Source organism: Rhodococcus (subgen. Prescottella) equi, assembly GCF_003013675.1.
Classification (GTDB): Bacteria; Actinomycetota; Actinomycetes; order Mycobacteriales; family Mycobacteriaceae; genus Prescottella; species Prescottella equi.
Genome location: NZ_CP027793.1, coordinates 1708582 through 2169954 on the forward strand (window position 1 = coordinate 1708582; position 461373 = coordinate 2169954).

Sequence of the window (461373 nt, forward strand, 5' to 3'; positions counted from 1 at the left end):
TCCACGACCGCGCGGGAGGGGGAGTCGACGCGGTACTGATCGGCCACGACTGGGGTGCGATCACCGCCAACGCGCTCGCCGCACACCCCGACAGCCCGTTCGTCGCCGCTGTGGCGCTCTCGGTGCCACCGTTTCCCGCGCTGCGCACCCCGGCGGTGCTGCCCGCGCTGCCCCGTCAGCTCCGCAACAGCTGGTACATCCTGTTCAACCAACTGCCGGTGCTGCCCGAGAAGTTGGCGGGCCGGATTGTTCCGCGCCTGTGGGCGGACTGGTCACCCGGCTACGACGCGTCGGACGATTTACCCGCCGTGATGGAGGCCATGGCCGATCCGGCACACCGGCGCGCCGTGATCGGCTACTACCGCAATATGGCTCGGCCGCTACCTCGTCCCCCTGTCCGCTACCGCCGGTGGGTGGGCGCGGAGATGCGCTCACCGATCGTCCCGACGCTCTACCTCCACGGCGACCGCGACGGGTGCCTCGACCCGCGTCTCGCGGCGCGGGTCGGATCCGGGCTGCCACCGGGAAGCGAGGCGCACGTCGTCTCCGGGGCCGGCCACTTCCTGCAACTGGAGCGGCCCGACGAGGTCAACTCGACGATTCTGAAGTTTCTGGCGACGACGTGATCGCCGCCGGGCGGCGCAGGCGTCCGGTGCCGGGCGCCGACGCCCACACTGCGGCGGCGAGCAGACCGTCGACGATCAGGGCCAGGGCCGCGACCAGGAGCGCACCGACCAGTACCCGGTCGTAGCTGCGCAGCGCGAGGCCGTCGAAGATGTACCGGCCGAGTCCACCGAGGTTGACGTAGGCCGCGACGGTCGCGGTCGCGATCACCTGCAGTGTCGCGCTGCGCAACCCGCCGAGGATCAACGGCAGCGCGTTGGGGACCTCCACGCGCAGCAGCACCTGCCGCGTCGTCATCCCCATCGCCTCGGCGGCATCGACCACCTGTCGATCCACGTTCGCGACGCCCGCGTAGGCCCCCGCGAGCAGGGGCGGGATGCCGAGCAGCACCAGTGCGAGGATCGGGGGGACCAGACCCAGGCCGAGCAGCAGGACCAGGAGCGTCAGCACACCGAGCGTCGGCAGCGACCGCAGCGCGTTCACGGCGCCCACGACCACGATCTCGCCGCGGCGGAAGTGCCCGATCGCCAACCCGATCGGCACGGCGATCACGGCCGCCCCCGCGACCGCCAGCAGGCTGTACCAGAGGTGCTGGAGGATTCGGGCGCCGATGCCCGTCGGACCCTGCCAGTTCGCCGGGTCGACGAGGTAGTCCCACGCACTGGTGAACATCAGGCCGGGCCCTCCGACAGTTCGACGGTCGCGCGCCGCGACCGGGTCCGACGGGTGCCGCCGCGCTGCCACGGCGTCAGGAACCGGCCGGCGAGGTACAGCGCGGCATCGAACAGCAACGCCAGCACGACGATCGCGACGATGCCGGCGACGATCTGCTCCGGGTAGTCCCGCTGGTAGCCCTTCGTGAACAGCTCACCGAGTCCGCCGACGCCGATGAGCGCGCCCACCGACACCAGCGAGATGTTGGTGACCGCGACGACGCGAACGTTCGCGAGGAGTACCGGCAGGGCGAGGGGCAGTTCGACGGTCAGCGCCCGGCGCAGCGGGGTGAACCCCATCGCGGTGGCGGAGTCCACGACGTCCTCCGGCACCGCGTCGAGCGCCTCCGGTACCGCGCGGACCAGCAGCGCGGTCGAGTACACGGTCAGCGCGATCACCACGTTCGCGGGATCGAGGATCGGCAGTCCGACCACGGTGGGCACCGTGACGAACAGCGCGAGCGACGGGATCGTGAATGCAACGCTCGCGATCACGAGCGTCGTGCGCCGCAGCCATCGCACGCGCCGGACCGCGGTGCCGAGCGGTATCGCGATCACGAGTCCCAGCAGCAGCGGGAGCAGGGCCAAGCTCAGGTGCTCGCGCGTCAGTTCCAGCACGTACGAGAAGTTCTCGGTCAGGTAGCGCACGCCGTCACCGGTCGTTCCGGAGGCGATCCTCGGTGCGTCGCTGCTCGGCGAGCAGGGCGACGACGTCGGCCGCATCGATGCCACCGGCCACCGCCCCGGAGGCGTCGACCGCGACACCTGTCCCCGACGGCGACGAGATCGCCGCGTCCAGCGCCTGCCGCAGATCGGTGCCCATCGTGAACAGCGACCCACCCGCCGCCGACGCATCCGCGATCGGCCGACCGGCCCGGACGGCGTCCAGACCGGCGGCATCGATCCACCCCTGGGGGTGTCCGGCATCGGTGACGACGAGCGCCCAGTCGCCGGGAGCGAGAGTCGCGGCGGGCACCTCGGATTCGCGGAGGCGGCGGATCTCGTGCAGCGGAACCGAATCCGCGCTTCGGAAGGAGAGCCCGCGATAGCCACGGTCACGGCCGACGAAATCGGCGACGAAATCGGTTGCGGGAGCCGACAGTACGGTGGCCGGGGCGTCGTACTGTTGCAGCCGGCCGTGCGGGCCGAACACTGCGACCCTGTCGCCGAGCCGGACGGCCTCGTCGATGTCGTGGGTGACGAACACGATCGTCTTGCGCAGTTCGGCCTGCAGCCGCTGCATCTCGGACTGCAGTTCGGCGCGCACCACCGGATCGACCGCGCTGAAAGGCTCGTCCATCAGGAGGATCGGCGGGTCCGCCGCGAGCGCCCGCGCCACCCCCACCCGCTGCTGTTGGCCACCCGACAGCTGCGCCGGATAGCGGTTCGCCAGCGCGCGGTCGAGCCCCACCCGATCGAGCACGTCCAGCGCCGCGCGTCGGGCGGCACGGCGGGACTGCCCCCGCAGGACGGGCACCGTCGCCACGTTGTCGACGACGGTGCGGTGCGGCAGCAGACCGCCGCCCTGGATGACGTACCCGATGCTGCGCCGCAGTTCGACGACATCCGTGGTCGCGACGTCGCGGCCGTCGACGGTCACGGTGCCCGCGGTGGGCACGACCATCCGGTTGATCATCCGCATCGACGTGGTCTTGCCGCAGCCGGACGGGCCGACGAAGACCGTGAACGATCCGGCGTCGATCTTCAGATCCAGTCCGTCGACGGCCACCGTGCCGTCCGGAAAACGCTTGGAGACAGCGGAGAAGGAGATCACGAGACGGGGGTGTCCAGGCCCTGTCGTGCCACCCACTGCTTCGCGGCGGCCTGCGGTTCGGTCTTGCTGTCGCCGGACACTGCGTCGTTGAGGTCGACGAGTTCCTCGGTGGTGAGCTTGGCGGACACCGCGTCGAGGACACGCGAGAGTTGGTCGGTCTTCGCCGATGCCCGCATCAGCGGAACGACGTTCTGCGCGGGGAAGTTGTTCGCGGGATCGGTGAGCACGACGAGGTCGTTCGCCTCGATCGCGGGGGAGGTCGTGAAGATGTTCGCGGCCGTCACCTGCCCGGACGTGAGTGCCTTGACGGTTGCGGGTCCACCGCCGTCGCCGATCGGCACGAAGTTGGCCGGCGCGATGTCGAGACCGTAGTTCTCACGCAGTCCGGGCAGCCCGACCGACCGTTCCTGGAACTCGGCCGGAGCCGCGAACGTCACCTCGGCGGAGTGCGCCGCGAGGTCGGCGATGGACGTCAGGTTCCACTTCTCGGCCGTCTCCCGGGTGACGACCACGGCATCCTTGTCCTCGGCCGGTGCGGGTGTCGTGATCGCGAGATCCGGCGCCAACGCAGCCGGCAGCGCCGCGTCGATCTCCGCGGCCGTGGTCGCCGTCGACGCGGAATCGATGTACTCGAGCAGGTTCCCGGTGTAGTCGGGGATCAGCGTGAGCGATCCGTCGCGCAGTGCCGGGATGTACACCTCGCGCGAGCCGATGTTCATTCGGGTCTGCACGTCGAACCCGTTGGCCTGCAGCGCCTCGGCGTAGACGAACGCGACGGTCTCCGATTCCGGGAAGTTCGCCGATCCGACGACGATCGCGTCGGTGTCGCCGCCCGATCCGCCGCTGTCCAGGGGATCTCCACCGCACGCGGCGAGGGACAGTGCGAGCAGGGCGATCAGCCCCGTGCCCAAACGGCGGCGCGTGCGAATCCGGGAAACCTTCATGTCGTCCTTCCATCGGATCCGGCGTGACGCCACCCCGCAATCCCCGGAGAACGGTCGCCGCGCGGTGAAGCAAGCCGGATCTGTCGACCGCTCGTGATGGTGCGCGAACTCAGTGTAACGATAGGTACGACAACCGCACGGCACGACGATGCCGGGGTCGCACGAGACGTCGATCGGAGAGGGACACGGTGGCACCGAACGGAAATGGGGGCATCCTCGGGCGTGCGGCAGGTCTCGCGGCCTGGCTGACGGTGGTTCCCGCAGTCGTGATCGCCACGGCGTGCGGGGTCGACACGAGCAGCCGGACGGGCGGTCCCACCGCTCCCACGGTGGTGATCGGCGCGGCCGACACGGTGGAGAGCGAACTCGTCGCCCGTCTGTACGCGGGTGCCCTCGGCGCGAGCGGTCGGTCCACGGAACTCGTCCTGGGCCTGGGCGACCAGGCGGACCGCCTGGCCGCGCTGGACGCCGACCGCGTCTCGCTCGTGCCCGAGCACACCGGGCGGTTGCTGCACCGCTTCGACCCGACGGCGGACGCCACCGAGGCCGAGGACGTGTACGACGCCCTCAGCAGGTCCTTGCCGCAGGGTCTTTCGGTGTCCGAGTACGCCCCCGCCGACGACCGGTCGGCGCTCGTGCTGACCGAGCAGCAGGCGGAGTCGTGGGGCGCGAGTTCGGTTGCCGACCTCGCACCCCGGTGCTCGACGCTCTCACTCCACGCGTCCGACGACTTCGCTTCCGACGCGGGCGCTCTCGACCGGCTGCAGGCGCGGTACGGGTGCACGTTCGCCGAGGTGGTGCCCACCCGATCGCCGGCCGGTGCCACCCGCGAACTGGCCGTCGTCGGGGCATCTCCGGTGCGCGGGACCACCGCGGCCGACCCGGTGATCGCGCAGGACGAGTTGGTCGTGCTCACCGACGACGAGGGCGCGTTCACGGCCCAGAACGTGATCCCGCTCTTCCGGAGCGGTGTGCTGACCGCGGACGACGTCCGAAGTCTGAGCGTGGTCCTGCAACTGAGCACCGACGACCTGACCGCGATGGCGGCGCGAGTGCGTGACGGCGAGATCTCGTCAGCCGACGCCGCCGGCGTCTGGCTCGAAGAGCACGCCTGAATCGAAAGCCCCGCGGAGGAAGCCGCCGAGGTCGGCCACGGCGTCCGCGGCTTCCCCGAGCAACGACGCCTGCAGGTGCGCGACGTGCCACAGGCGTGGGTACTCCACGTAGTGGAGACGGTTCCCCGCCGCGCGTAGGCGCGCGGCCAACTCGACGATCTGCGGGTAGAGGACCTCGGCCGTGCCGACGTGGACCGCGGTGGGTGGCAGCCCCGCGGGATCGCCGTGCAGTGGCGCGTAGCCCGGATCGGCCGGGTCGCCGCCGCCCAGGTAGGCCCCGGCGGACGAGTGGGCCCACGCGGTGTTCACCACGGTGTCGCGATCGAACGGGGCCTCGCGCGAACCCGGATCGACCCACGGCGAGATGAGCGCCAGTGCGGCCGGGGACAGGCCCCGAGTGTCGATCAACCGGCGGGCCGTCGCGAGCGCCAACCCGCCGCCCGCCGAATCGCCGGCGACCGCCACCCGGTCGGCCGTGAACCCGTGGTCGGTGACCAACTCGGTGAACGCCGCCACGGCATCGTCGAGAGCGGCCGGAAACGGATGCTCCGGGGCCAGCCGGTAGTCGAGGGTGTAGACGGCCGAGGCGGATTCGCGTGCCAGGTACGCGGCGAGCGAACGGTGGGTGCCGAGCGATCCGATGGTGTACGCCCCGCCGTGCAGATACAGCACCGCGTGCCGCCGCTCGGTGGCGCCGACGGTGATCCGCTCGGCGGGACGGCCGGCGAGAGTGGTCCTCTCGACGACCGTCCCGTCGGGCAGGGTCTGGATCGGTGCGGCGAGGTCCAACAGCGCCCGCTGTACCCGGACCGGGAGACGCGCGTCGAGCGCGAGTCGGTAGAACGGCTTGATGCTCGCTTCGACGACGGGCAGGGGAAGGCGGACCGCACGCACCGTGGATACCTCCGCTACTTCGACTTGGGCAGCACGCGGGACGTGACCGTCGCGACCACCCGCTGGTAGCTCGGGCCGACGATTCGCACCCACGCGTCGAGGAACTTCGCGTCCGCACCGATCAGCACCCGCGGCTTGCCTTTACGGACACCGGTGGTGATCGTCTTCGCGGCCTCCTCGGGTGTCGTGCGGGCGAGGCGCCTGTCGAAGAACTGCGCGAACGTCGCCTGGTCGTCACCGTCGGGCATCGTGGCGTTGCGTGCGATCGCGGTCTTGATACCGCCGGGGTGGACACACGTGACCTTCACCGGGTGCTTCGCGATCAGCATCTCCTGCCGGAGCGACTCGGTGAACCCACGCACCGCGAACTTCGCGGCGTTGTAGGCACTCTGACCCGGAATGGACAGCAGGCCGAACAGGCTCGAGACGTTCACGATGTGCCCGTCGCCCGACGCGATGACGTGCGGCAGGAATGCCTTGGTGCCGTTGACGACTCCCCAGAAGTCGACGTCCATGATCCGCTCGATGTCCTTGAACTCCGAGCGCTCCACCTCGCCGTGGAAGGCGATGCCGGCGTTGTTGTACACCTGGTTCACCTTGCCGAAGTGGGCCACCACGGCGTCGGCGTAGGAGAGCACCGCCTCGCGCTGCGTGACATCGAGATGATCGGACTTGACGTCGGCGCCGAGTGCCTCCACCTGTCGAACGGTTTCGGCCAGTCCCACCGAATCCATGTCGGAGAGCGCAAGTTTCGCGCCCTGGCCGGCCAGGTTCAGGGCGAGGGCCCGGCCGATTCCCGAGCCTGCGCCGGTGATGACGCAGACCTTTCCTGCGAACTCGCTCACTGTGCCGCCACCTTGTCGTCGTCGAGATCGGTCAGTTCGGTGTCGATGCGGTCCGCGACCGTCGTCGTGGCCGGCAGATCGCCGGTCGTCACGCTGCGGTACGCCCCGAGATCGAACTGCTTGGTCATGTTGCGGAATTCGAACGTGAAGCCCGGCCACAGCGTGGTGTTGTTGCCGTGCTTGTCGAGATACCAACTGGCGCAACCGCCGTTGTTCCACACACTCTTCGAGAGCTTGGCCTGCAGTTCGCGGTTGTACGCGTCCTGCGCGTCCTTGCGGACCTCGATGGTGCCGATGTCGTAGCGCTCGATCACCTTGATCGCGTCGACCACGTAGTTGAGCTGCGACTCGATCATGAAGACCATCGAGCTGTGGCCCAGACCGGTGTTGGGACCGACGAGGAAGAACATGTTGGGGAAGTTCGCGATCGCCGACCCCTTGTAACCCTGCTGGCCGCCCTCGTCGAACGTCTGCGCGAGGGACCGGCCGTCCTTGCCGAAGATGCCGGCGAACGTGGGGGAGTCGGTGACGTGGAAGCCGGTGGCGACGACGATCGCGTCGACCTCACGCTCGACCCCGTTTCGGTCGACGACGGAGTTCTTGCGCACCTCGGCGATGCCGTCGGTGACGACGTCGACGTTCGGCTGCGCGAGGGCGGGGTAGTAGTTGTTGGAGATCAGCATGCGCTTGCAGCCGATCTGGAAGTTCGGGGTCACCTTACGGCGCAGTTCCCGGTCCTTGATCTGCCGGCGCAGGTGCCGTTCGGCAGCGAACTGCAACGGCTTCATGAAGATCGGCGCCTTCGCCAGACCGACCACCTGAGTCTCACGCATCCAGTAGATGCCGGTGCGACACAGCTTCTGGAATCCCGGAATGTACTTGAACGCAAGGTGCTCGGCCTTGGTGTACTCGCGGTCGGCCCGCGGCAGGATCCACGGCGCGGTCCGCTGGTAGACGTCGAGCTGCGCGGCCTTGGCCGCCAGCTGCGGCACGATCTGGATGGCCGACGCCCCGGTGCCGATCACCGCGATCCGCTTGCCGTTCAGGTCGGCGTCGTGATTCCACTGCGCGGAGTGGAAGATCTCGCCCTCGAAGCCCTCGATGCCCGCGATGTCCGGCAGCGACGGCTCGCACAGGGCGCCGACAGCGGCGACGACGATCTTCGCGACGAAGTTGCCCTTCGACGTCTGCACATCCCAGTGCGCAGTCTCCGCGTTCCAATGAGCGGACTGCACCTCGCACCCGAAGATGTGCTTGTCGAGCACGTTGTGCTTGCGAGCCACCGAAGCGATGTAGTTCTGGATCTCCGGCTGCGGCGAGAACGAACGCGTCCACTCGGGATTGAGTGCGAACGAGTACGAGTACAGGTGGGACGGGACGTCGCACGCGGCACCCGGGTACGTGTTGTCGCGCCACGTGCCGCCGACGTCGTTGCCGCGCTCGAGTACCAGGAAGTCGTGCTTGCCCTCCTGGACCAGCTTGATAGCAGCGCCGAGGCCTGCGAAGCCGCTGCCGATGATCAGGGTGTCGACCTGGCGCGGGGACGCGGCCCGGGCGGAAGTATCTGTGACTGGAAGACTCATGTATGGGAGCGTAGGAGCTTGTTGATCAGCAGTCAATAGCTTACTGACTGCAATTCAGTAAGGTGTGGTCCATGGATGCCGTCAAACGAGTACGCCTGAGCCCGGAGGAACGGCGTGCCCAGCTCATCGACCTCGGTGTCCGGATGCTGGCCGACCGGCCGCTCGAACAGATCTCCGTCGAGGACATCGCCGACCAGGCCGGCGTGTCCCGTGGTCTGCTGTTCCATTACTTCGCGTCCAAGCACGACTTCCATGTCGCCATCGTGCGCCACTCCAGTGCCGAGATGCTGGCGCGCACCGCGCCGAACCTCGAGCTCCCGGTCATCGACATGCTGCGCGACGTCATGGCTGCGTACGTCGACTACGTCTCCGAGAACCGTGACACGTACGTGTCGCTGCTGCGGGGGACCGCGAGTGGTGATCCGGCGATGCGCGAGGTGTTCGAGAGCACCCGAGCCGAGATGGCGCGACGCGTCGTCGAACAACTGCCGAGTCTCGGAATCGAGCCCGACGCCCGCATCGCCCTGTCGGTGCGGGGGTGGATCGCGTTCGTCGAGGAGGCCACGATCACGTGGCTGCGAGGACCCGAAATCCCCCGGGACGAACTGATCGAACTACTTGTCACCGCCTTGCCCGCGGTGGCCCTCAGCGCCGGCGCCGCGAAGGCCCTTCTCGGCGGCTGACCCTGCCCCGCGTTTTGCGCACTTATCGCGGGGGCGCGCCGGCTCGGTCTCGCGTTTTGCGCACTTATCGCGGGGGCGCGCCCGCTCGGTCTCGCGTTTTGTGCACTTATCGCGGGAACGCCCGATACGGGGCAGAGAACGACACCGGCCCGCCCACTCGGAAAGTGGACGGGCCAGTGTCGTGTTCGGCTGGTCAGCCGATCAGCGGGATCACTTCGTCGGCGAGAACGCGGTCTCGATGATCTCCTGCTGCTCGACGGCGTGAACCTTGCTCGAGCCGGAGGACGGTGCCGACATCGCGCGACGGGAGACGCGCTTGATGCCCGCGAGCCGCTCGGGGAGCAGCTCCGGCAGAGCCAGGCCGAGGAACGGCCACGCACCCTGGTTCGCCGGCTCCTCCTGGACCCAGAAGAACTCGCTGACGTTCGGGTAGCGGTCCAGCGTCTCCGCGATGCGGCGGCGCGGGATCGGATACAGCTGCTCGATCCGGACGATCGCGACGTCGTCGCGGTTCTCCTTCTGCTTCTTGGCGAGCAGCTCCCAGTAGATCTTGCCCGAGGTCAGCAGCACGCGCTTGACCTTGGAGCGGTCGGCGCCCTCGGACTCGTACGACGGCTCCTCGAACACCGACCGGAACTTGCCGGTGGTGAAGTCCTCGAGGTTGCTGACCGCAGCCTTGTTGCGCAGCATCGACTTCGGCGTGAACACCACGAGCGGACGGCGGATGCCGTCGAGGTGGTGACGACGCAGCAGGTGGAAGTAGCTGGCCGGGGTCGACGGCATGGCAACCGTCATCGAGCCCTCGGCGCACAGCTGCAGGAACCGCTCGATGCGGCCCGACGTGTGGTCCGGGCCCTGGCCCTCGTGGCCGTGCGGCAGCAGCAGCACGACGTCGGACAGCTGACCCCACTTGGCCTCACCGGACGAGATGAACTCGTCGATGATGGTCTGCGCGCCGTTGACGAAGTCGCCGAACTGCGCCTCCCACAGCACGAGGGCGTCGGGGTTGCCGACCGAGTAGCCGTACTCGAAGCCCAGGCCCGCGAACTCGGTGAGCGCCGAGTCGTACACCATGAACTTGCCGCCGTTGTCGGCTGCCGTCGCGAGCTCCGCGATGGGGTTGTACTCGTCGCCGGTCTTGCGGTCGATGAGCACCGAATGGCGCTGCGTGAACGTGCCGCGGCGCGAGTCCTGACCGGCCAGGCGCACCAGGGCGCCCTGCTCGGCCAGCGAACCGAACGCGAGGAGCTCGGCGAACGCCCAGTCGATGTGGCCCTCGCGGGACATCTCCTTGCGCTTCTCGATGACCGGCTTGACGCGCGGGTGCACCGTGAAGCCGTCGGGCACGTTGACGAACGCGTCGCCGATACGGGCGAGCGTCGCGGCATCGACAGCCGTGGTCAGGCGGGCAGGCGGGGTCTGATCGAGCTCGACCGACTCCGACGGTTCCGGCTTGAACTTCTCGAGCTCACGAACCTCGTTGAACACCCGCTCCAGCTGGCCCTGGTAGTCGCGCAGCGCGTCCTCGGCCTCCTTGAGCGAGATGTCGCCGCGGCCGATCAGCGCCTCGGTGTAGCTCTTGCGAACGCTGCGCTTGGTGTCGATCAGGTCGTACATCGCCGGCTGCGTCATCGACGGGTCGTCGCCCTCGTTGTGACCGCGACGGCGGTAGCAGATGAGGTCGATGACGACGTCCTTGCCGAACTTCTCGCGGAAGTCGACGGCCAGCTGGGCAACCCAGACACAGGCCTCGGGGTCGTCACCGTTGACGTGGAAGATCGGCGCGCCGATCATCTTCGCGACGTCGGTGCAGTACTCGGACGAACGCGAGTGCTCCGGGGCGGTGGTGAAGCCGACCTGGTTGTTGACGACCACGTGCACGGTGCCGCCCGTACGGTAGCCGCGCAGCAGCGCCAGGTTCAGCGTCTCGGCCACGACACCCTGACCGGCGAACGCCGCGTCACCGTGCAGCATCAGCGGCATGACGGTGAAGCCGTCCTGGCCCTTGTCCAGCAGGTCCTGCTTCGCGCGGACGAGGCCCTCGAGGACCGGGTCGACCGCTTCCAGGTGCGACGGGTTCGCGGTGAGCGAGACCTTGATGTCGTTCTCGCCGAACATCTGGATGTAGGTGCCCTCGGCGCCCAGGTGGTACTTCACGTCGCCGGAGCCGTGCGCGGCCGCCGGGTTCATGTTGCCCTCGAACTCGGTGAAGATCTTCGAGTAGGGCTTGCCGACGATGTTCGCCAGGACGTTCAGGCGACCACGGTGCGGCATGCCGATGACAACCTCGTCGAGCTTGTGCTCGGCTGCCTGGTCGATGATCGCGTCCATCATCGGGATGACGGACTCGGCACCCTCGAGCGAGAAGCGCTTCTGGCCGACGTACTTGGTCTGCAGGAACGTCTCGAACGCCTCGGCGGCGTTGAGCTTGCTCAGGATGTACTTCTGCTGCGCCACCGTCGGCTTGACGTGCGGAGCCTCGACGCGCTCCTGCAGCCATGCCTGCTGCTCCGGCTCGAGGATGTGCGTGTACTCGACGCCGATGTGGCGGGCGTACGCGTCGCGCAGGATCGACAGGACGTCGCGCAGCTTCATCCGCGACTTGCCGTGGAAACCACCGACGTTGAACTCGCGATCGAGGTCCCACAGCGTCAGGCCGTGGCTCGTGACGTCGAGGTCCGGGTGGCTGCGGAACTTGTCCTTGACGAACTGCAGCGGATCCGTGTCGGCCATCAGGTGGCCACGGTTGCGGTACGCGGCGATCATCTCGAGCACGCGGGTGCTCTTGTCGACGGCGCCCTCCGGCACGTCCTTGCGCCAGCGGACCGGCTCGTAAGGAATGTGCAGCGAGTGGAAGACCTCGTCGTAGAACTCGTCGCTGATCAGCAGGTTGTGGATCGTGCGCAGGAAGTCGCCGGACTCGGCGCCCTGGATGATCCGGTGATCGTAGGTGGAGGTCAGCGTCATGAGCTTGCCGACGCCCATCTCCGCGATGCGCTCGTCGCTGGCACCCTGGAACTCGGCCGGGTACTCCATCGCGCCGGCGCCGATGATGGCGCCCTGGCCCTGCATCAGGCGCGGCACGGAGTGCACGGTGCCGATGCCGCCCGGGTTGGTCAGCGAGATCGTGACACCGGAGAAGTCCTCGGCAGTGAGCTTGCCGTCGCGCGCACGCCGGACGATGTCCTCGTAGGCGCCGTAGAACTGCACGAAGTTCATCGACTCGCAGCCCTTGATGGCTGCGACGACCAGCGAACGGCTGCCGTTCTTGCCCGGCAGGTCGATGGCCAGACCCAGGTTGGTGCTCGCCGGGGTGACGACGTTCGGCTTGCCGTCGATCTCGGCGAAGTGCCGGTTCATGTTCGGGAACGACTTGACCGCCTGCACGATCGCGTAGCCGAGGATGTGGGTGAAGGAGACCTTGCCGCCACGGGTACGGGCGAGGTGGTTGTTGATGACGATGCGGTTGTCGAACATCAACTTGGCCGGGACGGCGCGAACACTGGTGGCCGTCGGGATGGTCAGCGAGGCGGACATGTTGCGGGCCACGGTGGCGGCCGCACCGCGCAGGACCTGGTTGGTGTCCTGCGTGGAGGTCTCCGCGGGAGCAGCCGCGGCGGGCTTGGGTGCCGCAGCCTTCGGGGCCGGGGCCTTCGGTGCCGCAGCCTTGGGCGCCGGGGCGGCGGCGGGCTTGGGTGCCGGAGCGGCAGGCGCGGCCGGGGGCGCAGCGGGTGCCGGTGCGGCGGGAGCTGCAGCAGCCGGTGCGGGGGCGGTGGCCCCGTTCGCGGCCTTGGTGGCGACATCACCGGCGCCGTTGAGCGCCTCACCGTTCCCGGCGGCATTCGCCGCGTCGGGCGAGTAATCCGTCAGAAACTCGTGCCAACTCGCGTCCACGGATGAGGGATCATCCTGGAAGCGTTGGTACATCTCGTCAACCAACCACTGGTTCTGTCCGAACTGGGAAGTAGAGCTGCTGCTCACGGCAGGTGTTCGCCTCGTTTCTTTCTTCGGTACCCGATCAGAGCGCCTATACACATGAGGCTAGCCTCCGCGCGTCGGGCTCGGCCATCCGGTCCGCCGCGTGTCGGCTGTCTCACACTGTTGCGATGGGGTCACCATCGAAGACGGTTCTCGCCGACCGATTATTCCCCTGTTCGCGCGCTGCCGCATCACACAGTCGCGTGTAGTGACCACCCGCATGACGAAGTGCGCTGTGAGCACCGCTTTCGACGATCCGGCCGCCGTCCACCACCACGACGAGATCGGCGCGGGCGGCGGTCGCCAGTCGGTGCGCGACCACCACTGACGTGCGTTTCCGGGTGACCATGCGGTTCGATTCGAGGACGAGCCGCTCGGTCGCGGGGTCGAGGGTCGCGGTCGCCTCGTCGAGCAACAACACGTCCGGATCGACCATCTCGGCGCGTGCCAGCGCGATCAACTGACGCTGCCCGGCGGACAGACCTTGGCCCCGCTCACCGATCGGTTGATTCATGCCGCCGCGGAGCGCCGCGATCGTCGGCAACGCGCCCACCGCACGTGCGGCCGCCTCGATCTCGGCGCGGCTCGCCTCCGGCCGCCCGTACGCGATGTTGCTCGCGACGGTACCGGTGAACAGGTGTGCCTCCTGCGGCACGACCCCGAGGCGACGCCGATAGTCGTGCAGGGGATAGCGGCGCAGGTCCTCGGAATCCACCCGCACCGAGCCCGTCGTCGGGTCGTAGAAGCGGGCGAGGAGCTTGACGACGGTCGACTTGCCCGCGCCGGTACGCCCGACGAGCGCGACGGTGGTGCCGGGCGGAATGTGCAGTGAGACGTCGCTGAGCGCGTCGGACTCGGCGCCCTGATACCGGAAACTGACGTCGTCGAAGGTCACGTCGCCGCGCAGGTGGCCGCTGATCGGGACGGTGTGCTCGGCGCCGGCTGTCTCGATCGAACTGGGGGTGGCGAGCAGATCCCCGATCCGGCGCAGGCCCACGTCGGCCTGCTGGTAGCCGTCGAACACCTGGGAGAGCTGCTGGATCGGTCCGAACAGCAGCCCGAGGTACAGCACGAACGCGACGAGCGTGCCGGCGGTCGCGGACCCGTCGGCCACCCGCTGCGCGCCCACGAACACGACCGCGGCCAGCGCCAGGTCGGACAGCAGCGTGATGAACGGGAAGTACACCGAGATCGCCCGCTGCGAGCGCATCCGGCTGCGGCGGTAGCTGTCCGCGCGCTCGGCGAACCGCTGTGCGGTGAACTCCTCGCGGCGGTACGCCTGTGCGGCGCGGAGGCCGGCGACGTTCTCCTGGAACTCGGCGTTGACGAGGGAGATACGCTCCCGCGACACCGAGTACGCGGTGCTGGAGACGCGACGGAAGACGACGGTCGCGATCGTCAACGGCACGAGCGCGGCCAGCGCGACGAGAGCCAGGGTGGCGTCGGTGACGAGCAGCGCGACCGCGATCCCGACCAGGGTCAACAGCGACACCACGGCCGTGGACAGGCCTGTTTGGATGAACGACGACAGCGCATCGACGTCGGTCGTCATCCGCGTCATGATCCGACCGGACAGCTCGCGCTCGTAGTAGTCCAGGCCCAGCCGCTGCAGGTGGGCGTAGCTGCGCACGCGCAGCCCGAACAGCACCCGCTCGCCGGCCCGGGCCGTGATGACCGTGAGGACCGCGACGACGAGCCAACCGACCAGGGCCAGCACCGTGCCGAGAGCCGCGGCCGCCCAGAGCGGTCCCGAATCGCCCGGGACGATGCCGTGGTCGATCGCGTACCGGACGATCGCCGGGAAGGTGATGCCGATCAGCGAGTCCAGCGCCAGGCACACGACGACGCCGGCGAGGATCCACCGCACCGGACGCAGCAGCCGGCTCAACCGGAACTCGGGGTCGTCGCGACGCAGCTTGCGCGTGTCGGTCTCGGGGTCCTCGTCGGCGGGCGGCAGTGCATCGACCGCACGCCGCAACTCCGGTGTCGCCGCCACCCCGCCGAGTGCGCCGCTCATGTGTCCGCCGCCACCGCCGTGCCCGTGGCCCGGTCGGGCCGGGATGCCGTCGCCGGTTGCGTACTCGCCGTCGTCGTCCTCGACGTCCGGCCACAGCCGGGCCTCGGTGGGGTCCGGCGCGGTGGCGACGGGAGCGGCGTCCTCGGTGGTGTCGGTCGGATCCGGGGACGCGAGCAGCGCACGGAACAGCGGGCACCGCTCGTCGAGCTCGTCGACCGTGCCGATGTCGATGATCCGGCCCTCGTCCAGGACCGCGACGCGATCGGCGAGCGTGAGCGTGGACCGCCGGTGCGCCAGGATGAGCGTCGTCCGCTCCCGTCCGCTGCGGATGGCGTCGAAGATGACGGCCTCCGTGGTGGCGTCCACCGCGGACGTCGCGTCGTCGAGGATCAGGACGCGCGGGTCGACGAGCAGCGCGCGGGCGAGCGCGACGCGCTGGCGCTGACCGCCCGACAGGGTGAGACCCCGCTCGCCCACGACGGTGTCGTATCCGTCGGCGAGCGCGGAGACGAACTCGTCGGCCTGGGCGAGTTTCGCGGCGGCCCGGATCTCTTCGGCGCTCGCGTCCGGGCGTCCGAGCGCGATGTTGGCCGCGATGGTGTCCGAGAACAGGAACGGCTCGTCGAACACCAGACCGACGGCCTCGCGAAGCTGGTCGGCGCGCACGTCGGCGACGTCGAACTCTCGGCCGTCGGCGGTGAGCGCGACGGTTCCGGCACTCGGGGTGTAGAAGCGGGGGAGCAGCAGCGACAGTGCGGTCTTGCCGGATCCGGCCGGGCCGACGACAGCGACGGATTCGCCGGGCGCGATGGTCAGGTCGAGGCCGGACAGGACGGCTCGGTCGGCGTCGAAGCCGAAACCGACGTCACGGAGCCGGACGCCGAGCGGGCCGTCCGGAAGGTCGATCGGGTGCGGTGGATCCGACACCTCGGGTTCGGTGTCGATGACTTCGTACACCCGCTCGACCGCGGCCCGCGACAGCTGCGCCATGATCACGACCTGCGACAGTGTGCGGGTCGCGGCCGTCATGGTGGCGACGTATGCGGCGAACGCGAGGAACGTGCCGACGGTGATCCGGTCGTGCAGGGCCAGGTACCCGCCGAGCGCCACGACACCGACGAGGCCGAGCTGGGGGATCGCTGCCATCGACGGCGCGAACCGAGCGTTGATCCGGGCGGCTCGCAGACGCTCGGCGTACAGCGTGCGTCCGAGGCCCTCGAGCTGATCCACCGCCCGGGATTCCTGTCCGAAGCCCTTGACCACCCGCACACCGGTCACGGTCTCCTCGACGTGCTGGGCGAGGTCGGCGGCGCGCTGCTGGGCGGACCACGTGGCCGCGAACAGTGTGGGCCGCACCAGGTACACGACGAGGGCGACCGCGGGCACCACCACGAGCGCAACGAGGGTCAGCAGCGGCGAGAGCCACGCCATGATCACCAGCGCGAGGACGAACTGCAGCACCACGCCCGCCGACATGGGCACCATCGCGAGCAGCCCCTGGACGAGTTGCAGGTCGGTGATCGACCGCGACACCACCTGGCCGGTGCGGATTTGGTCCTGGCCGCGGCCGTCGAGCCGCTGCAGGGAGCCGAGCAGGCCCAGTCGCAGGTCGTGCTGCACGTCGAGGGACAGCCGTCCCGCGAGCATTCGTCGCCCGTACTGGCATCCGAACCGGACGAGGCCGAGGAGCGCGATGAGCGCGGCGATGCCCGCGATGACACGGGTGGCGGAGGATTCGCCGCCCGACGCCGCATCGACCGCGACCTTCGTGAGCAGCGGGAACACGATGTCGATGAGCGCCGCCACCGCCGTCACCGCGAGCGCGCCCACGGCGGTCCTCCGGTGGCTGAAGCACTCCGCGGCGAGTCGTCGTATCCAGCCGCGGCGAATGTCGGTGACCGGTGTCGCATCCTGTGTTGCCATCCCGATCAACGGTAGTCCGGTCCCCCGACAGTCATGTCGGGGGCGCCGAGGCCCCGGATCGGGCGATACCGGATCAGGTGATGTCGCGGCGCCGGGTGGCCCACCATCCGAGTCCGCACGACGCCGCCGCCCAGAGTGCCAACGCGACCAGGCACTGCGGCCAACCGGGTGTGATGCTGTCGTCGACGACAGCGGCGAAAGCGGTGAGCGTCACCGATCCTGGTAGCCACTGGGCGACGGTGCCCAGTCCGAGTCCGGACAGCACGAGACGCACTGTCCCTTCGCCGACCACGTACCAGGCCACGATGCCGACGGCGCTGCCGATCGACGACGCCGTCGCCAGCGCCAGTCCGGCACCGAGCAACGTCCACAGCGTGGACGCGACCAGTCCGATCAGGAGCACGCCGACGATCGTGGAATCGACCCGGAAGTCGTCGGGTGCGAAGGCGAGCAGCAGCGGCACGCTGACGACTTCGACGACCAGGCAGTAGAGGAGTCCGACGGCGGCCGTCGCGAGGAGCTTGGCGGCGACGACCCGGTCGCGGCCGCGGGCGGTGAGGAAGGTGCCGGCGAACGTGTTGTGCCGGTATTCGGCACCGGCGTTGAGCGCGCCGAAGAGCGCCGCGAACAGGAACACCGAACCGAGCGCGACGAACAGGCCGATTGCAGCGACGGCGATCGCGAGCTCGTCGGACTCGGTCTCCTGCGCGAGTGCCGACACGAACGGCACACTGATCGCGCCGGAGAGCAGGCCGATCAGGAGCGGAGCCAGCCCGAGCGCCCACCACAGACGCAGGGTGGTGATCTTGCGGAACTCGGCGGTGAGCAGTCGGTTCATCGCGGTCCACCGCCGTTCGTGGGACCGAACCACGGCTGGACCGGTGGCGGTATCGGGGCCTGCGGGTATGCGGGAGGGGCGCCGTAGCCCGGTGGCGGCGGTCCGTAGCCCGGCGCGAACCCGGAGCCCGGTGCGGCGGCGTACTGCCCGGACGTCATGGCCAGGAACACCTGCTCGAGGTCCACGTGTTCGGTGACCGCACCGAACACGGTGACGTCCGCTTCCGCAGCGACATGGCCGACAGTGGCGGGATCGGCTCCGCCGATCGCGATGCGGCCGTCCGCGAGGTGCTGGATGTCGACGACGCCGGTCGCAGCCAGTGCGGTCGCGAGGCGGGCCGGATCCGAGCACGACACCAGCAGGCGGGCCCGGTGAGCGGCCCGCAGCGCGTCCATCGATCCCTGGTGGACGAGCGTGCCGCGGCTGACGATCACGACATGGCTCACCATCTGCTCGACCTCCCGGAGCAGGTGGCTGGAGACGAGCACGGTGCGTCCGGATCGCGCGAAACCGATCAGGAAGTCGCGCAGCCACGCGATGCCCTCGGGGTCGAGGCCGTTCGACGGCTCGTCGAGGACGAGTATCTGCGGGTCGCCGAGCATGGCTGTGGCGATGGTCAGCCGTTGACGCATGCCGAGCGAGAACGTGCCGGCCTTACGGTCGGCGGCCTCGGTCAGGCCGACGAGGTGCAGCATCTGAGCGGCGCGTCCGTCCGGGACACCGATGGCCGACGCGTACACGCGGAGGTGGTCGAGCGCCGTGCGGGCGGGATGCAGGCCGCGCGAGTCCAGGACGACCCCGACGGCACGCGCGGGCTCCTCGATGGTGTGGAACGGAACCCCGAGGATGCGAGAGTCGCCGCCGGTCGGACGGACGAGGCCCAGCAGCATCCGGAGGGTCGTCGTCTTTCCGGAACCGTTGGGACCGAGGAATCCCGTGATCGACCCGAGCGGGACGGTGAAACTCAGGTCGGTCACGGCCCGTACGGTCTTGAACTGTTTGGACAGCCCGCGCGCTTCGATCGCGGCCGGCGGTCCCATCTGCACACTCACGAATGTCCCCCCTCGTGTCGACCGGTGGCGATCGAATCCCGACGAGGGTACCGACCGGTTCGGACGACGGGTGCCCGGCGTCGAAGGACGAGCCGGGCACCCGACATCCCGACGGGCGCGGACCTACTTGTTCAGCAGGGCTTCCATCTGCGCGATCTCCGCCTGCTGAGAGGACACGATCTGCTGCGCCAGTTGGCGCACCTGCTCGCTCTCACCGGTCTGCAGGATCTGCTCGGAACTGGCGACCGCGCCCTGATGGTGGGCGATCATCAGCTCGAGCCACATCTTGTCGAACTCGGCGTCCTTCGCGTTCTCGAGTGCCTGCATCTGCTCGGCGGACATCATGCCGTGGCCGCCGCCCTCCATGCCGGGCATCGAGTTCATCGACGTCATGGGCATCGACGTCATGGGCATCGACGTCCCGTCACCCTCCATGCCGTCGTGATCCATGCCGTCGCTGGTGACGCCGGGGGCCTCGGCCTTGCTCGGCTCCGGTGCGCCCCACGCCTTCAGCCAGCCCTCCATCTGCTCGATCTCGGGGCCCTGGGCCTTCTCGATCTGGTCGGCCAACGCGATGATGTCGGGATTCCCGGTGCGGCTCGGGACCAGCTCGGCCATTTCGACGGCCTGTTCGTGATGCGGGATCATCATCTGGACGTACTCCACGTCCGCGTCGTTGTGCGGGCCGCCCTGTTCGGCGGTGCCGGACGCGCTGACCGAGGCGCTCGTGGTGGCGCTGGTGGTCGCGTTGTCGTCGGATTCGTCGCTGGTGCATCCGGCGACGAGTGCGACGACCGCTGCTGCGGATCCGACGGCGACGAGCATGCGCTTGCTGTTCATGATTCGTACTTTCCTCACGTATTCGGTGATCGAGGTCCGGACTGCGGCCGGAACGGCGGAGAAGCCGCGCCGCAGTGGCCCTGTCACACCCGCAGGATGCAGAGCGACGACAGGAACGCCGACGTGGTGGGGGCGAACGGTGGCCCGCGGCCGGCGCGGCCTGCAGGTCCCGCTGCTCGGGGCAGGCGGATGCGCCGGGCCCGGGCGGTCCGCAGGAGCAACCAGATCGCGAGGGTGAGAGTCGCCGCGACGAGCACTGCGAGGCAGAGGTGGAAGGCCCCGTGATCCGGGGCGTGGTCGGTGTCGTCGGGCGCACCGCTCGGGTCCGGTGCGGGGTGGCCGTCATGTCCCGGCCCGTGGTGGCTGGAGGCGGTCGGCTCCGCGAGCGTGCCCGTCGTCACGTGATGCATCGCGAGAACACCGAGGGTGAGCGCGCAGAGGGCCACGAGTCGAGCGAACGTCACTCGAAGCTGGCCGGGCATGCCTTCGACTGTACCGACCGGAAGGGTCGGTCACCGGGCCAGAAAGGGCAACACCTCCGCGAGGAACTCGCTGGGGCAGTCCAGGTGCGGACAATGCCCGCAACTCGGGATGACGGCGACGGCGCGGTCCGGGGTGACGGTCACCCGGCGCGCGGCCTTGGCGGGGGTGAGGAGGTCGTTCTCGCCCCACAGCAGGAGTGCGGGCACGGTCAGCTCGTCGAGCATCCGGGGAATCGGGAGATCCGCGATCTCGCGGATGACGACGGTGCCGATCGCGAGCAGGTTCGAGACCTGTTGCCGCGTCGCGTAGTGCTCGCTGTATCCGGCGCGGACGGCCGCGTCGGCGCGGAGCGGATGACGCAGCGCCAGGCCCGCATAGACGGCGCCCATCATCTGTTGTAGGTAGCGGTCGGGCAGCGGTGCGGTGAGCAGCCGGGTGATCCTGTCGAGCCGCAGCTGGGTGCCCCGCGTCCACGTGCGCGGGATTCCGGTGACGCCGGGCATGTCCGACAGCACGACGTTCGCGACGAGGTCCGGCCGCTGCGAAGCGAAGGCGAGTGCCGTCACCGATCCGAGCGAGTTGCCGATCACGCTCACGGGCTCCGGTTCGTCGGCGACGAGATCGGCGAGGGCCTCCACGTAGCCGTCGATGAGCGGTTCGCGCCAGTACCCGGAGCTGCGCCCGAAACCGGGCAGGTCCACCGCGAGCACCCGATATCGCTCGGCGAGCGTCGGGATCACCTTCTGCCACGTGCCGCCGTGGTCGGAGTACCCGTGGACGAGCACCACGGTGCGGTCCCCGGCGCCGACGGCCAGGACGTGGGGTGGGTCAGGAGTCTCGGAACGCACGGGCGCCCTACCTTTCCTCGTCCGGCCCCGGTCCTCAGCGCCGGATGGCGCGGGTCTCACTGTCGGGAGGCTCGACCACGTGCAGTCGCGCCTCGCCCGACAGACCGGCCCGGTCGTGCCACAGCACCGGTGCCGGTCCGAAAGCCTCACGAGCATTGTCGATCACACCACGTCCGATCGCGCGGTTTCCCGCACCACCGATGACGGCGCCGACACCCGCCGGCAGGAGTTTGCCGAGGACCAGGGCACTGCGCTTGGCGGCGTACTTGGTCACGAACTTGCGGACCAGGGAGGTGTTCATCGTCTTCATCGTCCCGGACGGAATCCGGCCGGTGACGAGTCGCGCCCAGTTGGTCGCGGTGATTCCGGTGGCCTTCTCGACGATCTCCATTCCGGATTCGCCCAGCGCCACGGCCAGGACGAGGGCGCGACGTTGCTGGTGGTCGACGGGGGAGATGCCGTGAACGGACGCGATCGCGAGCGTGAGCAGTGCCGAGGCCTCGAGGAAGAATGCGGTCTCGGCGCCGACCGCGGCGATCGACGCCACCGTGCCCACCGCGGGAACCGCAGCGGTGGCCCCGACCGCGCTGCCGCTGCCGGTGACGGCCCTCAGGAACATCTTCTCCATGCGCGCGACGATCTGCGCGGGCGTCTCATCGGGGTGGGCGCGCCGCACGCGTTCGACGTACTTCGCGACCGCTGGGGCCTGCAGTCGGCTCGCGTTGTCCAGGACGGAGACGATCGTCGACTCCATTCGGCTCTGCTTATCGGCCATCGTCGGTCCTCACATCGGTTTCCGGTGTCGGCGGTCCGGGCGGTCGTCAGCCAACTATATGGAAACGGGCGAGACGACCGCCGAATTCCCCGCTCGGGTGGTGGTGGCGCGGATAGGCTGGACCGGTCCGTGACGCCGAGCCGAGAGCAGGTGTTCGACATGTCCGGTGCGACCCGGGTCTGGCCCGCCCTGCGATACGCGGACGCCCGTGCGGCGATCGTGTTCCTCGTCGAGGCGTTCGGTTTCGAGGAGAAGGCGGTGTACGGCGAGGGCAGCCGCGTCGACCACGCCGAGTTGGTGTGGCCGGGCGGCGGGGGCGTGATGCTCGGCTCCCCGCGTGAGGACTCCGTGCTCGGCGAGTTGCCCAGCGGCGTCGGGGCGGTGTACCTCGTTACGGACGACCCGGACGGGCTGTACCTGCGGGCGGTGGATGCAGGCGCCTCCGTCGTCGACGGTCTGCGCGACGAGGACTACGGCTCGCGCGGATTCACGTGCCGCGATCCGGAGGGCGTGTACTGGAGTTTCGGCACCTACACCGGTGAGTGAACCGCGCTCACTCGTGCCGTTCGGTGGCCCAGTGCGACGGGGGCACAACCTCTTCCGGCCGCGGAGGATGTGGCGCGGTGCCGTTCCCGAAGGGGCGTCCGCCCAGCGCTTCGCGGCCGTGCGGTTCGAGCCAGTGCGACAGGTCCGGACCCTTCGGCACGATCTGCGTCGGATTGATGTCGCGGTGCACGATGTAGTAGTGCTGCTTGATCTGGGTGAAGTCGATGGTGTCACCGAACCCGGGCGTCTGGAACAGATCTCGCGCATAGTTCCACAGCACAGGCATCTCCGACAGCTTGCTGCGGTTGCACTTGAAATGTCCGTGGTACACGGCGTCGAATCGGGCGAGCGTCGTGAACAGCCGGACGTCGGCCTCGGTGATGGTGTCGCCCACCAGGAAGCGCTGTGTCGACAGGCGTTCGGTGAGCCAGTCGAGTCGGGCGAAGAGTGGGTCGTAGGCGGCGTCGTAGGCGTCCTGTGAGCCGGCGAAGCCGCAGCGGTACACCCCGTTGTTGACGTCGTGGAACACCAGATCGGACACCTCGTCGATCTCGGTGCGCAGATCTTCGGGATACAGGTCGGGGGCGCCCTCGCGATGGAACTGTTTCCACTCGGTCGACAGGTCGAGAGTGATCTGGGCGAAGTCGTTGGTGACCACCTGCCCGGTGGAGATCTCCACCATCGCCGGCACGGTGATGCCGCGCGGGTAGTCGGGGAAGCGGGCGAAGTAGGCGTCCTGCAGTCGGGGGATCCGCAGCACGGGATCGACACCGCCCGGATCGAGGTCGAACGTCCAGCTCCGCTCGTCGTGCGTGGGACCGCAGATGCCCATGGACAGAACATCTTCCAGGCCCAGCAGGCGGCGGACGATGATCGCGCGATTGGCCCACGGGCACGCGCGGGCCACGATCAACCGGTACCGCCCGGGCTCTACGGGATAGCCGTCCCGGCCGTCGGCGGTGATCCGGGTGGTGATGTAGCGGGTGTCGCGCGTGAATTCCTTGCCGGGCTCCACGAAATCGGCGCCCGCTCCCGTCTCGGACGTGCTGTCCGTGCGGTCGTCCCCGTCGTCACTCATCGCGCATCAGCTCCGTGTGTCGGTCCTTCTCACACGGTACTGGGGGTGACCGCGATCGACAGGTGGGTTCCGAGTTCTTCGTAGCCCAGCCGGGCCGCCAGCCGCCGGGACGCGACGTTGTCGCGGTGGGCGCGCCACTGCGGGATCAGGCCGGCATCGAGGGCGTCGTTGGTGGCCAGCTGCGCCGCGGTCATCCCCAGCCCGCGGCGCCGCGCGAACGGGGCCGTCAGTGCGCCCATGTCGGCGACGATGCCCTGCCATTCCGTGTAACCGGCGGACGCGAGGGGGCGGTGATCGTCGTCGACGATCGTGTACCACGTGGACTTGCCGGTGAGGCCGGCTTCGGCGACGTCGTCCGGTGGGCACAGACTCTGGAGCGCGACGACGTGCTCGCGCTCGTGCGAGACGAGCGGCTCGTCGACCGCGATGCTCTTGCCGAAGTCGGCCGCCCAGCCCAGTTCCACGGGACCCGAACAGCGTCCGGCGTGGTCCTTCGCGAGGGCGAGCAGCCCGCCGCCGTGGACCAGTTCGTCGTCGTCGTGCAGCCGTGCCCGTTCCACCGCCCAGTCCGGACCCACGAGCGCACTCGCACCCGAGACCGTGACGAACCGGATCCGGTCCGTCGTCTCGTCGACCCGCACGTGGCGGGTGCCGGGCTCGCCGAGGGCGCGGTCCGGAAGCCCCAGTTCCCGGGCCCACGCCAGCCGGATGATGTCGATCTGATGGCCGTCCACGCGAACAACGGTAGTGCCTGCCGCGGACCACTGATCCGGCGCCGATCGGCGTACCGTCGAATCAGCAAGGCGGATCGAGGGAGCGTGAGTGCTCATGTCGCCCACCGCACGTAGCACGGGGCTGGGAAACCTCCCCTCCACGTTGACGACCTTCGTCGGTAGGCGGCGCGATGTCACCGGTGCCAAGAGGTTGCTCGCCGAGTCGCGGCTGGTGACACTCATCGGAATCGGCGGAGTCGGCAAGACGCGATTGGCGCTGCGGGTGGCCGAGGATGTGCGGCGCGACTTCCCGGACGGTGCGTGGTTCGTCGAACTCGCGGATCTGCACGATCCGGGTCTGGTGCCCGACACGGTCGCGGCGGCGTTCGGACTGCACGACCAGGCTGCGCAGTCGCCGTCCCACCTGCTGGCGGAACACCTGACGAGCCGGAACGCCCTGATCGTCCTCGACAACTGCGAACACCTGTTGGACGCGGCTGCGAAGCTCGTCGACGAACTGCTGCGGGAGTGCCCGGGGGTTCGGGTCGTCGCAACGAGCCGGGAGCCGCTCGGGGTAGGCGGTGAGGCCGTCCTGCGCGTTCCCCCGCTGGCGGTGCCGGATCCCGACCGGCCACCGAGCCTCGAGGCGTTGCCCGGATACGAGTCGGTGACGCTGTTCGAGGAACGCGCCCGCGCGGCCGTCCCGGATTTCGCGGTCACGGACGACAACCGGGAGACGGTGGTCCGGATCTGTCACCGACTGGACGGGCTGCCGCTGCCGATCGAACTGGCTGCGGCGCGGCTTCGGGCGCTCTCGCTCGACCAGATTCTCGAACGTTTGACCGACCGCTATCGCATCCTCACTGCGGGGAGCCGCGTGGCGCCGACGCGGCAGCAGACCCTGCGCCTGAGCGTCGACTGGAGCTACGACCTCTGCACCCGGGAGGAACAGCGATTGTGGGCCAGGCTGTCGGTGTTCTCGGGAGGATTCGAACTCGACGCCGTGGAGAGCATCTGCGCCGATCGAGGTGGTGCGGGCAACATGGTCGACCTGGTGGCCTCGTTGGTCGACAAGTCCATCCTCACGGTGGAGAAGTCGGCGGCCGGTGTGCGCTACGGCATGCTCGAGACGTTGCGCGACTACGGGCAGGAGAAGCTCGAGGAGTCGGGCCTGTGCCGGGAGTGTCGGACGCGGCACCGGGACTGGTACCTAGGATTCGCCGAGGGTTCGCACGCGAAGTGGGTGGGCCCCGAGCAGCCGGAGCGGATCGCTCGACTGACCCGGGAGCGGGCGAACCTGCGCGACGCCCTCGAATTCGGCGTGACCGAGCCCGGCTCGGGCGAGTACGCGGTGCGGATGGCGAACGCCCTGTACCCCTTCTGGTTCTGCCGCGGGATGCTCGGCGAGGGACGGCACTGGTTCGCACGGGCGCTCGACGAGTCGGATGCCGGTCCGGGCCGGGCGCGGATCTCGGCTCTGTGCTTCGCCAGCCAACTCGCGGGCATGCAGGAGGACTTCACGGCGGGAGCGGCGCTGGTCGCCGAGGCCGGGCAGCTCGCGGTGGTGATCGGTGATCCCGTCGTGGACGCCCTCGTCGCGCATGCCCGGGGGCGTCAGGCGCTGTACCGGGGCGAGTTGGCCGAGTCGATCGGGTTCTTCGAGCGTGCGGTCGGGCCCATGCGGAGCCTGCCGGATCCGCACGGGCTCATCTGGGCGCTGCTGGGACTGGGCTTGGTGACCGGTATGAGCGGGGACGTCGGCGTCGCACGGGCCTGCCTCGAGGAAGTGCTCGCCATCACCCGTTCGCGTGGAGAGTCGGAGTACCGCGCGCGGGCGATGTTCCTCCTGGGACTGAGCCTGTGGCGGCAGGGCGAATACGAACGTGCGAGCTCACTGTTCACCGAGGCGCTGACGCTGGCCGTCCTGGTGGACGACCGGTTCGCGGGCGCGGGGTGTATCGAGGCGCTGGCCTGGGAGGCGGCCCAGGCGCGGGACGGCGACCGGGCGGCAGTGCTCTCCGGCGCCGCACAGTCCCTCCGGCAGACGATGGGGGTACCCCCGGTGCTGATACCGACCATGCTGATGTTCCACGAGGAGTGCCGTCGCCGCTCCCGCGCGCTGCTCGGTGAGCGCGCGTTCGAGGGCGCACTCGCTCGCGGGGCCGCACTGGAGTTCGCCGACGCCACGGACTACGCGCTGCACCGGAGCGACAGTTCGGGGTTGACCCGAGGCGAGATGGACGCCCCGACGGCCCCCATGCGGATCGTGGTGCCCGCGGAGGAGTCGCCGGGCCTCACCCGGAGGGAACGGCAGGTCGCCGATCTGGTCGCGCAGGGCATGACGAACCGGGAGATCGCCGAGACCCTGGTGATCTCGCAGCGCACCGCGGAGGGGCATGTCGAGCGGGTGCTCGCCAAGTTGGGCTTCGGATCCCGCACCCAGATCGCGGCATGGGTGGCGGAGCGGAACCGGGCGTGATCCGCGATGGCGCCCGAGCCGGAAACAGGTAGCCGAAACGGGTAGATCCACCGTCCCGGTATCCGCGGGCGGCCGGAAACGTGTGATGCAACGCATACCGGAAGTCGAGGTGCCGCCTTGCATCACCAGCCGCCCGTCCATCGTTCGATCGACCCGGCCGCCGCAGTCGTGCCCGAGGTCCGGCCCCGCCTCCGCTGGCGCGACGTGCCGGTCGACGGGCGCACCGTGCCGTACGGGATCGCGGGGTCGGGTACTCCGGTGCTGTTCCTGCACGGATTCGGGCTGGCGCCGCGCACCTACGCCGCTGCCGTGGAGCGGTTGGCCGCCGTCGGCGTGCGCGTGTACGCACCCGCGCTGCCCGGCTTCGGTGGCACCGGCGCCCTGCCGCACCGCGAGCACGGTTTCGCGGGTTACGGCCACTGGGTCGCCCGCTTCCTCGACGCGGTCGGCATCGACGAACCCGTCCCGGTGGTCGGTCATTCGTTCGGCGGCGGCGTGGCGCTGGCGTCCGCCCACGCGCGCGTCGACCGGGTGTCGCAACTCGTGCTCGTCAACTCCGTCGGCGGCGGCGCGTGGTCCCCGAGCGGCACCGTCCGCGAGATCCGGCACCGGCCGCTGTGGCGGTGGGGTGCGTCCGCGCTCGCCGACGCGGTCCTCACGGGAACCCCGGGGTCGGCGATCGCGTCCATCGCGGGCGCCAGCCTGCGCAACGCGGTACGGGATCCGGCCGCGCTGTGGCGGATCGGGGAACTGGCCCGGTCCGCGGATCTGCGTGCCGAAGCCGAGCAGGTCGTCGACCGCGGCGTACCGGCCACACTGGTGTGGAGCAGTGGTGACACCTTCATTCCCCGCGCAAGTTTCGAGTCGTTGCGAACTGCGCTGCGAGAGCCGCACGTGCACCGGGTCGCCGGCTGCCACGGCTGGTTGATCGGGGACCCGGACGGCTTCGGCCGGGCGATGGGCAGCGTCCTGCTGTCGACGACGAGTGCCGCGGCCTGACGGCCTGTGCGACGCTGGGGCGATGACCGAGTCATCCGCGCAGGCGTCCGGAAGTGTCCGTCCCACCCGACTCGAACGCGTCGCCACTGCCGGTGGCGCCGAGGTCGCCGTGCTCACCCTGGACAACGGGCCACTGAATCTCTTCGACCAGGCGATGTTCGACGCCGTCGTCGCCGACATCGCAGACCTCACGGCGCATCCGCCGCGGGCAGTGCTGCTGCGGGCGGAGGGGAAGGTGGTCTCCGGGGGTGTCGACGTCCACGTGTTCGACGGGTTGACGCCGGAGCAGGGAAGCGAGCTGTGGGAGTCGTTGTTCGCGCGCATCTGCCATCCGATCGAGGCGCTGCCGTGCCCTGTGGTGTTCGCGGCGCACGGGCTCACGCTCACCGCGGCATTCGAGATCGCGCTCGCGTGCGACATCGGCGTCGCCGGACCGAAGGCCCGGTTCGGGCTGGTGGAGACGGTTGTCGCCCTCACTCCGTCGATGGGTGGCCCGCAGCGGCTGGCCGAACGGGCCGGCTCCGGCCGGGCCCGGGAACTGGTGATGACCGCCGACCTGTACGACGCACCCACCCTGCGTGAGTGGGGTGTCGTGAACTACGTGCACGAGGACGTCGACGCGCAATCGCGAGCACTCGTCGAGCGACTCGCGAACGGCCCGACCCGTGCCCACGCCGCGACCAAGAAGATCGTCGCCGCCTGGAGGGCGGGCGGTGTGACGCACGCGGATTCGGTCACTCCGGAGGTGTCGGGCGAACTGTTCGACACCGACGACCTGCGCCGGGCGGTCCGTAGTTTCCTCGACGTAGGACCCGGGCACGCGACCTACACCGGCCGGTGAGGCCGGCCGGTGCCGCGTGGTTCGCTCGCCACTTCTGTGACGCGGGTCATATAGTCGGGGCCAAACCGACTCGGTGGAGGTGGCAATGGCGTCGCTGCTCGAGTATCCGGCCGTCGCGGACCCGTCGCTCGGCGGCCGCATGGTGCGCCGTGCCGACGGCCTGCTCCACTACACCGGGCTGACGCCGTGCCTCACCGAACTGCTGGACATCTCCGCGCACCGGTACGGCGGGCGCGAGGCCGTCGTCGAGGCGGGCGGCGGACCGCGGCTCACCTACGCGCAGTTGTGGACGTCGGCGTCCCGAGTCGCCGGCGGTCTGCTCGAGCAGGGAGTCGGCATCGGTGACCGGGTCGGGGTCCGGATGCCGAACGGCGTGCGATGGGTGCAGGCCTTCCTGGGAGTGCTGCTCGCCGGCGGTGTGCCGGTGCCGGTGCACCCGGGACACGGGACCCGGCAGCTCCGGCACGTTCTCGCGGACAGCGGCTGTCTGCTGGTGCTCGACGGTGAACTCCCCAGCGGCACACCCTTCATCGACGACGGCGCGTCGCCCCCCGACACGGCGCTGCTGTTCTACACCGGCGGGACGACCGGAGCCCCCAAGGGCGTCGAACTGAGCCACGAGAACGTTCTGTCCACCGTCGAGGCGGTGATCGGTTCGTGGGCCGGCGGGGCGGACGGGGTCCGGCACGCGGTGGCGTTGCCGCTCAGTTCGGCGGCCGCGTGTGTCGCGCAGTTGCTGCCGACCCTGGTGGCTGGCGGCACCGTCGTTCTCGCTCCCGAGTTCGACGCCGACAGCGTGCTGTACGCGATCGAAAGCGAAGGCATCGAACGTCTTTCGGCTCCCGCTCCGTTGTGCCGGGAGGTGGCACGCGTCTCCTCGGCCCGTTTCGGGCGGCTACGGGTCCTGGCCCACGACGACGAGTTGCTGTCCGGGGCCACCCTGCGCCTGTTGCGCGAGCGTTTTCCCGCCGCGGACGTCGTCTCGGGCTGGGGGATGACCGAGACCGGCGGTGCCGGGCTCGTGGTCCAGATGAGTTCGGGTGCCGATCGCCCCGAATCGCCGCACGGGGGAATGGAGTTCGCGGTCGCCGGCTCGGAGGACGGGATCGGCGAGTTGTGGTGCCGGGGGCCGAGCGTGATGCGTGGGTACTGGGGCGACCCCGCAGCCACAGCGCGCACGATCGCCGGGGGATGGCTGCACACCGGCGACGTCGTACGGATGGGCAGGGGTGGCGAGGTCCGGCTCGTCGGTCGGGCGGCGGATGCAGTCGAGATCCCGCGTGGGGTGGTCTACAGCCGTGAGATGGAGGCTGTCCTGCTGGACTTCCCGGGAATCGAGGAGGCCGTCGTGGTCGGAGTGTCGACGCCACGGGGACCCGACCTCGCGGTCGCGGTGGTGCCGGCACCGGGCGTCGCGCTCGATCTCGACGCGGTCCGGGAGTACCTCGTCGGGCACCGTCTGCCGCCTCGGCTGTGTGCGCGTGTGCGGCACCTGCCGCGAGGATCGACCGGACGGGTCGATCGGCCGTCGGTGCGCGCGTGGTTGGAGAATTCGTGTTCCACGACGAAGGGAAACGCAGATGTCGGATGAGGTTCTCCTCGAGCGCCGGGGGCGGGTGCTGGTCATCACGATCAATCGCCCGCAGGCCCGCAACGCGATCAACGGTGCGGTCAGCCGGGGCCTGGCGGCGGCGGTCGACGAGCTGGACGAGGACGACGGTCTGTCGCTCGCGATCCTCACGGGAGCGGGCGGAAACTTCTGCGCCGGTATGGATCTCAAGGCGTTCGTAGCCGGTGAGAACATCGTGGCTCCGGGCCGGGGGCTCGGCTTCACGGAGTCGCCGCCGCGCAAGCCGATCATCTCGGCGGTCGAGGGCTACGCGCTCGCGGGCGGTACCGAGTTGGTGCTCGCCACCGACTTGGTGGTGGCCTCGCGTGAGGCCCGTTTCGGTATCCCCGAGGTCAAGCGCGGGTTGGCCGCCGGTGCGGGAGGGCTCCTGCGTCTGCCTCAGAGGATTCCGTATCAGAAGGCGATGGAGTACGCGCTCACCGGCGACCCGTTCACCGCCGAGGAGGCCGCCGCATACGGTTTCGTCAACACGCTGACCGAACCCGGCGGTGCACTCGCCGGCGCCCTCGCGTTGGCGGACCGGATCACCGCCAACGGGCCACTCGCCGTCGCGAAGACGAAGGAGGTACTCGTCCGATCCGGCGAGTGGGCCGCCGACGAGGCGTTCGCCCGGCAGCTCGAGGTGATCGGGCCGGTCTTCGGTTCCGAGGACGCGCGCGAGGGTGCCACCGCCTTCGCGGAGAAGCGCGCACCCGTGTGGAAGGGGCGTTGACGATCGTGGGCGTGACACCTTTCGCGGAGCTGCACATGCACATCGAGGGTGCGCTGGGGCCGGAGCTGATCTTCACGCTGGCCGAGCGCAACCGCATGCATCTTCCCTACAGCGGGCTGGCCGACCTCGAGTCGCGCTACGAGTTCACCGACCTGCAGTCTTTCCTCGATCTGTACTACGCCAACATGGCGGTGCTGCGGACCGCGGAGGATTTCGCCGACCTCACCCGCGACTACCTGCGCCGCGCCGCGGCGGCCGGGGTGCGGCACGCGGAGATCTTCTTCGACCCACAGGCGCACGTCAGTCGCGGTGTCCCCCTCCAGGAGGTGCTCGACGGCCTGCTCGATGCGCTCGACTCGAGCGAGCGCGAATTCGGAGTGAGCAGCGGTCTGCTCGCGGCCTTCCTCCGAGACCAGCCGGTGCACGACGCCGAGGAGACGCTCGGGGAACTGCTGCGCCTGCGAGCGCCGCTACTCGGTGTGGGCCTCGATTCGGCGGAGGTCGGCTATCCGCCGACGCTGTTCGAGGACGTGTTCGCACGGGCGCGGGCCGAGGGCCTGCACGTGGTGGCGCATGCGGGGGAGGAGGGGCCACCCGAGTACATCTGGCAGGCGCTCGATCTGCTCGGCGCCGAGCGGATCGATCACGGCGTGCGCTGTCTCGAGGACCCGGCCCTGGTAGCGCGTCTGGTGGACGAGGAGATTCCGTTGACGGTGTGCCCGCTGTCCAACGTGCGCCTGCGCGTGGTGGATACGATCGACGACCATCCGCTGCGGACGATGCTCCGGGCCGGTCTGCGCGTCACCGTCAACTCCGACGACCCGGCATACTTCGGCGGAGACGTCGGCGAGAACTTCGCTCAACTTCGGCGCGGAATCGGCCTCACGGACGACGAGGTCGAGACGTTGGCGCGGAACTCGATCGAGGCATCGTTCGCGAGTGATGCGAGAAAGGCGGAGCTGCTCGCCGTCTGACCGAGCGGTGCCGACGCCTGTCGGTGTCTCCGCAGACGAATGGGCCCGGCCACCTCGAGGTGGCCGGGCCCATTCCGTGATCGTGGCCGTCAGCGTCGACCGGTGACCAGCTTGACGAGGAACAGCAGAATGATCGCGCCGAACAGGCACGTGAAGAAGCTGAAGATCAAGCCGCCGCCCTCGACGTCGAGGAACGCGCTGAGAATGAAGCCACCGATGAGACCACCGACGATGCCGACGACGACGTTGAGGATGATTCCCATCTGTTCGTCGGTCTTCATGACCTTGCTGCCGATCCAGCCGGCGAGACCGCCGATGATGATCCAACCGATGATTCCGAGAGAGAGCATGGCGGTCCTTTCGAGATGAGGGCGGTCCGGGCCGGTCCGGGCACCCCCGACCGGCACCCGGACCAGGATTCGTCCGGCGCGTGTCTACTGCTCGGCGCGCTGGCGCGCTTCCTGCGCGGAGGCTTCGGCTCGGGCCTTCTCGGCCTCGGCTTCCTTCTGAGCGACCTCGCGCTGCGCTTCTGCCTTGTCCTGCTGGGCCTCGCCCTCGCGGCGCAGCGAGTCCTGTCCGGTCACGGCGCCGGCAACTTCCTTCACCTTGCCCTTGATGCCTTCGACGACGCCTTCGACGGCTTCAGCGGGCCCACTCTTGCGCTGTTCGGTCATCGCGGTTCCTTTCCCCTCGGGGAGTTGACGGTCGGGTGGATCGTTTCGGTCGGGTGGATCAGCGGGCCGCAGCGGCCGCCTTCTTCTCGGTGGGTTCGCCCTCGTTCGCGAGTTGCCCGCCGGAGTTCTCGAGGTGGGCGCGGACGAACCACTGGAACTTCTCGAGTTCCGCCGTCTGACCGATCAGCATGTCCTCGGTGATGGGATCGATCTCGCCGACCTTGCCGATCGCCTTCCGGTTGTCCTCGATCAGTCCGGTGTAGACCAGGTCGAGCGCCGCGAGGTGGGCCTGCGCGCTGTCGCGGCCGACCGAGTAGTCGTCCCACGACCGGTCCTTCTCGATGGCGCCCGGCGTGCCCTTGGGGGAGGCGCCGAGAGCGGCGATGCGCTCGGCCGCCGCGTCCGCGTACCCGCGGACCAGTTCCACCTGCGGGTCGATCATCTCGTGCACGCCGATGAAGTTGGGTCCGACGACGTTCCAATGGATGTGCTTGAGGGTCAGATGCAGATCGTTGTAGGCGCTGAGCCGGTTCTGCAGAGTCTGGGCGACTTCGGAGCCCTGTTCGGCGGTCAGTCCCGGAACCGTGAAGTTCGTCATCGTCTGTCCTTTCGTCCTCTCCAGGTATTCCCCTTCGCCGCGGGGTTCATGCATCCGATTCGCCGGATGCAACCCTTATTCGGAGAAGTGATGTTGTCGTCTCCAACCGTACTACAAAATCTATGTCGCGCACGGCAGATAAGTTGCCGCAGGTCGAGCGGGGTGTTCGGCCTGCTGGTCGAGCGTGCATACCGGTGTCAAGATCGACCGATGACGAATGTCGACCAGGTGGCCGACGAGCTGTACGCGCTCGATCCCTCCGGCTTCGTCGCGGCCCGGACCACTCGGGTCGCGGAGGCGAAGGCGTCGAAGGACCGAGAGGCTGCCACCGCGATCGCCCGCCTGAAGAAGCCGACGGTGGTGGGGTGGGCTGTCAACCTCCTGGCGCGTGAACTGCCGGACGAGGTCGACGCCGTCCTCGCGCTGGGCGACGCACTCCAGAGGGCGCAGCGCCGACTCGATGCCGAGACCCTGCGCGGGCTCACCGAGCAGCGGCAGCGGTTGGTGCGTTCGCTCACGACGCGGGCGCAGAAGCTCGTGCGCGAGCACGGCCGAGCGCTGAACGAATCTGCGCTGCGGGAGGTTTCGCAAACCCTGCACGCGGCGATGGCCGACCGCGAACTCGCCGACACCGTACGTCGAGGTCGATTGCTGGGCGCAGCCACCTACAGCGGCTTCGGCCCGTCCGGGCTCGAGGCCGTCGAGGACCGGCCCGAGTCGCATCCCGGCAACCGCGAGAGCGAGGGCGAGGGCGGGCGTGAGGCCGAGCGCGCGGCGGAGCGCGAGCGCGCGCAGCTCGCGGCGGCCGCGGCCAGGGCCGAAGCGGAGGCCGCACAGGAGGCGCTGTCGGCGGCCGAGGACGAGTTGGCGCGCATCCGGTCCGACGTGGCCGACGGGGAACGACGTCTGCAGAGCGTGCGACGTGAACTCGCGCAGCTCGAGGAGCGTGCGGAGTTCCTGACGCGAGCGGAGGTCGCGGCCGTGGACGCGCTCGCCACCGCACACGATGCCGCCGAGCACGCGGACCGGCGCGTTGCCGACGCGGACGCTGCGGTCGCCGAACTGCGCTGAGCGCCGTCGCTAGGATCTCGTGTCGTGACCTCGGAGAATGTGACGACGACGCCCGATGTCGCGGGCGCCCAGCGCCGGGTGCTGGCGGTGCTGGTGACCGCGCAGATCCTCAGCGGTGCCGGGCTCGCTGCCGGGATCACCGTCGGTGCCCTGCTCGCCCAGGACATGCTGGGCGGTACCGGGCTCGCGGGCGTCCCCAGTGCGCTGTTCACGATCGGCTCCGCCGCGGCGGCGGTGGCCGTCGGTAGGCTCTCGCAACGCCTCGGTCGCCGGGCCGGCCTGGCCGCGGGATACGGCGTCGGCGCCCTCGGCAGCGTGGGCGTGGTGGCCGCGGCCGCGGTCGACAACGTCGTGTTGCTGCTGATCGCGCTGTTCGTCTACGGGGCGGGGACGGCGACAAATCTGCAGGCGCGTTATGCAGGAGCCGATCTGGCCGAGCCCGCGCATCGTGGCCGGGCGGTGAGCACCGTGCTCGTCGCGACGACCCTCGGCGCCGTCGTGGGCCCGAATCTGGTGACGGTGATGGGCCGTGTCGCCGACGGCCTCGGAATCCCCGCGCTCGCAGGGCCGTTCATCCTGGCGGCCGTCGCGTACGCGGCGGCCGCGGCGGTGTTGTGGTCGATGCTGCGACCGGATCCCTTGTTGCTCGCCCGCGACATCGACGCCGCGGCGGGCGAATTCGTCTCGAGCGCCGCGGGCAGTGCGGACGAGGAGGCGGCGGCCCGGACCTGGAGCCCGTCGGTGACCCTCGGAGCGACGGTCATGGTCCTCACCCAACTCGTGATGGTTGCGGTCATGACGATGACCCCGATCCACATGCTCCACCACGGTCACGGCACGGGCGCCGCAGGGCTGGTCATCGCGATCCACGTCGCGGCGATGTACCTGCCGTCGCCGCTGTCGGGACGACTCGCGGACCGGTTCGGCCCGCGTCCGGCCGCGGGCGCAGCCGCGCTGACCATGCTGGCCGCCGGTGTCACTGCCGCGGCGGCGCCGGCGGAGTCGGTCCCCGCGCTCGCCGTCGCACTCGCCCTTCTCGGCCTGGGCTGGAACTTCGGACTCGTCAGCGGAACCGCGATCATCACCGACTCCGTGCCGATCGCCACCCGCGCCCGCACCCAGGGGACCGTGGACCTCACGATCGCTATCGCCGGCGCCGGCGGCGGATTGACGTCGGGCATGGTCGTCGGAGCCGCGAGCTACGGCTGGCTGGCAATCCTCGGTGGGCTGGTCTCCCTGCTGATCGTCCCGGCGCTCGCGGTGCACGCGCGTCGGTCCTGAGGAACGCCGAAGGCGGCCGACCCTTTGCAGGGGCGGCCGCCTTCACTGTTCGCGTCGCGCGTCAGATGCGCTCGTAGATGGTGGCGTTCGCGGTGCCGCCACCCTCACACATCGTCTGCAGGCCGTAGCGGCCGCCGGTGCGCTGCAGGTGATGCACCAGCGTCGCGGCGAGACGTGCACCCGAACCGCCCAGCGGGTGGCCGAGGGCGATCGCGCCACCCAGCGGGTTCATCTTGTCCATCGACGCGCCGGTCTCGAGCTGCCACGCCATGGGCACCGAGGCGAACGCCTCGTTGACCTCGAAGGCGTCGATGTCGTCGATCGACAGTCCCGACTTCTTCAGTGCCAGCGCGGTCGCCGGGATCGGCCCGGTCAGCATCTTGACCGGGTCGTCGCCGGCGACGACGGCGGTGTGGATGCGCGCGAGCGGCGTCAGGCCCAGGGCCTTGGCCTTCTCCGAGGTCATCACCAGCACCGCGGCGGCACCGTCGGAGATCTGCGACGCGCTGCCGGCGGTGATGACGCCACCCTCGAGGAACGGCGACTTCAGCTGCCCGAGCTTCTCGGTCGTGGAACCGCGGCGGATGCCCTCGTCGGCGGAGAACACGGTGCCGTCGGCCAGCGTGAAGGGCGCGATCTCGGCGTCGAAGGCGCCGGCGTCCTGTGCGGCGGCGGCGCGCTCGTGCGAGGCCACCGAGTACTCGTCGAGCTGCGCGCGGGAGATGTTCCACTGCTGCGCGATCAGCTCGGAGCCGACGCCCTGGTTGAAGCGGCCGTTGAAGCCGGGCGCCTCGAGCTGCGCGGCGTAGCGCTCACGGGCCGGGCCGGCGGAATCGCCGGTACCGGGGACGTTCGAGGAGCCGAGCGGAACCGAGGTCATCATCTCGACACCGCCGGCGACGATGACGTCGGCCTGCCCGGAGATGACCGACGCGGCGGCCATCGAGATGGTCTGCTGCGACGAGCCGCACTGGCGGTCGACGGTCAGGCCGGGAACGGACTCGGGCCAGCCGGCGCCGAGGACGGCCATGCGGCCGATGTTGCCCGTCTGCATGCCGACGCTGTTGACGTTGCCCCAGTACACGTCGTCGACGATCGCGGGATCGATCCCGGTGCGCTGAGCGATCGAGCGGAGCACGTGGGCGGACAGCTCCACCGCGTGCACATCCGCAAGTGAACCCTTGCGCTTGCCGATGGGGGTACGTACTGCCTCGACGATTACTGCGTCACGCATGTCGCCTCACTCTCTCCGAAGGTAAGTGGATCGAGTGTAATCAGTTCAAGAAATGTGCTGATGACCGGCCGTCGGTAACGCCGTTCGTCACACTGCGACGCCGGCCCGGACGATTCGGCCGACCAGCGCGAGCACGTCCCGGTCACGCCCGGCGGGACCGATCACCGAGAGCCCCACCGGTAAGCCCCCTTCGGACCGCACCGGAACGGTGGCCACCGGCAGTCCGGCGACGGTCGCCACCGTGATCAGCAGTCCCGTGGTGCGCAGCGTGGCGGCGAGGTGGACGCTTCCGGGGTCGTCGGAGGACGCCGGCGCCGCCGATCCCGTGGTCGGCAGCAGCAGCACCCGGGAGCCGAGGAAGTCGCGGACGGTCTGCGCGGCCCGGCGTACGTCGGCCAGGCTGCGGTCGTACGTGGACGCCGAAACCTTGGATGCGGCAAGGAAGTTCACCCGAGCCTCGTCCGTGACCGAACCGGTCGCGGTGGACACCCAGCCGCCGTACTGCTGCCACGCCTCGTATCCCTGTACGGCGACGACCGCGTCGTACCAGTCGGGCAGCGCGGCGATGTCGAGGTCCTCCTCGGTGAGCGGCGGCAGACCGGACCGCTTCCACTGCGCCAGCGCGGCACGCACCGCGGGCTGGACGTCGGCGTCGGCGACGGCGAGCAGTCCCGGCCAGGTGACGGCCGCGTCGAACTCGATCTCGGGTGCGGAGGGGAGGAGGGCATCGCCGACGGTGGCGAGTGTCGGCGCGTCGGCGCACACCCAGCCGACGTTGTCGAAGGTTCGCGAGAGCGGCATCGCCCCGGCCGTCGAGACCGCACCGTGCGTGGGGCCGAACCCGTACAGCCCCTGGTAGGCGGCGGGGATCCGGATCGACCCGGTGGTGTCCGGACCCAGGCCGACGGTCGCCGTGCGGCGGGCCACCGCGGTCGACGCCCCGGACGTCGCGCCGCCGGGGACGCGTCCCGAGGCGGCCGCGTTCGGCGGCGTCCCGTACGACGTGTTGATTCCCGAGTGCCCGAACCCGAAGCCGACGGTCTGCGCGATACCGGCGACCGTCGCGCCTCCCGCGAGCAGACGAGCCACGCTGTCGGCCGTCGCGGTCTCCGTCGCCGCCTGACCGAGCCAGGCCGGGTTGCCGGCGCCGATGCGCTGTCCCTCGATCGCGAAGAGGTCGGTGACGGCGACGCGTAGGCCGCTCGTGGGGCCGGAACCGGTTGCGGGAACGAGCGGATCGCCCATGACCCGCCAGATCGACTTGTCTTCGGGGACGACGTTCCCGCCCGGCAGCGGCGGAACGCCGGGATCCTCGGGTCCGTCGCCGCAACCCGCCGCCAGGGTGGCCCCACCTGCGATCACGGCCACCGCGCTCGCGCGGAGGAACGCGCGGCGATCGAGTCGTGGTCGCTCCGGTCCGGTCGGCACATCGCTCAGACTAGCCATGCGCCGACCGGTAATTCGGTCGATCGAGGCCGTGTCAGGCCAGAACCTGTCGGAGGTAGGCGTTGTCGAACGTGCGCGCGGGGTCGTGCTTGTCGCGCACCGTGCAGAAGTCGTCGAAGCGTGCGTACGTCGGACGCAGATCGTCGGCGGTGCGCCCGTGCATCTTGCCCCAGTGCGGGCGACCGTCGACAGCGCGCGCGATCGCCTCGACCGCGTCGAAGTACTCGCGGTGATCGCGCCGGTGGTACTGGTGCACCGCGATGTACGCGCTGTCACGACCGTTCGCGGTCGACAGCCACACGTCGTCGCCGGGCGCGAAGCGCACCTCGACGGGGAACGCGATGTTGCAGCCGGACCGATCGAGCCAGGTCGAGATCTCCCGCAACGTGTCCTTGACGGTCTCGACCGGCACCGCGTACTCCATCTCGCGGAAACGCACCCGGCGCGGCGACGCGAACACGTGGTAGCTGCGGTCGACGAACTGCCGCGCCGACAGCGCGCGCGCCGAGATCTGGTTGATCTGCGGAATCGCCGCCGGGAAAGCCGTGGTGATCCGGTTGATGCCCTCGAAGAGCGTGTTCGACATCAACTCGTCGTCGAGGAAGCCACGGATCCGGCTCACCGGTTCCAACGGTGTGTCGCCCGGGAGTCGGGTGTTGCGTTTCGTCAGTACGCGATTGGTGTGCGGGAACCAGTAGAACTCGAAGTGGTCGACGGTCGCGAGATCGTGTTCGAGTCCGTCGAGTGTTTCGTCGAGCCGGGCCGGGCCCTCGACCGCGCGCAGCGCGTAGGCCGAGGTGACCGCCAGGTCGAGCTTGGTGATGATGCCGAACGCGCCGAGCCCGATCCGGGCGGCCTGGTAGAGCTCGGGATTCTCCGTCTCCGAGCAGTCCGCAACGGTGCCGTCGGCGAGCACGATCTGCAGTCCGCGGATCAGCGTCGCCAGGCCGCCGAAGCGGGCGCCGGTTCCGTGGGTGCCGGTCCCGAGAGCGCCGGCGATCGACTGCACGTCGATGTCGCCGAGGTTGATCATCGCCAGCCCGCGCTCCCACAACTGCTCGTTGAGGCTGCGCAGACGTGTCCCGGCCAGCACCGTGGCGACCGGGCCTTCCGGCGTCTGCCGGACCGACTCGATGCCACAGATGTTGTCGAGGCTGACGAGGACGCCGTCGGTGACGGCCACCCCGGTGAACGAATGGCCCGCCCCCACGGCTTTGACGCGTAATCCCTGCTCTGTCGCCTGCGCGACCAGCGTGCTCAGTTCGGCTACCGATCGAGGGGTCTCGAATCGGTGAGGTGTCGACGAGTGGGTCCCCGCCCAGTTGCGCCACGTGTCCTGTGCCATTCCCGCAACTATTCACCTGGACGAGCGTCCAGGCAAATGAGACACGAAATTTCGTCTCCGGGTTTTACGATCATGGGATGTTGAATCGGCTTCCAGCGGAAGAGCGCCGCGCCCAGCTCGTCGAAGCGGCGTTGAACATTGCCGAACGGGGTGGCATTGCGGCAGTGACGATCCGTGCCGTGGCCGAGGAGGCGGGGGTCTCGCTCGGGGTGGTGCACTACTGCTTCGAGAGCAAGGAGGCGCTGGTCGCGGCCATGGCCGAGAGTCTGGTGCTGCAGCTCAGCGGGGGCATGCGCGAGGCGTTCGCGTCGGTGTGGGACACGCAGGAGCTCAGCGGACTCCGCGACCTGCGCGAGGTGCTGCACACCGGCCTGACCGGCATGTGGCCCCTGATCGAGGCCACGGCCGATCGTCAGTTGCTCACCTACGAGATCACCGCCTACGCGCTGCGCCATCGTGCGGCCGGCGCGCCGCTCGCCGGGAGCGTCGCCGACGAGCAGTACCGGGTCATGGACATCGAGGCCACCGTGTTCCTCGAGGAGAGCGCGCGGCGGACGGGTTGCACGTGGACCGAGCCGGTGGAGGCGATCGCGCGTTTCGCGCTCGCCGTCATCGACGGAATCGTCCTGCGCTGGCTGGTCGATCGCGACAGCGCCGCGATCCTCACCGAACTCGACGACCTGGTTCGCATCGTCGGCAGCAAGGCCGTCGAGGCGGGTACGGACCTGGACAATCGTTCAGGAGAGTGATCGACTGATCCGGACGCCTGCCTCCCGTGTGTTCGACGGGACCGACGAACGGAACTGATGTGACTGCGACGATCGACCGTCTCAACGCCGCGACCGCGAGCCTCGATCCGCCCTTGGCGGCCCTCGATCTCGCGACGTTGCGTACGAACGCGGAAGACCTGGTGCGGCGCGCGGAGGGTACGCCGGTACGGGTCGCGAGCAAGTCGGTGCGGTGCCGAGCCGTCCTCGAGATCGCGCTCGGCTCCGGCCTGACCGCGTCGGGCGGCTTCCGGGGCATCATGGCGTACTCGCTGCGGGAGGCCGTATGGCTGGCGCGGCAGGGCGCGGAAGACGTGCTGATGGGCTACCCGACGGTGGATCGGGGCGCGCTCGCCGAACTCGGTTCCGACAGCGCACTGCTCGGACGCATCACGCTCATGGTCGACGACGTCGCGCAGCTGGACCTGATCCGCGACGCGGTCGGCTCCGCCGGTGTGCGGCCGAGGATCTGTCTCGACGTCGACGCCTCGCTGCGGCTCGGACCGGCGCACCTCGGGGTGCGGCGGTCGCCGCTGCGTGAGCCGGGCCAGGTGGCCCGGCTCGCCCGGACCGCGGCCGATCGGGGATTCGCCGTCGTCGGTGTCATGTTCTACGAGGCACAGATCGCCGGTCTACCCGACACCAGCTTCGCGGTGCGGATGGTGAAGAAGGCGTCCGCGGCCGAACTGTCCACGCGGCGAACGGCTGTCGTCGACGCCGTCACCGCAGAGGTCGGGCGGCTCGAGATCGTCAACAGCGGTGGGACCGGCTCGATCGAGGTGAGTTCGGCCGATTCGGTCGTCACCGAGGTCACCGCGGGCTCCGGCCTGTACGTGCCCACCCTGTTCGACCGCTACCACTCGTTCAGGCCGCGACCGGCCATGTTCTTCGCGCTGCCCGCGGTCCGGAAGCCGACCCCGAAGATCACCACGCTGTTCGGCGGCGGCTACATCGCGTCGGGTCCCGCGGGGAAGACGCGCGTACCGGCGCCGGTGTGGCCGACCGGATTGACGTTGCTGCGCAACGAGGGCGCCGGCGAGGTGCAGACCCCGGTGACGGGCGCCGCCGCAGCCGAACTCGCCGTCGGGGACCGGGTGTGGTTCCGGCACGCGAAGGCCGGCGAGCTGTGCGAGCGCTTCACCCAGGTTCACCTCGTGGACGAGGACGGGCGCGCCACGGCGACCCCGACCTACCGCGGCGAAGGAATGTGCTTCGGCTGACCCGGTGACTCGCGGTCGCGGTCCCCGGCCGGCTCGGGCGCCAATCGCAGGAAGGCGCCCAGTTCGGCGAGGGCGGTGGGGGTGGGCGGCAGGTAGTGCGTGAACGTGCGCGAGCGCACGACGATCGCGCACCACTTGGCGCGCGACACCGCGACGTTCAGCCGATTGCGGGACAACAGGAACGACATCCCGCGAGGAGCGTCGGTGGCCGCCGACGCCGTCATCGACACGAGGACGACCGCCGCCTGACGTCCCTGGAACTTGTCGACGGTTCCGACGAGGACATCGGGCAGTCCTGCGGCCGCGAGATCCTGCCGGAGCCGTGCAACCTGCGCGTTGAAGGGAGCGACGACGAGGACGTCGGCCTGGCCGAGCGGCCGGGTGCCGGCGAAGTCGCTCGGATCGGTCCAGGCTCGGCCGAGAAGTTCCCGGATCCGGGCGACGATCGCCGCGGATTCCTCGGGGGAATCGGTCGATCTGCCGTCGTGCTCGACGATCTCGACGTGCACTCCGGGGCCGAGGCCCGCGAGGCGTCGCGCGGTCGTCACCGTCTCCTCCGAGTGGAGCCGGCCCTCGTACGACAGCTGGGAGACCCGCTCGCACAGCGCGGGATGCATGCGCCACGTCCGTTCGAGGAAGTAGCCACGGTCGCGGGGCAGCGAATCGCGGCCCGCGGCGAGCCAACCCAGTGCGGACTCGTCGACCGGCTCCGGATGGGTGCCCTGGCTGACCTGCGGAAGTTGCTGCGGGTCCCCGAGAAGGAGCAGATTGCGGGCGGCCGCGCTCACCGCGATCGTGTTCGCGAGCGAGAACTGTCCGGCCTCGTCGATCACCAGCAGATCGAGGCTGCCGACCGGCACGCGGCCGGAATGCGCGAAGTCCCAAGCCGTCCCGCCGATCACGCAACCGGCGGTGGCGTCCGCGAGGAAGCGGGGGTACTCGGTGGTGGCGAGGGCGGTCCACCGGCGGCCCGGCGCGGCGTCGGCCTTCTTCGCGACCATCGAGCCGTCGAGCCCCGCGTCGACCACGGCATCCAGCATGTTCTCCACCACCGAGTGCGACTGGGCGACCACACCGATCCGCCATCCGTGTTCGGCGACGAGAGACGCGACGACCCGCCCCCCGGTGTACGTCTTGCCGGTACCCGGTGGCCCCTGCACCGCGAGGTACGAGTCGTCGAGATCGACGAGCGCGGTGGCGATGGCGGTCGCCGGGTCGCACCCCGCGATCGCCGGCAGTCCGGATCCGCTGCGCAGCCGCGGAGGAACCCGGCGCAGGACGTCCGTTGCCGCGTTCGCGGGTGACACGGGCAGGGCCGACGCCATGGCCCCCGCGAACTCCTCGACGGCGCGGTCGATCCGGGCCGTCGCGACCGGGTGCCCCGGGGCGAGCGCCATCGGTGTGGCGTCGTATTCGACGTCGCCGGTGAGTGTCTCCTCCACGACCACGACGTCGTCGAAGTCCGCGTTCGTGTCCACAGACGACACGACGGCCGTCGACCACGCGCGCCCGCCAGGGTGTTCCGAGGTCTTGGCTCCCGGCACCGGCCGCTCGTACAGCGGGAACATTTCGGCGCCGGGTCGTATCGTGCTGCCGGTGCCGAAGGTACCGGTGAGCCGGACGTGTCGGCGCAGCTTCCGTTGTCGGGGCGTGCTCTTGTGCCAGCCCTGCACCACTTCCGCGTGGTCGACGACAAGCACGTCCCGGGTGTCGGGCCAGTCGTCCACCGGTTCGGTGAGTCGCGCGAAATGCGCCCACCAGAACGGTTTTCGCTCGCGCCGGTGATACCCGACTGCGGCGGCCGCGAGCGCCGCAGCCTGTTGCTCGCCGGTCCGGGCCGAGGCCGGTCCCTCACCGGCGAAACGGCGCAGGACGCGTTCTGCGGCGCTGTCCTCTTCGGGCTCGGACGCGGGAGGCGTGATTTCGCGTGAGTGGGGCGAGATGCCGTGGTCGGCGGCACGGGCCAGCAGCCAATTGCGCAGTTCCCGGGTGGAGACGCAGTCGTCCTCGTTGTAGTCGCGGATCTCACGGAGCACGTCGGCGGCGTCGTCCGGCCGACCGAGATCACGCAGATCGCAGTAGCGCGCGTACGCGACGACGGAGTCGGCCGCGGTCGTCACGTCGTTGTCGCGCAGGTCCTCTCCCAGGTACAGCGGCTCGAGCTTCTTGATGCTGTACGACCGTTCGCCGATCCGAAGCGACGCGCGGACGATCGGATAGAGGTCCACGAGGATCCCGGCGCGCAGCAACTCGTCGACCTCCTCCTCGCCGACGCCGTGACGCCCGGCCAGGCGCAGCAGCGCCGACTTCTCGTATGCCGCGTAGTGGTAGACGTGCATTCCGGGATGCGCGATGCGTCGCGCCCGGACGTATTCGAGGAAGGCGGACAGCGCATTTCGCTCCTCGGCTCGATCGTGCGCCCAGAACGGACGGAACAGCGGCGCGCTGCCAGCCGTGGGCTCCTCCAGGACACCGAAGAGGTACTCCAGGCCCCACTCGGCCTCACCGGGCTCCGCCCACAGTGGATCGCCCTCGAAGTCGAAGTAGATGTCGCCCGGATCGGGTGGCGGCAGCGCGGCGAGCGCGGCGGCATCGAAGATCTCGTACTCGGCGGTACCCGACGTCTCCTGGCGAAGTTGGAGGGCGGCCTGGGACCGCAGGGTGTCCAGCGTTGCCGCGGACAGGCCCGGGACGGGTGCGTTCCGGGTGGCCAGCGCGTCGATAGTGGTCACGCCACCTGACACGAGCTTGTCCCGCGTGGCTACGCGCATGCCCGCCACCAGCAGGGGATCTCGACGGCTCTCGATCTCGCGGGCACACGTCTCGCACCGGCCGCACGCCGAGTACCGGTCGTCACCCCACGCGGCAGGGGCGTCGTCGGCACGGTGCTCGTCGAGGACTCGTTGCAGCGCCGCCCGACGTGCCCGGTACACCGGGACGAGATCGGCCAGCGCGTGCACCGAGTCCGAGCCGTCACCGAGCAGCAGATGCACTTCTCTCGCGGGACGGACACCGGCGGCGTCGAGCGCGTCGGCATACGCCGCCAACTGGAGCAGCGCGGAAACCTCGACGCGGCGCGACAGTTTCGCGTCGTACACCGTGTACGTGCCGTCGTCCCCGTGCTCGTCCTCCCGGACCAGGAAATCGCAGAACCCGAGGAACCGTCCGTCGAAGAACGTGCCCTGATGGATCACCGGTGCCCCCGCGACGGCCGCGGCGATCGTGTCGCGGTGGGCGTCGTACAACCCGGTGGCCGTGAACTCGGGCCGGGCGATGGTCTCGATCCGCCCGTGGCGGGCCGCGAACTCGTCGAATACCCGGCGTTCGTGTGCAGCGCCGAGTCGCGACGCGCGCTCGAGCACGGGATCGGCTACCGGACCTGGTGACCCGGTGGCGAACCCGAGCAGCCCGTCGAGCCTGCGCAGCAGTGCGAACTCGCACGCGGCCGCCGCAGTCAGGTCCCCGGTGCTGTACACGATTGCGTCGCCCTGCAGGAACATCGCGCTCCCTCCCCGGTCGGTTCGGGCGATTGTGTCACCACGCACCGACAGGTGGGGGAGGGGCGCGCGGACGCGCGAACCGTGCCGGGACAATGGACCCATGCCGTTCTTCACCGGTGCTACCGGACAGATCCACTACCGCCGCTGGCCGCTCGCCGGGGATCGTCGGCCCCGGGCCGGAGTGGTGTTCCTGCACGGAATGGGCCAGCACACCGGGCACTACCACCGGTTCGCCGCACGACTCGCACAACACGACATCGAGATGTGGGGCCTCGATCAGGCCGGGCACGGGCTGTCCGAGGGGACCCCCGGCGCGCCCGGACTTCTCGCCGATCTGGCGGACGACGCGGCCTGGCTGACCGAGTCGGCCGTCGCCGATCGGCCGGGTCTGCCGTTGGTGGTGATGGGGCATTCCCTCGGTGCCGCGGTGGCCGTGACCCTGCTGCGACGCGGCCGTGCGCCGTTCCGCGCGGCCGTGCTGTGCGGAACACCCAAGTCGGTTGTGCAGCACCGCGAGACGTCGGATTTCGCGGATCCGGGGTTCCCGGTGCTCGCGGTGCACGGCATCGACGACCGGCTGGCCCCGATCGACGGCGTCCGTCCGTGGGCGGCCGGGGTGCCCGGACTCGAACTGCGTGAATACGCCGACGCCGGCCACGACCTGCTGCACGAAAAGATCCACCGCGTCGTCGCCGACGACGTCGCGGCGTTCGTCGTCGACGCTACCGTGGGCTGATGGACACCCCACAACTGCTGTCCGCGTTACGCACTCAGGGCGACCTGCTGGCAGACACCCCGACCGAGACACTCGCGGAACCGATTCCGACGGTGCCGGAGTGGACCGTCGAGCACGTGCTGCGGCACACCGGCAAGGTGCACCTGTGGGTCGCGGCGGCGCTGCGTTCGGACCCGCAGACGCCGCCGTCGGAGATCCGGCGGATCGGCGACATGCCCCGCGGACCGGAATGCGTCGCCGCCTACCGTGCGGCGCTGGACCTGGTGCTCGCGGAGTTCGATCGGCTCGGTGCCGATCGCATCGTTCCCACGATGGTCGGGCCCGCACCCGTCGCGTGGTGGGTGCGCCGACAGGCGCACGAGGTGGCGGTCCATCGGATCGACGTCTCCGACGCGATCAGCGCGGGTGGCGGGCCGGACGTGCCGTCGCTGGATCCGCAGGTGGCCGCCGACGGTGTCGACGAGTGGGTCTCGGTGTTCCTCGCTCGTCTCGCCGATGCGGGGCGCATGCCCGAGACCGTGAACGGCCACTCGATCCACCTCCACGGAACCGACGCGGTGGCGGCCGAGTGGTACCTCGAATTCGATGGCGGAACGGTCGCGGTGACTCGAGAACACCGCAAGGGCGACGTGGCGCTACGGGGGTCGGCGCAGGAACTGTTGCTGACACTGTGGCGCAGGCGGCCCCTGGACGGACTCGACATCGTCGGCGACGCCGCTGTCGCCCGGGCGCTGCTGGGTGCCGCGGCGCTGTAGCGCTTCACGGCTTTCGGAACGAGAGCGGCCCGGACGCGGGGAGAAACCGCGTCCGGGCCGCAAAATCGTTGCCGCGGTTTACGTGTAGATCCGCTCAATCATCTCGGCATGCTGCTGGTGGATGATGTTGCGCTTGAGCTTCAGGGTGGGCGTCAACTCGCCGGTCTCCACGGTGAAGTCGACCTCGAGGATCCGGTACTTCTTGATCTGCTCGGGGTTGGACACCTTCCGGTTGCCCTCGACGACGGCGGAGTCGATCTCGGCGATCAGTTCGGGATGCTTGACCAGCTCGGAGATCGGCGTGTCCGCGGCCAGGCCGTTGCGCTCCTTCCAGCCCGGCAGCGCCTCCGGGTCGAGGGTGATGAGCGCACCGATGAACGGCTTCGAGTCACCCACCACGAGGCACTGGCTGATCAGCGGGTGCGCGCGCAGGGCGTCCTCGAGCACTGCCGGAGCGACGTTCTTGCCGCCGGCGGTCACGATGATCTCCTTCTTGCGTCCGGTGATCGACACGTAGCCCTCGGGGTCGATCGAGCCGAGGTCACCGGTGTGGAACCAGCCGTCGCGGATCGCATCCGCGGTGGCCTGCTCGTTGTGCCAGTAGCCGCCGAACACCACCGGACCCCGGACCAGCAGTTCGCCGTCCTCGGCGATCTTCGCGGCGTGCCCGTTGATCGGCTTGCCTACCGTGCCCACCTTCTGGTCGCGGGTGGTGTTGACCGTGATGGCCGCGCTGGTCTCGGTGAGACCGTAGCCCTCGTACACGGGGACACCGACGCCGCGGAAGAAGTGGCCGAGGCGCGCGCCGAGCGCCGCCCCGCCGGACACGGCGCGGTCGCACTCGCCGCCCAGTGCCGTCCGCAGCTTCGAGTAGACGAGCTTGTCGAACAGCGCGTGGCGCAGCCGCAGTCCCAGCCCGGCCCCGCCGTTGTCCTGCGCCTCGCTCCACGCGATGGCGGTCGCGGCGGCCTTGGCGAAGATCTTGCCCTTGCCGCCGTCCTCGGCCTTCTGCTTGGCAGAGTTGTAGACCTTCTCGAACACTCGCGGCACGGACAGGATGAAGTTCGGCTTGAACACCGCGAACTGGTCGAGCAGCGTCGTCAGATCGGAGGTGTGGGCGACGGTCACCTTGGCGTCGAAGGCTCCGAAGGAGATGGCCCGGGCGAACACGTGCGCGAGCGGCAGGAACATGAGGGTGCGCCGGCCCTCCTGCATCGCGTCGCCGAGTGCGATCTGCACGGCCGCGGACTCCGCGTAGAAGTTGGAGTGGGTCAGCTGGACGCCCTTGGGACGACCGGTGGTGCCGGAGGTGTAGATGAGCGTCGCGGGGGACGACGCGCGCACCTGGTGTCGGCGCTCGTGCACTTCGTCGTCGCTGATACCGCTGCCACGGGTGATCAGTTCGTCGAGCGCGCCGGCCTCGATCTGCAGAACCTCGCGGAGAGAGGTGGCGGCCTCGGCGACGTCCTTGACCGTTTCCGCGTGGCTCGAATTCTCGACCACGAGTAACGACGTCGCCGAGTCCTCGAGGATCCATTGGGCCTGGTCCGCGGAAGACGTGTCGTAGATGGCGACGGTGCAGCCGCCGGCGGTCCAGATCGCGTAGTCGAGAACGACCCATTCGTAACGGGTACCCGAGAGGATCGCGACGCGGTCGCCGAGCTCGATGCCGGACGCCATCAGCCCCTTAGCGACGGCCTTGACCTGCTGGGCGAACTCGGCGGCGGTGACGTCCACCCAGCCGCCGTTGCCGGGCTTCTTGAAGGGCACGAGGTTCGGACACTCGGCTTCGTACCGGAACACAGTGTCGGCCATGGACGCGTCTTCCGGAATGGTGAACGACTGTGGAACCGAATACTCACGCACTTTGACCCCTCCAAGAAAATGACATGATGGATGTGCATTGGATCACATTCGGAGGCGCTTTGCACTAGGTCAAGTGCCCGATTTGCCGCTTTGGGTGCCCCCACCTGCGGAAATAACTGTAACCGTAAGTCCTGCTAACTTTCTGCAGGTAGCGGGCGTGTCGCGTCAGGCGACGGTGTCGCAGGCATGTGCGTGCACGCACTTCCAGCGCCGCACGGCGTGCTCGAGCGCCGGCGGCGCGACACCGAGAGTGTCCGCCGCCGCGGCCAGGATCTCGGTGGGCGGGACGGAGGGTTCGCCCGCTTCGGAAGCGTCGGCGAGCCCGGGACCGTCCGCGAGCGCCGAGTCGACGAACTCGTCGATCGCGCCGGTGTGCTGAGCGTGCGGGGCGCCCGCGAGCAGCAGCAGGTGTTCCCACGTGGTGTCGTCGTGCGCGCCGCTGCACTCGACCCAGGCGTCGTGCAGGTCGGTGCGGGCGCGCTCGTCGCGGGTGGCGACGAGCAGATCGCCCACCGAGTCGATGCGAAGTGTGTACAGGCGCTCGGCCGTGCGCTGGATCTCCGCGGCCCGTAATGGGGCCGCGCCGTCCGAGTACCGGCGCTTGTAGTTACCGATCTTCCCGGCCCACTGGTCGGAGCTGCCGGCCTCCTCGAAGGTGCGGAGCAGCTCGCGGGCGCCGTCGTCGACCGGGCCGGGAGTGTGCGTGCGACGGTAGGCCATGTAGCGGTCGATGACCGTGCCCGCGTCGGCATAGCGCGAACCGGCGGCCTGCACGGACTCGATGATGCACAGTGCGAGGCTGCGCCGGTACTGGTCCGGCGCCACCCAGCCCGACGGATCACCGAGTCGGCTCCGGCAAGCGGCGGCCACCGTCTGCACTTGCTGCTGCGAGACGCTCACGGTTCCTCCCTGACAGTGCGAGGCCTGGTGATACGTGTATCGGCGGGACCGTGGCGAATGTTGCACCCGTCACGGCACAGGTGCCCGGCGCGGGACGGTCAACGGTGCCCGGCGCGGGACAACAGATCGGTGACCTCGCTGTCGTCCAGTTGGTGGAAGTCGGTGTAGGCCCCGCCGACCCCTCCGAGGTCGGCCGGGACGAAGGGGCACACCACCTCGTCCGCGGTGACCCCGAGCCGGGCGACTGCTTCGGTCGACGCGACCGGAACCGCGACGACAACTCGTTCGGCGCCCTCCGCCCGCGCGGCCACGCAGGCGACGGCCGCCGTCGCGCCGGTCGCCATGCCGTCGTCGACGAGGACCACGGTGCGCCCTCGCAGCGGTATCCGCGGTCTACCGCCCCGCAGGACGTCGGCGCGCCGCGTCAGTTCCCGACGTTCGGCGGCGCGGACCGCGTCCACGGCCTCCGGCGCCACCCGCGCGAGGCGGACGACGTCCTCGTTGAGGACCTCGAAGTCGCCCTCGGCGATCGCGCCCATGGCGAGTTCCGGCTGCCACGGCACGCCCAGTTTGCGGACCAGCAGCACGTCGAGTGGCGCGGCGAGAGCGTCGGCGATCTCGAAGGCGACCGGGACGCCGCCGCGGGGGAGTCCGAGCACGACCGGATCGGATCCGCGTAGGTGACCGAGCGACTTGGTCAGCGCCCGACCGGCTCTCGCTCGCGTTGCGTAGTGCATTCGCGTGCTCCGTCGAAATGGTTCGCCTCGTCCTCGACGATACGCCGATGCATGGTTACGCTGTGCCGCGCAGCGGGTCGGGAATCGAATCCCTCGCCGGCGCCGATCATTTCGCACCAGGATGGAGCCATCATGCAGTTCGGCAGCTATCAGAACGAGATCTACCTCGCGGCGCTGGCAGGGCGGGTGCCCGAGTTCCCGATGGAATACGGCGCGCTCGAGGCGAGGGCCACCGCCGCGATGTCGGAGTCGCTGTTCTCGTACGTCGCGGGCGGCGCGGGCGACGAGACCACCCAGCGGCGCAACGTCGAGGCGTTCGAACAGTGGGGGCTGCTTCCGCGGATGCTGGTGGGTGCCGAGACCCCGGACCTCACGGTCGAGGCCTGGGGTCACACGTTCGCGTCCCCCGTCTTCATGGCGCCGGTCGGCGTCATCGGACTGTGCGACCGCGATCGGCACGGCGACATCGCCGTCGCACAGGCGTCCGCGCAGACCGGCGTGCCGGCGATGTTCTCGACGCTGATGGAGGATCCGCTCGAGGACGTCGTCCCGCATGCGGGTGACGTTCCCAGCTTCTTCCAGCTCTACACCCCGAAGAACCGGGACCTCGCCGAGAGCTTCGTCAAGCGGGCCGAAGCCGCCGGCTACCGGGGAATCACCGTCACCCTCGACACCTGGGTCCCGGGCTGGCGCCCGCGCGACCTGTGCACTGGCAACTTTCCGCAGCTGCGCGGTCAGGTCCTGAAGAACTACACGTCCGACCCGGTGTTCCGGGACATGGTCGGGTCGGACGATCCGCAGTTGACGGTGCTGCACTGGGTGCAGACCTTCGGGAACTCGCTCACGTGGGCGGATCTGGACTGGTTGCGCTCGCTGACGACACTGCCGATCGTCCTCAAGGGGATCTCGCATCCGGAGGACGCGCGGCGCGCGATCGACGCCGGCGTCGACGGCATCTACTGCTCGAATCACGGTGGGCGGCAGGCGAACGGGGGGATCGCCGCGCTCGAGACCCTCCCCGCGGTCGTCGAGGCGTGCGACGGCCGGGTGCCGGTGCTGTTCGACTCGGGAGTGCGCTCGGGTTCGGACGTCGTGAAGGCGCTCGGGCTGGGGGCCATGATGGTCGGGATCGGTCGCCCCTACGTCTACGGCCTCGCGATGGGCGGAGTGCCGGGCCTCGTCCACGTGCTGCGCACGCTGCTGGCCGAGGCGGAGTTGCTGATGGGTGTCAACGGGTACCCGGACGTCGCCGCGGTACGCGAGAACATCCGTCGCCTGGGTCCCGAGATCCTTTGACGGGAAGGCTGATTCGGCGTCGTGGGGCAGGTTGCCCCGACCCCACGACGCCGTCTCGGTGGTGCGGCTACGCGGTGGAGACCAGGTTGCCGTCGATGTGTGACTGGTACGCGGGCAGGTCGAGCATGCCGTGCCCGGACAGGCCGATCACCAGCACCTCGGGCTCGGTGAGGCCCCGCGCGTAGTCGGCGGCCGCAGCGATCGCGTGGGCCGACTCGGGAGCGGGCACGATGCCCTGCGTGCGCGCGAACAGCACGCCCGCGTCGAACGAATCCCGCTGGTCCACGGCCTGGCCGGTGACGTAGCCGAGTTCGACGGTGTGGCTGAGCAGCGGCGCCATACCGTGGTAGCGCAGGCCGCCGGCGTGGATCGGGTCCGGGACGAAGTCCTGGCCGAGCGTGTGCATCTTCAGCAGCGGCGTGAGGCCGGCGACGTCACCGTGGTCGTAGCGGTACTCGCCCTTCGTGATCGACGGGCACGCGGCAGGCTCGGCCGCGACGATCCGGGTCTGTGCCTTGCCGTGCAGCACCTCGCGAATGAACGGGAACGCGAGCCCGGCGAGGTTGGAACCGCCACCGGCGCAACCGAACACGACGTCGGCGTCGGCCTCGCCCGCGTTCCGCAGCTGCTCGACGGCCTCGAGCCCGATCACCGTCTGGTGCAGCACGACGTGGTTGAGCACGCTGCCCAGCGCGTAACGCGCGTCGGGATCGTTCGCGGCGACCTCGACGGCCTCGGTGACCGCCATGCCCAGCGAACCCGGGGTGTCGGGGAACTCGGCGAGCATCTTGCGACCCGACTCGGTCAGATCCGACGGGCTCGGATGCACCGTGCCGCCGTACGTCTCCATCAGGTGCCGGCGGTAGGGCTTGGACTCGTACGACGCGCGCACCTGCCACACCTCGAGATCGATGCCGAACTTCGCGCACGCGAAGGACAGCGCGCTGCCCCACTGGCCGGCGCCGGTCTCGGTCGTGATCTTCTTCACGCCGTCCTGCGCGTTGTAGTAGGCCTGCGCGACGGCGGTATTGGTCTTGTGGCTGCCGACCGGGCTCACACCCTCGTACTTGACGTAGATCCGAGCGGGCGTCCCCAGCGCCTTCTCGAATTCGCGGGCGCGGATCAGGGGCGCCGGCCGCCACGTGCGGTACGCCTCACGGATCGGCTCGGGGATCTCGATGTACTGCTCGGTGGTCGCCTCCTGCTCGATCAGCGCGCTCGGGAACAGCGCGGCGAGGTCGGCCGGGGTCACCGGCTCCTTGGTGCCCGGGTGCAGGTGGGGCGGCGGGGCGACCGGCAGGTCCGCGACGATGTTGTACCAGTGGGTGGGGATGGGTGTCGTGTCGGACACTGCTGGTTCCTCTCGGAGAGTGGCAGGACGGTCGTCCACATTGTGATCGCGGTCATTGCCGGGCCGCACTCGGGGTCCGTCGACGCACGTGGAGGGCACTCGGATCGAGGGCCATACCATGCATCGACTAAACTCACTGGTCAAATGAGTGACACCGAGCGCGACCCGCAGACCGACGACAATCCCATCACCTTCGCCGACCTCCAGATCGACGAACGGGTGCTGAAGGCCCTTTCCGACGTCGGCTACGAGTCGCCCTCGCCGATCCAGGCCGCGACCATCCCGACGCTGCTCGAAGGTAAGGACGTCGTCGGCCTGGCCCAGACGGGTACCGGCAAGACGGCCGCGTTCGCGATTCCGATCCTGTCCCGCCTCGACGTCGACCGGAAGGTGCCCCAGGCGCTGATCCTGGCGCCGACCCGCGAGCTCGCGCTGCAGGTCGCGGAGGCGTTCGGCAAGTACTCGGCACACATCCCGGGTCTGCAGGTGCTGCCGATCTACGGCGGTCAGGCGTACGGCGTCCAGCTGTCGGGCCTGCGGCGCGGCGCCCAGATCATCGTCGGTACGCCCGGCCGCGTGATCGACCATCTCGAGAAGGGCACCCTCGACCTCTCCAACCTCGAGTACCTCGTGCTCGACGAGGCCGACGAGATGCTCAAGATGGGCTTCCAGGACGATGTCGAGCGGATCCTCGCCGACACGCCCGAGTACAAGCAGGTCGCACTGTTCTCCGCGACGATGCCGCCGGCGATCCGCAAGATCTCCAAGCAGTACCTGCACGATCCCGTCGAGATCACCGTCAAGGCGAAGACCGCGACGGCGTCGAACATCACCCAGCGCTGGGTGCAGGTCGCGCATCAGCGCAAGCTCGACGCGCTCACCCGCATCCTCGAGGTCGAGTCGTTCGAGGCGATGATCATCTTCGTGCGGACCAAGCAGGCCACCGAGGATCTCGCCGAGCGCCTGCGGGCCCGCGGCTTCTCGGCCGCCGCGATCAACGGCGACATCGTGCAGGCGCAGCGCGAGCGCACGATCGGTCAGCTCAAGTCCGGTGCGCTCGACATCCTCGTCGCCACCGACGTCGCGGCTCGCGGCCTGGACGTGGACCGGATCTCGCACGTCGTCAACTACGACATCCCGCACGACACCGAGTCGTACGTGCACCGCATCGGGCGCACCGGTCGCGCGGGCCGCACCGGTGATGCGCTGCTGTTCGTCGCGCCCCGCGAGCGGCACCTGCTCAAGTCGATTGAGCGCACCACACGGCAGCCGCTCACCGAGATCCAGTTGCCGACCGTCGAGGATGTCAACGCGCAGCGCGTCTCGAAGTTCGGCGACTCCATCACCGAGAGCCTGAACTCCGAGAACCTGGCGCTGTTCCGCAAGCTCATCGAGGACTACGAGCGCGAGCACGACGTCCCGCTCGCCGACATCGCCGCCGCGCTGGCGGTGCAGTCGCGCGACGGCGAGTCGTTCCTCATGGCGCCGGAGCCGCCGGCCCCGCCGCGCCGCGAGCGGGAGCCGCGGGAGCGGCCGGCCCGCCGATTCGACGACGGCGGTCCGAGTGGCCCGCGCGTCGGTCGTGACGGCCAGGAGTTCGCGACGTACCGGATCGCGGTCGGCAAGCGGCACAAGGTCGTCCCGGGTGCGATCGTCGGTGCGATCGCCAACGAGGGTGGGCTGCGCCGCAGCGACTTCGGGCACATCAGCATCCGACCCGACCACAGCCTGGTCGAGCTGCCGGCGAACCTGCCGAAGGAGACCGTCGAGGCGCTGCGGGCCACCCGCATCTCGGGTGTGCTGATCCAGCTGCAACTCGACCAGGGTGCGCCGACGGGACGGCAGGGCCGCGGGGGACGCGAGGACCGCGCGGGCGGCAAGTTCAGCCGCGACCGCGGCGACCGCGGTCATCGTAATGACCGCGGTGATCGGGGCGACCGGGGTGACCGATTCGCGAAGCGTCGTCCGCGCGACTGACCCCCACCCGGCAGTTACGCGCCATCGAAACGGGCGCCGGCGAGTCATCCGACTCGCCGGCGCCCGTTTCTGTGAATGAGTTGAATTCTGTGACGGGAGTGACGCCTGCTCTGTAACGTGCCTCGCAGTTTGCCGGTCGGGGGATCCGCGCAATCTCATCAAGGAGGCACGAACGTGGCCCACACGCTTCGTCGAGGATCGATCGCAGCAGCACTCATCGCCGGCGCATCCGTCGGCTTGGCGGCACCCGCGATGGCGCAGCCGGACATCGTCGGTTCCATCTCGAACGCCGCCGACCTCACCGACAGTCTCGCCGCCGTCGTGTCGTCGGTCGGGTCCGGCAGCAGCGGGGGATCGGGTAGCGCCAGCCTGTTCGCCGGGAGCGGCGAGATAGCCATCCCGCTGCCGATTCCCAGCCCGCGCGGCCTCGCGGCGCTCGCCGCGGCCACCACGCAGACCGGCAAGCCGTACCTGTGGGGTGGCAACGGTCCCGACGCGTGGGACTGCTCGGGGCTGGTCCAGTGGGCGTTCCGCACCGTCGGGATCAGCCTGCCGCGCACCAGCCAGGAGATGGCCCGCTACACCGGCGGCATGCTCGTGCCGCTGTCTGCCCTCCAGCCGGGCGACGTCATCACGATGGACACCTACGACATCGCCGGTCACGTCGGGATCTATGCCGGCAACGGCATGGTGTTCAACGCCTACGGCACCGGAGTCCCCACCGGGTTACGGCCGTTGTCGGACTTCAGGATTCACAACATCCGGCGGTTCTTCTGAGCCGTCACCGGTGGGGACCGGCGGATCAGGTCAGCACCTCCGTCAACACGGGATTGGCGGTGGCGAACTGCGTCCGGTACAGCTGGGCGTAGCGCCCGCCGCGGCCCAGGAGTTCGGTGTGGTTGCCGCGCTCGACGATTCGGCCGTCCTCGATCACCAGGATCAGATCGGCCGCACGGATGGTGGACAGCCGGTGCGCTATCACGACGGCCGTCCGACCCTCGAGTGCCTCGCCGAGTGCTTCCTGGACCGCTGCCTCCGACGTCGAATCCAGATGTGCGGTGGCCTCGTCGAGGATCACCACGCGCTGCTGCGCCAGCAGCAACCGGGCGATGGTCAGGCGCTGGCGTTCACCTCCGGACAGTCGGTAGCCGCGTTCGCCCACCACGGTGTCGAGGCCGTCGGGTAGCGACTCGATCAGTTCGGTGAGGCGCGCCCGGCGCAACACCTCCCACAGTTCGTCCTCGGAAGCCCCGGGGCGGGCCAGTAGCAGGTTCGCCCGAACGGACTCGTGGAACAGGTGACCGTCCTGGGTGACCATTCCGACGGTGCGCCGGATCGAGTCGGACTTCAGGTCGCGCACGTCGGTGCCGGCCAGCAGCACCGCACCGGAATCGGCGTCGTAGAGGCGGGGGAGCAGGCTCGCGATGGTCGACTTGCCCGCACCGGACGACCCGACGAGCGCCACCATCTGGCCGGGTTCGACGCGGAACGAGACGTCGTGCAGGACGGTGGATCCGCCGCGGGTGTCGAGTGTCGCGACCTCCTCGAGCGACGCGAGGGAGACCTTGTCGGCCGCGGGGTACGCGAAGCCCACGTTCCGGAACTCCACCGACACCGGACCGGACGGCACCTCGACCGCGTCGGGCTTGTCCGCGATGAGCGGCTTCAGATCGAGGATCTCGAACACGCGCTCGAAGCTGACCATCGCGCTCATGACGTCGACGCGGGCGCTGGCGAGCGACGTGAGGGGCGAGTACAGCCGGGTGAGCAGCAGCGCCAGCGACACCACGGCGCCGGCCTCGAGCTGGCCGCGCAGCGCGTAGAACCCGCCCAGACCGTAGACGAGGGCGAGCGCGAGAGCCGACACCAATGTGAGGGCGGTGACGAACACCGACTGCAGCATGGCCGTGCGCACGCCGATGTCGCGCACCCGGCGGGCGCGAACAGCGAACTCGGCGGACTCGTCGGCGGGCCGGCCGAACAGCTTGACCAGGGTCGCGCCGGGTGCCGAGAACCGCTCGGTCATCTGGGTGCTCATCACCGAGTTGTGGTTGGCGGCTTCGCGGTTGAGCCGGGCGAGGCGCGCGCCCATGCGCCGGGCCGGCAGCACGAACACCGGCAGCAGCAGTAGCGACAGGAGCGTGATCTGCCACGAGATCCCGATCATCACGACGAGCGTGATGACCAGGGTCACGAGGTTGCCGACCACGCCGGACAGCGTGTCACTGAAGGCCCGCTGCGCGCCGATCACGTCGTTGTTGAGCCGGCTGACCAGCGCGCCCGTCCGGGTGCGGGTGAAGAAGGCGACCGGCATGCGCTGCACGTGGTCGAACACCGCCCGGCGCAGGTCGAGGATGAGGTCCTCGCCGATGCTCGCGGAGAGCCAACGGGTGACGATCGCCAGGCCCGCCTCGAGCAGCGCGATCACCGCGATCAGCAGTGCCAGACGCACCACCACCGAGGTCTCGTCGCCGGCCACGATCGCATCGACGACGCGGCCCGCGAGGATCGGCGTGGCCACCGCGAGGGCGGCAGTTACGACGCTCAGCACCAGATACCACGCGATGTGGCGCCGGTGCGGCCGCGCGTACCCCCCGACGCGCCTTAGTGTCGCCCGCGAGAACGGCCGACTGTCCTGTTGCGCGTGCATCGCGTTGTACATCGCGTTCCACGCGGTGACTTCCATGCTCATGGTGTGCACCCTCCCGTCGCCCGGTCACGCTACGACCGGGGTACGACACGACGGTAAGACCTCGACAATGGTTGAGGTCAATGAGTGAGCGGAAGCCTCAGGTCAACGGGCGACGTCGACCACCAGGCGCGTGGGATTGTCCAGCGTGTACACGCGGTAGTCGGCATCGGGACGGGAGAGCCCGATCAGGGTCTGGTTCGTGCCCTCGAAGATGCCGGCGTCACGAACCTCGGTGACGATGCCGCCGGGTGCCGCCTCGAGCGGGTTGGGGCCCGAGTACTCCTCGACGCCGGTCGCGTACGGCATCGACGCACCGGTGATCATGACCTGCAGTATCGCCTGACCGCTCACGGCGAGCGGGTTGCCACTGCCCTGCTGGTTGGCGGTGGAGACGATCTCCGAACGCCAGCCCGGGGTGCCGGTTCCGCCGAACTCGAACACGACCCGGTCGAAACCGTCGTGGGTGCCGATCCTCATGTCGCTGATCGTGAGCGCCGCATCCTCGGACGCGGTGCCGGTCTGGGCGTCCTGCGCGGTGGGCGCCGCGGTCAGTGTGCCCTCGTCGGCGGCCAGCGGGGCGGCCTTGACGGGCGAGGACGTCGACGTCGACGCGGTGATCGACGTCGAGGAGGCGGTGGGCTCCGAATCGGTACTGGAGCAGCCGGCCAGAGCGATCGCCGCGAGAACGACGGAGGAGATTGCGAGCGTGCGGCGGGACCGAAGGTACGTCATGAGTGGCGATGGTAGGGCGGGCCTGCGACACCGTCGCGGTCCGACGCGGCGTCGTGTCCGTTTCGGTATGTGACGTCCGACGCGTTCAATCGCCGGCGAGGGCGTCGCGCAGATACGCCAGGTCGTCCGCGATTCCGTCCGCCGGCGTCTCGAGGACGACGGGGGCGCCGGCGGCGGACACCACCGCGGTGAGCATCGCGGGGTCGATCAGGCCGGTCGTGAGGTTGGCGTGCCGATCGCGCGCGGAGTCGAACTCGTCACGGGAGTTGTTCAGATGCACGAGGTCGATCCGGCCGGTGATCGCCTTGACCCGTTCGACGATGCCGAGCAATTCCTCGCCGCCCGCCCACGCGTGACACGTGTCGAGGCAGAACCCGGCGTCGAACTCGCCGATCGCGTCCCACAGGCGCGCGATCGCGTCCAGATGGCGGGCCATCGCGAAATCGCCGCCTGCGGTGTTCTCCACCAGGATCGGTACCGGGAAGCCGCCCTTGTCCTGCTGCCGTTCGAAGAGCTTGCGCCAGTTCGCGATTCCGGCGGCCGGATCCTCGCCGTCGCGCACGTGACCGCCGTGCACGACCAGTCCCACCGCGCCGATCTCGGCGGCCGCGGCGGCCTGGTCCGCCACGGCCTTGCGGGACGGCATGCGCAGTCGATTGTTGAGGCTCGCGACGTTGATGACGTACGACGAGTGCACGACGACGTCGATGGGGCTGGCCAGGATCCGATCGGTCTGCGGGTGCCGCTCCGGCTTGTCCCACTTCTGGGGGTCGGTGAGGAACAACTGGACGATGTCGGCACCGAGACGCTCGCCGGCCCCGATGGGGTCGGCGTCCTGCCGGACATGGGCTCCGATCCGCATGACGTCGAGCGTAGCGGTGGAGCGGTCCCGATCAACGGGAAACGCGACCCGACGGCCGTCCGTTCCTGGTTGTGTGTCGGTCGGCACATCGAATACTGCGGGAGATTGAAACCACATGGGCAAGCTGGACGGAAAGGTCGCACTCATCACGGGTGCCGGTCAGGGAGTCGGTCAGGGCGTCGCGTTCGCGCTCGCGAAGGAGGGCGCGCGGATCGCGGTGTCGGGCCGGACCGAGTCCAAGCTGATCGAGACGTGCGAGCAGATCGCGGCGTTCGGCGGGATCGCCGAGCCGGTGGTCGCGGACGTCTCGGACGCCGACGACATCGCGCGTTCGGTCGAGACGACCACCGCGCTGTTCGGCGGCGTCGACATCCTGGTCAACAACGCGAGCCTCAACCCCCTGGGGCCGATCAACGAACTGAAGGCGGACATTCTCGAACGCGCCTACACGTCGGGTCCGATCGCGGCCCTGCGCACGATGCAGGCCTGCTACCCATCCATGAAGGAGCGTGGCGGCGGTGCGATCGTGAACATGGTGTCGTCCGTCGCAATGCGCTGGGACGCGAGCGGGTACGGCGGGTACGCATCGGTGAAGGAAGCGGTGCGGTCCCTCACCCGCGCGGCGGCGTGCGAATGGGGTGTCGACAACATCCGGGTCAATGCCGTTGCTCCGCACGCCATGTCGCCGGGCTTGCAGCGTTGGGCCGACGCGCGCCCGGAGGAGGCCGCGGCATTCGTCGCGAGCATCCCGATGCGCCGCATCGGTGACCCCGAGACCGACATCGGTAACGCGGTGGCGTTCCTCGTCGGCCCGGATTCGGCCTACCTGACGGGTGCGACCATCCCGCTCGACGGCGGCCAGGCCCGCTGGTCGTGACCTCGGTCAAGCGGGCGTTCGCGTTCGCCGACGTACTCGGTGCCGTCGACGTCGGTGGCCACTCGGCCGTCGACGTCCACCGTCCCGGCATCTTCCGCGCCAATTCGGTTGCACCGCAGTCGGACGACGTGGCGCTGCGGACCGTCGTGTGGTCGTGGGGCGATGCCGCGGTCGACGTCGGTGTCGAACCGGATGCGGTCTTGACGCTCGCCGAGTCGGTCCGCTGGGACCGCCGCGACGCCGGTGCAACCGCGGCCGGTGCGATCAAACAGGTGTGTTTCGTCGCGCGCCGCGCCGACGTTCCGCGCGCCGAGTTCGAGCGGCGCTACGCCGCGCACGCCGACATCGCGCGGGTGCATCATCCCGCGGTCAGCAGGTACGTGCAGAACCTCGTCGTGGAAGCCCACGGCGCCGGCGCGATCGAGGCGATCTCGGAACTGTGGTTCGACACCGTCGACGACTACCGCCAGCACTACTACGCCGGGCCCGGCAGCCCCGACGTCGTGCGAACGGACGTCGTGGACTATCTGGACTTCACCAGGGGTTTCAACGTGATGATGGAGCCCCGGCGCCGGTAACTCGAACCGCCCCCGGCGCCTCCCGGTGCGTGTGATGATGGGAATCTCACGCGCATCGGGAGGACCCCGTCATGGCTGCGGATTTCACGGGCACGGGTTTCACGGGCAAGGACTTCACCGGCAAGGTCTCGGTCGACATCCGGGACTCGACGCCGGACTGGGCGCCGTTCGCCGAGCCCCGTGCGCCCGAAGGCGCACCCAACGTCCTGTACCTGGTGTGGGACGACACCGGCATCGGGACGTGGGACCTGTACGGCGGTCTGGTCGAGATGCCCAACCTCAGGCGCATCGCGGATCGCGGTGTGCTGCTGAGCCAGTTCCACACGACCGCCCTGTGTTCGCCGACCCGGGCTGCGCTGCTGACCGGCCGGAACCCGACGTCGGTGGGCATGGCGACCGTCGAGGAGTTCACCGACGGATTCACCAACGCGAGCGGCCGGATCCCCGCCGACTGCGCGCTGATGTCCGAGGTGCTCGGTGAACGCGGCTGGAACACCTACGCGGTCGGCAAATGGCACCTCACGCCGCTCGAGGAATCCAATCTTGCTGCGACGAAGCGTAATTGGCCGCTTTCGCGGGGTTTCGAGCGCTTCTACGGATTCCTCGGCGGCGAGGCCGACCAGTGGTACCCCAACCTGATCTACGACAACCATCCGGTGGAGCCGCCGTACACGCCGGAGGACGGGTACCACCTGTCGAAGGATCTGGCGGACAAGTCGATCGAGTTCATCCGCGACTCCAAAGTGATCGCACCTGACAAACCGTGGTTCATGTACCTGTGTCCGGGCTGCGGCCACGCGCCGCACCACGTGTCCCGGGAATGGGCCGACCGTTACGCGGGACGGTTCGACATGGGGTACGAGAAGTACCGCGAGATCGTCCTGCAGAACCAGAAGGACCTCGGGCTGGTCCCGGCCGACACCGAGTTGTCTCCGATGAACCCCTACGCCGACGAGGTGAGCGCCGACGGGCTGCCGTGGCCTCCGCTCGACACCGTGCGTCCGTGGGACTCGACGAGCGACGACGAGAAGCGGCTGTTCTGCCGGATGGCGGAGGTGTTCGCCGGCTTCCAGAGCTACACCGACGCGCAGATCGGCCGGGTTCTCGACTACCTGGAGGAATCGGGCCAGCTCGACAACACGATCGTGGTGCTGCTCTCCGACAACGGTGCCAGCGGCGAGGGCGGACCCAACGGTTCGGTCAACGAGTACAAGTTCTTCAACGGCTACCCCGACGAGGTGGAGGACGGGCTCGCGAAGATCGACGAACTCGGCGGGCCCGAGACGTACAACCACTACTGCCTGGGCTGGGCGATGGCGTTCAACACCCCGTACAAGCTGTTCAAACGGTACGCATCGCACGAGGGCGGGATCGCGGACCCGTGCCTGATCTCGTGGCCGGCCGGTATCGCCGCGCGAGGCGAGGTCCGCGACCGCTACGTGAACGTCTGCGACATCACCCCCACCGTCTACGAACTGCTCGGCATCGACCCGCCGCTGCTGGTCGGCGGCGTCCCTCAGCGTCCCCTCGAGGGAGTGAGTTTCCGTCCGATCCTCGACGATCCCGACGCGGCCACCGGTAAGACGACCCAGTTCTACTCGATGCTCGGCACCCGCGGGATCTGGCACGACGGTTGGTTCGCGAACACCGTCCACCCGGCCGCGCCGTCGAACTGGTCGCACTTCGACGACGACCGCTGGGAGTTGTTCCACATCGAGCGCGACCGCAGCCAGGTCCACGACCTCGCCGCCGCACGTCCCGACAAACTCGACGAGATGCGGGCGCTGTGGTTCGCGGAGGCCGACAAGTACGGCGGTCTACCGCTCAACGACCTGGACATCCTGTCGGCGTTCCTGCGCTACCGGCCCTATCTCACGGGGGAGCGGGCGTCGTTCGTGTATTACCCGGACGCCGCGGTGGTGGGCCCGGGGGCCGCGCTCGAGATGCGGGGCAGGTCCTTCTCGCTGCTGGCGGAGGTGACCGTCGAGTCGGCCGACGACGTCGAGGGCGTGCTGTTCGCGCACGGCGGCCGGCTGGGCGGGCACACGCTCTTCGTGCAGGACGGCCGACTCACGTACGTCTACAACTTCCTCGGTGAGGAGGAGCAGGTCGTCGTGTCGACCGAGAACGTCGCCGCCGGCTCCCACGTCCTCGGGGTGCGGTTCGAGCGCACCGGCGTCGGTGACGACGGGTTCACGCCGCTCGGAGACGTGACCCTGCACATCGACGACCGGGCGGTGGGATCGCGCTCCGGGGTTCGCATGCAGCCGGCGATGTTCTCGGGTGTCGGCGAGGGCATCCGGATCGGACGCGACCCCGGTCAGTCGGTGTCCGCGGCGTATCGCGCCCCGTTCCGGTTCCGCGGCGGAACCATCGCGAAGGTCGTCGCCGACGTGTCCGGAGAGCCCTATCTCGACATCGAGCGTGAGATCGCGCGGGCCTTCTCGCACGACTGAGGGCTGCGCCCTGTGCGCCTTTCTGGTGGGGCCGGCCACCAGAAAGGCGCACGGGCGGCGAAGCCGCCCAAGATCAGGGAAGACCCCGATGGTTTCTGTCGTGTCCACGGGTGAGGATGGTGGGCATGCCAACCGAAACCGAGATGCCCACCGAAACCACAGTGGCCGCCCGCGCGGTCAACCTGACGAAGGTCTACGGGTCGGGGGACACCCAGGTCCACGCGCTCGCGGGCGTGTCCGCGGAGTTCGCGCGGGGGGAGTTCACCGCCATCATGGGGCCGTCCGGCTCCGGTAAGTCGACGCTCATGCACTGCCTCGCCGGTCTCGACGCCGCGTCGTCGGGTGCGGTGCTGATCGGTGCCACGGATCTGACCACGCTCTCGGACAAGCAGATGACGCAGCTGCGCCGCGACCGGATCGGGTTCGTGTTCCAGGCGTTCAACCTGGTGCCGACGCTCACGGCACTGGAGAACATCACGCTGCCGCTGGACATCGCCGGCCGGAAGGCCGACCAGCAGTGGCTCGACACCGTGGTCGATCGGTTGGGTCTGCGCGACCGCCTCGACCATCGCCCCGGTGAACTGTCTGGTGGTCAGCAGCAGCGAGTCGCGTGCGCGCGGGCGCTCGCGGGGCAGCCGGAGATCATCTTCGGTGACGAGCCGACCGGCAATCTCGATTCGCGTTCGTCCGGGGAGGTGCTCTCGATCCTGCGAGCGGCGGTCGACGAGTTCCACCAGACCGTCGTGATCGTCACCCACGATCCGCGGGCCGCGAGCTTCGCCGACCGCGTGGTGTTCCTGGCCGACGGGCAGATCGTCGACGAATTGCGCGAGCCGACCGCGGAGTCGGTGCTCGACCGCATGAAGAACCTCGAGACGGTCTGACGCCATGGCCGTGACCAATTCACCGATGCGCAAGGTGTCGTTGCGCAACCTCGCCGCCCACAAGGTGCGGCTCGTCCTGACCGTGCTGTCGGTCGTGCTCGGCACCGCGTTCGTCGCCGGCTCGTTCGTGTTCACCGACACGCTGCAGAAGACGTTCGACAGCATCTTCGACGGCACCGCGCAGGGCGTCGACGTGCGGGTCAGCGCCGTCGAACAAGGTTCGAGCGGCGTCCCGATCGCGGACGTCGACACCCTCCGCAACATCGACGGTGTGCGGGCCGTCGCGCCGTCGGTGGGCGGACAGGTGGTCGTCCTGGACTCGGCCGGAAAGCCGATGCAGAACGGCGGTGCCCCGAGCATCGGGGCGTCGTACCTCCCCCCGGAGCAGACGCTCGGCGAGCCGACGAAGTTCGTTGCCGGCACCCCGCCGGAGCAGGCCGGTCAGATCGCGCTCAACGAGAGCGCCGCTACCCGCGCCGGTCTCGACGTCGGCTCGGCCACCCGGGTGCTGACGATGCGCGGCTGGAGCGACGTCACCGTCGCCGGGATCTACGCACCGGAGACCGACACCGGCGGATACGTCGGGGCGCTGTTCACGGATCCGCAGGCCCGTGAGCTGTTCACCGACGGCAGCCACGTCGGCTACATCGACGTCGCCGGCACCGGGGCGTCGCAGGGCGAGCTTCGCGACCGGATCGCGGCGGCCCTGCCCGACACCAAGGTGCAGACCGGCGCCGAAGTGAAGCAGGAGACCAAGGACGAGATCGGCGAGGCCCTCAGCTTCGTCAACTACTTCCTGCTGGCGTTCGGTGCGATCGCGCTGCTGGTGGGCACGTTCATCATCTACAACACGTTCTCGATGATCGTGGCGCAGCGGCTGCGCGAGTTGGCGCTGCTGCGTGCGATCGGTGCCAGCCGCAAGCAGGTCGGTCGCTCGGTGGTGTTCGAGGCGCTCGTCGTCGGAGCCATCGGCAGTGCACTGGGCCTGGCGGCCGGCGTCGGCCTCGCGTACGGCCTGCGCAGCCTGCTCAATGCCTTCGACCTGGGCCTGCCCGAGGGGTCGCTGCAGGTCGCGCCGCGCACGATCGTCGTCGCGCTCGTGCTCGGCATCGTCGTCACGGTCGTCAGCGCCTACGCGCCGGCCCGCCGCGCGGCGAAGGTGCCTCCGGTCGCGGCGATGCGCGAGGAGTTCGCGTCCACCGGCGACACGCTGAAGGTCCGCACGCTGATCGGTGCGATCGCGGCGGTGCTGGGTGTGCTCGCCCTCGTCGTCGGCGCGCAGTCCACCGGTGGTGGTGCCGCGGCGATCGTCGGACTGGGCGCCCTCGCACTCGTCCTCGCGGTGCTGCTCGCGGCACCGGCGCTGTCCCGCCCGATCGTCGGCGGGCTCGGCGCGATCTTCGCGAAGCCGTTCGGCCCGGTGGGGCGTCTGGCGCGCACCAACGCGGTCCGCAACCCGAAGCGCACCGCCGCGACCGCGTTCGCGCTCACCCTCGGCCTGATGCTGGTGTCGGTGATCGGCGTGTTCGGCGCGTCGGCCAAGTCGAGCGTGAACTCGCTCGTCGACAAGGGCGTCGAAGCGGACTTCGTGCTCACCGGACCGCAGGGCATCGGGGTGCCGGCGGGCGCGGCGGGCGCCGCCGGCCGCGTGAACGGTGTGGCCGAGGCCGTCTCGCTGCACGGGGTGGCCGCGAAGATCGACGACGAGGACGTCTTCGGCACCGCACTCAGCGGGCCCCCGGACGGCGTGCTCGACTACACGATGAAGGAGGGCTCCGCTTCCGTCCGTGGCACCGACATGATGGTCAGCGAAAGCGAGGCCACCGACAACGGCTGGAAGCTGGGTACGCCCGTCACCCTCACCGATCGTGACGGAGAACAGACGACCGTCACGGTGACCGGCATCTACGAGGACAACCAGCTTCTGGGTCCGTGGATGGTGTCGGACGAGGTCTATCAGGCGATGACGCCGACGAACATGCGGGCCGAATGGGCCGTGCTGATCAAGGCGACCCCGGGCGCGGACCTGACCGCGATGGCCACCGACCTCGCCACCGCGACGGACCCGTTCGTCGTCGTGCAGGTCCAGGACCGGGAGCAGTTCAAGGGTGCGCAGGGCCAGCAGATCGACATGCTGCTCTCGGTGCTCTACGGGCTGCTGGCACTGGCCGTCGTCATCGCGATCCTGGGCATCGTGAACACCCTCGCGCTGTCGGTGGTCGAACGCCGCCGGGAGATCGGCATGCTCCGCGCAGTCGGAATGCAGCGGGCCCAGGTGCGCCGCACGATCTACCTCGAATCGGTGCTCATCGCGGTGTTCGGTGCGCTGGTGGGCGTGCTGCTCGGTGTCGTGTTCGGCTGGGGCTTCGTACGCACTCTCGCCGACCAGGGGCTCGACCAGATCTCGGTGCCGTGGGGGCAGGTGCTGGCGATGCTGATCGGCTCGGGTGTCGTGGGTGTGTTGGCCGCGCTGTGGCCGGCGTCCCGCGCCGCGCGGACGAAGCCGTTGGAGGCGATCTCCGACATGTAGGCGGTCGTGCTCCGGCAGGAACAGCAGACGGTACCTTCGCGGCCTCGGCGGCGAAGGTACCGTTTTCGCGTGAGCAACCTGCAGGAGATCGGTGACCGCGACGGCTGGCGATGCTGGCTGTGCGACGAACCGGTCGACCCCGACATGTCCGTCAACGATCCGCGCGGCCCGAGCGTCGACGGCGTCGCGACCGCGAAGAAGAGCAAGGCCAAAGCGGTCCAGGAGCGCCTCGCGCACCGGGCGTGCAACACCAGGAAGGGGGCGGTCAAGCCCGTCGTGCCGTGGCCCGACCACCTCTTCGTCGTCGACCCCGCGCCGATCGTCGGCGTCGTGGAACAGTTGGGCCGCAAGGGTGGTCGGGTCGCGGTGGCCCGCTGCCCCGGCGAGTCGGACGCCGAGGCTGCCGGCGAATGGTTGGTGGACCGGCTGTCCCGGTTCGCCCCGGATCTCGATGTCACCACCCGCATCGACGCGGGTGGCGGCGGGTACCTGCTGGTGCTCGAGACTCGCTGACCGCGCCGGGGCCGGACCGGGCAGCTGCGGTCACTTCCGCTGAGACGGCGCCGACCGTGACCTCCACGGCTCGCCGGACAGCCGCGGAGAGATGAACCCCGAACCCCACGTCGTCACTCGACGTCGCGTACACGATCACCCGTTTCGGTGCGGTACCGAGCACCCGCGCGAGGGCGAGCGCGGCCGCGACGTCGACGCCGTGAGTGTCCAGCGGGCCGGGGGTGTCGTCGAGGGTCCACCGGCGCACCCGGCCCGGGGGGAGCAGTGCGGGCACGACGAGATCGACGACGATCGCCAACCGCGCCCCGGCCCAGACGTCGAGCAGGTCGGCGGTGTCCGTGACGGTCGTGACGGGGATCGTGACCGGAATCCGTGCGCGCAGTGCCCGCGCCACAGCGGGACCGAAGCCGTCGTCCCGCCGGTACTCGTTGCCGAGCCCGACGACGACACCGCCCGGCCCGGTCACCGACGTGACACCCGCAGATCGAGGAAGTGCGTAGCGCACGAGATGCAGGGATCGTGGTTCCGGATGATCCGTTCGCACAGCGCGGTCAGTTCCTGATCGGAGAGCCCCAGATGCTCGCCGATCCGGGCGGTGAGATCGGCCTCGATGACGTCCTGGTTCTGTGCCGTGGGGGGAACGATGTCGGCCGAGCGGATCGTCCCGTCGGCGGCGAGTTCGTACCGGTGGTACAGCAGTCCCCGAGGTGCCTCGCTGACGCCGTGCCCGGTGGCTGCGCGCGCCGTGACCGGTGCGCACGGCGGGTCGGGACGTTCGTAGCCATCGATGATCCGCAGCGCCTCCTCGATGGCGAACGTCACCTCGACCGACCGAACGACGATGCTGCGGAACGGGTTCCGGCATTCCCGGCCGAGTCCGGCCGCGCTCGCCGCGTCCCGTGCGGCGCCGGTCAGTTGTCCGCTGTTGAGGGAGTACCGGGCCAGCGGCCCGGTCAGGTACGGGGCGCCGTCGAGCCGGGCGTGCAGTGCCGTCGACTCCGGGACCTGGCGCTCGCGCACGTGGTCGCCGAACTCGGCGGCGGGAAACCGGTCGCCGGCGCTGGTGCGGACCACACCGTCCTCGATGGCGTAACCCGCATCGTCGTGCAGCGCCGCCAGAACCGGATCGAGGTGCACGTCGGGGAAGTCGAACCCGGCAACCCACCGGACGGTGTCGAGCGCGTGGTCGAGGGCGCGCCGCAGCGTCCGGGCGAGCGGGGCGAGCTCGTCCCGGGTGGGTGCCCGATAGAACCCGCCGACGCGCACGTCGACCGGATGGATCGGACGTCCCCCGATCGTCTCGAGGATCGCGTTGCCGGCCTTCTTCAGCGCGAGCCCTCGTTCGACGGCGGCGCGGTCACGGCGGGCGAGTTCGATCGAGTCCGCGACCCCCAGGAAATCCGGTGCGTGCAGGAAATAGATGTGCAGTGTGTGGGAGGCGATCCACTCGCCGCAGTACAGCAACCGGCGCAGCGCCCGCACCCGCGGATCCACGATCGCGCCGCACGCCTGCTCGAGAGCGTTGCACGCGCTCACCTGATACGCGACCGGGCAGATTCCGCAGATCCGGGACGTGATGTCGGGTGGCTCCCGGAAGTCGCGGCCACGAAGAAGAGCCTCGAAGAACCGGGGCGGTTCGTAGATGTCGAGTCGCGCGTGTTCGACCGCGCCCGACCGGACGGTGACGTCGAGGCGGCCCTCGCCCTCCACCCGGGCCAGGGCCCGGACGGTCAACCGCCGCCGTTCGGCGTCGTCGGGAGGGCCCGGAGCGTCAGCGGCCATGTCGTCGCCCCTCCGCGAATCCTGGGGCGGCGACGTTGAACGTCGAGAAGACCCGTCCGATGCCGGCGTCGTCCATGCCGCAGCGGCGCAACCATCCGGCCAGCGACGAGATGTTCGGATTCTCGGTGGGACCGAAACAGCCGTAGCAGCCGCGGGAATGGGCCGGACACAGTGCGCCGCAGCCGGCATGCGTGACCGGGCCGAGGCACGGTGTGCCGTCGGCGACCATGACGCACGTCAATCCACGCCTCTTGCATTCGTTGCACACGCTGGTGTTCGGCACGTCGGGGTGGCGTCCGGCCAGGAAGGCTGCGATCACCTCGAGGAGCTGCCGCCGGTCGATGGGGCAGCCGTGCAGCTCGAAGTCCACCCGCACGTGTGCCGAGATCGGAGTCGACGTCGCGAGGGTGTCGATGTACTCGGGGCTCGCGTACACCGCCGCCGCGAATTCGGCGACGTTGCCGAAGTTGCGCAACGCCTGCACCCCGCCAGCGGTCGCGCACGCGCCGATGGTGACCAGGTGTTCGGAGGCGTCGCGGATCCGGTGGATGCGTTCGACGTCCTCCTCCGTGGTCACCGATCCCTCGACCAGGGACAGATCGTAGGGCCCCTCGACCCTCGCACTCGACAGCTCCAGGAAGTGCGCGATGTCGAGTTCTTCTGCCACCGTGAGCAGTTCGTCCTCGCAGTCGAGCAGGGACAGCTGGCATCCGTCGCACGACGCGAACTTCCACACGGCCAGGGTCGGCCGCGGTGTCCGGGGGCCGGGCGCAGAACTCATCACAACTCCTTCGTGTGGAGGAGCGGGCCGGCGACGGCGTAGTCGACCACCGGTCCGTCGCGACACAGCAGCAGCTCCCCGAGCTGACAGTGTCCGCACACGCCGGCCCCGCACTGCATGTTCCGTTCGAGCGACACCTGGATGCGTCGGCGGTCCACCCCCCGGCCCTCGAGGACGCGAACGGCGAACCGCATCATCGCCTCGGGTCCACACACCAGGGCCCGGGTGCGCGCAGGTTCGAGCGTCAGGCGTGCGAGAGCCTCGGTGACGAACCCGACCGGACCGTTCCAGTCCCGGGCAGGTTGATCGATCGTCACCACGACGTCGATTCCGGCGGACCGCCACCCGTCGAGCTCACGACGGTAGAGGATCTCGCCCGGGCTGCGGGCCCCCACCACCAGCGTGACGTTGCGGTGTCGCTGTCGGTGCGCGACGGCCGCGAGTACCGGTGCTCGCACCGCCGCGAGACCGACACCGCCCGCCACGATCACCAGATCACCCCCCGCGGAATCGCCCAGCTCCCAGGTGGTTCCGAACGGCCCGCGCGCACCGACGACGGTGCCGAGGGGCGCGTCGTGCAGCGCCGCGCTCACCGGCCCCACGCGCCGGACCGTGTGCACCAGGATGCCGTCGGCCCGGTTCGGGTCCCCGCACACCGAGATCGGAATCTCGCCGATCCCGGGCGCGCACAGCATCATGAACTGTCCCGGCCGGAAGCGGGGCAGCGCGGAGGCCGTCGGTTCCAGTTCGAGCGTGACCGAGTCGTGCGTCTCGACGGTCCGGCGCACCACCCGGTGCGCGGTGGGAACCGACGCCGACGACGGGGCCGTCACGACGCGCCCGGGTTCGCGTAGAGGTCGAGCAACCGGGCGCGTGTCGCCTGCAGCCGATCGAGCAGCAGACCGGACATCGCCCGTACGACCGCGTAGCCGAAAGCGGGGTCGCGTTCGGCCGCCTCCTGCAGGTCCGCGACGTCGAGTTGCAGCGCCTCGGTCGACTGTGCCGCGCGCGCTCCGAAACTCCACACCCGCGGGGGCTGCAACCAGGACCAGCCCAGCACGTCGCCGCCGCCGAGCGTCTCGATCACCACGTCACCTCGGCCTGGCACCGCCGTGCTCAGCAGTACCCGCCCGCTTCGGAGCACCCAGCAGCGCCGGGCGGGCTCTCCCTCGTGGAAGACGATCTCGTCCGGCACCCAGAACGCGGGAGTGGACAACTCCGCGAGCCGGGCCCGCGCCGCATCGGACAGGCCCGGCAGCAACAGCGGTCCCGTCACGGCCCGGGCCCCCGGTCCTCCGGGTCGAAAGCCGGCAGCGCGCCGGTGAGCCGCGCGGCCTCGGCGGTGATGTCGATCCCGACCGGACACCAGTCGATGCAGCGCCCGCAGCCCACGCAGCCCGACGAACCGAACTGGTCGAACCAGGTGCCGAGCTTGTGGGTCATCCACTGGCGGTAGCGTGCCGCGCCGCTGGTGCGCACGTTTCCGCCGTGCAGGTGGGAGTAGTCCAGTTCGAAGCACGAGGCCCACCGTTGCCGCCGCTCGGTGCCCTCGCCGCCCAGTTCGCTCACGTCCTCTGCGGTGGTGCAGAAGCAGGTGGGACACACCATCGTGCAGTTTCCGCAGGTCAGGCACCGGTCGGCGACGTCGTCCCACACCGGCTCGTCGCGGGCCGCGCGCAGCAGAGCCCGCAGATCCACGTCGGGCATGGCGCGCCCCATCCGTCCCCGGGCCTCGTCGACGGCCGCGCGGGCGCCGGCGGTGTCGGCCGCGTCGGCGGTGGCGTGCGGGATGCGCGCGAGCAGGTCGGCCCCGGCTTCGGTGCCGACGTCGACGACGAACCGGTGCCCGGCCTCGTCGATGCGTTCGGTGAGCGCGAGGTCGTAGCCGCCGCCCACGTCGGGTCCCGTGCCCATCGACGCGCAGAAACACACCCCGCCCGGCTCGATGCAATTGACGGCCACGATCACCAGATCCGCCAGGACGCGCGCGGTGACGCTGCCCGGATCGGCGCCCAGCACCGTGCCGAGGGTGCGGATCGCTGCGAGATCGCAGCCGCGCACCCCGACGAACGCGAATCGTCGGTCCGCGGGTTCCGGGGCGGAGAACGTTCCACCGCGCTCGGACCACAGCACCTGCTTCGCCGGGTGGACGAATGTCTTCCACGACATCGGCCCGGCCGAGTGCGAGAACACGGCACCGTCGCCGCGGCGCTCGAGTCGGTACTCGCCCGGCGCGGTCCGCACACCCCACCCGTCGGGAAGATCCGCACCGGATTCGAGGTCGCCCAGGACGACGGCGCTCTCCCGCACCGTCGGACCCACCACGCAGCGTCCGTCGTCGCGCAGTACCCGGATCAGGTCGTCGAGACCGTGTCTGTCGACGACCACCGTCTCCATCGGGTTCATGACACTCCTCCCGTCCATTGGTTCAGGTCCGTCCCTGCGTGTGAAGGGCCCTTCGGCCCTGTTCGCGGTTCCGCGGGCCACTCACGATCGGATGGGAGGATGCGGGCGCCGACCGTCCGGGTCCGAGGAGGCGCCTTGCGATGCCGGCGATCGTCACACTCACCATGAATCCGGCAGTGGACATCTCCACGACTGCCGAACGGGTGCGGACCACCGACAAGGTCCGCTGCGGCGAACCGTGCTACGACCCCGGCGGCGGGGGCATCAACGTCGCCCGCATCGTGCGGGTCCTGGGCGAAACGGTCGTCGCGGTGTTCCCGGTCGGATCGGCCACCGGCGCGGTCCTGGGCGCGCTGCTGGACCGGGAGGGCGTGTGGAACCGCCGGGTTCCGATCGCCGGCGCCACGCGCGAGAGCTTCACCGTCGACGAACGTTCCTCCGGTGAGCAGTATCGGTTCGTCCTGCCGGGCCCGCACCTGAGCCGTGTCGAGCAGGAGCAGTGCCTGTCCTCGTTCGCGGAAGTGGCCCGAGACGCCAGGTACGTCGTCGCAAGTGGATCGCTGCCCCCGGGTACCTCTCCGGACTTCTACGATCGGGTGGCTGCGACGGCGCGCGACGTCGGTGCGCGATGCCTGCTCGACACTTCTGGAGAGTCGTTGCGGCACAGCACTTCCGGCGTATACCTCCTCAAACCGAGCATTCGTGAGCTGCGGGAGCTGTCCGGGCGGAGCCTGGGGCAGGAATCCGAGCAGATCGCCGCGGCCCGCGGACTGGTCACCGCGGGACGGTGCGAGGTGGTGATCGTGTCGTTGGGCGCGCGGGGCGCCCTGATGGTCACGCAGAGCACCGCCACCCGATTTCCGGCGATCCCCGTCGCGGTGCGCAGCGGAGTCGGCGCCGGGGACGCGATGCTCGCGGGAATCGCCGTCGGCCTCGTCCGCAACCGGTCCCTGCACGACGCGGTGCGCCTCGGGATCGCCGCGGGGGCCGCGATGCTCACCACCCCGGGCACCCGTGCCTGCCGCCGTGAGGACATCGAGGCGTTCTACGACGGCGGCGCGGGTGTGTCCGTGGACTGCGAACCCGTGGACTGCGAACCCGTGGACCGTGACCCGGTGGAACCCGGCCCCGCGGAATCCGGAGCGGACGATGGCGAGAGCCTCCGCTACTGAACTCGCTCGCGACACCGCGGCGTCCGGGCTCACCTCCACCGCCGCGGCGGACCGTCTGCGCGCGGACGGACCCAACGTCCTGCCGATCGCCCGTCCGGCGGCCGCGTGGCGCAAACTGCTGGCCGAACTGACCCACTTCTTCGCGCTCATGCTCTGGGTGGCGGCCGTCCTGGCGTTGTTCGCCGGCATGCCGCAACTGGCGGTCGCGATCGTCGTGGTGATCGTCGTCAACGGCGTCTTCGCGTTCGTGCAGGAGGAACGGGCCGAGAAGGCGTCGGAGCGGCTCCGGGACCTCCTGCCGTCGGCGGTGACCGTCCGTCGCGACGGCGAAGCGCGCAGCGTGGACGCCTCCGAGGTGGTGGTGGGCGACGTCCTGGTGCTGTCCGGTGGAGACCGGATCCCCGCGGACGGCACGCTGATCGTGGCCGACGATCTCGCGGTGGACGAATCGACGCTGACCGGCGAGAGCGAGCCGGTGCATCGATCGGCCGGGGCGGGCGTGTCGGCCGGGACCTACGTGGTGTCCGGACACGGGGAAGCGGTGTGTACCGCAACAGCCTCCGACACCCGGTTGGCCGGCATCGCGGCCCTGACCGCAGGTGTTCGTCGCCCTCGGAGCCCGCTCGCCGCGGAACTCCATCGCGTCGTGCGGACGATCGCCGTTCTCGCCGTCGTCGTCGGTTGCGGCTTCTTCGCGTTGTCCCTGGCGGTCGGGTCCACGGCGCACAACGGGTTCCTGTTCGCGGTAGGCGTCACCGTGGCGCTGGTTCCCGAAGGGCTCCTGCCGACGGTGACGCTGTCGTTGGCCATGGGTGCCCAACGGATGGTGCGTCGCCACGCGTTGGTCCGTCACCTCGAAGCGGTCGAGACACTGGGATCGACCACGGTGATCTGCACCGACAAGACCGGGACCCTGACCCAGAACCGCATGACGGTGGTCGAAGCGTGGACGCCCGCCGGGACCGTCGCCGTCGTGGGCGAGGGGTACGAGCCCACCGGTCAGGTCTCCGGACCACCCGCCGCGCGCGAGGCCGCGCAGCACGTCGGGCAGGTCGCCGTCTCCGCTTCGCAAGGGGGGATCGTTCGTGACGGCGGTACCTGGACGGTGGTGGGCGACCCGATGGAGGGCGCGATCGACGCGTTCGCCCGCCGCACGACGGGCCGGACCGACCCGGTCCGCCTATCCGCGGACCGTCGCTACGCGTTCGATCCCCGGCGGCGTCGCGAATCGGTGGTGTGCAACCACGTCCTGATGCTCAAGGGCGCGCCGGATTCCGTTCTCCCGCTCTGTGCGCACCCGGACTCCGCCACGCTCGACACCGCACGCCACGTCGTGGAGGAGATGGCGGGGCGGGGACTGCGGGTGCTGGCGGTGGCGCAACGGGACCTGTCGGCGACCGCGGCCACGCGCGCCGGGGACGCCGGATCGGTCGCGACGACGGAGCGGGACTTGACGCTCCTCGGTCTGTTCGCGATCGAGGACCCACCGCGGCCGACCGTCGCCGACGCGCTCGAGGCCACGCGCCGCGCCCACATCAAGGTCGTCATGCTCACGGGTGACCACCCTGCGACGGCGGTCTCGGTGGCGCGGGAGATCGGGTTGGTGGGCTCCGGGGGCGATCCCGTGGTCGTGGAGGGACGCAACCTTCCCGCCGACGACGAGGCTCTCGGCCGGTTGCTGGACCACGACGGAGCCGTCGTCAGCCGGGTCTCACCCGAACAGAAGCTGGCGGTCGCCCGCGCGTTGCAGGCCCGCGGGCACGTCGTCGCGATGACCGGTGACGGCGTCAACGACGGTCCCGCACTGCGCGAGGCGGACATCGGTGTCGCGATGGGCAGGGGCGGCACCGACGTGGCCCGTGCGGCTGCGGATCTGGTGCTGCTCGACGACGACTTCTCCACGATCGTCGCGGCTGTCGAACAGGGGCGCGCCACGTACGCGAACATCCGGCGATTCCTCACGTACCACCTGACGGCGAACGTCGCCGAACTCACCCCGTTCGTGGTCTGGGCGTTGTCCGGAGGCCGAATCCCGCTCGCGATCGGCGTCCTCCAGGTGCTCTGCTTCGACATCGTCACCGATCTACTGCCTGCGCTCGCCCTCGGTGGGGAACCGCCCAGCAAGGGCGTGATGGAACGTCGCCCGGAGCGTCGCCACCTCATGGATCGTGCACTGCTGACCCGGGTGTTCGCGGTGCTGGGTCCGGTCGAGTCGCTCACCGAGATGGCGGCCTTTCTCGCCGTGCTCACGATCTCCGGGTGGCATCTGGGCGGTGGGGCACCCGGCGGAAGTGCCCTGGTCACCGCGTCCGGTGCGGCGTTCACGGCAGTTGTCCTCGGCCAGATCGCGAACGCCTTCGCGTGTCGCAGCGCTACTCGACCGGTGTGGCAGTTGGGTTGGTTCGGCAACCGGATGCTGGTGTGGGCGGTGGTCGCGGAGTTCGTCATCCTGATCGGCCTGCTGACGATCGGTCCGGTGGCGGCGGTGCTGGGTCAGTCGCCCCCGTCGACGGCCGGCTGGACGATCGCCGTCGCGGGGATGCCCGTGTTGCTCGCGGTCGACTACTGGAGCAAACGGATCCGTGCCCCCGGGTGAGGTTCGCTCAGCGGGGCAGTCGTGGGGTGAGACCGCTGCACGCGTCCAGACCCGACCGGGCGGCCAGTACGGCGGCCTGCGCGCGCCGCTCCACACCGAGCTTCTCGAGCAACCGAGACACGTAGTTCTTCACCGTCTTCTCGGCGAGGAACATCCGTGCAGCGATCTGACGGTTGGTGAGGCCCTCGCCGAGCAGCGCCAGCAACCTGCGTTCCTGCGCCGTGAGTTCGCCGGGGGCGCCGGCCTGTCGTGTGGGCGTCACCGGAAACGGAATCTCGTGGCCCGCACCGACCTCGCGTACGGCCTGTACGAGTTGCATTCCGCGAATGTCCTTGACCAGGTAGCCCTTCGCGCCCGCGGCGACCGCTTCCCGCACGGCGCGTTCGTCGGGGAACGCGGTGATCATCAGGCAGCGCAGATCCGGCATGTCGGCCCGCAGTTGCCGGCAGACATCTATGCCGCTGCCGTCGGGCAGGCGGACGTCGAGCAGCACGACGTCGGGGTGGAGTGCGGGGATTCGCGCGAGTGCCTGGGAGCGGCTCTCGGCCTGGCCGATCACCCGCATGTCGTCGTCGGCCTCGAGCAGTTGGGTGAGACCGCGGCGCACCATCTCGTGATCGTCGACAAGGAACACTGTGAGCATCTTCGGCACCTCCCGGGTGCGTACGACCTGATGGTACGACGATCCGCCGCTCGACAAGCCTTCTCGGGACTTCCGGCCCTACCGAACCGCTCTTCGTTCCCACTCCTCCCATATCTCCCAGGGCGCGATCTCCCAGGGCTCGCGGTCGCGGTACGGCCGAGGACCTTGGGCCCTGTCCGACCGCCCGCCACAGGTGTTTCCTGGGAAGGGACAGGACACCGCACCCTCGTCGAGGAGCGAAGATGACTGCGCAGCCGGCCCCGGACACCCGACCGCGGTGTACCGCGTCGATCGACCGACTCGGACCGGCGGACGCCCGCTCCGTGGGTGGCAAGGCCGCCAATCTCGGCGAACTCAGTCGCGCGGGCTTCCCGGTACCGCCGGCTTTCGCGATTCCCGCCCAGGCGTATCTCGAGGCCGTCGACGCCGCGGGAATCCGAGGGGAGCTCGTCGAACGCAACGCCGCTGCGCGGTCGAAGAATGACGCGGTCCTCGCCAGGGAATCGCGGGAACTACAGGATCTCGTTCGGGGCGTGGCCCTGCCCGACGACATGCGCGCACAGATCTGCGGGGCCTACGCCGATCTCGGCTCGGACGTTCCCGTCGCGGTGCGGTCCTCGGCGCCCGCCGAGGACGCCGCCGACACATCCTTCGCAGGCATTCACGAGAGCTACACCGACGTCGTCGGCGACGAGGCCCTTATCGACGCCGTGCGAGCGTGCTGGGCGTCGTTGTGGACTCCGAGAGCCCTGACGTACCGCAGTCTGCGCGGCTACACCGACGAGCCGTCCATCGCGGTCGTCGTACAGCGCATGGTGCGCTCGGACCGTTCCGGGGTCGCGTTCACGGCCGACCCCCGCACCGGCAACCGGGACCGGATAGTCGTCGAGGCCGCGCTCGGGCTGGGGGAGGTGATCGTCGGCGGACAGGTCGAGCCCGACACCTATGTGGTGGACAAGGACGGTCCGACGCTCACCGACAAACACATCGGCGCGCAGGCGTTCGCCATCCGACCGGGTCCCGACGGCGATCGGCGGGAGGAGTTGACTCCCGACGAGCGCACCCGGCAGGTGCTCGACGCGGAACAGGTGCGGGAGATCGCGAAGATCGCCGCCGCCGTGGAGCGGCACTACGGCGCACCCCAGGACCTCGAGTTCGCGGTCGAGGACGACCACGTGTGGCTCGTCCAGACGCGACCGATCACGACGTTGGGAGACGCCGACGGCGTGCCGTCCGCCGATCCCGCCGGTGGAACCGGGACACCACTCGTCCGCGGTCTCGGCGCCGGTCCGGGCACTGCCACGGGTACCGCCCGGGTACTGACCGCGCTCGAGGACTCCGGCCGGCTCGGCGACGGTGACATCCTCGTCGCACCGATGACCCGTCCCGACTGGCTGCCGGTGCTGCGCCGGGCCGCCGCGATCGTGACCGACGGCGGGGGAGTGACGTGCCACGCGGCGATCGTCGGGCGCGAGCTCGGACGCCCCGTGGTCGTCGGCACCCACGACGCCACGCAGGTCGTCACCGATGGCACCGTGATCACGGTCGACGGCGACAGCGGGGCGGTGTACGCCGGGGCGGCGACGTCGTCCCGCCCCGCTCGCACCGAGCCCGCCGTTCCCACCGCGTCCACTCGAGCCGTGTCGGAGCCGACGGCCACCGCGCTGTACGTCAACCTGGCGACGCCCGAGGCCGCCGAGTCGGTGGCCGCCTCCGACGTCGACGGGGTGGGCCTGCTGCGCGCCGAGTTCATGATCACGGGCGCGCTCGGCGGCAAGCACCCGACCGCTATGGTCGCCGCGGGGCGACGTGACGAGTACGTGGACGAGATGGCCGCCGGTGTGGAGCACATCGCCGGCGCCTTCGCGCCGCGGCCGGTGGTCTACCGGGCGGTGGACCTACGCTCGAACGAGTTCGCCGAACTCGAGGGCGGCGACGTCGAACCCGACGAGGACAACCCGATGATCGGGTACCGCGGTTGCTTCCGGTACGTGCGCGATCCCGACCTGTTCGCGCTCGACCTCGACGTTCTGCATCGCGTGCGGAAGCACCTGCCGAACGTGCACCTGATGATCCCGTTCGTGCGCACCCGCTGGGAGCTTGCCGAATGCCTCGCCCAACTCGACGCGCATCCACTGGGCTCCGACCGCCGCATGCACCGCTGGATCATGGCGGAGGTGCCGTCGGTGGCGTACTGGATCCCCGAGTACGCCCGCCTCGGGATCGACGGGGTGTCCATCGGCAGCAACGACCTCACCCAGTTGATGCTCGGGGTGGACCGCGACTCCGAGGTCTGCAAGGACCTCTTCGACACGATGGATCCGGCGGTACTCGATGCGATCGACCGGATCATCGATCGCGCGCGGCGGGTGGGTATGACGACGTCCCTGTGCGGTCAGGCGGTCTCCACCGATCCGGGGCTCGCCGAGCATCTCGTTCGTCGGGGTATCACTTCCGTGTCGGTCACCCCCGACTCCGCGGTCCGTACCCGCCGCGTCGTCGCTGCGGCCGAGCGGCGGATCCTGCTCGATCACGCGCGCACCGCCTCGGCTGTGGAGTGAGCAGCGCCTAGTGAGCAGCGCCTCGGCGCCGACAGTGATGCCCGTCAGTCGCCGGACTTGACCTCGATGCTCCGTGCGCCGGATCCGGACGTCGACAGACCGACGGTCACCTCGAGGATCCCCTTTGCGTAACTGGCCTCGACCCGGTCCTCGTCGGCATTGGCCGGCAGCGTCACGGATCGGTTGAACGATCCGTAGGAGAACTCCGAGCGGCCGCTCTCCGATCGCTCCTCGGTGCGTTCGGCCTCGATCGTCAGTCGTCCGTCCTCGACGCTGACTTCGATGTCTTCCGGGTTCAGTCCGGGCAACTCGGCACGCAGAACGTACTTGTCGTCCTCGACGCGGTCCTCGACTCGAATCAGATTGCCGCCGAACGGCGGACGGAACCCTGTGACGGGTAGGGCATCGAACAGTTCGGTCAGGTCGGGGAAGACCGACCGGCGGCGGGCTGGAACGTCGGACATGACCACTACTCCTCGCTCGGCTCACAGCCGCGGAACCGGCTGCTCCTCCATTCGACTCCGGTGGTCGCCGTGGGGGCAGGGTCGTTGGTCACCAACCGTGCAATGGCGACCTCTCCGGGTGATCGGCCGACGCGTACGCAAAGACTCCTGTTTGCGCATGCCCGGAGGGTAACGTTCGCATCGAGGACCGGTCCGGATCCGCGCGCGTGGAGGTAACCATCGATGAATTTGGCGTTGACCCCGCAAGAACGTGTTTTTCGGGACGAGATGCGCACGTTCTTCCGGACGGAGATTCCGTCCGAGATCCGGGAGCGGGTGGCCTCCGGCGGCTCGGTGAGCCGGGACGATCTCGTCGCGACGCAACGCATCCTCAACGCGGCGGGTCTCGCCGTACCGCACTGGCCGGTGCAGTGGGGCGGACGGGACTGGACGGCGATTCAGCGGCACATCTGGCTCGACGAGATGCAGCTCGCCGCCGTCCCGGAACCGCTCGCGTTCAACGCGAACATGGTGGGGCCGGTGATCGCGGCGTTCGGATCCGAGGAGCAGAAGGAGCGCTTCCTCCCGGCCACCGCGAACCTGGACATCTGGTGGTGCCAGGGCTTCTCGGAGCCCGGCTCGGGCTCGGATCTCGCGTCACTGCAGACTCGTGCGGTGCGTGACGGCGACGACTACATCGTCAGCGGACAGAAGACGTGGACCACACTCGCGCAGTACGCCGACTGGATCTTCTGTCTGGTACGGACCGACCCGAATGCACCGAAGAAGCAGGCGGGCATCTCGTTCCTGCTGATCGATCTCGCGTCGCCGGGCGTCACGGTCCGGCCCATCAAGCTCATCGACGGCAGCTACGAGGTCAACGAGGTGTTCTTCGACGACGTCCGCGTCCCCGCCGCGAATCTGGTGGGAGAGGAGAACGCGGGCTGGAGCTACGCCAAGTTCCTGCTCGGCAACGAGCGGACGGGCGTCACCGGCGTGGGCCGCACCAAGGTTCGGCTCGCCCGGGCGAAGGAGCGCGCCGCGCAGACTCCGCTCGGTTCGGGGTCACTGCTCGACGACCCGCTGTTCGCTGCGCGGGTGGCCGAGCTGGAGAACGAACTGCTCGCGCTCGAGCTGACCCAGCTCCGGGTGGTGGCCGCGTCCGCGAACGGCAAACCGGACCCGGCGTCGTCGTTGCTCAAGCTCCGCGGGTCGGAACTGCAGCAGGCCGCGACGGAACTGCTCGTCGACATCGCCGGCCCGGACTCGCTGCCGTTCGATGCGGGGGAGGAGATCGACTCCCCGGTGTGGGCTCAGCGCGCGGCGCCTACCTATCTCAACTACCGCAAGGTGTCCATCTACAGCGGGTCGAGCGAAGTGCAGCGCAGCATCATCGCATCGTCGATCCTCGGATTGTGAGGCGGCGACATGGATTTCGATCTGAACGACGAGCAGAAGCTACTGCGTGACACGACGCGGGAACTGCTGGACCGCAGCTACGACCTCGAGCAGCTCACCGCGGCTCAGGAGACGCCCCGCGGCTGGCGGGACGACGTGTGGCGTCGGCTGGCCGAGACCGGTCTCCTCGGACTGGGATTCGACGAGGACGACGGCGGTTCGGGCGCCGGTCCGGTGGAGGTCGGGATCGTCATGACCGAACTCGGGCGGCGGCTCGCGCCCGAACCGGTCCTCGACGCCGTGCTGCTGCCGGGCAGTCTGATCGCCGACGTCGGCAGCGAGGCCCAGCGCCGCAAGATCCTTCCCGATGCGGTGGGTGGCGCGATCCTGCTCGCGTTCGCCCACGCCGAACCCGGGCAACGGGTGCCGACCACGGCTGTGCGCACCACCGCTGTGCGGCAGGGCGATTCGTGGACGGTCAGCGGAACCAAGAACCCCGTTCCGCACGGCGACTGTGCGGACACCGTGGTGGTGTCGGCAGAGCTTCCCGACGGCGGAATCGGTCTGTTCCTCGTCGACGCCGGCACCCCGGGCGTGTCCCGGAAGCCGTACGCGACCCACGACGGGCGCCGCGGTGCACAGATCGAACTGCACGACGCGCCGGCGGAACCGTTGGGAAGCGGTGACGATGCGGTGGCCGCGATCGGTGCGGCGCAGGTGCGCGCGCAGGTGGCGTTGTGTGCGGAGGCCGTGGGTGCGATGGAGGAGGCGCTACGCCTGACCACCGAATACTTGAGAACCAGAAAGCAATTCGGTGTTCCGCTGGCCAGCTTCCAGACACTCACGCAGCGCGCCGCCGACATGTACGTCTCACTCGAACTGGCGCGCAGCATGAGTCAGTACGCCACGATGTCTCTCGCCGACGGTGTGGTCGATCCCATGGTGGCGTCCCGCGCGAAGTTGCGGGTCGGCCGATCCGCCCGTCACATCGGGCAGGAAGCGATCCAGATGCACGGCGGCATCGGCATGACGGCGGAGTACTCGGTGGGGCACTACGTGTCGAGGTTGACTGCGATCGAGCACACTCTCGGTTCCGTCGACGACCACCTCCGGGTGCTCGCGGCCGACGTCGCGGGCCACGACATGGTGAACGTCACCGACTGACGGACATGCAAGCGGACGAAACCACTGGGTGATCGGATCGAAGGGAGTCACCGATGGCGGACGGGCTCGAGTTCGCGGTCCTGGGTCCCGTCACGGTGCGTCGCGATGGCAATCCGATCGCGCTCGACACCCAGCAGCGTGCATTGCTCGCCGCGCTTCTCGTCGCCTTCCCGCACTCGGTCGACATCGAACGGCTGCGTGCGCAGGTGCGGTACACCGGGGCAGCGGCGGCCGGCGACGGGCAGGTCGAGGGAGGCCCCGATCCGCTCGTCGGGTTGTTGGAGGGGTTGCAGCAGCGACTCGAGGCCGGTGCTGCGGAGGGGGAGCGGGTCCTGGTCCGCGACGGGACACGGGTGCAGTTGCTCGTCGACCCGGATGCGTTGGATTCTCGGCGTTTCGTCGCCGAGGTGCGCCGCGGGGACGCGATGGTGTCGGCCGCGCCGGACGCCGCCGCCGACGCCTACCGCGAGGGGCTGCGGCTGTGGCGGGGCATCGCCTATGCGGGGATCCCGCCGACGGCCTTCTCCGAAACGGTGTTCATCGAAACCGAAGTGTTCCGGCTGACCACCCTCAGATTCGGGGCGCGCATGTCCCTGGCCACGGCGCAACTCGACGGCGGGGCGCCGGCCGCGGCCGCTGTGGAGGCCGAAGCGCTCGTCGCGGACCACCCGCTCGACGAGCGCGCGTGGGAAGTGCTGGTGCTCGGTCTGGCCCGGTCGGGACAGCACGCGCACGCACTGGCTGCGCTCCGCAGGTGCCGCGCGATCATCGACGACCGGCTGGGCTGCGAGATCGGTCCCGCCCTCCGGCGCATCGAGACCGCGATCCTCGCGAACGACGCCGTGTACCTCGAATCCGCCCGGGTGTCCGAGCCGCGGAAGTCTCGCGGATCGAACCTGATGGCGCCGCGGACCCGCCTCATCGACCGTGAGCGGGAAGTGTCCGAGCTGATGGAACTTCTCGAGACGGGGCGGCTGGTCACGCTCGTCGGGCCGGGCGGTGTCGGTCGGACACGGCTCGCGGTCGAGGCCTGCCGTCGACGGGACGACCCCGACGGACCGTGGGTGGTGGATCTGTCGAAAGTCAGTGACGGCGCGCTCATTCCGTCGACGATCGCGACGATGCTGGCGCTCCCCGGCGTCGGGTCGGCCACTCATCTCGCGGATGTGTTGGCCGCGCGGGCGTGTGTCCTGGTTCTCGACAACTGCGAGCACGTCGCCGGGTACGCGGCCGACGTGGCCCGCGCCATCGTCGCCGAGTGCCCGGACGTGCGGATCATCGTCACCGGTGCGGACCCGCTCGGTGTCGAGGGCGAGGCGGTCCTGGTGGTGACGGCCCTGCCGGTGGACGGTGCGTCGGTCGAGTTGTTCTCCGAACGCGCCGCGGGAGTGACCGCGTCGTGGAAGTTGGATTCGCACAACTCCGACGCGGTTCGGACGATCTGCCGCGCGGTGGAGGGGTTGCCTCTCGCGATCGAGATCGCGGCGGCGCAGCTGCGGTGGCTCACCGAGCGACAGATCGTCGAGCGCCTCGCCACGCACTTCACGCTGCTGCACGGCACGCCGAACCCCGCCATCGGCCCGCGTGGGCGGCTGTGGGACACGATCGACTGGGCCAACCGTCTGCTGTCGGACGGTGAGGCGCGTCTGCTGCGTCGCATCTCGGTGTTCGCCGGCTCCTTCGACGCGGAGGGCGCGGCCGCGGTGTGTGTGCTGGGGGCAGTGGACCAGGTGTCGATGGTGCTGACGGGGCTCGTCCGGCGGGGGCTGCTCCGAGTCGTTCCCGGATCGGCGCCCACCCGGTACCGCATGCTCGCGACGGTGCGTCGCTTCGCGCGGGAACAGGCCGACGACGCGGAGTCGATCGGTATCCGGGCGGCGCACCGCGCCTACGTCCTGGGCCGGGTGGAGGCGATCTCGCCGTTGCTGCGCAGCGCCCGCGCCGGCCAGGCGGTGGACATCCTCGCGGTCGACCAGGCGGAGCACCGCGCGGCGCTGGAGTCGGCGTTCGCCGTGGACGATGCCCATTACGCCCTCGAGTTGGCGGGCCGTCTGGCCTGGTTCTGGTACCGGATCGGCAATATCGGCGAGGGCTTGCAGTTCCTGCGGAGAGCGCTGGATCTCGTCGCCGGGGATTGGCGGCCGCCGGAGCCGAGGGTGATGGCCCGGGCGCTCGACGGTTTGGCCTCGCTGACGTATCTGACGGGTGATGCGTCGACAGCGGAGGACTCGGTGCGGCGTGGTGCCCAGTTGTGGTCGTCGATCGGGGAGATGGGGGAGGTGGCGCGCGACGAGGCGTGGCGAGCTCATTTCGTGGCGATTCAGGGTCGGCCCGAGGTGGCGGTCGAGATCTGTCGCCATGCGGTGAAGCTCGCGGTCGAACATGACGCCTTGTGGGCGGAGGCCGAGGCCCGGATGTTGCTCGGCATGCAGCTGCGGTCGCTGGGGGAGGTCGAGGACGCGCGGGAGGAGTTGCGGGCGGCGATTCGGATCGGGGAGCGGTGTGGCCACCGGTGGGCGGTGACGTCGTCGACCTGGGCGTTGATGAAGGCGGACGCGGATGCGGGCGACGTCGAGGGCGCCCTCGCGACGATGCGGGTGATGCGTGCCGATCTGGAGGAGGAAGGCGACGTCACGTCGTGGCTGGTGATGATCCACTCGACCGCGGCGGTGTTGGCGGCGGCCGGTCGTCCCGCCGATGGTGCGGTGCTGATGGGCGCCGTCGACGCTCTCGGCGCGCATGCGGGGTTCCTGCCGGCCTGGATCGATGCGATCGACGGCCCGATCGAGGCGGCCGTGGTGCACGATGCGCTCGACGACAAGGAATACGAGCAGTACGCGGCGATGGGTGCCCACTTGACCCGCGAGGAAGTCAACCGGCTGTTGGGAGAACTCGTCGAGGGTCCGGTCACCGAATCGCATTGACAGAATTCCCCTTTCGAGACGGTGAAGACCCGAGCCTGGGCGCCGCCGGGCAGGCCGCTCGGGGTCCGGCGCGGCCGTTGGCGGGGATGGGTTTCTTGTGGGGGTCGACGGTGCTGGGTGGGGTGAACCACGGCTTTCTGTCGACGCCGATTTTCACGTCCCAGTGACTGTGGTGCAGCAAGGTGTGGTGGTAGCGGCAGAGTAGGACGAGGTTGTCGAGGTCGGTGGGTCCACCGTCTGCCCAATGCTTGATGTGGTGGCCTTCGCAGTGGGCGGGTGGTGTGCCGCAGCCGGGGAAGGCGCAGCCGTGGTCGCGGGCGATCAACGCGCGGCGCTGTTTCTTCGACACGGTTCTGCTGGTGCGGTCGAGGTTGAGCGGGACACCGTCGTCCATGACGATGGGGGTGAGGTGGCAGTCGCAGGCAAGCCGTCGTGCGGTCGCGATCGAAAGTGGCCCCATATGCGGCATGCGCGCAACATCTCTGTCGCCGAACAGATCCGGATCACTGTCGGCGCCCGTCCGCTGGTGATCCGCGTCGGCACGCGCGAGATCGCTGGCGTTCACATGCAGCGACAGGTGCGACCGCTCCCCGCCCTCGATCGGCGCGTCGCCGGAGTCGAGGTAGCGGCGCAGGATCTCCGCGAACGCGTCCGCCCGCTGCCGTGCGGGGGTGCGTTTCTCGGCGGGGTCGTCGAGGAGATTCCGTGGTTTGGTCAGCGCGGACAGTGCGGTCAGGAGCATTTCGCCGGTGACGGCGTCGAGGTCACCCTTGACCGAGACCCGTCCGTTCAGGGTTTTCGAGGCGTGGAACTCGTTGCGTTCGGTGTCTTCGCTGGGTGGGAGTTCGTCGGATTCGAAGATCCGCTCGAGCCGGGAGATGCAGGTGCGGACCGTCATGGTGGTGGCGGTGGGTCCGGACGCGGCGTCCAGCAACACCTTCCGGCACGAACCAAGCGCTTCGTTCGGCATGCCGCGCGGCGGGGTTTCGCAGAACTTCCCGATCAACGCCGCATGCTCGGCCGAAATATCGCCGGCATTGAAGGCGTCAGCGATCTCGGGCTGCCGGCTGAGCATCCTGCCCAATGCGAGGATCCGTGCAGCGGCCGGTACTTCCAGCAACGTGTTCGCGGCCAGCCACTGCTTGACACTGCGAAATCCGAGGGGGTCGAACGAGACTGCGCGCTCATCGATTTCGGCGACCGCGACGGCCCTGAGGGCCTCCAGCCGGTCGATCTCGCGAGACATCTCGATAACCGACCGCACGAGCTCGGGTTCGACGAGTCGACGCACCTCGGCAGGCTGCAGCGCGGTGGCCGCGATGCCCGATTTGTTGAGTCCCCCCGGATTCATGACACGAGCTTAGGTCGAACGTATGTTCGAGTCAATGGCAGATCGCTCGCTCGATCGCTGGTTGTGGCCGAAACGACTCGAGTAGGCGTGCTGGACGGCTAGTGTGCGAGCCATGCGCAGATCGACGATCTTGGCGGCAGTGGGGGCGTTTTCGACTTTGGTGGCGGTGTGGGCGGGCGTGGTCGCGGTTCCCGCGACTGCAGGTGCCGCTCCGGCGCCACCGGGCGTCGACGACTTTTACCGTGCGCCTGACGGATTCGAGTCGACGTCTCCCGGTACCATCTTGCGCGAGCGTCCCATGCAGCTGGCGTCGTACTCCGCGCTGCCGTTCAATGCGCAGGCGTGGCAACTTCTCTATCGCACAACGGATCTCGCAGGAGGTCCGATGAGCGCCGTGACCACCGTGATACTGCCTGCCGGCCCGCCCCCTCCCGGTGGGCGCCCGCTGCTGTCGTACCAGATGGCAACGGACAGCATCGATCCCGCCTGCGCACCATCGGTCGCCATGCAGCCCGGATCCGGCGTCGAGTCGTTCACCACGCAGGGACAGATGACCTTCGTCGGTCAGGCTCTCCAACGCGGCTGGGCTGTATCGGTTCCCGATCACGAAGGTCCCGCGCCGCGTGTGGGCACTCCACGAGAGCCCGGTTATGTAGCGCTCGACGGCATCCGGGCTGCGGAGCAGTTCGCTCCCCTGGGCCTGTCCGGGGTGCAGACCCCGGTCGGACTATGGGGCTATTCGGGCGGCGGTCTCGCGTCCGCGTGGGCCGCGCAGGTGCAGCCCACGTACGCGCCGGAGCTGAACGTACGAGGATTCGCGTTGGGCTCTCCGTCTCCGGACCCAGGGGCGGTCGTCCACCGCCTCAATGGGACGGCCTGGTCTGGACTGCAGACCATGGTTCTCGCGTCGGCGCGGAAGATATTCCCCGACGCGGCACGCGAGATCGATGCACGCCTCACTCCGGAGGGTCGCGCGGCGTTGGCCGCGCCGTCCGATCAATGTCTGACGACCACGATCGTCAGCAACCTCTTCCGCGACAACACCGGATTCTGGACGGTCCCGTTGACGGAACTGTTCCAGGTGCCGGCCGTTGCCTCCGCCATCGAACAGACGAAACTCGGCGGAACCGCACCCGCGGCTCCGGTCTATCTGTACAGCGGCGTGAACGACGAGATCGTCCCGATCGCCACCGTCGATCGCTTGGCCGAGACCTACTGCGCGGGCGGTACGCCGCTCACCTACCGCCGCGACGACATCAGTCTGCACGCGACACTGATCGTGACCGGAGCGGCAGACGCCCTGAACTGGTTGGGGGACAGGATCGCCGGCCAGCCGAGCGCACCGGGTTGCGACACGCAAACCCTGACCTCGACCCTGCAGGCACCCGGAGCCGTCGAAACCTTCGTATCGACCAACATCGGCACGGGCGAGATCTTGTTGGGCAGACCGATCGGTCCCCGCTAGATGCGCGAGCGGCCCGACCGTGCGAAGCCGGAGTGAGAACGGAAGGGAAAATCCACTTCCTTCCACTATCAACTTATAACGCACCGGGGGGCTTGCGGCAAGGCCCCCGGTGTGCCGCAGAATCGCTGCTCTGAGCCGGAATTCTCAGGTCGAGAAGCATGCCGGCTGTGTCGGCGTGACTACGCGTGACGTCCGGCACGGGGAAGCGAGGGCACGTGTCAACAGGGGACTACGAAGAAGAATTGCGGGACGAGCGGACATACGTGGCGGGGCTCTATGCGCGACTCGACGCCGAGCGCGCGCGGGCGAAGCGCCGGTACAGCGCGACGTTGCGAAGCCCGATCGACGCCGAGAACGGCGGCACGCTGGTGGAGCGGGACGCCGGAGTGCGGGCGCTGGCCCGGGAGATCACCCGGCTGGACGTGGCGGATCACGGTCTGTGCTTCGGCCGGCTGGACAGCGTCGCCGGGGAACCGTCCTACATCGGCCGTATCGGACTGTTCGACGAGGCGAACGAGTTCGAGCCGCTGCTGCTCGATTGGCGGGCCCCGGCAGCCCGCGCGTTCTACGTCGCTACTGCCGCGCACCCCGAGGGTATGCGTCGACGCCGTCAGTTCCACACGCGTGGGAGGGATGTCGTGGATTTCACCGACGAGATCCTCGCCCGCTCGGACCCGGACGGACACGACGACGCGGTGGACCGGGTGGACGCGGCTCTGCTGGCGGCGGTCAACGCGCCGCGGGCCGACGGCATGCGCGACATCGTGGCGACGATCCAGGCCGAACAGGATCGGATCATCCGCCTCGACCACGACGGGGTCCTGGTGATCGAGGGCGGTCCGGGTACCGGGAAGACCGTGGTGGCGCTGCACCGCGTCGCCTACCTGCTCTACACCCAGCGCGATCGGGTCGAGCACCACGGCGTGCTCGTCGTGGGGCCGAACCCGGCGTTCCTCGACCACATCGATCGCGTACTGCCGTCGCTGGGGGAGTCGAACGTGGTGTTCACGACCATCGGCGATCTGGTGCCGGACGTGACCACGACCCGCGAGGACCTGCCCGACGTCGCGCGCTGCAAAGGATCGGCGAAGATTCTGGACGTGCTGGCGGCTGCGGTCGCCGACCGGCAGCGGCTGCCGCAGAACCCACTGTCCGTCGAGTTGGCCGACGTCACCGTGCGAATCGATGCGGAGACCGCACAGTGGGGGCGGGAAGAGGCGCGGGCGAGCGGACTTCCGCACAACGAGGCCCGTGAAGTGTTCCGCGACATCGTCACGTACGTGCTCACCGAACGGGCAATCGGACGCATCGGTCGAGGTTGGCTCACCCGCTCGGATCGCGACGCGTGGGAGCGGCTGCGCCGCGACCTCCTCGCCGAACTCGCCGACAACGACGGATTCACGGCGGCGCTGGACGAGCTGTGGCCGACGCTGGATCCGGAAACCTTTCTCGCGCAGTTGTACACGTCACCTGAGCGGCTGCGTGCGGCGGGCGCGGACCCCGCGTTGTGGCGGGCCGACGGGAATGCCTGGACGGTGTCGGACGTTCCGCTGCTCGACGAGTTGGCAGACCTTCTCGGCGCCGATCCCGCTGTCGAACGCGCTGCCGAACGGAAGCGGAAGGCGCAGGCGCAGGCCGAAGCGGCGTACGCGGCCGGAGTGCTCGACCTCATGGTCGGCCGCGCGGATCACATGGACGACGACGACCACCTGTTCGCCACCGATCTGCTGTACGCCGAGGATCTGGCGGAGCGCTTCGTCGAACACGACACCCGCGAACTCGCCGAACGCGCTGCGGCGGACAGGAACTGGACGTATCGGCACGTCGTCGTCGACGAGGCGCAGGAGTTGTCCGAGATGGATTGGCGGGTGCTGATGCGCCGCTGCCCGAGTCGGTCCTTCACAGTGGTCGGCGATCTCGCGCAACGTCGGTCGGCAGCGGGAGCGACGTCGTGGGACGCGATGCTCGCGCCGTACGTGCCGGGTCGCTGGGTCTACCGGGCGCTGTCGGTGAACTACCGGACACCGGCCGAGATCATGTCGGTCGCCGCGGCCGTGCTGGCCGAATTCGCTCCCGATGTCTTACCGCCGGAGTCCGTTCGAGCCAGTGGCGTCCAGCCCTGGTCCAGGCAGGTCACCGACACCGAACTGGCAGCCGCCGTGGACGAATTCGTACGAGACGAAGCGGGGAGGGAGGGGACCAGCGTCGTGATCGGGCCACCTGACGTTCCGGGAGCAGTGGCGGCGTCGGAGACGAAGGGACTCGAGTTCGACGCCGTGCTGGTCGTGGATCCGGATCGGATCCTCGCGGACGGGCCCCGCGGCGCCGCCGAACTCTACGTCGCGCTCACCCGGGCCACGCAACGCCTCGGCGTCCTGCACCGCGGACCGCTGCCGGGCGCGCTGCGCCGGCTCGCCGGGCCGGCGGGGCGGTAGCTCCTCAGGCCGGGCGCACCCATTCGAAGGCGTGTGCCTCCGAGCGGGTGCCCTCGGCCGTCCGGGAGCGATTGGGCTCGCCCAGTTCGGCCAGCATCGGCGCCGCGGTGTCGACCAGGCCGGTCAGTGTCCTCGGGCTGAGCCAGTCCGGTCGGGTCGCGAACGCGATGTCCTCTGTGGACGTGTTGCCGCTGGCGCCGGGCGCGAACGGGCAGCCGCCGAGCCCACCGAGTGAGCCGTCGACCACGTTCGCCCCGGCGCCGATCGCGGCCAGGGTGTTCGCGACGCCGAGCCCCCACGTGTCGTGTCCGTGGAAAACGATGCGGCGCTGCGGCGATTCGGTCTTCACCCGGGCGACCAGTGCGGCCACCTGTGCGGGCACCGCCTGGCCGAGGGTGTCGGCGAGGACGATGTCGTCGGCCCCGTCGCCGCGCGGATCGTTTGCGATCGCCAGCACTCGGTCGGCCGGGACGTCACCCTCGAACGGACACGTGAACGACGTCGCGATACACAGTTGGATCCGCCCGCCCACCGCGCGGGTCAACTCGACGGCCGCGGGCATCGCGGCGAGGCTGTCGTCGGTGGACCGTCCGATGTTGGCACGGTTGTGGGATTCCGACGCCGAGAAGCAGTACTGGAAGTTGCGTGCTCCGGCGGCCGCGGCCTTCTCGACGTGGCGCGGCGTGGCGACCCACACCCAGCACCGCTCCAACTCCTCGGGTGTCAGCTCTCCGATCACCTCGAGAGTGTTCGCCATCGGCGGCACCAGATCGGGCCGCGCCATCGACCCGACCTCGAGTTCGGGAACGCCGAGGGACAGCAGGCTCCGCGCGATTTCGAGCTTGCGGTCGGTCGGGAGTACCTTGCCGGTCAGCTGCAGGCCGTCACGCAGGGTGACGTCGCGCAGAATCGACCGGGGCGCATACGAATAGTTCATCAGCACTCCGTCTCGGTGACGATGCGTTCGATCTCGACGTCGGAAAGCCCCAGCACAGCCGCGAGTACGTCGCGGGTGTGTGCGCCGAGATCCGGGCCGACGTGGTCGATGGGCAGCGACTTGTCGCCGATCACCGGCACGATGCCCGGGAATCCCACCGGCTTGGCGGAGTCCTCGCCCGTGTCCACCCAGAACGTCTGGATCATGTTGCGCGCGTTGTACTGTTCGTCCTCGACGATGTCGGCGGCGGTGTAGATCGGCCCGGAAGGGACGTTCGCGTCGTCGAGGATGCGCAGTGCCTCGTCGCGGGTGTGACGCGACGTCCACGCGCCGATGGCGGCGTCGAGTTCGTCGCGCCGCGCCCATCGGCCCGCATTGGTCTGCAGTTCCGCGTCCGCCGCCAGGTCGGGTCGCTCGATGGTCTCCATGTAGCGCTGGAAGATCGCATCGCCGTTGCCGGAGATGATGATGCTGGTGCCGTCGTTGCACGGATACGCGTTGGACGGTGCGATGCCCTCCATCCGGCCGCCGACCCGTTCGCGTTTGACGCCGTACGCGAGATAGTCGGGAACGAGGGACTCCATCATCGACATGATCGACTCGTTGAGTGCCACGTCGATCGTCCGCTGCGACAGCGCGAGCCGCTCCCCGACGCGTGACTGCCTCTGGAACAGGGCCATCACCGAGCCGAACGCGGCATACAGGCCGGCGATGGAATCGCCGATCGAGACGCCCACGCGCACCGGCGGGCGGTCGGGATCACCGACCAGTTCCCGGAAGCCGCCGAGAGCCTCGGCGACGGCCGCGAATCCGGGCCGTTCGGCGAGCGGTCCGGTCTGCCCGAACGCGGAGATCCGGGTGATGACCAGATCGGGGTTCACCTCGTTCAACTGCTCGGGGCCGATACCCCACTTCTCGAGGGTGCCGGGCCGGAAGTTCTCGAGCAGTACGTCGCACTTCGCGGCGAGGTCGAGGACGAGGCGACGGCCCTCGTCGGACCGCAGGTCGAGCACGATCGACTTCTTGTTCCGGTTGATCGTGCGGTACAGCATCGACGTCGTGCCCGAATAGAGACGCCAGTTCCGCAGTTCGTCGCCGGTGCGCGGGCGCTCCACCTTGATCACTTCGGCGCCGAAATCGGCGAGCAGCCGGCCGGCCGTGGGTGCGGCGATGTAGTTGCCCAGCTCGAGCACACGGATTCCGTCGAGGGGCCGCGTCGGGTTGTCCTGCGTCATGAGTCGATTCAAGCAGTTGCCGCGGCGGCCGCGGTTTTCCCGTCCATCGGGAAGTGACATGCACATGTCGTCGCGCCTACGGTGTGCTGACTGAGACGTAGGCCACACCGCTCGTGTGGTCTCCCGACAAACGGTTGGAGTGGATGGTGGGTCTGAGTTCGGATCGGATCGTGGTGGTCACGGGCGCGAGCCGGGGCGCGGGTAAGGGCATCGCGCTGGCGCTGGCCGAGAGTGGCGCCAAGGTGTACGTCACGGGGCGGACGCAGACCGAGGGCGACGCCCCGCTGCCCGGCACGGTGTTCGCGACGGCCGAGGAGATCACCCGGCGCGGAGGCGAGGGTGTGCCGGTGGTTCTCGACCACAGCGACGACGCGCAGGTCGCGGCCTTCTTCGAGCGACTGAAGGAGGAACACGGCCGCCTGGACATCCTCGTCAACAACGCACTGGCGGTGCCGGACGAGCTGACCAAGAAGGGACCCTTCTGGGAGAAGTCGCTGGCGCTGCTCGACGTGCTGGACGTCGGCATGCGGTCGAGCTACGTCTCGAGCTACTACGCTGCGCCGCTGCTCGCCGCCAACGGCGAGGGGCTCGTCGTCAACACGTCGTCGTTCGGCGGCACCTGCTACATGCACGGTCCCGCGTACGGTGCCGGCAAGGCCGCGGTCGACAAGATGGCCCACGACATGGCGGTCGACTTCCGACCGTTCAACGTCGCGGTCGTCTCGCTGTGGATGGGTCTGCTCATGACCGAGCGCACCAAGGCCGGATTCGATGCGAACCCGGGTGCGTACGACGGGCTCGCCGCGACGGCGGAGTCGGCGGAGTTCCCCGGCCGGGTCATCGACGCCCTCGCCCGCGACCCCCAACTGATGAAACGCAGCGGTCAGGTGCTCGTCGGAGCAGAGGTCGCGGAGGAACTCGGTGTGAAGGACCTCGAAGGCAAGCAGCCGCCGTCGCACCGTCAGTTCCTCGGCAATCCGCCGGCGTTCTCCGACGCCGTCATCGACTGACAGCCGAATCGGCGGACACCGATCTGCAGCGGACTCGTATCGGATCGGTATCGGCGAGTCGTCCTCGTCGTGTCGCTCCGGGGGAGGGCGCCCGGCGGGGATACCGTTCGCGTCTTACGTGAAGTGCTGGACGTGAAGTGCCGCGTAGCCGCCGTTGCCCGAACACCTGAGCCGAAATCACGCGACAGGAACGTGTGAGGGAGTTGTCATGGAGTCCGCTGCAGTCAAGTTCGTTCTCGTGAGTCTGTTCCTGGCCGGGCTGGTCGCCGCCGGCGTCGGACTGGCCGAGTTGCACGTCTACACCACCGTCGCGGCGCTCATCGTCGCATCGGTGTCGGGGTTGCTGCTCCTGCGCATCCGCGCCGAGTCGCACGGACGCCTCGAGTCGCGCCGATCTCTGGTCGGCTGAGCACACCGAGGCGCGGTTTCTGGAACAGTGGTGGGCGTAAACCTCTCGAGGAGGCCTCATGCCCGCACCCGAATCGTCCGCGGCCGAGCGGCGGGCTCGGATCGACGAGCACGTGCGTTACTCGTGCGAGCGCGCGCGACTCGACGGCCGGCACCCGCAACTGTCCGACGCTGCTGCCGTGCTGATCGCGGCGGCCCGCGTCGACGCGCCCACCCGCGAGATCCTGGGAGCGCGTCGCCGCGCGGGTCGGACCATTCCCTCGATCGGCGGATTCGGCGGACTGCGCCTGCTGTCCGACGAGTACGCCGGCGTCGCCGCCAAGGCCGCATCGCTGCAGCCCGGCCCGGTCCAGCTGGCGTACCGGTACCGGGCCGCCGAACTGGGGAAACGAATCGCGGCCCTTCGATCGGCGGTGACGATGTCCGCCGCGCACTACGGCGGCGGCGTCCGGGCCATCCGCCGCGAGCGCCGGGACGGGGTGCACTTGGATCCCGCGCAGCGTGACGCGTTGTTCGCGGCGCTGCAGCGGACGCCCGCGCCGTTGCCGGTTCACCGGCGGAAGCTGCACGAACTGCGTAACGCCGTGCTCGAGTCGACGGCCGAGCGCGTGACGCGCGTGTCCGCCCTCACCCGGGCCGAGGACGTGGGACGCCGCGCCGCCGAGGCCCTGGAGCGCGCCGTCGAACCCGACGACGACCGGTTCGTCGACCGCTACGACACGCTGCTGTTCCTCGCAGGCACCCTGTACGACCGCATCGAAGGAGCGCCGGTCTGGCACTCCGAGCACTTCGCGATCCAACGCGCGCAGCTGGATCTGGGGGAGGAGCTCACCCAGATCGCCGTCGACACCGTGGCACTGCACGGCATCGTCGGTGAACTCGACGATGCCGTGCTGTCCAGCCCGGAGGCGCGTGAGCACGTCCAGTCCCGCCGGGACGCGCTCACCCCCGTGTGGGATCAGCTCGTCGTGCGGGTCGCGGCCCTCGCGAGGATCGGGGATCTGCTCGACCAGGTCGAATCCCATCTGCGCGCAACGGAATCGATGCGCTGGGCCACCAGCCTCGACAGCCGGATCGACGAGCTCATCGCTCGGTCCGGCGATCGGGAACTGTCCGCCGACAACACCCATCACGTGGGAGACCAGTTCGGTGGGGTCGAAGAGCTGATGGGAACGTATCGCGTGGCGCTGGGCGGCGACATCGCCGAACTCACCGCTCGCGGCGAGTCGTAGCCGTTCGGTCGACCCGAGAACCGAGGGGCGCACGATTCCCGCAGAACGGGAGAAACGACCGGATGCGTCATCCTTCCTAACTTTTGCAAGTTACGATCCGTTCGCGACCTTCACCGGGAGGCGCCGTGAGCGAACGGAGTCGTTGTGAACCCCAGTGGAATCGAGGCGTACCGACTCGGCCGCAGCTTCGACGTCATGCCGATCCCGATGGACCTCGCGCACTGTGTGGACGTGCCCGCGGGACCCCTCATCTTCGTCGTGGAGTCTCGGCATCTGACCGACGAGGCGATCAATTCCAACGCGGTCGAGCGCGGTCGCCCGGACGCGACGTACGACAGCGGCATCGACGACGAAGGTGCGTGCGTTCATGTGTTGAGCGCCGGGGACCGGTCGGAGCACCTGCGGTTCGACTGCTTCGACAACGAACCGCACTACCACTACATCCGGCAGGCCGATCAGCAGAACGTCGTGGTGCGGTTCGATCAGTTCGCGGAGGGCGACGCCAGGGACTGGACCCTCGGCCGCCTGCGATCGAGGCTGCCCCACATGCTCGGCTTCCTCGGCCTGACCGAACTCGCGGACGCGGTACAGGCCACGGACCTCGAACCCGCCGTCGCAGAGGTGGAGCGCCTGCTGTCGCGCTGACGGTGAACGAAGGACGAGCGGTTCGGAGGAGGACCCGCGAGCGCTGCGTGTCGGGGGTGCACAGCGCCCACGAGTCGTCCTCGGATCACCAGCCGCGCTCGGCGAGCCGGTGAGGCTGCGGGATGTCGTCGACGTTGATGCCGACCATGGCCTCGCCGAGACCGCGGGAGACCTTCGCGAGGACGTCGGGGTCGTCGAAGAAGGTGGTGGCCTTGACGATCGCGGCGGCGCGCTCGGCGGGGTTGCCGGACTTGAAGATGCCGGAGCCGACGAACACGCCCTCGGCGCCGAGCTGCATCATCATGGCCGCGTCGGCGGGGGTCGCGATGCCGCCGGCGGTGAACAGGGTGACCGGGAGCTTGCCGGCCTTGGCGACCTCGACGACGAGGTCGTAGGGGGCCTGCAGTTCCTTGGCCGCGACGTACAGCTCGTCCTCGGGCAGCGAGGTCAGGCGGCGGATCTCCTGGCGGATCCTGCGCATGTGGGTGGTGGCGTTGGAGACGTCACCGGTGCCGGCCTCGCCCTTGGAGCGGATCATCGCCGCGCCCTCGTTGATGCGGCGCAGGGCCTCGCCGAGGTTGGTGGCGCCACACACGAACGGGACGGTGAAGGCGAACTTGTCGATGTGGTTGTCGTAGTCGGCGGGGGTGAGGACCTCGGACTCGTCGATGTAGTCGACACCGAGGGACTGCAGGATCTGGGCCTCGACGAAGTGGCCGATGCGGGCCTTGGCCATGACCGGGATGGATACGGCCTCGATGATGCCGTCGATCATGTCCGGATCCGACATGCGCGAGACGCCGCCCTGGGCGCGGATGTCGGCGGGCACCCGCTCGAGCGCCATAACCGCGACAGCGCCGGCGTCCTCGGCGATCTTGGCCTGCTCGGGGGTGACCACGTCCATGATGACGCCGCCCTTGAGCATCTCGGCCATGCCCCGCTTGACGCGCGCCGTGCCGACCTGGGCAGGCGACGCGGTGGGGGAGGTGCCGGCGGATGTGGTGTCGGTGTTGCTCACAGCTGATTCTTCCTTCGCTGTACGGGGTGGTGGATACGCGGTGCTAACGGGCCGGGGCGGCCATGCCGTCGAGGAACACCGTGATGCAGTCGTTCGAGAGCTCGTCGATCGTGTAGGGGTCGTCCGGCTTGCGCCAGTAGACGGTGAACCACACCGAGTCGCGCAGGAAACGATGGAACACCTTGGACGGAACGTCCTTTCGGAGGACGCCCGCGTCCTTGCCGGCCTCGATGGCGTCGAGCCAGATCGTCTGGATCTCGTCCGCGATCGTGCGGGCCTCGGCGAAGTCGCGCATGGCACGCAGATTGGGGAACTCCGCGTGGTAGACCTTGGTCGCGTCCGGGCGCGCGGCGCCCGTCGCGAGCGAGACGTCGACGATCGCCTTCAGTCTGGCTCGGGGTTCGAGCCGGTCGAGCTCCATCGAGCGATAGTTCGCGAGTAGGTCCGAGAGGAACACCGTGACCAGTTCGGTGACGATGGCACCCTTCGACCGGAAGTAGTGGTAGAGCGCCCCCGCGTTGAGGCCGACCTCGTCGCCGATCTCCCGCATCGACGTCCCCGCGATGCCACGCGCCGCGAACAGGGTGGCCGCGGCATCGAGGATCTCGGACTTGCGGTCCTGGGGTTCCGCCACTTCAGTCCCTTCCGATTTGAACACTCATTCAACGACATTAACCGGGCCGGTCGCATCGCGTCAAAGTGGGGTTGCGTCACGTCGGAGTCTTGCGTCGAACATGTTCGGGGCGTGCAGATTCGAGCTGGCTTGCAGAAACGACTCGCCTCCGATCCCGTCTTGACGGCCTGCTTCCATCGACCTATATTCGCCTTGAATGAACGTTCAATACGATTTATTCGGGCATGAGCCGCCCATGCTCTTTCCGCCCGGTTCGTGGCGCGAGGCCGATCGGCGTCCGCACGAACCGCCCATGCGGACCCTTACCGAAATCGACGAGGAGATCGAAATGACCAGGGTTGTCTACGCCCGCAGTGTCCACGACGAGCGCGAGATCGAGGCCTGCCTCGAGGTCTTGCGTGGTGGGCCGTTCGCGTTGAAGATCGGCAAGAACGTCGCCGAGATGGAGCGCAAGGTCGCCGACCTGTACGGCAAGAAGCTGGGCCTGATGTGCAACTCGGGATCATCCGCGCTGTATTTGGCGCTCGAGCTGCTGGATCTGCCCAAGGGCTCCGAGGTGATCACCTCGCCGCTGACGTTCTCGACGGACGTCTCGCCGATCGTGCGGGGCGGCTGGGTGCCGGTGTTCGTCGACGTAGAGCCCGACACCTACAACGTCGACGTCGGCAAGATCGAGGAGCTGATCACCGACAAGACCAAGGCGATCCTGGTGCCGAACCTCGCCGGCAACGCCCCCGACTGGGACGTCATCCGCGAGATCGCCGACAAGCACGACCTGAAGGTCATCGAGGATTCGTGCGACTGCATCGGAACCACCCTGCGCGGCACCAAGACCGGCTCGCGCTCGGACATCACGGTCACCAGTTTCGCGATGTCGCACATCATCACGGCCGCCGGTAACGGCGGCATGGTGTGCCTCGACGACGAGAAGCTGCGCGACAAGGGCCTGATGCTGCGCCGCTGGGGACGCCGGTCCGAGCCGCACCTGTTCGGGTCCGAGCAGGCTCGCACCGGGCGCGTCTTCCGTGAGGACCTCGACGGGGTCGCGTACGACAACGACTTCATCTTCGACGTCCTGCCGTGGAACTTCGAGCCGTCGGAGCTGGGGTCGGCGTTCGGCCTCGTCCAGTTGAGCAAGCTCGAGGTCAACTACAAGCGCCGCCATCAGATCTTCGACGCGTTCAGCGCGGCCTTCGGTGCCTACCCGGATCTGTTCCGCCTGCCCAAGCCGCTGGAGGGCTTCTACACCGCGTGGCTGTGCTACCCGGTGACCATCCGTGAGGACGCCGGCTTCGAGCGGGGGGATCTGCAGGAGTCGCTCGAGGGGGCGGGCATCGATACCCGAACGGTCTGGAGCGGCAACGTCACCCGGCACCCGATGATGCGGGGCGTCGAGTACCGCATCCCCGAGGGCGGGCTGCCCTTCGCGGACGAGGTGTTCGAGCGCGGCATGTCGCTCGGCATGAGCCACGGCATGAGCGACGAGGAACTCGACCACGTCGTCGCCAGCATCCACGCGTTCGCCTCCAAGTTCGCGGCTGCGAAGCAGTAGCACCCCGTCTCTGTGCGAGCCCCCGGCCTCCCGGCCGGGGGCTCGTGGCGTTTCCGGTCAACACCGCGATCGGATCGTGGAACGTGGTTCTATCTCAGTTCAAACCTTCGTCTTGACATGGACATGATCCGCGCTACTCTCGATGCAAGCGCATAGAACACGGTTTCAATCAAGCCGTCGATCAGGAGTCTCACAGTGACGAACGAAACCCCGTACATCCTCATCTCTGCCGACAGCCACGCCGGCGCCGATCACGCCACCTACCGCTCGTACCTCGAATCGAAGTGGCACGAGGAGTTCGACGCGTGGCGCGGGAAGTACAAGAACCCCTACCGTGACCTCGTCGACGACGGCCGAACCCGCAACTGGGACAACGAACGTCGCCTGCGCGAGACACAGGGTGACGGCACGGTCGGCGAGGTGCTCTTCCCCAACACGGTGCCTCCGTTCTTCCCGAGTGCCGCCGTCCTGGCCGGTCCGCCGCGGGCCGAAGACTTCGACAAGCGACTCGCGGGCGTGCGGGCGCACAACCGTTGGCTGAAGGACTTCTGCAACGACGCACCCGCCCAGCGCGCCGGCGTCGCGCAGGTATTCCTCAACGACGTCGACGAGGCGATCAAGGACGTCGAGTGGGTCAAGGAGAACGGACTGCGCGGCGGCATCCTGCTCCCGAACCTGGCGCCGGACGTCAAGTGGGTCAAGCCGCTGTACGACCCGGAGTACGACCGGCTGTGGAAGGTCTGCGAGGACCTCGGTGTTCCGGTGAACAGCCATGCCGGCACGGGCCTGCCCGACTACGGCCGCTACAAGACGTCGTCGCTGCTCTACATCAACGAGGTCGGCTTCTACTCGATGCGCCCGCTGGTGCAGATGATCCTCTCGGGTGTCTTCGAACGGTTCCCGAAGCTCAAGTTCGCGGTGTCGGAGCAGGGCTGCGCGTGGGCTCCGGACCTGATGCGCCAGCTCGACACCGTCGATCTGCGCGTCAAGCGCACCGGGCGGATCGGCGAGCTGTTCTACAGCGAGGACGAGCAGTTGCCGTTGCGTCCGAGCGAGTACTTCCGGCGAAACGTGTGGGTCGGTGCCACGATGCCGTCGGCGCAGGACATGGCCACGCGCGACACCCTCGGCGAGGGCAAGTTCATGTGGGGCAGCGACTACCCGCACAACGAGGGCACGTACCCGTTCACGCGCGAGTGCATCCGTCAGGTCATGCACGACGTTGACGAGGCGGAGCTGCGGAAGCTCTTCGCGGCCAACGCGGCCGAACTGTACGACTTCGATCTGGACGCGCTGGCCCCGCTGGCGGCGAAGTACGGCCCCACCCCGTCCGAGGTTGCGCAGCCGCTCACCGAACTGCCCGACGAGCCGAACGATGTTCTCCTGCGCGAGTCGTTCGCCAACCAGCTCGAGGCGGAGCTCGGCGTATGACCGGCCGTCTGGACGGCCGGCGTGCGATCGTCACCGGAGCCAGTCGAGGTATCGGCGCCGGCATCGCGCAACGCCTCGCGGCAGAGGGCGCTGCCGTCGCAATCGTGGCGCGCACGGTCGACGAGCCCGATCGCGGATTCGACGGCACCCTTGCCCGGACGGCCGAAATGATCCGTGCGGCCGGGGGCACCGTGGCGATCGTCCCCGCAGCCCTCGAGGATCCCGACTCCCGGGCGCGGATCGTCCCGGAGTCGGAGAAGGCGCTGGGGGGACCGATCGACATCCTCGTCAACAATGCGGCGGCCGCGATCTTCCAGCCGTTGCGGAGCTACCCGGCCAAGCGTGCGCATCTGACGTTCGAGGTGAACGTGCATGCGCCGCTCGACCTCGCGCAGCGGGTGATCCCGGGCATGCGGGAGCGGGGTGAGGGCTGGATCGTCAACATCACCAGCGGTACCGCACGGATCCGTCCGGTCGAACCACTGCCCGAGGGCGAGACCGATCTGGATGCCGACATCCACGGCACCGCGCTGTACGGAATGAGCAAAGCCGCCCAGGACCGGATGACGGCCGGCCTGGCCGCCGAGCTGAACGGCACCGGCATCCGGGTCAACGCGGTCCGGCCGCGATCGGCGGTCGCCACGGCCGGGGCGATGTCGGTGGCGTCGAACATGGTCGGCACCGAGTGGTTCGTTCCGGAATCCCTCGAGGAGATGGTCGAAGCGGTGACGTGGTTGTGCGACGCCGCACCGCACTACACCGGCAACGTCGAGGCGAGTCTGGACATTCTCGAGCGTGAGAGGCTGACGGTCCGGGACCTTTACGGCAGGCCTATCGCGAAGGAGCAGAACGCATGACGCCCTACGACGGTATCCCCATCGTCGACACGCACATCGGTTTCCGGGAGGCCGGCTACGACGAGTACGCGTTCATCACGCGGCAGACGAAGGACCGCGAGAGCAACGACGAGTTCACCATGCCCGCGCAGTACATGTTCAAGGGTGTGCCGGACCTCGCGACCGACGATCCGATCTCGGTGACGCTGCACGAGATGGACAAGCACGGCATCGAGATCGGCATGGTCAGCATGGCCAAGGAATCCGGGCAGCGCGCCGTCCGCATGTTCCCGGACCGATTCGTGCCGCAGGGTTCGGCGGTCGATCCCAACGACATCATGGGCACATTGGCCCGGATGACCCGTGAGTACGAGGAATTCGGCATCCTCTCGGTGAGTTCGTTCGCCGCGGGCACATTCCCGCAGGTGGCGCTCAACGCGCCGCAGATGTATCCGATCTACGCAAAGTGCGTCGAGCTCGACATCCCGATCTTCGCGTGTGCAGGTATCGCGGGGCCGCGACTGAAGTCGGCGGTCCAGCACGTCGAACTCATCGACGACGTCATGTTCGATTTCCCGGATCTGGTGTTCGTCACGCGGCACGGCTGCGAACCGTGGGAGGATCTGGCCGTCAAACTGATGATCAAATGGCCGAACCTCTACTACTCGACGTCGGCGTTCGCGCCCAAGCACTACCCGAAGGCGATCGTCGACTACGCGAACACGCGCGGCGCCGACAAGATCATCTACGCCGGCTACTTCCCTGCGGGGCTGACCCTGGACCGGATCTTCGGCGACATGCCGAGCGTGCCGTTCAAAGACGAGGTGTGGCCGAAGTTCCTGCACGAGAACGCCCGCAAGGTGCTCAAACTGAAAGGTTGATCGGACATGCCGATCGGTATCGGAGCAGATCACGACGCGCTCGCCGACTCGCTGGCGCGGTTCGCGGCCCGCGAGGCTCCCGTGGAACGGACACGCGGGCAGTTCGACGACCTCGCGCGCGGTGCTCGGCCCGCCTTCTGGGAACAGTTGGTAGGTATGGGTATTCCGTCGCTACACCTCGCCGAGGAGTACGACGGGGCGGGCGCGGGCCTGCTCGAACTCGCAGTGGCACTGGAGCAGTCCGGGTACGGCCTGATCCCCGGACCGTTGCTGCCGACGGTCACCGCGAGCGCCGTCATTCAGTCCCACGGGACCGACGCGGCGCGCAAGGCGTTGCTTCCGCGACTGGCCGGCGGCGCCACCGCCGCGGTGGCGCTGGGGACGGGGACCGTCACCCTCGACGGCGACGGCGACGAAGTGGTCGCCGGCGGCGAGACGGTACCGGTGCTCGGTGCTCCGGGTGCCGAGATCCTCGTGCTGGCGGGGCAGTCCGGTGAGCGTCCGGTGTGGTTCGTCGTGTCGGCGAGTGACGCGGGTGTGGAGGTCCTCGCCGAAGAAGGCGTCGACCTGACCCGCGCCCTCGGCCGGGTGCGCCTGTCCGACACCCGGATCCCGGCCGAGAACGTCCTCGGCGCCGGGGCGGACGAGGTCGCGGCGATCGCCGCGGTGCTGCAGTGCGCCGAGGCCGTCGGCGTCGCCCGGTGGGCGCAGGAGACAAGCTTGGCGTACGCGAAGATCCGCGAGCAGTTCGGGCGCCCCATCGGCTCGTTCCAGGCGATCAAGCACAAGTGTGCGCAGTTGTTCATCCGGCTCGAGGTGATGACCAGTTCGGTGTGGGACGCCGTGTCGGCCGCGGACAGCGGCGACCGGAAGCAGTTGGCACTCGCGGCCGCGCGGACCGCGACGGTGGTGCGCCGCGAGGCCGTCGACGTGGTACTCGAGGCGCTCACGCTGCTCGGTGGCATCGGCAACACCTGGGAGCACGACATCCACCTGTACTGGCGACGTGTCGTGAGCCTGCTCGCGCTCGGTGGTTCGCAGGACGCGTGGGCCCGCCGCGCCGGTGAACTGGCGCTGACCACCGAACGGGAAGCGGTGCTGGGGGTTCCGGACCGGCCGGAGTTCCGGGCGGGTGTCGCGGCGACGATCGCCGAGGCCGCAGCACTCGACCCGGTGGCGGCTCGGGTGCTGCTCGCCGATCGGGGGTTGGTCGCGCCGCACTACCCCGAGCCGTACGGCCTGGGCGCCGATACCGCCGCTCAGCTGATTCTCGCGGAGGAGTTCGACCGCGCCGGAGTTCCCCAACCCAGCACCGTCATCGGTGAGTGGGCGTTGCCGTCGATCTTCGAGTACGGCACCGAGGAACAGATGGAACGACTCGTCGTTCCGACGTTGCGCGGCGAGATCATCTGGTGCCAGCTGTTCTCCGAGCCCGGCGCGGGATCCGATCTGGCGTCGTTGACGACCTCCGCCACCAAGGTCGACGGAGGCTGGCGTATCGACGGCAACAAGGTGTGGAACTCGAAGGCGTACGAGGCGCACTGGGGCATCTGCCTGGCGCGGACCGACCGTGACGCCCCCAAGCATCGGGGCATCAGCTTCTTCCTCGTCGACATGTCGGCGCCGGGCGTGGAAGTCCGGCCGCTGCGGGAGGCGAACGGCGACAGCATGTTCAACGAGGTCGTTCTCGACGGTGTCTTCGTTCCCGACGCCGACCTGGTGGGTGCGCCCGGAGAGGGCTGGAAGGTGGCCCGCACGACGCTGGCGAACGAGCGGGTCGCGATGGGAAACACCCCGGTTGCGAGCGGGTACCGCTTCGATCCGGTCGAGGTGGCGCGGACGCTGGACCCGGACACTCGGCACGACGCGCTGCCTGCGCTCGGTCGGATCACGTCTACCACCGGGGCCCTCGATGCGCTCGCGCATCGCAGCGTCCTCAAGCGGCTGTCGGGTCTGAACCCGGGTGTCGAGGCGAGTGCGCTCAAGGCGGCGTCTGCGCAGCACATCACGGATGCGACGGCGCAGGTGCTCGAATGGTTCGGGCCGGAGGCCGCCCTGGGCGGCCTGGGCCCGGACGTCACCGGTGGCGGGCGCGCGGCCAAGGCCTACCTGGCCACGCCGAAGCTGCTGATCGGTGGCGGCACGCTCGAAATCCAGCTCAACGTCATCTCGGAGCAGATCCTCGGGCTGCCACGGGAACCACGATGACCGGTGGACTCCTGCGTGGTCGTACCGCGATCGTCACCGGAGCCAGCGAGGGTCTCGGCCGTGCCGAGGCCCTCGCCCTCGCGGAAGCGGGTGCCGACCTGGTGATCAACGCTCGTAGCTCCCGGATCGAGGATGTCGCTGCGGAGATCCGCAGCGCCGGCGGGTCCGTCGTGACGTGTGTGGGTGACGTCGGTGAGCAGGCCACCGCGGACCGGCTCGTGGCGCTCACGGTGGAACGTTTCGGCCGCCTCGACATCCTGGTGAACAACGCCGGCATCATTCGGGACCGGATGGTGTTCAACATGTCCGCCGACGAGTGGGACGACGTGCTGCGGGTCAATCTGCGCAGCTCGTTTCTCACGACGCGCGCGGCGACCGACCACTGGCGACGTCGGGCGAAGGACAGTGGGGCGCCGGTCTACGCGCGCATCGTCAACACGTCGTCGGAGGCGTACGCGTCCGGCCCGCCGGGGGCCGCCAACTACGCCGCGTCCAAGGCAGGTGTCGTCGCCCTGACGATGTCCACCGCCCGGGGGTGCGAGGCCTTCGGTGTGCGGGCCAACGCCATCTGTCCCCGGGCACGCACGGCCATGACGAGCGACGTGTTCGGGCCGCGTCCGCAAGGGGGAGACGACCCGCTGTCGGTCGAACACGTTGCGCCGCTCGTCGTCTACCTCGCCTCACCAGCCGCCGAGTCGGTCAACGGTCGAGTGCTGGTCGCGTACGGGGACCGGATCGACGTGATGACGCCGCCCGCCGTCGAGGCGAGCCTGCGCTCGGCGTCGCGGTGGAGCCAGGACGAATTGCGCGACGTGCTGGGCGGGTATCTGACGACCCCGTCGCCGGAGCCGGAGTCGGCGGTGACCGGTTGACGATTAGGCTGCCTTCGTGACCGAATCCGTGGCCGTGCCGATGAGCCCCGACGACATGACCGACGCGCAGCGTGCGCGCCGGCGGCACCTGCTCGACACCGTGATCGAGATGCTCGCCGAGACCAGCCCCGACCGGATACAGATGCGAGAGGTCTCGGAGCGGTCCGGGGTGGCCCTCGGGACGCTCTACCGGTACTTCCCGGCGAAGCAGCACCTCCTGGCGGCCGCAATGGTGGCCTGGAACGACATTCTCGCCGAACGGCTGGCGGAGGAACGCGAAACGGGTCGGCGCCGAAATGCGCACGGTTCGGTCCTCGATCGTGTCGTGGACCTCTACACGCGCCAGATGAAGGCATTCCAGCGAGGACCGAACTTCGCACGTCTCGAGGTCGAATTGCAGACCTCCGACGATCCGTACGTGCGAGACACACTCGACGAACGCTCTGCCGCGAACCGGAAGATGCTGTTCGAGCTGATGGAAGGCGTGCCCGCCGAGCGGGCACGCCTCGCGTCGTTGTCGATCGGCAGCACGATGCTCAATTCGCTCGTCCTGTGGACGACCGGCCGCATCGGATTCCCCGAGGCTTTGCGTAACGTTCAGGACGTGTCGCGGCTGGTGCTCGGCGAGTAGCCGGTACGGTTCGACTTCCAATATTGTTCTGCGACAAGGCCGGCCGCGCGGGTACCGCACGGCCGGTCCTGTCGCAGACGTCTTCGGTGTCGTCAGTTCCCGATCGCTGCGGAGGCCGCCCGTCGCTCCATGTTCTCGGCGACCTCGCGCCGCCAGGCCGCGACGGGCTTGGTGGTGTCCATTTCGAACTCGAAACGGTTGGTCATGTCCGGGCTGATGTCGGCGACGTCGACGTAGAACTGCTCGTACCAGCGGCGCAGCTGGTAGACGGGGCCGTCTTCCTCGCACAGCAGCGGATTCTCGATGCGGGTCTTGTTCTTCCAGATCGCGACGTCCTGCTCGAACCCGATCGCGATGAACTTGGCCATCCCGGCGGCCAGTGCGTTCGCCTTCGCGCCACTGACCGACTCGCTCTGCTTGACCTTGATGCCGTACATGAGGACGAACTTGTTCGGCGAGATCGGGTAGTGGCAGTTGATCAGGATCGAGTCGATGTCGAAATCCGGGTAGTGGTAGGTCAACTCGTCGATCATGAAGGACGGGCCGTAGTACGCCGCGACCGAGCTGTTGCCCGTGGAGGCCGCCTGTCCGTCCTTGGTGGGCCGGGCCATGTCCTCGCGCCCGACGCCCTCGTGGAACTGGGTGGCGATGTGGCCCTCGAAGATGTTCTCGAACTTGATCGGGAAGCCGTAGTGCACGTAGAAGAAGTGCGCCATGTCGACGACGTTGTCGATGATCTCGCGGCAGTTGGTGTCGATGGTGATCTGCTTCCACACCCAGTCGGTCCACTCCTCACCGGGGGCGGTCATCTCCGGGATGGTGACCTCGGCCGGCGGCTGGTTGCCCTCGGGGTCGTGCCAGACGAACAGCAGTCCGTCCTTCTCCATCGTGGTCCACGCGCGGGTCTTGGCGAGCGGCGGCACGCGGCGGGCGTAGGGGATGTCGGTGCAGCGGCCCTTGCCGTTCCAGCGCCAGTCGTGGAACGGACACGCCACCGAGTCGCCCTTGATCTCGCCCTGGCTCAGGTCGCCACCCATGTGCCGGCAGTACGCGTCGAGAACCTTCAGATCGCCCTCGCTGTCCGCGAACACCACCAGCTTGGTGCCGAAGGCGTGGATCGGATGCGGCTTACCGTCGGTGAAATCCCTGGTGAGGCCGATGCAGTGCCAACCGCGCGCGAATCTTGTCGGCGCCTCGCCGGCCTCGATCATCCGGACCTCGCTGCTGCCTGTCGCTGATGTCGTCATGTGTTTCCCATACATTGGTGGTAATCGGTGGTACTTCCTGCAGGATCGATCGGGGACGCCGAATACACAGTGGTCCCGCGAAGGGCGCCGGCCGCTCGTGAGTCACGCATCTCTGGCGGATACGTCCGGTTCGGGCCGGTAGCGATGTGGTTGCAAGGGCACTGTCGCGCGAGAGCGACTCTACAGCAGCGGAATTGGGAATCGCGAAGACCCTTGGCTCTTCCCTGACATGCAGGTGGGGTGAAACGTAATTCTATTTTGCTGGCCGGAACTCGACGTATTAGGTCATATGTCTTGCAAACCTGTGCGTTCATGGTGTTCCATGTCACTGGAACCTGATTCTTTCTTCCGCGAGCCTGCGCGGACCGCGGTCTCGCTCCCCGCCGCACGTGCTGTCACGAGAAGTCGGCGGCCGTCAGCTGCGAACGGCGAAGTCATCACATCGAGAGGACGGATATGTTGCATCGACTTTGGCGCGGTTGGCGCTCGGTAGCTGTCGTGAGCATCGGTGCTCTGGCCTTGACGGCCTGCGCTTCGGCTGACGGCCAGGGTTCCGGCGACTCCGCGAACGCCGGTGGCGCGTACGCGATCGGCTACGTCGGCGATCGTGCCGGCGAGGGCGACCCCGTCGACGGCGGCGTGGTGACCTACGGGTCGTACGGCTTCCCGGCGACGCTGGACCCGACGAAGACCCTGATGGCCGGGTCGACGGGCGGAACCGAGCTGGCCGCGATTTACGACACCCTGGTGCGGTACGACTTCGAGAAGTCGCAGTACGTACCGCAGTTGGCGGCCGGGCTCGAGTCCTCCGACGACGGGCAGACCTGGACTGTCACGCTGCGTGACGGGGCCACGTTCAGCGACGGGACGCCGGTCGATTCGGCCGCGGTGAAGTGGAGTCTCGACCGCTATGTCGCGGCCAAGCGCGATGTGGCGCAGGTGTGGACGAACTCGGTTGCCGGTGTCGAGACTCCCGACGCGAAGACGGTGGTCATCCGGCTCCAACGCCCGTGGACCGACTTTCCGGTGCTGCTCGCGGCCGGGCCCGGTGTGATCGTGGCGCCGAGCTCGGAAGCGTCGGGTTCGTTCACGCCGATCGGCGCCGGGCCGTTCACCGTCACCCGGTTCGCTCCCAACGAGGTGCTCGAGCTGGCGCCGCGTGCCGACTACGTAGGAGGTAAGCCGCGACTCGCGGGTCTGCGCTTCGTTCCCACGGCCAACGCCCAGGGCATGTTCGAGTCCATTCGCAGTGGCGAGCTCAACGCCGGCTATCTCTACCGGAACACCGAGGTCATCGACAGCGCGATCGACGCCGGCCTCGAGGGCTATCGCGATCTCCAGGGGCTCGGCGCGATCGGAATGATCAATCAGCGCGAGGGTCGTCCGGGTGCCGACGTCCGGGTTCGTCGGGCGATCGCGCTCGGAATCGATCCGGAGGCCTTGAACCAGCGTGTGAACGGCGGAAAGGGACCGGCCGGCTCGGCGATGTTCCCGGAAGGCTCGAAGTGGCACAACGAGGACGTGCAGGGCGTCACCTACGATCCGGATCAGGCGCGGGAGTTGCTGAGCCAGGCCAAGGCTGACGGCTACAACGGCAAGCTCACGTACGTGGCCATCAACGAGGAGGCCTCGCGTCAGGGTGCTCTCGCCGCACAGGCCGCGCTGAACTCGATCGGTTTCGATGTCGAGGTCGCGTATGCCAACAGCGTCACCGACCTGACTCGCCGTGTCTACGTCGATCGGGACTTCGACATCGCCCGCAGCGGTGCGTCGCTCATCGACGCGGCACCGCTGCTCCGCCTGTACGGGTCGCTCGGCAGCACGTCGAGCAACAATGCCGCGGGCTACAACTCGCCCGAGATGGACGCTCTACTGGTGAAGCTGCAGACCGCCGGCAGCGACGACGCGAAGCAGACGGCCATCGACGACATTCAGAAGCTTGCCGACGAGACCGTTCCGTATGCGGTGTGGGCGCCGACCGCCGTGTACACGGCGTGGACGCCGAAGCTGCACGGCGCCAACGTCAGCATCGACAACGTCGTCCTCTTCGACGAGGCCTGGATGGAGCGCTGACGCACTCCCGGTACCGCGTCCACACACTGAGTGATCCACGTTTGGAGGTCTCCATGGCGCGAGTCGATCCCGCCGAGTCAACCGCCGCGACCAGGCCGCGCCGGCGGGTCGCTCCGTCCATGATCGAGCGGATGACCTTGATCATGGACGTCTTCGAAGACCGGTCGACCCGGCTCACCCTCGAGGAGGTGGGGATACGGGCCGGGCTGCCTCGTTCGACGGTGCACCGGATCCTGGACCAACTCATCGGCCTCGAATGGGTGGAGCACGCGTCGTTCGGCTACTGCCTCGGTCGGCGGGCGCGCCGCTTCGGCGGCAGCGTCGACGGTGAGATTCGCGTTGCAGCAGCACCGTCACTGCACGAATTGCACATGCAGACCGGCATGGTCGTGCATCTTTCCGTGCTCGACGGGGCGGATGGCGTGTACCTGGACAAGAGAGGCGGCCGCTTCGCCTCGAGCCTGCCGTCGCGTGTCGGTGGTCGCGGCGCCGCCTACGCGACGGCAGGAGGCAAGGCGATGCTCGCCTGGCTCGATCCCCGGCGCGTGGACGAACTGTACGGAGAGGGCCTCGCTCGTCGCACCGACAGGACGATCACCGACATCGCGACACTGCATCAGGAACTGAACAGGATTCGCCGCCGCGGCGGCGTGGCCTTCGAGCAGGGCGAGTCGGTCCGCGGTGTGGCATGCGTCGGTGCCGCGGTCCGTGGCGTCGCCGGACCGGTTGCCGCAATCTCGCTGTGTGGGGATGCCAGAGGCTCGAACCTCGAACGCGTCGCCCCACTCGTGGTCGATGCGGTTGCGGAAGTCTCGCGGATTCTGGACCCGGAGTTCGGTGACGGTCGGCGGAATCGGCGCGTGACCGGTACCCGCGTCGACACCTGGTCGGCGGATGCGCTGGACCGGCTGGTCTCGATCCAGACCGGCCGATGGGTCTGACCGGGGAGCCACACCGATCGATCCGCACGCCGGAACTTCTCGACCATCGAAGGAGAACAGCATGCCGGTGAACACCGTCCGCGGTCCCATCGACCGCTCGCAACTCGGCCAGACCCTGATCCACGAGCACATCGTCACGGCCGATTGGTCGATGCGAATGGCGTTCGGAGAGAACTACTACGAGCACGACGTGATCGTGGAACGCGCGGTGGCGCAGTTCCTGCGTGCCAGGGAGAGCGGCGTGCGAACGGTGGTCGACGGAACTCCGGTGAACATGGGGCGCGACATCGGACTGATCCGCGAGGTGTCCGAGCGGACCGGGCTCGAGTTCGTCGTGTCCAGCGGCTTCTACTATCAGGAGGAGGTCTTCCTGAACTGGCGGAGCGAGGACGAGATCCGTGCGTGGCTGAGCCGGGAATGCGAGGACGGCATCGCCGGCACCGGTGTGCGACCCGGAATCATGAAGGCGGCCTGCGCCGACGACGGCATCACCCCGATCCTCGACCGGGTGTTCCGGGCCATCGGCAGGGTGGCCGCCGAGCAGCGACTGCCGGTCTTCTGTCATCACCACCCCGACGTCGGCAACGGCGAAGAGATCCTCGATCTGTTCGAGGATTGCGGCGTCGAGCCGCGTCAGGTCGTACTGGGGCACAGCGGCGACACGAACGATCTCGGCTATCTGGAGACGATGCTCCGTCGAGGCTGTTACCTCGGCATGGACCGGTTCGGGCACTGCGCTGTCGGCAACAGCCTCGCGGCCCGGGTGCGCACCATCGTCGAACTGTGTGCGCGTGGCCACGGCGATCGGCTCCTACTGTCCCACGACCTGGCAACCTACTTCGGAGTCTTCGGATCCTGGCAGGATTTCAAGGACGATGAATCGGACGATTCTGCAGTCGATTTCACGTTCGTCAACCGGCAGGTCGTTCCAGCTCTCGAAGCCGCCGGGCTCGATCCGGAGACCGTGCGTGCCATGCTCGAGGACAATCCGGCCGAGTTCCTGGAGGTCCGCTGATCCCGTCGGGTCGGCAGACCTCCGTAACCGCGTCAGAGACCCAGGGGAATGGCAGCGCCCGAGATCGGGGCGGAGTCGTCCGAGAGCAGGAACGCGATCACCTTGGCGATGTCGGCCGGGGCAACCCAGTTCGCGCGGTCCGAGTTCGGCATCGCCGCACGATTGGCCGGGGTGTCGATCACGCCGGGCAGCAGGGCATTCGACCGGATGTGATCGGCTTTGTACTCGACCGCGATCGACTCCGCGAGGGCGAGGACGGCAGCCTTGGACGTGCTGTAGGCGGTGCCGCCGGGAAACGGCTTCAGGGCAGCCCCGGACGACATCGACACGACCGAGCCGCCCCCGTGGGCGACCAGGTGCGGAAGCCCTTCGCGCAGCACCGCGTACGTGGTCTTCACGTTCAGATCCAGTTGACGGTCGATGGCGTCGGCGTCGGCTTCGTGGGTGCGCGGACCCGACTCGAATCCGCCGACGAGATTGACCAGTGCCGTCAGCGGCGCATCGGAATCACCGGCGGCGAGGGCGACGGCCGCGGAGAGCTCGTTCGGAACCGACACATTGGCGCGGACCAGTTCGAGGCGTTCGTGGTCGTCGAGTCGGGACGCTTCCGACGGCTCGATGAACGGCACCACCACACGCCAGCCGATCGACAGCAGGTGGTTGGTGACGGCGACGCCGAGCGCGCCGGTTCCGCCGGTGACGAATGCTGTTCCAGTCATGTCGGTCCTTCACATGTTCGAGGGGTCGATGCGGTCCGCGCAGCACCGACGAGGGGAGTGTGGACGGCGGGGTGTCAGCGGTGGTCGGAGGCGACCCAGCCGTTGAAGAGGAAGTCGACGAACTCGTCGGCGAGCTTGACGCCGTCGACGTCCGGATCGCCGTCGCACGTGTAGTTCGCGTTCAGCACCGAGCGGAAGGCGACGGCCGCCAGGGCCACGTCCATGTTGCGGAACGTGCCCTCGTCGACGCCCGCCTGGATGATCCGTTCCACCGCGTCGGCCCAGCGCTGGCGCTTGACTTGCACCTCGGCGAGCTGGGCCCCGTTGAGCCGCATCCATTCCCGCTCGAACACCTTTGCGGCGTCCGGGTTGGCCATGGACCAGCGCAGATGGATACGGGCGAGCATCCTGAGCTTGTCGATCGCGCCGACCTCGGAGGCCTCGACCCGTTGCAGTGCGGCCTCGCCGCTCTCCGCGATCTCGCCGACGATCTGGTAGAGCAGGTCTTCCTTGCTCTTGATGTGGACGTACAGGCTGCCGGCATGTACGCCGACGAGAGAACCGATGTCCCGCATCGACGTCCCGTCGTAGCCGCTCTCGGCGAACTGACGCAACGCGGCCTGGCGAATCCTGGTCAGGAAGGCGGTCTTGGCATCGCTGGGGCGATTGCTCGCCGACTCCCGATCGAGCTTCGACGGCATTCGCACGGCCCTTCTGCGGCGGGGAGCGCGAACGACCGCGCTCGGGTTCCTGTTCGCCAATCATGGCAGGAGAATCGGGCCGCTGCAACAAGCGTTTGGTGTGCACTGTGTCCGGACCGGGTCAGTGGATCGCGTCCACGAGACCCCAGTCCAACGCTGTGTACGAGTCCAATCGGGCTCCCGTCACGAACAGGTGTATCGCACGCCAGCGCCCGATCCGCCGCGGAATGCTCACCGTGCCGCCCGCTCCCGGGATCAACCCCATCTCGACCTCGGGGAGGCGGAACCAGGCGTCGGTACTCGCCACGACACGGCCGGCGAACGCAGGAATCTCGATGCCGCCGCCGACGCAGGCGCCGTGGACGTGCACCTCGATGCGGTCGGCCAACTCGTGGACGAGCAGCCCCGCGCCCGCGCGCGTACGGATCAGATGCGCCAGTGCGAGATCCGGCGTCGTTCCGAACTCGTCGAGGTCGCCGCCGGCACAGAATGCGGGACCGGCACCGTCGAGCACTACTTCGGTGATCGACGGATCCGACGTCGCGACGCTCAGCGCCGAGGTGAGCGCGTCCCGGAGCCGGGCGCCGTACGCGTTGCGGCGTTCGGGCCGGTTGAGCGTGATCCGCAGACGGTCGCCGTCGCGGGACATCAGGACGGGTTCGCGATCCGGTGCCGGTGGCGGTGGTCGGTCTCCGCGCTCCCCGAGCCAGCGGCCGAACTCGGGGCCGCCCAGCAGCGTCGAATAGGCGAGCGATTCGACGTCGACGGCCGCACGGGTGTCGAGGCCGCCGCTGCTGCGGAGAACCTGTCGCAGGACGACCGCGGCCTGAGGATTCGCGGAGACGCGCGCCGCGAGATCGTCGACGGCTCGGTCGACATCGGGAACCGCGACCTCGCATCGGGGGGTGCGGCTGTCGACGTGGTCGGAGTACGTGACGTCGAGCTCGTCCGTGAGCACGGTCCGTGCGTCCGGACGTCCTCCGCTCACCCCGACCAGGATCCGATCCGCGGCACGGGCGCGGCGTGCTGCGGCGGCCAGCACTGCCGCGTCGTCGGACCCTTCCGCGCCGGGACTCAGGTCGACGACCATCATCGGTGTGTCGACGGCCCCGCAGTCGTCGAGCAGCGGCGCATCCGCGGCGCCACCGGCGAGCTGGCGGGCCGTGATGCGAGGAGGGTGGAATTCCATTCGGTCCTCGTAGTTCGAAAAGCTTTGTGCAAGTGTTGGGTGCGTGAAGTCTAGAACGAGGTTCTCTGTGGTGACGCCCCTGGCTGCGTCGTGGCAGGTGGACCGGACCCGGGACTGGGCGGAGAGCGGCCTCGTCGCGTTGACCGGTCCCGCCGACGGGCCACCGGCCGTACCGCCGGGGCGGGCCGCGTCGTACGCCCGTGAACTGTCGAGTTGGATCGGTGCGGCCACGGCGGACACCGCGCACCCGGTACGGGTCGACGGTGGCCGTCTGCTGTCCGAGCGCGCCGCGTACACGGGAGGCGTTCGCGGCGGGAACATCTCGGTGGGGCGTCGTTGCCGATTGCTCCCGACCGCTGACGGGTGGGCAGCCGTCTCGTGTGCTCGACCCGACGACGCCGCACTGCTCGGCGCCCTGGTCGGCCACGACGTCGGCGGTGATCCGTGGCCGGCCGTCGAAATGTGGCTGCGCGAACACTCCGGCTCGGAACTCGCCGACGGCGCAGAGATGCTGGGTATCGCCGCAGCCCCGGTGGTCCGCCGTGCATCTGCGCCGACGGCCCTGGCCGAGGCTCGCCCCCGGTCGGTGGAGGGTCTGCTCGTGGTGGACTTCAGCGCGTTGTGGGCGGGACCGCTGTGCTCACACCTGCTCGGTGCGGCGGGAGCGCGGGTGATCAAGGTCGAGACACCGAATCGACCGGACGGCGCGCGATTCGGGGATCGTGGGTTCTACGACCTGCTGCATTCGGGTCACGAGTCGGTGGTCCTGGATCCGGACACCGAGTTCGGACGCCGTGCCCTGGCGCTGCTCGTGGATGCCGCGGACATCGTCGTCGAGGCGTCACGGCCGCGCGCGCTGGAACGCTTCGGACTCGACGCGACGGCGGCCTGTGCGGCCGGGACCACGTGGGTCTCGATCACCGCGCGTGGACGCGACTCGCCGACAGTCGGATTCGGCGACGACGTCGCCGCGTCGAGTGGCTTGGTGGCCGCTGACGCCGCCGGGGCGCCGATGTTCGTCGGTGACGCGATCGCCGATCCGCTCACCGGGCTCACCGCCGCCGTCCGCGCGATGAGCGAACCGCCCGGTGGCGGCCCCGGCCACCTGTGGGAGGTCGCGATGTCGGAGGTGGTCGCCTCGACGCTCGTCGACGTCGCGGAACCGCAGCCCCGGGTCCGCCGTCGGGGCGACCGCTGGGTGGTCGACGGCGCTTCCGGTGAAGTCGACATCGCCGAACCCCGGCGGCGGGCCGGAGCTTTCGCGCCCGCACCGGCAGCCGGACGGGACACGGAGCGGGTGCTGCGTGAACTGGAGAAGCGTGCATGACGGCCGAGTTCGTCATCCGTAACGCGGAGGTGGAGGGTCGGCCCGGCGTCGACGTGAGACTCCGGGCGGGCCGCATCTGCGAGGTGGGGACGCATCTGTGGCGCCGCGGCGTGGACTGGCTCGATGCTCGCGGAGGAGCCGTACTGCCCGGGTTGGCCGACCACCATCTGCACCTGCATGCGTTGGCGGCGGCCCGGGCCTCGGTTCGGTGCGGTCCGCCGGATGTCCGGACGCCGGATGGGCTGCGGCAGGTACTGGGCGGTTTCGACTCTGCGCAGGACTGGGTTCGCGGCGTCGGCTATGTCGAAACCGTCGCAGGGGATCTGGACGCGAATGCCCTGGACCGGTTCCACGCCCGCAGGCCGGTGCGCATCCAGCATCGCAGCGGTGCGATGTGGATCCTCAACAGCGCCGCGATCCGCGCAACGGGTCTGGCCTCGGTGGAGCACCCCGGGATCGAGCGCGGCCCGGAGGGGCGACCAACCGGCCGCATCTTTCGCGCTGACGACCTGCTCAGAACCCTGCTCCCCGCAACGGGCCCGCCTCGACTGCACGGCGTCGGTGCGGATCTCGCGCGGCTGGGTTTCACGGCGGTCACCGACGCCACCCCCGACCTGGGCGCCGACTCACTGACGGCACTGGTGGACGCGTCGAGATCGGGTCACATTCCCCAACGGTTGCACCTGCTGGGCGTGCCACTCGGCGACGACGTGAGTGGTGGCGACCGCGAGCGGGTCACGGTGGGGCCGTACAAGATCGTGTTGGCCGATTCCGGGATGCCCGACCTCGACGGTTTGGCCGAGACGATCAGGCGCGTGCGGACCGCCGGACGGGCCTTCGCGGCGCACAGCGTCAGCCGGGAATCGTTGGCGCTGCTGCTCGCGGTCCTGGGCGACGTCGGTTGCGTTCCGGGGGACCGGATCGAGCACGCCTCCATCGTCCCCGCGGAGGTCGTGGCCGATCTGCGACGTCACGGGCTGACCGTCGTGACCCAACCCGGCTTCGTCGCGGACCGCGGCGAGGACTACCGCGCCCGGGTGGACGAGCGCGACCACCCGGATCTCTACCGATGCCGCACGCTTTTGGAGGCCGGGGTGCCGGTGGCGTTGTCGAGCGACGCGCCCTACGGCCCGCTCGATCCGTGGGCGGTGATCCGAGCCGCTGCCACCCGGAGAACCGATTCCGGAGCGGTGTTCGGTGCTGCGGAGCGGGTCGGTACGGCGGCGGCGCTCGCGGCGTATCTGGGTCCCGCGCAGCAGCCCGGTGGCCCACCACGGCGGGTGCGCCCGGGCGCTGTGGCGGACCTCGTGGTCCTCGACGTTCCGCTTCGCACGATGCTCGATACGCCCGATTCCGCTGCTGTCGGAACGGTTCTCGTCGACGGTCTCGTGGTGCATGCGAAATGACCTGGGCTGCGACGCGCATCGCCGCGGTGTTTGACGTAGCTCACATCGGGCTGCAATAGTGCTTGCAACAAACGTTTGCTCGGATTTTCACCCGGGCTGATCCACGCGGGCAACGACGTCGTCACCGTGTGCCCGAGAGCATCGATCTCGAACAGAACATCAAGGAGTCAATCTCATGCAGTTGCGTGTCGGAGTCCGGTTGCGGAGCACCACCTCGGCGGCCGAACTGATCGTGATCCGGATTCCCGCAGAGGATGTCGACATCCGCTGCGACGGTGCGCCGATGGTCACCCCGGAGCAGGCGGCAGACCCGGTGGGGACCACGAGCGGCGAGCTCCAACTCGGCAAGCGCTACTGCAACGCCGACGGCACCGTCGAACTGCTGTGCACGAAGCCCGGGAGCGGCGTGCTCACGGTCGACGGCGAAACGCTGGGTGTCAAGGCGCCCAAGGCGATGCCCGCCTCGGACTGAGGAAGACGATGAACATCCTGACACTGCTGGAGATCGCCGCCGATGCGGAAGGCGACCGAATCGCCATCGGGGACAAGCGCGACGGGCTCAGCTACAGCCGCCTGCTCGAGCTGGCCCGCAGGTTCGCAGCCGACCGTGCCGACACCACCGCGCAGACGGTGCTGTACGGCGCGACCGCCGGGGCGGCCTTCCCGATCGCACTGTTCGGCGCGGCATGGGCCGGAATCCCGTTCGCACCGATCAGCTACCGACTGGCCGACGAGCCGCTCCGTGGGCTCGTGGCGGGTCGGGCGCCGGCCCTCCTGGTCGCGGACGGCGCCGTCGCCCGGATCGGAGGCCGGGTGGACGGCGTCGAGACCGTCGAGCCCGGGGTGCTGGTCGAGAGGCTCGGCGCCGCGGGCGCGGCCGAGATTCCGCCGGCCGACCAGGACCCGGAGGCCCCGGCAGTCCTCCTGCACACCAGCGGGACCACCGGCCCGCCGAAGATCGCCATCCTGCGTCACCGGCACCTGGTGTCGTACGTACTCGGCGGCACCGAGCTGTTCGGCGCGGGGCCCGACGAGGCCGCCCTCGTCAGCGTCCCGCCCTACCACATCGCAGGTGTCGCAGGACTGCTCACAGGTCTCTACAGCGGCCGCCGGATCGTGCAGATGCCGAACTTCGACGCACGCGAATGGGTGCGCCTCGTGCGCGAGCAGGAGATCACCCACGCAATGGTCGTGCCGACGATGCTCGCCCGCATCGTGGACGTGCTGACCGAGGACGGGGGCGGCCTCCCGTCGCTGCGTCACCTGTCCTACGGCGGAGGCCGCATGCCGCTGCCCGTCATCGAGCGGGCCCTCGGACTGCTGCCGGACGTCGACTTCGTCAACGGCTACGGTCTCACCGAAACCTCCTCCTCCGTAGCCGTTCTCGGACCTGCCGAGCACCGTGCCGCAGTCTCGTCCTCGGACCCTGACGTCCAGCGACGGCTGGGGTCGGTCGGCCTACCGGTTCCGGACGTCGAGATCGTGGTGCGCGACGACGCCGGACGCGACGTTGCGCCGGGTGAGCGCGGCGAGCTGTGGGTGCGGGGCGCGCAGGTATCGGGGGAGTACTCCGGTGCCTCGCTGCTCGACTCCGACGGATGGTTCCGGACCCGCGACGGCGGCTGGATCGACGACGGGGGATACGTCTACGTCGAGGGGCGCCTCGACGACGTGATCGTCCGTGGCGGGGAGAACCTGTCACCCGGCGAGATCGAGGACGTGATCGGCGAGCATCCCTCGGTCGAGGACGTCGTCGTGTACGGCGTTCCGGACGACCAGTGGGGCGAGATCGTCGTCGCCGCCGTCGTGCCGCGTCCGGAAGGTGTGCTCACCGCGGACGAGATTCGCGCCTGGGTGGGCGCCAGACTGCGGTCGTCCCGCGTGCCGGCGTTCGTCGAGTTCCGAACGGACGTGCCGCGCAACGACCTGGGCAAGGTCCTGCGACGCGTCCTGCGCGACGAGTTCGTGCCCGCCACTGTCTGACCGAGATCGAGAGGAGCCACAGTGCAACAGCCGAAGACAGTGCAACAGCAGAACGCACCGCAATCGTTGCTCGCCGATTTCCGGGTGGTCGACTTCACGACGGGACTCGCGGGACCGTACTGCACCAAGATGCTCGTCGACGCGGGCGCCGATGTCGTCAAGATCGAGAGCGATCCGGCCGGGGATTCGTTCCGGCGCAGGAACCGCGACCGCGGACAGACCGACGGCGCGCTGTTCCAGTACCTCGCCGCCGGTAAGCGTTCGATCCGGGGGACGGTACGGGACGAGCATGTGCGCGCGTTCGTCGCGGGCGCCGATCTCGTGGTCGAGTCCGGCGAGCTGACGATCGACGACATCGAGCTGATCCGCTCGACCACGCCCGGAGTGGACATCTTGTCGATCACACCGTTCGGGAGAACCGGACCGTGGGCCGGCCTGCCCGCCACCGACTTCACACTCCAGGCCCTCGCGGGTTCACTGGCGATTCGTGGGCCGGAGGGGCGGGAACCGCTGCAGGCCGGTGGCCGCCTCGGTGAGTGGATCGCCGGATCGTACGCGGCGGCGACGGCACTCGGCCTGTGCGTCGGAACGCGACGTCGTGGCCGCGGCGGTGAGTGGGCCGATCTGTCGATGCTCGAATCCATGTGCATCGCAATGGCTCTTTACCACCCGGTGACGGCGACGCTGTCCGGAGCGCCGGGCCGCCGCACGGCCCGGACGGTGGAGATCCCTTCTGTCGAGCGATGTCTCGACGGTTACATCGGCTTCTGCACGATCACCGCTCAGATGTTCCAGGACTTCCTGATCATGATCGACCGGGCCGAGTTACTGGCCGACGACTCGATCGTCGATGTGCGCCGACGCCAGGAACGCTACGCGGACTTCCAGTCGATGATCGAGTCCTGGACGTCGACCATGCCGGCCGACGCGATCGACGAGATAGCCGGTGCCATGCGAATTCCCGTGTCGCCGATCGGAACGCCGGAGACTGTCACGGAGAACGCGCACTTCGCCGAGCGCGGCGTGTTCGTCGAGAACCCCGCGGGTTTCGTCCAGCCGCGACGGCCGTACCTCGTCGACTCCGTGGTGCCCGGTGCTGTCGGCCGCGCGCCACTCGTGGGCGAGCACGACGGCGCAGAGCCGTGGACGCCACGGGTACAGCCGGACAGGCCGCTCGGCGACGCGGACGCTGCACCACTGGCCGGCATCAGGATTCTCGATCTCACCGCGTTCTGGGCGGGCCCTGCCGCGACCCAGGTACTCGCCGGGATGGGCGCCGAGGTGATCAAGGTCGAGTCGGTACAACGGCCGGACGGCATGCGGTTCACCTCGACCAGATCTCCGGGCGAGGCGGCCTGGTGGGAGGCGGGCGGCGTGTACCAGGGCGCGAATGCCGGCAAAATCGGTGTGACACTCGATTTGAGCCGCCCCGAGGGCGTCGACGTCCTGCTGGAGATGGTTCGCCACGCGGACGTCGTGATCGAGAACTTCTCGCCCCGCGTGCTCGACAATTTCGGGCTCACGTGGGATCGGCTGCGCGAGACGAATCCGGCCGTTGTGTTCGTGCGGATGCCGGCCTTCGGTCTGTCCGGTCCGTGGCGGGATCGCACCGGGTTCGCGCAGACGATGGAGCAGGCGACGGGCCTGTCGTGGATGACCGGCTACCGCGACGGCAGCCCGATGGTCCTCAAGGGTCCGTGCGATCCGGTCGCGGGGCTGCACGCCGTGGTCGCGACCCTGTCGGCCCTCGAATACGCGCGGGCCGAGGGCCGGGGCTGTTTCGTCGAGGTGCCGATGGTCGAGAGCGCGTTGAACGTGGCCGCCGAGATGGTGATCGAGTACAGCGCCAACGGAAAATCGCTCTCCCGTGACGGCAACCGCGGTCCGGACTCCGCGCCTCAGGGCGTGTACCGGTGTGCGGGCGGAGCGGACGACTGGCTCGCGCTCGCAGCCCACGACGACGCGCAGTGGACCGCGATCACCGCCGTGCTCGACCTGCCGGGCAGTGTGCTCGACGCCGACTTCGACACCGCGGACGGCCGTCGCCGGCATCACGATCGCCTCGACGAATTGCTCACCGAGTTCTGTGCAGGGCGCGACGTCGACGAACTCGCGGCCGCGCTGACTGCACGGGGCGTCCCGGCCGCGCGTGTGGTCGATCCGAGCCGGATCCTCGAGAACCCGCAGGCCCGGCACCGCGGATTCGCGGAGAAGGTCGACCATCCGGTGTTCGGGCCGCTCGAGATCCCCGGCCTTCCCGCGGTGTTCGCGGCGCGGAAAGAACCGGCGTTCACGACGGCCGCCCCGATGCTGGGACAGCACAACGACGAGGTGCTCACCGCGCTGGCCGGGCTCGATGCGGCCCACCTCGAAGATCTGCGCGACAGCAACGTGATCGGCGACCGTCCCCTACATCTCTGACACTCGACAGGAGTACTCGATGTGAGTGCACATCCCTTCCGCGACGTGGTGATCGTCGCCGCCTACAACACCGAGCAGGCCCGGGTGTTGGACGGCCACAACAGCTTCACCATCAGTCTCGACGCGGCGCGGGGCGTCATCGCCCAGTCCGGTATCGACCCCACCACGATCGACGGCGTGTACAGCAAGACCGCGCCCCAGCTCATCTACGCACTGGGCCTGGGCCCGGTGTGGAACGCGAACAACCCGGGCGGTATCACCGGCGTGCTGCATGCCGCGAGTGTCGTGGCGGCCGGGCTGTGCGAGACCGTGCTGGTCGCCGACGGGGAGGCCGGCCGGTACACCGAACGCGAATCCACCGCCCCGTGGACGCGACCGTCCAACGAGTTCGTCGCCCCCTTCGGTCTGTACACGGCCTCGGAGTTCGCCCTCATTGCTCGGCGGCACATGCATCGGCACGGTACGACGTCCGAGCAGATGGCGGCGGTGGCGGCCCGGATCCGCAACAACGGCAACATCAATCCCGATGCGATCTACTACGGGCGCGGCCCCTTCACCGTCGACGACATCCTGGCGTCGCGAATGATCGCCGACCCGTTCCACCTGCTCGACTGCGCAATGACCTCGGAGGGCGGTTGCGCACTCGTCGTCACCACCGCCGAGCGCGCGAAGGACCTGCCCGGCAAGCCCGTCTACGTCCTCGGCGGCGGACTCGACCACATGGGGCCGTCGTACCAGCACGCACCCAGCTGGGATCTCGGCAGCCGCTCGTCGGACATCCCCAACGGCTACGTCGGGCGGCGGGCTGCCCGCACCTCGTTCGCGATGGCCGGCCTCACGCCCGCCGACGTCGACGTGGCCGAACTGTACGACCCGTTCTCGTTCGAGATCATCCGCCAGTTCGAGGCTTTCGGCTTCTGCGGTGACGGTGAGGGCGGTGAGTGGGTCGTCGAGAACGTCACCGGGGACGACCCGCGGCTGCCCATGACGACCGACGGCGGACTGATGTCCTACAGCCACGGCGGCGGCATCGTGCAGCTCACCCAACGCATCGCGCGGGGCGTGCACCAACTCCAGGGCGTCTGCGAGACCAATCAGGTCGACGACGCCCAGGTGGTGCTCTGCAGCAACGGCGGAGCCGGCGCCTTCTTCACCGACGTCCTGCTACTGGGAAGTGAACGACCATGAGCGAGAACACCATCACGACCTTACTGGCGCCCCAGCGGGCGGGAATTCCACTGCCCGAGCCCACCGTCCTGTCGAAGCCGTTCTGGGACGGATGCGTCGCGGGAGAGTTGCGGTACCAGCGCTGCACGGCGTGTGGACACGCCGAGTTCGACCCGAACAAGCTGTGCCGCGGCTGCGGGGCGGACAGCCTCGAATGGCAGGTCGGCTCCGGTCGCGGCACCGTCTACAGCTACACCGAGGTGACCAGGCCGCAGACGCCGGCCTTCACGAGCCCCTACGTGGTGGTCATCGTCGAGCTCGACGAGGGCTACCACATGGTGTCGAACATCATCGGGTGCGCGCCCGCCGACGTCCGGATCGACATGCCTGTCGCGGTGGAGTTCCACGAGATCGAAGACGGCGTCGTACTGCCGTACTTCGCGCCTGCTCACTCGGGGATGAACGGATGAGCGACAACGATATTCCGCACGTCGCCGTCGTCACCGGCGCCAGTCGCGGCATCGGCCGGGCCATCGCACGGCGGTTCGCCGCCGACGGCATCCGCGTGCTGGCCGTGTCACGTTCCATGCGGGCCGGCGACGGTCGTCTGCAGGGGTCGCTCGAGGAGACCGTCGCGCAGATCCGAGCCGACGGCGGCACCGCGCAGCCTCTGGTGTTCGACCTCGGCGATCCGGACGGCGACCGCGCGTCGGTGATTGCCCACGCCGAAAAGGTTTTCGGTGCGCCGGTCGACATCCTCGTCAACAACGCCGCGGCCACACGGCACTTCGACCAGTTGTACGGCGAGATGACTCGGGAGTCCTTCTACGATTCCGTGGAGACGAACGTCTGGGCCGGGTGGGACCTGGCGACCGCGGCGGTGCCCGGCATGCGGCAGCGGGGGGCCGGGTGGATCCTGAGCATCTCGTCGACCCAGGCGGGGCCGCGCAAGGGTCCGCCGTTCGCCCCGAACTCGACGTTCGGTGCGTGCCTGTACGGCGGCACCAAGGCGATGATCGACCGGATCACCACCGGCGCCGCGATGGATCTCTACGACGACAACATCGCGGTCAACACGCTGGCCCCGGAGTATTCGATCGCCACCGAGAACGCGCTCACCGTGCCCGGCGTCACCACCGGCAACTCCGAACCGGAGGAGACCATCGCGGAGGCGGCACTGGCCCTGTGCACCGGAGACCCGAAGGTGCTGACGGGGAGGATCACTCGCAACCTCGGCCTGCTGGTGGAGCTCGACCGTCCGGTCCGCACGCTCGACGGCGCCTCGCTCCTACCGGGATGGCAGCCCGCCGACATCGACACGACTCGCATCCGCCCGGGCTACCTGTCGGCCGTCCTCTGACCCGAAGACCCACCCGCTCGTTCCGCGGACACCACGTACATCTCTTGCAACAATTGTTTGTTACAGACTTCTACAGGAGGCACCCCCATGCCACTCCAGCCTTGGATGAAGCTCGTCTCGGTCGACGACCACCTCATCGAGCACCCCACCGTGTGGGCCGATCGCCTACCGACCAGATACCTCGAGGCCGGCCCGCGCATCGTCGAGGAGCCCTCACCGTCGGGCGGTGCGCCCATGCAGGTATGGAACTACCAGGGCAAGCGCTTCCCGGCGATCGGACTCAACGCGGTGGCGGGCAAGAATCCCGAGGACTTCGGGATGGAACCGGTCCGCTACTCGGACATGATCCCGGGTTGCTACGACCCCAAGGCGCGTCTGGCCGACATGGACCTCGACGGCGTGTGGGCGCAGACCTGTTTCCCGTCCTTCCCGCGTTTCGCGGGTGCTCTCTTCACCGTGGAGAGCACCGACATGGAGTTGGCGCTGCTGAGCGTCAAGGCCTACAACGACTACGTCCTCGACGAGTGGTGCGCCGCCGCGCCGGACCGCTTCATCCCGGTGATCATCTTGCCGCTGTGGGACATCGCGGAGTGCGTCGACGAGATCCACCGGACCGCGGCGAAGGGCGCCAAGGGCATCACGTTCCCGGAGGATCCGGTCCCGCTGGGGCTCCCGTCGTACTACACCGACCACTGGGACCCGGTCTTCGCGGCCGCGCAGGAGACCGGGATGCCGCTGTGCATGCACTTCGGCTCCTCGGGCCGCCCGCCCGCCACGGCGGAGGAGGCCCCGTACGCCGTGACCATCTCGCTGTACGCGACCAACATGATGTCGTCGACCTCCCACCTGCTGTTCTCGCCGGTGTTCCACAAGTTTCCGAATCTCAAGGTGGCGCTGTCCGAGGGCAACATCGGCTGGGTGCCCTACATGCTCGAGCGCATCGACGCGGTGTGGGAGCGCCATCGCCACTACCAGAACGTCGTGCAGGATGTGGTGCCGTCGACGCTGTGGTTCCGGAACATGTACGGCTGCTTCATCGACGACGACTTCGGGCTGAAGAACCGGCATGTCGTCGGCATCGACAACATCACGTGGGAATGCGACTACCCGCACTCGGACTCGTACTGGCCCAACAGCCGCAAGCACGCCGAATTCCGGTTTCAGGACGTGCCGGACGACGAGGTCGTCAAGATCGTCGAGACCAACGCCCGCCGGCTGTTCAACTTCTACGACGAGGGGGCGAAGGCGTGAGCTCGCCCGACCCGTTCGGGTGGCAGCAGCCGCCGATCACGCCGATGACGGCGGAGGAGCGGATCGAGGCCGACGACTGGGTCGAGCAGGATCTGCTCAGTCGCGACCTCGCGTCCGAACGCCTCGACGCGGTCGTCACGCAGGCCACCGCCGAGCTGGCGTATCTGGAGACGTCGGGGGCATCGGCCGAGGCGATCGATCTGGTGCGCCGGCGCATCGCGGCGGCGGCCGCGTCCCGCAAGTTCGTGGAGGAGGGCTGACCATGGCGTCCACGCCGTCGAGGGCAACCGCGCTGGTGCAGACCGGTCCGCGTGAGGTGCGTTTCGAGCAGTTCCCGCTTCCGGTCCTCGAGCCCGGTGCGGCGCTACTGCGGGTCGAGGCGAACGGGCTGTGCGCCAGCGACATCGATTCGTGGGAGGTGAAGCACTCGGCATACGAACCCGGGGTGTCGCCGTTCCCGCGGATCAACGGTCACGAGATCGTCGGCATCGTCGAGGACGTCGGCGTCGGCGCGCGCTCGGACGGGGTGCGAGTCGGTGACCGGGTGGCGGTCAACCCGTTCCTCGGGTGCGGCCGGTGCGATGCCTGCCGGGAGGGCGCGATCATCCGCTGCGCCGGTTGGCCGTTCCGCCCGAATGCGTACGGGTACATCCCCACCCGGCACGCGCCGGCGCTGTGGGGCGGGTATTCGACGCACGTCTACATCCACCCGAACGCGATTCTGCACCCGTTCCCGGAGAGCACCGACCCGTTGGACGCCACGCTGTGGAATCCGTTGGCTGCCGCGATCGACTGGGCGGTGACGACCCCCGGTACGACGATCGGGACGAGTATCGCGATCCTCGGCTGCGGCCAGCGTGGGTTGGCGGCCGTCGTCGCGGCCAAGGCCGCCGGCGCCGACACGATCCTCGCGACCGGACTGTCACGGGATCGGCACAAGCTGGATCTCGCAAAGGAGTTCGGTGCCGACGTCGTCGTCGACGTGGAGACCGAGGACCTGCGGGACGCGGCGCACCTGACGACCGGTGGGCGCGGATTCGACGTCGTGCTCGACACGTCGCCGCACGCGACCGGCCCGTTGCTCGACGCCCTCGACATCGTCCGCACCGGTGGCACGGTGGTGTCGGCGGGACTGAAGACCCGGCCGATCGAGAACTTCCCGATCGATCTGCTGACACTCAAGAACATCCGGCTGATCGGGTGCGGGGGGTCGAGCGTCCAGTCGTACCAGCAGGCGGCCGGTATCGTCGCGTCCGGCCGCTTCCCGCTCGGCCGCATGCGGACCCACGTCCTCGGGTTCGATCGCCTCGAGTACGGCATCGAACTGCTCCGCGGCGATCACCCCGAGGAACGGCCGATCAACATCGTGATCACCCCGACCATGAGCGTCGCCTGACAGTTCCGGTTCCGTCCCGCGCGCGAATTCGTCTCCCGCGCGCGCAATCGAGCGCGCGTCGGGTCAGTTTGCGCGCGGGACGAGCGGTGCTACTCGCAGGCGATCCCGTCGTTGTCGCGATCGAGGTGCGGTGCGTATCCGGCCTGCCCGCGGTAGATCGGCGTGACGCCGGCGTTGCGTGCCTCGGTGCAGTTCTTGTAGCCGACCTGCGGGCGCGGCGTCTGCGGGGCGGGCGCTGCCTGGGGAGCCGGGGCCGGGGCCGGAGCCGGAGCAGGGGCTGGGGCGGGAGCCGGCGCTGCGAGCGGCGGTGCGGCGACCGGAGGAAGCATCGGACCGAGCGCGTCGGCGGATCCCGTGGGGATCAGACCGACGATCTCGCGCGGCAGGAAGTCCTGGATCGTTCCGGCGCGCATGACGGGTGCCGGCGGAAGCAGCGGCTGAACAGCATCGGCGACGAACTGCGGGATTGCATTGGCGACTGCGGGCGGCAGGAAGTCGTGAACTGTCGATGCCGACGCGATCGCCGGTGCAGCGACGGAAACCGCGGCGCAGCCGACGAGAGAGATCGTGAGCGTGCGAATACGCATGGGAACTCGATTCGTGGAAGATGCCGTGGGAGTCCACGGCGTCGTGATGATGTGACAGGACTGTCTACCGTAGAACCTTTCGGTTGGTTTGTTCGGGGTATTGCGACGCGTGGCCAGAACCTTGGGGTATAACTTCGGCCGTTGACCAAAACGCGCCACCGGATCGGTGGTCGGATCCGGGGGAGCTTTCGATGACAACGTCAGGTGTTCGTGTCGTGCGCGGAAATAGGAGCGTCGGGGTGGCGGTAGCGCTCGGGATCGGCGTGGCTGTCGCCGGATCGCTTTCGGCTTGCGGGTCGTCGGACGACACGACCGCGGCGGTGCAGGCAACGACGACCGCCACTGTCGCCGCGCCGGCCACATCGCTCGCGCCGCCGGTGTCCGCTTCGGTCGTCGTCCCATCCCCGACGGTGCCTGCCCCGGCGTCTGCACCGGCGTCGGTCTCCGCCCCGACGCTCGTGCCCATGCCGAACGTGATGTGCATGAATCTCCAGGACGCGCAGGACCTCATCCAGGAGCACGGCGTCTTCTTCTCCCGGAGCGCAGATGCCTCGGGTAAGGGGCGCAACCAGGTCGTCGACTCGAACTGGATCGTCGTCGGTCAGACCCCCGCCGTGGGTGCGCTGATCGGTGAGGGTGATGCCGTGCTGTCCGTGGTGAAGATCGGCGAACCGAACCCCTGCTGACGGCAGCGGATCCCTACTGGTCGTCGAGATCGTCGAACAGTGACGGTTGGATGGGCTCCTCGACCGGCCGAGGACGCTCGGTCTTGTTGTCGGGCAACTCGTCTCGACGCGGATCCGGAGCCTCGGCCGGAGTTTCGGCCGGCGTCGGCGGCGGATCGCCGACGGTCGCCTGTGACGGCGCCGTGGGGAAGTGCAGGACGCCTCCGAAGTGCGACGCGAACTCCTCGTCGACCCCGTTCAGGAAGTCGCCGAGGTGTTCGATCATGTCGGCGAGATGCTGCGGTACGAACGGGTCGGCGAGCATGTCGATCATCACCCGGAGCCGGTCCTCGTACAGTGCGAAGCGCAGGTACGGCCAGCGGCGGTTGAGGTCGGTGACGAGTTCCGCGGCGCGGGTCCGTCCGCTGATGTCGCGCACCAGGGGTGCCCACAGCTGGATCTCGGGCGCGGCCTCGTTCGCGATCACCAACGCGAGGGCCGCGCCGAACCGGAGCACGATGTCGCCGTCCTGATCGCGTTCGGGTTCGTGGCCGAGGATGTCCGCCACGGTCCGGGCGATCACCTCGCGCAGATGGTCCGTGTCGCGCGGCCGGATCGCCAGGTAGCGATCGAGGGGAGCGGGGCGCGGCGTCGGATCGGGCGTCTCCCCGGGCACGGGTTCGGCGTCCGCACCGAGATGATGCAGCGTCAGGAAGCTGGGGTGCGGAACGTCCCATGTGTCCCGGAAGACCGCGACGATCATCGCCGCGAGCTGATCCGCCCACCGCGACGCCTTCTCGACGAGGAGCGCGGGTTCGTCGCCGATGTCGAAGTCCTCGAACTGCAGAGGTGGTTCGACCGGGTCGGGCTGGATCCAGCCCTGGTCGAGCAGGCGTGCGCGATCGGTGCCGGACAGCCGTCGTCGCGGCGGCAACTGGAGGTCCGTCGGAATCTCGCAGCGGACGAGCGGGTCACCGGGGGCGGCCGTCACCCGGCACTGCACGAAGGGAAGGCGACCGTCGGCGTCGTCCGTCTCGGAACTGGTCTCGAGTACCAGTTGGTCGTCGACGGATGCTGTGGCAATACGGTCGGCAAGGCGTGAACGGAAGGAACCCCAAGCGTCGTCGAGTGCGCGATCGAAGTCGTTTCCGGCAGATCTGTTCGAGAACTCGGACACAGCAATACGGTATCGCGCCCGTCGAGTGGAAATCGAAGCGGCGGTCCGGGGGCCCCGTCCCGACTGATCGGAGCCGAATGTGGGTTTGTCCGCTCCTTCGCCTAGTGTGCCGAATCGAGTTCGATACTGGGAGGTATGTAATGCGCGTCGGCGTTCGAAAGTGGCGAGGAGCCCGTGCCGGTTCCGTGGCGGGGCTGGGAGCGGCGGCGATGGCGCTGGTTCTCTCCGCAGGCACCGCGACGGCGGCACCGAGCGAGGGGAGCGCCTCCGGCAGTCTCGGCTCGGGAAGCCTGGGAAGCCTCGGGAGCCTCACCGGAAGCTCGGGCGCCGGCAGCGTCAGCTCGGGGTCGTCGATCCCGGAGTCGCTGCAGGAGGACCCGGGGCCGCCGCCCGCGGTGCGCGACGACATCACCACCGCCGCGATCGTCGGTGAGAAGCCGCTGTCGAACCAGGCCGTCCAGCTCACGATCGCGTCGCCGGCGCTGCGCCGGGAGGTGACGGTACAGGTGCTGCTGCCGGCGGACCGGTCGGCGCCGCGCCCCACGCTGTACATGCTCGACGGCGTGAGTGCCCGGAACAACGGCAGCGGCTGGATGAGCGCGGGACTCGGTGGCGCGCCGGGGTTCTTCGCGGACAAGGACGTCAACGTCGTCCTGATCAACGGCGGACGGGCCAGCCTCTACACGGACTGGGACGAGATCGATCCCAAGCTCGGCCTGAACAGGTGGGAGACCTACCTCACGCAGGAACTGCCGGGACTGATCGACGCCAAGCTGAAGACCAACGGGGTCAATGCGATTGCCGGCAACTCCATGGGCGCGCAGTCCGCCGTCATGCTCGCTCACCGCCATCCCGAGCTCTACCGCGGTGTCGCGGCGTTCAGCGGCTGCTATTCGACGAGCGATCCGCTGGGACGGCTGGTCCTGCAGACCACGGTCACCTCGCAGGGCGGCGACCCGACCAACATGTGGTCGGATCCGGACGGACCCGAGTGGCTGTCGCACGACTCCGTTCGCAACGCCGAGCAGCTGCGTGGCAAGCCGATCTACCTGTCGGTGTCGAACGGGCTGCCCGGAGAGTTCGAGGAGGGCTCGGACGATGCGCGCCGGCTGTACCTCGGCGGAGCGATCGAGGCCGCCACGAACGTGTGCACCCGGATCTTCCAGGCGCGTCTCGAACAGCTCGACATCCCGGTGACGGTCGACTACGCGGGTGCCGGGGTCCATGCGTGGGACTACTGGCGTCTCCAGCTTCCCAAGTCGTGGCCGACGCTCGCGAAGGCGCTCGGCCTGTCCTGACGCGACCCGATCAGCCGGTGACGGCCTGGACCGAAAGCTGGTTCAGGCCGTCACCTGTCTTCGAGCACCCGGTGGTCGCGTACGGGACGAAGATCGAGCCGGTGTCGTTGGGCGGGTACACGCGCAGCCCCGCGACCGGGGTGGGCGCGCAGGTGTCCGCTGGGTAGTTCTGCACCTCGACCGCGCGCACCATCGCGGTGGCGGTGGCGTCCGGGGCGAGCGTGACGGCTCCGGCGGATTCTCCGGAGCGGGTCGCAGCCGCCCCCACCTGAGCGCCGTCGGCGCCGCCCTGCACGTAGGAGACACCGGGGAACCCGTCGAGCGCGCACGTCCGTCCGCCGACGTTGGTGAAGACGAGAGGGAGCTCGGTCGACCCGGCGGCACCCTGGCCCTGTCCGAGGGTCAGGCGCAGCTCGCTCACGGCACAACCGGCCTGCTGGGCCGGCGCGGTGGCGGCCGCCGCGGCAGCGGTAACCGACGCGGCAGCGGTTACCGACGCGGCGGCGGTGGGAACCGCGTCCGCGGTGCCGCTCTCGTCGCTGCCGCAGGCTGCGGTGGTGAGCAGGGCGGCGATGCCGACGGCGCCGAGGGTGCGGATCAGGACGGGGTTTCGGGACATCGCACGCACTCCTGGCAGTCGTCGGTTCGATTCCTGTGAATATCGCACGCGGGCGCAGTCCCCGCAGATCGGCTCGCGGAACGGCCGGCCGGGCCGGTCACGATCGGACATCTGATCGTCACGTCGTGTAGCCCGCCTGTAACAGCAGGTCACCTAGCGTATACGGCGACGTATACATGGTTGGGCCGCCCTGCGCGGCCCGTGCGAGAAAGCGGCCAACGATGACGACATTCGACGCCAGCACCCCCACCGAACGCGCACGGGCGGCCTTCGCGCGCATCGCCGAGTGCGGCCGCCCGGAGGTGTGGATTCACCTGCGGCCCCAGTCGGACGTCCTCGCCGACGCCGCCGCGGTGGAGCGGAGAGTCGCGAAAGGGGAATCGCTGCCGCTCGCCGGCACGGTGTTCGCCGTCAAGGACAACATCGACGTGGCCGGGCTGCCCACCACGGCGGCCTGCCCCGAGTTCGCCTACGTCCCCGACGTGTCGTCACCCGCGGTGGACCGGCTCGTCGCCGCCGGCGCGGTGCTCGTCGGCAAGACGAATCTCGACCAGTTCGCGACCGGACTGGTCGGCACCCGCAGTCCGTACGGCGTCGTGCGTGCCGCGCACCACCCCGACCGGGTGTCCGGTGGTTCGAGTTCGGGGTCCGGGGCCGCGGTGGGGCTCGGACTGGTGGACTTCGCCCTCGGCACCGACACTGCGGGCTCGGGGCGCGTGCCCGCTGCGTTCAACGGTGTCGTCGGTATCAAGCCCACGCTCGGACTGGTGCCGACGCGGGGCGTGGTGCCGGCGTGCGCCGACTTCGACTGCGTCACCGTCCTGGCACCGACGGTGAGCCTCGCGGGGCTAGCGGTGTCGATCATGATCGGCCCCGACGTCGACGATCCCCGCAGTCGGGCATGGCCGGCCGACGTCGTGCTCGCGGCCCCGCTCCGTCCTCGGATCGGGGTCCCGGTCGAGGACCAGCTGGGCGTGCTCTCCGAGAGCTACCGCCGCAGTTTCGCGGCGACCGTGGCACAGGCCGAGGATGCCGGTCTCGACATCGTGCGATTGGACATCGCCCCGCTGCTCGCAGCCGCGCGCCTGCTCTACGATGGCGCCCTGGTCGCGGAACGATTCGACGCGGTAGGAGAGTTCGTGACCGCCAACCCCACTGCGGCGCTGGACCCGACGGTCGCGGCGATCGTCCGGGGATCGGCGGAGCCTGCGGCGCACGAATTCGTCCGCGACACGGGTGTTCTGGTGACGGCCAAGCACTTCGCCGCCGAACTGTTCGGCGGCGTGGACGCGCTGCTGCTACCCACGACGACCGAGCATCCTCTCGTCGACGACGTGCTCGCCGATCCGGTCGAGATCAATCGCAGACTCGGCACCTTCACCAACTTCTGCAACCTGCTCGACCTGGCATCCGTCGCGGTTCCGGCGCCGGGGGAGCCCGGGGAGTCGTTCGGTGTGATGACCGTGACGCCGGCGTTCGGCGACCAGATCGCGCTCGACGTGGCCGCCCGGATCGTCGCCGGCGAGACCGCGGTCGTCGCTCCGGACGAGGGCGTGCGGCTGGCGGTGTTCGGCGCACACCTGCAGGGACAGCCGTTGCACCACCAGTTGGAGGCGTTGGGAGCGCGATTCGAGCGGGCCGTCGCCACCACGGACGACTACCTCATGGTGCGACTGGACTCCGAGCCGCCCAAGCCCGGTCTGGTGCGGGTGTCCGAGGGCGGAGCGGGACGGTCGCTTCCGGGTGAGCTGTACCGCATCTCGCGCGCCGGACTCGGCACGTTCCTGGCTGCGCTCCCGGAACCGATGGCGCTGACGGCGATGACCCTTGCCGACGGAACCCCTGCCGTGGGCTTCACCTGCACCCCCGCGGCGGCGGCGACGGGAGCCGACATCACCGAGTTCGGCGGCTGGCGCGCGTTCCTCGCGGGCATCCCCGCGTGACGCCGAGGTAACGCGGTCGGGGCCTCCAGGGCAGATCGTTAACACTGCGAACACAATGCGGACCACACCGCGTAATCGCGCCGAACGACAGTATTCGTGAGCGGATACAGCGTCGTATACCGGCTCGCTGCAGTGCATTTCGATCATCTCGATCCCCAGGAGGCCCCCATGCCCCTTCGCCCGCCCCGGTGGTTCGCCATCGTCGCTGCCGCGATAGCGGTGCTGTTCACGACGGCATGTAGCAACATCGATTCCACGTTCGCGGCCCGGCCCGCCGGTGGCGGCGATCGGGCCGACGTCGTCAAGGTCGGGACGCTGCGGGGGCAGCCCCACCTGTTTCACCCGTTCTTCTACGAACGCTTCGCTCCCGAGGGCACTGCGGTCGATGTGGTCGTGTTCGACAGCTCGCCAGACATCAAGAACGCCCTGGTCAGTGGAGCCATCGACTTCGGCGTCGCGGGCGTTCCCGCCTTCCTGGCAGGTTCGGCTGCGGGACAGGATGTTCGACTCGTCGCGTCGGCGGCCGACGGGGGCACCGGTATCGTCGCGGCACCGGGTATCGAGTCGGTCGACGACCTGCGGGGGCAGAAGGTCGGATTCCCGCTCGGTTCCTCGCAGGAGATCCTGCTCCGCCTGACGCTCGCACGCCTCGGCCTCGACCCGGGCCGGGACGTCCAGTTGGTCAACCTCCCGTTCTCGGACATGGCGAAAGCCCTCGCCACGGGCCAGATCTCGGCGTTCGCCTCGGCGGAACTGGGACCGGCGACCGCGATCGAGGCGGGCGCGCACAGTCTCGTCTCGCCGTACGACACCCCGGTGGGCCGGGTGAACATCGGACTGGCCACGACCCAGCGCACGATCGACGCCAAACCCGAACTGGTGCAGAAGATCGTCGACACCCACGTCCGGACGGCCGAGTTCATGGACGCCGATCGCGACGCGTGGCACGGCGGTGTGGTCGAGGAGTTCGGCCTGAACCCGGCCGTCGCGGCGACCGCGATTGCCAACATCTGGCCTCGATCGGATCTGTCGGCCGACTACCGCAGCCAGGTGGCCGCCCTGACCCGGCAGATGGTGGTGCTGGAACAGATCCCCGTGGAGCCCGACCTCGGCGAGTTCGTCGACGACTCGTTCCTGAAGGAGTCCGCAGATGCTTGACGCAACCACTGTGAAGAAGAAGGCCGCCGTCCTCTACGGCCTGCCCGCGCTCGTTCTGCTCGCCGGCTTCTGGAGCCTCGGCGTCCATTTCGGATGGACTCTCCCGCTCGGCATCCAGATGCGTTTCCTGCCACCGCCCGGCGAAGTGGCCGGTCGGATGTGGGACGTGGCGGTGGGCGGCGTCCACGACGACGCCTACAGCGGATCCCTGTGGCGTCACCTCGCCGCGAGCACCCTGCGCGTTCTCAACGGGTTCCTGCTCGCGGCCGCACTCGCCATCCCGCTCGGCGTGCTGATGGGACGCTTCGGCCCGGTACGCCGGGCCCTCGAGACGACCGTGAATCTGGTGCGCCCCATCCCGGTGACGGCCTGGGCCCCGCTGACGCTGCTCATCATCGGTTACGGCGACCGTTCCACGATCTTCCTCATCTTCGTCGCGGCGTTCTTCCCGATCCTGCTCAACACGACCGTCGGCGTCGCGCAGGTGCCACCGCGACTGCTCGAGGCGGCGGCCATGCTCGGCACCCCCAACGCGAAGACGCTCTACAAGATCGTGATTCCCAGTGCCATGCAGAGCATCACGAGCGGCCTGCGAATCGCGCTCGGCCTCTCGTGGGTGGTCCTCGTCGTCGGCGAGACCGTGGGCATCTCGACCGGACTGGGCGCCATGATCACCCAGGCTCGCGACATGAGCCGCACCGACCTGATCATCGCGGGCATGGTCTTCATCGGCCTCGCCGGCTTCGTCACCGACCGTTTCATGGGGTGGCTGCTGCGGGTCGCGACCCGCGGACGCCCCGGACTGTCCTGACCGGCAGCACGCTTCCCACGACGAAAGGACCATCATCATGTCGAACGCAGTAGCGGATCCCGGTACGAATCCCGCCGCGACGAAGGCCGCCGACATCGTCATCCGTGATCTCGCGAAGCAGTACGGCGAAGGCCCGGCGGCCGTGCAGGCGCTGGCCGGGGTAGACCTCACCATCGAGTCGGGTGAGTTCGTGTGCCTGGTCGGCGCGAGCGGCTGCGGCAAGAGCACGCTGCTGCGGATGCTCGCCGGATTCGAATCGCACAGCGGGGGAGAACTTCTGGTCGGTGGCATCCCGGTCGCCGGCCCGGGACCCGATCGTGGCGTCGTCTTCCAGGACTACGGACTGTTCCCGTGGATGTCGGTCCGTGAGAACGTCGCCTACGGACCGCGGCAGCGTGGCCTCAGCCGTGCGGAGTCGAACACGCAGGCGGACAAGTACATCCGCGCAGTGCAGCTCGAGCGGTTCGCCGACCAGTACCCGCACCAGCTCTCGGGCGGCATGCAGCAGCGAGTGGCGATCGCTCGGGTGCTCGCCAACAATCCGGCCGTGATGCTCATGGACGAGCCGTTCGGCGCCCTCGACGCGTTGACCCGCACCACTCTCCAGCGCGAGCTGGCCCGGATCCAGCGGGCCGAGGGGACGACGGTCATCTTCGTCACGCACAGCATCGAGGAGGCGGTGTACCTGTCGGATCGGGTCGTCGTGATGACCGGCGGCGCGTCGCACGGCGTGCCCGGCCACGTCCGCGACGTCGTCGACATCGATCTGGGCTCCGACCGCGACGTCACGTCGGTGGCGTTCAATGATCTCGAGCGTCGCATCGCGGCGATGGTCCACGAATCGATCCACTGACGGGGAGAGGTAGGCGAGAGGACATGACCACCGCCGGAGAATCTGTCATCGGGCTGGGCGAGCGGGTGTACCGGGAGTTGCGCGAGCAGGTCATGAGCGGGCAACTCCCTGCGCATGCACGCCTGGTCGAGGGTCGGCTGTGCGAGGCGCTCGGGGTGTCGCGGACGCCGTTGCGCGAGGCGCTCGTCCGGCTGCACTCGGACGGCATCGTGACCCGACGCGAGGACGGCTACTACCCGCTGTTCCCCGACCTCGACTCGATCCGGGACCTGTACGAACTGCGGGTCACGCTGGAACTACGGGGGATAGCCCGGCATCTGGAGAAGCCGGCGAACTCCGAACTACGGATCGACCGGCCGCTACTCGAGGCGGTCCGCCGACGATGGCTGGACCTGCAAGCGGATCCTCCGGAGCCCTCACCCGACATCGTCCAACTGGACCAGCAGTTCCACGTGGACCTGTCGACCGCCGCAGGGAATCCGGCGCTCACACGGGCACTGACGACAGTGAACAGTCAGATCCGGCTGGTGCGGATGTACGACTACCAGACACCGGAGCGCGTGGACGCGACGGTCACGGAGCACCTCGAGATCGTCGAACGGATACTGGACGGGGAACTCTCCGGGGCTCTTGCGGCGCTGCACGCGCACGTGGGCGGTTCGCTGGACGTCGTCGAGCAACGGGCCGTGCGGGCGATCACCGCTCACGCACTGCACGGTCGGCGCTGACGGCCGTCGTCCGAACACAGACGAGCCGCCTTCCTCGCGTGACGGAAGTCACGGGAGGGAAGGCGGCTCGTGGTGCGTTCGGGGTGTCTCCTACTGCGCTTCGGCGGCCGCCAGGCGAGCCAACATGCGGTCGAGGACGGATCCGTCCGGGCCCAGGTCGTCGAACCGGGACGAGCCGTCGGCCTGCGTGGTGACGGCGACCGGTGTGAGGCTGCGCGCCAGGTCGCTGCGGCGTCGAACGGCTTCCAGGATCGCGGCGTCCAGGTCGAGAATCTCCTGCTCGAGGCGGTCGAGCGTGGCCGTGTCTGCATCTCCGGTCGACCCGGTGGCGTGAATGGCGAACGATTCGGTCTGAACGGACACATCGTCTCCTTTGGTCTCGTGCGCGCAGGGCCGCCGCTGCGACGCTGTACATAGTTAGTCGCGGAAGCGGTCTATACGTTACGTCCGGTACACCGCCGATGCATGGCACGAGGGGCGGCGTACAGTTGCACTGTGCAACAGGAAACGACGGCCGACGAGGTGGCGGCGGTGCACGCCGAACTGGTCCAACTGGCGCGCGAACTGGTGGCCGGAGGACGTGAACCTCAGGGCGGTCCGTCGTTCGCCCAGCACTCGGTCCTCTCGTTCGTCGCGCGCAATCCCGGTTGCCGCGCCACCGATATCTCCGACGCGTTCGGCGTCAATCGTTCGACCGTTTCGCGTCAGCTTCGTGGGTGCCTGGACTCGGGCTGGGTGCGATCCGAGGTCGGCCCGCTCCGGGCCGGCTATCCACTTCACCTGACGGACCAGGGCACCGCGGTACTGGCATCGGCGGACCGCCGGCGTCTCGACGAGGTCCGTGCCCGGGTGGACGGCTGGTCACCGACCGAAATTTCCCAGTTCGCGAGCATCCTGCGACGGTTCCGCACAGCGCAGGCGCCGACGCCGCTCGCCGAGCCCTTCCAGCGAGATGGAGATGACGCACATGCGTGAGTACGGCGCCCGATCCCGATTCACCATCGGCGCAGACGAATCGATCGTCCACACCGTCTTCGAACACGCGCGCCGCAGTCCGCAGCGCGTGTTGTTCTCGCGGCCGATCGCAGACGAGTGGGTCGACGTCACCGCGGCCGAGTTCGCGGACCTGGTCACCGGCGTCGCGAAAGGGCTGGTGGCGTCCGGGGTTGCGCCGGGTGACCGCGTCGTTCTGCTCTCGGCGACCCGATTCGAGTGGACCCTGTTCGACTTCGCGATCTGGGCCGCCGGCGCGGTGTCCGTACCGATCTACGACTCCTCGTCGCCCGAACAGGTCCAGTGGATCGTGGAGGACTCCGGAGCGGTCCTGGCGATCGTCGAGCGGGCGCAGCACGCCGCGGGATTCGCGGATGCCGGACCGGATCTCACCCGAGTTCTGCAGATCGAGGATCGGGCGGTCGAGAAGCTGATCGCCGAGGGCGCCGGCCTGGCCGACGACGTCGTGCGGCAGCGGATCGCGGGGGTGAGCGCCGACGATCTCGCCTCGCTCGTCTACACCTCGGGGACCACCGGTAGGCCCAAGGGGTGCATCCTCACGCACCGGAACTTCCTGTCCGAGGTGCGGGGAATCCTCGTCGCGTCGATCGGCGAGGTGGCGCGGCCGGGGAATCGCATGCTCACCTTCCTCCCGCTCGCGCACGTCCTCGCGCGAGCGGTGTCGCTGGCCATGTTCGAGGCCGGCGGAATCCAGGCGCACTGGTCGAACTTCGGTACCGTCGCCGAGCAGTTCGAGAGGTTCCGCCCCAACGTGATCCTCGGTGTGCCAAGGGTATTCGAGAAGGTGCGGGACAGCGCGGCGCACACCGCCTCCAAGGGTGGCCCGATTGCGCGGGCGGCTTTCGCATTCGCGGAGTCCACCGCGATCGAGTACAGCGAGTCCCTCGACGCCGGCGGGCCGTCGTTCCTGCTGAAGGCACGCCACGCGCTCGCGGATCGTCTGGTGTTCCGCAAGCTCCGGGCCGCGATGGGAGACGAATGCTGGTGGGCGATCTCGGGCGGCGGGGCTCTGATGCCCCGGCTCGGACACTTCTTCCGGGGCGCGGGTATTCCCATCTTCGAGGGATACGGACTCACCGAATCGACAGCGGCGCACTGTGTCAATGTGCCGGGCGAGCAGAAGATCGGAACGGTCGGGCGCCCGATGAGTGGCAACTCGGTGCGGATCGCGGCGGACGGCGAGATCGAACTCGCGGGCGGCGTCGTGTTCGGGGGCTACTGGCGCAACGAAGAGGCGACGGTGGACGTCTTCGACGACGGCTGGATGCGGACCGGCGATCTCGGTGAACTCGACGACGACGGCTACCTGATTCTCACCGGACGGAAGAAGGATCTGCTGGTGACGGCGGGCGGGAAGAACGTCTCGCCGGGGCCGCTCGAGGATCGACTCCGCTCGAACGCCCTGATCTCGCAGGCCGTGGTGGTGGGGGACGGCAGGCCGTTCATCGGGGCACTGCTCACACTCGATCCCGAGCCGTTCGAGAACTGGAAGGCATCGAACGGCAAACCCGTGTCGGCCACCGTGGCGGACCTCGCCGACGACCCCGATCTCCGTGGGGCCCTGCAAGCGGTGGTGGACGACGCCAACGCGAGCGTGTCCCACGCGGAGGCGATCAAACGATTCGCGGTCCTTCCACACGATCTCACCGAGGAGTCCGGCGAACTCACCGCCACTCTCAAGATCAAGCGGAACGTCGTCTCGGAGCGTTTCGCCGACCAGATCGCCTCCATCTACCGCTCCCGCTGAACCCGTGCGGCTAGCTCCTGGCGACCAGTGCCGGGAGTCCCTCGGCTGCGGTGGTGCGCCACGAATACTGCACGTGCGGGCTCAGATCCGTCGCCTGCGGGTTGATCTCCACGACCGTGGCGCCCGACCCGATTGCGCGCAGCGGCAGGCCCGCCGCCGGGTACACCACGCCGGACGTGCCCACGACCACCATCAGGTCGCACTCGTCGACGGCGTTCTCGGCCCGCTCCCACGCGTCCACGGGCAGCGCCTCGCCGAACCAGACCGCCCCGGGGCGGACGGAACCGCCGCAGCGCGTGCATTCCGGCGGAGCCACCGGGCCGGTGGGCTCGGCGTCGAGGCCGCCGTCGGACGGGTGCGGGGCACCGCAGTCGCCGCAGCGCGGGGCGAAGAGGCTGCCGTGCAGATGCGCGGCCACCTCGCTGCCCGCCCGCTCGTGCAGGTCGTCGACGTTCTGCGTCACGATCTCCACCGGGGTGTGCCGGGCCCACTCGGCCACGGCCCGGTGGCCGGCGTTCGGTTGCACCCGGCGCACCAGGCCGGTCCGCCACTGGTACCACGCCCACACGAGGCCGCGGTCGCGCTCCCACCCCTCCGGGCTCGCGAGCTGCTCGGGTGAAAATCGCTCCCACAAGCCGGTCTGCGCGTCCCGGAACGTCGGAATGCCACTCTCCGCGGACATTCCGGCGCCGCTGAACACCACGACCTTCCGTGCAGCGCGGGCCGCTTCGAGAATTGCCGGGTCGACAGGGGAGACAGTCATACCGCCGATTGTCCGCGTCCACGGCCGGCTCGTCCGCACCCGACTGTGCCGTGTCGCGACGATCGGGTTGAATCGACGCATGGCTACGAGCGCGTGGAACCGATGACCGGCGAGTTGCTGCCGCACCCCGGCACGGGGGAAATGTTCCCGTCTCCGGTGCCGCCCGGCACCGGCTGGCCCGGCGATCCGGCGGACGAGCAGACACCCGTGGCCCACTCGGCGGCGGACGTGGTCGCGTTGGCAGCCGACGCGAAGAACCTCCTCGACATCGACGCTCGGATCAGCGTGTGCCGCGCGTGCCCGCGACTGGTGGAGTGGCGTGAGCGCGCGGCGGAAACCAAGCGCGCGTCGTTCGCGAACCAGCCGTACTGGGGCCGGCCGGTCACCGGTTTCGGCGGCGACTTCGCGAAGCTGCTGATCATGGGTCTGGCGCCGGCCGCGAACGGCGGCAACCGCACGGGCCGCATGTTCACCGGTGACCAGGCCGGCGACTGGCTGTTCCGTGCGCTGCACCGGGCGGGACTCGCGACCAGGGCCGAGGTCGACCACGCGGGTGACGGGCAGAAGCTGTTCGGCGTGCGGATGCTCTCGGCGGTACGGTGCGCGCCGCCCGAGAACAAGCCGAGTATCGAAGAGCGGGACTGCTGCGCGGGCTGGCTCGACGCCGAGTTCGCCCGGCTCCTGCCGTTCGCCCGGGCCGTCGTCGCGCTCGGCGCCTTCGGCTGGGACGCGACGCTCGGGGCCGTCCGGCGCTCCGGCGGCACCGTCCCCACCCCGAAGCCCAAGTTCGGGCACGGGCAGATCGCCGTCCTGCACACAGCGGACGGCAAGCCGCTGAACGTGATCGGCTGCTATCACCCGAGCCAGCAGAACACCTTCACCGGACGGCTGACCGAGCAGATGATCGACGACGTCCTGTCCCGGGGGCAGGAACTCGCGGGCCTCGGCTGGGCCTGCGGCGGCTCCGGGCGCTGACGGCGCTCCGAGCGTCCGGTGCACAACTGTGACGCATACGTCCTCTGAGTGGGACGGCAGCTTGAATCACACCCCGTAGGGGTGGCTACCATCACACACCACGTCGAATGCCGTTGGAGGTGTGCATGAGTCGCGAGGTCCCCGAACCCGCAGTTCAGATGGGTTATGTCGTGGCGGACCTCGACGCCGCCATCGACCACTGGGTGACGCACGCCCACGTCGGACCGTGGACGGTGTTCCGTGGCGTGACGCTGAACGGGCGCTACGCGGGCGCCGACACCGTCGTGACCATGGACGTCGCGATGGGTTACACCGGCGACCTCCAGATCGAGCTCATGCAGATCACGTCGTCGACGCCCTCGCCGTACGCGAACTCCGCCGGCGAACCGCTCGTCGGACCCCACCACATCGCCTGGATCACCGACGATCTCGATGCAGCGCTCGCCGACGCCCGCGGCCGCGGACTCGACGAACTCTTCGTGGCCGAGGGTCCGGGGACGCGCGTCGCATACGTGCATGCGCCCGGGCAGCCGGGCGTCGTCTTCGAATACATCCAGAGCGCCGGCATGCGCGAGATGCTCGCCTACGGCATCGAGCAGGCCCGCACCTGGGACGGATCGAACCCCGTGCGCTCGATCGGCTGATCGCGGCGCTCCTCCCCGGGGCCACCCGGCCCCAACCGACTTCCGCATCGACAAGGCGGAGAACCCAATCCGGCGGCGCCGGGAAAGGCTGAACGATGGTCAACTGGAACGAAGAATGTGACGTGTTGGTGGCCGGGTCGGGCGCCGGTGGCGTCACCGGCGCGTACACCGCGGCTCGCGAGGGCCTCGACGTGATCCTGGTCGAGGCGACGGACAAGTTCGGCGGCACCACCGCGTACTCCGGTGGCGGCGGGTTCTGGTTCCCGGCCAACCCGGTGCTCAAGCGCGCCGGCACCGACGACACGATCGAGGACGCGCTCGAGTACTACCACGCCGTCGTCGGCGACCGGACCCCGCGCGAGCTGCAGGACACCTACGTCAAGGGCGGCGCTCCGCTGGTCGAGTACCTCGAGCAGGACGAGAACCTCAAGTTCGAGATGCTGCCGTGGCCCGACTACTACGGCAAGATGCCGAAGGCACGCAACGACGGCCAGCGCCACACGATGCCGACGCCGCTGCCGATCTCCGAGGTCGGTGACCTGCACAAGCTCGTCCGCGGACCGCTCGACTTCGACCGGCTCGGCGCCGACCTGCCCGAGATGCTGATCGGCGGCCGCGCGCTCGTCGGTCGCTTCCTCAAGGCGATCGGCAACTACCCGAACGCGAAGCTGAACCTCAACACCCCGCTCGTCGAGCTGGTGGTCGAGGACGGCGCCGTCGTCGGCGCGCTCGTCGAGCGTGACGGCGAGCAGGTCGCGATCCGCGCCCGCAAGGGCGTCATCCTGGCGGCCGGCGGCTTCGAGGGCAACGACGAGCTGCGCCAGAAGTACGGCGTCCCCGGTGTCGCGCGCGACACGATGGGTCCGTGGGGCAACGTCGGCCAGGCACACCAGGCCGGTATCGCCGTCGGTGCCGACACCGACCTGATGGACCAGGCGTGGTGGTCGCCGGGCCTGACCCACCCGGACGGACGTTCCGCGTTCGCGCTGTGCTTCACCGGCGGCATCTTCGTCAACGACGACGGCAAGCGCTTCGTCAACGAGTACGCGCCGTACGACCGCCTCGGCCGCGACATCATCGCGGGCATGGAGGACGGCTCGGTCACGCTGCCGTACTGGATGATCTACGACGACAAGCAGGGCCAGCGGCCGCCGATCGCGGCCACCAACGTCTCGATGGTCGAGACCGAGAAGTACGTCGACGCCGGCCTGTGGCACACCGCCGACACGCTCGAGGAGCTGGCCGGAAAGATCGGTGTCCCGGCGGAGAACCTGCTGGCAACGGTGGAGCGGTTCAACGCGATGGCCGCCAACGACGTCGACGAGGACTTCGGTCGCGGCGACGAGGCGTACGACCGGGCGTTCACCGGCGGCGGCCCGGCGCTGATCCCGATCGAGCAGGGTCCGTTCCACGCTGCCGCGTTCGGCATCTCCGACCTCGGCACCAAGGGCGGTCTGCGTACCGACACCGCGGCGCGGGTGCTCGACACCTCCGGCAACCCGATCCCCGGTCTGTACGCGGCCGGCAACACCATGGCGGCCCCGAGCGGCACCACCTACCCCGGTGGCGGTAACCCGATCGGCACCTCCATGCTGTTCAGCCACATCGCCGCGATGAACATCGCCGGCAAGTAAGCCGAAACGCACTCACGCGCCCCGCTGCCGGTTTCCCGGCGGCGGGGCGCGTGGCGTTTCGGCGGCTGTCGATCGTCCGGCGGCTCAGCTGTCCGTCGGCTCAGCTGTCCGTCACGGTGAATCCCTTGCCGACCGGGTTCGACTGGGCCTCGATACCACCCAGAACCGCGGCGATGTCGACGAACTCGAACGGGGCCCGGGTCATGCCCACGAGCTGTGAACCGTTGACGAACGCGGGGCCGCCGGAATCGCCGCCGTTCGCGGTGACGAACGAACTGATCCGCTGTGCTTCCTGGCCGTAGATAGGTCCGCAGGTCAGACCCGTCCGCACGCCGGCCTTGCACAGCATGCCGTCCGGATGCGCCGGCCCGAGGCTGTCGATCCGCGCCTCCGGCCCGTCCGACGAGAGCACCGCGTCGGGATTCAGCTCGATCACCACGTAGTCGATCCGTGGGTCGCGGTAGGCGACGGTTCCGATCGGATCGCCGGTGCCGGACGGCCCGAAGCGGTACACCGTGGAGCCGTCCGGGAAATCGGCGGCGCCACCTGCGGCCGCGGAGACGCAGTGCCCCGCCGAGATGGCGATCTTGTGGCCCAGGGCGTCGGTGCCGACGACGCCGAGGGTGCAGTACTCCTGGTTCTGCATCGGATTCGACGGGCCGGCGTCCGGCTTCGCCGTCCATCCGATGCCGTTCGACACCGTGCCGGTAGCCGTTGCCGTGTCGGCTGTTGCCGTGTCGGTTGCCGCCGCCGCGGCGGGGGCGAACGCTGGGGCGAGCGCAGCGCATGCGGCGAGGGCGGTGAGCAGAACGCGTTTCGTCATCGTGAACTTCCCTGTCGGGTGGGCGGCACCCGGGTTATGGAGGTGAGAACCGGCGAGGGAGGCGATCGGCCTCATCCGTGCGCCATAACGGAAGCGTAACGAGGAAGTCTCGATCCGTCGAGAGTTCTGCAAGCTTTGTCTCAAACGCGCATGAACCGACCAGTTCCCTTGTGTAGGAAACGATTTCGCGGATTCGAGAGTGGCGACCGTCCGGTACCGGATCAGTCGACGGCCTCCTGCTCGGCCAGCGCCCGCCGGGATTCCTCGTGCAGGACCTCGATGAGTTCGCGTTCGACGGCCGCGAACTCCGGCGACGTCACGATCGGCAGTTCCCGCGGCCGCGGCAGGTCGACGACCACCTCTCGGCGCACGGTCGCGGGGCGCGCGGACAGCACGATCACCCGGTCCGACAGGAACACCGCCTCGCGCACGTCGTGCGTGATCATCAGGACGGTCCAGCGATACTGCTGCCAGACGTCCTGCAGCCAGGTCTGCATCTCGGTGCGGGTGAGCGAGTCCAGTGCGCCGAACGGCTCGTCGAGCAGCAGGACCGAGCGGTCCTGGACGACCGTACGCAGCAACGCCGCGCGCTGCCGCATCCCGCCCGACAGCTGGTGTGGCCGGGCGTCCTCGAAGCCCGCGAGCCCGAACCTCGGGAACAGCTCGGCGGCGCGGGCGCGGGCCTGCTTCTTCGGGAGCCGCTGGACCTCGAGTCCGAGCGCCGTGTTCTCCAGCACGGAGCGCCACGGAAACAGCAGATCCTTCTGCGGCATGTGCGCGCACGTGGGTGCGGACACCGATCCCGAATCGGGGGAGTCGAGACCTGCGACGATCCCGAACACAGTGCTCTTGCCGCAACCACTGGGGCCGATCACCGAGACGAACTCGCCCTGCCGTACGGCGAGGTCGATGCCGTCGAGCACCCGCCTGGTGCCGAACGACTTGGTGACGGTCGCCAGCTCGACGACGGGGACCTCAGCCACGACGTTCCTCCCGCCCGGGTTGCTGGATCCACGGCGCGACGACCCGTTCGATCGCGAACGTGCACAGGTACAGGGCGACACTGATGGTCGCGGTCACCAGGACGGCCGCGAGGACCAGGTCGGTGCGGAACGAGTTCTTCTGCACGCTCATGTAGATGCCGAGTCCGGAACTCGCGCCGACATACTCGGCGAACACGGCGCCGACGACCGCGTAGGTGACGCCGATGCGCAGCGCCGTGAAGAACCGGGGGAGGGCGGACGGCAACCGCACGTACCGGAACTGCTGCCACTTCGACGCGCCCATGCTGCGCAGCAGCGCGCCGGCCTCGCGATCGGCCGAGGCGAACCCCTCGACGAGCCCGATCGCCATCGGGAAGAACGTCGCGAGCGCGATGACCAGGACCTTGGGCAGCAGGCCGAAGCCGAACCAGATGATCATCAGCGGCGCGATCGCGATGATCGGCAGAGTCTGCGACACCACGAACAGTGGCACGAAAGCCCTTCGCAGCCAGGGCGAGAAGTCGACCAGGACCGCGAGCGCCCACGCCACGACCAACGAGACCGCGAACCCGATCAGCGTCACCTGCAGCGTCGCCCAGGCGTGCACGGCGATGTCGTCGCGGTGGGCCCAGCCCTGCTCGAGCACACGGCCCGGCGACGGCAGCACCTGAGGGCGGATCCCGCTGATCGTCACGTAGACCTGCCACGCCGCGACGAGCGCGAGTGCGACCACCACCGCCGGAAGTAGCCGGCGAACCGGACCGGCGGTGGTCGTCGCGTCGCGCTTACGGGGTCGCGAGATACTCATCGGTGAAGTACGTCGACCAATCCGGTTCCGCCGTCAGTGGTTTGCCGTCGGGGCCGGCGAGCAGTCCGTGTTCGTACAGGAATCCCGAGTACCCGGCCCACTGCTCCCGCGTCTGAGTTCCGACCCGGCCGGATGCGTCCTTCATGTAGTCGGCCGCCAGCATCCGCTGGCTCTCGACCACCAACTCCTCGTCGCTGAAGACCCCCGGGTTCGCGTCGATGAGGGCCTTCGCGCCGCGGTCCGGATCGTCGGCGGCCACCTGGTAGCCGCGCTGGAGTGCCTGCACGAACTTGCGGGCCTGCTCGGGGTGTTCGGCGAGCCACTTCTCGTTGCCGTTCACGACGATCGCGTAGGCGTCGGGGAACCCGAAGTCGGTGTAGTGGAAGTAGCGCATCGGGGTGCCGCGGCGCGCCGCCTCGACGCCCTCCCACGCGAAGTACGACACCGTGAAGTCGGCCTGCCCGCCGTATACGGCTTCGTACGCGGAGGTCCCGAGCACGACGGTCTCGAAGTCGCCTGTGCCGCCGTCGTTCCGGATCACCTGGCGCAGCGTCTCCCGCTCGCCCGGGTCGCCGAAGCCGGCGTACGTCTTGCCGTCGAGATCCCTCGGGCTCGCGAGGTCGGCGCGGTCCGCTCGGACCCCGATACCCGTGGCCCAGTGCTGCAGCGGCGCCAGGACCGACACGGTCTGCGCACCGGCGGCGCGGGAGAACGTGGCCGAATCCTGGAAACTGGTACCGAATTCGGCGTTGCCGGCGTCGACGAGGGTGTCGGGCGAGGTGTTGTTGTACGGCAGCACTTCGACGTTCAGGCCCGCGTCCGCGAAGTAGCCCTCCTGCAGCGCGACGTACAGTCCGGTGTGGTTGGTGTTCGGCGTCCAGTCGAGTGCGAACCGGATGGTGTCGCCGGAATCGTCGGAGCTCGCGCACCCGGTGAGGATGCTCATCGCGGACGCGACGATCGCCGACGTGGCCAGGACGCGGCGCAGCCGCGACATCGACGTCACGACGCGGGCCAGGGCTGCGGGTTCAGGGCGGTGTCCCAGAACATGAATTCGTACCGGGTCGCGACGACGAACGCGCGGATCATCGCCTCGCGCTGTTCGGCGGTCGCGGCGTCCGCGGCCGCGTCGACGAGGCGCCGGGCGGTCGCCACGGACTCGTGGAAGGCCGGGTCGTCGTACGTGGTGACCCACCGCGCGTAGGGGTGCGAGGGGTCGGCGGCGAGCACCTCGTGCGCGTCGGCGGCCAGGCGTCGTCCCACCTCGGCGTAGATCCAGAAGCACGGCAGGACCGCCGCGGCCGCCACCGGGTACGACTCGGTGGATGCGGTCGCGGTCAGGTACGACACGTATCCCAGGCAGGCCTGCGAGTGCTCGGCCGCGGTCGCCGCCCGGGGCAGTACCCCGCTGCTCAGCAGGCCCTCGTGCAGTTCCGTCTCGACGACGGCGGCGGTCGCCGCCGACGTCGCCCAGAAGGCGGCGGTCTGCGGATCCGGTGCCTTGACCGCCAGGAGCGCCAGGGCTTTGGCGTACTCGGCGAGGTACAGCGAGTCCTGCTCGATGTACGTGCGGAACACGTCGAGCGGCAGTGTGCCGTCACCGAGTCGGCGCAGGAACTCCATGTCGTCGATCGCGGCACGCAGCACCGCGGTGCGGTCCCACAGCAGATCGGTGAACCGCGCGCCGTCGGCGGCGGAGTGGACAGTTGTGTCATGGACAGGCGTAGTCATCGCCTTGACATCCCTTCGTCAGCATTACCTGATGCAGGTTCCCGGGTGTGATCTCAGCCCCGCCCGTGCGGAGCACCCCGTGTCAGTGAACGAGCCGACCTTAGCACCGCATGATTGGTACCTTGGCAATCGGTCGGCAGCCCCGGTCGATGGCCTGCCGGCGGTGAGGAGGGCCGCGCGATGGAAGCTGTCGAGACCGCCTCGGCGCAGGCGCCGGGAAGCCTGGTGATCGAGGCTCCGTGCGGCCCCGTTCGCGGGTATGCCGACGGTTCGGTTTTCGTGTGGAAGGGAATCCCCTACGCGGCTCCGCCCGTGGGAGACCTGCGCTTCCGTAGCCCGGTTCCCGCGTCACCCTGGAGCGATGTGCTCGATGCGGCCGCCTTCGGGGCCATGGCGCCGCAGGGCCACGACACGTCGGTGCCCCTCGACCCGACGATGCGGATCGACGAGGACTGTCTGACGGTCAACGTGTGGGCGCCCCGGCCGGACGGGACCCCGCGTCCGGTGATGGTGTGGATCCACGGCGGCGCCTACTGTCTGGGTTCGTCCGCGCAACCGATCTACGACGGCCGGCTGCTGGCCGAGCGCGGCGACGTCGTGCTGGTGACCTTCAACTACCGGCTTGGGACGCTCGGGTTCCTCGATCTGTCGTCGTTCTCGACCGCGAGCCGGACATTCGAGTCGAATCTCGGCCTGCGGGACCAGATCGCGGCGCTCGAGTGGGTGCGAGACAACATCGCCGCGTTCGGTGGCGACCCCGACGAGGTGACGGTGTTCGGCGAGTCGTCCGGCGGCGGTTCGATCACCACCCTGATGACGGTGCCACGGGCGGAAGGACTGTTCCACCGCGCGATCGCGCAGAGTCCGCCGTCGACGTCCGTCTACGGCGCCGAGCGGGCAGCTTCCGTCGCGGCCCGCTTCCTCGAGATCCTGGACCTGCCCGGCGACCGGATCGGCGACCTCGCCGCCATGCCGGTCGAACACTTGGTGAAGGCCGGCGATCTTCTGGTGAACGAGGTGCCCACGAAGGTGCCGGGCACGTTGGCAATGGCGCCGGTGGTGGACCGCGATCTCGTTCCGCACTATCCGGTCGCCGCGTTCCAGAAGGGGTACTCGCACCGGATCCCGCTCATCATCGGTTCGAACCGGGACGAGGCGTCGATCTTCAAGTTCATGCGCTCCCCGCTGTTGCCGGTGAGCCCGGAGGCGGTGCAGCAGATGTTCGCCGGTCTCGCCGAGGACAACCCGGGGCTGTCGCCGCTCCGGCTCGCGGAGATCGTCGCCGCCTACCCGGCAAGCGCGAAAGCGCGAGGAGTGCTGGCGATCTCGCGCGACGCGGCGTTTCGAATGCCCGCACTCTGGGTGGCCGACGCGCACAGCCGGCACTCGCAGACCTGGGTGTACCGCTTCGATCACGCCACTCCGCTGCTCAAGGCGGCGCGGGTCGGTGCGGCACATGCGACCGAGTTACCGTACGTGTTCGGGAATTTCGGCACACTGAACCCGGACCCCACGTTCTGGCTGGGTGGTCGCAGGGGTGCGATCGAGGTGTCGGGCCGCATACAGCGTCGCTGGCTCGCCTTCGCCCGCCACGGTGTCCCCGCCGCGCTCGACGGCTCCAAGCACTGGGCGCCGTACAGCGAGGAGAACCGGTCGACGCTCCTGATCGACGGGCACGACAGCCTCGTCGTGGACCCGGACCGTGCGATGCGGGTGGCGTGGGGCGACGAGGCGATGGGGTTCAGCTAGCAGATTGCGGCGCCTCGAAGCGATTCCAACTGCGCACCTCGTCCACCGGTCGGCGCGACGCGGGCTTGAAGTCGGTGCCGAGTGTGTATGCCACGGGAAAGAGTCCCACCTGTGTGTAGCCGTCCGGGATTCCGAGCAGATCCGCCATCCGGCGCTCGCGGAGCAGGTGCACGGTCGTCCATGCCGAGCCGAGCCCGCGGGCCCGCAACGCGAGCATGAAACTCCATACCGCGGGGATCACGGAGCCCCACCGGCTGGCCTGCATGAAGACCTCCATGCCGCGGGCATCGTCCTTCAGCACCGGGATGGCGAGGGCTGGGACCTCGTGCAGATGTTCGCCGAGGTATTCGACGGACGGCCGGATCCGACCGGACTGGGCGGGATCGGGATTGCGCATGTTCGTCCGACCCATCGCGTCGGCCAGACCCTCGCGGTACAGATCGGCGACCTGCGCGCGCACCGCAGGATCGTCGACGATCACCCAGTGCCACAGTTGGCGATTGGAGCCGTTGGGTGCCTGCAGGGCCAGCCGGAGGCACTCGTCGATCACCTCACGCGGCACGGGGCGGGAGAAGTCGAGGCGCTTGCGGACCGTGCGGGTGGTGGTGAGGGCAGTTTCGAGATCCACGAGACGCAGTCCTTTCGTCCGTCCGCAACGATCGTTGCAGGCGAACGGACCATACCGCCGGGGGCTGGTCAGTGCTCGTCGGGCGCGACTCCGAGCTTCTCGCACGCCGCGCGGTACAGCGCAACCACTTCGGTGCGGATCGACGCGCGGTCGGTGACGGGGCCGAGCCACGGCACCCGCACCGTCCGGTCGACGCCGTCGACCTCGGCGACCCACTCGCCGGACCGCCCGTCCAACCCGGTCATGCGGGCGGCGGTGGCGTCGGGCTCCGCGAAGGCACGCACGATGAGCAGATTGTCCTCGGTGTGGTCGCCGTTCATGTGGCCGGTCACGGCGGTGACGACTGCAGCGTCGAAGGTGGTCATGACGGGGAGCCTAACCGCACCGTCGGCGGCTTCCGGTCGGCGTCGAGCTCGCGCAGCACCGGCAACGCGAAGCACACCGCCGCGACGGCGACCACCGGGATCGCGAGTGCGAAGAACGTGGTGCGGATGCCGAGCTGGTCGATGAGCGGTCCCGCCAGCAGGTAGCCGAGCGGCCCGGCCGCGTACGCGGTGGAGGTCATCACCCCGACGACGCGGCCGCGCATGTGTTCGGGACTGCGGGTCTGCATGGCCCAGTTGGCGATCGGTCCCACCGGCCCGTACACGAGACCGATCACGACGGACAGCGTCAGCAGTACCCACAGCGGTGGCAGGAACGCCATGCCGATCATTGCGAGACCGAGCCCGGTGACCGCGACGAGCATCAGGTTCCGGCGCCTGAGGTAGGGCGCCAGCGCCCCGTAGGACAGTGCGCCGACGAGCCCGCCGATGCTCATCGCCATGAGCACCCAGCCGAGCTGGGCCGGTTCGCCGCGGTCGGTGAAGTACTTGGGAAACAGCACGGATTCGATCGGCATGTACAGCGCGACGATCACCATGTCCACGAGCGCGAGGGTCCGCAGCAGGCGGTCGCGCCACACGAAACGCAGGCCCTCCAGCGTGCCCGACCACATCGACTTCGGGCGGGTCTCGTGATCGGGTCGCCCGGAGTGCTCGAGCCTGAGGAACGCGATCGTGACGATCGACAGGACGAAGCACACCGCGGTGACCCACAGTGTGCTCTCGGGTCCCACCAGCGCGATCAGTACACCGCCGATACCCGGCCCCACCAGGTACGCGACGTTGTAGTTGGCCTCGTACAGGCTGTTGACGCGGTCGAGTCGCCAGCCCGCGGCCTTCGTCGCCGCAGGCAGCATCGATTCCCGAGCGGAGATGCCGGCGGGATCGAACGTCGCCCCGAGGGCGGCCAGCGCCGCGAGCACCGGGACGGACAGCCCGACCGTGCCCGCGGCGATAGGAATCGCAGCCACCGAGAGTGCGGACAACGCGTCGGACACCAGCGAGGTGGGCCGCCGTCCGAATCGATCGACCACGGTGCCGGAGAACAGGCTCGCGAGCAGCAGTGGCAGCGTGGCGGCGCCCGCGACGATCGCCGCGTCGGTTGCGCGGCCGGTCTGTTCCAGGACCAGCCACGGTAGGGCGACGATCACGATCCCGTTGCCGGTCGCCGAGAACAGCGTCGCGACGTTGAGCAGGATCAGCGGCGTGAGTCGTCGGCTCGTCGTCTGGTGGGGGGTACTCACGGCGCGGGCTTTCGGTCGATCGGGCGTCGCTGTCGAAGCTAACAGCGCGGCCGGAATCCGCGCGAGCGGTTTTCCGGCCGCGCCATCGCGCGTTCCCGCTCCTATTCGCGGGTCCCGATCGCCGTCACCGGGTCCTGGCGCATCGCGGTCCGCGTCGGAATCGCGATCGCGACGAGCCCCAGCAGGACCGTCACCCCGAGGATGAGGGCGTAGACGCGCGGGTCGACGCTCGGGATCGGACGGCCGGACACCGCGGCCGCGACACCCGCGAGCGGGGGTAGCGCGATGAGCGATCCCACCACGGCCGCGACGGTCACCACGATCACCGACTCGGCGCGCATCATGCCGCGCACCTGCCGACTGCTCGCGCCGACGAGTCGCAGCAGCGCGAACTCTCGGCCTCGCTCGGCGGTTGCGAGTACGAGGGTGTTCACCACCGCGACGGCGAGGTAGCCGAGCAGGACCGCGAGTGCCACGATGCTCACCCAGGCCTGCGTGCGGCGCTGCTCCTGCCCGGCGGCGGCGAACTCGGCGCGATCGGAGACCACGACGCCGCCCGTCGCGGTGATCGCGGCCCGGGCCTCGTCGACGCGGCCTGGTTCGGCGGCGACGAGGAGCATGTCGGTCAGTCCTGTGGTGGTGTGTGCCAGCACCTGCGGGGTAGGGAGTGTGACGTCGCCGAAGCCGAGTCCGCGGCCGTACGTCGCGATCACCGTGGGGGTGACGAGTGTGCCGTCGCCGAGTCGCAGTGGCACGGTATCTCCCACACCCGCGCTCATGGAGAATGCTGCGTCGGTGCTGAGGGCGACGGTGCCCTCGCGCAGCTGTCCGAGGTCGCCGTCGCGGACGTCGAGGTCGAGGGTGGAGTCCGTCGCTGCGGGATCGATGCCCTGGACCGGGTACGGGTCGGTGGACGGCGAATCGCCACCGGTCGTGAACAACGCCTGCGTCCGGGTGATCGGATTGGCCGCGCGCACAGCGGGTTCCGCTTCGATTGCGTCGACGAGGTCGGCAGCGAGTCCGGCGGGAGCGGTGACGACGAGATCTGCGGTGATGCCCGCGCGGGACTGGTGGTCGGCGGCCGCGGCGACGGTGTCCTGCGTGAACAGCTGGACCGAGCCGATCGCGATGGCGAGTGCCAGCGGGGTGATGGCGGCGGCGAGACGGCGGGCCCGGGCCCCGGAGTTGGCGGCGGCCAGCACGAGCGCGGGCGACGCGCTGCGGCGCAGCGGTCCGCCGAACACTCGGACCGCGCCGCCGACCAGCATCGGGCCCAGCAGCGCCACCGCGATCACCAGCAGGACGGCGGAAGCACCCGCGCCGGCCAGCGCGGCCTGTCCGGGCAGCACTGCCGGGAGCATCGACGTGGCCAGACCTCCTGCGCCGAACACGAGCCCCGTGACGAGTCGGCCCTTACCGATGGAGGACGGCTCCACAGCCGACTCCCGCAGCGCCTCGGTGGGATCCAGGCGGGCCGGACGTCGGGCGGCGACCGCCGCGGCGATCCGCGCGGTGACGACGGCCAGCAGAACCCCGACCACGGCCGGGAGCGGGCTGTACGCGAGCGCGAAATCCGACGACAACACACCGGCCTCGGCGAACTGTGCCCCGAGGACCTGTGCGAGCGCATAGCCGGGACCCGCACCGAGCAGCGCGGCGACGCCGGCGACCAGTAGCACCTCGCTGCCGATCAGGCGATGCACCTGACCCGGTGTGGCGCCCATCGCGCGGAGCAACGCGAACTCGCGTCGGCGCTGCTGGATCGACAGCGACAGCGTGCTCGCCACCACGAACATCGCGATGAGGATCGCGAGGCCCGCGAACGATCCGGACAGCATCATCAGTTCGCTGCGGGCCGCACCGGCGTCGAGATATTCGACGTCGCCGCGGGCGGTGCCGGTGTAGGTGCGCACGTCGAGCCCGGGCAGGTGGTCACGGACCCGGGCGGCCAGCGCGGCGGCATCGGTGCCCTCGTCGGCGAGCACACCCACCGCGGCGACCCGGTCGCCGTGCGGCCACAGCCCGCGGATCCGGGCATCGGACACGAACACCGCCGGTTGCCGGTCGGCCGGTTCGGCGCCGGGTGCCGCCGCGATGCCGACCACCGCGTACTCTTCGCCGATCCCACCGTGCCGCAGCGTGATCCGATCACCGACGGTGCCCGGCCCGGTCACGACGACCTCGTCCGGCGACACCGGCGCCCGGCCGGACGTCAGCGTGTACGGCGCGAGGACGCTCGATGCCCACCCGTGCGCGTCCAGCGGTGCGCCGGCGTCGGTGGTGAGGGGAACGCCGAGGTCGGCCACGGCGCCGCGGACCCCCGGCATTGCGGCGAGTTCGCCGACGACGGACTCCGGCAGCAACGCCCGTTCGACGTACGGCTGGTCGATGTCCTCGCGCACGTCGAGGGCTTGCGCCGCCCCGACCACGACGTCGGCGCCCGCGTAACGGTGTGGGGCGACGCCGCCCCGGATTCCCGATTCGAACAGCACGCCGAGCGCGCACGTGAGGAGCGCGGCGCAGAACACCGCGACGAACACGGCCGCGAAGCTACCGCGTCGGGCGCGGATGTTGGCGCGCGCCAGGGTCCGCAGACGGGGCCCGGCCACGTTCACCACTCCCCGAGGTGGGTCATGTGGTCGGCGACCGCGGCGGGGGTGGGGGAGTCCATCCGTCCGACGAGCCGACCGTCGGCGAGGAACACCACTCGGTCCGCGTGGGCGGCGGCGACCGGATCGTGCGTGACCATGACGATCGTCTGCCCCAGCTCGGTGGTGGTGCGGCGCAACAGGTCCAGCACCTGACGGCCTGTGCGGCTGTCGAGCGCCCCGGTGGGCTCGTCCGCGAACACCGCGTGCGGCTGGGTGATGAGCGCGCGCGCGATGGCGACGCGCTGCTGTTGACCACCGGACATCTCGGCCGGACGGCGGTGCCGCTTGTCGGCGAGTCCGACCGCGTCCAGGACGTGATCGAGATGCGCCCGGTCGGCGGTGCGCCCGGCGAGCAACAGCGGCAGCGTCACGTTCTGTTCGACCGTGAGCGCCGCCATGAGGTTGTACGCCTGGAACACGAACCCGATGTGATCCCGCCGGAAAACGGTGCGTGCCTTGGGTTTCAGCGCACTGATCTCGGTGTCGCCGAGCCACACCGAGCCGCGGGTGGGCTGGTCGAGGCCGGCGGCACAGTGCAAAAACGTGCTCTTGCCCGAACCGGACGGGCCCATGATCGCAGTGAAACTGCCGGGCGCGAGGGTGAGGCTGACGTCGTCGAGTGCGGTGACCCGGGTGCGCCCCGAGCCGTACGTTCGGGTGACGTCGGTGAGACGGACGGCGGCCCGTGGCGGGCTCTCGACGAAGGGTGGGCTGGAAGCGAAGGAGGACATGGAAGGAACGCTATGGAGCGGCGGCTTCCCGGAACATCCCGTGCGATACCCGATCGATGGTGTAGCTGGCTCCACCCTGGCGGTTCAGGACCTGCCGGACGCGGTCCGCGCGTTGCGGCCTGCCAGCCGGGCGAACGCGTCGACGAGTTCCGGCGGTCCGACGACGTCGATGTCGGTGTCGAAGCGGTTCAAGCCGGCCGCGAGGGCCACCCACGACCAGGATCCGAGTTCGAGGCCGCATCGGTCGGGGCCGAGATCCTCGACCACGCCGTCGCCCGCGAAGGGCACGACGTCGGACGCCGGCCGATGGAGGACGACCTTTCCGCGGCACGGCCACCCGTCCACGTGGGACGACCCCTTGAAGCGTGCGGAGACGAACGCGGCCACGTCGGCCCCGGGGACCTCGCGGGGCGTGAAGCGGGGTCCGGTGGGGATGCGTGGACTGATGCGGTCGGCTCGGAACACGCGCCAGGCCTCGCGCTCGAGATCCCACGCGACCAGGTACCAGCGCCGATTCGACGTCACCAGGTGGTGCGGCTGCACACGTCGCGGCGGTGACGGCTCGCGGGTGCGGGCGCCGTCGGCGTTCGCGTAGTCGAAGCGGAGCGTCTCGCGCGCACGGATCGCCGTGGAGATCGCCACCAGCACATCGGCGGCCACCGGGTCGTCGTCCCTCGGGCCGTTTCCCGCCGGGATCGCCGTGAAGTCGAGTACGTCGAGCCGGTGGCGCAGGCGGGTGGGGAGCACCTGTCTCACCGTGGTCAGCGCGCGGATCGCGGCCTCCTCGATCCCGACGCCGGTCTCGGCAGCAGCCTGCAGGGCCACCGCCAGCGCGACGGCCTGGTCGTCGTCGAACAGCAGTGGCGGGAGTTCGCTGCCGGCGTCCAGCCGGTAGCCGCCGGTGGGCCCCATCGTCGCGTGGATGGCGTATCCCATCTCCCGCAACCGGTCGATGTCCCGGCGCACCGTGCGGGGGCTGATGTCGAGCCGCTGGGCCAGCGTGGAACCCGGCCAGTCCCGGCGCGTCTGCAGAAGCGACAGCAACGCGAGGAGTCGGGAGGTGGCCGCTGTCATGTCTTCGATCGTAAGTTCCTTGTAGGACGGAATCCGACCTATACCCCTGGGAGGGTCGGTGCGGTCAGGGGCAAGCCCGCCACGTTCTCATCCAGGAGCAGACATGAGCATCACCACGACCACTCACCTCAACTTCGGCGGCGACGCCCGCGCAGCCCTCGAGTTCTACCGGACCGTCTTCGGCGGCCATCTCACGATCGCGACCTACGGCGACCTCGGGATGCCGCGGGAGGCGCCCGGTGCCGACGCCGTGGTCTTCGGCCAGATCGAGACCGGAGACGGCTTCCGGGTGATGGCCTACGACATTCCCGGCCGCGCGGGCACCCCCGGGGCGGCCGGGGGATCCACCCGCCGGGAGAACGGGACCACCGTCACCGATCAGCCGTTCTTCGTGTCCGTGCGCGGACAGACGCTCGACGAGGTCCGGGACTACTGGGACCGGTTGGCGGTGGACGCCCGGATCGTCGAACCGCTCGCCGCGGCGGCTTGGACGCCCGGCTTCGGCATGCTCACCGACCGGTTCGGGGTCACCTGGATCCTCGACGTCGCGGCCGATCGAAGTGCCCGACCGATGGTGTAGCGGGCTGTACCGACATCGGGTGGACGGTGCGGCATGCTGGACCGATGACGTGGAGCGAACGACTGAGGGTGCGATGGGGCGCCGTCCGCTTCCTCGCGGTGGAAGCTGCCGCCGCGCTCGTGTCGTTTGCGTTCGTGTTCGTCGGTCTGGTGATCGCCGCGACGCTGATGCTCATCGTGGGCTGGCTCGCGCTGCCGTGGTACCTGCGGGCGTTGCGCTGGTGGGCCGCGTCGGCGCGCCAGCGGGCCGGCCGATATGCCGGGACGGTGGTGGGGGAGCGGTACCCGCCGATACCGGACCGGCCGGGCTTCGACGATCTGCGGCGTCTGATCGTCGCGCCGTCCACTCGACGCGACTTCGCCTGGGTCGCGGTGCACTCCATCGCGGCCCTGACGGCGGGCCTGCTGGCGATCGCGCTGCCGCTCGCGGCACTCAACACCTTGGCGATTCCCTTCTACTGGTGGGTGCTACCGCCCGACGAGCCGGTGAGCAGCATCTACCCCGTGACGTCGTGGTGGGGTGCCGCGCCGATGCCGTTGTTCGCCGTCGGCTACGCGGTACTGGCCTGGTGGTCGATCCCCGTGATGGCGCGGGGCATGTGTGCGCTGGCCTCGCGGTTGTTGTCCCCGCGGCGGGAAACCGAACTGTCCGAGCGGGTCTCGGCGCTCACCGCGAGCCGTGCCGCGGCGCTCGACGCGCATGCCGCCGAGCTGCGACGCATCGAACGCGACCTGCACGACGGTGCCCAGAACCGGCTGGTCGCGGTCGTGATGATGCTGGGGCTGGCCGAGCGCTCGTTGCGCGTCGCGCCGGAACAGGCTCTGCCGCAACTGCTTCGTGCGCAGGACGCCGCGTCGGACGCGCTGTCGGAGCTGCGCACCCTGGTGCACGACATCTACCCGCCCGTGCTCGACGAGCTCGGTCTGGGCGGTGCGGTCTCCGCGCTCGCTGGCCGTAGCGCCGTGTCGTGCGTGCTCGACGTCGACGGGCTGCGGCGTGCCCCGGCCGCCGTCGAGGCCGCGGCGTACTTCGTGGTCGCCGAGGCTCTCACCAACGTCGCCAAGCACAGCGGCGCCGAGCGGGTCCAGGTGACCATCGCGACCCGCGACGACGAGGGCGGCGCGACGATGGTGATCGACGTCGTCGACGACGGCGGCGGCGGTGCGGTGGAGCGGCCCGGTAGCGGATTGGCGGGGATCCGGCGGCGCGTGGCAGCGTTCGAGGGGACTGTGACGTTGGACAGCCCATTCGGTGGGCCGACGAGACTCGAGGTGGAACTACCGTGCGGATTCTGATCGCCGAGGACGACGCCCTGCTGCGGGAGGGGCTCGCGCTCCTGCTGGGCAGCGTCGGGATCGAGGTGACGGCGGCGGTGGACGACGCGGAGAAATTCCTGGAATCGTTCGAGTCCGATCCGCCCGACGGCGCGGTCCTGGATGTGCGGATGCCCCCGACTTTCACCAACGAGGGACTGAAGGCGGCGATCGAGGCCCGGCGTCGGCGGCCGGGGTTCCCCGTGCTGGTGCTGTCGGCGTACGTCGAGGACCGCTACGCCGGTGATCTGCTCTCCGGAGGTGCGGGCGGGGTCGGCTATCTCCTCAAGGAACGGGTCGGCAAGGTCGAGGAGTTCGTCGACGCCCTCCGGCGCGTCGTCGGCGGCGGCACCGTGATGGATCCCGAGGTGATCTCCCAGCTGATGAGCCGGCGGCGCGCCGACGATCCGATCCGAAGCCTCACGCCGCGCGAGTCCGAGGTGTTGGGACTGATGGCCGAGGGTCTCGGCAACGGCGACATCGCGCGCCGGTTGGTGGTGAGCGACACCGCGGTGAGCAAGCACATCGGCAACATCTTCGCCAAGCTCGGGCTCGCGGCGTCGGACAGCGGGCATCGCCGCGTCCTCGCGGTGCTCGCGCACCTGCGGTCGTGATCCGGGGTCACGCGCTCTCGAGTGCCTCGCCCACCTCGCGCAGTGCCCGGTGCCGCTGGTCCTCGGCGAGCGCGTGGCCGACCGCGATCGCCAGCGCGACCGGCCAGTCGATCACTTCGAACGCCGCGAGCAGACCGAGGGCGCCGAGGTAGGCGAGTTGTTCCGGCTTGGGGACACCGACGTCGCCGATGAGCGGCAGGCGGATCGCGAACCGTGATCCCTGCGCGATGCGTTCGAGGGCGTCCCGGTGCGAACCTGGACCGTGCGCTGACGAGTCGTGCGCTCCGGAGCCGGGGGATCCCCCGCTGCGCGACGCCCGGTCGGCGCCGCGGTCGAGCGTTGCTTCGGTCATCGTTCGTCCTGCCCATCCTCGTCGTTCACCTGCCGTACACCTGGGCCCGTCATCGTGGGAGTCGTGATCGTTTCGTTATCCACGCTCTCCGCGTTCGCCTCGGCCGTCCGCCCGTCGGGACCGGATCCGTTGACCGGTGTGGTCACCTCCGTACTCACACCGCCGTTGCGCCACGCGTACGCGGTGCTGCTGCGGACCGGGGTTCTCGTCGTCGACTGACCACCCCGGCCGTCGCGCGCCGACCACCACGCGAGGGCGTGCGGGGCGAGCGCGGCGGCAGCCGTCGCGCCCACCGCCGGGCCCAGCGCCTGCGCCCACGCGACCGGTCCCAGGGGCGTGCATCCGAGGAATTGGCTCAGCCCGGGAACGCTGACCACCCCGGCCAGCGCCGCCAGCGATCCCGCGGCGGTCGCGACCACGAGGGGACTGCGGGAGTCGATCAGTGTCTGCCCCAGTTGGGCGCCGACCAACGCCACGAGTCCCACCGTCGACGCTCGCCGCGGCCGCCCGGTGAGCGAGGCGATGCCCCACGCGACGCCGGCGCCGGCGGCTGTCGCGGTCCCGCGGATCGCGACGGTCCGCCACAGTGCGGCGCTGTCCGGTCCGCGGCCGTCGTAGGCGTGATTGCGGTTGGGCGGGCTCACGGCGAGCGCCGCGGCGGGTAGCGCGTCGGTGAACAGGTTCACGAGCAGCAGCTGCCGCGCGTTGAGCGGAGCCCGGCCGCCGATCGCGCTGCCGATCAACGCGAACGCCACCTCGCCCGCGTTCCCGCCGAGCAGGACCGCGACCGCCGACTGGACGCGTTGCCACAGCTGCCGGCCCTCGTCGACGGCATCGAGGATGGCGTCGACGTGCCCGCCGATCAGCAGGATGTCGGCGGCGCTGCGGGCCGGGTGACTGCCGTGGGAGGTCACCCCGATCCCGATGCTCGCGGCGCGGATGGCGGCGGCGTCGTTGGCACCGTCGCCGACCATCGCGCACACGCTCCCGGAACGTTCGAGCGTCTGCACGATCTGCACCTTCTGCTCGGGGGACATCCGGGCGAACACCCGCCGCTCGTGGACCGCGGCCTCCTGCCGCCGATGGGAGAGCGACTCCCATTCGCTCCCGCTCATCACGTCGTCGGCGTCCACGTCCAGTCCCAGGTCCCGGGCGATGGCGGCCGCGGTCACCGGATGGTCCCCGGTGATCAACCGCACGGACACGCCGCGGTCCTCGAGTTCGGGCAGCAGGTCGGTCGCCTCGGGGCGGATGGTGTCGGACAGACCCAACAGTCCGAGCGGTTCGAGTCCACGGCCGCACAGGGATTCGACGACGTCCGGGTCCTCGGCGGCCCGTGCGACCGCGTCGTCGGGCACGGTGCGTCGGGCCACCGCGATCACCCGCAGACCGTCCTCCGCCATCGCCCGGACGTCGTCGACGATCGTTTCGAGCGCGTCGGGAGCGGCACCGGTGCACGCGGCCAGAACCACCTCGGGGGCACCCTTGACGAGCAGCTCGGTGCCGTGCAGCGCCGCCGCGTACGGCCGTCCGGCGCGGAACGGCAGGACCACGTCCGAGACCGGTGCCTCCGCTCCTTCCTCGGTCGCCTCGGCGGCCTCGACGACGGCGCGGTCGGTGGCGTGCGCGGCGGTGCGCCCGTCCGGCGTCACCGACGTCCGGGCGGCCGCACGGACCACCCGGGCGCCGTCGCACGTGCCGATCGGACGGATCTGCGTCACCCGAAGCCGGTCCTGGCTGAGGGTTCCGGTCTTGTCGAAACATGCAGCGTCCACGCGGCCGAGGGCCTCGACCGACCGTGGGGTGCGCACGAGCACCGAGGCGCGGGTCAGCCGGCGCGCGGCCGCCTGCTGTGCCAGCGTCGCGACGAGCGGAAGCCCTTCGGGGACCGCGGCGACCGCCACCGCCACGCCGCTCGTGACCGCGGAGCGCAGGCCCCCGCCGCGCAGCATCGACGTGGCGGTGACCAGCGCGCCACCCCCGATGCTGACCGGGAGCACCCGGTCGGTGAGCGCGCGCAACTGCGACTGCAGGCCCACCTTCCGGACCGGCGCGGGGGACAGGGCCGCGGCCCGGCCGGTCTCGGTGTCGTCGCCGACGGCCGTGACCAGGGCCGTCGCGGTGCCGGTCAGCACGGTCGTGCCGGCGAACAGCATGCAGGTCCGTTCCGCGAGCGGCACACCGGGAGTCGCGTCGGTCTGCTTGTCGACGGGCATCGACTCGCCGGTGAGCGACGACTCGTCCACCTCGACCCCGTCCGCCTCGACGAGTCGTCCGTCGGCTGGCACCACTTCACCGGGCCGGACCACGATCACATCGCCCGGCCGGAGCAGCGCGGCATCGACCGACTCGGTGGTGTCGGTGCCCGGGCGGATCCGTCGTGCCGGGGCGTCCTGGCCTGCGAGCAGACGGGTGAGGAGCCGTTCGGCATGCAGGCGCTGGGCCGCCGACAGCGCGGCGTTGCCGACCAGAACCGTCCCGACGAGGATCGCGTCCACGGGAGACCCGAGCACGGCACTGGCCGCCGAACCGGTCGCCAGGATCGGGGTGAGCGGATCGGCCAGTTCGGTGCGCAGAGACCGGCCGAAGTCCCACACACCGGAGGCGGGACCGCGGAGTCGGCCGACCGTCGTGCCGATCCGTCCGGGACCCGCAGCGGCACGGCTCGGCGGCGGCGACCCGACGGTCCGGCGCACCCTGTCGACCGACATCGCGTGCCAGTCGTGCTGCGGGCTCGGGCGGGGCGGCTCCGCGCGGAGCACGCCGCGGGCGAGGCTGCGCCCGGTCCACAGGGCCGCACCGGCGCCGACACTGACGGGCCCCGGGCCGCGCCCGTGGGTCCCCGGGATCATCAGCAGTGAGCCGAGAAGTGACGCGCCGGAAGCGATCTCGATGCCGCGCCGACTCGCGGTGCGGGCGGCGGGCAGTGCGCGCAGGATGCGCCAGACCGCCCCCAGATCCGGCACCAGCAGATCCGCCGGCGCCGCCGATTCCGGGCGCAGGGCCAGGCTCACGTCGGCGGCGAGCACGGCTCGGGGGCAGTCGACGCTCAGCACGGCGACGGTCGCCCCGGATTCCTGCAGGCGTTCGACGGTCGACCGGAGGTCGGAATCGGTGGAATCGCCGGGCTTTCCGAGGTCGTCGAACGCCGAGCGCAACGTGCCCAGCGCCTCGTCGTCGACGGAGTGCACGGTGATGCCCGCTTGGCGGGCCTGTTCGAGCACGGCGCCCGCCAGCGCGTCGCGGACGGGGGAGATCAGCACGGCGGCGTCGGGATCGTCTCCGGGTTCGGCAGCGTTGTCGATGCCGGCCAGGGAGTGCCATCCGGTGTCGAGTTCTCCCGACTCGATCGCCGTCCGTGCCGCTTCCCACACCGCCGCGCGGCGGTGGTCGTCGACGCCGCGGATCCGGCTCACCCGCAGGTCCGCGGTGAGGAGCGCACGCGGATCGACGACCAGCGCGGTCACGGCGTCGAGCCGGCGCAGCACGTCGGGCCCGCGGCACAGCACACCGTGGTCGTCGGCCAGTCCGCGGCCCAGGGTGCTCGCGAACGACTCGCGGGCCGTGCGGGCCGCCTTGGGTGCGGTGACGAGCGCCGCCGTTCCCGCCGCTCGGACGCTCCCGGTGGCCGCACCCACCGCCGCGATCCCGCCCAACTGTGCCCACGCCGCGCGCTCGAGGTGACGGTCCACCGGTCCGGCCGCGGCGAGGTCGGGGGCCGCGGTTTCGGGCACCGGGCGGTGCGTGCTCCGTAGCCACGCGCGCCGGTTGGCCAGCACCTCGCCGACCACGGAGGCGCGGAGCAGGGCCTCGATCGCGAGCGGGGGCGGCGCCTGCACGAGCGTGAAGCTCGCGGCGGTGAGGGTCGAGAGGAGGAGGTCGGTGCGCGGACGCCCGATGCCCGCCTCGAGCAATCGGCGCAGCGCGGGTTGATAGTCGAGTAGGACGATCGGTGCGGCGACCGCGGACGGTAGCCGCGGCACCCGGAACAGGCGGCCGGTGGCCGCGGCCCCGAACCCTACCGAGTGGGCGGCCAGCGCGATGACGCGCGCCGAGAGCACCCCGTCGTCCCACGCGGTCGGCACCCGGGGGAGAACATCGGCTGTCGCGTCGCGGGATCGGGTCGGGGGCGCGAACACGCCCGTGAGCACTCCGGCGGTCGCGGCGGTTCCCACCGTGACGGTTGTGATCGCGGCGTGCGCCGTCCGTCCGGGAAGGCTGCGAGCCTGCTCGACGAGTGATCCGACCCCCGGAATCCGCACCTAAGTGGCACGTCCCGGCGGCCGCGAGGCGGAGGACTTCGCTGCGCTGTCGTCCTCCGCGCCGGCCTCGTCCGCGCGGGAGCCGTCGGTGGGCGCGCCGCGCTCGTGCAGTTGCCGCAGCACGAGCGCGGCGCCCCCGACGGTCAGGACCACCGGCCATTCGACGAGTCCGACGGCGCCGGCCGCGGCCATCGTCAGCACCGCGGCGGGTGTGGAGTGGCTGCCCCGCTCGAGGCCGCGGCGGGTGCCGCCGGCGACGCCTCCGACGGCACCGCGGACACCGCCGACGAGGCCTCCCACGGCGGCGCCGCCCAGCGCGCCGATGGACGACGTGGTCACCTCGGCGATGCCGGAGACTGCGCGCACCGCGCCGCCGGTCAAGGACATCGACCCGTTGCCGGATCCGTGACCGGTGTGGGGGGTGTTGTGCGGGGTACTGCCTGTTTGTTCCATCGAACGCCCATCGTTCGGTTCGGGGTGGGCCCGCGCCCATGTCCGACGCGGGATCACGATTCACCGCTCCAGGCGAGTCTAAACCGGACCACTTGCGATGTGAACCTCTGTCGGCCCGGACGACACGAATTCCCCTGTGTGTCAAGCATTGTGTTCACGTAAAAGGCAAACGGTGGAATCTCGACCGTTCGGTCCTAACGTTGTTCACCGCCACCCCCGCACCACGCCGTCGAATCGATGTGGCGCGTTCGCTTTTCATGTGTTCCCTTCCTCCGAGGAGTGCCCGATGTTCCGTATGCGCCGACTGCCCCGAGCCGCTCTCGCGCTCGCGCTCGTTCCCCTGGCGGGTATGGTCGTCGCGTGTGGCGGCGAAGAGGCGTCGGCGTCCGCCGACGCTCCGGCCGGTCAGAGCTTCACCCTCAAGGTGTACGACCCGGGCAACTCCGGGGCGATCGCGGTCGGCAAGCGCGACGGAGACTTCGACCGTGCGCTCGCCCCGCTCGGTGCCAAGATCGAATGGGTCAAGACCACACCGGGATTCAGCTCCAACCTCAAACTGTTCAACACGGGTGAACTGGACATCCAGACCGGCGCGTACAGCCCGGTGGTCGGCGCGCTGTCCAAGGACGTCGGCGTCCGGATCTTCGCGACGTCGGATCCGTACAACAAGGATCAGAGCGGCATCGTCGCCACCGCCGCGTCGGGGATCTCGTCGCTCGAGGACCTCAAGGGCAAGAGGGTCGCGGTGAACCCGGCCGCCAAGGGCGAGTACATCGTCCTCAAGGCGCTCACCGAGGCGAACATCCCGATCGACTCGGTCGAACGGGTGCCGCTGCAGCAGACCGACGCGGCATCGGCGTTCTCGACCGGACAGGTCGACGCGTGGGCGTCGTTCCTGGCGCCGTACCAGGAGGCGAAGGCCAAGGGCGCCAAGGAGATCGTCACGGAGGGTGACATCAAGTCGGTCGACAACACGATCATCGCCGGCCGGACCGCGGTGCTGCAGGAGCATCCCGAGGTGGTGCAGAAGTTCCTCGAGGTCACCAAGGACCTCACCCGCCGTCAGCGCGAGAATCCGGCCGCGTTCGAGAACGTCTTCGAGCAGGCCGGACCGCGCGCACTGAGCGGTCAGCGCCTCGACGACGCGATCGCGCTCGGCGGCCAGGTCACGGACTTCCGCTACCCGACCGCGGCCGACGAGGCCGATCTACAGTCGGTGGTCGACCTGTTCTACCGAAACGGCGTCATCCAGCGGCAGCTCACCGCCGCCGACCTGACGTTCGACCTGCAGGGTGCGGTCGCGTCGAAGCCGGGAGCCTGACGGTGACCGCGACGTTGAAGGACGCGGGACGCCCGAGCGCGGCGGCGGGGCTCGAGCTCGAGACCCCCGCGTACCGCCGGCAGCGCAGCCGACCCGCGTGGCTGTCGCTGCCGTTGCGTCTGCTGGTGCCCGCGGTGCTGGTCGCAGGGTGGTGGATCGGATCCGCCACCGGCCTGATCTCCGAGGCCGTGCTGGCCTCGCCGGTCAAGGTGTGGGACGCGTTCGCCGAGCTGTACTCCACCGGCCAGCTGGTCGACTTCTCGCTCGCGTCGTTGCAGCGGGCCGCGATCGGTGTCTTCTTCGGCACCGTCATCGGCTTGGTGCTCGGGGTTCTGTCGGGGCTGTCGACGCTCGGTGAGGAGCTCATCGATTCGACGATGCAGATCAACCGGGCCGTCCCCTTCCTCGCGCTGGTGCCGCTGTTCATCGCGTGGTTCGGGATCGACGAGACGTTCAAGGTCGTCCTCATCGCGGTCGCGACGGTGGCACCGATGTACGCCTACACGTACCTCGGCGTCCGCAACGTGGACCGCAAGATGGTCGAGGCCGCCCGCGGATTCGGACTCACCGGCTGGCGCCTGGTCGCCGAGGCCATCCTCCCGGCCGCGCTGCCCGGCGTGCTGATGGGACTGCGGATCTGCCTGTCGCTCAGCATCACCGGACTCATCGCCGCCGAACAGGTCGGCACCCGCGAGGGCATCGGCTACCTGGTCACGCTGGCGCAGGAGTACAACCGCACCGACTACATGGTGCTGTGCGTGGTGTTGTACGCGGCCCTCGGTCTGGTCTTCGACGCGATCGTGCGGGTCGTCGAACGCTTCGCGATGCCCTGGCGTCGCCTGGCGGTGGTCCGATGAGCGCGGCGCAGGCCCCCCTGCCTCCGCTCGCGGAGCGGGAGCGGACGGCGACGACCGCTGCCGCCCGCCGCGCCGGGGAACCGGTCGCGGTGCGGCTGCAGGGAGTCCGGAAGAGCTTCGGCGACAAGACGATCCTCGGCGGCGTCGACCTCACCATTCATCGCGGCGAGTTCGTCGTGCTGCTCGGTCCCAGCGGCACCGGCAAGACCACATTGTTGCGCCTGCTCACCGGACTCGAACGGCCCGACGGCGGCGAGATCCTCGTCCCGCACCAGCGCACCGTCGTCTACCAGGAACCGCGGCTGATCCCGTCGAAGCGTGTTCTCGGCAACGTCGTCGTGGGGCAGCGCCGCGGCGCAGCGGTGAAGCAGGCCGGGACCAAAGCGCTCGGCGAGGTCGGTCTGGCCGGCAAGCAGCGGGACTGGCCGGCGACGCTGTCCGGTGGTGAGGCGCAGCGAGTCGCGCTGGCTCGGGCACTGGTCCGCGAGCCGGAACTGCTGCTGCTCGACGAGCCGTTCGCCGCGCTGGACGCCCTCACCCGCCTGCAGATGCAGGACCTGGTCGGCGATCTGGTCGCTCGGCACCGGCCCGCTGTCCTGCTCGTCACCCACGACGTCGACGAGGCCGTCCGTCTCGCCGATCGCGTGCTGATCCTCAACGAGGGATCGTTCGCGGTCGATGTCGACATCGACCTCGCACGTCCCCGCGATCGCAACGACCCCGAGGCCCTGCGCTACCGCGCGGCGTTCCTCGCTGAGCTCGGCGTCGGCAGAGACGCCACTCACCACCCCGGAAGGAGTACCCCGTGACCATCGCATCACCCCTCGACACCCTCTGGTACACACGGTGCCCCGTCCCGACCGCGAGCGGGCTCGCGAATTCGCTGGGCTGGTTGTCCGAGACGGCCGACGACGCCGGGCTGCGGTTCGGCATCCTGCAGGACGCCGACGCCGAACTGGCCGGCAGGCATTTCGACCACGGGCTGCCGAGTCTGATCCGGGAGGGCGGCAACGTGCCCGCGCTCGCGGCGCGGGCCGAGGGTGCACCGACCCGGCTCGTCGGACTGACGTGGATCGACGAATCCCAGGCGATCCTGGTCGGACCGGCCGCATCCCTGGATTCCCCCGCGGAACTGGCGGGTCTGCGCATCGGTATCCCCGCGTGGGCGGACGACCGGGCCCGCAGCTTCCCGCGGGCGATGGCACTGCACGGCTTCGCGTCGGCGCTGCGCCTGGGCGGTCTCACGTTCGCCGACGTCATCACCGTCGAGGTGCCGGCCGAGCCGAACCCGCAGGTACGCACCGGATCCCGGTCACGCACCACCACGTGGGGCGTCGAGGCCCTGCTGCAGAGCGATGTCGATGCGATCTACGTCAAGGGCGCGCGGGCGCAGGAGGTGGCCCGCGAACACGGTCTGCAGGTCGCCGTCGACCTCGACGCCACCGCATCGAAGCGGCTGCGCGTCAACAACGGCACCCCGCGGCCGATCACGGTGCACGCCGACCTGCTCGAGTCCCGGCCCGAGCTGGTCACCGCGTTCCTCGCGCAGACGCTGCGGGCCGCCGACTGGGCCGCCGGCAACCTCGACGAGGTCCGCGACGTCCTGGCCCGGGAGACGAACTCGGGGGCGGCCGGCGTCGAGGCCGCGTACGGCGACACGTTCCACCGCGACCTGCACCCGACGCTCGACGCCGACCGGCTCGAGCTGCTCGACGTCCAGAAGCAGTTCCTCTACACGCACGGCTTCCTGGCCACCGACTTCGATCTCGCATCGTGGGCGGCACCCGAGCCGCTGGCCCAGGCCCGTGAGCTGCTCGCATCCGAACGGAAGGTGGCATCGTGACCGAGTTCCTGTGGGAGCTGCCGGTACGCGGCGACGGCCGGCACGTCGGCGCCGTGTCCGAACGTCGGGACGGTTTCGACTTCCTCGACCAGGCGATCCTTGCTGCCGAGCTGTCCGGTCTCGACGGCGTCGTGGTTCCGTACGACCCCGAGGGGGACGACTCGTGGGTGGTGGCCGGCACCGCTCTGCGCCAGACCCGGCACGCCCGCGTCACCGTCGAGTTCCATCCGGCGTTCGGCACCCCGGTGTACGCGGCCAAGCTGTCGGCGACGCTGCAGCGGCTGTCCGCGGGGCGGCTCGACTGGCGAGTGCGGGTGGACGTCGACGACGATGATGCGCGTTCGCGCGGCGACGGTGTCACCGGGACCGACCGCTACCGTCGGGCCCGCGAGTTCCTTACCGTCGCACGCGGTGTGTGGAACGAGCAGCAGGTGCTACCGGGGCGTTTCGGGGGCACCGGCTTCGAGTTCGCGGGCGAGTTCTACGACGTGATCGACGGCGGCTTCCGCGGAATCCTCTCCGGATTGCCTGCACCCACGGTGTATCTGTCCGGGACGTCCCCCGAGGCGATCGCACTGGCGGCCGAGCACGGCGACGTGCACCTGTTGGACGAGCAGTCGCACGGCATCGCCGCCGTGGCCTCCGAACTACGCGGCACCGCAGCCGAATTCGGACGCGAGGTTTGCGTCGGGCTCGAACTCCCGATCGTCGCCCGCGAGGACGCCGACGAGGCCTGGGCCCGGGTCCTCCGGCAGTGGCGTGAGGTGCATCCCGAAGCGACGGCGGCCGACGTGCGCGCGCTCGCGTTGGACGGATCCCGTTGGGCCGGCTTCGACCGCATCGGCTACCGGCAGCAGATCGGACTGGTCGGCAGTTACGAGGACGTGGCGCAGGCCCTGTCGCGTTACCGGGAAGACGGTGTCGAGGTCTTCGTCCTCACCGGACACCCGCACCTCGAGGAACTGCACCGCGTCGGGGAACACCTGCTGCACCTCGTCGACCCCGCCGGCCGCACGCTCGCTGGACAGGAGATCTCCGCATGAGCACCGACTTCTACTGGCGCATCGGGATGGAGGGCGACCACGCGTCGCTGCGCACTCCGCGCCGCTACAACCGTGGACACGCGGGCGGGCACGGTCCCGGCAACATCGCCCCGGCGATCCGCGGCGGTGAACTCGACGGGTACAGCTACATCGACCACATGGCGGCGGTGGTGAAGGCGTCGGAGTCGGCCGGATTCGTCGGGGGTTTGCTCCCGTCGTTCCCGATCACCGAGGACCCGTGGGCGGCGGCGTCGGCGCTGGCGCGGGAGAGCGACACGTACCGGTTCATGGTGGCGTTCCAGCCCGGGTTCCTGCATCCCGTGCAGGCGGCACGGATGTCGGCGAGCCTGCAGCGTGCCACCGGCGGCCGGCTCGTCTACAACATCATCAGCGGCGGCGGGGGAGCACCGCAGCTGTGGTGGGGTGACAAGGTCGCGCACGACGACCGCTACGCGCGCACCACCGAGTTCCTCGACGTGCTGCGCGGGGTGTGGGACGGGACGCCGTTCGACTACGACGGACGCTTCTTCCGCACCGAAGGTGCCGCACTGCCACCGCTGCTGGCGGGCCAGCCGTTCCCGGAGGTGTTCTTCTCGGGGTCGTCCGGTGCGGCGGTCGCGGCGGCGGGCGCGCACGCCGACTACTACCTGTCCTGGCTCGAGCCGTTCGCGGACCTGCGCGCCAAGTTCGACGGTGTCCGCGAGCATTCCGCGAAGCTCGGACGAACTCCGAAGTTCGCGGTGCGCATCGACGTCGTCGCGCGGCACACCGAGGAAGCGGCGTGGGCCGAGATCGAGAAGGGGTGGGCGTTCGTCGATCGTGAGGCCGCCAATCGCGCCGCGCAGGGTGATTCGGTGGGAGCTGCCCGCATCGCGGGCTGGGTGCCGGAGACCATCACCGGTTATCGCGACCTCGAGGTCCAACCCAACGTGTGGTGCGGCTTCAGTCTCATCCGCGGGGGACCGGCGTTCGGGCTCGTAGGCAGCTACGAGCAGGTCGCCGAGCGCCTCGACCAGCTGATCGATCTCGGCGTGGACGCCTTCATCCTCGCCGGCAACCCCCACCTCGAAGAGGCCTACCGCGTGGGCGAGGAGGTGCTGCCGCTGTTGCGCCGCACCACGCCCACCCCGGTCCGCAGTCTTTCCGTCCGATAGGAGCAGTCCCATGACCAGCACCGAAGTTCGAATCACTCCCGCGATCGAGGCGTTCGTCGACGACGCCCGCCGCGCCGCCGACACCGCGTTCCGGGTGTTCCGGGAGACCGGCACCGTCTCCGCCAACGGCACCGTCAACTTCGTCGAGCGCGTGCCCGGCGAGGAACTGGCGGTCGCGCTCAACGAACCCGGACCGTGGGCCGAGGACCGCAGTGCGAAGCCGATTCTCGCGACGTTCGACGGCGAGGTGCTGTCCGGCGACGGACCCGCAGGCTTCGTCACCGGTTACGCCAAGGTGTTTCGGGAGCACCCCGAGATCACGTCGATCGTGCACGTGCACACCCCGTGGCTGGGCGGGTGGGCGCAGACCCACCGCACGCTGCGCATCAAGTACGCAGCCTCGCAGCGCCTGACGCTCTCGCGGGACATCCCACCGCACATCGACCGCAGCCAGTCGCCGGGCGATTTCATCCTCGACCGCCTCGTCGACGACCCGGATCTCGTCGCCATCTTCGAGGCCAACGGCGGCGTCAACGTCATCGGCCGCGCCGGACTGCTCGAGCTCGCCAAGTTCGTGGTGCTGCTCGAGGAGGGTGCGCAGTACCAGGCGCTCGGCGAACTGGTCGGCGGCACCGTCGATTTCGATGCCACCAATCTGGTCGCCCAGTGGGGCCGCAGTGGCCTGCTCGACGAGGCCCGCCGCCGCGGACTCGTCTGAGCCCGGACAGTCAGGAGCATTCCCATGACGATTCGAGTCGGGTACTTCCCGAACAACAACTCCCTGTTCGCGCTGCGCCACAACGGACTGCTCGAACTCCGCCTGCCGGACGTCGAGTGGGTCGACCTGCGTGAGCTGCCCGCGCCGCAGCGGGTCGATCCGCGGCACGGGTTGCCGACGCTGCACTCGGACTGGCTCTTCGAGGCCGGCGGTTACGACGTCATCGGCACCGGCTTCACTCCGCCGATCACCGGTCTCGGTCAGGGCCGCGACCTCGTGTACGTCGGCATCTCGGGACCGCGGGTCGAGAACGGCCGGCTGGTCGCGCTGTCGGAGTCCGGGATCCGGACGGTTTCGGACCTGCGCGGCAAGCGGGTCGGTGTCGCGCACGGCTCGTGGCAGACCACCCTGGTGTTGCTGGCACTGGACCGCGACGGCCTCACGTGGTCGGACATCGTCCCGGTGGACGTCGACGTCGACCGCGGCGGAGCCGCGCTCCTCGCCGGGGAGATCGATGCGTGGGTCGGCGCCTACCCGGGCCTGGCCGAAGTGGAGGCGCAGACGAAGGTGCGGACCCTCGTCGACACTGACGGACTGTTCAGCCACCCGTCGCTGTGGTTCGTGCGGCGGGAGTTCGCCGAGACCCGCCGCCCGGAGCTCGAGGCGGTGATCGCGGCGCTGCAGGAGTCGGACGCCTGGATCGTGGCGAATCCGCGCGAAGCGGCGCGCTTCTTCGTCGAGGACGCGGAGCGTCGTGGCGGTACGGCCGACCTGGACCGATGGGAACAGGCGCTGCGCGGACGACCCTTCGGGATCGGCGCGGTGACCGATGAGTTCCTCGACGAGCAGCAGCGTGCGGCCGACCTGTTGCACGCCAACGGTCTGCTGCCGCGTGCCGTCACCGTGCGCGACGCGGTGCTGCCGTGGATCGGGGAGGTCGTCGAGGCGAGCCGTCCGGCGACGGTCTGAGGGGAGGGGAATCCGGCGGCCGTCCCGCTGCCGCCCACCGCTACCCTGGTATCCGAGCGTCTGCTGAGGTTGCGGCGCTGGTGAGCAGCAGGGATGGCGTCGATGGGCAGGCAGCGGGGCGGCCGCAGGAGCGAGGGCCGCGATCCTCGTGGCGACGGCGGGCCTGTCGCCGGCACCTACGAGATCGATACGGGAAACTGCGAGCTCGAGGAGGATCCGTTCGACCAGCAGAGCTGGATCCTGCGGATCAACGGTGAGCCGAGTTCCCACATCGATCTCGCCGATCCGCGAACGCTGGCGTTCGACTACATGCGGTGGATCTCGGAACTGGTTCTTTCCCAGTGGGATTCGTCGTCGAAACTGCGTGTACTCCACCTGGGCGGTGGGGCCTGCACGCTCGCGCGGGCCTTCGCGTCCCTGTACCCCGATGCGCGGCAGGTGGTCGTCGAGCTGGACGGCCGACTCGCCGTGCTGGTGCGGGAGTGGTTCGACCTGCCCCGCGCGCCGCTCCTGCGGGTGCGGGTGGGGGAGGCGCGGGCGGTGACCGAGACGCTCACCGAGGACAGCCGCGATGTGATCGTCCGGGACGTGTTCGCGGGCAACAGCACCCCACGTCCGTTGACCACCCTCGAGTTCACCCGCCAGGCACGCCGTGTGCTCGCGCCGGGCGGAATCTACGTCGTCAACTGCGGTGATACCCCGGACCTGCGTGGCGCCCGGGCCGAGGCGGCGACCATCGGCGAGGTGTTCGAGCACACCGCGATCATCGCGGACCCGGCGATGCTCAAGGGCAAACGCGACGGCAACATCGTGATCGCCGGCAGCGACGTCCCGATCGCGACGTCGTCGGCCCTCGCGAGCCGCGTCCTGGGCGGAGGTACTCAGGCGCACGTGTGGCAGGACGCCCAGGTTCGGAAGTTCGCCGAGTCGGCCAGGGTGCTCCGGGACGATGCAGCAGCCGCTGCGGAATCGCAACCACCGCAGGGCTGAGGCGGCGAGCGCCATCTTTGCGGTGGCAGCCGTCGACGCCACCGCAGGTTCTCTGCAAGCGCCCTGCTCCGTCAGCCGTTGCTGCCGCAGCCGTTCACCGATCGCGTTCGCCGGGTGGACTTCTCACTCACGACACCTTGCTGCGCGGCGCTCAGCGCGCACAATGCCACGCATCGCGCTGCTGCTCGGACACCGGGATGTGAGGCGATAGCGCGGATCATGCCGACCGTCGATGACATGGAAGCTGCCCTTCTCTTCGAACTCGGTACTCGCGGAACCCCACATAGAATACCCTGAGGGGGTATACCCGATTCGGCGCTGCGTGGTCACGCGCCTGTGCACGTCCGCGCGCAGGCGTCGATCAGGCCGCGCGGGGTCCGGCTCGGCCGTGTGCGGGGACGGGCTTTTTGTGCGGGTCGACGGTGCTGGGTGGGGTGAACCACGGCTTTCTGTCCGGGCCTATGTGGACTTCCCAGTGGCTGTGGTGCAGCAAGGTGTGGTGGTAGCGGCAGAGTAGGACGAGGTTGTCGAGGTCGGTGGGTCCGCCGTCTGCCCAATGTTTGATGTGGTGGCCTTCGCAGTGTGCGGGTGGTGCGCCGCAGCCGGGGAAGGCGCAGCCGTGGTCGCGGGCGATCAGGGCGCGGCGCTGTTTCTTCGACACGGTCCTGCTGGTGCGCCCCAGATTCAGGGGGACGCCGTCGTCCATGACGATGGGGGTGAGGTGGCAGTCGCAGGCGAGCCGTCGGGCGGTGGCGATCGACAGGGGCCCGGTGTGGGGTAGGCGTGCGATGTCTTTGTCGCCGAACAGGTCCGACCCTTCGTTCGGATGCGTCCACTCGTGAGCCGACTTGCTGCGGGCGAGATCGCTGGCGTTCACATGGAGTGACAGGTGGGGCCGCTCGCCGCCCTCGGTGGGGGCGTCGCCGGAGTCGAGGTAGCGGCGCAGGATCTCGGCGAATGCGTCCGCCCGCTGCCGTGCCGGGGTGCGTTTTTCGGCGGGGTCGTCGAGAAGATTCCTCGGTTTGGTCAGTGCCGAGAGTGCCGTCAGGAGCATCTCGCCGGTGACGGCGTCGAGGTCACCTTTGACGGAGACGCGGCCGTTGAGTGTTTTGGAGGCGTGGAATTCGTTGTGTTCGGTGTCTTCGCTGGGTGGGAGTTCGTCGGATTCGAAGATCCGCTCCAGCCGGGAGATGCAGGTGCGGACGGTCGTGGTGGTTGCGGCGGGGCCGGACGCGGCGTCCAGCAACACTTTCCGGCACGAATCGAGCGCTTCCATGGGCATGCCGCGCGGCGGGGTTTCGCAGAACTTCCCGATCAACGAAGCATGCTCGGCCGATACATCTCCGGCGTTGAAGGCGTCGGCGATCTCGGGTTGCCGGCTCAGCATCCGGCCCAATGCGAGGATGCGTGCGGCGGCCGGTACCTCCAACAGTGAGTTCGCGGCCAGCCACTGCTTGACACTGCGAAATCCGAGGGTGTCGAACGAGACTGCGCGCTCGTCGATTTCGGCGATGGTGGCTGCGCGTAGTGCTTCGAGTTGTTCGATCGCGTGGCAGATGTCGAGGCCGGTTTGTACCAGCAGGATTTCTGGCAGCGTGTGCACGTCTTCTGGTCGCGGTGCGGTGACCGTTACCAGCGAATTGAGTCCCCCCGGATTCATGACCCGAGTTTAGTTCGAACTGATGTTCGAGTCAATGCTCCATGGTGCGACTTGCCTCTGAGGTGTCGTCGTCCGAAGCCACCTCGCGCGCTGCTCGTACTCCGACCCAGGCTCCGCCGAGGGTGAACCCCAACAGGCACGCGGCGCCGGCGAAGCCGAGAGCGGTGAGCATCGCTTCGGACATCGGGATCAGTGCGCTCAGGCCGGCGACGATCGCGAGTCCGCCGCCGATATCGGTCCACGGCCTGCTCGCGCCGTGTGCAGCGGACCAGGTCTCGTCGCTGTGCATGGTCGTCGGGGTGCGGATGCCCGCGAGAGAGTTCCTCCCAAGGCGTCCGGTGGCGGCCGCGCGTGAGGTCCAGGTGATCGCGATACCGGCGATCACGAACGTCAGACACAGGGTTATCCGCAAGCCGATCGAATCCATGTCCCCACGCTAGGCCAGGTGCGGTCGAATCGGGTGAATCGACGCAGGGCTGTCAGTGATCGGCAGGGAGTTGCGATGCGTCCGCGGGCCGCCCCTCGGTGAAAGCGGCGAGTGCCTCGGTGTTCGCCGGTCCGCCCAGCATCTCGCGGAAGTGGGCATTCTCCCGTTCCCGTGCCTCTGCGATCGCGGTCCGCAGCGGTTCGGTCATCGTGCGTTTGACCGCGACGAGGCTGGAGATCGGTTTGGAAGCAAGGATTTCCGCGTGTTCGCGGGCGACTGTCAAGAGCTCGTCCGGCGTGCACACGCGCCATGCCAGACCCATCTCCTTCGCCTGTGAGGCGTCGATCCACTCCGAACTCAGCAGTGCCCACGCCGCGTTCTGCCGCCCGATCAGCGCCGGCATCAGGTAGCTCGATCCGGCCTCGGGGACGACGCCGAGGTTGGTGAACGGATAGCGGAGACGTGCGGTGTCGGCCATGAACGTGAGGTCGGCGAACCCCAGGATCGTCGCACCGGCGCCGAGTGCAAGACCGTTGACGGCGCAGATCAGCGGCTTCGGGAAGGCAGCCAGTGCGTCGACGAGTCCGTTGAAACCGTGCTTGCCGCGCTGATAGTCCGGGTCGGTGTTGAGCGCCTGCATCTCTCGGAGATCGGTGCCGGCGCTGAAGGCGCGGCCGTTCCCGGTGAGCAGCACGACGGCGACGGTCGGGTCGTCTGCCGCGTCCAGGAGCGCTTCGGTGGTGGCGTCGTACAGGACTTCACTGAACGCGTTGAGTGCCTCGGGGCGGTCGAGTGTGAGGGTTCGGACGCGGGCGTTGTCCTCTACCAGGATGCTCATACTCGAAGACTAGAACGAATTTCAGGGGCCGGGTAGGTCTTTCTCGGGCCCGGTCCGCGCTTTGCTTAAAAACTGATATCACTTTAATATCTGTTTCGAACGAGCGCGGCCGAGCGGGCCGTGCGGACGAGGAGGGCACGCGATGGCATCCGAAACCGAAGTCGCCGGTAGGGGTGTGGTGGAAGCGACCGGGGTGGTGGAGCGTCTCGGCTGGTCCGCCAACGGGTGGCCCGTCGCGGTCGGCGGACTGCTCGCGGTGCTCGCGGGCGCCGGGGTGATCACGGCCGGGGTTCTGCTGTGGTCGGACGTGAACATCCCGCTGATCGTGGCCGGCTCCCTGGTGGTCGTCGCGGCGCTGATCGCGCTGGTCGGACTCGTCCTCGTCGAACCCGGCCAGGCTCGAGTCCTCCAGTTGCTGCAGGGTTCGTACGCCGGGACGCTGCGCGAGGACGGGCTGCGCTGGATCAATCCGCTCAACACCCGGCGGGCCATCTCCACCCGAATCCGTAACCACGACACCGGCAAAGCGAAGGTGAACGACGCCGACGGCAATCCGATCGAGATCTCCGCCGTCATCGTCTGGCAGGTGCGCGACACCGCCCGCGCGACGTTCGACGTCGACGACTTCGAAGAGTTCGTGGCCGTCCAGACCGAGGCCGCGGTGCGCCACATCGCCGGCAGTTACCCGTACGACGGTGACGGCACGTCGATCTCGTTGCGGCAGAACGCCGACGAGATCACCTCCCGGTTGTCCGAGGAGGTCGGGGAGCGGGTGCGGTCGGCGGGTGTGCAGGTGATCGAGTCGCGCATCAACCAGCTGGCCTACGCGCCGGAGATCGCGCAGGCGATGCTGCGGCGGCAGCAGGCCGGTGCCGTCATCGCGGCCCGTGAGCAGATCGTCCACGGCGCGGTCGGGATGGTCGCGTCGGCGCTGGATCGGCTCGAACGTGAGCACACCGTCGAACTCGACGAGGAGCGCAAGGCCGCGATGGTCTCCAATCTGCTGGTGGTCCTGTGCGGAGACCAGAGCGCCCAGCCGATCGTCAACACCGGCACGCTCTACCAGTAGGCTGCGTCGTCATGGTCGAACGCAAGAAGGTGCTGTTGCGCCTCGACCCCGCGGTGCACGACGCGCTCGCACGGTGGGCTGCGGACGAGCTGCGAAGCACCAACGCCCAGATCGAGTTCCTGCTGCGCCGCGCGCTCGACGACGCCGGACGGGCTCCGGCCGGTGCGGAGCGCATGCGGCGGCCGGGGCGTCCACGTAAGGACGAGGAACAGTAGAAGGGGCCCGGCGGTGAAAACCGCCGGGCCCCTTCTCGATTCGTTCAGCTGCGGGTGAAGCGGGCGGGATCGCTGCCCGGTACTTCCGCCACCTGGCCGCGAGCGACGAGGTGGCGCAGGTGGGCTGCGGCCTCGGACAGCGCCATGCCCTTCGCCATGGGGTGGAACTTGTCCCACGGCCGGTACCACTTCATCCGTTCGGCCACCTGCCACACCGTGATCTCGTCGTCGGCGAACGCGCCGTAGAGGTGGTCGAGCCGCTCCTCGTGGTGATCGAGCAGTTCCCCGGCCCGGCCCGCGACGTCGGTGATGGGAACGCCGTGCGCCCCCAGCCCGCGGGTGATGTCCATCTTCTGCACCCGTCGCAGCGAGTCCATGAACTCGGCGAGCGCGTCACGCTCCTCGAGCGGGTACACGAAGTTGCCGACGTGCGGGGTGGTCTTCTGCAGCACATGGTCGCCGGTGAACATCACGTCGGCGTCCTCGAGGTAGAAGCACACGTGGCCGGGCGTGTGGCCCGGTGTGTAGACGGCCCGCAGGCTTCGACCCGCCAATGCGATCAGTTCGTCGTCGACGAGGATCCGGTCGGGGGCCGATTCCGGCCCGACCGGCGGGTCGCCCTGTGCGGACTTCTGGAAGGCCTCCCGATCGGCGACCGGCGCGCCGGCCCGCTCGAGGTTGGACAGCTGGAAGTCCATCCACTCCTGGTCCCGGCCCGACGACATCTTCTCGAACATGTCGTGGTCGGCCTCGTGCATCGCGATCCACGCCCCCGACGCCTCCCGGACGCGTCCGCAGAGGCCGGTGTGGTCGGGGTGGAAGTGAGTGAGCACGACCCCCTCGACCTCGGACACCGAGTGCCCGACCGACTCGAGGCCCGCGGTCAGCCCCTCCCAGCCCTCGTCGCCGTCCCATCCGGCGTCGACCAGTATGAGTCCGCCTGGCGACTCCATGGCGTAGACGAGCGTGCTGCCCAACGGATTGTGGGACATAGGAACCGTGATCTGGAAGATGCCATCTCCGATGGCCGAAGCATCACTCATGCGCGCAACCTCGTTGACTAGTTGAAACCCGTTCTAACTATGTCTCCATAGTTACCCCGTGGCGCGCGGCCGCGGTGAGGCAGGTCCCACTCGACGGAAAACGGGGGCTAGGCGACCAGGTCGGCGTACTCGGGATGGGACTGGACGTACTTCGCGACGTACGAGCACGACGGCACGATCTTGAGGCCCTGCTCGCGGGTGGTGTCGAGGGCAGCCTTGACGACCTGCCCGGCGACGCCCTGCCCACGGAAGTCGGGCTCGGTCACGGTGTGCCCGAAGTCGCGGATCCCGTGCGCCTCGACGTAGTCGGCGTAGCCGGCGAGGGCGTCGTCGACGTAGATCTCGAAGCGGCTCTGATCCGCGTTGTGCTCGATCCTGTTCGCCACGGTCGGGCTCCTTTCGTGTTGCTTACGATCGCACGTTACCTCGGTACAAGGCCCGGCCCGGATCGGTCTATTCCCGCGGACCGGCTTTGCCGAACACCGCTTCGGTCGCGCGCCCCGATGAGATACTGATGACGCAGCATCGAGGCTCTTCCGTTTCAGACTCAGCCCTTCGAGGAACAGAGGTCGTGCGGTGGACGACAAGCAGTTGGACGATTCCGAGTTCGACGAACTCGGTCCCATCGATTACGCGGTCGTGGAATTCCCGGCCGGGCGGAATCCCGACGGCTCCGCGCTGCCGATCCTGGTCGACCTGGTCGAACGCGGCATCATCCGGGTCCTCGACCTGGTGTTCGTCCGGAAGGACGACGACGGCTCGGTGGTCGGTCTCGCGATCGAGGATTTCGGGTTCGGCAGCGAAGTCGACGTCACGCTGTTCGCGGAGGCGTCGTCGGGGTTGCTCGACCGCACCGACCTCGACGAGGCGGCCGTCGCGCTCGAGCCGGGCAGGTCCGGAGCGATCCTCGTCTACGAGAACTGCTGGGCGGCACCGTTCGCGACGGCGCTGCGACGTCAGGGCGCGCAACTGGTGGCGTCCGGGCGCATTCCGGTCCAGGGCGTTCTGTCGGCGCTCGACGCGCTCGACGCCTCCACCTGAGAATTGAGGAGCAATCATGCCGGGTCTTCTCCGAGGCGTAGCCCGCACCGCCGTGGTCGCAGGAACCGCCACTGCGGTGTCCAATCGGGTGTCGCGCAGGCAGGGCCAGCGCTGGGCAGCACAGCAGGCTCCGCCCCAGTACGAGTCCGCGCCCCAGTACGAGCCCGCACCGCAGTACCAGTCGGCGCCGCAGTACGAGGCCGCACCGCCGCCCCCTGCGGCGCAGGCGCCGGCCGCCGCGGGAACCGTCGACCGGATCAGCGCGCTCAAACAACTCGGCGAACTCAAGGCGCAGGGAGTCCTCACGGAGGAGGAGTTCGCCGCGGAGAAGGCCAGAATTCTGGCGTCGTGACCCACCGAGGAGGAGCCGAAGATGGACAGCTTCTGGAACGTCGTCGCAGTGATCCTCGCCTGCTTCATCTTCGGCGCATACCTCATCGTCCTGTTCGCGGTGTTCGCCGATCTGTTACGAGACCACAAGATGTCGGGGGTTGCGAAGGCGTTGTGGATCGTTTTCCTGATCTTCTTGCCGTTCGCGTCGACGCTGGTCTACGTCATTCTCAAAGGTGACGACATGGCGCGCCGGGCGCACTCCGACTTCGAGCGGGTCGAGCACGCCGAGCACGAATACGTCGAGCGCATATCTCGGGGTTCGCGCGCGCACCAGATCCACGAGGCGAAGCAGATGCTCGACGCCGGCCTCATCGACGACGCCGAATTCCAGGAACGGAAGCAGCGGGCGCTGAGCTGAGCCGCCGCGCTTACCCCATTCCGGACGTCCGGCCTGGAATAGTGCACAGTCATGGAATCTGTCGGGGAGCCACGATGCGTGCGCTGAAGGTGCTAGCGACCTGTTTCGGGTTGGTGCTCGGTCTGCTCACCCTCGCGGTCGTCACTCTCGTCGAGTGGGTCTGGCTGTCCGAACCCGTCCGGACCAACTTCGCGTACGTCGGCGAGTACTCGTACGGCAGCGTCTCGGTGGCGATCCAGCCCTCGTCACTGCTGGTGGCGCTCGTGTATCCCGTGGCGGGCGCAGTGCTCGGATGGTTGTCAGCCGTCGCGGCGATCCGGTTCGGTTGGAAGCTCACGCGTGGCGACTCTTGAGCGCCGCGGATTCAGGAGTTCCCTTGGCCTGAAGTTGACGACCGTAAAGTCGTGCTGTGCGGTGGATTCGGGTAGGAACGGGCGTGTCGGTAGGGCTGGTGCTGTGTCTCTTCGCGCTTCTGATCTCGCCGCCGGGATCACTGTGCGCCGACAGCGCAGCGTCGTACGTTCCGGGAGCCTACAGGGAGGCCCATCGGATCGGGCCCTTCCCGATGGCGCTGTGCACGACCGGGGTCGTGGGCGGATCCGCTGAGACCGAGGTGGTCGTCGCATGGGGAGCGGCCGTATCGATGCTGCTGGGGATGGTTCTCGCAGGGGTGTCGGTGCTGGCGTTCCGGAGGGAGCGGTCCGGGCGCGTCTGATCGGCCGTCGCGTGCCGGTGGGTTAGGTTGCCGCGATGAGGACTCTCGCGACGGCGTCCATCGTGTCGGTGTTGTGTGCGGCATCGGTGTGGCTGTTCGTGGCGCCGCAGCTGGTGAGCTCGGGAATGGTCGAGCCGGGACCGTTGATCGGGTTGATGGTGGTGCTTCCGACGCCGATCGGGTTGATCGCCGTACTCGTCGGGGCCCTTTCCGGCGTGGTGCTCCTGGTACGGAGGCGCCGGCACGCCGGCGTGGGGCCACTGTTGATGACGCTCGGACAGTTCGTGACCGCCGGTCTTGCCGTGTGGATCGTCTTGTGGGCGTTCGGGTTCGGCACGACCGGGTGGGAACTGATCGCATTGCCGTCGTCGTTGCTGGTCGGCCAACTGGTCGTCGCGACAGGGCTGCTCTCCACCGTCGTCGCCGGCCGCCGCCGGTTGCGCGCGCGGTGGGTGGCCGTCGAGCCGTAAATCAGGTTGTCGAGGAAACCTCGTCGGCCTCCCGCTCGTCCCCGGACTCGACGTAGCCGCGGGTCGGCCGCGCCAGGATCTCGAGCACCAGGAGCGCGAGGAGGGTGCCGACGACGATCCAGAACACGACGAGACCGGTGGGGTAGCGCCAGAAGACCAGGAGCAACGCTGCGATCCCGATGATCGTGCAGCGCAGCGGAACCCGAAGCTGGAATGCCCATCGTTCGATGCTGCTCGGGGTGTGGCCGTGCACGGGACGGTTGACCACGGTGACGGCACGACCGAACCCCCGCCGCACGGCCATGGCCGAGGAGGATCCGCCGACCAGATAGGCGCCGACCGCGACCACCAGCGCCGCCACCGCCACTGCGCGCAGGCTGGTGCGCAGCGGCACGAGCACCGTGTCGACCACCGCGGCCGCGGCATCGGCGGACAGGACGTCGGCCGGGATGTCGTCGATGTAGATCGCGCGGGCCACGAGTATCGCGATCGCGAGGACGAGCATCCCGAGTGCCACCGACAGCCCGGCGAGTGACAGGGTGCGCAGGCGACGACCACGTGGAGCGAGCGCGACCGCACCGGCGATGCAGGCTATGCCGAGCCACGGCAGTACTGCGGACGCCTTGTCGAGTGCGTTGACCGCGCGTTGGGCTTTCACCAGATTCGGGGACTGGAACAGCACGAACTGCTTGTCGACCGACGGAATGTTCTGCGCGATCGTGAAACCGCGGTCGGTCAATGCGGTCTTCACATTCTCGATGATCGTTGCCAGCGAGATGCTCACGGTGCCGCTCTGATCGACCTCGACGGAACTGATCCCGTAGTTGCCGGTGACGACCGACACGAGGGCGCCGTGGGCGCGGCGGTTGGCCTGGATCCACAGATCCTCGAACTGTTGGGATTGCACGAACGTCGACACCGTGTCGTGGACGAAGCTCTTCGTCTGACCCGCGATCACGGGCGACAACCCGGTCAGGAGCTGATTGACGCGCGGAGCGTTGGACGCGACGTTCGAGGCTTCGGTGATCGCGCCCAGCGCTTCCGCGGTGAGCGCGTCGATGTCGACGCGGCTGAAGATCTCGTCGGTGATCTGGTTGGTGACCTCGGCCTGGATCGCAGGATCCTCGCCGAGCGGTGCGACGGTGGTGATGTACCGGTCGGTGTCGAGGATCTGGCTGCGCACGAAGCGGGACGTCACCGACACGATCGCCAGGACGGCGACGAGAACGAGTAGTACGGTCACCCCGATCCAACGCAACGTGTGTCGAGGTGGGCGGGCGGGCGCCGCGGTGGCCGAACCCGCTTCGGCGACCTGGGTGCGCAGCGTCGCAACCTCGGCGCGAAGGCGTCGCAGCTCCGCCCGTTCGTCGTTGTCGAGCGGACCGTTTCCGGCGTCGTTCGTCATGGCCGCGACGTCTCCTCAGGGTTCCAGGTGGCAACCGCCCAGATGACCACGGCGTTGAGCGCGATGATCGAGATCGCCCACATCGGGTAGTTCGGCAACCACAGAAAGTTGACGAGAATCGACACGCCGCAGATCACCATCGCGGCCACCCGGGCCCACGCGCGGCCGGTGAACAGCGCCGCACCGGCGGCGGCGACGACAATGCCCAGTACCACGTGAATCCAGCCCCACCCGGTCTCGCCGAGCTGGAATCGGTAGTCGGCGTCCAGGTCCAGCACCTTGTCACCGTCGACGGCGGACAGGCCCTGGAGGGCTTCGAGCAGGCCGACCGTGACGAGCAGGACCGCGCCGCCCAGTGCTGTTCCCTTCGCAACGGCCTGCTCGACCACCGTGTCGCCGGCGAAGAGCCCGTCGTGACCGTGGTTCTCGGGCGTGCGGTCGGACATGGGTGCCCCTTCCGTCGGCGCAGAATCGTGCACGGAACATGATTGTGCTCCGCTCCCACGATTCCGGGACCGAGTTCGCCCAGGTTCCTCAGTCCGTCAGGAGCCGCGATCGGCGAGCGCGACGACGTCCGTCACTCGGCACCTTTCGGTTCGTGGCCGGAAGGACCGAGGGAATTCGGTGCCTCGCCGTCGATCTCGTCGTCCGGCGGGTCGTCGACGATGCGGGCGCCGCCGAACCGCGTCGCGAACGCCGTGTCGACGGAGGCTGCGAACCGGCCCAGCTGGTCGAGGGCGTCCGCGAGATGGCGCGGCACGAAAGGATTGGCCGAGACGTCGACGGACGCGTTCAGCCGGTCCTCGTCGAGAGTGAACCGGATCGCGGGCCAGCGGCGGGTGAGGTCGCAGATCATCTCCGCGGCGCGGGTCCGGCCGGTGATCGAGTGCAACAACGGCATCCACGCCCGCACCAGTGGTTGATCGGGGTGCGCGATCACGAACACCGGATGGTCGTCGAGCGTGAGCACGACGTCGCCGTCCTGGTCGAGGCGGGGCATGAACCCGAGCGACTGTTCGACCGCCCGCGCGATGAGTTCGCGTAGCTGCTGCGGATCGTCGGGCACCGTCGCGACAGTGTCGTCCACGTACGGGACGGCGAACTCGTCACCGGTCTCGACGTCCGGGATGCCCAGCAGGTCGGAGCCGGCGAGGGTGCCGACGATCTCGGGTCGCAGGAAACTCGGATGCGGGACGCTCCACACCTCGCGCAACGTCGTCACGGTCATTGCGGCACACTGGTCGGCCCAACGTTGTTCGCGATCGACGAAGAACGCGGACGAACCCTCGTCTGGGTCGTCGTCGGGTCCGTGGGTGGGTGCGGACCAGCCCAGGTTGCGGAGGATGTTCTCGGCTGCCGGGGCCAGCTGGTGGCGGGGTGCGAGGTACGCGTTGGACGACACCTCCCCACGCAGCATGACCTCGTCCCATACGAGGAACTGCACCCACGGGGCGAAACCCTCCACCGTGGATTCCTCGGCCCACTCGAGGACGAGGACGTCGTCGTTGCGCATGGCAGCGAGGTGGTCGGCGAGGCGGCGCTGGAAGCGGTTCCAGGACCGGTCGATTGCTGCGTCGAAGGTGTCGGAATCGATCATGAGCCCCCTGTCATTCCGGATGGAGCCTCACCGGGCAAACCTGGAATCGGGCGCCCGGTGATGTGGTGATCAAGGTAGCGCGGACCCCCGACAGGATCGTGGACGGCGACCCCGGCGTGTGGCCGTTCAGCCCGCGAGCAGCGCCGTCGCGCCGGCGGGGAGCTCGGCCCCGGTGCGGCGGAAGATCTCGGCGGGCCGTCCGGCGCCACCACTGCTGGTCCGCCCGGTCGTCTCGAGTGCCTCGACGACCAGTCGCCGGAACGTGTCCTTGGGGAGGGGGCGGTCGTAGATCGCTTCGTAGAGCCGGCGCAGTTCGAGCACCGTGAACTCCTCGGGCAGCAGCCCCGACGGATCGACGTGCCGGGAGTAGCGGGCCCGTAGATCGTCGACCGCGTGCGACACCATCTCGGCGTGGTCGAATGCCAGGGGTTCGCCGGGGCTGCGGTCGTCGATCCGCACCAGTCGCACGTCGTGGGGCAGTCGGTCGACCGGCAGCGCCGCGCCGTGGGCCATCGACAGCACCCAGCCGCGGTCGTCGCGGTCCGGCGCGTCGAACATCGCGAGCTGATGGAAGTCGGTGCCGGTGAGGTCGGCCTTCGTGCTCAGGGCCCGCTCGGCCGCATCGGACAGGCGTTCACCCGGATGCAGGAAGGTGCCCGGCAGCGCGAGGCCGCGCGGCCCGTCGACCACCACGACGGCGAGTCCGCGCTCGTCGACGGTGAGTACCGCGACGTCCACGGCGACCGATGGACGGGGATAGTCGGTGAGGGACTTCTCGTTCACGGTTGCAGATTAGCGCACCCATGATCTAATCTTTAGCGCAACATTGATCTAAAAGGGGTTCTTCATGGAGCTGAACGAAATTCGGGCCGATCGCGTCGGGGGCGTGCTGCTGGCCACCGCCGCGGGTGACGCGCTCGGTGCCGGATACGAATTCACCACCCCGCGTCCGGACACCGTCATCGACATGATCGGCGGCGGGATCGGAGCGTTCGCACCGGGGGAGTGGACCGACGACACGTCGATGGCGCTCGCCATCGCCGAGGCGGCCGCCACCGGCGTTGACATCTCCACCGTTGCCGGACTGGATGCGGTCGCCGCCCAGTTCGTGCGCTGGTACGACTCCGACCCCGCGGACATCGGGAACCAGACGCGCGCGGTGCTGTCCACGCGCCCCGCCGACGCTGCCGCGATGCGGGAGCGCGCGTGGGCGGTGCCGGGGCGCAAGGGGGGCAACGGCTCGCTGATGCGGACCGCGCCGGTGGCGCTCGCGTTCCTCGACGACGAGGGTCGCTGCGTGCGCGCAGCGCGGGCGATCGGCCTACTCACCCATCACGACGAGCGGGCGGTCGAGGCGTGCGAGATGTGGACGTACGCCATCCGGCACGCCGTGCTGCACGGCACGTTCGACGGCGTGCGCGGCTACCTCGAGATCGCCGACAGCGGCACCCGCGCGTACTGGTCGCCGTTGCTCGACACCGCCGAGACCGGCACGCCCGCGGACTTCCCGAACAACGGTTGGGTCGTCGACGCACTGCTCACGGCGTGGTGGGCGATCGCCGGGACGCCGCAGGGGCCGGAGCAGCTGCCCGCTGCGCTCGAGCGTGCCGTGCGCGCCGGCCACGACACCGACACCACCGCTGCCATCGCGGGCGGTCTGCTCGGTGCCCGGTGGGGCGCGTCGGCGGTGCCGGACCGCTGGCGCGCAATGCTGCACGGCTGGCCGGGCTACCGCGGGGACGACCTGGTCCGGATCGGCCTCGACATCGCGTCACGAACGGCCGTGACCGACACCGTGAACGGAGAACCGAAATGACCGTCATCGACGTCGCCGAGGGCGACATCACCACGTTCCGGACGGATGCGATCGTCAACGCCGCCAACTCGACGCTGCTCGGCGGCGGCGGGGTGGACGGCGCCATCCACCGCCGCGGTGGACCGGCGATTCTCGCCGAGTGCCGCACGCTCCGGTCGACCACGCTGCCCGACGGGCTCGCCGAGGGTGCGGCGGTCGCCACGACCGCCGGAAACCTCGCCGCGTCGTGGGTGATCCACACCGTCGGCCCGCGGTTCTCCCGCCACGAGGACCGGTCGGGCTTGCTGCGCTCCTGCTACACCCGCAGCCTCGCGGTCGCGGACGGGCTCGGCGCGCGGACCGTGGCGTTCCCGCTGATCTCGGCGGGTGCGTTCGGGTGGCCCACTGAAGACGCTGTAAAGCAGGCGGTCTCGGCGATCCGGGCGTCGCGCACCGCCGTCGACGTGGTCACGCTGGTCGCGTTCGAGTCGCACGTCGCGAACCTGATGCGGCGCGCCGCGGGGTGACTCAGGCGTCGTGGCGCAGGCCCTCGTAGTAGCCGCGGATGTGGGCGACGATCCGTTGCTGCGCGAGGGACGCGTCGCCGTTGCGGACCGCCTCGACCAGACCACGGTGCTCGTGCCGCAGCCGGGTGCACGTCGTGGGCCACGCGATCCGGTCCACCCCGCCCACGACGTACGACTCGATCGACGCGCGCAGCCCGGCCATCATCGCGGCGATCACCTGGTTGCCGGCGGCGTCGGCCATCGCGACGTGGAACTGGGCGTCGAGCACGAGGAACTCGTCCGAGCTCAGCGACGGCTCGTCCATCGAATCGAGCAGTTCGACGGCGGTGCTCAGATCGACCGTCGGCTGGGCGGCGAGGGTCCGCATCACCTCGGACTCGAGCACGAGACGGGTCTGCACGACGTCGGAGACCGGGAAGCCGTGCGCCGCGACCTGCATGCGCATCAGCATCGTCATACCGCCGGTGGGGCGGGAGACGATCATGGCGCCCGCGTTGGGGCCGGATCCGGTCTGTGCCTTGAGGAGACCGAGCGCCTCCATGACGCGCAGCGCCTCCCGGACGGACGACCGCCCGACGCCGAGATCGGCGGCGAGGGTGCGTTCGCCCGGGAGGCGCTGTCCCGGTGCGAGCTCGCCCGACACCATCATCTCCTCGACCTTGCTGAGCACGTGCTCCCAGGCGCGCGGGTGCGCCGTGACCAGCAGGTCGGACGGAGTGGGTTCGGACGACATGACACGTCAGCCTAGGCGGTGTCGATCGGGCGTGGTCACGGCAGCATCCAGCTGAGGACCGGGGTGGACTGCAGGTAGACCAGCGTGCACAGGATCACCAGCATGCCGAGGCTGTAGCCGATGACCTTTCGCAGCAGGATCGGCTCGCTGCCCGCCTGCCCCACGGCCGTGGCCGCGATGGTGAGGTTCTGCGGACTCACCAGCTTTCCGACGACGCCGCCGGAGGTGTTGGCGGCCACCAGCAGTGTCGGGTCGATGCCGGCGGTCTGTCCGGCGGTCTGCTGCAGCTTCGCGAACAGGGCGTTGGCGGAGGTGTCGGAGCCGGTGACGGCGGTACCGAGCCAACCCAGCATCGGTGAGAAGAACGCGAAGATCGAGCCGGTCGCGGCCAGCCACGTGCCGATCGCGACGGTCTGGCCGGACTGGTTCATCACGTAGCTCAGTCCGAGGACGGTGGCGACGGTGGCGATCGCGAGCCGCATCTTCACCAGCGTCACGCCGAGGGTCACCACCGACATGCGCGGCGTGAGCGGGAAGCGGCCGTCGTCCGTCCACAGCGCGTACACGATCGTGACGATGACGCCGCAGATCAGCAGCAGTGTGCCGGGATTCGACAACCACGAGAAGGTGTAGATCGCGCTCGAGGCGGGAGCGCCGGTTCCGGTCAGCAGGTTGCCGAACAGGCCCGGCCACTCGATCTTCCGGTCGGTGCCGGACAGCCACTTCGGGATGTCGACGCCGACGGTCCACAGCTTCGCGATGCCGAAGACGACGACCACCAGCAGGTACGGGAACAGAGACATGAACACGCGCGACGGGCTCAGCGCCTCGGCCTCGACCTTCGAACGCTGGTCGTCCGGGGTCTTCGGTGCCCAGAAGCGGAGCATGATCACCGCGGCGGCCAGGCCGGCGAGGGACGCGACGACGTCGGTCAGCTCGTACGAGAAGTGCGCCGAGCACCAGAACTGGGCGAGGGCGAAGACCGCGCCGGTGACCAGGGCGATCGGCCACACCTGCTTCATGCCGCGACGGCCGTCGACCAGGAACAGCAGGAGCAGCGGGACGAACAGGGCCAGGATCGGGGTCTGCCGTCCGACGACGGCGGCGATCTCGGTGGCCGGGATGTCGGTGAGGTTGCCGGCGGTGGTGATCGGAATCGCCATGGCGCCGAAGGCAACCGGTGCCGTGTTGGCAACCAGGACGGTGACCGCGGCACGGATGGGTGGCATGCCGAGGGCGATCAGCATCGCGCCGGTGATCGCGACCGGTGCGCCGAAGCCGGCGAGGGCCTCGAGCATGCCGCCGAAGCAGAAGGCGATCAGCATGGCCTGCACGCGCATGTCGCCGCGGCCGATCGAGTTGAACACCCGCCGCAGGTCCTCGAAGCGTCCGCTCACGACGGTCAGTTCGTAGAACCAGATCGCGGTCACCACGATCCACATCACCGGGAACAGGCCGAACGCGATGCCCTGCAGCGCGGACAGTCCGGTGAGCGACGCCGGCATGTCGAAGCCGATGATCGCGACCAGGGCCGCGGCGGCGAGCGCGCCCAGCCCGGCGTACCAGGCCTTGAGCTTGAAGCCGGCCAGCAGCACGAAGAACGTGGCCAGCGGGACGAGGCCGACCAGCGCCGAGGCGGTGAGGCTGCCGCCGACGGCGTCGGTCGCGGGGGTGAAGGTCACCGCGAGGGTCTCGGTTTCCACATGAAACTCCTGGATTGCGCCGCGGGGATGACGGCGTTCGGGGGCGGGCCGGATATGACCGCTGTGTGGTCAGACCACAGGACCGTACACCATGACCCCGATCACATTCGAGCGCTGCACGAAAGTTGGGGCAGAACCGCGTCAGTTGTTGCGTCAAGGCTGTGACCATGCGTTACTGTGGTCAGACCACACCGACGATCGCCTGGAGAATCGCATGCGAATCGCGCTGTTCGCGACGTGCATGGGGGACACGATGTTCCCGAATGCCGCCAAGTCCACCGCACTGCTGTTGACCCGGTTGGGACACGAGGTCGTGTTCCCACCCGGGCAGACGTGCTGCGGCCAGATGCACGTCAACACCGGCTACCAGCCCGACGCGCTGCCGCTCGTGGCGAACTACGCCGACAACTTCGGCGACGCCTCGATCGACGCCGTCGTCGCGCCGTCGGGGTCGTGCGTCGGGTCGGTGCGGCACCAGCACGAGATCGTCGCCTCCCGCTACGGCACCGCGGCCCTGTGCGGGCAGGTCGAGACCGTGAAGGCGAAGACGTACGAGCTGTCGGAACTGCTCGTCGACGTCCTCGGCGTCACCGACGTGGGCGCCTACTACCCGCACCGCGTCACGTACCACCCCACGTGCCACTCGCTGCGGATGCTCGGTGTGGGCGACAAGCCGCTGCAACTGCTGCGCGCGGTCCGCGAGATCGACCTCGTGGAGCTGCCCGAGGCCGACGCGTGCTGCGGCTTCGGTGGCACGTTCGCGATCAAGAACGCGGAGACGTCGACGGCGATGCTGGCCGACAAGATTCGCAACATCGGCGACACCGGTGCCGAATACTGTTGCGCCAGCGACTCATCGTGTCTGATGCACATCGGCGGCGGGATGTCGCGGCTGCAGATGGGCACCCGGACGGTGCATCTCGCCGAGATCCTGGCCTCGGTCGAGTCCAGCGTGGAGGTGAGCGCATGAGCGACGTCGCACTCGGCCTGCCGGCCTTCCCGCCGCGCGCCCCGAAGGGTGTGGGCTTCCTGCGCGGCACCGAGAAGTTCCCGGCCGCCGCGCACCACGAACTCGCGAACACGCAGCTGCGCAGCAACATCGGCAAGGCCACCCACACGATCCGGGCCAAGCGCCTCGCCGTCACCGGCGAGTTGCCCGACTGGGAGGACCTGCGCGACGCCGGAGCGGCGATCAAGACCGATGTGATGAACCGGCTGCCGGAGCTGCTTGAACAGCTCGAGGCCGCCGTCGTCGCGCGCGGCGGCGTCGTGCACTGGGCGGCCGATGCCAACGAGGCCAACGAGATCGTCACCCGGCTCGTCCGCGAGACCGGCTCCGACGAGGTCATCAAGGTCAAGTCGATGGCCACCCAGGAGATCGAGCTCAACGAGCACCTCGAGGTCAACGGCATCCACGCCTACGAGACGGATCTCGCGGAGCTCATCGTGCAGCTCGGTCACGACAAGCCGTCGCACATCCTGGTGCCCGCGATCCACCGCAACCGTTCGGAGATCCGGGAGATCTTCCTGAAGGAGATGGACGGCGTCGATCCCGCGCTCGACGACAACCCCAAGCACCTCGCGGCCGCCGCGCGGAAGTTCCTGCGGCACAAATTCATGACGGTGCCCGTCGCGATCTCCGGCGCCAACTTCGGCATCGCCGAGACCGGCACGCTCGGCGTCGTCGAGTCCGAGGGCAACGGCCGGATGTGCCTGACACTGCCGCAGACGCTGATCACCGTGATGGGCATCGAGAAGGTGATCCCCACGTACCGGGATCTCGAGGTGTTCCTGCAGTTGCTGCCGCGCTCGTCCACCGGGGAGCGGATGAACCCGTACACGTCGATGTGGACCGGTGTCACGCCCGACGACGGCCCGCAGAACTTCCACCTGGTGCTGCTCGACAACGGCCGCACCGCCGCCCTCGCCGACAGCGTCGGCCGCGAGGCGCTCAACTGCATCCGCTGCTCGGCGTGCCTCAACGTGTGCCCGGTGTACGAGCGCACCGGTGGCCACGCCTACGGCTCCACCTACCCGGGTCCGATCGGTGCGGTCCTCACCCCGCAGCTCGCGGGCATGGACGGCAAGGACGACCCCAACTCGACGCTGCCGTTCGCCTCCAGCCTGTGCGGTGCGTGCTTCGAGGCGTGCCCGGTGAAGATCGACATTCCGTCGCTGCTGGTCGAGCTGCGCCACCAGAAAGTGCAGAAGTCCGGCTTCGGCGCCGAGGCCGCCGCGATGAAGGCGGCGTCGATCGCGATGTCGTCGGCGAAGCGGTTCACGGTGGCGCAGAAGGCTGCCGGGCTCGGACGTGTCGTGGCCGGCAAGAAGGGCAAGATCTCGACACTGCCGCCGCCGCTCAGCGGGTGGACCGACGCCCGCGACATCCCGGCGCCGCCGAAGCAGACGTTCCGGCAGTGGTGGGACTCCGCCGAGGGCCGCGCGGCCATCGCCGACGCACGGAAGGACGGTCAGCGATGAGTTCGCGTGACGTGATCATGGGACGCATCCGCGACGCGCTGACGCTGGCGCCCCCGAAGACCGTCGAGGCTCCGCGCGAGTACCGGACCGGTCGCACGATGCCCGACGCCGACCGCGTGGAGCTGCTGGTCGATCGGTTGGTGGACTACAAGGCCGTGGTGCATCGCAGCACTGTCGCGGAGCTGCCCGACGTGCTTGCCCGCGTCTTGACCGAGGTCGGTGCGCGCCGCGTCGGTGTGCCTGCCGGACTGGACGATTCGTGGCTGTCCCGGTTCGACGGCGTGGTCGTGGTGGACTCGCCGACCGTGCCGGCGCCCCAGCTGGGTGACCTGGACGGTGTCGTCACCGCGTCCGCGGTGTCGTGCGCCGAGACCGGCACCATCTGCCTCGACGGCAGCCCCGACCAGGGCCGTCGCGCCCTGACGCTGGTGCCCGACCTGCACGTGTGCGTGGTGACCGTCGACAGCATCGAAGTAGGCGTGCCCGAGGCTATGGCACGGCTGGTGCCCGAGCGGCCCACCACGATGATCAGTGGGCCGTCGGCGACGTCGGACATCGAACTCGAACGCGTCGAGGGCGTGCACGGTCCGCGGAATCTGCACGTGGTGATCGTGGGACCTACCGAGGCTCTCCACTGACGATCCACACGTGACCGAACGGATCCTTCACTCGGCCTTGGCGTTTGCCGTAGGGGCGATTGTCGACCGGGATCACCAACTCGCCGCCGCGGGTCACCATACGGTCCGCTGTCGCGTCCGGGTCGGGGACGGTGATCATCAGCAGGACGGGTGATCCGCCCGTCGCGGCGGGATCGTTCCATCCCCATTCCGGGACGCTCTGGGCGAGGGCGAACGCGGCCGAGTCGGCCTCGAGTTCGGCATGGTTGACGATGCCGTCGTCGTCGGCCACCCGCATGACGAGTTCGGCGCCCAGCGCGTCCCGGTAGAAGGTGATCGCCGCATCGGCGTCGGATACCAGCAGTTTGGGGAGCAGTTGACTGTTCATGTGCTCCATCGTCACGGCTGAGGGCGGCGCCAGCCTTGTAAATTTCGGCCCTCTTCGCCCAGCCAGGCGGTCGGGGTCGTGTCCATGAGGTCGCGAAAGTCGCGGACCAGGTGACTCTGGTCGTGATAGCCGGAGGCGCTGGCCACGTCGGCCCAGGACGCGGCGCCCGCGCCGGCGCGGTTCACGGCCGCTCCCAGACGCGCCACCCGCGACGCGAACTTGGGGGTGACGCCCAGCGCCTGCCCCATGACGTCCCGCAGTCGTCGAGGGCTCAGGTGCGCGGCGCGCGCCAGCTCGTCGGCCGACATCGTCCCGTCGTGGGCGTCGATCAGCGCAAGGGTTCGGAAGGCGTCATCGTTACCCCAGCTGCGGCGACTCGACGCGAGTTCTTCGAGGAGGCGTCTGCGCACCACCGCTTCACGTTGGTGCGCCGGCCGGTCGGTCAGCTCCTGACGCAGCGAACCCGCCCACGGCAGGACCGCGTCGGCGCTGACCCCGCCCGCATCCAGCTCGCTCGGCGGCATCCCGGTGAGCCGTTGCAGGGCGGGTGCCGTCAACTCGACGTAGACCGTCGGCTGCTGTGGCCGCAACACGGTGGCCGACGTTGCGACTCCGGGTCGCATCAGCCCTGTCAGCACGGCGTTGGTGTGCGTGGTGCGGGCGTCGTAGCGGACCTCGATGGGGGCGCCCAAGCTGACGACGAGGCGGGTGGTCAGCGTCGGAACGGCGCGGTGCACCCGCTCCGGGCCGGAGTGAGTACTGACGGACACCACACCGATGCCCGCGGCACGACAGGCCTGACGGAGATCCACTCCTGCATTGTCACACTTGACGGGGGCTTGGCCCAGGAGTTCGAGCGCGCCCGGCGGGGCTTACCGCTGGAGGTTCCGCACCGCCGCCGTGAAGGCGGGGTGCGGGTCGGTGACGATCACGGCGGAGCCGTCGGGCGTCGCGGTGGCGTGCAGCAGCTTCTGCGGCCTGACGGCTTGAAGCAACAGCACTGCGACTGGCTGCGCGATCAAGCCGGATAGGAAGGCAGTCGTCGCGACGACCCCGCGCAGATCCGCGACCGCGAGGGCCATCGCGACAACGACGAGCACGATCCCAACAGTGGAGACGACTGCCGCCCCGCGCAGGTGTCGGCGTCGTTTCGTCTCGCAGTACTCGCACAACGGCCACTCGGTTCGAACCGCAGGAGCATCGACGAGTCGAGAGAGCGACTTCGAGAGGATCTCCAAGAACCCGCCGAGCAGGTAGCCGCGGACATCGACCCCTATCTTCTGACTGGTCCTCAGCAGTACCGCCACACTGTGTCCGGCAGGAGAACCGTGAACCGCACATACCGCGGGCAGCGGTGCGGCGAGCGTGTGCCGCGGTTCGGTGTCCGGTTCACGGGTGGCCAGCGTGATGGCTGTCCGGTCGGTCGGTATGGAGTCCGCCCCCGCGGATAATTCTGACAACTCGCCCCCCTGGCTACTACTGTCGCGGGGCAGCCTAGCAACAGGTTCGCACCGCTTCCCGAGCCATCGGACTCGTCGGATCGGTGTGATAATGCTTGGCCGATGCCGCACAGTCGCCGACACCGTAGGGAGATCCGCACTTGCTGACGTTGCACCGCGCCGAGAGCGCCGGCACGCTCGCGTCCGCGCTCGCTCAGGTGCTGGTCACGCCCCTTGCGGACCCGTTCGAGCGTGAGGTGATCGCGGTCCCCGCGAAGGGTGTCGAACGCTGGCTGACGCAGCGGCTGTCGCACGTGCTGGGTGCGGGTGATTCCGGCCACGATGGTGTCGCCGCCAACATCGAGTTCCCGTCGCCGAATCGGCTGATCGACCAGGCGCTCGCAGCCGCCACCGGCTACGAGGTCGACGACGACCCGTGGCACCCGTCGCGGATGCTGTGGACGCTGCTGCAGGTGATCGACGACTGCCTGGCCGAGCCGTGGTGCACCGTCCTCGCCCGACATCTCGGTCACGGTGCCGACGACCATCGCGCCGGCCGCCGCTACGGCACCGCCGCGCACCTGGCCGACCTGTTCCGCGCGTACGGCTCGCAGCGCCCGGGGATGCTCGTCGACTGGGCCGCCGGCCGCGACACCGACGGCACGTCGCCGCTCGACGAAGATCTGCTGTGGCAGGCCCAGCTGTGGCGGCGACTGCGCGAGCGGATCGGCAGCCCCAGCCCCGCTGAGCGCCTCGATGGCGCCTGCGCGCGGCTGCGCGACGAGCCGTCCCTCCTCGACCTGCCCGAACGGCTGTCACTGTTCGGTCCGACGCGGCTGGGTACCGACCAGATCGCGGTGCTGTCCGCAATCGGCGCCAATCGCGATGTGCACGTATGGATTCCGCATCCGAGCATCGAGATGTGGGGTGAGCTCGCCGACACCGACCCGCCGCGTCGCAGGGCCGACGACGTGCGCGCGCTCGACGTCGCGCACCCACTGCTGGCGAGTCTCGCCCGCGACGTGCGCGAGCTGCAGTCGCGGCTCGGCGCCGTCGGGATGGTCGACGTGCACCACCCGGGGCCGTCGCGCCCGTCGACGCTGCTCGGGCAGCTGCAGTCCGACATCGCCGCGGACCGGCAGCCGTCGTCGTGGCCGGTCGACGACACCGTCGAGATCCACTCCTGCCACGGCCCGGCCCGGCAGGTGGAGGCGCTGCGGGAACGGCTGCTGCACCTGTTCCAGGACGACCCGACGCTCGAACCGCGCGACGTCGTCGTCATGTGCCCAGACGTCGAGACGTACGCACCGCTGGTGCGCGCCGCGTTCGGGCAGGGCGTCCAGGGGCCGCTCACCCATCCCGGTCACCGGCTGCGGGTGCGACTGGCGGATCGTGCGCTGCACCAGACCAATCCGGTCCTCGGGGTGGTCGCGACACTCCTCGACCTCGCGGACTCCCGCGTCACCGTCAGCCAGGTCCTCGATCTGGCCGCGACCGCGCCGGTGCGCCGACGGTTCCGGTTCGACGACGACAACCTCGAACGCATGCGGGAGTGGACCGTCGCCGCGGGTGCGCGGTGGGGGATCGGCCGTCGCGAGCGCGGCGCGTTCGGGCTCGGCGAGTTCGAACAGAACACCCTCAAGGCGGCGCTCGACCGAATCCTGCTGGGCGCCGCGGCCGACGATGCCGACGGCGAATGGCTCTCGCTCGCTCTGCCGCTCGACGACGTCGAGAGCAACGACATCGACCTCACCGGACGCCTCGCCGAGTACGTGGACCGGCTCGACGTGTCGCTGCGCGGACTCACCGGACCGCAGTCGGCCGAGCAGTGGTCGGCGGCGCTGGCCCGGGCGCTGGACCTGCTCGTCGACGTCGCCGAGGCCGACGCGTGGCAGCTGGGGCAGGCGCGCCGCGAACTGGCCGCGGCCGTCGAGCACGGCGGCGACACGCAGCTCCGGCTCGCGGACGTGCGGGCGATGCTGCGCTCGCGCCTCGCCGGCCGGCCCACCCGCGCCAACTTCCGTACCGGGGAGCTCACGGTGTGCACGATGGTGCCGATGCGCTCCGTCCCGCACCGGGTGGTGGTGCTGCTCGGGCTCGACGACGATGTCTTCCCTCGGGGCACCGGCATCGACGGCGACGACGTGCTGGCCCGCGATCCGCTACTGGGAGAACGGGATCCGCGTAGCGAGGACCGCCAGTTGCTGCTCGACGCCATCATGTCCGCGAGTGAGAGGCTGCTGCTGTTCTACACCGGCGCCGATCCGGTCAACGGTACTGCTCGCCCGCCGGCGGTGCCGCTCGCGGAGCTGCGCGATGTGCTCGCTGCGATGGCCGGGGCGGACGTGGTGCAGCGGCATCCGTTGCAGCCCTTCGATCCCCGCAACTTCGATCCGGTGGGCCCACGCAGCTTCGACCACGCGGCACTCGGCGGTGCCCGCGCGGCGCAGCAGCCGTCGGTCCCGGCGCCCGCGTTCCTGCCGGAACCGCTTCCACCGGTCGAGCCCGGAGACGTCGATCTCGCCGAACTGATCTCGTTCCTGGAGAACCCGATCCAGGGTTTCCTGCGGCAGCGGCTGGGTTTCCGGGTGCCCGACCTCGACGAGGACGTCGCCGACACCCTCGATCTGGAGCTCGACCCGTTGGCGCGGTGGGGGATCGGGGAGCGGATGCTCGGTGCCCGGCTGGCCGGCGCCGATCCGGCGGCGTTCCGGGCCGCGGAGTGGCGGCGTGGCACCTTGCCGCCCGCCCGACTCGGTGACGCCGCGCTCTCGGACATCGAGTGGACGGTGGATTCGCTGGCCCGCGCGTCGGCGCCGGTGCACGCCGGACCGTCCGAGGCCGTCGACATCGACGTGGACCTCGGCGGACGACGCCTGGTCGGCACCGTGGACGGGGTACACGGGGAAGTGATCGCGCGCACCACGTTCTCCCGGTTGGCCCCCAAACATCGGATCGGGGCGTGGGTGCGGTTGCTCGCGGTCACCGCGACGGGACGGTCCGGAAACCTCACCGCCGTCACCACCGGCCGCGGCAGCGGGCGCACCCCGGTGATGCGCTCGACGCTGGCGGCACCGGAGAACGCGGCCGAGATCCTCACTCGGCTGGTGGAGATGCGGGATCGCGGGCTGGTGGAGCCGTTGCCGATGACCGCGGCGTCGTCGGCGGCATACGCGGACCAGCGCTTCCGGGGACGCTCCATCGAGCTGGCACTGGTGGCCGCCGACCGCGCATGGATCGGCGACTTCGGCGACGGCAAGGACCGGCACGCCCGGTTCGTGCACGGGCCGGACGCCGAGCTGGCGGTGCTCACCGCCAAGCCCGCACCGCCCGGGGCGTACGAACCGAGCTGCTTCGGCACCGAGGCCGCGGTGCTGTGGGGGCCGTTGCTCGCGGCCGAGACCCTGGGGGAACCGTGACGGACACCGCGATCATGACCGACACCGCCTTCGACCTGTTCGCGCCGCTGCCGCAGGGCACCACCGTGCTCGAGGCCAGCGCCGGCACCGGCAAGACGTACGCCATCGTCGGGCTCGCGGCCCGCTTCGTCGCCGAGGAGGACATCGACCTCTCGCAGCTGCTGCTGGTCACGTTCAGCCGCGCCGCCACCAAGGAGTTGCGTGAACGCACCCGCGAGCGGTTCGCCTCCGCCGCAGCCGGATTGGCAGACCCGGCCGCGGCCCGCGGCAGCGACGACCCGCTCGTCGCGCACCTGGCCGCCACCGACGACGCCGAGGTCGCGCTGCGGCGCCGACGGCTGATGCAGGCGCTGTCGGACTTCGACGCCGGCACCATCGTCACCACCCACAGCTTCTGCCAGCGCATGCTCGACGGCCTCGGCATCGCTGGGGAGCGCGACCCGGACGCGGTGCTGGTCGAGGAGGCCGAGGACCTGGTCGCCGAGGTGATCGCCGACCTGTTCCTGCACCGCTTCGCCCGCGCAGACTCCCGGACGCTGCGGCCCGCCGACGCCCGCGCTGCCGCCCGGGCCGCGATCTTCGACCCGCAGTCGGTGCTCGCCCCGGAGGACGCCGAGGGCACCCGCGCCGGCGACGCCGTCGCGTTCGCCACCGCGGTCCGGCAGGAGACCCAGCGCCGTAAGCGGCTCGCGGGCATTCGCGATTTCGACGACCTGCCCGCGCTGCTGCACGGCGTGCTCACCGATCCCGACCACGGGGAGGCTGCGTGCCGCCGGGTGCGCGACCGCTACCGCGTGGTGCTGGTCGACGAGTTTCAGGACACCGACCCGCAGCAATGGGGCATCCTGCGCGCGGCGTTCCACGGGCACTCCACGCTGGTGCTGGTTGGCGACCCCAAGCAGGCGATCTACGCGTTCCGCGGCGCGGAGGTGCTCAGCTATCTCGACGCCGTCGGCTCCGCGCACAGCCACCAGGAGCTCACCACCAACTGGCGCAGCGACGCCGATCTGGTTGCCGCACTGGGACATCTGCACGGCGGGGCCGCACTGGGGCACCGCGACATCGTCGTGCATCCGGTGTCCGCGGCCAAGCCGGGGTCGCGGCTACGGGGGGCGGCGCCGCTGCGGCTGCGCTACCTGTGTCGCGCGGGCGCCGGACGACTCAACAACTCCGGCTATCCGGCCGTCGGGGCGCTGCGTTCGCGGGTCGCGGCGGACGTGGCCGCCGACATCGTCGAACTGCTCGGCAGCGGCGCCACGTTGGAACTGAACGGTGTCACGCGGCCAGTCGAACCCGGTGATGTCGCGATCCTCGCCGGCACCAACGCCCAGATCGCGCTGGTGCGTGAGGCCCTGGACCGGGTCGGGGTGCCGTCCGTGCTCGCGGGCGGCACCAGCGTCTTCGAGACGCCCGCCGCCACGCACTGGCTGCAGGTGCTGCAGGCGCTCGAGCAGCCGCACCGCCCCGACCGGGTCCGGCTCGCGGCGCTCACCCCGCTCATCGGCTGGACCGCCGCCGACATCGACGCTCGCAGCGACGAGGTGGTGGCCCGGGTCGGAGGGCAGCTGCGGGAGTTGGCGACGGTGTTCGCGCAGTCCGGGTTCGCGGCGCTGTTCGAGCGGCTCGCCGCCGAGTCCGGGCTCGAGGCGCGGCTGCTCACCATCGTGTCGGGCGAGCGCACGCTCACCGACCTGCGGCACATCGGGCAGCTGCTCGGCGCGGTCGCCGTCGACGAGTCCCTGGGTCTGACTGCGCTCACCGGTTGGCTCACCGACCGCATCAAGGACCCGAAATCCGGTGGAGGCGACCGCAGCCGACGCCTCGACAGCGACGCCGCCGCGGTGCAGATCGCGACCGTGCACGCCAGCAAGGGCCTCGAATACCCGATCGTGTACGTGCCGTTCGGATGGAGCACCGGACGCTACGCCGACCCCAACCGGCTGCTGCTGCACGACGAGCACGGGCGCCGCATCCTCGACATCGGCGGCGAGGGCAGCCCCGGCTACGGCGAACGCCGACGGCAGCGCGACGCCGAGGCCGCGGGCGAGGACCTGCGGCTGTTGTACGTCGCGCTCACCCGCGCCCAGTGCCAGCTGGTGCTGTGGTGGGCGCCCGCGTACTCCACCAACGAGGCGCCGCTGCACCGCATGCTGTTCGGCCGCGAGCCGGGAGAGTCCGACGTCCCGCAGAAGGTCGGCGTGCCCGAGGACCCGATGGTCGCCGAGCAGCTCACCCGCTGGGCGGAGGCCGCGCCGGTGACGGTGGAGGTGCAGGCCGTGGGCGCCGACCCGATCCCGCAGCCGTCGTGGACGCCGCCGCAGGAGGAGACCGGGGAGCTCGCCGCCGCCGTCTTCTCGCGGGTGCTCGACGCCGGCTGGCGGCGGACGTCGTACACGGCGCTCACCGCGTCGGCGCACGAGCATCCGGGTGTCACCAGCGAGGCCGAGGAACCGGAGATCGAGGACGAGCCGGAGGAGCCTGCGCTCATCGCGGCCGCGCCCGCCCTGGGCATCCCGTCGACCATGAACGCCATGCCCTACGGCGCGGTGTTCGGCACCTTGGTGCACGAGATCCTCGAGCACGTCGACACCGCCGCCGACGACCTCGAGGCCGAGCTGGTGCGGCACTGCCGTGAGGCCGTGGCCGCGCGGATGTCGCAGGTCGATCCGGTGGCGCTGGCCGAGGCGCTGCTGCCGGTGCTGCGGACCCCGCTCGCCGGCGGCGGCACCCTCGCCGACATCACCCCGCGAGACCGGCTGCCGGAGTTGGACTTCGAGCTGCCCCTCGCCGGCGGCGACGACCCGGCGGTCCTCACGGTGACGCTGCACCGGATCGTGGACCTGCTGCGCAAGCATCTGCCGCCCGACGACGTCCTCGCGCCGTACGCGGACCGGCTCGCGACGCTGGATCCGACGCCGCTGCGGGGTTATCTCACCGGCAGCATCGACGCGGTGCTGAGGCTGTCGGGGCCGGACGGTCCCCGGTTCGTGATCGTCGACTACAAGACCAACCGGATCGCGCCCGGCGAGGTGACCACCGCCGACTTCACCCGCGAGGCGATGGCCGGGGAGATGATGCGCTCGCACTACCCGCTGCAGGCGCTGCTGTATGCCGTTGCGCTGCACCGGTATCTGCGGTGGCGGCTGCCCGGCTACACCCCGGAGACCCACCTGGGTGGGGTGCAGTACCTGTTCGTGCGCGGCATGGTCGGCCCCGACACCCCGGACGGGGCGGGCGTGTTCGACTGGGATCCGCCCGCCGCGCTGGTGGTGGAACTGTCGGATCTGCTGGCGGCCAGTGTCGAGGAGACCGCATGATCGAGGCACGCGTCGCGCAGCGCGGCAAGGGAGTGCTGCGGGAGTTCAACGAGGCCGGGGTGCTCGAGGCCGCCGACGTGCACGTCGCGCTGCGGCTCGCGACGCTCAGCGGGGAGACCCGCGAGCCCGTGCACCTGGCGACGGCGCTGGCGGTGCGGGCGGTGCGATCGGGCTCGGTGTGCCTGGACCTGAGCCGGATTCGGGAGGTGACGGTCGACGAGGAGTTCGAGGTCGACCCCGCGGCGCTGCCGTGGCCCGACGACGCCGTCGTCGCCGAGGGGCTGGCGTCGAGCCCGCTGGTGGTCGGCGGACAGGCCGGGCCGCTGCGGCCGCTGCGGCTGGTGGACGGGCTGCTGTACCTGGACCGGTACTACCGGCAGGAACAGACCGTGCGCCGGATCCTGGACGAGCGCGCGCACGGGCACCCGAAAGTCGACGAAGACCTGCTGCGGGCCGGACTGGACGAGTTGTTCCGGGACTTCGCCGACCCGTCGCGGCCCTCGGACGCCCCGGACCGGCAGCGCATCGCGGCGGCCGTCGCGGCCACGCACTGGACGTCGGTGATCGCCGGCGGTCCGGGCACCGGCAAGACGCACACCGTGGCCCGGGTGCTGGCGCTGCTCGAGCGGCAGCAGCCGGGACTGCGGATCGGGCTGGCGGCGCCCACCGGCAAGGCGGCGGCGCGGCTGCAGGAGTCGGTGCGTGAGCAGGCCGACGCGGTGCGGCTGCGGGCGGACCTGTCGGCGATGACGCTGCACCGGATGCTCGGCTGGCAGCGGGGGACCAGCCGGTTCCGGTTCAACGAGACCAACCATCTGCCGTACGACGTGATCGTGGTGGACGAGACGTCGATGGTGTCGCTGACGATGATGTGTCGGCTGCTCGAGGCGGTGCGCCCGGAGGCGCGCCTGGTGCTGGTCGGCGACCCGGACCAGTTGACGTCGGTGGACGCCGGCGCGGTGCTCGCGGACCTCGTCGCGCGGCCGGTGACCGGGGTGGAGAACCCGGTGCTGGCGAGGGTGGTGGGCGCGGACCTGTCGGCGTCGGACGATCCGGCCGAGGCGGCGTTGAGTGCGTCGGAGCGGGACCGGTTGCGGGGCGGTGTGATTCGACTCAGCCGCGGCCGCCGGTTCGGCGGCGCAATCGCGCAGCTGGCGGTGTCGGTGCGGGACGGCGATGAGGATCGCACGCTCGAGATTCTGCGCAGCGGGGCGGCGGACGTGTCGTTCGTCGACCCCGAGGATCTGGCGGGGCTGCGCGCCGATGTGGTGTCGACGTCGGCGGAGGTGACGGCCGCGGCCCTCGCCGGTGACGCTGCGGGCGCGGTGCGGGCGTCGGAGAAGCACCGACTGCTGTGCGCGCATCGGGAGGGCCCGTTCGGAGCGTCGTGGTGGGCCCGCAACGCGATGACGTGGATCGGCGAGGCAACGGGGGGCCGGCTGGATCCGGAGCGCTGGTATGCGGGGCAGCCGCTGATGGTGACCGCGAACGACCACGAGATGCGGATCTACAACGGTGACACCGGGGTTGTGGTCGAGGGCTCGGATGGTGACTTGGTCGCCGCCTTCGCGCGCGGCGAGGAGCCCTATCTGGTGCACCTGAGCCACCTGGCGTCGGTACAGACGGTGTACGCCATGACGATTCACCGCAGCCAGGGCAGCCAGTACGACGTGGTCTCGGTGATCCTGCCGGGTGAGGAGTCGTCGCTGCTCACCCGGGAACTGCTCTACACCGCCATCACCCGTGCACGGACGCATGTGCGGATCGTGGGGACGGAGGCGGCCGTTCGCGCTGCCGTGGGGCGGCGGGTCCTGCGGGCGAGTGGGTTGCGGCGGGGCTGAGCCCTAGTGCTCCTCGGTGCGCTCGCGGAGCGGGTTTCGTTCGGCGCCCATCGCGACCGCGACGCGCGCATAATCCGGGTGTGGGTTGTCGATGATCAGGCGCGTGCCGTCCTCGCTGACAGTCGCACGGGCGAACTCGTTGATCCATCGCGCGGACGCGGCGGTGATCACCAGCATGCCAAGGCCTGCGAAAAGCGAAAGGGCTACGAGACCGTCTTGTGAGGACTCGGCCAGCGTCATCGGCACGGCGATCAGCAGGAACAGCGCGACCACGAGCAGCGCCACGGACCGGGCACGTCGTAGGCGGAGCCAGGCTCGGCATCTGGCGCAGCCATGCGTTGTGACGGTGGTCGAGTAGGCCGTCGCCAGGCGGTTCACTTGTCGGAAGATCCGGTCCGAGGTGAACACGAGATCGTGCAGTAGTTGCGATCGACGTGACTTGCGATCGAAGTCGGTCGTGGGCCGCGAGTAGCACCGGAAAAGTTTCGACCACGTGCCCGGTTCGCCGTGTGCCACGCAGAGTTCGGGCATCGGGACTGCGACGAATCGCATGACCTTGCGTGCCTGGGCTCGATCTTTCCATCGGCCGAGTTCGTCTTCAGACCCTGCTCGTAGCGGGAACGCGACCTGGTCCGTCGTTGAGGGAGCCACGATCGGTATGCATAGTCTCCTGTCGTGGCTCAGCACAAGTCTTCACGGGGCGGGGCCTGATTTACGGGCTGGGTCGGCTCCGGGTGGGACAGCAATTTTGGGTCACATTCGTTCTGTACAAAACGCTCGACTTTGTACCGTTCGCTCCGCGTTCGCACAAGTGCGCCAGATTCCGTCCTGCTGCGAGGGAACCGATCCGTGCCGGCGCGCATCAAACCAGGTACTCAACAGTTCTGGGGGAGCGCCTATGGGTTACGCGACGATGTTCACCGGGGAGATTCACGTCGATCCACCGCTGAACGAGGCAGAGCGGGAATACCTTCGGCAGTTCAGTGAGTCGCGCCGGATGGCGAGTCCACGCGGGCTGTACGCGTTGGATCCGGCGGCTGCTGCCCGGAAGACCAATAGGCCGCCGGCAGACCAGCCAGGGTGGTGGTGCCCGTGGGTGCCCAGCGAGGATGGCTCCCGGCTGGTGTGGGACGGGCACGAGAAGATCTACCGTTCGTCCGATTGGATGAGCTATCTGATCGATACGTTCCTCAGGTCGGGCGCCCGTGTGCAGCGTGAACTCGAAGATCCGATGCCGGGGCGTGTGTATCCCGAAGGCCTGCAGCAGTTCACGTTCAATCATTCGATGTACGGGACGGTGCTGGCGATGCGGCAGGACGGTGCATCATGGCGGATCGAGGTGGGGAACAACGAGGTGACGGTCGTGGAGACGTCTGGGCCGGCGCCGAGCGAGTTCGTGCTGTTCGTGTTGCGGTGGGCGACGTTGTTCGAGCTCGATCGGGAGTTCGACGCGGCATTCGACCTCCGGTAGTTCGAGGAGGGATAAATTGCACGCGAAAAGACCCCCGCGCAAGTGGAGGCCTGTGTACGCGATCTGTTCCGGGAGGCGGTGCGCGGTGACGTTGCCGACGAAGAGGTGCTCTTCTCCTGGCAGACGAGCCGATTGGTCTGTCCGTCACCGTATGCGCGAGAGACATTCGGATCGGTCTGCTCGCCGAACAGGCGCTTCCGGACGTCGAGGGCCTGTTCGGACTGGTGCAGCAGTTGGCGCGCGCGATCACGAAGCGGATCGGCTGGATCGCCCAGGACCCCGCCCAGCGGGTCGCATTGAGGCCCACCGACCGGTTCCGCGACCGGGCGATCGCGCTGATCCGCGGCTTCACCGAGGGACCGGACGGGAGACGGGCGTGGAACGCGGTATGGCCGGACCGGTCAGTACGCCTCGAACCGTGCCTCGACATCGGCCGTAATACGAAGAGGCTCCGGTGCCAACTTGACCGTGGGGAGTTCGGTGTCCTGGACGGCTGCCGACGCCGCCATCGCCCGCATGGTGGGCGCGCCGAAATCGGGTCGCTGCCCTGCATTCAGCATGCCCGGGTCGGCCAGGGCGACGGCCTCGATGCGCTTGCAGCCCAGGCTGCGGGTGTAGCCCTTCGCCTTGGCGAGCGCGTCCTGGGCCGCGAGGTCCCGGACCCGCGCCACCGCCTTCGCGTTGGCCTTGCGGGTGAGCTTCCACTCCAGATGCGTGATGTTGACTCCCTCGATCGCCGATGCCCGGTCGACGAACGAGGCGACGGCGTCGAGATCGCGGAACGTCACGGCTGCAGTGGCCGTCGACCGGTAGTTCCAGGGCAGCTTCTTGCCCTGCGGGTGATACGGGCGGTAGCGGGAGTGTTGCACCTGATCGAGGGACCAGCGGCGCAGCGGCCGGCCAGCGTCCTTCTCGAGCGAACCGACGAGTTGCGTGAGAGCGGCGGCTGACGAGATCGCGGCGTCGGCCGCCTCGGCGCGGGTGGCGGCGTCGAACTCGATGTTCAGATGGACCACAGCGCGATTGGGCGGGACCGGGCGTTCGGCGTGGCCGGTGACGGTGATCGTGACGGGATTGGTCGGCATGAGGCCAGTGTCCCCGAGAAGTGCTGCAGGGGCTTCAGAACAGGGTCGGCTCGGCGCGGGCGCCGCTGCGTGCCTCCTGCACGCGGGCGTTCCAGCGTTGGACCAACCACATCTCGATCAGCTCCGGGTCGGTGCCCAGCTGCATCGCCCAGGCGCTGAGCAGTTGCAGATAGCGGTCGTAGCGGCGGAGTGTGAACCCGCTGACCGATGGCTCCTCGAGCCAGCCCTCATGAATGAGCGTCGAGACGCCGTGCTGGTCGATCAGCTGGGCGCGGACGCCGTCGCGTCGCACACCGACCGCCCACATGAACAGCGCCATCAGCGGCACCCCGACGCCAGGCATGTCCGGCCAGCCCGACCACGCGTCGCCCGACTGCTCGGGGATCCGCTTGTCCTTGGCACACCGGTCGAGCACGTTCTTGATCTTGGCGAGCGGATCGCGCTCGGCGTAGGGGTTGAAGACGTCGGGCAGGCGGCGGGTGGCGCGGCGGCTCCGGTGCGCGCTGCGCCAGGCCGCGCACAGGAAAAGGAGGCCGAGGGCGTCGTGGTCGGAGTCGACCAGTTCGCTCCCGAGTTGCAGGTCGTTGCGTTGGACGACGGCGACGCCGCGGTCGACCACCCGACCGTCGAGATCCCGTCCGTGCAGGACGATCTGGTGCCCGTGCTCGCGCAGGTGGTAGTTCCACCAGTCGAGGTCGACGTGCGCGCTGTCGTCGAGGACGTGCAGCGGATAGGCGCGGGCGCGGCACCACTGCACGCTGGCCTCCGGTGGCGTGAACCCGTCGTCGAGCAGATGCATGTGGCGATGATTGCACCAGGTACCGACAGCGGCGGGGCGCGACACGGTGGCACCCCGGACTATGCGGGCATACCTTTGACGGTGAGGGCTCGATCGCGAGTGGCTACGCGAGGCGACCGGGCCCTCGCAGGTGACCGCTGATGGCTGCATTGGGTGTGTTAGCGCTGGTAGTGGGCGTGCTGCTGATCGTGATCGAGGCGCACGTTCCGACCTACGGTGCGCTCGGTGTGGCCGGCACCCTGCTGGCCGGGACCGGGGCGTGGTTGCTGTTCACGTCCGGAGGACTCGGACTCGAGATTGCACTGCCCGTGACGCTGGGTGTGGGTGTCGTCGGACTCGGCGCGGTCGCCGTCACCGGTCGGAAGGTGCTGAGCGCGCGTCGAGAACCCGTGCGGACCGGCGCGCAGTCACTCGTCGGATCCGAGGCGCTGGTCCGCAGCTGGGACGGACGCCAGGGGCAGGTCGAGCTGGGCGGCGAATTGTGGCGCGCGCGAATGGAGTTCGGCTACACCGACACACCGGGCGCGGGGGAGTCCGTCGTCGTCGAGGGGGTGCGTGGACTCACGCTGAGCGTGCGTCGTCGTGAACCGTGGGAGTTGCCATGTTGACCACCATCATTCTGGCCGTCATCGTCGTCGCGCTGCTCGCGGTGATCGTCGCGTCGGCCGCCGTCCGGGTGCTGCGCGAGTACGAGCGGGGTGTGCTGTTTCGGCTCGGACGGCTCGTCGACCTGCGCGGTCCGGGGCTGGTGTTGCTGATTCCGGCGGTTGACCGGATGGTGCGGGTAAGCCTGCGGACGGTCACGCTGAACGTGCCGATGCAGGAGGTGATCACCCGGGACAACGTGCCGGTGAAGGTCACCGCCGTCGCGTACTTCCGGGTGGTGGACGCGGACCGGGCGATCGTAGGGGTGGAGGACTACTTCGCGGCGACGTCGCAGATCGCGCAGACGACGTTGCGGTCGGTGCTCGGCAAGGCCGAGCTGGACTCGCTGCTCGCCGAGCGGGAGCGGCTCAACGAGGACCTGCAGAAGGTGATCGACCAGCAAACCGAGCCGTGGGGCGTGAAGGTCACCACGGTGGAGATCAAGGACGTGGAGATTCCGCGGGACATGCAGCGGGCCATCGCGCGGCAGGCGGAGGCCGAGCGCGAGCGGCGCGCCAAGATCATCAATGCCGAGGCGGAGTTCCAGGCGTCGGCGCGGCTCGCCGAGGCCGCGGACATCATCAGCCGGAACCCGACCACCCTGCAGTTGCGTTACCTGCAGACGCTGGGGGAGCTGGGTGGGGAGAGCACGTCGACGGTGGTGTTTCCGGTGCCGATCGATCTGGTGCGGCCTTTTCTGGCGGGGGACTCGGTGCCGGCGCCTTCGACGAGCAAGGACAGGCCCGCGTTGCGGGGGCGGACCGACATGGAGTCGCTCATCGCCGGCTGGACGTCGGTGCGGGCCGACGCCCAGCGGGCGACTAAGTAGCGAGCGTCAGTTCGACGGCTTCCCGACGGGGATAGTCTCGCCGAGGTCGCCGGCGTCGTGGCCGTCGCCGCATGCGCAGTCGTCACCGCAGCCGCCGCAGCCACCGGCGTAGGAGTCGTCGTCGGCGTCGCAGTCGAGGACGCCGCCCAGCTTGGCGGCGAAGTCGTCGTCGAGGTCGTGGGTGAGCTCGTGGATCTCGTCGACCAGGTTGATCAGGTGCTGCGGCGCGAACGGGTCGGCGTCGACCAGCGTCGAGACCAGCAGGTGCCCGTCCTCGATCGTGAAGCGCAGGCGCGGCCACTCGGCGGACAACTCCGGCAGGTTCTGCACGGCCACGGCGCCGTCGCCGAGCTCCGAGAGGATCGAAGCCCACACGTGCAGCTGCGGCCCGTCCTCCGCGACCGTGACGTAGAGCCCGAAGCCGTGGACCGGGATCGCGATGTCGCCGTCCTCGTCGACCTCAGGCGCGCTGCCGAGGAGTTCGGTCAGAGTACGGAGGGACAGGGCGTGCAGCTGCTCCCGGCTGTCCGTCGCGATCGCGAACGCGCCATCGAGCTGAAGCGGCTGGTCGGTGGTGTCGTGCTCGGTCATTGGTTCCCCCGTCCGGCGCCGGCCGGATAGAACGGTTGACGCTGCGAAGTTGGTGATTTGTGGTGGCGCTTCACGGTAGCGAACCGGATTTCCCAGTGCATGACCGGCTACACCACCACGCGTGTTCGGTGCTTCGGGCCAATCCTGGAGTTGCTGATCAGTAATGGCCCCTCGAAATCTGGCGGCGACGTAAACCGCGAGTGTCACGAGCATCGGATCGAGTGAGCTGGCTGGTTGTCAGCGACCGGGATGGGCGCCGCTTCGGCTGTCGGACCGAGCTGATATATCTATCCGCGAACTAGCCAAGTGACCGTTTGGTTCGATGTACGATCGCCGATCGTTGACTGTTGAACTTTCTACGCTTTCCCTCCCGCGGCCCCGTGAGGTGGACACGCACGAGCCGACCCCAGATAGGAACTGCATGTCCTCAGCGCATGACCCGTTCGACTTCAGCGATTACGCGAGTAGTCGCAGTGGCGGGGACAAGCAGTCTCCCCTCGGTTCGGCTGCCGCAGGACCGTTGTTCAGCCCATTTATGGGGCCGACGGACCCGACCCCGCCAGCATCCTCCTCCGAGACGGTGTTGCCCGGGGACGCCTTCGCTGTGCCTGTGCCACGCCCGACGGCCGCAGTGGCGCAGGGGAAGCCGCCGGTGCAGTGGCTGGCGTACGCAGGCCTCGCTGCGGTGATCGGGATCGCCCTCACGGTTGTCTCTGTGAGCGGCGGATCGGTGCTGTTCGCCTTCGTCGGCTGGGCGCTGGCCGGACTGTTGGCTTTCGGGATGTTGGCCCTGTTCACGACGCTCGACACACGGAAGCGGGCAATGCCGGTGTATGCAAGGTCCAAGGTGGTGGAGCGCGCCTACGGGGTTGCCGTCGCGGTGGCATTCGTGGGCGTCGTCCTCGGGGCATGGTCGATCGCGGATTGGGCCGGCCGACTGTGAAACGCGCTATTGCACTCGCGGCGACAACGCTGACCGCACTCGCTTCCGGCCTATTCGTCGACTCCGTCGCGGCAGCCCAGTCTGCCCCATCCGCGGTTGCCGACTTCGGCGCGTGCCTTGCCGCCCAGCGCGAGGGCGATGTGTTATTGATGATCGATGAATCGGCCAGTCTGCAGGCGTCCGACCCCGACGCAGCGCGTGCGTCCGCGGCGAATTACCTGCTGAGCCAGTTAAGTTCGTTTGGCGACTCGGCGGGCGTGCGTCTCGACGTGTCGTTGGCAGGCTTCTCGGACGGCTTCGTCGTGCACTCGGACTGGCAGCGTCTCGACAGTGCCTCGCTCCCCGGGTTGCAGCGGTCGGTCGACGAATTCCGGAGCAGGACCACCGGAATCGACACGGACTATCGGATCGCTCTGGATGGCGCTCGTGAAACGCTGGCCGAACGCGGCCGGGCCGCCGACGGCGGCAACCGCTGCCAGTCGCTGGCATGGTTCTCCGACGGCAAGCTGGACTACACCGAGCGGGACGCTGAAAAACCCTACGCACCTGGAATTTCACTGCGCACCGAAGCGGATGTGCGGAGGGTTGCGGAGGCCGCGCAGGGATCGATCTGCCGTCCCGGTGGGGTCGCCGATCAGCTCCGTTCGTCAGGGGTCGTGACTTTCGGTGTCGGTCTCGCGGCCGGCACCGCCGAGGCCGCCGACTTCGACCTCATGCGAGCCATCGCGACCGGCGATCCCGGCGCGACCGGGACGTGCGGGACGATTGCGTCGCCGCGCCCCGGAGACTTCTACGTCACGGAGAACATCGACGACCTGCTCTTCGCGTTCGACTCGTTCAGCACGCCGGGGCAGGCGCCGATCGAACGTGAGACGGGAGTGTGCGCCTTCACCGTCTGCGGGGAGGCCCAGCATCGCTTCGTCCTGGACGACTCGATCAGCTCGGCGACCGTTCTCGGCTTCGCTGACGCCGAGGGGCTCGTCCCGACGCTGGTATCCCCGCGCGGTGACGAAGTCGCGCTACCTCGTACCAGCATCGGCAGCCCGACGACGGTTCGTGTCGGTGACGTTCCGGTCGAATACGAATGGCTGTCGCCCCGGTCGGTGTCGTTCACAATGCGCCACGACAAGGCGGCGCAGTGGCAGGGCATGTGGGCGCTCGCATTCGTCGACCCCACCGGGTCTGTGCCGACTGCGCGGTCCAAGTCGAACATCCATATCTCCGGCAATCTTTTCCCCGCGTGGCTCGGGCAGGACACCACCGTGATCCACAGCGGCGAGAAGACGTCCGCCGTCCGCCTCGGCATCGTCGACGCCGACCGCCGTGAGGTGACGCCTTCGAGGATCCTCGGTAGCGCGCAGCTGTCGGTATCGCTGAGCGACAGTGCGAATGTCACCCACGACTTGGCGATGAAGATCCCGAAGGATCGCCTCGGTGAGCCGCTCGCGCTCGACCTGAGCGAGGTGGCTCCCGGTGCTGCCAGGATGCGGCTGACGCTCGAGGTCACCACCGCCGATGCGAAGAGCCCGTCGGGCGCAATCATCGAACCGGGCACCGTCCTGACGCCCCAGTCGGTCGACGTTCCGCTGGCGGTCGCGCCGCCGATCGGCTACCCGACACTGCCGACGCGCCTCGACTTCGGGACGATCGAGGGGGCAGGGATCTTCACCACCAATCTCGGTGTCGTAGGGCCCGGGTGCGTCTGGCTCGAGCCTTCGGCGCCGGCCCGGATCGACGCCACTCCGGAGGGGGCGGGCGATGTGGCAGTGTCGGGCAACGGTGGGACGTCTGCCGCCGACTGCGTGCAGGTCGACGAAGGTGCTCAGGCTTCATTGCCGGTAGAACTCCAGGTCGAGAACGCAGTCAACGGCCCGGTCAACGGGTCGATCCGGGTGATGGTCGCCCCGACTGGCGAACCGGACCGTGCCATGCCGATCGAGGTGCCGTTCTCCGCCGATCTGCAGAAGCCCTTGGACAGCAGCCGTTTCTGGCTGGTTTTCCTGGCGGTGATGGTGGTCAGCGTGGCGATCCCGCCGGCCTTGCTCTACCTCGTCAAGCGTCGGACATCCCGAATCCCGGCCGAAACGCTCAAGGCCCAACAGATTCCGATCACCGTCGTCGACGACGAGGTTATGCGGGACGGCGAGCCCTTCGCGCTCCGGGACACCGACTTGATCGCACTCGTGCCGGGGTTGGACAAGCCTGCGCGCCAGCTGTCCGTGGCCGGTGCAGAACTTGACGTCCGGATCGGGGTGTCCCCGTTCGGTGCCGGGTACGTCGTTGCGCACGCGGCTGGTAAGCGTTCGGCGTCGAGCTCTACGCCTGCAGTCGACCGGAACGGGGATGCGAGACTGCCGTTGGCCGTTCACAACTCGTGGGTCGTGCTGCACGATCCGGCAGGTCCCGCGGATATGGCCAGTGTGTTGTTGCTTGTCGGTGGCAGCGCCACCCCCGAGCGTCGAGCCCGGCTGGTCGACGACATGACCAAGCGACTTCCGGCGGTGCTGCGCTCCCTGAGAAGCGGTGCGAACGCCAAGTCCGAGATTCCGGCCAGTGGCGGACCGGCCGCCCCGTCGCCGACCGGTTCGGTGCCGTCCGGATTCGCACCCACCGCGACCTACGACCCGTTCGGGACACCTGCGGCTACGGCCGCGCGCAGTGGTTCGGGCCCTGCGCCCACGCCAGGGTTCCCGCCCGCCGGTCCATCCGCCGGCACGCCGGCAACGGACCCGTTCGATCCGTTCCGGCCGCCGAGTTCCTAGGCCGCGGACCAACTTTTCAGCTTCAAGCTCTCTCGATGTGGAAGGACCGTTATGAGGCGGTTTCTCGTTGTTGGTTGCGGTGGATCCGGTGCCGTGACGCTCTCGTACATGATGGATCAGCTGCGTTCGGATCTGGCCGCGGTCGGTGTCGACAAGATCCCGGGCGGGTGGCAGTTCGTCAGTATCGATGTGCCGACGGCGCCCGAGAGCGGACCGGACGGGCTCGACAACGTGCGCGATCAAGGCGGTCTCTACTTCGGCAGCGGGCCGCAGGGCGACTCGTACGCAGTCCTCGACAACGCACTGACCAATCAGCTGGCGGCCCGGCAGCGGCTCGGCACCATCGCCACGTGGGCGCCTCGGGATCCGGCGGGCGTGACCGTGCCGATCGGCTCCGGTGCCGGGCAGTATCGCGCCCTGGGCCGGATGATCACGCTCAGCAAGGCCAGCGGGATTCGTGAAACGCTCCAGCGTGCGTGGGAACAGCTGTCCACGGTCGAGAGCGCCAGCGAGATGACGGCGTTGAACATCCCCGGTGGTGGGGCGTTCGAACCCGGCGAGTCGCCTGTGGTTCTGGTGGTCTCGTCGATGGCCGGAGGTGCCGGCGCGTCGATGGCGCTCGACGTGTGCCGGCTGCTGACGCTGATCCCGGGTCTCGACCCGCGACTGATGGGCGTGTTCATGGTGACGCCGGACATCTTCGATGGGCTCGGGAAGAGTGCGATCACCGGTGTGCGGGCGAATGCGCTGGCCATGCTCGGCGAGATCGTGGCCAGCCAGATGGGCGCTGCGCGCCAGCACGACGTCGAAGTCCTCGGAGCCCTGGGACAGCAGCACGGCAAGGGCGAGAAGGTGCCGTTCGCACGCGTCTTCCCGGTCGGTCGCCGCGTCGGTGTCGAGGGCGCACCGTTCGGTGACGGCTCGCAGAAGGCGATCTACCGCGGATTGGCCCGCGGCTTGGCCGGAATGATGATGAGTGGCGACGCGACCCGCCAGTTCGTGCAGTACGACCTCACCAACGGCGCCGGCCTGCCCGGCCAGCGGGAGAACATCGGCTGGGGCGGCCAGTGGGACAACCTGCCGTGGGGGACCTACGGCTTCTCGAGCCTGAGTATGGGCCGGGACCGCTATGCCGAGTACTCGGCACAGCGACTGGCCCGCAGCGCGGTCGATCGCCTACTCGATGGCCACAGTGTCCCCGGCAGCCCGGTCTCCGACGAGGACCAGGTCAACTCGATCCTCGACAGCCAGTGGGCCACCCTGTTGACGGCGATGGGGCTGCCGGTGGTGCAGTCTGATTCGCCAGGCGGACAGGTGGGTGTCGCTCCGTGGCTGACGAGCGTGGTGCTGCCGTCGGACGCGGCCAACAGGATGTCCGGGCACCTGGTGGAGTCCGAGGTTCGTGCCTACATTCCTCCCGGCACGGACATGGCGGCCAACCAATGGGTGCCGGAGGTCGAGCGCGCGCTCTTCGGGCGGCGCCCGTCGCTGCTGGCGGCGACGGAACATCAAGCGGTTGCGCACGCGTTCCAGTGGCACCGCCTGCTCGTCGGCCGGATCGAGCGGGAGATCGCGAAGGCCATCGCCGATGTCGGATTGCCGTACGCCACCGCCCTGGTGACCCGGCTGCGCACGTACCTCAAGGACGTGGTGCGGTCCGGGGCCGAGGAACTGACGCGACAAGCTCCGGCGGACCTCACCGCGCGGAGCACGGAGACCGCACAGGTGCTCGCCTCGCTCAACGGACTGATCGGTGCGGACACGGAGTACATCGACATGGTGCTCGCCAGCTGCCGCGGCAACGTGTACCGGCAGCTGTACGCCTCGTTGTCGGGCAAGGTGGCCGAAGTGGTGGCCGCGTTGGTCCCGGAGGTCATCCAACCGCTCCTCGATCGACTCAACGAGGAACAGACCGGACTGCGGCGGGCCCGGAGCAAGCCGGCCAGCGACGTGGGCCTGGCCCGACTCGCCACCGACCAGTACGGTGCCTGGCCGGCGGATCGCGCGGCCCGGGTGCCGATGCGCTTCGCCGAGGCCAACAACGAGGTGATGCTCACCCCGTCCGCGGACTTCATGGGACAGTACGAGACGGATCTGCCGCTCGCGGTTACCGCGGACGATTTCGGCACACCGGCGTTCGGTGACGCGGTCAAGCGGGCTGTCGCGCATGTCGTGACCGGACAGTGGAGCACCGTCGACGGCAGCACCGCCCCCGGCGAGGAGCGCCCCGTCGTCGAGCGCACCACCGCGTGGCGCTCACGCGCCTTCCCGGTCGATCCCACGACCAAGGAAGCACTGGTTCCCTCCACGGCCCGGTATGACGTGCACGTCCGCCCCGCCGAACTGCTGGGCCGGGCACGGAGTTTCGTTTCCCGCCGGGGCGAGTCGTTCGACCGGTTCTGCCGCGTGTCGTTGCGTGATTACATCGAGGATCACACCGTCCCCGAGTACGAGCGTGACGAGCGGCGGGATCGGCTCCGGGCCAAGTTCACCGAGGCGCTCCTGCTCGCGCGTCCGCTGGCCAGCGTCAATCAGCAGGCGCTCGAGGCCTTGCATCCGGGGCAGCAGGTCGAGTACCGCTACAAGTTCACCTCGGTGCCGTTCCGCAATCTCGCGGTTGCCGACACCCTTGCGCAGGTACTGCAGAAGAATCCGATGATCAACCACGAGACAGAGTCGGAGTTCCGTCGGTTGCTCTCCGACGAGGACAAGCTCACCAGGGTCGACATCTTCGGCTCGTACCCGAACTACTCGCCGCTGGCGTACGACTCGGTGCTCGTTCCGGCCGCCGAACAGTGGGCGGATTCGTCTCCGACGCAACAGGAAGCGTTCTGGAAATGGCGTCGGTCACGCCCGCTGGCGGCCGCCCTGCCGATGCACGAATCCGAACGACGCGCGATGACGGCCGGCTGGTTCCTCGGACTGATCGTGGGGCAGCTGCGGTTGCCGGCGCACCCGTACGACGAACCGGTCCGCGTCTGGGACTCCGGCCTCGTGGACTGGGTGGACTTCCCGCACCCGCTGCTCACCCCAACGTCCCAGATGACCAAGAACGACTGGCTGCCCGCTGTGCTGGAGTCGGTGCTGCTGGCGATGGCGCGCTCGCACGAGCCGCCGGTGATGAGCTCGATGCTGCCGTACCGGGCCCTGCGCGCGATCTACGATTCCTCGCTGCAGGACCCGGCGAGCGGCATCCATGAGGTGTCGGGCAAGGCGCAGCTCGTGCGCTGGCTGCGTACCGGAGACACCGTGACCGGCTGGCAGTCGCAGATCGAGGGGTCCGGCCCGGGCGCTTCGGTCGAGGCCCGGGCACAGGGGGCCACCGAGTGGCTCGCGAAGATCCGGAAGGTCATCGGGGAGCACTACATGGCTCCCGGTGAGGACGGGGCGCCCGGCGGGGGCACCTTCTCCGCCATCACGGCACGAGATCAGGCATCGAGTACGCCGATCTTCCGCGACGTCGCGCCGGACGTGTACTGGGCGACCGGCGAGCTGCTCGGGCTGATCGACGAGTGCAAGTTCATCGCGATGCAGCCGGAGCCGACCGCCCAGCCGTCGGCCGTCACCGTCACCCCGGCGGCGTCGAGCCAGGCCTTCGTCGTCCCGGACGCGGGTCAGTTCTGACATGCGCGAGTCCGACGTGAAGGCACTGACGGTCATTCTCGGGTCCGGCGGGGTGTCGGAGGGCGTCCGAGACGTGTTGACCGACCTCTCCGCGGCCGGGTTGATTTCCCCGTTCCTCTGGGTGGAGCAGACTGGCGACGCGTCGGTCGTGGGCGCCGACGACGCCATCGAGGTCGTCGGCGGCGTCGAGCGCTCGGTGCGGCTGCAGGATGTGCTGGCATCACGCGTCCTGGACCGCGTCCGGGTGTGTGTGGTGGTGCCTGCCGCGGCAGGCTCGGTTCCGGTCGGATCCGCCTTCGAACGTGCCGTCGCGGAACTGGTGTCGTCGAATTCCGGTGGTGCCCAGGTGACCCGGATGCGTTTGCTGCTGCATCGGCCGGGTGACGATGTGTCCGCGGCGACGGTCTGGGCGCCGGCCGGGTGGCACAACCTGGTGGTGGCACCGGAGGATTCGAGGGGGCCAGGGATGGGCCATCGGACGTTGCAGTCGACCGCGGACCCGATCGACCTGGGGCGGCACACCGCACCCGTGCTGGCCAGTGTGGCCGGGCTCTGGGTCGACGTCGAGCACGCGCCGCTCGACGACCTGCCGGTGCTGCCGGGCAACGCGCTGCGGGTGGTGCGGTCCTACTACCGGCGGCTCGACACGTCCGGTGCCGAAGACGAGTTGCGGCGTCGGGTACTCGATTTCGGCGGGCAGTTGCCGCTGCCGAGTGGTACGGGCGCCTCGGTGGTGTACGCGAACGACGTGGCGTCGGCCACCAGCCGCATGGCGCAGCTGGTGTGGTCGCGGCATCGGCACCTGTTGGAGGGCCGGCGCGTGGCGCCGCCGCCGGTTGCGCCGCGTCAGGAGATCGGCCTGGGCGAGGCCATCAGGGTGTTCCTGTCGTTCCTCGGGGCGGTGATTCGGAACGCGCCGGCCGCGCTGTTCGCCCGGGTCGTGAAGACGCTGTCGTCGACGGTGGCTTCGCGCACGGAGAATGCCCTGTTCGGTGCGGAGTCGGCCTACAAGCTCGTCGTCAACGGCGTCGACGCCGACGGTCGGCCAGCCGGCTGGTCGGAGTACGAAGTGGCGTCCAAACGCATTGCCGCGAAGCTGGACGCCGCGGCCGGACGTGCTCCGGCCGCTCAGTCCGCGACCGCCGACCTCTCGGACCTGTGGCGTGACTTCCGGCGTGGGGCGCTGACGCTCGCTGACGCCGGGGAGCGGTCGCCGGACCTGCCGCCCGTGCAGGTGGGGGCGCATGCGGCCGTGCTGCGGTCGGCCACCGACGTGGTACCGGGGCCGGCCGATCGGTTCACCGAGATCCCGGGAATCGTGTCGGCCACCATCGATGTGCATGCCGTGGATGCTGCGGATGTGCTCGGCATCAGCGAGTTCAGCGAGAAGCTGAGCGCGCTCGAGGCGGATCCCACGCTGGGGCTCGAGGTGCGGCGCACCAACGCGGCTCTGCGGACCTGGGCGGACCGGCTCGGGCAGAGCTATGCCGTCGCCTTCGGCGGCATTCTCGCGCAACGGCTTTCCACGACGCTGGGTGAGGTCCGCAGCTTGGTCGAGCGAATCGAGGGTGCGGCGCCACCGGAAGACCTGGTCGAGGTGACCGCGCGACGGCACCGGAAGCTGGTGCGGAAGGTCCAGGCGCTGACCCTGGGGTTCGCCGTCGTGGCGGTGATCGCCGGTGTGCCTGCGGGCGCGGACGTGGTCTCCTGGTGGACCGGCGGGACTGTGATCGCGCTGAGCCTGCTGGGCTGGTGCGGGACCGTGGCCCGAGCATTCATGTCCGAGCAGCAGCAACTGCAGCGGCTTCTGGCGGAGCAAGAGGCGGCAGCGGTCGCTCGGGAGACCGACCAGGAGAATCTGCGGGCCGCCCTCCGCGACGTGGAGTGCCAGTCCGCCGCCTACCGCCAGTACCTGTCGTGGAGCAGGGCTCTCGGCGCCTTCCTGGCGAACCCGTTGGGGGCCAGCGCCGACGCACGCCCGGCGGGCCGGACCGTCGAGTGGGGGCTACCGCTCAGCGTCGTGGTCGCGTCGAGCAGCCCGGAACCGGAACAGGTCGAGCGGTTGGCGGAACAGCTCCGTCACGATTTGCTGGGTATCGGATGGCTGTCGGATCAGTGGGATGCCTTGGTCAGCAACGCAGCCGGCGAACTGGGTGCGTCCGGTCGCGACCTGCGCCGCAATCCGGCGTTGTTGACGGAGCAACCGGGCGTCGGCTCAGGGTCTGCGCTGGACGAGTGGTCGGCGCTGCTGCACGAGGGGCGGGCCGAGGCCGGCGGCGCGGCAGTGCTGTGGGAGCGGGCCCGGACCGAGCTGGCCCTGTCCGGTGGCGAGCTGCCCGGTCGGATCGCCGGTGTGGTCGAGTTTCACGAGGACGGCGTGGTCCGGCGCGGCAGCCTCGGGGAGTTTCTGGCTGGTGTCGGCACGGACTCGGTGAGCGAGGATCGCAGCTTCTTCGACCGCTCGATCTTCACCGACCTGGCGTCGACCAAGGGGTTGACGGCTGTCGAGATTTCGGCCTCCGACACCGCCCCGGCAGGGCTGGGGCTGGTTGCCGTCACCACCCAGTTCACCGAGGGAATCGTCGAGGAGGATCTGCGGCTGCGTGCGGTCGGCCCGGATTCGCAGTCCGCGCCGACCGAGGTGGCGCGGGCCTTCGACCTCCCGATACGTCCGGCGGAACGAAGCGTCGGACAGCAGGTCCCCGTGCCCGCGGCCTACGCGGTGCCGGTCGCGGACGGCCTCAACTTCTGAGAGTGAGTGGACCCATGAACCAGGACGCATTCGCTGCCCTGCGCGAGCTGCGGCAACGACAGATCGACGCGGGCCTCCTCGAGGTCGGCGTGCTCAAGGATGCGCATCTGCACCAGATCATCCGCGCGGACCGGCGCGCCGCCGCCGACATCGAGCGGATGCTGCCGCGTACGGCGAAAAGCCTGGCAGCCGACATCGCCGCGGTGATGGTGACGCACGCGTCGGTGGCCGCGGAATCCGACGCCGTGCCGACGACACCCGCCGCCGCTACGGCGGCGCGGACCGACAGCGTGTCGGACGAGCTGCTCGAGCTGGGTGCCGACGATTTCTGCGAGTTCGAGCACGACGCGAGCGACCTGTTGCCCGGCCCGCTGGCGATCACCCGGCAACCGGGTGGTGGCCACCGCATCGAGTGGGAACCGGTGATGGCGCCGGCCGGGCCGACGGTGCTGTACCGCGTGGTGGCCAACGAGGGACATCGTGCCTACAAGCCGGAGGCCGGACGGCTGGTGGGTGTCACGCAGGGGCTCCGGGTGGTGGACACGGCACCCCCGGCATCGGCGGTGCGGTACGTGCAGGTGTGGTGCCACGCGGGTACCGACATCCGCGATGCCGCGCAACGCCAACCGGTGCTGATCGCCGAGGGACAGATCCTCAGCCCCGTCGTCGACGTCCTCGTTCAGGAGGACGACGGCACCGTGATCGGCCAGTGGTCGGCGTGGCCGGGCACCTCCCGGGTGCGAGTGTTGCGGATACCGCTCGACGGGCTCGCCACGGCCGACGCCGACACCCGCCACCGCATCCTGGCCACCGAGCCGAACATCGGCGGCTTCGTCGACACCGCGGCCGAGCGGGGCCGCCGCTACCTCTACCGGGCGATCGGCGAGGTCGAGGTGGACGGTCGCACCTTGCTGTCCCCACCGGCCGAGGCGGAAGTGGCGGTCTCCGTGGTGCTGGAGGCGGTCACCGACCTGGCCGTGCACACTCACGGCGCGGGCGCCGACACCCGATTCGATCTCGAATGGACCGCACCCACGGCGGGAACGGTCAGGATGTACCGGACCGAAGCCGCGCCCAAGCCCGGGCTCGGGTACGAAGCGTTGGCGGAGGCCGCGCTGGAGGTCTCGGGCGGGCTGCCGGCCTCGGCACGGTTGGTGCACCCCGTGGTGCCGGGGGCGGACGGTGTCCGGCGGATGACGAATGTGTCGTGGCCGCGCGGTTGGGTGCGCGCCTACTTCACGCCGGTCACGGTGTTGGACGACAAGGTTCAGGTAGGGACCACAGTTGCCGCGACACGGCCCCTACCGGCGGTGTGCGATGTACGCATCATCGAACGGAACTCCGAGCAGGTACTGACGTTCCCGTGGCCGGCGGGGGCGGCGTTGGTGTCGGTGCACCTGAGTCAGCGGGAAGTGCCTGCCCACCAGGTGGTGGACCAGCGTCCCGAGGCGGAGATCTCACGATCACTCTACGAGCGTGACGGGGGACTGCACCTGCCCAAACCATTGCCCGCGCATGGCTGTTCGGTGCACGTGGTACCTGTCGCGTACACGGCCGGCGAACGGATCGTCGGTGTGCCGACCACGGTCGACTATCCGGGTCTGCTCCGGATCTGGTACGACGTGACCGCCCAGGCCGGCGGAACGGCCGTGGCGATCCGGCTCGCCTCGGAGGTGGAGACCAACACTGCGCCGCCTTTTATGCTGGTGCACAACGAGTCCCGCCTGCCACTGAGCAAGCGGGACGGACATCCGCTCGAGGTCCGGTCGAGCCATGTCCCGCAAGAATCTGCGGCGCGGAGCTTCCATCCGCAGCGGCTCGGCGGTGTCAACGACGAATCCTGGATCGCCGATGTGTCGAACCTGACCGGCTACATCCGAGTCTTCGCCGATGTCGATCCGGAGAAGGGCAAGCTCATCGCGCTGCTCGATCCGCCGATCGACCGCATCCGACTCGACCTTCTCGGCGGACAGGAGCAGTGACCCGTCCTGGTGAGATCGATCCGGATCGGTTCGGTCAGCTCACGTATACCTCGTTCGATCCACCGACCTCCGGGCGCACCGGTGGGGGCGGCTGGCAGATCAAGGAGATCAGCGGCGGACTGAGCGACGAGGAGCAGGCGTCCCTGCGGGCCGGGGTGGTCACGCGACTCGAACCGGTCGAGCCGTTGCCGACCTTCCCCACTCCGGAGGACCTCGCCGCGCGTCCGCGCCGCCTTGCCTACGTCCCGGCGACCGGTGGCGGCGGTAGCTACTGGCACACGGCGGCCGCCGGGGCCGACGCCTCGGGCCGGCCCGGGAATGTCTTCGTCCACGCCGTCCTGGACCGCGCGCACGAAGGCTCGGCCGGCGCGGAGCGGCCGATCGCGTTGTGGAGATCGCAGGACTGGCTGGCACCCTACGGGCCGGACGCCGTGGCGCAGGCCACGCTGCACGGTCCTCCCCGCCCGGGTGGGGTGGTGGACCGGTCGGCGGTCCTCGGCTTTCTCCTCGACCCCGGGACCTGGCGAATCGGGGTGCTGTCGCTGTTGCTCGACGCGGTGGCGCGGGCCCTGGCCGGCGGACCCGCCGTGGTGCTGGCCACCGAGTCCACCGAGTCAGCCGCCCTGTGGATCGGTGCGATCAGCGCATTCATGTCGCCGGGTTCGGCCCGGAGATTCGGATGGTGCACATTCGACCGGCACCACGAGGTCGACGCGACCGTCGCCCGTGGGATCCATCTCGTGGCGGTACCACTCCAGGACGCGGAGGGATGTCCGGTACTCGGTAGCCACGTGTTGATCAGCGAGAACGAGACGCCGGAACTCGGCGAGCTCGGCGTCGAGCCGCACCGGACCGCCCGCGGCGCAACCATCCCGGTCACCGCGTGGTCGGTGCTGGCGCAGACGGTACTGGTCGACCGGACCGTCGCCGAACAGGCGCTGGCCCGCCAGGATTCGATCGCGCGCTTCGTGGCGGACCGCGGCCTGTCGCCGATGTGGCCGCTGGCGATGGCCGTCGTCCTCGAGCCCGAGCTGCACGAGGCGCTCGACGAGGCCGGCCGGGTGGTGTTCGAGCAGTCTCCCGACGCCATTCTCGAGGTACCGGTGTTGGCCGACGTGCCGTTGTCGCTCGTGGACGTGCAGTTCGGTGACAGCACCGAGCATGCCTGGCGGGTATTGGCGGGCCTGCTCGACGAGGACGGGGTCGCGCCGGTAGTGCGGGAGTTGGCCGGCCGGATGTTCCTGTTCCGTGCCCTCGCCGATGGCGACTGGATCCGCTGCTGCACCCGCGAACACCGCGAGCTCCTCGATCCTGCATGGGTGTCGGAGGACGTGCGGGCGGACGCGGTCCGGGTGACGACCGCGCTGCAGGATCGGGCCCGGGCGGCCGCAACCCGTGTGGAGCTGCGGGAGGTCGCGCTCGATGCGGTGGCGACACTGGACCTGCTCGTGCAGGTCTCGCTCGTCGGTGACCCCATCGACGCCGCGATGTTCGAGATGCTCGAGCGGGTGGTGGTACCGATCCTGTGCGATGCGATCGCCGGACCGGAGTTCGTGCAACATCTCGGGCCGATGGGTCCCGCGACGCGCATCGACTACCTCCAGGTCGCGATCGCCACGCATCCCGAGGTCACCGGGAGGCAGCTCGGGGCACGCGTTCCCTACCCTGTGCTCGAGTGGGTCGTCGGAGAGACGGGGACGCTGGCGGTGGCGGCGCTCAAACGGGATCCCGGCCGTGTCGCCGACCCGTTGAGCATGCTCGTGGCGGAAGGACTGCTCCAGGCGCTCCAAACCGGTTCCCTGGCCGTGACCAGTCCGCTGCGTCTGATCATCTTGCAGCGCATGATGTTCGAGATGCTCGACCGCGGTTGGGTAAGGGTCGATCTCAACGCGATCATGCGGTTGTTCGACTGCACCGCGAGCGAGGTCCGCGCACTCGTCGAGGAGTACGCCGGCATCGTTCCCGCGCGGCTCCTGCGACCCGCCATCGTCCGGGAGCAGTGGGGCGCGGACGTCGAGGCGCTGGTGTCGTGGGTGGCGGACTCTGAGGTCCAGGATGTGCCGCAGGTGGTCTCGGTCGCGTCCACCGCGGATGAGGTGGCCCGCTCGTGGGCAGTCATCCGTGACTGGGGCAGCAGGGGTGGTCTCGCCGTGGAAGGCATCAGGCCCGTCCTCGACGGGCACCTTCGGCCGGTCCTGCGCGATTACGCCGAGTGCTTCGAGGCGGATCTGCCCCACGATCTTCGCGTGCGCTTGGCGCTTCTCGTCGTAGGGGACGGTGCGTGCGTGCCTGCCGATCCAGTCAGGCACCTGCCGCTGCTGCCGGATGAGCACCACACGGCTTTGGTGCGTGCGCTCCGCGCGGATCGGCCGCTGGTGGTCGAGGTGGTTTCCGCGTGGATCCGATCCGGACGGGTCGGCGAAGGCGCGATGGACACGATCAGGGAGATCCTGGGACCCGACCGTCTCGTCGGTGTCGAAAAGGGAACCGACGAGCCGGATCTCCGGCCGGTGACATGGAAGTGAGTGGCCAGTGACTGTGCAGGAATGCGGGCATCGTGATCGAAGGGAAGCGCTCTGATGCCGGGGTATGTGCTCGACGGTGCGGGATGGGTGGAGCTGCCGCGACGGCCGCTCGCCGTGACGGTGGACGCCACCGGCACCTCGGTCGAGGTGTGGGCTTTCGGTCCGGACGGCACGGAAAGCCGCGACGTCCTCAATCCGCTTCCCGGGCTGATGATCCTGCCGCGGGTCAACACCGACACTGTGGTGGTCGCGCGGCCCGCCGGGCAGGAGGAATTTCCCCAGGGCACCGTGCTGTACGTCACCATCGGGGTGGACAGCGAGCGCGACCCGGATCCGGAACGCGCCGAGCTGACCCCCATCGATGTCTCGGGTCTGTACAGCGTCGAACTGGCGTCGGTGGCGCCCGCCGAAGACCGCGTGGTGGTCACTGCACGTAAGACCGCCGTGGACGTGGTGCTCGATGAGCTTGCGGCCCGGGCGCGTTCGGCGGCACGCGGAGTGCTCCGGGTGGACCGGCTGCCGGAGGCACGCCGGGTGCGGGTCGAGCTCGATATCGACACCACGATCTCGATGCTGCCCAGGATCGAGGACCGAAGCATCCGTGCGGTGGCCGATGTGGTCGCGGGTATCGCCGCTGTCGTCGGCGTGGGGGACTCGGTGCAGGTCAATCTGATCGGCCGGTCGGTCACGACGCTGCCGACCGGCGAACTACGAGACCTCGGCGACCGTGTACAGACCGCGCTCGACTCCGCGAGCTTGGGGGTCGGATTCCGTTCCGCGGCCGTCGATCGATCGTCGCAGACCGAACCCGCGCTGGTCGTGTCCCTTTCCGACGCGGCACCGGCCGATCGGATCGGCAATGGTGACGCGGCCTCACCTGTTCGGCGCCATCACGTCGTGCTGTCGGCGAGACCCACCGAGCCGGTCGCCGGGATCACTACGGTGACGCCGCCCGGTGCCGGCGTGGAGGCGGCAGCGTCGTTGGTGGCCGACACGGCGCGGTTGCGGCGGTTGGTGGAGTCCCTGATCAGTGATTTCGCGGCAGTGCGGGATTCGGAAGGTGAATCGAGATGACGAAATGTCCCCGGTGCTTTGGTGCGCTGACGTCGGACCACTACGCGTGGACCAGAACCGCGCCGGACACGGCAGAGGTCGACGAGATCGCCTCGACGTACTACGGCAGTCCGGTTCGCTCCGGCCCGGTGATCGAATTGAAGCGGCCGGACGGCGCGGATGAGGAGTGGACCCCACCGGTCGGGCATGCCGAGCGGGAAGCCGGCGGCGACGTCGCCGAGGTGTGTCCGGAGTGCCATTACCGGCTCCCGCCCGGCTGGCGCGGCGCTCAGGCGACGTGTGTGGCGATGGCCGGTGCCCGCGCGACCGGCAAGACCGTGTACATCGCGGTGCTGATCAAGTCGCTGCAGTTGTTGGGCGAGCGGATCGGCCAGATGGTGGAGCCGGCGAACGCGGAGACGGAGAACAGCTACCGCGAGAACTACGAGCGTCCGCTGTACGAGGAACGGGGCATCCTCGAGCCGACACCCGCTGCGCACACCGGCGATCCGTACCAGCGGGAGCCGTTGATCTTCAGCATCGGAGTCTGGAACGAAGTTCGGCGGTACCTGGTCATCCGTGACGTCGCGGGTGAGGATCTCGAGAACGCCACGAATATGGGCGCGGCGTCGATGCGGTTCTTCTCGCGGGCCGACGGTGTGGTGTTCATGTTCGATCCGCTTCGGGTCGATTCGGTGCGGGACCAGCTGCACGATCTGGTGCCGGCGCAGGAACGGGTCGGCGGAGATCCTCGGTCGGTGCTCCGCACCGTCCTGTCGATCATCGGCACTGGTACTCCGAATCTCGCTGTCGTGCTGTCGAAGTTCGACGCGCTGCAGGCGTTGGCGCACGTCGACGGCGGCGAGTGGAGCGAGATCATGTCGCAGCGTGGGGCGGCCTATTCGCGTGACCCGAGCCTGCAGAAGGGCCCGTACAACGAGCCGGACGGGCTGCTGTTGCACGAAGAGGTGCGCAGTCTCCTCGACAAGCTGGAGGCGAAGGCGATGGTGATGGCTGTCGAACAGCCGCACACCGGGGTGCACGTGAACAGCCGATACTTCGCGGTCTCGGCACTGGGGGCGTCGCCGGCCGGGGATCGGTTGCACGAGAACGGAATCTCGCCCTTCCGGTGCCTCGACCCGGTGCGGTGGGTGTTGGCGCAGCATGAGGTGTGGGTGTAGCTCCACGACGATGGCATCGTGGTCGGTGACGGCTCCGCTGCCTGGCGGGATAGCCTTCGAACCAGTGGTACGGATGGAGAGGATTTGGGGTGGCTGCGGTGATGGGGCCGAGCGATGATGCTCGCCTGAGGCAAGAAGCGATGCGGTTCCTGACCCTTCGCACGAACGACGGACTCGACTCCATCACCCGCGACGAACTCCTCGATTTCACCTTCGATGGCACGATGTTCCGTCTGGTCGACCCGACCCGAGGAATTCGTAAGCCCAAGGAGTTGAGCTCCGCGCTGTCGATCATGACGACCTACCGGGCAGAGGGCGCCGAGCGACCGTACGAGGATGAGGTCGGGGGCGACGGATTCCTGCGATACAAGTGGTCCGGCACCGATCCTGACCATATGGACAACCGCGGTCTGCGGGCCGCGATGAACCTGCAGGTTCCACTGATCTGGTTCTATGGGGTCGGTGTCGGGCGCTATCAGCCGATCTATCCGGTGTACCTCGTCGACGAGGAACCGGACAAGCATCAGTTCGTCGTCGCGATCGACGCATCGCGCGATCTGCATCGACCGGAGTCGCGGGTGGAAGAGACACTGCGCCGGTACGTGGTGGCCGAGACGAAACGGCGCCTGCACCAGCCGGTCTTCCGCGCGACGGTGATGCGAGCCTACGAGACGCGCTGTGCCGTGTGCGCGCTGGCGCACGGTGAGCTGCTCGACGCCGCGCACATCGTCCCGGACGGCGACGAGCTGGGGATTGCATCTGTACGAAACGGTTTGGCACTGTGCAAGATCCACCATGCTGCGTACGACGTCCGGATCCTCGGCATCAGTCCGGACTTCGTCGTCGAGATCCGCGAGGACCTGCTCTACGAAATTGACGGGCCGATGCTCGAGCACGGGCTCAAGGAACGTCACGGTCAACCACTGATGGTGCTGCCGAAGACGCGAGCCGAGCGACCCGATCGGCAACTGTTGGAGCTGAGCTACAAGAGGTTCCGCGCTGCGGTGTGAGGATCCTCGGTGAAGACAGCCTCCAAGCGAATGAGTCGGATGCTTGGAGGGTGAGGGGTAGTCGAGTTTCCTTGGTATAGATAATCGCAGGTAGCGGAATCACGGCGGAGGCACGGTGGCGCACGAACTCACGGACTTCCTGGACCCGACGGATACTGCGCTGGCCGAAGCGTGGCGTTCGGTCCTAGCCCGTACCGACCCGGGCGGTGCACGACAGGTGAACTTCATTCCCTGTGAAGTGGTGCTCTGTCTGTGCGCCACCAGGGTTGTCGACCACAGCCGGTTCGGCAGCGGCTCGGCCGACCGGGCGCCGTTTCCGGTACCCCAGCTGGCGCGGCTGTTCAAGCGCCCGAACTCGAGCATCCTCGCCAAGATGGCGAACCTCGACGGCAGCCGACCCAACGGTGGCAGACACGACCGCGCCGTGCACGACTGCTTGTCCGGAGACCGCGACGCATTGGATGCGTTGTATCGGCGGATTCTTCGTGCCGCCAGGCTTCAGGGAGTCGGTCCGGATCTCCTGCCGGATTTTCTTGGGCTGGTGGCACCCGACGACGAGCCAGGCGACCCGGTGGAGTCCGGTGACAGTGACCAGGAGGATGCCGAGCCCGCTCCGTCGATTCGATGGTTCCGTGGACTCGACGGTCAGGTGATCGTCGACCGCACCCATGTCTGGATCACCCGTGAGAACGTCGAAGCCTTCGCCTTCGCGACAGAGCCTCGCCGCGCCCCGTTGACCGCGGTACGCGCGTGCCGGCTGTTGCCGTCGCGGGCTGAGGGCGCAGGCGGCATGGTGCACGTTCTCGTCGACGGTGCGGACGAGCTTCCTGCCGACTGCGATAGCCATCCGGACGCCGTCGTCTTCGGCGTCGGCCAGCGGCGCCACTTCGAGGCTCTGGCGTCGATGCTGGCCTCGCCCGCCGGCGCGACGGAGGAGTCGACGTCGACGAGTGCGTTCCTCGCTGCTCTCGACCGGATGGAGAACATCGCCACGGCGCAGGAAATCCTCGACGCGGTGTTGGAGGAGCGCGGGCAGGGGCAGGACGAGGACGCTGCGGTCGAACTCGCCGACGAGTTGGACGAACTCGATGACGATCCGCGGGTCACCTGGGCGTGGGTGGGGGAAACCTGGGTCGCAGCGGGCGGACTCCACCCCGGGGGCACCACCGACTACGTCGAACTGCTGCGCGCGATGAGCCTGCTCGTCGACACCCTTCCGGGCGACACGGGTGTCGCTGCATTGTGCGCAGCAGCGGCCGATACGCCTCTGGCCGGCATCTCCACGTGGCGCCTGTCCGAGCTGTGGGAAGCGCTGTGCGCCGACCTCGGTGACAACGAGCCTGCAAAACCCGAGTCAGCAAAGCCCGAGAAGGTGGAAGGCGAGCGCCGTGCGGCCCCGGCCGGCGTCATCCGCGAACCGCAGGTGCAGGCGCTCCCGCGTCGCGGCAGCACCGATTCGTCGTTGGCCAGTCCTCGTCCTGCGCGGCCGACGCCGCAGGTTCCGGCGCGCCCGATGAATCGGCCTGCAACACCGCAGGATCGGATCGCATCCGCTGCGCGGGCCGTTCCCAGTCTTGTCCCGCCGGCCGCATACCGGTCGGCGGCGGTGGGGAGCCGATGGCGGGTGTTCCTCGATTGTGCGGGCTTTCGAACCGTCGCCGTCTGTGATCCGCAGACAGGGGTGATCGAGATCAGCAAGGGTGAGTTGAAGGGCCGCCGCTTTCCCAACCCGACCCTCGCCGCCGCGGCGGTCGTCGAGCGACACGAACCCGGAGCACTCCCGCCGGACGACGGGTGGACCGCCTGGATCGTCGATGACGGCACCGGCCGCGCTCTCGGGGCAGTGCGCAAAATGGACGGAACTGCAGCCGACACCACGGGTGTGAGCGCGCCGCGGAGTGCCGCCGCGCCCGTCGACGCTGCATTGGTCGTTGCAGCGACTTCGCCGACGGCAGAGCGGGGAATGACATGGTTCATCGAGCAGGTTCGGGTTCGGGGAGGCGAGGCCTCCCGCGTTACCGGGACACTGCGAACCGCAGTTCGGGTGGTGATACCGGGCTGCGATCCGGTCGTGGTGCGCATCAAGACTCGGACCGGAGGCACCTGGCAGGCGACCAAGAAGGACGAGAACCTGCGGACCGACGACACCGGTGCGAAGTTCTGGGCGTTCGTAGACCTGTCTGTCAGTCCGACTGAGGTTTTCATCCTCCCTGCCGAGGAGGTCGCGGCCGGCATCCGACGGGCAACCGACGCCTGGATCGCTCGCGACCCCAGTCGGCGGCGCACTGGGCACCATGCCATCGAGTTGGCACGGATCGCACACGGGCGTGGCCGCTGGGATCTCCTAGCACCCCCCGAATAGCACCGGCAGGCGGGTCCGGCAATCCGGTGTCGTACCCGGTCCCTACCCTTATTGCGACGTGGCGTAGCTGATCAGGACACAGGAGGGGCGCACGGTGCACAGGGAGGACGACCCTCAGCTCAAGGACCGAGTCCAGAGATTGATGGGATTCCTTCGGGAACTCGTCAAGTCGCGGAGCAAGCCCGTGCTCGACTACCGGCGTCACGATGACGTGGTGTGGTTGAGCGGCGGCGCCGTCGACATGGCCTTGGTGCGCGACGCGTCGGCTGGAGAAGTCGTACTTCGCTCACGCCGTGTGGTGCTGGTCGACCCACCGGCGCTGCCGCCTCGGCTGAACAACTTGGTGCAAGGTGATCCTACGGACTCAGCGGCGACCCTACGCCTGGACCCGAAGGCGACCGATGTCGGTGGAGCGTTCGACTCCTGGCTCACCGACTGGCACTCGTGGGCCGCCGTGGACCGGGAGCGGCGTCCGGCATGGAATCTGCACAACTCCTTGCAACGGGCAATGCAGGAACTGGGATCGAGGCCGGAATCGATCGAACTGGTGCTGGCGTCGGGGCTGCTCACGCTACCGACGAGTGCGGCCGGGGAAAGCCTGCGGACCCACATCCTGACGCAGCCGGTGACCGTCGAACGCGATGAGTCCACCGGCGATCTCCTGGTGCGACTGACCGCCGAGACCTCTCCGCGACTCGAGGACACTCAGCTGCTCACCGGTCTGTCGATCTTCGATCCGACCGGTTCCCGCGCACTGCAGGAGGAACTGGAGGGACTGACGTCCCCGATCGATCTGGCGATCCCGGTGTTCCTCAAAGCCTGGGCGGAGCGGTCTCTCACCGTGCCGGTGAACACCGGCGAAGAGACGGACACTGCCGCATCCGATCGGACCCTCGTGCACGCCCCGGCATTGGTGCTGCGCAAGCGCGGTGCCTTCGCGCTGGTCGAATACTACGACCGAATGATCGCAGAGGCCGAGCGGGACGACGTCCCGGTGCCGTTGGGGCTTGCACAACTGGTGGAAGCGATCGAGCCGGACGACCGGGTCGCCTGGTTGGACCGCACCGGCGCGTCGCCGTCCGCGACGTTGGCCCACGACCCGCTCTTTCCGCTGCCTGCGAATCCTGAGCAGCGAGAGATCATCGAGCGGCTCGCCCGCGACAGCGGCGTCGTCGTCGAGGGTCCTCCCGGTACCGGTAAGACCCACACGATCGCGAATCTCGTGTCCGCGCTGCTCGCGCAGGGACAGCGTGTCCTCGTCACCAGTGAGAAGGCGCAGGCGCTGCGGGTGCTGCGCGACAAGCTGCCGCCGGAGATGCAGGAACTGTGCGTTGCCATCACCGACGTCGGTCGCGGAGGATCCGCGGAACTGAACCGTAGCGTCGCCGAGATCGCCACCCGCAAATCGTCGTACAACGCCGGCACCACCGCCGCCCGCATCAACGATCTGGCGACGAGGCGCGATCAGGCATTGAGCCGGCGCAGCAGCATCACCGAGCGCATCCGGTCGGTCCGGGAAGCCGAGACGTTCGTCCATCCGGAGGTCGCGCCCGGATACGCAGGGACCACTGCCGCGATCGTCCGTGACGTCACCCGGCGTGCGGAGCGATTCTCGTGGTTGCCCGGGCCGCTGAACACGGCCGAGCCGTCGGTGAACGCATCGCAGCTGCAGGCGATTCTGGAGCTGACCTCGCGGTCGACGCCGCAACGGGTGCAACGCCTGCAGCAGGCGTTGCCGCGGATCGACGGCGTGCTGCCGGCTCCCGATGAGCTGCAGCAGTTGTGCGTTCGCGCCGGCGCGGCGCCGCTAGAGGTTCGGTCGGAAGCATCCTGGTTGATGGCGTTGCTCGCCGACGCGCCGCCACACGTGCTGGCGGACATCCGGATGCGGTGTGAGCGCCTGCAGGCGGTAGTCCACGACGTGCGCCGTCAGGAGCAGGCGATCCAGTCCGCGGCGGATTCGGTGCTGTCCGGGACGGCAGGCCATCTGTGGGCGAAGACCGCGGAGATCCCGGGCCTGCTGCAGATTGCAGCTCAGGCCGACACGTTCGTCGGACAGCGGGCCGTCGAGACGACGTTGGTCGGTCGTCACGCGCTCGAGGCGTATTCGGCGATGGCGACGGCGATGCGTGGTGGGGCCGAATGGCGTGGCCGATTCCGCAAGAGTGACCAGCAGAAGGCTGTCGAGGCGCTCGGGCCGGTCGCGACCGTCGACGGGAGGCCGGCGGCGACAGCTGACGCGTTCCAGGTCGTCGCCGAGCACCTGCGCGCTCTCGACTGTGTGCAGCGCGCGGCCGCAATCCTCGCCGATCTCGGTGTCCCGTTGGAGCTGACCGGCTCTCGCAGCGCGTGCGTCAATGCACTGTCCGTCATGGAGTACTCGATTCGGATCGTCAATGCACTGGTCGAGCACGCGAACTCGATCACCGAGTCACTCCGCTCGGTGCATCCGTCGGTGTCGTCGATTCGGAGTGTGACCGAGGCGGCCGCAGTCGCGGATGCGGCAGTGGCAATCGCCGCGACCTCAGACACGGCGGCCGCCCGCGACTCGTTGCTGCAGTTGGCCAACTCTGTAGCGGAGTGCTTCGCGACGGCGCCGTCCCCGGAGTCCACGGCAGTGGTCGAGGCGATCGGAGTCGGTGACTACGACGCGATCGTCGCCGCGCTGTCGGATCTGGACGCGGCGCGGGGCGAGCGGGAGGACGAGGAACTGCTCGCGTCGTTGCGCCGGTATCTCGACGACTCGGCCCCTGCGCTCGCGGCCCTCGTGGCCGAGACCTCCACGGATTCGCAGTGGGCGACCCGGGTCGCCGAACTCGATGACGCCTGGGCGTGGCGGCGTGCGCAGCAGTGGGTGCTTGCGCAGACCGAGGAGGGGCTCGACAGCCGGCTCGAATCCGAGCTCGACGCCGTCGAGGCGGACATCGCTCGGCTGACCGCAAAACTCGCCGCCGAACGAGCGTGGCGCGGCTGCCTCGAACGCATGACGGCCGAGCAGGTGCAGGCGCTGCAGGCGTACCGCGGACAGATCGCGAACGTGGGCAAGGGCACCGGAAAGTACGCCGAGCAGTACCGGGCCGCGGCACGGTCGGCGATGCAGGTGGCGCAGGGTGCGGTTCCGGCATGGGTGATGCCGTTGCAGCAGGTGCTCGCGTCCATCCCCGCGGAGCCCGGTGCCTTCGACGTGGTGATCGTCGACGAGGCCAGCCAGGCCGACATCGCGAGCCTGTTCCTGCTGTGGCTGGCGCCGCGCGTGATCGTGGTCGGTGACGACAAGCAGTGTGCGCCGAGCGAGGTCGCGTCCGGCGCCTTGGATGCGGTGTTCCAGCGCCTCGACAACTACCTGCCGGACATGCCGGACTATCTGCGTGCGAGTCTCACGCCGCGGGACAGCCTGTTCTCGATGCTGCGGACCCGGTTCGGTCAGGTGGTGCGACTGCGGGAGCACTTCCGCTGCATGCCCGAGATCATCAACTGGTCGAGCAATCAGTTCTACCGGGACGCGCCCTTGGTTCCGTTGCGGCAGTTCGGGTCCGACCGGCTCGAGCCGCTGCGCACGTCGTACGTCGAGGGCGGCGTCGTCACGGGGCGCGACGCGAAGCTGAGTAACCGGCCCGAGGCGGTCGCGATCGCCGACGCGATCGCGGCGTGCCTCGACGATCCCGCCTACGACGGCAAGACGTTCGGTGTGGTCGTGCTGCAGGGCCAGGCACAGGTCGACCTGATCCGCAACGAACTGCTCGAGCGGATCGACGGCCGGCAGTGGGACGAGCGGCAGTTGCGGGTCGGCACGCCGCCGGACTTCCAGGGTGACGAGCGGCACGTGGTGTTCCTGTCGATGGTGATCGCGCCCGGGCAGCGGGTGATGGCCCGCACCGACAACAAGGCGCAGCGCGCCTTCAACGTCGCGGCCTCGCGAGCGCAGGACCAGCTGTGGCTCTTCCATTCCGTCACGTCGGATGCTTTGCGCAGTACCGACCTTCGACACTCGCTCTTGACGTACATGCAGTCCACGTCGCCGGCGCCGGCGGATCCGATGCCAGCCGGAGTCACCCGCGACGACCGGCATGCCGATTTCGACAGCCTCTTCGAGCAGCGGGTGTTCCTCGACATCACCGCCCGCGGCTACCACGTCAACTCTCAGGTCGAGGTGAACAGCCGGCGGATCGACCTCGTCGTGACCGGTGCGGCCGGCCGCCTCGCGGTTGAGTGCGACGGCGACGCCTTCCACACCACCCCCGAGCAGCGGGCCCGGGACCTCGAACGCGAGCGGGAGCTCAAGCGGTGTGGGTGGGAGTTCTGGCGAATCCAGGAATCTGCGTACTACCTCGATCCGGTCGGCGCACTGGACGGACTGTGGCGCGAGCTGGATCGCCGGGGCATCGCGCCACTCGTCCTCGAGGAGGGCAAGGCGGGTTCCGTAGAGGCGTGGACGCCGGTGGAGCTCCTCGACGATGAGTCGGTGACCGACGAAGCCGCGGGCACCAGGGGGGAGTGGTCCGTCCCGGAGGGAGCCGAAACGGTTCCGGACGATGTGCGATCGGGTTTGAACGAGCGAGCGGACGAGGAGTCCGAGGCGGCCCGCGATGCGCGCGTTTCCCGGCAGGAGTCGACCGGCCCCGCCGTCGTGCGACCCGTGTCTGCTTGGGAAGTGGTTGAACCCGAAAGGATTCCGCTGCCAGAGCCAGCTCTGGCCGTTGTCGAGGCTTCGCAGATGCCGCTGCGACGGGGGGGCTCGACGATTCCGGAGCGGACCGCAGTGGATCCAGGCGAATCGTCGACTTTCCCCGAGCCCGAGCCGGAGGTCCGAGGGAACCGACATGAAGCCAGTGCTGATCCTGACGCGGCACTCGAGATTTCCTCGGGTCTGGAGCCCGGAGCTGTGTCTGAGCTGGCGCCGGGTCAGCCCGGTCTGGGATCCGCATGGGAAGTCATGCCTCGCAGTGCAATCCCCCGCGAAGAGGATCAACTGACGGCACGCGTACTGAACGCTGCCTCCGAGGGTGCCGTGACGACGTCCGGGTTGGCGGCGGCGTGGGGTCTCGATCGCCGCATCGTCCGGACCGCGATCAAGGAGTTGCTCGAGGCTGGTTCCATGGTGCAGGTCGGTAGTCGGCGAGGCACCCGGTACGAACTGGCGAGCCGACAGCCTGCGCCGAGCGTCAGTCGCACGTCGACCGACCCGGCACTGGCGGGAGGTGGCGTCGGCGATTCGCCGGCGGTCGGACCGGAGCCCGCTCCTGAGCCACGTCCGGTCATCGCACCGCGATTGCTGCAACCGATGGTCATGGCGGAGATCAAGCGGGGGCCGCTGACTCTTGCCGACCTCGAACGTCGCCTGCCGGTCGAGACCGACTATGTCCGTGAGACGGTGGAGATCCTCGTCGAGACCGGTTACCTGGCTCGGATCGGCGATCACCTCCACCTGCGGGATGCCGTTGCGGACCAGACGCCTGCGGTCCCCAAGCCCAAGGCTGAGGCGACGGTCCTTTCGTCGGCCAGCCGGACGGAAGGTGCTCGAAGCGCCGCGGAGCAGCGAGTGCTGGAGCTGTTGCGGCAGGGCCCTGCGACATTCTCCGTGTTGTGGCGGGGTCTCGGCGACGACACCTTCAAGCTCGGTCCCAGGCTCGACCAACTGGTCGATGACGGACTGATCATCGAGGTCGACGGGGTGTACTCGCTGAGCCAGAGCGACACCGGCGGAGACGCGTCACAGGGGCCCGAGGCGACTGCCGACCGAGCGCCTTCGGGGTCTCGAGACCTCCCCGCGGCAGCGCGGGCAAGCGCGAAGAAGCTGCTGTTCGCCGCCGCATGGGGCGCCCCGGTCACCCTCGCGCGGGCCGCGCAGATCACGCGCCTGCCCGAAACCGAGTTGCTGTCGATCCTGGACGAGCTCGAGCAAGAGCAGGTGTTGCGTAGGGAGCCCGGCGTCGGCGGAGCGACGTGGGCGCGCCGGTGACGTTGTCTGCCGGCTTCGAGCTGCGCGCCTGGCAGCGGGAAGCCATCGAGGGGTGGGTCTCCGCCGGGCGGCGTGGTGTCGTGGAAGCCGTCACCGGAACAGGGAAGACCGCGGTGGGGATCACCGCCGCGGCCGACGCGGTCGACCGCGGCAAGGCCGTTCTGGTCGTAGTGCCCGGGGTGGCCCTGCTCGAGCAGTGGTACCAGGCGATTCGTCGTGCGGTGCCACACGCGCGGGTCGGCCGCCGCGGGGCGGGTGCAACCGACACGTTCGCGAACGTCGACATCCTGATCAGTACCGTCCAGTCGGCCATCAACCCGGGTGCACCCATGCCCCGGCGTCCGGCCTTGCTGGTCGCCGACGAGGTGCATCGCTACGGCGCCTCGACGTTCTCTCGGTTGCTGACCGAGGACTTCGACGAACGGCTGGGCCTGACAGCGACATTCGAGCGCACCGACAACGGCGTGCAGGAGCATCTCCTGCCGTACTTCGAGACCCTCGTTCCAGGCTGCGACTACCGGCGTGGGCATCGGGACGGCATCCTGGCGCCGGTCCGGGTCATGCTTGTGTCGGTGCCGTTCACGCCGGAAGAGCAGGCCGAGTACGCCGAGCTGGACGAGACGGTCCAGAAGGAGCGGCTTGCACTGACTCGTACCCACGGGTGTCGGCAGGAACCGTTCGGCGAGTTCATGCGTGACGTGATGTTGCTCAGCGAGGGCGGAGGTGATCGGGCCACGTGGTCGGCTCGCCGCTACCTGAAGGCATTCTCGCGGCGACGTGCGGTTCTCGCCGAGAGCTGCGGCAAGATCGAAACACTCCGGGAGATCGGCGCCGTGCTGGCCACCGGCGGACGCAGCATCGTCTTCTCGGAGACGAAGGAATCGGCGAAGGCGGCAGCCGAGGCGCTCCTCGGGCAGGGGGTGCTCGCTGCGCCATACACGAGCGACCTGTCCGCGGACGAACGGGCAGAGCTTCTCGGGCTGTTCAAGGACGGCATCATGACGACACTGGCGGCGCCTCGGGTGCTCGACGAGGGTGTCGACGTCCCCGAGGCCGATGTGGGCATCATCCTTGCCAGCAGCCGGACCCGACGACAGATGATTCAGCGGATGGGCAGGATCATCCGACCGAAGTCGGACGGCCGGCATGCCTCGTTCCTGGTGCTCTACATCGGGGACAGCAGCGAGGACCCTGCCCGTGGCGCGCACGGCACCTTCCTCGAACAGCTCACCGAGATCGCGACGGACCTCGTCACTGTTGACGCGGACGCGGCTCCCGCACTGCTCGCCGACTGGCTGGCGCCGACACCTCGCATAGACAGCGCTCCCGGAGGAATGAGTCCGACGGATCCGCGCACGACCGAGAGCACCGGGTCGACGGCCGACGATGCTGATCCCGCGGAAAGCGAGTTGCATGCGTTGCTGCGGGCTGCGGCCGCCAGTGCCGATGTCGGGATCGGTGACCTCCTCCTTTCCTGCCTGGCTGTTCTCGATCCCGAACAGATCGGGGTAGTGCTGCACCGCTTCGGCATTGGTGGATTGCAGCCGGAGGCGCCGCGGCGGATAGCGGAGATGCTGGGGATCAGCGAGTGCGCAGTCCACGAGTACGAGTCGTCCGCGATCGCGCGTCTCGCCGCAGAAGACGTCGCGTCGACGCTGAACGAGCTGACGGCGATGTTGGCGCACGAGCCGGCGACCAGGGGAGGGCCGAACGAATGACTCATGTGGTGGCGACCATCAACCTCAAGGGCGGGGTGGGGAAGACGACGACGACCGCTGCGCTGGCAGAGATGCTGTCCGGCGAGTTCGGACAGCGTGTGTTGCTCATCGATCTGGACCCACAGACGAACCTGACGATCATGATGATCGGCGAGGCGCGGTGGGGGGAACTGGACTCGGCGGGAAGAACTCTGGCGACGCTGTTCGAGGTGGCGCTGGGCGACCGCGTCGGACCGGTGGACGTGGACGGTCTGATCCAGCGCCAGGTGTCGCCGTTGACGTCGGTCGCCTCGGTTGACCTGATTCCGTCGTCGCTTCGTCTGATCGGGTTACAGGACCGGGTCACCGACATCGGCGCCGGGCACACGGAGGTGATGGCGCGCGCACTGCGACCCGTGCTGGACGAATACGACTACGTACTGATCGACTGCCCGCCCAACCTTGGTGCGATGACGCTCAATGGACTGCGCCTGGCCGATGCCTACATCGTGCCGACCATCCCGGATGTGATGTCCACATACGGGATCGGGCCGGTGCAGGAGCGGATCCGCCGGTTTGCCGACCAGTGGGGGACCGACATCGTCGATCTCGGGGTGGTGGTGACCAAGTACCGCAAGGCATCCGCGGTGCACCGCAACACGGTCGACGATCTGAACCGGAACAAGCAGATCTCGATGGTGTTCCCGTCGCTGATCCCGGAGGCGAATCAGATCGCCGCGGCGGCCGAGTTCGTGGACTTCGGCACGTTGCGGAAAAAGTACGGCAACGATGGGCAGTTCACCGCGCTGCGGGATCTGGCGCAGGATTTCATCGCGACGACGAAGGTGCGGTTGACGTGGGCGTGAACGGACGAGGCGAGGGGATGGACGCGGAGACGCTGCGTCGGCGCCGCGCGGTGACCGAGGCGGAGACCTCCCTGATCGCCTTGGTCGACGCGAACCCCTCTGCGGGAGAGTCGCTGTCGCGTCTCGTGCAGGTCGTGGCGGCGGAAGCGGCGCGGACCCCGAGGTTCGCGAAGGCCCTTGCCGAGGCGCTGGGATCTGGTCCGGCGAGTTCGCCGGCGCCGGCACGGACTGCCGTCAAGACGACGAAGTCGCGACGGTCGAAGGGGCTGCTGGACCCGTTCGCGGTGTTCGCGGTGTCGGGGCAGGCGGGTCTGAGGGCGCGGCTGGGAACACTCACTGTCGATCAGCTCAAGGACATCGTCGCCGAGCACGGGATGAACCATGACGGCGCTGCGATGCGCTGGAAGTCGGCGCCACGGTTGATCGACCGGATCGTCGAACGCGTACGGGCACGATCGGTGAAGGGCGACGTGCTCAGATAGGGGAAGGGCTGTGTTCAAGCGCTTCGTCGGCGACGACGGGCAACTGATCCTGCACGACGGGTACGTCTGGGTGACACGCGAAAACTTGTCACCGAGCTCGGGGTTCAGCCATCCGGCGGAGCCTCGACGTGCACCGCTGCATGCGATCGAGCTGCTCACGGTGTTCCGCGGCTCACGATCGCGGCCGGCCTGCGTGCACGTGATGGCACGTGGCGACAACGCACGGCTGGGGTGCACCCACGCGGCCTGTAGCGGTCCGGGTGGCGTTCGCTTCGGCGGAGGTACCAGTGCACCCATTCTGGATGCACTGGTGGCATCGTTCACCGACCTCGGTATCGAGGTGAGGGAGGCGCGGCACGAGGTAATGCCCACTCGACCGCCGCGACCGGCGGTGATGCTGCGTGAGAGATCCTCCCCTGCACGGACATCGGGTAATGAGAGCGCGGCAGCGGATGGTCTGCAGTGGTATCTGAAGAGGATCAGGCGGGTCGACCTCCTCACCGCGGACGAGGAGGTCGAACTCAGCAGAAGCATCGAGGCCGGGCTGTACGCCAGTCACCTCCTCGAGGCCTATCCGTCGCGAACTACGAGACCGGCGCCTGCGGAACGTCGCGACTTGAGACAGATCGTGCAGGACGGACGTTCTGCACGGACCCGAATGATCGAGGCGAATCTGCGCCTGGTCGTATCGACTGCCCAGAACTACGAGGGCAGGGGGCTCGACATGCTCGACCTCGTCCAGGAGGGCAATACCGGACTCATCCGAGCCGTCGAGAAGTTCGACTACCGGCTGGGCAACAAGTTCTCCACGTATGCCACGTGGTGGATCCGGCAGGCAATCACTCGGGGGATCGCGGACAAATCCCGCACGATCCGATTGCCCGTGCACGTCGTCGAGGACTTGTCGCGTATGACGACGGTTCGGGGCGAGGGGGAGATCGAGCTCGGCAGGGCCTTGACCGATGCCGAGGTTGCCCAGCGTGCCGATCTGACGCTCGAGAAGGTTCGGGAGCTGGACGATTGTGATCGGACGGTTCTGAGCATCGAGTCGCTGACCGACAGCGACGACGGCGCTGGACTCGACATCGAGGACGACTGCGCCCACGATCCGTTCGAGGCGCTCCATCGCGCCGACATCCGAGAATGCATCGAGATCGTTCTGGAAACGCTGACAGATCGCGAAGCCGGTGTGATGAAACTGCGGCACGGATTCGTCGACGGTGTTCCGCGCACACTCGAGGAGATCGGCAAGGTCTACAAAGTGACCCGGGAGAGGATCCGGCAGATCGAGGCGAAGACCCTCCAACTTCTCAGGGAACCATCACGAGCGGACGAGTTGCGGCCTTTCGACAGCTGAGACGTCGACTCTCGAACCCGTGGAGCGACCGCGCTCGATCGATACCTTTCCGCGTCACTGTACGCACAGGTAAACGCGTTGTAATGGTGCGCCGGCGCACCCGCGTCGGACCGGCGGTGCGCGTCCGCGAACAATCGAAGCGACGCGCCGTTTCAGGGGCCGGTAGTTGCTGTCGCGGCGCGGCGGTGCCAACTGGGCTGTAGGGCCCGCCACGAAACCGATTCCCAGCCGCAACGAGTCGCGCATTGTTCGGAGAAGACGCGCGGTACCAGACCGGGACGCGACCGAATTGCACGGTCGGGGACTCCCCGTGTGTCTGGCGATGCAGGCCGATCTCGAGCGCTTCGTGTCCCAGTCGAAGGAGTGGGTCCCCGGTAGTCGTCATAGCCGAGGCTTCGAATTCGCAGCCGGTCGAGTGCCGCAATGCCCACAAGGCCGGCGCGGCCGTGTGGGGGTCGCGATAGGGCATCGTGTCTGAGTGGCAGCGGGACAGCGCGCCAAGTCGTTCTCTGAGACTGCGGCCGGTCTGGCCGACGTAGTCAGGACCCGGTACACCCCCGGCGCGCGAGGGATTGTGGGGTTGCGGGAAATGCCGTGCAGCGGAACCCACGCGCCCCACGTCAGCTCCGGTGGAAGATCGGTCATGGTTGATGTTCTACATGGAGAACAATGTCTGGATTCAGTATCCCCACTGTCGACAGACTTCTCCGGTTATGTTCCCATCGCGGCACCCGAAGTAGGTCTGCGTACATCCGGACGTCTTGCATCCGGACTGCTCGGCCAACTGCTTGTTTAGAGCGGCTTCCTCAGGCGTAGCTGGCTTGATGGTGCCGGGCTGTGACGTGGCTCGGTTGGGGTCGGGGTAAGTGCCACCCGTATACGGGTTTTGGCACACAATTCCGTTGCAGGTGAAAGCGTTTGCCTGTCGCTCGCTCTCGAGATACTGGGTGCCGCCCATCGTGTCGAAGCACCATTGCGAGTAGCGCATCGTGCCGTCGCTCCACTTCGCTGGGCCAGGCGTACCCTGCAGGCACTCGACTGCGAATGGCTCGGTGACGACAGTCTCATCGACAACCTTGGTTGTCGAAACCGGAGTCTCGGTGGTGGTCGCTGGTGCGACCGTCGATGTCGTTGTTGGCGTTTGGGCAGTGGAGGTAGTCGTCGTTGATGGACTCGGTGTTGGCGTCGTAGTTTGAATGTCACCAGTCGATTCCGCGGTACATCCGATGATCAGAGCCAGCAATGACATTGCCGCTGCGAGCCGTGAGGACCGCTTCCAACTACGACTCATTCTTTCTCCATGCTTGAGGGTCGTCTCACAGACGTGTGCTGAGCGCGAGGGCATGTTGAGCTTCGACACCTAGTACGTCCACTCACAGCTTTCTCGGTGACGCGCAAGGGCACCGACGTCGGGGTGCGCGTGGGCGTTGACTGGTAGCCGAAGAGTCCTTCCGTGCAGTGTTCGGTACTCGCTGTCCCGCAGCCAAGGGGCGAGGAGGACTGTCATCGAGCTCGAGACGGTGATCTGGCGCAGGTCGAAGAGTGTGTGGATATCGGAGCGCAGCAGAAGACCGTTGGCGACATGGTTCGTATGGGCTCCGTAGTAGCGGTCGATGTGCGCAGCCTCCAGCACCGCGGTGACGGTGGATCCGGTGACCGCGCAGGTGCCGCTGTAGGCGACGATCAGTGCGTTCCGAAAGCGCGCCTGCCCCCGCCGCAGAGTGATCTGCCGCTCCGCTCTCTCGCGCATGTCGTCGCCTGGTACGTATGCGACCGCTACATGGGGAAAGGCAACGTCGACCTGGTGATCGAACTGTCCTCGTAGGAATGTCTCTGCATCCGGCTCAGAGACTTCGTTCGCGGGCGACTGTGCCGCGTACTTCTTGCCGCCGGCCAACCTGAGTTCGTTCCACGATGCCAGACGAGGGACGTCCTCGCTGACGACTTCGAACTCGAGGCGATGCGTGTACTGACCGAGGTCGTTGTCCACCCACCTGGCACGTCGGGATTCCGGGCCGATGGGATATAGCGATGTTGTCGCCCGCACCCACGACACGAACCCTGTCTCGGACAGCCAGAAATAGACGTTGTCGCCGGGCTCGATGCGTGTGAAGTAGCCGGGGCGCCTGACATCCCACAGCCTGTCGTCCCGCGCGAACCCCCAATGCTCGGGAGTTTCCTTGCCGATCTTGACAATCCAACTGGTCAAAGCCCATGCGCCTATCCGGGATCGCACCGGGTGGAGGCATGTCCTGTCGCGGAAGCCTGTCGGGCCGTGCTCGTGATTGGTGTTCGGTTCGTCTCGCTGGATCAGTCAGCGACGTTCGGCGATCAACGCGCGCAGCGCATCTCTCGTCTGTTCGTCCGTCGAATAGATGACCGTGGCGACCATGCCGCGGGTCAACAGCACCTTGTAGACGTTGCGCACCAGCTTGTCGAAGCGGGCATCGCTGACCTTCTTCGAGTTCTTGAAGTCGGGATCACGATTCGCCGCGCGCGCGGTCCTGAACCGCCCGTCGCGCCAGACCAGGTCCGGGCCGAGGATGACGCCGTTCCAGTCGTACTCGAACCCCTGCGCGGTGTACACGCAGCCGACCTGGCCGAATCCGCCGTCCTCGGTCGCCCACAACGCCGACGGGGGAGCGTCGCCGATCCGCCTGTCGCTCTTGCTGTTCCACGGGCGTGCCCAGTCGTCGATGACGACGTCCGGGACGAGGGTCCCGTCCTTGCGGGCGTCGCTCCACGGCCAGCAGTAGCCGGCGGTGATGCGCGCGCCGTACCCGTTCCCCATCTGCTGGGTGAGCAGGTGCTCGAGCTCCTGCGGGCTGTCGGCGACACGGACGGAGAATTGCGGATCGCCCTTCCACGGAACCGGTCCGCCCTCAGCCAGACCCAGCAGGCGCTTCACCCACAGCACGTACTCCTCGCTGCCACCGCAGCGGAACTGCTCGTCCAACTGCACGTGCTGCACCTCGAGGCCGAGGGATTCGGCGTGGCGCTGGATCTGTTCGAGCGACCCCATCTCGCCCGGCCGCACGATCTGGTGTTCGTCGAGCAGGAACACCGGCACGCGCGCCGCCGCGATCAGTTCGTCGATCTGGGGGCGGTCGGTGCGCAGCTCGGCCCGGGTGTAGCGGTCCACGGACGTCTCCCGGATCCGGTGGGCCTCGTCGAGCACCAGGACATCGAGACCGTTGCGCTCGGCCGTCATGAACTGGTTGAAGTACTTGAACATCTTCTGCACCCGCGGCGCCCGGTAGCCGGCGACCTTGCGAAGGGTCTGGGTGAAGGAGCGGGAACCGGTGGCGTGCAGGACGGTCCGGCCGCGCCGGGCGAGTTCACCAACGAGGGACAGCGCGATGACGCTCTTGCCGCTGCCGGGCCCGCCGGTGACCACCACGATCCGTTTGCTGTCCGAGGACCGGGCCTGTTCGACGGAATGCAGCACGAGATCGACCGCGAGCTGCTGGTTCCCCAGCAGGTGGAACTGCGGCCGATCGCGAACCTCGGCCGCAGCGACCTTGAGTAGCTGCTGCGACGGCGCCACCGCCGACCGCATCAGGGTGTCGCCGGCCGCGTGGCCGGCAGCGGATGCGGAGAGTCTCGAGCGCAGGAATGCGGCCATGTCGTCCCGATCGGCGGCCGTGAACAGTCGGCCGGTGACGCTGGCCGGGAAGCCGCGGAGTTCAGCGACCGCCGACGGGTCGGTCGCATTGTGCAGATACGCCATCCCGGCGAGTGCGTCGGGCTGGTCGGCGACCGCCTTGGCGAAGTCGGCCAGGTAGTCGCAGTAGCCCTTGACCTGAGCGACCGGGTGCAGCTTGGGGCCGCCGGGCATACCGGGGACCTCGACAAGCTCGGGGCTGTCCTCGAACCGGTAAGCCGACGACCATTGCTTGAGCTCGACCACCACATACGACGGTGCTCCCGTGTCGGGGTGAATGCCGGCGAGTACGACGTCGGCGCGCTGCGACGTCAACGGCAGGTGGTACTCGACGAGCATCTCGACGTCGCCCAGGCCCAGATCGACGAGGTCGCGGGCGAACACCGGCAGACTCCGACCCCACGACTTCTGCTCCGCGTCACTCGCACGGCGTCCGGTGGTGAACAGCATCTGCTCCAACAACTGTTCGACTAGCGAATCGGGACGAGCGATGCCGGCGATATGTTTCGCCGACGTACGAAGCAAGGTCACAGTGGGGTCCCCCGGGCAGCACGAATCCAGTCGTGCGGGTGGGGGCATATCCGTGGCTGTGCATCACAGCGGAAGTCTGTCGGGCCGCGAGCCAGAGGCGATCGGACCCCTCGCCACGAATCGTCATGGCCAGTTGGTCAGCGCACCAGCACCCTTTCCCACAGGCGCACGACGATTTGCGAGCTTCGCCAACCGTTGACGATCTCGGTCGCACCCGTGAGTTGGCGACGTTCGCTCCCCCTGCGGACGCTGTCGTGCTCGACTCAATCGCTGGGAAGGTTGCCGGGGATGTTGTCCGAGTGGCGGATGGAAGCTGACGGTGGTTCGGAGTAGCGTTCGAGGGCTGTCAATCAGGAGGTTCGTTCGTGCAGCTTGAAGAGCTTAAGCCCGGTCTGCGGATCGATGGGGTTATCCCCAATGAGGTGATCACCGTTATCGCCGCGCAGTGGCACGGCACGGACGCACTCGAGCTAACCTACAAGAACGCCTCGGGTGGGCTTGGCCAGCAGGTTGTGTTCCGAAAAGACCAGGACAACCTGAGCGTCGCCCAGAGCGGCAGCCGCGCGTTCGACGCCGCTGCCAGCGACTTCAAACTCGTCGCCGAGGCCCAGCGCATCTCGCTCGCCGGCCTGTTCGACCCGATGCTCGCCGTCGCCACCAGCGACGTGCAACCGCTGCCGCACCAGATCCGCGCGGTGTACGGCGAGCTCCTGCCCCGGACCCCGCTCCGGTTCCTCCTCGCCGACGACCCCGGCGCCGGCAAGACGATCATGGCCGGGCTCTACATCAAGGAGCTCTTGCTCCGCGACGATGTCAAGCAGTGCTTGATCATTGCTCCCGGCGGCTTGGTCGAGCAGTGGCAGGACGAGCTCTTCTTCAAGTTCGGGCTCCGGTTCGACCTTCTGACCAACCAGCTCATCGATGCCCAGGCGAACTTCAACGTCTTCGAGGCCAACCCGCTGCTAATCGCGCGTATGGACCAACTCTCCCGCAACGAGCAGCTCCAAGCCCAGCTCAAGGAAACCGAGTGGGACCTGATCATCGTCGACGAGGCCCACCGGATGGGGGCACATTACTTCGGTGGCGAGCTACGGAAGACCAAACGATTCCTGCTCGGAGAGATCCTCGGCAAGATCACACGCCACCTGCTCCTGATGACCGCGACCCCTCACTCGGGCAAGGAGGAAGACTTCCAGCTCTTCCTAACCCTGCTCGACCGCGACCGGTTCGAAGGCAAGCAGAAGAAGAGCGCCGATGTCAGCGGCATCATGCGCCGCATGGTCAAAGAAGACCTCCTGACCTTCGAGGGCAAGAAACTCTTCCCCGAACGCATCGCCGAGACGGTCCCGTACGAACTGACCGCCCTTGAGTACGACCTATATGAGCAGGTCACCCACTACGTACGCGAGGGGATGAACCGCGCCGAGCGAATCGGCGGCAAGCGCAAGAACACCGTCGGCTTCGCGCTCACCGTCCTCCAGCGCCGCCTCGCGTCCAGCCCGGAAGCGATCTACAAGAGCCTCCTTCGACGCGCCGAACGGCTCGAACGCAAGAAGCTCGAGATCCAGAATGGCACCTACCGCGACAGCGAACCGACCGTCGACATCAGCAATGTCGACGAGGACGAATTCAACGCCGAGGAGCTGGAGCAGATGGAGGAAGAGCTCCTCGACGCGGCGACCGCCGCCCAGACGGTCGAGGAGCTCAACGCAGAACTAACGGAGCTCGGCGACCTGATCAAGACCGCACGACTCGTCCGCGAAGCCGGCACCGACCGCAAGTGGACCGAACTGTCGAACATCCTCCAGGACAACGCGCTCACCACCGACAGGAACGGCTGGCCGCGGAAGTTCATCATCTTCACCGAGCACCGCGACACCCTCGACTACCTCCAGAGCAAGATCGGCTCCCTTCTCGGCAAGCCCGACGCAGTCCGCGCCATCCATGGTGGCGTACGCCGCACCGAGCGTCGCCAGATCACCGAGGAGTTCACCAAGAACCGCGACTGTCAGATCCTGCTCGCCACCGACGCCGCCGGCGAAGGCCTCAACCTCCAGGCCGCGCACCTGATGGTCAACTACGACCTTCCCTGGAACCCGAACCGCATCGAACAGCGCTTCGGCCGCGTCCACCGCATCGGCCAGGAGGAGGTGTGCCGGCTCTGGAACCTCGTCGCCTCGAACACTCGTGAGGGCGAGGTCTTCACCCGCCTGCTGGAGAAGCTCGACCAGATGAGGAAGACCTACGGCGGCAAGGTCTTCGACGTCCTCGGCGAGGCCTTCACCGACACCCCGCTGCGTAACCTGCTGCTGGAGGCCATCCAGTACGGCGAGCGGGACGACGTGAAAGCCAAGATGCATGAGGTCATCGATGCCTCTGTCGGGGATGGCCTCAAGGACCTGCTCGATGAGCGAGCACTTGCCTCCGAGCACCTCGCCGATACTGACCTCCACGCCCTGCGGGCAGCGATGGACGAGGCACGCGCGCGCCGGCTGCAGCCGCACTACATCGAGCTCGCTTTCAAGGCCGCGTTCACCAAGCTCGGCGGCCGCATCGTCAAGCGCGAAAAGGGGCGCTACGAGATCGCGAACGTTCCACAACACATCCGCTCTGCCGGCAGTGGACCGATCGCGACGAAGTACGACCGTGTCACATTCGATATCGGCCACGTCCAGCCCGGGAGTCTGCCCCGCGCCGATCTTCTGGCGCCGGGCCACCCGTTGCACGATGCGGTCATGGGCGAGGCGATCCGCAATTTCGGCGGCGTCCTAAACCAGGGCACGATCCTCTGCTCCTCGACCCTCGAGGAGCCTCAGCTGCTAGTCGGTGTCATCGAAGAGATCGCAGACGCTACCGGTGAGTCGGTCGCGCGGCGATTCGGCTACGCCTACGTCGACCACTTCGGCACCGTCAGCCCCGCGGGACCTGCGCCTTACCTCGATTGCGTAGCCGCACCCGCCGGGCCAGCCGTTGACGCTGCCCGGAGCCTGGCCTGGCTTGGCGACGCCGAGGACAAGGCGATGAGTTGGATCATCGCCAACCAGCTTCCGGAGTACCTCGACGAGGTCCAGCCGCGACGGCTTGCGGAACTCGAGAAGGCCCGTGACCTCGTTACCAAGCGGCTTAGCTCCGAGAGTGAACGTCTCCTACTCGACGCCGCAGTGGCATCGGAGAAGGAGCAGAAGGGCGAGAAGCTCAAGGAATCCTCCGACAGCCTCAACCGCAAGGCCGTCGAGCTTGACGCTCGCCTCCGCAAGCGCCTGGCCTTGCTCGACCAGCAGCAGCTCATGTCGACTAAGCCTCCGCACATCGTCACGGCCGCACTGGTACTTCCGGTCGGGATGCTGGAAGGCGAGATCCCAGCCACCGCGCCCATTCACGCCAAGGAGACCAAGGAAGTCGAGCGCCGTGGTGTCGATCTTGTGCTGGCACGCGAGCGCGAGCTGGGTCGCAAACCGGTCGAGCAGGCATTCAACAACAAGGGCTTCGACATCCTGTCCACTGACGCCAACGGCGACACCTACCGGATTGAGGTCAAAGCACGCATCGAGGGCGCCCAGGACTTCTTCGTCACCCACAACGAAGTCATGACGGGCAAGAACGCCGTTCCGCGATATCGCCTCGCGCTGGTCAAGGTCGACCCTCGCAGTCCGCAGTTCGACGAGGTCAGGTACCTCGGCGATCCCTTCGCCACAACCGATCTCGGCAACTTCGAGGCCACCGGCATCCGCGGCGACTGGGCCAAGACTTGGGCGAAGGGCACGTCGCCGTTCTGATGCTCTCGGGCCCCACGGATCACTCGCGTTCGACGCGGTTGGGCCCACCGGTAAGTTCATGTCCAAATCACGTGCCGCATCGGCGGCGAGGTTTGCCCGTCACCTCGGGCACGGAAGGTTGAGGAACTAGTGCACAAGCGCAAGCTGATCGAGGTGGCTCTGCCGCTGGAGGCGATCAACAATGCCTCGGCGCGCGAGAAGGCGATTAGGCACGGGCACCCGTCTACGCTTCACCTGTGGTGGTCGCGAAAGCCTCTGGCAACCGCGCGTGCGGTGCTCTTCTCCCAACTCGTTGATGACCCGAGTAGTCATCCTGAGACCTTCCCCGATGAAGCGAGCCAACGCCAGGAGCGCGAGCGGCTCCATGCGCTCATTGAGCAGCTCGCCGCCTGGGACGCCAGCCCTCAAGTCTTGAGGCAGGCGTGCGCCGAGATCAAGGCTTCCTCGCCCGGCGGCGCCCCGGCAGTGATGGATCCGTTCGCTGGTGGGGGGTCGATCCCGTTGGAAGCGGCTCGACTTGGCCTCGTGGCGAAGGCGAGCGATCTCAATCCGGTTGCAACTCTGATCAACAAGGCACTCTTGGAGATCCCGCGAGGCTTCGATACCTCGCCCGTTCATCCGCGGGTTGTCGAATCTGTGATTGGACACTGGCCGGGATACTCCGGTCTGGCGGCTGACGTACTTGCCTATGGCGAGGACATAATCGGCGCTGTCCGTAGCCGACTGTCTGGCATGTACCCCGTCGTTGAAGGTCCGGACGGGTCGGCTGCAACGGTCATCGCTTGGCTCTGGGCAAGATCTGTGACATGCCCGAACCCCGCCTGTGGCATCGAGATGCCGATCGTCACCAAATGGTGGCTGGGAAAGAAGAAGGGAAAGGAAGCATTCGTAGTACCCGAGGTTGTTCCTGCCGACGCGAATGGTCCAAAGCGGGTTGAGTTCAGCATCAGCAGATCGCCGGGTGGCCCGCAGGTCGAGCCGACGTCGCTCGGCCGCAAGGGAGCGACGTGTCTGGCGTGCGGTACAAACGCGCCGCTTCCCTATATCAAAGGCGAAGGGCAGGCTGGCAGGCTTCGCGCACGCCTTCTCGCGGTCGCACTCGAGGGAAACAGACAGCGGCACTATCTCGCGGGAACTCGAGAGTGGGAGCGCGCGGCCGACGTGCGACCCCCAGACGCTGTTCCGGATGTCCCGCTCTCTACGCATTCGCAATACATGGGTGCGCCGCAGTACGGGATGTCAACCGTTTCTGATCTGTTCACTCCGCGTCAGCTTCACGTCATGACTGCGTTGGCCGAGGAAGTTGCTGCCGCATCGGATTCGGCGTTGGCGGCGGCCAAGGCCGCTGGTCGTGCGGATGCAGACGAATACGCGAGGGCGCTGCGGGTCTATCTTGGGATTGCCCTGAGTAGGTACGCGAACTACTGCAATTCACTCTGTAGATGGCGACCCGATCCCGGCAAGGAGCAGTCGGGTGACATGTTTTCGATGCAGGCGGTTCAGATCGTTTGGGACTATTCAGAGGCGTCGCCGTGGAGTAATTCGGCCGGGGGCTGGCTTCCTGCGCTCAAGTTCGTGGCCAAGGCAATCGAACGACTTCCCAGGGTGACAGCGGGCTCTGCGCAACAGGCAGATGCGGCCAAGATCGACTACTCCGGATCGGTAATCAGCACCGATCCGCCGTACTTCGACTACGTGCCGTACTCGGATCTTTCCGACTTCTTCTATGCATGGCTCCGTCTGACGATGCGAGAGGAATTTCCCGACCTGCTGGCGACGATCACTGCGCCCAAGCACGCTGAACTGGTGGCCGACCACGAGCGAAAGGGTGGCCGAGCGGAAGCGAGCCAGTTCTTCGAGGCTGGGTTTAGGGAAGTCTTTTCCGCGATGCGGAAGTCGTCTGATACTTCGTTCCCTGCGACCGTCTACTACGCCTTTCGCGAATCCTCGGGGGTGAAATCGGCGTCGAAGGGTTGGGAGACCATCCTTCAGAGCATTGTCGACACGGGCTGGTCAATCACAGCCACGTGGCCAATGCGTAGCGAGCTGAGCAATCGCAGCCGAAGCATTGACTCGAATGCCCTCGCGTCGTCGATTGTTCTCGCGCTCAGGCCGCGAGAGGAAGGCGCCGAGTCGACGGACCGCCGGGGCTTCATCGATGCTCTCGCTTCAGAACTGCCTGATGCGCTTCGACACCTACAGCATGGCCAGGTGGCCCCTGTCGACCTTCCACAGTCTTGTATTGGGCCAGGAATGTCGGTTTTCACGCGGTTCAGGATGGTGCTTGAGGACGACGGCTCCAGAATGACGGTTGGCAGTGCGCTTACGAGAATCAATGAAGTCCTCGACCAAGTCTTGAACGAGCAGGAAGGTGACTTCGATGCAACTTCTCGGTTCGCGATTGCTTGGTATCGGAGCCATGGCTATGGCGTCGGCGACTTTGGTGGCGCAGACAGTCTCGCCCGGGCACGCAACACGAGTGTCGACACGATGGACCGCGATGAGATCCTTACAAGCCGTGCTGGGAACGTTCAGCTGATCAAGCCGTCCGAACTGTCGTGGGATTACGACGTTCTCAAGGACCTGCACACCAGCAACTGGGAGGCTCTCCATCACCTGATCAAGGTGCTTGAGCGCGACGGAATCGCGCCGGCGGGTGACTTCCTACAGGCTGCTTTGGCCCGGCCCGATGGCGCTGTCGACGCCGATCTGGTGAAGGAACTTGCCCACCTGTTGTTCCGGATCGCGGAGGGTAACGGCTGGACGAAGGACGCACTCAGCTTCAACACCCTGGTCACCAGCTGGTCCGAAATCCAGGAAGTCGCACGCAGCGTGAAGAAGCCTGTCACTTCGCAGGGAGCTTTCGACTTCGACGAGGGTGACGACTGATGAAGGACCTCACTGCGGGCGAGTACGCGCTGCGCAAGATCTTCTCCAGTGACTACGAGTTCACGATCCCGGACTACCAGCGGCCATACGCATGGGGCAAGGAGCAGGCACTCCAACTGCTGGACGATCTGGAGGGCGCTCTCGCCCGTGATACCGACGAGCCTTATTTCCTGGGTTCGATCGTGCTGGTGAAGGCGGGATCAGACCCGCGTGCTGAGGTGATCGACGGTCAGCAGCGGCTTACGACCCTCAGCATTCTCTTCGCAGTACTTCGCGATCTGACGGAGAACCCGAAGCTTGCCACGGAGCTGGCAAAGGTGGTTGTCGAGCCCGGTGAGATTCTTGCCGGCACTCAGGCGAAGCCGCGACTGACGCTAAGGAAGCGTGACGCCAAGTTTTTCGCCGACCGAGTCCAGGCCGAAGGCACTACTGAGGACCTCATCGTGCTCGACGACGCTCACCTGAAGACGGACGCACAGAAGGCCATCCGCGACAACACCGCGTCCCTGCGTGACCGTCTCGTGGCCTGGCCCGACGACAAGCGGCAACGCCTCGCAGCCATGCTTGGCACCCGCACCTTCCTCGTCGTGGTGAGCACCCCTGACCTCAACAGCGCGCACCGCATCTTCAGCGTCATGAACGCGCGAGGACTCGACCTCACTCCGTCAGACATTTTCAAATCCAAGGTGATCGGCGACGTAAGTGATCAGGACGCCGCCGAGTACGCCGACAAGTGGGAGCAGGAGGAGGTCGACCTCGGACGCGACGCCTTCGCGAACCTCTTCGGCCACGTCCGCATGGTCTTCAAGAAGGAACGGGCAACCAAGGTTCTGCTCCAAGAGTTCGACGAGCAGGTCCTCAGCAAGTACCTGCCCGGCAAGGGGCGCGAGTTCGTCGATGACGTGCTCATCCCATACTCCGACGCCTACGAGCACCTACTGACCCAGAACTATCCCGACGACGTGAACTGGTCCCCGGTCAACAACTGGCTGCGCCGCCTAATGCAGGTCGACAACGACAACTGGCAGGCGCCTGCCCTTTGGGCGCTCAAGGAGCACGGAAACGACCCGGCCTACCTGTCGGAGTTCCTCGGTAAGCTCGAGCGCCTAGCAGCGAGCATGCTGCTGCGACGCGTGTACGCGACCCCGCGAGGCTCCAGGTATGGCGAACTCCTCAAGCAACTCGAGAAGGGCGACGGACTGTGCGCGGCAGCCTTCGACCTCACTCCCGAGGAAATGGCCGAGACGAAGGACCGACTGGCCGACCGCCTGTATCTGGTCGCGCCCGTGCGCAAGTACGTCCTCCTCCGGCTGGACGACCTGCTCGCCAAGCAGCCCGGCGTCAGCTACCAGCACAAGATGATCACCGTCGAGCACGTCCTTCCGCAGAACCCCAGGGACAGCAGTGTGTGGAAGCGGGACTTTACCGACGATGAGCGCCTGTACTGGACCCACCGACTCGGCAACCTGGTGTTGCTCAATCGTGCCAAGAACAGCGAGGCGCAGAACTACGACTTCGCCAAGAAGAAGGCGAACTACTTCACCAGCACCAACGGCAGCGCCGTCTTCGCGCTCACGACTCAGGTGCTCTTGCAGAACGAGTGGACCCCGGCTGTGATCGAGGCCCGCCAGGCGGACCTCCTGACTGTGCTTCACAAGGAATGGGAGCTGAACTGACATGGCCCTGAGCAACCGCGACCGTATCGACCGCATGTTCCAAGTGCTGGCGCCGGCACTCGATGACTTCATCTCAACCGTCGTCGGGCAAGGTGATCCGGCGCTCGGGGCCGTGTGGACCACGCTCGTTCAGGCCAAGGACAGCAAGAATGGGGCTCCGTCGACAAAGACATACGACGCGCTGGATCCGCAGGTGCAGTTCAGGATCCTGACCGAAGGCAACATCACCGGCGGATTCAGGAAGGGGTGGTATCCGTTCAATCAGGCCATCGGCCGTGCCGGTGAGACCTTTGCCAGCGAGCTGCGCGAAGTGCGCAACGAGTGGGCGCACAACGGCACGTTCACCGATGACGATGCCTACCGGGCCCTCGACACGGGCGAAAGACTCCTCAAGCTGATCGGTGCCGCGAAGGACGCCGATCGGGTCCGCGAGATCCGACACAACCTTCGTCGCGTCACCGCAGACAAGGACGACAAGAAGGTCCTCAAGGCTGCGGTTGACAACCCCGAGGCCACAGGCCTCCGGCCCTGGCGCGAGGTGCTCCAACCGCATGACGACGTCGCGACCGGCAACTTCCACGCCTCGGAGTTCGCGGCCGACCTCTACAAGGTCGCCACAGGCGGCGAGGTCGACGCCGACTACGCCGACCCCGTCGAGTTCTTCCGCCGCACCTACCTGACCGAGGGCCTCCGCGACCTCATTGGCCGTGCTGTGCGTCGTTTTGCCGGCGACGACAATGCCTCCCCGGTCATCAACCTGCAGACCAACTTCGGTGGCGGCAAGACTCACTCGATGCTGTCCCTGTGGCACGTCGCATCGGGTTTGCCCGTGGGTGAGTTCCCACAGGAGACTCAGGAACTTCTCACCGCCAGCGGATACTCGGCCACCAAGGTCAACCGCGTCGCGATCGTCGGTAACCACTTCAGCCCGTCCGGCGTCACGAAGGATGACGGCACCCACGTGAACACCATGTGGGGCGAGCTCGCGTGGCAGCTCGGTGGGCCGGAAGCCTACGCGATCGTGGCAAAGGCGGATCGAGACCGGACCCACCCAGGCGAGGCACTCCACACGCTGCTGGGCAAGTACGCGCCCGCCGTCATCCTCATTGACGAATGGGTTGCCTACGCGCGGTCACTGGTTGGTCGGGACGACCTTGCCGGCGGCACGTTCGAGGACCAGTTCACGTTCGCTCAGCTGCTCACCGAGGCCGCTAAGGGCACAAGTGGTGTCCTGCTCGCGATCTCGATTCCGGCATCGGAGACCGGGGATGCCAACGACAAGATCGTCGCGGGCAACGCGGAAGAGGTCGGTGGACAGAACGGACTGGAGGCACTCAAGCGCCTCCAGAACATCGTTCGCCGTCTCGCCGATCAGTGGCGCCCCGCCTCGTCCGACGAGGCCTATCACATCGTCAAGCAGCGGCTGTTCAAGCAGCCGGACGCCGCGGCGCTCGCCGCGATCGGTGCGACCGCCCGCGCGTACGTGGAGATGTACCGCAAGTTCTCCGACGAATTCCCACGCGAATCACGCGACGCCGCCTACGAGGACCGCATCAAGAAGACCTACCCGATCCACCCGGAGCTGTTCGACACCCTCTACGAGGAATGGTCGTCGCTCGAGCGGTTCCAGCGCACCCGCGGCGTCCTGCGCCTGATGAGCACCGTCATCCATGCCCTCTGGGTCGGAGAGGCTCAATCACCGCTGATCATGCCAGCGTCGATCCCGCTCGCCACTGCGAACGTGAACTCCGAGCTGACACAGTACCTTCAGGACTCCTGGAAGACGATCATCGACGCCGACGTCGACGGCTCGAACTCCGAGCCGGCTCGTATCGACAAGGACAAACCTCTGTTCGGCCAGCAGGCTTTGACGAAGCGACTTGCGCGCACGGTCTTCTTCGGTGCTGCTCCGACGATCGCACCCGGGTCGGTCCACAAGGGGATCGGCACCCAACGGGTCTTCCTCGGAACAGCCATTCCGGGCGACGTCCCCGGCAACTTCCACTCCGCGCTGACACAGCTCGGTGATCGTGCGACGTACTTCTACTCCGGCTCCGGTAAGTACTGGTACGACGTCCAGCCCAACATCACGCGCACGGCGAAGGACCAGGCGGAGCGTCTTCACAAGGAAGATGTGTGGGCCGAGATCGTCCGCCGTCTCCAGGACCAGGGCCGCAAGCGTGGCGACTTCGCCGGTGTCCACGTTTGCCCGGAGTCGAACGCGGACATCCCCGACACCGACGAGGCACGACTTGTCATCCTGCATCCGAAGGTCGCCCACAAGCGTGGTACGGAATCCGAGGCAAAGGAGTTCGCGCATAACGCCACTGAGCACCGTGGCAGCTCGAACCGGACACACCGCAACGCCATCGTCTACCTCGCAGCGGACGAGGCGCGACTCGAAGAACTCGACAGCGCAACCCGCGACTACCTCGGCTGGACGCACGTCCTCGCCAACGAGGCCGACCTCGATCTGACTCAGAACCAGAAGAACCAGGCGTCGCAGCGGGCTGCACAGGCTGACCAGACGGTCACCGCGCGTCTGCTGCAGAGCTTCACGTGGGCCTTGGTTCCCGCGCAGCCGGACCCGGGGGCGCCGTTCCTGATCAGGGAGACGAAGGTCGAGGGCCAGTCCGACGCTCTCGCCGACCGCGTCTCGCGGCGCCTGGGCAACGACGGCGACCTCTCGACGAGGCAGGCCGCGGCGACGATCAGACTCGCGATAGGCAAGATCCCGCAGATCTGGAAGGACGGCCACGTCACACTGGGCGCGTTGTGGGGGCTGTACTCGCAGTACCCCTACATGCCGCGCCTGCGCGACCGGACCGTTCTCGACGCCGGCATCCTCGACCTGCCGATGATCTGGCAGACCGACGCGTTCGCACTCGCGGCGGGATACGACGAGGCCGCCGGCCGGTACATCGGACTCTGGACGCCGGAGGACAAGGAGGGCGCGCCCGTCGCCAACGACTCGCTCCTTCTCGTCCGCCCCGACGTCGCGGAGAAGCAGCGCTCGACCGAACCCGGCCCCGAGCCGACACCGGTGCCTGGTCCCGAGCCGGTACCCGGCCCCGGCCCGGAGCCTGGCCCGGGACCGGCCCCGCAGCCCGGGCCCGGACCGAAGGTCGACATCGCTTGGCCGACGCGCTTTTACGGGGTGAAGACCCTCAACTCCGACAAGATCGCACTGGAGTTCAAGAACGTTGCGGACGAGGTGCTCGCGCACCTTCGTTCCGGTGAGAACACCAGCGTCACAGTGCGGATCGAGATCGAGGCGACCGACTCCGAGGGCTTCAACGAGAGCCGCGTTCGAACCGTCTCCGAGAATGCGCGGACCCTCAAGTTCGACCAGTCCGGATTCGAGGAAAGCTGAGCGATCGGGTCAGGACTGTCGGGTATGCCCTGGTGCCGCCAGCATGCAACTGCCACCGTGTGCAGGGAGTCGTACACCTAGATCCGAGGATCTAGGTGTACGTGCTCCGCGAAAGAACTGACACATCATCCTCAGAAGATAGCTGGCGCATGAGATTCGACGGTTCCGGCAACGTTCGGGTCGGATCTTCGTGCTGCAGCTAGGTCAGCTAATCTGCTGCGCAGGAATCGATCGATTGTTCGGGAGCAATGGGTAGCGACGAGCCACTGGCAGTTGGCGACGAGGTACGTGGCTGGGTCGATGCTGCTCGGGCGATGATCGATGCACGAGCACAGGTGATCGCCGCCGCCGACGAGGCGGCGACACAGCTGCAAAAGCGGGTGGTGTGGGCACCTCAAGTAAACCGCACGAGCTGGCACTTTCTCCCACTTCGTTCTGGTGACCGCGAGCCCATCAGGGCCGTCGCAGCCAAGACAACCCTTCCGCGAATCCCCGCCGACATTCAGAAGGAACTGGATCGGTTGGTTGCGGAAGTAGGCCAAGCCACTGACGACCTGCAGAAGGTGACTGGATTCGGCCGGCTTCTTCTGTTCGGCGGTACCAGGGACAAGGCCAACCGCGCCGCACGCTTTCTGCCCGGGTACCACAAATGGTTCCTCGCCAGCGGACTGCGCGACGAGATCGAGCGCGCAGCTCCTCGCGACGACCCTCGGGTGCGTACGCTCGGTATCTCTGACGCACTCGCTGACTGGGTGGGACTTGCGCAGGAGCTCCCTGAGCAGGGCAAGGGTGCGGCCATCGAAGCCGCGCGGTCATTTGTCGAACTGCCCAGCGCGGTGATCCTCATCCAGCGGGCGGCTGCTGACCAGGCGGAACGGCGTAGCGCAGCCCTGAACGCCGGCAACGCCGTGCGGAACAGCGAAACCGATCGGATGCTGGCCGAAATGCCTGTCGAGCGACTCCGCGAGGCGAGCCGAGACAGGATCCGCGTCGGTGTACTCACCGAGAACGACATCACCACCGTGCACGCCGTGCTGTGTAACGAGGACCGACTCGAGAAGCTCGAAGGAATTGGCGAGACCTCCGCCAACAGGATCCGCGCAGCAGCACGCACGTTGAGGCACAACACGTTCGAAGAGATGCCGATGCGCATCGACATCAAGAATCGCACAGCGGCGCACACCGAGTTTCTGCGTCGACTCCGCAGCTGGGATGCAGCACGTCGAGTCGCCGCGTCACCCGACGACCTTGCGCGTGCCGAGCAGTTGGCTCCGTTCGCCGCGGCGATAAGCGCGACCGTGACGCACACCCTCGTCATACCCACCTCATTGTCGACCGTTGAGGACTACCGTGACGCGGTCCGAACCGTCGTGACGACTGCCTCGGCGATCTCCGAAGCCCATGGCTCCGCCCAATCCGGCGACCCCTGGGACGACTTTCTCGCGCGCCCCGCCGACTACTTCGCGCTCTTGGCCGAACTCGGGTTCATCACCGAGGACGACGAGAAGACGCACGGCGACCTCCCCGCGGAAATCGTGGAGGCCGTACGCGAGTTCGACCTCAATGCAGATCACTTGCTGGCCTCTCTACGCGGGTATCAGAGCTTCGCGGCACGTTTCGCCTTGGTCCAGCGCAAAGTAATCATCGGCGACGAGATGGGCCTCGGTAAGACGGTCGAGGCGATCGCTGTACTGTCCCATCTGCGTGCGAAGGGTGAACACCATTTCCTAGTCATCTGTCCCGCGGCGGTGGTGACGAACTGGGTGCGCGAGGTCAGCGCCAAGTCGAACCTTGCCGCGCACCGGCTACACGGCCCAGATCGGAACTCGGCAGCCAAGCAGTGGGTGCGCAAGGGCGGCGTTGCCGTGACCACATTCGAAACCTTGCGGTGGCTGATCGAGAATGTCGAACAACCAGCATTGGGCTGCGTTGTCGTCGACGAGGCGCACTGCATCAAGAACCCCGACGCGCTCAGGACTCGGAGGACCGCCCAAATCCTGGATTCGTGTGAGCGGGCAATCCTTCTGACGGGAACTCCTCTCGAGAATCGACTGGACGAGTTCCGTAACCTCGTCGGCTATCTTCGACCAGACCTTGCCCTGGACGCGGACGAATTCTCGCCCAAGAAGTTTCGGCGCCAAGTGGCCCCCGCCTATCTGCGTCGCAACCAAGAAGATGTCCTCACAGAGCTCCCTGAGCTGGTCGAGGTCGACGAGTGGGTCACGATGTCGGATGAGGACTTCGCTGCCTACAGCTCCGCAGTGAACGACCGGAGCTTCATGGCGATGCGCCAGGCGGCGATGAAGCAAGGGATCAAGTCGGCCAAGATGCAACGCCTCGTTGAGCTTGTCGAGGAGGCAGAAGCCAACGGACGACGGGTCATCGTCTTCTCGCACTTCCTCGACATCCTTCGGGATGTGTCCCGACACGTACCAGGGCAGGTTTTCGGTCCGCTCACCGGATCGGTCGCCGCAAGTCAACGCCAGGTGATGGTCGACGAGTTCTCCGCCGCCAACCAAGGTGCCGTTCTCGTTGCCCAGATCGTCGCCGGCGGTGTCGGCTTGAACATCCAGGCCGCCTCCGTCGTGGTGATCTGCGAGCCCCAGCTCAAACCCACCACAGAATGGCAGGCCATCGCCCGCGCACACCGGATGGGACAGCTGGAATCCGTTCAGGTGCACAGGCTTCTGTCAGACGAGGGAGTCGATCAACGCGTCCGAGAGATTCTGGCCCGCAAGAAGGACCTGTTCGAGAGCTTCGCTCGGGAGAGTGAAACAGCGGCGAGCGCGCCGGAGGCATATGACGTGACCGAGGCAGAACTAGCACGCGACATCATTGCCGCAGAGCGCCAGCGGCTCTTCGGGCAAGGCGTGCCAGCGGCGTCGGCACAGCAACCGGTAACACCAGCTGATGGCGTGCAGGACAATTCGAGTCCTGCGCGTGGCTCGGCCGCGCCGGCTGCACAGAGACCCGTAGCTACTGGCCTCACCACGCACTCGCCCACTGCCCCAAGCGTGACGCCCAAGCGGCAACCCGAGGCGACCGTCCAACCGACAGACGATCAGTTCACCAAGCCACCGCGCCGTGTGGTTGCTCGCGGCAAGGCACTGGCGCCGGCAAACACCGCGGCGCAGACCCCAAATACTGAGTCCACGGACTTGATGCCGTACTCCGTATTTCTTCAAGCGTTGTCGCCGATCTCCAAGACAACCTCCGACAGGATCGTCGACAACGTCGTCTCGATCGTGTCCGTGGAAGGCCCGGTGACGGGATGGCGAATTCACCAGGTCTACAGAGAATGTGCATCGGGCCGCGAGCCCATCGACGAATTCTCGCGACTCCTCAACCGCGCTATCTCGGCTGCCAAGCGAAGTGGGCGGATCGTTTCCGAGAATCCGTTGGGGCGATCCGGTAACAAGCCAATTACATTCCGGCTTCCCGCGCAATCCTCGGCGATCGCTCGCGAGCTTGGCCCCCGGACGATCGACGTCGTTCCGCCCAACGAGGTCGTACAGTACTGCCAGATGGCGTCGGCGGGGGAGACGTCGATCTCCGAGGGCGCGCTGATCGACCGTGTAGGCAGGTTGTTCCAGAACCGGCTGCCGCCCGCCGATCTGCGGCGTGCTGTCCGCGCAGCGAACCGAATCCGCACGCCATGAGGCATGAGAGCTGAAACCGAGGCCTCGGGTCTGCTGCACGATTGGCGACAGGCAGGGCCACGCATGCTGCTCGTATCGGGCGTGATGTGGCGGCGCCGATCAGAATTCGTCCTAAGATCGCGTGGGTGCCGGTACAGCCGCCGTCACCTCATCGAGTGACAGCCGAGGGGCTCGTAGCCCAACGAGCCTGTCGGTGACGATTCGTACTATCCGCGGCATATCGAAAAACGGGGGACGCGTCCGACTTCAGGTCGGCGTGATGGCAATGAGGAAATCGATCGGATCCACGTCCCGATCGGATCCACGTCCCGATCCTCCACGGAATCGTAGAGACGACACTGTCGCCCAGGCGAACGCCCGGTACCGCGAACACGACATCGAATCCGCGGACGCGTTGATATCCGCGTGGACGGAGTGACGGTGTCGATCGATACCCATGTGGACGGCAGTCCCGAGAGCATCCGTCGTGTCGCCTTCTGGCTCCGTGACATTCTTGCGATCGCGATATCAACGGCTGCGGACGAGTTGTACCGGTCCGTAACACCGCCCGAGCGGGGTGGGAGGGAACGGCCGGAGATGGCTTTGCGGCGCGGGCACAATCATCGGCCGCGAAGTCCGAGGACCTGAAAGCTGCTGTGGTCCTGCACGCAGGACCTTCGACGACGCGGCGGCCCAACTGCAGTTGGTCCACGACCGGATGCGCGAGATTCGGGATATAGCCTCGGCGGCTGGGCTCCGCGTGTCCGGGGAAGTTATCGAAGGACCCGACCGGGTGCCGGCCGACCCCGAAACCTATGCCAGCCTTGTGGCCGCGTACCAGGCCGCTCAGCAAGATGCCGACGCCACGCACGAGCTCTGGACGTTCACCCTGCAGACCCTGGCCAACGTCTGGTCGGACGTGACCGGCAAGTGGTTCTTTCTGTCAGCGGATCTCGTCAACGGTGCCGCCGGCTATCTGGCAGCGCGGCATGTCTTTGCCCTCGGCGAGCAATCCAAGTTCCTTGCCTCCCAGGCAGAGAAGTACCTCGAACTCGCGCGGACCGCTCCTGCTGGAACTCCGGTGTCGGTGATCTACCGCGATGTTGACCTGTCCCGCGCGATGAGTGCCGGTGCAGACGATGCCGCAGCCGCAGCGGCCAAGTCGGAGTCAAGCGCGGGCAGAATCGGTCTCAAGGTCGGAGGTGCTCTCAGCGCGGCGGGCGTCGCGTACGACATCTACAACGGTAAACCTGTCGAACAGGCGATAGTTTCGGGGGCCGGAGGGTTCGGGGCGTCGCTCGCGGCCGGTGCCGCGACCGGAGCGTTGATCGGATCCGCTGTGCCGGGACTGGGGACGGCGGTGGGAGCGGTCGTCGGTGTGGGCGCAGGACTGTTCACGTCGGGGGCGATCGATTCCCTCTACCAGAACGGCGGTGACGTCAGCGACGCGATTGGTGCGGGCGTGGACGCCATCGGAGACGCCGGCGCGGCAGTCGGCGGGCTGGCGAAGGGGCGTGGAATGCGATCTTCTGATCAGCTGCAACAACCAGTGGAGTGGCCGATCGTCACGTTCGCCCTGCGAGAGAAGCTGGCGATCGGCCTCCTCACGGCGGTAGGTTGTGTAGCAGTGCTCGTGGGCGTCGTCGGCGGCATCGAAGGCCACCCGTCAGTCTTTCGATACGGCCTGGCTTATGGCGGGCTGGTCTTCCTCGTCGCGGTTTTCGGGGTACTGCTCAGACGCTCGGGTAGCCGGGGAGCCATTCGCACAGTCTCCACCGAGTCGAGTCACCGAGCCGCCACCGAGGTCAGACAGTCCGGACACCTGTGGGCAGTGCTGGTCGCCATGGCGGTGTGTTGCGGCGGTTCTCACCGCCGGACCGGCCGTCGAGATCTACCTCGGCGTGCCGACGTCCGGAGTCCCGGGCGCAACGGTGGTTTTCGGTGTGCTCGGAGCGTCGTTCGGGTCCTTCCTCGTCCTGGTCGCGTTGCGACGCATTCGCTCCGGCGTGGTGCTGCTCACCCCCGACGGGATCCGTCACCGGGGCTGGAGCTTCGACTCCTACCTGCCGTGGGAATCGGTGGCAGGTGCCAAGCCCGCGTACAACGGGCATCGGATGATTCTGCTGATCGGGTTCGCGAACGCGCACTGGACTCGCCGATACACCACACCGATCTGGCGAATCGACAAACTACCGCCGGTTCCGATGATCGTGCTCGACTGCCGCAAGTTCGCGATGGACGACGTGCTGTTGCTGCACTTCGTGAGCTTCTACGCGCACAATCCCGCGAGCCGAGCCAAACTCGGGACCGACGCGGCGCGAGCGCGATTCGAGGCGCGCGACTTCGCGTGACGTTCGATCAGGCCGACAATGCTCCAAGATCGAAGATCGGGGCAGTCCCAGCGGCGCGGTGCGCGCCGAAGCCGGGACCGCCCCTGAGCAGTGCTCCTAGGCCAGCCGCACGTTGTCGAAGTAGTCCGAGTGGCCAGCCACCTTGGCGGAGACATCCCGGTCCTTGATGTTCGGGTACTTGCATTCGAAGCCGCGTAGGCCGACCGCGACACTTCCGGCCTGCGCCGCGGCGTACATGTACTTCAGGATTCCGTCGTTGGTCGAGTAGTAGTTGTTCACCGTTCCTGTGACCGCCTCGCTGAGCGGTCGCCAGTCGGCCTTCTTGCCCTCTGCGGCGCCCAGGAGGTGGACTGCCTCGATCTTCGGGGCGTCCTTGCTGGTCCCCATGGTCTCGGCGGCCGTGATCATCGCGCGGGCGCCGAGGCTGTGGCCGACGAGGATGTAGCTCTCCACCTTGGTGCGAGCCAGGATTCCGGCGAGTGCGACGCCGGTTCGGTCCGCTCGGACCACCGCGGTGTGCCAGGGGTTCTTCACGAGGTCGGTGACCAACAGCGCGGGGGCGATCGGCGCGAGCTTCTTCGCGGCCAACTTGCCTGCCCGCGCCGCCGCGCCGCTCACGAAGGCCATCGCCTGCTTCGTACCCCCGTTCTTTACGGCCAAGGCCGCAAGTGAGCCGAGTTCCTTACTGCCCCAGTGCAGCCGGTAGATCGGTGAGTCCGGGTACCGTTCCTCGACCATCTGCATGGCCGACTTCCAGTTCGGGTCCTTCTCCGTGGTGAATCCTCGCGCGACGATGACAGGTGTGCCGGATCCGTCGCGGAACTTCTCGATGGCGAACGACTTGTCCTCACTGACATAACCGTTGGTGATGCTGGCTCCGAGCGCGCCTCCCAACGCGGCTCCGGCCGCGGCGACCACATAGGTACCGCCGACCATGCCTAGCCCGCCGGCAGCCACCGAACCGCCACCGAGCAGGGCCAGCCCATAGCTGGCGGCGGCAGCGCCTGTGTAGCCGCCGACCAGGGTGCCGATAGCGCCGCCGACCGCCGGTGCGGCCATCAGACCACCCGTGCCGACGACGCCGGCGGCGAGCACGCCGGCCATCGCGTACTTGGAACCGCGGCTCAGGTTGCTCTTGTCGAACACCCAGAGTTTCTCGTAGTCGTCGACCGTCTCAATCTTGTCTGCTGCTCGCTCGAAGCTGGGAAGCTCATGGCGGTGCTCCGCACAGAACCGCGGGATACGCACTGCGCCGGAACCACGAGTCGCCATGTTGCTGCACTGAGGCGCGGCGCAGGCGAGCGTTGGTGAACCGCATGTGACACACAGATTCGCGGGCACGCTGAGTCGCCCCATCTTGACCTTGCGGTGATCGGTGTGCGCGTAGCAGGCCGAGCACCATCCAGACCGAGTGGAGTCCTCGAGCTGGTCGATCAGCTCCGCGATCTCTTCCGCGGCATCCGCGTGAGCGTCGGCCTGCTTACGATGGCTTTCCTTCTTCTTCTCATTCTTGAAGCGGCGAAAGAGTTTCTCGTTCTTCGCATAGGCCCACGCGTTGTGAATCAGCGCCGGGTTCGCAGTCATCGGCTCGTCGCCTTCGACTGTCGGTTCGACAGCGGTGATGGTCCCGCTAAGTCGTAGCCGCAGGCCGAATGGAGAGCGCACCTCGCACTCCATGCCGTCGTGAGAGATCGGCTTGAACGACACTGCCTTCGATGGCACTGCAATACCCCCGTCAGATTGGTACTTGTTTCACACTTGGCGTGAAGCTGGACCGTGCATCCACGTCAGCCGGGCTCAGTTATACAGCCAGACCCGGACAAACGGTGTCACTATGCGGTCTATTGGTTTCGGCCACCACGGAGAACGTTTGTTAGTCCGTGTGACGTCGGATCAGGAGAACACTGCACCCGGATACAGGCGTCCGGACGGATCCAGTGCGTTTTTGACCCGCCGGTTCAGTTGCATGACGTCCTCGCCCAGCTGACCGGGCGGCCGGTCCCGCTCGCGCCGACCCGCTACGTGCTCGCCGGAGCGTTTGCCGCCCAAGGCAATTGCGAGATCCGTGACGCGGTGGAACACGATGAGGGCGAGTTCGGTCATGTCCGGGTCGGTGGGATCGAAGGCGATAGGGGATGTTGCCGTCGCCGGCGTGCGCGACGGTGCAGACGAGGGCGTCGCGGTCCTCGGCGATCGCCTCCATCCCGGAGGTGGGCGCGGGCAGAGCCTGCATCGGCACGCCGACGTCCGGTGAGGAGCGGGCTGCCGATCGCCTGCACAGCCGGGAGTACGGATCGTCGTGCGGCGATGAAGGCCTTGTCGTTCGCCCTAGGCCCGGCCGAATGCCGAGTTAGCGCATATATGCGCTAATGTCTGTCGACGAACTGAGGAGGAGTGATGATCGATTTCCTGAACTCGACGGCATTCACCGCATTCGGTGCGCCGACGAGTTGGGCGGAGGTGCTGGGCTTCGTGACCGGAGCCTGGTGCGTGTGGTTGGTGGGCCGCCAATCGATATGGAACTGGCCGATCGGCATCGCCAACAACCTGGTGTGGATCCTGTTGTTCGCTACCGCAGGGCTTTTCGCGGACTCGGGGTTGCAGGTGGTCTACATCGCACTCGCCGTGTGGGGGTGGCGCAACTGGGTGCAAGGACGCGCCGGGGACACGTTGCCGGTCACCGGGACGACCGGGACCGAATGGGTGTGGCTCGCTGCTACGGGAATCGCCGGAACCGCCGCGCTGACACTGTTCCTCGACACTGCGACGTCGTCGACGGTCCCGTTCTGGGACGCCGTCACCACAGTCCTGTCGCTGCTCGCGACGTGGGGTCAGGCGACCAAACGGTGGGAGTCGTGGCTGCTGTGGATCGCCGCCGACCTGATCTACATCCCGCTGTACCTGCACAAGGGGCTGACGCTCACGGCTCTGCTCTATGCCGGGTTCCTGCTGCTGTGCGTTCGCGGCCTACTCGCCTGGCGTCGGAGTCGCGCAACCGAAACCGTGCTGGCGGTGGCGCCGTGACCTCGCCGTACCGGCACGCCCTGGTGATCGGTAAGTTCTATCCGCCGCACCACGGACACCACCACCTGGTCCGGTCGGCCGCACGGATCGCGGATCGCGTGACGGTGGTGGTGATGGCGTCGGCGGCGGAGTCGATCCCACTTGCCGACCGGGTGTCCTGGATGCGACAGACCCACACCGGAGACGCGACGGTGCGGGTCACCGGGATCGCCTGCGACGCGCCGATGGACCTCGAATCGACCACGGTGTGGGCGGCGCAGGTCGCCTGCATGCGCGCCGCTGTCCGTCAGGTCGACACGACCCCGATCGACGCGGTGGTCTCGAGCGAGAAGTACGGCGACGAGCTGGCGCAGTGGTTCGGGGCCACCCACGTGTGCGTCGACCCCGACCGGATCGCGCACCCCGTATCGGGGACCGCGTGCCGCGCCGACCTCGCCGGTAACTGGGACTTACTGGACGAGCCTGCGCGTGCCGGTCTGGCAACTCGCGTCGTCGTGGTCGGTTCAGAGTCGACCGGGACCACGAGCGTCAGTCGCGCACTGGCGCAGCGCTACCGGGACCGCGGCGGCGTGTGGGCGCGGACCGGCTGGGTGCCCGAGTACGGGCGTCAGGCGACCCTGGACAAGCTGGACCGACTGTGGGCGCTGCGTCCCGACGCGGCGGTGGAGGAACTGGAATGGACCGGTGACGACTTCGCGGACATCGCGAGGGAACAGACACGGACGGAGGAGAGCGCTGCGCGGGCCGGTTCGCCGGTGCTGATCTGCGACACCGACGCCTTCGCCACCACGGTCTGGGAGCGGCGTTACCTCGGAACAGGCAGCGGTCGCGCCTGGGCGGGGGTGGCCGACCGGCCAGCGATCTACCTGCTCACCGATCACGTCGGCGCGCCGTTCGTGCAGGACGGCATCCGCGACGGCGAGCACATCCGGGCCGAGATGACGCGGTGGTTCGAGGACGCGCTGACCGCGACCGGGCGATCGTGGGTGCTGCTCACCGGAGCGCTGTCCGAGCGGGTGGATCTCGCGGAGCGGGTGGCCGATCTGGCCCTGGCGCAGTGCTCGTCGTTCGGGGCGCCGCTGTAAACCACTTTCAGGGCAGCACAGCACCCGGATTGAGGATCCCCAGCGGATCGAGCGCGTTCTTGACCCGCCGGTTCAGCTCCATGACGTCCGCGCCGAGCTGCCCCGGCAGCCAGTCCCGCTTGAGTCGTCCGACCCCGTGCTCCCCGGAGATGGTGCCGCCCAGCGCGACTGCGAGGTCCATGACGCGGCTGAACGCGACGCGGGCGCGGTCGGTCATGTCGGGGTCGGTGGGGTCGAAGACAATCAGCGGGTGGGTGTTGCCGTCGCCGGCGTGGGCGACAGTGCAGATCAGGACGTCGCAGTCCTCCGCGATCGCCTCGACGCCGGTAATAAGTGTGGGCAGTTGCTGCATGGGCACGCCGACGTCCTCGAGCAGCAGGCTGCCCATCGCCTGCACGGCGGGGAACACAGACCGTCGTGCGGCAGTGAAGGCGTCGCCCTCGGCGACGTCGTCGGTCGCGAACACCTCGGTGGCGCCGTTCTTTTCGCACGCCGCGACGATGGTCGCGATCTCCTGCGCCCCGGCGGCGCCGGGCGCGTCGGACTGGGCGAGCAGCAGCGCGCGGGCGTTGCGGTCCAGGCCCATGCGGACCGCGTCCTCGACGGCGTTGATGCTCGCGTGGTCCATGAACTCGAGCATCGCCGGGCGCATGTCCCGGGTGATCGCCAGGACGGCGTCGGCGGCCGACTCGACGGACTCGAACGACGCGACCACCGTCGACGCCGGCGGCTGCGCCGGGATCAGCCGCAGCGTCAGCTCGGTGATGATGCCGAGCGTGCCCTCGCTGCCGACGAACAGCTTGGTCAGCGACAGCCCGGCGACATCCTTGAGCAACGGACCGCCGAGGCGGACGGCGGTGCCATCGGCCAGGACCACCTGCATGCCGAGCACATAGTCGGTGGTGACCCCGTACTTGACGCAGCACAGCCCGCCCGCGTTGGTGGCGGCGTTGCCGCCGATCGAGCAGATCTCGTACGACGACGGATCCGGCGGGTACCACAGCCCGTGCTCGGCGGCCGCCCGCTTCACCTCGGCGTTGAGCAGGCCGGGCTGGGTGACCGCGACCCGGGTGACGGGGTCGACGGTGATCTCCCGCATCCGCTCGGTGCTCAGCACGATCCCGCCGTCGACTGCGCTCGACCCGCCCGACAGCCCGGAGCCCGCGCCGCGCGGCACCACCGCGACGCGGTGTTCGGCCGCCCACCGCACGGCCGCTCGCACGTCCTCGGTGCAGGTCGCGCGGACCACCGCGATCGGAGTGCCGGCGTTGGGGTCGGCGGCCCAGTCCTGGCGGTAGCCGGCGGTCATGCCCGGATCGGTCAGCACGGCGCCGTCGGGCAGCGCGCCGATGAGTTGATCGAGAACAGCCGGATCCACCGTCGTCATGCGTCCATCATGCCCCCGCGTGCCGGAATTGCGACCGAAGGTAACGACCGGGCGATACCGTCGGAGCGACCGCACATCGACGAGGGGGTAGTGGTGGATGAGTTCGAACGGGACCGGGATCTGCTGATTCGACTGTGGCGGCTGTGGGCCAAGCGGGCCGCGGAGTTGTCCGACGAGCAGTGGACGACCGAGACGCGGCTGCGGGGCTGGACCGTCCGCGACGTCTATGTGCACGTCACCCCCGACGTCCTGATCGCGATGCTGGCTGCGCCCGCCGCCGGCGGTGACGCGAAGGTGACCAGCGCGGCGGAGATGCTCCGGGTCTTCAACGCCGACCCCGCCGCGACCGAACCGATTCACGCGCAGCTCGCCGAGATGGTGCAGCAGATGGCGGCCGACATCGACCGTGACAGCGTTGTCCAGCGTTTCGGTTCCGACCTGCCCGATGCGTTCGAACGGCTCACCGGACTAAGTCGCGACACCGTCATCCCGCATCCGATTCTGGAGTCGGTGTCGCTCGGAGCCTTCCTCGACATGGCGATCATGGAGGCGACCGTCCATTGGCTCGACGTGATCGACGCCGTCGGAGGCGACGAGCCGGAGGCGATGGCTCTCGAGCGGGCGCGGGACGTGCTCGCTGCGGTACCCGATCCGCTGGCGTTCGTCGAGGCCGCGACGGGGCGGTCGGGCGACCCGGTGTTGCCGGTGATGCGGTGAGGGTCGATAGCCTCGCGGCATGAGGACTGTCGGTATCGACCTTTCGGCCGAACCTGCGAAAACCGCTGTTGCGACGATCGATTGGGGTGAGCGATCCGCTCGGGTCGTCGGTTTGCGGCTTGGGGCGAGGGACGACGACCTCGTGCAGGCGGTCTTGGGTGCGGACCGATGCGGGATCGACGCACCGTTCGGGTGGCCGGATGCGTTCGTCGACTTCGTAATTGCGCATCACAATCGGGAACCCCGCCGCGAGCTCGAGCTGAGCAACCGCGCCGGACGACTGCCGCTGGTCCGGCGGCGGACCGACCGGGTGGTGCACGAGGTGACGGGCATCGTCCCGCTCAGCGTGTCTGCCGATCTGATCGCGCACGTGGCGTTGCGGTGCGCCGGTCTGCTGGCGCGGCTCGCGGTCGAGGGCGTCGACACGGATCGCGTCGCGGGCACGGCTGCCGAGGTCTACCCGGCGGCCGCGCTGCAGCAATGGCGTTTGCCCTTTCGTGGATACAAGAGATCGAACGACCGCGAGACGCTGGCGCAGTTGGTGGCGAGCTTCGACGAGGCAACACCGTACCTGGACCTCGCCGACTTCCGCGGAGCGTGTGAAGCGTCGGACGACGCTTTCGATGCGGTGGTGGCGGCGGTGATCGCGCGGGCGGTCGCGGTGGGGCATACGCGATTGCCACACGGAGCCGACGCCGAAGTTGCTGGTCGCGAAGGGTGGATTCACCTGCCGACCGTCCCGCTATCGGCGCTCGGGTGAACTGGAGCGACGAATCGTCAGGAATCTCGCGATGGAGGGGAACCAGAGAGACCGAACCTGCGTCTGTTTAAGGTGAAGCGGTCTGGAACGAGGGGAGGAGGTCCGGATGCGGGTGACTGCTGTGATCGGGCTGATCGGTGTTGGTCTGCTGTTGGCGGGGTGTGGGTCGGGAAGTGTGTCGGGGGATGCAGAGCCGGCTGGCGTAGCCGGGGGCGAGCCCGTGTTCACCCCTTGCGACGACATTCCGGACGACGTTATCCAGGGCATTGGGGTTGATCCAGCCTCGGAGGAACGCGAGATCATGGACGTGAAGCAACCGGGATGGAATATTTGCGGGTGGCGCGGGAAGGACTTCCATCTGTCGGTGTTCGCCACAACCCACACGCTTGATCAGGTCCGTGCGAATGATCAATATGAAGAGTTCAGTCAGATTCAGCTGAATGATCGCCGAGGAATTACGTATCGGGAGAAGGCGGACGTAGACCGCGAGAGGTGCGACGTCGCTGTGGAATCGGGGGGCGGAGTGGTGCTCGTTTCGGCCGGCTTCTTCGGAAGCACCAAACCTATGAACTCGTACGAGGCTTGCGATGTCGCGGTTCAGGCGGCGCGAGCTCTCACTCCCTATATCCCTGAGTGACGGCAAGCGATGGAGGGAGTGATGGTGCCAGGAGCGAACGAGCCGAGCTGGCTCCAACTTGGGGCTGAGGCTGAAGCGGGCAACCTTGTCCTGGAAAGGGGAGCTGCTGCCCAATGTGCAAAGCGCTGCGACGATTTCGTCGTCGAGTTAAGTGATCTGCGTTCGCGGGCGTCGCGGTTAGCGCACGTTGACGGATTAGGGCAGCTTCCGTCAGGCATCGCGCTCAGCGCGAAGTTCGGCGGCAAGGCAGCGGGCGGCGAGAGATCACTCGATCGAGTGCTCGCGGGCCACATTGCGGTCGTCGAACAGATGCGCGACGTCTTCCTCGCCATTGAAAACCGCTACGCCGCCGCGGAGGAAGCGAACACCGCCGCCACAACTGCTGTCGAATCGCAGATCAACTAAGACTTCCGGGGCCGCGCCACTGAGGGGATGGCGCGGCTTCGGATCCGCCTCGGACGGCGTCGCCGACCGAGGCATGAGACGAGGGGGAGAAGGATGGGACTGCCGGACTTCAGTGGCTGGGTCGAAGGCATCAGCAAGGACATTGTCGAGTTCGGCAAGCACCCGGCGAACAAGGTGCTCGACCTCGTCACTGGCTACGACCTCAACGAACGCAGCCGCGTGCGCGACGAACAAGCCGCTGGCAACGCCGAACGGGACGAAATCTACTCTCAGCAGGCCGGGCTCTACGGCCGATTCAGCGGCAGATTCGACGACCCGGCCCTCGGATCACCCGAAGCTTTCGAAGCCATGTCCCACGAGGACATCAAAGCCGCCGTCGACGGGATGAACGGTGGATCCCTCCGCGCCAGTGCAGAAGGCTGGACGAAGATCGGCGAATCACTCCAACAAGCCCTCAACGACTTTCGCGACTTCATCACCACCGAAACCGACGGCAAATGGGAAGGCGTAGCGAAGAACTCAGCCACCGCCGCAACAGGAAGATACGCCACCGAATCCGGGAAACTCGCCGAAGCCGGCACCCTCATCGGCACCAAGATCACCGAAGCGGCCACCGGTGTCGACCAAGTCAAAGCCACCGTGCCACCGGTCTCCAAACGCTCCCTCCTCGAAGTCGCGTTTGACGCAGGAATGCCCACAGCCGGCCTCTTCAAACGCCTAGTCCACGACCAGGACGAGGCACACCAGGAAGCCATCCAAATCATGCGGACCGTCTACACCCCGGTCATGCAGCAGGCCGACACCAACGTGCCGAGACTCCCCGAACCACCCCGTGTCATCGCCGAGAACCAAGGCGCATCACCCTCGAGTGGTGGTGCACCCGGCATCGGCACGCCGGGCTCACCGACGCCCTACACCGGGGGACCGAGCTCTGGATCGCCCACCCCGCCAGTGCAGACTCCTGGCAGCCCCATGCCTGGCGCAACACCCGAAACGGGTTCAACGCCCGGCGCATTCAACCCCATCGCTCCGGGCGCCCAACCCACCTCCAACGACCAGTTCACCGCACCGGCCGACGCCGTGACGAACCCCGCTGCCACCTGGACCGCCCCTGCCGCCGCCACAGGACTTGACGGCAGCCGCGCGGGACAGTCCGCCTACGGCCTTCCCGGGATGGGCGGAGGCGCCGGAACCGGAACCTATTCCGGCACGAGCGGGTTGGGGTCGACACCAGGCTCGGGCATCGGGTCCGGAGCCGGCAGCGGGGGTGGCGGCGTCGGCGGCGGAGGAATCCTCACCGGCGGATACGGCTCCGGCGGAATGGGTTCCGGTGGATCAGGAACCGGAGGCGGCGCCGCAGGATCGTCGCCCAGCGCCACTGCGGGTGGAGCGACGGGAACGACGGCCGCCGGCACCGCCGCGCGAGGAGGTGCTGCCACCGGCGGCATGATGCCCGGCGCCGGGGCTCGCGGGCGCGGCGACGACGACGCCGAACACAAGACGCCCGGCTACCTCGTCAACGTCGACAACGGCAGCGAACTCATCGGCAACCTGCCCCTGGCCGCCCCACCCGTCATCGGGAGCTGAGGCGGCCGGGCCGGGCCCGAGCTAGAGGCCGATGAGCTGCTTGGCGGCCGACACCGCGGCCGGTGCGTCCAGCGACGGCATGTCGTCCCACTGGCCACCCGTGATCGTGACCTTGACCTCCGGTGTCTCGACCGTCGTCACGATCACCCCGGCGACAGCCGTCGTCATCGGGAGCGTGTAGGCGACACCGCCCGCCTTCTCGATCGCGGTATCCGGAAGGACGGACAGCTTGCCGGCCTCGAGATCGCCCTTCGCCGGCACCTCACCGGTCCCCGGCTCGATCAGCACCTCGACAGAGCGGATCTCGCTCAGCGAAGTGGCGCCCTCCGGGGTCTCCCAGTTGCAGATCACGCCGTACTCGTCCGCCGCATTCGACGGGTCCTCCTGCAGCCCCGCAATGTACTGCGCGACCACCGGCGCGACGTCCCCACAACCCGAGAAGCGCGCCAAGACGTCGGCACCCGAAGCGCGCGCACCGTCACCACCGGCGACCGTGCCGACCGCGGCGTCCGTCGTGGCAGGCGAAGCCGTCTCGGCATCATCGGAACCGCAGGCGCTCAGTGCCGCGGCAAGAACGAGAACCACTGGAACGAACCGGGCGTTTCGGATCATGCAGGCACTGTACCTAGGCCTTCACCGGCCCTGCCCGCAGGACGTCGTCGAACCGCTCCCGGACCTCGGCGACGTGCTTGTCGAGGTTCTCGACCGTCCAGCCGTCGGTACTGATCGGCTCCAGGACGTCCACGTACACCTCGCCGGGGTGCGCGACGAACGAGTTGCGCCACATCAGATCCCCGGCATTGTGGATGACGATCGGCACGATCGGCACCCCCGCCTGAATCGCCAGGTGGAAGCCGCCCTTCTTGAACCGGCCCAACCGGGGTGTGGGGGAGCGGGTGCCCTCCGGCGCGATCGCGATCGACGTCCCGTGTTTGAGCTTGTCGACCGCCGGTTGCAGTGCAGCCCGCGCCTGCGTGGTGTCCGTCCGATCCACGTACGCGACGTCCAGGAGGCTGCCGATCGCGGCGAAACGCGGATCGTGCGCAGCCTCCTTCTTCGCCACACCCGTCGCGTCCCGGCGAACGACCTTGCCGACCAGCAGCAGATCCAGCGAACTCTGATGGTTGAACATGAACACCGCCGGCCGGGAACTCCACGCGTTGTCCTCGCCGGTGACGTGCACATTGATCCCGCAGATCGACAGCGCCGCATCCGGTCCGAACGTGCCCACCACATTCGCGGCGGTTCTCCTGCTGCGGGTCAGCGCGCCCGCCCCGAGACCTGCGGCGGTCGCGACGGTCAACGCCCCCAACGCTGTCGCCGTGCGCAACGTCGCGATCGGCGTCGCGCCCCGCTCCGGCCGCGCCAGCCGCACCGACAACCAGCCCTCGGCTCGCGCGATCCCCGCGAGCTTGCGGTCCGGATTGAGCGCCACCGGACGACCCACCGAATCGAGCATCGGAACATCCTCGACCCCATTGGAATACGCGAACGCCTCCGACAGCGGCGTCCCCGCCTGCTCGGCGAACGCCCGCACCGCCGCCGCCTTCGCCGGACCCCACAGCGCCGGACCGGTGAGCTTGCCGGTGAGCATGCCGTCCACCACCTCCGGACGGCTGCACAGGATCTCGTCGATGCCCAGGTCGTACGCGACGTCCTGCGCCTGATAGAGGGTCGCCGACGTCGCCAGCACGATCCGGTGCCCGGCCCGGCGGTGGGCGTCGAGCAGGCGTCGGACATCGGGGTAGATCATCGCCGCGATGTCCTGCCGGAACAGCCGTTGGCTCCACTCCCGCAGCTCGTCCTCCCGCCGGCCCGCGAGCCCGGTGACCGCAATCTCCATGAGCCGGCCGACGTCGGCGCCGCGGAACTGGGTGTCGAACGCGGCCCCGGTGGTGCGGAGCAGCTCGGCGACATTGAGGTCGAAGCGGCGCAACCGGTCCCGATACACGACGCTCGCGGTGTAACCGGTGATGAGGGTGCCGTCCAGGTCGAACGCGGCCAGCGTCCGCGGCCCCTGCGGCGCGGCGGCGATCGCGGAGTAGATGTCGTCGAGACGGTTCATTGCTGCGCCCCCGGCCCCTCGACGAACTCGGCCACCGAATCGACGCTCTCGACCTCGTCGAGCTTGGCGTGCGCGCGGGCGCGGATCTCGCGCACCCGGCGCACGAGGGTGCGGATCTCGTCGGCGAAGTCGCGGCGCGCCTGCACCACCGCCGGATCGGTGCTGTCGATCAACCGCCGGTTGCGGGCCAGCTGCAGGGCGGTCGCGAACAGCTCCGACGAGATCGACTCGCTGCTCGCGATCTGCTGGCGGAGCCGACGCTGCTGCGCGAGCGCGAGGCACTCGGCGAGGAACGTCTTCTCGTCGAAGTCCGGGCCCAGAGGGGCGTCCAGCAGATGATCGGCCACCACCACGTACGCCTCGAGGAACGGTTGCAGCACCCGGTGCGCGAGGTACGGTCGCACCTCGTCGAGAATGTGCTCGACGTGCTCGGGATTGCTCAGATCGCTTTCCCAGGCCGGGTCGATGAGGCTCAGCTCCGACCGCAGTTCCTGCTGGAACGTGTCCTTGTCGCTGAAGAAGAACTCGAACTTGAGCAGGTCCCGGATGCGCTTGGCCTCGGCCCAGCCGTCGGTGAGCGGGTCGGCGAACTTCTCGTCCACCGCGGCGCACAGCACCATCTCGGCGATGGCGCGCACCACCAGGAAGTGAATGGTGTTGTTGCGGTAGAACGCCGCGACCAGACCCTGGTCCTTGCCGAGGTAGTACACCCGTTCGTTGCCCTCGTCGAACCGCCGCAGCACCCCGGAATCGAGGTGGGTGAACAGCGCCTTGCGGATCACCTGCGGATTGGTGAGGTCGACGTCGCCGGCAGTCGGCAGCTTGCGGGCGGTGATGTAGTCGACCATCGGCCCGAGGATGAAACCGAGCTCGGGGACGGTCAGTGCCCGGTCCTCGATGCCGAGGAACGCGAGCATCACCAGCGACGACGCGGTGATCGGGGTGACCTCGTTGATCCGGTGACTCACCTCGATCCCGGTCTTCTGGATCGCGAGCCGAAAGTCGTCCTCCTGCGCCAGCGACTTCCGCAGCGACAGTGGACGTCCCACCGTGACGTGCGCGACGCCGCGGCGCTGCCCCTGCGCGCGGACGTAGCCGACCATCCAGCGGAAGCTTTCCTTCCGCTTCTCCGCGCCGTGCGCCTCCGCCGCCATCGCGTTCACCTCGTACAACTGGTCGTACACCAGCGAGACGGGGACGAGATAGACGTCGGGCGCCTCCGACGACTCGAACGCCTTCGCCAGATACGTCAGCAGCCCGTACCGGGGCGGGCGCAGCTTGCCGGTGCGCGAGCGCCCGCCCTCGATGTACCACTCGAGGTTGAAACGCTTGTTCATCAGGAACCGCATGTACTCGCGCAGCGTCCACTTGTAGATCTCGTCGCCGTCGAACTTGCGGCGGATGAACACCGTGCCACTGCGCTTGCTGATCGGGCCGATCGGCCAGAAGCTCACGTTGAGCCCGCCCATCACGTGATTGAGCGGCAGATCGTTCGCGAGCAGCGCCGGCCGCAGCACCAGCGGATCCAGGTACGAGCGGTGGCTCGGCAGGAACACCAGCGAATGTTCGCGGTTGAGTTCCCGCAACTCCTCGAACCGGGTGGTGTCGACGTCGAGCCGATACGCGCGGGAGAAGTAGCGGCCCAACTGATCCCACAGCGCGATCGCGCGCCGGCTCTGGGCGGCCACCATCTCGTCGAGGTCCGCACGGGCTCGGCGTTCCACGTCGGCGACGGTGAGATCAAGTTGCGCGGCAAGCTTCTTCACGCCCGCGGAGAAGCGGCCGGTGTCGGTGATCTCCTCCACCACGAACTTCGACACCTTGTACTGGGTGCCGAGCAGCTTCCGCTCGGCCCGCTCGAGCGCGAGGGCGGCCTGACGCCGGACGAAGTCGGGCAGCGACCCGCCGCCCCGCTCGGCCAGCCGGTCGCGCATCTCGTTCAGCGACGCCGGATCGCCCTCGATCACCCGGCACCGTCCGGGATCGGACCGCAGCACCCGCCGCTGCGCGCTCCGTCCGATGTGCAGCGGGTCGCGGGCCGAGAGCACCTCGCGAAGACGCTGCCCTCGATGACCGTTGGTGGTGTCCGGCATCCACACCACCCGCACCGGGGTCAGCACGGGGTCGTCGTCCCGCAGCGCCAGCGACGACAGCGCCTGCCCCGAGGTGCACATGGTGACGGTCGGCTCGCCGGACTCGGCCTCCCGCCGGCCGAGCCACGTCCGCAACACCCGGTCCTCGGTGTCGGTCATCTCCTCGGTGAGATAGATCCGCGGATGCCGCTCCGGATCGGTCATCGCTGCGCTCCCTCCGCCGCGTCCTCGGCGGCGCCGCCCAGCGCCACCACCTCGTCGAGACTCTCCTGCATGCAGCGCATGAAGAGCGCGGGCTCGGTGACCGCCGCGGTGTCGATGTTGACGCCGATGCAGCACGTCCCGACGTGCGAGACCATCGTGGCCATCACCGCGCAGCCCGGCGCCGGCCCGAACGGGAACATCCGCTCGATCCGCGCGCCCGCCAGATACACCGGGACCGGCACGCCCGCGACATTCGACGACTGCAGGTCCAGACCCGAGGACTGCGACAGGTACCACTCGGCGAGCAGCCGGGTCGGCAACCGCACCAGCAGCGGCGACGCCGCCTCGACGATGTCGAGGGCCGGCTCCTCGCGCAGCGCCAGCACGATCGCGCGGACCTTCCGGATCCGCTTGGCCGGGTCGGCCTCGGTGGCGGGACCGGCGAACCGCACCGCGGCGATCCGGTTCCCGCCCGACGGGTCGGCCGCCGACCGCATGTTGATCGGCATCCCCATCGGGACCTTGCCGATCTCCGCGCCCATCGCCTGGTGGTAGCGGCGGAACCCGCCGAGCAGCGCCGCGATGTACGCGTCGTTGACGGATCCGCCGGCCGCGTGCGCCGCGAGCCGCAGCTCGTGCAGGCCCACCTCGAGCACCCCGAACCAGCGTCCGAGCCCACGTTCGCGCAGCAGCGGCGACCCTGTCGCCGGCGGCGGCTGCACCACCCGGCGCAGCGACCCGGCGTAGTCGAGGACTTCGCCGGCCGCGTCGAACGGTCGGGTCACGGCGGTGGCGGCTGCCCGCAGCGATCCGGACACCAGCCCGGTGAGTCGCCGCGGCGCCTTGCGGATCCCGGAGACCACGTCGCGGCCGAGCGCCCCGAGATCGGACAGGTGCTCGGGCGGCGCGGGCTCCCGATCGGGCTTGTCCGGCGTGGGCTCCGGACGGCGGCTGTGCAGCAGCGCCATCATCTGGATGCCGCCCATGCCGTCGGTGATGCTGTGGTGCGTCTTGACGACGTACACCGCGCGCCCGTCGTCGAGTCCCTCGATGAGCATCGCGATCCACGGCGGACGGGCCTTGTCGAACGGCTCGGTCGCCAGGTGTCGGCAGACGCGCAGCGCATGATCGAGGTCGCCCCTGTCGCCCGGCAGCCGGATCCGGCGCAGGTGGTAGTCGAGGTCGAACTCGGGATCGACCGACCACACCGGGTTGCCCAGCCCCAGAGCCGGTTCCACGGCCCGCATCCGGATCCGGGGAACGATGTGCGACGCCCACTCGTGCGCGCGTACCAACCGGTCCCAGTCCGGCGCCTTGTCGAGGATGTCGACCGCGACGATGGGCGTCCGCAGTTCGGGACGCACCTCCTCCATCCGCCACATGCCGGTCTCGAAGTCCGACATGGTGCGGCTCTGACCCCACGCGACCGCGGACAGATCGACATCCACCGCGCTCGGTGGAACGAACGGTTGTCCCTCAGTCATACGCGCTCCTCGGAGATCAGTCCTCGGTTCGATTCGACGTCGTCTCAAGTGTGGACCCGTTCGCGCGGCAGCGTCCCCGGATTGGACGCTTCCGGGTCCGGACACCTGGGACAACTCGGATCCCGCGCGGGAGTGCCGCCGGTCCGTTAACGTTCGGGGCACTTCGATCCTTGCCCCGGCGAAAGGACGCGGTCATTCCTCTCTATCAATTCCGGTGCGCCCAGTGCGGTCCGTTCGACCGGCACTTCCCGATGGCGGACGTCCCCGACAGCTCCGACTGCCCGCACTGCGCGTCGGACGGGCGTCGGCAGATCACCGCCACCCGGCTCGGCCGGGGCGGGTCGGCGTCGATGCGGTTGCTCGACGCGACCGCCCGCTCCGCCAGCGAGCCGACCGTGGTCTCCGGGCCGGCTCCGGGCGCCCGGCGCACCCCGCAGAAGGTCACCACCAACCCGCTCCACCGAAAGTTGCCCCGCCCCTGAGAAATCCGCCCGTCCGCGCTAGGAGGCTCGATGCCCGAATTGCTGTTCCCGCTGGATTCGAACAAGAAGTTCACCGAGCAGGAGAAGATCGGCCACAACCGGTGGCACCCCGACATCCCGGCGGCCGTGACCGTGAAACCGGGCGACTCGTTCCGGGTGCACTGCCGCGAATGGTTCGACGGCGCGATCCACAACGACGACTCCGCCGACGACATCCTGAACGCGCCGCTCACCACCGTCCACACCCTGTCGGGGCCGTTCGCGGTGGAGGGTGCGAAGCCCGGTGACCTGCTGGTCGTCGACATCCTCGATCTCGGACCCATTCCGCAGGAGGATTCGGGGCCGCTCGCCGGCCAGGGCTGGGGCTACACCGGCATCTTCCCGCGCGACAACGGGGGCGGGTTCCTCACCGACCAGTTCCCCGACGCGTACAAGGCGGTGTGGGACTTCGCCGGGCAGACGGCGACGTCGCGGCACGTGCCGCACGTGAAGTTCACCGGCATCGTGCACCCCGGCCTGATGGGCACCGCCCCGTCCCACGCGCTGCTGGGCAAGTGGAACACCCGCGAGGCCGCGCTGATCGCGACCGACCCCGACCGGGTGCCGCCGCTCGCGCTGCCCCCGGAACCGCGGGACGCGATCCTCGGCTCCCTCTCGGGCGCCGACTTCGACCGTGTCGCGGCCGAGGCCGCCCGCACCGCTCCGCCCCGCGAGAACGGCGGCAACCAGGACATCAAGAACCTCACCAAGGGCAGCCGCGTCTTCTATCCGGTGTTCGTCGACGGCGCGAACCTGTCGGTGGGTGACCTGCACTTCTCACAGGGCGACGGCGAGATCACGTTCTGCGGCGCCATCGAGATGGGCGGCTTCATCGATCTGCGTGTCGACATCATCAAGGGCGGCATGGAGACGTACGGCGTCTCGGAGAACGCGATCTTCATGCCCGGCAACACCGACCCGCAGTACTCCGAGTGGCTCGCCTTCTCGGGGACGTCGGTGACCCTCGACGGCGAACAGCGCTACCTGGACTCGCAGCTGGCGTACCAGCGGGCGTGCCTGCACGCGATCGACTACCTCACGAAGTTCGGCTACAGCCCGGAACAGGCGTATCTGCTCCTCGGTGCCGCGCCCATCGAGGGCCGGTTGTCGGGCGTGGTCGACATCCCGAATTCGTGCGCCACGGTCTATCTGCCGACCGCGATATTCGATTTCCCGATCGCGCCGTCCGCCGACGGGCCCGTGCGGATCGATCCGGGAATCGGGGCGCCGCACTCGGCGCGCTGACGCATCCATTTCCGGCGGCATCGTCGGCGGCCCTCATGCCGCCGGCGGTGCCGTCCTAGGGCTGCGCAGACTACCAGGACAAAGCGCCTTTTCGGGGTGCTACGACCGGACCCCGCCCGAATTCTTTGTGTCGAGTTTCGTGCGAATGCAACTGCAGGTGAACGGCAGGTTTCGTTACCTAATCGTGATGATCAAATCGTAACGCCTCGGTCATTCGTCACGTTAGCGTCGATCTCAATCGCCCGGCGCTATCGAAGCGTTACGCGATGACACAACATCTACATTCTCGTCGCCCGGATCGTGATGTCCGACTGTGCGAGATCGGGCCGTCGGGGAGAAAGGGGCGCGGAGTCGTGAGCGCTTCGTCGAACTGCATCGAGAACTACATCGCGGCCATGTTCGCGTACGAATTCATGGACGGCGGTGTCGACCTGGACTCGCTCGAGCGCATCCACCGCGGTGACGTCCGCGACTGGGTCGGTGCCGTCGCGGGATCGGGTCTGTTCACCAACGCGCAGGTTGCGCGCGTCGATGCCGGTTGGCGTCACGATCCCAAGTCGCTCCTCGACACGCTGCTCTCCGAGGCCGACGAGATGACCGTCAAGCGGTGCGAGATGACGTGGGCCGCTCTGGACCGCATCGAGTCGCCCGCCGAGCGTCGCGAGCTGGTTGCCGTCGGTGGCTACAGTGCCGCGGTGGCGCCGGCGTCCACGACGATCGCCTGATCGTCGGTCAACATTCGAAACCGAACCCCGGCAGCACGGCAGGCCTCGACCATTCGGGCCGCCTCGCTGCCGGGGTTCGCCGTATCCACGGACCCGTCGGCGGTGGCCGCGCAGTGCGGCACGATCGAGAAGTCGACGAAACCCAGCCCGTCCCACCGTGGTTCGACGCCGCACACGGGCGCCACCTCACCCGGATCGTCGGCGCTGTCGATCCCGACCAGTGACGGCGACATGATGCACGCCCCGGCGCTGTACCCCGCATAGGCCAGCCGTCCGTCGCGGACCAGGGCGGCGAGTACCGCGTCGCCGCCGCTGCGCGCCAACTGTGCGCGCAGCACGAACGTGTTGCCGCCGCGCACCCACACCGCCTTGAATCCCGACAGCGTGTCCGCCAGCCGCTCCGGGGCGCCGACGTAGTGGCGCAGATCCACCTCGGTCGGGGTGAACCCGAGCCTGCGGAGCGGGACGACGTCGCTCACCAGAGCCGACTCCCGCGCCCGGGCCGGCCACGCGTCCGCGGCGTTCGCGATCACCGCGATCGGCCCCGGCCCGCCCACGAGCTCGACGAACCGGTCCACGTGGGTGCCGAAACGATACGACGACAGGAACAGGCGCACGGGTCAGATCGTGAAGGCCAGGTGGTCGACGATCCGGCGACCCACCTCGGTGTCGCCGCCCAGTTCGAACTCCGGTACGTGCTCGGCCGCTGTCGTGCGACCGGTCGCCAACCGCGTGAACAGGCGCGAATCCATCGCGATCCCCGACGTCGCCGGCCCGGACAGCTCCGGCACCACCGCGGCGCGTCCGTCGACCTCCACGTGCAGCGTGCGGGCCAGCGGTCCGGACAGCTCGAACGCCACCCGGGCGCCCTCCGGGGCGTGGCCCAGCTTGCCGACGACGAAGCCGAGTGCACCGGCGATCTCCTGGAACGCCAGGTTGCCGCGCGAGCCGCCCTCGTCCCCGGCGGGACCGCCCAGCGCATCGCGGATGTCGTGCTCGTGAATCCAGCAGTCGAACAGCCGGATTCGCATGAAGCGGCCGTACGTGGCCGGTCCGGCCGGGGTGACGGCGGCCGCGTCGAAATCGTCCTGCGTCATGTCGCCGAGCACCTCCAGCCGGCTGGAGGTGATCTCCCGGAACATCGCGAGGATCTGCGGCCCGGTGTGGGCGCGCAGCCCCTCCACCCAGCGTTCGTTGAGCGCGCCGATCTCGTTGCGCACGTGGGCCAGTCCGTGCACGTCGATCGCCGTCGACGGCGGTTCGAGGCCGGACAGCATCGACTCCGTCCCGATGATGTGCGAGACGACGTCGCGCACCGTCCAGCCGGGCAGCGCGGTCGGGGTCAGCCAGGCGTCGCCCTGCACGGTGGAAAGCACGTCGTCGAGCACCGCCCACTGCTCGGACAGTGCGTCGACCAGAATGCCCTGGGGGAACTCGCTCATCTGTCACTCTCCGTTTCCGCCGCGGGGAGGTCGACTACCTCACCTCGATCGACACTCTGCCAGTCGCGGCCCCGCACGTACGGCTCCAGCGCAAGTCCGATGTCCGCGGCGTCCGACGCGCCCTTGATCCGCTGGATCTCGTAGACGTGCGGGAACTCGAGCAGTTCGGTGACGGTGTTCCAGAGCCGCACCGCGGCCTCACCGGAGGGCGGATCGATCAGCACCGGGCCGAAGAACGCGGTGCCCTGGACGAACAGCGTCGGCACCCCGAATCCACCCGCCGCCACCACCCGGTCGTGATCCGCGCGGACGTCGTCGTGCGTGGTGGGATCGGCGAGAGCGGCGTCGAGTAGCGCCGGATCGAGGCCCAGGCGCTCGAGCAGGCCGCGGGCCACCGTCGGGTCGTGCGGTTTGCCGCCGTCGACGTGCAGCAGGTGACCGGTCGCGAAGTACCACCGGTCCAGCAGATCCATGCTCTCGCGGCGCAGCAGCGCACCGACCCGCATCAGAGACCACCCGTACGACCACTCGCGCTCCCACGGGTGCTTCTGGTCGTCGCGGCGGTTGATCTCCTCGAGGCTGAAGAAGCGCCACGCGATGTCGATGCCGGTCTCGGCGCGTACGTGCCGGATCCAGCGCGACGCGTGGAACGCGAACGGGCACATCGGGTCGAAATGGAAGTCGACCGAGGTGATCGGCTCGGCGTCGGTACCCCTGTCCGTGGCCACCCTGCCACTCTAGGACCGATCGACGGCCGAGGCGACGACTCGACACGCAAACGTCGTACCGGGTCGGCTTTTCGAACGATTCGGGCGAAACCGCTCCGGAGATGCAGCCGAAGGTGGACCATCGACGCAGACCGATCGTGCGAATCACCGTTCACATGAGGAGCCGCCGTGTTTCCGGGAACCTTCGTCGCCGGCACGCCCGACAAGCCGGCGGTCATCCGCCCCGCCACGGGTGAGCAGCTCACCTACCGGCAGCTCGACGAGCGGTCACTGCGGCTGGCCCGGTACCTGCGCGCGATCGGGATGCGGCCGGGCGATCACCTCGCGGTGGTCGCAGGCAACGACCTGCGGGTGCTCGAGGTGTACTGGGCGGCGCTGCGATCCGGGCTTTACATCACCGCCGTCAACTGGCATCTCACCCCGGCCGAGGCGGCGTACGTCGTCGACGACTGCGAGGCGTCGGCACTGGTCGTCTCGGCGGACGCGGCCGCGGCTCTCCCGGTGGAACCGACCGAGCTCCCGAAGGTGCGGTGCCGATTGGTGTTCGGGGGAGCGGTCGACGGCTACGACGACTACGAGGCGGTGCTCGCGCAGCAGTCGGACGAACCGCTGGAATCCCAGCCGCGCGGGCAGGACATGCTGTACTCGTCGGGCACCACCGGCCGGCCCAAGGGGATCAAACCGCAGCTGCCCGAGGGGCAGGTACACGAGACCGTCGACCCCTACACCGCGGTGTTCGCGCCGATGTACGGCTTCGACGCCGACACCGTCTACCTGTGCCCGGCACCGCTGTATCACGCTGCGCCACTGCGCTTCTGCGGCACGATCAATTCCGTCGGCGGGACCGTGATCGTGATGGACCGGTTCGACGCGGCCGAAGCGCTCGCGCTGATCGAGCGGCACCGCGTCACGCACAGCCAGTGGGTGCCCACGATGTTCGTGCGGATGCTCAAGCTGCCCAGCGAGATTCGCGACCGCTACGACGTGTCCAGCATGCGTGTCGCGATCCACGCCGCCGCCCCGTGCCCGGTCGAGGTCAAGCGCGCGATGATCGACTGGTGGGGCCCGGTGATCCACGAGTACTACGCGTCGACCGAGGGGGCGGGCGCGACGTTCATCGACAGCGCCCAGGCGTTGGCCCGCCCCGGGTCGGTGGGCCGCGACGGGGTCCTCGGCATCGTGCACATCTGCGACGAGGCGGGGCACGAACTGCCGACGGGGGAGATCGGCACCGTGTACTGGGAGCGCGACCAGGTCCCGTTCGAGTACCACAACGATCCCGTCAAGACGGCGTCAGCGCAGCACCCCGACCATCCGACGTGGACCACGAGCGGCGACATCGGCTACCTCGACAACGACCGCTTCCTGTATCTCACCGACCGCGCGGCGTTCACCATCATCTCCGGCGGGGTCAACATCTATCCGCAGGAATCCGAGAACGTCCTCACCCTGCATCCGAAGGTGTACGACGTCGCGGTCATCGGCGTGCCACACGACGAGATGGGGGAGGAGGTCAAGGCGGTCGTCCAACTGGTGGACGGTGTGACCGGGAACGCAGACATCGAACGCGAACTGCTCGACTACGTCCGTGAGCGCGTCGCGCACTACAAGGCGCCCCGATCGATCGACTTCGTCGACGACCTACCGCGCACCCCGACCGGGAAACTCGTCAAGCACACCCTGCGCGCGCGGTACGTCCCGGCGTAGGGATCGGCGCGGGGTCACAGCTCCCGGAAGTGCTCCTGCAGGACGGCGGCGTGACTGTGGTCGAGGTCCTTGGTGGCGGTGAGCAGGACGAGGGGACGGTCTCCCGCGAGGGTCAGCACGCGCTCCACGGCGCTGCGTCCCTCCGCGGATTCCAGCTCCGTGAGATAGCGGGAGCGAAACTCGCCGAACTCTGCTATGTCGTGGCTGTACCACCGCCGCAGATCGGTCGACGGCGCGAGGTCCTTCGCCCAGTCGTCGTAATGGAACGAATCCTTGCGCAACCCGCGCGGCCACAGCCGGTCGACGAAGACTCGGAAACTCGGTTCCGCGGCCGGATGGTCGTACACGCGTTCGATGTCGACGGCCCGAGTGGGCATCTCCGAACCTCCGTTTCTTGGGCCTACCCGGACGCGACGTTACGTCCGTGTGAAATGGTGAGCTGTATCACAAAAAGTGTCTCTTACAGTGGTATACCTCTGTTCGGACTCGATTCAGACACTCCGGCCGACTTGCGCGTGCCCCTTGCTCACGGTAGTTCTGCTTACCATCGTGGACCACTTGCATCGGTCGGGTCATCGTCCGTCGATCGCTCGATAGTTGCCGCCCGTCGCGGCAGGCACACCATCTACCGCAGGAAGTCGAAACATTGGATACATCGAAGAGCGCGGCACAGGTGCGCCCATCGGTCGGTGTCGTTCGGGAGACGAGCGACGGCGAACGACGGGTGGCATTGGTGCCCAAGGTTGTGGCGTCACTGGCCGCCAAGGGAGTCGACGTCGTCGTCGAGCCCGGTGCCGGACTGGGTGCCTTGATTCCCGACGAGCTGTACAAGGAGGCCGGCGCCACCATCGGTGACGCGTGGACCTCCGACGTCGTCGTCAAGGTCGCACCGCCGTCGGACGAAGAGGTCGGCAAGCTCCGCTCCGGGCAGACGCTGATCGGCTTCCTCGCCCCGCGCAACGCCGAGAACCAGATCGGTGCGCTGTCCGCGGCCGGTGTGAGCGCGTTCGCCGTCGAGGCGATTCCGCGCATCTCCCGCGCCCAGGTGATGGACGCGCTGTCGTCGCAGGCGAACGTCGCCGGCTACAAGGCCGTCCTCGTCGCGGCGTCCGAGTCCACCCGCTTCTTCCCGATGCTGACCACCGCGGCCGGCACCGTGAAGCCCGCGACCGTCCTGGTCCTCGGCGTGGGTGTCGCGGGTCTGCAGGCGCTGGCCACGGCCAAGCGTCTCGGTGGCCGCACCACGGGTTACGACGTGCGTCCCGAGGTGGCCGACCAGGTCCGCTCGGTCGGTGCGCAGTGGCTCGACCTCGGCATCGACGCGGCCGGCGAAGGCGGCTACGCCCGTGAGCTGACCGACGCCGAGCGCGCACAGCAGCAGCAGGCGCTCGAGGATGCCATCAAGGGCTTCGACGTCGTCATCACCACCGCGCTGGTGCCGGGCCGCCCCGCGCCGCGCCTGGTGACCGCCGCTGCCGTCGAGGGCATGAAGCCCGGCAGCGTCATCGTCGACCTCGCCGGCGAGACCGGTGGCAACTGCGAGCTCACCGAGCCCGGCCGGACGGCCGTCAAGCACGGTGTCACCATCTGCTCGCCGCTGAACCTCCCGGCGACGATGCCCGAGCACGCCTCGGAGCTGTACTCGAAGAACGTTGCGGCCCTGATCGAGCTGATGCTCGACGAGAACGGTGCGCTGGCACCCGACTTCTCGGACGAGATCCTCGCCGGTGCGTGCGTGACCGGATCGAAGGAGACCCCCTAGATGTACACCGAACTTCTGGCGAACATCGCGATCCTGGTCCTGGCCGGGTTCGTGGGCTTCGCTGTCATCTCGAAGGTGCCGAACACGCTGCACACGCCGCTGATGTCGGGCACCAACGCCATCCACGGCATCGTCGTGCTCGGCGCGCTGGTCGTTCTCGGCCACCTGCCGTCCGACGCCCCGTGGTCGATCAAGATCATCCTCTTCGTCGCGCTGGTGTTCGGCACCCTGAACGTCGTCGGCGGCTTCGTCGTCACCGACCGCATGCTCGCGATGTTCAAGCCGAAGAAGGACGCGCCTGCCGTGAAGAAGGGGGCTGACGCCTGATGAGCTACCTCGTCTCCATCCTGTACATCGTCGCGTTCGCGATGTTCATCTACGGTCTGTCGGGCCTGACGGGCCCGAAGACCGCGGTGCGCGGCAACTACATCGCTGCCGTCGGCATGCTGATCGCGGTCGTCGCGGTCCTCATCGACATCCGCGACACCGACCACTGGGGCCTGATCATCGGTGGTCTGCTCGTCGGTATCGTCCTCGGCGTCCCGCCGGCGCTGCGCACGAAGATGACGGCGATGCCGCAGCTCGTCGCGCTGTTCAACGGCGTCGGCGGTGGCACGGTCGCGCTCATCGCGTGGGCCGAGTTCCTCAACTCCGACGGCTTCACCACCGTCGAGACGGTGCCGTCGGTGCCGTTCATCGTCGGCTCGCTGTTCGCCGCCATCATCGGTTCGGTCTCGTTCTGGGGCTCGCTGGTCGCGTTCGCGAAGCTGCAGGAGCTGTTCAACAAGAACTTCGAGAAGAAGGTCGTCGCCTCGGCGAAGGCGTTCCAGCTGGCGAACATGATCCTTGCGGTCGTCTCGGTGGGCATCGCGATCTACATCGGCATCCAGGCCGACCCGGCCAACGATCCGACGTCCGCGCTGTGGATCGTCGGCCTGCTCGTCGCCGCCGGCGTCATGGGTCTGTTCGTCGTGCTGCCGATCGGCGGCGCCGACATGCCCGTCGTCATCTCGCTGCTCAACGCGCTCACCGGTCTGTCGGCCGCGGCCGCGGGTCTCGCGCTCAACAACCAGGCGATGATCGTCGCCGGCATGATCGTCGGCGCGTCCGGCTCGATCCTGACCAACCTCATGGCCAAGGCCATGAACCGCTCGATCCCCGCGATCATCTTCGGCTCGTTCGGTGGCGGTGACGCCGGCGGCCCCGGCGGCGCGGCATCCGGCGGCACCGTCAAGGCCACGTCCGCGTCGGATGCGGCGATCCAGATGGCGTACGCCAACCAGGTCATCGTCGTCCCCGGCTACGGTCTCGCCGTCGCGCAGGCCCAGCACGCGGTCAAGGAGATGGCGGCCCTGCTCGAGGAGCGCGGCGTCGAGGTCAAGTACGCGATCCACCCGGTCGCCGGCCGCATGCCCGGTCACATGAACGTCCTGCTCGCCGAGGCCGACGTCGCGTACGACGCGATGAAGGAGATGGACGACATCAACGGCGAGTTCGCGCGCACCGATGTCACCGTCGTCATCGGCGCCAACGACGTCACCAACCCGGCCGCACGCAACGACTCGAGCTCGCCGATCTACGGCATGCCGATCCTCAACGTCGACCAGTCCAAGTCGGTCATCGTGCTCAAGCGCTCGATGTCGTCGGGCTACGCCGGCATCGACAACCCGCTGTTCACCGCAGACGGCACCTCGATGCTGTTCGGTGACGCCAAGAAGATGGTTTCCGAGGTCACCGAGGAGCTCAAGGCCCTGTAGGCCTCGGCGCATCACGGAAGACGAAGACGGCAACTGGCGGACGCGTCCCCCTCCGCCCGTCAGCTGAAGGGTCCCTTCACTCGCTCCCAGCGGGTGAAGGGACCCTTCCGCCGTTTCAGCCGACCGCGACGGCGCGGGTCGCGGGCCGGTCCACGATGCCGGCGAAGCGGGCCGCGACCAGGACGCACACCAGCGGCACCACCATCGCGACCGTGAGCGGCACCAGGTGGGTGAGCCAGCCGATGGTCGCCGGCCCGGCGAGGAAGCCGATGTACCCCATGCCCACGACGCGGGACATGTTCGCCCCCGCAGCCCCGGCCCCGAGGTTTCCGGCCGCGGTGAAGATCTGCGGCACGCACCCCGACAACCCGAGCCCGAACAGGGCCCAGCCGAGCAGCGTCGTCGGCAGCCACGGCGACACCACGACCGTTGCCATCCCGGCCGCCGCGATCAGCGTCCCGTACCGGACCACGGCGACCGGACCGAGCGCCGAGCTGACCCGGTCCGCGGTGAACCGCCCCACCGTCATCGTCAGCGAGAACGCGCCGAACGTAAGCGCGGCCACCGACGCCGGGACGTCCAGGTGCTCCTTGACCTGCAGGGTGGACCAGTCGTTGGCGACGCCCTCGGCGAGCATCAACGCGAACGCCACCGCGCCCAGCGCAAGCGCCCGTGGCGAGTACCGCCCGCGCCGGCGTTGCCCGTGAGGTTCGGGCTGCGGATGCGCCGACGGCGGAAGCAACCGCGCGGTGCACAGCGCCACAGCGGCGAGGCCCAGCGCCGACGACGCGGCCAGCGTGACGGCCGGTGACCAGCCGGCCCCGATGGTGACCGCGCCGATGAGCGATCCGACGACGCCCCCGATCGAGAACATGCCGTGGAACGCGGACATGATCGGGCGGCCGTACTCGCGTTCGGTGAGGACGGCCTGCGAGTTCATCGACACGTCCAGGGCGCCGTTGCCGAACCCGAACACCAGCAGCGCCAGACCCAGCTGCCACGCCGTGGACGCGAGCCCCGGTCCGATCACCGCGATCGACAGCAGGATCCCGCTCAGTGCGACCAGCAGTCGGCTGCCGTATCGGTCGGCGAGCGGCCCCACCAACTGCATCCCGGCGATCGCGCCGAGCGCGAGGAGCAGAAGCAGCGACCCGAGCGTCGAGTGGGCGATGTTCGTCCGGTCCTCGATCGCGGGAATGTGCACCACCCACATCGCGAGCAGGAAGCCGTTGATGCCGAACACACCGAAGATCGCGGCGCGGGCGGCGGTCAGGTGGCGCGGGCGCGGTGTCGGGGTGTCCACGTTCCCCTTTGTACCGAATCCCGCGCGCAGCTGAAGGGACCCTTCGTGCGCTGACAGCTGCTGAAGGGACCCTTCAGCTCGCGAGCGGAGCGAGCGAGGGGCGGATGGGGGGGAGCGAGTTCAGAGCAGGGCGAGGAGGCAGGTGACCGGGTCGTGGAGCGTCGCCCCGAGGTCCACGAGGAACCGCGACGCCTGTTCGCCGTCGACGAGGCGGTGATCGACGGTGAGGCCGAGTGTCGTGACGTCCCGCGCGACGATGTCGTCGCCCACCACCCACGGCCGCCTCGTGATCGCGCCGAGCGCGAGGATCGCGGCCTCACCCGGGTTGAGGATCGGGGTGCCGGTGTCGATGCCGTAGACGCCGACGTTGGTGATCGTGATCGTTCCGCCGGTGAGGTCGGACGGCGTCGCCCGTCCGGCCCGCGCAGTGTCGGTGAGTGCGCGGATCGCCTGGCACAGCTCGGACAGGGGCAGCCGGTCCGCGTCCTTGACGTTCGGCACCATCAGGCCTCGCTCGGTGGCGGTCGCGATGCCGAGGTTCACGTAGTGCTTGGTGACGATCTCCTGCGCGGCCTCGTCCCACGCCGAGTTCAGCGACGGATGCGCCCGCAGCGTCAGCAGCAGGGCCTTGGCGACCAGCGTCAGCGGGGTCACGTGCAGGCCGTCGAACGCGGCCGCTGTGCGCAGTCGCTCGAGCAGCCGCACCGACTCGGTGACGTCGACGGTGAGGAACTCGGTGACGTGCGGTGCGGCGGCGGCGCTGGCGACCATGGCCGCCGCCGTCTCGCGTCGCACCCCGCGGATCGGCGTCCGCGTCTCGCGGGCGTCCTGGGCGTCGCGGCGGGCGTGGACGGCGCCCGACCGAACTGCCGGTGGCCGGGACACGTGCGGCTGCGGACGTCGGCGTCTGCTGACGGTGGGCTCTGACGGTCCGTAGCCGACCAGCACCGCGTCCCGGCGGGGAGCCGGGGGAACCTCGTCCTCGTCGCCGGCCGTCTCGACGCGGATGATGGGCGTCCCGACCGGCACCGTGGTCCCGGGCTGCACGAGCAACTCTCGCACCACCCCGGCGAACGGCGACGGAAGTTCCACCGATGCCTTCGCTGTCTCGACCTCCCCGATGGTCGCGTTGAGTGCGACGGTGTCTCCGACCGCGACGGCCCACGACACCAGTTCCGCCTCGGTGAGGCCCTCGCCGAGGTCGGGCAGCCGGAACTCCTCGAGGCGGCTCATGCGAGCACCTCGTCGACGGTGGCGAGGATGCGGTCGGCGTCGGGCACGTGGTGATGCTCGAGTTTCGCCGGCGGGTACGGGATGTCGAAGCCGCCGACCCGCCGCACCGGCGCCTCGAGCCGGAAGAAGCACCGCTCGGACACCCGCGCCGCGATCTCCGCGCCGAGGCCCACGAAGACGGGAGCCTCGTGCGCGACGACGAGCCGTCCGGTCCGCTGCACCGACTCCTCGACGGCCTCGAAGTCGATCGGCGCCAGCGAGCGCAGATCGACCACCTCGAGCGAGGTGCCCTCGTCGGCGGCGATCGCGGCGGCCTGCAACGCGGTCGGCACCATCGAGCCGTACGAGACGACCGTGACATCGGCGCCGGGCCGGGCGATCCGCGCGCGGTGCAGCGGCAGATCCGGCGGGTCGTCGAGGTCCACGGCGCCGCGGTCCCAGTAGCGCCGCTTGGGTTCGAGGAACACGACGGGGTCGTCGAGCGCGATCGACTGCCGGATCATCGCGAACGCGTCGGCCGGGGTGGCGGGGCAGACGACGCGAAGCCCCGCCGTGTGCGCGAAGTACGCCTCGGGGGACTCCGAATGATGCTCGACGGCACCGATCCCGCCGCCGTACGGGATGCGAATCGTCAACGGCGCCTTCACGTGTCCGCGGGTGCGGTAGTGGATCTTGGCGACCTGCGAGACGATCTGGTCGAACGCCGGGTAGACGAAGCCGTCGAACTGGATCTCGCAGACGGGCCGGTATCCGCGCAGCGCCAACCCGAAAGCCGTTCCCACGATCCCGGATTCGGCGAGTGGGGTGTCCATGACGCGCGCCGGGCCGAAGTCCTTCTGCAGCGCGTCGGTGATGCGGAAGACGCCGCCGAGCTTGCCGATGTCCTCGCCCATCAGCACCACCTTGGGGTCGTCCTCGAGTGCCCGGCGCAGCCCGGCGTTGAGTGCGGCGCCCAGCGTCAGCGTGGTCCTCGGTGTCGCGCTCGTGGTGACGGTCATGACGCTGCCTCCTCGCCGGTGGTCAGGGTGTCGAGGTAGGCCCGGTAGGCGGCGCGCTCCTCGTCGATCAGCGGATGCTCGGTGGCGTACACGTGCTCGAACAACTCGTCCGGTCCGGGATCGGGCGCCTCCAGCGCGCCGGCCCGCAGCCGGGCGGCGACGTCGTCCGCCCGTCCCTGCACTCGGGCGTCGAACTCGGCGTCGAACAGGCCCTCGCGCTCGAGGAGGCGCCGCATCCGGTCGATCGGGTCACGGGCCCGCCACAGCTCCGACTCCGCGGCGGTGCGGTAGCGGGTCGGGTCGTCGGACGTGGTGTGCGGACCCATCCGGTACGTGACGGCCTCGACGAACGACGGTCCGCCGCCGTCCCGCGCGCGGCGGGCTGCCTGGCGGGTGACCGCCAGCACCGCGAGCACGTCGTTGCCGTCGACCTGGACCGCGGGCATGCCGTATCCGGCGGCACGCGCCGCGATCGGGGTGGGGCTCTGCAGGTGGACGGGTTCGCTGATGGCCCACTGATTATTTTGGCAGAAGAACACCACCGGGGCCGCGAGGCTCGCCGCGAAGCCCAGTGCCTCGGACAGATCGCCCTGACTGGTCGCGCCGTCCCCGAAGTACACGACGGTGGCGATCTCGGCGCCGTCCAGGTGCGCTCCCAGCGCGTACCCGGTCGCGTGCAGACCCTGCGCGCCGACCACGATCGCGGGATTGGTCATGTTCACCGTCGCCGGATCCCAGCCGGAGTGCGCGCACCCCCGCCACATCCGGGTCATCACGTCCGGGTCGACGCCCCGGCAGTGCGCGACGGCGTGCTCGCGGTAGCTCGTGAAGATGTAGTCGTCGCGCTCCAGCGCGCGTGCCGACCCCACCTGGGCGGCCTCCTGGCCGAGCAGCGGCGCCCAGATGCCCAGTTGGCCCTGCCGCTGCAACGCGGTGGCCTCGGTGTCGATCCGCCGCGATACGACGAGATCCTCGTACAGGGCGCGCAGCTGCTCGGGCCCGACGTCGGACACCAGCGCGGCGTAGTCGGGCCGGTGCACGCGCTGTCCGTCGGGTTGGACCAGCTGCACCGGGAAGGCGATTCTGTCGGCCATCGTCGGTCACCTCGTCGCATCGATCCGGGTCCGCCTCGTGAGCGGATGTCCGAATGGGTGTGCTCTACCTCACAGCATCCACCGTTCGGCGATCTGCGCAAGCGAAGTCGCAGCGATTCAGCACGATGCACGGTTTCGGGGGGTGAAACGGTGGCACACTGCGAAAGATGACCACTCTCGACGCCACCGACGCCCGTCTGCTGCTCGAGCTGTCGCGCAACCCCCGGGCCACGGGCGTGGAACTCGCGCAACGGCTCGGGCTGTCGCGGAACACCGTGCAGGCGCGGCTGTCCCGCTGGGAGGGGTCGGGGGCGCTCGGTGGTTTCGACCAGCTCGTCGATCCCCGGGCGCTGGGCTACCCGCTGGCGGCATTCGTGTCGACGCGGGTCGACCAGCACCAGCTCGACGCGGTGGTGGATGCGCTCGCCGACATCCCCGAGGTGGTCGAGGTCTACGGCATGACGGGGCTGACCGACCTGTCGGTCAAGGTGGTGGCGACCGACGCCGACGACCTCTACCGGTTGGCCGGGCAGATCCTCAAGATTCCCGGCGTGGAGCGCACCAACATGGCGCTCGTGATGCGCGAACTGGTCGGGCCGCGCACGGCGCCGCTGCTCGCGCGCGCCGCGCACGGTCGTGGATCGCAAACACCCGCGCGGGGGCAGCCCGGCGACTAGCATCGTCGGACGGGCGTCGACCGGGGGTGCGGGATTCGACGGAAATGACCGGCATGACGAATCGATCGATCCGAACAGCGGATACAGAATGCGGGACACCGGAGGGGAGTGGTGCGCAATGAGTGTTGTCGGCCTCGACGAGGACGCCGTCGCGAGCTGGATCACCGGTCTCGGTGTGGGCGCACTCGCGCCGCTGTCGTTCGAGCGCATCGGTAGCGGGCAGTCGAATCTCACCTTCGCAGTGCGCGATTCGGGGGGCGGCCACTGGGTGCTGCGGCGCCCGCCGCTCGGGCAGTTGCTGGCGTCCGCGCACGACGTCGGCCGCGAGTACCGCATCCTGGCCGCGCTGCAGGGGACCGGTGTCCCGGTGCCGAAAATGCTTGGTTTGACCGACGATCCGGCGATTACCGATGTGCCTCTGGTGCTGATGAGCTACGTCGACGGGATCGTGATCGACGACGAATCGGTAGCCGAGCGCCTCGACCCCGAGCGCCGACGCGCCATCGGGCTCTCGCTGCCGAAGGCGCTCGCGAGCATTCACCGGGTGGATCTCGAGAGCGCGGGTCTCGAGGGCCTGGCCAGTCACAAGCCCTACGCCGAGCGGCAGCTCAAGCGGTGGTCGGCCCAGTGGGAACAGTCCAGGACCCACGATCTGCCCGCGATCGAGGACTTGGCGGCGCGCCTCGCCCGCAACGTCCCCGAGCAGACCGAGACCACTCTGGTACACGGCGATTTCCACCTGAGCAACGTCATCACGTCCCCCGAAGAGGGCCGGGTCGTGGCGATCCTCGATTGGGAACTGTGCACGCTGGGCGACCCGCTCGCCGACCTCGGAGGGCTGCTGGCGTACTGGCCGGAGCGTGGTGACGGTGTGCGGGGGCCGTTCATGGCGTCGACGCTCGACGGCTTCCCGACCCGCGACGAACTGGTCGAGGTGTACGTGCACGAGACCAAACGCGACGTCTCGGCGGTCGGCTTCTGGCATGTGCTCGCGCTGTGGAAGCTCGCGATCATCGCGGAGGGTGTGTTGCGCCGGACTCTCGACGATCCGCGCAACCGGGCCGAACGGGGCGGCCCCACAGCGGAACTCATCGACGACGTCGTCAGGCGCGCGGTCGCGACGGCGGACGCGGTGGGGTTGAACTGACCGGGCGTCAGTCCACCTCGAACATCAGTAAGGTTGCGGCGCTGCGAATTTCGGGTGGAATCGGCGCAGGCTGCCGGGTGTCGGGATCGACGTAGACGTGCACGAATCGTCCGGTGGCGGACAGTTCCAGGAATCCCTCCGCGTCCTCGCGGAAGACCGCCAAGGCGTACACGATGTCGGAGACCTCGATGCGCTCGACGGACAGGCCCACGTGCAACTGATCGGGGAACGACAGCTCACGCACGAACCGGCACGAGGCCTCCGTCACGATCCCGATCGCGGGTAGCCGTCGGACGTCGAGGCCGGTACTCGCCATCAGCCATCCGTTGATCGCGGTATCGAAATACGAGTAGTAGGAGACGGCGTCGACGTGCCCGTACTGGTCGCCGTCGGCCCACCGCGTCGGCACCGGCCACAGTGCCGGAAACGCCTCGGCCCGCGGTTCGGGCTCGTCGGGGGCTGCCATGAAACCGACGATAGCGCCTGCGATTCGGTCAGCGCAGCTCGTCGTCGCGCCGCAACAGGGCGGGCACGGCGAACCACAGGGTGCCGAAGACCAGTGCGGTGCACGCACCGATGAGCTTGGCGACCCAGCCACCGACCGCGACCTCCGCGACGATCAGCACGGTGCCGACCATGGTCGCGGCCAGGAAGACCGAGCCGGCCAGCGCGCAGCGGTTGGCCTGACGCAGGATGTCCTCGCGCCGACGGTGCCGGAACAGGATCCGATGCCACACCGCCGGGGCGATCAGCAGTGCCGACGACATGGCGGCGCACAGCACCGTGGCCAGATGCAGGGTGCGGACGTAGTCGGACTGTTCCTGGTAGACCTCGGTGAACACGATCGCCAGCAGGAACGCGAACAGGATCTGCACCCCGGCCTGTTGCACGCGCAACTCCTGCAGCAGCTCGCTGAAGTTGCGGGCGAGGCGCGTGCTCTGCGGTTCGTCCGGGTCGTGCGGCGGCAGGCCGGCCATCGGGAACTCCTAGGCCTTCGAGGGGGCCCTCGAGAACTCCGACGCGCGGCGGATCTGCTCATCGGTCGGGCGCACCCCGGTGTACAGCGTGAACTGCTCCGCCGCCTGCAGCGCGATCACTTCCGCGCCGGTGATCACGGTCTTGCCGGCCGCCGTCGCGAGCCGGACCATCGGAGTCTCGGCGGGCATCGCGACGACGTCGAAGACCGCCTCCGCGGCGTGGACCGCGTCCTCCGGAAACGGCAGTGCGTCGGATTCGGCGCCGCCGGCCATCCCGACCGGGGTGGCGTTGACGAGCAACTGCGGATGGGCGGCCCCGAGCTCGGGAAGCCACTCGAAGCCGTACGTGCGGGCCAGGGCCGGTCCGGTCTCGGCGTTGCGTGCGACGACCGTGACGGTGCGGAACCCGGTATCGCGCAGCGCGGCCACCACGGCCTTGGCCATGCCGCCGCTACCGGCGACGGCGACCGTGAGCTCCGATCGCAGCTCGGCGCGGTGCAGCAGGTCGGCGACGGCCTGGTAGTCGGTGTTGTAGGCGTGCAGTTCGCCGTCCTCGTTGACGATCGTGTTCACCGAGTCGATCGCCGACGCCGACGGGTGCACCACGTCGACATGCTCGATGCACGCCTCCTTGAACGGCATCGACACCCCGCATCCGCGGATGCCGAGCGCGCGGATCCCGGCGATCGCGGCCGGGAGATCGGTGGTGGTGAAGGCCTTGTAGACGAAGTCGAGGCCGAGCTCGTCGTACAGATAGTTGTGGAAGCGGGTGCCGATGTTGCTCGGCCTGCCCGACAGCGACATGCACAGGCGGGTGTCCTTGCTGACATCTCCGGTGATCGTTCGGCTCACCCGTCCACGCTAACCGGCGGCGGGGCATCGCGTCGGCGACTCGTCATCCGCAGTCGGCGGCGACAGCGGCGATCGCGTCGCGGTCGGCGGCGGTGATCGGCAGGCCGTAGCGCACGGCAACACCGAGATACTTGCCGACGTAGAAGCAGTGGTAGGCCGGATCCGACGGCAACCAGCCCGACGGCGTGGCGTCCCGTTTGGCCTGGTTCTCCGGACCACTGACGGCGAGCAGGTTGTAGGTGACGTCGTTCGCGAAGTCGCGGCGCCGCTCGATCGGCCACCGCGCGGCGCCCATGTCCCACGCCGCCGCGAGCGGATACACGTGGTCGATCTGCACAGCGTTCGCGTCCTGCTTGGTGAACGCGAGCTTCCGCCCCGAGTAGGGATCGGCCAGCGTGCCCGCGACGACGACGCAATCGCGGGTACCGCCGCGGAACTCGACGTCGGTGAGATCGGCCGCCAGGACGTCGTTGCGGGTGTCGCAGCCGTCGTGGCCGCCGGGACCGGTGTGATCGTCCGACCAGGCCGGACCGAACACACAGGCCTGCCCGCTCTGGCATCCGCGCTCGTAGCCCGCAACATCGGGCCGGGACCCGACCACCTCGACCCGGGCGAGGAGGTCCTCGACCGCGGCACGGGACGGACTGCCCGGCGCGGGTGCGACCCCACCGGGCACCGCGGTGCACGCCGCCGACACGCAGGCCAGCGCGACGGCGCCGGCCCCGAGCAGAATTCGACCTCGCCCCACCGCTGCCCCTCCCCGGACCGCTCACTGTCGCAGCGAGTGTGCCGGACGGTTCCGACAGGGCAGGTGCGCGCGGCCGGTTCAGGAGTGCGGGAACTTCGCGGCGTGCAGCGATCCGGCGTCGACGCCGTCGTGCCCGATGAGCCACGAGCCGCCGTTCTGCCGGCATTCGGCAATCTTGCCGAACACGCTGAGCAGGAAGCCGACCGCCTCCTCCGGCGTGCGGGTGGTGGCCAGGCGGTGTGATTCGCCCTGTTTGGTGACGTCGAGCCAGACGCCGGACTGACCGTCGAGGCGCATCGCGACGATGTGATCGGCGTCGACGAAAGCGACCTTGCGCTGCTGCCAGGGCGTACTCGGCGAGTACACCTGTTCGAAGACCTGAAGCATGATCGTCATCGGCGCCGACCTTCCCTCTGCGCCCAGTATGGGCCGGGTGGCGGGCGGGAATCCAGGGATGTCGGCTGCGGCTGGTTGGATGGACGACATGCTGCACGGGCTCTGGTCGCCGGGCACGGGCCTCCTGCTGTGGCGGGGCCCGGACTCCGAGCTGCCCGATTTACCCGAGCCCCTCGCGCGGGTGCTGCGCCGGCGCTTCCGGCGGCACCACACCGTGCACGTGCCGGCGGCCGTCGGGGTCGAGCAGCAGCGGGTCCCGGTCCTCGCGCTGGCGCCGGCCGAGGCCGCCGACGTCCTGCTCGCGGTGCAGGACGACGCGTCCGGTGTCTCGGGGGACCTGCGCTACCTGGCGCACGTTGCCCGCGGCGTCGAACGGTGGGCGCGGGCCGGTCGCGTCGTGCCCGAGCTGTACCGGACCGAGGGGCACTGGTGGCCGCGCTGGCGGCTTCTCGGCGGCGAGCGCCAGCACGCGTGGCTGGCCGAACTGGCGTCCGCGATGCCGCCGGTGCAGCGGTTCGAGGGCACCCCGCGCGAGATCCTCGACGACTTCGTCGGTGAACTCACCGACGCCGTCGTCCGCGAGCTGTTGGGGGACCGGGACGCCCAGCACCCGCTGCTGCGGGCGCTGCTGCGCGGTGAGCCGTACGACGGCGGCAACCACAAGATGGCGACCGGGCTCGACGCGTGGCGCGAGAGCCTCACGGTCGACGAGCCGGAACTGGTGTTGCGGCTGCTCGAGCCGGAGCCGGCGGAGGGCGACGAGTCGGACCTCGCCGACGACGCCTTGTGGCGTCTGCAGGTGTGCCTGCGCGCGGAGGGCGAGGCGCCCGCGCCGGTGCGGTTACACCGGACGGAGTCCCGGCTGCTCGAGATCGCGGTGCGCAAACTCGCCGCCGCGGTGACGGCGTATCCACGGCTGCGGGACCTGCCCACCGACCCCGACAGCCTCGATCTGCTCCTGCCCACCGCGGTCGTGACCGACCTGGTGCTGCACGGGGCCCGGGCACTCGAACACGCCGGTATCCCGCTGCTGTTGCCGCGCGCGTGGGCGGCGGCCTCGCCGTCGCTGCGCGTGAAGGTGTCGTCGCCGCCGGTACCGGCCGCCGCGGAGGACCGGGCCGTGGGCATGAACGAGATCGTCGGCTACGACTGGGAACTCGCGCTCGGCGACATGGTCCTGACTCCCGACGAGCTGACCCGGCTCGCCGAGACCCAGAGCGATCTGGTCCGGCTGCGGGGGCAATGGGTGCAGGCCGACGCCACCGTGCTGGCGCAGGCGGCCCGGTATGTGACGCAGCGCAATTCGGGGGAGGACGGGACGCTCGGTGGTCTGCTCGGGCAGCTCACCGAGGCGGAACGGCCACCGGTCCCGGTCGAGGAACTGCATGCCACCGGGTGGGTGGGCACGCTGCTCGACGGCACGCTCGAGCCGGTGCAGGTGCCCAAGCCCGCCGGGCTGAACGCCGAGTTGCGGCACTACCAGCAGCGCGGGCTGGACTGGCTGGCGTTCATGAGCGAGACGGGACTCGGCGCGGTCCTCGCCGACGACATGGGCCTGGGCAAGACGCTGCAACTGTTGGCGCTCCTCGCGCACGAACGCTCCGACAATCCCACCCTGCTGGTGTGCCCGATGTCGGTGGTCGGCAACTGGCAGCGTGAGGCCGCGCGATTCGTGCCCGACCTGCGCGTGCACGTCCACCACGGCGCCGACCGCCGCCGCGGCGAGGACCTGGCCGCGGCGGTCCGCTCCAGCGACCTGTTCATCACGACGTACTCGCTGCTCGCTCGCGACGTGGCCGGTCTGGGGGAGCAATCGTGGCGCCGCGTGGTGCTCGACGAGGCGCAGCACATCAAGAACTCCGCGACCGCGCAGGCCCGCGCTGCCCGGGCCATCCCGGCCGAACACCGCATTGCCCTCACCGGCACACCGGTGGAGAACCGCCTCGACGAGTTGCGGTCCATCCTCGACTTCGTCAACAGTGGAATGCTGGGCAGCCCACAGGCTTTCCGGGCCCGCTTCGCCGTCCCGATCGAGCGGGAACAGGACGAGGCGGCGGTCACCCGGCTACGTGCGGTGACGTCGCCGTTCATCCTGCGTCGCGTCAAGACCGACCCCGCCGTCATCTCGGACCTGCCGGAGAAGCAGGAGATGACGGTCCGGGCGAATCTCACCGTCGAGCAGGCAGCGCTGTACCGGGCCGTCGTCGACGACATGCTCAAGAAGATCAAGGACACCGAGGGAATGCAGCGCAAGGGCGCGGTGCTCTCGGCGCTCACGCGCCTCAAGCAGGTGTGCAACCATCCTGCGCACTTCCTCGGCGACGGGTCCGGGGTGCTGCGGCGCGGCCGGCACCGGTCCGGCAAGCTGGCGCTGGTCGAGGACATCCTCGATTCGGTCACCGCGGACGGTGAGCGGGCCCTGTTGTTCACCCAGTTCCGGGAGTTCGGTGACCTGGTGGTGCCGTACCTCGAGGAGCGGTTCGGGACCGATGTGCCGTTCCTGCACGGCGGGGTCCCCAAGGCGCGCCGCGACCGGATGGTGGAGCGGTTCCAGGGCGACGACGGGCCGCCGGTCATGCTGCTCTCCCTCAAGGCCGGTGGCACCGGGCTCAACCTGACCGCCGCCAATCACGTGGTGCACCTGGACCGGTGGTGGAATCCCGCGGTGGAGAACCAGGCCACCGACCGAGCCTTCCGGATCGGACAACGCCGCGACGTGCAGGTCCGCAAGTTGGTGTGCGTCGGCACCCTCGAGGAACGGATCGACGCGATGATCTCGAACAAGCAGGAACTCGCGGATCTGGCGATCGGCACCGGCGAGAAGTGGATCACCGAGATGAGTGCCGACCAGTTGCACGACCTGCTGATCCTCGGCGACGAGGCGGTGGGGGAATGAGTGCGCAGCGCGGCCGTCCCGACTTCAGCGCCTTCGGTAAGCGTCGCCCCGTCGTCGGTGGTGTCGAATCGGCCTCCAAGAGAGGTGCGTTCGCGCGCGGTTGGTGGGGGCGGGCGCTGATCGAATCGCTCGAGAAGGTGGGCGACACCGGCCGGCTCAGCCGCGGCCGCACGTACGCCCGCGGCGGTCAGGTGGTCGCGCTCGACATCGCGGCCGGGCGCGTCACCGGCGAGGTGCAGGGCAGCCAGCTCGCGCCGTTCACCGCGGTGGTGACGCTGCGGACGCTCGACGACGAGCACACCGCCGAACTGGTCGAGACGATTCGAGCGACCCCGGGCACCCTCGCCGCGCTGGCCTCCGGTGCGGTTCCGCAGGAACTGGCCCCGATGCTGCTGCCCGACGGCGGACGCGAACTCGACTTCGACTGCACGTGTCCCGATCCCGGCTGGCCGTGCAAACACGTGGCCGCGGTCGCGTACCTGCTCGCCGAGCGCGTCGACCGCGAGCCGCTGACGATGCTGACGGTGCGAGGTCTCGATCTCGACACGCTGATGCGGGCCGTCGGCGGTGAGGACGACGACACCGGCCGCACCGGCACCGACGACCACTTCGGCGACGGTGCACGGTACACGCAGTTGCCCGAGATCGAGTTCGCGGCCGCGCCGGACGATCTGGATGCGATGTTGCTGCGCAAGGTGCTTCGCGACGGCGCGGAGGGCGAGACGGAAGTGGTCGCGGCACTGCGCGATCTCGACGAGTGCTATCGAGCGCTCGGCAGCGGATTCCGCAGGCGGCGATAGCCGGAAGGGCGGCCCGCTCAGGACGTCGGCGGCAGCCAGGCGCGGGCGGCTGTGACGAGGGCCGCCACGCCGATGGGCAGCGTCGGTTCGATCACCGGCGCGTAGTGCGGCGAGTGGTTGGACGGCACCTTCAGCAGGGCCGGATCGGTCATGTCGCCCGTGGTGAACAGGGACGGGTCCGCGCCGCCCAGCAGCCAGTACGACAGCGGGGCGCCGGAACTGGTCGCGAGGATGCCGACGTCCTCGCTGCCCGCGCCCGCGCCGGGATCGAGAATGTTCTCCCGTCCCAGCCACACGCCGAGGGCGTCCAGCGTCCTGCGGAGCGTGTCGGGGTCGTTGGTGACGATCGGGAACCGTTCGATCTCGGTGATCGACGGTTCCTCCGGCGCCCCGGCAGTTCGAGCCTCGCCGCGCACGATGCGGTCGACGCCGTCGAGAATGCTCTGACGCACCCGCGTGTCGTAGCTGCGGATGTTGAGCTGGAGCTCGGCCTCGCCGGGGATGACGTTCGCGGCGTCGCCGGCATGGATGGAGCCGACGGTGAGGACCGCGGTCGCGGTTCCCGGGATCTCGCGGGAGATGACGGTCTGCAGGCGCAGCACCGTCGCCGCCGCCATCACGACCGGGTCGACGGACGTCTCCGGCATCGACCCGTGCGCACCCCTGCCGACGAGCCGCACCCGCAGCGAGTCCGATGCCGCGTACGACGGTCCGGGGTGTGCCCCGATCTTGCCGGCCGGTAGGGGCGATACGTGCTGGCCGAGAACGACGTCGGGCTTCGGGAAACGGTCGAACAGACCGTCGTCCACCATCGCCTGCGCGCCGGCGCCGAGTTCCTCGGCCGGCTGGAACACGAGCATCAGGGTGCCCGCCCAGCCGGACCGGTCGTCGGCGAGTACCCGCGCCGCGCCCAGCAGGCAGGTGGTGTGCAGGTCGTGGCCGCACGCGTGGGCGACCGGCACGGTGGAGCCGTCGGCGTCGGTGGCCGTCGCGGTGCTGGCATAGTCGAGCCCGGTCTCCTCGCGGACGGGTAGAGCATCCATGTCCGCGCGGAGCAGCGCGGTCGGGCCCGCGCCGTTGTTCAGGACACCGACCACCCCGGTCCGTCCCACCCCCGTGGTGACCTCGAAGCCCGCCTTCCGCAGATGCTCCGCCACGATCCCGGCGGTGCGATGTTCCTGGAAACCGAGTTCGGGATGGCGGTGCAGGTCCTTGTACAGGTCGACGAGACTCGGGTCGATCCTGATGTCAGTGGGGACGGTCATGGAATTCCCTTCGACTGCCTTCCTCCGATGCTCCCAGTTCCCGGTTCCCGGCGGGGCGGCTTCCCCTTCGCCGGGTCTGATCGTTACGTTCGGTGTGATCCCGTTCCGTCCGATGACGAGCTCGCTGCGCGGGTCGTGGCCGATCGCGACGAACATTCCCGGTGACGTCCAGCGTCGACTGCTCGCCGGTGACGGTGTCGCGGACTACCAGCCCGGTGACGCTGTTCTCGCCGAGGACCTCGATGGGTTCGGCGTTGGTGACGAAGCGGACGTCTCACCTGTCCCCGTACAGATGTCGTGGGAATCTGCTACGGGAGGCGCACACAGCCAATGGGCACACCGACCAGCACCAAAGTATCGAAACGACCTGCAAAACAAGATGAAACACCGGATGAGTATCCGGACGCACCCTGACGAACTGTTGCGGGCTGATTCAATCGTCCTCGCCGGTGATCGTTGGGGGACTGGGAATCACCGCGGTGGTCAAGGCGATGCGAGTGCGGTCCCCGCCGGAGTCGGTTTGGTACGGCGCGAGTAGCTCGGCGAGCCGTGTCTGGATCTGCACGAGGTCGTCGGTGGTGACGTAGAGCGGTGTGGTGCCGAAACCCAAGTAATTCCGCAGGTTTCGATCCTCGTTCTCGATGAACGTGTCGAAACTCTCGCCGAGTGCGCTCAGGAAGGTCAGGAAGGCGTTTCGGAGTTCTGCGTCGCTCATCGCATTGAGATCGTCGTGCCCGACGTGTGCCATGCGTTCCCCGAGCGCGAGTGTTCGTTCAATGGTCCCGCGCACGCGGCGCTCGTCGACGACGGTGACGATCTCCGCGTCGATCAGTGCCGCCACGTGCCGGTAGAGCGTGGCCTGGGTGACGCTCGGCAGTGCCGCCCGGAGTTCCCCGGTCGTCAGCTGGCGACCTCCGAGCTGCTGCACAATCCGCAACCGAACCGGATGCAGTACGACGTCGGCGATTGTCGACTTGCTCGCCATCGGGACCTTTCGCGATTATTATCACTCTGATAATGTTCTCAACATCGATACGAGCTTACCGTCGACGGGAGACTTGACGCTATGGCGCAACTGATCTACGACGAAGCAGCCCTGCATCTGACCTTTTCTCGGTGGGAAGCCCTGCTGGTCCGCCATTCCGCCATGGCTGTACCGCTGAACTCGATCTCGACCGTCGAGGTGTTGCCGGGATGGACCTCGGAAATTCTCGGCATCAGATCCGGCCTGACAGTCTCCGGCTACCTGAAGGTCGGCACCTTCTTGCACCCCCGCGGCACCACTCGGCTGGTCTCGATGAAGCGTGGCCACCCGACACTGCGTGTCGGACTTCGTGGGCGCTACGCCGATGAGAAGTTCGGCGAACTGCTTCTCAGCAGCCCGGACGCATACGAGATCGCCGATGCCCTCCGACTGGCCGGTGTGCGATGAAGGGCGTCTCCATCCAAGTCAACAGCCTCGCAAAGAGATTCGGTCGAGTAGAGGCAGTCGGCGGCGTTACCTTCACGGCCCAACCGGGTCAGGTGACGGGTTTTCTCGGACCGAACGGCGCCGGCAAGTCCACGACTTTGAGGATGCTGCTCGGACTGACCTGTCCGGACCGCGGAACTGCGCTGTTCGCCGGCATCGCCTACGGCGACCTTCCGTCCCCCACGCGAACCGTGGGCGCTGTACTGGGCATCGCGGCGGCGCATCCTGCTACCACCGCCCGCAATCACCTCCGTACCTTTTGCGCCCTCGGCGGTCACCCGTCGGATCGGGTCGACGAGGTGATCGAAACGGTCGAACTGGACCGGTTCGCCGACCGGCGCGTAGGCGGTTACTCCACGGGCATGCGACAGCGCCTCTCCGTCGCTACCGCCCTGCTGGGCGACCCGGACGTGCTCGTTCTCGACGAACCGTCCAACGGCCTCGACCCGTCGGGAATTGTGTGGCTACGCAACTTCCTTCGGGATTTCGCTGTCTCCGGCGGTACCGTCCTGATCTCCAGCCACGCCCTCGGTGAACTGCAGAACAGTATCGACGACGTGGTGCTCATCGACCACGGACAGATTGTCTGGACGGGCGCCCTGCTCGAACTCACGACGCGAGGCGACACATTGGAAGAGGCCTACCTCAGACTCATCGCCCGGGAGAGTGCGATATGAAGCATGCCGTCCGCGGTGAACTCACGCGACTGTTCTCCACCCGCCTCGCCATGTGGGCACTGATTGCGGCCGTCGCGAGCGGCGCCGGACTCACAGGGCTGCTGGGCTTGGTGGGCCCGGAGAACGCATCGCCTCCGATGCCCGCTCTCGACACCTCGGAAGGTGTGGGAATCGCTATCGGCCTCGCTGGGCTGCTCCTGTTCGTGCCCGCACTGTTCGGCACGGTAGCCGTCACGAGCGAGTACCGCCACAAGACCATCGGCTCGACGTTCCTTGCGGTGCCTCGTCGCGGCAGGGTGCTCGGCGCAAAACTGGCTGTCTACAGCGTATTTGGGCTCGCTTATGGACTGCTGATGTCGTTGTCGTCGGCAATCGCCTTGTGGTCCGTCGTCACCATGCGCGGAATTACCCTCGGCGCCTCCGCCGGCGACCTGGTGACACTTCTTGCCCGCCTGGCTGTGGCCGCCGCAATCTACACGGTGCTCGGCATGGGTATCGGTGCTCTGGCACGCAACCAGCTCGTGGCCGTGGGAGTCGTGCTCGGGTATTTCTATCTTGTTGAGCCTGCGCTCATGATCGTCCCGGGACTGGGTGCCTTCTATCCGTTCCTTCCTGGAGGCGCGACTGCTTCACTGATGGACTTCACGTTCCTCGCCGATACCGTCGCCCAGGAATCTTCGCTGGGAGTGCCCGCATTGCTCTCGCCGCTCGTGGGCGCGCTCGTGCTCCTCGGCTACGCGGCGGCTGCCTCGGTGGTAGCAGTGACGTCGCCGCTTCGACGGGATCTCACGTAGCGTCGCCGCGCTGAGCAGTGCTGCGCGGTCCGGCGGGTCGGATACGCCGAATTTACGCAGAACCGACCGATCGGGGGACGCCCTCGTCCGAGGACTCGTCCCGCCTCGCTCAGCAAATCACCTCGACGCCGGCAACGGGCGGGCGGAGATGCGGGGAGTTCCAACCGAAAGCGGACAGAAACCGTTGCGCTGCAGGGGCAGTGTCCGGTGCAGCGCCGCCGCGCAGAAGGGGGCTGTGCGGCAGGGGGACAAGTGGTTTCCCGTGCACGCCGGCGCGCACGCCGACGAGGAGTGGTTCGTATCCGAACGCAGCGACCTGGCGTACGTCCCCGCGATCGGCGCGGCCGGACGGGAAGCCCTCGAGCAGGCCGATATCGGAATCGATCAGGTGTCCGTCGTGGACCTGCACTGCTGTTCCCATTGGCGGTGTAGGCCGCGGCGGCGGAGCCGGCGGCGTCACCTTCGCTCGGGCGCCGCTGAACACCTACTCCATCCTCGGTATCACCGCGCTCGTCCAGTCTCTGCGCGGTGTAGTCGAGGTTGGGATGCGGGTGCGCCGGCCCGGCCAGCGCACTGCGCTAGCCGACTTCCCCGGGTAGGCGACGATCGAGGCCTACGGCTTGCCGGATGCCCTGATCATCGGCGCGCTGACCGCCGACGGCACGCGGGCGCTGACACGCACCACCGATCCGGCTGCACTTCTACAAGCATCACCGAGCCCACTCTGCCATCGGCGGCCAGTCACCAGTCACCAGGCTGACCAACGTCCCCGGACATCACAGGTAGCCCGCGCCAGGAATGGTCTCGAAGCGGGCCACGGGGATCTGTGCCGCAAGCTGCGCCCCTTGGCTGCGGCGGTGGCCACTGTCGTCAAACAGAAGTCCGGGGCATCAACACATCGGATGATTCGGGCGTCGGATCTGTCTCAGCCGAGCTCGTGGCGGCGTAGATACGCGAGCACGGCCAGCACCCGACGATTCGTGTCGTCGGTCGGCGGCAGCACCAGTTTGTTGAAGATGTTGCCGACATGCTTGCCCACCGCCGATTCGGTGATGAACAACTGTGCGGCGATCGCCGCATTCGAATGCCCCTCCGCGATCGAGGCGAGGACCTCGCGTTCGCGCGGCGACAACTGCGCCAACGGATCCCGCCGTCGACGGAACAACTGCTGTATGACCATCGGGTCGATCACAGTGCCGCCGGCAACCACCTGACGCAGAGTGGAGACGAAGTCCTCTACATCGACGATGCGATCCTTCAGCAGATACCCCACCCGGCCCCCTTCCGCCCCCATGAGTTCGTCGGCGTAACTCAATTCGACATACTGGCTCAGCGCGACCACGGCAAGCCCGGGATAGGTTCGTCGCAGCGCCACCGCTGCGCGCAACCCCTCGTCGGTGAATCCGGGCGGCATCCGCACATCGGTCACGACCAGATCCGGACGGTTTTCCGCGACAGCCGATTCCAATTCCACGGCATCGGGGACCGCGGCCACAACCTCGAACCCGAATCGTTCGAGCATCGCGGCGAGGCTTTCGCGCAGCAGTGCACCGTCCTCGGCGAGGACCACTCGCACGGCAGTCAGTTCTCGATCCACGGCAACTCCACACGGACAACGGTGGGCCCGCCAGGCGGGCTGGACAGCAGCATTCTCCCGTCGACCGCCGCGACCCGGTCGGCCAGGCCCGTCAGACCGCTCCCCCGCTCCGGATCCGCGCCGCCGCAGCCGTCGTCCACGACCTCGACGACCAGGACGTCCCCGGCGCGTCGGACAGCCACGTCGACGACCGTCGCATCCGCATGTTTGGAAACGTTGTTGAGCGCCTCGACCACCACGAAGTACGCCGCGACCTCGACATCCGGGGCGGGGCGGGACGGGAGGTCCGCGGTGACACCGACCGGGGCCACGAAGTCTTCGGTCAGTGCACGCAACGCGTCTGGCAGGCCACGGTCGGTGAGGACCCGGGGGTGGATTCCCCGAATGAGTTGCCGCAGTTCCGCCATCAGTTCCTTGGCCTGATCATGCGCCTGCGACACGCTTTTCGCGGCCGCGGAATCCGGCGGGAGGTCGAGTTTAGCCATACCCAACTGCAAAGTGAGGTTGACGAGCAGCGACTGTGCGCCGTCGTGCAGGTCCCGCTCGATCCTGCGGCGTTCCGCCTCGAAAGAATCGACCAGGCGGGCCCGGGACCGGGACACCTCCACCAGTCGTGCGCGAAGGGCGTCCGGGTCGTCACCGCACAACAGCGACCGGCTGAGCGCCCCGTGCAGGCCCGCGATGAGAGCACTCACGTACGGAATCGCCGGCAGCAGGAGCAGACCCGCGATCGCGTACGGAACGGCCTGGTCGACCGACGTGATCTGACTGAAACCAAGCGCCACTGCCTCGTCGCCGTCACGCACCAGCAGAGGGCTCACCACCATCACCACGATGAGTCCGACGATCACCGCACCCGAGAGCCACAAGGCGGGCACCAGAGTGAGCAGCAGGAACGTGTAGCCGAGTTCCCGCCACGTCGCGGCTTCGGTGTAGCGGGTGCGCACCCACGCCCACAGGCCCGCTGCCGGAGGGCAACGGTGGGCCGAGAGCGCCCGGTCGCGGCTCACCAGGCGCAGGCGCGTTCGTTCCAGGGCTGCGAGCGGTATCGCCACCAACGGGCCGAGCCCGAACACCAGCACTGCGCCGAGGACACCGAGGAACAGCACTCTGCCGAGTGGTTGTGGATACATGCCGGCGCCGGACCATACGGCGAGCACGAGCCACGGGACGCAGAACGCTGCGAATGGCAACGCGACCACGCACACCACCGGGACGGTGGTCAGCACGTGACCCAGCGACCGCCACGGCCACCCGGTCAGTAGGAAGCGCCGCCGTGTGATCGCGGTGAGTACCGTGGTCGGTTCGTTGGAGGACACCGAGTGAGCCTATCGACGCGGTCGCTGCCTCAGGACGAGGTGGAGTGCAGCCGAAAGGTGGTGCTGGCACTACCTTCGATCGGCGCGTGGACCCAGTGACCGCACCACCGGTCGAATGGTCAGCTGAAGTCATGCAACTGGAGCTGAACCACGTCACCAAAACCTATCGGGGTAAACAGGCCGTCGCCGACGTCAGCCTGCGGATCGGGCCCGGGGTTCTCGGCCTCCTCGGCCCCAACGGAGCCGGTAAGTCGTCGCTGATGCGCATTCTCTCCACGATCACCCGCCCGACCACCGGTACGGTCATGTGGAACGGTACCGACATCGTCGCTCGGCCGGAGCCGCTCCGACGCGTCCTCGGTTACCTCCCGCAGGATTTCGGCGTCTACCCGAATCTCAGTGCCGGAGAGTTCCTCCGGTATCTCGCCGCAGTGAAAGGTCTGACTTCGCGGTCGGCCAAGGCGCGGGTCGACGAGCTGCTCGAACTCGTCAACCTGACGGAGACCGGATCGCGGCCGGTGGGTACGTTCTCCGGCGGAATGCGCCAGCGTGTCGGTATCGCGCAGGCACTCCTGGGCGACCCCGAACTTCTCGTCGTTGACGAACCGACGGTCGGACTGGACCCCGAGGAACGCATGCGGTTCCGCAACCTGCTCGGGGACCTGGCGAACGACCGGATCGTCATCCTCTCCACCCATATCGTGTCGGACATCGAAGCGATCGCCGACGACATCGTGATCCTCGCGGCCGGCGAATTACGTCGGCGTGGCACGCCCGAGGAACTTCTCCGTTTCGCGGACGGTCGGGTGTGGGAAGCGACGGTCCCGGTCGATGCCGTGCCCGAGATTCGGCACCGAGCGACGATAACCCGCACGGTCCGAACAGCACAGGGCGTGCGTGTCCGTGCCGTCGCCGAAATACCTCCGATGCCGGGGGCTCGTCCTGTCGAACCCGATCTCGAAGACGCGTACGTCAACGCGGTCCACAGCCCGATGGCGCCCGCCGGGGTCATCCGATGACAGGCGCTGTCGCTGCCGTCGCGATGGCCGACGTCCGGGATCGTTCGCGGCGTCCCGCGTTCCTGGTGACGGTGCTCGGCGCTGTCGCACTCGGCTATGTTGCCGTCCCGCCGGTCTCTGCAACCTACGCAATGGTCAAGGTCGGATCGTTCCGGGGACTGTACGACAGCGCGTACATCGGCATGTTGCTCGCCATGATCGGCAGCCTGTGGTTGCCGCTGTTCGGCTTCTACGTCGTCCGCAGCAGCATCGCGCGCGACATCTCCACCGGCGTAGGCGAAGTGCTTTCCGCCTCCCCGTTGCGCATGCCGATGTATCTGCTGGGCAAGTACCTGAGCAACGTGGCGGTGCTCGCGGCGATGGCAGCCGCACTCGCTCTGATCGCACCCGTGATGCAGCTTCTCCGCGGGGAATCCACTAGCCTCGACATGACGGCACTCTGGCTTCCGATCGTGCTGTTCTGTCTTCCTGTCCTGACCGTGGCCGCGGCAGCCGCCGTCGTCTTCGAAACCGTCCCGCTCTTGCGAGGTGGTGCGGGAAACATACTGTGGTTCTTTGTGTATCCGTCGATGTTCCTCGCCGGGATTCCACTGGTCTACGGATCGGTTACCGCAGGGTTCCAGGCAGACCTGGCGGCGCAGCACCCCGGCATGGATGACGAGATCTCGATCGGGCTCACAGCGGAACCGGGCGCACTCGGGCAGTTCACGTGGTCCGGTATGGACATCGACACGACGCTCGTCGCCGCGAGTGCAGGGTTGATTGCCGCCTCCACGCTCGTCGCCATCCTTCCCTCCCTCTGGTTCGGCCGGTTCGACCCCTCACGGCGACAACGCACTCTCTCGCATCCGTCTGCCGTACCTGCAACCGAGCCTCCCGTTGCACCGGCGTTCTCACAGGGCCCGCGAGCACTGTCGTCGGCCGAACGTGGACAGTCGTTCCCGGGGTTGCTGCTCGGCGAGGTGCGCATTCATCTGGGAAGCGTGTCGCGGTGGTGGTGGCTCACGCTCGCGATCGTGACGATCGCGGCCCTCGCCGTTCCCCCTGATCGCGTCGGCACCGTACTGCTCTTCGCATGGTTGTTGCCAGTGCTGGTGTGGTCACGTCTCGGGACACTCACCTATGAACAGGGCGTCGCTCCCCTTGTGCAGTGCGGTGTCTCGCCTCGGATCAGACTCGTCGCCGAGTGGGGTGCAGGCGTGCTCATCGCGGTCATCGCGGGTGTCGGTCCGCTCGTGAAAATGCTGCTTGCAGCGGACGCGACCGGCGTCGCCGCGTGGGTTGCGGGCGCGACGGTGATTCCTGCCCTTGCGCTGCTGATCGGGTCGATCGGCCGGAGCGCACGCGTGTTTCAGGCTGTCTACCTGGTGATCTGGTACGCCGTGCTCAACGGGGTCGCTGCGGTCGACGTCATGGGCGCGCTCCGCACCGATGAGTCGCTCGCCGGCCCGTCCCCACTGTTGTCCTTCGGCGTCGGCGCCGCGCTGATCGCCGCCACCGCACTCGTTCAGGAGATTCGCCATGCCCGTCGTTGAAACCGCACCCCGGAAGTTCCGCCTCCCCGTCAGCGTTGCGGCACTGGCACTCTCGTCCGTGGCGCTCGCCGGCTGCACTGCCGATTCCACGAGTCACGAACAGCGGGACGACAGCTACAGCGGCGCCACGGCCGTCACACTCGATTTCGATGATGCGGGTGCCAAACAGTTCGGTGTGACCACCGCGGCCCTGAGCGCTCAGGTGATCGGCTCCGACCGCGACGACATCGAGATCCGGCGCTCCTTCGAGTTCACCGACGGCGACAAGCCCGATGAACGCATCGACACCAACGGGTCCGGTCTGACGATCAGCGCGAGTTGCCCCGACAGATTCGCCGTCGGCCGCCCCACCTGCGTCGCCCTGTACGAGATCGCCGTCCCGTACGGGACCGTCGTCCGAGGGAGTTCGCAATTCGGCGATCTAACGGTGACCGACACCCGTGCACCCGTCGACCTGAACTCCCGCTACGGTGACGTCACGCTGGTCACGGGCCCGGGCGGTTACGCGGTGGACGCCGTGTCGGCCACGGGCCCGAGCACCATCGAGGTGCCGCAAGATCGCGCCGGCATCCCGGTGCGCCTACGGTCCGGAGATGGCGCCGTCTCCGCAATGACGGACCCTCGCTGAGACCAGAGCGAAGTACCTAGAGTGAATGCACGCCTCGCAGGGACGGTACTACCAGGCGGCCACTCGAGGTGTGTGGTATCGGTCGTCGCCGATCTCGCCGCGGGCCAGGCACTGTGCGAGGAGCTGCTCAGGAGTATCGGCGTGAGGATGGGGCGGCTGTGTGTCCGGGCGAGTACTCGAATGACTAATCACCGCGAGGACGATCAACACCCAGAACGCGATCATCGCGATGATCATGAGCGCGTAGCGCCACCCGTTCATGCTGTTGGCGGACCAGAACATCATCGGTGGGCCTCTGCATTGCGCCAGATTCGTAGCTCTTCAGGCAGCCCGCTCTACCTTCCCTTGATTGGCGTCCAGGTATGCCGAGGCGTTCTTTCAAGAACGCGATGTCCTTGTCCTGCTCGAGCATCTGCTTGCGGAGACCGGCGAGCTCGGTGCGTTCCGCTGCAGTCAACCGCTCATCACCGGTCGTAGTTGCTGCTTCGACCCGGTGGCGTTCGGCGGCGGCCCAGCGGCCGAGCAGACCTTCGAGAGTTCGACGATCAAGTTCGTGTGGCGGTGGGCTGGCCGTAACACAGTTGCCATGCCCGGCGATGAACCTGGGACAGAAGAACACGTGAGATCGAGGGAAGGCGCGCAGACAATGGGTTCGAACGATTTTGCAGCTCAGATCGGGAGTTGGCTCCGCGACGGCATGCTCGCTGGGAATCCGCTGGCAATTGCGGCGGCTGCGATCCTCGCGCCACTCGGCATGATCCTGGGATCGACGACCCTGTAGCTTCACCCCTACGCCCGACTGGGATCGCGTGTCACTCTGTCGGAGCCGCCCGTCAACGTGCTGCGCTTGAGCTTGCACCCGGACGGGATGGCGCCGCGGATCACGAACCTTGCCCAATGGCGCGCGCACGTGTTGCACCGGCTGGACCGGCAGATCGACGCGACGGGCGACGACGAACTGCGCCGGCTGCGCGTCGAGCTCACCGGGTACCCGGGCGGCGTCGACGCGACCGAGCCGGGGCCGTCGCTCGTCGTGCCGCTCCGGGTGCGCGCGGGCGATCACGATCTGTCGTTCGTCAGTACGACGACGGTCTTCGGGACGCCGCTCGACGTCGCGGTGTCCGAGCTCGCCATCGAGACGTTCTTTCCCGCCGACGCGGCCACGTCCGAGTACCTGGCAGCGCGCCGGTAGGCGGCCGACCAGCGCACTTTCGCGAGCCCTCCACCGTGGAACCGCGGCAATACAGGCGAGGGATTGGTGAGAATGCGTCGGACGGCGGTGTGGACGGGTATGGCGGTGCTCGGCGCCGGCGCGCTGACCGGGTGTGGCGGAGCCGTGGCCGCCGACACCGTTGCGTGGCAACCCTGCGCAGACCTGGCCGCGTACGTCACCGATCTCGGCGTGGACGAGGGCGTGGTCGATCGCCTGCAGTGCGCGTCGGTGGACGTCCCGCTGGACTACGACGACCCTGAAGGCCGGACGATCGAACTCGCGCTCAGCCGTGTCGTGGGAACCGATCCGGCCGCGCCCACGCTGTTCGTCAACCCCGGGGGCCCCGGTGTCGAGGGCCGCAGCATGGCGGCGGGATCGATCTGCGCGGTATCGGCTACTCGTCGCGCATCGAATGCGCTCAACCCGACGAGCCGGACACCCGCGACGACGAGAGCCTCGCCGGATACGCCGACAACATCGCAGCCGCCAACAGAGACTGCGTCGAGGCCGACCCGGAGTTCTTCGGTTCACTGACCACCGCGAACGCTGCCCGCGACGTCGACGCGGTTCGGGGCGCGCTGGGCCTGGACACGATCGACTTCCTCGGCGTCTCGTGGGGCACCGTCCTCGGCGCCGAACTGCAGTCGAGTTTCCCCGAGCACCTGCACCGGGTTGTCCTCGACAGCATGGACTACACCGGCACCTCGGCGGGCGACGCGCTGCGCGTGCTCGCGGCGGCCGACCCGGACGTTCCACCGGAGATGGTGCCCGACGCGGCCGCCCTCGGTGCCGGGGACGATGGTGGGGTCACCCCCGACGAACCCGATGTGCCGCCCGGTGACGCCCCGGCTCCCGACGACAACGACGCCCCGCTCGACCCGGCAACCACCGAGTTCCTCGCGCGCGCGTTCGGTCCGACGGCCGGAACCGCCTACATCTGCAACAGCCTCGACCCGTGGGCGACAGCACTGTCCAGCTCGCCGAACACCGGACGATCAATGCGGCGCTGAATCGAAATCCCCAGCGGCGCATCGAGTTCCCGGCCGACTCGGACGTGCCCGGTGTAAGTCTGTGCAGCGGTTGGCCGCTCGCTGCCGAGCTGACGGCCGTGGCGAACACCGGCACGGATCTGCTGATCATCGGACACCGGGACGAGTCGGTCACCCCATATGTGTGGGCGCTCGATGCGCAAGCCGCGATGGGCGGCCGGCTCCTGACAATCGAGGATGGTGTGCACGGGTCGACGGTGGGGTCGTCGTGTGGCTGGCTCGTCACCGATTTCCTCCGTGCAGGCCAGCTCTCGCAAGATGTGTGCGATCCGACCTGATCTCTTCTGGTCGACACCTGGAGTTGAAAGACCTTCCAGGACAGGTGTTTTCACATTCAACCAATCGACCGGTCGAGACTTTCGGTGTTAGGGTCCGTTTCATCCGTGTGCTGCCGGGGCGCACCTCACGAAGGAGTGATCATGCGGAAACAACTGGCAAGTTTCGGGGTGGCGGGGATCGCGGTCGCTGCCGCGTTGGTCGCTCCGGCCAACGCGAGTGCGGAGGACACCACCACAACCTTCGAACTCGTGGCCGGAGGGCTGAGCATCGCTCCTCAGGCCTCTGCCGCGCTCAACACCGCGCAGACCGGTGCATCGGACGTCCTCGGACTGTTGGGGGAGGTCACGGTCACCGACAGTCGCGGTAACAACGCGGGTTGGACAGTCACCGTGTCCTCGTCGGAGTTCGCGTTGGCTGCGGAGAGTGGTGATACCACGATTGCCGCGACTCAGGTGCAGTACAACCCCGGCACCGTCGAGCGCACGGGAACCGTGACGACGACCCCGTCGGCCGTCGCCGGACTCGATTCCGCCAAGACCGTGATCGCGGGTACTGCCGCGCGGGGCAACAACACCGCCAGCTGGAACCCCACGTTGACCGTCGGACTGCCGTCGGACGCTCTCGCCGGTGTCTACACCGGAACGGTTTCGACGTCCGTCGCCTGACCCGGAGATCGGTGTGGGTGCGGCGTCCCGCACCCCCTCCGATTCCCATCACCGCCCTGGGGGGATCTTTCAGAGTGCGCAGCTCTCATCACTGCACCAGTTTCGTCGCCCGGCGGATCGCGTCCGTCGCGGCTCTGATCAGCGCGTTCGCGCTGCTGGCGTCCGGATCGGCGATCTCCGCGGCCCAGTCGTCGCCGACACAGAACGAAGGCATCGGTGTGCGCCTGCTCGAGGCGCCGTCGAACAACGGAAGCGACCCGCGTGCGAGGGTGTACATCGTCGATCACCTCGCGCCGGGAACGACCATCAGCAGGCGATTCGAGGTTACGAACACCACGGGCGAGGCCGCCGATGTGCGGCTCTATCCTTCGGCGGCGGGGATCGACCGCGGCCAGTTCACCGGGGCGGCCGGTCAGGTCGCCAACGACCTGACGACTTGGACCTCGATCGCCCCCGCCCAAGTGCGGGTGGACGCACATTCCGCCGCCGGAGCCGTCGCCACCATCGCCGTACCGCAGGACGCGCCTCCGGGGGAGCAGTACGCGGTCCTGTGGGCCGAGGTCCGCTCGGCGCCGTCGCCGCAATCGCCGGTCGCACATTTCGCCATCGAGTCCCTGACCGCCGCACGGTCCGACGACGGCACGCCGGTCCTCGAGGCCAACGTCCGCAATACCGGTGGGCGGGCACTGGATCTGAAGGGCAGGCTGACGCTCGGCGACGGACCCGGCGGGCTCAACGCGGGTCCGTTCTCCGTCGAGGGAATCACCACGTTGGCGCCCGGTACTACCGGTGCTGTCACGGCGACACTGAACAAGGACATTCCGCCTGGCCCTTGGAACGCTTCGGTCACCCTCGAGAGTGGGTTGGTCGAGCGCAGTGCCGCAACGCAGATCACGTTCCCCGACTCCGGAAGCGCCGAGTTCGGCGTTCCAGGGTCGCGCCACCTCCCCGCCGTGTTCATCGGGTTGGGCGTCCTCGCGTTGATCGCGGGCGTCACCGCGATCGCGCTGCGCAGGCGGGCGAGGCGCAACAGCATTTGACGGCGGCTGGCGACCGAGTTCCGTGCCACCGGCCGGCTCGGGCAGGATACGTGCGAACCGCACTCACCCAGGAGTTGCCATGACGCACACGGACACCGAGAGCGCCGGAATCGGGCCGATGTTGATCTCGTCGCGTTCGTTCGACGAGTACGTAGCGATGTTCGCGCTGAGCTGCGACGACCTGACGGGCGCCGTTCTGGACTGCCCCGCCGGTGCGTCGTCGTTCACCGCGACCGGCCGCGCCCGCGGGATCGACGTCACCGCTTGCGACATCGCATACGCGGACACCTCGGCGTTGGCCGCGACTGCACGCGCCGAGACGATCCGCGGCAACAGCTACATCGCGCAGCGACCGGAACGGTTCGCGGGGAGCTTCTTCCGTGACGCCGAGCACCACCTCGAACACCGGCTCGCGTCGGTGGACCGGTTTGCCGAGGACCTGCAGGCACACCCCGAGATGTACGTCCCCGGAGCACTCCCCGCATTGCCGTTTCCGGACGGCTCCTTCGACCTGGTGCTGTCGTCGCACCTACTGTTCACGTACGCGGACCGACTGGATGTCGACGATCACGATCGGTCCCTCACCGAACTGCTCCGCGTCTCGGCGCGCGAGGTTCGGGTCTTCCCGCTGGTGCCGAGTGGGCGGACTGATCGATACGCCGGCCTGGGCGAGCTGCGTCGACGTCTCGACGCCCGGGACATCGCCCACGAAATACGTTCGGTCGCCTACGACTTCCAAAGCGGCGGCACCGAGATGCTGGTGTGCTCAGCGCGGTGACCGATCGCGGCCCCTACGAGCCGCCGACCGGGACCGCGCTGAGCCCGCGTGCCGGCGTCGTCCCACACCGCTCCATCACCTCGAACAGCTTCGCGTGCATTCGCATCGACTGCACCGGGTCGAAGTAGCCGAGGTTCAACGGATTCGCGCGGTTGTGCAGTTCCAGTGGGTCGGTCTGCAGGTCGTACATCTCGAACTGCGGCGGTGTGACACCGGCGGGGTCGAAGTATGCCGAGTACTTCCACCGGTGGTCGCGGATGGTGCGCATGTGGTTGGGCTGGGTGACGATGTTCTGGCCGTCCGGTGTCGCGCAGTTCTCATCGTCGTAGGTGAAGTGCAGGACGTCCTGTACCTCGGCGCTCGGCGCGGCCGGGTTGGCGGCGGCGTCGTCGACGATCGGCATGAGGTCGACGCCGCGGAAATCCCACGCGGCCCGGTCCGGGACGTCCGCGAGGCTCGCGAGGGTGGGCATGACATCGATCAGCGACGACAGCGCTGCGGTGTGGACGGGCTGCGGGAACAGCAGGGGATTGCTGATCACCAGCGGCACCCGCAAGGTCTCCTCGTATGCGTTGAACACCTTCTGCCGCAGGCCGCCGTGTGACATGCCCATCTCGCCGTGGTCCGAGATCCGGATCACCACCGTCGACTCCCGCATCCCTGGGCGGGATTCGAGCGCATCGAGTACCGCCCCGATGTGCTCGTCGACAACCTTGTGCATGTACGCGTAGAAGTTCACATAGTTGCGGGCGGCGTCCTGCCCGGGCAACGGACCCAGCCCGGCGGCGAGAAGCACCTGGGACTGGATCTGCGCGGTGGGCTTGAAGTTCCGGGCCAAGGCCTCGTCGTACGTCGGCGGCAGGTCGATGCCCTGCTCGAAGATTCCGGGCGCGTCCGAACCGTAGTTGTCGCAGGTGCCGTTGATGGCGTCCCACGTCTGGGGGTAGGCGAGCACGTCGTGCGGATTGACGAACGAGACGACGAGGGCGAACGGGCGATCGTCGTTCGGGTCGAGTCCCTGCAGGAACTCGACGGCTTCCGACGCGTACCGGCTGTCGAGGTCGGCGCAGCCACCGCCGAAGTGATCCGGGTCGGTGTCCTGGCCGCCTTCCGGTGGAAGCCAGCCCCGGAAGCCGTACGCCGCGACGTCCGCGCTCGACGGATCGCCGCCCTCCTCGCCCTTGCTCATGTGCCACTTGCCTCGGTAGTGCACGTTGTAGCCGGCCGAGTCGAGGAGCTTGGCCATGTTCTGAATGCCCAGCGGGAGGGTCGGTTCCGTCGGTGAGACGGTGCCACCTTCGGTGAGCGTCGCGGTCACGCCGTGCTGTGCGGGGTACAGGCCGGTGAAGAACGTGCTGCGACTCGGCGAGCACATTGCGGCATTGCAGCAGCAGCCGTCGAACGTGAGCCCGGTGTCCGCGAGACGCTTTCGGTTCGGCAGGTTCGTCTCCGCCCAGCCCTCGGGCCAGAACATCGGGGCCCGTTCCTGATCGGTGATGACGACGACGATGTTCGGCCGGTGCGGCAGCGCGCCGTGCCCGGCCGTCGGCGCCGGACGCGATGCCGCCGCACGCGCGCCCGCTCCCGCCATGCCGGCGACCAGCAGGGCGCCGGCGCCGCCGAGGAACGTCCGCCGGGAGAACGGGTGATCGACCGCGTCGAGTGTCGGTTGGCTCAGGGAGTCCATCTGCTGATCTCCGTCCGGGATGCGCTGAGATCCGGCGTTCGGATCGTCATTCTGTCCGAGGATCAGGGCTGCTACCTGGGGTTCGGGCAATTGTCGGGATCGCACCCTGGACTTGCATGGACTTCCAACTATAGGATGAGCGAGGAATGTCGAGGGTGACGTACGTCTCCTTCGTGGCTCTGTGGCGACCAGCAAAGGACGGGTTCGGGCAATGAGCGTTCGAGAGCTCTCTCACTTCATCGGCGGCAAGCGGATCCCGGGAACATCGGGCAGATTCGCCGACGTCTTCGATCCCAACACCGGGCAGGTGCAGGCGCGGGTGCCGCTCGCCGACCGGTCCGAGACCGAGGCGGCGATCGCGAACGCGGCGGATGCCCAGAAGGAGTGGGCGTCGTGGAACCCGCAGCGCCGCGCCCGCGTGCTGATGCGGTTCCTGCAGCTGATCCAGGAGGAGATGGATCCGCTGGCCCGGCTGCTCTCGTCCGAGCACGGCAAGACCATCCCGGACGCCAAGGGCGACATCCAGCGCGGCCTCGAGGTCGTCGAATTCGCCACCGGCATCCCGCACCTGCTCAAGGGCGAGTACACCGAGGGTGCCGGATCGGGCATCGACGTGTTCTCGATGCGGCAGCCGCTCGGTGTCGTGGCAGGCATCACGCCCTTCAATTTCCCGGCCATGATCCCGCTGTGGAAGGCCGCTCCCGCCCTGGCGTGCGGAAATGCGTTCGTGCTCAAGCCGTCCGAGCGTGACCCGTCGGTGCCGCTGCGCCTGGCCGAGCTGTTCCTCGAAGCGGGTCTGCCGCCGGGTGTGTTCAACGTCGTCAACGGCGACAAGGGTGCCGTCGACACCCTCCTCACCGATCCTCGGATCAAGGCCGTCGGCTTCGTCGGCTCCACCCCGATCGCCCAGTACATCTACGAGACCGCCGCCGCGCACGGCAAGCGCGCCCAGTGCTTCGGTGGCGCGAAGAACCACGCGATCGTGATGCCCGACGCCGACCTGGACCAGGTGGCCGACGCTCTGGTCGGCGCCGGCTACGGCTCTGCCGGTGAGCGCTGCATGGCGATCTCGGTCGCGGTTCCCGTGGGCGAGGAGACCGCGGATGCGCTCGTCGCCAAGCTCTCCGAGCGGGTCGCGAAGCTGCGGATCGGACGCTCCGACGACGAGACCGCCGATTTCGGACCCGTGGTGAGCAAGGATGCTCTCGACCGCGTCGACGGCTACGTGCAGATCGGCGTCGACGAGGGTGCCGAGCTGGTCATCGACGGCCGCGGCTTCACCCTCGAGGGTCACGAGAACGGATTCTTCGCCGGCGCAACACTGTTCGACCGCGTCACCCCCGAGATGCGGATCTACAAGGAGGAGATCTTCGGTCCCGTGCTGCTGGTGGTCCGCGCACACGACTACGAGGAGGCTCTGCGCCTGCCGACTGAGCACGAGTACGGCAACGGCGTCGCGATCTTCACCCGCGACGGCGACACCGCCCGCGACTTCTGCTCCCGCGTCGAGGTCGGCATGGTCGGCGTCAACGTCCCGATCCCGGTGCCGATCGCGTACCACACCTTCGGTGGCTGGAAGCGCTCCGGATTCGGCGACCTCAACCAGCACGGCCCAGACTCGATCCGCTTCTACACCAAGACCAAGACGGTGACGCAGCGCTGGCCCTCCGGGTTCAAGGAGCACGCGGACCACTTCGTCATTCCGACGATGGACTGACGCGGTGAAGAGGTACGTGCCGAGCTGGCACGACGACGAGGTTCGGGCGCTCTCCGAGCTCGCGGCCGGATTCTTCGAGCGCGAGGTCGTCGCCCACAACGAGAAGTGGGAAGCCCAGCGCCACATCGACCGCGACGTGTGGCGGACCGCCGGCAAGTTGGGGCTGCTCTGTTGCTCGATTCCCGAGGAGTACGGCGGCGGCGGAGGCACGTTCGCGCACGATCTCGCGGTGTTCGAGGCGCAGGGCTACGCGGGTGATCTGGCGTTCGGGGTGTCGGTGCACAGCGGCATCGTCGCGCACTACGTCAACGAGTACGGCACCGAGGAGCAGAAGCGGACCTGGCTGCCCGGGATGGCGTCCGGGGAGATCCTCGGGGCGATCGGAATGACCGAACCGGGCGCCGGATCCGATCTCAAGGCAATCCGGACGACGGCCGTGCGCGACGGCGACCACTATGTCGTCAACGGCTCGAAGACGTTCATCACCAACGGTTCTTCCGCCGACATGATCGTGCTGGCGGTGAAGACCGACCCGAAGGCCGGTGCCAGGGGTGTGTCGCTGCTGATCGTCGACCTGCGGGACTGCCCCGGCTTCACGGTGGGGCGGGTGCTCGACAAGGTGGGCCAGCACGCCGCGGACACCTCCGAGCTGTCGTTCGTCGATGTGAAGGTGCCGGTGTCGAACCTGTTGGGCGAGGAGGGGCAGGGCTTCGGCCAGCTGATCGCCCAACTCGTCCAGGAACGTCTGATCATCGCGGCGCAGGCGTCGGGGGCGATGAACCGAGCGGTCGAGGAGACCGTCGCGTACGTCAAGTCCCGGCAGGCGTTCGGGCACAGCCTGTTCGAGTTCCAGAACACGGCGTTCGAACTCGCCGAGTGCCAGACGATCGCGCGCACGTGCGAGGTGTTCCTCGATCACTGCATCCAGGAGCACCTGCGCGGCGAACTCGACGCGGCCGAGGCGGCGATGGCCAAGTACTGGCTCACCGACAAGCAGTGCGAGGTCGTCGACCGCTGCGTGCAGCTGCACGGCGGCTACGGATACATGCGCGAGTACCTCGTGGCCCGCATGTACGAGGACGCACGGGTGCAGAAGATCTACGCCGGTGCCAACGAGGTCATGAAGGGGATCATTGCGAAATCCCTCTGACGACCGCGGCCACCACGTCATCGACGATGACGACGAAGCAGGAGTGAAGGCAATGTTCAGACTTTCCGACGACGAGCGTGCGATCAGCGACACCGCACGCGACTTCGCCGCGGAATACCTGGCGCCGGGCGCCATCGAGTGGGACCAGAACAAGCATTTCCCGGTCGATGTGCTGCGCAAGGCAGGTGCACTCGGCATGGGTGGCATCTACATCCGCGAGGACGTCGACGGCTCCGGTCTCACCCGGCTCGACGGCGTCCGGATCTTCGAGCAGCTCGCGACGGGCTGCCCGTCGATCGCCGCCTACATATCGATCCACAACATGGTCACGTGGATGATCGACGAGTTCGGTGACGACGAGCAGCGACGGCGCTGGGTGCCCGGTCTGGCGTCGATGGAGCAGCTCGGCAGCTACTGCCTCACCGAGCCCGGTGCGGGATCCGACGCGGCAGCCCTGTCCACCAAGGCTGTTCGGGACGGCGACGACTATCTGCTCACCGGCGTCAAGCAGTTCATCTCCGGCGCGGGTACGTCCGACGTCTACGTCGTCATGGCCCGCACGGGCGCGGCGGGAGCCCGCGGCATCTCGGCGTTCATCGTCCCGAAGGACACGCCCGGGCTGTCGTTCGGTGCCAACGAGAAGAAGATGGGCTGGAACGCCCAACCCACCCGGCAGGTGATCCTGGACCAGGTGCGGGTGCCGGCGGCGAACCTGCTCGGCGGGGAGGGCGAGGGTTTCCGCATCGCGATGAAGGGGCTCAACGGCGGCCGGCTGAACATCGCCGCCTGCTCGGTGGGTGGCGCGCAGGCCGCGCTGGACAAGGCCGTCGCGTACCTCGCGGAACGAAAGGCGTTCGGGACGGCGCTCGTCGAGTCGCAGGCGCTGCAGTTCCGCCTCGCCGACATGCGGATCGAACTCGAGGCCGCCCGCACCCTGCTGTGGCGGGCCGCGGACGCGCTCGACGCGGACAGTGCCGACAAGGTGGAGCTGTGCGCGATGGCGAAGCGGTTCGCGACGGACACCGGCTTCACGGTCGCGAACGAGGCGCTGCAGCTGCACGGTGGTTACGGCTATCTGGCGGAATACGGATTGGAGAAAATCGTGCGAGATCTGCGGGTGCACCAGATCCTGGAGGGCACCAACGAGATCATGCGGGTCGTCGTGGCCCGTGCGGTGGTCGGATCGGCCGGCGCGGCATGAGCGACATCGATGAACCCGAGGTTCTGGTCGAACGGGTCGGCGCTCTCGGCCGGATCACCCTCAATCGGCCGAAGGCGATCAACGCGCTGAATCACCCGATGGTGCGGTCGATGGCGGCGGCACTGCTGGAGTGGGCCGACGACGATGCCGTCGACGCCGTGCTGCTCACGGGAGCGGGGGAGCGCGGCCTGTGCGCGGGCGGCGACATCGTGTCGATCTACCACGACGCCCGAGACGGCGGGAGTGGGTCGAAGGACTTCTGGCGGGACGAGTACGTCCTCAACGCCGCGATCGCCCGCTACCGCAAGCCGTACGTCGCGATCATGGACGGCATCGTGATGGGCGGCGGTGTCGGCGTCTCGGCGCACGGCAACGTCCGGGTCGTCACCGAGCGGTCCACGATCGGAATGCCCGAGGTGGGCATCGGATTCGTGCCCGACGTCGGCGGCACGTACCTGCTGTCGCGGGCGCCCGGCGAACTCGGCACCCACGTCGCGCTCACGACGGCACGGATGTCGGCCGGCGACGCGATCGCGTGCGGTTTCGCCGACCACTTCGTGCCGTCGGACCGGGTCGGCGAGTTCGAACAGGCGCTGGCCGGGGGCTCCGTCGAGGACGCACTCGCCCGGTTCGCGCAGCCTGCCCCCGCGTCGGAGCTGGCAGCGCAGCGGGGCTGGATCGACGCCGCGTACGCCGCCGAGACGGTCGAGGAGATCGTCGCGAACCTGCGGGCGAGCGACGTCCCCGAGGCGCGGGCCGCGGCCGAACAGATCCTGGCGAAGTCCCCGACCGCGGCGAAGGTGACGTTGCGGGCACTGCGCCACGCCCGCACCCTCGACACGCTCGAGGCCGTCCTCGACGAGGAGTACCGGGTGTCGTTGGCGTGCCTGGAATCCCACGATCTCGTGGAGGGCATCCGCGCGCAGGTGGTAGAGAAGGACCGTAACCCCGCATGGTCGCCGTCGTCCCTCGAGGCGGTCACCGATGAACTAGTGGATCGATTCTTCGAGCCGCTCGGCGAGGCCGAACTGGGACTGGCCGCAGCGCTCGTGAGTGGGGAGGAAGCGCGATGAGCACGAACGACATCACCGTCGGATTCGTCGGTCTCGGCCACATGGGCGGTCCGATGGCGGCCAATCTCGCGAAGGCCGGATACGTCGTGAAGGGCTTCGATCTGGTGCCGGCGGCGCTCGAGCAGGCCCGGCGCGACGGCATCACGGTCGTGGACTCCGCCGCGCTGGCGGCCACCGACGCGGACGTCGTCGTCACGATGTTGCCCAGCGGCAAGCACGTCCTCGACCTGTACGAGGGCGGTCTGCTCACCGCCGCGCGGCAGGGCACGCTGTTCGTCGACAGTTCGACGATCGACGTCGCCGACGCCCGAGCGGCCCACGAACTGGCCGAGCAGGCCGGACATCGCAGCGTCGACGCGCCCGTGTCGGGTGGAGTGATGGGGGCGGCGGCCGGAACGCTCGCCTTCATGGTCGGCGGCGCCGACGAGGACTTCGAGGCCGCCCGGCCGCTGCTCGAGGTGATGGGCCGCAAGGTGGTGCACTGCGGCGGCCCCGGCGTGGGTCAGGCCGCGAAGATCTGCAACAACATGATCCTCGGCGTCTCGATGATCGCGATCAGCGAAGCATTCGTGCTGGGGGAGAAGCTCGGACTGAGCAACCAGGCGCTGTTCGACGTCGCATCGAACGCGTCCGGTCAGTGCTGGGCGCTCACCACCAACTGCCCGGTGCCGGGACCCGTCCCGGCGAGCCCCGCCAACAACGACTACCAGCCGGGATTCGCGGCCGCCCTCATGGACAAGGACCTCGGGCTCGCCGCGAACGCGCTGCGCGCCAACGGCGTCGACGCCGAACTCGGTATGCGCGCCGCGGAGCTGTACCGGCGCTTCCACGAGACCGGGCACGGCGGCGAGGACTTCTCGGCCATCATCAGGGACATCAGGGACAGATCGAACGGAGAGACTCGATGACGGACTACCAGACGATTCAGGTCGGGCGCACCGGCCGCGTCGGCATGATCACCCTCGACCGGCCGAAGGCGCTCAACGCCCTCAACGCGCAGCTGATGTCGGAGATGGTCTCGGCCGTCGAGGACTTCGAGAAGGACCGGAGCATCGGCTCGATCCTGATCACCGGGTCGGAGCGGGCGTTCGCAGCCGGCGCCGACATCAAGGAGATGCAGTCCAAGTCGTTCATGGACATGTACCTCGACGACTGGTTCTCGGCGTGGGATCGTATCGCCGCGGCCCGCAAGCCGATCGTCGCCGCGGTCGCCGGTTACGCGCTCGGCGGCGGCTGCGAGCTGGCGATGATGTGCGACGTGCTGATCGCCGCCGACTCGGCCAAGTTCGGCCAGCCCGAGATCAAGCTCGGTGTGCTGCCCGGAATCGGTGGCTCGCAGCGACTCACCCGCGCCATCGGCAAGGCCAAGGCGATGGACCTGTGTCTCACGGGCCGGACGATCGACGCCGAGGAGGCAGAGCGCGCCGGTCTCGTCTCCCGGATCGTTCCGGCGATCGACCTGCTCGACGAGGCCATCGCGACCGCGTCGAAGATCGCGGACATGTCGTTGCCGATCGCGATGATGGTCAAGGAGTCGGTGAACCGGGCGTTCGAATCGACGCTGTCCGAGGGCGTCCGGTTCGAGCGACGCGTGTTCCACTCGGCCTTCGCTACGCAGGATCAGAAGGAAGGCATGGCCGCGTTCACCGAGAAGCGGGATCCGAGTTTCGGCCACCACTGAGTGAGCTACCGAGCCACTTCTCGGCCCCTGTCGCGCACGAGCGTGGCAGGGGCCGAAAAGTTCTCAGCGGAGGAGGAACTCGAGCGCCACCCGCTCGAACGCCTCTTCGGCCTCCACCATCACCCAGTGCCCGCAGTTGGGAAAGACGTGCAATTCGGCATGCGGCACAAGCCGTAGCGGAACGAGGGGCATATCCGGCGGGCACTGCCGGTCGTCGAGGCCCCATGTGAACAACGTGGGGCACTGGATCTTCCGCATCATCGACCAGTACGGCGGGGCCTCGGACGCCTCGAGTGCCCGCTGCTGGGCGGCGCCCGCTGCGGAGCCGTACATCGCGGCGAGCGTCTCGTGGGAGGAGGGAGCCATCGCCGCCTCCCAGCGCTCGTCGACGCGCTCGTCCGTGACCAGCGCGGGGTCGTAGACCATGCAGTCGAGCCACCGCACCAGCTTCTCGCGACTGGGGTCGTCGGCGAAGTCCCGGAGCAGGCGGGTGCCTTCACTCGGAGCCTGGCTGAAGATGTTGGGGCCCACTCCGCCGATCGTGATCAGCTTCTCGACCCGCGCGGGATGCTGCATCGCCACCTGCGCACCGACGACTCCGCCCATCGAATTGCCGATGATCGCGGCGGATTCGATCCCGAGGGCGTCCATGAACCGCGGCACCGACTCGGTTGCGGCGCGGACGGGATGTCCTTCGACAGGATCGCTGATTCCGAAGCCGGGAAACTCGAGCACGTAGCAGTGGAAGTGCTCGGCGAACACAGCCAGGTTCCCTCTGTAGTTACGCCAACCGCTCACGCCGATTCCGGAACCGTGCAGCAACAGCAATGGCGGTCCGTCGCCCGCCTCGTGGTAGCGCAACACGCCTGCGTCGGTGACGACCTCCCGCTTCGTTCCCTCGAAGCTGAGATCTGTGCCGTTTGCGCGCGTGTCCGTGGCGTGGACCCCTCGTCGGTTCATCTGTTCGCCCTCCCTCGGTCGCTGCCCCGCGACTCCGACTCGGTGCCGGTGGACGAACCATAACAACATTCTGTCATGTCTATGTGTACGTTCTTGATTAATGATTCGTTCACTCTTGCGTCCAGATGTGGGCGCAGCGGGGAGTCGCAGTACTCTGTCGAGACCGAGAAGGTGGACGCGGAGGAGTGGAGTAGTTGACGGAGGACGCTGCCATCGATCGCCTGTCCGAGGTGCTCGACGACCGGATCGGCACGCGTATCCGGCACATCGCGCGGATGATCATCGACGCGAAGGCGGCTGCGCTTCGTCCGCTCGGAATCACTGTGCCGCAGTACTCGACGCTTCTGGCGGTCAAGCACCTGGAGCCGAGTTCGGCCGCGCAGCTCGCGCGTGCCGGACTGGGGACGCCGCAGTCGCTGGCGACGATGCTGTCGACGCTCGAGGGCAAAGGGCTCGTCAGCCGTCGCGCGTCCCCCATGCATCAGAAGCTCGTCGAGGTGCGTCTGACCGCGCTCGGCGCGAAGACGGTCGACGAGGCGGACGAACTGGCTGCAGATATCGAGGCCCGGCTGCGGGAGGCGATCGGCGAGGACCTGTTCGAGGGCGTCGTCAGGATCGAGCAGATCGCGGGCGAGCTCCTGCATTAGCCGCCCAGGCGATCGGGTCGGGCGCCGCGGGCTGGTCGACCGACGGCGTCAGTGCCACCGGCCCGGCCGGTCGCCGGTGTCGAAATCGCCTGCTTTCGAACGCAGTTCGGTGAGGATGCGCACCAGTGAGTCCAGCTTGTCGGGGGAAAGGCCGGGGTCGGCGAACACCTTCTCGTTGAGCGCCTCGGTCGCTCGTCGTGAGATGTCCCGCCCGTCGTCGGTGATCTCGATCAGGGTCGCCCGGCGGTCGGTGGGGTGGGGGACGCGGCGAACCAGGCCCGCGTTCTCGAGGCGATCGACCGCGTTGGTGACGCTGGTCGGGTGCACCTGCAGGCGGGCGCTCGCCTTCGCCATCGGCAGCGCGCCGCTGCGGGTGAAGGTGAGCAGCGTCAGCAACTCGTACCGCGAGAACGTGAGTCCGAAAGGCTTGAGGGCCTCGTCGACCCGCGCCATCATGATCTGCTGCGCGCGCACCACCGACGTCACTGCGGCCATTCCGTCGGCGACGGCACCCCAGCCGTGCTCGGTCCACTGACGGTGCGCTTCCTCGATCGGGTCCAGAGGCAGGGGTGACGGCGACGGCATGCCCCGATCATCCCATGCAGGCCCGACCGGCCCGCGTACCCGGCACGGTACTTCCGGTGACCGGTTCCCGATACGTGGTCCGGTCGTGACCGCGGCTAACGTCTGACGTCATGGCGCAGCATACGAGCGAGTCCGGCTCGCCCCGAGTCGAGCCGGCAGTGCCCACCCGAACCCCGTGGGGGCAGCACTCGTTGCTGCACGCGATCTTCTTCCTCATGGGCGGCGAGCTGTTCCTCATCTCTCCGCTGCTCCCGACCATCGCCGACGACCTCGGGACCAGTATTCCGGCGACGGCGCTGGTGGTGACGGCCTACGGGCTCACGTACGCGGTGGCGAGTCCTCTGCTCGGTGCGCTCGCCGAGCACGTGGCGCGCCGACGCGTCATCCTCGCCGGGGTCGCGGTGATGGTTCTCGGGGAGGTGCTCTGCGTGGTCGCGCCCACGCTGACGTTCCTGGTGGGGGCGCGCATGGTCGGCGGCGTCGGCGGCGCCCTGATGGGTCCCGCGATCTGGGCGTTCCTGGCCGAGACGGCGGTGCCGCGGGAACGCGGCCGGGCCATCTCGCGTGGCGCCGCGGCGTACGCGGGCGGTCAGATCGTCGGGGTGCCGTTGGGCACGCTCGTCGCCGCGAGCCTCGACTGGCGGTGGGCTTTCGCCGGAGTCGCCCTCGTGCTCGTCGGTGTCGGAGTCTCCATCGCCGTGCGCCTCCGGGAGCCCGAGCGCACGGTGGTGCGTCCGGACGGCGCCCGCACGGCCCTCGCGACGTCGTTCCGGTTGTGGGGAAACCGGACCTTCCGGTTGATCATGTTCGGAAACCTCTTCGCGCAGGCGGCCCGCCTGGGCACGTACGCGTTCGCGGGCGCGCTCTTCGCGACCCGCTTCGGGCTCAGCACCGAAACTCTCGGATTCGTCGGGGCGCTGGTCGGCATCGGATCCTTCTCGGGTTCCCTCGTCGCCGGCCCCCTGGTCGACCGGTGGCGAGCCGCCGGTCGAGCCGAGTCGGTGCTCTGCATCGGCTGGGGCGGGCTGCTCGCCGCGGCTCTGGCCCTCGCGGTGTTCGCGCCGACGAGCTGGGCGAGCATCGTGGGATTCATGCTCGCGTTCGCAGCGGGCTCGGCGTTCTTCAGCACCGGTCAGGTACTGCTGACGACGGAACTCGCGGAACGCCGCGCCGGCGCGGTGTCGTGGAACAACTCCGCGATGTACGTAGGCACGGCCGTCGGTACCGCGGTCCTCGGTGCACTGGGATTCGGCACCACCGGATTCGCGATCGGAGCCGTCGTCTTCGCGCTCGCCGCGACCGCGTCCAGCGCCATCCTCTCGCTGCGCCGCCGCTGATCGCTACGACGTCCGCGCCGCCGCGAACATGGTGACCAGGGCGACGGCGAGGCACACGGTCATGCTCGCCAAGAGGGCGGTGTCGGTGTTTCCCAACAGCCCGACCAGGGGAGCGACCACGGCGCCGACGGCGTACTGCATCGAACCGAGCAGGGCCGCTGCGGTTCCCGCGGCCTCGCCGTGGCGGGTCAGCGCGAGCGCGGGGGCGTTGGGGAGCACGAAGCACACGGCGCCCAGCATGATCCACAGTGCGGCGACGAAGCCGGGCAGGCCGCCGATCTGGAAGTGGGCCACAACGACGGCGACGATGCCGAACGTGACGGCGGCCGTGAGCGAGGCCTGCACGATCTGCTGGGGCGACCAGCGGCGCAGCAACCGCACATTGAGCTGCGTCGCACCGATCATCGAGAAGGCGCCCGCGCTGAAGACGATCGCGAACTGCTGCTGATCGAGGCCGAACTGGTCCTGGTACACGAACGGGGCGCCGGAGACGTAGGCGAAGAGGGCGGCCATCACGATGCTCGACGCGAAGGTGAGCGCTACGAAGGTGCGGTCGCGCAGCAGCGCCCGGTAGGTGCGCACCACCGGCAGCAGTCCGCCCGGCCGACGCCGCTCGCGCGGAAGGGTTTCCGGTAGCGCGAGGACGGCGACCAGTGCGATGGAAACCCCGACGAGCGCGAGGACCACGAAGATCCCACGCCAGTCCAGGGCGACCAGCAGCGCCCCGCCCACGCTGGGCGCGATCACCGGCGCGACGCCGAGGACCAGCATCAGGCGTGAGATGACGACGGCGACGGCCCTGTCGGAGAACAGGTCCCGCACCATCGCCATCGTCACGACGGCGGCCGCGGCCGCTCCGACGCCCTGGAGGACGCGTACTGCGCCGAGCATCGCGATGCTCGTGGCGAACACGGCGACGAGCGAACTGGCGACGTGCAGCGCGATGCCGGCGACGAGAGGACGCTTGCGGCCCAGACTGTCCGAGAGCGGCCCGATGACCAGCTGTCCGAGCGCCAGTCCGACGAGAGTGCCGGTGATCGTGAGTTGGGCCCCCGACGCGGTCGAGTCGAGTGCGGCCGCGATGTCGGGGAGCGCGGGCAGGTACATGTCGATCGCGAAGGGGCCCAGCGCCGTCATGGTGCCGAGCGCCACGATCGTGCCCAGTCCTGCCCTGGCCCCACCGGTGGGTGGGGCTGTCGGCGCCCCGCCGTGGGCCGGCGATGGGGGTGTCTCGTCGACAGTCATGCACCGACGATGGCGGATCGCGCCGTTGTGACGCGAGTCGCTTCCCGGCGGGCGGAAGCCCTGTCGACGCACGACGGGCCGGATCGATGAATCCGGCCCGTCGAAGTGCGTCGAGTCAGCTCATCGAGCTGAGCTGCTCGATGAGGGGGAGGATGGTCTTGACGATGTCGATGACGGCGCTGATCGTGCTGAACGAACCCATGTTTCAGTCCTCTGGGGTGGTGGTGGATGTGGCCCGACGCCACTGGCGGTAAAGCTAGCAGGAGAGTGGTCGGTTTGTGCACTTTACGAAGAAGGCGTTGGACGTTTGTCCAGGACGGCGGTTGCGGGCAACTCCGCGTGCGCGATTCTCAGCCTCCGACATGGTTGCCGCGCGCGGCGGACACGAGCGCTCGGCCGTCCTCGAAGCGCAGGAATCCCCGCGCGACGGAGCGCTCGGTGGCCTCCGCGAACTTCGTCACGTAGGTGTCCTGGTCCGGATACAGCGAGGCCAGGACGTCGGCTCCGAGTGGGGTGGTCGCGCCGTTGTTCGGGACGTGGACGGTCTCGCCGGTCAGCGAGGCGACGGGCACATCGACGTGAGGAGTGCGCACTCCGCCGCGGGCATTGCCGAACTCGTCACGCACGATGGCCGTGTCCGTGGTGTCGATCGGATCCGCCGACGGGGGAGCGGTCCCGTCCGCGACCCACGTGTTGAGCGAACGCAGCGCAGCTGCCACCACCGCGGCCTGCGGACCGTCGTTCACCAGCGGAATCAGCGCTCCGAGATCCCTGATCGTTCCGAACTGGGCGGTGTACTGCGGGTACAGGATTCGCAGGGCGTGGGCGTCGGAGTGTGCCGTGCCCGCGATCTCCCAGGTTCGGATCCGCTCGCTGTCGGGCTGGCGGGCGGCGACGAACGACCCCGGGCCGGGACCGCCGCCGAGCTCGAAGAGCTCCGTCTCGGTGACCACCTGGAAGACCGGCACGTCGAGATCCGTGCGCACGCGCGCCGGCGACACCACCCGTGGCCCGTCCGGGCCGTCGAGCTTCGGCAGGCCCGTGCCGGCGCCGATCGGCGCACCGAAACCGGCGCGGCTGTGCACGAACATGCCGTCGAACACCCGGGCGAGAGGATGGATGGCGTTGGCGTAGGTCAGCATTCGCATCGCGGACTGGGACTGGCCGACCGCAAGCAGTCGCTCGACCACCAGCCCCGCGAGCGGGTCCGCACCGCGCGGTGCCCGGAGTGCGGCCCCCGCCTGCGAGAAGATGTCGTAGGAGTAGGCGTCGCCGGGGTGGTGCAGGGGTCCGTATCGCTGCGGATCCCACGCCTTGAGCCCCACCACGTTCGGGCCCAGCGGGCTGCCGCCGGTGCTGTTGACGCCGGCGGCCTGCGCGGACACCCCCACCCACGCGTAGCCCTGCAGCAACTCCGAGTGCATGTAGCCGAAGTCGACGTCCACATCGACGTTGCCACTCACGTTGAGCCATTCGACCACGACGGTGCCGTTGAACCGGCTGCGGTCCGACGGCACCCGCACCAGCAGGCGGGTTCGGTACGGCGCCTGGCCGGCCTCCGCGACCGACCAGTGGCCGTCCGAATCCCACCTGCCGTCCTCGCGATACGCCGTCGCGGTACCGCTCAGGAAGAACTCCTGTTCGGTGTATCCCGCGGCGGCGAGGTCGACTGCGGTCGAGGTTCCGGGCGAGCTGCGCATGCCGTCCGGAAGGCGGTCCTGTTCGGAATCGAATCGTCTTGCGTGCAGGAACATTCGGATCGGGCCTCTCTGACAGGGGGCTGCGCCGTTGCAGTCCCCTTGAAAGGAAAACTAGCCCTGAATGTGGTGTCGGTCACACATCGGTCTCGGTGGGTGAGACTCTTTCTCGGTTCAGCCGCCGGAGTAGTCGCCGAACCGCTCGTCGACTTCCTCGGCTGTCAGTCCGTACTCCTCGAGCGTGTACTTGTGCGCCGGCTTCCGGCTGCCCGAGCGGCTCTCGGCATGCATGTCCTCCATCGCCCGGCGCGCCTGCTCGGTCATGGGGATCGAGAAGTGTGAGTAGACCTTCTCGACGGTCCCGAGTGGATCGCCGACGAAGTCGTTGTAGTCGACGTCGACGAACTGGGCCGGGTCGTACTTCCCGCGCGCGGCGGTGAAGTCCTCGAGCCCGCGGGCCCACAGGTCGAGCTGGCTGCGGCCGATCACCTCGCCACGGAACTTGTTCGACCAGCCCTCGGTGGCCTGCTCGGCCAGGCTGCACACCGAAGGCACGATGGTCCGCGGCGGGCGATGGGTCTGGATCACCAGGGCGTCCGGATAGACCGCCATCAGTTCGTCGAGCGCGAACAGATGGCTCGGGTTCTTCAGCACCCACCGCCGATCCTGATCCGGCAGCCCGATCAGCTGCAGGTTCTTCTTGTGCCGCGCGTACGCGTTGGTCCAGTCCTGCCCCTCGAGCCACGTCGAATAGGTCGGCAGGTTCGCCAGGCACTCGTACGACACCGACTTGAAGGTCTGACGCAGCAGCTGCCAGCACTCCTCGACCTCGCCCGCCGACATGTAGTGCACACCCATGAACTCGGGGTGGTCGATGTGATGCTGGCCGAACTGCTGCTCGATCGCCTGGAACACCGGGTTGGATTCCCAGGTGTCCCGCGGCGGGCGTGGCTGTGGCATCTCCGTCAGCCACATCTCCAGCCCCTGGTGTCCCGGGTCCACGGTGAGCAGGCGGTGCAGCGCCGTGGTGCCGGTGCGCGGCAGGCCGGTGACGAAGATCGGTCGTTCGATCGGCACGTCGGCGTGCTCGGGGAACTGTTTCCACGCGGCCTCGCTGAGCAGGCGGGCAACGAGTGCGCCGCGCAGGAAGACGCGAGAGATCTTGCTGCCGAACGGCGTCAGGTCCTCGTCTCGTGCGTACGAGTCGAGCAGGACTCCGAGCGCCTCGGTGTAGTCGTCGGTACCGAAGTCGTCGAGTCCGGTCATCCGGGTAGCGGATGCGTGCAGGTCCTCGACGGTGCCGACGGAAGTGCGTTCAGTCATGGTGCTCCTTCAGGGGCCGAGCTCTAGTGGTGGAACTCGCCGCAGTTGACGTCGAGACACTGGCCGGTGATGGCGCTGGCCATCGGTGAGGCCAGGAAGATCACCGCGTTCGCGACCTCGTCGGTGGTCGGCAGGCGCTTGAGGTCGCTGTTGGCCGCGGTGTGCTCGTAGATCTGGTCGACGGTGATGCCGAACTTCTCCGCCTGGTGCTCGAAGTACTTCTTCAAGGTGTCGCCCCAGATGTAGCCGGGGGCGACGGAGTTGACGCGGATGCCCTGCGGACCGAGTTCGGTGGCCAGCGACTGCGACATCGCCAGCAGCGCCGACTTGGCGAGTTTGTAGCTGCCGTAGCGCTCCTGCGAGTGCCGCAGCACCATCGAGTTCACGTTCACGACCGCGCCCTGGGACTCGGCGAGGGCCGGCGTGAACAGCTGGGTCAGGCGCAGCGCGCCGAGCACGGTCAGCTCGATCGCGTCGCGGATGTGCTGGAAGTCGGTGCTGCCGAACGGCTTCATCGACGGCACGGAGAACGCGTTGTTGATCAGGCCGTCGACCCGGCCGAACGCGTCGGTGGTGGCGGACAGCAGGTGGGCGGCCGAGGCGTCGTCGGTGATGTCGGTCGAGACGGTCACCGCGCGGCGTCCCAGGTCGGTCACCTCTTTGGCCACCTCGTCCAGACGCGACTGGGTGCGTGCGGCGAGCACCAGATCGGCGCCGGCCTCGGCGCAGCGCAGCGCGAGCGTGCGACCGAGCGCCGGCCCGACGCCCGAGATGACGATTACCTTGTCCTGGAGCAGATTTGTCATGTCTTATCCCAGCATCCGGTCGGCGACGGCGGCCTGCCGCTCCGCGATGCGGGCGGCGAAATCCTCCGGCGTGATCTTGTTGTGTTCGTGGAAAGGCAGTTTCGCGGCGACCTCGTCGAACTTGACGACCTCGACGGTCGGTCCGTCCTCGGCCGTGAACTCCCGGGACGTCCGCTGCCACCGGAACTGCAGGTAGCCGCGCGGGTGACCGAGAGCCTCCAGCCAGTTGGTCACGCCCGGGTTCCGCTCGCTGAGTACCATCCGGATCATGCCGTCCGGATCCACCTGTGCCTGAGCATTGTTCAGTGACGTCTGGTGGCTGATGTAGTCGAGCGAGATGTACCAGAGGCTACCCAGCTGGAAGCCCTGGTACGGAGCATCCGATTTCGGGACGGTGATGATCATCGCCTCGTCGTCCGCGAGGTCGTAATGGCCCACCGACGAGTACTGCGTCGCCAGTCCGCCCGGAGTGAGCCGCGGCGCGGTCATGGTGTTGACTGGCAGGTTGTCATAGAACCACTGCGGGAACTGCAGCCACGTCTTCACGCGACTGACCAGCGCCTTACCGGCGCGAGCGAAACGCTTCTCCGTCTCCTCGCGCGTGAGCGGCGGCACCGGGACGCCGATCCGGTCGGCGCGCTCGATGCGGATGGTCCCGCGCTGCTGGCTCCAGTCGCTGTAGACCTCGCGCACCACCAGCTGGCTCGAGCCCGGCGCCAGCGTGAAGTGGTTGCGGCGGCCGTCGGCGGGGCCGGGACCGAACGTGGCGACGAACGTGCCGTCGTCCTCGATGTGCAGTTCCCGGTCGTCGAAGGCGATCTCGCTGCCCGGGACGTTCGCGTTGGTGTAGTTGCCGCTGAGGACCTGGAAGCTCAGGTCCGCGGTGGTGCCGCGGGTGCCGGTGACGATGTACTCGGCGTCGTCGTTGATGCGGGCACCGAAGTACAGAGTGTCGGGGTTGTCCAGCCCCATCTTCGTGAACGGGCCGGTGCCCTGGATGAAGCTCGGATGGGTCTTCTCGGTGGCCCATGCCGCATGCACGGTCGCGAGGATTCCGCCGGCGAGGTACTGCATGCCCTCGAGCAGATCCTGTTCGGACCGGATGTGGGGGGCGCTCTCGACCAGCTTCTCGGCCTCGGCGATGGCCTCGGCCAGTGGATCCGTCAGCACACCTTGCTCCTTCGATCCAGTGGTACAAATATGTACCTGGGTGGTAGAACGTGCGATGAGTCAGACGATAGAACGTGTTTCAAGGAGTGGTCAATGACCTCAGGCATCGCCGAGTCCGAGTCCAGTGGGCGTCGGTCCCCACCGACGGAGCGGGTGGTCCAGATCCTCGACTTCCTGGTCGCCCGCGAAGAACAGCGCTTCGGTTTGTCCGAACTGGCGCGTGCGCTCTCCATCAGCAAGCCCACGTGCCTGGGAATCCTCTCCGAGTTGGTCGTCGCCGGCTACCTCACCCGAGACCCGGTCTCCAAGACGTACGGGCTCGGGCCGGCGCTGATCGCCGCCGGGCGCGCGGCGCAGCGCGGCTTCGCCGTCGGGACGATCGCGCGGGCGCAGCTCGACGGGGTTGCCGCCGAGTTCGGTGCGGTGTGCACGGCGTCGGGGGTGGTCGGCGACCAGGTGATGATCCTCGAGACCGTCACGCCGGCCGGAATGGCGCTGGGACGTACGGCTGCCCGTGTCGGTCAGGCGTATCCGTTCGCCCCGCCGGTGGGGCTCATGTACGTGATCTGGGACAGCGACGACGACCTCGAGGCGTGGCTGCGGCGCGATCCCGCACTGCCGGTGGTCCTCGATCGGGAACTGCTCGGGCGAGTCGTCGACGACTGCCGTGAGGTCGGATACCTCGTCGAACGCTTGACACCCGTCGGACGCAAGCTGTTCTCGCTCATGGCCGGCGTCGCGGGCCGGGACCTGCCGACCGAGCTGCGCGAGCTCATCGGCGAGATGGTGTCGAGTCTCGGCGAGCGCGTCTACCTGCACAGCGAAACCGAGCCCGACATCGACTACCCGGTGAGTCTGATCGCGGCGCCCGTGTACGACGCCGACGGGCACCAGTCGCTGGTCCTCACGCTCGACGTGGGCGGACCGATCACCGGAGCCGAGATCGCCCGGCGCGGTGCGGCGCTCGTCGCCGCGGCGGACGCGGTGACGGCGGAGGTCGGCGGACGGCGTCCCGTGCGCTCCTCCTGACCTGGTCGCAGCAGGCGAGCCATTGACCGCGGGTGGAACAGGTTCTATTCTCGGCTCGAAGTCAGTTTTCGAACCGACCCGGTACAAATATGTACCAGTGAACTCGTCGAGGAGCCGCGCGTGACACCCCTGGCATCCCCGTCCACCTACGAGCTGTCGCACCTGCAGGCGCTCGAGGCCGAGGCGGTCCACATCTTCCGTGAGGTCGCCGCGACCTTCGAACGGCCCGTCCTGCTGTTCTCCGGCGGCAAGGACTCCGTGGTGATGCTGCACGTCGCCGCCAAGGCGTTCTGGCCGGCGCCGCTGCCATTCCCGGTGATGCACGTCGACACCGGCCACAACTTCGACGAGGTCATCGAGTTCCGCGACCGGACCGTCGAGCGGCTCGGCCTGCGCCTGGTGGTCGCGAGCGTCGAGGACGACATCGCGGCCGGGCGGGTGGTCGACGAGACCGGGCCGCGGGCCAGCCGCAACCGCCTGCAGACGCACTCACTGCTGCGCGGCATCCGGGAGAACAAGTTCGACGCAGTGTTCGGCGGCGCGCGCCGCGACGAGGAGAAGGCCCGAGCCAAGGAGCGTGTCTTCAGCTTCCGCGACGAGTTCGGACAGTGGGATCCCAAGGCGCAGCGGCCCGAACTGTGGAACCTCTACAACGGGCGGCACCGGCGCGGTGAGCACATCCGGGTCTTCCCGCTGTCGAACTGGACCGAACTCGACATCTGGCAGTACATACTCGAGGAGGAGATCGAGCTGCCGTCGATCTACTACGCGCACCGCCGCCCGGTCGTCGAACGGGACGGAATGCTGTTGGCGCACAACCGGTTCCTGGCACTGCTGCCCGGCGAGGAGCCACGCGACGAGCTCGTACGTTTCCGCACCGTCGGTGACGCGACGTGCACCGGCTGCGTCGAATCGTCGGCCGCCACTGCCGCCGAGGTCGTCACCGAGGTCGCGGCCAGCCGCATCACCGAACGCGGCGCCACCCGCGCCGACGACCGGATCTCCGAGGCCGGCATGGAAGACCGCAAGAAGGAGGGGTACTTCTGATGGCCCACACCCAGCAACTCCTCCGCGTCGCCACTGCGGGCAGTGTCGACGACGGCAAGTCCACGCTGATCGGACGCCTGCTGTACGACTCGAAGTCGATCTTCGAGGACCAGCTCGAGGCGGTCGAACGCAGCAGTCGCGAGCGCGGCACCGAGTACACCGACCTGGCGCTGCTCACCGACGGATTGCGCGCCGAGCGCGAGCAGGGCATCACCATCGACGTCGCACACCGCTACTTCGCGACGCCGCAGCGCAAGTTCATCATCGCCGACACCCCCGGGCACGAGCAGTACACCCGCAACATGGTCACCGGAGCGTCGACCGCGGACCTCGCGCTGATCCTCGTCGACGCCCGCAAGGGGGTGCTCGAGCAGACCCGCCGGCACGCGTTCCTGTCGACGCTGCTGGGGATCCCGCACCTGGTGCTGTGCGTGAACAAGATGGATCTCGTGGACTGGTCGCAGGAGCGGTTCGAAGAGATCAAGGACGAGTTCGGACAGTTCGCGACCAAACTCGACGTCCACGACCTGACGTTCATCCCGGTGTCGGCACTCAAGGGCGACAACATCGTCACCCGCACCGAGAACATGCCGTGGTACGAGGGCTCGTCGCTGCTGCACCACCTCGAGGACGTGCACATCGCGTCCGACCGCAACCTCATCGATGCGCGCCTGCCCGTACAGTACGTGATCCGGCCGCAGCGGCAGACGGACGCCGACCTGCACGACTTCCGCGGCTATGCGGGCACCGTCGCCAGCGGCGTCTTCAAGCCGGGCGACGAGGTGGTCGCGCTGCCGTCGGGCTTCACCTCGACGATCTCCGCGATCTGGGGGCCGGGTGGGGAGGAGGTCAAGGAGGCCTTCGCACCGTCCGCGGTGTGCGTACAGCTGGCCGACGACCTCGACGTCAGCCGCGGCGACACCCTGTGCAGGCCGAACAATCGACCGCTCGTCGGCCAGGAGATCGACGCGATGATCTGCTGGCTCACCGAGCAGGCGTCGCTGAGCCCCGACGCGCGGTACACCGTCCTGCACACCACCCGCGCGACGAAGGCGCAGGTGGTGCGGCTCGACTACCGGCTCGACGTCAACACGCTGCACCGGGACGAAACGGCACGGTCGCTCGCGCTCAACGAGATCGGACGCGTCCAGCTGCGCACGCAGCAGCCGCTGCTGTTCGACCCGTACCGACGCAACCGGGTGACCGGCAGTTTCATCCTCGTCGACGACACGACCGGCAACACCGTCGCCGCCGGCATGATCACCGGGCCGACCCTCAAGGAATCGAAGGTCGTCTGGCACTCGGCCGCCGTGTCCCGCGACGAGCGCGCGACCCGCGGGTCGACGGTGTGGCTCACCGGTCTGTCGGCGTCCGGGAAGTCCACGGTCGCGGTGGAACTCGAACGGCGACTCGTCGCCGCCGGGATTCCCGCGTACCGGCTCGACGGCGACAACCTGCGACACGGACTCAACGCCGACCTCGGGTTCAGCGCCGAGGACCGGGCGGAGAACGTCCGGCGCGTCGGGGCCGTCGCGCAGCTGCTCGCCGACGCCGGCATGGTCGCTGTGGCCTCGCTCATCAGCCCCTACGCCGCGGATCGCGACCGGGTCCGCCGACTGCACGAGGAGGCCGGGCTGCCGTTCGTCGAGGTGTTCGTCGACACCCCGATCGAACAGTGCGAGGCGCGCGACCCCAAGGGGATGTACGCCAGGGCCCGGGCGGGGGAGATCACCGGTTTCACCGGCGTCGACGACCCGTACGAAGCCCCCGAACGCGCCGAACTGGTGCTGCGGCCCGAGGACGGCGACCCGGTCGCACAGGCAGCGAAGATCATGGAGTATCTGAACCTGTGAGCACCGACGTCGAACTCGCAGCCGACCTCGCCGAACGGGCGGGCAAACTCCTGCTGGACCTGCGCGTCCGGGAGTTGGGGGAGACCCCGCTCGACAAGGCTGCCGCGAAGGAGCTGGGGCGACGGGGCGACAAGGCTGCCAACGTCCTGCTGCTGGACGGGCTGGCCGCCGAACGTCCGTCCGACTCGGTGCTGTCGGAGGAGTCTGCAGACGATGCGGCCCGCCTCGACAACGAGCGGGTCTGGATCATCGACCCGCTCGACGGTTCCCGTGAGTACGGTCTGGTCGGACGATCCGACTGGGCTGTTCACGTCGCGTTGTGGGAGCGCGGGGCGGGCATCACCGCGGCCGCAGTGGCGCAGCCCGCGCGGGGCGAGGTGTACGTCAGCGGAACCGCGCGGGCCGTGCCGTCCGACCGGATCAATCCCCGGATCCTGGTGAGCGACAGCAGACCGCCCGCCTTCGTCGACGCCCTCGCACGACGCGTCGGCGGCACGGTCGAGCCGATGGGCTCGGCCGGCGCCAAGGCGATGGCCGTCCTGCGGGGAGACGCGGATGCGTACGTGCATGCCGGCGGCCAGTGGGAGTGGGATTCGGCGGCACCGGTGGGCGTCGCCCTCGCCGCGGGACTGCACTGCTCCCGTATCGACGGAACTCCGTTGCGCTACAACGAGCCTCATCCGTACCTACCGGATCTGCTGATCTGTCGACGCGACCTAGCGGTGCCGTTGCTCGCCGGCATTGCGGAGGAGACCGGCGGTCCGACCGACAGTCCTCGGGTCGCGATGGCCCGCGAGTACATCGACTCTCTCGTCACCCACGACACCAGCAAGGTGCGTCTCGCCAGGCACTGCCACCGTTACGAGAACGGCCGGCGCACAGGAGAGTCCGGTGACGAGATCCGGTCGATGCTCGAGACCGGCGGGCAGTATCGGCCGATCAGCGCCGTCCGCGACGTCGAGTTCCGTGAGTGGGGCACCGACGTCGTCGCTCGGTTCCTGCTCGACATGAACACCGGTCGGGACCTCCTGACCGTCGCGATCACCGAGCATTTCTCCATCCCGAGTGCCGAGATCGAGGCGATCACGGCGATCATCGAGCCCCACCCGTAGGCACGTCAGGCGCCGGCAGGCTCCGATGCGAGTGCCGCGCCCAGGGCGTCCAGCAGCAGCTTCGTGCCCTCCTCGCGGGAACCGGCGTCGTCGTAGCCGTCGAGGAAGGCGCCCTGCTCGGTCATCACCAGGCGGGTACCGGTGCCCGACGGAAAGAGCTCGATCGTCGCCAGCGACACGGACGTGCGAATGTCGTCCATGTGCATGTCGTACGTGTAGACGATCCGCTCGTTAAGGACGATGTCCTGGTAGATCGACGAGAACGAATGGACGGGACCACCTTTCGGGCCGCCGCTGACCGTCTCGCGGCCGCCGACGCGGAAGTCCATGGTGCCCGCGTCCGACACCCAGTCGTCCGGGTGAGTGAACCAGCGGGACTTGGCCTCGGGGTCCGCGAACGCGTGGAACACGCGGGCGGGGTCGGCGTCGTAGACGCGTTCGACGACGAATGTGGAGTGGGTGACCGATCGGGTGCTCATGACGACTCCTCGGGTGCGGATGCTTCATCGGCCTCGGCGAGGAACTCGCCGAGTCGGTCGAGGCGGCGCTCGGTACGCGTGCGCCGCTGAGCTATCCACTGCCCGGCCCCGTCCAGTGCATCCGGCACCAGATGGCAGGTTCGGGTGCGGCCGACCTTCTCGGACCGCACCAGTCCACTCGCCTCCAGGACCTGGAGATGCTGGACGACGGCGGGCAGTGACATGTCGAGCGGGGCCGCGAGCTCGCTGACCGAGGCGGGTCCGCGGCCGAGCCGCTCGACCATCCCGCGCCGACTCGGATCCGACAGCGCGTGGAAGACGCCGTCGAGCGGTGCGGAATACTTAAGCACGCACTTAAGTATTCTCGCCCGCTCCGCTGTGTCAAGGGGGCGCCGCGAATTCGACCGCCGTCAGAAGCGCAGGGTCATCGGCCCCGGATTCCACAGCCCCGAGCGTCGCGCGGTCTCGGTCGTCAGCGCGGCCGGGACGGCGGACTCGTCGCGTGGCGTGAACTGTTCCACCTGGCCCCAGTCCCGGCGCCAGTCGTGATTCAGGTACGACGGGATGGTCTCGGCGGACAGTAGCTGGTCGGTCCAGCCGAGCGGACCGCCACCGTAGTGGTCCTGCCACCGGTTGGTCGACACCGCCCCGGGGCGATCGGGGAGGATCCGGTAGCCCGGCACCTCCGCGACGCCGTTCGCGTGCGAGAACGGCTGCTGACACGGGAACTGGAGTCCCACCGCCCAGTCGGCGAGCACGGGGGTCTCCGAGCCGATCACATCCTGGAGGGTGCGTGTCTGCGGCACCCGCGGCGGCGTCACGGCGAGCCACTGGTCCGGGTCCCGGTCCTCGTCGGACGCGACGAGGCGAACCGCGTCGGCCTCGGCGGGCAACTGGTCCAGGGGAACCCGTACGTTCCGCCACGACGGCGCGGGACCGATGTCGTACGGCAACGCCCGGCCCAGGACGTCCACCGAGCCGTCGGGACGGCGGACGCCGTACTCGAGTTCGAGGTCCTGGCCGTACGTGACGATGCCGTCCCGGTCCGTCGACCGGATCCGGCCGGCGACGGCGACCGAGACGATGTCGCCGCGGGTCCCGTCGGCGCCGACGGCAGGCAGGCCGTACCACGCGCTGACCAGTGACGCCGTGGTCTGTTCGCCGCTGCGGTAGCTGCCGAGGACGGGCGTCGACGCCGGGTCGAGTCCGAAGGGGAGCGCGACGGTACTGCCGTTGACACCGACGGCGCCCTCGCCGCCGGCGGTCCCCGCGGTGGTGTCGGTGGAGGTGGGGGCGGCGTCCGGGTCGACGAGGTTGGCGGTACCGGCGGCCGCCGCCGTCTCGCCGTCAGCGCTCAGATCCGACGCGACACCGTTCGGTCGGAAACCGGTGGACTCGGTGCCGGCGAGCGCGGTTGCCACGTTGCCCGAGAGCGGTTGCAGCACGGATGCATTCGGATCGGTCTCGAGCAGTACGTCGTTCGCGAGCCCGCAGTTCTGGCCGCGCAGCGCGTCGAAGTTCGCCCGGCCGACCGAGTACGCCGGATACTGGCTCACCGCGCCCTTTGCGAGCGAGAGCACCTCGAAGGCCACCATGACGGCCGCGGCGATCGTCAACGGTGGCAGCGCCCACACCCGGCGCGCACGGGAACCCGCTGCGGGAACCCGGGATTCGCGCACATGGCACCACGTTGCGACGCCGACCATGAGGATCGCGCCGCCGAAGAGCACCGTCGCCGCCCCGGTGCCCGCGAGCGACGGCGGCTTGTCCCACCACGGCACACCCCACGCCGACACGTACCAGTAGTTGTTGGTCCCGATGAACGTGAACGCCAGGAGGAACAGCACGGCCGCCGCGAACAGGGCCCGGTTGCGGGGTGAGCGCAGTACGGCCGTCCCGACGGCGACCGCCGTGAGCACCGCGAGCGCGCCTGCCAGGCCGGCGAACACGCCGAGATGGTGCGTCCACTTGGTGGGGGTGAACATCATCAGCGCCACGGCGCCGAGCACGACCCCGATGATGCGGCGGGACGGGCCGGCGGAGGTGCCGGGAATGCGTCCGCCCTTGCGCAGCATCGCGAGCACGGTCACCGCCAACCCCAGGAACATCACGAAGATGCCGAATCGGCGCGAGAGCGATCCGTCGGCCGTGTCGTTGAGCAGCCACTGATACCGCAGATTCTCGCTGAACCACTTCTCGCTGGGTCCGCCGGCGACATGGGCGTCCTGCATCGCCGGGACCACTGCGAGCGTCTGGTCGGCGAAGATCGCAACGAGAATGACGGTGCCGGAGGCCAGGATCGGCAGCAGCAGCGCCGCGTATCCGACGTCTCGGGCCCGCGCGATCGCGATCCGCAGCAGGGGCCGCAGACCGGCGAGCAGTGCCGCGAAACAGATGATCCCGGACGGCCCGACGGAGAGGGTGGCCGCTGCGACGAGGATCGCCACCGCCGCCGGCAGCAGCCGCCGTGTCGCGATCGCCCGCTCCACCGAGCACCACGTCAGCAGTACACCGGCCGCGACGATCGGTTCCGGACGCAAGCCGTTGTTGTACGGCAGCCACACCGCGAGGAAGCCCAACGCTCCCGTCCACAGGGCGATCCGGCCCGTGCGAGCGGCCACGCCCAACCGGGGTACGACCTCCCGGCTGAGCACCAGCCACGTGACGATGCCGGCGAGCAACGCGGGCAGACGCACCCACGGGCTGGCACTCCAGATGTCGTCGAGCAGACCGAAGATGTAGTAGTAGGGGGTTCCGAACGGGGTCTCCGGAACACCGAAGTAGCGGAAGTAGTTCGACATGTAGCCGGACGACTGCGCCGACCGCGCCATCGTGTACTGATAGCCGTCGTCGGCGGTGGTGGCGCCGATGAAGTGCCACAGCACGAGGGTTCCGATGACGACCACGTCCAACGAGCCGACGCGCCACCACCGTGCCGGGAGGAACCGGCGGGCCCGGCGGCCGTCGGTGAGGTCCAGTCGATGCAGCGCCACCAGCGCCAGCAGCGTGGCGAGCACCGCCACGATCATCGCGACCATCTTGGTCGCCGTCGGCGTGGTCGAGAAGCGGGTGTCGAGCTCGGCGCTCACCTGCAGTCCCGCCGGCGCGCTGCCGTCGAGATCGCTGAAGACGCCGACCATCTGGGGGCGGACGTCACCGTCGACGTTCTTCGTCGTGTCTGCCGCCCCCGATCCGGTGATCGCGGCCGTCGTCCGCTCGGACGTCGACGACACGGTGATCGTGCACTCGCTGCCCCGCAGTTCCGTGAGCGGCGTCGAGATCAGCGAGCGGTCGCGCAGGATCACCTCGAGACGGGCGGGCGCGGACTCGGTGGCCGCCGTCGTCTTCGCGACGAGACCGTAGCGTTCGGCACCCGGTGCGCCCGAGGGCATGGTCGCCACGAGCGCGCCGCCGGAGCTGAGGCCCGCGGCGGTCGCACAGGGGATCCGGGCGTCGAAGGTGAACGGCGCGTAGGACACCAGAGGCGCCTCGACGCTGCCCGTCGACCCGCCCTGCGGCCACGAGAGCGTCGACTGCTCCTGGTTCACCGGCAGCAACGGAACCGCCACCGCGGACAGGACGCCGAGGACGCCGGCGACGATCGCGATCAGGCGCGCACGCCGGACGTCCCACCATCCCTGACGGGCAGGTCCGGGTTCACGCACTGCTCTCTTCGCGGATGCATGTTCCGCCCCCACCATGCTGTCGACCACGAGAAGCGATGGTAACGGCAATCACACCTGTCACCGAGCGCCCTCACCGCGCCGTCGCGAATTCCGGCAATTCGCCGGGTAGAACGGACGAATGAAGGTATACACCGGAACCGATCCCGCTCTCGATCCGATGCGGGTGGCCGACTTCGCGCGCCGCGCCGAGGCGGCCGGCTACGACGGATTGCACGTGTCGGAGACGGTGCACGACCCCTTTCTGCTCGCGCTGTTGGCGCTGCAGGCCACCGAACGACTCGTCGTGCGGACGTCGGTGGCGCTCGCGTTCGTTCGTAGTCCGCTGCTCACCGCCTACACCGCATGGGACCTGTCGAAGATGTCGGGAGGGCGATTCCATCTCGGCCTCGGTAGCCAGATCCGGCAGAATATCGAGGAGCGGTATGCGATGCCGTGGACCGCTCCCGCCGCAGCGATGCGCGAGTACGTCGGCGTCGTGCGCGCCGCGTTCGAGACGTTTCGCACGGGCGAACTCGTCGCATACGAGGGTGAGCGGTACCGGTTCCTCCGGATGCAGCCCTACTTCAACCCGGGCCCCGACACGCAGACGCCCACACCGCCGGTCTATCTCGGCGGTGTGGGACAGCGCATGCTGCGGGTTGCGGGGGAGTGCGCCGACGGTCTGGTCACGCACCCGACCAACTCCGATCCGCGGTACCTCGCCGACGAGTGTGTGCCCGCACTGACCGAGGGTGCGGCGACGGCGGGCCGGACGCTGGACGGCTTCGACATCGTCGCGGGCCTGCAGGTGATCACCGGTGCCACCGACGCCGACGTCGCCGCGGAACGCGAGCGGCGCCGCCGACTGTTCGCGTTCCTGTACTCGACGCCCGCCTACCGCGGTGCGCTCGAGCGGCACGGGTTTCCCGACCTGCAGGCCGAACTGGCCGACCTCGTCCGCCGCGACGACTGGGATCGGCTGCGAGGCATCGTGACCGACGACGTCCTCGCGACCGTCGTGCCGACAGCCCGCTACGACACGCTCGCCGACGCGGTCCGCGAGCGCCTGCACGGCGTCGCGCAGAGTGTCACGCTGGCGCTGCCCGAGAACCCGGACCACGATCGCCGCATGGCCGACGTGGTCGCCGAACTACACGCCGGATAGCTTCGCGAAAGGTGCAGGAACAGGAATGAGTCGTCTCGCCCGGATCGTGCCCTTGCTCGCCGCGCTGGTGTGCGGCGCGCTCGCCGGTCGCGTGCTGTCGTCCCCGGTGCCCGAGTACTACCTCTGGGCCGAGAGTGCGCTGCCCGCAGCGCTCGTCACCAACGGTGCCGGCGTCGCGGCCGCCGCCGTCGTGGCGGTGCTGGTCACCGCGCCGCTCGTCCGGCGACGATCGGTGACCTTGGTGACGGCGGCTGTCGTGGCCGGGCTGCTGCTCCTCGCGTTGCCGGACGTGTTCCACTACCCCGACGAGCCTGCGGTGCTCCTGTACTCGAATGCCGTTGCCGCAGGGGTGGTTCTCGGTGCGGTCTCGCCCCTGGCCGCGCGCGAGCTGAGCGCGCAGGCCGCGCTCGCGGTGGGTGCCGTCGGCGCCTTCCTGCTGTCGGGGGCGGTGGCCGAGGTCAGTGGGGGCGGTACGGCGGACTTCGGCTGGACCGCCTACACCCCGCTCACCTCCCAACCGGTCGAGCGCTCGAGCGTGGTGGGCTTGTGGCCCGTCGTCGTCGCGGCGGCGCTCGTCGTCCTGACGGTCGTGCTCGACCGCAGAACGTCGTGGGGCGCGCGGGTCGACACCCGGTGGGCGGCGATCGCCGCCGCGCTGCCCGCCGCTGCCTTCGCCGCTGTGCGGATCCTGACGGAGTCGGCGGCACTGCCGCAGTGGTGGTACCCCTACGTCGGACTGGTGACGGTGCTCGTGGCGTGGCTCGCGTGGCAGCTGCCCGGGCGCGACGGGCAGTTGGTGTTCGCCGGGGCGGCGATCCTCGCTGCAGCGGCGGTGGGGACACCGTGGACGAGCGGCAACTGGTGGGCGATCGTCGTCCCCGCCGCGCTGATCGTCGCCGGCGCCGCAGTGGGACTGCGGTGGCCTGTACCGGCGGTCGGTTTCGGCCTCCTGGCGGTGGCGGCCGCGATTTGCCTGCTCGGTCCCGACCACTCGGACGTCTCGGCCTTCGTCTACGCGATCGCGCTACCTGCCGGGGTGGGGTACGTGGTCGGGTCCTGCCTGCCGACGTCGGCGCCCGCGTCGACGGTCGGTCTCTCGCTGCCGTTCTGCATCGCGATCCCGGGTGTCGTGGCAGCGGCCGGCACGATCTCCGAACGGTACGCGGACTACCTGCCGGGTTCCGGAGCGCAGCTGTCGACCTCGACACCGGTCGTCCTGGCCGCGGTCTCGGTGGTCGTCGTGTGCGGCGTGGGCGCGTGGGGACTCGGACTCCGCTCGGGAGTCCACTGACACCGGACCGGCCGAGCCGACGCCCCTGGAAACGGCCGAAGGCCCCACTCTCGAAAGAGTGGGGCCTTCCGTGTGCCCCCGGCAGGATTCGAACCTGCGGCCTTTCGCTCCGGAGGCGAACGCTCTATCCCCTGAGCTACGGGGGCGCACCGGAAACCCGGTGTGCCAGTGGGCGAAGTTAGCGTAGCGCATTGTCGCCGATCGTCCACATCGGCTGGTAGATCGGTGTTTTTCTCGTTCTTCCGGTGACGGTCGGCGGTGAAAGCAGACCGGGCGGCGCACCCGCTGGGGGAGCGCCGCCCGGTGGCGTTTCGACGAGACGGTTCGTCAGTTCATCGGAAGCGGAGAGGCGTTCCGGTCCGCCAGCATGCCGGTGATGAGCGTCGCCTCACCCTGCTGCGTCGAGACCATCTTCTTCGCCAGATTCCGGACGGCCGGAACGTCCGCGTACTGCTCCGCGTACTCCATCATGGGCAGCCCACCCTGGTGGTGCCGCAGCATCAACTGCAGGAACATCACGTCGAGTTCGGGACCCGCGGCCTGACCGAGCGCGGCCATCTCCTCCGGGCTCGCCATGCCGGGCATCTTGCTGCTGTCGTGCTCCTCGGCAGCGCCGGTCGCGGCGGTCCCGTGGCCCGAATGTCCTCCGTGCCCGCCGTTTTCGGTCATCCACGTCATGTAGCCGTCGGTGGGCAGCGGAGCCCGATCCCACAGCGCCAGCCACCCCTGCATCTGACCGACCTGGTTCTGCTGGCTGGTCAGGATGTCGAACGCGAGGCTCTTGACCTTGGGGTCGGTCGACTTCGTCAGCGCGATCGACGACATGTCGATCGCCTGGTTGTGGTGCACCGTCATGTCCTGGGAGAACCCGACGTCCACGGACGTCTCCGACGGGATGGGCGCGCCCTTCTCGTCGAGGGGCAGTCGCACGAAGAACCCCAGCGCGAAGCCGATCGCGAGGACGCCGATCAAACCCACCACGGCGAGCGCGGTTCGCTGACTCCGGTTGCTCGGCGCGGTGGCGGTCCGGTCCGGGCTGTCGATGTCGGTCATCGCGTCGATCAGCCGTTCCCGCCGGCCGCGGGAGCGGGCGCCTGCTCCGCCCCGGTGGGCATGGGGAGGCCGGAAGGCAGTCCGGCGGCGCCGCCGGTCTCACTGGCGTCGGGCGTGATGCCGCCACCGTCCATCGGCACCGCGTCCGGTCCCGGAGCGCTCGCGTCGAACGGCGGCGGGTTGGCCGGGTCGAACGAGCCGGGAATCGTCGAGCAGCTCGCGCCGACCTCGGGGTAGGCGTAGCGGTTCAGACGCAGCGCCTTGATGAACTGGTCGATGCGCTCGTCGTCGGCACTGTCGACCTTGAGCTGGTGACCCCACGACTGCAGTGAGATGGGGGAGTCCAGGCCCGGGTACGGCGACATCAGCATGTATCCGTCACGCGAGCTAGCGCGCTCCTCGAGCTGCTTGCGCTGCGCGTCGTCGATCGTGTCGGGGTTGTATGTGATCCAGACGGCGCCGTGCTCGAGCGAGTGCACGGCGTTCTCGGTGCGGATCGGATCGGCGTAGACGGTGCCGGTGCACGTCGCCCACACCGAATCGTGCGGTCCACCGAACGGCGGGGTCTGGTCGTAGGCGACCCGCTGGGTCGATTCGACGTGCACGCCGGCCGGGTAGTCGACCTTGACGACGCCGTCGATCGACGACGACGGATCCTGGTTGGACTCCGACGGCGTGAACTTCGCCACGGCCTGCTGATCCTGGTACTTCGGGAAGATGTTGACGGCGAGAACGCCGATCAGCGCGACGACGGCGACGACGGCGCCGATGGTCAGCCACGGAACCTGACGCGATGCGCCGCCACCGCGCTTGGCTGCGGGCACACCGCCCTGCTTTTTCTTGGCTGCCTTGATCGCCTTGGCTGACTTGGCCCCCGTTTTGTTACTGCCGGGACCGCGATTTTCCGAACCGCTGGGCATCGATGAGTGCTCTTTCGGTGATGGGATACAGGGCGTCCTCGAGGGGCAGGGAGCCTCCCCGGTCCCCATCAGGCCTCACCACTGTACGTTCCGACCCTGAGGGGAACCTTGGAGACAGGGTGATACTGGGTAAACCGCCCGCTGGTCCAGGCAATAAGATGGACTCCTGTGACTCCAGCCGACCTTGCCGAACTGCTCCGAGGGACCGCCGCGAAGGTGCTCGCCGAGCACGGACTCGACGTTTCCGTACTGCCCGCGACACTGACGGTCGAGCGTCCTCGTAATCCCGAGCACGGTGATTACGCCTCGAATGTGGCGATGCAGGTGGCCAAGAAGGCCGGTGCGAACCCGCGCGATCTCGCCACCTGGCTCGCCGCGGCACTGGCGGCGTCCGACGGCATCGATTCCGCGGAGGTCGCAGGCCCCGGCTTCCTGAACATCCGCCTGGCCGCCGACGCGCAGGGCGCGATCGTCGCCAAGGCACTCGAGTCCGGCGCCGCGTACGGAGCGGGCGACGCGCTCGCCGGCAAGCGGATCAACCTCGAATTCGTCTCCGCGAACCCCACCGGCCCCATTCACCTCGGTGGCACCCGTTGGGCCGCGGTCGGCGACGCGCTGGGGCGCATCCTGGCGACGCAGGGCGGCGACGTGACGCGCGAGTACTACTTCAACGACCACGGCGCCCAGATCGACCGCTTCACCCGCTCGCTCATCGCCGCCGCGCAGGGCGAACCGGCGCCCGAGGACGGCTATGCCGGCGCCTACATCGTCGACATCGCGGCCGACGTGCAGAAGCAGGTGCCCGGCGCGCTCGACCTGCCCGACGCCGAGCGGCACGAGACCTTCCGGTCCATCGGCGTCGAGCTGATGTTCGAGCACATCAAGCGCACGCTGCACGAGTTCGGAGTCGACTTCGACGTCTACTTCCACGAGAACTCGCTGTTCGAGTCCGGCGCGGTGGAGCGGGCCGTCGAGACCCTCAAGGGCTCCGGCAACCTGTACCACGAGGACGGCGCCTGGTGGCTCAAGAGCACCGACTTCGGTGACGACAAGGACCGTGTCGTCATCAAGTCCGATGGCAACGCCGCGTACATCGCAGGCGACATCGCCTACTTCCAGGACAAGCGTGCCCGCGGCTTCGACCTGTGCATCTACATGCTCGGCGCCGACCATCACGGCTACATCGGCCGGCTCAAGGCCGCGGCGGCCGCGTTCGGCGACGACCCCGACACCGTCGAGGTCATGATCGGGCAGATGGTCAATCTCGTCCGCGGCGGCGTCGCGGTGAAGATGAGCAAGCGTGCCGGCACGGTCATCACGCTCGACGACCTGGTCGAGGCGATCGGCGTGGACGCCGCCCGCTACTCGCTCGTCCGCTCTTCGGTGGACCAGAGCATCGACATCGATCTCGAGTTGTGGGCCAGCACCACCAACGAGAACCCGGTGTACTACGTGCAGTACGCACACGCGCGGCTGTGCTCGATCGCCCGCAACGCCGCCGATCTGGGCCTGGGCACGGAGAACCCGAACCTCGGACTGCTCACCCACGACCGCGAGGGCGACCTCATCCGCACCATCGCCGAGTACCCGCGGGTGGTGGCGAAGGCCGCCGAACTGCGGGAACCGCACCGCATCGCGCGCTACCTCGAGGAGCTGGCCGGTACCTACCACCGCTTCTACGACGCCTGCCGCATCCTCCCGCAGGGCGACGAGGAGGCCACCGACCTGACCACAGCGCGACTGGCGTTGTGCGCCGCATCGCGTCAGGTCCTGGCGAACGGTCTCGAGCTGCTCGGCGTCAGCGCACCGGAGCGCATGTGAACGCGCATCCCGCCGGCCCCCGGCACGCCGAGATCCAGCACGCCCCCGGGCTGCCGCCCCGCCCCGCGACGGCGTCCGAGATGACCGCGCTTCCCGAGCAGGTGTGGCCCCGCAGCGCCGAGCGTGGCGCCGACGGCGTCGTCCGCATCGCCGGGGTCCCGGTGACGGACCTGGCCGAGAAGTACGGCACGCCACTGTTCGTCGTCGACGAGGACGACTTCCGCTCCCGCTGCCGCGAGATGGCGCGCGCCTTCGGCGGTGCCGAGCGCGTGCACTATGCGTCGAAGGCGTTCCTGTCCGCCGAGATCGCCCGCTGGGTGCGCGACGAGGGCCTGTCGATGGACGTCGCGTCCGGCGGTGAACTGGCCGTCGCGCTGCACGCCGGCTTCCCCGCCGAGCGGATCACGATGCACGGCAACAACAAGTCCGTCGCCGAACTCGACGCCGCCGTAGCGGCCGGGGTCGGGCACATCGTGCTCGACTCGATGGTCGAGATCGAGCGCCTCGACGAGGTCGCGGCCCGCCGCGGCGTCGTGCAGGACGTCCTGATCCGCATCACCGTCGGTGTCGAGGCGCACACGCACGAGTTCATCGCGACCGCACACGAGGACCAGAAGTTCGGGTTCTCGCTGTCCGGTGGCAAGGCGATGGCGGCCGTCGCCCGCGTCTTCGAGACCGGCAACCTGCGTCTGGTCGGGCTGCACAGCCACATCGGCTCGCAGATCTTCGAGGTCGACGGGTTCGAGCTGGCCGCGCACCGCGTCATCGGGCTGATGCGCGAGATCGTCGACCGCTTCGGTGCCGAGAAGACGTCGCAGCTGTCGATGGTCGACCTCGGTGGCGGTCTCGGCATCTCGTACCTGCCGAGTGACAATCCGCCGCCGGTCGCCGAACTCGCGGCCAAGCTCGCGCACATCGTCGCGACCGAGTCTGCGGCTGCGGGACTGCCGGTGCCGACCCTCATGGTCGAGCCGGGCCGCGCGATCGCCGGCCCCGGCACCGTCACGTTGTACGAGGTCGGCACCATCAAGGACGTCACCCTCGACGCCGGTGCGACGCGGCGGTACGTCAGTGTCGACGGCGGCATGAGCGACAACATCCGCACGTCGCTGTACCAGGCCGAGTACGACGCGCGCCTCGTCTCGCGGGACAGCGACGGCGCCCCCGTCGTGGCCCGTGTCGTGGGCAAACACTGTGAGAGTGGTGACATCGTGATCCGCGACGCCTGGATGCCCGACGATCTGGGTCCGGGAGATTTGCTCGCCGTCGCGGCCACGGGCGCATACTGCTATTCGATGTCCAGCCGGTACAACCTGCTCACCCGCCCCGCGGTGGTGGCAGTGCGGGACGGCGCCTCACGCCTAATCTTGCGTAGGGAAACTGTGGAAGATCTGCTCAGCTTGGAGGTTTCGGAGTGACCAGCGAATCGGCGCAGCGCGCCATCGGGGTGGCTGTTCTCGGCCTCGGGACCGTGGGCAGCGAGGTGGCTCGGATCATCCGCGAGCACTCGACCGACCTCGAAGCCCGAGTCGGCGCACGTCTGGAGTTGCGCGGAGTCGCTGTCCGGCGCATCGACGGCGATCGCGGCCTGCCGGAGGAACTGCTCACCACCGACGCCGAGTCGCTGGTCACCCGCGACGACGTCGACGTGGTCGTCGAGGTCATCGGCGGTATCGAGTTGCCGCGCAAGCTGGTGCTCGCCGCGCTCAACGCGGGCAAGTCCGTCGTGACCGCGAACAAGGCTCTGCTCGCCGAGTACACCGGTGAGCTCGCCGAGGCCGCCGAGCGGCAGAGCGTGGACCTGTACTTCGAGGCTGCAGTTGCCGGTGCGATCCCGGTGATCCGTCCGCTCACGCAATCGCTCGCGGGGGACCGCGTCGACCGTGTCCTCGGCATCGTCAACGGCACCACCAACTTCATCCTCTCCGCGATGGACGAGACCGGCGCCGACTACGCCGACACCCTCGCCGAGGCCGGTCGCCTGGGCTACGCCGAGGCCGATCCGACGGCCGACGTCGAGGGCTTCGACGCGGCGTCGAAGGCCGCGATCCTCGCGTCGATCGCCTTCCACACTCGCGTCACCGCGGGTGACGTGTACCGCGAGGGCATCTCGAAGATCACCTCGGACGATCTCGACGCCGCCAAGTCGCTCGACTGCACGATCAAGCTGCTGTCGATCTGCGAGCGGATCGTCGACGCGAACGGCGGCGAGCGCGTCTCCGCGCGCGTCTACCCGGCGCTCGTCCCGCGCGAGCACCCGCTCGCGGGTGTCAACGGGGCCTACAACGCCGTCGTGGTCGAATCGGCGAACGCCGGCCGCCTGATGTTCTACGGCCAGGGTGCCGGCGGCGCCCCCACCGCGTCCGCCGTCATGGGCGACCTGGTGATGGCCGCGCGCAACAAGGTGCACGGCGGCCGCGGCCCGCGCGAGTCCAAGTACGCGCAGCTGCCGATCGCGCCGATGGGCGACATCCCCACCCGCTACTACGTGAACATGCAGGTCGCCGATCGTGCCGGCGTGCTGTCGGCGGTCTCCGCCGAGTTCGCCAATCGCGGCGTCAGCATCTCCACCGTCCGGCAGGAGGGCGCCGGCGACGGTGCGCGCCTCGTGGTCGTCACCCACCTCGCAAACGACGCGGCACTGTCGGAAACGGTTGCCGCCCTTGCCGAACTCGAATCTGTAACCGCTGTGACCAGCGTGCTCCGACTGGAAGGTACCTCCGAATGACCGGCGCCAACTCCAAGGCCGAAACCAAGTCGACCCCCGTCCACACCCCGTGGCCGGGACTGATCGAGGCCTACCGCGACCGGCTCGCGATCGGACCGAACTGGAAGACGGTCACGCTGCGCGAGGGTGGTACGCCGCTGCTGCCCGCCGGGCACCTGTCGGAGCTGACCGGTTGCGACGTCTACCTCAAGGTCGAGGGTCTCAACCCCACCGGGTCGTTCAAGGACCGCGGTATGACGATGGCCGTCACCGACGCGCTCGCCCGCGGCCAGCAGGCCGTGCTGTGTGCCTCCACCGGCAACACCTCCGCCTCGGCCGCCGCATACGCCGCCAAGGCGAAGATGGGCTGCGCGGTGCTGGTGCCGCAGGGCAAGATCGCGATGGGCAAGCTCGCCCAGGCGGTCATGCACGGCGCACGCATCATCCAGGTGCAGGGCAACTTCGACGACTGCCTCGAGCTGGCCCGCAAGACCACCGCCGAGTTCCCGACCATCGGTCTGGTCAACTCCGTCAACCCGGTGCGCATCGAGGGTCAGAAGACCGCCGCGTTCGAGATCTGCGACGCACTGGGCAAGGCGCCCGACATCCACGCGCTGCCCGTCGGTAACGCCGGCAACATCACCGCCTACTGGCGTGGCTACTCCGAGTACTTCGCCGACGGCATCACCTCGGTGCGCCCGCGCATGCTCGGTGTCCAGGCGGCCGGTGCCGCGCCGCTCGTGCACGGGGCCCCGGTCAAGGATCCGGAGACCATCGCCACCGCTATCCGCATCGGCGCACCGGCCTCGTGGAACGGTGCCGTCGCCGCCAAGGAAGAGTCGAACGGTGCCTTCCGTGCCGCGACCGACGAGGCGATCCTCGAGGCGTACCGGTTGATCGCCGCGACCGAGGGCGTCTTCGTCGAGCCCGCGTCGGCCGCGAGCGTCGCCGGACTCCTCGCCGCGCACAAGGAAGGTTGGCTGGACGCCGGTCAGACGGTCGTCTGCACCGTGACCGGCAACGGCCTCAAGGATCCCGACACCGCCCTCGCGGGCATGCCGGCGGTCCAGCCGATCCCGGTCGACCCGGTCGCCGTCGCCGCGGCGCTCGAGCTGGCATAGTGACCGCGGCTCCGGACACGGCAGTGGACCAGACGATGACACAGACCCTTCCCGCCGGACTCACCGTCACCGCTCGCGTCCCCGCGTCGAGCGCCAACCTCGGTCCGGGTTTCGACACGCTGGGTCTGGCTCTCGGTCTGTACGACGAGATCACCGTCACCACCACGGATTCGGGTCTGACGATCCGGGTCGAGGGAGAAGGCGCCGACGACGTCCCGTGGGGACCCTCACATCTCGTGGTCCGCGCGATCGAACGGGGCCTCGAGGCCGCGGGTCTGTGGGCAGACGGGCTGGATGTGGTGTGCCGTAACGCCATTCCGCATTCGCGGGGACTCGGCTCGTCCGCGTCCGCTGCCGTCGGTGGCCTGGCCGCGGCCAACGGTCTCGCACTGAAGTCGGCGCCGGAGCTGGCGCTGACCGACGCGCAGCTGGTCCAGCTGTCGTCGGAGTTCGAGGGGCACCCCGACAATGCGGCCGCAAGCGTCCTCGGCGGCGCGGTCGTGTCGTGGAGCGAGGCGGGCGCCGACGACGCCGCGCAGCGTAGCTACAGCGCCGTCCGGCTGCCGGTGCACCCGGACGTCCGCGTCGTGGTGCTGGTGCCGTCGGAGCGATCGTCGACTGCGCTCACCCGGGGCCTGCTGCCGGAGACCGTGCCGCACCGGGACGCTGCGTTCAACGTCAGCCGCGGCGCACTCGCGGTGGTCGCGCTCACCCAGCGACCGGATCTGCTGATGACGGCGACCGAGGACAAGCTGCACCAGGCGCAGCGTGCCCCGGCGCTGCCGCTCACGACGACGTGGATCGCGAAACTGCGCGACGCGGGCATCGCGGCGACGGTGTCTGGTGCGGGACCGACGGTGCTGGCGCTGTCGGTCCGGCCGTTCCCCGATGCGCTCCGTCGCGAGGCCGAGGAAAGTGGCCTGCGCGTGCTCGAACTGGAGGTCGCGGACGGCGTCCAGGTGAACTGACGGAACGCGCCCAGGATGGTTACTGCTCGGTTCTTGCCGAGTAAGGCATTCGCCGCTATCCTGGGCGTGTCCGTACATCGTGCGCTTCAGACGCCGGTGCTTCACCAGGGCAATCACTCCATTTCTACGGGGTATTCCTGGCATGATCCTCACGCGATTACCTCTGCGCTGATCGATCGACAGCACCCGCCTTCTCCGGTGATGTGATGGAGGACAAGGCCGCAATTCCATCCAGCGGATACGGCACATCCGAGTTCAGTCAGTCAACTGAATTGCGGGACGAACCCTCGACTTCGCGCAGCGCGAGCGAGGGAAGGAAAGGACCTCCGTGACCGATACGGACCTGATTGCCACGCCTGTTCAAGAATCCCCGGCAGAGTCCGCGGGTGCCCGGGCGGGCAATTCTGCACAGACTTCCGACGCGGGGTCGCGCGAAGGCGCGGTCGCTGCGTCCACCAAGCGTGCCGATGCCCGGCGCGGTGCCGGCCTGTCCGGAATGGTGCTCGCCGAGCTGCGTACACTCGCCGGCGAACTCGGCATCAAGGGCACCTCGGGTATGCGCAAGGGCGACCTGATCGCCGCGATCAAGGAGCGTCAGGGCGGCGGCGGCGCAGCCCCGTCGGCTGCCGCTGCGGCCGCCCCTGCGGAGGCCCCGGCGCCGCGCAAGGAGCGCGCCGAGACCCGCACCGAAGCCGAGGCACCGGCATCTCCCGCCGCGGGTGAGACGTCGGAGTCCGGTGACTCCGAGCAGGGCGGCCGGCGCAGCCGCCAGCGTCGGGGATCCTCCCGACGTGCCGGCGCTCCCGAATCGGGCGCCGACGACGCCGGAACGCCCACCGAGACCGCGCCCGCCGAGTCCAAGCCCGCCAAGCAGGCCGAGGGCAAGGAAGAGACCCGCGAGCAGGGCCGCGAACAGGGCCGTGAGCAGGGGAAGGAGCAGTCGGCCGAGGACCGCGGAGAACGCGGTGGCCGGCGTGAGCGCGGCGAGCGCGGCGAGCGTTCGCAGGGTGGCGAGCGCGGCGAGCGTTCGCAGGGCGGTAACGGCCCGCGCGGCGAGGGTCGTGGCGAACGCCGCGACGCCGACGACGAAGAGGGCGGTCGCGGACGTCGCGGCCGTCGTTTCCGCGAGCGTCGTCGTGGGCGCGACCGCGGTGAGGGCGGCGAGGGTCGGGAGGGCCGCGAGCCCGAGATCCGCGAGGACGACGTCCTGCAGCCCGTCGCCGGCATCCTCGACGTCCTGGACAACTACGCCTTCGTGCGCACGTCCGGCTACCTGGCCGGCCCGAACGACGTGTACGTGTCGATGAACCTCGTGCGCAAGAACGGCCTGCGCCGCGGCGACGCGATCACCGGTGCGGTCCGGGTTCCCCGTGAGGGCGAGCAGAGCAACCAGCGGCAGAAGTTCAATCCGCTGGTGCGGCTGGACACGGTCAACGGTGGCGAGGTCGAGGCCGCGCGCAAGCGTCCCGAGTTCAACAAGCTCACCCCGTTGTACCCGAACCAGCGCCTGCGCCTCGAGACCACGCCGAACATCTTGACGACGCGCGTGATCGACCTGGTCATGCCGATCGGCAAGGGTCAGCGTGCGCTGATCGTGTCGCCTCCGAAGGCCGGTAAGACCACCGTCCTGCAGGACATCGCGAACGCGATCTCGGTGAACAACCCCGAGTGCTACCTGATGGTCGTCCTGGTCGACGAGCGTCCGGAAGAGGTCACCGACATGCAGCGGTCGGTGAACGGTGAGGTCATCGCCTCGACGTTCGATCGTCCGCCGGCCGATCACACGTCGGTTGCCGAGTTGGCCATCGAGCGTGCGAAGCGTCTCGTGGAGGCCGGCCGCGACGTCGTGGTGCTGCTCGACTCGATCACCCGACTGGGCCGTGCGTACAACAACTCGTCGCCCGCGTCCGGACGCATCCTGTCCGGTGGTGTCGACTCGACCGCGCTGTACCCGCCCAAGCGCTTCCTGGGTGCCGCGCGCAACATCGAGAACGGCGGCTCGCTGACGATCATCGCCTCCGCCCTGGTGGAGACCGGGTCCACCGGCGACACCGTGATCTTCGAGGAGTTCAAGGGCACCGGCAACGCCGAGCTCAAGCTCGATCGCAAGATCGCCGAGCGGCGCGTGTTCCCGGCGGTAGACGTCAACCTGTCGAGCACTCGTAAGGACGAGCTCCTGATGAGCCCGGACGAGTTCGCCATCGTGCACAAGCTGCGGCGCGTGCTGTCCGGTCTGGACACGCATCAGGCGATCGACCTGCTCGTCGACCGGCTCAAGAAGAGCCAGAGCAACGTCGAGTTCCTCATGACGGTCTCGAAGACGGCCCCGGGCTCGCTCGCGGACTGACGTCTGCAGCTGCGACCTGATCGACTCGTCCCCGTGCGCCACGCGTCACGGGGACGAGTCGTATCGGCGGGAATCATTCGGCGCGGGGGCGCGTTTATGAGGAAGCGTCCGCCTCTGGCAGAATGGGCGATCGCGTGACAACCATGTCCGGTTCCGGTTCACGGCCTCGAACGGCGAGGACGACCCGGCGGCCATCGAAAGGGACACCATGAAGGCAGGAATCCACCCCGAATACGTTGCAACCACCGTCGTGTGCGGTTGTGGCAACACGTTCGAGACCCACAGCACGGCGACCAGCGGACGTATCAACGTCGAGGTTTGCTCGCAGTGCCACCCGTTCTACACCGGCAAGCAGAAGATCCTCGACACCGGCGGACGCGTTGCCCGCTTCGAGGCTCGCTACGGAAAGCGTGCCGGCAAGAAGGCCGCTGCCGACCAGTAGCTGTCCCGCCGACGCCCGTCCTGCGTTTCTGCAGGCCGGGCGTCGGCTTTTTTGTGCCGACCCGAACCGCGTTTTGCGCACTTGCCGCGGTCCGGAGGTCTCCACACCAACGACAAGTGCGCAAAACGCGAAACAGGGAGCCAAGAATGGCAGGGACGACTCAGCCGTCGGCGATCGACGACATCCTGGCCGAGCACGCGGGCCTCGAGCAGCAGCTCGCCGACCCGGCGCTGCACAACGATCCGTCGGCCGCGCGCAAGGCGGGCAAGCGCTTCGCCGAGCTCGCCCCGGTCATGGCTACGTACGCGAAGCTCAAGTCGGCGCAGGACGACCTCGACGCCGCCCGCGAACTCGCCGCGGACGATGCTGCGTTCGCCGCGGAGATCCCGGCGCTCGAGGAGACCGTCACCGAGCTCGACAAGACCCTCACCGACCTGCTGGCCCCGCGAGACCCGCACGACGGCGACGACGTCGTCCTCGAGCTCAAGTCCGGCGAGGGCGGGGAGGAGTCGGCCCTGTTCGCGTCCGATCTCGCGCGCATGTACGTCCGTTACGCCGAGCGGGCCGGATGGCGTGTGGAGATCCTCGACGCCACCGTCTCGGACCTCGGTGGATACAAGGACGCCACGATCTCGATCAAGTCGAAGGGCGATGTCCGCGACGGCGTCTGGTCCCGGCTGAAGTTCGAGGGCGGTGTCCACCGCGTGCAGCGTGTGCCCGTCACCGAATCGCAGGGACGCGTGCACACGTCGGCTGCCGGTGTCCTCATCTACCCCGAGCCCGAGGAGGTCGAGGAGGTGCAGATCGACGAGACCGATCTGCGCATCGACGTCTACCGGTCGTCCGGCAAGGGCGGTCAGGGCGTCAACACCACCGACTCCGCGGTCCGGATCACGCATCTGCCCACCGGCATCGTCGTGACCTGCCAGAACGAGCGCTCGCAGCTGCAGAACAAGGCGCGCGCGATGCAGGTGCTGGCCGCCCGTCTGCAGGCGGCGGCGGAGGAGGCCGCGGACGCGGAGGCGTCGGCCGGTCGTCAGAGCCAGGTCCGCACCGTCGACCGCTCCGAGCGCATCCGCACCTACAACTTTCCCGAGAACCGCATCACCGACCACCGCATCGGGTTCAAGGCGCACAACCTCGACGCCGTGCTCGACGGCGACATGGAGGCACTGCTCGACGCCCTCGGCAAGGCGGACCGCGAAGCGCGACTCGCCGCCGAGTAGTCAGCTGCCGCTTCAGGTCACGACAGTGGTGGCGACGCCGCCCTGCGCGAGCACACACGGCTGGCCCGCGCCGTTGGTGTAGACCCCGTCCAACACGGTCGTGACGACACCGGGACCGGTGGCCGCGACGAACTCGGCGCGGCTGCCGGTGTTGGTGAGCGTCGCGATGCCGTTGGCGCCCGTGGAGTTGTTGACCCACACGACCCGACCTCCGCCCGCCGGTGGAGGTTCGTCGACGCTGATCGCGAGCCGTCCGCCGGGAAGGGGAGTGGCGTCGGCAACGCCCATCCCGCCGGGACAGATCGCGGGCGCCGGCTGGACGTCGAACGGAGCGGCGTAGGCGAGTCCCGGTCCGATCGACGCTGTGACTGTGAAGGCTGCGGCGGCGAGGATGCGCGCCGCTGTGGCGGAGAACATGGGACGTTCCTTCGTCCGACCTCGGCCTGACGATGACCAGACCGGTCGTATTCTATCGCCACCACGGCCGGACGAGGCCGGTCGCAAGCTGTCCGGCACCTATCCGTGCTGTGGCCGTGACCGACGTGGCAGGCTGTAGCCCGTGAGTCGACAACCCATCCGTCTGGCCATCATCGAGGCAGCCGCCGAGTTGGAGCGCGCCGGCGTGCCGTCGGCGCGGGTGGACGCCGAACTTCTCGCTGCGCACGTGCTCGGTGTCGAACGGACCCGGCTGGGGCTGGTGCCGCTGGTTGACCCGTCCGTCATCGAGGAATATCGGGAGCTCGTCGCTCGGCGAGTGCAACGAATTCCGTTGCAGCACATCACCGGATCGACCGCGATGGGTAACGTTTCGCTCGAAGTCGGCCCCGGCGTGTTCGTTCCGAGACCGGAGACCGAACTGCTCCTCGCGTGGGCCCTCGCGCACCTCGAGGCAAGCGGACTGCGGGCGCCCGTCGTCCTGGACCTGTGCACCGGCACCGGTGCCCTCGCCCTCGCGATCGCTCACGCTCGCCCCGACGCTGTCGTGCACGCCGTCGAACTGCAGCCGCAGGCCCTCGCCTGGGCGCGCCGCAACGCGGACCGCAGGCGCGACGCCGGTGACACACCGATCAACCTCGTGCAGGGCGACGTCACCGATCGGGCGCTGCTCACCGAACTCGAGGGCGGGGTGGACCTCGTCGTGTCGAACCCGCCCTACATTCCCGAAGGTGCGGTGCTCGATCCCGAGGTGGCCGATCACGACCCGCACACCGCACTCTTCGGCGGCGCCGACGGGCTCTCGGTGATCAAGCCGATGATCAACAACATCGCACGCTGGCTGCGCATCGGGGGAGCCGTGGGTATCGAGCACGACGACACCAACGGTGACCAGGTGGCCGAGTTGTTCCGCGCCCGCCGCGTCTTCGACCGAGTCGTCGAGCACCCCGACCTCGCGGGCCGGCCTCGTTTCGTCGTCGCGCACCGTGTCGCGACCGACGTCGAGGCGGCACGGTGAGGGCGCCCGCGGCGTGAGTGAAAGGATGGGTGCGTGAGCACTGTCTACGACTGCAAGCAACCCGACAATCGTGAAGCCGGACTGACCGCCGCGAAGAACTCCCTCAAGGCCGGCCGGCTGGTCGTCCTCCCGACGGACACCGTGTACGGTCTCGGCGCCGACGCCTTCGACGGCGATGCCGTCGCGAGCCTGCTCCGGGCCAAGGGACGCGGTCGGGACATGCCGGTGCCCGTGCTGGTCGGTTCCTGGAACACCATCGACGGTCTGGTCTACTCCGTTCGTCCGCAGGCGCGTGAGCTGATCAAGGCGTTCTGGCCCGGCGGGCTGAGCATCGTTGTCCAGCAGGCGCCTTCGCTCGCATGGGACCTCGGCGACAGCCGTGGCACGGTGATGCTCCGGATGCCGCTGCACCCGGTGGCGCTCGAGTTGCTGCGCGACGTCGGACCGATGGCGGTGTCGAGCGCCAACATCTCGGGGCGCCCGCCGGCCACCACGGTCGACGAGGCGCGTGACCAGTTGGGCGGAGCGGCGAGCGTCTACCTCGACGGCGGCCCGGCGACTCACGCGGTGGCGTCCACGATCGTCGACCTCACCGGCGACGAGATCCGGATCCTGCGCGAGGGTGCGGTGCCGACCGCGGACGTCGCCGAGGTACTCGGGGTGACACCGGAAAGCCTGCTGGGAGGAGCCTGACGGTGAGCGGACTCGTCCTGGTCAATCCCGGTTCCCGGCTCGTCGGCCGGTAGCGTCGTCGAGGTGAGTTCTGCAGATACGGCGGTGCTGGCGCTCGCCCAGGCCGGCAACGGCGCGGGCGTGCCGCTGCGCGAGTTGCTGCTCGTGATGCTGACGGCCGCCGTCGTCACATTCCTCGGAACCGGCCTCGTCCGGAGGCTCGCGATCCGCTTCGGTGCCGTCGCCATCCCGCGCGACCGCGACGTCCACGTCGAACCGACGCCCCGACTCGGCGGGATCGGCATGTACGCCGGCATGCTCGTCGCGTTGCTCTTCGCCGGTCAACTGCCCGCGCTGACGCGAGGATTCGAGTTCTCGCGGGACATCGCCGCGGTCCTGGTGGCGGGGTTCGTGATCGTGCTGGTCGGTGTGATCGACGACCGGTGGGGGCTCGACGCGCTCACCAAGTTCGTCGGGCAGGTGACCGCCGCGGGCATCCTCGTGGTCATGGGGGTGAGCTGGTACCTGATCCCGTTGCCGTTCGGCGAGAGCAGCACCGTGATTCTCGATCAGCTCCAGGCGGGCCTGGTCACCGTCGCGGTCGCCGTCGTGATGATCAATGCGATGAACTTCGTCGACGGGCTCGACGGGCTCGCGGCCGGTCTCGGGCTCATCGCCTCGCTGGCGATCTGTGCGTTCTCGGTGGGAATCCTGCACGACCAGGGCGGCGACGTCGGGGTCTACCCACCCGCGATGATCGCGGCGGCGTTGGCCGGCGCATGTCTCGGTTTCCTTCCCCACAATTTCCAGCCGGCCCGGATCTTCATGGGCGACTCCGGGTCGATGCTCATCGGGCTCACCCTGGCCGCGGTGTCGACCAGCGCATCCGGGCGGATCAGCTTCACCGCCTACGGTTCTCGGGATCTCCTCGGTCTGCTCTCGCCGCTGTTGCTGGTCGGCGCGGTGATGTTCATCCCGATCCTCGACCTGCTCCTCGCGGTCATCCGGCGCACGCGGGCCGGGGTCAGCCCGTTCAGCCCCGACAAGATGCACCTGCATCATCGCCTCCTGCAGATCGGCCATTCGCACCGTCGCGTGGTCCTGCTCATCTACTTGTGGGTGGCGGTACTGGCGTTCGGGGCGGTCGGATCGTCGCTGATCGACAGGCGGATCGTGGTGCTGCTCGTCGCCGGCGGCCTGGTCTTCGCCCTGGTGGTCACCGCGGTGCCGTCCTGGCGTGGGCTCCGGCAGGACAGTCGCCGGTAGCCGGGGCAGGGGGAGCGGCCCACCCCGAGCGTTCCTCTAACCTGGGAGCCGTGACTTCCACCCCAGAGCCCTATTCGACCGATCCCACGGCGGCACTCCGCCGTGGCCTTCGCTACGGCGTGCTCGGCCTGCTCGTGCTCGCCGTCGGCGGCGTGATCATCGCCAGCCTGTTCGCCGGCGTCGCCGGACTGTGGGGCGCTCTGCTCGGCGCTGCCGTCGGCGGCGGCTTCATCCTGTGCACCGTCCTGGTCGTGCTCCTCACCGCCAAACTGCCGGCCGTCACTGCCGGCGCGGTCCTGCTGGGTAGCTGGCTCCTCAAGATGATCCTGGCCATCACCGTGCTCGCGATCCTCGACCCCCTGGATTTCTACAACCGCCAGGCGATGGTGATCGTCATCGTTCTCTCGCTCGTCGTCGTTCTCGGCGCCGAGACCTACGGCGTGCTCCAGACCAAGGTCCCGTACGTGACACCCCACGAACCCGACACCGAATCGGACGCTGCCTGACGCATGGGACGAGGCGTTTTCTGCAGTTTTGGGGTACCCCGTCTACACAACGTCGTAGATGTCTTGATAGTCTCTGGTCCAAGCAAGTGCGCAGATGCCGGGAAAGTCCAGATGACCTGGCGTCTCGGTAACGCTTGCAGGCGACAGAGGCTGTCGGAGTTGTCCGAATTTCAGATTTGGGCGGAACCACCCTCCAGTTGCCGAGTCGACGACAGTCGCCGACACCGACAGACGCCAGGACGGGTTCGCCCGAGTCTCCAGCTGCTGACGAATACGCGAGCCGACCTGGTCGACTTGTTAGATCGTCAATGTCCGATCGAACCGCAGACAGCGATGCCTGCGGCCGACTACGGGAGAGACCGCTGAGCGTCACCTTCATGGCCGCGGGTGAATACCATCCGCCGTCACTCGATGATTTCTACCCGCCCGCAGTGCTGTTCGAGGGCACGATCTTCGAACTCGACCGTCTGATGCTGATCCGTCTGTTGATGTCGGCGCTGGTGGCAGTGTTCTTCATCATCGCGATGCGGAGCCCGAAGATCGTTCCGCGCGGTGTCCAGAACGTCGGCGAGTACGCGCTCGATTTCGTGCGGATCAACATCGCGGAAGAGATCCTGGGCAAGGAGCAGGGCAAGCGCTTCCTGCCGGTCATCACGACCATCTTCTTCATCGTGCTGGCCAGCAACCTCGCGAGCGTCACGCCCTTCCTGAACATCTCGCCGAACGCACGAATCGGCATGCCGCTCGTGCTGGCGGCACTGGCCTACATCACCTTCAACTACGTGGGCATCAAGAAGTACGGCTTCTTCAAGTACGTGAAGTCCAGCATCGTGGTGCCGGGCGTGCCGCTTCCGCTGCACTTCCTGTTGATCCCGATCGAGTTCATCTCGACGTTCGTGCTGCGGCCGTTCACGCTGATGGTCCGACTCATGGCCAACATGCTGGCCGGGCACATCCTGCTCGTGCTGTTCTTCGGTGCTACGCAGTACTTCTTCTTCACGGCCGGAGGCTTCCAGGTGATCTTCGGCGTGCCGTCGATCATCGCGGGCGTCGCCTTCACCTTCTTCGAGCTGCTGGTGATCGGTCTGCAGGCGTACGTCTTCGCGCTGCTCACCGCCGTGTATATCGATTTGGCGCTCCACGCCGACTCGCACTGACCACTCACATCGTTAGACCTGCCCCATTCGCCGACCGGCGGTGGGCAACAGAAAGGGAACGGAACACCACATGAGCGTTGCGCTTCAGGCAGTCGAGGTCCTCGCGCAGGAAGAGACCACCTTCAAGGGTCTCGGCGCTGTCGGCTACGGTCTCGCAGCCATCGGCCCCGGCATCGGCGTGGGTATCGTCGTCGGTAAGGCGATCGAGGGCATGGTCCGTCAGCCCGAGATGGCCGGCCAGGTTCGCACCACGATGTTCCTCGGTATCGCATTCACCGAGGCCCTGGCGCTGATCGGTCTCGTCGCCGGCTTCATTTTCTAAGAACACACCATGTCAACCACCATCGCATTGCTCGCGGCCGAGGGGGAGGATCACAACCCCCTCCTGCCCGCGACGTATGACATCACTTGGTCGATCGTTGCCCTGGTGGTCGTCGGGTTCGTCTTCTGGAAGTTCGTTCTTCCGATGTTCCAGAAGGTTCTCGCCGAGCGCACCGAGCAGATCGACGGCGGCATCAAGCGGGCCGAAGAGGCTCAGGCTGAGGCCAAGGCCGCGCTGGAGCAGTACCACGCCCAGCTCGCCGAGGCTCGCACCGAGGCCGCACAGATCCGCGAGGAAGCACGTACTCAGGGCCAGCAGATCATCTCCGAGATGAAGGCACAGGCCCAGGAGGAGAGCGACCGCATCGTCGCCGCCGGTCACAGCCAGCTCGTCGCTCAGCGGCAGCAGATCGTGACCGAGCTGCGGGCCGACCTCGGTAAGACCGCGGTCGACCTGGCCGAGAAGGTCATCGGAGAGTCGCTCGCCGACGACGTCAAGCGCGCCGGAACGGTCGATCGCTTCCTCAACGAGCTGGACGCAGTCAGCGCCGATTCCGCAGCAGGAAAGTGAGCACCATGTACGCAGCGAGCCGTGAAGCCCTGACGCAGACTCGTGCTGCGCTCACCGCGGCGTTGGATTCCGTTTCCCCCGGCGCGGCCACTGCGGCCGCGGCGCAGGCCGGATCCGAGCTGTTCTCGGTGGTCGAGGTTCTCGACGGTCAGCGCACTCTCCGGAGTGCTCTGGCCGACGCGTCCACGCCTGCCGCTGGTCGACAGGGCCTGGCCCGCCAGGTGTTCTCGGGGAAGGTCGGCGCCGAGGCGCTGGCAGCCCTCGAGGCCGCCGCGGGCCAGGACTGGTCGAGCACGGCGGATCTGCTGAACTCGCTGGTCACGGTTGGGCGTGAGTCCCTGCTCCGTGCCGCAGCGGATCAGAGCCAGAGCGACACGGTCGAGGACGAGCTCTTCCGTCTCGGCCGCATCGTTGCCGGCAATCCGCAGCTGGAGCAGGTCCTTTCGGATCGTTCGACGCCCGTCGCCGCCAAGCGAGAGCTGCTGTCGAAGCTGCTGTACGGCAAGGTCACCGCAATCACGGAGGCTCTTGCCATCCAGGCTGTGGGTCGCCTGCGCACCGCTCCGGCGGATGCGTTCGACGAGCTGTCGGCCCTGGCCGCGGCGCTCCGAGACAAGGCCGTTGCGCATGTTCGCAGCGCCTCGACGTTGTCGAGCGAGCAGGTCGAGCGGCTCGCGGCGACGCTGACCCGCACCTACGGCAAGCCCGTCACCGTGCATGTGGAGGTCGATCCGGCACTCCTCAGCGGCATGGTCGTCCGGGTGGGCCACGAGGTCATCGACGGGAGCGCGGCCGGTCGCCTCGCTGCCCTGCGCAAGACCTTCAAGTAGCCGACGACCGAACACATACTCCCGATCTTTTCGAAGACCAGATACCGAGAGCAGGAAAAACATGGCGGAGCTGACGATCTCCTCCGACGAGATCCGTAGCGCGATCGAGAACTACACCGCGAGCTACTCACCGGAGGCCTCCCGCGAGGAGGTCGGCGTGGTGTCCGACACCAGCGACGGCATCGCTCACATCACCGGCCTGCCGTCGGCGATGGCCAACGAGCTGCTGGAGTTCCCGGGCGGCGTGCTCGGTGTTGCACTGAACCTGGACGCCACCGAGATCGGTGCCGTCGTCCTGGGTGACTACGAGCACATCGAAGAGGGCCAGGAAGTCAAGCGGACCGGCGACGTTCTGTCGGTGCCGGTCGGCGACGGCTACCTGGGCCGCGTCGTCGACCCGCTGGGTCGGCCGATCGACGGCCTCGGCGACATCGAGACCACCGAGACCCGCGCCCTCGAGCTGCAGGCCGCCACGGTGCTCGAGCGTCAGCCCGTCGAGGAGCCGCTGCAGACCGGTATCAAGGCCATCGACGCCATGACCCCGATCGGCCGCGGACAGCGTCAGCTCGTCATCGGCGACCGCAAGACCGGTAAGACCGCGGTCTGTGTCGACGCCATCCTGAACCAGAAGGCGAACTGGGCGACCGGCGACCCGAAGCAGCAGGTCCGCTGCATCTACGTCGCCATCGGCCAGAAGGGCTCCACCATCGCCGGCGTCAAGCAGGCGCTCGAGGAGCAGGGCGCGATGGAGTACACCACCATCGTCGCTGCCCCGGCTTCGGACTCCGCCGGCTTCAAGTGGCTCGCCCCGTACACCGGTTCGGCCATCGGCCAGCACTGGATGTACCAGGGCAAGCACGTCCTCATCGTGTTCGACGACCTGACCAAGCAGGCCGAGGCGTACCGCGCCATCTCGCTGCTGCTGCGTCGTCCGCCGGGACGTGAGGCCTACCCGGGTGACGTCTTCTACCTGCACTCGCGTCTGCTGGAGCGTTCGGCCAAGCTGTCCGACGAGCTCGGTGGCGGTTCGCTGACGGCTCTGCCGATCATCGAGACCAAGGCCAACGACGTCTCGGCGTACATCCCGACCAACGTCATCTCGATCACCGACGGTCAGGTCTTCCTCGAGTCCGACCTGTTCAACAAGGGCATCCGCCCCGCGATCAACGTCGGTATCTCGGTTTCCCGCGTCGGTGGCGCCGCGCAGACCAAGGGCATGAAGAAGGTCTCCGGTTCGCTGCGTCTGGAGCTCGCGCAGTTCCGTGAGCTCGAGGCCTTCTCGGCCTTCGCTTCGGACCTCGATGCCGCTTCGAAGGCTCAGCTCGAGCGCGGCCAGCGTCTGGTCGAGCTGCTCAAGCAGGACCAGTACTCGCCGATCGCGGTCGAGGACCAGATCATCTCGATCTACCTCGCCGGTGAGGGTGTGTTCGACTCGGTACCCGTCGCCGACGTGCGCCGCTTCGAGGCCGAGCTCCTCGACGACCTGCACCGCAACGCGGGCAGCGTCTACGAGGCCATCAAGGGCGGCAAGGCTCTCGACGACGCCTCGATCGCGACCCTGACGGCTGCGACCGAGAAGTTCAAGGCAGGCTTCCTCGCCTCCGACGGCAGCCGTGTCGTCAACGAGGCCGAGGCCGAGGCTCTCGACGCCTCCGAGGTCGGCCAGGAGAAGGTCACCGTCAAGCGCACCACTGTCAGCAAGTGAGCGTGGTCCCCATGACTCAGCGTCACCCGAAGGGAGAGTGATCGATCGATGGCAAGCATCCGCGAACTGCGTTCTCGCATCAAGTCGGTCAACTCGACCAAGAAGATCACCAAGGCGCAGGAACTGATCGCCACCTCGCGCATCACCAAGGCGCAGGCCCGTGTCGCGGCTTCCAAGCCGTACGCGGAGGAGATCACCAAGGTGCTCTCCGAGCTGGCCAGCGCCTCGGCGTCGCTCGACCACCCGCTGCTCAACGAGCGGGCGAACCCGAAGCGTGCTGCCGTCCTGGTCGTGACCAGTGACCGCGGTATGTGCGGCGGTTACAACTCCAACGCCCTCAAGGAAGCGGAGGAGCTGTTCCAGCTGCTGCGCTCCGAGGGCAAGGAGCCCGTGATCTACGTGCTCGGTTCCAAGGGCCTCGGTTACTACACGTTCCGCGGCCGCAAGATCGGTGGTGCGTGGACGGGCTTCTCCCAGGAGCCCGGGTACGCGGATGCCGCCAAGGCGAGCCGTCACCTGGTCGAGCTGTTCATGGCCGGTTCCGGCGCCGAGGTCGAGGCGCCGAACGGCGAGGGCACGATCGAGGGCGTCGACGAACTCCATATCGTCTACACGCGCTTCGTCTCGATGCTCACCCAGAAGCCGGAAGTCCGGCGGATGGCTCCGCTCGAGGTCGATTACACGGACGATCACATCGAGCTGGGCGAGGACATGCTGTCCAACGGCCAGCACGACGGCAAGTCGGGTCCGAGCGCGGTCTACAATTTCGAGCCCGAGGCCGGCACGTTGCTGTCGGCCCTGCTGCCGAAGTACGTGAGCACGCGTATCTACTCGGCGCTGCTGGACTCCGCCGCCTCGGAGTCTGCCGCCCGTCGTACCGCCATGAAGGCCGCGACGGATAATGCGAACGAACTGGTGAACACCCTGAGCCGTCAGGCAAACCAGGCTCGCCAGGCCCAGATCACCCAGGAAATCAGCGAGATCGTCGGTGGCGCGAATGCGCTGGCCTCGAGCGCAGGAAGTGACTAGCACATGACCGCAGCAGTAACCCAAACCAACGCGAACGGCGCGGACACCACGTCCGGCCGGGTCGTGCGGGTCATCGGTCCCGTTGTGGACGTTGAGTTCCCGCGCGGCCATGTTCCCGACCTGTTCAACGCCCTGCACTCGGAGGTCACCCTCCCGTCGGTGGCGAAGACGCTGACCCTCGAGGTTGCGCAGCACCTGGGCGACAACCTGGTCCGCACCATCTCGATGCAGCCCACCGACGGCCTGGTCCGCGGCGCTGCTGTCAACGACACCGGCAAGCCGATCTCGGTTCCCGTCGGCGACGTCGTCAAGGGCCACGTGTTCAACGCCCTCGGTGACTGCCTCGACGCCCCGGGCACAGGTCGCGACGGCGAGCAGTGGGGCATCCACCGCAAGCCCCCGGCCTTCGATCAGCTCGAGGGCAAGACCGAGATCCTCGAGACCGGCATCAAGGTCATCGACCTGCTGACCCCGTACGTCAAGGGCGGCAAGATCGGTCTGTTCGGTGGTGCCGGTGTCGGCAAGACCGTTCTGATCCAGGAGATGATCACCCGTATCGCGCGTGAGTTCTCCGGCACCTCGGTGTTCGCCGGCGTCGGTGAGCGCACCCGTGAGGGCACCGACCTTCACCTCGAGATGGAAGAGATGGGCGTCCTCCAGGACACCGCCCTTGTCTTCGGCCAGATGGACGAGCCGCCGGGAACGCGTATGCGCGTCGCCCTGTCCGCGCTGACCATGGCGGAGTACTTCCGCGATGTCCAGGGCCAGGACGTGCTGCTGTTCATCGATAACATCTTCCGCTTCACGCAGGCCGGTTCCGAGGTTTCGACCCTGCTGGGTCGTATGCCTTCGGCCGTCGGTTACCAGCCCACGCTGGCGGACGAGATGGGTGAGCTCCAGGAGCGCATCACCTCGACCCGTGGCCGTTCGATCACCTCGCTGCAGGCGATCTACGTCCCCGCCGACGACTACACCGACCCGGCGCCGGCCACGACCTTCGCGCACCTCGATGCCACCACCGAGCTCTCGCGTCCGATTTCGCAGATGGGTATCTACCCCGCTGTGGACCCGCTGACGTCGACCTCGCGCATCCTGGAGCCCGGCATCGTCGGTGCCGAGCACTTCCGCGTCGCGAACGAGGTCAAGCGGATCCTGCAGAAGTACAAGGAGCTGCAGGACATCATCGCCATCCTCGGTATGGACGAGCTGCAGGAAGAGGACAAGGTCCTCGTCGGCCGCGCCCGCCGTCTGCAGAAGTTCCTCGGCCAGAACTTCATCGTCGCCGAGAAGTTCACCGGTGAGCCCGGTTCGGTCGTGCCGCTGCGCGACACCATCGAGGCGTTCGACCGCGTCTGCAAGGGCGAGTTCGATCACCTGCCCGAGCAGGCGTTCAACAGCTGCGGTGGACTCGACGACGTCGAGGCCGCTGCCAAGAAGATCGCCGGGAAGTAGACCGACATGGCTGAGATGACCGTTGAACTCGTTGCCGTCGAGCAGCGACTCTGGTCGGGATCGGCGAAGCTGGTCAGCGCCCAGACGACCGAGGGTGAGATCGGTGTCATGCCCGGGCACGAGCCGGTCCTCGGCCAGCTCGTCGAAGGCGGCGTGGTTGCGATCACGACCGTCGACGGCGAGCGCGTGGTCGCCGCGGTGCACGGTGGCTTCCTCTCGGTGACCGCCACCACGGTGACGATCCTGGCCGAGTCCGCTGACATGGCGCATGATGTCGACGTCGAGGCGGCCAAGGCCGTCCTGGCCGAGACCACCGAGGATCTCGAGGCGATCGCGATCGCCAAGGGTCAGCTGCGCGCCGTCGAGCGCGCGTAGTCAGTCCACGACGAGCCGCGACGGAGCCGACGAGTAGTGACGATCGGAATGGTTGTTCTCATCATTCTGGTTGTGCTGCTCGCGGCCTTCGTCGCGGCTTTCGTGTATCGCCTCGCCGTTCTGCGACGGGGTGGCACGGCGGCGATTCTGCGAGTGACCCCGGCTCCCGGTGGAAGTGGTTGGCGACACGGGGTCGTCCGGTACGGGGAAGGTTCACTGGTCTTCTTCAAGCTGTCGAGCCTGCGGCCCGGACCGGACTCCCGATTGAGTCGGCAGGGGATCGAGGTCGGTTCCCGTCGCGGCCCCGTCGGCAACGAGTACGACATCATGACCGACGAGATCGTGATTCTCGAGATCTCCGACGGTGACGACACGTACGAGATAGCCCTCGACCGGGGCGCCTTGACCGCCTTCCTTTCATGGGTGGAGTCGAGGCCGGACGGACGGTCGTTGCGGGGACGTCCCGCGTGACGGACCGCGGTGCGGGAACAGAAAAGGGAGGCCTGTCGGCCTCCCTTTTGCGTTGCGCGGGGGTCAGGACCTGCCGGCGCCGGGCTTCCACAGGACGTCTCCGCCCGGATTGGCGAGTCGGCTGACGATGAACAACAGGTCCGACAGGCGATTGAGGTACTTCGCGGGCAGGGTGTTGGTGTCGTCGGGGCTGGCCTCGACGGCCGCCCAGGCGGAGCGTTCCGCGCGTCGGGCGATCGTGCGCGACGAATGGAGCAGGGCCCCGAGCGGGGTGCCGCCCGGCAGGATGAACGAGTGCAGCGGTTCGAGGCGCTCGTTGAACTCGTCGCACCATCCTTCGAGGCGTTCGATGTAGGCCTCGGTCACGCGCAGCGGCGGGTATTTGGGGTCCGGAACGACCGGCGTCGAGAGATCCGCGCCGGCGTCGAACAGGTCGTTCTGGACCTGGCGGAGCACGTCGACGATCTCCTCGGGCGGGGTGCCGAGTGCGAGAGCGACGCCGATGCTCGCGTTCGTTTCGTCGCAGTCCGCGTACGCGATGAGCCGTGGATCGTTCTTGGACACGCGGGAGAAATCGCTCAGCCCGGTAGTGCCGTCGTCGCCGGTCCGGGTGTAAATCCGCGTCAAGTGAACAGCCATGGGGCAACGGTACCGCTCGGCAGGTCCGGCGTTGTCCTGGCTAGGCTGTTCGACTGTGAGTGAACGCTTTCTTGTCGCTGGTGGGAACCGACTCGTCGGTGAGGTGTCGGTGGGCGGCGCGAAGAACAGCGTCCTGAAACTGATGGCCGCGGCTCTGCTCGCCGAGGGCACGACCGTCATCGAGAATTGTCCCGACATCCTCGACGTGCCGCTGATGGCCGATGTACTGCGCGGACTGGGCTGCGACGTGTCGCTCGAGGGGGACGTCGCGAGGATTACGACACCGGCGCAGCCGAAGTACCACGCGGACTTCGCGGCCGTCCGGCAGTTCCGAGCGTCGGTGTGTGTCCTCGGTCCGCTGGTCGCGCGATGCCACAAGGCAGTCGTGGCGCTTCCCGGTGGAGACGCGATCGGTTCGCGCCCCCTCGACATGCACCAGTCAGGACTTCGCCTCCTCGGTGCGCACAGCGAGATCGAGCACGGCTGCGTCGTCGCGGAGGCCGACGACCTGTACGGGGCCAACATCCGCCTGGCGTTCCCGTCGGTGGGGGCGACCGAGAACATTCTCATGGCTGCCGTACTGGCCAGGGGAGAGACGATCATCGACAACGCGGCGCGCGAGCCGGAGATCGTGGACCTGTGCAACATGCTGAACCGGATGGGTGCGAAGGTCTCCGGCGCCGGCTCGACGACGCTGACCATTCGCGGCGTCGACCGCTTGCAGCCCACGTCGCACCGGGTCATCGGCGACCGGATCGTCGCGGCCACCTGGGGTATCGCTGCAGCGATGACGCGGGGGGACGTGCTCGTCCGCGGCGTGAACCCGAAGCACCTCAGTCTCGTGCTCGACAAGTTGCGCGCGGCCGGTTCGCAGATCACCACCGAGGCCGATGGTTTCCGCGTGGTGCAGACCGGTCGTCCGCAGGCCGTGAACTTCGCGACCCTCCCGTACCCGGGATTCCCGACAGACCTGCAGCCGATGGCGATCGGGCTCGCGGCGATCGCGGACGGCACGTCGATGATCACCGAGAATGTCTTCGAGGCGCGATTCCGGTTCGTGGAAGAGATGATCCGCCTGGGTGCGGATGCACGCACCGACGGGCACCATGCCGTCATCCGGGGAGTGGAGGAGCTGTCGAGCGCCCCGGTGTGGTCCTCGGACATCCGTGCCGGCGCTGGCCTGGTGCTTGCGGGGCTCGTCGCGGACGGGGTGACAGAAGTGCACGACGTCTACCACATCGATCGCGGCTACCCCAGATTCGTCGAGGACCTGGTCGGATTGGGCGGGGACATCCGTCGAGTCTCGGACGAAGGAGACGGGCAATGAGCGCTGTGCCCGGCATCACAGTCGAGCATTCGGCCGTGGCCGCGGTCGTTCGCGCTTGATGACCTGGGAAAACGACGTCCCGAATCCTTCCCACCAGGCCGTTTGACGCTCCGTTCACCCTCGCGTAACTTATTCCAGGTCAGAGCGACACGGACACCGACCCGGCCGCGACCTTCACTGGTCAGCGAGGGAAAACGAGGTTGTACGGGGAGCGCCTGATATTCCCGGAAGTTGGTCGACGATCCTGCCGTGTGTAGGGTGGTTGTACCGCCTCCGGGTGGCCCGGAAGGGAAGCGAGTTTGCACTCGACTCTCGGGTGGGCTAAGCTGGAACGGTTGCCTCGGAACGAGAAACTGTGTGTTTCGAGTGATGGTGTGTGCGTGTTCTTTGAGAACTCAACAGTGTGTCGATGAATGTCAGTGCCAATTTTTGGTACTCCACCACTTTTTGTGGTGGGTATTTGCTGATTGTCTCATTCTTCCGTCTGGGATGGTCAGCGCAAACAGCTAGTTTGAGTTTATTTTGCTAGTGATTTGACTCGATGTCTATGACTGATTGCCGGTTTTGCCGGCCAATCTTGAGTCTTCAACGGAGAGTTTGATCCTGGCTCAGGACGAACGCTGGCGGCGTGCTTAACACATGCAAGTCGAACGGTAAGGCCCCTTCGGGGGTACACGAGTGGCGAACGGGTGAGTAACACGTGGGTGATCTGCCCTGCACTCTGGGATAAGCCTGGGAAACTGGGTCTAATACCGGATATGAGCTCCTGTCGCATGGCGGGGGTTGGAAAGGTTTACTGGTGCAGGATGGGCCCGCGGCCTATCAGCTTGTTGGTGGGGTAATGGCCTACCAAGGCGACGACGGGTAGCCGGCCTGAGAGGGCGACCGGCCACACTGGGACTGAGACACGGCCCAGACTCCTACGGGAGGCAGCAGTGGGGAATATTGCACAATGGGCGAAAGCCTGATGCAGCGACGCCGCGTGAGGGATGACGGCCTTCGGGTTGTAAACCTCTTTCAGCAGGGACGAAGCGAGAGTGACGGTACCTGCAGAAGAAGCACCGGCCAACTACGTGCCAGCAGCCGCGGTAATACGTAGGGTGCGAGCGTTGTCCGGAATTACTGGGCGTAAAGAGCTCGTAGGCGGTTTGTCGCGTCGTCCGTGAAAACTTGGGGCTCAACCCCAAGCTTGCGGGCGATACGGGCAGACTTGAGTACTGCAGGGGAGACTGGAATTCCTGGTGTAGCGGTGAAATGCGCAGATATCAGGAGGAACACCGGTGGCGAAGGCGGGTCTCTGGGCAGTAACTGACGCTGAGGAGCGAAAGCGTGGGTAGCGAACAGGATTAGATACCCTGGTAGTCCACGCCGTAAACGGTGGGCGCTAGGTGTGGGTTTCCTTCCACGGGATCCGTGCCGTAGCTAACGCATTAAGCGCCCCGCCTGGGGAGTACGGCCGCAAGGCTAAAACTCAAAGGAATTGACGGGGGCCCGCACAAGCGGCGGAGCATGTGGATTAATTCGATGCAACGCGAAGAACCTTACCTGGGTTTGACATATACCGGAAAGCCGTAGAGATACGGCCCCCCTTGTGGTCGGTATACAGGTGGTGCATGGCTGTCGTCAGCTCGTGTCGTGAGATGTTGGGTTAAGTCCCGCAACGAGCGCAACCCTTGTCCTGTGTTGCCAGCGCGTAATGGCGGGGACTCGCAGGAGACTGCCGGGGTCAACTCGGAGGAAGGTGGGGACGACGTCAAGTCATCATGCCCCTTATGTCCAGGGCTTCACACATGCTACAATGGCCGGTACAGAGGGCTGCGATACCGTGAGGTGGAGCGAATCCCTTAAAGCCGGTCTCAGTTCGGATCGGGGTCTGCAACTCGACCCCGTGAAGTCGGAGTCGCTAGTAATCGCAGATCAGCAACGCTGCGGTGAATACGTTCCCGGGCCTTGTACACACCGCCCGTCACGTCATGAAAGTCGGTAACACCCGAAGCCGGTGGCCTAACCCTTGTGGAGGGAGCCGTCGAAGGTGGGATCGGCGATTGGGACGAAGTCGTAACAAGGTAGCCGTACCGGAAGGTGCGGCTGGATCACCTCCTTTCTAAGGAGCATCTCCCCACACACCCCGAAGAGTCGGGGAGCGTGTGAGGGCAGAGCCATTTCGGATTCACATGTAATCCGGTGGTGCTCATGGGTGGAACACTGACAAGTATTCTTCTTCACTACTGCCGGCCCGAGTGCTGGTGGGAAGAGAGTTATATCGGCATACTGTTGGGTCCTGAGAGAACACGTGAGTGATCTTCTCGAAGGAAGGAACGACAAGACCTGGGCGTGGTCATACCGCGGTGCGAGAGTGCCGGCTGGTGCCACATGAGTTCGGGTGTTGTGTGTTGTTTGAGAACTGCACAGTGGACGCGAGCATCTTTGTTGTAAGTGTTTAAGAGCGTACGGTGGATGCCTTGGCACCAGGAGCCGATGAAGGACGTAGGAGGCTGCGATAAGCCTCGGGGAGCTGTCAACCGAGCTGAGATCCGAGGATGTCCGAATGGGGAAACCCAGCCACAGTGATGTGTGGTTACCCGCGCCTGAATATATAGGGCGTGTGGAGGGAACGTGGGGAAGTGAAACATCTCAGTACCCACAGGAAGAGAAAACAACATGTGATTCCGTGAGTAGTGGCGAGCGAAAGCGGAAGAGGCTAAACCATGGGTGTGTGATAGCCGGCGGGCGTTGCATTCGTGGGGTTGTGGGATCCGTCTTGTCAATTCTGCCGGATTGGCCGACAGTGAGAAATCATCGTGTTAGTCGAAGTGGTCTGGAACGGCCTGTCGTAGAGGGTGAGAGTCCCGTAGACGAAAACATGGTGACTGTCGTGACGGACACCCGAGTAGCAGCGGGCCCGTGAAATCTGCTGTGAATCTGTCGGGACCACCCGATAAGCCTGAATACTCCCTGGTGACCGATAGCGGACTAGTACCGTGAGGGAAAGGTGAAAAGTACCCCGGGAGGGGAGTGAAATAGTACCTGAAACCGTGCGCTTACAATCCGTCAGAGCCTGCGCCACTTTGGTGGGTGGGTGATGGCGTGCCTTTTGAAGAATGAGCCTGCGAGTTAGCGGCATGTCGCGAGGTTAACCCGTGTGGGGTAGCCGTAGCGAAAGCGAGTCCGAATAGGGCGTTTGTAGTGGCATGTTCTAGACCCGAAGCGGAGTGATCTACCCATGGCCAGGGTGAAGCGACGGTAAGACGTCGTGGAGGCCCGAACCCACTTAGGTTGAAAACTGAGGGGATGAGCTGTGGGTAGGGGTGAAAGGCCAATCAAACTCCGTGATAGCTGGTTCTCCCCGAAATGCATTTAGGTGCAGCGTCGCGTGTTTCACTCTGGAGGTAGAGCTACTGGATGGCCGATGGGCCCCACAAGGTTACTGACGTCAGCCAAACTCCGAATGCCAGAGTGTGAGAGCGCGGCAGTGAGACTGCGGGGGATAAGCTTCGTAGTCGAGAGGGAAACAGCCCAGATCGCCGGCTAAGGCCCCTAAGCGTGTACTAAGTGGAAAAGGATGTGGGGTCGCGAAGACAACCAGGAGGTTGGCTTAGAAGCAGCCACCCTTGAAAGAGTGCGTAATAGCTCACTGGTCAAGTGATCCTGCGCCGACAATGTAGCGGGGCTCAAGTACACCGCCGAAGCCGCGGCATTCACATAACACCCATGCGGGTCTACGGGCCTGTGTGCAGTGGTGTGGATGGGTAGGGGAGCGTCGTGCAGCCATGGAAGCGCCGGAGTGATCCAGGTGTGGAGGCTGCACGAGTGAGAATGCAGGCATGAGTAGCGAAAGACGAGTGAGAAACTCGTCCGCCGAATGACCAAGGGTTCCTGGGCCAGGTTAATCCGCCCAGGGTGAGTCGGGACCTAAGGCGAGGCCGACAGGCGTAGTCGATGGACAACGGGTTGATATTCCCGTACCCGTGTGAACGCGCCCCTGGTGAATCAGTGATGCTAAGCGCCCTGAAGCCGCCTTCGAACCTTCGGGTTCTCCGGTGTGTGGATGCGCGTGAACCGATCTGGTAGTAGCCAAGCGATGGGGTGACGCAGGAAGGTAGCTGAGCCAGTCAGTGGTAATACTGGTGTAAGCGTGTAGGGCGTGACCTAGGCAAATCCGGGTCACATACAGCCTGAGACGTGATGCGTAGCCGATTGAGGCGAATTCAGTGATCCTATGCTGCCGAGAAAAGCCTCTAGCGAGCTTTCACACGGCCCGTACCCCAAACCGACACAGGTGGTCAGGTAGAGAATACTAAGGCGATCGAGATAACTGTGGTTAAGGAACTCGGCAAAATGCCCCCGTAACTTCGGGAGAAGGGGGGCCTCGTCTGGTGACGGAACTTGCTTCCTGAGCTGGGTGGGGCCGCAGAGACCAGAGAGAAGCGACTGTTTACTAAAAACACAGGTCCGTGCGAAGTCGTAAGACGATGTATACGGACTGACGCCTGCCCGGTGCTGGAAGGTTAAGAGGACCGGTTAGCCAGTAATGGCGAAGCTGAGAATTTAAGCCCCAGTAAACGGCGGTGGTAACTATAACCATCCTAAGGTAGCGAAATTCCTTGTCGGGTAAGTTCCGACCTGCACGAATGGCGTAACGACTTCTCTGCTGTCTCAACCACAGACTCGGCGAAATTGCATTACGAGTAAAGATGCTCGTTACGCGCGGCAGGACGAAAAGACCCCGGGACCTTCACTATAGCTTGGTATTGGTGTTCGGTTCGGTTTGTGTAGGATAGGTGGGAGACTGTGAAGCGGGCACGCCAGTGTTCGTGGAGTCGTTGTTGAAATACCACTCTGATCGTATTGGACATCTAACCTCGGACCATGATCTGGTTCAGGGACAGTGCCTGGTGGGTAGTTTAACTGGGGCGGTTGCCTCCCAAAATGTAACGGAGGCGCCCAAAGGTTCCCTCAGCCTGGTTGGCAATCAGGTGTCGAGTGCAAGTGCACAAGGGAGCTTGACTGTGAGACTGACAGGTCGAGCAGGGACGAAAGTCGGGACTAGTGATCCGGCACCGGCAAGTGGAAGCGGTGTCGCTCAACGGATAAAAGGTACCCCGGGGATAACAGGCTGATCTTCCCCAAGAGTCCATATCGACGGGATGGTTTGGCACCTCGATGTCGGCTCGTCGCATCCTGGGGCTGGAGTAGGTCCCAAGGGTTGGGCTGTTCGCCCATTAAAGCGGCACGCGAGCTGGGTTTAGAACGTCGTGAGACAGTTCGGTCTCTATCCGCCGCGCGCGTTAGAAACTTGAGGAAGGCTGTCCCTAGTACGAGAGGACCGGGACGGACGAACCTCTGGTGTGCCAGTTGTTCCGCCAGGAGCACTGCTGGTTAGCTACGTTCGGAAGGGATAACCGCTGAAAGCATCTAAGCGGGAAGCCTGTTCCAAGATGAGGTTTCTCACCCCCTCGAGGGGGTAAGGCCCCCGGCAGACCACCGGGTTGATAGGCCAGAACTGGAAGCACAGTAATGTGTGGAGGTGACTGGTACTAATAGGCCGAGGACTTACCACAAAGAAGCTACGCGTCCACTGTGCGGTATCTGAAACAACACACAGATACCATTCACCCCCAACCATGATCCCTCCGAGGGATTGTGGGTTCGGGCGGGGTGTTGAATGTGTGACAGTTTCATAGAGTTACGGCGGCCATAGCGGAGGGGAAACGCCCGGTCCCATTCCGAACCCGGAAGCTAAGCCCTCCAGCGCCGATGGTACTGCACTCGACAGGGTGTGGGAGAGTAGGACACCGCCGAACACCCGTTAACCGGAAGGCCCCCACCAGCATTGGTGGGGGCCTTCCGGCATTTCACATCCATTCTCTACGGCACGGCCATTGCGTGGATGAGGGGCTGCGATCACACGGCGGAAGTATCCGAGACCGTGTCACGCGACCCGCCCCGAGATGTCTTCGCGATCGGATGCGCCAGGCGCGTGGGAAGCGAGCGTCCGCGGAGCACCACCTCGTCGCCCGCCGTCCACAGCGTTGCCTCGCTCGTGCCGGCACGCTCGACCGTCGTCATCGATGCAAGCAGACGGCCGGGTTCGTTCTTGGCGATCTCGGACAGTCGCGCGGCCTCGTTGACCGGGTCGCCGATGACGGTGTATTCGAAGCGTTCTCGCGCACCCACGTTGCCGGCGACGGCGGTTCCGGCGGCGACACCGACGGCCGCGCAGCACTCGGGGACCTCCGCGAGGAGGCGTCGTCGAATCATGCGTGCCGCCGCGAGGGCATGCCCGGCGGCGTCGTCGAGATCCCGGGGTGCGCCGAAGATGGCGAGCGCCGCGTCGCCTTCGAACTTGTTGACGAACCCACCATGACGATCCACCTCGTCGACGACGACTTCGAAGAAGCGGTTGAGGAGGTCGACGACCTCCCCTGGGGGTCGGGTCGCGGCCAGTTCGGTGGAGCCGACGAGATCGACGAAGAAGATGGCGACCTCACGCTCCTCGCCGCCCAGACGCGGGGGCTCGACGAGCGCTGCCTCCGCGACGTCGTGGCCCACGTGCCGCCCGAACAGGTCACGGATCCGTTCCCGCTCCCGCAGACCGTCGGCCATCCGGTTGAAACCGGACTGCAGCTCGCCGAGTTCGGTGCCGTCGTAGACGACGACCGCGGCGTCCAGGTCGCCCTCCTCGATGCGGCTCATGCCGGCCTTCACCGCGCGGATCGGGGCGACCGTCGCGCGCGCCGACAGGAGAATGAGCAGAAGCCCGAATATCAACGTGATGGCACCGAGGCCGACGATGGCCACGATCAATTGCTCCCGCGTGGTCTCGCGGTTGAAGTAGCTGAAGATCGCGACGATCACAAGACCTGTCATCGGTACGCCCGTGCCGAGGATCCACGCAAGCATGGTGCGCCCGACGACGCCGCCCAGCCGGATCCTGGGCCGGGTTCCTGCGGCGAGCGCGCGGGCCGCGGCGGGCCGCAGCGCGAACTCGCTGAACACGTGACTGAACGCGCAGATGGTGAGCCCGCCGAAGGCGATCGTGAAGGCCACCTTGGGAATCGCCTCCGGCTCGACCAGTCCGTAGCACGTGGTGAGGATGACGAGGGCGATCGTCCACTGACCGATCTGCATCTTCGTCAACCGCCACGACATGGTGAGAGCCGCCAATTGTTCAGCTCGGGTCGGGGTGCGGTCCTGCATCATCCATTCGAGGCTGTGCAGGGCGCGTCTGGTCCCCCTGACGGTGCCGACGAGCAGCGCGACCGCCAGGTACACCGGAACGAAGACGAAGTTGAGGAAGCGGAACTCGTCGTCCAGCATCATCGGGCCCGGGACCACGTACGTCACGAGGATTGCGACCACCGCGGCGCCGACCAGGTTGGCGCCGAGCAGCGACGTCGTCAAGAGCGTCTGGACCCTGATGCGCCGGATTCGTGGCGCCTCGGACGGCGTTCCGAGCAGGCGGGATCCGAGCGGCGTGGAGGCGGATCGGCGCGGGTCCATAGTCGTTCGAGAGTAGACCGATTCGATCCACTAGGGTGGGCGGAGTGCGTCTTGTCATTGCTCGTTGCCGTGTCGACTACGTCGGTCGTCTGACGTCCCATCTGCCGATGGCCCGTCGACTGCTGCTCATAAAGGCGGACGGGTCGGTGAGCATCCACGCCGACGACCGCGCGTACAAGCCGCTCAACTGGATGAGCCCACCCTGCTGGCTCTCCGAAACCACCGACGGTGCGGGCCCGGATGGCGCCGAACAGCAGTTGTGGGTGGTGACCAACAAGGGCGGCGAGGAACTGCGGATCACCATCGAGGAGATCGAGCACGATTCGAGCCACGAACTCGGCATCGACCCCGGTCTCGTCAAGGACGGCGTCGAGGCGCATCTCCAGGAGTTGCTGGCCGAGCACGTCGAGACGCTCGGCGACGGGTACAGCCTCATCCGCCGTGAATACATGACCGCGATCGGACCGGTGGATCTGCTGTGCCGCGACGCGGACGGCGCAACGGTGGCGGTGGAGATCAAGCGCCGCGGTGAGATCGACGGCGTCGAACAGCTCACGCGCTACCTGGAACTGCTGAACCGCGACCCACTGCTGGCGCCGGTCACCGGCGTGTTCGCGGCGCAGCAGATCAAGCCGCAGGCGAAGACGCTCGCCACCGATCGCGGGATCCGTTGCCTCGTCCTCGATTACGAGGCGCTGCGCGGAACCGAGAGCACCGAGTTCCGGCTGTTCTGAGTGAGGAAGGATTGCGCGGAGGACGCCACCTAGACTGGGGGAGTGCCGCGCCGTAACCAGTCCCACAAGTCTCAGCGCCGATCCGGCGGGTCGTCAGGGGAGAGCCGCGGCGGCAGTCTGTTCGGAGACGCGTTGGCCCGCGAGGAGTCCGGTCCCGCGGGCTACGACGACGAGCGCTTCATGGTGCGTCAGATTCCCGGGGCCCGGGCGACGAAGAGCTACCGCTGCCCGGGATGCGATCAAGAGGTGCGCCCAGGTGTCGCGCACGTCGTCGCGTGGCCGGCCGACCCCGGTGGCGCCGACGACCGCCGGCACTGGCACACGGGCTGTTGGGCGGGGCGCCGGACACGTGGGTTGACCCGACGCTGGTCCTAGACCCGACCCTGTTCCTGGAGACCCGACGCTGCTCCCAGGCCGTCCGCGCCTAGGACGTTGCCGGGGCCGTCTCGGGCACCTCGTCGTCGTTCGTGGGCTCGGTGGCAGCGTCGCTCTCGGACTCCGAGTCGGTGTCGGCTCCGACGTTGTCGAGCAACTCCGCCTCGCGGTTGACCGACGCCAGCATCGCCGGCACCGAATCGAGTTGGCCGCGGATGCCCAACAGCTGGGCGAGGATTCGGCCGCGCAGCACGCGCAGCTCCTCGGCGAGTTCCTTGGCGTGCGCGATCTTGCGCTCGGACTGCTCCGTCGCGACCTGCACGCGTCGGGCTGCCTCCTCGCTCGCCTCGGTGAGGCGGCGGTGGGCCTCGGCCTTGCTCGTCGTCTCGAGCTCCTCGATCGCGGCGATCGTCTTGGCCCGGCGCTCGGCCATCGTGATCTCGAAGTCCTGCTGGACCTGGACGCGCTTGGCCTCGGATTCCGCGGCCAGACGATCGCTCTCGGCCTGTGCGGCCTGGACGATCCGCGTGGCCTCGGTGCGGGCGGCCTGCATCGTCTGTTCGTGTTCGCGTTCGAGCGCCTCGCGCCGCTTCTCGAGTTCCTCGGTCTTGGTCTCGTAGAGCTTGCGGAGGCGTTCGCTCTCCTGCTCGGCGACCGACAGCATCTCGGCTGCTTCCGCTTCCGCCTTGGCGCGCACCTCGGACGCCTCGTCGGACGCCAGGCGCAGCATCCGGGAGATGCGCTCGCTCATACCCTCCGCGGTGGTGGGCGGGACCGACAGCCGGTCGACGTCGCGACGCAGTTCGTCGATCTCGTCCCGGGCGTCCTCGAGTTGGTTGGCCAGCTCACGTGCCTGCGCGGCCGCCGCGTCGCGGTCCGTCGCCATGAGGCGGAGTTCGGTGTCGAAGCGGTCGAAGTATCGCCGAACCTCGTCCTTGTCGTATCCCTTGCGGACGATGGTGAACGGCATGCCGCGGTCGTAGGCCATGCCTGCCAATCTACCGGGGGAGGCCGGCGATGTGCCCGTGGCGTGGGCGGGGGATCGTCACACCGGGCCCACGCCACGGACCCGTCGGGAAGTACCCGATCAGTGTCCGCCGTCGGCGGCAGGCTCGACGAGCTCGATGAGCACTCCGCCGCCGTCCTTCGGGTGGATGAAGTTGATGCGCGAGTTCGCGGTGCCCCGGCGCGGAGCGTCGTACAGCAGGCGGACGCCGTCGGCGCGAAGCTGGGTGCTGATCGCGTCGATGTCGGTGACGCGGAACGCGAGCTGCTGGAGGCCGGGGCCGCTGCGGTCGATGAACTTCGCGATCGTGGAGTTCTCGTTCAGCGGGGCGAGGAGCTGGATCGCGGTGGCGCCGGCGACCTGGCCCGGGTAGCCGAGCATGGCCTCGCGCACGCCCTGCTCCTCGTTGACCTCCTCGTGCAGGGAGACCATGCCGAGGTGCTTGCCGTACCAGGCGATGGCAGCATCGAGATCCGGCACCGCGATACCGACGTGGTCGATCGCGGTCACGAGCTCCGAGGTCAGTCCGCTCGGGGCGGTGCTGGGGGAGGAAGATGTCATGTATCAGACGGTAGCGCTACCGTTTGAACTGTTCGCGCCGGGTCACGGCTGAGGCCGCCGACCCGACCAGGATCGACCGCTGGAGGAATCTTGACCACTTCTGTCATCGTTGCCGGGGCACGTACCCCCGTCGGACGGCTGCTCGGATCCCTGAAGGATCTCTCGGGGTCCGACCTCGGCGGTGTAGCGATCAAGGGCGCACTCGAGAAGGCCGGCGTGGCGCCCGAGCAGGTCGACTACGTGATCATGGGCCAGGTTCTCACCGCGGGCGCCGGGCAGATGCCGGCGCGTCAGGCCGCCGTCGCCGCGGGCATCCCGATGGACGTCCCCGCCCTCACGATCAACAAGGTGTGCCTGTCGGGCATCGACGCGATCGCCTTAGCGGACCAGTTGATCCGTGCCGGAGAGTTCGAGATCGTGGTGGCCGGTGGCCAGGAGTCCATGTCGCGGGCCCCGCACATGCTCGAGAAGAGCCGCGAGGGCTTCAAGTACGGCGACGTCACGCTGCGCGACCACATGGCCTACGACGGCCTGCACGACATCTTCACCGACCAGCCGATGGGCAACCTCACCGAGCAGCGCAACCAGGACGACGATCAGCGCATCACGCGGGAGGCGCAGGACGCGTTCGCGGCCGCCTCGCACCAGAACGCCGCTCGCGCCTGGAAGGACGGCCTGTTCGCCGAGGAGGTCGTGCCGGTCACCATCCCGCAGCGCCGCGGTGAGCCGATCGTCGTCACCGAGGACGAGGGCATCCGCGCCGACACCACCGTCGAGTCGCTCGCCAAGTTGCGCCCGGCGTTCGCGAAGGACGGTTCGATCACGGCCGGCACCGCATCGCAGATCTCCGACGGCGCGGCCGCGGTCGTCGTGATGAGCAAGGAGAAGGCCGAGGCGCTCGGGCTCGAGTGGATCGCGGAGATCGGTGCCCACGGCGTCGTCGCAGGACCGGACTCGACGCTGCAGTCGCAGCCGGCGCGAGCGATCGCCCGCGCCTGCGAGCGCGACGGCATCGACCCCAAGGACCTCGACGTCGTCGAGATCAACGAGGCCTTCGCGGCTGTGGGCATCGCGTCGACGGCCGAGCTGGGCATCGACCCGGCGAAGGTCAACGTCAACGGCGGCGCAATCGCGATCGGCCATCCGCTCGGCATGTCCGGAGCCCGGATCGCGCTGCACCTCGTGCTGGAGCTGCAGCGCCGCGGCGGCGGCGTCGGTGCGGCCGCGCTGTGCGGCGGCGGCGGGCAGGGCGACGCCCTGATCGTGCGGGTGCCCAAGAAGTAGGGACGCCTCTACTCCTTCACGACGCCCCGTGGTCGAGACTGTGACGAGTCTCAACTACGGGGTGTCGTAGTTTGTCGGGCACAATGGCGGCCATGGCGAACTTCTTCGATCTCAGCTCGTGGCCCAAGCGCTTCCGTTTCGTGGCCGTCCTGGAAGCGATCAGCTGGGCCGGTCTGTTGATCGGCATGGCCTTCAAGTACCTGCCCGAGGAGGGGCCCGAGATCGGCGTCAAGATCTTCGGTCCGATCCACGGCGCGATCTTCGTGATCTACGTGCTCGTCGCGTTGTTCACCGCCCGCGCGGTGAAGTGGGACTTCAAGACGCTCGCCCTGGCGATGATCTCCAGCATCCCGCCGTTCATGACCATCTGGTTCGAGATGTGGGCTGCACGCAACGGACGCCTCGGGGAACTGTCCACCGGTGGTGCGGCGAAGCGCGAGCGCGTCGCGGCCTGACGGTTGCCGCGAGTGACGGGCCGGGATGGATGCGCGCCCGTCACTCGTGCCACACTTGAACGGTGACTCGACCCGGTTCCCGTCCGTCCCCTGCAATCGCTGCGGCCATGGCCGGAGCCGTCGATCTTTCCGGTCTCAAGGACCGCGCGCCGGCCCCGCCGAGCCCCTCTGTCGGTCCGCCCGCCGACGGCAGCGCCCCGGTGAACCCCACCGGTCTGGCGCCGGTCGTCGATGTCACCGAGGCGACCTTCCAGACCGAGGTGCTCGATCGGTCCAACCAGGTCCTCGTGATCGTGGACCTGTGGGCGACATGGTGCGGCCCGTGTAAGCAGCTGTCCCCGGTACTCGAGAAGCTCGCGCACGAGGGCGGTGGCAACTGGGTGCTGGCGAAGATCGACGTCGACGCGAACCCCGGTATCGCGCAGGCGTTCGGCGTGCAGTCCGTGCCCACCGTGGTCGCGATCGCGGCCGGCCGGCCGCTCGCCGACTTCGCCGGAGCTCAGCCGGAGCCGCAGCTTCGCCAGTGGATCGCCGCGCTGCAGGAAGCGGTCGCCGGCAAGCTCTCCGGCCCGCCGTCGGCCGACGGTGAACCCGAACCCGAGCCCGAGGACCCCCGTTTCGTAGCAGCGGAGAACGCGCTCGACGAGGGCGACTTCGCGGGCGCCGAGGCCGCCTACAACCTCATTCTCAACTCCGAACCGGCCAATCAGCAGGCGCAGGCGGCGTTGCGCCAGGTCCGGTTCCTCGCCCGCGTGCAGGATCTACCGGCCGACGCCGTCGCCGTCGCCGACGCCCAGCCCGACTCCATCGACGCGCAGTTCGCGGCCGCCGATGCCGAGCTGTACTCGCAGCAGCCGGAGGCCGCCTTCGATCGGCTCGTCGCGCTGGTCAAGCGGACGTTCGGTGACGACCGGACGACGGTCCGGACCCGCCTGCTCGAGCTGTTCGAGTTGTTCGACCCGGCCGAGCCGATCGTGGTCGCGGCTCGGCGGAAGCTGGCGTCGGCGCTCTACTGAGCGCAGTCCCGTTCCCGCTTCGTCAGCGGTAGCGTCCGTCGCACGCCTTCTGCCCACCAAGCACACCGGTGCGGAAGGCGTCGACCCGTGAGAAGCCGCTGGGCACGGTGGCGCCGTCGACGTCGCTGGCGGCCAGACCGTCGGACAGCAGCCCCGAGATCGCCTCGTCGAGGTCGCCCGCCGACAACCAGATCCGGCGCTCGGTACCGGTGGTGGACCCGTCCGGGCTCAGTGCCGCCGTGACCGATCCGGACAGGCAGGCGGCACGCAGCGCTGCCTGCGGGCCCGTGATGGGTTGCCCGGCGGCCTTCTGTACCGCGAGGGTGTAGCGGGACGCGAGGAGGACGTAGGCGCTGTAGTCGCCGACGACGTCGACGTTCAGCAGGGGGTCGACGCCGGTCATCTCCGTCGCGGGTCGGCTGCGCGCCGCGAGGTCCGCGACGTCCACGCTGATCGTGTTGGTGGTCGGGCAGTACGCCACGGGACGGGTGGCGGTCGCATCTGCGCACGTGGTGTCGACGCCGTTCAGGTCCAGCTTCGGGGGGTCGTCGAGGGCGAACACCGCGGCGAACGAGTCGAAGAGCACCGTGAGGGTCTCCCGCGTGACGGGGAGCTCGCCGTCGTCGTTGCTGCCGCTGAATCCCTGCGGCAGATCGGCTCGGCGGGAAGTGATCTCGTCGGCGTCTATCCGTGTGCACGCGCCCGCCCCGTCGGTGAACCCGATCTGGGCCGCGGTGACCCGTTCGAACGCCGAACCGTGAATCGAATCGGGGTCGTTCGGATCGGCGTCACGCACCGACACCGTTGCGGCGAGCACCGAATTGAGTCCGTCCGAGGTGTTCAGGGTGAAGTGGGGTGCCCCGTTCTCGGCGACGTGACGGATGAACGCGCCCGCGAAGCAGTCCGCCTGTTGTTCCACGACGATGCCCGGGTCGTCGTCGCCGACGAGCCCTGCCTTGTGTTGGATCGCGTGACCGTACTCGTGGGCGAGCACCATCACCACGGACATGGGCCCGAACGCGTCGACGAGGCTCGGCAGCAGATACGCGCGATCCCAGCCGATCGAATCCTGCCGGATGCAGTACGCGGCGTTGACGAGGTCGGCGGTGTCGATGCCGCAGAACCGGGTGCCGTTCGGGGCGTCGGGGTCCCACGACAACAACTCCGAGACGGGCGCGAAGGTGCCCTTGAACACGGTGGGGTATTCGCCGGCCCAGTAGTCCTCGATGTCCGAGATCGCATTGGCGGCAAGCGCGTCGATCTCGCCGCCGTCGGTGCCGGCAACCGCGAGCGGGGCGTTCGGCACTCCGTCACGGGGCCCGCTGGGGCCGCTGCGGGCCGGGAGTCCGGCGACCGTGAACGGGTCGTCGTAGATGGACACGGCCTGCCCCTCGGTGGTCGCCGAACAGGCGGTGGCCGCGAGCGTCGCCGCCCCCAGGACCGTGATCAGGGTCCGCGTCGTCGACACCAGTCGTGTCCGTGTCCTCACCGATCCAGCCCAGTCACCGAGTGTCCCTTCACCGTTCCAGCTCCAACCAGATCGCGGCGCTCGCCGGCAGCGTGAGCGTCGCCGAGGCCGGGCGGCCGTGCCACGGGTGTTCCGTGGCCGTCACCGCACCCAGGTTGCCGAGCCCCGATCCGCAGAAGTCCTGCGCATCGGTGTTCAAGATCTCGGACCACGTTCCGGGCTCGGGCAAGCCCACACGATAATCCGAGTGTGCCGAACCGGAAAAGTTGTACAGACACGCGACGATCGAGCCGTCGCTGCCGTACCGGAGAAAACTGAGCACGTTGTTCTCGGTGTCGTTGGCGTCGATCCATGAATACCCGCCCGGCGAGGTGTCGAGCGACCACAGTGCGGGGGTGGCGCGATAGATGGCGTTGAGAGCGCACACCAGCGCGTGGATGCCGCGGTGCAGGTCTCCGGTCGCGGGATCCTCGAGCTCGCGCCACCGCAACCCGTGTTCCTCGGACCATTCGCTGGCCTGCCCGAATTCCTGCCCCATGAAGAGCAACTGCTTGCCGGGGTGCGCCCACAGGTAGGCGAGCAACGCCCGGACCCCCGCGGCCTTCGCGCGGTCGTCGCCGGGCATCCGGGACCAGAGTGTGCCCTTGCCGTGGACCACCTCGTCATGGCTGATCGGCAGCAGGTAGTTCTCGCTCCACGCGTACATCAGCGAGAAGGTGATCTCGTTGTGGTGGAAGCTGCGATGGATCGGGTCGCGCCGCAGGTAACCGAGCGTGTCGTGCATCCAGCCCATGTTCCACTTCATCGTGAAGCCGAGACCGCCGACACCGGTGCTCCGCGTGACACCGGGCCACGACGTCGACTCCTCGGCGACCGTGACGACACCCGAGTGGTGTTTGTGCACGGTCGCGTTCATCTCCTGCAGGAACGCGACCGCCTCGAGGTTCTCCCGACCGCCGTGCACGTTAGGTGTCCACTGGCCTGCCGGTCGCGAGTAGTCGAGGTAGAGCATCGAGGCGACGGCGTCCACACGGAGGCCGTCGACGTGGAACTCGTCGAACCAGAAGAGCGCGTTGGCGACGAGGAAATTGCGCACCTCACGCCGACCGAAGTCGAACACGTAGGTGCCCCAGTCGAGTTGCTCGCCGCGCTGCGGATCGGCGTGCTCGTACAGCGCAGTGCCGTCGAAGCGGGCCAGCGCCCACTCGTCCTTCGGGAAGTGCGCGGGCACCCAGTCGACGATGACGCCGATACCGGCGCGGTGCAGTCGGTCGACGAAGGCCCGGAAGTCGTCGGGGGAGCCGAAACGTGCCGTGGGGGCGTAGTACGACGTCACCTGGTACCCCCACGACCCGCCGTACGGGTGTTCGGCGACCGGCAGCAGTTCGACGTGCGTGAAGCCGGCCTCGATGACGTACGTACTCAACGCGTCGGCCAGTTCGACGTAGTTCAGGCCGGGACGCCACGAGCCCAGATGGACCTCGTAGACGCTCAGCGGTTCCCGGCTCGGTTCGAGTCCGGAGCGGGCGGCCATCCATTCGTGGTCGGTCCACCGATGTGCGGACTCGGTGACGATCGACGCCGTCGCCGGGGGCACCTCCGTCGCGAACGCCATCGGGTCGGCCTTGTCGCGGACGCTGCCGTCGTGGCCGTGGATGCGGAACTTGTACATATCGCCGTCCCCGACGTCGGGGACGAACACCTCCCACACCCCGGTGCTCCCCAGCACCCGGAGCGGGAAGGTGCGCCCGCCCCACAGGTCGAACTCGCCGAGCACGCTGACGCCGCGGGCCGCCGGTGCCCACACCGCGAACGACGTCCCGCGCACGCTGCCGTCGGGGGTCTCGTACGTGCGGGGGTGCGCACCGAGCACGTCCCACAGTCGTTCGTGTCGGCCCTCGCCGAACAAATGCAGGTCCAGCTCACCCAGGGTGGGCAGGAAGCGGTATCCGTCAGCGGTGACGACGACATGGTCGCCGGGGTACGTCACGACGAGCCGGTAGTCGACCAGGTCGCGGATGGGGAGGAGCGCGCTGAAGACGTCGTGCCCGACGGGGTGCAGCGGACGGTCGTGGCCGCCGATCCGCACCGACACCGACTCGGCACCCGGCCGCAGTGCCCGCACGACGGTGCCGTCGGGCCGCGCGTGCGCGCCGAGCACCGAGTGGGGGTCGTGGTGAGTGCCCTGCGCGAGCAGTGTCAGATCGTGCGGATCGGGAGGGCACACCGGGTCCGGGGCGGTCACGGGTTGTGTTCCCGGTCGGCGAGGCGGCGTCGGGCATCGAACGGGATGTGCGGCAGCGTCAGGATGTGTGCGCACGCGCGCCACGGCTCGAGGCGGACGAAGTTGTGCTGTCCCCACTCGTACTGCTCGCCGCTGACCTTGTCGTGCACGGACAGGTGATCGTGCCAGTCACGCCCGATCGCGGGCATGTCGAGCGCGACGAATCCCTGCTGCGCCCCGAACGGGTCGAGATTGACGACGGTGAGCACCGCGTCGCCCGTGCCCGGGTCGAACTTCGAGTACGCCAGCAGTGCGTCGTTGTCGACGTGGTGGAAATGCAGGTTCCGCAGTTGCTGCAGCGCCGGATGCGCGCGCCGGATGCGGTTGAGCGTCGCGATCCACGGTTCGAGTGACTCGCCACGCGCACGGGCCCCGGCGAAGTCGCGCGGACGCAACTGGTACTTCTCCGAATCGAGGTACTCCTCGCTGCCCGGGCGGACCGCGACGTGTTCGAACAACTCGTACCCCGAGTACACGCCCCACGTGGGCGACAGCGTGGCGGCGAGTGCCGCCCGGATCGCGAACATCCCGGGCCCGCCGTGCTGCAGACTCTCGTGCAGGATGTCCGGCGTGTTCACGAACAGGTTGGGACGGGCCTCGTCGGCCTTGGCCGCGATCTCGTTCCCGAACTCGGTGAGTTCCCATTTGTGCACCCGCCACGTGAAGTACGTGTACGACTGCGTGAAGCCGCGTTTCGCCAACCCGTAGAGCCGGGCCGGACGGGTGAACGCCTCCGACAGGAACAGCACGTCGGGGTCGGTGCGTTTGACCTCGGCGATCAGCCACTCCCACAGACTCGGCGGCTTGGTGTGCGGATTGTCGACCCGGAAGATCTTCACGCCCAGCCGGACCCAGTGCCGGACGACGCGCAGCACCTCGGCAACCAGCCCGTCCGGATCGTGATCGAAGTCGAGCGGATAGATGTCCTGGTACTTCTTCGGAGGGTTTTCGGCGTACGCGATGGTGCCGTCCGGCAACACCGTGAACCACTCGGGATGCGCGGCCGCCCAGGGATGGTCGGGGGCGCACTGCAGCGCGAGGTCCAGCGCCACCTCGAGACCGAGGCGCCCGGCCTCGGCCACGAACGACTCGAAGTCGGCTTCGGTGCCCAGCCGCGGGTGGATCGCGTCGTGCCCGCCGTCGGCCGATCCGATCGCCCACGGGGACCCGACGTCGTCCGGGCCGGCCGTCAGGGCGTTGTTGGGGCCCTTGCGGTTCACCTCGCCGATCGGGTGGATCGGCGGCAGGTACACCACGTCGAAGCCCATCGCGGCGATCCGCGGCAGATCCGCGGCCGCGGTGGCGAAGGTACCGTGCCGTGGCGCGCCGTGCTCGTCCCAGCCACCGGTCGAGCGGGGGAAGAACTCGTACCAGGACCCGAACAGGGCACGTCGGCGGTCGACGACGACGTCGTACGTACGCGACGCCGTCACCAGTTCGCGCAGCGGCCGGATCCGCAGCGCCTCGGCCACTTCCGCCGAGAAGGCCGGCGCGACCCGGACCGGCAGCTGCCGCTCGGACCGCAGTGCGGACACGACGCCGAGGAGTCGGCTGCGGTCCGAATCCTGGGCGCCGTCGGCGGCCCGTTCGAACAGGCGCGCGCCCACCTCCAGGTCGTTCGCGAGGTCTGCGGGCCCCTGGCCGACGGCGAGCTTGGCCTCGACCGCGTTGCGCCACGTCTGGATCGGATCGCCCCACGCCTCGATCCGGTACGTCCAGGTACCGACCGTCGTCGGTGCGAACGACGCGTGGAAGGCATCGAGAACGTGGCCGGGATGCATGGGAATCCGCAGCGTTTCTGCAGAACCTCCGGGTCCCTCGACGACGAGCGTCGCCGCGACCGCGTCGTGGCCCTCGCGCCACACCGTCGCGGACACGGGGAACACCTCGCCGACCGCGGCCTTGGCCGGGAACCGGCCGCCGTCGATCGAGGGCAGCACATCGTCGATGGCGAGGCGACCTGGCACACGTACTCCGTTCGGCTCCGACTGTCCGGGGACAGCGTCGAGGTGACGGATCAACGGTAGTTCAGCGGCTCGCGTGGCGTCGGGATCGCGGACCGAGAAATCGGTGAGATCGACTTTACGGCTCGTTTACTCGCGGCAACCCCGGGGCAATTCGTCCCGAATACCGTTCACGGCGTACTACTCGACGCTTCGAACGAAGCCGGACCGAAAGGTAACCGTATGGGACTCGTCGCCGGATTGATCGACCTCGTCGGAGGACTGCTCCATCTGCTGCTCGGGGGGCTGTAGCAGCCGGCAGTCCAGCCGACAGGAAGTAGCAGGCAAGTAGTCACCGCGCCCTCCGGTTCCGTCTCCACCGTCGACGGAACCGGAGGGCGCCCTCGTGCGTCGGTACCGTCGTTGCATGGGGGAATTGCGGGGTGGCGCCGAAGACGCCGATGTCCACAGCAGGCCGCCGGGCCGAGTCCTCGCCGCGATCGTCGGCGTCGCCGTCGGTGTGCTCGTGTGCATCCACTACGACTGGTGGCCGTCGAGATTCGGGGACGCGCGGTGGGCCGATCCGCTGCTCTTCGGTGGCGCAGCGATCTTCGTCCTCCTCGTCACGGGCCTGGTGTGGGCGATCCGCACCTTGTACTTCGTGGGTCGGGACAGGCGCCGGTCCTGGTGGGTCCTGGCTGCGCCCGCGATCGTGATCGCAGCCGTGGCCTGTGCCCGGCTCTTCCCGCCGCCGAGTTTCGACGACCTGCGGCCGGATTTCGAACGGGTCGCGCTCGAGGTCCTCGCCTCACCCGACCCGTCTCGTCAGGACGTCGAGATCGGCCGTTTCGACTTCCACTACGTGCGCAAGGACGCCGGTGGCGCCGTCTACTTCGTCGACGCCGGCGGTCTCGGACTCTCGACGAGTTCCGGGTGGGCCTATTCGCCGGACGGGACACCGGCGGGATTCGACGACTTCTCCGCGACGCACCTGGGCGGACCCTGGTACGAATTCACCGCCGTCTGGCGGACCTGATCGCGGTACGGGCGGTGCCCGACTCGGCGCGTCACCGGACTCGAACATGGGTAGTGTTCGCGGCGTGAAAGCCCTGCGTCGTTTCACCGTCCGTGCCCATCTGCCCGAGCGTCTCGCGGCACTGGGAGCCCTGTCGACCAACCTGAGGTGGTCGTGGCATCCGCCGACGCAGGATCTGTTCGCGTCGATCGATCCCGAACTGTGGATCGCGGTCCGCAACGATCCGGTGCGCATGCTCGGTGAGGTTGATCCGTACCGGCTCGACGAACTGGCGGTCGACCCTGCGTTCCTGTCCGATCTGGACCGCGCGGCCGCGGACCTCGACGACTACCTGACGCGGCCACGGTGGTATCAGGACCAGCTCCACAAGGGCGCCGAACTCGCGACCGGCATCGCCTACTTCTCGATGGAGTTCGGCGTCACCGAGGTGCTGCCCAACTATTCGGGCGGCCTCGGCATCCTCGCGGGCGATCACCTGAAGGCGGCGTCGGATCTGGGTCTGCCGCTGATCGGCGTCGGGCTGCTGTATCGCTCCGGTTACTTCCGCCAGTCGCTCACCGCTGACGGTTGGCAGGCCGAGCACTATCCCGCGCACGATCCGCAGGGTCTGCCGCTGCGACTCCTGACGGAGAGAAGCGGTGACGACGGCGCGGGCGCTCCAGTGCTCGTGCACGTCGCGATGCCCGGAGGCCGGGTACTGCGGGCCCGCGTGTGGATCGCGCAGGTCGGGCGGGTTCCCCTGCTGCTGCTCGACTCCGACATCGCCGAGAACGATCCGGAGCTGCGCGCGGTGACCGACCGGCTCTACGGCGGCGACCAGGACCACCGGATCAAGCAGGAGATCCTCGCCGGCGTCGGCGGCGTCCGCGCGGTGCGCGCCTTCACCCGAGCACACGGGCTCGCCGACCCCGAGGTGTTCCACATGAACGAGGGGCATGCCGGTTTCCTCGGCCTCGAGCGCATCCGGGAACTCGTCACCGGCGCCGGACTGGACTTCGACGCGGCGCTCGCCGCGGTCCGCGCCGGCACGGTGTTCACCACGCACACCCCCGTCCCGGCCGGCATCGACCGGTTCCCGGTGGACCTGGTCCGCCGCTACTTCGGCGGGAACGAGGGCGAACGAGACTCCACGCTGCTGCCCGGTCTGGCCGTGGACCGGATCCTGGCCCTCGGCAGCGAGAACGACCCGGGCGTGTTCAACATGGCGCACATGGGCCTTCGCCTCGGCCAGCGCGCCAACGGTGTCTCGAAGCTGCACGGCGAGGTGAGCCGGGAGATGTTCGAGTCGTTGTGGCCCGGCTTCGACGCCGCGGAGGTGCCGATCGGGTCGGTCACCAACGGCGTGCACGCCCCGACGTGGGCGGCGCGCGAATGGATGGACCTCGGGCGGCGCCTCGTCGGGCCCGACATGCTCGAGGAGGCCCGCGGCTGGGAGCGGTTGCGCGAGATCGCTCCGGCCGAGCTGTGGTCCACCCGCAACACCCTGCGGGCGCAGCTGGTGGACGAGGTGCGCCGCCGAGTCCGGGCGTCGTGGCTCGAACGCGGCGCCACCGAAGCCGAACTTTCCTGGACCGCAGAGGTGTTCGACCCGAACGTCCTCACCGTCGGCTTCGCCCGCCGGGTGCCCACGTACAAGCGCCTGACCCTGATGCTGCGCGACCCGGAGCGGCTGAAGGCACTGCTGCTCGACGACGAGCGTCCGGTGCAGTTGGTGGTCGCCGGTAAGAGTCACCCCGCCGACGAGGGCGGCAAGGCGCTGATCCAGCAGGTAGTGCGGTTCGCCGACCAGCACGACGTCCGGCACCGGATCGTGTTCCTGCCCGACTACGACATCTCGATGGCTCGCTACCTGTACTGGGGCTGCGACGTGTGGCTCAACAATCCGCTGCGCCCCCTCGAGGCGTGCGGGACGTCGGGCATGAAGTCGGCGCTCAACGGCGGCCTCAACCTGTCCATCCGTGACGGGTGGTGGGACGAGATGTTCGACGGCGAGAACGGCTGGGCCATCCCGACCGCGGACGGCGTCGTCGACGAGGTCCGCCGCGACGACCTCGAGGCCACCGCGATGTACGAGCTGCTCGAGCGGTCGGTGCTGCCACGGTTCTACGACCGCGACGAGCACGACCTGCCGACCCGCTGGATCGAGATGGTGCGGCACACCCTGCAGACCCTCGGGCCGAAGGTGTTGGCGTCGCGGATGGTGCGCGACTATGCCGTCGAGTACTACGCCCCGGCCGCGATCGCCTCCCGAAACGTGCTGCCCGACAACTTCTCCGGTGCCCGCGAGGTGGCCGGGTATCGGCGGCGCGTGGAGTCCGCGTGGCCGGGTGTGCAGGTGGCGCAGGTCGACAGTGCCGGGCTGCCCGACGACCCGGAGATCGGCGCCGATCTGTCGCTGCGGGCATTCGTCCGCCTCGGCGGCCTGTCACCGCAGGACGTCGTGGTGCAGGCGGTGCTCGGACGGGTGGGGCCGAACGACGACCTCACCGATGTCACGAGCGTGCCGATGGCGCACACCGGGACGGACGGTCTCGGCGAGGTGTTCGAGGCTCTCACGCCGCTGCCGGTCTCCGGATCGGTGGGGTATACGGTTCGCGTGCTGCCACACCACCGACTCCTCGCGACGGATGCGGAACTGGGGTTGGTGGCAGCGCCGTACGTGTAGAGCGGCCACAGCGTTCCTCGGCCGACGCTCCGTCAGCTTGCACGCACGGCGGCACCGAGGATGTCGAGTCCGTCGACGAGGAGATCATCGGGAATCACCAGCGGCGGCAGCAGACGAATGACGTTGCCGTAGGTACCGCAGGTGAGTACGACGACACCGCGTTCGAGTGCCCGCGCAGCGATCTCCCGGGTAGCCTCCGGGTTTGCTTCGCGGGTGCCGGGGCGGACGAATTCGAGCGCGAGCATCGCGCCGCGGCCACGGACCTCGCCGACGATGTCGGACTGGGTGGTGAGCGCCTGCAGTCGCGGCCGAGCGAGTGATTCGATACCGCGGGCCCGGCCGCACAAATCGAGATCACGCATCTGGTCGAGCGTCGCCAGCGCGGCGGCGCACGCGACCGGGTTCCCTCCGTACGTGCCGCCGAGGCCGCCCGTGTGCACCTCGTCGATCAGGTCGGCGCGACCGACCACCGCGGACAGCGGCATGCCCGACGCGATGCCCTTCGCGAGCGTCATCAGATCCGGGACCACGTCCTCGTGCTCGCACGCGAACCATGCGCCGGTGCGGGCGAAGCCGGTCTGCACTTCGTCGGCCACGAACACGATCCCGTTGGCGCGCGCCCACGCGACGAGCGTCGGCACGAAACCCGACGCAGGCACGATGAATCCGCCCTCACCCTGGATCGGCTCGAGGACGATCGCCGCGATCCGGCGTGCACCGATCTGCTTGTCCATCAAATCGATTGCGCGGTGCGCGGCCTGCTCGCCGGTGACCGCGCTGCCGTCCGGATTCGGAGGCTCGCGGAACGGATACGACATCGGCATCCGGTACACCTCGGGGACGAACGGGCCGAACCCGTCCTTGTACGGCACGTTCTTCGCCGTCAGCGCCATCGTGAGATTGGTGCGGCCGTGGTACGCGTGATCGAAGGCGACGACGGCGTCGCGGCCGGTCGCGTGCCGGGCGATCTTGACGGCGTTCTCGACGGCCTCGGCGCCGGAATTGAACAGCACCGCCCGCTTGTCGTGGTCGCCGGGCGTGAGCGCGACGAGCCGCTCGCACACGGCTACGTATTCCTCGTACGGCGTCACCATGAAACACGTGTGTGTGAACCGCGCCGCCTGCTCCCGGACGGCCGCGGCGACCGCGGTGTTGGACGCCCCGGCGCCGGTGACCGCGATGCCGGAGCCGAAATCGATCAGCGAGTTGCCGTCGACGTCGACGATGACGCCGCCGTCCGCGTCCACCGCGTACACCGGGACCGACGACCCCACGCAGGCCCCGACCGCGGCACGCCGACGGGCGGCGAGGGCGAGGGACCGCGGCCCGGGGAGTTCCGTGCCCAGTCGGAGCTGCTGGGGGAGTCGATATTCGATGTCGGGCACGTCGACCTCCCGGGGTCAGGACTGGATGTCGCGGCGACGGAAACCCAGCAGCGCCAGCGCGTACAACGCGGCGGCGATCACGAGCAGGACGATCAACGGCACGATGTCGAACTCGTCCGCCGGCAGGTTGGGGGTGAAGTGGAACGGCGACGCCCAGCCGGTCCAGTCGGGCAACACCTCGAGGAACATCCCGATCACCAGCGCGTAGCCGAGATACACCCACACCACCGCCAGCAGCCGCGGGAACCACGCGTACACCGCGGCGGTCAGCGCGATCACCGTGAGCGTCGCGGGCAGGAAGTTCGCGGCAGAGCCCACGAGCCGACCGAACATCGAGCCGTCGTGCAGTGTCGCGGCCGCGGTGACGCCCATCGCCGCGCCGGCGGCCAGCACGATCAGGGCCGTCGCCACCGAGATCACCACCAACTGCGCGCCGAGCCACCGCCACCGCGACACCGGGCTCGACAGCACGTCCTCGGCCCGGCCCGACGTCTCCTCGTTCCGCGCCGACTGCACCGCGGTCATCGCGTACATGCACGCCATGATCGCCAGGAACACCAGATACAGCGCGAACGCTCCCTGTGCGGCGTTGCCCTCGCCGCCCGGCAGCAGGTCGGCGAGCCGCGGATCCTGGTCGACGAAGTCGGCCACCTGTTGGCCCAGCGCACCGATCGGGAACGCCAGCGCCGCGACCCCGATAGCCCACGCGGCGATCTGGTTTCGCTGCATCCGCACCGTCAGCGCCGTGATCCCGGTCAGCGCACCACTCGCGCGCGGCCGCCCGCCGCGCGGCGCCACCAGACCGGCCCCGACGTCGCGCCGGCCCACCACCGCATACGCCAGCACGACGCCGACGACCACCGCAGCGATCCCCAGCAGCAGCGGCCACCACCGCTCGTCGACGTAGGCGCGCGTGGATTGCGCCCAACCGATGGGCGACAGCCAGGACCACACGCTGCCGTCCTCCTTGGCGCGGACGTCGCCGACGGCGCGCAGCAGGTAGGCGACGGCGACTGCCACGAGCCCCAATCCGCTTGCGGTGCGGGCATGCTCGGTGACCTGGGAGAACAGTGCCGACGTCGCGCCGAACGCGAGGCCCACCATGAACACGCCCGCAGCGAGGTTCCAGGACCCCAACGCCGGCAGACCGACCGCGGTCAGTCCCAGGCCGAGGATCAACCCGATCGACAGGTTCGCCAGCAGCACCACCGCGAGACCCGACGTGATCGGCGCGAACCGGCCGACGACGCCCGAGCGCAGCATCTCGGCGCGTCCGGTCTCCTCCTCGGTGCGCAGGTGCAGCGTCACGAGCAGCACCGACATGATCGCGACCGCGATCATCGTCATACCCGCGATCTCGTTGGCGACCATCGCGCCGAGCGTGTAATCCGAGAGTCCGTAACCCGGACCGGCGAGAGCCGTGGCGGCCGGCGATTCGATCAGCGCCGCTCGCGCCTGGCGCGACTCGGCGGTGGGGTAGAGGGTCTGGTAGCTCGACGCCAGCAGCACCGTCGATCCGCCTACCGCGATCACCCACGCGGGCAGGCGGATCCGGTCGACCCGCAGCGCCAGGCGGGTGAGGTTCCACGTGCCTGCGAGTGGATCGGCGGCCCCCGCATCCGCGGGCCGGACGGCCTGCGTGGTGGGAGCGACCTGCGTCGTCATCGCGGCTCGATGCCCAGCGAGTCGAACTCGTCGCTGTACTCGCGCAGGAACAGGTCCTCGAGCGTCGGCGGGTTCGCGGTGATGGTCACGACCCCGAGACCGGCCAGTGTCGTCATCACCGAGTCGATGTGATCGGAGTCGACGTCGAACGTGACGCCGTTGTCCGGGTCGTCGAGGCGCTTGACGTTGTGCACACCCGGCACGGACTCGAGACCGGCCGGGGACCGGCGGGTGGTCGCCGTCACCGTGGTCCGGGTGAGGTGCCGCAACTCGGCGAGGGTGCCGCTCTGCACCGTGCGGCCGGCGCGGATGATGGTCACCACCCCGCACAGCGACTCCACCTCGGCGAGAATGTGACTCGACAGCAGGATCGTGCGGCCCTCCCGTGCCGCCTCACCGATGCACTGCTGGAACACCGCCTCCATCAACGGATCCAGGCCGGACGTCGGCTCGTCCAGGATCAACAACTGCGCGTCCGCCGCGAGCGCCGCGATCAGCGCCACCTTCTGCCGGTTGCCCTTCGAATACGTGCGTCCCTTGCGTGTGGGATCGAGTTCGAAGCGCTCCAGCAACTCCCGACGACGCGTGTCGTCGAGGCCGCCGCGCAGCCGTCCGAACAGGTCGATCGCCTCGCCGCCGGTGAGATTGGGCCACAGGTTCACGTCGCCCGGCACGTACGTCAGGTGCCGGTGCAGGTTGACGGCGTCGCGCCACGGATCGGCCCCGAGCACCGAGATCTCGCCCCCGTCCGCGCGCAGCAGGCCGAGCAGTACCCGGATGGTGGTGGACTTGCCGGAACCGTTGGGGCCGAGGAAGCCGTGGACCTCGCCGGGGGCGACCTCGAGATCGAGGCCGTCGAGGGCATGGACGTCACCGAAGCGCTTGGTGAGTCCGCGAACCGAGATCACCGGGTCCATCGCCCGAGCATAGGACGACCGGCGCCGACTCGACCGGGTTTCCGGGACAGCCCGCCGTCATACCGCCGTCAGCTCGACGGCCGTGACGCCGCGATCCGGGCGAGTGCCTGCCGGACCACCTTCGGATCGGCCGTCTCCCAGAACGGAGGCAGGGACGCACGCAGGTAGCCGCCGTACCGGGCGGTGGCCAGCCGGGAGTCGAGGATCGCGACCACACCTTTGTCGTCGGTGCTGCGCAGCAGACGACCGACGCCCTGCGCGAGCAGCAGTGCGGCGTGATTCGCGGCCACCGACAGGAAGCCGTTGCCGCCGCGGGACTCGACCGCCTGCTGGCGGGCCACCAGCAGCGGGTCGTCGGGGCGGGGGAAGGGGATGCGGTCGAGGATGACGAGGCTCAGCGACGGCCCGGGCACGTCGACGCCCTGCCACAGCGACAGGGTGCCGAACAGGGTCGTCGGCTCGTCCTCCGCGAACTTCTTCACCAGCGTGCCGGTGGCATCGTCGCCCTGGCACAGGACCGGCACGTCGAGCCGTCCGCGCATCTCCTCGGCGGCCGCCTTCGCGGCCCGCATCGACGAGAACAAGCCCAGCGTGCGGCCGCCGGCGGCGGTCACCAACTCCTCGATCTCGTCCATGAACGCGGGGGACAGGCCGTCCCGGCCGGGCGGTGGCAGGTGCCGGGCGACATACATGATCCCGGACTTGGCGTGGTCGAAGGGGGACCCGACGTCCAGTGAATTCCAGCGCAGCGCACCGGCATCCGACGGCGCCTCCTTGCCGGTGGCCGTGCCGGTGTCGCTGCGGGACGGCGACTCCGGCGGCAGACCCCAGTTCACCGCGAGCCCGTCGAACGAGCCGCCCACGGTCAACGTGGCAGACGTGAGGACCACCGTGGACTCGGCGAACAGGCTCGCCCGCAGCAGCCCGCCCACCGACAGCGGCGCCATCCGTACCACCCGGCGGATGTTGCCGCGGTTGTCCTCGACGGCCAGCCACACAACGTCCCGGCGCTTGGCCGGATCGGGTTCGTCGAACGCGGTGAGAACCCGGACCGCACTGTCGTGGATCTCGTCGATCGCCGACAGGGCGGCGTTGCGTGCGGCGGCTGCTTCCGGGTCGGCGGCCGCCATACCGGGCTTCGACGGGCCGATCGCGGTGCGCACGTTCCACGCCGCGTCGCGGACGGCGGCCAGCGCCATGCCGACGCCGTCGGGCAGCGCGTCCCAACGTCCCGCCGGCAACTCCTCGAGGAGATCCGCCCACCCCTCGGCGGCGGCCTCGAGGCGGTCGACGTCCTGCTCCTCGACGAGCTTGACGGCACGCCGGGCCGCGCCGCTGATCGCGGGCGCCGTCAACTCCGCGGTCGCGACCCCCGTGACCCGGTCCACCAGTTCGTGGGCCTCGTCGATCACGACGACATCGTGCTCGGGCAGCACCGCGATCCCGGAGATCGCGTCGATCGCGAGCATCGCGTGGTTGGTGACCACGACGTCCACCTGAGCGGCCTCCGCGCGCGCCCGCTCGGCGAAACAGTCCTCGCCGACGGGGCAGCGCGACTTACCGAGGCACTCGCGGGCGCTGACGCTGACCTGCCGCCACGCCTGGTCGCTCACGCCGGGCACGAGGTCGTCGCGGTCACCGGTCTCGGTGTCCGACGACCACTTGGTGAGCCGCTGGACCTCGCGGCCGAGCCGGGAGACCGCGAAGGCGTCGAACAGTTCGGCGTCCGGCGGATCGTCCTGCGCCATCCCGGTGTGGATCTTGTTCATGCACAGGTAGTTGCTGCGGCCCTTGAGGATCGCGAACCGGGGAAGACGTCCCAGCGCGGGCTTCAACGCCTCCGCGAGACGGGGCATGTCGCGATCCACGAGCTGGCGTTGCAGCGCGATCGTCGCGGTCGAGACGACGACGGTGCGTCCGGACTCGACGGCGTGTCGCACGCTCGGCACGAGATACGCGAGCGACTTGCCGGTACCGGTGCCGGCCTGCACCGCGAGGTGCTCGCCGGTGTCGATGGAGTGGGCGACCGCAGACGCCATCGTCAACTGGTTCTGGCGTTCCTTGCCGCCCAGGGAGCGGACCGCGAGCTTGAGGAGATCGGGCACGTTCGGCAGCTCACGGGACACCGCAACAGGGTACTGCCCGGCACCGTCAACTCCGGTCGGCGACCTGCCGCATCATGGTGCGGACCGCGGCGACGGTGCAGACATGCGAGGCCGCAGACGCAGATCGACCGGCTGTCCGTCGGAGGGGAACGGCAACGAGGTGAAGTCGAGCGGAGCGACGTAGTCGGCGTCGACCTGCCAGTCGAAACGCAGGAGCAGATGATGCATGATCGCCTTGATCTCGGCGCCGGCGAAGTGCATTCCCAGGCATTTGTGCACGCCGCCACCGAACGGCTCCCAGGCATACCGGTGCACCTTGTCATCGCGGCGGTGCGGCGCGAAGCGCTCGGGATCGAAGCATTCGGGGTCGGGCCAGTACTCCGCCATGTGATGGGTGAAATGCGGAGCCACCGCCGCGTAGGTGCCGGCCGGTACGAAGTGCCCGCGAACCTGGGTGTCGCGCACCGCGCGGCGCGCCACGACCGGCACCGGAGAGACGATCCGGAGGCATTCCTTCATGACCAGATCGAGGCTGTCGAGCCCGTCCAGTTCGGTGTGGCTCGGTGTCGAGGTCCCCAGCGCCAGCGACTCCGCGCGGCAACGGTCCTGCCACCTCGGATGTTGGCCCAGGTACTGCATCATCGTGGAGAGAGTGATCGTCGAGGTGTCGTGGGCGGCCATGAGGAGGAAGATCATGTGGTCGATCACCTCGTCGTCGGTGAAGCGTTGTCCCGCATCGGCCTCGATGTGGCAGAGCACGGAGAAGAGGTCGTCGGTCTCGCGGGTTCGGCGTGCCGGTAGATACCGGTGCAAGAATTCTTCGAGAACGCGCCGGCCGTCGAGCCCGCGCTTCCATCGGGTCCCCGGGACCGGCCGGCGGATCACCGAGGTGGCCGCCTGGACACAGTCGACGAAGGCCTTCTGCACCGAGGCGATCTCGCTGTCGGTTGCTCCTTCCGCCCCGCCCATGAAGATGTCGGTGGCGAGATCCAGCGTCAGTGCCTTGAGCGCGGTGTAGGCCCGGAACCCCTCGGTGGGGGTCCATCCCTGAAGCGCCGAGTCGATCGCGGGGTGGAGGGCGGCGACGGTCTTCTCGAGCCGTGCTCGGGTGAACGCCTGCTTCATGATGCGGCGGTGTCGTAGATGTTCCTCCGAGTCGAGGAGCATGAGACCGCCGTGGAAGAAGGGCCCGATCAGGACCGACCAGCCGTCGCCGTTGGCGAAGGCCCGATCCTTGTTCTGCAACACTTCCTGGCAGGCGTCCGGGCCGAGCACGGCGAGCCACCGTCGACCGAGCATCGAGAACCACGAGATCTCGCCGTAGCGGTCCCACTGTCGTTGCATCAGCGCGAGTGGATCCCGAATGTACGCGAGTACCTGCCCCACGAGCGGCAGGCCCGGTCGGCCCGCGACCGGGCGTAGCCCGGACTGTGTGGGTGGATCGGCCAACAACTTGGTCATGACACCTAGACCCCCGTCCATCTGACAGTAGGCTCTGTCAGATGGGTGTAGTCTGGGTCACAGTCGGTGGGTCTGTCAATATCGATCCATGGCTTCCTCCCTCCCGCGCCGCTACGCCGGTCTCAGCGGTGACCAACGCACCGCGCGGCGGCGCGAGAGCCTGCTCGAGGCGGGGCTGGACGTGTTCGCGGCGGCCGGGATCAGCGGCGCCACCATGACTGCCATCTGTGCGCGCGCCAAACTCACCGAGAGATATTTCTACGAGAGCTTCACCAGCAGGGACGAACTCCTGCAGACCGTCCTGGACGGCATCGCGGAGGAGGTTCGGCGCCGCGGACTCGATGCGCTGCACGCCGACACCGGGACGCTGGAGCAGCGTGTCCGCAATGCCATCGCCTCGTTCGTCACCATCCTCACCGAAGACCCCCGAAAGGGCCGGTTCGCGCTCATCGAGTCCGCCGCTGTCGAACCTCTGCGCACTCACCGCCGCGCCGCACTGCGGGGTTTTGCCCAGATGGTCGCCGACGAGGCTGCACGCATGTACGGCGAGCGCGCCTGGCCCCCGTTGCAGGGCGAGATCGCAGGACTGCTGTTCGTGGGCGGTCTGGTCGAACTGGTCACCGCATGGTTGAACGAGGAGATCACCGTCACGCCGACCGAGATCGTCGACGCGGCGACACATCAGTTCACGTCCACCGCGCACCGCTGAGGACTCGGAGGCATCAGGGCGCGGCGTCTCCCGGCTCGGAGAGGCGGCCGACAAGCTCGACGCCGGCCGCGTCGAGCTCGGCCAATGCCGCCTCGACGGTGGCGGGGGACACGCCCGCGGTAAAGGGGAGCAGGACGCGGGTGCGGAAGCCCTCGGTGGCGGAGTCCAGCGCCGTCGCCCGGACGCAGTGATCGGTCGCGATCCCGACGACATCGACGGCGTCGATGTCGTGCCGGCGCAACCAGTCGGCGAGCGACTCGCCGGACGGCGAGACACCCTCGAAGCCCGAGTACGCGGCGCTGCGCTCGCCCTTCGAGAAGGTCTCCTCGATCGCACCGGTCCCGAGTGCCGGATGGAACTCGGCGCCCGGCGTCCCCGCCACGCAATGCGGCGGCCAGCTGTCGACGAAGTCCGGGGTCTCGGAGAAGTGGTCGCCGGGGTCGATGTGGTTGTCGCGGGTGGCGACGATCGCGCTGTAGCCGTGGTCGGAGTACAGCTCCTCGATCGCGGCGGCCACTGCCGCACCGCCCGCGACGGCGAGTGCACCGCCCTCGCAGAAGTCGTTCTGGACGTCGGTGACGACGAGTGCCGTGCCGGTCACTTCAGTCCTCCCTCGGCAACCGCCGCGATCGGCTCGGTCGACGCGAATCGGGTGGGTACGGCGGGGTCGCCGTGCGACAACTTGAGCCCCTCCCACGGCAGGCTCACCAGGTTCGCGGCGAGCAGGGCCCGGGCGTCGTCGAGCGTGGGAAGGTCGTCGACGAGCTCGCCCGAACGCACCATCGGGACGAGCAACTCCCGGGACTCGAGACCGGCGGTGTCCGGCGCTGCGGCGCCCGCCCGGTAGAGCACCTCTTCGACGATCGTGCCCGACGCCCGGCTCAGGCGCATCGCGCGTTTGGTGCCGCCCCGGGACTGCTTGTTGCTGCTGCGCTTCTCGACCGGCACGCCCTCGACCTCGACCAGTTTGTAGACCATCCCGGCGGTCGGCGCACCCGATCCCGTCACGAGTGACGTTCCGACGCCGTACGAGTCGACGGGTTCGGCGCGCAGCGCGGCGATCGCATACTCGTCCAGGTCCCCGGACACCACGATCCGGGTGCCGGTTGCCCCCAGGGCGTCGAGTTGCTCGCGGACCTGACGCGCGAGCACGCCGAGATCGCCCGAGTCGATCCGCACGCCCCCGAGGCCCGTGCCCGCCGCGGCCACGGCGTTCTCGACACCGCGGGTGATGTCGTACGTGTCGACGAGCAGCGTCGTGCCGACGCCGAGCGCCGCGACCTGCGACCGGAAGGCGCCCACTTCGTCCGGGACACCGTCGTCGGTGTGCAGGAGCGTGAAGGCATGGGCGCTGGTGCCCGCACCGGGGACGCCGTGCCTGCGTACCGCTTCGAGATTCGAGGTGGCGTCGAAGCCCGCCAGATACGCGGCGCGGGCGCACGCGACGGCGGACTCCTCGTGGGCGCGGCGTGAGCCCATCTCGATCATCCGGCGGCCGTCCGCCGCGCTGACCATCCGGGCGGCGGCCGACGCGATCGCGCTGTCGTGGTTGAGGATCGACAACACCAGCGTCTCGAGTAGGACACATTCGGCGAACGTCCCGCGGACCGAGAGAATGGGCGACCCGGGGAAGTACAGCTCGCCCTCGCGGTAGCCGTCGATGTCGCCGGAGAACCGGAAGTCCCGCAACCACCGCACCGTCGCGGCGTCGAGGAAGCGGCCCACGACCTCGAGTTCCGGCTCGCCGAAACGGAAGCGCGACAAGGCGTCCGCGATGCGCCCCATGCCCGCGACCACGCCGTACCGGCGGCCGTCGGGCAGTCGTCGGGCGAAGACCTCGAAGCTGCACTGCCGGTGGCCGGAACCGTCCGCGAGCGCCGCCTCGAGCATCGTGAGCTCGTACTGGTCGGTGAAGAGGGCGGTACTGGACGTGTCGACGTCACGGGATGCGGGAACGGTTGCCACAGGGCCAACTCTACGATTCGGCCCCCGGCCGCGGGTGTCGGGTTCGATGGCTACGCCGTACCCTGGACCCATGGCGCCGTGTTCGACGATGACAACTTTCCCGACGACACTCCCGGTCGGCAAGATGCCCGCTGCAGCGCCCCAGGTCTCGCCCGCGGAGGCCGAGATCGAGGAGACGGTCGAAGCGCAGGATCGCCCCTGGGTAACCGTCGTCTGGGACGACCCGGTCAACCTCATGCACTACGTGACGTACATCTTCCAGAAGCTCTTCGGCTACAGCAAAGCCAAGGCGACGGATCTGATGATGCAGGTTCACAAGGAAGGCAAAGCGGTCGTATCCAGCGGTTCTCGCGATAAAGTCGAGAACGATGTCCGGAAACTTCACGCCGCCGGCCTGTGGGCGACGATGCAGCGGGACGACAGCTAGACCCTCCTCCATCCATCCCTCTCGACGGTAAGGATCCCGGGTACAGACGTGCGGACTTGGACCAGGAAGAACTCGCTCGGCGGACTGAAACTCCGTTCGGAGATGGACGCCCACGAGGCGGCGGTGCTGAGGTCTCTGGTGACCTCGGTGTCCGGACTCCTCGAGGAGCGCGCGGCGTCGGCGCCCACCGACGAACTGGCTGCTCTCACGGGACTGCGGACCGGCAACTCCGAAACCCCGTCGGACGAGGTGCTCGCCCGGCTGCTGCCGGACTTCCAACGTCCGGACCCGGACAAGGCCGACTCCGGCGACGACACCGAGCGCGGCAACGTCAACAGCGCACTGCGCAGCCTCCACGAGCCCGACATCATCGACGACAAGCTCGCCGCCGGATCCGTCATCCTGCAGACCGTTCCCGCCGAGGGCGGCAAGGTCGTCCTCACGCCCGAGCAGGCGGACGCGTGGCTGGCCGGACTCAACGACGTCCGCCTCGCGCTCGGCACGAACCTCGGCATCGACTCCGACACCCCCGACGAGGTGGACCCGGACGATCCGCGGGCCCCGCACTACGACGTCTACCACTGGTTGACGTGGATGCAGGACTCCCTCGTCCAGGCGCTGATCGCGTGACGGCGCCCGGCACGTCGGTCCGGACCGGACCGACCGATTCGCTGTGCGACGTGACGGGCCTCCTCGTCGGTCACGACTACGTCCTCGACACGGACGCGACCCTCGGAGCGGGGGGCGCCACCGGATGCACCGTCGTGCTGGCGCCGGCGGGCGCAACCGCGGGCGTGGACGTCCGCGGGGGCGGCCCCGGCACCCGCGAAACCGACCTGCTCGACCCCAGCCACTCCGTGCAGCAGGTGCACGCGGTGCTGCTCTCCGGTGGCAGCGCGTACGGGCTGGCCGCAGCCGACGGCGTCATGCGATGGCTCGAGGAGCGCCGGCACGGCATCCCGATGGGCGCGCCCGGCCAGGTCGTCCCGATCGTGCCGGGCGCGGTCGTGTTCGATCTGCCCGTCGGCGACTGGCGGGTCCGGCCCACCGCCGACTTCGGCTACCGGGCCGCGGACCGCGCGGCCACGACCGTCACGACCGGCTGCGTCGGCGCCGGCACCGGCGCCCGGGCAGGCGTGCTCAAGGGCGGAGTCGGCACCGCGAGCGCCGTCATCGTGGGCGGCCCGGCCGACGGCATCACGGTGTCGGCGCTGCTGGTCGCGAATCCGGTGGGCTCCGTGTGGGATCCGGAGACGGGACTGCCGTGGGGACTTTCCCTCGCGGACGCCGAACGGCGCGGCATGCGCCTGCCGTCCCCCGAGGAGTTGGCCGCCGCGAACGCGCTGGCCGCGAAGGGCACGGTGCTCAACACGACCATCGGCGTCGTCGCCACCGACGCGAAGCTGTCGAAGGCGTCGTGCCGCCGGGTCGCGGTCGCGGGACACGACGGCATGGCTCGGGCGATCCGGCCCGCGCATTCCCCGCTCGACGGCGACACGATCTTCGCCCTCGCCACCGGAACCCACGAGACGCCGCTGCCCGACGGTGTCCCCGCGGCGTTCCCGCGCGAACTGCCGATCCTCGACGCGGTGTGCACCGCCGCGGCGCAGTGCGTCGAACGGGCGATCGTCGATGCGATCCTCTCGGCCACCACCGTTGCCGGGATCCCCGGCTACCGGGACGTGTTCCCGTCGGCGTTCGGGACCTCCGGCTAGGCGGCGGGCACCGTTCGCCACCGTTCGCCGGTCGGTGGCGGTCGGTACGCTCGGTTCCGTGACCCCCGGATCCGAAGTGCGCGTGACCCCGCCCCGCGTTCCGCGCCCGCTGTGGCAGCGGGCCGCGATGACCGTCGGCGGGTTCGCGGTCGTCCTCTACGCCCTGGAGGCGTTCGACACGATCGCGCCGAAGAACCCACTGGACCAGTGGGGAGTCGAACCGCGCACGCTCGACGGTTTGTGGGGAATCCTCTTCGCCCCCATGCTGCATTACGGGTGGGGCCACCTGCTGGCCAACACCGTGCCGCTGCTCGTCCTCGGCTTCCTGGTGCTGATGTCGGGCATCGGTCGCGGCCTCGCCGCAACCGGGATCATCTGGGTGTTCGGTGGCGTCGGCACATGGTTGACCGGTGGCGTCGGAACCGCGCATCTCGGCGCCTCCGTGCTGATCTTCGGGTGGCTCACTTTCCTGCTGGTACGTGGCATCTTCACGAGAAGTTTCGGGCAGATCGCGCTCGGCGTGGCGGTGCTGTTCGTCTACGGCGGCATGCTCTGGGGGGTGCTGCCCGGGCAGTACGGAATCTCGTGGCAGGGCCACCTGTTCGGCGCGATCGGCGGTGTCGTCGCCGCCTGGATCCTGTCCGCCGACGCCCGCAAGGGCGCTCCGGCGGCCGGGACGATCGGTTCCGCCGGGAGCGCGCGGCCGCTGCGCTGACTCGACCGTCACACCGCCGACCAGCGTATCGACGCATCACAATCGCGCGTCGAATGTGAGTTGACGCCACCGAAAGTGCCCGAAGCTTTTTGAGATCCGGGTACGCGTGGCAGCATAGTTTGCATGCGCATTACGGTCCTGGGATGTTCGGGCAGCGTCTCCGGACCCGACTCGGCTGCTTCGGGCTACTTGTTGACCGCTCCCGGCACTCCGCCGGTCGTCATGGATTTCGGGCCCGGCGTCCTCGGCGCCCTGCAGAAGCACGCCGATCCCGGCGAGGCCACGATCCTGCTCTCGCACCTGCACGCCGACCACTGCCTCGACATGCCCGGTCTGCTCGTCTGGCGGCGCTACCATCCCACCCCGCCGAGCGGACGCGCACTCGTCTACGGCCCGACCGACAGCGCGTGCCGCATCGGGGTGGCATCGGCCGAGTGCGGCGGTGAACTCGACGACATCTCCGACACCATCGATCTGCGCAGCTGGTCCGACGGCCACGTCGCCGAGATCGGCGAGATCGCGGTCCAGGCGTTCCGGGTGAACCATCCGCCGGAGTCCTACGGTTTCCGCGTCACCAGCAAGGCCGGACGGGTCCTCGCGTACACCGGCGACACCGGCATGTGCGACGCCGTCGTCGACCTGGCACGCGACGCCGACGTGCTGCTGTCCGAGGCGTCGTGGACGCACAGCCCCGACCGCCCCGAGGGCATCCATCTCTCCGGCACCGAGGCCGGTCGGGTCGCCGCCCGGGCCGGCGTCGGCGAACTCCTGCTCACCCACATCCCGCCGTGGACGTCCCGCGAGGACGTCATCGCCGAGGCGAAGGCCGAGTTCTCCGGCCCGGTGCATGCCGTGTCGGCCGGGGACGTCTACACCGTCTGACCCCGACTAGGCTCTCGGTCGTGACGACACGAGAAGACGGTAGGACGGACGACGAACTCCGCGAGGTTCGGATCACCCGAGGATTCACCAACCATCCCGCAGGGTCGGTGCTGGTCGAGTTCGGCAACACGCGGGTCATGTGCACCGCGAGCGTCGAAGAAGGTGTGCCGCGCTGGCGGAAGGGTTCGGGGCTGGGCTGGCTCACCGCCGAGTACGCGATGCTGCCCGCGGCCACCCACACGCGCAGCGGTCGCGAGTCGGTCAAGGGCAAGGTCGGCGGGCGCACGCAGGAGATCAGTCGGCTGGTCGGCCGCTCGCTGCGCGCCTGCATCGATCTCGCCGCGATCGGTGAGAACACCATCGCGATCGACTGCGACGTGTTGCAGGCCGACGGTGGTACCCGCACCGCCGCCATCACCGGCGCCTACGTCGCGCTCGTCGACGCCGTGACGTACCTGCGCGCCGCGGGCCGCCTCGCGGACCCGCAGCCGATCTCGTGCGCCATCGCCGCGGTCAGCGTCGGCGTCGTCGACGGCCGGGTCCGGCTGGACCTGCCGTACGAGGAGGATTCGCGCGCGGAGGTCGACATGAACGTCGTCGCGACCGACACGGGCACGCTCGTCGAGATCCAGGGGACCGGCGAGGGGGCGACGTTCCCGCGCTCGACGCTCGACAAGCTGCTCGACTCCGCGCTCGCCGGCTGCGAACAGCTGTTCGCGATCCAGCAGGCCGCACTCGCCGAGCCGTACCCGGGCGTGCTGCCCGAGGCGACCGAGCCCAAGAAGAAGGCGTTCGGCAGTTGAGCGGGAAGATCCTGGTCGCCAGCCGGAATGCCAAGAAGCTCGGTGAGCTCCGTCGCGTCCTGGCGGCCGCCGGAATCGAGGGCCTCGAGGTGATCGGGCTCGACGAGGTACCGGAGTTTCCCGAGACCCCGGAGACCGGCGCGACGTTCGAGGCCAACGCGATCGTCAAGGCCGTGGACGGCGCGGCGGCCACCGGGCTGCCGTGCGTCGCCGACGACTCCGGACTCGAGGTCGACGCGCTGAACGGGATGCCCGGCGTGCTGTCGGCGCGGTGGAGCGGTCGTCACGGCGACGACGACGCCAACACCGCGCTGCTGCTCGGACAGCTGGCGGACGTGCCCGACGAGCGACGCGGTGCGGCGTTCGTGTCGGCGTGCGCACTCGCCATCCCCGGACAGGACACCGTCGTCGTGCGGGGCGAATGGCGTGGGCGGATCGTGCGAGAGCCTCGCGGTGACAACGGCTTCGGCTATGACCCCGTATTCGAGCCCGAGGGTGACCGGCGGACGTCGGCGGAGCTGTCCCCGCAGGAGAAGGACGCCGCGTCGCACCGTGGCCGCGCGCTGGCTCAGCTGGTGCCGGCTCTCGCAGCGCTGGCCCAGAGCTGACCGCGAAGCCCACAGACACGCGCAGGGCCCGTCCGACCGGACGGGCCCTGCGCGTGTCTGTGGGTGCGGTGGCGCCGCTTCAGACGCCGAAGTCCTTCTTGACCTGCTGGGTGCGCCAGTGCTCGACGAAGAACGACAGGAACGGGATGGTGCCGGCCAGCAGCGTGCCGATCGTGCGACCCGCGGGCCAGCGCACCTTCACCGCGAGGTCGATGGTGAGGATCAGGTACACGAAGTAGACCCAGCCGTGGACGATCGCGATCCAGGTCGGGAGGTTGTCGACGCTGAAGATGTACTTCGCGACCATCTCGGCCGTGAGGACGAGAAGCCAGATACCCGTCGCGTAGGCGAGAACGCGGTAGCGAAGCAGGGCCGACGCGATCTTCTTGTTGTCCTGCGGCGTGGGCGCCGCTGCGGTCGCGGTCTGCTGTGGGGTGGTCTCGTGGGGGCCGCCGCTCACTTGTCGCTCCTATCGGGCTCGCGAGCGGAGAGCTCGGCGAGGTAATCGTTGTACTCGAGCATCTGCCGGGCGTCGGAGTCGTCGAGATCGCTGGGGTCGGTCGTGGTCGGGGCTTTGGGGCGCTCCGGGAGGAGCCCCTCGGGAACCTCCGTCGGTTCGGCGTCCGCGGTGCCGGATCCGCCGACCTGGGCGTCGCCGTCCTCGAGCTGCACGAAGCGTCGGTACGCATACACGACGAACGCCGCGAAGAGCGGCCACTGGAATGCGTAGCCGAGGTTCTGGCCGGTGCCGCCGACGGACTCGAAACGCATCCATTGCCACCAGCCGAGCGCCAGGCATCCGAGCGATGCGACGACGACCAGCACGATCAGTGCCGGCCGGCTTTTTCGACGAGTTCGGGCCACACTTCGACGGTACCCGAGGTGAAGCTGGTCCCCGTAGGGGTCCTCGGTGGTTCTGGTCACCTGAGCTGCGGCGCAGCGGTCGCGTGGACTGCGTTTCCGTTCGCGGTGGGTCGTCTGGCAGAATCAACCGCTGTTCGTCGCATCCGGTTACGTACCGCGCGGCGGTCACAGGAGAGAGGCAAAACCGGACTCACCATCCTGGTGGGTCGCTGAATTGCACGTGACATGTGCGCACTGGTGTGCGTGCTGAAGGAGATGCACAGCGTAATGGCTGTCAAGATCAAGCTCACCCGCCTCGGCAAGATCCGCAACGCGCAGTACCGGATCATCGTCGCGGATTCCCGCACCCGCCGTGACGGCCGTGCGATCGAGACCATCGGCAAGTACCACCCGAAGGAAGAGCCGTCTCTGATCGAGATCGACTCGGAGCGCGCACAGTACTGGCTGGGCGTCGGCGCGCAGCCGACCGAGCCCGTCGAGGCCCTGCTCAAGATCACGGGCGACTGGCAGAAGTTCAAGGGTCTGCCGGGCGCCGAGGGCACCCTGCGCACCAAGGAAGCCAAGCCCACCAAGCTGGAGCTGTTCCAGGCTGCGCTGGCGCAGGCCGAAAACGAGCCGGTCTCCGAGGCCATCACCCCCAAGAAGAAGAAGGCCGCCAAGGAAGAGGCCGCGGAGGCTCCCGCTGCCGACGCCGAGTCCGCCGAGGCTGCCGAGTAATGAGCGCCGTTGTCGCCGATGCCGTCGAGCATCTCGTCCGTGGGATCGTCGCCAACCCCGACGACGTTCGCGTCGAGCTGATCACGGGGCGTCGGGGACGTACCGTCGAGGTGCATGTGCACCCCGACGATCTCGGTAAGGTGATCGGTCGCGGTGGTCGTACCGCGACCGCCCTGCGGACCCTCGTCTCCGGTATCGGAGGCCGCGGGATCCGCGTCGACGTCGTCGACACCGATCTGTAGTACGCAGTGGAACTCGTCGTAGGCCGCGTCGCCAAGTCGCACGGCATCAGGGGAGAGCTGGTCGTCGAGGTTCGTACGGACGAACCCGAGGAGCGTTTCGCCGTCGGTGCCGAACTGCGTGGCCGCAAGCCGCGCGAGAACAAGCTGCACACATACACGGTGGAAGCCGCCCGGGAGCATTCCGGGCGGCTTCTGCTGCGCCTCGAGGGCGTAGCCGATCGCACCGCGGCGGACAATCTGCGCGGCACGCTGTTCGTGATCGACACCGCTGATCTCACCCCGTCCGACGATCCGGACGAGTTCTACGATCACGAGCTCGAGGGGTTGACCGTGCGGATGGCCGCCGGCCGCCCCGATGCCGGCACTCCGGTGGGCACCGTGCTCGAGGTATTGCATTCTGCGGCAGGTGAATTGCTGTCGATCCGCCCGGAGGGGCAGACATCCGGCGAACTGCTCGTCCCGTTCGTCACGGCGATCGTGCCCACCGTCTCGGTGGCCGACGGCCTCATCGAGATCGATCCGCCGGAGGGCTTGCTGGACCCCGACTTCGGCGACAGCCGCAACGAGGAGTGACCGAACCACCGTGCGTCTCGACGTAGTCACGATCTTCCCCGAGTACCTCGAGCCGCTCCGTGCGGCGCTCCTGGGGAAGGCGATCGACAAGGGGCTGATCTCCGTCGGCGTCCACGACCTGCGGCGCTGGACCCACGACGTGCACAAAGCCGTCGACGACTCGCCTTACGGGGGCGGCCCCGGCATGGTCATGAAGCCGACCGTGTGGGGCGATGCGCTCGACGAGGTCCTCACCGACGAGAACGGCGAGCCCGATTCCGAGGCCCTCCTCGTGGTGCCGACCCCCGCCGGTGTGCCCTTCACTCAGGCCACCGCCCACCGCTGGGCGGAAGAGAAGCACCTGGTCTTCGCGTGCGGACGGTACGAGGGCATCGACCAGCGCGTGTTCGACGACGCTGCCCGTCGGGTGCGGGTCGAGGAAGTCTCGATCGGCGACTACGTCCTCATCGGCGGCGAGGCCGCGGTCCTCGTCATGGTCGAGGCCGTCGTCCGCCTGCTCCCGGGTGTGCTCGGCAATCAGCAGTCCCACCAAGAGGATTCGTTCTCCGACGGCCTCCTCGAAGGGCCGAGCTACACCCGTCCCGTCAGCTGGCGCGGTCTCGACGTCCCGCCGATCCTCCTGTCGGGGGATCACGCGAAGGTCGCGGCGTGGCGGCGGGAGCAGTCGCTGCAGCGGACGGCCGAGCGTCGTCCCGATCTCCTTTCCTGATCGGTTCCCGATCGGTTTCGCCGGGCCTTTGACCTGGAGTGGGTCACGCGAGTAGGCAGGAACTCGAGGTGACCGGCAATGACAGACGTCGACTTTTGCGTGGTGGGAGCTGGGTTCGCGGGTCTGACTGCGGCTCTGCGCCTGAAACAGGCGGGCCGCTCCGTGGTCCTGCTCGACGCCCGGGACCGCATCGGCGGGCGCACCTTCACCGAGACCCGCGCCGACGGAACCTGGATCGACCGGGGCGGTGCGTGGGTCGGCCCCGGCCAGGACCGCATCCTCGCGTTGATGTCCGAGTTCGGGGTGTCGAGGTACAAGCAGTACACCGGTGGCGACGCGATGATGGTGGTCGACGGTAGGAAGTACCGCTATCAGGGCACGATCCCGATGACGATGAGTCCGTGGGCGGTCGCGAATCTCGGCACGGTTTTTCTCGAACTCGGGGAACTGTGCAAGACCGTTCCACTCGACGCGCCGTGGGAGGCGAAGCGGGCGGTCGAATGGGACCGGATCAGTCTCGCGAAGTGGCTGGACGACAATGTGCTGTCGAAGCCGGCGCGCCAACTGCTCGAGATGGCGATCGCCGGGTGCTACACGTCCGCGGCGTCGGAGGTGTCCTTCCTGTTCGTGCTGTATCAGATGGCGTCCGGCGGTGGCCCGGGATTCGTCCTGGGGGTCGCGGACGCGGCACAGGACTCCCGCCCTGTCGGCGGCATGGGGGCGATCTATCGGCCCATGGCCGCCGAACTCGGTCGCTCCCTGCACCTTTCGCAGCCTGTGCACACGATCGCGCAGGACGCCTCCGGTGTCACCGTCACCACCGACCACGTGTCGGTCCGGGCGCGGCGGGCCATCGTTGCGGTGCCGATCGCGGTGGCCGGGCAGATTCGGTACGAGCCGCTGCTCCCGGTCGATCGGACGTTCCTGCACCAGCGGATGCCGAGCGGTGCGATCCGGAAGATCTCGGTCCTCTACGACGAACCGTTCTGGCGCGCCGACGGCCTGTCGGGGCAGTCCGCCGCGCCCGACTCGCCGGCGATGGTGACGATCGACGCGGGTACGGACGCGCCGCGGCCGGGGGTGTTGTGTGTGATCGTCGAGGGGCCTCGTGCGCGGGAGTTGGGCAGGCTCGCGGCGTCGGAGCGTCGCACCGCGGTTCTCGGTGCCCTCGCCGAACGGTTCGGCCACGACGCGGCCACGCCTGTCGACTATATCGAGCAGGACTGGAGCGCCGAAAGGTACTCCGGCGGAGGCATGCTCAGCCATGCACCCACCGGGGTGCTCACCGAGTTCGGCCCTGCGCTGCGGTCGCCGTGTGGGCGCATCCACTGGGCCGGCACGGAGAGTTCCGCGGTGATGTGCGGATGGGTCGACGGCGCGGTGCGTTCGGGGGAGCGGGCCGCCCGCGAGGTGCTCGCGGCCGACGACCCGGTGCACGCCGGGCGCAGCCGGCGCGAGGAACGGCCTAGGCGATCCGCTGCAGCGGGAACACCGTTCGCACGACCTCGGTGACGGTTTCGCGGGCGTGGGCCGCGCTGACGTCGTCCACCGCCGCAGTCAGGGACGTGTCGGGGTAGTCGGCGTCGTCGTCGCCGTAGTCGAGGTCCTCCCGGGAGACGACGACCAGCACGTAGCGGTCGTCCTCGCCGACGATGCCCGTCGACACGTGGGTCCAGCGGTCGTCGATGCAGCACATCCAGCCCTGCTTGACGGCGAGCGTGGTCTCCGCACCGAGGCCGTCGGGCAGGCCGAAGCGTTGGTCGTAGCCCTCGGTGGAGGTGGCGTTCGAGGCACGCAGGTGTGTGAGGATCTCGGTGCGCCGGCCGTCGTCGAGTCCGCCGCGCCCGTCGAGCAGTCCCGCGTAGTAGTCGACGAGGTCGGCGGGGGTGGTCTCGGTGTTCCACCAGTTGTCGTCGTACGGCGTGGTGGTCGCGGTGAGTTGGTATCGGCCCACGACGTCCTCGACGATCTCGGGACCGCCGTACTCGTTCCACAGTGTGTTCGCGGCGTCGTCGTCGGAGCGTTCGAGCATCCGGCCGATGAGGTCGTGCTCCTCGGGGGTGAGCTCGTGTTCGGCGCGGGCCTCGCGGAACAGCACGTCGTCGGCGATGAAGAGCTTGACGACCGAGGCGGTGGGAAACGACGTGGCGTCCGCGACCGCGGAGTACGTGCCCTCCCGCCGGTCGAGGAGCGCGATCGATACGTCGGCGCCGCGGGCGAGTGCGTCGTCCACCGCCCGGGTCATCCGCTCGTCGAGCGTGCCCGCCGGCGTCTCGGTGACCGTCTGCACGGTGTCGGCGGCGAACGCTGCCGCCGGGTCGTTGGGGTCGTGGGTGAACATGCAGCCCGCGGCCAGCAGAGCGGTCGCGCAGGCCCCCGCGAGGCGCCAGCGCACCCTCGCCATCGGGTCCTCCAGGTAGATCTCGGCGGGCGGCCTCGTTGCCGACGCTCACGACAGGCTAGCGGTAGGGTCGTTCGCCGTGACGACTGCTCTCAAATCTGTGAACCACCGCATCGCCGAGGAGCTCGACGTACGGGAGGGGCAGGTCGCCGCGGCGGTCGACCTCCTCGACGGTGGGGCGACCGTTCCGTTCGTTGCGCGTTACCGCAAGGAGGTCACCGGCGGTCTGGACGACGCCCAGTTGCGCCAGCTCGAGGAGCGGCTGCGTTACCTGCGTGAACTCGACGAGCGTCGTATCGCGATCCTCGAATCGATCCGCTCGCAGGACAAGCTCGACGACCAACTCGAGCAGCAGATCATGCTCGCCGACACCAAGGCGCGTCTCGAGGACATCTACCTGCCGTACAAGCCGAAGCGGCGCACCAAGGCACAGATCGCGCGTGAGGCCGGCCACGAGCCGGTGGCGGACGCGCTGATCGGCGATCCGACGATCGATCCCGCCGGCTACGACGCCGAGCAGCTCGACGGCGCCCGCGCGATTCTCGTCGAGCGCTTCGCAGAGGACGCCGACCTGGTCGGTGAGCTGCGCGAGCTGATGTGGACCCGTGGCCAGCTCGAGTCGGCGGTCCGCAAGGGCAAGGAGACCGAGGGCGCCAAGTTCGCGGACTACTTCGAGTTCTCCGAACCGTTCGAGAAGCTGCCGTCGCACCGGATCCTCGCGATGTTCCGCGGCGAGAAGGAAGAGATCCTCTCGCTGACCCTCGCGTCCGACCGTGAGCCGCTCGAGCCCGGCGAGACCAGCGTCTACGAGGCTCGGATCGCCTCCCGGTTCGGTATCGCCGACCGGGGGCGTGCGGCCGACCGCTGGCTGCTCGACACCGTTCGTTGGGCGTGGAAGACGAAGATGCTGATCACGCTGGGCATCGACACCCGCATGCGCCTGCGGCAGTCCGCCGAGAAGGACGCGGTCGACGTGTTCGCTGCCAACCTCAAGGATCTGCTGCTCGCGGCCCCGGCGGGTACGCGCGCCACCATGGGCCTGGATCCGGGCTTCCGCACCGGCACGAAGGTCGCCGTCGTCGACGCGACCGGCAAGGTCGTCGCGCACGACACGATCTACCCGCACCAGCCGCACAACAAGTGGGATCAGGCACTGGCGACGCTCGCGGCACTCGCCGCCAAACACGGTGTCGACCTCGTCGCGATCGGCAACGGCACCGCGTCGCGTGAAACGGACGCGCTTGCCGCGGAACTGATCTCGAAGTTCCCGCAGGCCGGGCTGACGAAGGTCATGGTGTCAGAGGCGGGCGCGTCGGTGTATTCGGCTTCGGCGTACGCGTCGCAGGAACTGCCCGATCTCGACGTCTCGATCCGTGGCGCCGTGTCGATCGCGCGGCGCCTGCAGGACCCGCTGGCCGAGCTGGTGAAGATCGACCCCAAGTCGATCGGCGTCGGGCAGTACCAGCACGACGTGTCCGAGACGATGCTCGCGCGCTCGCTCGGGGCGGTCGTCGAGGACGCCGTGAACGCGGTCGGCGTCGATGTGAACACCGCATCGGTGCCGCTGCTGTCCCGGGTGTCGGGCATCGCCGGTTCGCTCGCCGAGAGCATCGTCGCCTACCGCGACCAGAACGGGCCGTTCCGCAGCCGCAAGGGACTCAAGGACGTCCCGCGTCTGGGCCCGAAGGCGTTCGAGCAGTGCGCCGGCTTCCTGCGGATCCGGGGCGGCGACGACCCGCTCGACGCGTCGGCCGTACACCCGGAGGCCTACCCGGTGGTGCGCCGGATCGTGCAGTCCTCCGGGTCGGCGGTGGGGGAGCTGATCGGCAACACGGCCCTCCTGCAGAAGCTGCAGCCGACGGACTTCGTCGACGAGAAGTTCGGTCTGCCGACCGTCACCGACATCATCGCCGAGCTGGACAAGCCGGGCCGCGACCCGCGCCCCGAGTTCAAGACGGCGACCTTCGCGGCGGGCATCGAAAAGGTCGCACACCTGAAGCCGGGCATGGTGCTCGAGGGCGTCGTCACCAACGTCGCCGCCTTCGGGGCCTTCGTGGACGTCGGGGTGCACCAGGACGGTCTGGTCCACGTGTCGGCGATGTCGCGCACCTTCGTCAGCGACCCGCGCGAAGTGGTGAAGTCCGGCGACGTCGTCAAGGTCAAGGTTCTGGAGGTGGATGTCGAGCGTCAGCGCATCGGCTTGACGCTGCGCCTGGACGACGAGGTCGGAGCCGCCGCCCCGAAGGGTGGCCAGGGCGGCCGGGGCCCGCGACCGAACGGTCAGGGCGGTGGCCGGCGACAGGGCGGGCAGCGGCAGGGCGGGCAGGGCCGGGACCGTCGCGACGACCGTCCCGCGAGCGGCTCGATGGCGGACGCGCTGCGCAAGGCCGGCTTCGGGAAGTGACACGCGCGACGGGCGTCCTGCTGTGAGCGGGGCGCCCGTCGGCGTCAGTACCCGCCGATGCCCTTGCCGATCAGGGACACACCGATCACGAGCAGGAGCACCGCCATCACCGCGGCGTTGTTGGCGGTGAGCCACACCTTCAGGCCCTGCAGCCACGACGTCGCCCGCTCGCGCATCGTGAAGTAGCCGACGACCGGGACGGCGACCGTGCTCGCGGCGAGGATCGTGAACACGACACCGGTGACGGTCTTCGCGCCGACCCCGACATCGAGTTGGCTGACGGCGACGGCGGCGCCGACGATCATCAGCAGGTTCTTCGGATTGATCGCGGACAGCCCCACGCCCAGCGCGAGAGCCTTTCCCGGGGTGACCTTGTCGATCGCGGCCAGCCACGCCGGCATGCTCGGCTCCTCGCCGGGCGCAGGACGAGTCCGCCACTGCTTGACGGCGAGCGCGAGCAGCAGCACACCGAGCACGAGCCGGATGGTTGCCGTGACAGCGTTCCCGTCCGAATTCGACGACAGGTCGATCGCGCTGCCGATCGCCACGAAGACCACGTACCCGACGGCGATCCCGAGAATCCAACCGGCGAGAAAGGCCGTCGCGGTGCTCCCTGCCCGCGGCGTGAGCAACATCAGGATCGTCGCGATGATCGGGATCGGGCTGATCGCGACGCCGATCGCGAGGGGGAGCACATCCCCGATGGCGGTACCCATGACGGGATGATCGCAGCACCGGATGTGGACGCGCCCCACCCTCGACGGGTGAAACGCCGGATCCCGCTCCGGCTTTCGTGACGCACCCGCAGGTGGAATGCTCGTGAACCATGCAGCCGATCGCATCTGTGGGCACTGATCCGTCCCGCGCGCCGAAGAACATGGTGTGGGTTCCCGGGGGAACGTTCTGGATGGGCTCCGAGGACTTCTATCCGGAGGAGCGCCCCGTCCACGAGGTCGGTGTGGACGGTTTCTGGATGGACACCCATCAGGTGACGGTGGCCGAGTTCCGGCGGTTCGTGAAGGCGACCGGTCACGTCACGACCGCGGAGACCGCGCCCGACCCTGCCGACTACCCCGGCGCCGATCCCGCGCTGCTCGTCCCCGGGTCACTCGTCTTCACCCCGCCCGCGCAACCGGTGTCGCTCGACGACTACCAGCAGTGGTGGTCGTGGGTGCCGGGGGCGGACTGGCGCCACCCCGAGGGTCCGGGCAGCAACGTCGGGGGCCGTGAGCGGCATCCCGTCACCCACGTCTCGTACTCCGACGCGCAGGCGTATGCCGCGTGGGCGGGCAAGACACTGCCCACCGAGGCCGAGTGGGAGTTCGCGGCCCGCGGCGGTCTCGACCGAAAGACGTTCGTGTGGGGCGACGAGTTCGCTCCCGACGGCCGGCACCAGGCCAACACGTGGCAGGGACAGTTCCCGTGGCAGAACCTCGCCGAGGACGGTTTCGTCGGCACGTCACCGGTCGGGACGTTCCGACCCAACGGCTACGGCCTCGTCGACGTCGCGGGCAACGTGTGGGAGTGGACCACCGACTTCCACACCGCCGACCACGGTGCGTCGGGCAAGAACGTGGCACCCGCGTCGTCGTGCTGCATTCCCCGCAATCCGCGGGTCGAGATCGGTGAGGTGCAGGCCGGCGAGGCGTACCCGCGGCGCGTGATCAAGGGCGGCTCGCACCTGTGCGCCCCCAACTACTGCCTGCGCTACCGGCCCGCCGCGCGTCAGGGTGAGACCGAGGAGACGTCGACCTGCCACATCGGCTTCCGGTGCATCGTCCGCGGACCCGGACCGTCCTGATGGAGCACTGGCTGGATCGGGAGATCGTCGCGAACGGACGCCTTCCGCTGCTCTTCTTTCTGGTCGGCTTCCTGCTCGCCTTCGTCTTCATCCGGATCAGCGTGCGGATGATCCGGGCCGAGGTGCGCTGGTGGCCGGGGAACATCACTCCCGGCGGCCAGCACATCCACCACGTCGTGTTCGGGGTCGTGACGATGTTCGCGTCCGGGATCGCCCTGATCGCGGTGTACGAGAACGCGTCGCAGGGCGCCGGGGCGGTGCTGGCGACCTTCTTCGGGATCGGCTCCGCGCTGGTGCTCGACGAGTTCGCGCTGATCTTCTATCTCAAGGACGTGTACTGGTCCGATCAGGGACGGGCGTCGGTGGACGCCGTCTTCGTCGCGCTCGCCGTCACCGGTCTGCTGCTGCTCGGGTTCCAGCCGCTGGAGCTGCTCGACATCACCGAGTGGCGCGAGAATCCGCACCTCGCCGTCCGGGCCGCACTCGTCGGACTCGTCGTCGTCAACCTCGGCCTCGCCGCGATCGTCATCGCCAAGGGCAAGATCTGGACCGGTCTGGTGGGGATGTTCGTCTTCCCGATCCTGCTGGTCGGCGCGATCCGGCTGAGCCGGCCGGGTGCGCCGTGGGCGAGATGGCGGTACGTGTCGAGGCCGCGCCGCATGCGACGCGCGATCGAACGGGAGAAGCGGTTCCGGCGGCCGATGATCCGCGCCAAGATCTACGTGCAGGATCTCGTCGCGGGCAAACCCAGCGTCGAGCACGCACTGACGGCGACCGAGGAGGAGCTGGAACGGATCGTGCAGGCGGCACCCGCGCCGATTTCCGCGCACGCCGGGACGTCTGGCACAATGGTCGGGTTGCCTGTCGAGGGCGACTCAACCTGATCCGAGCACGAACCAGTCGAGCCACCGCCGCTCGGTTCCTCTGCTCCTGCGAAAACGCAAGGATGGAACACCCATGAACACCTTGGACTTCCTGGACGCCAAGTCCCTCCGCGACGACATTCCGGAGTTCCGTCCCGGTGACACCCTGAACGTGCACGTCAAGGTTATCGAGGGCTCGAAGGAGCGCGTGCAGGTCTTCAAGGGTGTCGTGATCCGTCGCCAGGGTGGCGGCGTGCGCGAGACCTTCACGGTCCGCAAGGTCTCGTTCGGCGTCGGCGTCGAGCGCACCTTCCCGGTCCACAGCCCCAACCTGGCTCAGATCGAGGTCCTCACCCGCGGTGACGTCCGTCGCGCCAAGCTGTACTACCTGCGCGACCTCCGCGGCAAGGCTGCGAAGATCAAGGAAAAGCGCTGAGCTTCGACGCTCCGAGCTTCTTCGATTGGCCCGGCACCGTTTTCACGCGGTGTCGGGCTAATCTGTCTCCGTGGCAGATGCACCGCAGGACCCGGACGTGACGCCGGACGAGACCGAGCAGGAGCAGACCGGGGGACGGTCCCGCAGGCGCAGGGGGAAGGACAAGAAACCTCGATCGTTCTGGCGTGAGATCCCGATCCTCATCGTCGTCGCCTTGCTGTTGAGTTTCCTGCTGCAGACGTTCATCGCCCGGGTCTACCTCATTCCGTCCGAGTCTATGGAGCCGACGCTGCACGGTTGCCCCGGGTGCACCGGTGACCGCATCGTCGTCGAGAAGATCAGTTACCGATTCGGCGACCCGAAGCCCGGCGACGTCGTGGTCTTCCGCGGCCCGGAGTCGTGGTCCGAGGGATATTCGTCGACACGCTCGGACAACGTGGTGGTCCGCGGTCTGCAGGAGGTCGGCTCGCTCGTCGGTGTCGTGCCGCCGGACGAGAACGATCTCGTCAAACGCGTCATCGCGACGGGTGGGCAGACCGTCGAGTGCTGCGACGACCAGGGCCGTGTCCTGGTCGACGGAAAGCCGCTCGACGAGCCGTACATCACGATGGACTTCCCTTTCATCCCCGGCGTGCAGACGTGTGACACCGCCGTGAAGTCCGGACGCTGCTTCGGACCCGTCACGGTTCCCGAGGGGCACCTGTGGGTGATGGGCGACAACCGCAGCAATTCCGCGGATTCGCGGTACCACGTCTCCGACGAGATGCAGGGCACGATTCCGGTGGACAATGTGATCGGTAAGGCGACCTTCATCGTCCTGCCCCCGGGCCGGTGGGGATCGATCTCGTCTCCCGACATCCAGCAGCAGTGAGTACCTGGCCACCGAGAACCGTCATTCGCAGAGCGTCCGGCTTGCGGACGATGGAGTCTGCGCTGGTCCGGAGCGGGCTCGGGCCGGTCGCCGGCGTCGACGAGGCCGGCCGGGGCGCGTGCGCCGGACCGCTCGTGGTCGCCGCGTGCGTCCTCGGCTCCAAGCCGCATGCGGCGCTGGCCCGACTCGACGATTCGAAGAAGCTCACCGAGAAGGTCCGGGACGAGCTGTTCCCGGTGATCAAGCGCCTGGCGGTCGCCTGGAGCGTCGTGGAGATCCCGGCAGCGGAGGTCGACCGCATCGGCGTGCACGTCGCGAACATCGAGGGGATGCGTCGGGCCGTGGCGGGGCTGACCGTCGCGCCGGGCTACGTCCTCACCGACGGCTTCCGGGTGCCGGGGTTGCCCACGCCGTCGCTGCCCGTGATCGGCGGCGACGCGTCGGCCGCGTGCATCGCCGCCGCCAGCGTCCTCGCCAAGGTGAGCCGTGACCGCACGATGGTCGCGCTCGACGACGAACTGCCCGGCTACGGGTTCGCCGGTCACAAGGGCTACAGCACCGCGGTGCACACCGCTGCCCTGAACGAGCTGGGCCCGTGCCGTGAGCATCGGATGTCCTACGCGAACGTAGCCGCGGCGAGCCGCGCCTTCGAGTCGGCGGAGGGCCGCGCATTCGGTGCGACGGGCTAGGTACGAGATGATGAGTGTTCACAACAACGCAGGAGGACGTCGAGGCCGATGAGTGCCGAGGATCTCGAGAAGTACGAAACCGAGATGGAACTGTCGCTGTACCGCGAGTACCGGGACATCGTCGGACAGTTCTCGTACGTCGTGGAGACCGAGCGCCGGTTCTATCTCGCGAACTCTGTGGAACTGCTGCCGCACAGCGCCGACGGCGAGATCTACTTCGAGGTGCGGATGTCCGACGCGTGGGTGTGGGACATGTACCGGCCGGCCCGGTTCGTGAAGTACGTGCGAGTGATCACGTTCAAGGATGTGAACATCGAAGAACTGGAGAAGTCCGACCTCAGGCTGCCGGACAACGGCCTGGGTTAGACCGAGAGCTGCCGGAGGCCGCGCACCCCGAACGGGGGCGCGGCCTCCGCGGTTTCGGGGAACGCCGCCCCGGTGCTTCCGTTCTTCCACAGCTCCTCGTCCATCCACAGGGCAATCGTGTTCGCCCAGTTCGGGCTTCGAGGGGTGTGGGCGTGAGCGGGCACAGTCGGCTTCACCGGCGGGAGGTTCCGGCCGTGTGAGGGGGATACCCGGATGGCACGTAATCTCGCGCTGGGCGCGATGGGGGAGGAACTGGCGGCGTCGGCACTGACCGCGGCCGGCATGCGGATCCTCGACCGCAACTGGCGGTGCCGCCACGGCGAATTGGATCTGGTTGCGGTGGACGGCGACACCATTGTGTTCGTGGAGGTGAAGACGCGTTCGGGCCTGGGCTTCGGTAGCCCGGCGGAGGCGGTGACGTACGCCAAGCAACGGCGCATCCGGATGCTGGCCCAGCGTTGGCTCGCCGATTCGGATCGGCATTGGCCGCACGTACGGTTCGACGTGGTCGCAGTCCTCGTCGATCGTCGACGTGAGCCCGCCGTCACGCACCTGCCGGCAGTGTTCTGATGGCACTCGGTCGCGCCCACTCGGTCGCCGTCACCGGCGTCGACGGCCAGATCGTGGAGATCGAGGCGGACATCGGACGCGGGCTGCCGGGGGTGCATCTCGTCGGATTGCCGGACACGGCGCTGCAGGAGTCGCGCGATCGCGTGCGGGCCGCGGTCACGAATTCGGGCGCGAAGTGGCCGGAATCGCGTGTGACGCTCGCGTTGTCGCCGGCGACTCTGCCGAAGGTCGGAAGCGTGTACGACCTGGCGTTGGCGTGCGCGGTGCTCGACGCGGCGCGTCAGATTCCACGTAAGCGCCTCGAAAAGACGGTGCTGCTGGGCGAACTCGCACTCGACGGGCGGTTGCGGACGGTGCGCGGCGTGCTACCGGCGGTGCTTGCTGCGAAGAAGGCGGGCTGGCCGGCGGTGGTGGTGCCACTACCGGCGCTGTCCGAGGCCGGGCTGGTCGACGGGATCGAGGTGTGGGGTGCGGATCACCTGACCGCGGTCACCGAGTGGCTGCAGGGGAAGAGCCAGTTGGCGGCCCCGGAGCCGTTCGATGCGGGAACCGGCGCGGCGCGAGGAGATCTCAGCGAAGTGGTCGGTCAGCCGGACGCGCGCTGGGCCGTCGAGGTCGCGGCCGCCGGAGCGCACCACCTGATGCTGACCGGACCGCCCGGGATCGGAAAGACGATGCTGGCGCAGCGGCTGCCCGGCATCCTGCCACCGCTGTCGGACCCGGAGGCGTTGGAGGTCACGGCGATTCACTCGGTCGCGGGACTGCTGACCTCGGACCGACCGCTCGTCACGGAGCCGCCGTTCATCGCGCCCCACCACACGTCATCGGTGAGCGCACTCGTCGGCGGTGGCAGCGGAATGGCCAAGCCCGGCGCCGTCAGCCGTGCACACCGCGGAATTCTCTTCCTCGACGAGTGCGCCGAGATGGGAACCAAGGCACTCGAGGCACTGCGAACACCGCTCGAGGACGGCGAGGTGCGGATCGCGCGACGCGACGGCGTCGCCCGCTACCCCGCGCGGTTCCAGTTGGTCCTCGCGGCCAACCCGTGCCCGTGTGCCCCGGCGAGGGAGGTCGACTGCATCTGCCCGCCGACGATACGTCGCCGCTACCTGGGTCGGTTGTCGGGCCCGCTGCTCGACCGGGTGGACCTGCGGATCCGGATGAAGGGGGTCGCCACCGGCGCACTGATGGACGAGGTGGGCGAGAGCACGGAGGCGGTGCGGGGACGCGTAGCCGCTGCCCGTCAGGCCGCCACCGAACGCTGGCGGCCGTACGGGTGGCGCACCAACGCGGAGGTACCGGGGCCGGCGCTGCGGCAGCGGTTCCGGTTGCCCCGCGAGTCCGTCGCGCCTCTCGAACGATTGCTGAGCAAGGGCGTGATCACCGCCCGCGGCGCGGACCGGGCACTGCGCGTCGCCTGGACGCTCGCCGATCTCGCCGGTCTCGAGACGCCGGGGACCGATCAGGTCACGACGGCGCTCGAATTCCGGGATCGAGGCGCCGCGTGACGGGGCACGATCCGCGGCTGCTGGCCTGGGCCTATCTGTCGAAGGTGGTGCAGGGGGCGTGCCCGCCGCTGGCCCAGCTGGCGGCTGCGGTGGGACCGGTGGACGCCGCACGGGCGGTGCGGGAGCGGGATCTGTCGAGCTTCCTGGACCGGCGGACGTCGGCGCGGGCGCATCTCGACACCGCCGCCCGCGACCTGGACCTGCTGCGGTCGATGGGCGGGCGACTCGTGACCCCGGACGACGACGAGTGGCCGCGCTGGCGACTGCTCGCCTTCGACGCGCTCGGGTCCGGTCGCGACGACGGTGCACCGTTGGCGCTGTGGGTTCTCGGCGACAGGTCGGTCGACGAGTTGGCGGCGCGGTCGGTCGCGGTGGTGGGTACCCGCGCGGCCAGCTCCTACGGGGAGCATGTGACCGCCGAGATCGCCGGTGACCTCGCGGCCGACGGCTGGACGATCGTGTCCGGCGCGGCATTCGGGGTCGATGCGGCGGCGCATCGGGCGGCGCTCGGCGTGGGCGGGCTGACCGTCGCGGTGCTGGCGTGTGGCGTCGACCGCGCCTATCCGGCCGGCCACGGGCGGCTGCTGCAGCAGATCGCCCGCGACGGTGCGGTGATCAGCGAGTACCCGCCGGCGACCTCGCCCGCGCGGTACCGGTTCCTGGCCCGAAATCGGTTGGTGGCCGGGCTGTCCGAGGCGGTCGTCGTGGTCGAGGCGGGCTGGCGCAGCGGAGCCCGGAACACGGCGACGTGGGGGCGGCGACTGGGCCGGCCGGTGCTCGCGGTGCCGGGCCCGGTGACGTCGGCGGCATCGACGGGATGCCATCGGATGATTCGGGAAGGTGAGGCGCGGCTGGTCTCGAGCGCCGCGGACGTCGTCGAGGAGGCCGGTCCGATCGGCGTCGACGGCGAGGGTCTCGGGCCGGCCCGCGCGCTGGACGTTCTCCAGGGTGACGCGGCGACCGTCTACGAGGCACTGCCGGCCGTTGGAACGTGCAGCACCCGCGAACTGTCGGAGGAATCAGGGGTCACGATCGAGCGGGTGCGGGCAGTGCTGCCGGTGCTCGAGTTGGACGGATTCGTCGGCTCCGACGAATCGGGGTGGTTCCGGCGCGGCTGATCCCCGGTCGATCAGGCCTCGCGCATCATCACGTCCTTGATGCGCTGAATCCGAAGGGGATCGGATGTGTCGCCAGTACGGCCCACCAGCGTGGTCAGGGTGGTCACGACCGGTACACCTGCATCGTCGCAGACCTCGTTCTTCGTGACGATGATGTCGCTACCGGCCGTCTGCCGGAACGACTCCAGCGAGACGTCGACGGTGAGGCGGTCCCCGGCCCGGATCGGCCGATGGAACACCAGTTTCTGGTCCGTCTGCAGAATCTGGCTGAGGTCGAACCCGGGCACGATCTGCTCGAAGAGGTACTTCTGCGCGATGATTCCGATCACCGACACGAAGGTCAGGGGTGCGACGAGGGCGCTGTGGCCGAGGTCTCGGGCGGCCTGCTCGTCGTAGTGGGCGGGATGGGTGTTCTGCACCGCGGTCGCGTACTCGCGGACCTTCTCGCGGCCCACCTCGTAGAAGTCCGGCATGCGGTAGCTGTAGCCGACCAGGCGCTCGGCGCGCGCGGCACGTTCCTCGGTCGATTCCGCTGGTCGGGTCACCCTCCGAGTGTGACGGAAATTTGCTCCCGGTAACCGATATCGGGCAGATGCGTGTCGTTTCCGCCACAGGAGTCCTTCCCGGAACCGGACATCCGGTCGCCGGACGACAAGGCGGACCGCGTCGGGTCCTGTGATCGCCTAAAGTCGCGTCATGGCTACCGTCTGGACCGTTCCCGATGACATCACCCTCGTGCTCCTGGCAGCACCGGGAATCCGCGACTTCCTCACGAACGACGAGGGACGTGGCGTGGTGAGCGATCCCAAGGTGCGCCTCGCCGAGTTCGCTGCGGTGGTGGGCGCGCTCGCCGACAACGCGGGACGGACATTCAGTTCGGTGCGGGACGCGGCCGAGGTCCTGTTCGAGGGGCCGGCCGTCGGCGGCGTCGCAGTTTCCGACGCTCTCCGGCTCGCGGTCATGCGTGTGATCACAGCCGAGCCGCGGGAGCGGAAGCCCGCGCCGAATCCGCTCTCGCCCCGGGTCGTCGAGAACCTCGGACTCTATGTGTACGCGTTGCGAGATCCCCGGGACAGGTCGATCTTCTACGTCGGCGCCGGCCGTGGCAACAAGATCTACTCGCACGATTGGGATGCGCTGGGCGAGGCCGGCACGCTCGATTCGGAGGCCGTGGGGGACCCCGACCGGGACGAGGCACGCGGTGCGTGGATCCAGCGGATCCGAGACATCTACGCGGCCGGACATTCGGTGGACCACATTGTGTTGCGGCACCGGATCGAAACGGCTCACGATGCGGCGGCGGAAGCGCGCGAGGCGGTCCACGTCGTCACCGACGCCCTCCGGCTGCTCGAACGTCGTTCGACCCGTCCGGTGTTGACCAACCTGGCCGGCGAACCCGCGGATCTCGAGCGGCGCGCGATGTCGGTGGAGGAGTTGGCCGTCCAGTACTCCGCGCTGCCGGCGCCGGAGCTGCCGGTTCCGGGCGCGCTTGTGCGGGTTCCCGCCGCGGCGGATCCGTCGCTGTCCGCCGAGGACGTGTACGAGGCGGCGCGTGGCCCCTGGCGTGCGGGTGCGGCCGCACGCAATGTGGCTGATCTGCCCGTGATCGTCTTCGCTGACAACATCGTCCGTGCGGTGTACCGGGCACGGTCCTGGAACCAGGTGGGTGCCGTCGCGGATCAGCAGTTCCGTTTCACCGGTGAGCGGGATGTCGAACTCGAATCCGCGTTGGTCGGCACCCGGGTCACGCCGGACCGGGCCGGACTCAAGGTGTGGCCGGCGCACGGTTGGGTGCAGCGGCTGACGATGGCGCGTCCGCACGGTCGCTGACGCCGCGAAGCACTCGAACAGTCTATGGTTAGGCAACGCTAACCATAGACTGTTTGTGATTTCGAGGAGTGCGCAGTGGCAAGGAAGACATCGACGTGGACGGTCGTGCGGACGGAGCGGATCGCACGACACATGGTGCGGGTCGTATTGGGAGACCCAGGGTTCGAGACCTTCGAGCCGTCCGAGTTCACCGATTCCTACGTCAAGATCGAGTTCGGTTCGGGTGACGACAAGGTGCTCCGCACCTACACGGTCCGGTCCGTCGACCCGGTGGCACGGGAGATCGCGATCGACTTCGTCGTCCACGGCGACGAGGGCGTCGCCGGGCCGTGGGCGGCGTCCGTCCAGCCGGGCGCCACGGTGACGCTGCGCGGACCGGGCGGGGCGTACACGCCGCGCGCGGACGCCGATTGGCACCTCATCGCCGGGGACGAGTCGGCCCTCCCGGCGATTTCGACGGCGGTCGCGGCGCTGGCTCCCGACGCGGTGGCCCGGGTGTTCATCGAGGTCGCCGACGTCGACGACGAGATCGCGCTGCCGGCGGGGCCGGGCGTGCAGGTCTCCTGGATCCACCGCGGCACGACCTCGGATGCGGCAGGGGAGGACATCTCGGGGACGAACGCGCCGCTCGTGTCGGCGGTCCGGGCGATGCCGTGGCTGCCGGGTGACGTCCACGTCTTCATCCACGGCGAGGCCGACGCCGTCATGCACGGCTTGCGTCCCTACATCCGCAAGGAACACGGGGTGCCCGCGGCGTCGGCCTCGATCTCCGGGTACTGGCGGCGCGGCCGCACCGAGGAGGGCTTCCGGGTGTGGAAGTCGGAACTGGCGACGGCCGAGGCGACGGCCCACTGAGTACGCCCCGGCCCGCGCCCTACGCGGTGCGGGCCAGGGTCCTCAGAGCAGTCATCGCGACGGCGCCCGAGACGACGATCGCGATCGCCATCGGTACCGCGGTACCACCGATCCCCACCAGCGGCGACACGATGGCGGCGAGCCCGAACTGGCAGGCGCCCATCAGCGCCGATCCGGTGCCGGCGGCTTCCGGCACCTGCCCCTGGGCCAGTGCCGTGGCATTGCCCATGATGAAGCCGATACTCGTGACCACACCGAACAGCAGCGGCAGGACCAGCCAGATCCGCGTGCCACCGACGGTGGTCGCGAGCAGGAGCAACACGCCCGCGGTGAGCAGCAGACCGACGCCGAACGTCAGCAGTTGGCGGGCCTGGAACGTTCCGATGAGCTTGGTGTTGACGATGCTGCCGGCGACGATGCCCGCCGAGTTGATCGCGAAGACGATCGAGAACTGGCCGGGGGACAGGCCCATCACCTCCTGGACGACGAACGACGACGCCGAGATGTACGAGAACAACGCGCCGAAGCCGAACGCGAACGTCAGCGCGTAGCCCACGTACACGCGGTTGCGCACCACGTAGTTCATGTTCCGGGTCAGCGCCGCCAGCCCACCGCCGTGCCGGCGATCCTTCGGAAGCGTCTCCGGGACCAGGAACAGCACGCCCAGGAACATGACGATCGACGCCCCGGCGAGGACCCAGAAGATGCCCCGCCACCCGATCGGGCCGAGCAGCGCGCCGCCCATCAACGGGGCGACGACGGGTGCCACGCCGCCGATGATCATCATGATGCTGAACAGCCGGGCCGCGACGTCCCCCTTGGCGCGGTCCGCGATCACGGCGCGCGCCAACACGATTCCGGCGCCGCCGCTGAAACCCTGCAGCAGGCGGGCCGCGATGAGGATCTCCACGGTGGGGGCGATCGCGCACAACACCCCGCTGATCGCGCACAACACGGTCCCGACGATGAGCAGCTTCCGCCGGCCCAGGCCGTCGGACAGCGGCCCGACGATCAGCTGGCCCACGCCGAGTCCGGCCATGAAGGTGGCGAGCGTCAGCTGCACGCTCGTGTCCGACGTGCCGAGCGCGCCCGTCATCGACGGCAACGCCGGAAGGTACATGTCGGTGGCCAGGGGAGCGATCGCCGAGAGTAGGGCCAGAACGCACAACATGGGGAGGGGAATCGCTCGTTTCACGCGAGAACCCTACCGGCGCGGACACTTGCGAATTCCGGTGGTCGCAGCGACGGTTGAGTGCATGGACTCTCGGTCGCCCGATTCGCAACTGCCGCCCCCGCTGCGGATGCACCTCGACGACTACGACGAGTACCTCCGTCTCGAACGGGGTCGATCCGAACACACCGTTCGCGCCTACCGCGCGGACGTGGCCGGTCTGCTCGGTTTCCTGTGCCGCGATCGGCCCGACGCGGTGCTGGCGGACCTGGATCTGCGGGTGTTGCGCGCCTGGCTCGCGGCGCAGGCGGCGGCGGGTACGGCTCGGACGACGCTCGCGCGGCGGACGTCGTCGGCGAAGGGTTTCACCGCCTGGGCCGAACGCACGGGGCGGATGCCCGTGGATCCCGGCATCCGGCTGGTCGCCCCCAAGGCACACCGCACGCTGCCACCCGTGCTGCGCCAGGAGCAGGCCGCGGAAGCGATGGTCGCGGCGGAATCCGGTGCGGCCCAGGAGGATCCCGTGGCCGTACGGGACCGCTTGATCGTCGAGTTGCTGTACTCGACCGGGATCCGCGTCGGCGAGCTGTGCGGGCTCGATCTCGGCGACATCGATCACGATCGGCGAGTGCTGCGGGTACTGGGCAAGGGTGACAAGGAGCGGGTGGTCCCGTTCGGCCGGCCGGCCGAGGACGCGATCGGGGCGTGGTTGCGTTCCGGGCGCCCGGAACTGGTGAACGAGCGTTCGGGCGACGCGCTGCTGCTCGGCCGACGGGGCGGACGTCTCGACCAGCGCCAGGCGCGGGCAGTGGTGCACGACGTCGTGCAGGCGGTCCCCGGCGCCCCGGACCTCGCGCCGCACGGTCTGCGGCACTCGGCGGCCACCCACCTCCTGGAGGGTGGTGCGGACCTGCGCGTGGTGCAGGAGTTGCTGGGGCACTCGAGTCTTGCGACCACCCAGCTCTACACGCACGTCTCGGTGGCGCGACTGCGGGCGGTGCACGACCAGGCTCACCCGCGCGCGTGATCGGTCCCACCGCTCGGTAGCAGGCGCATTCGCACCGCCCCGACCAGAGGGAGCGGGTCGAGATACTCGCGATCCCGCCGTAGCCCCCAATGCAGGCATGCCGCCGCGGCGCACTCGGGGTGCCCGGGTGCAACGGTGCCCAGAACGGTTCCGCGTTCGACGCGTCGTCCTGCCGAGACCGTCGCCTCGACCGGTTCGTACGTGGTGCGCAGCCCGCCGGGGTGATCGACGGAGACGACCGGCTTACCGGCGACCGTGCCCGCGAACACGACCGTGCCCGCTCCCGCGGCGAGAACCGTCTGGCCCGGCACCGCGGCGAGGTCGACGCCGCGGTGCCCGGGAAGCCAGTTGCGCTCCGGAAGATCGAACGGTCGCACCACCGGCGGGCGCGGTCGCAACGGCCAGCCGAACGGTTGTCGGTTCGTCGTGGCAACCGGCGCGGTCACCGTCACGGGGTCCTGCGCGGGCATCGGCGCGGCCGCCGCCGGACCTGCCGTCGCGGCCGGACACGACACGAGGAACAGCGCCACGCACACCAGCGCCCGTGCGAACGTCGTCGAAGTCATTCGCCGAGCCAACCCGACGCAACCGCGCGGTGGGCTGCCGCGGAGCGGATTGTGGATGGAGGAAATTCCTGTCCACAGATTTCCGAGCGCTCCAGGTACCGCGGTGTCAGTGCTGCCGGAATGCCCCCGACCGGCGGGTTAGGCCGGTAGCGGCCCACGCCGTACACTTGTCGGGCGGTCTGTGCACGCACAGTCCGACTTCGCGCGCCCGCGCACAAAACCGGCTGTCGGCTGGTCCCGCATTCGTGCAGGTCCGACACCGGGCGGGCGCCAGGGCAGGAGTTACCGATTCCTGCGACAACCGGCACATGAAAGAAGAGGTACACAGCCATGGCTGTTGTAACCATGCGGCAGCTGCTCGACAGCGGCGCACACTTCGGGCACCAGACCCGCCGTTGGAACCCGAAGATGAAGCGTTTCATCTTCACCGACCGCAACGGCATCTACATCATCGACCTGCAGCAGACGCTGACGTACATCGACAAGGCGTACGAGTTCGTCAAGGAGACCGTCGCTCACGGCGGCACCATCCTGTTCGTCGGTACCAAGAAGCAGGCGCAGGAGTCCATCGCCGGCGAGGCAACTCGCGTCGGGATGCCCTACGTCAACCAGCGTTGGCTCGGCGGCATGCTCACCAACTTCTCGACCGTCCACAAGCGCCTGCAGCGCCTGAAGGAGCTCGAGTCGATGGAGCAGACCGGTGGCTTCGAGGGTCGCACCAAGAAGGAAATCCTCATGCTCACGCGTGAGATGACCAAGCTCGACCGCACCCTCGGCGGCATCCGGGACATGGCCAAGGTTCCGTCGGCTATCTGGGTCGTCGACACCAACAAGGAGCACATCGCCGTCGGCGAGGCGCGCAAGCTGAACATCCCGGTCATCGCGATCCTGGACACCAACTGCGACCCCGACGTCGTCGACTACCCGATCCCGGGCAACGACGATGCGATCCGTAGCGCCGCCCTGCTGACCAAGGTCGTCGCCTCCGCCGTCGCAGAGGGCCTGCAGGCTCGCGCCGGTGCGAGCGCCGACAAGGACGCCAAGCCGGAGGCCGGCACGGGCGAGCCGCTCGCCGAGTGGGAGCAGGAGCTCCTCTCGCAGGCCGCTCCGGCCGCCGAGGCAGAGGCCGAGGCTCCGGCCGCGGACGCTCAGCAGTCCTAGTCGATTCGGCCCCGACCCCTTGCGGTCGGGGCCGTTTCGCTCACCTGCTTCGTCAGGTTCCCGCGCGATCCGCGGAACCTGGCATCCGAAACTCATCCGAGGAGGATCGCCCCCATGGCGAACTACACCGCCGCCGACGTCAAGCGGCTCCGTGAGCTCACCGGCTCCGGAATGATGGACTGCAAGAACGCGCTCACCGAGACCGACGGCGACTTCGACAAGGCCGTCGAGCTGCTGCGCATCAAGGGTGCCAAGGACGTGGGCAAGCGCGCCGAGCGCACCACGGCCGAGGGCCTGGTCGCAGCCCGCGACGGCGTCATGATCGAGCTCAACGCCGAGACCGACTTCGTCGCGAAGAACGCGGAGTTCCAGGAGCTGGCCGACAAGGTCGTCGCTGCTGCCGCCGCCGCGAAGCCGGCCGACCTCGAGGGCCTCAAGGCCGTCGACGTCGACGGCAAGACCGTCGAGACCCTGGTCCAGGAGCTGTCCGCCAAGATCGGCGAGAAGCTCGAGCTGCGTCGCTACGTCGCGTTCGACGGCGCTGTCGCGACCTACCTGCACAAGCGTGCGTCGGACCTGCCCCCGGGCGTCGGCGTGCTCGTCGAGTACACCGGCGAGGGCGAGGCTGCGGCCGAGGCTGCTCGCGGTGCTGCGATGCAGGTCGCCGCGCTCAAGGCCAAGTACGTCACCCGTGACGAGGTCCCCGCGGACATCGTCGAGAACGAGCGTCGTATCGCCGAGCAGACGGCGAAGGAGGAGGGCAAGCCCGAGGCTGCGCTCCCGAAGATCGTCGAGGGTCGCGTCAACGGCTACTACAAGGATGTCGTCCTGACCGAGCAGTCCTCGGTCACCGACTCCAAGAAGACCGTCAAGGCTCTTCTGGACGAGGCCGGCGCCACGATCACCCGCTTCGCGCGGTTCGAGGTCGGCGCCAGCTAGTCGCACTCGACACATCGGCCCCGCCGGCCGGTTGGTGCGGTCGTCGGTTCGGGTTGTTTCCCGACCGGCGTTCCGCCCCATCCGTTCCGTGCGGGGCCGATCTGCGCGGTGGGTGGGTCGGCTGGGTCGACCACCGGTGAATGAGGCAGGATGATAGGGCCTGTTCCGGCGGCTTCGCCGGGTGCTCGGCACCCGCGAAGCAGCGTTGTCGCCCGCCGACGAACCGTAGTACTTCTAGAACCGAACTATCTGCAGGAACCGAGGGAGAATTATGACCGCACCGGCCGACGAACGTCCAGGATTCCGACGTGTGCTCCTCAAACTCGGCGGTGAAATGTTCGGCGGCGGTGAGGTCGGGCTCGATCCGGATGTGGTGACGACGGTCGCCGCCCAGATCGCCGAGGTCGTCCGTTCGGGTGTCCAGGTGGCGGTCGTCATCGGCGGTGGCAACTTCTTCCGCGGTGCCGAACTGCAGCAGCGCGGCCTCGACCGCGCCCGCTCGGACTACATGGGCATGCTCGGTACGGTCATGAACTGCCTTGCGCTGCAGGACTTCCTGGAGAAGCAGGGCGTGGACACCCGCGTGCAGACCGCCATCACGATGGGGCAGGTCGCCGAGCCGTACCTGCCGCTGCGTGCACGCCGCCACCTCGAGAAGGGGCGTGTGGTGATCTTCGGTGCGGGCATGGGCATGCCGTACTTCTCCACCGACACCACGGCCGCGCAGCGCGCGCTCGAGATCGGTGCCGAGGTGGTCCTGATGGCGAAGGCCGTCGACGGCGTCTATTCGGCCGACCCGCGGGTGGATCCGGACGCCACGATGTACAGCGAGATCACCCACCGTGAGGTGATCGAGAAGGGGCTGAAGGTCGCGGATGCGACCGCGTTCAGCCTGTGCATGGACAATCAGATGCCGATCATGGTGTTCAACCTCCTCACGCAGGGCAACATCGCGCGCGCGGTGTCCGGTGAGAAGATCGGAACACTGGTCAAGTCATGACGACGGGCAAAGTGATCATGGATCGCGGCGCCCGCGACCGCGATGGATACGAGACGGAGGAACAGCCGTGATTGATGAAGCTCTCTTCGAGGCCGAGGAGAAGATGGAAAAGGCCATCACGGTTGCGAAGGACGACCTCGGCTCCATTCGTACCGGTCGAGCCAACCCGGGCATGTTCAACCGGGTCGTCGTCGAGTACTACGGCTCGATGACGCCCATCACGCAGCTCGCGAGCATCAACGTGCCCGAGGCTCGGATGGTCATCATCAAGCCGTACGAGGCGTCGCAGCTCGGGCCGATCGAGAATGCGATCCGCAACTCCGACCTGGGCGTCAACCCCAGCAACGACGGCAGCATCATCCGCATCTCGGTCCCGCAGCTCACCGAGGAGCGTCGTCGCGAGTTCGTCAAGCAGGCGAAGAGCAAGGGCGAGGACGCCAAGGTGGCGATCCGCAACGTCCGGCGCAAGACGATGGACGAACTCTCGCGCATCCAGAAGGACGGCGAGGCCGGCGAGGACGAGGTCGGTCGCGCCGAGAAGGAACTCGACAAGACCACCTCGCGCTACGTCAGCCAGATCGACGAGCTGGTGAAGCACAAGGAAGCCGAATTGATGGAGGTCTAGCTGTGGGGAAAGCTGACGGTTCCCCCGCGGCTACAGCCGCCCCGGCCTCGAAAGCCGGACGCAACCTGCCTGCCGCGATCGCCGTCGGCGGCGGCCTCGGCGTAGCGGTGATCTTGATCCTGGTCTACGTCCCGCTCGTGTGGATCGGCGTCGTGGCGGTTGCGATGGCCGTCGCGACGTGGGAGGTCGCCAAACGCCTGCGCGACGCCGACATCAACGTGCCGCTGATACCTCTGCTCGTCGGTGGCCAGGTGATCATCTGGTTGAGCTGGCCGTACGGGACGACGGGGGTGTTGGGGGCGTTCGCCGGCACGGCGTTGGTGACGATGGTGTGGCGCCTGTTCGACCACGGCCTGGCGGCGACGCCGCGCAACTTCCTGCGGGACACGGCGGTCGCGGTGTTCGTCGCCGCGTGGATCCCGCTGCTCGCGTCCTTCGCGACGCTCATGGTGCTGCAGGACGACGGTCCCGCTCGGGTGTTCTGCCTGATGATCGTCGTGGTGTGCTCCGACGTCGGGGGCTACGTGGCCGGCGTGTTCTTCGGCAAGCATCCGATGGTCCCGGCGATCAGCCCCAAGAAGTCCTGGGAGGGATTCGCCGGATCCCTGGTGGGTTGCGTCATCGGTGGTGTGGCGACGGTGACGTTCATCCTCGACGCGAATCCGCTCGTCGGCGTCCTCCTGGGCGTTGCGCTGGTCTTCACGGCGACGCTGGGCGATCTGATCGAGTCCCAGGTCAAGCGTGAACTGGGCATCAAGGACATGGGCACTCTGCTGCCCGGGCACGGCGGCATCATGGATCGCCTCGATTCACTGCTGCCGTCCGCCTTCGTCACCTGGCTCGTCCTCACCGTTCTGGTGTGAGCCGGCTGCGCGGGGGCCGTGGACGGGCTCGGGGACCGATCCCGAGCCCGAACATCTGGCACTGGCCCGCGATCTACGAGATCGAGAACCGGGCCCAGGACGCCGACGGCGTCGTGTTCGAGGCCCTCGCGGAGCTCGCCGACTGGTGTGGTCGCGACGTACTGGACGTCGGGTGTGGCGCCGGATTCCATCTGCCGGTCTTCGCCGAGCGGGCACGGTCGGTCGTCGGGGTGGAACCGCACCCACCGCTCGTGGCATCCGCTCGCGCCCGGGTGGACGGGCACCCCGCGATCTCCGTCCTGCGGGGTTCCGCGGAGGCGCTCCCGGTGCCCGACGCCTCGGTCGACGTGGTGCACGCGCGCACCGCGTACTTCTTCGGGCCCGGGTGCGGCCCGGGCATCCTCGAGGCGATGCGGGTGCTGCGGCCCGGGGGAGTCCTGGCAATCGTCGATCTCGACGCCACGGTCCCGCCGTACGGCAACTGGATGCGTGCCGATCTGCCGCACTACGACCCGGAAGCGGTGGAGGGCTTCTTCGCGGCCCAGGGATTCGCGATGCGGCGGGTCCGCACCCGCTGGGAGTTTCCGGACCGGGACGCGATGCACGCGGTGTTCGGCATCGAATTCACCGAGCGAACCGCGGCCAGGGCGCTCGCCGAGACGTCGGGCCTCGGCGTCGAGGTCGGCTACCGCATCCACACGCGGTCCGTGCCGACCGGACTGATCGTCTGACCGGATAGGTGTTACCCGCGGTATTGACAACATTCGCTGTCATCGTGTGAGGTGACTCATATGCTTACACCGCGGGGGATGCGCCGTATTGCGACAGTTCTGGGAGCGTGCCTCGCGGCCGCCGTCACGTCGGGGGTGACCGCGTCTGCCGCACCCGCCGATTTCTACGAGGTGCCCGCGTCGGCACTCGGGGGAGCGCCGGGCACCGTGGTGGACACGCAGCCGTACCCGCCGCTGCTGTCGATCCCGAACCAGCAGGGGCCGTGGCCGTCGGGTGCACAGCGAATCATGTACCGCACCAAGGATGCTCACGGCGGCGCGACGGCGGCGTCCGGCACCTACTTCGACGCGAGCCTGCCGTGGATCGGTGCGGGCCCCCGCCCACTGGTCGTTCTGGGGCCCGGCACGCAGGGGCAGGGCGACCAGTGTGCGCCGTCCAGACTCTTCCAGGACGGCATCCACTACAACGCTCCGCTGGACTTCGCGGTCGAGTACGAGGTGCTGCAGGTGCACGCCCTGCTCTCGCGCGGCATCGACGTCGTCGTCACCGACTACCAGGGGCTCGGGACCGCAGGGATGCACAGCTACGTCGACCGCCGTGCGCAGGGGCACGCGATGCTCGACGCCGCTCGGGCTGTGAAGGCGTTGCCCGGCAGCCGGATCGGCGACGACAACCCGATCGGGTTCTGGGGCTACTCGCAGGGCGGCGGGGCGGCGGCCTCGGCGGCCGAGATGCAGCCGTCGTACGCGCCCGACCTCGACGTCCGCGGGACGTACGCGGGTGGGCCCCCGGCCGACCTGCGTACGGTGGCGGCGGCGCTCGACGGCGGGCTCGCGACCGGACTGCTGGGCTACGCGGTCAACAGCATCTACGCCGGGTACCCGGAGACCCGCGCCGACATCGACGGCGCGCTCGCTCCCGCGGGTCGACAGGCGCTCGACGAGATTGCCGCTCAGTGCGTCCCGGAGACGATCGCGCGATACGGGTTGCACCGCACCACCGAGTGGACGAAGGACGGACGCTCGCTCGCCGAACTCATCGACGCGCTGCCGTCGGTGAGCGCGGTGGTCGACGAGCAGCGCATCGGACGGTCGACGCCCGGGAGCCCGGTGCTGATCGTGCAGGGGCGCAACGACGACCTGATTCCGCACAACCAGGCCACTCGACTGGCCGCCGACTGGTGCGCTCAGGGGGCGACGGTCGAGTTCCGCACCGAGGAGATCCCACCGATCGCACCGGGGTTCGTCGTCGGACACGGCCTGCCGATGGTGTCGGGCCTGCCGTCTGCGCTCGACTGGATGACCGACCGATTCGACGGGGTGCCGGCGCGATCGGGCTGCTCGAACTGACGGTCAGACGAGGCCGAACTCACCGGCCAGGTGGGTGAGCTTCTTGGCCTTGGCCAGCCGGGGCAGATCGCTGCCGTCACGCACGCGCTCGCCGTCGGTGCCCAGTTCGGCAATGACCTCCCGGGCCCACGCGATGTCGTGGGCGTCGGGGCTCAGCGCGCGATTGACCGCCGGCGCCTGATCCGGGTGCAGGCAGAGCTTGCCGGTCAGCCCGAGTGACACCGTGGCCTGGCAGTCGCGCTGCAGGATGGTGTCGTTCGCCGACACGGTCGGCCCGTCGATGGGCCCGCCGGGCAGTCGTGCCGCGCGGCTGGCGATGACGAGCCGGGAACGGGGATACGCCATCGCGAGCACGTCGTCGCTCATACCGGTGTCGCGCCGGAAGTCGCCGCTGCCGAACGCGAGGCGGAAGGTTCCCTCGGCGCGGGCGATCTCGGGCGCCGCCTCGAGGCCCACCGCGGACTCGATGAGCGTGATGATCCGGGTTCCGTCCGGTAGTCGTTCGCGGGTGGCTTCGACCTGACCACCGCTCTCGGTCTTGGCGAGCATCACGCCGGACAGGCCGGGCAGCCCGGCCACGGCGTCGAGGTCCTCTCCCCAGTGAGGCGTCGTCGCGTCGTTGATCCGGACCCACGCTTCGCGACCGTCGCCCAGCCAGTCCACGACGGACTTACGGGCGGCAGGCTTGTCGGCGGGAGCGACGGCGTCCTCGAGGTCGAGGATCAGCGCGTCGACCGCGGCGGGGCGAGGAAAGGCGTCCGCCCGGGTGGCTGCGGTGAGCAACCAGGAGCGGGCCAGATCGGCGCGGATCGTCGCGCGGGCGGGCCGGTGCATGTGTGTCGTCACGGGGCAGCTCCTCGTCCGGAAGGCGTACTCCTGTCGTGACTTCCATCGTGCCCCGGACGGGGGAGCGCGGGCTACTGCGGTGAGGTGTCGTCGGTCACGGAGCCGGCGCGTTTGGCGACGCGGCGGATCTGGATGATCCGCACGCCACCGGCGAGCGCCATGATGAGCGCACCCGCGATGGCCGCCAGGAGCAGGCTGATGCCGGCCGGCAGGCTGAACTCCCACGCGAACAGTTCGAAGGTCACCGAGTCGAGATTCTGCAGGATGAAGATCAACAGCAGGATCGCGACCACGATGCCCACGACCAGCCCGGTCCAGGTGGTCGCCGCCCGGGTGCGGCCGAGCTTGTGCCGGTCGTGCGGGGTCAGTCCGCCGGCCCCTTCGTGACGGCCGTGCACGGGACCGCTCGGGAGCGGCTCCATCGGTGCCGCCGGGACGTCCTCGGGTTCCTCGCGTCGGTTCTCGGCCATGTGTCGATCATCACCCACGGTGTGGTGTTTCGCACGCGCATCGGACACCCCGGCCGGGCAGTGGGAGAATGGAAGCACTATGACTGTCTCCCTCCCCCTCGTCTTCAACGCGCCGCGACGCGGAATGCCGCCGCGCCATCTCGCCGACCTCGACGCCGACGAGCGCAAGGAGGCCGTCAAGGAGCTGGGCCTGCCCGGTTTCCGAGCGGATCAGCTGGCCCGGCAGTACTACGGCAGGCTCGAGGCTGACGCCGACAAGATGACGGATCTGCCCGCCGGCATGCGCGAGAAGGTCGGCGCCGCGCTGTTCCCGCGGCTGCTCGACGTCGTCAAGCACGTCGCGTGCGATGCCGGACAGACGCGAAAGACGCTGTGGAAGGCGAACGACGGCACGCTGCTCGAGAGTGTGCTCATGCGTTACCCGGATCGGGCCACGCTGTGCATCTCCAGCCAGGCCGGCTGCGGTATGGCGTGCCCGTTCTGCGCCACCGGTCAGGGCGGTCTGGACCGCAACCTCTCGACCGCCGAGATCGTCGACCAGGTGCGTGCCGCCGCTGCGGCCTTGCGGGACGGCGAGGTCGAGGGCGGTCCCGGGCGGCTGTCGAACATCGTGTTCATGGGGATGGGGGAGCCGCTCGCCAACTACAAGCGGGTGGTCGCCGCGGTGCGGCGGATCACGTCGCCGTCCCCCGACGGTCTGGGTATCTCGCAGCGTGCGGTGACGGTCTCCACCGTCGGGCTCGCGCCCGCGATCCGCAAGCTCGCCGACGAGGAGATGTCGGTGCGGCTGGCGGTGTCGCTGCACACGCCCGACGACGAACTGCGCGACACCCTGGTCCCGGTCAACAACCGCTGGTCGGTCGCCGAGGTCCTGGACGCGGCCCGCTACTACGCCGACAAGACGGGTCGCCGCGTGTCGATCGAGTACGCGCTCATCCGCGACGTCAACGACCAGCCGTGGCGCGCCGACATGCTCGGGAAGAAGCTGCACAAGGCGCTCGGCCCGCTGGTGCACGTCAATCTCATCCCGCTCAACCCCACACCGGGTAGCAAGTGGGACGCCAGCCCCAAACCGGTCGAGCGTGAGTTCGTCCGGCGGGTGCAGGCGCAGGGCGTCTCGTGCACCGTCCGCGACACCCGCGGGCAGGAGATCGCCGCGGCGTGTGGGCAGCTGGCCGCCGAGAACTGACCTCGTAGACGTCGAAGGCCCGCACTCCGAGGAGTGCGGGCCTTCGACGTTGTCTCTGCGGTGTTCGACTACCGCGGCTTGCGCCGCAGGATGATGTCGCGAACCAGAACGAAGACGATGGCACCGGCGAAGCCGATGAGGAACAGGTCCTCGACCTTGCCGTGGTGGTTGCCGATCATCATCAGCAGCAGGAACGCGGCGAAGAACCAGCCGGCGAAACGGAACAGTCGCGGGGCCTCGCCACTCCATCCCCAAGCGGCCGAGGGAACCTCGGCGGTGTCGACGTGCGCGGCGACGACGGGGTCGTTGGAAGTGGGGTCCAACTGGGTACCGACCACGGCTCGATCCTCCTGATCTTACGAATGCGCTATCGCCGCTTATCGTGGCATACGACCGCGCGTCGTACGAACCTGGGTCCCGGCGGTGTCGCGAATACGGTCGGCGGTACGAAGTGCAATCCTGTGTGCTTCTCTCAGCTTCGGTCAGGAACAATGGATCCGTGGCTGACACCCAACCGACTCGTGTACTGCTGCTCGGCAGCACCGGTTCCATCGGCACCCAGGCCCTCGAGGTCATCGCCGCCAACCCTGACAAGTTCGAGGTGGTGGGACTCGCGGCCGGCGGTGGGAACATCGACCTGCTCGCCCGCCAGATCGCCGACACCGGTGTGACGCGAGTGGCGGTGGCGGATCCCGCGGCGGCAGCCCGGTTGGACGTGCCCGGCGTGCTGTCGGGCCCGGACGCGGTGACCGAGCTGGTCCGCAGCACCGAGGCGGACGTCGTGCTCAATGCGCTCGTCGGGTCGCTCGGCCTCGAGCCGACGCTCGCGGCACTGGAGTCGGGCGCACGCCTGGCCCTCGCCAACAAGGAGTCGCTCGTCGCGGGCGGTCCGCTCGTGACGGCGGCAGCCGCGCCCGGACAGATCGTTCCCGTCGACTCGGAGCACTCCGCGCTCGCCCAGTGTCTGCGGGGCGGTCGCGCCGAGGAGGTGGACCGGTTGATCCTCACCGCGTCGGGTGGCCCGTTCCGGGGCTGGACCGCGGCGGCGCTCGAGGACGTCACCCCCGAGCAGGCAGGGGCGCACCCGACGTGGTCGATGGGCCCGATGAACACGCTCAACTCGGCGTCACTGGTGAACAAGGGGCTCGAGCTGATCGAGACCCACCTGCTGTTCGGGATCGGCTACGACCGCATCGACGTCACGGTGCATCCGCAGTCGATCGTCCACTCCATGGTGACGTTCACGGACGGGTCGACGCTCGCGCAGGCGAGCCCGCCGGACATGAAACTGCCGATCGCGCTGGCACTCGGCTGGCCGGACCGGGTCCCCGGTGCTGCGGCGCCGTGCGACTTCCGGACCGCCTCGACGTGGACGTTCGAACCGGTGGACTCCGCGGTCTTCCCGGCGATCGATCTGGCCCGGCACGCCGGTACGGCAGGCGGGTGCATGACCGCGGTCTACAACGCCGCCAACGAGATCGCCGCCGAGGCGTTCCTCGACGGCACCCTGAGGTTCCCGGCGATCGTCGAGACCGTCGAGCGCGTCCTCGCGGCAGGCGGCGAATGGGCCGCGCCGCCCGCTACCGTGGACGACGTACTGGCCGCCGACGGGTGGGCCCGGGCTCGCGCGCGCGAGTTCGTGAAGCAGGAGGGCTAGAACCGCATGGTCTTCGCTATCGGAGTGCTGCTCTTCGCCCTCGGTATCGGCGCCTCCATCGCGCTGCACGAGGCCGGGCACATGTGGACCGCCAAGGCACTCGGCATGAAGGTCCGGCGCTACTACATCGGCTTCGGCCCCAAGATCTTCTCGTTCCGTCGCGGCGAGACCGAGTACGGACTCAAGGCGATCCCGGCCGGTGGTTTCTGCGACATCGCCGGGATGACGGCCGTGGACGAACTCGCGCCCGACGAGGTCGACCGCGCGATGTACAAGCAGAAGGCGTGGAAGCGGATCGTCGTGATGTCGGGCGGCATCGCGATGAACTTCCTGCTCGGGTTCGTGTTGCTGGTGGTGCTGGCCGTCGGCTGGGGTCTGCCGAACCCGGAGACACGCGCCGTGGTGGAGAAGACCGTGTGCGTGTCGCCGACGCAGGCCGGCCCGGACGGCGGCTACGAGCTCTCCGAGTGCGTGGGCGACGGTCCGGCCGCTGCGGCCGGGATCCGAGCCGGCGACGTGATCACCGCGGTGAACGGCCAGGAGACGGCGACGTTCGGCGACGTGGTGAAGGCGACGCAACCGCTGTCGGGGATGGCGGAGTTCACCGTAGACCGGGACGGGGAGACGCTGGTGATCCCAGTGCAGATCGAGCAGGTGCAACGGTGGGTCAACCCGCCGGGGTCCACCCCGGAGAAGCCGCTGCCGCCGGTCTCGCAGGAAGTGGGCGCCATCGGCGTCGGCGCGCAGCCGAGTACCGTGCAGTACTCGCTGCCGGCCGCGATCCCGGCGAGCGTCGTGTACACCGGCGACATCTTCGTCCAGACCGCGCACGCGCTGACCCAGATGCCGTCGAAGGTCGTCGACCTGTGGGACGCAGTGACCGGTGGCGAGCGCGACCTCGACACCCCGATCAGCGTGGTCGGGGCGAGCGTGATCGGCGGGCAGATGGCCGAGCGCGGCTACATCGACGTCTTCATTGGACTGCTCGCTACGTTGAACTTCTTCCTCGGCATCTTCAACCTGCTGCCGCTGCTTCCGCTCGACGGCGGGCACATCGCGGTGACGATCTACGAGAAGATCCGCAACTCGATCCGGAAGATGCGCGGCCTCGCGGCCGGCGGGCCCGTCGACTACATGAAGCTCATGCCGATCACCTACGTCGTCGTGGTGATCGGCGGCGCATACATGCTGTTGACGCTGACCGCCGACATCGTCAACCCGATCCAGCTGTTCCCGTGACCCGGCGTTCGGATATGTCCGAACGATAGACTTGCCCCGTACCAACGAAAGAAGGCGAAACGTGACCAGCCCCGTCGGTTTGGGCATGCCCGGAGCTCCCAGCGATATTCCGGTCCTCGCACCGCGACGCAAGACCCGCCAGCTCATGGTGGGCAACGTAGGGGTCGGCAGCGACCACCCCGTGTCGGTGCAGTCGATGTGCACCACCAAGACCCACGACATCAATGCGACGTTGCAGCAGATCGCCGAGCTCACGGCGTCGGGTTGCGACATCGTCCGCGTCGCGTGCCCGCGCCAGGAAGACGCCGACGCGCTCGCGGCGATCGCGAAGAAGAGCCAGATCCCGGTCATCGCGGACATCCACTTCCAGCCGCGGTACATCTTCGCGGCGATCGACGCGGGCTGCGCTGCTGTCCGTGTCAACCCGGGCAACATCAAGGAGTTCGACGGACGCGTCAAGGAGGTCGCGAAGGCGGCCGGCGACGCCGGCATCCCGATCCGCATCGGCGTCAACGCCGGCTCGCTCGATCCTCGGTTGATGCAGAAGTACGGCAAGGCCACCCCGGAGGCGCTCGTCGAATCGGCGTTGTGGGAGGCGAGCCTGTTCGAGGAGCACGGCTTCGGCGACATCAAGATCTCGGTCAAGCACAACGACCCGGTGATCATGGTGGAGGCCTACCGCCAGCTGGCCGCGCAGTGCGACTACCCGCTGCACCTCGGTGTGACCGAGGCCGGCCCGGCGTTCCAGGGCACGATCAAGTCGGCGGTCGCGTTCGGGTCGCTGCTCTCGGAGGGCATCGGCGACACGATTCGGGTGTCGCTGTCGGCGCCGCCGGCAGAGGAGATCAAGGTCGGCACGCAGATCCTGCAGTCGCTGAACCTGCGCCCGCGCAAGCTCGAGATCGTCTCGTGCCCGTCGTGCGGGCGTGCCCAGGTCGATGTCTACACGCTGGCGAACGAGGTCACCGCCGGGCTCGAGGGCATGGAGGTCCCGCTCCGCGTCGCCGTCATGGGTTGTGTCGTCAACGGTCCCGGCGAGGCCCGCGAGGCGGATCTGGGTGTCGCGTCCGGCAACGGCAAGGGCCAGATCTTCGTCAAGGGCAAGGTCATCAAGACAGTCCCCGAGGCACAGATCGTCGAGACGCTGATCGAGGAAGCGATGCGGATCGCGGAGGAGATGGAAGGCGGGGAGGCCGGCGGCGCGCCGGTGGTCACCGTCGGCTGAAATCCTTCCGCCCCGGCGCATGTTCATGGCAATGTGGGTTCCAGATCCGGCACTGACAGTTCGACGCTGACAGTTCTCATGCCGAGCGGTCCCACTGCACAAGGGGGTGCGTCAGTGCTCAAGCTTCTCGGAGCGAGACAGCTGGGCGGTCGGGACACCGCCCAGGTGTTGCGTGTCCTCGAAGCCGACCCCGTCGCGGCCTGCATGGTCGCGGCGCGGGTGCAGCAGTCCGGACTCGATCCGCGGGCACTCCAGGGGGAGATGTGGAGCCGCGGCGGTCCCACCGAGTCGTTGTGTTTCGCGGGGGCCAATCTGGTGCCGCTGCTCGGCGACACCGACGACCTGAGGTCGTTCGCCGACCGGGCCACCCGGTTCCCGCGCATGTGCTCGTCGATCGTCGGGCGGGCGTCGCTGGCGCTGCCGCTGTGGGAGATGCTCGAATCCGAATGGGGTGCTGCGCGTGAGATCCGTTCGGATCAGCCACTGCTCGTGCTGCACGGGGACTCGGCGGTGCGCCCCGATCCACGGGTGCGCCAGGTGCGCATGGACGAGCTCGAGTCGTACTTGCCTGCCGCGATTGCGATGTTCATCGAGGAGGTGGGCATCGATCCACGGGCCAACGACGGTGGGCGCAACTACCGGCGTCGGGTCGCGAACCTGATCGCCTCCGGCCGTGCGTGGGCCCGGTTCGAGAACGGCGAGGTGGTGTACAAGGCGGAGGTTGGTTCGATGTCCGCCTCGGTGGGGCAGATCCAGGGGGTGTGGGTGGACCCGGCACGCCGCGGCGAGGGGATCGGTGCGGCAGGCACCGCGGCAGTGGCGGCCGCAGTGGCCGCGCGCGGACGAGTGCCCAGCCTCTACGTCAACGCCTACAACGAGCGTGCGCGTCGCACGTACGCGACGGTGGGCTTCACCCAGGTTGCGACGTTCGCGACGATCCTGCTCGACTGAATCCGGTCAGGCCGCGGCGGCCCAGTCCAGATACGCACGCGCCAGCGGATCGGCCGCCAGGATCGCAACGACGGCCGCCGCAATCATGTACGGCCCGAAGGGAATCGTGGTCCCGATCCGTCCGCGACGGGTGACCAGGATGATCAGGCCGACGAGTGCGGCCACCAGGAACGCGAGAAACGCCCCGACGAGCAGTGTGCCGTACGACAGGTAGGCGAGGACGGCGCCGATGACGCCGGCCAGTTTGACGTCGCCGAACCCCATGCCGGCCGGATAGATCAGGGCGAGTACGAAGTAGAACCCGAACAGAACGGCGGCACCGATCGCGGCGCGCAGCAGGGCCGACCAGTCGCCGGTGACGACGGAACCCACTGCCAGGCAGGCGAATACGATCGGGTACGACGGTACGACGAGGGAGTTCGGCAGCCGTTTGCAATCGATGTCGATGACGGCGAGGGCGATCCCGACGACGGCGAACCAGAGATAGGCCGGTGCTGCCGGGAGAAGATCGAGAGCGGCGAGACGGAGAGTGATCGCGACGAACAGGAGGGCCGTTGCGAGTTCGACGAGCATGCGGCGGGCACTGATGTCGTGTCGTCGCGTGATGGTGTCGATCATCGCGATCCGGGCGGCTACCGCGGACGCAGGGGAGGGGGACGGCGGGGTTGAGTTGGTGGGGGCCGCGTTCGGCTCGGCGCACGCGGTCTCCAGGCGCACGCGGTCGATCGCACTGTTTGCGAATGCCCCGGCGAGGATACCCAGGAGTGCGGCGCCGATGCCCGCTGCGACGATCACCTTTGATCACCTTTGACTGTCAGTTTGTGCTCTCTTTCGGTGATCGCGCTCGTGATCCTCGGGGTGGAAATCGGGGCGATCGACGTGCCGGCTCGAAAACTGTTGTTGGGGCGCAGTCGATCTCACTGAAGACTTGTTGAATCGTAGACCAGTTCGGAGTGTTTCACTAGCCCCGATGATCGTGATGAAACCGTGATCTTGAAGAGTGTCCAGTTCCCAATCCAGGCCCTACAGTTGCCGATCAGATTACCCGGAAAGGTGATCTGCTTCACACAGCTCGAAAGTCCACACAGAGATCCTCTCCCCTACCAAATCAGGAGCTCTCATGAACCTCTTCTTCGCGAACCTGTACCTCATGGGCTTAGACGTCAAGGACCGTCTGACCCGTGACGACCGCGGCGCCACTGCGGTCGAGTACGGACTGATGGTCGGTCTCATCGCGGTCGTGATCATCGCCGCAGTCATCCTGCTCGGCAACAACCTCGACGGCCTCTTCGACAGTGTCAATAATGAACTGCCCGCGGGCGAGGGCGGCGGCGGTCAGTAGTCGCAGCGCTCGCTGATCCGTGCAGCGGCCCCGATGCGGGGCCGCTGCACGGCTATCCGCATTGTCTCGTGTTCGTTGGGTGTGAGGACTGTCCATGCGCCGTTTTCGTTCCGATTCCGGTGCCGCCGCAGTCGAGTTCGCTCTGGTGGTGCCGATTCTGCTCCTACTCGTCCTGGGAATCATCGAGTTCGGGCGGGCCTACAACATCCAGAACTCCTTGAGCGCTGCTGCGCGCGAGGGGGTTCGGGTGATGGCAATAAGTAAAAGCCCCACCGCCGCAAAGGCGGCCGCTAAGCAGGCTGGAGTGTTCAATCCCCAGGTTACCGACGGACAGATCTGCATCAGTACCGGTACTTCAGGGTCGTGTGCAGCGACGACGTGTCCGGCCGGCGGAACCGTCACACTGACGATTCGATACCCGGTCGACTATGTGACGGGCCTCTTTCCGGGAAGCCTCACATTGACGGGCAAGGGGGTCATGCGATGTGGCGGCTGAAGGATCGGCTCGAAGACGAGAGCGGTGCAGTGGCGGTCACGGTAGCGCTGTTGACGGTGGTTCTTCTGGGCTTCGCCGCGATCTCGATCGATATCGGGGCGAACTACGCCGAGAAGAGGCAACTCCAGAACGGCGCCGATGCCGCCGCGCTGGCGCTCGCGCAGGATACGTTGTGCAAGAGCGCTCTCGGTGCCACGGCCGCCGCGGACAGTTGGGTCAGGTCGAACGTGAACGGCGGGAACGCCAGGGGCGCCGCAGTGATCGACATCGCGCGCAGGAAGGTGACGGCCACTGCATCCGCGGTCGGGTCCGACGGGCAGCCGGGACGGCAGAACCTCTTTGCGCCTGTGATCGGTTCGGACCGCTCGCAAATCTCCGCCACTGCGTCGGCGGGGTGCGGATATCCGCTAGCCGGTACGGCCGCCCTGCCCCTGACATTCCACAAGTGTCACTTCGTCGCACCTGGCGTGAAGATTCTCGTTCAATACAACACGACGGCGCCGCGTTGCAATGGCATCTCGGGCAATGTTGCCCCCGGCAACTTCGGGTGGCTCCGGGGGACGGATGGCGACTGCTCGGCCCTGATCAGCACCTCGGTCTACGCCACGCCTGGCGACTCCGGGAACAACATTCCATCCGCTTGCAAGCCGGAGATCGAGAGGTTGCGTGGCGCTGTTGCCCTGCTCCCGATCTACGACGTGGCAGGCGGCACCGGTAGTGGTGGCTGGTTCCACATAGTTGGGTTCGCAGGCTTCAAGATCGAGGGGTATCGGTTCAGTGGAAACCCGGAGTACAACTGGCAGAACAATATTCACGGCGATCTCTCGTGTACAGGCAACTGTCGAGGAGTCATCGGGAGATATGTCGAGACGGTAAGTCTCGAGTCCGAATTCACCATGGGCGGACAGGACTTCGGAGTCACTGTCGTCAACCTGCTCGATTAGGAGTTGTCGCTTGAGAAGTCGCCTTGTTGCGGCCACACTGGCCCTAATACTTGCCGTGGGCGGGACCCTGGCGCTCGTAGCCTACGTGCGCGGAGCGGACGCGCGTGCCCTTGCCGGTACCCGCACAGTAGATGTACTTGTTGCGACTCAGACGATTCCCAGGAATACGCCGGCGCACGCTCTGGTGGGCATGGTGGCAGTCAAGAAGCTGCCGGAGATGGCGGTTCTGCCGGACCGGGTGACAAGCCTCGATCAACTGTCAGGAAGGGTAGCGCTCATCGACCTGCTCGCGGGAGAACAGTTGGTATCGGCCCGTTTCGCCGATCCAGCCACAGCTCATAGTCAGGAACAGGGTGGCCTGCCGGAAGGTATGCAGGAAGTGACGGTACTGCTCGAACCGCAGCGTGCGCTGGGTGGGCATCTCGCACCGGGTGACACTGTGGGAGTCTTCATGTCCTTCTCTCCGCCCATCAAGAACTACGAAACGCATTTAAGGCTGCAAAAGGTCAAGGTGACTCGCGTCCAGGGCGCCGTGACAGCGGGTGATGAGAAGGTCTCGGAGGCAGACAAATTGGCGTCAAGTCCGGCTCCGACGGAGAGTCTTCTCGTGTCGCTCGCCGTCGATGTCCCAATGGCGGAGCGCGTACTGTTCGCTGCTGAGCACGGAAAGATATGGCTCTCGAATGAACCGATGAGCGCCAACGAGTCCGGGGCGACCGTCATCAATCCCGAGGGGGTGTTCCGATGACCCGAATCGTGTTGTTGACTGCTCGCGACGACTTTGCTCGTCGCGTGTATCACGCAGCGGACGGGAACCTGTTGGTATTGCCGGCGCAACCTGTGCCCCGTGGCCCGGCGCAACTCGTCGGACTCGGCGTGACGGCACAGCCTGAGGTTCTCATCCTCGGACCGGATGTTGTTGTCGACGAGGCGCTCGTGCTTGCGAGCCGAATCGACCAGTCGACGCCGGGGACGACTGTTGTACTGGCCAGCGATGCCGGGACTGACGTCTGGCTGAGGGCGATGCGCGCAGGGGTGCGTGATGTCATGTCGCCGGAGGCGGACATGTCGGACGTTCGCGCGGTACTGGATCGAGCGGGACAGGCTGCGCTGGCACGACGTCAACGGGCGAGCGCACCCTCGGAGCAGCACGCGGTTCAGGGAAAGGTCATCGTGGTTGCGTCGCCGAAAGGAGGTACGGGAAAGACGACCGTTGCAACGAATCTCGCTGTCGGACTCGCGGCGGCGGCACCCCACTCGACGGTGCTGGTCGACCTCGATGTGCAGTTCGGGGACGTCGCCAGTGCACTCCAGCTGGTTCCGGAACACTGCTTGACGGATGCGGTCTCGGGTTCGGCCAGCCACGACATGATCGTCCTCAAGACCGTTCTGACGCCGCACTCGACCGGACTTTATGCCCTGTGCGGATCGGATTCGCCCGCGGCGGGCGACAGTATCAGCGGCGAACAGGTGACCACACTGCTGGCGCAGTTGGCTTCCGAATTTCGGTACGTGATCGTCGATACCGCACCGGGTCTACTCGAGCACACTCTTGCAGCGCTCGATCTCGCCACCGATATCGTGCTGGTGTCGGGGATGGACGTGCCCAGCGTGCGCGGGATGCACAAGGAACTTCAGCTACTCGCGGAACTCAACCTGGCGCAAGTTTCGCGGCACGTTGTACTGAATTTCGCAGACCGACGCGAGGGCCTCACCGTTCAGGACATCCAGAACACGATTGGGCTCCCCGCAGATGTCGTTCTCAAGCGGTCGAAAGCGGTTGCCCTGTCGACGAACCGGGGCGTTCCTCTGCTGCAGAATCCTGGTCGCGATCGCACCGCGAAAGAGCTGCGGCGGCTGGTCGGCCGGATCGATCCAGCACCGGAGCCGCCGACCGGCAAGCGCGCGCGGCATCGTGCTGCGGAGGCGGTGGGTGCGAAGTGAAACTGTCCCAACGGCTCGATGCGGCACGCGGCACCGCAACCAGTGACGGTGCTGCACCCGCGGCGGGCGGAAAGCCGGCGAAGGGTAAGGCTGCGCTTCCGCCAGCCGATGCTCTGGCCGAGCTGAAAGATCGCGCCTCCGCCGCCCTGTACACCCGGATCGGCGCGCGCTTCAATGATTCGTCGCTGAGTGAGGAGCAACTCCACACACTCGTGCGTGACGAGCTTGCCGAGGTAGTCGAGCAGGAGGCGACGCCCCTGACCTACGAAGAGCGTCAACGGCTGTTGCGTGAAGTCGGTGACGAGGTGCTTGGCCACGGTCCTTTGCAGCGGTTGCTCGACGACCCCTCGGTGACCGAGATCATGGTGAACAGTCACGACATGGTCTACGTCGAACGCGACGGCATCCTCACGCGTAGCGCGGCCAGGTTCGCGGACGAGGCGCATCTACGCCGAGTGATCGAACGGATCGTTTCGGCCGTCGGCCGTCGGATCGACGAATCCTCACCTTTGGTCGACGCGCGGCTGGTAGACGGTTCCCGTGTCAACGCGGTGATTCCACCATTGGCTTTCAATGGCTCCTCACTCACGATCCGCAAGTTCTCCAAGGATCCGTTCCAGGTCGACGATCTCATCGCATTCGGTACCCTCTCGCCCGAGATGGCCGAGCTGCTGGATGCGTGCGTGCAGGCTCGACTGAACGTGATCGTCTCGGGTGGCACCGGCACGGGCAAAACCACGCTGCTGAACGTGTTGTCATCGTTCATTCCAGAGGGTGAACGGATCGTCACGATCGAGGACGCGGTCGAACTCCAGCTGCAGCAGGACCACGTGGTGCGGCTCGAGAGCCGCCCACCCAACATTGAAGGCAAGGGCGCGGTGACGATTCGTGACCTGGTCCGCAATTCGCTCCGAATGCGGCCGGACCGGATCGTAGTCGGCGAGTGTCGTGGCGGCGAGAGCCTGGACATGCTCCAGGCAATGAATACCGGTCACGACGGTTCGCTGTCGACCGTGCATGCAAACTCGCCGCGCGACGCGATTGCGCGGCTTGAGACGCTCGTGTTGATGGCCGGCATGGACCTGCCGTTGCGGGCGATTCGTGAGCAGATCGCGTCGGCGGTCGACGTGATCGTCCAGCTCACGCGTCTACGGGACGGTACGCGCCGGGTCACCCATGTGACCGAGGTTCAGGGTATGGAGGGTGAGATCGTCACCCTGCAGGATGCCTTTCTGTTCGACTACAGCGCAGGCGTCGACGCGCGCGGGCGGTTCCTCGGTAAGCCGCAGCCGACGGGTGTGAGGCCGCGTTTCACCGACAGGTTCCGAGATCTCGGTATTGTGCTGTCGCCGAGTGTATTCGGGGTGGGAGAGCCCTTCCGGGGGCGGGCATGAGGCGGTACGTGGTGGCCGTTGTGCTCGCCCTCGGAGTGGGTTTGTCGGGGGCGCCTGCCGACGCCGACGTGGCAGACCCTGACGCTGTTCAGGTGGCAGCGGTCGACACCACTCGACTGCCTGACGTCGAAGTCGCGATCCTCGCTCCGCCCAGCGTCGCGGGGCAACCCGTCTTGCCGAATACGTTTGCTCTCGCTGAGGGTGGCGTACCTCGGGAGATCGAGGTTCGGCAACAACCAGGGTCGGAACAGGACATCGTCCTCGCGATCGATGTGTCCGGTGGGATGTCCGGTCGGGCGCTCGACGACGTCAAGCGGGCCGCATCGGATTTCGTGCGGCAGGCGCCGGTCGGGGCGCATATCGGGATTGTCGCGATTTCGTCTGAACCGCAAGTAGTTTCGGATCTGACATCAGACACCGAGGACCTGCTTCGTAGGATTGACGGGCTGAAGGCGGGGGGTAGCAGTGCTATCGCAGACTCGGTGGTCGTTGCTGCCGAGCTACTCGATCGTGGCGATGCGCCGAACAACATCCTGCTGTTGCTGACGGATGGTGCCGACACGTCGAGTTCACGCATGATGTCGGAGATTCCGGCAGTCTTGAGTCGGTCCCACGTGTCGCTGTATACCGTGCAAATGTCGACACCCGAGACGAACACCGCTCTACTGCAGCAAATCGCCCGGGAGGCTCGCGGCCAGTACGCCGCGGCGGAGGACACTGCGGCACTCGGTGCCATCTACCAGTCGGCGGCCCGTGCACTGGGGAACCTCTACGTCGTGCGGTATCGCTCAGAATCGGGTGGCGCAACCGAGGTGGTGGTGAGTGTGCGCAGCGGCGCGACACACAGTGTGAGCGATCCCTTCCCTGTATCGCTGCCCGATGCGAACTCGGTGCGGCAGCCGGACATCGTGGCGGGAAGCGGCTTTTGGGCATCGGAGGCCGGACTGAGCCTGGGGCTGGCTACCACCTACCTCGCGTTATGCGCATTGGTCGTTGCCGTTGTCGGTAGGGCAGCACCGGCCATCTCGGCCGAGCGCCGCGGACGGACCGTGGGTGACGACTCGTTATTGCACCGCGTATCCGAACGGCTGGTGCATTGGATCGACCAGAACCTTCGCCGACGCGGACGAATAGCTGCCCGCACGCAGGCGCTCCAGGAAGCTGGACTGAAGATGCGGCCGGGTGACTTCATCACCCTCGTCGCTGCGGCGGCTGTCACCGCGGCGGCCATCGGCCTACTGCTATCCGGACTTCTTCTGGCTCTGCTGCTCGCAATTGTTGTGGTGGGGGTGTCGCAGGTAGTTCTCGGGGTTCTGGCGGGGCGCCGCCGCGCGGAGTTCGCGGACCAGCTCGATGATTCCGTTCAGCTGCTGGCAAGCAATCTTCGAGCTGGACACAGCCTCCTTCGGGCGCTCGACGCGGTGTCCCGCGAGGCGGAAGCGCCAACGGCGGAGGAGTTTGCCCGGGTGGTGAACGAGACGCGTGTGGGGCGCGACCTGGGTGATTCCCTAAACGACCTTGCACAGCGCATGCAATGCGAGGACTTCGAGTGGATCGCGCAGGCCATCTCCATCCACCGCGAGGTCGGTGGTGACTTGGCCGAGGTCCTGGACCAGGTTGGGCACACGATCCGGGAGCGCAACCAGATTCGCCGCCAGGTCAAAGCACTCGCGGCCGAAGGCAAGCTGTCCGCATATGTGCTGATGGCGTTGCCATTCGGAATCACCGGTTTCCTGTACATGAACAATCCGACCTACCTCGAGCGCTTCACCGAGGGCATTATCGGATACTCCATGATCGCGGTTTGCCTGGTCCTTCTGACCGTTGGCGCCTTATGGCTGCGGAAACTCGTCAATCTGAAGTTCTGAAATCACACGTACACCATCCTCTCCAGGAGGCCCGCATGATTCCTGCCCTGACAACTGCCGCGGCAGTGGCAGTGGGTGCGTCAGTGCCGATCATGATCTGGGCGATCGTCGGAGATCGGGACCCCGCACGGCGACCGGTGCTGGACAACTTGTCGGCGGGTCTCGATCTCGCGCAGGTGGATGGTTCGGCGACGGTGGCACCGCCCTCGCTGCTGCGTCGAATGACGACGCGCGGCACAATGGCTCGGCTCGATCGACTACTGTCGCGTGCCGGTCGGCCTCCGGCGTGGCCGGTGGAGAAGATTGCTGCCGGGAAGCTGGTTCTGGCCGGGGCAATGGGCGCACTCGGCGTGTTGTTTCTTTTGCCTGAACCTGCTCCTGTAAGGATTGCCTTGGTGACCGTAGTCGTCGTGGTCGCCTACTTCACTCCCGAGTTGCTGCTGCACAGTCGAGGCGAGGAAAGGCAACAGCAAATCGACCTTGCGCTCGCGGATACTCTTGATCAGATGACCATTGCCGTCGAGGCCGGGTTGGGGTTCGAGGCGGCGATGTCTCGCGCCGCGAAGAATGGAAAAGGCCCGCTCGCAGAAGAGTTCGTGCGTACGTTGCAAGACATACAGATGGGCAAGTCGCGCCGAGGGGCTTACCTCGACCTCGCCGCTCGTACAAATGCGCCGAACCTGCGTCGTTTCCTCCGTGCGGTGATTCAAGCAGACGAGTACGGCGTCGCGATCGCGGACGTGCTGCGCACGCAGGCCGGAGAAATGCGGATGAAGCGCCGTCAGCGCGCTGAAGAGAGGGCGATGCAACTGCCGGTGAAGGTGATCTTCCCGTTGCTGCTGTGCATCCTGCCGACGCTATTCATCGTGTTGCTGGGGCCAGCCGTTATGGGGATTGTCGAAGCCTTCGGTCAGGCTGGCTGATCGCGCGTACACGACCGCCCTCGCCACCTGCGTCGTCTTCCGGTCGAGGTAGCAGAACAGCACGGCGTGCTCGCCGTCGACCGTGCAGGTCGCGGTGACGGTGTCGCCGGCCGCGATGACCTTCGTGAGGCTGTCGACCGCATGTCCACCGAGCCGCTCGAGGGCAGCCTCGTCGCCGCGCCGGGCGTCCGCGACGAGACGCCGGACCGACCGCTTCCCACGTTCGCCGACGCTGCGGACCGCGAGACCGAAGGCGAGCGACCCGCCCACGCCCTGGAGTCGGAGCATGCGGACGCTCATGCTCGCTGTGACAGCAAGTTTCGCGCGATCGACGCCGGCCACTTGGGCGAACATCGGCGCAACCTCCCAGTGCGCGGCGATCCGCCGAATTCGGGGAGCACCCTCGTCGAGAGTGGTCTCGTACACGAGGTGCATCGGTGCCTTCGCCACGACGCCGCCGCCGAGTCGAGTCTCGATGGTGACGTCGCGGACGACGTCGAGTCCGCTGACGATGTCCTCGTTCTCCACGTGGAAGCGAATGTCGTTCGGTGCGATGAACGTGTCCCAGAATCGGGCCAGGGGATCGCCGCCCCGGACATGGCTGCGTCGGTCGTACAGCCCGCCGAGTACGGGCCGACCGCCGACGGGATCCTCGACCACGTGCCGGTCCGCGAACAGCCCCAGCCAGGCGTTCTTGTCGTGCGCCGCTACCGCGGCGGGGGACTGGCGTGCCAGGTCCAGCAACTCCTGCGCGGTGGTGGTTCGGGTGATCGTGGCGGTCTCGATCGGTGTCGCTGACATGGCGGCGAGTATGACACAGCAAGTGGAACGTGTTCCAGATTTCGTCGACGTCCGGCCGCCTCGCCGCTAGGCTCGGCGGATGACTGATATGTCGGATTCAGGGGGTGAGAGTCGTTCCTGCAGCGACGCGGGGGCCCCGGTCGAGCGGCGCCCTCCCGCCCACGCGGGGTGGGCGGTCGTCGCACTGCTCTTCTTCTGGCCGTTGTCGTTCGCGGCCTTCACCCACGCGTTCGAGGTGCATCCGCGGTGGTCCGACGGCGATCGTGACGGGGCGCGGCATGCGTCCAACCGGGTTCGCCGGCTGGGGCAGGTCTCGCTCTGGATCGGCGGTTCGATCGCGGTAGTGCTGCTGGTGCTGTACGTCCTGGTTTCCGCCGTGTGGATCGACGCCCACCACGACCACCACGGAATCTCGCCGTCGTTCACCGGTCCCGGCTACTGCGATTTCGGCGGCGGCGATTTCGGTGGTGGCGATTTCGGTGCAGAAGACGGTTCCTCCGGTTGGTGACCGGGCAGGGCGGAGCGTCCTACGGCAACAGCCCCAGACGCCGCGCCGCCACGACGGCTTCGCGCCGGGAATGGGCGTCGAGTTTGCTCATCGCGCTGCGCAGGTAGCTCTTGACGGTCTCGGGCTTCACCGACAGGCGCTCGGCGATAACGACATTCGAGCAACCGAGTGCGGCATGGCTGAGGACGTCCACCTCGCGCGGCGACAGCGCCACCGGTGGGGTGGGGCGGTCGGTGTCGTCGGCCGCGCCGACCCCGGCGAGACGGTTGGACAGGGCGCGGAGTTGTTCCTGCAGTGCCGGGTCGTCGACCGTCTGTGCGATGCTTCGCAACTCGGCATGCACGTCGCGAATCTCCTCCGCGTCGGCGCCGCCCGGCGCGGGCACCTCGGCCGCGGCGGCTCCGAGCAGTGCCACCCGGCGGTCCACCTCGTCGCGGATCGCGATCTCGTTCGCCAGGCGGCGGCCGGCCTGCATCATGACGTCCGCGATGCGGTCGCCCAGCCGGACGCGTTCGCGGATCGCCGCGTACATGACGGCGCGGGAATTACCGCGCACCACGACCGGCACCGCGAGCACCGAGCACAGGCCCTCCGCGAGGACCGGACCGTCGTAGTGGTGGGTGATGGTGCGGGCACGGCCGTAGTCGTGGACGGCCGCGGGATTGCGGCGGGCGACCACGTGCCCGCCGAGGCCCGAACTCTCCGAGACGGCAAGGCCCCGCAGACCGTCGGTGTGGGTGCCGACGAACTCGTCGAGATGCAGGGTGCCGTCATGTACCTCGCCGCCGAAGACGACCGGGACGATGCTGGTCGCGGCCACTTTCCGTAGCTCGGTGCGGAGTGCGTCGCGGTCGCGCGGACGCAGCAGGGACGAGGTGTGGGTGGGCACCCTCATCACCCCTTTCCGGGGGTAGCCGGTCAATCCTGTGACACGCATCATAGGAGCAACGATGGCCCGATGGTGAGCTGGGCCCCGACGACGAGGAGTGACGATGACCGTCGACACCACCACCCGTGTGCGCGAACTCTTGGCGCAATACGACACCCCGCAGGCCTGCGCGGCCGAGTTGCTGTGCGATCGGCACCCGGCGGATGCGGTGGCGTTCACCGTCGTCGAATCGGATCTGTCGTCGACCGATCTGACGTTCGGCTGGCTGCGGGAGCAGTCCACGAAGTTCGCCGCTGCGCTGGCCGACCTCGGTGTCGAGCCCGGTGACTGCGTGGCGACGCTGATGGGCAAGTCCGCCGACCTCGTGGTGGCGTTGTTGGGGATCTGGCGTCGCGGCGCCGTCCACGTCCCGCTGTTCACCGCGTTCGCGCCGCCGGCGATCGCGTTCCGGCTCGAGGCCAGCGGCGCGAAGGTCGTGATCTCGGACGCGAACCAGCTCGACAAGCTCGCTCCGGGCGACGACATGCCGTCGAATCCGTCGTGGCAGGTGATCGTCGCGGGTGAGGGTGAGGGCGAGGGTGCGCTGCGCTTCGACGACCTCCTCGCGCGCCATTCGGCCGACGACCCGCGCGGCGCGGCGGCGGCGCTCGGCGGCGACGCCCCGATCGTTCGTTTGTTCACCAGCGGTACGACGGGCTCCCCGAAGGGTGTCCCGGTCCCGATCCGGGCGCTCGCGGCCTTCCGCTCGTACATCGAGTGGGGGCTCGACGTGCGCGAGGACGACGTGTTCTGGAACGCTGCCGATCCCGGCTGGGCCTACGGGCTGTACTACGCGCTGCTCGGCCCGATGGCGTCGGGCGTCCGCAGCATCCTGCTGCACGCCGGGTTCTCCGCAACGCTCACGTGGCAGGTGATGGAACGCTTCGGCGTCACCAACTTCGCCGCCGCCCCCACCGTCTACCGAAGCCTGCGCGCCGACGAGACGCCCGTCCCGGAGTCGGTGACGCTGCGCCGCGCGTCGTCGGCGGGCGAGCCGCTCACGCCGGACGTCATCGCGTGGTCGGAGGCCGAGCTGGGCGTGACCGTCCGCGATCAGTACGGGCAGACCGAGCACGGCATGTTCATCATCAACGCGTGGGCCGACGGACTGCGCGAGGACGTCGTCCCCGGCTCGATGGGCCGCCCGCTGCCCGGCTGGACGTGCGCGGTCCTCTCCGACGACGCCGACGAGATCGCCCCGCCGAACACCCCCGGCCGCGTCGCGATCGACACGCAGAACAGCCCCCTGATGTGGTTCACCGGTTACAGCGACGCGCCGGAGAAGACCGCGGCCCGCTTCACGCCCGACGGCCGCTGGTACGTCACCGGCGACGCGGGTCAGGTGGACGAGGAGGGGCGGTTCTTCTTCTCTTCCCGCGACGACGACGTGATCATCATGGCGGGCTACCGCATCGGTCCGTTCGACGTGGAGAGCGTGCTGGTGATGCACGACGACGTCGTCGAGGCCGCCGTCGTCGGCATGCCTGACCAGCTGCGCGGCGAGGTGCTCGAGGCGTTCGTCGTGCTGCGGTCCGGCGTCGAGGGCACCGACGAGCTCGAGAAGGATCTGCAGCAGCTGGTGAAGAAGAAGTTCGCGGCGCACGCCTACCCGCGCACGGTGCATTTCGTCCCGCACCTGCCCAAGACCCCCAGCGGCAAGGTGCAGCGCTACATTCTGCGTCAGGGGTAGGCGCCTTCGGCGCCCGTGCGCCTTTTTGGTGGTGCCAGCTACCAAAAAGGCGCACGGGCGCGTCAGCGCCTGTTGCGGACACGTCCGAGCACGAGCAGTGCGACGAGGGTCACGAGTAGGAGCAGGGTGGTGTTCGCGGCCGCCTGGAACACCTGGCCGCGGTCGGTGAGGCCGAAGATGGCCACCGGCAACGTCTTCCACGTCGCGGGGTACACCATGATGGTGGCGCCGAGCTCGCCCATCGACAGTGCGACGGACAGACCCGCGGCGGCACCCAGGGCGGGCACCAGCAGTGGCAGGGTGATCCGCAGCAGCACCCGGACCGGGCCGGCGCCGAGCGACTCGGCGGCCTGCCGGTAGGCGGGATCCAGTCGCTCCAGCGCAGCCGACACCGAACTGAACGCGAAGGCCAGCACCAGCACTGCGTGCGCGAGAATGACGATCCACTTGGTTCCGCCGAGCAGCAGTGGCCGCTCGTTGAACGCGATGAGCAGGCCCAGCCCGATCGCCACCGACGGCAGCGCGACCGGCAGATGGAACACCGCGTCGGTGACCTTCCGTAGCCAGGTCGGCGCCTCCCGCGCGGCGAGCGCCGCCCAGGTTCCGACGACCAGCGCGAGTCCTCCGGCGAGGACCGCGGTCTGCAGGCTGACGATCATGCTGGCGAGGTTGTCGTCCGACAGCGCCGCCGAGAGGTTCTTCGTGCCCAGGTCCGACGGCAGCGGCCCGTTCCAGGCGCCCGCGAGTGCGGCCGCGATCACGGTGGCGATCGGCGCAACGAACACGATCGCCACCACCGCCGCGAAGAACGTGAGCGTCAGGTATCTAGCGCGTCGGGTCCACAGCAGCACGGCTGCCTCCCATCAGTCGGGCGAACAGGAATCGGTAGCCGCCGTACAGAGTGAGCGACAGCGCCACCTGGACGGTCGCGATCACGGCGGCGCCCGGCAGGTCGAACGTGACGATGCCGTGGGTGTAGATCAGCACGGGTAGTGTCATGACGTCCTTGGCGCCGGTGAACAGCACGATGCCGAACTCGTTGAGCGTCAACAGGAGTACGAGCGATCCGCCGGCCATCATCGCCGGCCACGCCTCGGGCAGGACCACCTGGCGCAGCACGCGCAGCGGCGACGCACCCAGGCTGGCGGCGACGTCGAGCTGGTCACGGGGGATCTGCGAGAACGCGGCCAGCAGCGGTCGCACCACGAACGGCGTGAAGAAGGTGATCTCGGCGGCGATGACGCCGAGCGGGGTGTTCAGGAAGTTCAGGGGACCCTGCTCGGCGCCGGTGATCCGCGTGATCAGTGCGTTGACCGCACCGGCGGTGCCGTAGAGGAACGTGAACGCGAGCGTCACGAGGAACGACGGCAGCGACAGGATCGTGTCGATCAGCCGTCCCACCACCTTCGATCCCGGGAAGGGGACGAACGCGAGTACGAGCGCCAGGAACGTGCCGAGCACGAGGCAACCCAGCGTGGACGTCACCGCCACTTGAACGGTGCGCCACAACGCGTTCCGGAACGACGACGAACCGAGGACGTCGGTCCACGTCGACCAGCCGCGACCGGTGTCGGTGACGGTGGACTCCGCCAGCACCCGCGCCATCGGGTACACGGCGAACCCGACGACCAGCAGGAGCGGTGGCAGTACCCACAGTCCGGAACGCCGGCGTGACTGCGCTTTCCGGGGCGGCGCCTCGTCGGCGACGGGAGGTTCGAGGAGGGCGGTCACTGTGTCGCTCCCCGGGCCGCGGCCGGAACCGGCACCAGTACGGCGCCGCGTTCGGGGAACCGCATGCCGACCTCGGCGCCGACGGGGCGCTCGTCGTGGCCGGGCACGTCCACGTCGATCGGCGTCTCCGGCAGGCTCGGCAACGCGATGGTCACGCGGGTCGACGCCCCTCGCCACACACTGGTGACGATGCGCGCGGGCAACGCGCCCCGCTCCGCCGGCGAGGTGAGCGTGATCGCGTGTGGGCGCAGGCACAGCAGGGCGTCGGCGTCCGACTCCCACTCGGTGCGTCCGATCTCGGGCTGTGGGGCGTGCGCGGTGACGGGGGTGCCGCCCACCGACACCAGCGCCGACGTCCCGATCACCCGGGTCACCATGCACGGCAGCAGGTTCGCGCCACCGAGGAACGCCGCAGTGAAGCTGCTCGGTGGCCGCTTCCACAGGTTCTCGGTGGTGTCCACGTCCACCAGTCGGGCGTCGCGCATCACCGCGATCCGGTCGGCGAGCGCGAGGGCCTCCGACTGGTCGTGCGTGACGTACAGCATCGCGGTGTCCGGCAGCGCGGCGCGCAGTTCCTGCAGTTCGGTGAGCATGCTCTGACGCAACTGCGCGTCCAGTGCCGCGAGGGGCTCGTCGAGCAGCAGCACCCTGGGCCGGATCGCCAACGCGCGGGCGATCGCCACGCGCTGCTGCTGGCCTCCCGACAGTTCCCGCGGAAAGCGCTTGCCGTACGCGGACATCCCGACCATCGCGAGTGCGTCGGACACGCGTCCGGCGATCTCGGCACGGGGAATCCGGTGCGCGCGAAGCCCGAACGCGACGTTCTCGGCCACCCGCATGTGCGGGAACAGGGCGTAGGACTGGACGACGACGCCGATCCCGCGCTTCGCGGGTGGCAGATCGGTGACGTCTCGCCCGTCGAGGCGGACCGTCCCCGACGCCGGGCGGGTGAAGCCGGCCAGCGCCTTGAGCGCGGTGGACTTGCCCGAGCCGCTGGGACCGAGTAGCGCGACCGTCTCGCCTCGCGCGACCCGCAGGTTGAAGTCGATCAGGGCCCGGGTGGCCCCGCGTCCGTGTCCGTACGCGACGTTCACCCGGTCGAATGTGATGGCCGGAAGGGACGAGTCGGCAGCGTCCGACGCCGTGTCGGGTGCCTTGCCGATCGTGGTGCGGAGGGACCGCCCGGGCTCGAATCGTGGCATGTCAGTTACCGGTTGCCTTCTGGTAGGCGGCGATGTCGGCGTCGAGGGAGGCGAGGACGTCGTTCCAGTTCGGGGTCCACACCTCGACGCCGTTGATGAGACCGGTCGGGGTCGACGGGTCGGTCGCGTTGCCCGAGGCGGCTCGAACGTCGGTGCGAACGGACACGCCGCGCGCGTCACCGGCGACCGACTGCTGGGCCTTCTCCGACAGCAGGTACTCCATGAGCTTCTTGGCCTCCTCGGAGTGCGGGGCACCCTTCGCCAGACCCATCACGTACGGCAGCGCGACGGTGGTGCGCGTGCCGTCGGCCTCGGCGGGGAAGAAGATCTGGAACTTCGAACCGTCGTCAGCGATCGACGCGAGGTTCATCTGGACGTCGCCGTTGGCGACGAGGAGTTCGCCGTTGCTGACCTTGGGCTGCAGCTTGCCGGTGGACGACGACGGTCCGACGTTGTTGGCCTGCAACTTCGTCAGGTAGTCCAGGGCGCCCTGCTTGCCCATCAGGTGCTGGAGCAGCAGCAGGACGGCGGTACCGTCGCCGGCCTGACCGGGTGTGGAGTACTGCAGTTTCCCCTTGAACTGTTCGGAGAGCAGGTCGTCCCACGTCTTGGGTGCCGGGTCGGCGCCGGGGTTCGCGATGAACGACAGGTAGTTGTCGACCAGCGGCACGTACTTACCGGCCGGGTCCTGGACGTCGGCGGGCACCGCGGAGGTGTCGATACCGCTGGGCTGCAGCAGGCCCTGGGCGTCGGCCTTCTGGATGAACGGCGGCAGTGTCACGACGACGTCGGCCTGCGGGTTCGACTGTTCCTTGTCGACGCGGGAGACCACCTCGCCGGACCCGGCCTCGACGAGGTTGACCGCGATGCCGGTCTCCTCGGTGAACGCGGCGAACTGCGTCTTGTACCAGCCGGCGAGGCCGTCGGCGCTGTAGACCGTGACGGTCTCGCCGCCGGCGCCCGCCGCCGCGCCGGTGCCGCCGCAGGCGGTGAGGGTGAGGGCCGCGGTGCTCAGTGCGACGGCTGCGACAGCCACGCGGAAACGCTTGACGTTCCTGCTCATTCGGGAATTCCTGTCTGGGTGAGGGATTCGAACGGTGACGGAAGAACTCGAGAAGAACTCAGTGGGAGAGGACGAGATCGGTGAACTCGCGAACCGACGGCACGACGTGCGTCGGGTCGGCGGCGCGCAGTTGCTTCTCGTCGTGGGCGCCGGTGAGAGCGCCTGCGACGATGCTGGCGCCGGCGCGGCGACCGCTGGTGATGTCGTTGGCGGTATCACCCAGGACGGCAACGTCTTTGACGTCGTCGACGCCCAGCCGCATGAGTGCGGTGAGGATCAGGTCCGGGAAGGGGCGCCCACGTCCGGCTTCGGCGGGGGAGAGCGTCAGGTCGGCGAGCGTCTGCCAGCCGAGTGCGGCCAGCAGCTTGTCCTGGGTGGTGCGGCTGAACCCGGTGGTGAGCGCCACCCGGATTCCGGCGTTCCGCAGTGCGCTGATCGATTCGGCCGCGCCGGCAATCGCGGTGGCACCACCCTCGTCGACGAGGCGGTCGTACTCGGCCTCGAACGCGCGGTTGGCGGCCTGGGCGCGATCCTCGTCGCCGAACAGGGCGCGGAACACCACGATCTTGGACTGGCCCATGGTGTCGAGGACGTACTGCCGGGCGGCGTCGGCCTCGGGGCCGGACTCGGCCAGCCCCGCCGAGGCTGCCGCGGCGGCGAACGCCCGGAGTACGAGTCCGTCGTCGGCGACGGTGGTGCCGGCCATGTCGAGCACGGCGAGCTTGATGGTGGTCACAGGTCTCTCCTGAGGGGTCGGGGTCTAGAGGCCCAGCTGGTCGGCGGTCTGTTCGGCGAGGGCGGGTCCGAGCGTCATGCCGCGACCACCCGGCCCGGCCACCACCCACACGCCGTCGGTGGGCTGGGCGCGGTGCACGAGTTGGGCGGGGTCGAGGCACTGGCTGTAGACACCGGCCCACCGCTTGACGACCGGCGGCAGATGGCGGCCGAGGAGTTCCTCGACGACGCTGGTCAGATGGCGGTACGGCGCCTCGTCGACGTCGAAGTCGAACGGCTCGTCGTACTCGTGGGTGTCGCCGATGGTGAGCCCGCCGTGCAGGCGCTGCACGCACAGCAGCTGCATGCGGTGCTCCGCGGCAGTGGGCTCCTGGGGCTGCGCGGCGCGCAGTTCGTCCAGCGCCGAGCCGGTGAAGGCGGGGTAGTAGCGCACGCTGTCGCCGTCGGCGATGGCGGTGGTGAGCGCCTCGCCCAGCGGTGCGGTCTGCATCATCTGCAGACGGACGCGTCGGAGGGGCAGGTCGCCGGCCAGGTCCCGTGCGAGCCCGCCGAGCGTGGCGCCGGGGCACACGATGACGAGGTCGGCGTCGAACGTGCGGTCGTGGTCGTCGCGGATGCGCACACCTGTTGAACTGCTGGTGATCTCGCGCGCCTCGGTTCCGGCGTGGAAGGCGTACCGGCCCGACGCCTCGAGATGGCGACGGATGGCGGGCAGCGCGACCCTGGACTCGACCGCGCCGTCGCGGGTGCAGTGGAGGCCGGCGAGGAACTTGCCCCGCAGGGCGGGGTTCACGCCGCGAACGTTCTCGGGGTCGAGCAGCGTGAATCCGCGCACCTCGGCGTCGTCGCGCGCCACCATGTCCTCGGCGACCGCGACCTCTTCCGGGGTGCGCAGCAGCGTGATCGATCCGGCCGCGCGGAAGCCGATCTCGGGGACACGTCGGGCCAGGTCGGCCCACAGTTCGCGGGACCGCAGCGAGGCGTCGAGCTCGTGCGGGGCACGCCCGGAGACCCACACCAATCCGAAGTTGCGTACGGTGGCACCGCGCGCTTCGAGTTCACGTTCGAGTTGGACGACGTCGTGTCCGCGACGGATGGCCTCGTCGGCGTGCGCCGTCCCGAGGATTCCTCCGCCCACAATTGCAATTCGCATGGGACACAGCGTGACCATTGGTCTAGACCAACTGGGGGACGTCCGGGAAACGCCAGATGAACAATTGGTATAGACCGAAAACTGTGTAGTCTGACGGACGTGAACGACGAACACGCTGTGCTCGAAGAGATTGCTGCGCTGCTCAATTCGCTCCGTGGAGTGTTCGACGGCGA

At 68.5% G+C, this 461373-nt stretch carries 407 protein-coding genes, 1 tRNA gene, 3 rRNA genes, 5 pseudogenes and 1 riboswitch (2 of these 417 cut by a window edge); of the genes and pseudogenes, 252 read left to right on the top strand and 164 right to left on the bottom strand.

Annotation, left to right across the window (positions count from 1 at the left end):
* Positions 1–626, top strand: the 3' portion of a protein-coding gene (locus C7H75_RS08205) for an alpha/beta fold hydrolase (protein WP_233281879.1). The gene continues 250 nt to the left of window position 1, outside the view; the window shows 626 of its 876 coding nt (coding positions 251–876); the start codon falls outside the window, past its left edge; its stop codon occupies positions 624–626.
* Here C7H75_RS08205 and C7H75_RS08210 read toward each other — a convergent pair.
* The 4 genes from C7H75_RS08210 to C7H75_RS08225 are packed head-to-tail and all read right to left on the bottom strand — an operon-like array spanning position 589 to position 4055.
* Positions 589–1296 (bottom strand): ABC transporter permease, encoded by a 708-nt coding sequence (locus C7H75_RS08210; RefSeq protein WP_013415405.1) that lies wholly within the window; start codon positions 1294–1296, stop codon positions 589–591. The genes C7H75_RS08205 and C7H75_RS08210 overlap by 38 nt on opposite strands.
* Positions 1296–1985 carry an ABC transporter permease gene (locus C7H75_RS08215; protein WP_064058095.1) on the bottom strand — a complete coding sequence of 230 codons (690 nt, stop codon included), beginning with the start codon at positions 1983–1985 and terminating at the stop codon, positions 1296–1298. Before C7H75_RS08215 ends, C7H75_RS08210 begins: the two co-directional genes overlap by 1 nt.
* A 4-nt stretch (positions 1986–1989) precedes the next feature.
* Complete coding sequence (locus C7H75_RS08220; RefSeq protein ID WP_013415406.1) at positions 1990–3111, bottom strand: ABC transporter ATP-binding protein; 1122 nt, start codon at positions 3109–3111, stop codon at positions 1990–1992.
* Positions 3108–4055 carry an ABC transporter substrate-binding protein gene (locus C7H75_RS08225; protein ID WP_005514432.1) on the bottom strand — a complete coding sequence of 316 codons (948 nt, stop codon included), beginning with the start codon at positions 4053–4055 and terminating at the stop codon, positions 3108–3110. Before C7H75_RS08225 ends, C7H75_RS08220 begins: the two co-directional genes overlap by 4 nt.
* A 188-nt stretch (positions 4056–4243) precedes the next feature.
* On the opposite strand from C7H75_RS08225, the gene C7H75_RS08230 reads away from it, so the two are divergent.
* Complete coding sequence (locus C7H75_RS08230) at positions 4244–5170, top strand: ABC transporter substrate-binding protein (protein ID WP_013415407.1); 927 nt, start codon at positions 4244–4246, stop codon at positions 5168–5170.
* Here C7H75_RS08230 and C7H75_RS08235 read toward each other — a convergent pair.
* The 3 genes from C7H75_RS08235 to C7H75_RS08245 are packed head-to-tail and all read right to left on the bottom strand — an operon-like array spanning position 5129 to position 8492.
* Positions 5129–6064, bottom strand: coding sequence for an alpha/beta hydrolase (locus C7H75_RS08235; RefSeq protein WP_013415408.1), 936 nt, complete (start codon positions 6062–6064; stop codon positions 5129–5131). The genes C7H75_RS08230 and C7H75_RS08235 overlap by 42 nt on opposite strands.
* A 14-nt stretch (positions 6065–6078) precedes the next feature.
* Positions 6079–6909: an SDR family NAD(P)-dependent oxidoreductase gene (locus C7H75_RS08240; protein ID WP_013415409.1), complete on the bottom strand. Its 831-nt coding sequence runs from the start codon at positions 6907–6909 to the stop codon at positions 6079–6081.
* Positions 6906–8492 (bottom strand): flavin-containing monooxygenase, encoded by a 1587-nt coding sequence (locus C7H75_RS08245; protein WP_005514427.1) that lies wholly within the window; start codon positions 8490–8492, stop codon positions 6906–6908. The genes C7H75_RS08240 and C7H75_RS08245 overlap by 4 nt, the downstream gene beginning before the upstream one ends.
* 71 nt (positions 8493–8563) lie before the next feature.
* Between C7H75_RS08245 and C7H75_RS08250 the strand changes: the two genes are divergently transcribed.
* A complete protein-coding gene (locus C7H75_RS08250; protein WP_005514426.1) occupies positions 8564–9175 on the top strand; it encodes a TetR/AcrR family transcriptional regulator in 612 nt (203 codons plus the stop codon).
* A gap of 210 nt (positions 9176–9385) precedes the next feature.
* Here C7H75_RS08250 and C7H75_RS08255 read toward each other — a convergent pair whose 3' ends face one another.
* The 8 genes from C7H75_RS08255 to C7H75_RS08290 form a co-directional block, all read right to left on the bottom strand.
* A complete protein-coding gene (locus C7H75_RS08255) occupies positions 9386–13156 on the bottom strand; it encodes a multifunctional oxoglutarate decarboxylase/oxoglutarate dehydrogenase thiamine pyrophosphate-binding subunit/dihydrolipoyllysine-residue succinyltransferase subunit (RefSeq protein ID WP_013415411.1) in 3771 nt (1256 codons plus the stop codon).
* Between the two features lie 112 nt (positions 13157–13268).
* On the bottom strand, positions 13269–17093 hold the full coding sequence (locus C7H75_RS08260) for an ABC transporter ATP-binding protein (RefSeq protein WP_106851196.1): 3825 nt from the start codon (positions 17091–17093) through the stop codon (positions 13269–13271).
* Positions 17094–17166: 73 nt separating this feature from the next.
* The gene (locus tag C7H75_RS08265) at positions 17167–17931 is read right to left on the bottom strand and encodes an ABC-2 transporter permease family protein (protein ID WP_081122843.1); all 765 of its coding nucleotides are present in this window, start codon (positions 17929–17931) and stop codon (positions 17167–17169) included.
* Complete coding sequence (locus tag C7H75_RS08270; RefSeq protein WP_175271445.1) at positions 17928–18971, bottom strand: ABC transporter ATP-binding protein; 1044 nt, start codon at positions 18969–18971, stop codon at positions 17928–17930. Before C7H75_RS08270 ends, C7H75_RS08265 begins: the two co-directional genes overlap by 4 nt.
* Positions 18972–19106: 135 nt before the next feature.
* A complete protein-coding gene (locus C7H75_RS08275) occupies positions 19107–19823 on the bottom strand; it encodes a DUF305 domain-containing protein (protein WP_064078683.1) in 717 nt (238 codons plus the stop codon).
* An 83-nt stretch (positions 19824–19906) separates the two neighbouring features.
* Entirely contained in the window at positions 19907–20305 is a 399-nt protein-coding gene (locus C7H75_RS08280; RefSeq protein ID WP_139791987.1) for a DUF6153 family protein, read from the bottom strand.
* Between the two features lie 30 nt (positions 20306–20335).
* Positions 20336–21154 (bottom strand): alpha/beta fold hydrolase, encoded by an 819-nt coding sequence (locus C7H75_RS08285; RefSeq protein WP_233281880.1) that lies wholly within the window; start codon positions 21152–21154, stop codon positions 20336–20338.
* Positions 21155–21188: 34 nt separating this feature from the next.
* Complete coding sequence (locus C7H75_RS08290) at positions 21189–21908, bottom strand: hypothetical protein (protein WP_081185663.1); 720 nt, start codon at positions 21906–21908, stop codon at positions 21189–21191.
* Between the two features lie 180 nt (positions 21909–22088).
* Here C7H75_RS08290 and C7H75_RS08295 point away from each other — a divergent pair, with 180 nt between their 5' ends.
* The gene (locus C7H75_RS08295; RefSeq protein ID WP_037085474.1) at positions 22089–22475 is read left to right on the top strand and encodes a VOC family protein; all 387 of its coding nucleotides are present in this window, start codon (positions 22089–22091) and stop codon (positions 22473–22475) included.
* 7 nt (positions 22476–22482) lie between these two features.
* Here C7H75_RS08295 and C7H75_RS08300 read toward each other — a convergent pair whose 3' ends face one another.
* Positions 22483–23553 (bottom strand): glutathione S-transferase family protein, encoded by a 1071-nt coding sequence (locus C7H75_RS08300; RefSeq protein ID WP_106851197.1) that lies wholly within the window; start codon positions 23551–23553, stop codon positions 22483–22485.
* Between the two features lie 29 nt (positions 23554–23582).
* Positions 23583–24287 (bottom strand): GNAT family N-acetyltransferase, encoded by a 705-nt coding sequence (locus tag C7H75_RS08305; protein WP_041674058.1) that lies wholly within the window; start codon positions 24285–24287, stop codon positions 23583–23585.
* Between the two features lie 94 nt (positions 24288–24381).
* Between C7H75_RS08305 and C7H75_RS08310 the strand changes: the two genes are divergently transcribed.
* From C7H75_RS08310 to C7H75_RS08335, 6 genes are all read left to right on the top strand, one after another.
* The gene (locus C7H75_RS08310; protein WP_106851198.1) at positions 24382–26745 is read left to right on the top strand and encodes an ATP-binding protein; all 2364 of its coding nucleotides are present in this window, start codon (positions 24382–24384) and stop codon (positions 26743–26745) included.
* Between the two features lie 117 nt (positions 26746–26862).
* Positions 26863–27744, top strand: coding sequence for an alpha/beta fold hydrolase (locus C7H75_RS08315; RefSeq protein WP_013415422.1), 882 nt, complete (start codon positions 26863–26865; stop codon positions 27742–27744).
* Positions 27745–27766: 22 nt separating this feature from the next.
* On the top strand, positions 27767–28585 hold the full coding sequence (locus tag C7H75_RS08320) for an enoyl-CoA hydratase/isomerase family protein (RefSeq protein WP_106851999.1): 819 nt from the start codon (positions 27767–27769) through the stop codon (positions 28583–28585).
* An 85-nt stretch (positions 28586–28670) separates the two neighbouring features.
* Positions 28671–30176 (top strand): class I adenylate-forming enzyme family protein, encoded by a 1506-nt coding sequence (locus C7H75_RS08325; RefSeq protein WP_106851199.1) that lies wholly within the window; start codon positions 28671–28673, stop codon positions 30174–30176.
* Positions 30166–30927, top strand: a complete 762-nt coding sequence (locus C7H75_RS08330; RefSeq protein ID WP_005514407.1) for a crotonase/enoyl-CoA hydratase family protein — start codon at positions 30166–30168, stop codon at positions 30925–30927. Before C7H75_RS08325 ends, C7H75_RS08330 begins: the two co-directional genes overlap by 11 nt.
* Before the next feature lie 5 nt (positions 30928–30932).
* A complete protein-coding gene (locus C7H75_RS08335) occupies positions 30933–31901 on the top strand; it encodes an adenosine deaminase (protein ID WP_013415426.1) in 969 nt (322 codons plus the stop codon).
* 89 nt (positions 31902–31990) lie between these two features.
* On the opposite strand, the gene C7H75_RS08340 is transcribed toward C7H75_RS08335, so the two are convergent.
* The 3 genes from C7H75_RS08340 to C7H75_RS08350 form a co-directional block, all read right to left on the bottom strand.
* A complete protein-coding gene (locus C7H75_RS08340) occupies positions 31991–32251 on the bottom strand; it encodes a GlsB/YeaQ/YmgE family stress response membrane protein (RefSeq protein WP_005514402.1) in 261 nt (86 codons plus the stop codon).
* A gap of 84 nt (positions 32252–32335) precedes the next feature.
* On the bottom strand, positions 32336–32575 hold the full coding sequence (gene mbp1, locus C7H75_RS08345) for a microaggregate-binding protein 1 (protein WP_005514401.1): 240 nt from the start codon (positions 32573–32575) through the stop codon (positions 32336–32338).
* A gap of 58 nt (positions 32576–32633) precedes the next feature.
* The gene (locus tag C7H75_RS08350; RefSeq protein ID WP_013415427.1) at positions 32634–33173 is read right to left on the bottom strand and encodes a Dps family protein; all 540 of its coding nucleotides are present in this window, start codon (positions 33171–33173) and stop codon (positions 32634–32636) included.
* Between the two features lie 210 nt (positions 33174–33383).
* Here C7H75_RS08350 and C7H75_RS08355 point away from each other — a divergent pair, with 210 nt between their 5' ends.
* Positions 33384–34244 carry a hypothetical protein gene (locus C7H75_RS08355; RefSeq protein ID WP_041674064.1) on the top strand — a complete coding sequence of 287 codons (861 nt, stop codon included), beginning with the start codon at positions 33384–33386 and terminating at the stop codon, positions 34242–34244.
* 24 nt (positions 34245–34268) lie between these two features.
* Positions 34269–35525 (top strand): MFS transporter, encoded by a 1257-nt coding sequence (locus tag C7H75_RS08360; protein WP_197535465.1) that lies wholly within the window; start codon positions 34269–34271, stop codon positions 35523–35525.
* 61 nt (positions 35526–35586) lie between these two features.
* Here the strand turns inward: C7H75_RS08360 and C7H75_RS08365 are convergent, their stop codons facing one another.
* The 3 genes from C7H75_RS08365 to C7H75_RS08375 all read right to left on the bottom strand — a co-directional run bounded on the left by C7H75_RS08365 (position 35587) and on the right by C7H75_RS08375 (position 39550).
* Positions 35587–36759, bottom strand: coding sequence for a thiolase family protein (locus C7H75_RS08365; protein ID WP_013415430.1), 1173 nt, complete (start codon positions 36757–36759; stop codon positions 35587–35589).
* Between the two features lie 87 nt (positions 36760–36846).
* Positions 36847–38187 (bottom strand): amidase family protein, encoded by a 1341-nt coding sequence (locus tag C7H75_RS08370; RefSeq protein ID WP_106851200.1) that lies wholly within the window; start codon positions 38185–38187, stop codon positions 36847–36849.
* A 52-nt stretch (positions 38188–38239) separates the two neighbouring features.
* The gene (locus C7H75_RS08375; protein ID WP_005514391.1) at positions 38240–39550 is read right to left on the bottom strand and encodes a D-arabinono-1,4-lactone oxidase; all 1311 of its coding nucleotides are present in this window, start codon (positions 39548–39550) and stop codon (positions 38240–38242) included.
* A gap of 77 nt (positions 39551–39627) precedes the next feature.
* Here C7H75_RS08375 and C7H75_RS08380 point away from each other — a divergent pair, with 77 nt between their 5' ends.
* Together C7H75_RS08380 and C7H75_RS08385 are read left to right on the top strand one after the other, a co-directional pair.
* On the top strand, positions 39628–40299 hold the full coding sequence (locus C7H75_RS08380) for a TetR/AcrR family transcriptional regulator (RefSeq protein WP_005514390.1): 672 nt from the start codon (positions 39628–39630) through the stop codon (positions 40297–40299).
* A 59-nt stretch (positions 40300–40358) separates the two neighbouring features.
* A complete protein-coding gene (locus tag C7H75_RS08385) occupies positions 40359–41537 on the top strand; it encodes an amino acid deaminase/aldolase (protein ID WP_005514389.1) in 1179 nt (392 codons plus the stop codon).
* Here C7H75_RS08385 and C7H75_RS08390 read toward each other — a convergent pair.
* Positions 41507–45037, bottom strand: a complete 3531-nt coding sequence (locus C7H75_RS08390; protein WP_106851201.1) for a TM0106 family RecB-like putative nuclease — start codon at positions 45035–45037, stop codon at positions 41507–41509. The genes C7H75_RS08385 and C7H75_RS08390 overlap by 31 nt on opposite strands.
* 100 nt (positions 45038–45137) lie before the next feature.
* On the opposite strand from C7H75_RS08390, the gene C7H75_RS08395 reads away from it, so the two are divergent.
* Complete coding sequence (locus C7H75_RS08395) at positions 45138–45773, top strand: alpha/beta hydrolase (RefSeq protein WP_106851202.1); 636 nt, start codon at positions 45138–45140, stop codon at positions 45771–45773.
* Positions 45773–46528: a maleylpyruvate isomerase N-terminal domain-containing protein gene (locus C7H75_RS08400; protein WP_013415434.1), complete on the top strand. Its 756-nt coding sequence runs from the start codon at positions 45773–45775 to the stop codon at positions 46526–46528. The genes C7H75_RS08395 and C7H75_RS08400 overlap by 1 nt, the downstream gene beginning before the upstream one ends.
* A 78-nt stretch (positions 46529–46606) precedes the next feature.
* On the opposite strand, the gene C7H75_RS08405 is transcribed toward C7H75_RS08400, so the two are convergent.
* From C7H75_RS08405 to C7H75_RS08415, 3 genes are all read right to left on the bottom strand, one after another.
* Positions 46607–48394, bottom strand: a complete 1788-nt coding sequence (locus C7H75_RS08405) for an AMP-dependent synthetase/ligase (protein WP_106851203.1) — start codon at positions 48392–48394, stop codon at positions 46607–46609.
* 165 nt (positions 48395–48559) lie between these two features.
* Entirely contained in the window at positions 48560–49294 is a 735-nt protein-coding gene (locus C7H75_RS08410) for a DUF8548 family protein (RefSeq protein ID WP_106851204.1), read from the bottom strand.
* A gap of 98 nt (positions 49295–49392) precedes the next feature.
* Positions 49393–50031: a phosphoribosyltransferase gene (locus tag C7H75_RS08415; RefSeq protein ID WP_005514383.1), complete on the bottom strand. Its 639-nt coding sequence runs from the start codon at positions 50029–50031 to the stop codon at positions 49393–49395.
* A gap of 132 nt (positions 50032–50163) precedes the next feature.
* Here C7H75_RS08415 and C7H75_RS08420 point away from each other — a divergent pair, with 132 nt between their 5' ends.
* Positions 50164–51327: an alpha-hydroxy-acid oxidizing protein gene (locus tag C7H75_RS08420; protein WP_106851205.1), complete on the top strand. Its 1164-nt coding sequence runs from the start codon at positions 50164–50166 to the stop codon at positions 51325–51327.
* A gap of 67 nt (positions 51328–51394) precedes the next feature.
* Here C7H75_RS08420 and C7H75_RS08425 read toward each other — a convergent pair whose 3' ends face one another.
* Entirely contained in the window at positions 51395–52678 is a 1284-nt protein-coding gene (locus C7H75_RS08425) for a TrpB-like pyridoxal phosphate-dependent enzyme (RefSeq protein ID WP_106851206.1), read from the bottom strand.
* 144 nt (positions 52679–52822) lie between these two features.
* Here C7H75_RS08425 and C7H75_RS08430 point away from each other — a divergent pair, with 144 nt between their 5' ends.
* On the top strand, positions 52823–54655 hold the full coding sequence (locus C7H75_RS08430; RefSeq protein WP_084954827.1) for a DEAD/DEAH box helicase: 1833 nt from the start codon (positions 52823–52825) through the stop codon (positions 54653–54655).
* A gap of 174 nt (positions 54656–54829) precedes the next feature.
* On the top strand, positions 54830–55432 hold the full coding sequence (locus tag C7H75_RS08435; protein WP_022594928.1) for an NlpC/P60 family protein: 603 nt from the start codon (positions 54830–54832) through the stop codon (positions 55430–55432).
* 25 nt (positions 55433–55457) lie between these two features.
* Here the strand turns inward: C7H75_RS08435 and C7H75_RS08440 are convergent, their stop codons facing one another.
* The 3 genes from C7H75_RS08440 to C7H75_RS08450 all read right to left on the bottom strand — a co-directional run bounded on the left by C7H75_RS08440 (position 55458) and on the right by C7H75_RS08450 (position 58941).
* Entirely contained in the window at positions 55458–57347 is a 1890-nt protein-coding gene (locus tag C7H75_RS08440; protein ID WP_106851207.1) for an ABC transporter ATP-binding protein, read from the bottom strand.
* A 102-nt stretch (positions 57348–57449) separates the two neighbouring features.
* On the bottom strand, positions 57450–58079 hold the full coding sequence (locus C7H75_RS08445) for an AMIN-like domain-containing (lipo)protein (protein ID WP_106851208.1): 630 nt from the start codon (positions 58077–58079) through the stop codon (positions 57450–57452).
* Positions 58080–58164: 85 nt separating this feature from the next.
* On the bottom strand, positions 58165–58941 hold the full coding sequence (locus C7H75_RS08450) for a deoxyribonuclease IV (RefSeq protein ID WP_013415443.1): 777 nt from the start codon (positions 58939–58941) through the stop codon (positions 58165–58167).
* Between the two features lie 115 nt (positions 58942–59056).
* On the opposite strand from C7H75_RS08450, the gene C7H75_RS08455 reads away from it, so the two are divergent.
* From C7H75_RS08455 to C7H75_RS08480, 6 genes are all read left to right on the top strand, one after another.
* Positions 59057–59818, top strand: coding sequence for an SDR family NAD(P)-dependent oxidoreductase (locus C7H75_RS08455; RefSeq protein ID WP_106851209.1), 762 nt, complete (start codon positions 59057–59059; stop codon positions 59816–59818).
* Positions 59815–60396, top strand: coding sequence for a hypothetical protein (locus C7H75_RS08460; protein WP_022594931.1), 582 nt, complete (start codon positions 59815–59817; stop codon positions 60394–60396). The genes C7H75_RS08455 and C7H75_RS08460 overlap by 4 nt, the downstream gene beginning before the upstream one ends.
* A gap of 71 nt (positions 60397–60467) precedes the next feature.
* A complete protein-coding gene (locus tag C7H75_RS08465) occupies positions 60468–62852 on the top strand; it encodes a sulfatase-like hydrolase/transferase (protein ID WP_106851210.1) in 2385 nt (794 codons plus the stop codon).
* A 116-nt stretch (positions 62853–62968) separates the two neighbouring features.
* Positions 62969–63736 (top strand): ABC transporter ATP-binding protein, encoded by a 768-nt coding sequence (locus tag C7H75_RS08470; protein WP_005514369.1) that lies wholly within the window; start codon positions 62969–62971, stop codon positions 63734–63736.
* A 4-nt stretch (positions 63737–63740) separates the two neighbouring features.
* A complete protein-coding gene (locus C7H75_RS08475) occupies positions 63741–66266 on the top strand; it encodes an ABC transporter permease (protein ID WP_106851211.1) in 2526 nt (841 codons plus the stop codon).
* Positions 66267–66335: 69 nt separating this feature from the next.
* Positions 66336–66779: a hypothetical protein gene (locus C7H75_RS08480; RefSeq protein WP_084867880.1), complete on the top strand. Its 444-nt coding sequence runs from the start codon at positions 66336–66338 to the stop codon at positions 66777–66779.
* Here the strand turns inward: C7H75_RS08480 and C7H75_RS08485 are convergent.
* From C7H75_RS08485 to C7H75_RS08510, 6 genes are read right to left on the bottom strand one after another with little or no spacing between them, the layout of a single operon-like run.
* On the bottom strand, positions 66721–67245 hold the full coding sequence (locus C7H75_RS08485) for a hydrogenase maturation protease (protein WP_159025979.1): 525 nt from the start codon (positions 67243–67245) through the stop codon (positions 66721–66723). The two genes, C7H75_RS08480 and C7H75_RS08485, sit on opposite strands and share 59 nt — an antisense overlap.
* Positions 67242–68561 (bottom strand): Ni/Fe hydrogenase subunit alpha, encoded by a 1320-nt coding sequence (locus tag C7H75_RS08490; protein ID WP_064075866.1) that lies wholly within the window; start codon positions 68559–68561, stop codon positions 67242–67244. The genes C7H75_RS08485 and C7H75_RS08490 overlap by 4 nt, the downstream gene beginning before the upstream one ends.
* Positions 68551–69342, bottom strand: a complete 792-nt coding sequence (locus C7H75_RS08495; protein ID WP_106851213.1) for an NADH-quinone oxidoreductase subunit B family protein — start codon at positions 69340–69342, stop codon at positions 68551–68553. Before C7H75_RS08495 ends, C7H75_RS08490 begins: the two co-directional genes overlap by 11 nt.
* Positions 69342–70175: an FAD/NAD(P)-binding protein gene (locus tag C7H75_RS08500; RefSeq protein WP_013415448.1), complete on the bottom strand. Its 834-nt coding sequence runs from the start codon at positions 70173–70175 to the stop codon at positions 69342–69344. Before C7H75_RS08500 ends, C7H75_RS08495 begins: the two co-directional genes overlap by 1 nt.
* Positions 70172–70618, bottom strand: a complete 447-nt coding sequence (locus tag C7H75_RS08505; protein ID WP_005514360.1) for a Crp/Fnr family transcriptional regulator — start codon at positions 70616–70618, stop codon at positions 70172–70174. The genes C7H75_RS08500 and C7H75_RS08505 overlap by 4 nt, the downstream gene beginning before the upstream one ends.
* Positions 70615–71748 carry a 4Fe-4S dicluster domain-containing protein gene (locus tag C7H75_RS08510; RefSeq protein ID WP_394342302.1) on the bottom strand — a complete coding sequence of 378 codons (1134 nt, stop codon included), beginning with the start codon at positions 71746–71748 and terminating at the stop codon, positions 70615–70617. The genes C7H75_RS08505 and C7H75_RS08510 overlap by 4 nt, the downstream gene beginning before the upstream one ends.
* A 140-nt stretch (positions 71749–71888) precedes the next feature.
* Here C7H75_RS08510 and C7H75_RS08515 point away from each other — a divergent pair, with 140 nt between their 5' ends.
* Together C7H75_RS08515 and C7H75_RS08520 are read left to right on the top strand one after the other, a co-directional pair.
* Positions 71889–72920, top strand: a complete 1032-nt coding sequence (locus C7H75_RS08515) for a 1-phosphofructokinase family hexose kinase (protein ID WP_005514358.1) — start codon at positions 71889–71891, stop codon at positions 72918–72920.
* Positions 72898–75516 carry a cation-translocating P-type ATPase gene (locus tag C7H75_RS08520; RefSeq protein ID WP_081122942.1) on the top strand — a complete coding sequence of 873 codons (2619 nt, stop codon included), beginning with the start codon at positions 72898–72900 and terminating at the stop codon, positions 75514–75516. The genes C7H75_RS08515 and C7H75_RS08520 overlap by 23 nt, the downstream gene beginning before the upstream one ends.
* Positions 75517–75523: 7 nt before the next feature.
* Here C7H75_RS08520 and C7H75_RS08525 read toward each other — a convergent pair whose 3' ends face one another.
* Positions 75524–76159: a response regulator gene (locus C7H75_RS08525; RefSeq protein WP_064058792.1), complete on the bottom strand. Its 636-nt coding sequence runs from the start codon at positions 76157–76159 to the stop codon at positions 75524–75526.
* Positions 76160–76401: 242 nt separating this feature from the next.
* Between C7H75_RS08525 and ppsA the strand changes: the two genes are divergently transcribed.
* A complete protein-coding gene (gene ppsA, locus C7H75_RS08530) occupies positions 76402–78720 on the top strand; it encodes a phosphoenolpyruvate synthase (protein WP_106851215.1) in 2319 nt (772 codons plus the stop codon).
* Positions 78721–78764: 44 nt separating this feature from the next.
* Here ppsA and C7H75_RS08535 read toward each other — a convergent pair whose 3' ends face one another.
* Complete coding sequence (locus C7H75_RS08535; RefSeq protein ID WP_005514353.1) at positions 78765–79184, bottom strand: Hsp20/alpha crystallin family protein; 420 nt, start codon at positions 79182–79184, stop codon at positions 78765–78767.
* A 222-nt stretch (positions 79185–79406) separates the two neighbouring features.
* Between C7H75_RS08535 and C7H75_RS08540 the strand changes: the two genes are divergently transcribed.
* From C7H75_RS08540 to C7H75_RS08550, 3 genes are read left to right on the top strand one after another with little or no spacing between them, the layout of a single operon-like run.
* A complete protein-coding gene (locus C7H75_RS08540; protein WP_064058786.1) occupies positions 79407–80582 on the top strand; it encodes an acyl-CoA dehydrogenase family protein in 1176 nt (391 codons plus the stop codon).
* 9 nt (positions 80583–80591) lie between these two features.
* A complete protein-coding gene (locus C7H75_RS08545) occupies positions 80592–81725 on the top strand; it encodes an acyl-CoA dehydrogenase family protein (protein WP_106851216.1) in 1134 nt (377 codons plus the stop codon).
* A 53-nt stretch (positions 81726–81778) separates the two neighbouring features.
* Entirely contained in the window at positions 81779–84649 is a 2871-nt protein-coding gene (locus tag C7H75_RS08550) for an AfsR/SARP family transcriptional regulator (RefSeq protein WP_013415457.1), read from the top strand.
* Here the strand turns inward: C7H75_RS08550 and C7H75_RS08555 are convergent.
* The gene (locus C7H75_RS08555; RefSeq protein WP_106851217.1) at positions 84633–86000 is read right to left on the bottom strand and encodes an HNH endonuclease signature motif containing protein; all 1368 of its coding nucleotides are present in this window, start codon (positions 85998–86000) and stop codon (positions 84633–84635) included. The genes C7H75_RS08550 and C7H75_RS08555 overlap by 17 nt on opposite strands.
* Positions 86001–86112: 112 nt before the next feature.
* Here C7H75_RS08555 and C7H75_RS08560 point away from each other — a divergent pair, with 112 nt between their 5' ends.
* Positions 86113–87465 carry a lipase family protein gene (locus tag C7H75_RS08560; RefSeq protein WP_106851218.1) on the top strand — a complete coding sequence of 451 codons (1353 nt, stop codon included), beginning with the start codon at positions 86113–86115 and terminating at the stop codon, positions 87463–87465.
* Positions 87466–87680: 215 nt separating this feature from the next.
* Positions 87681–89900: an RNA polymerase recycling motor ATPase HelR gene (gene helR, locus C7H75_RS08565; RefSeq protein ID WP_175280026.1), complete on the top strand. Its 2220-nt coding sequence runs from the start codon at positions 87681–87683 to the stop codon at positions 89898–89900.
* Positions 89901–89904: 4 nt separating this feature from the next.
* On the opposite strand, the gene C7H75_RS08570 is transcribed toward helR, so the two are convergent.
* Positions 89905–90837, bottom strand: coding sequence for a hydroxymethylglutaryl-CoA lyase (locus C7H75_RS08570; protein WP_013415460.1), 933 nt, complete (start codon positions 90835–90837; stop codon positions 89905–89907).
* The gene (locus tag C7H75_RS08575; RefSeq protein WP_037084438.1) at positions 90837–92072 is read right to left on the bottom strand and encodes a CaiB/BaiF CoA transferase family protein; all 1236 of its coding nucleotides are present in this window, start codon (positions 92070–92072) and stop codon (positions 90837–90839) included. The genes C7H75_RS08570 and C7H75_RS08575 overlap by 1 nt, the downstream gene beginning before the upstream one ends.
* Positions 92073–92215: 143 nt before the next feature.
* Between C7H75_RS08575 and C7H75_RS08580 the strand changes: the two genes are divergently transcribed.
* The 4 genes from C7H75_RS08580 (at position 92216) to C7H75_RS08595 (ending at position 95367) form a co-directional block, all read left to right on the top strand.
* Entirely contained in the window at positions 92216–93082 is an 867-nt protein-coding gene (locus C7H75_RS08580; RefSeq protein ID WP_022594954.1) for an SDR family NAD(P)-dependent oxidoreductase, read from the top strand.
* Positions 93083–93290: 208 nt separating this feature from the next.
* A complete protein-coding gene (locus C7H75_RS08585) occupies positions 93291–93491 on the top strand; it encodes a hypothetical protein (protein ID WP_013415462.1) in 201 nt (66 codons plus the stop codon).
* Between the two features lie 58 nt (positions 93492–93549).
* Positions 93550–94722: a hypothetical protein gene (locus C7H75_RS08590; RefSeq protein WP_081205482.1), complete on the top strand. Its 1173-nt coding sequence runs from the start codon at positions 93550–93552 to the stop codon at positions 94720–94722.
* A 144-nt stretch (positions 94723–94866) separates the two neighbouring features.
* The gene (locus tag C7H75_RS08595) at positions 94867–95367 is read left to right on the top strand and encodes a DUF7700 domain-containing protein (RefSeq protein ID WP_233281881.1); all 501 of its coding nucleotides are present in this window, start codon (positions 94867–94869) and stop codon (positions 95365–95367) included.
* 85 nt (positions 95368–95452) lie between these two features.
* Here C7H75_RS08595 and pdxS read toward each other — a convergent pair whose 3' ends face one another.
* Both pdxS and C7H75_RS08605 read right to left on the bottom strand, forming a co-directional pair.
* The gene (gene pdxS, locus C7H75_RS08600; RefSeq protein WP_005514334.1) at positions 95453–96385 is read right to left on the bottom strand and encodes a pyridoxal 5'-phosphate synthase lyase subunit PdxS; all 933 of its coding nucleotides are present in this window, start codon (positions 96383–96385) and stop codon (positions 95453–95455) included.
* 43 nt (positions 96386–96428) lie between these two features.
* Positions 96429–97019, bottom strand: coding sequence for a TetR/AcrR family transcriptional regulator (locus C7H75_RS08605; RefSeq protein ID WP_005514331.1), 591 nt, complete (start codon positions 97017–97019; stop codon positions 96429–96431).
* Positions 97020–97347: 328 nt separating this feature from the next.
* On the opposite strand from C7H75_RS08605, the gene C7H75_RS08610 reads away from it, so the two are divergent.
* The 7 genes from C7H75_RS08610 to C7H75_RS08640 all read left to right on the top strand — a co-directional run bounded on the left by C7H75_RS08610 (position 97348) and on the right by C7H75_RS08640 (position 105430).
* Positions 97348–98571, top strand: a complete 1224-nt coding sequence (locus tag C7H75_RS08610) for a DegT/DnrJ/EryC1/StrS family aminotransferase (RefSeq protein ID WP_013415465.1) — start codon at positions 97348–97350, stop codon at positions 98569–98571.
* Between the two features lie 195 nt (positions 98572–98766).
* Entirely contained in the window at positions 98767–100002 is a 1236-nt protein-coding gene (locus C7H75_RS08615) for an amidohydrolase family protein (RefSeq protein ID WP_005514329.1), read from the top strand.
* Entirely contained in the window at positions 99999–100859 is an 861-nt protein-coding gene (locus C7H75_RS08620) for an SDR family NAD(P)-dependent oxidoreductase (RefSeq protein ID WP_106851220.1), read from the top strand. Before C7H75_RS08615 ends, C7H75_RS08620 begins: the two co-directional genes overlap by 4 nt.
* Complete coding sequence (locus tag C7H75_RS08625; protein WP_022594960.1) at positions 100856–101719, top strand: amidohydrolase family protein; 864 nt, start codon at positions 100856–100858, stop codon at positions 101717–101719. The genes C7H75_RS08620 and C7H75_RS08625 overlap by 4 nt, the downstream gene beginning before the upstream one ends.
* 6 nt (positions 101720–101725) lie before the next feature.
* Positions 101726–103927: an acyl-CoA dehydrogenase family protein gene (locus tag C7H75_RS08630; protein ID WP_084986260.1), complete on the top strand. Its 2202-nt coding sequence runs from the start codon at positions 101726–101728 to the stop codon at positions 103925–103927.
* Positions 103924–104799 carry an SDR family NAD(P)-dependent oxidoreductase gene (locus tag C7H75_RS08635; protein WP_106851221.1) on the top strand — a complete coding sequence of 292 codons (876 nt, stop codon included), beginning with the start codon at positions 103924–103926 and terminating at the stop codon, positions 104797–104799. Before C7H75_RS08630 ends, C7H75_RS08635 begins: the two co-directional genes overlap by 4 nt.
* A gap of 40 nt (positions 104800–104839) precedes the next feature.
* The gene (locus tag C7H75_RS08640; RefSeq protein WP_005514323.1) at positions 104840–105430 is read left to right on the top strand and encodes a TetR family transcriptional regulator; all 591 of its coding nucleotides are present in this window, start codon (positions 104840–104842) and stop codon (positions 105428–105430) included.
* Between the two features lie 92 nt (positions 105431–105522).
* On the opposite strand, the gene C7H75_RS08645 is transcribed toward C7H75_RS08640, so the two are convergent.
* Positions 105523–106677 (bottom strand): 3-ketosteroid-9-alpha-monooxygenase, oxygenase component, encoded by a 1155-nt coding sequence (locus C7H75_RS08645; protein ID WP_037084432.1) that lies wholly within the window; start codon positions 106675–106677, stop codon positions 105523–105525.
* A gap of 498 nt (positions 106678–107175) precedes the next feature.
* Here C7H75_RS08645 and C7H75_RS08650 point away from each other — a divergent pair, with 498 nt between their 5' ends.
* The 3 genes from C7H75_RS08650 to C7H75_RS08660 all read left to right on the top strand — a co-directional run bounded on the left by C7H75_RS08650 (position 107176) and on the right by C7H75_RS08660 (position 110706).
* Positions 107176–108750, top strand: a complete 1575-nt coding sequence (locus C7H75_RS08650) for an ABC transporter substrate-binding protein (RefSeq protein ID WP_022594964.1) — start codon at positions 107176–107178, stop codon at positions 108748–108750.
* A gap of 53 nt (positions 108751–108803) precedes the next feature.
* A complete protein-coding gene (locus C7H75_RS08655) occupies positions 108804–109691 on the top strand; it encodes an IclR family transcriptional regulator (RefSeq protein WP_064058102.1) in 888 nt (295 codons plus the stop codon).
* A 61-nt stretch (positions 109692–109752) separates the two neighbouring features.
* Positions 109753–110706 (top strand): phosphotriesterase family protein, encoded by a 954-nt coding sequence (locus C7H75_RS08660; RefSeq protein ID WP_081122434.1) that lies wholly within the window; start codon positions 109753–109755, stop codon positions 110704–110706.
* Between the two features lie 32 nt (positions 110707–110738).
* Here the strand turns inward: C7H75_RS08660 and C7H75_RS08665 are convergent, their stop codons facing one another.
* The 3 genes from C7H75_RS08665 to C7H75_RS08675 form a co-directional block, all read right to left on the bottom strand.
* Entirely contained in the window at positions 110739–111425 is a 687-nt protein-coding gene (locus C7H75_RS08665) for an SDR family NAD(P)-dependent oxidoreductase (protein ID WP_106851222.1), read from the bottom strand.
* 74 nt (positions 111426–111499) lie between these two features.
* Positions 111500–112126: a TetR/AcrR family transcriptional regulator gene (locus C7H75_RS08670; protein WP_005514313.1), complete on the bottom strand. Its 627-nt coding sequence runs from the start codon at positions 112124–112126 to the stop codon at positions 111500–111502.
* Positions 112127–112247: 121 nt separating this feature from the next.
* Positions 112248–113315: an enoyl-CoA hydratase/isomerase family protein gene (locus C7H75_RS08675; RefSeq protein WP_106851223.1), complete on the bottom strand. Its 1068-nt coding sequence runs from the start codon at positions 113313–113315 to the stop codon at positions 112248–112250.
* A 67-nt stretch (positions 113316–113382) separates the two neighbouring features.
* Here C7H75_RS08675 and C7H75_RS08680 point away from each other — a divergent pair, with 67 nt between their 5' ends.
* The 11 genes from C7H75_RS08680 to C7H75_RS08730 all read left to right on the top strand — a co-directional run bounded on the left by C7H75_RS08680 (position 113383) and on the right by C7H75_RS08730 (position 125626).
* On the top strand, positions 113383–114642 hold the full coding sequence (locus C7H75_RS08680) for a CoA transferase (RefSeq protein WP_106851224.1): 1260 nt from the start codon (positions 113383–113385) through the stop codon (positions 114640–114642).
* Entirely contained in the window at positions 114639–116048 is a 1410-nt protein-coding gene (locus C7H75_RS08685) for an amidohydrolase family protein (protein WP_106851225.1), read from the top strand. Before C7H75_RS08680 ends, C7H75_RS08685 begins: the two co-directional genes overlap by 4 nt.
* Before the next feature lie 175 nt (positions 116049–116223).
* A complete protein-coding gene (locus C7H75_RS08690; protein WP_005514308.1) occupies positions 116224–116520 on the top strand; it encodes a hypothetical protein in 297 nt (98 codons plus the stop codon).
* A gap of 8 nt (positions 116521–116528) precedes the next feature.
* Entirely contained in the window at positions 116529–118031 is a 1503-nt protein-coding gene (locus C7H75_RS08695) for a class I adenylate-forming enzyme family protein (protein ID WP_106851226.1), read from the top strand.
* A gap of 21 nt (positions 118032–118052) precedes the next feature.
* Positions 118053–120452: a CaiB/BaiF CoA-transferase family protein gene (locus tag C7H75_RS08700; protein ID WP_081122429.1), complete on the top strand. Its 2400-nt coding sequence runs from the start codon at positions 118053–118055 to the stop codon at positions 120450–120452.
* Positions 120453–120473: 21 nt separating this feature from the next.
* Entirely contained in the window at positions 120474–121640 is a 1167-nt protein-coding gene (locus C7H75_RS08705; protein WP_064077354.1) for a thiolase family protein, read from the top strand.
* Positions 121637–122089 carry a Zn-ribbon domain-containing OB-fold protein gene (locus tag C7H75_RS08710; RefSeq protein ID WP_013415480.1) on the top strand — a complete coding sequence of 151 codons (453 nt, stop codon included), beginning with the start codon at positions 121637–121639 and terminating at the stop codon, positions 122087–122089. Before C7H75_RS08705 ends, C7H75_RS08710 begins: the two co-directional genes overlap by 4 nt.
* Positions 122086–122979 carry an SDR family NAD(P)-dependent oxidoreductase gene (locus C7H75_RS08715; RefSeq protein WP_022594975.1) on the top strand — a complete coding sequence of 298 codons (894 nt, stop codon included), beginning with the start codon at positions 122086–122088 and terminating at the stop codon, positions 122977–122979. Before C7H75_RS08710 ends, C7H75_RS08715 begins: the two co-directional genes overlap by 4 nt.
* Before the next feature lie 87 nt (positions 122980–123066).
* Positions 123067–124230 carry an amidohydrolase family protein gene (locus C7H75_RS08720; RefSeq protein WP_022594976.1) on the top strand — a complete coding sequence of 388 codons (1164 nt, stop codon included), beginning with the start codon at positions 123067–123069 and terminating at the stop codon, positions 124228–124230.
* A complete protein-coding gene (locus C7H75_RS08725; RefSeq protein ID WP_106851227.1) occupies positions 124227–124490 on the top strand; it encodes a hypothetical protein in 264 nt (87 codons plus the stop codon). Before C7H75_RS08720 ends, C7H75_RS08725 begins: the two co-directional genes overlap by 4 nt.
* A gap of 2 nt (positions 124491–124492) precedes the next feature.
* On the top strand, positions 124493–125626 hold the full coding sequence (locus C7H75_RS08730; protein ID WP_081122426.1) for a zinc-dependent alcohol dehydrogenase: 1134 nt from the start codon (positions 124493–124495) through the stop codon (positions 125624–125626).
* A gap of 89 nt (positions 125627–125715) precedes the next feature.
* On the opposite strand, the gene C7H75_RS08735 is transcribed toward C7H75_RS08730, so the two are convergent.
* Positions 125716–126213: an excalibur calcium-binding domain-containing protein gene (locus tag C7H75_RS08735; protein WP_022594979.1), complete on the bottom strand. Its 498-nt coding sequence runs from the start codon at positions 126211–126213 to the stop codon at positions 125716–125718.
* 64 nt (positions 126214–126277) lie between these two features.
* A complete protein-coding gene (locus tag C7H75_RS26195; protein ID WP_226347495.1) occupies positions 126278–126697 on the bottom strand; it encodes a hypothetical protein in 420 nt (139 codons plus the stop codon).
* On the opposite strand from C7H75_RS26195, the gene C7H75_RS26200 reads away from it, so the two are divergent.
* Positions 126696–126899 (top strand): calcium-binding protein, encoded by a 204-nt coding sequence (locus C7H75_RS26200; RefSeq protein ID WP_226347494.1) that lies wholly within the window; start codon positions 126696–126698, stop codon positions 126897–126899. The two genes, C7H75_RS26195 and C7H75_RS26200, sit on opposite strands and share 2 nt — an antisense overlap.
* Before the next feature lie 13 nt (positions 126900–126912).
* Here C7H75_RS26200 and C7H75_RS08745 read toward each other — a convergent pair whose 3' ends face one another.
* Positions 126913–128055 (bottom strand): T3SS (YopN, CesT) and YbjN peptide-binding chaperone 1, encoded by a 1143-nt coding sequence (locus tag C7H75_RS08745; protein WP_022594980.1) that lies wholly within the window; start codon positions 128053–128055, stop codon positions 126913–126915.
* Positions 128056–128195: 140 nt separating this feature from the next.
* Here C7H75_RS08745 and C7H75_RS08750 point away from each other — a divergent pair, with 140 nt between their 5' ends.
* On the top strand, positions 128196–129353 hold the full coding sequence (locus C7H75_RS08750; protein WP_044990739.1) for an alpha/beta hydrolase: 1158 nt from the start codon (positions 128196–128198) through the stop codon (positions 129351–129353).
* A 10-nt stretch (positions 129354–129363) separates the two neighbouring features.
* Here C7H75_RS08750 and C7H75_RS08755 read toward each other — a convergent pair whose 3' ends face one another.
* Positions 129364–129972 carry a DUF4232 domain-containing protein gene (locus C7H75_RS08755; RefSeq protein ID WP_022594982.1) on the bottom strand — a complete coding sequence of 203 codons (609 nt, stop codon included), beginning with the start codon at positions 129970–129972 and terminating at the stop codon, positions 129364–129366.
* Positions 129973–130193: 221 nt separating this feature from the next.
* On the opposite strand from C7H75_RS08755, the gene atzF reads away from it, so the two are divergent.
* The 5 genes from atzF (at position 130194) to C7H75_RS08780 (ending at position 135465) form a co-directional block, all read left to right on the top strand.
* Complete coding sequence (gene atzF, locus C7H75_RS08760; RefSeq protein ID WP_106851228.1) at positions 130194–131915, top strand: allophanate hydrolase; 1722 nt, start codon at positions 130194–130196, stop codon at positions 131913–131915.
* 168 nt (positions 131916–132083) lie between these two features.
* The gene (locus tag C7H75_RS08765; RefSeq protein WP_022594984.1) at positions 132084–133073 is read left to right on the top strand and encodes an ABC transporter substrate-binding protein; all 990 of its coding nucleotides are present in this window, start codon (positions 132084–132086) and stop codon (positions 133071–133073) included.
* Complete coding sequence (locus tag C7H75_RS08770) at positions 133066–133884, top strand: ABC transporter permease (RefSeq protein WP_022594985.1); 819 nt, start codon at positions 133066–133068, stop codon at positions 133882–133884. Before C7H75_RS08765 ends, C7H75_RS08770 begins: the two co-directional genes overlap by 8 nt.
* Positions 133885–133921: 37 nt before the next feature.
* Complete coding sequence (locus C7H75_RS08775; RefSeq protein ID WP_022594986.1) at positions 133922–134737, top strand: ABC transporter ATP-binding protein; 816 nt, start codon at positions 133922–133924, stop codon at positions 134735–134737.
* A gap of 23 nt (positions 134738–134760) precedes the next feature.
* The gene (locus C7H75_RS08780; RefSeq protein WP_022594987.1) at positions 134761–135465 is read left to right on the top strand and encodes a GntR family transcriptional regulator; all 705 of its coding nucleotides are present in this window, start codon (positions 134761–134763) and stop codon (positions 135463–135465) included.
* Between the two features lie 90 nt (positions 135466–135555).
* On the opposite strand, the gene C7H75_RS08785 is transcribed toward C7H75_RS08780, so the two are convergent.
* The gene (locus C7H75_RS08785; protein ID WP_005514281.1) at positions 135556–135828 is read right to left on the bottom strand and encodes a hypothetical protein; all 273 of its coding nucleotides are present in this window, start codon (positions 135826–135828) and stop codon (positions 135556–135558) included.
* A 102-nt stretch (positions 135829–135930) separates the two neighbouring features.
* On the opposite strand from C7H75_RS08785, the gene C7H75_RS08790 reads away from it, so the two are divergent.
* Positions 135931–136440, top strand: a complete 510-nt coding sequence (locus C7H75_RS08790; protein WP_044990741.1) for a MarR family winged helix-turn-helix transcriptional regulator — start codon at positions 135931–135933, stop codon at positions 136438–136440.
* Positions 136433–138226, top strand: coding sequence for an AMP-dependent synthetase/ligase (locus C7H75_RS08795; protein WP_022594989.1), 1794 nt, complete (start codon positions 136433–136435; stop codon positions 138224–138226). Before C7H75_RS08790 ends, C7H75_RS08795 begins: the two co-directional genes overlap by 8 nt.
* Positions 138227–138236: 10 nt before the next feature.
* Here the strand turns inward: C7H75_RS08795 and C7H75_RS08800 are convergent, their stop codons facing one another.
* On the bottom strand, positions 138237–138989 hold the full coding sequence (locus C7H75_RS08800) for an NAD-dependent deacylase (RefSeq protein ID WP_005514277.1): 753 nt from the start codon (positions 138987–138989) through the stop codon (positions 138237–138239).
* 102 nt (positions 138990–139091) lie between these two features.
* Between C7H75_RS08800 and C7H75_RS08805 the strand changes: the two genes are divergently transcribed.
* The 3 genes from C7H75_RS08805 (at position 139092) to C7H75_RS08815 (ending at position 142242) form a co-directional block, all read left to right on the top strand.
* Positions 139092–139964 (top strand): uracil-DNA glycosylase, encoded by an 873-nt coding sequence (locus C7H75_RS08805; RefSeq protein ID WP_005514276.1) that lies wholly within the window; start codon positions 139092–139094, stop codon positions 139962–139964.
* Between the two features lie 125 nt (positions 139965–140089).
* Positions 140090–140608 carry a VOC family protein gene (locus C7H75_RS08810; protein WP_233281882.1) on the top strand — a complete coding sequence of 173 codons (519 nt, stop codon included), beginning with the start codon at positions 140090–140092 and terminating at the stop codon, positions 140606–140608.
* Positions 140609–140703: 95 nt separating this feature from the next.
* Positions 140704–142242 carry an FAD-binding protein gene (locus tag C7H75_RS08815; protein WP_005514272.1) on the top strand — a complete coding sequence of 513 codons (1539 nt, stop codon included), beginning with the start codon at positions 140704–140706 and terminating at the stop codon, positions 142240–142242.
* Positions 142243–142342: 100 nt separating this feature from the next.
* Here the strand turns inward: C7H75_RS08815 and C7H75_RS08820 are convergent, their stop codons facing one another.
* From C7H75_RS08820 to C7H75_RS08840, 5 genes are all read right to left on the bottom strand, one after another.
* Entirely contained in the window at positions 142343–143065 is a 723-nt protein-coding gene (locus C7H75_RS08820; protein WP_022594992.1) for a chymotrypsin family serine protease, read from the bottom strand.
* A gap of 221 nt (positions 143066–143286) precedes the next feature.
* The gene (locus C7H75_RS08825) at positions 143287–144048 is read right to left on the bottom strand and encodes an ABC transporter ATP-binding protein (protein WP_005514269.1); all 762 of its coding nucleotides are present in this window, start codon (positions 144046–144048) and stop codon (positions 143287–143289) included.
* Positions 144041–144856, bottom strand: a complete 816-nt coding sequence (locus tag C7H75_RS08830) for an ABC transporter permease (RefSeq protein ID WP_022594993.1) — start codon at positions 144854–144856, stop codon at positions 144041–144043. The genes C7H75_RS08825 and C7H75_RS08830 overlap by 8 nt, the downstream gene beginning before the upstream one ends.
* Positions 144834–145862: an ABC transporter substrate-binding protein gene (locus C7H75_RS08835; RefSeq protein WP_013415503.1), complete on the bottom strand. Its 1029-nt coding sequence runs from the start codon at positions 145860–145862 to the stop codon at positions 144834–144836. Before C7H75_RS08835 ends, C7H75_RS08830 begins: the two co-directional genes overlap by 23 nt.
* Entirely contained in the window at positions 145859–146587 is a 729-nt protein-coding gene (locus tag C7H75_RS08840) for a TenA family protein (RefSeq protein ID WP_084924766.1), read from the bottom strand. The genes C7H75_RS08835 and C7H75_RS08840 overlap by 4 nt, the downstream gene beginning before the upstream one ends.
* Positions 146581–146677, bottom strand: a riboswitch (TPP riboswitch). (Overlaps the previous gene by 7 nt.)
* Positions 146678–146767: 90 nt before the next feature.
* Here C7H75_RS08840 and C7H75_RS08845 point away from each other — a divergent pair.
* Positions 146768–148336, top strand: a complete 1569-nt coding sequence (locus C7H75_RS08845; protein WP_106851230.1) for a carboxylesterase/lipase family protein — start codon at positions 146768–146770, stop codon at positions 148334–148336.
* On the opposite strand, the gene C7H75_RS08850 is transcribed toward C7H75_RS08845, so the two are convergent.
* The 6 genes from C7H75_RS08850 to C7H75_RS08875 form a co-directional block, all read right to left on the bottom strand.
* Positions 148329–148964, bottom strand: a complete 636-nt coding sequence (locus C7H75_RS08850; RefSeq protein ID WP_005514264.1) for a nitroreductase family protein — start codon at positions 148962–148964, stop codon at positions 148329–148331. The genes C7H75_RS08845 and C7H75_RS08850 overlap by 8 nt on opposite strands.
* A 68-nt stretch (positions 148965–149032) precedes the next feature.
* Positions 149033–149329, bottom strand: a complete 297-nt coding sequence (locus C7H75_RS08855; RefSeq protein ID WP_005514263.1) for a DUF2470 domain-containing protein — start codon at positions 149327–149329, stop codon at positions 149033–149035.
* Positions 149326–150591 carry an MFS transporter gene (locus tag C7H75_RS08860; protein ID WP_084844947.1) on the bottom strand — a complete coding sequence of 422 codons (1266 nt, stop codon included), beginning with the start codon at positions 150589–150591 and terminating at the stop codon, positions 149326–149328. The genes C7H75_RS08855 and C7H75_RS08860 overlap by 4 nt, the downstream gene beginning before the upstream one ends.
* A 101-nt stretch (positions 150592–150692) precedes the next feature.
* Positions 150693–153200 carry an ABC transporter permease gene (locus C7H75_RS08865; RefSeq protein ID WP_233281883.1) on the bottom strand — a complete coding sequence of 836 codons (2508 nt, stop codon included), beginning with the start codon at positions 153198–153200 and terminating at the stop codon, positions 150693–150695.
* A 2-nt stretch (positions 153201–153202) separates the two neighbouring features.
* Complete coding sequence (locus tag C7H75_RS08870; RefSeq protein ID WP_064058126.1) at positions 153203–153973, bottom strand: ABC transporter ATP-binding protein; 771 nt, start codon at positions 153971–153973, stop codon at positions 153203–153205.
* Between the two features lie 84 nt (positions 153974–154057).
* Positions 154058–155047: a helix-turn-helix transcriptional regulator gene (locus tag C7H75_RS08875; RefSeq protein ID WP_084846382.1), complete on the bottom strand. Its 990-nt coding sequence runs from the start codon at positions 155045–155047 to the stop codon at positions 154058–154060.
* Between the two features lie 103 nt (positions 155048–155150).
* Between C7H75_RS08875 and C7H75_RS08880 the strand changes: the two genes are divergently transcribed.
* From C7H75_RS08880 to C7H75_RS08890, 3 genes are read left to right on the top strand one after another with little or no spacing between them, the layout of a single operon-like run.
* The gene (locus C7H75_RS08880; protein ID WP_005514255.1) at positions 155151–155627 is read left to right on the top strand and encodes a VOC family protein; all 477 of its coding nucleotides are present in this window, start codon (positions 155151–155153) and stop codon (positions 155625–155627) included.
* Positions 155628–155671: 44 nt separating this feature from the next.
* Positions 155672–156922 (top strand): sensor histidine kinase, encoded by a 1251-nt coding sequence (locus tag C7H75_RS08885; protein WP_106851231.1) that lies wholly within the window; start codon positions 155672–155674, stop codon positions 156920–156922.
* Positions 156910–157554, top strand: coding sequence for a response regulator (locus C7H75_RS08890; protein WP_005514250.1), 645 nt, complete (start codon positions 156910–156912; stop codon positions 157552–157554). The genes C7H75_RS08885 and C7H75_RS08890 overlap by 13 nt, the downstream gene beginning before the upstream one ends.
* Before the next feature lie 7 nt (positions 157555–157561).
* Here C7H75_RS08890 and C7H75_RS26400 read toward each other — a convergent pair whose 3' ends face one another.
* On the bottom strand, positions 157562–157906 hold the full coding sequence (locus C7H75_RS26400; RefSeq protein WP_064058129.1) for a hypothetical protein: 345 nt from the start codon (positions 157904–157906) through the stop codon (positions 157562–157564).
* A gap of 138 nt (positions 157907–158044) precedes the next feature.
* Here C7H75_RS26400 and C7H75_RS26455 point away from each other — a divergent pair, with 138 nt between their 5' ends.
* Positions 158045–158125 carry an Rv1535 domain-containing protein gene (locus C7H75_RS26455; protein ID WP_372442277.1) on the top strand — a complete coding sequence of 27 codons (81 nt, stop codon included), beginning with the start codon at positions 158045–158047 and terminating at the stop codon, positions 158123–158125.
* A gap of 65 nt (positions 158126–158190) precedes the next feature.
* Here C7H75_RS26455 and C7H75_RS26460 read toward each other — a convergent pair.
* Positions 158191–160758, bottom strand: a pseudogene (locus C7H75_RS26460) (cation-translocating P-type ATPase); the annotation flags it as partial.
* Between the two features lie 1410 nt (positions 160759–162168).
* On the bottom strand, positions 162169–162555 hold the full coding sequence (locus tag C7H75_RS08905; protein WP_005514244.1) for a hypothetical protein: 387 nt from the start codon (positions 162553–162555) through the stop codon (positions 162169–162171).
* Positions 162556–162907: 352 nt separating this feature from the next.
* Here C7H75_RS08905 and C7H75_RS08910 point away from each other — a divergent pair, with 352 nt between their 5' ends.
* The 9 genes from C7H75_RS08910 to C7H75_RS08950 all read left to right on the top strand — a co-directional run bounded on the left by C7H75_RS08910 (position 162908) and on the right by C7H75_RS08950 (position 171516).
* Positions 162908–163942 carry an NrtA/SsuA/CpmA family ABC transporter substrate-binding protein gene (locus C7H75_RS08910; RefSeq protein ID WP_106852001.1) on the top strand — a complete coding sequence of 345 codons (1035 nt, stop codon included), beginning with the start codon at positions 162908–162910 and terminating at the stop codon, positions 163940–163942.
* A 2-nt stretch (positions 163943–163944) separates the two neighbouring features.
* Positions 163945–164799 (top strand): ABC transporter permease, encoded by an 855-nt coding sequence (locus C7H75_RS08915; RefSeq protein ID WP_005514241.1) that lies wholly within the window; start codon positions 163945–163947, stop codon positions 164797–164799.
* Positions 164796–165608 carry an ABC transporter ATP-binding protein gene (locus tag C7H75_RS08920; protein ID WP_005514240.1) on the top strand — a complete coding sequence of 271 codons (813 nt, stop codon included), beginning with the start codon at positions 164796–164798 and terminating at the stop codon, positions 165606–165608. The genes C7H75_RS08915 and C7H75_RS08920 overlap by 4 nt, the downstream gene beginning before the upstream one ends.
* Positions 165605–166642, top strand: coding sequence for an ABC transporter substrate-binding protein (locus C7H75_RS08925; protein ID WP_106851233.1), 1038 nt, complete (start codon positions 165605–165607; stop codon positions 166640–166642). The genes C7H75_RS08920 and C7H75_RS08925 overlap by 4 nt, the downstream gene beginning before the upstream one ends.
* Complete coding sequence (locus C7H75_RS08930) at positions 166639–167685, top strand: LLM class flavin-dependent oxidoreductase (RefSeq protein WP_106851234.1); 1047 nt, start codon at positions 166639–166641, stop codon at positions 167683–167685. The genes C7H75_RS08925 and C7H75_RS08930 overlap by 4 nt, the downstream gene beginning before the upstream one ends.
* Positions 167682–168839 (top strand): LLM class flavin-dependent oxidoreductase, encoded by a 1158-nt coding sequence (locus tag C7H75_RS08935; RefSeq protein ID WP_106851235.1) that lies wholly within the window; start codon positions 167682–167684, stop codon positions 168837–168839. Before C7H75_RS08930 ends, C7H75_RS08935 begins: the two co-directional genes overlap by 4 nt.
* A gap of 10 nt (positions 168840–168849) precedes the next feature.
* Positions 168850–169557 (top strand): class II aldolase/adducin family protein, encoded by a 708-nt coding sequence (locus tag C7H75_RS08940; protein WP_022595012.1) that lies wholly within the window; start codon positions 168850–168852, stop codon positions 169555–169557.
* A 24-nt stretch (positions 169558–169581) separates the two neighbouring features.
* Entirely contained in the window at positions 169582–170526 is a 945-nt protein-coding gene (locus C7H75_RS08945; protein ID WP_022595013.1) for an ABC transporter substrate-binding protein, read from the top strand.
* 102 nt (positions 170527–170628) lie between these two features.
* Positions 170629–171516, top strand: a complete 888-nt coding sequence (locus tag C7H75_RS08950) for a spermidine synthase (RefSeq protein ID WP_175271913.1) — start codon at positions 170629–170631, stop codon at positions 171514–171516.
* Between the two features lie 361 nt (positions 171517–171877).
* Here the strand turns inward: C7H75_RS08950 and C7H75_RS08955 are convergent, their stop codons facing one another.
* From C7H75_RS08955 to C7H75_RS08965, 3 genes are read right to left on the bottom strand one after another with little or no spacing between them, the layout of a single operon-like run.
* Positions 171878–173176, bottom strand: a complete 1299-nt coding sequence (locus C7H75_RS08955; RefSeq protein ID WP_106851236.1) for an HNH endonuclease signature motif containing protein — start codon at positions 173174–173176, stop codon at positions 171878–171880.
* Between the two features lie 31 nt (positions 173177–173207).
* Positions 173208–173603: an SdpI family protein gene (locus tag C7H75_RS08960; RefSeq protein WP_005514228.1), complete on the bottom strand. Its 396-nt coding sequence runs from the start codon at positions 173601–173603 to the stop codon at positions 173208–173210.
* Between the two features lie 52 nt (positions 173604–173655).
* Positions 173656–174441, bottom strand: coding sequence for an enoyl-CoA hydratase/isomerase family protein (locus C7H75_RS08965; RefSeq protein ID WP_106851237.1), 786 nt, complete (start codon positions 174439–174441; stop codon positions 173656–173658).
* Positions 174442–174583: 142 nt separating this feature from the next.
* On the opposite strand from C7H75_RS08965, the gene C7H75_RS08970 reads away from it, so the two are divergent.
* A complete protein-coding gene (locus C7H75_RS08970; RefSeq protein ID WP_005514225.1) occupies positions 174584–175510 on the top strand; it encodes an SPFH domain-containing protein in 927 nt (308 codons plus the stop codon).
* Positions 175511–175521: 11 nt separating this feature from the next.
* Complete coding sequence (locus tag C7H75_RS08975; RefSeq protein ID WP_005514223.1) at positions 175522–175725, top strand: type II toxin-antitoxin system antitoxin; 204 nt, start codon at positions 175522–175524, stop codon at positions 175723–175725.
* A gap of 44 nt (positions 175726–175769) precedes the next feature.
* On the opposite strand, the gene C7H75_RS08980 is transcribed toward C7H75_RS08975, so the two are convergent.
* Complete coding sequence (locus C7H75_RS08980) at positions 175770–176768, bottom strand: MBL fold metallo-hydrolase (protein ID WP_005514222.1); 999 nt, start codon at positions 176766–176768, stop codon at positions 175770–175772.
* 107 nt (positions 176769–176875) lie between these two features.
* A complete protein-coding gene (locus C7H75_RS08985) occupies positions 176876–177154 on the bottom strand; it encodes a GNAT family N-acetyltransferase (protein ID WP_084980227.1) in 279 nt (92 codons plus the stop codon).
* 205 nt (positions 177155–177359) lie between these two features.
* On the opposite strand from C7H75_RS08985, the gene C7H75_RS08990 reads away from it, so the two are divergent.
* From C7H75_RS08990 to C7H75_RS09015, 6 genes are all read left to right on the top strand, one after another.
* Positions 177360–177809 carry a DUF6325 family protein gene (locus C7H75_RS08990; protein WP_172504570.1) on the top strand — a complete coding sequence of 150 codons (450 nt, stop codon included), beginning with the start codon at positions 177360–177362 and terminating at the stop codon, positions 177807–177809.
* A gap of 16 nt (positions 177810–177825) precedes the next feature.
* Positions 177826–178161 (top strand): SHOCT domain-containing protein, encoded by a 336-nt coding sequence (locus C7H75_RS08995; RefSeq protein ID WP_037084417.1) that lies wholly within the window; start codon positions 177826–177828, stop codon positions 178159–178161.
* A gap of 21 nt (positions 178162–178182) precedes the next feature.
* Positions 178183–178560, top strand: a complete 378-nt coding sequence (locus tag C7H75_RS09000; RefSeq protein ID WP_106851238.1) for an SHOCT domain-containing protein — start codon at positions 178183–178185, stop codon at positions 178558–178560.
* A gap of 74 nt (positions 178561–178634) precedes the next feature.
* Entirely contained in the window at positions 178635–178913 is a 279-nt protein-coding gene (locus tag C7H75_RS09005) for a cell division FtsX domain-containing protein (RefSeq protein ID WP_106851239.1), read from the top strand.
* A gap of 83 nt (positions 178914–178996) precedes the next feature.
* On the top strand, positions 178997–179275 hold the full coding sequence (locus C7H75_RS09010) for a hypothetical protein (RefSeq protein WP_159025980.1): 279 nt from the start codon (positions 178997–178999) through the stop codon (positions 179273–179275).
* A gap of 35 nt (positions 179276–179310) precedes the next feature.
* Positions 179311–179745, top strand: a complete 435-nt coding sequence (locus tag C7H75_RS09015) for a hypothetical protein (protein WP_106851241.1) — start codon at positions 179311–179313, stop codon at positions 179743–179745.
* Position 179746: 1 nt separating this feature from the next.
* Here C7H75_RS09015 and C7H75_RS09020 read toward each other — a convergent pair whose 3' ends face one another.
* From C7H75_RS09020 to C7H75_RS09035, 4 genes are all read right to left on the bottom strand, one after another.
* Positions 179747–181150 (bottom strand): hypothetical protein, encoded by a 1404-nt coding sequence (locus C7H75_RS09020; RefSeq protein ID WP_106851242.1) that lies wholly within the window; start codon positions 181148–181150, stop codon positions 179747–179749.
* Entirely contained in the window at positions 181147–181596 is a 450-nt protein-coding gene (locus C7H75_RS09025) for a DUF7144 family membrane protein (RefSeq protein ID WP_005514211.1), read from the bottom strand. The genes C7H75_RS09020 and C7H75_RS09025 overlap by 4 nt, the downstream gene beginning before the upstream one ends.
* Positions 181597–181727: 131 nt before the next feature.
* Positions 181728–182747 (bottom strand): TY-Chap domain-containing protein, encoded by a 1020-nt coding sequence (locus C7H75_RS09030; RefSeq protein ID WP_081185386.1) that lies wholly within the window; start codon positions 182745–182747, stop codon positions 181728–181730.
* A 126-nt stretch (positions 182748–182873) separates the two neighbouring features.
* A complete protein-coding gene (locus tag C7H75_RS09035) occupies positions 182874–183530 on the bottom strand; it encodes an NUDIX hydrolase (protein WP_084867319.1) in 657 nt (218 codons plus the stop codon).
* A gap of 64 nt (positions 183531–183594) precedes the next feature.
* Here C7H75_RS09035 and C7H75_RS09040 point away from each other — a divergent pair, with 64 nt between their 5' ends.
* Both C7H75_RS09040 and C7H75_RS09045 read left to right on the top strand, forming a co-directional pair.
* Positions 183595–184563: an ADP-ribosylglycohydrolase family protein gene (locus tag C7H75_RS09040; protein ID WP_081185388.1), complete on the top strand. Its 969-nt coding sequence runs from the start codon at positions 183595–183597 to the stop codon at positions 184561–184563.
* Positions 184560–185069, top strand: a complete 510-nt coding sequence (locus C7H75_RS09045) for an O-acetyl-ADP-ribose deacetylase (protein ID WP_084870831.1) — start codon at positions 184560–184562, stop codon at positions 185067–185069. Before C7H75_RS09040 ends, C7H75_RS09045 begins: the two co-directional genes overlap by 4 nt.
* A 1-nt stretch (position 185070) precedes the next feature.
* Here the strand turns inward: C7H75_RS09045 and C7H75_RS09050 are convergent, their stop codons facing one another.
* Entirely contained in the window at positions 185071–185802 is a 732-nt protein-coding gene (locus C7H75_RS09050) for a FadR/GntR family transcriptional regulator (RefSeq protein WP_005514202.1), read from the bottom strand.
* Between the two features lie 35 nt (positions 185803–185837).
* Positions 185838–187505, bottom strand: coding sequence for an L-lactate permease (locus C7H75_RS09055; RefSeq protein ID WP_064079214.1), 1668 nt, complete (start codon positions 187503–187505; stop codon positions 185838–185840).
* 214 nt (positions 187506–187719) lie between these two features.
* Here C7H75_RS09055 and C7H75_RS09060 point away from each other — a divergent pair, with 214 nt between their 5' ends.
* From C7H75_RS09060 to C7H75_RS09070, 3 genes are read left to right on the top strand one after another with little or no spacing between them, the layout of a single operon-like run.
* Positions 187720–188475: a (Fe-S)-binding protein gene (locus tag C7H75_RS09060; RefSeq protein ID WP_022595031.1), complete on the top strand. Its 756-nt coding sequence runs from the start codon at positions 187720–187722 to the stop codon at positions 188473–188475.
* On the top strand, positions 188472–189986 hold the full coding sequence (locus C7H75_RS09065) for a LutB/LldF family L-lactate oxidation iron-sulfur protein (protein ID WP_106851243.1): 1515 nt from the start codon (positions 188472–188474) through the stop codon (positions 189984–189986). The genes C7H75_RS09060 and C7H75_RS09065 overlap by 4 nt, the downstream gene beginning before the upstream one ends.
* Entirely contained in the window at positions 189983–190624 is a 642-nt protein-coding gene (locus C7H75_RS09070) for a LutC/YkgG family protein (protein WP_106851244.1), read from the top strand. Before C7H75_RS09065 ends, C7H75_RS09070 begins: the two co-directional genes overlap by 4 nt.
* On the opposite strand, the gene C7H75_RS09075 is transcribed toward C7H75_RS09070, so the two are convergent.
* From C7H75_RS09075 to C7H75_RS25715, 3 genes are read right to left on the bottom strand one after another with little or no spacing between them, the layout of a single operon-like run.
* Positions 190605–190991: a VOC family protein gene (locus C7H75_RS09075; protein ID WP_233281884.1), complete on the bottom strand. Its 387-nt coding sequence runs from the start codon at positions 190989–190991 to the stop codon at positions 190605–190607. The two genes, C7H75_RS09070 and C7H75_RS09075, sit on opposite strands and share 20 nt — an antisense overlap.
* Before the next feature lie 11 nt (positions 190992–191002).
* Positions 191003–191803: a helix-turn-helix domain-containing protein gene (locus C7H75_RS09080; RefSeq protein WP_084969632.1), complete on the bottom strand. Its 801-nt coding sequence runs from the start codon at positions 191801–191803 to the stop codon at positions 191003–191005.
* Between the two features lie 60 nt (positions 191804–191863).
* Positions 191864–192091, bottom strand: coding sequence for a hypothetical protein (locus tag C7H75_RS25715; RefSeq protein WP_139810843.1), 228 nt, complete (start codon positions 192089–192091; stop codon positions 191864–191866).
* Positions 192092–192591: 500 nt separating this feature from the next.
* Here C7H75_RS25715 and recC point away from each other — a divergent pair, with 500 nt between their 5' ends.
* From recC to recD, 3 genes are read left to right on the top strand one after another with little or no spacing between them, the layout of a single operon-like run.
* A complete protein-coding gene (recC, locus tag C7H75_RS09090; protein ID WP_084848453.1) occupies positions 192592–195849 on the top strand; it encodes an exodeoxyribonuclease V subunit gamma in 3258 nt (1085 codons plus the stop codon).
* A 14-nt stretch (positions 195850–195863) separates the two neighbouring features.
* Positions 195864–199166: a UvrD-helicase domain-containing protein gene (locus C7H75_RS09095; protein WP_084848496.1), complete on the top strand. Its 3303-nt coding sequence runs from the start codon at positions 195864–195866 to the stop codon at positions 199164–199166.
* Positions 199163–201007 carry an exodeoxyribonuclease V subunit alpha gene (gene recD / locus C7H75_RS09100; RefSeq protein WP_106851246.1) on the top strand — a complete coding sequence of 615 codons (1845 nt, stop codon included), beginning with the start codon at positions 199163–199165 and terminating at the stop codon, positions 201005–201007. Before C7H75_RS09095 ends, recD begins: the two co-directional genes overlap by 4 nt.
* Positions 201008–201010: 3 nt before the next feature.
* On the opposite strand, the gene C7H75_RS25720 is transcribed toward recD, so the two are convergent.
* Entirely contained in the window at positions 201011–201292 is a 282-nt protein-coding gene (locus C7H75_RS25720) for a hypothetical protein (protein WP_081185398.1), read from the bottom strand.
* Positions 201293–201905: 613 nt separating this feature from the next.
* Between C7H75_RS25720 and C7H75_RS25725 the strand changes: the two genes are divergently transcribed.
* Positions 201906–202478, top strand: a complete 573-nt coding sequence (locus C7H75_RS25725) for a hypothetical protein (RefSeq protein WP_159025981.1) — start codon at positions 201906–201908, stop codon at positions 202476–202478.
* Between the two features lie 401 nt (positions 202479–202879).
* On the opposite strand, the gene C7H75_RS09115 is transcribed toward C7H75_RS25725, so the two are convergent.
* Positions 202880–203563 carry an SIMPL domain-containing protein gene (locus tag C7H75_RS09115; RefSeq protein ID WP_106851249.1) on the bottom strand — a complete coding sequence of 228 codons (684 nt, stop codon included), beginning with the start codon at positions 203561–203563 and terminating at the stop codon, positions 202880–202882.
* A gap of 34 nt (positions 203564–203597) precedes the next feature.
* Complete coding sequence (locus C7H75_RS09120) at positions 203598–204362, bottom strand: 8-oxoguanine DNA glycosylase OGG fold protein (RefSeq protein WP_106851250.1); 765 nt, start codon at positions 204360–204362, stop codon at positions 203598–203600.
* 140 nt (positions 204363–204502) lie between these two features.
* Here C7H75_RS09120 and C7H75_RS09125 point away from each other — a divergent pair, with 140 nt between their 5' ends.
* On the top strand, positions 204503–204970 hold the full coding sequence (locus tag C7H75_RS09125) for an NfeD family protein (protein ID WP_106851251.1): 468 nt from the start codon (positions 204503–204505) through the stop codon (positions 204968–204970).
* Positions 204967–205836, top strand: a complete 870-nt coding sequence (locus tag C7H75_RS09130; RefSeq protein ID WP_233281916.1) for a slipin family protein — start codon at positions 204967–204969, stop codon at positions 205834–205836. The genes C7H75_RS09125 and C7H75_RS09130 overlap by 4 nt, the downstream gene beginning before the upstream one ends.
* A 6-nt stretch (positions 205837–205842) precedes the next feature.
* Here the strand turns inward: C7H75_RS09130 and C7H75_RS09135 are convergent, their stop codons facing one another.
* Entirely contained in the window at positions 205843–206427 is a 585-nt protein-coding gene (locus C7H75_RS09135) for a T3SS (YopN, CesT) and YbjN peptide-binding chaperone 1 (protein ID WP_084960887.1), read from the bottom strand.
* A 610-nt stretch (positions 206428–207037) separates the two neighbouring features.
* Between C7H75_RS09135 and C7H75_RS09140 the strand changes: the two genes are divergently transcribed.
* The 16 genes and pseudogenes from C7H75_RS09140 (at position 207038) to C7H75_RS09210 (ending at position 236982) form a co-directional block, all read left to right on the top strand.
* A complete protein-coding gene (locus C7H75_RS09140; RefSeq protein WP_159025982.1) occupies positions 207038–207370 on the top strand; it encodes a hypothetical protein in 333 nt (110 codons plus the stop codon).
* Positions 207337–210132 carry a vWA domain-containing protein gene (locus tag C7H75_RS09145; RefSeq protein WP_175280027.1) on the top strand — a complete coding sequence of 932 codons (2796 nt, stop codon included), beginning with the start codon at positions 207337–207339 and terminating at the stop codon, positions 210130–210132. The genes C7H75_RS09140 and C7H75_RS09145 overlap by 34 nt, the downstream gene beginning before the upstream one ends.
* 51 nt (positions 210133–210183) lie before the next feature.
* The gene (locus C7H75_RS09150; RefSeq protein ID WP_106851255.1) at positions 210184–213756 is read left to right on the top strand and encodes a tubulin-like doman-containing protein; all 3573 of its coding nucleotides are present in this window, start codon (positions 210184–210186) and stop codon (positions 213754–213756) included.
* Position 213757: 1 nt separating this feature from the next.
* Positions 213758–216508, top strand: a complete 2751-nt coding sequence (locus tag C7H75_RS09155) for a hypothetical protein (protein WP_106851256.1) — start codon at positions 213758–213760, stop codon at positions 216506–216508.
* Positions 216509–216522: 14 nt separating this feature from the next.
* Complete coding sequence (locus tag C7H75_RS09160) at positions 216523–218490, top strand: SaeA-related protein (RefSeq protein ID WP_106851257.1); 1968 nt, start codon at positions 216523–216525, stop codon at positions 218488–218490.
* Positions 218487–221015 (top strand): GAP1-N2 domain-containing protein, encoded by a 2529-nt coding sequence (locus C7H75_RS09165; RefSeq protein ID WP_084848445.1) that lies wholly within the window; start codon positions 218487–218489, stop codon positions 221013–221015. The genes C7H75_RS09160 and C7H75_RS09165 overlap by 4 nt, the downstream gene beginning before the upstream one ends.
* Before the next feature lie 54 nt (positions 221016–221069).
* On the top strand, positions 221070–222089 hold the full coding sequence (locus C7H75_RS09170) for a hypothetical protein (RefSeq protein ID WP_005514167.1): 1020 nt from the start codon (positions 221070–221072) through the stop codon (positions 222087–222089).
* The gene (locus C7H75_RS09175; RefSeq protein ID WP_084848444.1) at positions 222086–223249 is read left to right on the top strand and encodes a TRAFAC clade GTPase domain-containing protein; all 1164 of its coding nucleotides are present in this window, start codon (positions 222086–222088) and stop codon (positions 223247–223249) included. The genes C7H75_RS09170 and C7H75_RS09175 overlap by 4 nt, the downstream gene beginning before the upstream one ends.
* A 140-nt stretch (positions 223250–223389) precedes the next feature.
* Positions 223390–224259, top strand: a complete 870-nt coding sequence (locus C7H75_RS09180) for an HNH endonuclease (protein WP_106851258.1) — start codon at positions 223390–223392, stop codon at positions 224257–224259.
* A 115-nt stretch (positions 224260–224374) separates the two neighbouring features.
* On the top strand, positions 224375–226621 hold the full coding sequence (locus C7H75_RS09185) for a hypothetical protein (protein WP_005514164.1): 2247 nt from the start codon (positions 224375–224377) through the stop codon (positions 226619–226621).
* Positions 226622–226763: 142 nt separating this feature from the next.
* Complete coding sequence (locus C7H75_RS09190) at positions 226764–232580, top strand: PDDEXK-like endonuclease domain-containing protein (RefSeq protein ID WP_084848443.1); 5817 nt, start codon at positions 226764–226766, stop codon at positions 232578–232580.
* Complete coding sequence (locus C7H75_RS09195) at positions 232577–234298, top strand: DEAD/DEAH box helicase family protein (RefSeq protein ID WP_232286148.1); 1722 nt, start codon at positions 232577–232579, stop codon at positions 234296–234298. The genes C7H75_RS09190 and C7H75_RS09195 overlap by 4 nt, the downstream gene beginning before the upstream one ends.
* Positions 234295–235143 carry a ParA family protein gene (locus tag C7H75_RS09200; protein WP_084848442.1) on the top strand — a complete coding sequence of 283 codons (849 nt, stop codon included), beginning with the start codon at positions 234295–234297 and terminating at the stop codon, positions 235141–235143. Before C7H75_RS09195 ends, C7H75_RS09200 begins: the two co-directional genes overlap by 4 nt.
* Positions 235134–235625: a hypothetical protein gene (locus tag C7H75_RS09205; protein WP_233281886.1), complete on the top strand. Its 492-nt coding sequence runs from the start codon at positions 235134–235136 to the stop codon at positions 235623–235625. Before C7H75_RS09200 ends, C7H75_RS09205 begins: the two co-directional genes overlap by 10 nt.
* A gap of 394 nt (positions 235626–236019) precedes the next feature.
* Positions 236020–236166: pseudogene (locus C7H75_RS26465) on the top strand (sigma-70 factor domain-containing protein); the annotation flags it as partial.
* A gap of 117 nt (positions 236167–236283) precedes the next feature.
* Complete coding sequence (locus tag C7H75_RS09210; protein ID WP_233281887.1) at positions 236284–236982, top strand: sigma-70 family RNA polymerase sigma factor; 699 nt, start codon at positions 236284–236286, stop codon at positions 236980–236982.
* 1360 nt (positions 236983–238342) lie between these two features.
* Here the strand turns inward: C7H75_RS09210 and C7H75_RS09215 are convergent.
* The gene (locus C7H75_RS09215; RefSeq protein WP_233281888.1) at positions 238343–239218 is read right to left on the bottom strand and encodes an HNH endonuclease; all 876 of its coding nucleotides are present in this window, start codon (positions 239216–239218) and stop codon (positions 238343–238345) included.
* Between the two features lie 78 nt (positions 239219–239296).
* A complete protein-coding gene (locus C7H75_RS09220; RefSeq protein ID WP_106851260.1) occupies positions 239297–241177 on the bottom strand; it encodes a DUF2075 domain-containing protein in 1881 nt (626 codons plus the stop codon).
* A 365-nt stretch (positions 241178–241542) separates the two neighbouring features.
* Between C7H75_RS09220 and C7H75_RS09225 the strand changes: the two genes are divergently transcribed.
* From C7H75_RS09225 to C7H75_RS09245, 5 genes are all read left to right on the top strand, one after another.
* Positions 241543–244953 (top strand): DUF8742 domain-containing protein, encoded by a 3411-nt coding sequence (locus C7H75_RS09225; protein WP_106851261.1) that lies wholly within the window; start codon positions 241543–241545, stop codon positions 244951–244953.
* A gap of 129 nt (positions 244954–245082) precedes the next feature.
* Positions 245083–247842 carry a DUF1156 domain-containing protein gene (locus C7H75_RS09230; protein WP_106851262.1) on the top strand — a complete coding sequence of 920 codons (2760 nt, stop codon included), beginning with the start codon at positions 245083–245085 and terminating at the stop codon, positions 247840–247842.
* Entirely contained in the window at positions 247842–249518 is a 1677-nt protein-coding gene (locus C7H75_RS09235) for a DUF262 domain-containing protein (RefSeq protein WP_106851263.1), read from the top strand. The genes C7H75_RS09230 and C7H75_RS09235 overlap by 1 nt, the downstream gene beginning before the upstream one ends.
* A gap of 1 nt (position 249519) precedes the next feature.
* Positions 249520–252891 (top strand): Swt1 family HEPN domain-containing protein, encoded by a 3372-nt coding sequence (locus C7H75_RS09240; RefSeq protein ID WP_106851264.1) that lies wholly within the window; start codon positions 249520–249522, stop codon positions 252889–252891.
* A gap of 248 nt (positions 252892–253139) precedes the next feature.
* Positions 253140–256550 carry a DEAD/DEAH box helicase gene (locus C7H75_RS09245; protein ID WP_106851265.1) on the top strand — a complete coding sequence of 1137 codons (3411 nt, stop codon included), beginning with the start codon at positions 253140–253142 and terminating at the stop codon, positions 256548–256550.
* Positions 256551–257697: 1147 nt separating this feature from the next.
* Here C7H75_RS09245 and C7H75_RS26205 read toward each other — a convergent pair.
* Complete coding sequence (locus C7H75_RS26205) at positions 257698–258192, bottom strand: hypothetical protein (RefSeq protein WP_233281889.1); 495 nt, start codon at positions 258190–258192, stop codon at positions 257698–257700.
* Between the two features lie 238 nt (positions 258193–258430).
* On the opposite strand from C7H75_RS26205, the gene C7H75_RS26210 reads away from it, so the two are divergent.
* Positions 258431–258880 (top strand): hypothetical protein, encoded by a 450-nt coding sequence (locus C7H75_RS26210; RefSeq protein ID WP_233281890.1) that lies wholly within the window; start codon positions 258431–258433, stop codon positions 258878–258880.
* A gap of 96 nt (positions 258881–258976) precedes the next feature.
* Here the strand turns inward: C7H75_RS26210 and C7H75_RS09260 are convergent, their stop codons facing one another.
* Positions 258977–260587: a DUF726 domain-containing protein gene (locus tag C7H75_RS09260; RefSeq protein WP_262510144.1), complete on the bottom strand. Its 1611-nt coding sequence runs from the start codon at positions 260585–260587 to the stop codon at positions 258977–258979.
* A 186-nt stretch (positions 260588–260773) separates the two neighbouring features.
* Positions 260774–260983: an FAD-linked oxidase C-terminal domain-containing protein gene (locus C7H75_RS26325; protein WP_262510145.1), complete on the bottom strand. Its 210-nt coding sequence runs from the start codon at positions 260981–260983 to the stop codon at positions 260774–260776.
* Between the two features lie 294 nt (positions 260984–261277).
* Here C7H75_RS26325 and pnuC point away from each other — a divergent pair, with 294 nt between their 5' ends.
* Both pnuC and C7H75_RS09275 read left to right on the top strand, forming a co-directional pair.
* A complete protein-coding gene (gene pnuC, locus C7H75_RS09270; protein ID WP_175280028.1) occupies positions 261278–261904 on the top strand; it encodes a nicotinamide riboside transporter PnuC in 627 nt (208 codons plus the stop codon).
* Entirely contained in the window at positions 261901–262989 is a 1089-nt protein-coding gene (locus tag C7H75_RS09275; protein WP_106851268.1) for an AAA family ATPase, read from the top strand. The genes pnuC and C7H75_RS09275 overlap by 4 nt, the downstream gene beginning before the upstream one ends.
* Positions 262990–262996: 7 nt before the next feature.
* Here the strand turns inward: C7H75_RS09275 and C7H75_RS09280 are convergent, their stop codons facing one another.
* Entirely contained in the window at positions 262997–264376 is a 1380-nt protein-coding gene (locus tag C7H75_RS09280; protein ID WP_106851269.1) for an FAD-binding oxidoreductase, read from the bottom strand.
* Positions 264377–264469: 93 nt separating this feature from the next.
* On the opposite strand from C7H75_RS09280, the gene C7H75_RS09285 reads away from it, so the two are divergent.
* The 5 genes from C7H75_RS09285 to C7H75_RS09305 all read left to right on the top strand — a co-directional run bounded on the left by C7H75_RS09285 (position 264470) and on the right by C7H75_RS09305 (position 268482).
* On the top strand, positions 264470–265093 hold the full coding sequence (locus C7H75_RS09285) for a maleylpyruvate isomerase N-terminal domain-containing protein (RefSeq protein WP_233281891.1): 624 nt from the start codon (positions 264470–264472) through the stop codon (positions 265091–265093).
* Between the two features lie 19 nt (positions 265094–265112).
* Positions 265113–265853 (top strand): DUF429 domain-containing protein, encoded by a 741-nt coding sequence (locus tag C7H75_RS09290; RefSeq protein ID WP_106851271.1) that lies wholly within the window; start codon positions 265113–265115, stop codon positions 265851–265853.
* 106 nt (positions 265854–265959) lie between these two features.
* On the top strand, positions 265960–266490 hold the full coding sequence (locus tag C7H75_RS09295; RefSeq protein ID WP_106851272.1) for a DUF3558 domain-containing protein: 531 nt from the start codon (positions 265960–265962) through the stop codon (positions 266488–266490).
* A gap of 21 nt (positions 266491–266511) precedes the next feature.
* A complete protein-coding gene (locus tag C7H75_RS09300; protein ID WP_081265106.1) occupies positions 266512–266895 on the top strand; it encodes a hypothetical protein in 384 nt (127 codons plus the stop codon).
* A gap of 93 nt (positions 266896–266988) precedes the next feature.
* Positions 266989–268482, top strand: a complete 1494-nt coding sequence (locus C7H75_RS09305; protein WP_159025984.1) for a PPE domain-containing protein — start codon at positions 266989–266991, stop codon at positions 268480–268482.
* Between the two features lie 21 nt (positions 268483–268503).
* Here C7H75_RS09305 and C7H75_RS09310 read toward each other — a convergent pair whose 3' ends face one another.
* Genes C7H75_RS09310 through C7H75_RS09325 form a run of 4 tightly spaced genes read right to left on the bottom strand, consistent with a single transcriptional unit; the run spans position 268504 to position 274328 of the window.
* Positions 268504–269094 (bottom strand): hypothetical protein, encoded by a 591-nt coding sequence (locus C7H75_RS09310; protein ID WP_106851274.1) that lies wholly within the window; start codon positions 269092–269094, stop codon positions 268504–268506.
* A 13-nt stretch (positions 269095–269107) separates the two neighbouring features.
* Complete coding sequence (locus C7H75_RS09315; RefSeq protein ID WP_084848417.1) at positions 269108–270547, bottom strand: bifunctional HAD family hydrolase/lysophospholipid acyltransferase family protein; 1440 nt, start codon at positions 270545–270547, stop codon at positions 269108–269110.
* Positions 270544–272844: a glycerol-3-phosphate 1-O-acyltransferase gene (locus tag C7H75_RS09320; protein WP_106851275.1), complete on the bottom strand. Its 2301-nt coding sequence runs from the start codon at positions 272842–272844 to the stop codon at positions 270544–270546. Before C7H75_RS09320 ends, C7H75_RS09315 begins: the two co-directional genes overlap by 4 nt.
* Positions 272841–274328 carry a wax ester/triacylglycerol synthase domain-containing protein gene (locus tag C7H75_RS09325; protein WP_106851276.1) on the bottom strand — a complete coding sequence of 496 codons (1488 nt, stop codon included), beginning with the start codon at positions 274326–274328 and terminating at the stop codon, positions 272841–272843. Before C7H75_RS09325 ends, C7H75_RS09320 begins: the two co-directional genes overlap by 4 nt.
* Before the next feature lie 194 nt (positions 274329–274522).
* Here C7H75_RS09325 and C7H75_RS09330 point away from each other — a divergent pair, with 194 nt between their 5' ends.
* The 3 genes from C7H75_RS09330 to C7H75_RS09340 all read left to right on the top strand — a co-directional run bounded on the left by C7H75_RS09330 (position 274523) and on the right by C7H75_RS09340 (position 276819).
* The gene (locus tag C7H75_RS09330) at positions 274523–274810 is read left to right on the top strand and encodes an FmdB family zinc ribbon protein (RefSeq protein ID WP_037085402.1); all 288 of its coding nucleotides are present in this window, start codon (positions 274523–274525) and stop codon (positions 274808–274810) included.
* Between the two features lie 30 nt (positions 274811–274840).
* The gene (gene fmdA, locus C7H75_RS09335; RefSeq protein WP_013415584.1) at positions 274841–276094 is read left to right on the top strand and encodes a formamidase; all 1254 of its coding nucleotides are present in this window, start codon (positions 274841–274843) and stop codon (positions 276092–276094) included.
* A gap of 353 nt (positions 276095–276447) precedes the next feature.
* Complete coding sequence (locus tag C7H75_RS09340; RefSeq protein ID WP_005514112.1) at positions 276448–276819, top strand: hypothetical protein; 372 nt, start codon at positions 276448–276450, stop codon at positions 276817–276819.
* Here C7H75_RS09340 and C7H75_RS09345 read toward each other — a convergent pair.
* The 3 genes from C7H75_RS09345 to C7H75_RS09355 are packed head-to-tail and all read right to left on the bottom strand — an operon-like array spanning position 276777 to position 278956.
* Positions 276777–277436, bottom strand: a complete 660-nt coding sequence (locus C7H75_RS09345; protein WP_106851277.1) for a Type 1 glutamine amidotransferase-like domain-containing protein — start codon at positions 277434–277436, stop codon at positions 276777–276779. The genes C7H75_RS09340 and C7H75_RS09345 overlap by 43 nt on opposite strands.
* Before the next feature lie 3 nt (positions 277437–277439).
* Entirely contained in the window at positions 277440–278261 is an 822-nt protein-coding gene (locus tag C7H75_RS09350) for a maleylpyruvate isomerase family mycothiol-dependent enzyme (protein WP_106851278.1), read from the bottom strand.
* The gene (locus C7H75_RS09355) at positions 278258–278956 is read right to left on the bottom strand and encodes a mycothiol-dependent nitroreductase Rv2466c family protein (protein ID WP_233281917.1); all 699 of its coding nucleotides are present in this window, start codon (positions 278954–278956) and stop codon (positions 278258–278260) included. The genes C7H75_RS09350 and C7H75_RS09355 overlap by 4 nt, the downstream gene beginning before the upstream one ends.
* Before the next feature lie 201 nt (positions 278957–279157).
* Between C7H75_RS09355 and C7H75_RS09360 the strand changes: the two genes are divergently transcribed.
* Complete coding sequence (locus C7H75_RS09360; RefSeq protein WP_106851280.1) at positions 279158–280696, top strand: AMP-binding protein; 1539 nt, start codon at positions 279158–279160, stop codon at positions 280694–280696.
* A gap of 14 nt (positions 280697–280710) precedes the next feature.
* Here the strand turns inward: C7H75_RS09360 and C7H75_RS09365 are convergent, their stop codons facing one another.
* Positions 280711–281073: a DUF488 domain-containing protein gene (locus tag C7H75_RS09365; protein WP_005514105.1), complete on the bottom strand. Its 363-nt coding sequence runs from the start codon at positions 281071–281073 to the stop codon at positions 280711–280713.
* A gap of 269 nt (positions 281074–281342) precedes the next feature.
* Between C7H75_RS09365 and C7H75_RS09370 the strand changes: the two genes are divergently transcribed.
* The 3 genes from C7H75_RS09370 to C7H75_RS09380 are packed head-to-tail and all read left to right on the top strand — an operon-like array spanning position 281343 to position 284215.
* Positions 281343–282458 (top strand): Re/Si-specific NAD(P)(+) transhydrogenase subunit alpha, encoded by a 1116-nt coding sequence (locus C7H75_RS09370; protein ID WP_037084388.1) that lies wholly within the window; start codon positions 281343–281345, stop codon positions 282456–282458.
* On the top strand, positions 282459–282785 hold the full coding sequence (locus C7H75_RS09375) for an NAD(P) transhydrogenase subunit alpha part 2 (protein ID WP_005514102.1): 327 nt from the start codon (positions 282459–282461) through the stop codon (positions 282783–282785). It abuts the gene before it with no gap.
* On the top strand, positions 282785–284215 hold the full coding sequence (locus tag C7H75_RS09380; RefSeq protein ID WP_005514100.1) for an NAD(P)(+) transhydrogenase (Re/Si-specific) subunit beta: 1431 nt from the start codon (positions 282785–282787) through the stop codon (positions 284213–284215). The genes C7H75_RS09375 and C7H75_RS09380 overlap by 1 nt, the downstream gene beginning before the upstream one ends.
* A gap of 115 nt (positions 284216–284330) precedes the next feature.
* On the opposite strand, the gene C7H75_RS09385 is transcribed toward C7H75_RS09380, so the two are convergent.
* The 4 genes from C7H75_RS09385 to pdhA form a co-directional block, all read right to left on the bottom strand.
* Entirely contained in the window at positions 284331–285518 is a 1188-nt protein-coding gene (locus C7H75_RS09385; protein WP_106851281.1) for an MFS transporter, read from the bottom strand.
* 120 nt (positions 285519–285638) lie between these two features.
* Complete coding sequence (locus C7H75_RS09390) at positions 285639–286751, bottom strand: dihydrolipoamide acetyltransferase family protein (RefSeq protein WP_106851282.1); 1113 nt, start codon at positions 286749–286751, stop codon at positions 285639–285641.
* A complete protein-coding gene (locus tag C7H75_RS09395; RefSeq protein ID WP_106851283.1) occupies positions 286748–287749 on the bottom strand; it encodes an alpha-ketoacid dehydrogenase subunit beta in 1002 nt (333 codons plus the stop codon). The genes C7H75_RS09390 and C7H75_RS09395 overlap by 4 nt, the downstream gene beginning before the upstream one ends.
* Complete coding sequence (gene pdhA, locus C7H75_RS09400; RefSeq protein WP_084848407.1) at positions 287746–288843, bottom strand: pyruvate dehydrogenase (acetyl-transferring) E1 component subunit alpha; 1098 nt, start codon at positions 288841–288843, stop codon at positions 287746–287748. The genes C7H75_RS09395 and pdhA overlap by 4 nt, the downstream gene beginning before the upstream one ends.
* A gap of 167 nt (positions 288844–289010) precedes the next feature.
* Between pdhA and C7H75_RS09405 the strand changes: the two genes are divergently transcribed.
* Positions 289011–289520 (top strand): Lrp/AsnC family transcriptional regulator, encoded by a 510-nt coding sequence (locus tag C7H75_RS09405; protein WP_044990797.1) that lies wholly within the window; start codon positions 289011–289013, stop codon positions 289518–289520.
* Between the two features lie 118 nt (positions 289521–289638).
* Entirely contained in the window at positions 289639–290667 is a 1029-nt protein-coding gene (locus C7H75_RS09410; RefSeq protein ID WP_013415596.1) for a phosphotransferase family protein, read from the top strand.
* A 7-nt stretch (positions 290668–290674) separates the two neighbouring features.
* Here C7H75_RS09410 and C7H75_RS09415 read toward each other — a convergent pair whose 3' ends face one another.
* The 5 genes from C7H75_RS09415 to C7H75_RS09435 all read right to left on the bottom strand — a co-directional run bounded on the left by C7H75_RS09415 (position 290675) and on the right by C7H75_RS09435 (position 293640).
* Complete coding sequence (locus C7H75_RS09415) at positions 290675–291133, bottom strand: acyl-CoA thioesterase (RefSeq protein WP_084848406.1); 459 nt, start codon at positions 291131–291133, stop codon at positions 290675–290677.
* 28 nt (positions 291134–291161) lie between these two features.
* Positions 291162–291644 carry a DUF6328 family protein gene (locus C7H75_RS09420; protein ID WP_005514086.1) on the bottom strand — a complete coding sequence of 161 codons (483 nt, stop codon included), beginning with the start codon at positions 291642–291644 and terminating at the stop codon, positions 291162–291164.
* A gap of 9 nt (positions 291645–291653) precedes the next feature.
* A complete protein-coding gene (locus C7H75_RS09425; RefSeq protein WP_022595092.1) occupies positions 291654–292496 on the bottom strand; it encodes a shikimate 5-dehydrogenase in 843 nt (280 codons plus the stop codon).
* 43 nt (positions 292497–292539) lie between these two features.
* Positions 292540–293244 carry an HNH endonuclease family protein gene (locus C7H75_RS09430; RefSeq protein WP_022595095.1) on the bottom strand — a complete coding sequence of 235 codons (705 nt, stop codon included), beginning with the start codon at positions 293242–293244 and terminating at the stop codon, positions 292540–292542.
* Positions 293245–293322: 78 nt separating this feature from the next.
* Positions 293323–293640 carry a hypothetical protein gene (locus tag C7H75_RS09435; RefSeq protein WP_005514083.1) on the bottom strand — a complete coding sequence of 106 codons (318 nt, stop codon included), beginning with the start codon at positions 293638–293640 and terminating at the stop codon, positions 293323–293325.
* 88 nt (positions 293641–293728) lie between these two features.
* Here C7H75_RS09435 and C7H75_RS09440 point away from each other — a divergent pair, with 88 nt between their 5' ends.
* Positions 293729–296536: a DEAD/DEAH box helicase gene (locus C7H75_RS09440; protein ID WP_491946782.1), complete on the top strand. Its 2808-nt coding sequence runs from the start codon at positions 293729–293731 to the stop codon at positions 296534–296536.
* A complete protein-coding gene (locus tag C7H75_RS09445) occupies positions 296533–297336 on the top strand; it encodes an SWIM zinc finger family protein (protein WP_022595099.1) in 804 nt (267 codons plus the stop codon). The genes C7H75_RS09440 and C7H75_RS09445 overlap by 4 nt, the downstream gene beginning before the upstream one ends.
* A 17-nt stretch (positions 297337–297353) precedes the next feature.
* On the opposite strand, the gene C7H75_RS09450 is transcribed toward C7H75_RS09445, so the two are convergent.
* The 3 genes and pseudogenes from C7H75_RS09450 to C7H75_RS09460 form a co-directional block, all read right to left on the bottom strand.
* Positions 297354–298601 carry an amidohydrolase gene (locus C7H75_RS09450; protein ID WP_044990803.1) on the bottom strand — a complete coding sequence of 416 codons (1248 nt, stop codon included), beginning with the start codon at positions 298599–298601 and terminating at the stop codon, positions 297354–297356.
* A gap of 105 nt (positions 298602–298706) precedes the next feature.
* Positions 298707–298872, bottom strand: a pseudogene (locus tag C7H75_RS09455) (thioredoxin-disulfide reductase); the annotation flags it as partial.
* Between the two features lie 162 nt (positions 298873–299034).
* Positions 299035–299586, bottom strand: coding sequence for a helix-turn-helix domain-containing protein (locus C7H75_RS09460; RefSeq protein WP_022595103.1), 552 nt, complete (start codon positions 299584–299586; stop codon positions 299035–299037).
* A gap of 81 nt (positions 299587–299667) precedes the next feature.
* Here C7H75_RS09460 and C7H75_RS09465 point away from each other — a divergent pair, with 81 nt between their 5' ends.
* From C7H75_RS09465 to C7H75_RS26470, 4 genes and pseudogenes are all read left to right on the top strand, one after another.
* A complete protein-coding gene (locus C7H75_RS09465; RefSeq protein WP_022595104.1) occupies positions 299668–300033 on the top strand; it encodes a hypothetical protein in 366 nt (121 codons plus the stop codon).
* A complete protein-coding gene (locus C7H75_RS09470; RefSeq protein ID WP_106851284.1) occupies positions 300030–300749 on the top strand; it encodes an ABC transporter ATP-binding protein in 720 nt (239 codons plus the stop codon). The genes C7H75_RS09465 and C7H75_RS09470 overlap by 4 nt, the downstream gene beginning before the upstream one ends.
* Entirely contained in the window at positions 300746–301543 is a 798-nt protein-coding gene (locus C7H75_RS09475; RefSeq protein ID WP_022595108.1) for an ABC transporter permease, read from the top strand. Before C7H75_RS09470 ends, C7H75_RS09475 begins: the two co-directional genes overlap by 4 nt.
* A gap of 678 nt (positions 301544–302221) precedes the next feature.
* A pseudogene (locus C7H75_RS26470) lies at positions 302222–302329 on the top strand (IS481 family transposase); the annotation flags it as partial.
* Between the two features lie 139 nt (positions 302330–302468).
* Here C7H75_RS26470 and C7H75_RS09485 read toward each other — a convergent pair.
* Both C7H75_RS09485 and C7H75_RS09490 read right to left on the bottom strand, forming a co-directional pair.
* On the bottom strand, positions 302469–303140 hold the full coding sequence (locus C7H75_RS09485; RefSeq protein WP_255221283.1) for a response regulator transcription factor: 672 nt from the start codon (positions 303138–303140) through the stop codon (positions 302469–302471).
* Positions 303125–304459: a sensor histidine kinase gene (locus C7H75_RS09490; RefSeq protein ID WP_022595114.1), complete on the bottom strand. Its 1335-nt coding sequence runs from the start codon at positions 304457–304459 to the stop codon at positions 303125–303127. Before C7H75_RS09490 ends, C7H75_RS09485 begins: the two co-directional genes overlap by 16 nt.
* Before the next feature lie 131 nt (positions 304460–304590).
* On the opposite strand from C7H75_RS09490, the gene C7H75_RS09495 reads away from it, so the two are divergent.
* The 3 genes from C7H75_RS09495 to C7H75_RS09505 are packed head-to-tail and all read left to right on the top strand — an operon-like array spanning position 304591 to position 307641.
* Positions 304591–305478, top strand: a complete 888-nt coding sequence (locus tag C7H75_RS09495) for an ABC transporter ATP-binding protein (RefSeq protein ID WP_022595116.1) — start codon at positions 304591–304593, stop codon at positions 305476–305478.
* A complete protein-coding gene (locus C7H75_RS09500; RefSeq protein WP_022595118.1) occupies positions 305475–307013 on the top strand; it encodes a hypothetical protein in 1539 nt (512 codons plus the stop codon). Before C7H75_RS09495 ends, C7H75_RS09500 begins: the two co-directional genes overlap by 4 nt.
* Positions 307000–307641, top strand: a complete 642-nt coding sequence (locus C7H75_RS09505; protein ID WP_022595120.1) for a hypothetical protein — start codon at positions 307000–307002, stop codon at positions 307639–307641. Before C7H75_RS09500 ends, C7H75_RS09505 begins: the two co-directional genes overlap by 14 nt.
* 48 nt (positions 307642–307689) lie before the next feature.
* On the opposite strand, the gene C7H75_RS09510 is transcribed toward C7H75_RS09505, so the two are convergent.
* Positions 307690–307926 carry a hypothetical protein gene (locus C7H75_RS09510; protein WP_022595121.1) on the bottom strand — a complete coding sequence of 79 codons (237 nt, stop codon included), beginning with the start codon at positions 307924–307926 and terminating at the stop codon, positions 307690–307692.
* A 64-nt stretch (positions 307927–307990) separates the two neighbouring features.
* Here C7H75_RS09510 and C7H75_RS09515 point away from each other — a divergent pair, with 64 nt between their 5' ends.
* The 7 genes and pseudogenes from C7H75_RS09515 to C7H75_RS09545 all read left to right on the top strand — a co-directional run bounded on the left by C7H75_RS09515 (position 307991) and on the right by C7H75_RS09545 (position 312665).
* The gene (locus C7H75_RS09515) at positions 307991–308422 is read left to right on the top strand and encodes a hypothetical protein (RefSeq protein WP_022595123.1); all 432 of its coding nucleotides are present in this window, start codon (positions 307991–307993) and stop codon (positions 308420–308422) included.
* A gap of 36 nt (positions 308423–308458) precedes the next feature.
* A pseudogene (locus C7H75_RS09520) lies at positions 308459–308833 on the top strand (MmyB family transcriptional regulator); the annotation flags it as partial.
* Between the two features lie 428 nt (positions 308834–309261).
* Positions 309262–309864 carry an alpha/beta fold hydrolase gene (locus C7H75_RS09525; protein WP_232244931.1) on the top strand — a complete coding sequence of 201 codons (603 nt, stop codon included), beginning with the start codon at positions 309262–309264 and terminating at the stop codon, positions 309862–309864.
* Positions 309810–310181: an alpha/beta hydrolase gene (locus C7H75_RS09530; protein ID WP_022595130.1), complete on the top strand. Its 372-nt coding sequence runs from the start codon at positions 309810–309812 to the stop codon at positions 310179–310181. The genes C7H75_RS09525 and C7H75_RS09530 overlap by 55 nt, the downstream gene beginning before the upstream one ends.
* Before the next feature lie 141 nt (positions 310182–310322).
* Positions 310323–310847: a WxL domain-containing protein gene (locus C7H75_RS09535; RefSeq protein ID WP_044990807.1), complete on the top strand. Its 525-nt coding sequence runs from the start codon at positions 310323–310325 to the stop codon at positions 310845–310847.
* Between the two features lie 74 nt (positions 310848–310921).
* Positions 310922–311887: a COG1361 family protein gene (locus tag C7H75_RS09540; RefSeq protein WP_022595134.1), complete on the top strand. Its 966-nt coding sequence runs from the start codon at positions 310922–310924 to the stop codon at positions 311885–311887.
* Positions 311888–311966: 79 nt separating this feature from the next.
* Positions 311967–312665, top strand: a complete 699-nt coding sequence (locus C7H75_RS09545) for a methyltransferase domain-containing protein (RefSeq protein ID WP_022595136.1) — start codon at positions 311967–311969, stop codon at positions 312663–312665.
* A 13-nt stretch (positions 312666–312678) separates the two neighbouring features.
* Here C7H75_RS09545 and C7H75_RS09550 read toward each other — a convergent pair whose 3' ends face one another.
* Positions 312679–314352: a sulfatase family protein gene (locus C7H75_RS09550; protein WP_106852003.1), complete on the bottom strand. Its 1674-nt coding sequence runs from the start codon at positions 314350–314352 to the stop codon at positions 312679–312681.
* Between the two features lie 211 nt (positions 314353–314563).
* On the opposite strand from C7H75_RS09550, the gene C7H75_RS09555 reads away from it, so the two are divergent.
* From C7H75_RS09555 to C7H75_RS09580, 6 genes are read left to right on the top strand one after another with little or no spacing between them, the layout of a single operon-like run.
* The gene (locus C7H75_RS09555; RefSeq protein ID WP_106851285.1) at positions 314564–316069 is read left to right on the top strand and encodes a CoA-acylating methylmalonate-semialdehyde dehydrogenase; all 1506 of its coding nucleotides are present in this window, start codon (positions 314564–314566) and stop codon (positions 316067–316069) included.
* Between the two features lie 4 nt (positions 316070–316073).
* A complete protein-coding gene (locus C7H75_RS09560) occupies positions 316074–317219 on the top strand; it encodes an acyl-CoA dehydrogenase family protein (protein WP_005514068.1) in 1146 nt (381 codons plus the stop codon).
* A 52-nt stretch (positions 317220–317271) separates the two neighbouring features.
* Entirely contained in the window at positions 317272–318420 is a 1149-nt protein-coding gene (locus tag C7H75_RS09565; RefSeq protein WP_064077026.1) for an acyl-CoA dehydrogenase family protein, read from the top strand.
* A complete protein-coding gene (locus C7H75_RS09570; protein WP_106851286.1) occupies positions 318417–319493 on the top strand; it encodes an enoyl-CoA hydratase/isomerase family protein in 1077 nt (358 codons plus the stop codon). Before C7H75_RS09565 ends, C7H75_RS09570 begins: the two co-directional genes overlap by 4 nt.
* Complete coding sequence (gene mmsB, locus C7H75_RS09575; RefSeq protein WP_005514063.1) at positions 319490–320401, top strand: 3-hydroxyisobutyrate dehydrogenase; 912 nt, start codon at positions 319490–319492, stop codon at positions 320399–320401. The genes C7H75_RS09570 and mmsB overlap by 4 nt, the downstream gene beginning before the upstream one ends.
* Positions 320398–321174, top strand: coding sequence for an enoyl-CoA hydratase (locus C7H75_RS09580; RefSeq protein ID WP_013415611.1), 777 nt, complete (start codon positions 320398–320400; stop codon positions 321172–321174). The genes mmsB and C7H75_RS09580 overlap by 4 nt, the downstream gene beginning before the upstream one ends.
* 63 nt (positions 321175–321237) lie before the next feature.
* On the opposite strand, the gene C7H75_RS09585 is transcribed toward C7H75_RS09580, so the two are convergent.
* On the bottom strand, positions 321238–322134 hold the full coding sequence (locus C7H75_RS09585) for an alpha/beta fold hydrolase (RefSeq protein ID WP_106851287.1): 897 nt from the start codon (positions 322132–322134) through the stop codon (positions 321238–321240).
* A gap of 194 nt (positions 322135–322328) precedes the next feature.
* On the opposite strand from C7H75_RS09585, the gene C7H75_RS09590 reads away from it, so the two are divergent.
* Positions 322329–322781: a MarR family winged helix-turn-helix transcriptional regulator gene (locus C7H75_RS09590; protein WP_013415613.1), complete on the top strand. Its 453-nt coding sequence runs from the start codon at positions 322329–322331 to the stop codon at positions 322779–322781.
* 48 nt (positions 322782–322829) lie between these two features.
* Here the strand turns inward: C7H75_RS09590 and C7H75_RS09595 are convergent, their stop codons facing one another.
* Complete coding sequence (locus tag C7H75_RS09595) at positions 322830–323366, bottom strand: MarR family winged helix-turn-helix transcriptional regulator (RefSeq protein WP_005514056.1); 537 nt, start codon at positions 323364–323366, stop codon at positions 322830–322832.
* 110 nt (positions 323367–323476) lie between these two features.
* Between C7H75_RS09595 and C7H75_RS09600 the strand changes: the two genes are divergently transcribed.
* Positions 323477–324703, top strand: a complete 1227-nt coding sequence (locus C7H75_RS09600) for an MFS transporter (RefSeq protein ID WP_044990766.1) — start codon at positions 323477–323479, stop codon at positions 324701–324703.
* A 3-nt stretch (positions 324704–324706) separates the two neighbouring features.
* Here C7H75_RS09600 and C7H75_RS09605 read toward each other — a convergent pair whose 3' ends face one another.
* From C7H75_RS09605 to C7H75_RS09625, 5 genes are all read right to left on the bottom strand, one after another.
* Positions 324707–325948: a multidrug effflux MFS transporter gene (locus C7H75_RS09605; protein ID WP_233281893.1), complete on the bottom strand. Its 1242-nt coding sequence runs from the start codon at positions 325946–325948 to the stop codon at positions 324707–324709.
* 350 nt (positions 325949–326298) lie between these two features.
* Complete coding sequence (locus tag C7H75_RS09610; RefSeq protein WP_106851289.1) at positions 326299–327702, bottom strand: alpha/beta hydrolase domain-containing protein; 1404 nt, start codon at positions 327700–327702, stop codon at positions 326299–326301.
* A gap of 117 nt (positions 327703–327819) precedes the next feature.
* Positions 327820–328968 (bottom strand): sulfotransferase family protein, encoded by a 1149-nt coding sequence (locus tag C7H75_RS09615; protein ID WP_005514045.1) that lies wholly within the window; start codon positions 328966–328968, stop codon positions 327820–327822.
* Positions 328969–328991: 23 nt separating this feature from the next.
* Entirely contained in the window at positions 328992–329774 is a 783-nt protein-coding gene (locus C7H75_RS09620; protein ID WP_005514044.1) for an SDR family oxidoreductase, read from the bottom strand.
* Positions 329775–329777: 3 nt separating this feature from the next.
* Entirely contained in the window at positions 329778–330944 is a 1167-nt protein-coding gene (locus C7H75_RS09625; protein ID WP_084867431.1) for a hypothetical protein, read from the bottom strand.
* A gap of 93 nt (positions 330945–331037) precedes the next feature.
* Between C7H75_RS09625 and C7H75_RS09630 the strand changes: the two genes are divergently transcribed.
* The 4 genes from C7H75_RS09630 (at position 331038) to C7H75_RS09645 (ending at position 335985) form a co-directional block, all read left to right on the top strand.
* On the top strand, positions 331038–331973 hold the full coding sequence (locus C7H75_RS09630; protein WP_084924745.1) for an IclR family transcriptional regulator: 936 nt from the start codon (positions 331038–331040) through the stop codon (positions 331971–331973).
* A 120-nt stretch (positions 331974–332093) separates the two neighbouring features.
* Positions 332094–333020, top strand: coding sequence for a sulfate adenylyltransferase subunit CysD (cysD, locus tag C7H75_RS09635; protein ID WP_069855958.1), 927 nt, complete (start codon positions 332094–332096; stop codon positions 333018–333020).
* Positions 333020–334873 (top strand): adenylyl-sulfate kinase, encoded by a 1854-nt coding sequence (cysC, locus tag C7H75_RS09640; protein WP_005514040.1) that lies wholly within the window; start codon positions 333020–333022, stop codon positions 334871–334873. Before cysD ends, cysC begins: the two co-directional genes overlap by 1 nt.
* A complete protein-coding gene (locus tag C7H75_RS09645) occupies positions 334870–335985 on the top strand; it encodes a 3'(2'),5'-bisphosphate nucleotidase CysQ (RefSeq protein ID WP_013415621.1) in 1116 nt (371 codons plus the stop codon). Before cysC ends, C7H75_RS09645 begins: the two co-directional genes overlap by 4 nt.
* A 5-nt stretch (positions 335986–335990) precedes the next feature.
* On the opposite strand, the gene C7H75_RS09650 is transcribed toward C7H75_RS09645, so the two are convergent.
* The 3 genes from C7H75_RS09650 to C7H75_RS09660 are packed head-to-tail and all read right to left on the bottom strand — an operon-like array spanning position 335991 to position 340165.
* Positions 335991–336464 (bottom strand): SRPBCC family protein, encoded by a 474-nt coding sequence (locus tag C7H75_RS09650; RefSeq protein WP_064077034.1) that lies wholly within the window; start codon positions 336462–336464, stop codon positions 335991–335993.
* Complete coding sequence (locus tag C7H75_RS09655) at positions 336461–336814, bottom strand: ArsR/SmtB family transcription factor (protein ID WP_081205531.1); 354 nt, start codon at positions 336812–336814, stop codon at positions 336461–336463. Before C7H75_RS09655 ends, C7H75_RS09650 begins: the two co-directional genes overlap by 4 nt.
* Before the next feature lie 60 nt (positions 336815–336874).
* Positions 336875–340165, bottom strand: a complete 3291-nt coding sequence (locus C7H75_RS09660; protein ID WP_394342307.1) for an arabinosyltransferase domain-containing protein — start codon at positions 340163–340165, stop codon at positions 336875–336877.
* A gap of 103 nt (positions 340166–340268) precedes the next feature.
* Between C7H75_RS09660 and C7H75_RS09665 the strand changes: the two genes are divergently transcribed.
* Positions 340269–341294: a TIGR03617 family F420-dependent LLM class oxidoreductase gene (locus tag C7H75_RS09665; RefSeq protein ID WP_064077035.1), complete on the top strand. Its 1026-nt coding sequence runs from the start codon at positions 340269–340271 to the stop codon at positions 341292–341294.
* Between the two features lie 25 nt (positions 341295–341319).
* Positions 341320–342585, top strand: coding sequence for a hypothetical protein (locus C7H75_RS09670; protein WP_106851291.1), 1266 nt, complete (start codon positions 341320–341322; stop codon positions 342583–342585).
* Positions 342586–342658: 73 nt separating this feature from the next.
* Here C7H75_RS09670 and C7H75_RS09675 read toward each other — a convergent pair.
* The 3 genes from C7H75_RS09675 to C7H75_RS09685 all read right to left on the bottom strand — a co-directional run bounded on the left by C7H75_RS09675 (position 342659) and on the right by C7H75_RS09685 (position 344558).
* Positions 342659–342731, bottom strand: a tRNA-Arg gene (locus C7H75_RS09675).
* 181 nt (positions 342732–342912) lie between these two features.
* Entirely contained in the window at positions 342913–343638 is a 726-nt protein-coding gene (locus tag C7H75_RS09680) for a DUF305 domain-containing protein (protein ID WP_106851292.1), read from the bottom strand.
* An 8-nt stretch (positions 343639–343646) separates the two neighbouring features.
* On the bottom strand, positions 343647–344558 hold the full coding sequence (locus C7H75_RS09685; RefSeq protein WP_081205534.1) for a thioredoxin-like domain-containing protein: 912 nt from the start codon (positions 344556–344558) through the stop codon (positions 343647–343649).
* A gap of 168 nt (positions 344559–344726) precedes the next feature.
* Between C7H75_RS09685 and argS the strand changes: the two genes are divergently transcribed.
* The 8 genes from argS (at position 344727) to prfA (ending at position 355190) form a co-directional block, all read left to right on the top strand.
* Entirely contained in the window at positions 344727–346379 is a 1653-nt protein-coding gene (argS, locus tag C7H75_RS09690) for an arginine--tRNA ligase (protein WP_106851293.1), read from the top strand.
* Entirely contained in the window at positions 346376–347797 is a 1422-nt protein-coding gene (gene lysA / locus C7H75_RS09695) for a diaminopimelate decarboxylase (protein WP_022595174.1), read from the top strand. The genes argS and lysA overlap by 4 nt, the downstream gene beginning before the upstream one ends.
* Positions 347794–349107 (top strand): homoserine dehydrogenase, encoded by a 1314-nt coding sequence (locus tag C7H75_RS09700; protein ID WP_081205535.1) that lies wholly within the window; start codon positions 347794–347796, stop codon positions 349105–349107. The genes lysA and C7H75_RS09700 overlap by 4 nt, the downstream gene beginning before the upstream one ends.
* Positions 349104–350207, top strand: coding sequence for a threonine synthase (gene thrC, locus C7H75_RS09705; protein WP_005514018.1), 1104 nt, complete (start codon positions 349104–349106; stop codon positions 350205–350207). Before C7H75_RS09700 ends, thrC begins: the two co-directional genes overlap by 4 nt.
* 35 nt (positions 350208–350242) lie before the next feature.
* The gene (gene thrB, locus C7H75_RS09710; RefSeq protein ID WP_013415630.1) at positions 350243–351175 is read left to right on the top strand and encodes a homoserine kinase; all 933 of its coding nucleotides are present in this window, start codon (positions 350243–350245) and stop codon (positions 351173–351175) included.
* A gap of 328 nt (positions 351176–351503) precedes the next feature.
* Positions 351504–353522, top strand: coding sequence for a transcription termination factor Rho (rho, locus tag C7H75_RS09715; protein ID WP_106851294.1), 2019 nt, complete (start codon positions 351504–351506; stop codon positions 353520–353522).
* Between the two features lie 208 nt (positions 353523–353730).
* Complete coding sequence (gene rpmE / locus C7H75_RS09720) at positions 353731–353964, top strand: 50S ribosomal protein L31 (protein WP_005514015.1); 234 nt, start codon at positions 353731–353733, stop codon at positions 353962–353964.
* A 146-nt stretch (positions 353965–354110) separates the two neighbouring features.
* Positions 354111–355190: a peptide chain release factor 1 gene (gene prfA / locus C7H75_RS09725; RefSeq protein ID WP_005514014.1), complete on the top strand. Its 1080-nt coding sequence runs from the start codon at positions 354111–354113 to the stop codon at positions 355188–355190.
* 12 nt (positions 355191–355202) lie between these two features.
* Here the strand turns inward: prfA and C7H75_RS09730 are convergent, their stop codons facing one another.
* Positions 355203–355607 (bottom strand): amidohydrolase, encoded by a 405-nt coding sequence (locus tag C7H75_RS09730; RefSeq protein ID WP_106851295.1) that lies wholly within the window; start codon positions 355605–355607, stop codon positions 355203–355205.
* 142 nt (positions 355608–355749) lie between these two features.
* Between C7H75_RS09730 and prmC the strand changes: the two genes are divergently transcribed.
* The 13 genes from prmC (at position 355750) to C7H75_RS09795 (ending at position 366998) form a co-directional block, all read left to right on the top strand.
* Positions 355750–356643, top strand: coding sequence for a peptide chain release factor N(5)-glutamine methyltransferase (gene prmC, locus C7H75_RS09735; protein WP_005514012.1), 894 nt, complete (start codon positions 355750–355752; stop codon positions 356641–356643).
* Positions 356644–356676: 33 nt separating this feature from the next.
* Positions 356677–357336 carry an L-threonylcarbamoyladenylate synthase gene (locus C7H75_RS09740; RefSeq protein WP_005514011.1) on the top strand — a complete coding sequence of 220 codons (660 nt, stop codon included), beginning with the start codon at positions 356677–356679 and terminating at the stop codon, positions 357334–357336.
* A 63-nt stretch (positions 357337–357399) separates the two neighbouring features.
* A complete protein-coding gene (locus C7H75_RS09745) occupies positions 357400–358581 on the top strand; it encodes a glycosyltransferase family 4 protein (RefSeq protein WP_013415633.1) in 1182 nt (393 codons plus the stop codon).
* Positions 358582–358622: 41 nt separating this feature from the next.
* A complete protein-coding gene (locus tag C7H75_RS09750) occupies positions 358623–359087 on the top strand; it encodes a Cg1360 family ATP-synthase-associated protein (RefSeq protein ID WP_175278731.1) in 465 nt (154 codons plus the stop codon).
* 377 nt (positions 359088–359464) lie between these two features.
* Positions 359465–360244, top strand: a complete 780-nt coding sequence (atpB, locus tag C7H75_RS09755) for a F0F1 ATP synthase subunit A (RefSeq protein WP_069855953.1) — start codon at positions 359465–359467, stop codon at positions 360242–360244.
* 70 nt (positions 360245–360314) lie between these two features.
* Positions 360315–360566 carry an ATP synthase F0 subunit C gene (locus C7H75_RS09760; protein WP_005514006.1) on the top strand — a complete coding sequence of 84 codons (252 nt, stop codon included), beginning with the start codon at positions 360315–360317 and terminating at the stop codon, positions 360564–360566.
* Between the two features lie 9 nt (positions 360567–360575).
* Positions 360576–361136 carry a F0F1 ATP synthase subunit B gene (locus C7H75_RS09765; RefSeq protein WP_005514004.1) on the top strand — a complete coding sequence of 187 codons (561 nt, stop codon included), beginning with the start codon at positions 360576–360578 and terminating at the stop codon, positions 361134–361136.
* 5 nt (positions 361137–361141) lie between these two features.
* Positions 361142–361966, top strand: a complete 825-nt coding sequence (locus C7H75_RS09770) for a F0F1 ATP synthase subunit delta (RefSeq protein WP_013415634.1) — start codon at positions 361142–361144, stop codon at positions 361964–361966.
* 61 nt (positions 361967–362027) lie between these two features.
* Positions 362028–363671, top strand: coding sequence for a F0F1 ATP synthase subunit alpha (gene atpA / locus C7H75_RS09775; RefSeq protein ID WP_005514002.1), 1644 nt, complete (start codon positions 362028–362030; stop codon positions 363669–363671).
* Between the two features lie 48 nt (positions 363672–363719).
* Positions 363720–364700 carry a F0F1 ATP synthase subunit gamma gene (locus C7H75_RS09780; RefSeq protein WP_005514001.1) on the top strand — a complete coding sequence of 327 codons (981 nt, stop codon included), beginning with the start codon at positions 363720–363722 and terminating at the stop codon, positions 364698–364700.
* Between the two features lie 3 nt (positions 364701–364703).
* Entirely contained in the window at positions 364704–366152 is a 1449-nt protein-coding gene (gene atpD / locus C7H75_RS09785) for a F0F1 ATP synthase subunit beta (RefSeq protein ID WP_005513999.1), read from the top strand.
* Positions 366153–366158: 6 nt separating this feature from the next.
* A complete protein-coding gene (locus tag C7H75_RS09790) occupies positions 366159–366527 on the top strand; it encodes a F0F1 ATP synthase subunit epsilon (RefSeq protein WP_005513998.1) in 369 nt (122 codons plus the stop codon).
* 48 nt (positions 366528–366575) lie between these two features.
* Positions 366576–366998, top strand: a complete 423-nt coding sequence (locus C7H75_RS09795) for a DUF2550 domain-containing protein (RefSeq protein WP_037085394.1) — start codon at positions 366576–366578, stop codon at positions 366996–366998.
* 63 nt (positions 366999–367061) lie between these two features.
* Here C7H75_RS09795 and C7H75_RS09800 read toward each other — a convergent pair whose 3' ends face one another.
* The gene (locus C7H75_RS09800; protein ID WP_005513995.1) at positions 367062–367637 is read right to left on the bottom strand and encodes a cob(I)yrinic acid a,c-diamide adenosyltransferase; all 576 of its coding nucleotides are present in this window, start codon (positions 367635–367637) and stop codon (positions 367062–367064) included.
* A gap of 55 nt (positions 367638–367692) precedes the next feature.
* Between C7H75_RS09800 and murA the strand changes: the two genes are divergently transcribed.
* The 4 genes from murA (at position 367693) to rrf (ending at position 374768) form a co-directional block, all read left to right on the top strand.
* Positions 367693–368964 carry a UDP-N-acetylglucosamine 1-carboxyvinyltransferase gene (gene murA, locus C7H75_RS09805; protein WP_005513994.1) on the top strand — a complete coding sequence of 424 codons (1272 nt, stop codon included), beginning with the start codon at positions 367693–367695 and terminating at the stop codon, positions 368962–368964.
* Positions 368965–369549: 585 nt separating this feature from the next.
* Positions 369550–371068, top strand: a 16S ribosomal RNA gene (locus C7H75_RS09810).
* 326 nt (positions 371069–371394) lie between these two features.
* Positions 371395–374525: ribosomal RNA gene (locus C7H75_RS09815) — 23S ribosomal RNA — on the top strand.
* A 126-nt stretch (positions 374526–374651) separates the two neighbouring features.
* A 5S ribosomal RNA gene (gene rrf, locus C7H75_RS09820) occupies positions 374652–374768 on the top strand.
* The 16S, 23S and 5S rRNA genes sit together here, the layout of an rRNA operon.
* A gap of 100 nt (positions 374769–374868) precedes the next feature.
* Here the strand turns inward: rrf and C7H75_RS09825 are convergent.
* Positions 374869–376467, bottom strand: a complete 1599-nt coding sequence (locus C7H75_RS09825) for an adenylate/guanylate cyclase domain-containing protein (protein WP_106851296.1) — start codon at positions 376465–376467, stop codon at positions 374869–374871.
* A gap of 44 nt (positions 376468–376511) precedes the next feature.
* Between C7H75_RS09825 and nucS the strand changes: the two genes are divergently transcribed.
* Positions 376512–377201 carry an endonuclease NucS gene (gene nucS, locus C7H75_RS09830; RefSeq protein WP_013415637.1) on the top strand — a complete coding sequence of 230 codons (690 nt, stop codon included), beginning with the start codon at positions 376512–376514 and terminating at the stop codon, positions 377199–377201.
* 42 nt (positions 377202–377243) lie between these two features.
* Positions 377244–377576 carry an Rv1322 family protein gene (locus tag C7H75_RS09835; protein ID WP_013415638.1) on the top strand — a complete coding sequence of 111 codons (333 nt, stop codon included), beginning with the start codon at positions 377244–377246 and terminating at the stop codon, positions 377574–377576.
* A gap of 49 nt (positions 377577–377625) precedes the next feature.
* On the opposite strand, the gene C7H75_RS09840 is transcribed toward C7H75_RS09835, so the two are convergent.
* Together C7H75_RS09840 and mce are read right to left on the bottom strand one after the other, a co-directional pair.
* A complete protein-coding gene (locus C7H75_RS09840) occupies positions 377626–378564 on the bottom strand; it encodes a coiled-coil domain-containing protein (protein WP_081187796.1) in 939 nt (312 codons plus the stop codon).
* Positions 378565–378663: 99 nt separating this feature from the next.
* Positions 378664–379143, bottom strand: a complete 480-nt coding sequence (gene mce, locus C7H75_RS09845) for a methylmalonyl-CoA epimerase (protein ID WP_005513989.1) — start codon at positions 379141–379143, stop codon at positions 378664–378666.
* 90 nt (positions 379144–379233) lie between these two features.
* Here mce and C7H75_RS09850 point away from each other — a divergent pair, with 90 nt between their 5' ends.
* The 3 genes from C7H75_RS09850 (at position 379234) to C7H75_RS09860 (ending at position 381898) form a co-directional block, all read left to right on the top strand.
* Complete coding sequence (locus C7H75_RS09850; RefSeq protein ID WP_005513988.1) at positions 379234–380427, top strand: acetyl-CoA C-acetyltransferase; 1194 nt, start codon at positions 379234–379236, stop codon at positions 380425–380427.
* Positions 380428–380510: 83 nt separating this feature from the next.
* A complete protein-coding gene (locus C7H75_RS09855; RefSeq protein WP_005513987.1) occupies positions 380511–380882 on the top strand; it encodes a DUF3817 domain-containing protein in 372 nt (123 codons plus the stop codon).
* A gap of 107 nt (positions 380883–380989) precedes the next feature.
* Positions 380990–381898, top strand: a complete 909-nt coding sequence (locus C7H75_RS09860; protein WP_084923753.1) for a tetratricopeptide repeat protein — start codon at positions 380990–380992, stop codon at positions 381896–381898.
* 22 nt (positions 381899–381920) lie between these two features.
* Here C7H75_RS09860 and C7H75_RS09865 read toward each other — a convergent pair whose 3' ends face one another.
* Genes C7H75_RS09865 through C7H75_RS09875 form a run of 3 tightly spaced genes read right to left on the bottom strand, consistent with a single transcriptional unit; the run spans position 381921 to position 387617 of the window.
* The gene (locus tag C7H75_RS09865; RefSeq protein ID WP_394342308.1) at positions 381921–383369 is read right to left on the bottom strand and encodes a neutral zinc metallopeptidase; all 1449 of its coding nucleotides are present in this window, start codon (positions 383367–383369) and stop codon (positions 381921–381923) included.
* A 46-nt stretch (positions 383370–383415) separates the two neighbouring features.
* Positions 383416–385611 carry a 1,4-alpha-glucan branching protein GlgB gene (gene glgB / locus C7H75_RS09870; RefSeq protein WP_106851298.1) on the bottom strand — a complete coding sequence of 732 codons (2196 nt, stop codon included), beginning with the start codon at positions 385609–385611 and terminating at the stop codon, positions 383416–383418.
* Positions 385608–387617: an alpha-1,4-glucan--maltose-1-phosphate maltosyltransferase gene (locus C7H75_RS09875; RefSeq protein ID WP_106851299.1), complete on the bottom strand. Its 2010-nt coding sequence runs from the start codon at positions 387615–387617 to the stop codon at positions 385608–385610. The genes glgB and C7H75_RS09875 overlap by 4 nt, the downstream gene beginning before the upstream one ends.
* A gap of 403 nt (positions 387618–388020) precedes the next feature.
* Between C7H75_RS09875 and C7H75_RS09880 the strand changes: the two genes are divergently transcribed.
* Positions 388021–388629 (top strand): DUF1109 family protein, encoded by a 609-nt coding sequence (locus C7H75_RS09880; RefSeq protein ID WP_106851300.1) that lies wholly within the window; start codon positions 388021–388023, stop codon positions 388627–388629.
* A gap of 64 nt (positions 388630–388693) precedes the next feature.
* Positions 388694–391294 carry an alpha-glucan family phosphorylase gene (glgP, locus tag C7H75_RS09885; RefSeq protein WP_106851301.1) on the top strand — a complete coding sequence of 867 codons (2601 nt, stop codon included), beginning with the start codon at positions 388694–388696 and terminating at the stop codon, positions 391292–391294.
* A gap of 32 nt (positions 391295–391326) precedes the next feature.
* On the opposite strand, the gene gabT is transcribed toward glgP, so the two are convergent.
* From gabT to C7H75_RS09910, 5 genes are all read right to left on the bottom strand, one after another.
* Positions 391327–392679 carry a 4-aminobutyrate--2-oxoglutarate transaminase gene (gene gabT / locus C7H75_RS09890; RefSeq protein WP_106851302.1) on the bottom strand — a complete coding sequence of 451 codons (1353 nt, stop codon included), beginning with the start codon at positions 392677–392679 and terminating at the stop codon, positions 391327–391329.
* Between the two features lie 15 nt (positions 392680–392694).
* Complete coding sequence (locus C7H75_RS09895) at positions 392695–394344, bottom strand: ABC transporter permease (RefSeq protein WP_081187803.1); 1650 nt, start codon at positions 394342–394344, stop codon at positions 392695–392697.
* Positions 394341–395261: an ABC transporter ATP-binding protein gene (locus tag C7H75_RS09900; RefSeq protein WP_005513976.1), complete on the bottom strand. Its 921-nt coding sequence runs from the start codon at positions 395259–395261 to the stop codon at positions 394341–394343. The genes C7H75_RS09895 and C7H75_RS09900 overlap by 4 nt, the downstream gene beginning before the upstream one ends.
* 68 nt (positions 395262–395329) lie before the next feature.
* A complete protein-coding gene (locus C7H75_RS09905; protein ID WP_005513973.1) occupies positions 395330–397387 on the bottom strand; it encodes an ATP-dependent DNA helicase in 2058 nt (685 codons plus the stop codon).
* A gap of 51 nt (positions 397388–397438) precedes the next feature.
* Positions 397439–398827: a cytochrome P450 gene (locus tag C7H75_RS09910; protein ID WP_106851303.1), complete on the bottom strand. Its 1389-nt coding sequence runs from the start codon at positions 398825–398827 to the stop codon at positions 397439–397441.
* A gap of 88 nt (positions 398828–398915) precedes the next feature.
* Between C7H75_RS09910 and C7H75_RS09915 the strand changes: the two genes are divergently transcribed.
* On the top strand, positions 398916–399536 hold the full coding sequence (locus C7H75_RS09915; RefSeq protein WP_064076731.1) for a TetR/AcrR family transcriptional regulator: 621 nt from the start codon (positions 398916–398918) through the stop codon (positions 399534–399536).
* Between the two features lie 13 nt (positions 399537–399549).
* Here C7H75_RS09915 and C7H75_RS09920 read toward each other — a convergent pair whose 3' ends face one another.
* Positions 399550–400137, bottom strand: a complete 588-nt coding sequence (locus C7H75_RS09920; protein WP_013415650.1) for an isochorismatase family protein — start codon at positions 400135–400137, stop codon at positions 399550–399552.
* A complete protein-coding gene (locus C7H75_RS09925) occupies positions 400134–401501 on the bottom strand; it encodes a nicotinate phosphoribosyltransferase (RefSeq protein ID WP_084866964.1) in 1368 nt (455 codons plus the stop codon). Before C7H75_RS09925 ends, C7H75_RS09920 begins: the two co-directional genes overlap by 4 nt.
* 70 nt (positions 401502–401571) lie before the next feature.
* Between C7H75_RS09925 and clpS the strand changes: the two genes are divergently transcribed.
* From clpS to rdgB, 7 genes are all read left to right on the top strand, one after another.
* Complete coding sequence (gene clpS, locus C7H75_RS09930) at positions 401572–401928, top strand: ATP-dependent Clp protease adapter ClpS (protein WP_005513967.1); 357 nt, start codon at positions 401572–401574, stop codon at positions 401926–401928.
* Positions 401929–401976: 48 nt separating this feature from the next.
* The gene (gene aosR, locus C7H75_RS09935; protein WP_005513965.1) at positions 401977–402558 is read left to right on the top strand and encodes an oxidative stress transcriptional regulator AosR; all 582 of its coding nucleotides are present in this window, start codon (positions 401977–401979) and stop codon (positions 402556–402558) included.
* A complete protein-coding gene (locus tag C7H75_RS09940) occupies positions 402555–403643 on the top strand; it encodes a P1 family peptidase (protein WP_106851304.1) in 1089 nt (362 codons plus the stop codon). The genes aosR and C7H75_RS09940 overlap by 4 nt, the downstream gene beginning before the upstream one ends.
* Before the next feature lie 34 nt (positions 403644–403677).
* Positions 403678–404358: a rhomboid family intramembrane serine protease gene (locus C7H75_RS09945; protein ID WP_106851305.1), complete on the top strand. Its 681-nt coding sequence runs from the start codon at positions 403678–403680 to the stop codon at positions 404356–404358.
* A 123-nt stretch (positions 404359–404481) separates the two neighbouring features.
* Positions 404482–405240, top strand: coding sequence for a cyclic nucleotide-degrading phosphodiesterase (locus C7H75_RS09950; protein ID WP_022595244.1), 759 nt, complete (start codon positions 404482–404484; stop codon positions 405238–405240).
* Positions 405241–405260: 20 nt separating this feature from the next.
* Positions 405261–406043, top strand: coding sequence for a ribonuclease PH (gene rph / locus C7H75_RS09955; protein ID WP_005513956.1), 783 nt, complete (start codon positions 405261–405263; stop codon positions 406041–406043).
* A complete protein-coding gene (gene rdgB / locus C7H75_RS09960; RefSeq protein WP_084846094.1) occupies positions 406040–406651 on the top strand; it encodes an RdgB/HAM1 family non-canonical purine NTP pyrophosphatase in 612 nt (203 codons plus the stop codon). Before rph ends, rdgB begins: the two co-directional genes overlap by 4 nt.
* A gap of 79 nt (positions 406652–406730) precedes the next feature.
* On the opposite strand, the gene C7H75_RS09965 is transcribed toward rdgB, so the two are convergent.
* Together C7H75_RS09965 and C7H75_RS09970 are read right to left on the bottom strand one after the other, a co-directional pair.
* Complete coding sequence (locus tag C7H75_RS09965; protein ID WP_013415656.1) at positions 406731–407111, bottom strand: DUF3817 domain-containing protein; 381 nt, start codon at positions 407109–407111, stop codon at positions 406731–406733.
* Positions 407108–407515, bottom strand: a complete 408-nt coding sequence (locus C7H75_RS09970) for a hypothetical protein (RefSeq protein ID WP_064079587.1) — start codon at positions 407513–407515, stop codon at positions 407108–407110. The genes C7H75_RS09965 and C7H75_RS09970 overlap by 4 nt, the downstream gene beginning before the upstream one ends.
* A 267-nt stretch (positions 407516–407782) precedes the next feature.
* Here C7H75_RS09970 and rpsP point away from each other — a divergent pair, with 267 nt between their 5' ends.
* The 5 genes from rpsP (at position 407783) to C7H75_RS09995 (ending at position 411268) form a co-directional block, all read left to right on the top strand.
* Entirely contained in the window at positions 407783–408232 is a 450-nt protein-coding gene (gene rpsP / locus C7H75_RS09975) for a 30S ribosomal protein S16 (protein ID WP_013415658.1), read from the top strand.
* Positions 408232–408474, top strand: a complete 243-nt coding sequence (locus tag C7H75_RS09980; RefSeq protein WP_005513947.1) for an RNA-binding protein — start codon at positions 408232–408234, stop codon at positions 408472–408474. The genes rpsP and C7H75_RS09980 overlap by 1 nt, the downstream gene beginning before the upstream one ends.
* 6 nt (positions 408475–408480) lie before the next feature.
* Entirely contained in the window at positions 408481–409047 is a 567-nt protein-coding gene (gene rimM, locus C7H75_RS09985) for a ribosome maturation factor RimM (protein ID WP_005513945.1), read from the top strand.
* A gap of 10 nt (positions 409048–409057) precedes the next feature.
* A complete protein-coding gene (trmD, locus tag C7H75_RS09990; protein ID WP_005513944.1) occupies positions 409058–409756 on the top strand; it encodes a tRNA (guanosine(37)-N1)-methyltransferase TrmD in 699 nt (232 codons plus the stop codon).
* A 78-nt stretch (positions 409757–409834) separates the two neighbouring features.
* Complete coding sequence (locus tag C7H75_RS09995) at positions 409835–411268, top strand: flavin monoamine oxidase family protein (protein ID WP_081264026.1); 1434 nt, start codon at positions 409835–409837, stop codon at positions 411266–411268.
* On the opposite strand, the gene C7H75_RS10000 is transcribed toward C7H75_RS09995, so the two are convergent.
* Positions 411222–412160, bottom strand: coding sequence for a serine hydrolase (locus tag C7H75_RS10000; RefSeq protein ID WP_064057845.1), 939 nt, complete (start codon positions 412158–412160; stop codon positions 411222–411224). The genes C7H75_RS09995 and C7H75_RS10000 overlap by 47 nt on opposite strands.
* A 76-nt stretch (positions 412161–412236) precedes the next feature.
* Between C7H75_RS10000 and C7H75_RS10005 the strand changes: the two genes are divergently transcribed.
* Positions 412237–414561 (top strand): Tex family protein, encoded by a 2325-nt coding sequence (locus C7H75_RS10005; RefSeq protein ID WP_064057846.1) that lies wholly within the window; start codon positions 412237–412239, stop codon positions 414559–414561.
* 44 nt (positions 414562–414605) lie between these two features.
* Here C7H75_RS10005 and C7H75_RS10010 read toward each other — a convergent pair whose 3' ends face one another.
* Positions 414606–415277 carry a GAP family protein gene (locus C7H75_RS10010; RefSeq protein ID WP_013415662.1) on the bottom strand — a complete coding sequence of 224 codons (672 nt, stop codon included), beginning with the start codon at positions 415275–415277 and terminating at the stop codon, positions 414606–414608.
* A 110-nt stretch (positions 415278–415387) separates the two neighbouring features.
* On the opposite strand from C7H75_RS10010, the gene C7H75_RS10015 reads away from it, so the two are divergent.
* The 6 genes from C7H75_RS10015 (at position 415388) to C7H75_RS10040 (ending at position 419587) form a co-directional block, all read left to right on the top strand.
* Complete coding sequence (locus tag C7H75_RS10015; RefSeq protein ID WP_106851306.1) at positions 415388–416362, top strand: formylglycine-generating enzyme family protein; 975 nt, start codon at positions 415388–415390, stop codon at positions 416360–416362.
* Positions 416362–417246, top strand: coding sequence for a hypothetical protein (locus C7H75_RS10020; RefSeq protein WP_013415664.1), 885 nt, complete (start codon positions 416362–416364; stop codon positions 417244–417246). The genes C7H75_RS10015 and C7H75_RS10020 overlap by 1 nt, the downstream gene beginning before the upstream one ends.
* 73 nt (positions 417247–417319) lie before the next feature.
* Positions 417320–417661 (top strand): 50S ribosomal protein L19, encoded by a 342-nt coding sequence (gene rplS / locus C7H75_RS10025; protein ID WP_005513937.1) that lies wholly within the window; start codon positions 417320–417322, stop codon positions 417659–417661.
* A gap of 97 nt (positions 417662–417758) precedes the next feature.
* Positions 417759–418532 (top strand): signal peptidase I, encoded by a 774-nt coding sequence (gene lepB / locus C7H75_RS10030; RefSeq protein WP_013415665.1) that lies wholly within the window; start codon positions 417759–417761, stop codon positions 418530–418532.
* Positions 418529–419221, top strand: a complete 693-nt coding sequence (locus C7H75_RS10035; protein WP_081121976.1) for a ribonuclease HII — start codon at positions 418529–418531, stop codon at positions 419219–419221. The genes lepB and C7H75_RS10035 overlap by 4 nt, the downstream gene beginning before the upstream one ends.
* Before the next feature lie 48 nt (positions 419222–419269).
* Positions 419270–419587 carry a DUF2469 domain-containing protein gene (locus tag C7H75_RS10040; RefSeq protein ID WP_005513927.1) on the top strand — a complete coding sequence of 106 codons (318 nt, stop codon included), beginning with the start codon at positions 419270–419272 and terminating at the stop codon, positions 419585–419587.
* Here the strand turns inward: C7H75_RS10040 and C7H75_RS25730 are convergent.
* A complete protein-coding gene (locus C7H75_RS25730) occupies positions 419584–419763 on the bottom strand; it encodes a hypothetical protein (RefSeq protein WP_139812312.1) in 180 nt (59 codons plus the stop codon). The genes C7H75_RS10040 and C7H75_RS25730 overlap by 4 nt on opposite strands.
* A gap of 37 nt (positions 419764–419800) precedes the next feature.
* Between C7H75_RS25730 and C7H75_RS10045 the strand changes: the two genes are divergently transcribed.
* Genes C7H75_RS10045 through dprA form a run of 3 tightly spaced genes read left to right on the top strand, consistent with a single transcriptional unit; the run spans position 419801 to position 422783 of the window.
* Positions 419801–420157, top strand: a complete 357-nt coding sequence (locus tag C7H75_RS10045) for a YraN family protein (protein ID WP_013415668.1) — start codon at positions 419801–419803, stop codon at positions 420155–420157.
* A complete protein-coding gene (locus C7H75_RS10050; RefSeq protein WP_069855002.1) occupies positions 420157–421665 on the top strand; it encodes a YifB family Mg chelatase-like AAA ATPase in 1509 nt (502 codons plus the stop codon). Before C7H75_RS10045 ends, C7H75_RS10050 begins: the two co-directional genes overlap by 1 nt.
* Positions 421662–422783, top strand: coding sequence for a DNA-processing protein DprA (gene dprA, locus C7H75_RS10055; protein WP_106851307.1), 1122 nt, complete (start codon positions 421662–421664; stop codon positions 422781–422783). The genes C7H75_RS10050 and dprA overlap by 4 nt, the downstream gene beginning before the upstream one ends.
* 11 nt (positions 422784–422794) lie before the next feature.
* Here the strand turns inward: dprA and hadA are convergent, their stop codons facing one another.
* Entirely contained in the window at positions 422795–423328 is a 534-nt protein-coding gene (gene hadA / locus C7H75_RS10060) for a (3R)-hydroxyacyl-ACP dehydratase subunit HadA (RefSeq protein ID WP_084968716.1), read from the bottom strand.
* Positions 423329–423479: 151 nt separating this feature from the next.
* Here hadA and C7H75_RS10065 point away from each other — a divergent pair, with 151 nt between their 5' ends.
* A complete protein-coding gene (locus tag C7H75_RS10065) occupies positions 423480–424613 on the top strand; it encodes a GIY-YIG nuclease family protein (protein ID WP_106851308.1) in 1134 nt (377 codons plus the stop codon).
* Between the two features lie 75 nt (positions 424614–424688).
* A complete protein-coding gene (locus C7H75_RS10070) occupies positions 424689–425468 on the top strand; it encodes a siderophore-interacting protein (RefSeq protein WP_106851309.1) in 780 nt (259 codons plus the stop codon).
* Positions 425469–425487: 19 nt separating this feature from the next.
* Here C7H75_RS10070 and C7H75_RS10075 read toward each other — a convergent pair whose 3' ends face one another.
* On the bottom strand, positions 425488–426639 hold the full coding sequence (locus C7H75_RS10075; RefSeq protein ID WP_084985715.1) for a multidrug effflux MFS transporter: 1152 nt from the start codon (positions 426637–426639) through the stop codon (positions 425488–425490).
* A gap of 85 nt (positions 426640–426724) precedes the next feature.
* Between C7H75_RS10075 and C7H75_RS10080 the strand changes: the two genes are divergently transcribed.
* Positions 426725–427666: a tyrosine recombinase XerC gene (locus C7H75_RS10080; RefSeq protein WP_013415673.1), complete on the top strand. Its 942-nt coding sequence runs from the start codon at positions 426725–426727 to the stop codon at positions 427664–427666.
* Here C7H75_RS10080 and C7H75_RS10085 read toward each other — a convergent pair.
* Positions 427651–428232 carry a M23 family metallopeptidase gene (locus C7H75_RS10085; protein WP_084985716.1) on the bottom strand — a complete coding sequence of 194 codons (582 nt, stop codon included), beginning with the start codon at positions 428230–428232 and terminating at the stop codon, positions 427651–427653. The genes C7H75_RS10080 and C7H75_RS10085 overlap by 16 nt on opposite strands.
* A gap of 330 nt (positions 428233–428562) precedes the next feature.
* Here C7H75_RS10085 and rpsB point away from each other — a divergent pair, with 330 nt between their 5' ends.
* The 7 genes from rpsB (at position 428563) to C7H75_RS10120 (ending at position 434901) form a co-directional block, all read left to right on the top strand.
* The gene (gene rpsB, locus C7H75_RS10090; RefSeq protein WP_013415675.1) at positions 428563–429393 is read left to right on the top strand and encodes a 30S ribosomal protein S2; all 831 of its coding nucleotides are present in this window, start codon (positions 428563–428565) and stop codon (positions 429391–429393) included.
* A gap of 114 nt (positions 429394–429507) precedes the next feature.
* A complete protein-coding gene (gene tsf, locus C7H75_RS10095; protein WP_005513914.1) occupies positions 429508–430332 on the top strand; it encodes a translation elongation factor Ts in 825 nt (274 codons plus the stop codon).
* 271 nt (positions 430333–430603) lie between these two features.
* Positions 430604–431332, top strand: coding sequence for a UMP kinase (pyrH, locus tag C7H75_RS10100; protein ID WP_005513913.1), 729 nt, complete (start codon positions 430604–430606; stop codon positions 431330–431332).
* Positions 431333–431399: 67 nt separating this feature from the next.
* Positions 431400–431957: a ribosome recycling factor gene (gene frr / locus C7H75_RS10105; RefSeq protein ID WP_005513912.1), complete on the top strand. Its 558-nt coding sequence runs from the start codon at positions 431400–431402 to the stop codon at positions 431955–431957.
* 2 nt (positions 431958–431959) lie between these two features.
* Complete coding sequence (locus C7H75_RS10110) at positions 431960–432820, top strand: phosphatidate cytidylyltransferase (protein WP_013415677.1); 861 nt, start codon at positions 431960–431962, stop codon at positions 432818–432820.
* Positions 432817–433551, top strand: coding sequence for a class I SAM-dependent methyltransferase (locus tag C7H75_RS10115; RefSeq protein ID WP_106851310.1), 735 nt, complete (start codon positions 432817–432819; stop codon positions 433549–433551). The genes C7H75_RS10110 and C7H75_RS10115 overlap by 4 nt, the downstream gene beginning before the upstream one ends.
* Before the next feature lie 78 nt (positions 433552–433629).
* Positions 433630–434901, top strand: a complete 1272-nt coding sequence (locus C7H75_RS10120; protein WP_106851311.1) for a lipase family protein — start codon at positions 433630–433632, stop codon at positions 434899–434901.
* Positions 434902–434904: 3 nt separating this feature from the next.
* Here the strand turns inward: C7H75_RS10120 and C7H75_RS10125 are convergent, their stop codons facing one another.
* Together C7H75_RS10125 and C7H75_RS10130 are read right to left on the bottom strand one after the other, a co-directional pair.
* Complete coding sequence (locus tag C7H75_RS10125) at positions 434905–435747, bottom strand: HpcH/HpaI aldolase/citrate lyase family protein (protein WP_005513908.1); 843 nt, start codon at positions 435745–435747, stop codon at positions 434905–434907.
* Positions 435748–435818: 71 nt separating this feature from the next.
* Positions 435819–436217, bottom strand: coding sequence for a LapA family protein (locus tag C7H75_RS10130; protein WP_080559256.1), 399 nt, complete (start codon positions 436215–436217; stop codon positions 435819–435821).
* Positions 436218–436296: 79 nt separating this feature from the next.
* Here C7H75_RS10130 and rlmN point away from each other — a divergent pair, with 79 nt between their 5' ends.
* A complete protein-coding gene (gene rlmN, locus C7H75_RS10135; RefSeq protein ID WP_069854994.1) occupies positions 436297–437406 on the top strand; it encodes a dual-specificity RNA methyltransferase RlmN in 1110 nt (369 codons plus the stop codon).
* A gap of 68 nt (positions 437407–437474) precedes the next feature.
* On the opposite strand, the gene C7H75_RS10140 is transcribed toward rlmN, so the two are convergent.
* Positions 437475–437744: a DUF2631 domain-containing protein gene (locus tag C7H75_RS10140; RefSeq protein ID WP_005513905.1), complete on the bottom strand. Its 270-nt coding sequence runs from the start codon at positions 437742–437744 to the stop codon at positions 437475–437477.
* Between the two features lie 161 nt (positions 437745–437905).
* Between C7H75_RS10140 and dxr the strand changes: the two genes are divergently transcribed.
* From dxr to C7H75_RS10160, 4 genes are all read left to right on the top strand, one after another.
* Positions 437906–439063, top strand: a complete 1158-nt coding sequence (dxr, locus tag C7H75_RS10145) for a 1-deoxy-D-xylulose-5-phosphate reductoisomerase (RefSeq protein WP_064076743.1) — start codon at positions 437906–437908, stop codon at positions 439061–439063.
* Positions 439064–439069: 6 nt separating this feature from the next.
* The gene (locus C7H75_RS10150) at positions 439070–440302 is read left to right on the top strand and encodes a M50 family metallopeptidase (protein WP_106851312.1); all 1233 of its coding nucleotides are present in this window, start codon (positions 439070–439072) and stop codon (positions 440300–440302) included.
* 61 nt (positions 440303–440363) lie between these two features.
* Positions 440364–441527: a flavodoxin-dependent (E)-4-hydroxy-3-methylbut-2-enyl-diphosphate synthase gene (ispG, locus tag C7H75_RS10155; RefSeq protein ID WP_005513902.1), complete on the top strand. Its 1164-nt coding sequence runs from the start codon at positions 440364–440366 to the stop codon at positions 441525–441527.
* Positions 441528–441641: 114 nt separating this feature from the next.
* The gene (locus C7H75_RS10160; RefSeq protein ID WP_005513901.1) at positions 441642–442478 is read left to right on the top strand and encodes a GNAT family N-acetyltransferase; all 837 of its coding nucleotides are present in this window, start codon (positions 441642–441644) and stop codon (positions 442476–442478) included.
* A gap of 6 nt (positions 442479–442484) precedes the next feature.
* On the opposite strand, the gene C7H75_RS10165 is transcribed toward C7H75_RS10160, so the two are convergent.
* Entirely contained in the window at positions 442485–443273 is a 789-nt protein-coding gene (locus tag C7H75_RS10165) for a prepilin peptidase (protein WP_106851313.1), read from the bottom strand.
* Positions 443274–443598: 325 nt separating this feature from the next.
* On the opposite strand from C7H75_RS10165, the gene C7H75_RS10170 reads away from it, so the two are divergent.
* The 8 genes from C7H75_RS10170 to C7H75_RS10205 all read left to right on the top strand — a co-directional run bounded on the left by C7H75_RS10170 (position 443599) and on the right by C7H75_RS10205 (position 451389).
* Complete coding sequence (locus C7H75_RS10170; protein ID WP_069854992.1) at positions 443599–443820, top strand: Flp family type IVb pilin; 222 nt, start codon at positions 443599–443601, stop codon at positions 443818–443820.
* A 94-nt stretch (positions 443821–443914) separates the two neighbouring features.
* Complete coding sequence (locus tag C7H75_RS10175) at positions 443915–444316, top strand: TadE/TadG family type IV pilus assembly protein (protein ID WP_083282656.1); 402 nt, start codon at positions 443915–443917, stop codon at positions 444314–444316.
* A complete protein-coding gene (locus tag C7H75_RS10180; RefSeq protein WP_069854991.1) occupies positions 444304–445260 on the top strand; it encodes a pilus assembly protein TadG-related protein in 957 nt (318 codons plus the stop codon). Before C7H75_RS10175 ends, C7H75_RS10180 begins: the two co-directional genes overlap by 13 nt.
* A gap of 190 nt (positions 445261–445450) precedes the next feature.
* Positions 445451–446008 (top strand): Flp pilus assembly protein CpaB, encoded by a 558-nt coding sequence (gene cpaB, locus C7H75_RS10185; RefSeq protein WP_226347463.1) that lies wholly within the window; start codon positions 445451–445453, stop codon positions 446006–446008.
* Positions 446005–447204, top strand: coding sequence for a CpaE/TadZ family protein (locus tag C7H75_RS10190; RefSeq protein ID WP_069854989.1), 1200 nt, complete (start codon positions 446005–446007; stop codon positions 447202–447204). The genes cpaB and C7H75_RS10190 overlap by 4 nt, the downstream gene beginning before the upstream one ends.
* On the top strand, positions 447201–448598 hold the full coding sequence (locus C7H75_RS10195; RefSeq protein WP_069854988.1) for a TadA family conjugal transfer-associated ATPase: 1398 nt from the start codon (positions 447201–447203) through the stop codon (positions 448596–448598). The genes C7H75_RS10190 and C7H75_RS10195 overlap by 4 nt, the downstream gene beginning before the upstream one ends.
* Positions 448599–448690: 92 nt before the next feature.
* The gene (locus C7H75_RS10200) at positions 448691–450466 is read left to right on the top strand and encodes a type II secretion system F family protein (protein WP_233281895.1); all 1776 of its coding nucleotides are present in this window, start codon (positions 448691–448693) and stop codon (positions 450464–450466) included.
* Between the two features lie 35 nt (positions 450467–450501).
* The gene (locus C7H75_RS10205; protein WP_084923805.1) at positions 450502–451389 is read left to right on the top strand and encodes a type II secretion system F family protein; all 888 of its coding nucleotides are present in this window, start codon (positions 450502–450504) and stop codon (positions 451387–451389) included.
* Here C7H75_RS10205 and C7H75_RS10210 read toward each other — a convergent pair.
* On the bottom strand, positions 451324–452190 hold the full coding sequence (locus tag C7H75_RS10210) for a nuclear transport factor 2 family protein (RefSeq protein WP_233281896.1): 867 nt from the start codon (positions 452188–452190) through the stop codon (positions 451324–451326). The genes C7H75_RS10205 and C7H75_RS10210 overlap by 66 nt on opposite strands.
* A 79-nt stretch (positions 452191–452269) precedes the next feature.
* Between C7H75_RS10210 and C7H75_RS10215 the strand changes: the two genes are divergently transcribed.
* A complete protein-coding gene (locus C7H75_RS10215; protein ID WP_106851314.1) occupies positions 452270–452698 on the top strand; it encodes a CD225/dispanin family protein in 429 nt (142 codons plus the stop codon).
* Between the two features lie 19 nt (positions 452699–452717).
* Here the strand turns inward: C7H75_RS10215 and C7H75_RS10220 are convergent, their stop codons facing one another.
* Complete coding sequence (locus C7H75_RS10220; protein WP_084923807.1) at positions 452718–453593, bottom strand: helix-turn-helix transcriptional regulator; 876 nt, start codon at positions 453591–453593, stop codon at positions 452718–452720.
* Between the two features lie 97 nt (positions 453594–453690).
* Here C7H75_RS10220 and C7H75_RS10225 point away from each other — a divergent pair, with 97 nt between their 5' ends.
* Entirely contained in the window at positions 453691–455316 is a 1626-nt protein-coding gene (locus tag C7H75_RS10225) for an AMP-binding protein (RefSeq protein ID WP_106852004.1), read from the top strand.
* 62 nt (positions 455317–455378) lie between these two features.
* On the opposite strand, the gene C7H75_RS10230 is transcribed toward C7H75_RS10225, so the two are convergent.
* From C7H75_RS10230 to C7H75_RS10255, 6 genes are read right to left on the bottom strand one after another with little or no spacing between them, the layout of a single operon-like run.
* Positions 455379–456167, bottom strand: a complete 789-nt coding sequence (locus C7H75_RS10230; RefSeq protein ID WP_081187816.1) for an ABC transporter permease — start codon at positions 456165–456167, stop codon at positions 455379–455381.
* Positions 456142–457047: a 2-aminoethylphosphonate ABC transporter permease subunit gene (locus C7H75_RS10235; protein WP_064057694.1), complete on the bottom strand. Its 906-nt coding sequence runs from the start codon at positions 457045–457047 to the stop codon at positions 456142–456144. Before C7H75_RS10235 ends, C7H75_RS10230 begins: the two co-directional genes overlap by 26 nt.
* A complete protein-coding gene (locus tag C7H75_RS10240; protein WP_106851315.1) occupies positions 457044–458249 on the bottom strand; it encodes an ABC transporter ATP-binding protein in 1206 nt (401 codons plus the stop codon). Before C7H75_RS10240 ends, C7H75_RS10235 begins: the two co-directional genes overlap by 4 nt.
* Position 458250: 1 nt before the next feature.
* Entirely contained in the window at positions 458251–459312 is a 1062-nt protein-coding gene (locus tag C7H75_RS10245; protein ID WP_106851316.1) for a 2-aminoethylphosphonate ABC transporter substrate-binding protein, read from the bottom strand.
* Positions 459313–459370: 58 nt separating this feature from the next.
* Complete coding sequence (locus tag C7H75_RS10250) at positions 459371–460048, bottom strand: phosphonatase-like hydrolase (protein ID WP_081121990.1); 678 nt, start codon at positions 460046–460048, stop codon at positions 459371–459373.
* A gap of 24 nt (positions 460049–460072) precedes the next feature.
* Entirely contained in the window at positions 460073–461200 is a 1128-nt protein-coding gene (locus C7H75_RS10255; RefSeq protein ID WP_175280029.1) for a TIGR03364 family FAD-dependent oxidoreductase, read from the bottom strand.
* A gap of 99 nt (positions 461201–461299) precedes the next feature.
* Between C7H75_RS10255 and C7H75_RS10260 the strand changes: the two genes are divergently transcribed.
* Positions 461300–461373: the start of an HD family phosphohydrolase gene (locus tag C7H75_RS10260; protein ID WP_081121992.1), read on the top strand. The gene runs 457 nt beyond the window's last position; the window shows 74 of its 531 coding nt (coding positions 1–74); its start codon is at positions 461300–461302; its stop codon lies beyond the right edge, outside the window.

Excerpts from the sequence above, each read along its gene's own strand:
- C7H75_RS08795 (WP_022594989.1), top strand. The coding sequence starts at position 136,433 with ATGCGTGAGTACGGCGCCCGATCCCGATTCACCATCGGCGCAGACGAA.
- C7H75_RS08550 (WP_013415457.1), top strand. The coding sequence starts at position 81,779 with ATGGCGGACGGGCTCGAGTTCGCGGTCCTGGGTCCCGTCACGGTGCGT.
- C7H75_RS09780 (WP_005514001.1), top strand. The coding sequence starts at position 363,720 with ATGGCAAGCATCCGCGAACTGCGTTCTCGCATCAAGTCGGTCAACTCG.
- C7H75_RS08420 (WP_106851205.1), top strand. The coding sequence starts at position 50,164 with ATGCAGTTCGGCAGCTATCAGAACGAGATCTACCTCGCGGCGCTGGCA.
- C7H75_RS10205 (WP_084923805.1), top strand. The coding sequence starts at position 450,502 with ATGATTCCTGCCCTGACAACTGCCGCGGCAGTGGCAGTGGGTGCGTCA.
- C7H75_RS09500 (WP_022595118.1), top strand. The coding sequence starts at position 305,475 with ATGACAGGCGCTGTCGCTGCCGTCGCGATGGCCGACGTCCGGGATCGT.
- C7H75_RS08670 (WP_005514313.1), bottom strand. The coding sequence starts at position 112,126 with ATGCCGTCGAAGCTCGATCGGGAGTCGGCGAGCAATCGCCCCAGCGAT.
- rpsB (WP_013415675.1), top strand. The coding sequence starts at position 428,563 with ATGGCTGTTGTAACCATGCGGCAGCTGCTCGACAGCGGCGCACACTTC.
- C7H75_RS08815 (WP_005514272.1), top strand. The coding sequence starts at position 140,704 with ATGGTCAACTGGAACGAAGAATGTGACGTGTTGGTGGCCGGGTCGGGC.
- C7H75_RS09585 (WP_106851287.1), bottom strand. The coding sequence starts at position 322,134 with ATGAACCGACGAGGGGTCCACGCCACGGACACGCGCGCAAACGGCACA.
- C7H75_RS09570 (WP_106851286.1), top strand. The coding sequence starts at position 318,417 with ATGAGCGACATCGATGAACCCGAGGTTCTGGTCGAACGGGTCGGCGCT.
- C7H75_RS09050 (WP_005514202.1), bottom strand. The coding sequence starts at position 185,802 with ATGTCGTCCGAACCCACTCCGTCCGACCTGCTGGTCACGGCGCACCCG.
- C7H75_RS08475 (WP_106851211.1), top strand. The coding sequence starts at position 63,741 with ATGGCCGTGACCAATTCACCGATGCGCAAGGTGTCGTTGCGCAACCTC.
- C7H75_RS09155 (WP_106851256.1), top strand. The coding sequence starts at position 213,758 with ATGCGCGAGTCCGACGTGAAGGCACTGACGGTCATTCTCGGGTCCGGC.
- C7H75_RS08555 (WP_106851217.1), bottom strand. The coding sequence starts at position 86,000 with ATGAATCCGGGGGGACTCAACAAATCGGGCATCGCGGCCACCGCGCTG.
- C7H75_RS10175 (WP_083282656.1), top strand. The coding sequence starts at position 443,915 with ATGCGCCGTTTTCGTTCCGATTCCGGTGCCGCCGCAGTCGAGTTCGCT.
- C7H75_RS09505 (WP_022595120.1), top strand. The coding sequence starts at position 307,000 with ATGCCCGTCGTTGAAACCGCACCCCGGAAGTTCCGCCTCCCCGTCAGC.
- C7H75_RS09565 (WP_064077026.1), top strand. The coding sequence starts at position 317,272 with ATGTTCAGACTTTCCGACGACGAGCGTGCGATCAGCGACACCGCACGC.
- C7H75_RS09650 (WP_064077034.1), bottom strand. The coding sequence starts at position 336,464 with ATGAGCACCCGATCGGTCACCCACTCCACATTCGTCGTCGAACGCGTC.
- C7H75_RS09040 (WP_081185388.1), top strand. The coding sequence starts at position 183,595 with ATGGAGCTGAACGAAATTCGGGCCGATCGCGTCGGGGGCGTGCTGCTG.
- C7H75_RS08290 (WP_081185663.1), bottom strand. The coding sequence starts at position 21,908 with ATGGAGTCGACGATCGTCTCCGTCCTGGACAACGCGAGCCGACTGCAG.
- C7H75_RS08905 (WP_005514244.1), bottom strand. The coding sequence starts at position 162,555 with ATGTCCTTGACCGGCGGCGCGGTGCGCGCAGTCTCCGGCATCGCCGAG.
- C7H75_RS09245 (WP_106851265.1), top strand. The coding sequence starts at position 253,140 with ATGGGTAGCGACGAGCCACTGGCAGTTGGCGACGAGGTACGTGGCTGG.
- C7H75_RS10045 (WP_013415668.1), top strand. The coding sequence starts at position 419,801 with ATGGCACGTAATCTCGCGCTGGGCGCGATGGGGGAGGAACTGGCGGCG.
- C7H75_RS08620 (WP_106851220.1), top strand. The coding sequence starts at position 99,999 with ATGACCGGCCGTCTGGACGGCCGGCGTGCGATCGTCACCGGAGCCAGT.
- thrB (WP_013415630.1), top strand. The coding sequence starts at position 350,243 with ATGACACAGACCCTTCCCGCCGGACTCACCGTCACCGCTCGCGTCCCC.
- C7H75_RS09065 (WP_106851243.1), top strand. The coding sequence starts at position 188,472 with ATGAGCGACGTCGCACTCGGCCTGCCGGCCTTCCCGCCGCGCGCCCCG.
- C7H75_RS08845 (WP_106851230.1), top strand. The coding sequence starts at position 146,768 with ATGGAAGCTGTCGAGACCGCCTCGGCGCAGGCGCCGGGAAGCCTGGTG.
- C7H75_RS25725 (WP_159025981.1), top strand. The coding sequence starts at position 201,906 with ATGGGTTACGCGACGATGTTCACCGGGGAGATTCACGTCGATCCACCG.
- pnuC (WP_175280028.1), top strand. The coding sequence starts at position 261,278 with ATGATCGATTTCCTGAACTCGACGGCATTCACCGCATTCGGTGCGCCG.
- C7H75_RS10010 (WP_013415662.1), bottom strand. The coding sequence starts at position 415,277 with ATGGGTACCGCCATCGGGGATGTGCTCCCCCTCGCGATCGGCGTCGCG.
- cpaB (WP_226347463.1), top strand. The coding sequence starts at position 445,451 with ATGGTGGCAGTCAAGAAGCTGCCGGAGATGGCGGTTCTGCCGGACCGG.
- C7H75_RS09545 (WP_022595136.1), top strand. The coding sequence starts at position 311,967 with ATGACGCACACGGACACCGAGAGCGCCGGAATCGGGCCGATGTTGATC.
- C7H75_RS08885 (WP_106851231.1), top strand. The coding sequence starts at position 155,672 with ATGACGTGGAGCGAACGACTGAGGGTGCGATGGGGCGCCGTCCGCTTC.
- C7H75_RS08430 (WP_084954827.1), top strand. The coding sequence starts at position 52,823 with ATGAGTGACACCGAGCGCGACCCGCAGACCGACGACAATCCCATCACC.
- C7H75_RS10065 (WP_106851308.1), top strand. The coding sequence starts at position 423,480 with ATGGCTACCGTCTGGACCGTTCCCGATGACATCACCCTCGTGCTCCTG.
- C7H75_RS09895 (WP_081187803.1), bottom strand. The coding sequence starts at position 394,344 with ATGACGACGCAGGTCGCTCCCACCACGCAGGCCGTCCGGCCCGCGGAT.
- C7H75_RS09440 (WP_491946782.1), top strand. The coding sequence starts at position 293,729 with ATGCTGCACGGGCTCTGGTCGCCGGGCACGGGCCTCCTGCTGTGGCGG.
- atpA (WP_005514002.1), top strand. The coding sequence starts at position 362,028 with ATGGCGGAGCTGACGATCTCCTCCGACGAGATCCGTAGCGCGATCGAG.
- C7H75_RS08300 (WP_106851197.1), bottom strand. The coding sequence starts at position 23,553 with ATGAGTGACGACGGGGACGACCGCACGGACAGCACGTCCGAGACGGGA.
- C7H75_RS09120 (WP_106851250.1), bottom strand. The coding sequence starts at position 204,362 with ATGCATCTGCTCGACGACGGGTTCACGCCACCGGAGGCCAGCGTGCAG.
- C7H75_RS10245 (WP_106851316.1), bottom strand. The coding sequence starts at position 459,312 with ATGAGCAGGAACGTCAAGCGTTTCCGCGTGGCTGTCGCAGCCGTCGCA.
- C7H75_RS08810 (WP_233281882.1), top strand. The coding sequence starts at position 140,090 with ATGAGTCGCGAGGTCCCCGAACCCGCAGTTCAGATGGGTTATGTCGTG.
- C7H75_RS09450 (WP_044990803.1), bottom strand. The coding sequence starts at position 298,601 with ATGACCGTCCCCACTGACATCAGGATCGACCCGAGTCTCGTCGACCTG.
- C7H75_RS09800 (WP_005513995.1), bottom strand. The coding sequence starts at position 367,637 with ATGGCTGTTCACTTGACGCGGATTTACACCCGGACCGGCGACGACGGC.
- C7H75_RS10170 (WP_069854992.1), top strand. The coding sequence starts at position 443,599 with ATGAACCTCTTCTTCGCGAACCTGTACCTCATGGGCTTAGACGTCAAG.
- clpS (WP_005513967.1), top strand. The coding sequence starts at position 401,572 with ATGGCGCCGTGTTCGACGATGACAACTTTCCCGACGACACTCCCGGTC.
- C7H75_RS08675 (WP_106851223.1), bottom strand. The coding sequence starts at position 113,315 with ATGGAATTCCACCCTCCTCGCATCACGGCCCGCCAGCTCGCCGGTGGC.
- C7H75_RS08270 (WP_175271445.1), bottom strand. The coding sequence starts at position 18,971 with ATGGGACCGCCGGCCGCGATCGAAGCGCGCGGGCTGTCCAAACAGTTC.
- C7H75_RS08955 (WP_106851236.1), bottom strand. The coding sequence starts at position 173,176 with ATGAATCCGGGGGGACTCAATTCGCTGGTAACGGTCACCGCACCGCGA.
- C7H75_RS26195 (WP_226347495.1), bottom strand. The coding sequence starts at position 126,697 with ATGCACATCACGTTCGGCATGGGCACGAGCGTCGGGGCGGAGACCGAC.
- C7H75_RS10085 (WP_084985716.1), bottom strand. The coding sequence starts at position 428,232 with ATGACTTCGACGACGTTCGCACGGGCGCTGGTGTGCGTGGCGCTGTTC.
- C7H75_RS10255 (WP_175280029.1), bottom strand. The coding sequence starts at position 461,200 with ATGCGAATTGCAATTGTGGGCGGAGGAATCCTCGGGACGGCGCACGCC.
- C7H75_RS09005 (WP_106851239.1), top strand. The coding sequence starts at position 178,635 with ATGCGTGCGCTGAAGGTGCTAGCGACCTGTTTCGGGTTGGTGCTCGGT.
- C7H75_RS08265 (WP_081122843.1), bottom strand. The coding sequence starts at position 17,931 with ATGAACCGACTGCTCACCGCCGAGTTCCGCAAGATCACCACCCTGCGT.
- C7H75_RS09790 (WP_005513998.1), top strand. The coding sequence starts at position 366,159 with ATGGCTGAGATGACCGTTGAACTCGTTGCCGTCGAGCAGCGACTCTGG.
- C7H75_RS08520 (WP_081122942.1), top strand. The coding sequence starts at position 72,898 with ATGGCGAGAGCCTCCGCTACTGAACTCGCTCGCGACACCGCGGCGTCC.
- C7H75_RS08325 (WP_106851199.1), top strand. The coding sequence starts at position 28,671 with ATGGCGTCGCTGCTCGAGTATCCGGCCGTCGCGGACCCGTCGCTCGGC.
- C7H75_RS09350 (WP_106851278.1), bottom strand. The coding sequence starts at position 278,261 with ATGAGCGAGTTCCCCCAGGGCATTCTGGTCGACGCACTGTCCGAGCAG.
- C7H75_RS09795 (WP_037085394.1), top strand. The coding sequence starts at position 366,576 with ATGGTTGTTCTCATCATTCTGGTTGTGCTGCTCGCGGCCTTCGTCGCG.
- C7H75_RS08665 (WP_106851222.1), bottom strand. The coding sequence starts at position 111,425 with ATGACTGGAACAGCATTCGTCACCGGCGGAACCGGCGCGCTCGGCGTC.
- prfA (WP_005514014.1), top strand. The coding sequence starts at position 354,111 with ATGGCAGGGACGACTCAGCCGTCGGCGATCGACGACATCCTGGCCGAG.
- C7H75_RS08470 (WP_005514369.1), top strand. The coding sequence starts at position 62,969 with ATGGTGGGCATGCCAACCGAAACCGAGATGCCCACCGAAACCACAGTG.
- C7H75_RS10240 (WP_106851315.1), bottom strand. The coding sequence starts at position 458,249 with ATGCCACGATTCGAGCCCGGGCGGTCCCTCCGCACCACGATCGGCAAG.
- C7H75_RS08320 (WP_106851999.1), top strand. The coding sequence starts at position 27,767 with ATGACCGAGTCATCCGCGCAGGCGTCCGGAAGTGTCCGTCCCACCCGA.
- C7H75_RS08330 (WP_005514407.1), top strand. The coding sequence starts at position 30,166 with ATGTCGGATGAGGTTCTCCTCGAGCGCCGGGGGCGGGTGCTGGTCATC.
- C7H75_RS08870 (WP_064058126.1), bottom strand. The coding sequence starts at position 153,973 with ATGTCCTCCTTCGCTTCCAGCCCACCCTTCGTCGAGAGCCCGCCACGG.
- C7H75_RS10190 (WP_069854989.1), top strand. The coding sequence starts at position 446,005 with ATGACCCGAATCGTGTTGTTGACTGCTCGCGACGACTTTGCTCGTCGC.
- C7H75_RS09730 (WP_106851295.1), bottom strand. The coding sequence starts at position 355,607 with ATGTTCTCCGCCACAGCGGCGCGCATCCTCGCCGCCGCAGCCTTCACA.
- C7H75_RS10220 (WP_084923807.1), bottom strand. The coding sequence starts at position 453,593 with ATGAGGGTGCCCACCCACACCTCGTCCCTGCTGCGTCCGCGCGACCGC.
- C7H75_RS09315 (WP_084848417.1), bottom strand. The coding sequence starts at position 270,547 with ATGAACCGTCTCGACGACATCTACTCCGCGATCGCCGCCGCGCCGCAG.
- C7H75_RS08780 (WP_022594987.1), top strand. The coding sequence starts at position 134,761 with ATGACCACCGCCGGAGAATCTGTCATCGGGCTGGGCGAGCGGGTGTAC.
- C7H75_RS09880 (WP_106851300.1), top strand. The coding sequence starts at position 388,021 with ATGGGGGAATTGCGGGGTGGCGCCGAAGACGCCGATGTCCACAGCAGG.
- C7H75_RS08260 (WP_106851196.1), bottom strand. The coding sequence starts at position 17,093 with ATGGCAACACAGGATGCGACACCGGTCACCGACATTCGCCGCGGCTGG.
- C7H75_RS08570 (WP_013415460.1), bottom strand. The coding sequence starts at position 90,837 with ATGAACTATTCGTATGCGCCCCGGTCGATTCTGCGCGACGTCACCCTG.
- C7H75_RS09390 (WP_106851282.1), bottom strand. The coding sequence starts at position 286,751 with ATGAGCCGCCTCGAGGAGTTCCGGCTGCCCGACCTCGGCGAGGGCCTC.
- C7H75_RS08390 (WP_106851201.1), bottom strand. The coding sequence starts at position 45,037 with ATGTTCCTGCAGGGCGACGCAATCGTGTACAGCACCGGGGACCTGACT.
- C7H75_RS10180 (WP_069854991.1), top strand. The coding sequence starts at position 444,304 with ATGTGGCGGCTGAAGGATCGGCTCGAAGACGAGAGCGGTGCAGTGGCG.
- C7H75_RS08585 (WP_013415462.1), top strand. The coding sequence starts at position 93,291 with ATGGAGTCCGCTGCAGTCAAGTTCGTTCTCGTGAGTCTGTTCCTGGCC.
- C7H75_RS09595 (WP_005514056.1), bottom strand. The coding sequence starts at position 323,366 with ATGCCGTCGCCGTCACCCCTGCCTCTGGACCCGATCGAGGAAGCGCAC.
- rlmN (WP_069854994.1), top strand. The coding sequence starts at position 436,297 with ATGACTGTCTCCCTCCCCCTCGTCTTCAACGCGCCGCGACGCGGAATG.
- C7H75_RS09300 (WP_081265106.1), top strand. The coding sequence starts at position 266,512 with ATGGTGCCAGGAGCGAACGAGCCGAGCTGGCTCCAACTTGGGGCTGAG.
- mbp1 (WP_005514401.1), bottom strand. The coding sequence starts at position 32,575 with ATGACCGAACAGCGCAAGAGTGGGCCCGCTGAAGCCGTCGAAGGCGTC.
- C7H75_RS09290 (WP_106851271.1), top strand. The coding sequence starts at position 265,113 with ATGAGGACTGTCGGTATCGACCTTTCGGCCGAACCTGCGAAAACCGCT.
- C7H75_RS09160 (WP_106851257.1), top strand. The coding sequence starts at position 216,523 with ATGAACCAGGACGCATTCGCTGCCCTGCGCGAGCTGCGGCAACGACAG.
- C7H75_RS09045 (WP_084870831.1), top strand. The coding sequence starts at position 184,560 with ATGACCGTCATCGACGTCGCCGAGGGCGACATCACCACGTTCCGGACG.
- C7H75_RS09405 (WP_044990797.1), top strand. The coding sequence starts at position 289,011 with ATGACCACTCTCGACGCCACCGACGCCCGTCTGCTGCTCGAGCTGTCG.
- C7H75_RS08840 (WP_084924766.1), bottom strand. The coding sequence starts at position 146,587 with ATGACTACGCCTGTCCATGACACAACTGTCCACTCCGCCGCCGACGGC.
- C7H75_RS09995 (WP_081264026.1), top strand. The coding sequence starts at position 409,835 with ATGACAGACGTCGACTTTTGCGTGGTGGGAGCTGGGTTCGCGGGTCTG.
- C7H75_RS26400 (WP_064058129.1), bottom strand. The coding sequence starts at position 157,906 with ATGACCGAAGCAACGCTCGACCGCGGCGCCGACCGGGCGTCGCGCAGC.
- mmsB (WP_005514063.1), top strand. The coding sequence starts at position 319,490 with ATGAGCACGAACGACATCACCGTCGGATTCGTCGGTCTCGGCCACATG.
- C7H75_RS08935 (WP_106851235.1), top strand. The coding sequence starts at position 167,682 with ATGAGCACCGACTTCTACTGGCGCATCGGGATGGAGGGCGACCACGCG.
- C7H75_RS08395 (WP_106851202.1), top strand. The coding sequence starts at position 45,138 with ATGCCGTTCTTCACCGGTGCTACCGGACAGATCCACTACCGCCGCTGG.
- C7H75_RS09475 (WP_022595108.1), top strand. The coding sequence starts at position 300,746 with ATGAAGCATGCCGTCCGCGGTGAACTCACGCGACTGTTCTCCACCCGC.
- C7H75_RS09210 (WP_233281887.1), top strand. The coding sequence starts at position 236,284 with ATGATCGAGGCGAATCTGCGCCTGGTCGTATCGACTGCCCAGAACTAC.
- C7H75_RS08495 (WP_106851213.1), bottom strand. The coding sequence starts at position 69,342 with ATGAGTTCTGCGCCCGGCCCCCGGACACCGCGGCCGACCCTGGCCGTG.
- C7H75_RS09910 (WP_106851303.1), bottom strand. The coding sequence starts at position 398,827 with ATGACCAAGTTGTTGGCCGATCCACCCACACAGTCCGGGCTACGCCCG.
- C7H75_RS09765 (WP_005514004.1), top strand. The coding sequence starts at position 360,576 with ATGTCAACCACCATCGCATTGCTCGCGGCCGAGGGGGAGGATCACAAC.
- C7H75_RS09170 (WP_005514167.1), top strand. The coding sequence starts at position 221,070 with ATGCCGGGGTATGTGCTCGACGGTGCGGGATGGGTGGAGCTGCCGCGA.
- C7H75_RS10000 (WP_064057845.1), bottom strand. The coding sequence starts at position 412,160 with ATGGCGAGGGTGCGCTGGCGCCTCGCGGGGGCCTGCGCGACCGCTCTG.
- C7H75_RS10225 (WP_106852004.1), top strand. The coding sequence starts at position 453,691 with ATGACCGTCGACACCACCACCCGTGTGCGCGAACTCTTGGCGCAATAC.
- C7H75_RS08695 (WP_106851226.1), top strand. The coding sequence starts at position 116,529 with ATGAACATCCTGACACTGCTGGAGATCGCCGCCGATGCGGAAGGCGAC.
- C7H75_RS09000 (WP_106851238.1), top strand. The coding sequence starts at position 178,183 with ATGGACAGCTTCTGGAACGTCGTCGCAGTGATCCTCGCCTGCTTCATC.
- C7H75_RS09375 (WP_005514102.1), top strand. The coding sequence starts at position 282,459 with ATGTACACCGAACTTCTGGCGAACATCGCGATCCTGGTCCTGGCCGGG.
- C7H75_RS10150 (WP_106851312.1), top strand. The coding sequence starts at position 439,070 with ATGGTCTTCGCTATCGGAGTGCTGCTCTTCGCCCTCGGTATCGGCGCC.
- C7H75_RS08535 (WP_005514353.1), bottom strand. The coding sequence starts at position 79,184 with ATGTCCGACGTTCCAGCCCGCCGCCGGTCGGTCTTCCCCGACCTGACC.
- rpmE (WP_005514015.1), top strand. The coding sequence starts at position 353,731 with ATGAAGGCAGGAATCCACCCCGAATACGTTGCAACCACCGTCGTGTGC.
- C7H75_RS09295 (WP_106851272.1), top strand. The coding sequence starts at position 265,960 with ATGCGGGTGACTGCTGTGATCGGGCTGATCGGTGTTGGTCTGCTGTTG.
- C7H75_RS08995 (WP_037084417.1), top strand. The coding sequence starts at position 177,826 with ATGCCGGGTCTTCTCCGAGGCGTAGCCCGCACCGCCGTGGTCGCAGGA.
- C7H75_RS09860 (WP_084923753.1), top strand. The coding sequence starts at position 380,990 with ATGGCCGGAGCCGTCGATCTTTCCGGTCTCAAGGACCGCGCGCCGGCC.
- C7H75_RS10210 (WP_233281896.1), bottom strand. The coding sequence starts at position 452,190 with ATGTCAGCGACACCGATCGAGACCGCCACGATCACCCGAACCACCACC.
- mce (WP_005513989.1), bottom strand. The coding sequence starts at position 379,143 with ATGACATCTTCCTCCCCCAGCACCGCCCCGAGCGGACTGACCTCGGAG.
- C7H75_RS08575 (WP_037084438.1), bottom strand. The coding sequence starts at position 92,072 with ATGACGCAGGACAACCCGACGCGGCCCCTCGACGGAATCCGTGTGCTC.
- C7H75_RS26325 (WP_262510145.1), bottom strand. The coding sequence starts at position 260,983 with ATGACCGAACTCGCCCTCATCGTGTTCCACCGCGTCACGGATCTCGCA.
- C7H75_RS09070 (WP_106851244.1), top strand. The coding sequence starts at position 189,983 with ATGAGTTCGCGTGACGTGATCATGGGACGCATCCGCGACGCGCTGACG.
- C7H75_RS08295 (WP_037085474.1), top strand. The coding sequence starts at position 22,089 with ATGTCCGGTGCGACCCGGGTCTGGCCCGCCCTGCGATACGCGGACGCC.
- C7H75_RS10075 (WP_084985715.1), bottom strand. The coding sequence starts at position 426,639 with ATGTTGTGCGTTCTGGCCCTACTCTCGGCGATCGCTCCCCTGGCCACC.
- C7H75_RS09670 (WP_106851291.1), top strand. The coding sequence starts at position 341,320 with ATGAGTCGTCTCGCCCGGATCGTGCCCTTGCTCGCCGCGCTGGTGTGC.
- C7H75_RS09060 (WP_022595031.1), top strand. The coding sequence starts at position 187,720 with ATGCGAATCGCGCTGTTCGCGACGTGCATGGGGGACACGATGTTCCCG.
- C7H75_RS09190 (WP_084848443.1), top strand. The coding sequence starts at position 226,764 with ATGGGATTCCTTCGGGAACTCGTCAAGTCGCGGAGCAAGCCCGTGCTC.
- C7H75_RS10080 (WP_013415673.1), top strand. The coding sequence starts at position 426,725 with ATGGACTCTCGGTCGCCCGATTCGCAACTGCCGCCCCCGCTGCGGATG.
- C7H75_RS08830 (WP_022594993.1), bottom strand. The coding sequence starts at position 144,856 with ATGAGTATCTCGCGACCCCGTAAGCGCGACGCGACGACCACCGCCGGT.
- C7H75_RS08960 (WP_005514228.1), bottom strand. The coding sequence starts at position 173,603 with ATGGATTCGATCGGCTTGCGGATAACCCTGTGTCTGACGTTCGTGATC.
- C7H75_RS08525 (WP_064058792.1), bottom strand. The coding sequence starts at position 76,159 with ATGCTCACAGTGTTCCTTGTCGACGATCACGAGATGGTGCGCCGCGGT.
- C7H75_RS08275 (WP_064078683.1), bottom strand. The coding sequence starts at position 19,823 with ATGAACAGCAAGCGCATGCTCGTCGCCGTCGGATCCGCAGCAGCGGTC.
- cysC (WP_005514040.1), top strand. The coding sequence starts at position 333,020 with ATGGCCCACACCCAGCAACTCCTCCGCGTCGCCACTGCGGGCAGTGTC.
- C7H75_RS08720 (WP_022594976.1), top strand. The coding sequence starts at position 123,067 with ATGCCACTCCAGCCTTGGATGAAGCTCGTCTCGGTCGACGACCACCTC.
- C7H75_RS10040 (WP_005513927.1), top strand. The coding sequence starts at position 419,270 with ATGAGTGCCGAGGATCTCGAGAAGTACGAAACCGAGATGGAACTGTCG.
- C7H75_RS09135 (WP_084960887.1), bottom strand. The coding sequence starts at position 206,427 with ATGACCGAGCACGACACCACCGACCAGCCGCTTCAGCTCGATGGCGCG.
- C7H75_RS08310 (WP_106851198.1), top strand. The coding sequence starts at position 24,382 with ATGTCGCCCACCGCACGTAGCACGGGGCTGGGAAACCTCCCCTCCACG.
- C7H75_RS08710 (WP_013415480.1), top strand. The coding sequence starts at position 121,637 with ATGAGCGAGAACACCATCACGACCTTACTGGCGCCCCAGCGGGCGGGA.
- C7H75_RS08735 (WP_022594979.1), bottom strand. The coding sequence starts at position 126,213 with ATGCGTATTCGCACGCTCACGATCTCTCTCGTCGGCTGCGCCGCGGTT.
- C7H75_RS08730 (WP_081122426.1), top strand. The coding sequence starts at position 124,493 with ATGGCGTCCACGCCGTCGAGGGCAACCGCGCTGGTGCAGACCGGTCCG.
- C7H75_RS08455 (WP_106851209.1), top strand. The coding sequence starts at position 59,057 with ATGGGCAAGCTGGACGGAAAGGTCGCACTCATCACGGGTGCCGGTCAG.
- C7H75_RS09510 (WP_022595121.1), bottom strand. The coding sequence starts at position 307,926 with ATGATGTTCTGGTCCGCCAACAGCATGAACGGGTGGCGCTACGCGCTC.
- C7H75_RS26200 (WP_226347494.1), top strand. The coding sequence starts at position 126,696 with ATGAATCTCCAGGACGCGCAGGACCTCATCCAGGAGCACGGCGTCTTC.
- C7H75_RS08715 (WP_022594975.1), top strand. The coding sequence starts at position 122,086 with ATGAGCGACAACGATATTCCGCACGTCGCCGTCGTCACCGGCGCCAGT.
- C7H75_RS09420 (WP_005514086.1), bottom strand. The coding sequence starts at position 291,644 with ATGGCCGGCCTGCCGCCGCACGACCCGGACGAACCGCAGAGCACGCGC.
- C7H75_RS09915 (WP_064076731.1), top strand. The coding sequence starts at position 398,916 with ATGGCTTCCTCCCTCCCGCGCCGCTACGCCGGTCTCAGCGGTGACCAA.
- recD (WP_106851246.1), top strand. The coding sequence starts at position 199,163 with ATGATCGAGGCACGCGTCGCGCAGCGCGGCAAGGGAGTGCTGCGGGAG.
- C7H75_RS08980 (WP_005514222.1), bottom strand. The coding sequence starts at position 176,768 with ATGAGTGATGCTTCGGCCATCGGAGATGGCATCTTCCAGATCACGGTT.
- C7H75_RS09445 (WP_022595099.1), top strand. The coding sequence starts at position 296,533 with ATGAGTGCGCAGCGCGGCCGTCCCGACTTCAGCGCCTTCGGTAAGCGT.
- C7H75_RS08515 (WP_005514358.1), top strand. The coding sequence starts at position 71,889 with ATGCCGGCGATCGTCACACTCACCATGAATCCGGCAGTGGACATCTCC.
- C7H75_RS08875 (WP_084846382.1), bottom strand. The coding sequence starts at position 155,047 with ATGACAGCGGCCACCTCCCGACTCCTCGCGTTGCTGTCGCTTCTGCAG.
- C7H75_RS08560 (WP_106851218.1), top strand. The coding sequence starts at position 86,113 with ATGCGCAGATCGACGATCTTGGCGGCAGTGGGGGCGTTTTCGACTTTG.
- C7H75_RS09320 (WP_106851275.1), bottom strand. The coding sequence starts at position 272,844 with ATGACCGATCCGGAGCGGCATCCGCGGATCTATCTCACCGAGGAGATG.
- C7H75_RS09150 (WP_106851255.1), top strand. The coding sequence starts at position 210,184 with ATGAGGCGGTTTCTCGTTGTTGGTTGCGGTGGATCCGGTGCCGTGACG.
- C7H75_RS09610 (WP_106851289.1), bottom strand. The coding sequence starts at position 327,702 with ATGTTCCTGCACGCAAGACGATTCGATTCCGAACAGGACCGCCTTCCG.
- C7H75_RS09020 (WP_106851242.1), bottom strand. The coding sequence starts at position 181,150 with ATGACGAACGACGCCGGAAACGGTCCGCTCGACAACGACGAACGGGCG.
- C7H75_RS08660 (WP_081122434.1), top strand. The coding sequence starts at position 109,753 with ATGCCGGTGAACACCGTCCGCGGTCCCATCGACCGCTCGCAACTCGGC.
- C7H75_RS08965 (WP_106851237.1), bottom strand. The coding sequence starts at position 174,441 with ATGAGCATCCTGGTAGAGGACAACGCCCGCGTCCGAACCCTCACACTC.
- C7H75_RS09665 (WP_064077035.1), top strand. The coding sequence starts at position 340,269 with ATGAAGGTATACACCGGAACCGATCCCGCTCTCGATCCGATGCGGGTG.
- C7H75_RS08855 (WP_005514263.1), bottom strand. The coding sequence starts at position 149,329 with ATGACCACCTTCGACGCTGCAGTCGTCACCGCCGTGACCGGCCACATG.
- C7H75_RS08210 (WP_013415405.1), bottom strand. The coding sequence starts at position 1,296 with ATGTTCACCAGTGCGTGGGACTACCTCGTCGACCCGGCGAACTGGCAG.
- C7H75_RS09025 (WP_005514211.1), bottom strand. The coding sequence starts at position 181,596 with ATGTCCGACCGCACGCCCGAGAACCACGGTCACGACGGGCTCTTCGCC.
- atzF (WP_106851228.1), top strand. The coding sequence starts at position 130,194 with ATGACGACATTCGACGCCAGCACCCCCACCGAACGCGCACGGGCGGCC.
- C7H75_RS09175 (WP_084848444.1), top strand. The coding sequence starts at position 222,086 with ATGACGAAATGTCCCCGGTGCTTTGGTGCGCTGACGTCGGACCACTAC.
- C7H75_RS09075 (WP_233281884.1), bottom strand. The coding sequence starts at position 190,991 with ATGAACAGTCAACTGCTCCCCAAACTGCTGGTATCCGACGCCGATGCG.
- C7H75_RS08400 (WP_013415434.1), top strand. The coding sequence starts at position 45,773 with ATGGACACCCCACAACTGCTGTCCGCGTTACGCACTCAGGGCGACCTG.
- C7H75_RS09325 (WP_106851276.1), bottom strand. The coding sequence starts at position 274,328 with ATGACTGAGGGACAACCGTTCGTTCCACCGAGCGCGGTGGATGTCGAT.
- C7H75_RS08790 (WP_044990741.1), top strand. The coding sequence starts at position 135,931 with ATGGCACGAGGGGCGGCGTACAGTTGCACTGTGCAACAGGAAACGACG.
- C7H75_RS08540 (WP_064058786.1), top strand. The coding sequence starts at position 79,407 with ATGAATTTGGCGTTGACCCCGCAAGAACGTGTTTTTCGGGACGAGATG.
- C7H75_RS09180 (WP_106851258.1), top strand. The coding sequence starts at position 223,390 with ATGCGGTTCCTGACCCTTCGCACGAACGACGGACTCGACTCCATCACC.
- C7H75_RS08380 (WP_005514390.1), top strand. The coding sequence starts at position 39,628 with ATGTTGAATCGGCTTCCAGCGGAAGAGCGCCGCGCCCAGCTCGTCGAA.
- C7H75_RS09550 (WP_106852003.1), bottom strand. The coding sequence starts at position 314,352 with ATGGACTCCCTGAGCCAACCGACACTCGACGCGGTCGATCACCCGTTC.
- C7H75_RS08630 (WP_084986260.1), top strand. The coding sequence starts at position 101,726 with ATGCCGATCGGTATCGGAGCAGATCACGACGCGCTCGCCGACTCGCTG.
- C7H75_RS09460 (WP_022595103.1), bottom strand. The coding sequence starts at position 299,586 with ATGGCGAGCAAGTCGACAATCGCCGACGTCGTACTGCATCCGGTTCGG.
- C7H75_RS09125 (WP_106851251.1), top strand. The coding sequence starts at position 204,503 with ATGGCTGCATTGGGTGTGTTAGCGCTGGTAGTGGGCGTGCTGCTGATC.
- C7H75_RS08440 (WP_106851207.1), bottom strand. The coding sequence starts at position 57,347 with ATGAGCATGGAAGTCACCGCGTGGAACGCGATGTACAACGCGATGCAC.
- C7H75_RS08610 (WP_013415465.1), top strand. The coding sequence starts at position 97,348 with ATGACCAGGGTTGTCTACGCCCGCAGTGTCCACGACGAGCGCGAGATC.
- C7H75_RS08805 (WP_005514276.1), top strand. The coding sequence starts at position 139,092 with ATGACCGGCGAGTTGCTGCCGCACCCCGGCACGGGGGAAATGTTCCCG.
- C7H75_RS10130 (WP_080559256.1), bottom strand. The coding sequence starts at position 436,217 with ATGGCCGAGAACCGACGCGAGGAACCCGAGGACGTCCCGGCGGCACCG.
- rpsP (WP_013415658.1), top strand. The coding sequence starts at position 407,783 with ATGGCTGTCAAGATCAAGCTCACCCGCCTCGGCAAGATCCGCAACGCG.
- C7H75_RS09470 (WP_106851284.1), top strand. The coding sequence starts at position 300,030 with ATGAAGGGCGTCTCCATCCAAGTCAACAGCCTCGCAAAGAGATTCGGT.
- C7H75_RS09240 (WP_106851264.1), top strand. The coding sequence starts at position 249,520 with ATGGCCCTGAGCAACCGCGACCGTATCGACCGCATGTTCCAAGTGCTG.
- C7H75_RS10015 (WP_106851306.1), top strand. The coding sequence starts at position 415,388 with ATGCAGCCGATCGCATCTGTGGGCACTGATCCGTCCCGCGCGCCGAAG.
- C7H75_RS08250 (WP_005514426.1), top strand. The coding sequence starts at position 8,564 with ATGGATGCCGTCAAACGAGTACGCCTGAGCCCGGAGGAACGGCGTGCC.
- C7H75_RS08940 (WP_022595012.1), top strand. The coding sequence starts at position 168,850 with ATGACCAGCACCGAAGTTCGAATCACTCCCGCGATCGAGGCGTTCGTC.
- C7H75_RS10120 (WP_106851311.1), top strand. The coding sequence starts at position 433,630 with ATGCGCCGTATTGCGACAGTTCTGGGAGCGTGCCTCGCGGCCGCCGTC.
- C7H75_RS09415 (WP_084848406.1), bottom strand. The coding sequence starts at position 291,133 with ATGGCAGCCCCCGACGAGCCCGAACCGCGGGCCGAGGCGTTTCCGGCA.
- C7H75_RS09435 (WP_005514083.1), bottom strand. The coding sequence starts at position 293,640 with ATGACGATCATGCTTCAGGTCTTCGAACAGGTGTACTCGCCGAGTACG.
- C7H75_RS08580 (WP_022594954.1), top strand. The coding sequence starts at position 92,216 with ATGGTGGGTCTGAGTTCGGATCGGATCGTGGTGGTCACGGGCGCGAGC.
- fmdA (WP_013415584.1), top strand. The coding sequence starts at position 274,841 with ATGCCCGAATTGCTGTTCCCGCTGGATTCGAACAAGAAGTTCACCGAG.
- ppsA (WP_106851215.1), top strand. The coding sequence starts at position 76,402 with ATGACTGCGCAGCCGGCCCCGGACACCCGACCGCGGTGTACCGCGTCG.
- C7H75_RS09280 (WP_106851269.1), bottom strand. The coding sequence starts at position 264,376 with ATGACGACGGTGGATCCGGCTGTTCTCGATCAACTCATCGGCGCGCTG.
- C7H75_RS08545 (WP_106851216.1), top strand. The coding sequence starts at position 80,592 with ATGGATTTCGATCTGAACGACGAGCAGAAGCTACTGCGTGACACGACG.
- C7H75_RS08350 (WP_013415427.1), bottom strand. The coding sequence starts at position 33,173 with ATGACGAACTTCACGGTTCCGGGACTGACCGCCGAACAGGGCTCCGAA.
- C7H75_RS09145 (WP_175280027.1), top strand. The coding sequence starts at position 207,337 with ATGGTCGATCGCGGATTGGGCCGGCCGACTGTGAAACGCGCTATTGCA.
- C7H75_RS08910 (WP_106852001.1), top strand. The coding sequence starts at position 162,908 with ATGTTCCGTATGCGCCGACTGCCCCGAGCCGCTCTCGCGCTCGCGCTC.
- thrC (WP_005514018.1), top strand. The coding sequence starts at position 349,104 with ATGACCGGCGCCAACTCCAAGGCCGAAACCAAGTCGACCCCCGTCCAC.
- C7H75_RS09235 (WP_106851263.1), top strand. The coding sequence starts at position 247,842 with ATGAAGGACCTCACTGCGGGCGAGTACGCGCTGCGCAAGATCTTCTCC.
- C7H75_RS08365 (WP_013415430.1), bottom strand. The coding sequence starts at position 36,759 with ATGCGTGACGCAGTAATCGTCGAGGCAGTACGTACCCCCATCGGCAAG.
- C7H75_RS09855 (WP_005513987.1), top strand. The coding sequence starts at position 380,511 with ATGGCGGCCATGGCGAACTTCTTCGATCTCAGCTCGTGGCCCAAGCGC.
- atpB (WP_069855953.1), top strand. The coding sequence starts at position 359,465 with ATGGCCGCGGGTGAATACCATCCGCCGTCACTCGATGATTTCTACCCG.
- C7H75_RS08920 (WP_005514240.1), top strand. The coding sequence starts at position 164,796 with ATGAGCGCGGCGCAGGCCCCCCTGCCTCCGCTCGCGGAGCGGGAGCGG.
- C7H75_RS08245 (WP_005514427.1), bottom strand. The coding sequence starts at position 8,492 with ATGAGTCTTCCAGTCACAGATACTTCCGCCCGGGCCGCGTCCCCGCGC.
- C7H75_RS08770 (WP_022594985.1), top strand. The coding sequence starts at position 133,066 with ATGCTTGACGCAACCACTGTGAAGAAGAAGGCCGCCGTCCTCTACGGC.
- C7H75_RS09580 (WP_013415611.1), top strand. The coding sequence starts at position 320,398 with ATGACGGACTACCAGACGATTCAGGTCGGGCGCACCGGCCGCGTCGGC.
- C7H75_RS08690 (WP_005514308.1), top strand. The coding sequence starts at position 116,224 with ATGCAGTTGCGTGTCGGAGTCCGGTTGCGGAGCACCACCTCGGCGGCC.
- C7H75_RS09555 (WP_106851285.1), top strand. The coding sequence starts at position 314,564 with ATGAGCGTTCGAGAGCTCTCTCACTTCATCGGCGGCAAGCGGATCCCG.
- C7H75_RS08645 (WP_037084432.1), bottom strand. The coding sequence starts at position 106,677 with ATGACGACATCAGCGACAGGCAGCAGCGAGGTCCGGATGATCGAGGCC.
- C7H75_RS08765 (WP_022594984.1), top strand. The coding sequence starts at position 132,084 with ATGCCCCTTCGCCCGCCCCGGTGGTTCGCCATCGTCGCTGCCGCGATA.
- C7H75_RS09660 (WP_394342307.1), bottom strand. The coding sequence starts at position 340,165 with ATGGTGGGGGCGGAACATGCATCCGCGAAGAGAGCAGTGCGTGAACCC.
- C7H75_RS09630 (WP_084924745.1), top strand. The coding sequence starts at position 331,038 with ATGACCTCAGGCATCGCCGAGTCCGAGTCCAGTGGGCGTCGGTCCCCA.
- C7H75_RS08340 (WP_005514402.1), bottom strand. The coding sequence starts at position 32,251 with ATGCTCTCTCTCGGAATCATCGGTTGGATCATCATCGGCGGTCTCGCC.
- C7H75_RS08685 (WP_106851225.1), top strand. The coding sequence starts at position 114,639 with ATGACGGCCGAGTTCGTCATCCGTAACGCGGAGGTGGAGGGTCGGCCC.
- C7H75_RS09825 (WP_106851296.1), bottom strand. The coding sequence starts at position 376,467 with ATGGACCCGCGCCGATCCGCCTCCACGCCGCTCGGATCCCGCCTGCTC.
- C7H75_RS09605 (WP_233281893.1), bottom strand. The coding sequence starts at position 325,948 with ATGACTGTCGACGAGACACCCCCATCGCCGGCCCACGGCGGGGCGCCG.
- C7H75_RS10215 (WP_106851314.1), top strand. The coding sequence starts at position 452,270 with ATGACTGATATGTCGGATTCAGGGGGTGAGAGTCGTTCCTGCAGCGAC.
- C7H75_RS09680 (WP_106851292.1), bottom strand. The coding sequence starts at position 343,638 with ATGACCGACATCGACAGCCCGGACCGGACCGCCACCGCGCCGAGCAAC.
- atpD (WP_005513999.1), top strand. The coding sequence starts at position 364,704 with ATGACCGCAGCAGTAACCCAAACCAACGCGAACGGCGCGGACACCACG.
- C7H75_RS08975 (WP_005514223.1), top strand. The coding sequence starts at position 175,522 with ATGGTCGAACGCAAGAAGGTGCTGTTGCGCCTCGACCCCGCGGTGCAC.
- C7H75_RS09615 (WP_005514045.1), bottom strand. The coding sequence starts at position 328,968 with ATGACTGAACGCACTTCCGTCGGCACCGTCGAGGACCTGCACGCATCC.
- C7H75_RS08280 (WP_139791987.1), bottom strand. The coding sequence starts at position 20,305 with ATGCCCGGCCAGCTTCGAGTGACGTTCGCTCGACTCGTGGCCCTCTGC.
- C7H75_RS09465 (WP_022595104.1), top strand. The coding sequence starts at position 299,668 with ATGGCGCAACTGATCTACGACGAAGCAGCCCTGCATCTGACCTTTTCT.
- C7H75_RS08355 (WP_041674064.1), top strand. The coding sequence starts at position 33,384 with ATGACGAATGTCGACCAGGTGGCCGACGAGCTGTACGCGCTCGATCCC.
- C7H75_RS08465 (WP_106851210.1), top strand. The coding sequence starts at position 60,468 with ATGGCTGCGGATTTCACGGGCACGGGTTTCACGGGCAAGGACTTCACC.
- C7H75_RS09840 (WP_081187796.1), bottom strand. The coding sequence starts at position 378,564 with ATGGCCTACGACCGCGGCATGCCGTTCACCATCGTCCGCAAGGGATAC.
- C7H75_RS09535 (WP_044990807.1), top strand. The coding sequence starts at position 310,323 with ATGCGGAAACAACTGGCAAGTTTCGGGGTGGCGGGGATCGCGGTCGCT.
- C7H75_RS09600 (WP_044990766.1), top strand. The coding sequence starts at position 323,477 with ATGGCGCAGCATACGAGCGAGTCCGGCTCGCCCCGAGTCGAGCCGGCA.
- C7H75_RS08750 (WP_044990739.1), top strand. The coding sequence starts at position 128,196 with ATGCGCGTCGGCGTTCGAAAGTGGCGAGGAGCCCGTGCCGGTTCCGTG.
- C7H75_RS09495 (WP_022595116.1), top strand. The coding sequence starts at position 304,591 with ATGCAACTGGAGCTGAACCACGTCACCAAAACCTATCGGGGTAAACAG.
- C7H75_RS08950 (WP_175271913.1), top strand. The coding sequence starts at position 170,629 with ATGGGCAGGCAGCGGGGCGGCCGCAGGAGCGAGGGCCGCGATCCTCGT.
- C7H75_RS08655 (WP_064058102.1), top strand. The coding sequence starts at position 108,804 with ATGGCGCGAGTCGATCCCGCCGAGTCAACCGCCGCGACCAGGCCGCGC.
- C7H75_RS10020 (WP_013415664.1), top strand. The coding sequence starts at position 416,362 with ATGGAGCACTGGCTGGATCGGGAGATCGTCGCGAACGGACGCCTTCCG.
- C7H75_RS09770 (WP_013415634.1), top strand. The coding sequence starts at position 361,142 with ATGTACGCAGCGAGCCGTGAAGCCCTGACGCAGACTCGTGCTGCGCTC.
- C7H75_RS08590 (WP_081205482.1), top strand. The coding sequence starts at position 93,550 with ATGCCCGCACCCGAATCGTCCGCGGCCGAGCGGCGGGCTCGGATCGAC.
- C7H75_RS08450 (WP_013415443.1), bottom strand. The coding sequence starts at position 58,941 with ATGCGGATCGGAGCCCATGTCCGGCAGGACGCCGACCCCATCGGGGCC.
- C7H75_RS08375 (WP_005514391.1), bottom strand. The coding sequence starts at position 39,550 with ATGGCACAGGACACGTGGCGCAACTGGGCGGGGACCCACTCGTCGACA.
- C7H75_RS09395 (WP_106851283.1), bottom strand. The coding sequence starts at position 287,749 with ATGACCGTCACCACGAGCGCGACACCGAGGACCACGCTGACGCTGGGC.
- C7H75_RS08755 (WP_022594982.1), bottom strand. The coding sequence starts at position 129,972 with ATGTCCCGAAACCCCGTCCTGATCCGCACCCTCGGCGCCGTCGGCATC.
- C7H75_RS09980 (WP_005513947.1), top strand. The coding sequence starts at position 408,232 with ATGAGCGCCGTTGTCGCCGATGCCGTCGAGCATCTCGTCCGTGGGATC.
- C7H75_RS08225 (WP_005514432.1), bottom strand. The coding sequence starts at position 4,055 with ATGAAGGTTTCCCGGATTCGCACGCGCCGCCGTTTGGGCACGGGGCTG.
- C7H75_RS09200 (WP_084848442.1), top strand. The coding sequence starts at position 234,295 with ATGACTCATGTGGTGGCGACCATCAACCTCAAGGGCGGGGTGGGGAAG.
- C7H75_RS08415 (WP_005514383.1), bottom strand. The coding sequence starts at position 50,031 with ATGCACTACGCAACGCGAGCGAGAGCCGGTCGGGCGCTGACCAAGTCG.
- rplS (WP_005513937.1), top strand. The coding sequence starts at position 417,320 with ATGAACACCTTGGACTTCCTGGACGCCAAGTCCCTCCGCGACGACATT.
- C7H75_RS09380 (WP_005514100.1), top strand. The coding sequence starts at position 282,785 with ATGAGCTACCTCGTCTCCATCCTGTACATCGTCGCGTTCGCGATGTTC.
- C7H75_RS09365 (WP_005514105.1), bottom strand. The coding sequence starts at position 281,073 with ATGCCCACTCGGGCCGTCGACATCGAACGCGTGTACGACCATCCGGCC.
- C7H75_RS09030 (WP_081185386.1), bottom strand. The coding sequence starts at position 182,747 with ATGATCGATTCCGACACCTTCGACGCAGCAATCGACCGGTCCTGGAAC.
- pyrH (WP_005513913.1), top strand. The coding sequence starts at position 430,604 with ATGACCGCACCGGCCGACGAACGTCCAGGATTCCGACGTGTGCTCCTC.
- C7H75_RS09620 (WP_005514044.1), bottom strand. The coding sequence starts at position 329,774 with ATGACAAATCTGCTCCAGGACAAGGTAATCGTCATCTCGGGCGTCGGG.
- C7H75_RS09685 (WP_081205534.1), bottom strand. The coding sequence starts at position 344,558 with ATGCCCAGCGGTTCGGAAAATCGCGGTCCCGGCAGTAACAAAACGGGG.
- C7H75_RS08945 (WP_022595013.1), top strand. The coding sequence starts at position 169,582 with ATGACGATTCGAGTCGGGTACTTCCCGAACAACAACTCCCTGTTCGCG.
- C7H75_RS09410 (WP_013415596.1), top strand. The coding sequence starts at position 289,639 with ATGAGTGTTGTCGGCCTCGACGAGGACGCCGTCGCGAGCTGGATCACC.
- C7H75_RS08635 (WP_106851221.1), top strand. The coding sequence starts at position 103,924 with ATGACCGGTGGACTCCTGCGTGGTCGTACCGCGATCGTCACCGGAGCC.
- C7H75_RS08445 (WP_106851208.1), bottom strand. The coding sequence starts at position 58,079 with ATGACGTACCTTCGGTCCCGCCGCACGCTCGCAATCTCCTCCGTCGTT.
- C7H75_RS08625 (WP_022594960.1), top strand. The coding sequence starts at position 100,856 with ATGACGCCCTACGACGGTATCCCCATCGTCGACACGCACATCGGTTTC.
- tsf (WP_005513914.1), top strand. The coding sequence starts at position 429,508 with ATGGCGAACTACACCGCCGCCGACGTCAAGCGGCTCCGTGAGCTCACC.
- C7H75_RS08490 (WP_064075866.1), bottom strand. The coding sequence starts at position 68,561 with ATGGCCGCTGACGCTCCGGGCCCTCCCGACGACGCCGAACGGCGGCGG.
- C7H75_RS08775 (WP_022594986.1), top strand. The coding sequence starts at position 133,922 with ATGTCGAACGCAGTAGCGGATCCCGGTACGAATCCCGCCGCGACGAAG.
- C7H75_RS09095 (WP_084848496.1), top strand. The coding sequence starts at position 195,864 with ATGACCGACACCGCCTTCGACCTGTTCGCGCCGCTGCCGCAGGGCACC.
- C7H75_RS09015 (WP_106851241.1), top strand. The coding sequence starts at position 179,311 with ATGAGGACTCTCGCGACGGCGTCCATCGTGTCGGTGTTGTGTGCGGCA.
- C7H75_RS08800 (WP_005514277.1), bottom strand. The coding sequence starts at position 138,989 with ATGACTGTCTCCCCTGTCGACCCGGCAATTCTCGAAGCGGCCCGCGCT.
- C7H75_RS09310 (WP_106851274.1), bottom strand. The coding sequence starts at position 269,094 with ATGATCCGAAACGCCCGGTTCGTTCCAGTGGTTCTCGTTCTTGCCGCG.
- C7H75_RS09115 (WP_106851249.1), bottom strand. The coding sequence starts at position 203,563 with ATGCCGACCAATCCCGTCACGATCACCGTCACCGGCCACGCCGAACGC.
- C7H75_RS08880 (WP_005514255.1), top strand. The coding sequence starts at position 155,151 with ATGAGCATCACCACGACCACTCACCTCAACTTCGGCGGCGACGCCCGC.
- C7H75_RS08640 (WP_005514323.1), top strand. The coding sequence starts at position 104,840 with ATGAGCCCCGACGACATGACCGACGCGCAGCGTGCGCGCCGGCGGCAC.
- C7H75_RS08820 (WP_022594992.1), bottom strand. The coding sequence starts at position 143,065 with ATGACGAAACGCGTTCTGCTCACCGCCCTCGCCGCATGCGCTGCGCTC.
- pdhA (WP_084848407.1), bottom strand. The coding sequence starts at position 288,843 with ATGGCCGACAGAATCGCCTTCCCGGTGCAGCTGGTCCAACCCGACGGA.
- C7H75_RS08970 (WP_005514225.1), top strand. The coding sequence starts at position 174,584 with ATGGCATCCGAAACCGAAGTCGCCGGTAGGGGTGTGGTGGAAGCGACC.
- C7H75_RS08510 (WP_394342302.1), bottom strand. The coding sequence starts at position 71,748 with ATGAACCCGATGGAGACGGTGGTCGTCGACAGACACGGTCTCGACGAC.
- C7H75_RS09950 (WP_022595244.1), top strand. The coding sequence starts at position 404,482 with ATGCGCATTACGGTCCTGGGATGTTCGGGCAGCGTCTCCGGACCCGAC.
- C7H75_RS09900 (WP_005513976.1), bottom strand. The coding sequence starts at position 395,261 with ATGGACCCGGTGATCTCGGTTCGCGGACTCACCAAGCGCTTCGGTGAC.
- C7H75_RS10050 (WP_069855002.1), top strand. The coding sequence starts at position 420,157 with ATGGCACTCGGTCGCGCCCACTCGGTCGCCGTCACCGGCGTCGACGGC.
- C7H75_RS09760 (WP_005514006.1), top strand. The coding sequence starts at position 360,315 with ATGAGCGTTGCGCTTCAGGCAGTCGAGGTCCTCGCGCAGGAAGAGACC.
- C7H75_RS09305 (WP_159025984.1), top strand. The coding sequence starts at position 266,989 with ATGGGACTGCCGGACTTCAGTGGCTGGGTCGAAGGCATCAGCAAGGAC.